The 452,340-nt window shown below is 60.1% G+C and carries 418 protein-coding genes, 11 tRNA genes, 2 other RNA genes, 4 pseudogenes and 1 riboswitch (2 of these 436 only partly in view); of the genes and pseudogenes, 239 read left to right on the top strand and 196 right to left on the bottom strand.

Annotated features, from left to right (window positions below; translation table 11 throughout):
- A riboswitch (TPP riboswitch) is annotated at positions 1-94 on the top strand (it extends 3 nt beyond the left edge of the window).
- Positions 95-129: 35 nt separating this feature from the next.
- From thiM to ACMGF7_RS13745, 3 genes are all read left to right on the top strand, one after another.
- Positions 130-921: a hydroxyethylthiazole kinase gene (gene thiM / locus ACMGF7_RS13735; protein ID WP_049239897.1), complete on the top strand. Its 792-nt coding sequence runs from the start codon at positions 130-132 to the stop codon at positions 919-921.
- Positions 921-1,721: a bifunctional hydroxymethylpyrimidine kinase/phosphomethylpyrimidine kinase gene (gene thiD / locus ACMGF7_RS13740; RefSeq protein ID WP_420286477.1), complete on the top strand. Its 801-nt coding sequence runs from the start codon at positions 921-923 to the stop codon at positions 1,719-1,721. The genes thiM and thiD overlap by 1 nt, the downstream gene beginning before the upstream one ends.
- An 84-nt stretch (positions 1,722-1,805) precedes the next feature.
- The gene (locus ACMGF7_RS13745; protein ID WP_049239895.1) at positions 1,806-2,264 is read left to right on the top strand and encodes an inhibitor of vertebrate lysozyme family protein; all 459 of its coding nucleotides are present in this window, start codon (positions 1,806-1,808) and stop codon (positions 2,262-2,264) included.
- 39 nt (positions 2,265-2,303) lie between these two features.
- On the opposite strand, the gene gutQ is transcribed toward ACMGF7_RS13745, so the two are convergent.
- From gutQ to ACMGF7_RS13830, 17 genes are all read right to left on the bottom strand, one after another.
- Positions 2,304-3,275, bottom strand: a complete 972-nt coding sequence (gene gutQ / locus ACMGF7_RS13750) for an arabinose-5-phosphate isomerase GutQ (RefSeq protein ID WP_004941509.1) — start codon at positions 3,273-3,275, stop codon at positions 2,304-2,306.
- On the bottom strand, positions 3,268-4,041 hold the full coding sequence (srlR, locus tag ACMGF7_RS13755) for a glucitol operon DNA-binding transcriptional repressor SrlR (protein WP_015378752.1): 774 nt from the start codon (positions 4,039-4,041) through the stop codon (positions 3,268-3,270). The genes gutQ and srlR overlap by 8 nt, the downstream gene beginning before the upstream one ends.
- An 83-nt stretch (positions 4,042-4,124) precedes the next feature.
- Positions 4,125-4,481 (bottom strand): transcriptional regulator GutM, encoded by a 357-nt coding sequence (gene gutM, locus ACMGF7_RS13760; RefSeq protein ID WP_004941515.1) that lies wholly within the window; start codon positions 4,479-4,481, stop codon positions 4,125-4,127.
- A gap of 45 nt (positions 4,482-4,526) precedes the next feature.
- On the bottom strand, positions 4,527-5,306 hold the full coding sequence (srlD, locus tag ACMGF7_RS13765) for a sorbitol-6-phosphate dehydrogenase (protein WP_164095082.1): 780 nt from the start codon (positions 5,304-5,306) through the stop codon (positions 4,527-4,529).
- Positions 5,307-5,316: 10 nt separating this feature from the next.
- Positions 5,317-5,679: a PTS glucitol/sorbitol transporter subunit IIA gene (gene srlB / locus ACMGF7_RS13770; RefSeq protein ID WP_004941520.1), complete on the bottom strand. Its 363-nt coding sequence runs from the start codon at positions 5,677-5,679 to the stop codon at positions 5,317-5,319.
- A gap of 22 nt (positions 5,680-5,701) precedes the next feature.
- A complete protein-coding gene (gene srlE, locus ACMGF7_RS13775) occupies positions 5,702-6,682 on the bottom strand; it encodes a PTS glucitol/sorbitol transporter subunit IIB (RefSeq protein WP_015378750.1) in 981 nt (326 codons plus the stop codon).
- A gap of 15 nt (positions 6,683-6,697) precedes the next feature.
- Entirely contained in the window at positions 6,698-7,246 is a 549-nt protein-coding gene (srlA, locus tag ACMGF7_RS13780; protein WP_420286478.1) for a PTS glucitol/sorbitol transporter subunit IIC, read from the bottom strand.
- 236 nt (positions 7,247-7,482) lie between these two features.
- The gene (gene fbaB, locus ACMGF7_RS13785; protein WP_015378749.1) at positions 7,483-8,532 is read right to left on the bottom strand and encodes a class I fructose-bisphosphate aldolase; all 1,050 of its coding nucleotides are present in this window, start codon (positions 8,530-8,532) and stop codon (positions 7,483-7,485) included.
- Positions 8,533-8,737: 205 nt separating this feature from the next.
- Positions 8,738-9,424, bottom strand: coding sequence for a GntR family transcriptional regulator (locus tag ACMGF7_RS13790; protein ID WP_004941533.1), 687 nt, complete (start codon positions 9,422-9,424; stop codon positions 8,738-8,740).
- A gap of 98 nt (positions 9,425-9,522) precedes the next feature.
- Complete coding sequence (locus ACMGF7_RS13795) at positions 9,523-10,854, bottom strand: MFS transporter (RefSeq protein WP_048325252.1); 1,332 nt, start codon at positions 10,852-10,854, stop codon at positions 9,523-9,525.
- Positions 10,835-12,340 carry a mannitol dehydrogenase family protein gene (locus ACMGF7_RS13800; RefSeq protein WP_075684610.1) on the bottom strand — a complete coding sequence of 502 codons (1,506 nt, stop codon included), beginning with the start codon at positions 12,338-12,340 and terminating at the stop codon, positions 10,835-10,837. Before ACMGF7_RS13800 ends, ACMGF7_RS13795 begins: the two co-directional genes overlap by 20 nt.
- A gap of 52 nt (positions 12,341-12,392) precedes the next feature.
- Entirely contained in the window at positions 12,393-13,682 is a 1,290-nt protein-coding gene (locus ACMGF7_RS13805) for an MFS transporter (RefSeq protein WP_015378745.1), read from the bottom strand.
- A gap of 91 nt (positions 13,683-13,773) precedes the next feature.
- Positions 13,774-14,790, bottom strand: a complete 1,017-nt coding sequence (locus tag ACMGF7_RS13810) for a Zn-dependent oxidoreductase (RefSeq protein ID WP_164095207.1) — start codon at positions 14,788-14,790, stop codon at positions 13,774-13,776.
- Positions 14,791-14,795: 5 nt separating this feature from the next.
- Positions 14,796-16,010 (bottom strand): D-mannonate dehydratase ManD, encoded by a 1,215-nt coding sequence (gene manD / locus ACMGF7_RS13815; protein ID WP_049239892.1) that lies wholly within the window; start codon positions 16,008-16,010, stop codon positions 14,796-14,798.
- A gap of 168 nt (positions 16,011-16,178) precedes the next feature.
- Positions 16,179-17,084 (bottom strand): lipid kinase YegS, encoded by a 906-nt coding sequence (gene yegS, locus ACMGF7_RS13820; protein ID WP_015378742.1) that lies wholly within the window; start codon positions 17,082-17,084, stop codon positions 16,179-16,181.
- 467 nt (positions 17,085-17,551) lie between these two features.
- A complete protein-coding gene (yegQ, locus tag ACMGF7_RS13825) occupies positions 17,552-18,904 on the bottom strand; it encodes a tRNA 5-hydroxyuridine modification protein YegQ (protein ID WP_004941558.1) in 1,353 nt (450 codons plus the stop codon).
- A gap of 178 nt (positions 18,905-19,082) precedes the next feature.
- Entirely contained in the window at positions 19,083-19,421 is a 339-nt protein-coding gene (locus tag ACMGF7_RS13830) for a YegP family protein (RefSeq protein ID WP_004941561.1), read from the bottom strand.
- Between the two features lie 337 nt (positions 19,422-19,758).
- Here ACMGF7_RS13830 and ACMGF7_RS13835 point away from each other — a divergent pair, with 337 nt between their 5' ends.
- Both ACMGF7_RS13835 and ACMGF7_RS13840 read left to right on the top strand, forming a co-directional pair.
- Positions 19,759-20,022, top strand: a complete 264-nt coding sequence (locus tag ACMGF7_RS13835; protein WP_004941563.1) for an antitoxin — start codon at positions 19,759-19,761, stop codon at positions 20,020-20,022.
- 3 nt (positions 20,023-20,025) lie between these two features.
- Positions 20,026-20,415 carry a type II toxin-antitoxin system VapC family toxin gene (locus ACMGF7_RS13840; RefSeq protein ID WP_171404148.1) on the top strand — a complete coding sequence of 130 codons (390 nt, stop codon included), beginning with the start codon at positions 20,026-20,028 and terminating at the stop codon, positions 20,413-20,415.
- 7 nt (positions 20,416-20,422) lie between these two features.
- Here ACMGF7_RS13840 and baeR read toward each other — a convergent pair whose 3' ends face one another.
- From baeR to ACMGF7_RS13870, 6 genes are read right to left on the bottom strand one after another with little or no spacing between them, the layout of a single operon-like run.
- On the bottom strand, positions 20,423-21,139 hold the full coding sequence (baeR, locus tag ACMGF7_RS13845; protein ID WP_004941568.1) for a two-component system response regulator BaeR: 717 nt from the start codon (positions 21,137-21,139) through the stop codon (positions 20,423-20,425).
- Positions 21,139-22,521, bottom strand: a complete 1,383-nt coding sequence (baeS, locus tag ACMGF7_RS13850) for a two-component system sensor histidine kinase BaeS (protein WP_420286479.1) — start codon at positions 22,519-22,521, stop codon at positions 21,139-21,141. Before baeS ends, baeR begins: the two co-directional genes overlap by 1 nt.
- Positions 22,518-23,948, bottom strand: a complete 1,431-nt coding sequence (gene mdtD / locus ACMGF7_RS13855) for a multidrug transporter subunit MdtD (protein ID WP_049239888.1) — start codon at positions 23,946-23,948, stop codon at positions 22,518-22,520. The genes baeS and mdtD overlap by 4 nt, the downstream gene beginning before the upstream one ends.
- A 10-nt stretch (positions 23,949-23,958) precedes the next feature.
- On the bottom strand, positions 23,959-27,039 hold the full coding sequence (gene mdtC, locus ACMGF7_RS13860; protein WP_049239887.1) for a multidrug efflux RND transporter permease subunit MdtC: 3,081 nt from the start codon (positions 27,037-27,039) through the stop codon (positions 23,959-23,961).
- Positions 27,036-30,155 carry an MdtB/MuxB family multidrug efflux RND transporter permease subunit gene (locus ACMGF7_RS13865; protein ID WP_049239886.1) on the bottom strand — a complete coding sequence of 1,040 codons (3,120 nt, stop codon included), beginning with the start codon at positions 30,153-30,155 and terminating at the stop codon, positions 27,036-27,038. The genes mdtC and ACMGF7_RS13865 overlap by 4 nt, the downstream gene beginning before the upstream one ends.
- On the bottom strand, positions 30,155-31,408 hold the full coding sequence (locus tag ACMGF7_RS13870) for an MdtA/MuxA family multidrug efflux RND transporter periplasmic adaptor subunit (RefSeq protein WP_420286480.1): 1,254 nt from the start codon (positions 31,406-31,408) through the stop codon (positions 30,155-30,157). Before ACMGF7_RS13870 ends, ACMGF7_RS13865 begins: the two co-directional genes overlap by 1 nt.
- A gap of 272 nt (positions 31,409-31,680) precedes the next feature.
- On the opposite strand from ACMGF7_RS13870, the gene ACMGF7_RS13875 reads away from it, so the two are divergent.
- Both ACMGF7_RS13875 and ACMGF7_RS13880 read left to right on the top strand, forming a co-directional pair.
- Positions 31,681-32,634 carry an aldo/keto reductase gene (locus ACMGF7_RS13875; RefSeq protein WP_015378734.1) on the top strand — a complete coding sequence of 318 codons (954 nt, stop codon included), beginning with the start codon at positions 31,681-31,683 and terminating at the stop codon, positions 32,632-32,634.
- 61 nt (positions 32,635-32,695) lie between these two features.
- Complete coding sequence (locus ACMGF7_RS13880) at positions 32,696-33,313, top strand: pyridoxamine 5'-phosphate oxidase family protein (RefSeq protein WP_004941582.1); 618 nt, start codon at positions 32,696-32,698, stop codon at positions 33,311-33,313.
- Here ACMGF7_RS13880 and ACMGF7_RS13885 read toward each other — a convergent pair.
- Positions 33,310-33,876, bottom strand: coding sequence for a GNAT family N-acetyltransferase (locus ACMGF7_RS13885; protein WP_164095079.1), 567 nt, complete (start codon positions 33,874-33,876; stop codon positions 33,310-33,312). The genes ACMGF7_RS13880 and ACMGF7_RS13885 overlap by 4 nt on opposite strands.
- A 49-nt stretch (positions 33,877-33,925) precedes the next feature.
- Positions 33,926-35,278: a molecular chaperone gene (gene yegD / locus ACMGF7_RS13890; RefSeq protein WP_085337330.1), complete on the bottom strand. Its 1,353-nt coding sequence runs from the start codon at positions 35,276-35,278 to the stop codon at positions 33,926-33,928.
- Between the two features lie 271 nt (positions 35,279-35,549).
- On the opposite strand from yegD, the gene ACMGF7_RS13895 reads away from it, so the two are divergent.
- From ACMGF7_RS13895 to alkA, 3 genes are all read left to right on the top strand, one after another.
- Positions 35,550-36,560 (top strand): AraC family transcriptional regulator, encoded by a 1,011-nt coding sequence (locus ACMGF7_RS13895; RefSeq protein ID WP_049239882.1) that lies wholly within the window; start codon positions 35,550-35,552, stop codon positions 36,558-36,560.
- Between the two features lie 147 nt (positions 36,561-36,707).
- A complete protein-coding gene (locus ACMGF7_RS13900) occupies positions 36,708-37,547 on the top strand; it encodes an oxidoreductase (protein ID WP_197763908.1) in 840 nt (279 codons plus the stop codon).
- Between the two features lie 161 nt (positions 37,548-37,708).
- The gene (gene alkA, locus ACMGF7_RS13905) at positions 37,709-39,199 is read left to right on the top strand and encodes a DNA-3-methyladenine glycosylase 2 (protein WP_021504426.1); all 1,491 of its coding nucleotides are present in this window, start codon (positions 37,709-37,711) and stop codon (positions 39,197-39,199) included.
- An 8-nt stretch (positions 39,200-39,207) separates the two neighbouring features.
- Here the strand turns inward: alkA and ACMGF7_RS13910 are convergent, their stop codons facing one another.
- The 5 genes from ACMGF7_RS13910 to ppk1 form a co-directional block, all read right to left on the bottom strand.
- On the bottom strand, positions 39,208-39,561 hold the full coding sequence (locus tag ACMGF7_RS13910) for a DNA-binding protein (RefSeq protein WP_004941591.1): 354 nt from the start codon (positions 39,559-39,561) through the stop codon (positions 39,208-39,210).
- A gap of 278 nt (positions 39,562-39,839) precedes the next feature.
- A complete protein-coding gene (gene mgtE / locus ACMGF7_RS13915) occupies positions 39,840-41,273 on the bottom strand; it encodes a magnesium transporter (protein ID WP_015378729.1) in 1,434 nt (477 codons plus the stop codon).
- Between the two features lie 103 nt (positions 41,274-41,376).
- A complete protein-coding gene (locus ACMGF7_RS13920; protein WP_004941600.1) occupies positions 41,377-41,559 on the bottom strand; it encodes a YfgG family protein in 183 nt (60 codons plus the stop codon).
- Between the two features lie 181 nt (positions 41,560-41,740).
- Complete coding sequence (gene ppx / locus ACMGF7_RS13925; RefSeq protein WP_033632396.1) at positions 41,741-43,291, bottom strand: exopolyphosphatase; 1,551 nt, start codon at positions 43,289-43,291, stop codon at positions 41,741-41,743.
- 10 nt (positions 43,292-43,301) lie between these two features.
- Entirely contained in the window at positions 43,302-45,365 is a 2,064-nt protein-coding gene (ppk1, locus tag ACMGF7_RS13930) for a polyphosphate kinase 1 (protein WP_420286482.1), read from the bottom strand.
- Positions 45,366-45,761: 396 nt separating this feature from the next.
- Between ppk1 and ACMGF7_RS13935 the strand changes: the two genes are divergently transcribed.
- From ACMGF7_RS13935 to pstB, 3 genes are read left to right on the top strand one after another with little or no spacing between them, the layout of a single operon-like run.
- Positions 45,762-47,930: an ABC transporter permease subunit gene (locus ACMGF7_RS13935; protein ID WP_420286483.1), complete on the top strand. Its 2,169-nt coding sequence runs from the start codon at positions 45,762-45,764 to the stop codon at positions 47,928-47,930.
- Positions 47,927-49,576 carry a phosphate ABC transporter permease PstA gene (gene pstA, locus ACMGF7_RS13940; protein ID WP_273875489.1) on the top strand — a complete coding sequence of 550 codons (1,650 nt, stop codon included), beginning with the start codon at positions 47,927-47,929 and terminating at the stop codon, positions 49,574-49,576. Before ACMGF7_RS13935 ends, pstA begins: the two co-directional genes overlap by 4 nt.
- Before the next feature lie 28 nt (positions 49,577-49,604).
- Entirely contained in the window at positions 49,605-50,417 is an 813-nt protein-coding gene (gene pstB / locus ACMGF7_RS13945) for a phosphate ABC transporter ATP-binding protein PstB (protein ID WP_004941613.1), read from the top strand.
- 65 nt (positions 50,418-50,482) lie between these two features.
- Here pstB and ACMGF7_RS13950 read toward each other — a convergent pair whose 3' ends face one another.
- On the bottom strand, positions 50,483-50,974 hold the full coding sequence (locus tag ACMGF7_RS13950) for a TIR domain-containing protein (RefSeq protein WP_049239877.1): 492 nt from the start codon (positions 50,972-50,974) through the stop codon (positions 50,483-50,485).
- Complete coding sequence (locus tag ACMGF7_RS13955; protein ID WP_164095073.1) at positions 50,971-52,425, bottom strand: SIR2 family protein; 1,455 nt, start codon at positions 52,423-52,425, stop codon at positions 50,971-50,973. The genes ACMGF7_RS13950 and ACMGF7_RS13955 overlap by 4 nt, the downstream gene beginning before the upstream one ends.
- Positions 52,426-52,794: 369 nt before the next feature.
- On the opposite strand from ACMGF7_RS13955, the gene ACMGF7_RS13960 reads away from it, so the two are divergent.
- The 3 genes from ACMGF7_RS13960 (at position 52,795) to ACMGF7_RS13970 (ending at position 60,081) form a co-directional block, all read left to right on the top strand.
- Positions 52,795-54,462, top strand: a complete 1,668-nt coding sequence (locus tag ACMGF7_RS13960) for a ShlB/FhaC/HecB family hemolysin secretion/activation protein (protein WP_273875488.1) — start codon at positions 52,795-52,797, stop codon at positions 54,460-54,462.
- Between the two features lie 64 nt (positions 54,463-54,526).
- The gene (locus ACMGF7_RS13965) at positions 54,527-59,773 is read left to right on the top strand and encodes a DUF637 domain-containing protein (RefSeq protein WP_420286484.1); all 5,247 of its coding nucleotides are present in this window, start codon (positions 54,527-54,529) and stop codon (positions 59,771-59,773) included.
- A gap of 8 nt (positions 59,774-59,781) precedes the next feature.
- A complete protein-coding gene (locus tag ACMGF7_RS13970; RefSeq protein ID WP_244664511.1) occupies positions 59,782-60,081 on the top strand; it encodes a hypothetical protein in 300 nt (99 codons plus the stop codon).
- An 85-nt stretch (positions 60,082-60,166) separates the two neighbouring features.
- Here ACMGF7_RS13970 and ACMGF7_RS13975 read toward each other — a convergent pair whose 3' ends face one another.
- The 4 genes from ACMGF7_RS13975 to purM all read right to left on the bottom strand — a co-directional run bounded on the left by ACMGF7_RS13975 (position 60,167) and on the right by purM (position 62,923).
- The gene (locus ACMGF7_RS13975) at positions 60,167-60,382 is read right to left on the bottom strand and encodes a hypothetical protein (protein WP_154747544.1); all 216 of its coding nucleotides are present in this window, start codon (positions 60,380-60,382) and stop codon (positions 60,167-60,169) included.
- 200 nt (positions 60,383-60,582) lie between these two features.
- On the bottom strand, positions 60,583-61,134 hold the full coding sequence (gene speG, locus ACMGF7_RS13980) for a spermidine N1-acetyltransferase (protein ID WP_004941631.1): 552 nt from the start codon (positions 61,132-61,134) through the stop codon (positions 60,583-60,585).
- Between the two features lie 113 nt (positions 61,135-61,247).
- Entirely contained in the window at positions 61,248-61,886 is a 639-nt protein-coding gene (gene purN / locus ACMGF7_RS13985; RefSeq protein ID WP_063990481.1) for a phosphoribosylglycinamide formyltransferase, read from the bottom strand.
- The gene (gene purM, locus ACMGF7_RS13990) at positions 61,886-62,923 is read right to left on the bottom strand and encodes a phosphoribosylformylglycinamidine cyclo-ligase (RefSeq protein ID WP_033632401.1); all 1,038 of its coding nucleotides are present in this window, start codon (positions 62,921-62,923) and stop codon (positions 61,886-61,888) included. The genes purN and purM overlap by 1 nt, the downstream gene beginning before the upstream one ends.
- 255 nt (positions 62,924-63,178) lie before the next feature.
- Between purM and upp the strand changes: the two genes are divergently transcribed.
- Together upp and uraA are read left to right on the top strand one after the other, a co-directional pair.
- A complete protein-coding gene (gene upp, locus ACMGF7_RS13995; RefSeq protein ID WP_004941642.1) occupies positions 63,179-63,805 on the top strand; it encodes a uracil phosphoribosyltransferase in 627 nt (208 codons plus the stop codon).
- Between the two features lie 76 nt (positions 63,806-63,881).
- Positions 63,882-65,171 (top strand): uracil permease, encoded by a 1,290-nt coding sequence (uraA, locus tag ACMGF7_RS14000; RefSeq protein ID WP_004941645.1) that lies wholly within the window; start codon positions 63,882-63,884, stop codon positions 65,169-65,171.
- 47 nt (positions 65,172-65,218) lie between these two features.
- Here uraA and ACMGF7_RS14005 read toward each other — a convergent pair whose 3' ends face one another.
- Entirely contained in the window at positions 65,219-65,467 is a 249-nt protein-coding gene (locus tag ACMGF7_RS14005; protein WP_004941647.1) for a GlsB/YeaQ/YmgE family stress response membrane protein, read from the bottom strand.
- A 32-nt stretch (positions 65,468-65,499) separates the two neighbouring features.
- Positions 65,500-66,015, bottom strand: a complete 516-nt coding sequence (locus ACMGF7_RS14010) for a hypothetical protein (protein WP_019452428.1) — start codon at positions 66,013-66,015, stop codon at positions 65,500-65,502.
- 272 nt (positions 66,016-66,287) lie between these two features.
- Here ACMGF7_RS14010 and hda point away from each other — a divergent pair, with 272 nt between their 5' ends.
- Positions 66,288-66,989, top strand: coding sequence for a DnaA inactivator Hda (hda, locus tag ACMGF7_RS14015; RefSeq protein WP_025159568.1), 702 nt, complete (start codon positions 66,288-66,290; stop codon positions 66,987-66,989).
- A gap of 48 nt (positions 66,990-67,037) precedes the next feature.
- Here the strand turns inward: hda and arsC are convergent, their stop codons facing one another.
- Positions 67,038-67,391, bottom strand: coding sequence for an arsenate reductase (glutaredoxin) (gene arsC, locus ACMGF7_RS14020; RefSeq protein WP_044030703.1), 354 nt, complete (start codon positions 67,389-67,391; stop codon positions 67,038-67,040).
- 20 nt (positions 67,392-67,411) lie between these two features.
- Positions 67,412-68,881, bottom strand: coding sequence for a tetratricopeptide repeat protein (locus tag ACMGF7_RS14025; RefSeq protein ID WP_197800790.1), 1,470 nt, complete (start codon positions 68,879-68,881; stop codon positions 67,412-67,414).
- 339 nt (positions 68,882-69,220) lie between these two features.
- Between ACMGF7_RS14025 and ACMGF7_RS14030 the strand changes: the two genes are divergently transcribed.
- Together ACMGF7_RS14030 and ACMGF7_RS14035 are read left to right on the top strand one after the other, a co-directional pair.
- Positions 69,221-69,760, top strand: coding sequence for an RrF2 family transcriptional regulator (locus ACMGF7_RS14030; protein WP_197763904.1), 540 nt, complete (start codon positions 69,221-69,223; stop codon positions 69,758-69,760).
- A 164-nt stretch (positions 69,761-69,924) separates the two neighbouring features.
- On the top strand, positions 69,925-71,133 hold the full coding sequence (locus ACMGF7_RS14035) for an NAD(P)/FAD-dependent oxidoreductase (protein WP_015378715.1): 1,209 nt from the start codon (positions 69,925-69,927) through the stop codon (positions 71,131-71,133).
- 34 nt (positions 71,134-71,167) lie between these two features.
- Here ACMGF7_RS14035 and ACMGF7_RS14040 read toward each other — a convergent pair whose 3' ends face one another.
- Positions 71,168-71,629, bottom strand: a complete 462-nt coding sequence (locus ACMGF7_RS14040) for an Lrp/AsnC family transcriptional regulator (RefSeq protein WP_021504394.1) — start codon at positions 71,627-71,629, stop codon at positions 71,168-71,170.
- A gap of 194 nt (positions 71,630-71,823) precedes the next feature.
- Here ACMGF7_RS14040 and ACMGF7_RS14045 point away from each other — a divergent pair, with 194 nt between their 5' ends.
- A complete protein-coding gene (locus tag ACMGF7_RS14045) occupies positions 71,824-72,441 on the top strand; it encodes a LysE family translocator (protein ID WP_004941674.1) in 618 nt (205 codons plus the stop codon).
- A gap of 2 nt (positions 72,442-72,443) precedes the next feature.
- Here ACMGF7_RS14045 and ACMGF7_RS14050 read toward each other — a convergent pair whose 3' ends face one another.
- Both ACMGF7_RS14050 and ACMGF7_RS14055 read right to left on the bottom strand, forming a co-directional pair.
- Positions 72,444-72,896, bottom strand: coding sequence for a GNAT family N-acetyltransferase (locus ACMGF7_RS14050; protein WP_049242895.1), 453 nt, complete (start codon positions 72,894-72,896; stop codon positions 72,444-72,446).
- A 43-nt stretch (positions 72,897-72,939) separates the two neighbouring features.
- Positions 72,940-73,368 (bottom strand): annotated as a pseudogene (locus ACMGF7_RS14055) (cupin domain-containing protein); the annotation flags it as partial.
- On the opposite strand from ACMGF7_RS14055, the pseudogene ACMGF7_RS14060 reads away from it, so the two are divergent.
- Positions 73,353-73,547 (top strand): annotated as a pseudogene (locus tag ACMGF7_RS14060) (hypothetical protein); the annotation flags it as partial. The pseudogenes ACMGF7_RS14055 and ACMGF7_RS14060 overlap by 16 nt on opposite strands.
- A gap of 6 nt (positions 73,548-73,553) precedes the next feature.
- On the opposite strand, the gene ACMGF7_RS14065 reads toward ACMGF7_RS14060, so the two are convergent.
- Entirely contained in the window at positions 73,554-73,769 is a 216-nt protein-coding gene (locus ACMGF7_RS14065) for a hypothetical protein (RefSeq protein ID WP_021504389.1), read from the bottom strand.
- Between the two features lie 852 nt (positions 73,770-74,621).
- On the opposite strand from ACMGF7_RS14065, the gene ACMGF7_RS14070 reads away from it, so the two are divergent.
- The gene (locus ACMGF7_RS14070) at positions 74,622-75,698 is read left to right on the top strand and encodes an AI-2E family transporter (RefSeq protein WP_015378710.1); all 1,077 of its coding nucleotides are present in this window, start codon (positions 74,622-74,624) and stop codon (positions 75,696-75,698) included.
- Positions 75,699-75,747: 49 nt separating this feature from the next.
- Here the strand turns inward: ACMGF7_RS14070 and bcp are convergent, their stop codons facing one another.
- Both bcp and ACMGF7_RS14080 read right to left on the bottom strand, forming a co-directional pair.
- Positions 75,748-76,212 (bottom strand): thioredoxin-dependent thiol peroxidase, encoded by a 465-nt coding sequence (bcp, locus tag ACMGF7_RS14075; RefSeq protein ID WP_015378709.1) that lies wholly within the window; start codon positions 76,210-76,212, stop codon positions 75,748-75,750.
- Positions 76,213-76,214: 2 nt separating this feature from the next.
- Positions 76,215-76,820, bottom strand: coding sequence for a glycine cleavage system transcriptional repressor (locus ACMGF7_RS14080; RefSeq protein ID WP_369783268.1), 606 nt, complete (start codon positions 76,818-76,820; stop codon positions 76,215-76,217).
- A gap of 110 nt (positions 76,821-76,930) precedes the next feature.
- Between ACMGF7_RS14080 and dapA the strand changes: the two genes are divergently transcribed.
- The 6 genes from dapA to ypfH all read left to right on the top strand — a co-directional run bounded on the left by dapA (position 76,931) and on the right by ypfH (position 83,723).
- Positions 76,931-77,812 carry a 4-hydroxy-tetrahydrodipicolinate synthase gene (dapA, locus tag ACMGF7_RS14085; protein WP_029988781.1) on the top strand — a complete coding sequence of 294 codons (882 nt, stop codon included), beginning with the start codon at positions 76,931-76,933 and terminating at the stop codon, positions 77,810-77,812.
- 16 nt (positions 77,813-77,828) lie between these two features.
- A complete protein-coding gene (gene bamC / locus ACMGF7_RS14090) occupies positions 77,829-78,881 on the top strand; it encodes an outer membrane protein assembly factor BamC (protein WP_015378707.1) in 1,053 nt (350 codons plus the stop codon).
- A gap of 170 nt (positions 78,882-79,051) precedes the next feature.
- Positions 79,052-79,765: a phosphoribosylaminoimidazolesuccinocarboxamide synthase gene (gene purC, locus ACMGF7_RS14095; protein ID WP_004941708.1), complete on the top strand. Its 714-nt coding sequence runs from the start codon at positions 79,052-79,054 to the stop codon at positions 79,763-79,765.
- A gap of 209 nt (positions 79,766-79,974) precedes the next feature.
- Positions 79,975-80,844, top strand: a complete 870-nt coding sequence (locus ACMGF7_RS14100) for a neutral zinc metallopeptidase (RefSeq protein WP_420286485.1) — start codon at positions 79,975-79,977, stop codon at positions 80,842-80,844.
- A gap of 56 nt (positions 80,845-80,900) precedes the next feature.
- Positions 80,901-82,913, top strand: a complete 2,013-nt coding sequence (locus tag ACMGF7_RS14105; protein WP_049242899.1) for a tRNA(Met) cytidine acetyltransferase TmcA — start codon at positions 80,901-80,903, stop codon at positions 82,911-82,913.
- Between the two features lie 120 nt (positions 82,914-83,033).
- A complete protein-coding gene (gene ypfH / locus ACMGF7_RS14110; RefSeq protein WP_164095069.1) occupies positions 83,034-83,723 on the top strand; it encodes an esterase in 690 nt (229 codons plus the stop codon).
- Positions 83,724-83,753: 30 nt separating this feature from the next.
- Here the strand turns inward: ypfH and ACMGF7_RS14115 are convergent, their stop codons facing one another.
- The 5 genes from ACMGF7_RS14115 to ACMGF7_RS14135 form a co-directional block, all read right to left on the bottom strand.
- A complete protein-coding gene (locus ACMGF7_RS14115) occupies positions 83,754-83,939 on the bottom strand; it encodes a YpfN family protein (RefSeq protein WP_004941720.1) in 186 nt (61 codons plus the stop codon).
- A gap of 2 nt (positions 83,940-83,941) precedes the next feature.
- Entirely contained in the window at positions 83,942-84,616 is a 675-nt protein-coding gene (locus ACMGF7_RS14120) for a M15 family metallopeptidase (protein WP_004941723.1), read from the bottom strand.
- Complete coding sequence (gene dapE, locus ACMGF7_RS14125) at positions 84,613-85,740, bottom strand: succinyl-diaminopimelate desuccinylase (RefSeq protein WP_004941726.1); 1,128 nt, start codon at positions 85,738-85,740, stop codon at positions 84,613-84,615. Before dapE ends, ACMGF7_RS14120 begins: the two co-directional genes overlap by 4 nt.
- Positions 85,737-86,123, bottom strand: coding sequence for an ArsC family reductase (locus ACMGF7_RS14130; protein WP_004941730.1), 387 nt, complete (start codon positions 86,121-86,123; stop codon positions 85,737-85,739). Before ACMGF7_RS14130 ends, dapE begins: the two co-directional genes overlap by 4 nt.
- Before the next feature lie 253 nt (positions 86,124-86,376).
- Positions 86,377-86,928: a LuxR C-terminal-related transcriptional regulator gene (locus ACMGF7_RS14135; RefSeq protein ID WP_049242903.1), complete on the bottom strand. Its 552-nt coding sequence runs from the start codon at positions 86,926-86,928 to the stop codon at positions 86,377-86,379.
- A gap of 531 nt (positions 86,929-87,459) precedes the next feature.
- Between ACMGF7_RS14135 and ACMGF7_RS14140 the strand changes: the two genes are divergently transcribed.
- The gene (locus ACMGF7_RS14140; protein WP_004941737.1) at positions 87,460-87,885 is read left to right on the top strand and encodes a GNAT family N-acetyltransferase; all 426 of its coding nucleotides are present in this window, start codon (positions 87,460-87,462) and stop codon (positions 87,883-87,885) included.
- Between the two features lie 7 nt (positions 87,886-87,892).
- On the opposite strand, the gene ACMGF7_RS14145 is transcribed toward ACMGF7_RS14140, so the two are convergent.
- Positions 87,893-88,324 carry a GNAT family N-acetyltransferase gene (locus tag ACMGF7_RS14145; protein WP_004941740.1) on the bottom strand — a complete coding sequence of 144 codons (432 nt, stop codon included), beginning with the start codon at positions 88,322-88,324 and terminating at the stop codon, positions 87,893-87,895.
- Positions 88,325-88,333: 9 nt separating this feature from the next.
- Entirely contained in the window at positions 88,334-88,813 is a 480-nt protein-coding gene (locus ACMGF7_RS14150; protein ID WP_049242908.1) for a tetratricopeptide repeat protein, read from the bottom strand.
- A gap of 216 nt (positions 88,814-89,029) precedes the next feature.
- Here ACMGF7_RS14150 and ypfM point away from each other — a divergent pair, with 216 nt between their 5' ends.
- On the top strand, positions 89,030-89,089 hold the full coding sequence (gene ypfM / locus ACMGF7_RS14155) for a protein YpfM (protein ID WP_100396732.1): 60 nt from the start codon (positions 89,030-89,032) through the stop codon (positions 89,087-89,089).
- A 125-nt stretch (positions 89,090-89,214) separates the two neighbouring features.
- On the opposite strand, the gene acrD is transcribed toward ypfM, so the two are convergent.
- Positions 89,215-92,352: a multidrug efflux RND transporter permease AcrD gene (gene acrD / locus ACMGF7_RS14160; protein WP_049242909.1), complete on the bottom strand. Its 3,138-nt coding sequence runs from the start codon at positions 92,350-92,352 to the stop codon at positions 89,215-89,217.
- A gap of 293 nt (positions 92,353-92,645) precedes the next feature.
- Here acrD and ACMGF7_RS14165 point away from each other — a divergent pair, with 293 nt between their 5' ends.
- Positions 92,646-92,924: a winged helix-turn-helix domain-containing protein gene (locus tag ACMGF7_RS14165; protein WP_004941750.1), complete on the top strand. Its 279-nt coding sequence runs from the start codon at positions 92,646-92,648 to the stop codon at positions 92,922-92,924.
- Between the two features lie 37 nt (positions 92,925-92,961).
- On the opposite strand, the gene ACMGF7_RS14170 is transcribed toward ACMGF7_RS14165, so the two are convergent.
- Together ACMGF7_RS14170 and narQ are read right to left on the bottom strand one after the other, a co-directional pair.
- Complete coding sequence (locus ACMGF7_RS14170) at positions 92,962-93,594, bottom strand: response regulator (RefSeq protein WP_049242912.1); 633 nt, start codon at positions 93,592-93,594, stop codon at positions 92,962-92,964.
- Between the two features lie 161 nt (positions 93,595-93,755).
- A complete protein-coding gene (gene narQ, locus ACMGF7_RS14175; protein ID WP_049242915.1) occupies positions 93,756-95,432 on the bottom strand; it encodes a nitrate/nitrite two-component system sensor histidine kinase NarQ in 1,677 nt (558 codons plus the stop codon).
- 358 nt (positions 95,433-95,790) lie between these two features.
- Between narQ and nudK the strand changes: the two genes are divergently transcribed.
- The 3 genes from nudK to ACMGF7_RS14190 all read left to right on the top strand — a co-directional run bounded on the left by nudK (position 95,791) and on the right by ACMGF7_RS14190 (position 98,958).
- Positions 95,791-96,369, top strand: a complete 579-nt coding sequence (nudK, locus tag ACMGF7_RS14180) for a GDP-mannose pyrophosphatase NudK (RefSeq protein ID WP_049242917.1) — start codon at positions 95,791-95,793, stop codon at positions 96,367-96,369.
- Between the two features lie 726 nt (positions 96,370-97,095).
- On the top strand, positions 97,096-97,389 hold the full coding sequence (locus ACMGF7_RS14185) for a hypothetical protein (RefSeq protein WP_049242921.1): 294 nt from the start codon (positions 97,096-97,098) through the stop codon (positions 97,387-97,389).
- 75 nt (positions 97,390-97,464) lie between these two features.
- Positions 97,465-98,958 (top strand): calcium-binding protein, encoded by a 1,494-nt coding sequence (locus ACMGF7_RS14190; RefSeq protein ID WP_049242923.1) that lies wholly within the window; start codon positions 97,465-97,467, stop codon positions 98,956-98,958.
- A 428-nt stretch (positions 98,959-99,386) separates the two neighbouring features.
- Here ACMGF7_RS14190 and tkt read toward each other — a convergent pair whose 3' ends face one another.
- The 3 genes from tkt to rpiB all read right to left on the bottom strand — a co-directional run bounded on the left by tkt (position 99,387) and on the right by rpiB (position 103,002).
- Positions 99,387-101,381 carry a transketolase gene (gene tkt / locus ACMGF7_RS14195; protein WP_420286486.1) on the bottom strand — a complete coding sequence of 665 codons (1,995 nt, stop codon included), beginning with the start codon at positions 101,379-101,381 and terminating at the stop codon, positions 99,387-99,389.
- 18 nt (positions 101,382-101,399) lie between these two features.
- Positions 101,400-102,350 carry a transaldolase gene (gene tal / locus ACMGF7_RS14200; RefSeq protein WP_004936597.1) on the bottom strand — a complete coding sequence of 317 codons (951 nt, stop codon included), beginning with the start codon at positions 102,348-102,350 and terminating at the stop codon, positions 101,400-101,402.
- A 193-nt stretch (positions 102,351-102,543) separates the two neighbouring features.
- The gene (gene rpiB, locus ACMGF7_RS14205) at positions 102,544-103,002 is read right to left on the bottom strand and encodes a ribose 5-phosphate isomerase B (protein WP_004936593.1); all 459 of its coding nucleotides are present in this window, start codon (positions 103,000-103,002) and stop codon (positions 102,544-102,546) included.
- Positions 103,003-103,320: 318 nt separating this feature from the next.
- Between rpiB and ACMGF7_RS14210 the strand changes: the two genes are divergently transcribed.
- The 6 genes from ACMGF7_RS14210 (at position 103,321) to ACMGF7_RS14235 (ending at position 109,323) form a co-directional block, all read left to right on the top strand.
- Positions 103,321-104,433, top strand: coding sequence for an erythritol/L-threitol dehydrogenase (locus ACMGF7_RS14210; protein WP_004936590.1), 1,113 nt, complete (start codon positions 103,321-103,323; stop codon positions 104,431-104,433).
- Between the two features lie 66 nt (positions 104,434-104,499).
- Complete coding sequence (locus ACMGF7_RS14215) at positions 104,500-105,768, top strand: MFS transporter (RefSeq protein ID WP_049243124.1); 1,269 nt, start codon at positions 104,500-104,502, stop codon at positions 105,766-105,768.
- Positions 105,769-105,803: 35 nt separating this feature from the next.
- Complete coding sequence (locus ACMGF7_RS14220; protein ID WP_049243126.1) at positions 105,804-106,574, top strand: SDR family oxidoreductase; 771 nt, start codon at positions 105,804-105,806, stop codon at positions 106,572-106,574.
- Between the two features lie 29 nt (positions 106,575-106,603).
- Positions 106,604-107,605 carry a dihydroxyacetone kinase subunit DhaK gene (locus ACMGF7_RS14225; RefSeq protein ID WP_004936581.1) on the top strand — a complete coding sequence of 334 codons (1,002 nt, stop codon included), beginning with the start codon at positions 106,604-106,606 and terminating at the stop codon, positions 107,603-107,605.
- Between the two features lie 3 nt (positions 107,606-107,608).
- Positions 107,609-108,265 carry a dihydroxyacetone kinase subunit DhaL gene (gene dhaL, locus ACMGF7_RS14230; RefSeq protein ID WP_004936578.1) on the top strand — a complete coding sequence of 219 codons (657 nt, stop codon included), beginning with the start codon at positions 107,609-107,611 and terminating at the stop codon, positions 108,263-108,265.
- A gap of 95 nt (positions 108,266-108,360) precedes the next feature.
- A complete protein-coding gene (locus ACMGF7_RS14235) occupies positions 108,361-109,323 on the top strand; it encodes a sugar-binding transcriptional regulator (protein ID WP_004936575.1) in 963 nt (320 codons plus the stop codon).
- Between the two features lie 63 nt (positions 109,324-109,386).
- On the opposite strand, the gene ACMGF7_RS14240 is transcribed toward ACMGF7_RS14235, so the two are convergent.
- Complete coding sequence (locus tag ACMGF7_RS14240; protein ID WP_004936574.1) at positions 109,387-109,980, bottom strand: lytic polysaccharide monooxygenase; 594 nt, start codon at positions 109,978-109,980, stop codon at positions 109,387-109,389.
- 404 nt (positions 109,981-110,384) lie between these two features.
- On the opposite strand from ACMGF7_RS14240, the gene ACMGF7_RS14245 reads away from it, so the two are divergent.
- Positions 110,385-111,326 carry a LysR family transcriptional regulator gene (locus ACMGF7_RS14245; RefSeq protein ID WP_274864788.1) on the top strand — a complete coding sequence of 314 codons (942 nt, stop codon included), beginning with the start codon at positions 110,385-110,387 and terminating at the stop codon, positions 111,324-111,326.
- Between the two features lie 86 nt (positions 111,327-111,412).
- Here the strand turns inward: ACMGF7_RS14245 and ACMGF7_RS14250 are convergent, their stop codons facing one another.
- Complete coding sequence (locus tag ACMGF7_RS14250; protein ID WP_049243134.1) at positions 111,413-112,912, bottom strand: glycosyl hydrolase family 18 protein; 1,500 nt, start codon at positions 112,910-112,912, stop codon at positions 111,413-111,415.
- A gap of 294 nt (positions 112,913-113,206) precedes the next feature.
- On the opposite strand from ACMGF7_RS14250, the gene ACMGF7_RS14255 reads away from it, so the two are divergent.
- The 7 genes from ACMGF7_RS14255 to ACMGF7_RS14285 all read left to right on the top strand — a co-directional run bounded on the left by ACMGF7_RS14255 (position 113,207) and on the right by ACMGF7_RS14285 (position 117,621).
- Positions 113,207-113,533, top strand: coding sequence for a phage holin, lambda family (locus tag ACMGF7_RS14255; protein WP_004936551.1), 327 nt, complete (start codon positions 113,207-113,209; stop codon positions 113,531-113,533).
- Positions 113,523-113,924 carry a M15 family metallopeptidase gene (locus tag ACMGF7_RS14260; RefSeq protein ID WP_015378690.1) on the top strand — a complete coding sequence of 134 codons (402 nt, stop codon included), beginning with the start codon at positions 113,523-113,525 and terminating at the stop codon, positions 113,922-113,924. Before ACMGF7_RS14255 ends, ACMGF7_RS14260 begins: the two co-directional genes overlap by 11 nt.
- Complete coding sequence (locus ACMGF7_RS14265) at positions 113,921-114,301, top strand: DUF2570 family protein (RefSeq protein WP_044030723.1); 381 nt, start codon at positions 113,921-113,923, stop codon at positions 114,299-114,301. The genes ACMGF7_RS14260 and ACMGF7_RS14265 overlap by 4 nt, the downstream gene beginning before the upstream one ends.
- On the top strand, positions 114,282-114,455 hold the full coding sequence (gene lysC, locus ACMGF7_RS14270; protein ID WP_004936544.1) for a hypothetical protein: 174 nt from the start codon (positions 114,282-114,284) through the stop codon (positions 114,453-114,455). The genes ACMGF7_RS14265 and lysC overlap by 20 nt, the downstream gene beginning before the upstream one ends.
- A gap of 214 nt (positions 114,456-114,669) precedes the next feature.
- Entirely contained in the window at positions 114,670-116,949 is a 2,280-nt protein-coding gene (gene maeB, locus ACMGF7_RS14275) for an NADP-dependent oxaloacetate-decarboxylating malate dehydrogenase (RefSeq protein WP_004936542.1), read from the top strand.
- A gap of 109 nt (positions 116,950-117,058) precedes the next feature.
- On the top strand, positions 117,059-117,268 hold the full coding sequence (locus ACMGF7_RS14280; RefSeq protein ID WP_004936539.1) for a type II toxin-antitoxin system Phd/YefM family antitoxin: 210 nt from the start codon (positions 117,059-117,061) through the stop codon (positions 117,266-117,268).
- Positions 117,265-117,621 carry a type II toxin-antitoxin system death-on-curing family toxin gene (locus ACMGF7_RS14285; RefSeq protein WP_164095977.1) on the top strand — a complete coding sequence of 119 codons (357 nt, stop codon included), beginning with the start codon at positions 117,265-117,267 and terminating at the stop codon, positions 117,619-117,621. Before ACMGF7_RS14280 ends, ACMGF7_RS14285 begins: the two co-directional genes overlap by 4 nt.
- Before the next feature lie 9 nt (positions 117,622-117,630).
- On the opposite strand, the gene mmuM is transcribed toward ACMGF7_RS14285, so the two are convergent.
- Together mmuM and mmuP are read right to left on the bottom strand one after the other, a co-directional pair.
- Positions 117,631-118,569 carry a homocysteine S-methyltransferase gene (gene mmuM, locus ACMGF7_RS14290; RefSeq protein ID WP_049243138.1) on the bottom strand — a complete coding sequence of 313 codons (939 nt, stop codon included), beginning with the start codon at positions 118,567-118,569 and terminating at the stop codon, positions 117,631-117,633.
- Positions 118,559-119,968, bottom strand: coding sequence for an S-methylmethionine permease (gene mmuP, locus ACMGF7_RS14295; RefSeq protein ID WP_273875534.1), 1,410 nt, complete (start codon positions 119,966-119,968; stop codon positions 118,559-118,561). The genes mmuM and mmuP overlap by 11 nt, the downstream gene beginning before the upstream one ends.
- 177 nt (positions 119,969-120,145) lie before the next feature.
- On the opposite strand from mmuP, the gene ACMGF7_RS14300 reads away from it, so the two are divergent.
- The 4 genes from ACMGF7_RS14300 (at position 120,146) to ACMGF7_RS14315 (ending at position 126,442) form a co-directional block, all read left to right on the top strand.
- Positions 120,146-120,985: a ChaN family lipoprotein gene (locus tag ACMGF7_RS14300; RefSeq protein WP_420286761.1), complete on the top strand. Its 840-nt coding sequence runs from the start codon at positions 120,146-120,148 to the stop codon at positions 120,983-120,985.
- A gap of 102 nt (positions 120,986-121,087) precedes the next feature.
- Entirely contained in the window at positions 121,088-121,885 is a 798-nt protein-coding gene (locus tag ACMGF7_RS14305; protein WP_420286487.1) for a TonB family protein, read from the top strand.
- Positions 121,886-121,931: 46 nt separating this feature from the next.
- On the top strand, positions 121,932-124,058 hold the full coding sequence (locus ACMGF7_RS14310) for a S9 family peptidase (RefSeq protein ID WP_197800074.1): 2,127 nt from the start codon (positions 121,932-121,934) through the stop codon (positions 124,056-124,058).
- Between the two features lie 122 nt (positions 124,059-124,180).
- Positions 124,181-126,442 carry a TonB-dependent receptor domain-containing protein gene (locus ACMGF7_RS14315; protein WP_049243142.1) on the top strand — a complete coding sequence of 754 codons (2,262 nt, stop codon included), beginning with the start codon at positions 124,181-124,183 and terminating at the stop codon, positions 126,440-126,442.
- Positions 126,443-126,464: 22 nt separating this feature from the next.
- On the opposite strand, the gene ACMGF7_RS14320 is transcribed toward ACMGF7_RS14315, so the two are convergent.
- From ACMGF7_RS14320 to amiA, 3 genes are all read right to left on the bottom strand, one after another.
- The gene (locus ACMGF7_RS14320) at positions 126,465-126,920 is read right to left on the bottom strand and encodes a YaiI/YqxD family protein (protein WP_004936514.1); all 456 of its coding nucleotides are present in this window, start codon (positions 126,918-126,920) and stop codon (positions 126,465-126,467) included.
- Complete coding sequence (gene hemF, locus ACMGF7_RS14325; protein ID WP_015378680.1) at positions 126,920-127,840, bottom strand: oxygen-dependent coproporphyrinogen oxidase; 921 nt, start codon at positions 127,838-127,840, stop codon at positions 126,920-126,922. The genes ACMGF7_RS14320 and hemF overlap by 1 nt, the downstream gene beginning before the upstream one ends.
- Positions 127,841-127,905: 65 nt before the next feature.
- On the bottom strand, positions 127,906-128,787 hold the full coding sequence (gene amiA / locus ACMGF7_RS14330; protein WP_021505629.1) for an N-acetylmuramoyl-L-alanine amidase AmiA: 882 nt from the start codon (positions 128,785-128,787) through the stop codon (positions 127,906-127,908).
- 204 nt (positions 128,788-128,991) lie between these two features.
- Here amiA and ACMGF7_RS14335 point away from each other — a divergent pair, with 204 nt between their 5' ends.
- Entirely contained in the window at positions 128,992-129,417 is a 426-nt protein-coding gene (locus ACMGF7_RS14335) for a GNAT family acetyltransferase (RefSeq protein WP_004936504.1), read from the top strand.
- A gap of 41 nt (positions 129,418-129,458) precedes the next feature.
- Here ACMGF7_RS14335 and ACMGF7_RS14340 read toward each other — a convergent pair whose 3' ends face one another.
- Complete coding sequence (locus ACMGF7_RS14340) at positions 129,459-129,857, bottom strand: YgiW/YdeI family stress tolerance OB fold protein (protein WP_004936500.1); 399 nt, start codon at positions 129,855-129,857, stop codon at positions 129,459-129,461.
- 181 nt (positions 129,858-130,038) lie between these two features.
- Here ACMGF7_RS14340 and ACMGF7_RS14345 point away from each other — a divergent pair, with 181 nt between their 5' ends.
- The 10 genes from ACMGF7_RS14345 (at position 130,039) to ACMGF7_RS14390 (ending at position 139,552) form a co-directional block, all read left to right on the top strand.
- Positions 130,039-130,494 carry a DUF2919 domain-containing protein gene (locus ACMGF7_RS14345; RefSeq protein WP_420286763.1) on the top strand — a complete coding sequence of 152 codons (456 nt, stop codon included), beginning with the start codon at positions 130,039-130,041 and terminating at the stop codon, positions 130,492-130,494.
- 156 nt (positions 130,495-130,650) lie between these two features.
- A complete protein-coding gene (locus tag ACMGF7_RS14350) occupies positions 130,651-131,238 on the top strand; it encodes an RpoE-regulated lipoprotein (RefSeq protein WP_004936494.1) in 588 nt (195 codons plus the stop codon).
- Between the two features lie 168 nt (positions 131,239-131,406).
- Positions 131,407-132,306: a Dyp-type peroxidase gene (locus ACMGF7_RS14355; protein ID WP_164095975.1), complete on the top strand. Its 900-nt coding sequence runs from the start codon at positions 131,407-131,409 to the stop codon at positions 132,304-132,306.
- A gap of 200 nt (positions 132,307-132,506) precedes the next feature.
- On the top strand, positions 132,507-133,529 hold the full coding sequence (locus ACMGF7_RS14360; protein ID WP_273875529.1) for a sulfate ABC transporter substrate-binding protein: 1,023 nt from the start codon (positions 132,507-132,509) through the stop codon (positions 133,527-133,529).
- Positions 133,530-134,369: a sulfate/thiosulfate ABC transporter permease CysT gene (gene cysT, locus ACMGF7_RS14365; RefSeq protein ID WP_004936486.1), complete on the top strand. Its 840-nt coding sequence runs from the start codon at positions 133,530-133,532 to the stop codon at positions 134,367-134,369.
- Positions 134,369-135,244, top strand: coding sequence for a sulfate/thiosulfate ABC transporter permease CysW (gene cysW / locus ACMGF7_RS14370; protein WP_049243148.1), 876 nt, complete (start codon positions 134,369-134,371; stop codon positions 135,242-135,244). Before cysT ends, cysW begins: the two co-directional genes overlap by 1 nt.
- The gene (cysA, locus tag ACMGF7_RS14375; RefSeq protein WP_049243150.1) at positions 135,234-136,322 is read left to right on the top strand and encodes a sulfate/thiosulfate ABC transporter ATP-binding protein CysA; all 1,089 of its coding nucleotides are present in this window, start codon (positions 135,234-135,236) and stop codon (positions 136,320-136,322) included. Before cysW ends, cysA begins: the two co-directional genes overlap by 11 nt.
- 82 nt (positions 136,323-136,404) lie before the next feature.
- Positions 136,405-137,286, top strand: a complete 882-nt coding sequence (cysM, locus tag ACMGF7_RS14380) for a cysteine synthase CysM (RefSeq protein WP_004936477.1) — start codon at positions 136,405-136,407, stop codon at positions 137,284-137,286.
- Between the two features lie 256 nt (positions 137,287-137,542).
- Complete coding sequence (locus ACMGF7_RS14385; protein ID WP_021505622.1) at positions 137,543-138,223, top strand: response regulator transcription factor; 681 nt, start codon at positions 137,543-137,545, stop codon at positions 138,221-138,223.
- Between the two features lie 6 nt (positions 138,224-138,229).
- Complete coding sequence (locus ACMGF7_RS14390; protein WP_342135132.1) at positions 138,230-139,552, top strand: ATP-binding protein; 1,323 nt, start codon at positions 138,230-138,232, stop codon at positions 139,550-139,552.
- Positions 139,553-139,635: 83 nt separating this feature from the next.
- On the opposite strand, the gene crr is transcribed toward ACMGF7_RS14390, so the two are convergent.
- The 5 genes from crr to cysZ form a co-directional block, all read right to left on the bottom strand.
- Positions 139,636-140,145, bottom strand: coding sequence for a PTS glucose transporter subunit IIA (crr, locus tag ACMGF7_RS14395; RefSeq protein WP_004936467.1), 510 nt, complete (start codon positions 140,143-140,145; stop codon positions 139,636-139,638).
- Between the two features lie 49 nt (positions 140,146-140,194).
- On the bottom strand, positions 140,195-141,922 hold the full coding sequence (gene ptsI, locus ACMGF7_RS14400) for a phosphoenolpyruvate-protein phosphotransferase PtsI (RefSeq protein WP_004936461.1): 1,728 nt from the start codon (positions 141,920-141,922) through the stop codon (positions 140,195-140,197).
- Positions 141,923-141,968: 46 nt separating this feature from the next.
- Entirely contained in the window at positions 141,969-142,226 is a 258-nt protein-coding gene (gene ptsH / locus ACMGF7_RS14405) for a phosphocarrier protein Hpr (RefSeq protein ID WP_004936458.1), read from the bottom strand.
- 399 nt (positions 142,227-142,625) lie between these two features.
- Entirely contained in the window at positions 142,626-143,594 is a 969-nt protein-coding gene (gene cysK / locus ACMGF7_RS14410) for a cysteine synthase A (protein ID WP_004936453.1), read from the bottom strand.
- A 185-nt stretch (positions 143,595-143,779) separates the two neighbouring features.
- Positions 143,780-144,538 (bottom strand): sulfate transporter CysZ, encoded by a 759-nt coding sequence (gene cysZ, locus ACMGF7_RS14415; protein WP_015378670.1) that lies wholly within the window; start codon positions 144,536-144,538, stop codon positions 143,780-143,782.
- 221 nt (positions 144,539-144,759) lie between these two features.
- Between cysZ and zipA the strand changes: the two genes are divergently transcribed.
- From zipA to ACMGF7_RS14430, 3 genes are all read left to right on the top strand, one after another.
- The gene (gene zipA, locus ACMGF7_RS14420; RefSeq protein ID WP_085337352.1) at positions 144,760-145,785 is read left to right on the top strand and encodes a cell division protein ZipA; all 1,026 of its coding nucleotides are present in this window, start codon (positions 144,760-144,762) and stop codon (positions 145,783-145,785) included.
- Positions 145,786-145,864: 79 nt separating this feature from the next.
- Positions 145,865-147,886, top strand: a complete 2,022-nt coding sequence (gene ligA, locus ACMGF7_RS14425; protein WP_049243161.1) for an NAD-dependent DNA ligase LigA — start codon at positions 145,865-145,867, stop codon at positions 147,884-147,886.
- Positions 147,886-148,101 (top strand): DUF3820 family protein, encoded by a 216-nt coding sequence (locus tag ACMGF7_RS14430; RefSeq protein ID WP_004936441.1) that lies wholly within the window; start codon positions 147,886-147,888, stop codon positions 148,099-148,101. The genes ligA and ACMGF7_RS14430 overlap by 1 nt, the downstream gene beginning before the upstream one ends.
- 26 nt (positions 148,102-148,127) lie before the next feature.
- Here ACMGF7_RS14430 and ACMGF7_RS14435 read toward each other — a convergent pair whose 3' ends face one another.
- Positions 148,128-149,120 carry a bile acid:sodium symporter family protein gene (locus ACMGF7_RS14435; protein ID WP_049243164.1) on the bottom strand — a complete coding sequence of 331 codons (993 nt, stop codon included), beginning with the start codon at positions 149,118-149,120 and terminating at the stop codon, positions 148,128-148,130.
- A 97-nt stretch (positions 149,121-149,217) separates the two neighbouring features.
- Here ACMGF7_RS14435 and ACMGF7_RS14440 point away from each other — a divergent pair, with 97 nt between their 5' ends.
- On the top strand, positions 149,218-150,138 hold the full coding sequence (locus tag ACMGF7_RS14440) for a LysR family transcriptional regulator (RefSeq protein ID WP_049243165.1): 921 nt from the start codon (positions 149,218-149,220) through the stop codon (positions 150,136-150,138).
- Position 150,139: 1 nt separating this feature from the next.
- Here ACMGF7_RS14440 and ACMGF7_RS14445 read toward each other — a convergent pair whose 3' ends face one another.
- Together ACMGF7_RS14445 and ACMGF7_RS14450 are read right to left on the bottom strand one after the other, a co-directional pair.
- Positions 150,140-150,607 carry a FlxA-like family protein gene (locus tag ACMGF7_RS14445; RefSeq protein WP_420286490.1) on the bottom strand — a complete coding sequence of 156 codons (468 nt, stop codon included), beginning with the start codon at positions 150,605-150,607 and terminating at the stop codon, positions 150,140-150,142.
- Between the two features lie 52 nt (positions 150,608-150,659).
- On the bottom strand, positions 150,660-151,208 hold the full coding sequence (locus tag ACMGF7_RS14450; protein WP_015378665.1) for a nucleotidyltransferase family protein: 549 nt from the start codon (positions 151,206-151,208) through the stop codon (positions 150,660-150,662).
- A 159-nt stretch (positions 151,209-151,367) separates the two neighbouring features.
- On the opposite strand from ACMGF7_RS14450, the gene ACMGF7_RS14455 reads away from it, so the two are divergent.
- Complete coding sequence (locus tag ACMGF7_RS14455) at positions 151,368-152,753, top strand: ethanolamine ammonia-lyase subunit EutB (protein ID WP_420286491.1); 1,386 nt, start codon at positions 151,368-151,370, stop codon at positions 152,751-152,753.
- Positions 152,750-153,541: an ethanolamine ammonia-lyase subunit EutC gene (gene eutC, locus ACMGF7_RS14460; protein WP_197800070.1), complete on the top strand. Its 792-nt coding sequence runs from the start codon at positions 152,750-152,752 to the stop codon at positions 153,539-153,541. The genes ACMGF7_RS14455 and eutC overlap by 4 nt, the downstream gene beginning before the upstream one ends.
- On the opposite strand, the gene ACMGF7_RS14465 is transcribed toward eutC, so the two are convergent.
- Positions 153,520-154,422 (bottom strand): LysR family transcriptional regulator, encoded by a 903-nt coding sequence (locus ACMGF7_RS14465; protein ID WP_049188764.1) that lies wholly within the window; start codon positions 154,420-154,422, stop codon positions 153,520-153,522. The two genes, eutC and ACMGF7_RS14465, sit on opposite strands and share 22 nt — an antisense overlap.
- A gap of 450 nt (positions 154,423-154,872) precedes the next feature.
- Between ACMGF7_RS14465 and budA the strand changes: the two genes are divergently transcribed.
- The 3 genes from budA to ACMGF7_RS14480 all read left to right on the top strand — a co-directional run bounded on the left by budA (position 154,873) and on the right by ACMGF7_RS14480 (position 159,097).
- On the top strand, positions 154,873-155,652 hold the full coding sequence (budA, locus tag ACMGF7_RS14470) for an acetolactate decarboxylase (protein WP_004936416.1): 780 nt from the start codon (positions 154,873-154,875) through the stop codon (positions 155,650-155,652).
- Between the two features lie 32 nt (positions 155,653-155,684).
- Positions 155,685-157,370, top strand: a complete 1,686-nt coding sequence (gene alsS, locus ACMGF7_RS14475; protein ID WP_004936413.1) for an acetolactate synthase AlsS — start codon at positions 155,685-155,687, stop codon at positions 157,368-157,370.
- Positions 157,371-157,510: 140 nt separating this feature from the next.
- Positions 157,511-159,097, top strand: a complete 1,587-nt coding sequence (locus tag ACMGF7_RS14480; RefSeq protein WP_004936411.1) for an ABC transporter substrate-binding protein — start codon at positions 157,511-157,513, stop codon at positions 159,095-159,097.
- A 28-nt stretch (positions 159,098-159,125) separates the two neighbouring features.
- Here the strand turns inward: ACMGF7_RS14480 and ACMGF7_RS14485 are convergent, their stop codons facing one another.
- The 9 genes from ACMGF7_RS14485 to ACMGF7_RS14525 all read right to left on the bottom strand — a co-directional run bounded on the left by ACMGF7_RS14485 (position 159,126) and on the right by ACMGF7_RS14525 (position 164,041).
- Positions 159,126-159,932, bottom strand: a complete 807-nt coding sequence (locus tag ACMGF7_RS14485) for an ABC transporter ATP-binding protein (RefSeq protein ID WP_164095978.1) — start codon at positions 159,930-159,932, stop codon at positions 159,126-159,128.
- A 17-nt stretch (positions 159,933-159,949) separates the two neighbouring features.
- On the bottom strand, positions 159,950-160,987 hold the full coding sequence (gene fepG / locus ACMGF7_RS14490; RefSeq protein WP_021505613.1) for an iron-enterobactin ABC transporter permease: 1,038 nt from the start codon (positions 160,985-160,987) through the stop codon (positions 159,950-159,952).
- A complete protein-coding gene (fepD, locus tag ACMGF7_RS14495) occupies positions 160,987-162,042 on the bottom strand; it encodes a Fe(3+)-siderophore ABC transporter permease (RefSeq protein ID WP_015378660.1) in 1,056 nt (351 codons plus the stop codon). The genes fepG and fepD overlap by 1 nt, the downstream gene beginning before the upstream one ends.
- A 214-nt stretch (positions 162,043-162,256) precedes the next feature.
- The gene (gene fepB, locus ACMGF7_RS14500; protein WP_004936399.1) at positions 162,257-163,264 is read right to left on the bottom strand and encodes a Fe2+-enterobactin ABC transporter substrate-binding protein; all 1,008 of its coding nucleotides are present in this window, start codon (positions 163,262-163,264) and stop codon (positions 162,257-162,259) included.
- A 199-nt stretch (positions 163,265-163,463) separates the two neighbouring features.
- Positions 163,464-163,587: non-coding RNA, RtT sRNA (locus ACMGF7_RS14505), on the bottom strand.
- Between the two features lie 75 nt (positions 163,588-163,662).
- A tRNA-Lys gene (locus ACMGF7_RS14510) sits at positions 163,663-163,738 on the bottom strand.
- Positions 163,739-163,745: 7 nt separating this feature from the next.
- Positions 163,746-163,821, bottom strand: a tRNA-Val gene (locus ACMGF7_RS14515).
- A 39-nt stretch (positions 163,822-163,860) separates the two neighbouring features.
- A tRNA-Val gene (locus ACMGF7_RS14520) sits at positions 163,861-163,936 on the bottom strand.
- A gap of 29 nt (positions 163,937-163,965) precedes the next feature.
- Positions 163,966-164,041, bottom strand: a tRNA-Val gene (locus ACMGF7_RS14525).
- Positions 164,042-164,335: 294 nt separating this feature from the next.
- Here ACMGF7_RS14525 and gltX point away from each other — a divergent pair.
- Complete coding sequence (gene gltX / locus ACMGF7_RS14530; protein ID WP_273890480.1) at positions 164,336-165,751, top strand: glutamate--tRNA ligase; 1,416 nt, start codon at positions 164,336-164,338, stop codon at positions 165,749-165,751.
- 70 nt (positions 165,752-165,821) lie between these two features.
- Here gltX and ACMGF7_RS14535 read toward each other — a convergent pair whose 3' ends face one another.
- Complete coding sequence (locus tag ACMGF7_RS14535; RefSeq protein ID WP_015378658.1) at positions 165,822-166,607, bottom strand: formate/nitrite transporter family protein; 786 nt, start codon at positions 166,605-166,607, stop codon at positions 165,822-165,824.
- Positions 166,608-166,915: 308 nt separating this feature from the next.
- On the opposite strand from ACMGF7_RS14535, the gene ACMGF7_RS14540 reads away from it, so the two are divergent.
- Both ACMGF7_RS14540 and ACMGF7_RS14545 read left to right on the top strand, forming a co-directional pair.
- A tRNA-Ala gene (locus ACMGF7_RS14540) sits at positions 166,916-166,991 on the top strand.
- A gap of 59 nt (positions 166,992-167,050) precedes the next feature.
- Positions 167,051-167,126, top strand: a tRNA-Ala gene (locus ACMGF7_RS14545).
- Positions 167,127-167,244: 118 nt separating this feature from the next.
- Here the strand turns inward: ACMGF7_RS14545 and ACMGF7_RS14550 are convergent.
- The gene (locus ACMGF7_RS14550; RefSeq protein ID WP_004936373.1) at positions 167,245-168,432 is read right to left on the bottom strand and encodes a NupC/NupG family nucleoside CNT transporter; all 1,188 of its coding nucleotides are present in this window, start codon (positions 168,430-168,432) and stop codon (positions 167,245-167,247) included.
- A gap of 377 nt (positions 168,433-168,809) precedes the next feature.
- Here ACMGF7_RS14550 and ACMGF7_RS14555 point away from each other — a divergent pair, with 377 nt between their 5' ends.
- On the top strand, positions 168,810-170,045 hold the full coding sequence (locus tag ACMGF7_RS14555) for an Nramp family divalent metal transporter (RefSeq protein WP_004936371.1): 1,236 nt from the start codon (positions 168,810-168,812) through the stop codon (positions 170,043-170,045).
- A 41-nt stretch (positions 170,046-170,086) separates the two neighbouring features.
- Here ACMGF7_RS14555 and ACMGF7_RS14560 read toward each other — a convergent pair whose 3' ends face one another.
- Positions 170,087-170,497: a DUF2502 domain-containing protein gene (locus ACMGF7_RS14560; RefSeq protein WP_004936369.1), complete on the bottom strand. Its 411-nt coding sequence runs from the start codon at positions 170,495-170,497 to the stop codon at positions 170,087-170,089.
- A gap of 222 nt (positions 170,498-170,719) precedes the next feature.
- Complete coding sequence (gene mgrA, locus ACMGF7_RS14565; RefSeq protein WP_049240046.1) at positions 170,720-171,709, bottom strand: L-glyceraldehyde 3-phosphate reductase; 990 nt, start codon at positions 171,707-171,709, stop codon at positions 170,720-170,722.
- 188 nt (positions 171,710-171,897) lie between these two features.
- On the opposite strand from mgrA, the gene ACMGF7_RS14570 reads away from it, so the two are divergent.
- Positions 171,898-173,559 (top strand): alpha-keto acid decarboxylase family protein, encoded by a 1,662-nt coding sequence (locus ACMGF7_RS14570; RefSeq protein WP_197763319.1) that lies wholly within the window; start codon positions 171,898-171,900, stop codon positions 173,557-173,559.
- On the opposite strand, the gene ACMGF7_RS14575 is transcribed toward ACMGF7_RS14570, so the two are convergent.
- The gene (locus ACMGF7_RS14575; protein ID WP_197763321.1) at positions 173,556-174,425 is read right to left on the bottom strand and encodes a LysR family transcriptional regulator; all 870 of its coding nucleotides are present in this window, start codon (positions 174,423-174,425) and stop codon (positions 173,556-173,558) included. The genes ACMGF7_RS14570 and ACMGF7_RS14575 overlap by 4 nt on opposite strands.
- Positions 174,426-174,523: 98 nt before the next feature.
- On the opposite strand from ACMGF7_RS14575, the gene ACMGF7_RS14580 reads away from it, so the two are divergent.
- Positions 174,524-174,976 (top strand): multidrug/biocide efflux PACE transporter, encoded by a 453-nt coding sequence (locus ACMGF7_RS14580; RefSeq protein WP_004936357.1) that lies wholly within the window; start codon positions 174,524-174,526, stop codon positions 174,974-174,976.
- A gap of 66 nt (positions 174,977-175,042) precedes the next feature.
- Positions 175,043-175,735, top strand: coding sequence for an aspartate/glutamate racemase family protein (locus ACMGF7_RS14585; RefSeq protein ID WP_164095521.1), 693 nt, complete (start codon positions 175,043-175,045; stop codon positions 175,733-175,735).
- On the opposite strand, the gene ACMGF7_RS14590 is transcribed toward ACMGF7_RS14585, so the two are convergent.
- Positions 175,732-176,979 (bottom strand): ion channel protein, encoded by a 1,248-nt coding sequence (locus ACMGF7_RS14590; protein WP_420286492.1) that lies wholly within the window; start codon positions 176,977-176,979, stop codon positions 175,732-175,734. The two genes, ACMGF7_RS14585 and ACMGF7_RS14590, sit on opposite strands and share 4 nt — an antisense overlap.
- A 310-nt stretch (positions 176,980-177,289) precedes the next feature.
- On the opposite strand from ACMGF7_RS14590, the gene glk reads away from it, so the two are divergent.
- Entirely contained in the window at positions 177,290-178,252 is a 963-nt protein-coding gene (gene glk, locus ACMGF7_RS14595; RefSeq protein ID WP_015378652.1) for a glucokinase, read from the top strand.
- 69 nt (positions 178,253-178,321) lie between these two features.
- Here glk and ACMGF7_RS14600 read toward each other — a convergent pair whose 3' ends face one another.
- The gene (locus tag ACMGF7_RS14600; RefSeq protein ID WP_004936347.1) at positions 178,322-179,551 is read right to left on the bottom strand and encodes an OFA family MFS transporter; all 1,230 of its coding nucleotides are present in this window, start codon (positions 179,549-179,551) and stop codon (positions 178,322-178,324) included.
- Between the two features lie 397 nt (positions 179,552-179,948).
- Here ACMGF7_RS14600 and ACMGF7_RS14605 point away from each other — a divergent pair, with 397 nt between their 5' ends.
- Positions 179,949-180,281: a DUF2502 domain-containing protein gene (locus ACMGF7_RS14605; RefSeq protein WP_033632450.1), complete on the top strand. Its 333-nt coding sequence runs from the start codon at positions 179,949-179,951 to the stop codon at positions 180,279-180,281.
- Between the two features lie 4 nt (positions 180,282-180,285).
- Here the strand turns inward: ACMGF7_RS14605 and ACMGF7_RS14610 are convergent, their stop codons facing one another.
- The 3 genes from ACMGF7_RS14610 to ACMGF7_RS14620 form a co-directional block, all read right to left on the bottom strand.
- Complete coding sequence (locus ACMGF7_RS14610; protein WP_004936341.1) at positions 180,286-181,020, bottom strand: LytR/AlgR family response regulator transcription factor; 735 nt, start codon at positions 181,018-181,020, stop codon at positions 180,286-180,288.
- On the bottom strand, positions 181,017-182,708 hold the full coding sequence (locus ACMGF7_RS14615; protein ID WP_033632451.1) for a sensor histidine kinase: 1,692 nt from the start codon (positions 182,706-182,708) through the stop codon (positions 181,017-181,019). Before ACMGF7_RS14615 ends, ACMGF7_RS14610 begins: the two co-directional genes overlap by 4 nt.
- Before the next feature lie 92 nt (positions 182,709-182,800).
- Positions 182,801-184,045: a DUF1479 domain-containing protein gene (locus tag ACMGF7_RS14620; RefSeq protein ID WP_143778423.1), complete on the bottom strand. Its 1,245-nt coding sequence runs from the start codon at positions 184,043-184,045 to the stop codon at positions 182,801-182,803.
- Positions 184,046-184,213: 168 nt separating this feature from the next.
- Here ACMGF7_RS14620 and ACMGF7_RS14625 point away from each other — a divergent pair, with 168 nt between their 5' ends.
- The 3 genes from ACMGF7_RS14625 to ACMGF7_RS14635 all read left to right on the top strand — a co-directional run bounded on the left by ACMGF7_RS14625 (position 184,214) and on the right by ACMGF7_RS14635 (position 186,737).
- Positions 184,214-184,753, top strand: coding sequence for a GNAT family N-acetyltransferase (locus tag ACMGF7_RS14625; RefSeq protein ID WP_164095519.1), 540 nt, complete (start codon positions 184,214-184,216; stop codon positions 184,751-184,753).
- Between the two features lie 119 nt (positions 184,754-184,872).
- Positions 184,873-186,102: an alanine transaminase gene (gene alaC / locus ACMGF7_RS14630; RefSeq protein ID WP_049239829.1), complete on the top strand. Its 1,230-nt coding sequence runs from the start codon at positions 184,873-184,875 to the stop codon at positions 186,100-186,102.
- A 110-nt stretch (positions 186,103-186,212) separates the two neighbouring features.
- Complete coding sequence (locus ACMGF7_RS14635) at positions 186,213-186,737, top strand: cytochrome b (RefSeq protein WP_015378645.1); 525 nt, start codon at positions 186,213-186,215, stop codon at positions 186,735-186,737.
- Between the two features lie 66 nt (positions 186,738-186,803).
- Here ACMGF7_RS14635 and ypdK read toward each other — a convergent pair whose 3' ends face one another.
- The 3 genes from ypdK to ACMGF7_RS14650 form a co-directional block, all read right to left on the bottom strand.
- On the bottom strand, positions 186,804-186,878 hold the full coding sequence (gene ypdK, locus ACMGF7_RS14640) for a membrane protein YpdK (protein WP_099782600.1): 75 nt from the start codon (positions 186,876-186,878) through the stop codon (positions 186,804-186,806).
- A 558-nt stretch (positions 186,879-187,436) separates the two neighbouring features.
- Positions 187,437-187,874: a hypothetical protein gene (locus ACMGF7_RS14645; RefSeq protein ID WP_004936322.1), complete on the bottom strand. Its 438-nt coding sequence runs from the start codon at positions 187,872-187,874 to the stop codon at positions 187,437-187,439.
- A gap of 83 nt (positions 187,875-187,957) precedes the next feature.
- On the bottom strand, positions 187,958-188,410 hold the full coding sequence (locus ACMGF7_RS14650) for a DUF805 domain-containing protein (RefSeq protein ID WP_049239828.1): 453 nt from the start codon (positions 188,408-188,410) through the stop codon (positions 187,958-187,960).
- Positions 188,411-188,695: 285 nt separating this feature from the next.
- Here ACMGF7_RS14650 and mltB point away from each other — a divergent pair, with 285 nt between their 5' ends.
- Positions 188,696-189,784, top strand: a complete 1,089-nt coding sequence (mltB, locus tag ACMGF7_RS14655; RefSeq protein ID WP_015378637.1) for a lytic murein transglycosylase B — start codon at positions 188,696-188,698, stop codon at positions 189,782-189,784.
- Between the two features lie 57 nt (positions 189,785-189,841).
- Here mltB and ACMGF7_RS14660 read toward each other — a convergent pair whose 3' ends face one another.
- Entirely contained in the window at positions 189,842-190,993 is a 1,152-nt protein-coding gene (locus ACMGF7_RS14660; RefSeq protein WP_028127761.1) for a porin, read from the bottom strand.
- A gap of 397 nt (positions 190,994-191,390) precedes the next feature.
- Between ACMGF7_RS14660 and ACMGF7_RS14665 the strand changes: the two genes are divergently transcribed.
- Genes ACMGF7_RS14665 through ACMGF7_RS14675 form a run of 3 tightly spaced genes read left to right on the top strand, consistent with a single transcriptional unit; the run spans position 191,391 to position 192,957 of the window.
- A complete protein-coding gene (locus ACMGF7_RS14665; RefSeq protein ID WP_015378635.1) occupies positions 191,391-191,681 on the top strand; it encodes a hypothetical protein in 291 nt (96 codons plus the stop codon).
- A gap of 46 nt (positions 191,682-191,727) precedes the next feature.
- A complete protein-coding gene (locus ACMGF7_RS14670) occupies positions 191,728-192,651 on the top strand; it encodes a DMT family transporter (RefSeq protein ID WP_049239826.1) in 924 nt (307 codons plus the stop codon).
- A gap of 3 nt (positions 192,652-192,654) precedes the next feature.
- A complete protein-coding gene (locus ACMGF7_RS14675) occupies positions 192,655-192,957 on the top strand; it encodes a hypothetical protein (protein ID WP_049239825.1) in 303 nt (100 codons plus the stop codon).
- 11 nt (positions 192,958-192,968) lie between these two features.
- On the opposite strand, the gene dsdC is transcribed toward ACMGF7_RS14675, so the two are convergent.
- The 3 genes from dsdC to ACMGF7_RS14690 all read right to left on the bottom strand — a co-directional run bounded on the left by dsdC (position 192,969) and on the right by ACMGF7_RS14690 (position 196,249).
- Positions 192,969-193,898, bottom strand: a complete 930-nt coding sequence (dsdC, locus tag ACMGF7_RS14680; protein ID WP_004936301.1) for a DNA-binding transcriptional regulator DsdC — start codon at positions 193,896-193,898, stop codon at positions 192,969-192,971.
- Positions 193,899-194,366: 468 nt separating this feature from the next.
- Entirely contained in the window at positions 194,367-194,618 is a 252-nt protein-coding gene (locus ACMGF7_RS14685) for a CsbD family protein (RefSeq protein ID WP_420286493.1), read from the bottom strand.
- A gap of 134 nt (positions 194,619-194,752) precedes the next feature.
- Positions 194,753-196,249: a helix-turn-helix transcriptional regulator gene (locus ACMGF7_RS14690; protein ID WP_085337366.1), complete on the bottom strand. Its 1,497-nt coding sequence runs from the start codon at positions 196,247-196,249 to the stop codon at positions 194,753-194,755.
- 227 nt (positions 196,250-196,476) lie between these two features.
- On the opposite strand from ACMGF7_RS14690, the gene ACMGF7_RS14695 reads away from it, so the two are divergent.
- From ACMGF7_RS14695 to ACMGF7_RS14710, 4 genes are all read left to right on the top strand, one after another.
- Positions 196,477-197,448 (top strand): hypothetical protein, encoded by a 972-nt coding sequence (locus ACMGF7_RS14695; protein ID WP_049239822.1) that lies wholly within the window; start codon positions 196,477-196,479, stop codon positions 197,446-197,448.
- A gap of 1 nt (position 197,449) precedes the next feature.
- Complete coding sequence (locus ACMGF7_RS14700; RefSeq protein ID WP_004936288.1) at positions 197,450-197,671, top strand: hypothetical protein; 222 nt, start codon at positions 197,450-197,452, stop codon at positions 197,669-197,671.
- A 702-nt stretch (positions 197,672-198,373) separates the two neighbouring features.
- Positions 198,374-199,174 carry a helix-turn-helix domain-containing protein gene (locus tag ACMGF7_RS14705; protein ID WP_049239820.1) on the top strand — a complete coding sequence of 267 codons (801 nt, stop codon included), beginning with the start codon at positions 198,374-198,376 and terminating at the stop codon, positions 199,172-199,174.
- 20 nt (positions 199,175-199,194) lie between these two features.
- On the top strand, positions 199,195-200,469 hold the full coding sequence (locus tag ACMGF7_RS14710) for a lactonase family protein (RefSeq protein ID WP_241487036.1): 1,275 nt from the start codon (positions 199,195-199,197) through the stop codon (positions 200,467-200,469).
- Positions 200,470-200,562: 93 nt separating this feature from the next.
- Here the strand turns inward: ACMGF7_RS14710 and ACMGF7_RS14715 are convergent.
- Positions 200,563-200,637, bottom strand: a tRNA-Arg gene (locus ACMGF7_RS14715).
- Positions 200,638-200,766: 129 nt separating this feature from the next.
- Positions 200,767-201,693, bottom strand: a complete 927-nt coding sequence (locus ACMGF7_RS14720; RefSeq protein ID WP_273875491.1) for a formate/nitrite transporter family protein — start codon at positions 201,691-201,693, stop codon at positions 200,767-200,769.
- Between the two features lie 228 nt (positions 201,694-201,921).
- Here ACMGF7_RS14720 and ccmA point away from each other — a divergent pair, with 228 nt between their 5' ends.
- The 10 genes from ccmA (at position 201,922) to mlaA (ending at position 209,775) form a co-directional block, all read left to right on the top strand.
- Complete coding sequence (ccmA, locus tag ACMGF7_RS14725; RefSeq protein WP_004936275.1) at positions 201,922-202,554, top strand: cytochrome c biogenesis heme-transporting ATPase CcmA; 633 nt, start codon at positions 201,922-201,924, stop codon at positions 202,552-202,554.
- Positions 202,554-203,213 carry a heme exporter protein CcmB gene (ccmB, locus tag ACMGF7_RS14730; RefSeq protein ID WP_016926839.1) on the top strand — a complete coding sequence of 220 codons (660 nt, stop codon included), beginning with the start codon at positions 202,554-202,556 and terminating at the stop codon, positions 203,211-203,213. The genes ccmA and ccmB overlap by 1 nt, the downstream gene beginning before the upstream one ends.
- Positions 203,214-203,333: 120 nt before the next feature.
- The gene (locus tag ACMGF7_RS14735; protein ID WP_004936270.1) at positions 203,334-204,071 is read left to right on the top strand and encodes a heme ABC transporter permease; all 738 of its coding nucleotides are present in this window, start codon (positions 203,334-203,336) and stop codon (positions 204,069-204,071) included.
- The gene (ccmD, locus tag ACMGF7_RS14740; protein ID WP_004936267.1) at positions 204,068-204,304 is read left to right on the top strand and encodes a heme exporter protein CcmD; all 237 of its coding nucleotides are present in this window, start codon (positions 204,068-204,070) and stop codon (positions 204,302-204,304) included. Before ACMGF7_RS14735 ends, ccmD begins: the two co-directional genes overlap by 4 nt.
- A complete protein-coding gene (gene ccmE, locus ACMGF7_RS14745) occupies positions 204,301-204,795 on the top strand; it encodes a cytochrome c maturation protein CcmE (protein ID WP_004936264.1) in 495 nt (164 codons plus the stop codon). The genes ccmD and ccmE overlap by 4 nt, the downstream gene beginning before the upstream one ends.
- Positions 204,792-206,762, top strand: coding sequence for a heme lyase CcmF/NrfE family subunit (locus ACMGF7_RS14750; RefSeq protein ID WP_015378624.1), 1,971 nt, complete (start codon positions 204,792-204,794; stop codon positions 206,760-206,762). The genes ccmE and ACMGF7_RS14750 overlap by 4 nt, the downstream gene beginning before the upstream one ends.
- The gene (locus ACMGF7_RS14755) at positions 206,759-207,310 is read left to right on the top strand and encodes a DsbE family thiol:disulfide interchange protein (protein ID WP_049239817.1); all 552 of its coding nucleotides are present in this window, start codon (positions 206,759-206,761) and stop codon (positions 207,308-207,310) included. The genes ACMGF7_RS14750 and ACMGF7_RS14755 overlap by 4 nt, the downstream gene beginning before the upstream one ends.
- Positions 207,307-207,774: a cytochrome c-type biogenesis protein gene (locus ACMGF7_RS14760; protein ID WP_015378622.1), complete on the top strand. Its 468-nt coding sequence runs from the start codon at positions 207,307-207,309 to the stop codon at positions 207,772-207,774. Before ACMGF7_RS14755 ends, ACMGF7_RS14760 begins: the two co-directional genes overlap by 4 nt.
- A complete protein-coding gene (gene ccmI, locus ACMGF7_RS14765; protein ID WP_197763333.1) occupies positions 207,774-208,988 on the top strand; it encodes a c-type cytochrome biogenesis protein CcmI in 1,215 nt (404 codons plus the stop codon). Before ACMGF7_RS14760 ends, ccmI begins: the two co-directional genes overlap by 1 nt.
- A gap of 28 nt (positions 208,989-209,016) precedes the next feature.
- Complete coding sequence (gene mlaA, locus ACMGF7_RS14770; RefSeq protein WP_044030769.1) at positions 209,017-209,775, top strand: phospholipid-binding lipoprotein MlaA; 759 nt, start codon at positions 209,017-209,019, stop codon at positions 209,773-209,775.
- Between the two features lie 117 nt (positions 209,776-209,892).
- On the opposite strand, the gene fadL is transcribed toward mlaA, so the two are convergent.
- Complete coding sequence (fadL, locus tag ACMGF7_RS14775; protein ID WP_004936243.1) at positions 209,893-211,215, bottom strand: long-chain fatty acid transporter FadL; 1,323 nt, start codon at positions 211,213-211,215, stop codon at positions 209,893-209,895.
- Between the two features lie 405 nt (positions 211,216-211,620).
- Between fadL and ACMGF7_RS14780 the strand changes: the two genes are divergently transcribed.
- The 4 genes from ACMGF7_RS14780 to sixA all read left to right on the top strand — a co-directional run bounded on the left by ACMGF7_RS14780 (position 211,621) and on the right by sixA (position 216,460).
- Complete coding sequence (locus ACMGF7_RS14780) at positions 211,621-211,917, top strand: YfcZ/YiiS family protein (protein ID WP_004936240.1); 297 nt, start codon at positions 211,621-211,623, stop codon at positions 211,915-211,917.
- 196 nt (positions 211,918-212,113) lie between these two features.
- On the top strand, positions 212,114-213,424 hold the full coding sequence (fadI, locus tag ACMGF7_RS14785) for an acetyl-CoA C-acyltransferase FadI (RefSeq protein ID WP_420286495.1): 1,311 nt from the start codon (positions 212,114-212,116) through the stop codon (positions 213,422-213,424).
- A complete protein-coding gene (fadJ, locus tag ACMGF7_RS14790; protein ID WP_197800049.1) occupies positions 213,424-215,589 on the top strand; it encodes a fatty acid oxidation complex subunit alpha FadJ in 2,166 nt (721 codons plus the stop codon). The genes fadI and fadJ overlap by 1 nt, the downstream gene beginning before the upstream one ends.
- 388 nt (positions 215,590-215,977) lie before the next feature.
- Complete coding sequence (gene sixA, locus ACMGF7_RS14795) at positions 215,978-216,460, top strand: phosphohistidine phosphatase SixA (RefSeq protein ID WP_004936230.1); 483 nt, start codon at positions 215,978-215,980, stop codon at positions 216,458-216,460.
- 69 nt (positions 216,461-216,529) lie between these two features.
- Here the strand turns inward: sixA and smrB are convergent, their stop codons facing one another.
- Complete coding sequence (smrB, locus tag ACMGF7_RS14800) at positions 216,530-217,060, bottom strand: endonuclease SmrB (protein WP_004936226.1); 531 nt, start codon at positions 217,058-217,060, stop codon at positions 216,530-216,532.
- A gap of 170 nt (positions 217,061-217,230) precedes the next feature.
- On the opposite strand from smrB, the gene prmB reads away from it, so the two are divergent.
- From prmB to ACMGF7_RS14830, 6 genes are all read left to right on the top strand, one after another.
- On the top strand, positions 217,231-218,163 hold the full coding sequence (gene prmB / locus ACMGF7_RS14805) for a 50S ribosomal protein L3 N(5)-glutamine methyltransferase (RefSeq protein ID WP_004936224.1): 933 nt from the start codon (positions 217,231-217,233) through the stop codon (positions 218,161-218,163).
- A gap of 65 nt (positions 218,164-218,228) precedes the next feature.
- On the top strand, positions 218,229-219,314 hold the full coding sequence (gene aroC, locus ACMGF7_RS14810; RefSeq protein ID WP_004936219.1) for a chorismate synthase: 1,086 nt from the start codon (positions 218,229-218,231) through the stop codon (positions 219,312-219,314).
- Positions 219,315-219,319: 5 nt separating this feature from the next.
- Positions 219,320-220,147 carry a penicillin-insensitive murein endopeptidase gene (mepA, locus tag ACMGF7_RS14815; protein WP_197800047.1) on the top strand — a complete coding sequence of 276 codons (828 nt, stop codon included), beginning with the start codon at positions 219,320-219,322 and terminating at the stop codon, positions 220,145-220,147.
- Positions 220,148-220,150: 3 nt separating this feature from the next.
- Complete coding sequence (locus ACMGF7_RS14820) at positions 220,151-220,957, top strand: sulfite exporter TauE/SafE family protein (RefSeq protein WP_015378616.1); 807 nt, start codon at positions 220,151-220,153, stop codon at positions 220,955-220,957.
- Between the two features lie 80 nt (positions 220,958-221,037).
- On the top strand, positions 221,038-221,595 hold the full coding sequence (locus tag ACMGF7_RS14825; protein WP_015378615.1) for an elongation factor P hydroxylase: 558 nt from the start codon (positions 221,038-221,040) through the stop codon (positions 221,593-221,595).
- 32 nt (positions 221,596-221,627) lie between these two features.
- Positions 221,628-221,909 (top strand): YfcL family protein, encoded by a 282-nt coding sequence (locus ACMGF7_RS14830; RefSeq protein WP_004936209.1) that lies wholly within the window; start codon positions 221,628-221,630, stop codon positions 221,907-221,909.
- Positions 221,910-221,949: 40 nt separating this feature from the next.
- Here the strand turns inward: ACMGF7_RS14830 and mnmC are convergent, their stop codons facing one another.
- Entirely contained in the window at positions 221,950-223,971 is a 2,022-nt protein-coding gene (gene mnmC, locus ACMGF7_RS14835) for a bifunctional tRNA (5-methylaminomethyl-2-thiouridine)(34)-methyltransferase MnmD/FAD-dependent 5-carboxymethylaminomethyl-2-thiouridine(34) oxidoreductase MnmC (protein ID WP_420286496.1), read from the bottom strand.
- Between the two features lie 170 nt (positions 223,972-224,141).
- Here mnmC and fabB point away from each other — a divergent pair, with 170 nt between their 5' ends.
- Together fabB and ACMGF7_RS14845 are read left to right on the top strand one after the other, a co-directional pair.
- Positions 224,142-225,362, top strand: coding sequence for a beta-ketoacyl-ACP synthase I (fabB, locus tag ACMGF7_RS14840; RefSeq protein ID WP_049239814.1), 1,221 nt, complete (start codon positions 224,142-224,144; stop codon positions 225,360-225,362).
- Between the two features lie 212 nt (positions 225,363-225,574).
- Complete coding sequence (locus ACMGF7_RS14845) at positions 225,575-225,796, top strand: hypothetical protein (protein ID WP_004936201.1); 222 nt, start codon at positions 225,575-225,577, stop codon at positions 225,794-225,796.
- Positions 225,797-225,848: 52 nt separating this feature from the next.
- Here ACMGF7_RS14845 and apbE read toward each other — a convergent pair whose 3' ends face one another.
- Entirely contained in the window at positions 225,849-226,880 is a 1,032-nt protein-coding gene (gene apbE, locus ACMGF7_RS14850) for an FAD:protein FMN transferase ApbE (RefSeq protein ID WP_049239813.1), read from the bottom strand.
- 152 nt (positions 226,881-227,032) lie between these two features.
- On the opposite strand from apbE, the gene ACMGF7_RS14855 reads away from it, so the two are divergent.
- Positions 227,033-228,145, top strand: a complete 1,113-nt coding sequence (locus ACMGF7_RS14855) for an SLC13 family permease (protein WP_021505582.1) — start codon at positions 227,033-227,035, stop codon at positions 228,143-228,145.
- Here ACMGF7_RS14855 and pepT read toward each other — a convergent pair.
- Entirely contained in the window at positions 228,142-229,389 is a 1,248-nt protein-coding gene (pepT, locus tag ACMGF7_RS14860; protein WP_049239812.1) for a peptidase T, read from the bottom strand. The two genes, ACMGF7_RS14855 and pepT, sit on opposite strands and share 4 nt — an antisense overlap.
- A 217-nt stretch (positions 229,390-229,606) precedes the next feature.
- Here pepT and ACMGF7_RS14865 point away from each other — a divergent pair, with 217 nt between their 5' ends.
- Positions 229,607-230,503: an endonuclease/exonuclease/phosphatase family protein gene (locus ACMGF7_RS14865; RefSeq protein ID WP_015378611.1), complete on the top strand. Its 897-nt coding sequence runs from the start codon at positions 229,607-229,609 to the stop codon at positions 230,501-230,503.
- A gap of 27 nt (positions 230,504-230,530) precedes the next feature.
- Here ACMGF7_RS14865 and ACMGF7_RS14870 read toward each other — a convergent pair whose 3' ends face one another.
- A complete protein-coding gene (locus ACMGF7_RS14870) occupies positions 230,531-231,964 on the bottom strand; it encodes a PLP-dependent aminotransferase family protein (RefSeq protein WP_420286497.1) in 1,434 nt (477 codons plus the stop codon).
- 93 nt (positions 231,965-232,057) lie between these two features.
- On the opposite strand from ACMGF7_RS14870, the gene ACMGF7_RS14875 reads away from it, so the two are divergent.
- The gene (locus ACMGF7_RS14875; RefSeq protein ID WP_049239810.1) at positions 232,058-232,513 is read left to right on the top strand and encodes a rhodanese-like domain-containing protein; all 456 of its coding nucleotides are present in this window, start codon (positions 232,058-232,060) and stop codon (positions 232,511-232,513) included.
- Positions 232,514-232,517: 4 nt separating this feature from the next.
- On the opposite strand, the gene flk is transcribed toward ACMGF7_RS14875, so the two are convergent.
- Positions 232,518-233,546 carry a flagella biosynthesis regulator Flk gene (flk, locus tag ACMGF7_RS14880; RefSeq protein WP_044030780.1) on the bottom strand — a complete coding sequence of 343 codons (1,029 nt, stop codon included), beginning with the start codon at positions 233,544-233,546 and terminating at the stop codon, positions 232,518-232,520.
- Positions 233,547-233,751: 205 nt separating this feature from the next.
- Between flk and ACMGF7_RS14885 the strand changes: the two genes are divergently transcribed.
- From ACMGF7_RS14885 to ACMGF7_RS14900, 4 genes are read left to right on the top strand one after another with little or no spacing between them, the layout of a single operon-like run.
- Positions 233,752-234,114, top strand: a complete 363-nt coding sequence (locus ACMGF7_RS14885; RefSeq protein ID WP_015378607.1) for a hypothetical protein — start codon at positions 233,752-233,754, stop codon at positions 234,112-234,114.
- 49 nt (positions 234,115-234,163) lie between these two features.
- Positions 234,164-236,200: a protein-disulfide reductase DsbD family protein gene (locus tag ACMGF7_RS14890; RefSeq protein ID WP_420286498.1), complete on the top strand. Its 2,037-nt coding sequence runs from the start codon at positions 234,164-234,166 to the stop codon at positions 236,198-236,200.
- Entirely contained in the window at positions 236,197-236,913 is a 717-nt protein-coding gene (locus ACMGF7_RS14895) for a DsbA family protein (RefSeq protein WP_049241872.1), read from the top strand. Before ACMGF7_RS14890 ends, ACMGF7_RS14895 begins: the two co-directional genes overlap by 4 nt.
- Positions 236,906-237,406, top strand: coding sequence for a protein disulfide oxidoreductase (locus ACMGF7_RS14900; RefSeq protein ID WP_044030783.1), 501 nt, complete (start codon positions 236,906-236,908; stop codon positions 237,404-237,406). Before ACMGF7_RS14895 ends, ACMGF7_RS14900 begins: the two co-directional genes overlap by 8 nt.
- Here the strand turns inward: ACMGF7_RS14900 and ACMGF7_RS14905 are convergent.
- Complete coding sequence (locus tag ACMGF7_RS14905; protein WP_049241870.1) at positions 237,403-238,869, bottom strand: PLP-dependent aminotransferase family protein; 1,467 nt, start codon at positions 238,867-238,869, stop codon at positions 237,403-237,405. The two genes, ACMGF7_RS14900 and ACMGF7_RS14905, sit on opposite strands and share 4 nt — an antisense overlap.
- A gap of 172 nt (positions 238,870-239,041) precedes the next feature.
- Between ACMGF7_RS14905 and ACMGF7_RS14910 the strand changes: the two genes are divergently transcribed.
- Together ACMGF7_RS14910 and ACMGF7_RS14915 are read left to right on the top strand one after the other, a co-directional pair.
- Positions 239,042-240,037 (top strand): DMT family transporter, encoded by a 996-nt coding sequence (locus ACMGF7_RS14910; RefSeq protein ID WP_044030785.1) that lies wholly within the window; start codon positions 239,042-239,044, stop codon positions 240,035-240,037.
- A gap of 156 nt (positions 240,038-240,193) precedes the next feature.
- A complete protein-coding gene (locus ACMGF7_RS14915; protein WP_015378601.1) occupies positions 240,194-240,823 on the top strand; it encodes a CatB-related O-acetyltransferase in 630 nt (209 codons plus the stop codon).
- Between the two features lie 34 nt (positions 240,824-240,857).
- Here the strand turns inward: ACMGF7_RS14915 and ACMGF7_RS14920 are convergent, their stop codons facing one another.
- From ACMGF7_RS14920 to ACMGF7_RS14930, 3 genes are read right to left on the bottom strand one after another with little or no spacing between them, the layout of a single operon-like run.
- Complete coding sequence (locus ACMGF7_RS14920) at positions 240,858-242,375, bottom strand: tripartite tricarboxylate transporter permease (protein ID WP_016926872.1); 1,518 nt, start codon at positions 242,373-242,375, stop codon at positions 240,858-240,860.
- An 11-nt stretch (positions 242,376-242,386) separates the two neighbouring features.
- Positions 242,387-242,818: a tripartite tricarboxylate transporter TctB family protein gene (locus ACMGF7_RS14925; RefSeq protein ID WP_048324522.1), complete on the bottom strand. Its 432-nt coding sequence runs from the start codon at positions 242,816-242,818 to the stop codon at positions 242,387-242,389.
- Between the two features lie 15 nt (positions 242,819-242,833).
- Positions 242,834-243,814 carry a Bug family tripartite tricarboxylate transporter substrate binding protein gene (locus ACMGF7_RS14930; RefSeq protein ID WP_015378599.1) on the bottom strand — a complete coding sequence of 327 codons (981 nt, stop codon included), beginning with the start codon at positions 243,812-243,814 and terminating at the stop codon, positions 242,834-242,836.
- A 265-nt stretch (positions 243,815-244,079) separates the two neighbouring features.
- Between ACMGF7_RS14930 and ACMGF7_RS14935 the strand changes: the two genes are divergently transcribed.
- The 3 genes from ACMGF7_RS14935 to ACMGF7_RS14945 all read left to right on the top strand — a co-directional run bounded on the left by ACMGF7_RS14935 (position 244,080) and on the right by ACMGF7_RS14945 (position 246,655).
- A complete protein-coding gene (locus tag ACMGF7_RS14935) occupies positions 244,080-244,409 on the top strand; it encodes a hypothetical protein (protein WP_049241863.1) in 330 nt (109 codons plus the stop codon).
- A gap of 166 nt (positions 244,410-244,575) precedes the next feature.
- Positions 244,576-245,250: a transcriptional regulator TctD gene (gene tctD, locus ACMGF7_RS14940; RefSeq protein WP_004936146.1), complete on the top strand. Its 675-nt coding sequence runs from the start codon at positions 244,576-244,578 to the stop codon at positions 245,248-245,250.
- Entirely contained in the window at positions 245,237-246,655 is a 1,419-nt protein-coding gene (locus ACMGF7_RS14945) for a sensor histidine kinase (RefSeq protein WP_004936144.1), read from the top strand. The genes tctD and ACMGF7_RS14945 overlap by 14 nt, the downstream gene beginning before the upstream one ends.
- On the opposite strand, the gene ACMGF7_RS14950 is transcribed toward ACMGF7_RS14945, so the two are convergent.
- Positions 246,652-247,572: a DMT family transporter gene (locus tag ACMGF7_RS14950; RefSeq protein ID WP_004936141.1), complete on the bottom strand. Its 921-nt coding sequence runs from the start codon at positions 247,570-247,572 to the stop codon at positions 246,652-246,654. The two genes, ACMGF7_RS14945 and ACMGF7_RS14950, sit on opposite strands and share 4 nt — an antisense overlap.
- Positions 247,573-247,689: 117 nt before the next feature.
- Between ACMGF7_RS14950 and ACMGF7_RS14955 the strand changes: the two genes are divergently transcribed.
- From ACMGF7_RS14955 to hisP, 15 genes are all read left to right on the top strand, one after another.
- On the top strand, positions 247,690-248,463 hold the full coding sequence (locus ACMGF7_RS14955; protein ID WP_033632493.1) for an AraC family transcriptional regulator: 774 nt from the start codon (positions 247,690-247,692) through the stop codon (positions 248,461-248,463).
- Between the two features lie 53 nt (positions 248,464-248,516).
- Positions 248,517-249,638: a 4-phosphoerythronate dehydrogenase PdxB gene (gene pdxB / locus ACMGF7_RS14960; protein WP_021505571.1), complete on the top strand. Its 1,122-nt coding sequence runs from the start codon at positions 248,517-248,519 to the stop codon at positions 249,636-249,638.
- A 110-nt stretch (positions 249,639-249,748) separates the two neighbouring features.
- A complete protein-coding gene (locus ACMGF7_RS14965) occupies positions 249,749-250,759 on the top strand; it encodes an aspartate-semialdehyde dehydrogenase (RefSeq protein WP_049241858.1) in 1,011 nt (336 codons plus the stop codon).
- Complete coding sequence (gene truA, locus ACMGF7_RS14970; RefSeq protein ID WP_049241855.1) at positions 250,759-251,580, top strand: tRNA pseudouridine(38-40) synthase TruA; 822 nt, start codon at positions 250,759-250,761, stop codon at positions 251,578-251,580. Before ACMGF7_RS14965 ends, truA begins: the two co-directional genes overlap by 1 nt.
- A gap of 78 nt (positions 251,581-251,658) precedes the next feature.
- Positions 251,659-252,321 carry a DedA family protein gene (locus ACMGF7_RS14975; protein ID WP_004936130.1) on the top strand — a complete coding sequence of 221 codons (663 nt, stop codon included), beginning with the start codon at positions 251,659-251,661 and terminating at the stop codon, positions 252,319-252,321.
- 232 nt (positions 252,322-252,553) lie between these two features.
- On the top strand, positions 252,554-253,462 hold the full coding sequence (gene accD / locus ACMGF7_RS14980; protein ID WP_004936126.1) for an acetyl-CoA carboxylase, carboxyltransferase subunit beta: 909 nt from the start codon (positions 252,554-252,556) through the stop codon (positions 253,460-253,462).
- Between the two features lie 190 nt (positions 253,463-253,652).
- Positions 253,653-254,918 carry a bifunctional tetrahydrofolate synthase/dihydrofolate synthase gene (gene folC / locus ACMGF7_RS14985; protein ID WP_004936124.1) on the top strand — a complete coding sequence of 422 codons (1,266 nt, stop codon included), beginning with the start codon at positions 253,653-253,655 and terminating at the stop codon, positions 254,916-254,918.
- Positions 254,919-255,656, top strand: coding sequence for a cell division protein DedD (dedD, locus tag ACMGF7_RS14990; protein WP_049241850.1), 738 nt, complete (start codon positions 254,919-254,921; stop codon positions 255,654-255,656).
- 234 nt (positions 255,657-255,890) lie between these two features.
- Positions 255,891-256,391, top strand: coding sequence for a colicin V production protein (gene cvpA / locus ACMGF7_RS14995; protein WP_004936119.1), 501 nt, complete (start codon positions 255,891-255,893; stop codon positions 256,389-256,391).
- Between the two features lie 21 nt (positions 256,392-256,412).
- A complete protein-coding gene (gene purF / locus ACMGF7_RS15000) occupies positions 256,413-257,930 on the top strand; it encodes an amidophosphoribosyltransferase (RefSeq protein ID WP_004936117.1) in 1,518 nt (505 codons plus the stop codon).
- Between the two features lie 132 nt (positions 257,931-258,062).
- The gene (locus ACMGF7_RS15005) at positions 258,063-258,635 is read left to right on the top strand and encodes a UbiX family flavin prenyltransferase (protein WP_004936112.1); all 573 of its coding nucleotides are present in this window, start codon (positions 258,063-258,065) and stop codon (positions 258,633-258,635) included.
- A gap of 304 nt (positions 258,636-258,939) precedes the next feature.
- On the top strand, positions 258,940-259,722 hold the full coding sequence (hisJ, locus tag ACMGF7_RS15010) for a histidine ABC transporter substrate-binding protein HisJ (RefSeq protein WP_004936109.1): 783 nt from the start codon (positions 258,940-258,942) through the stop codon (positions 259,720-259,722).
- 82 nt (positions 259,723-259,804) lie between these two features.
- The gene (locus ACMGF7_RS15015; protein WP_015378590.1) at positions 259,805-260,491 is read left to right on the top strand and encodes a histidine ABC transporter permease HisQ; all 687 of its coding nucleotides are present in this window, start codon (positions 259,805-259,807) and stop codon (positions 260,489-260,491) included.
- Complete coding sequence (locus ACMGF7_RS15020) at positions 260,488-261,192, top strand: ABC transporter permease (RefSeq protein ID WP_015378589.1); 705 nt, start codon at positions 260,488-260,490, stop codon at positions 261,190-261,192. Before ACMGF7_RS15015 ends, ACMGF7_RS15020 begins: the two co-directional genes overlap by 4 nt.
- A 20-nt stretch (positions 261,193-261,212) precedes the next feature.
- Positions 261,213-261,986, top strand: coding sequence for a histidine ABC transporter ATP-binding protein HisP (gene hisP, locus ACMGF7_RS15025; protein WP_004936098.1), 774 nt, complete (start codon positions 261,213-261,215; stop codon positions 261,984-261,986).
- A gap of 7 nt (positions 261,987-261,993) precedes the next feature.
- Here hisP and ACMGF7_RS15030 read toward each other — a convergent pair whose 3' ends face one another.
- The 3 genes from ACMGF7_RS15030 to yfcG form a co-directional block, all read right to left on the bottom strand.
- Positions 261,994-262,908: a TIGR01777 family oxidoreductase gene (locus ACMGF7_RS15030; protein ID WP_049241847.1), complete on the bottom strand. Its 915-nt coding sequence runs from the start codon at positions 262,906-262,908 to the stop codon at positions 261,994-261,996.
- 16 nt (positions 262,909-262,924) lie between these two features.
- Complete coding sequence (gene folX / locus ACMGF7_RS15035; RefSeq protein ID WP_004936094.1) at positions 262,925-263,296, bottom strand: dihydroneopterin triphosphate 2'-epimerase; 372 nt, start codon at positions 263,294-263,296, stop codon at positions 262,925-262,927.
- Positions 263,297-263,407: 111 nt separating this feature from the next.
- Positions 263,408-264,037, bottom strand: a complete 630-nt coding sequence (yfcG, locus tag ACMGF7_RS15040; RefSeq protein WP_004936091.1) for a GSH-dependent disulfide bond oxidoreductase — start codon at positions 264,035-264,037, stop codon at positions 263,408-263,410.
- 233 nt (positions 264,038-264,270) lie between these two features.
- Between yfcG and yfcE the strand changes: the two genes are divergently transcribed.
- On the top strand, positions 264,271-264,822 hold the full coding sequence (yfcE, locus tag ACMGF7_RS15045) for a phosphodiesterase (RefSeq protein ID WP_197800037.1): 552 nt from the start codon (positions 264,271-264,273) through the stop codon (positions 264,820-264,822).
- Positions 264,823-264,921: 99 nt separating this feature from the next.
- On the top strand, positions 264,922-265,467 hold the full coding sequence (yfcD, locus tag ACMGF7_RS15050) for an NUDIX hydrolase YfcD (protein WP_004936086.1): 546 nt from the start codon (positions 264,922-264,924) through the stop codon (positions 265,465-265,467).
- 55 nt (positions 265,468-265,522) lie between these two features.
- Here the strand turns inward: yfcD and ACMGF7_RS15055 are convergent, their stop codons facing one another.
- Positions 265,523-266,542 (bottom strand): LacI family DNA-binding transcriptional regulator, encoded by a 1,020-nt coding sequence (locus ACMGF7_RS15055; protein WP_004936083.1) that lies wholly within the window; start codon positions 266,540-266,542, stop codon positions 265,523-265,525.
- 310 nt (positions 266,543-266,852) lie between these two features.
- Here ACMGF7_RS15055 and ACMGF7_RS15060 point away from each other — a divergent pair, with 310 nt between their 5' ends.
- The 5 genes from ACMGF7_RS15060 to ACMGF7_RS15080 all read left to right on the top strand — a co-directional run bounded on the left by ACMGF7_RS15060 (position 266,853) and on the right by ACMGF7_RS15080 (position 270,890).
- Positions 266,853-267,296 carry a PTS sugar transporter subunit IIA gene (locus tag ACMGF7_RS15060; RefSeq protein WP_021505562.1) on the top strand — a complete coding sequence of 148 codons (444 nt, stop codon included), beginning with the start codon at positions 266,853-266,855 and terminating at the stop codon, positions 267,294-267,296.
- A gap of 92 nt (positions 267,297-267,388) precedes the next feature.
- The gene (locus tag ACMGF7_RS15065; RefSeq protein ID WP_015378585.1) at positions 267,389-267,670 is read left to right on the top strand and encodes a PTS sugar transporter subunit IIB; all 282 of its coding nucleotides are present in this window, start codon (positions 267,389-267,391) and stop codon (positions 267,668-267,670) included.
- Between the two features lie 23 nt (positions 267,671-267,693).
- On the top strand, positions 267,694-269,073 hold the full coding sequence (locus tag ACMGF7_RS15070; RefSeq protein WP_004936074.1) for a PTS ascorbate transporter subunit IIC: 1,380 nt from the start codon (positions 267,694-267,696) through the stop codon (positions 269,071-269,073).
- A gap of 13 nt (positions 269,074-269,086) precedes the next feature.
- Complete coding sequence (locus tag ACMGF7_RS15075) at positions 269,087-269,938, top strand: transketolase (RefSeq protein WP_004936071.1); 852 nt, start codon at positions 269,087-269,089, stop codon at positions 269,936-269,938.
- The gene (locus tag ACMGF7_RS15080; RefSeq protein WP_021505560.1) at positions 269,931-270,890 is read left to right on the top strand and encodes a transketolase family protein; all 960 of its coding nucleotides are present in this window, start codon (positions 269,931-269,933) and stop codon (positions 270,888-270,890) included. The genes ACMGF7_RS15075 and ACMGF7_RS15080 overlap by 8 nt, the downstream gene beginning before the upstream one ends.
- Positions 270,891-270,953: 63 nt before the next feature.
- Here the strand turns inward: ACMGF7_RS15080 and pta are convergent, their stop codons facing one another.
- Both pta and ackA read right to left on the bottom strand, forming a co-directional pair.
- Positions 270,954-273,113, bottom strand: a complete 2,160-nt coding sequence (pta, locus tag ACMGF7_RS15085; RefSeq protein ID WP_004936066.1) for a phosphate acetyltransferase — start codon at positions 273,111-273,113, stop codon at positions 270,954-270,956.
- A gap of 74 nt (positions 273,114-273,187) precedes the next feature.
- Positions 273,188-274,390 (bottom strand): acetate kinase, encoded by a 1,203-nt coding sequence (gene ackA / locus ACMGF7_RS15090; protein ID WP_004936063.1) that lies wholly within the window; start codon positions 274,388-274,390, stop codon positions 273,188-273,190.
- A 358-nt stretch (positions 274,391-274,748) separates the two neighbouring features.
- Here ackA and yfbV point away from each other — a divergent pair, with 358 nt between their 5' ends.
- From yfbV to ACMGF7_RS15110, 4 genes are all read left to right on the top strand, one after another.
- Positions 274,749-275,204: a terminus macrodomain insulation protein YfbV gene (gene yfbV / locus ACMGF7_RS15095; protein ID WP_004936061.1), complete on the top strand. Its 456-nt coding sequence runs from the start codon at positions 274,749-274,751 to the stop codon at positions 275,202-275,204.
- A gap of 143 nt (positions 275,205-275,347) precedes the next feature.
- A complete protein-coding gene (locus tag ACMGF7_RS15100) occupies positions 275,348-275,842 on the top strand; it encodes a YfbU family protein (protein WP_004936059.1) in 495 nt (164 codons plus the stop codon).
- A gap of 17 nt (positions 275,843-275,859) precedes the next feature.
- Positions 275,860-276,516, top strand: coding sequence for a sugar phosphatase (locus tag ACMGF7_RS15105; protein WP_004936056.1), 657 nt, complete (start codon positions 275,860-275,862; stop codon positions 276,514-276,516).
- Between the two features lie 79 nt (positions 276,517-276,595).
- Positions 276,596-278,446, top strand: coding sequence for an SLC13 family permease (locus ACMGF7_RS15110; RefSeq protein WP_273874315.1), 1,851 nt, complete (start codon positions 276,596-276,598; stop codon positions 278,444-278,446).
- A gap of 27 nt (positions 278,447-278,473) precedes the next feature.
- On the opposite strand, the gene yfbR is transcribed toward ACMGF7_RS15110, so the two are convergent.
- Together yfbR and ACMGF7_RS15120 are read right to left on the bottom strand one after the other, a co-directional pair.
- Positions 278,474-279,073: a 5'-deoxynucleotidase gene (gene yfbR, locus ACMGF7_RS15115; protein WP_015378582.1), complete on the bottom strand. Its 600-nt coding sequence runs from the start codon at positions 279,071-279,073 to the stop codon at positions 278,474-278,476.
- Between the two features lie 107 nt (positions 279,074-279,180).
- Positions 279,181-280,395 (bottom strand): pyridoxal phosphate-dependent aminotransferase, encoded by a 1,215-nt coding sequence (locus ACMGF7_RS15120; protein WP_004936047.1) that lies wholly within the window; start codon positions 280,393-280,395, stop codon positions 279,181-279,183.
- A gap of 855 nt (positions 280,396-281,250) precedes the next feature.
- On the opposite strand from ACMGF7_RS15120, the gene lrhA reads away from it, so the two are divergent.
- The 14 genes from lrhA (at position 281,251) to nuoN (ending at position 297,970) form a co-directional block, all read left to right on the top strand.
- Positions 281,251-282,195: a transcriptional regulator LrhA gene (gene lrhA, locus ACMGF7_RS15125; RefSeq protein WP_004936045.1), complete on the top strand. Its 945-nt coding sequence runs from the start codon at positions 281,251-281,253 to the stop codon at positions 282,193-282,195.
- Between the two features lie 708 nt (positions 282,196-282,903).
- Positions 282,904-283,341 (top strand): NADH-quinone oxidoreductase subunit NuoA, encoded by a 438-nt coding sequence (nuoA, locus tag ACMGF7_RS15130; RefSeq protein WP_004936040.1) that lies wholly within the window; start codon positions 282,904-282,906, stop codon positions 283,339-283,341.
- Positions 283,342-283,356: 15 nt separating this feature from the next.
- The gene (locus ACMGF7_RS15135) at positions 283,357-284,031 is read left to right on the top strand and encodes a NuoB/complex I 20 kDa subunit family protein (RefSeq protein ID WP_004936039.1); all 675 of its coding nucleotides are present in this window, start codon (positions 283,357-283,359) and stop codon (positions 284,029-284,031) included.
- Positions 284,032-284,127: 96 nt separating this feature from the next.
- Positions 284,128-285,924, top strand: a complete 1,797-nt coding sequence (nuoC, locus tag ACMGF7_RS15140) for an NADH-quinone oxidoreductase subunit C/D (RefSeq protein WP_004936036.1) — start codon at positions 284,128-284,130, stop codon at positions 285,922-285,924.
- Between the two features lie 2 nt (positions 285,925-285,926).
- Complete coding sequence (gene nuoE / locus ACMGF7_RS15145; protein ID WP_004936034.1) at positions 285,927-286,478, top strand: NADH-quinone oxidoreductase subunit NuoE; 552 nt, start codon at positions 285,927-285,929, stop codon at positions 286,476-286,478.
- The gene (gene nuoF, locus ACMGF7_RS15150; protein WP_004936030.1) at positions 286,475-287,821 is read left to right on the top strand and encodes an NADH-quinone oxidoreductase subunit NuoF; all 1,347 of its coding nucleotides are present in this window, start codon (positions 286,475-286,477) and stop codon (positions 287,819-287,821) included. Before nuoE ends, nuoF begins: the two co-directional genes overlap by 4 nt.
- Positions 287,822-287,897: 76 nt before the next feature.
- Positions 287,898-290,636 carry an NADH-quinone oxidoreductase subunit NuoG gene (gene nuoG / locus ACMGF7_RS15155; protein WP_031300541.1) on the top strand — a complete coding sequence of 913 codons (2,739 nt, stop codon included), beginning with the start codon at positions 287,898-287,900 and terminating at the stop codon, positions 290,634-290,636.
- On the top strand, positions 290,633-291,610 hold the full coding sequence (gene nuoH, locus ACMGF7_RS15160) for an NADH-quinone oxidoreductase subunit NuoH (protein WP_004936022.1): 978 nt from the start codon (positions 290,633-290,635) through the stop codon (positions 291,608-291,610). The genes nuoG and nuoH overlap by 4 nt, the downstream gene beginning before the upstream one ends.
- 14 nt (positions 291,611-291,624) lie before the next feature.
- Positions 291,625-292,167 carry an NADH-quinone oxidoreductase subunit NuoI gene (gene nuoI, locus ACMGF7_RS15165; RefSeq protein ID WP_004936019.1) on the top strand — a complete coding sequence of 181 codons (543 nt, stop codon included), beginning with the start codon at positions 291,625-291,627 and terminating at the stop codon, positions 292,165-292,167.
- Positions 292,168-292,180: 13 nt separating this feature from the next.
- Positions 292,181-292,738, top strand: coding sequence for an NADH-quinone oxidoreductase subunit J (gene nuoJ / locus ACMGF7_RS15170; protein ID WP_004936018.1), 558 nt, complete (start codon positions 292,181-292,183; stop codon positions 292,736-292,738).
- Positions 292,735-293,037 carry an NADH-quinone oxidoreductase subunit NuoK gene (gene nuoK / locus ACMGF7_RS15175; protein WP_004936014.1) on the top strand — a complete coding sequence of 101 codons (303 nt, stop codon included), beginning with the start codon at positions 292,735-292,737 and terminating at the stop codon, positions 293,035-293,037. The genes nuoJ and nuoK overlap by 4 nt, the downstream gene beginning before the upstream one ends.
- Positions 293,034-294,881 (top strand): NADH-quinone oxidoreductase subunit L, encoded by a 1,848-nt coding sequence (gene nuoL, locus ACMGF7_RS15180; RefSeq protein ID WP_015378577.1) that lies wholly within the window; start codon positions 293,034-293,036, stop codon positions 294,879-294,881. The genes nuoK and nuoL overlap by 4 nt, the downstream gene beginning before the upstream one ends.
- Positions 294,882-294,976: 95 nt before the next feature.
- Positions 294,977-296,506 (top strand): NADH-quinone oxidoreductase subunit M, encoded by a 1,530-nt coding sequence (gene nuoM / locus ACMGF7_RS15185; RefSeq protein WP_004936002.1) that lies wholly within the window; start codon positions 294,977-294,979, stop codon positions 296,504-296,506.
- A 6-nt stretch (positions 296,507-296,512) separates the two neighbouring features.
- Entirely contained in the window at positions 296,513-297,970 is a 1,458-nt protein-coding gene (gene nuoN, locus ACMGF7_RS15190; protein WP_004936000.1) for an NADH-quinone oxidoreductase subunit NuoN, read from the top strand.
- Between the two features lie 68 nt (positions 297,971-298,038).
- On the opposite strand, the gene ACMGF7_RS15195 is transcribed toward nuoN, so the two are convergent.
- From ACMGF7_RS15195 to ACMGF7_RS15205, 3 genes are all read right to left on the bottom strand, one after another.
- The gene (locus ACMGF7_RS15195; RefSeq protein WP_049241835.1) at positions 298,039-298,404 is read right to left on the bottom strand and encodes a helix-turn-helix domain-containing protein; all 366 of its coding nucleotides are present in this window, start codon (positions 298,402-298,404) and stop codon (positions 298,039-298,041) included.
- An 18-nt stretch (positions 298,405-298,422) separates the two neighbouring features.
- A complete protein-coding gene (locus ACMGF7_RS15200) occupies positions 298,423-298,683 on the bottom strand; it encodes a type II toxin-antitoxin system RelE family toxin (RefSeq protein WP_154871010.1) in 261 nt (86 codons plus the stop codon).
- A 123-nt stretch (positions 298,684-298,806) separates the two neighbouring features.
- The gene (locus ACMGF7_RS15205; protein WP_004935995.1) at positions 298,807-299,679 is read right to left on the bottom strand and encodes a LysR family transcriptional regulator; all 873 of its coding nucleotides are present in this window, start codon (positions 299,677-299,679) and stop codon (positions 298,807-298,809) included.
- Between the two features lie 347 nt (positions 299,680-300,026).
- Between ACMGF7_RS15205 and ACMGF7_RS15210 the strand changes: the two genes are divergently transcribed.
- From ACMGF7_RS15210 to menE, 14 genes are all read left to right on the top strand, one after another.
- Positions 300,027-301,856, top strand: a complete 1,830-nt coding sequence (locus ACMGF7_RS15210; protein ID WP_015378575.1) for a thiamine pyrophosphate-binding protein — start codon at positions 300,027-300,029, stop codon at positions 301,854-301,856.
- An 82-nt stretch (positions 301,857-301,938) separates the two neighbouring features.
- A complete protein-coding gene (locus ACMGF7_RS15215; protein ID WP_004935988.1) occupies positions 301,939-302,364 on the top strand; it encodes a cupin domain-containing protein in 426 nt (141 codons plus the stop codon).
- A 43-nt stretch (positions 302,365-302,407) separates the two neighbouring features.
- Positions 302,408-303,271 carry a DMT family transporter gene (locus tag ACMGF7_RS15220; RefSeq protein ID WP_049241827.1) on the top strand — a complete coding sequence of 288 codons (864 nt, stop codon included), beginning with the start codon at positions 302,408-302,410 and terminating at the stop codon, positions 303,269-303,271.
- Positions 303,272-303,290: 19 nt separating this feature from the next.
- The gene (locus tag ACMGF7_RS15225; protein WP_306377584.1) at positions 303,291-303,827 is read left to right on the top strand and encodes a DUF2938 family protein; all 537 of its coding nucleotides are present in this window, start codon (positions 303,291-303,293) and stop codon (positions 303,825-303,827) included.
- A gap of 137 nt (positions 303,828-303,964) precedes the next feature.
- On the top strand, positions 303,965-305,209 hold the full coding sequence (locus ACMGF7_RS15230; protein ID WP_004935980.1) for an MFS transporter: 1,245 nt from the start codon (positions 303,965-303,967) through the stop codon (positions 305,207-305,209).
- Positions 305,210-305,443: 234 nt separating this feature from the next.
- Positions 305,444-305,953 carry a DUF1097 domain-containing protein gene (locus ACMGF7_RS15235; protein ID WP_004935976.1) on the top strand — a complete coding sequence of 170 codons (510 nt, stop codon included), beginning with the start codon at positions 305,444-305,446 and terminating at the stop codon, positions 305,951-305,953.
- Positions 305,954-306,316: 363 nt separating this feature from the next.
- On the top strand, positions 306,317-307,081 hold the full coding sequence (gene idnO / locus ACMGF7_RS15240; RefSeq protein WP_033632515.1) for a gluconate 5-dehydrogenase: 765 nt from the start codon (positions 306,317-306,319) through the stop codon (positions 307,079-307,081).
- Between the two features lie 22 nt (positions 307,082-307,103).
- A complete protein-coding gene (gene idnD / locus ACMGF7_RS15245; RefSeq protein ID WP_049189225.1) occupies positions 307,104-308,135 on the top strand; it encodes an L-idonate 5-dehydrogenase in 1,032 nt (343 codons plus the stop codon).
- A gap of 81 nt (positions 308,136-308,216) precedes the next feature.
- The gene (gene elaB, locus ACMGF7_RS15250; protein WP_004935964.1) at positions 308,217-308,528 is read left to right on the top strand and encodes a stress response protein ElaB; all 312 of its coding nucleotides are present in this window, start codon (positions 308,217-308,219) and stop codon (positions 308,526-308,528) included.
- A gap of 380 nt (positions 308,529-308,908) precedes the next feature.
- Complete coding sequence (gene menD / locus ACMGF7_RS15255) at positions 308,909-310,585, top strand: 2-succinyl-5-enolpyruvyl-6-hydroxy-3-cyclohexene-1-carboxylic-acid synthase (RefSeq protein WP_049241819.1); 1,677 nt, start codon at positions 308,909-308,911, stop codon at positions 310,583-310,585.
- On the top strand, positions 310,582-311,352 hold the full coding sequence (gene menH / locus ACMGF7_RS15260) for a 2-succinyl-6-hydroxy-2,4-cyclohexadiene-1-carboxylate synthase (protein WP_076740587.1): 771 nt from the start codon (positions 310,582-310,584) through the stop codon (positions 311,350-311,352). The genes menD and menH overlap by 4 nt, the downstream gene beginning before the upstream one ends.
- Positions 311,353-311,363: 11 nt before the next feature.
- On the top strand, positions 311,364-312,221 hold the full coding sequence (menB, locus tag ACMGF7_RS15265; RefSeq protein WP_033635308.1) for a 1,4-dihydroxy-2-naphthoyl-CoA synthase: 858 nt from the start codon (positions 311,364-311,366) through the stop codon (positions 312,219-312,221).
- A complete protein-coding gene (menC, locus tag ACMGF7_RS15270; protein ID WP_274865146.1) occupies positions 312,221-313,204 on the top strand; it encodes an o-succinylbenzoate synthase in 984 nt (327 codons plus the stop codon). The genes menB and menC overlap by 1 nt, the downstream gene beginning before the upstream one ends.
- The gene (gene menE / locus ACMGF7_RS15275; protein WP_049241816.1) at positions 313,192-314,577 is read left to right on the top strand and encodes an o-succinylbenzoate--CoA ligase; all 1,386 of its coding nucleotides are present in this window, start codon (positions 313,192-313,194) and stop codon (positions 314,575-314,577) included. The genes menC and menE overlap by 13 nt, the downstream gene beginning before the upstream one ends.
- 44 nt (positions 314,578-314,621) lie before the next feature.
- Here the strand turns inward: menE and katA are convergent, their stop codons facing one another.
- Positions 314,622-316,058, bottom strand: a complete 1,437-nt coding sequence (gene katA, locus ACMGF7_RS15280) for a catalase KatA (protein ID WP_015378563.1) — start codon at positions 316,056-316,058, stop codon at positions 314,622-314,624.
- A gap of 338 nt (positions 316,059-316,396) precedes the next feature.
- On the opposite strand from katA, the gene ACMGF7_RS15285 reads away from it, so the two are divergent.
- Positions 316,397-316,936, top strand: coding sequence for a YfaZ family outer membrane protein (locus ACMGF7_RS15285; RefSeq protein ID WP_004935943.1), 540 nt, complete (start codon positions 316,397-316,399; stop codon positions 316,934-316,936).
- Positions 316,937-316,997: 61 nt separating this feature from the next.
- Here the strand turns inward: ACMGF7_RS15285 and tyrP are convergent, their stop codons facing one another.
- Entirely contained in the window at positions 316,998-318,206 is a 1,209-nt protein-coding gene (gene tyrP, locus ACMGF7_RS15290; protein WP_015378562.1) for a tyrosine transporter TyrP, read from the bottom strand.
- Between the two features lie 245 nt (positions 318,207-318,451).
- Here tyrP and ACMGF7_RS15295 point away from each other — a divergent pair, with 245 nt between their 5' ends.
- Complete coding sequence (locus ACMGF7_RS15295) at positions 318,452-319,648, top strand: nicotinamide mononucleotide deamidase-related protein YfaY (protein ID WP_049241815.1); 1,197 nt, start codon at positions 318,452-318,454, stop codon at positions 319,646-319,648.
- Here ACMGF7_RS15295 and ACMGF7_RS15300 read toward each other — a convergent pair.
- Complete coding sequence (locus tag ACMGF7_RS15300) at positions 319,638-320,873, bottom strand: FAD-dependent oxidoreductase (protein WP_420286500.1); 1,236 nt, start codon at positions 320,871-320,873, stop codon at positions 319,638-319,640. The genes ACMGF7_RS15295 and ACMGF7_RS15300 overlap by 11 nt on opposite strands.
- A 116-nt stretch (positions 320,874-320,989) precedes the next feature.
- Between ACMGF7_RS15300 and ACMGF7_RS15305 the strand changes: the two genes are divergently transcribed.
- Positions 320,990-321,811 carry an AraC family transcriptional regulator gene (locus tag ACMGF7_RS15305; protein ID WP_420286501.1) on the top strand — a complete coding sequence of 274 codons (822 nt, stop codon included), beginning with the start codon at positions 320,990-320,992 and terminating at the stop codon, positions 321,809-321,811.
- 231 nt (positions 321,812-322,042) lie between these two features.
- Positions 322,043-322,195: a Hok/Gef family protein gene (locus ACMGF7_RS15310; RefSeq protein ID WP_004935921.1), complete on the top strand. Its 153-nt coding sequence runs from the start codon at positions 322,043-322,045 to the stop codon at positions 322,193-322,195.
- Positions 322,196-322,254: 59 nt separating this feature from the next.
- Here ACMGF7_RS15310 and yfaE read toward each other — a convergent pair whose 3' ends face one another.
- The 4 genes from yfaE to ubiG all read right to left on the bottom strand — a co-directional run bounded on the left by yfaE (position 322,255) and on the right by ubiG (position 327,169).
- On the bottom strand, positions 322,255-322,515 hold the full coding sequence (gene yfaE, locus ACMGF7_RS15315) for a class I ribonucleotide reductase maintenance protein YfaE (protein WP_015378558.1): 261 nt from the start codon (positions 322,513-322,515) through the stop codon (positions 322,255-322,257).
- A gap of 3 nt (positions 322,516-322,518) precedes the next feature.
- Complete coding sequence (nrdB, locus tag ACMGF7_RS15320) at positions 322,519-323,649, bottom strand: class Ia ribonucleoside-diphosphate reductase subunit beta (RefSeq protein WP_004935915.1); 1,131 nt, start codon at positions 323,647-323,649, stop codon at positions 322,519-322,521.
- Between the two features lie 67 nt (positions 323,650-323,716).
- Positions 323,717-326,005, bottom strand: a complete 2,289-nt coding sequence (gene nrdA / locus ACMGF7_RS15325) for a class 1a ribonucleoside-diphosphate reductase subunit alpha (protein ID WP_273890061.1) — start codon at positions 326,003-326,005, stop codon at positions 323,717-323,719.
- A gap of 438 nt (positions 326,006-326,443) precedes the next feature.
- Complete coding sequence (gene ubiG, locus ACMGF7_RS15330) at positions 326,444-327,169, bottom strand: bifunctional 2-polyprenyl-6-hydroxyphenol methylase/3-demethylubiquinol 3-O-methyltransferase UbiG (RefSeq protein ID WP_004935909.1); 726 nt, start codon at positions 327,167-327,169, stop codon at positions 326,444-326,446.
- A gap of 212 nt (positions 327,170-327,381) precedes the next feature.
- Here ubiG and gyrA point away from each other — a divergent pair, with 212 nt between their 5' ends.
- Both gyrA and rcsC read left to right on the top strand, forming a co-directional pair.
- Complete coding sequence (gene gyrA / locus ACMGF7_RS15335) at positions 327,382-330,024, top strand: DNA topoisomerase (ATP-hydrolyzing) subunit A (protein WP_004935906.1); 2,643 nt, start codon at positions 327,382-327,384, stop codon at positions 330,022-330,024.
- 166 nt (positions 330,025-330,190) lie between these two features.
- Positions 330,191-333,052 (top strand): two-component system sensor histidine kinase RcsC, encoded by a 2,862-nt coding sequence (rcsC, locus tag ACMGF7_RS15340; protein WP_197763355.1) that lies wholly within the window; start codon positions 330,191-330,193, stop codon positions 333,050-333,052.
- Between the two features lie 61 nt (positions 333,053-333,113).
- Here the strand turns inward: rcsC and rcsB are convergent, their stop codons facing one another.
- Genes rcsB through ACMGF7_RS15360 form a run of 4 tightly spaced genes read right to left on the bottom strand, consistent with a single transcriptional unit; the run spans position 333,114 to position 338,096 of the window.
- On the bottom strand, positions 333,114-333,764 hold the full coding sequence (rcsB, locus tag ACMGF7_RS15345; protein WP_004935900.1) for a response regulator transcription factor RcsB: 651 nt from the start codon (positions 333,762-333,764) through the stop codon (positions 333,114-333,116).
- Positions 333,757-336,459, bottom strand: coding sequence for a phosphotransferase RcsD (gene rcsD, locus ACMGF7_RS15350; RefSeq protein ID WP_049241807.1), 2,703 nt, complete (start codon positions 336,457-336,459; stop codon positions 333,757-333,759). The genes rcsB and rcsD overlap by 8 nt, the downstream gene beginning before the upstream one ends.
- 20 nt (positions 336,460-336,479) lie before the next feature.
- The gene (locus tag ACMGF7_RS15355) at positions 336,480-337,634 is read right to left on the bottom strand and encodes an MFS transporter (RefSeq protein WP_015378554.1); all 1,155 of its coding nucleotides are present in this window, start codon (positions 337,632-337,634) and stop codon (positions 336,480-336,482) included.
- A 54-nt stretch (positions 337,635-337,688) separates the two neighbouring features.
- Positions 337,689-338,096 (bottom strand): DUF4186 domain-containing protein, encoded by a 408-nt coding sequence (locus tag ACMGF7_RS15360; RefSeq protein WP_015378553.1) that lies wholly within the window; start codon positions 338,094-338,096, stop codon positions 337,689-337,691.
- A 695-nt stretch (positions 338,097-338,791) separates the two neighbouring features.
- Between ACMGF7_RS15360 and ompC the strand changes: the two genes are divergently transcribed.
- Positions 338,792-339,922: a porin OmpC gene (gene ompC / locus ACMGF7_RS15365; RefSeq protein WP_031300730.1), complete on the top strand. Its 1,131-nt coding sequence runs from the start codon at positions 338,792-338,794 to the stop codon at positions 339,920-339,922.
- A 152-nt stretch (positions 339,923-340,074) separates the two neighbouring features.
- Positions 340,075-340,491 carry a VOC family protein gene (locus tag ACMGF7_RS15370; protein ID WP_049241806.1) on the top strand — a complete coding sequence of 139 codons (417 nt, stop codon included), beginning with the start codon at positions 340,075-340,077 and terminating at the stop codon, positions 340,489-340,491.
- On the opposite strand, the gene ACMGF7_RS15375 is transcribed toward ACMGF7_RS15370, so the two are convergent.
- Positions 340,485-341,063 carry a TetR/AcrR family transcriptional regulator gene (locus tag ACMGF7_RS15375; protein ID WP_015378550.1) on the bottom strand — a complete coding sequence of 193 codons (579 nt, stop codon included), beginning with the start codon at positions 341,061-341,063 and terminating at the stop codon, positions 340,485-340,487. The two genes, ACMGF7_RS15370 and ACMGF7_RS15375, sit on opposite strands and share 7 nt — an antisense overlap.
- Positions 341,064-341,168: 105 nt before the next feature.
- On the opposite strand from ACMGF7_RS15375, the gene ACMGF7_RS15380 reads away from it, so the two are divergent.
- The 4 genes from ACMGF7_RS15380 (at position 341,169) to ACMGF7_RS15395 (ending at position 342,419) form a co-directional block, all read left to right on the top strand.
- On the top strand, positions 341,169-341,636 hold the full coding sequence (locus tag ACMGF7_RS15380) for a DUF1348 family protein (RefSeq protein WP_033633619.1): 468 nt from the start codon (positions 341,169-341,171) through the stop codon (positions 341,634-341,636).
- 126 nt (positions 341,637-341,762) lie between these two features.
- Positions 341,763-342,092, top strand: a complete 330-nt coding sequence (osmE, locus tag ACMGF7_RS15385; protein WP_049241804.1) for an osmotically-inducible lipoprotein OsmE — start codon at positions 341,763-341,765, stop codon at positions 342,090-342,092.
- Between the two features lie 157 nt (positions 342,093-342,249).
- Positions 342,250-342,337 (top strand) — tRNA-Ser (locus ACMGF7_RS15390).
- A gap of 6 nt (positions 342,338-342,343) precedes the next feature.
- A tRNA-Thr gene (locus ACMGF7_RS15395) sits at positions 342,344-342,419 on the top strand.
- Between the two features lie 218 nt (positions 342,420-342,637).
- On the opposite strand, the gene ACMGF7_RS15400 is transcribed toward ACMGF7_RS15395, so the two are convergent.
- From ACMGF7_RS15400 to ttrS, 3 genes are all read right to left on the bottom strand, one after another.
- Positions 342,638-342,880, bottom strand: a complete 243-nt coding sequence (locus tag ACMGF7_RS15400; protein WP_004935803.1) for a DinI family protein — start codon at positions 342,878-342,880, stop codon at positions 342,638-342,640.
- 91 nt (positions 342,881-342,971) lie between these two features.
- A complete protein-coding gene (gene ttrR / locus ACMGF7_RS15405; protein ID WP_049241800.1) occupies positions 342,972-343,571 on the bottom strand; it encodes a tetrathionate respiration response regulator TtrR in 600 nt (199 codons plus the stop codon).
- The gene (ttrS, locus tag ACMGF7_RS15410; protein WP_197763577.1) at positions 343,546-345,297 is read right to left on the bottom strand and encodes a tetrathionate respiration histidine kinase TtrS; all 1,752 of its coding nucleotides are present in this window, start codon (positions 345,295-345,297) and stop codon (positions 343,546-343,548) included. Before ttrS ends, ttrR begins: the two co-directional genes overlap by 26 nt.
- 196 nt (positions 345,298-345,493) lie before the next feature.
- Between ttrS and ttrB the strand changes: the two genes are divergently transcribed.
- The 4 genes and pseudogenes from ttrB to ACMGF7_RS15430 all read left to right on the top strand — a co-directional run.
- Positions 345,494-346,231: a tetrathionate reductase subunit TtrB gene (ttrB, locus tag ACMGF7_RS15415; RefSeq protein WP_004935793.1), complete on the top strand. Its 738-nt coding sequence runs from the start codon at positions 345,494-345,496 to the stop codon at positions 346,229-346,231.
- Entirely contained in the window at positions 346,228-347,253 is a 1,026-nt protein-coding gene (ttrC, locus tag ACMGF7_RS15420) for a tetrathionate reductase subunit TtrC (RefSeq protein WP_164095502.1), read from the top strand. Before ttrB ends, ttrC begins: the two co-directional genes overlap by 4 nt.
- Positions 347,246-350,317: a tetrathionate reductase subunit TtrA gene (ttrA, locus tag ACMGF7_RS15425; RefSeq protein ID WP_049241797.1), complete on the top strand. Its 3,072-nt coding sequence runs from the start codon at positions 347,246-347,248 to the stop codon at positions 350,315-350,317. Before ttrC ends, ttrA begins: the two co-directional genes overlap by 8 nt.
- Before the next feature lie 738 nt (positions 350,318-351,055).
- Positions 351,056-351,523, top strand: a pseudogene (locus ACMGF7_RS15430) (ATP-binding cassette domain-containing protein); the annotation flags it as partial.
- A 393-nt stretch (positions 351,524-351,916) separates the two neighbouring features.
- Here ACMGF7_RS15430 and ACMGF7_RS15435 read toward each other — a convergent pair.
- From ACMGF7_RS15435 to ACMGF7_RS15455, 5 genes are all read right to left on the bottom strand, one after another.
- Complete coding sequence (locus tag ACMGF7_RS15435) at positions 351,917-352,273, bottom strand: hypothetical protein (RefSeq protein ID WP_152903428.1); 357 nt, start codon at positions 352,271-352,273, stop codon at positions 351,917-351,919.
- Positions 352,274-352,779: 506 nt separating this feature from the next.
- Positions 352,780-352,908: non-coding RNA, RtT sRNA (locus ACMGF7_RS15440), on the bottom strand.
- 35 nt (positions 352,909-352,943) lie between these two features.
- Positions 352,944-353,020: transfer RNA gene (locus tag ACMGF7_RS15445), tRNA-Pro, on the bottom strand.
- 78 nt (positions 353,021-353,098) lie between these two features.
- A complete protein-coding gene (gene yejM / locus ACMGF7_RS15450; protein ID WP_197763360.1) occupies positions 353,099-354,880 on the bottom strand; it encodes an LPS biosynthesis-modulating metalloenzyme YejM in 1,782 nt (593 codons plus the stop codon).
- A 9-nt stretch (positions 354,881-354,889) separates the two neighbouring features.
- A complete protein-coding gene (locus ACMGF7_RS15455) occupies positions 354,890-355,117 on the bottom strand; it encodes a YejL family protein (RefSeq protein WP_004935782.1) in 228 nt (75 codons plus the stop codon).
- Positions 355,118-355,328: 211 nt separating this feature from the next.
- On the opposite strand from ACMGF7_RS15455, the gene yejK reads away from it, so the two are divergent.
- Complete coding sequence (gene yejK / locus ACMGF7_RS15460; RefSeq protein WP_004935779.1) at positions 355,329-356,336, top strand: nucleoid-associated protein YejK; 1,008 nt, start codon at positions 355,329-355,331, stop codon at positions 356,334-356,336.
- 84 nt (positions 356,337-356,420) lie between these two features.
- Here yejK and rplY read toward each other — a convergent pair whose 3' ends face one another.
- Together rplY and ACMGF7_RS15470 are read right to left on the bottom strand one after the other, a co-directional pair.
- Entirely contained in the window at positions 356,421-356,705 is a 285-nt protein-coding gene (rplY, locus tag ACMGF7_RS15465; protein WP_004935776.1) for a 50S ribosomal protein L25, read from the bottom strand.
- A 162-nt stretch (positions 356,706-356,867) separates the two neighbouring features.
- Positions 356,868-358,625 (bottom strand): DEAD/DEAH box helicase, encoded by a 1,758-nt coding sequence (locus tag ACMGF7_RS15470; RefSeq protein ID WP_004935773.1) that lies wholly within the window; start codon positions 358,623-358,625, stop codon positions 356,868-356,870.
- A 319-nt stretch (positions 358,626-358,944) separates the two neighbouring features.
- On the opposite strand from ACMGF7_RS15470, the gene rsuA reads away from it, so the two are divergent.
- The 3 genes from rsuA to ACMGF7_RS15485 all read left to right on the top strand — a co-directional run bounded on the left by rsuA (position 358,945) and on the right by ACMGF7_RS15485 (position 361,835).
- Positions 358,945-359,658, top strand: coding sequence for a 16S rRNA pseudouridine(516) synthase RsuA (gene rsuA / locus ACMGF7_RS15475; RefSeq protein WP_004935770.1), 714 nt, complete (start codon positions 358,945-358,947; stop codon positions 359,656-359,658).
- A gap of 41 nt (positions 359,659-359,699) precedes the next feature.
- Positions 359,700-360,896, top strand: coding sequence for a Bcr/CflA family multidrug efflux MFS transporter (locus ACMGF7_RS15480; protein WP_015378537.1), 1,197 nt, complete (start codon positions 359,700-359,702; stop codon positions 360,894-360,896).
- Positions 360,897-361,490: 594 nt separating this feature from the next.
- A complete protein-coding gene (locus tag ACMGF7_RS15485) occupies positions 361,491-361,835 on the top strand; it encodes a YejG family protein (RefSeq protein ID WP_004935763.1) in 345 nt (114 codons plus the stop codon).
- An 8-nt stretch (positions 361,836-361,843) separates the two neighbouring features.
- On the opposite strand, the gene yejF is transcribed toward ACMGF7_RS15485, so the two are convergent.
- The 8 genes from yejF to ACMGF7_RS15525 all read right to left on the bottom strand — a co-directional run bounded on the left by yejF (position 361,844) and on the right by ACMGF7_RS15525 (position 372,209).
- Positions 361,844-363,439 carry a microcin C ABC transporter ATP-binding protein YejF gene (gene yejF, locus ACMGF7_RS15490; RefSeq protein ID WP_049242553.1) on the bottom strand — a complete coding sequence of 532 codons (1,596 nt, stop codon included), beginning with the start codon at positions 363,437-363,439 and terminating at the stop codon, positions 361,844-361,846.
- Between the two features lies 1 nt (position 363,440).
- Complete coding sequence (locus ACMGF7_RS15495; RefSeq protein ID WP_015378535.1) at positions 363,441-364,466, bottom strand: ABC transporter permease; 1,026 nt, start codon at positions 364,464-364,466, stop codon at positions 363,441-363,443.
- Entirely contained in the window at positions 364,463-365,554 is a 1,092-nt protein-coding gene (locus tag ACMGF7_RS15500) for a microcin C ABC transporter permease YejB (protein ID WP_004935753.1), read from the bottom strand. The genes ACMGF7_RS15495 and ACMGF7_RS15500 overlap by 4 nt, the downstream gene beginning before the upstream one ends.
- A 9-nt stretch (positions 365,555-365,563) precedes the next feature.
- On the bottom strand, positions 365,564-367,372 hold the full coding sequence (locus tag ACMGF7_RS15505; protein ID WP_033632554.1) for an extracellular solute-binding protein: 1,809 nt from the start codon (positions 367,370-367,372) through the stop codon (positions 365,564-365,566).
- A gap of 89 nt (positions 367,373-367,461) precedes the next feature.
- Positions 367,462-369,048 carry a cyclic di-GMP phosphodiesterase gene (locus ACMGF7_RS15510; RefSeq protein WP_049242552.1) on the bottom strand — a complete coding sequence of 529 codons (1,587 nt, stop codon included), beginning with the start codon at positions 369,046-369,048 and terminating at the stop codon, positions 367,462-367,464.
- A 412-nt stretch (positions 369,049-369,460) separates the two neighbouring features.
- A complete protein-coding gene (gene mepS, locus ACMGF7_RS15515) occupies positions 369,461-370,036 on the bottom strand; it encodes a bifunctional murein DD-endopeptidase/murein LD-carboxypeptidase (RefSeq protein WP_049242549.1) in 576 nt (191 codons plus the stop codon).
- Positions 370,037-370,446: 410 nt separating this feature from the next.
- Positions 370,447-371,157 (bottom strand): phosphatase PAP2 family protein, encoded by a 711-nt coding sequence (locus ACMGF7_RS15520; protein WP_004935741.1) that lies wholly within the window; start codon positions 371,155-371,157, stop codon positions 370,447-370,449.
- 77 nt (positions 371,158-371,234) lie between these two features.
- Entirely contained in the window at positions 371,235-372,209 is a 975-nt protein-coding gene (locus ACMGF7_RS15525) for a CobW family GTP-binding protein (protein ID WP_021505923.1), read from the bottom strand.
- A 318-nt stretch (positions 372,210-372,527) separates the two neighbouring features.
- Here ACMGF7_RS15525 and ACMGF7_RS15530 point away from each other — a divergent pair, with 318 nt between their 5' ends.
- Entirely contained in the window at positions 372,528-372,836 is a 309-nt protein-coding gene (locus ACMGF7_RS15530; RefSeq protein WP_004935734.1) for a type 1 fimbrial protein, read from the top strand.
- 62 nt (positions 372,837-372,898) lie between these two features.
- On the opposite strand, the gene ACMGF7_RS15535 is transcribed toward ACMGF7_RS15530, so the two are convergent.
- Positions 372,899-374,371 (bottom strand): mannitol dehydrogenase family protein, encoded by a 1,473-nt coding sequence (locus ACMGF7_RS15535; protein ID WP_420286502.1) that lies wholly within the window; start codon positions 374,369-374,371, stop codon positions 372,899-372,901.
- A 292-nt stretch (positions 374,372-374,663) separates the two neighbouring features.
- Here ACMGF7_RS15535 and uxuA point away from each other — a divergent pair, with 292 nt between their 5' ends.
- Entirely contained in the window at positions 374,664-375,854 is a 1,191-nt protein-coding gene (gene uxuA, locus ACMGF7_RS15540; RefSeq protein WP_021505921.1) for a mannonate dehydratase, read from the top strand.
- Positions 375,855-375,896: 42 nt separating this feature from the next.
- Here the strand turns inward: uxuA and yeiP are convergent, their stop codons facing one another.
- Both yeiP and mtr read right to left on the bottom strand, forming a co-directional pair.
- On the bottom strand, positions 375,897-376,469 hold the full coding sequence (yeiP, locus tag ACMGF7_RS15545; RefSeq protein ID WP_004935725.1) for an elongation factor P-like protein YeiP: 573 nt from the start codon (positions 376,467-376,469) through the stop codon (positions 375,897-375,899).
- A gap of 127 nt (positions 376,470-376,596) precedes the next feature.
- Positions 376,597-377,841: a tryptophan permease gene (gene mtr, locus ACMGF7_RS15550; RefSeq protein WP_004935722.1), complete on the bottom strand. Its 1,245-nt coding sequence runs from the start codon at positions 377,839-377,841 to the stop codon at positions 376,597-376,599.
- Between the two features lie 265 nt (positions 377,842-378,106).
- Between mtr and ACMGF7_RS15555 the strand changes: the two genes are divergently transcribed.
- On the top strand, positions 378,107-378,361 hold the full coding sequence (locus ACMGF7_RS15555) for a YkgJ family cysteine cluster protein (RefSeq protein ID WP_306377578.1): 255 nt from the start codon (positions 378,107-378,109) through the stop codon (positions 378,359-378,361).
- A gap of 236 nt (positions 378,362-378,597) precedes the next feature.
- Here ACMGF7_RS15555 and torA read toward each other — a convergent pair whose 3' ends face one another.
- From torA to ACMGF7_RS15570, 3 genes are all read right to left on the bottom strand, one after another.
- Positions 378,598-381,072, bottom strand: coding sequence for a trimethylamine-N-oxide reductase TorA (gene torA / locus ACMGF7_RS15560; RefSeq protein WP_049242541.1), 2,475 nt, complete (start codon positions 381,070-381,072; stop codon positions 378,598-378,600).
- A 12-nt stretch (positions 381,073-381,084) separates the two neighbouring features.
- The gene (locus tag ACMGF7_RS15565) at positions 381,085-382,245 is read right to left on the bottom strand and encodes a NapC/NirT family cytochrome c (protein WP_033632562.1); all 1,161 of its coding nucleotides are present in this window, start codon (positions 382,243-382,245) and stop codon (positions 381,085-381,087) included.
- Positions 382,246-382,478: 233 nt separating this feature from the next.
- Positions 382,479-382,901 (bottom strand): nucleotide triphosphate diphosphatase NUDT15, encoded by a 423-nt coding sequence (locus ACMGF7_RS15570; protein WP_049242538.1) that lies wholly within the window; start codon positions 382,899-382,901, stop codon positions 382,479-382,481.
- Positions 382,902-383,148: 247 nt separating this feature from the next.
- On the opposite strand from ACMGF7_RS15570, the gene fruB reads away from it, so the two are divergent.
- Genes fruB through fruA form a run of 3 tightly spaced genes read left to right on the top strand, consistent with a single transcriptional unit; the run spans position 383,149 to position 386,917 of the window.
- Positions 383,149-384,282, top strand: a complete 1,134-nt coding sequence (fruB, locus tag ACMGF7_RS15575) for a fused PTS fructose transporter subunit IIA/HPr protein (RefSeq protein ID WP_049242535.1) — start codon at positions 383,149-383,151, stop codon at positions 384,280-384,282.
- Complete coding sequence (gene fruK / locus ACMGF7_RS15580) at positions 384,279-385,220, top strand: 1-phosphofructokinase (RefSeq protein ID WP_015378523.1); 942 nt, start codon at positions 384,279-384,281, stop codon at positions 385,218-385,220. Before fruB ends, fruK begins: the two co-directional genes overlap by 4 nt.
- Positions 385,221-385,231: 11 nt before the next feature.
- Positions 385,232-386,917, top strand: a complete 1,686-nt coding sequence (gene fruA / locus ACMGF7_RS15585) for a PTS fructose transporter subunit IIBC (RefSeq protein ID WP_306377576.1) — start codon at positions 385,232-385,234, stop codon at positions 386,915-386,917.
- 61 nt (positions 386,918-386,978) lie between these two features.
- Here the strand turns inward: fruA and nfo are convergent, their stop codons facing one another.
- Both nfo and ACMGF7_RS15595 read right to left on the bottom strand, forming a co-directional pair.
- Positions 386,979-387,818 (bottom strand): deoxyribonuclease IV, encoded by an 840-nt coding sequence (gene nfo / locus ACMGF7_RS15590; protein ID WP_049242531.1) that lies wholly within the window; start codon positions 387,816-387,818, stop codon positions 386,979-386,981.
- Between the two features lie 98 nt (positions 387,819-387,916).
- Complete coding sequence (locus ACMGF7_RS15595) at positions 387,917-388,990, bottom strand: YeiH family putative sulfate export transporter (RefSeq protein ID WP_049242528.1); 1,074 nt, start codon at positions 388,988-388,990, stop codon at positions 387,917-387,919.
- Between the two features lie 192 nt (positions 388,991-389,182).
- On the opposite strand from ACMGF7_RS15595, the gene ACMGF7_RS15600 reads away from it, so the two are divergent.
- The 3 genes from ACMGF7_RS15600 (at position 389,183) to ACMGF7_RS15610 (ending at position 392,045) form a co-directional block, all read left to right on the top strand.
- The gene (locus ACMGF7_RS15600) at positions 389,183-389,380 is read left to right on the top strand and encodes a hypothetical protein (RefSeq protein WP_021505918.1); all 198 of its coding nucleotides are present in this window, start codon (positions 389,183-389,185) and stop codon (positions 389,378-389,380) included.
- A 98-nt stretch (positions 389,381-389,478) separates the two neighbouring features.
- A complete protein-coding gene (gene yieE / locus ACMGF7_RS15605) occupies positions 389,479-390,345 on the top strand; it encodes a DNA-binding transcriptional regulator YeiE (RefSeq protein WP_015378518.1) in 867 nt (288 codons plus the stop codon).
- A 221-nt stretch (positions 390,346-390,566) separates the two neighbouring features.
- On the top strand, positions 390,567-392,045 hold the full coding sequence (locus ACMGF7_RS15610; protein ID WP_033632569.1) for an amino acid permease: 1,479 nt from the start codon (positions 390,567-390,569) through the stop codon (positions 392,043-392,045).
- Between the two features lie 45 nt (positions 392,046-392,090).
- Here the strand turns inward: ACMGF7_RS15610 and ACMGF7_RS15615 are convergent.
- Both ACMGF7_RS15615 and ACMGF7_RS15620 read right to left on the bottom strand, forming a co-directional pair.
- A pseudogene (locus tag ACMGF7_RS15615) lies at positions 392,091-392,333 on the bottom strand (GGDEF domain-containing protein); the annotation flags it as partial.
- A complete protein-coding gene (locus tag ACMGF7_RS15620; RefSeq protein ID WP_164095496.1) occupies positions 392,306-392,479 on the bottom strand; it encodes a hypothetical protein in 174 nt (57 codons plus the stop codon). The pseudogene ACMGF7_RS15615 and the gene ACMGF7_RS15620, both read right to left, overlap by 28 nt.
- A 364-nt stretch (positions 392,480-392,843) precedes the next feature.
- Between ACMGF7_RS15620 and ACMGF7_RS15625 the strand changes: the two genes are divergently transcribed.
- Together ACMGF7_RS15625 and ACMGF7_RS15630 are read left to right on the top strand one after the other, a co-directional pair.
- Positions 392,844-393,926 carry a FecCD family ABC transporter permease gene (locus tag ACMGF7_RS15625; protein WP_031300718.1) on the top strand — a complete coding sequence of 361 codons (1,083 nt, stop codon included), beginning with the start codon at positions 392,844-392,846 and terminating at the stop codon, positions 393,924-393,926.
- Positions 393,923-394,711: an ABC transporter ATP-binding protein gene (locus ACMGF7_RS15630; RefSeq protein ID WP_049242523.1), complete on the top strand. Its 789-nt coding sequence runs from the start codon at positions 393,923-393,925 to the stop codon at positions 394,709-394,711. The genes ACMGF7_RS15625 and ACMGF7_RS15630 overlap by 4 nt, the downstream gene beginning before the upstream one ends.
- Positions 394,712-394,744: 33 nt before the next feature.
- On the opposite strand, the gene ACMGF7_RS15635 is transcribed toward ACMGF7_RS15630, so the two are convergent.
- The 5 genes from ACMGF7_RS15635 to puuR form a co-directional block, all read right to left on the bottom strand.
- Positions 394,745-395,668, bottom strand: a complete 924-nt coding sequence (locus ACMGF7_RS15635) for a siderophore ABC transporter substrate-binding protein (protein WP_420286504.1) — start codon at positions 395,666-395,668, stop codon at positions 394,745-394,747.
- A 78-nt stretch (positions 395,669-395,746) separates the two neighbouring features.
- Positions 395,747-397,735, bottom strand: coding sequence for a ligand-gated channel protein (locus ACMGF7_RS15640; protein ID WP_164095494.1), 1,989 nt, complete (start codon positions 397,733-397,735; stop codon positions 395,747-395,749).
- Between the two features lie 244 nt (positions 397,736-397,979).
- A complete protein-coding gene (locus ACMGF7_RS15645; RefSeq protein WP_197798959.1) occupies positions 397,980-398,975 on the bottom strand; it encodes an ABC transporter permease in 996 nt (331 codons plus the stop codon).
- Positions 398,972-400,483, bottom strand: a complete 1,512-nt coding sequence (locus ACMGF7_RS15650; protein WP_049242518.1) for a sugar ABC transporter ATP-binding protein — start codon at positions 400,481-400,483, stop codon at positions 398,972-398,974. The genes ACMGF7_RS15645 and ACMGF7_RS15650 overlap by 4 nt, the downstream gene beginning before the upstream one ends.
- Positions 400,484-400,640: 157 nt before the next feature.
- Entirely contained in the window at positions 400,641-401,198 is a 558-nt protein-coding gene (gene puuR, locus ACMGF7_RS15655; RefSeq protein ID WP_004935648.1) for an HTH-type transcriptional regulator PuuR, read from the bottom strand.
- A 395-nt stretch (positions 401,199-401,593) separates the two neighbouring features.
- Between puuR and ACMGF7_RS15660 the strand changes: the two genes are divergently transcribed.
- Together ACMGF7_RS15660 and ACMGF7_RS15665 are read left to right on the top strand one after the other, a co-directional pair.
- Complete coding sequence (locus tag ACMGF7_RS15660; RefSeq protein WP_420286505.1) at positions 401,594-403,012, top strand: glutamine synthetase family protein; 1,419 nt, start codon at positions 401,594-401,596, stop codon at positions 403,010-403,012.
- A 535-nt stretch (positions 403,013-403,547) separates the two neighbouring features.
- Positions 403,548-404,915: an APC family permease gene (locus ACMGF7_RS15665; RefSeq protein WP_004935642.1), complete on the top strand. Its 1,368-nt coding sequence runs from the start codon at positions 403,548-403,550 to the stop codon at positions 404,913-404,915.
- A 70-nt stretch (positions 404,916-404,985) separates the two neighbouring features.
- Here the strand turns inward: ACMGF7_RS15665 and sbcB are convergent, their stop codons facing one another.
- The 3 genes from sbcB to ACMGF7_RS15680 form a co-directional block, all read right to left on the bottom strand.
- Positions 404,986-406,413, bottom strand: coding sequence for an exodeoxyribonuclease I (sbcB, locus tag ACMGF7_RS15670; RefSeq protein ID WP_420286506.1), 1,428 nt, complete (start codon positions 406,411-406,413; stop codon positions 404,986-404,988).
- A gap of 90 nt (positions 406,414-406,503) precedes the next feature.
- A complete protein-coding gene (locus ACMGF7_RS15675) occupies positions 406,504-406,692 on the bottom strand; it encodes a DNA polymerase III subunit theta (RefSeq protein WP_004935635.1) in 189 nt (62 codons plus the stop codon).
- 54 nt (positions 406,693-406,746) lie between these two features.
- Positions 406,747-406,953: a hypothetical protein gene (locus ACMGF7_RS15680; protein ID WP_044030834.1), complete on the bottom strand. Its 207-nt coding sequence runs from the start codon at positions 406,951-406,953 to the stop codon at positions 406,747-406,749.
- A 258-nt stretch (positions 406,954-407,211) separates the two neighbouring features.
- Here ACMGF7_RS15680 and ACMGF7_RS15685 point away from each other — a divergent pair, with 258 nt between their 5' ends.
- Positions 407,212-408,321, top strand: coding sequence for an SDR family oxidoreductase (locus ACMGF7_RS15685; RefSeq protein WP_004935629.1), 1,110 nt, complete (start codon positions 407,212-407,214; stop codon positions 408,319-408,321).
- A 36-nt stretch (positions 408,322-408,357) separates the two neighbouring features.
- On the opposite strand, the gene ACMGF7_RS15690 is transcribed toward ACMGF7_RS15685, so the two are convergent.
- On the bottom strand, positions 408,358-409,104 hold the full coding sequence (locus tag ACMGF7_RS15690) for a S24 family peptidase (RefSeq protein WP_004935623.1): 747 nt from the start codon (positions 409,102-409,104) through the stop codon (positions 408,358-408,360).
- A gap of 176 nt (positions 409,105-409,280) precedes the next feature.
- Between ACMGF7_RS15690 and ACMGF7_RS15695 the strand changes: the two genes are divergently transcribed.
- The 3 genes from ACMGF7_RS15695 to tmaR all read left to right on the top strand — a co-directional run bounded on the left by ACMGF7_RS15695 (position 409,281) and on the right by tmaR (position 411,688).
- Positions 409,281-410,048 carry an N-acetylmuramoyl-L-alanine amidase gene (locus tag ACMGF7_RS15695; protein WP_015378506.1) on the top strand — a complete coding sequence of 256 codons (768 nt, stop codon included), beginning with the start codon at positions 409,281-409,283 and terminating at the stop codon, positions 410,046-410,048.
- A gap of 94 nt (positions 410,049-410,142) precedes the next feature.
- Complete coding sequence (locus tag ACMGF7_RS15700) at positions 410,143-411,210, top strand: FUSC family protein (RefSeq protein ID WP_033632575.1); 1,068 nt, start codon at positions 410,143-410,145, stop codon at positions 411,208-411,210.
- Positions 411,211-411,370: 160 nt separating this feature from the next.
- Positions 411,371-411,688, top strand: coding sequence for a PTS system regulator TmaR (tmaR, locus tag ACMGF7_RS15705; protein WP_004935612.1), 318 nt, complete (start codon positions 411,371-411,373; stop codon positions 411,686-411,688).
- Positions 411,689-411,846: 158 nt separating this feature from the next.
- Here the strand turns inward: tmaR and ACMGF7_RS15710 are convergent, their stop codons facing one another.
- Positions 411,847-412,635, bottom strand: a complete 789-nt coding sequence (locus ACMGF7_RS15710; protein WP_021505905.1) for an ABC transporter substrate-binding protein — start codon at positions 412,633-412,635, stop codon at positions 411,847-411,849.
- A gap of 22 nt (positions 412,636-412,657) precedes the next feature.
- Positions 412,658-413,839, bottom strand: coding sequence for a M20 aminoacylase family protein (locus tag ACMGF7_RS15715; RefSeq protein ID WP_197798961.1), 1,182 nt, complete (start codon positions 413,837-413,839; stop codon positions 412,658-412,660).
- Between the two features lie 140 nt (positions 413,840-413,979).
- On the opposite strand from ACMGF7_RS15715, the gene ACMGF7_RS15720 reads away from it, so the two are divergent.
- The 8 genes from ACMGF7_RS15720 (at position 413,980) to araD (ending at position 422,908) form a co-directional block, all read left to right on the top strand.
- Positions 413,980-414,933 (top strand): LysR substrate-binding domain-containing protein, encoded by a 954-nt coding sequence (locus tag ACMGF7_RS15720; protein WP_197763374.1) that lies wholly within the window; start codon positions 413,980-413,982, stop codon positions 414,931-414,933.
- 284 nt (positions 414,934-415,217) lie between these two features.
- A complete protein-coding gene (locus ACMGF7_RS15725; protein WP_197763376.1) occupies positions 415,218-416,285 on the top strand; it encodes a zinc-binding dehydrogenase in 1,068 nt (355 codons plus the stop codon).
- A 137-nt stretch (positions 416,286-416,422) separates the two neighbouring features.
- Positions 416,423-417,340 carry an ABC transporter substrate-binding protein gene (locus ACMGF7_RS15730; protein WP_164095490.1) on the top strand — a complete coding sequence of 306 codons (918 nt, stop codon included), beginning with the start codon at positions 416,423-416,425 and terminating at the stop codon, positions 417,338-417,340.
- 53 nt (positions 417,341-417,393) lie between these two features.
- Positions 417,394-418,884, top strand: coding sequence for a sugar ABC transporter ATP-binding protein (locus tag ACMGF7_RS15735; RefSeq protein ID WP_015378501.1), 1,491 nt, complete (start codon positions 417,394-417,396; stop codon positions 418,882-418,884).
- On the top strand, positions 418,881-419,870 hold the full coding sequence (locus ACMGF7_RS15740; protein ID WP_004935592.1) for an ABC transporter permease: 990 nt from the start codon (positions 418,881-418,883) through the stop codon (positions 419,868-419,870). The genes ACMGF7_RS15735 and ACMGF7_RS15740 overlap by 4 nt, the downstream gene beginning before the upstream one ends.
- 8 nt (positions 419,871-419,878) lie before the next feature.
- Positions 419,879-421,366 (top strand): FGGY-family carbohydrate kinase, encoded by a 1,488-nt coding sequence (locus ACMGF7_RS15745; RefSeq protein WP_273890015.1) that lies wholly within the window; start codon positions 419,879-419,881, stop codon positions 421,364-421,366.
- On the top strand, positions 421,353-422,222 hold the full coding sequence (locus ACMGF7_RS15750) for an L-ribulose-5-phosphate 3-epimerase (protein WP_273890014.1): 870 nt from the start codon (positions 421,353-421,355) through the stop codon (positions 422,220-422,222). Before ACMGF7_RS15745 ends, ACMGF7_RS15750 begins: the two co-directional genes overlap by 14 nt.
- On the top strand, positions 422,216-422,908 hold the full coding sequence (gene araD / locus ACMGF7_RS15755) for an L-ribulose-5-phosphate 4-epimerase (protein WP_420286508.1): 693 nt from the start codon (positions 422,216-422,218) through the stop codon (positions 422,906-422,908). The genes ACMGF7_RS15750 and araD overlap by 7 nt, the downstream gene beginning before the upstream one ends.
- Before the next feature lie 6 nt (positions 422,909-422,914).
- On the opposite strand, the gene ACMGF7_RS15760 is transcribed toward araD, so the two are convergent.
- Positions 422,915-423,919, bottom strand: a complete 1,005-nt coding sequence (locus ACMGF7_RS15760; protein WP_004935582.1) for a LacI family DNA-binding transcriptional regulator — start codon at positions 423,917-423,919, stop codon at positions 422,915-422,917.
- A gap of 612 nt (positions 423,920-424,531) precedes the next feature.
- Here ACMGF7_RS15760 and ACMGF7_RS15765 point away from each other — a divergent pair.
- Positions 424,532-425,119, top strand: a complete 588-nt coding sequence (locus ACMGF7_RS15765) for a hypothetical protein (protein WP_239504330.1) — start codon at positions 424,532-424,534, stop codon at positions 425,117-425,119.
- 16 nt (positions 425,120-425,135) lie between these two features.
- Entirely contained in the window at positions 425,136-425,321 is a 186-nt protein-coding gene (locus ACMGF7_RS15770) for a hypothetical protein (protein WP_126191958.1), read from the top strand.
- Positions 425,322-425,348: 27 nt separating this feature from the next.
- Here the strand turns inward: ACMGF7_RS15770 and ACMGF7_RS15775 are convergent, their stop codons facing one another.
- On the bottom strand, positions 425,349-426,242 hold the full coding sequence (locus ACMGF7_RS15775; protein ID WP_126191959.1) for a LysR family transcriptional regulator: 894 nt from the start codon (positions 426,240-426,242) through the stop codon (positions 425,349-425,351).
- A 107-nt stretch (positions 426,243-426,349) separates the two neighbouring features.
- On the opposite strand from ACMGF7_RS15775, the gene ACMGF7_RS15780 reads away from it, so the two are divergent.
- Positions 426,350-427,657 (top strand): serine hydrolase domain-containing protein, encoded by a 1,308-nt coding sequence (locus ACMGF7_RS15780; RefSeq protein WP_197763378.1) that lies wholly within the window; start codon positions 426,350-426,352, stop codon positions 427,655-427,657.
- 93 nt (positions 427,658-427,750) lie between these two features.
- On the opposite strand, the gene ACMGF7_RS15785 is transcribed toward ACMGF7_RS15780, so the two are convergent.
- From ACMGF7_RS15785 to ACMGF7_RS15825, 9 genes are all read right to left on the bottom strand, one after another.
- A complete protein-coding gene (locus ACMGF7_RS15785; protein WP_197763380.1) occupies positions 427,751-428,524 on the bottom strand; it encodes an ankyrin repeat domain-containing protein in 774 nt (257 codons plus the stop codon).
- 408 nt (positions 428,525-428,932) lie between these two features.
- The gene (locus tag ACMGF7_RS15790) at positions 428,933-429,682 is read right to left on the bottom strand and encodes a glycosyltransferase family 2 protein (protein ID WP_049242484.1); all 750 of its coding nucleotides are present in this window, start codon (positions 429,680-429,682) and stop codon (positions 428,933-428,935) included.
- A gap of 102 nt (positions 429,683-429,784) precedes the next feature.
- On the bottom strand, positions 429,785-430,864 hold the full coding sequence (gene lptG / locus ACMGF7_RS15795; protein ID WP_197763382.1) for an LPS export ABC transporter permease LptG: 1,080 nt from the start codon (positions 430,862-430,864) through the stop codon (positions 429,785-429,787).
- Positions 430,861-431,931: an LPS export ABC transporter permease LptF gene (lptF, locus tag ACMGF7_RS15800; RefSeq protein WP_049242479.1), complete on the bottom strand. Its 1,071-nt coding sequence runs from the start codon at positions 431,929-431,931 to the stop codon at positions 430,861-430,863. The genes lptG and lptF overlap by 4 nt, the downstream gene beginning before the upstream one ends.
- Before the next feature lie 28 nt (positions 431,932-431,959).
- Positions 431,960-432,526, bottom strand: coding sequence for a YtfJ family protein (locus ACMGF7_RS15805; RefSeq protein ID WP_049242478.1), 567 nt, complete (start codon positions 432,524-432,526; stop codon positions 431,960-431,962).
- Between the two features lie 20 nt (positions 432,527-432,546).
- A complete protein-coding gene (locus ACMGF7_RS15810) occupies positions 432,547-433,416 on the bottom strand; it encodes a hypothetical protein (protein WP_016927024.1) in 870 nt (289 codons plus the stop codon).
- Positions 433,413-434,750, bottom strand: a complete 1,338-nt coding sequence (locus tag ACMGF7_RS15815; protein WP_197763387.1) for a lipopolysaccharide biosynthesis protein — start codon at positions 434,748-434,750, stop codon at positions 433,413-433,415. Before ACMGF7_RS15815 ends, ACMGF7_RS15810 begins: the two co-directional genes overlap by 4 nt.
- Before the next feature lie 72 nt (positions 434,751-434,822).
- Positions 434,823-435,617 (bottom strand): hypothetical protein, encoded by a 795-nt coding sequence (locus ACMGF7_RS15820; protein ID WP_049242475.1) that lies wholly within the window; start codon positions 435,615-435,617, stop codon positions 434,823-434,825.
- A 30-nt stretch (positions 435,618-435,647) separates the two neighbouring features.
- A complete protein-coding gene (locus ACMGF7_RS15825; RefSeq protein ID WP_033632594.1) occupies positions 435,648-436,373 on the bottom strand; it encodes a lipoprotein in 726 nt (241 codons plus the stop codon).
- A gap of 372 nt (positions 436,374-436,745) precedes the next feature.
- Between ACMGF7_RS15825 and ACMGF7_RS15830 the strand changes: the two genes are divergently transcribed.
- On the top strand, positions 436,746-437,477 hold the full coding sequence (locus tag ACMGF7_RS15830; protein ID WP_015378484.1) for an ATP-binding protein: 732 nt from the start codon (positions 436,746-436,748) through the stop codon (positions 437,475-437,477).
- A 70-nt stretch (positions 437,478-437,547) separates the two neighbouring features.
- On the opposite strand, the gene spt is transcribed toward ACMGF7_RS15830, so the two are convergent.
- The 4 genes from spt to ACMGF7_RS15850 are packed head-to-tail and all read right to left on the bottom strand — an operon-like array spanning position 437,548 to position 441,649.
- A complete protein-coding gene (spt, locus tag ACMGF7_RS15835) occupies positions 437,548-438,720 on the bottom strand; it encodes a serine palmitoyltransferase (protein ID WP_004935542.1) in 1,173 nt (390 codons plus the stop codon).
- Positions 438,707-438,967, bottom strand: a complete 261-nt coding sequence (locus ACMGF7_RS15840) for an acyl carrier protein (protein ID WP_015378483.1) — start codon at positions 438,965-438,967, stop codon at positions 438,707-438,709. The genes spt and ACMGF7_RS15840 overlap by 14 nt, the downstream gene beginning before the upstream one ends.
- A gap of 31 nt (positions 438,968-438,998) precedes the next feature.
- Complete coding sequence (locus tag ACMGF7_RS15845; RefSeq protein ID WP_004935535.1) at positions 438,999-439,913, bottom strand: NAD-dependent epimerase/dehydratase family protein; 915 nt, start codon at positions 439,911-439,913, stop codon at positions 438,999-439,001.
- Positions 439,910-441,649, bottom strand: coding sequence for a fatty acyl-AMP ligase (locus ACMGF7_RS15850; protein ID WP_420286509.1), 1,740 nt, complete (start codon positions 441,647-441,649; stop codon positions 439,910-439,912). The genes ACMGF7_RS15845 and ACMGF7_RS15850 overlap by 4 nt, the downstream gene beginning before the upstream one ends.
- 738 nt (positions 441,650-442,387) lie before the next feature.
- On the opposite strand from ACMGF7_RS15850, the gene ACMGF7_RS15855 reads away from it, so the two are divergent.
- The 3 genes from ACMGF7_RS15855 to ACMGF7_RS15865 all read left to right on the top strand — a co-directional run bounded on the left by ACMGF7_RS15855 (position 442,388) and on the right by ACMGF7_RS15865 (position 445,101).
- Complete coding sequence (locus ACMGF7_RS15855) at positions 442,388-443,512, top strand: hypothetical protein (protein WP_049242472.1); 1,125 nt, start codon at positions 442,388-442,390, stop codon at positions 443,510-443,512.
- Between the two features lie 219 nt (positions 443,513-443,731).
- Positions 443,732-444,097, top strand: a complete 366-nt coding sequence (locus ACMGF7_RS15860; RefSeq protein ID WP_004935528.1) for a diacylglycerol kinase — start codon at positions 443,732-443,734, stop codon at positions 444,095-444,097.
- A gap of 104 nt (positions 444,098-444,201) precedes the next feature.
- Positions 444,202-445,101 carry a LysR family transcriptional regulator gene (locus ACMGF7_RS15865; RefSeq protein WP_044030852.1) on the top strand — a complete coding sequence of 300 codons (900 nt, stop codon included), beginning with the start codon at positions 444,202-444,204 and terminating at the stop codon, positions 445,099-445,101.
- Here ACMGF7_RS15865 and ACMGF7_RS15870 read toward each other — a convergent pair.
- Both ACMGF7_RS15870 and ACMGF7_RS15875 read right to left on the bottom strand, forming a co-directional pair.
- Entirely contained in the window at positions 445,076-445,882 is an 807-nt protein-coding gene (locus ACMGF7_RS15870) for a substrate-binding domain-containing protein (protein WP_021505885.1), read from the bottom strand. The genes ACMGF7_RS15865 and ACMGF7_RS15870 overlap by 26 nt on opposite strands.
- A gap of 26 nt (positions 445,883-445,908) precedes the next feature.
- A complete protein-coding gene (locus tag ACMGF7_RS15875; protein ID WP_049242466.1) occupies positions 445,909-447,204 on the bottom strand; it encodes an MFS transporter in 1,296 nt (431 codons plus the stop codon).
- 438 nt (positions 447,205-447,642) lie between these two features.
- Between ACMGF7_RS15875 and ACMGF7_RS15880 the strand changes: the two genes are divergently transcribed.
- From ACMGF7_RS15880 to ACMGF7_RS15890, 3 genes are all read left to right on the top strand, one after another.
- Complete coding sequence (locus tag ACMGF7_RS15880; protein WP_015378478.1) at positions 447,643-447,996, top strand: type II toxin-antitoxin system RelE/ParE family toxin; 354 nt, start codon at positions 447,643-447,645, stop codon at positions 447,994-447,996.
- A 4-nt stretch (positions 447,997-448,000) separates the two neighbouring features.
- Positions 448,001-448,303, top strand: coding sequence for an XRE family transcriptional regulator (locus ACMGF7_RS15885; protein ID WP_004935502.1), 303 nt, complete (start codon positions 448,001-448,003; stop codon positions 448,301-448,303).
- 425 nt (positions 448,304-448,728) lie between these two features.
- Entirely contained in the window at positions 448,729-449,943 is a 1,215-nt protein-coding gene (locus ACMGF7_RS15890) for an aldose 1-epimerase family protein (RefSeq protein WP_420286510.1), read from the top strand.
- A 73-nt stretch (positions 449,944-450,016) separates the two neighbouring features.
- Here ACMGF7_RS15890 and ACMGF7_RS15895 read toward each other — a convergent pair.
- A tRNA-Asn gene (locus tag ACMGF7_RS15895) sits at positions 450,017-450,092 on the bottom strand.
- 433 nt (positions 450,093-450,525) lie between these two features.
- On the opposite strand from ACMGF7_RS15895, the gene ACMGF7_RS15900 reads away from it, so the two are divergent.
- Complete coding sequence (locus tag ACMGF7_RS15900) at positions 450,526-451,644, top strand: branched-chain amino acid ABC transporter substrate-binding protein (protein ID WP_033632602.1); 1,119 nt, start codon at positions 450,526-450,528, stop codon at positions 451,642-451,644.
- A gap of 124 nt (positions 451,645-451,768) precedes the next feature.
- A protein-coding gene (locus ACMGF7_RS15905; RefSeq protein ID WP_004928592.1) for an ABC transporter permease subunit crosses the window boundary here: on the top strand, positions 451,769-452,340 show its 5' portion. The gene runs 343 nt beyond the window's last position; only the first 572 of its 915 coding nucleotides appear in the window; it begins with the start codon at positions 451,769-451,771; its stop codon lies off the right edge, out of view.

Below are 452,340 nucleotides of genomic sequence, written 5' to 3' on the forward strand. Positions count from 1 at the left end.
CATGACTCGGGGTGCCCTTCCGCGTGAAGGCTGAGAAATACCCGTATTACCTGATCTGGATAATGCCAGCGTAGGGAAGTCACGGCCGCTCAACCGGCGCCGCCTTCTTGAACGCCGGTTGGGAGGAATATGATCGCTCGACCTGATGCACTACCCGGCGCCCGCGCCGCGGCCTGCCTGACCCAATTCCAACAGCGGCCTCCGCTGATCCACTGCCTGACCAACGAAGTGGTGCAGTCGCTGACCGCCAACGTGCTGCTGGCGCTCGGCGCCTCCCCGGCGATGGTGGTGGAGCCGCAAGAGGCGGCGCAGTTCAGCGCGCTGGCCGACGGCCTGCTGATCAACGTCGGTACCCTCAATGCGCTGCGCGCCGAATCGATGCGGGCGGCGGTGGCCGCCGCCAATCAGGCCGGCAAGCCCTGGACGCTGGATCCGGTGGCGGTCGGCGCGCTCTCCTACCGTACCGCCTTCGCCAAACAGCTGCTGGACGAAAAACCGGCGGCGATACGCGGCAACGCCTCGGAAATCATGGCGCTCAGCGGGTTGCTGGCCAGCGGCCGCGGCGTGGACAGCGGCGACGATTCCCTGGCGGCATTGCCCGCCGCGCGTGAGCTGGCGCGGCGCAGCGGCGCGGTGGTGGCGGTCACCGGCGCGGTGGATTACGTCACCGACGGCCAACGCGACTGGGCGATCGAAGGCGGCTCCCCGCTGATGACGCGGGTGGTGGGCACCGGCTGTGCGCTGTCGGCGGTGGCGGCGGCGTTTTGCGCCCTGCCGGGCGATCGCCTGGACAACGTGGCGACCGCCTGTCGGGTGATGTCACACTGCGGCGGCCTCGCGGCCAGGCAGGCCGCCGGGCCGGGCAGCTTTACGCCGGCGTTCCTCGACGCCCTGTATCAGCTGCGCGGGGAGGATCTGTGATGAAACGTATTAACGCGCTGACCATCGCCGGCACCGATCCCAGCGGCGGCGCCGGCATTCAGGCCGATTTGAAGGCCTTCTCGGCGCTTGGCGCCTACGGCACTTCGGTGATCACCGCGCTGGTGGCGCAGAATACCCGCGGCGTGCAGTCGGTGTATTACATCGATCCGGCGTTCGTCGCCGCGCAGCTGGACTCGGTGTTCAGCGACGTGCGCATCGACAGCGTCAAGATCGGCATGCTGGCCAACGCCGACATCGTGCAGGCGGTGGCCGAACGGCTGCGCCATTACCGGCCGGAATTCGTGGTGCTGGATACCGTGATGCTGGCGAAAAGCGGTGATCCGCTGTTGGCGCCGGAGGCGGTAGAGTCTATCCGGCGCGAGCTGTTGCCGCTGGTGTCGATCATTACGCCGAACTTGCCGGAAGCGGCGGGGCTGCTGGCGTGCCCGCCGGCGGAAGATGAAGCGCAGATGCGCGAGCAGGGGCGGGCGCTGCTGGCGATGGGCTGCCGGGCGGTGCTGATGAAGGGCGGCCACCTGAGCGAAAGCGAGAGCCCGGACTGGCTGTTCACCGCCGAAGGCGAGCAGCGCTTTACCGCGCCGCGCGTCGCCACCCGCCACACCCACGGCACCGGCTGCACGCTCTCGGCCGCGCTGGCGGCGCTACGCCCGCGCCATGCCGACTGGGCGGCCACGGTGGCCGCCGCCAAGGACTACCTGCAACAAGCGCTGCAACAGGCGGATACGCTGGAAGTGGGGCACGGCATTGGGCCGGTGCATCATTTTCACGCCTGGTGGTGAGCCAACTTTTTGCCGCAACCGTGGTCTGACTAGTTCAGGCCCGGTTTTATGGGCGAAACCTGATTTAACCTAGGGAGAAGGACTATGACGGGACACCAGGCGCTGCGTTGCGCCCTCTTCGGCGCACTGCTCAGCTTCAGCGCGGGCAGCTTTGCCCAGCAGATCGTCACCACGTCGGATTTGATTCAGCAGCCGGGGTATCAGGCCAGCTGGCAAAACATGGTCAAAGGCCAGGCGCGGATGCCGGGCTGGGCGCGCAAGGGCGTTGGCACCTCTACACCGGCGCAAAATCTGAGCTGGAAGGGCAAAGAGTATCTGGTTGGCAATCTGTGCAAACCGCACGACTGCGGCAACAACTTTTTGATCGTGGCGTTCAGCGCGGATAAATCCCAGGCCTGGGGCGTGCGGGTCGAGGTGGAAGATCGGCCGGAAGCCATCGATCACCCGAAGAAGTATGCCAGGTACCAGTGGCTCGGCAAGCCGGATGAAGACATGAAGGCGCTGCTGAAGCAGCAGTTCGAGAACAATCCCGACTGGAAATAATCTGACCGGGGGCGCCGCTGCCGGCGCCCCCGGCACCGATCAGCCGATGCCGGCCTGATGCAGATCGTGCAGGTTGAGCGCCCCCACCAGCACGCCGTCCATGTTGACCACCGGGGCCGCGCTGATGTGCTGTTCGTGCAGCGCTTCCAGCGCCTCTCCGGCGCGCCACTGCTCCGGCAGCCGATAGCCGGGGCGGGTGATCGCCGGGCTGAGCGGATCCTGCAGGCTATTGCCCTTCACCAGCCAGCGGCGCAGGTCGCCGTCGGTAAATACGCCCACCACCCGCTGCTGCGCGTCGCAGACCGCCACCAACCCCAGTCCGGTGCGGCTCAGTTCCAGCATGGCCTCCATCACGTTGGCGCTTTCGCTCACGCGCGGCAGGCGATCGCCGGTGCGCATCAGGTGATGCACGCGGTTCAGCAGGCGCGCCCCCAGGCTGCCGCCCGGGTGCGAGCGGGCGAAGTCTTCCGCGTTGAAACCGCGCTGGCGCATCAGCGCCATCGCCAGGGCGTCGCCCATCATCAGGGTGTTGACCGCGCTGGAGGTCGGCGCCAGCCCCATCGGGCAGGCTTCGCGCTCAACGCCGATATCCAGCACGCAGGCGGCGGCCAGCGCCAGCGGCGACTCTTTGCCGCCGGTGATGGCGATCACCGGAATGCCGTTCTCCGCCAGCAGCGGCAGGATCAGATCCAGCTCTTTGGCGCGGCCGGAATAGGAGATGAACACCACCACGTCATCGGCGCCGATCATGCCGAGATCGCCGTGCAGCGCCTCCGCCGGATGCACGAAGAACGACGGCGTGCCGGTGCTGGCCAGCGACGCGGCGATCTTCTTGCCGATATGGCCGGACTTGCCGATGCCGGAAATCACCGCTTTGCCGCGGCAGTTCAGCAGCAGCTCGCAGGCGCAGACGAAGTTGTCATCCAGGCGCGCCAGCAGGCGCTGCGCTTCGGTCAGCTCGATCTCCAGCGTTTCGCGGGCGAAGGCGAGCAGGGCGTTGGCGTTACTCATCGGGATCTCCTACCAGAAGGATATTGATGCCTTTCGCCTGCAGGGCGGCGAGGTAATCGGGGTTGATGTCTCGGTCGGTGATCAGCGTGTCGACGGCGCTGAGCTCGCACACCACGTTCGGGCTCTTGCGGCCGAATTTCGAGGAGTCTACCAACAGAATAATGCGGCCGGCGGCTTCGCACATCGCCTTGCTGACGTTGTGCACTTCGTTGAAGGTGGTGACGCCGGCGTTGAGATCGACGCCGTCCGCGCCGATAAACAGCTTGTCGAAGCTGAATTGCTGAAACGCCGATTCCGCCAGGCTGCCGTGGAACGAGGCCGACTTCTTGCGGTAGGTGCCGCCGGGCATCAGGATGGTCTGATCGTTGTCCAGCTCCACCAGCGCGTTGACGATGGTCAGGCTGTTGGTCATCACCGTGATGTTGTTGAACTGTGCCAGGTGCGGCACCATCTGCAGCACCGTACTGCCGGCGTCGAAGATCAGCGAGTCGCCGTCGGCGATCAGCGCCACGGCGGCGCTGGCGATCTGGCGTTTTTTCTCGGTGTTGATATGGGTTTTGCGGTCGATCGGCTGATCGCCGTCGTCGCGGCTGAGCACCACGCCGCCGTAGGTGCGGATCACCTCGCCTTCTTCTTCCAGCAGGGTGAGATCCTTGCGGATGGTGGTGCCGGTGGTGGAGAAATGCTCGGCCAGGGCGTCCACTGCCGTTTTGCCATGCCGCTGCAGATATTCAAGGATAGCGGCCTGCCGCTGCTTTGGTTTCATCGCGATTCCCGTTCACAAGAGTGGGGCATTTTCCCTCGCTGAATAATTCACTATGAAAGGTAATGCCTTTTAATGTGAAAATATCACGATTTGGGTTCAATCGCTAACGATAGTGCAGACTGGCATGCGCGATCCTCGGGGAAGATCACATCCGGGCGCAAATCCCGCTGATGCAATCCGTGTAAATGAGGCAGCGGGCGGGGCCGGGCGAAAACGGTCAGGCCGCGCAGCAACAGGCTGCCGCACACCCGCCGATCGGCGTCGAAGGCCAGCGCCAGCACCACTCGCGGGCGAAAACGGCCACCGGAACGGCCGACGCCCACGGCGCCCAGCCGGCATAAACCATCGAAGGCGCGGTTGAAACGTTGCAGTTGCCACCAGCCGAAGGCGATTTGCAGCAGCCAGGCCAGCAGCGCGAAGGCGATCAAAGCTTGTGTCATGGCGTTCTCCTTAGCCCCCTCTGCTGAAGGGGGCATCGATTGGCGTCAGAACATCACCTGGCCGCCGGTGATGTTGATCGATTGGCCGGTGCAGTAAGAGGCCTTGTCGCTGGCGTAGAACAGCAGGGTGTTCAGCACATCCTGGTAGTCGCAGCCGCGCTTCAGCGGCACCTTGTCGATGTAGTACTGCTCCACCTGATCCGGCGCGATGCCCAGTTTTTGCGCGTACTGCGGCAGCAGCGACTGGAACATCGGCGACTTCAGCAGGTTGCCGAGCATCAGCGAATGCACGGTGATGCCGTACTCCGCCAGATCGAGCGCCAGCGACTGCGTCAGCCCCACGCCGCCGAACTTGGCGGCGCTGTAGCCGGAGTTGTGCTTGCTGCCGACCTTGCCGGACTTGGAGTTGATCTGGATGATGCGCCCGGCGATGCCGTCGCGGATCATCAGGCGCGAGAACTCGCGGGCGCAGAGGAAATAGCCCACCAGGTTCACCTGCAGCGAGCGGTCGAAGTCGCCCAGCGGGAAATCGGTGATCGGCGCCGCCTTGGCGATGCCGGCGCTGTACACCAGCAGGTTGGCCTGGCCGAACGCCCGGTCAACCGCCGCCGCCAGCGCGATCACGCTCTGCTCGTCGGTGGCGTCGGCCTGAAAACCGCAGGCGCTGCCTGTGCCGTACTCTTCGTTGATCTGCTGTGCCACCAGACTGGCTTTGTCGGCGTTCAGATCGGCCACCGCCACCCGATAACCGGCCTGCGCCAGCCCGTGGCTCAAAAAGGCGCCTAACGTTTGGCCGCCGCCAATCACTACAGCTACTTCAGACATGGTCTACTCCTTATGCGATAAATGACAGCGTGCTGCCCAACGGGATATCGGTCGGCGTCGGGCCGGATACGTGGATCGAGCCGGGAAATTCGGCTTCGGCTTCGCCGTCGAAGCGCACGGTGATATGGCCCAGCTCGCGCAGATTCTGCGTGGCGACGCTGCCGACGGCGGTGATGGCGTAGCGCTGCTGCGCCAGTTCCATCACGCCGCCCACCTGCAGCTCGCCGGCGGTTGCGCCGTGGCGGTGGATGAAGCAGAACTCTTCGATATCCGCCGGGGCGCCTTCACGGAAGGTGATCAGCATGTTGTCCAGCAACGCGTCGCGGGCGCAGCCGCCGATCTGCGTGATGGTGGTGTGAAAAATGGTGTGCATAAACGTCTCCCTGGGGATCACATTATTGATAAATGAAGGCCGAGGCGGCCCAGGCGATCAGGACCGTCGGCGCGCCGGTCAGGAAGCGGCCAACCAGCACTGAAGGTACGCCGACCCGCACGGTGTCCTGTTTGGCTTCCGCCAGCGACAGGCCGACCGGAATAAAGTCGCAGGCGGCCTGCGCGTTGATGGCGAACAGCGCGGGCAGCGCCAGCTGCGGCGGAATATGGCCAAGGCCGATCTGCACCCCGACCAGCACGCCGATCACCTGGGCGATGACCGCGCCGGGGCCGAGGAACGGCGACAGCAGCGGGAATGAACAGATCAGCGCCAGCGTCACCAGGCCGATCGGGCTGTTGGCCAGCGGCGTCAGGCCGTGAGCGATAAAGTCCCCGAGGCCGGAGGCCATGATGATGCCGATCAAGGCCGAGACGAATGCCATAAACGGCAGAATGGTCTTCAGCACGGTGTCGATAGTGTCGCGCCCGGCCTGGAAGAACACCGCCACCACCGATCCCATGCCCATGCCGACCTTCGCCAGCAGCCCGTCGCTTTGCTCGGTGATCTTCTTGCTGGTGTCGTAGTCGCGCGCCTTGGGCGGCGCGGCAACGGCGGCGGCGGGTTGGCTATCTGCCGCTTCGATTCGGTTGATGTTGTGGTCGCGCACGCCGGAGACATAGATGTCTTCGAGGATAAACTGCGCCAGCGGGCCGGACTGACCGGTGGCATGGATATTGACCGTCGGAATGCGGCGTTTCGGGTACAGGCCGCAGCGCAGGGTGCCGCCGCAGTCGATCACCGCCACGCCGATCTCTTCCGCCGGCGGCTCGCCCTCTTTGAAACCGTCGACGGCCGGCCAGCCGGTCAATTCGCTGAGGCGATCGACGATGGAAGGCCGGGTGCCGGCGGTGATGTACACCACTTTTTTGCCGGGTTCGATCGGCAGTTCCAGGGGGCCGCCCCAGCCGCTGGCGCCTTTTTCAATACGGATATAAGCACTCATGCTGCACTCCACGAATTAAAGTTGCACCTGGCGATCCAGACGGATGCCCATCTTGCGTTCGAACAGGCTGGTGGTGAGATCGGTAACCCAGCCGCGGAAGAAGTTGGTGAACAGCCCCACCAGGAAATAGTTCACCGCCAGCGGGCCGAGCGGCAGGCCGAGGGTGGTCAGGCCGCTGGCGATGCCGAGGTAAACGAACAGCTCGCCGGGGTTGATATGTGGAAACAGGCCGTTCATCGAGTGGCAGCTGTAGGAGGCCGCCGCGTAGTAGCTCGGCTTGTATTTCTCCGGCATGAAGCGCCCCAGGCTGAGGGTCATCGGGTTGCAGAAGACAAAGGTGCCAATCAGCGGCAGCAGCAGATAACGCGAGACGGGGTTGCCCGCGCAGCGCTGCGCCAATCGTTCGATACGTTCCTGGCCAACAAATTTGATCAGCGCGTTCATGATAACCAACAGGCTGATCAACAAAGGCAAAATGCCGGTCACCATGCCGACAAACACTTCACCGCCTTTCTGAAACAGGCCGATAAACCACTCGGCGCCGTGGGTGATTAGCTCAATCATTATGTTCTCCTGTAATGGACTGTTATGGCCTGGAGCGAACGGCGGCTCTGTCGCCATGGGCCTTACAGTAGTCACTTTGTTGGGCTATTTGTTTTAAATAGATCACAATTTGAAAGATAAATATTTTATTTTGAAAGTTTAAAGTGAAAGAAAGAGAAGGTTGGCAGCGTCGGGTTAAGGGGAACGGGCACAAAAAAGCCCGGCGAACCGGGCTTTGGGACAGGCGGTCCGTCACATCAGGCGATGGTGACCTTCTTGTCCAGATAGGCATCTTGCACGGCGTTGATCAGCGCCACGCCGTCTTTCATCGATTTCTTGAAGGCTTTACGCCCCAGGATCAGGCCCATGCCGCCGGCGCGTTTGTTGATCACCGCGGTGCGCACCGATTCCTGCAGATCGTTCTCACCGGCGGCGCCGCCGGAGTTGATCAGCCCGGCGCGGCCCATGTAGCAGTTGGCCAGCTGGTAGCGCACCAGATCGATCGGGTGATCGGTGGTCAGCTTGGTGTAGACGCGGTCGTCGGTATAGCCGAATTTCACCGCGCGGTAGCCGCCGTTGTTTTCCGCCATTTTCTGTTTGACGATGTCGGCGCCGATGGTGGCGGCGATGTGGTTGGCCTGGCCGGTCAGATCGGCGCTGGAGTGGTAGTCCACGCCGTCTTTGTTGAACGCCGGGTTGCGCAGATAGGCCCACAGCACGGTGACCATGCCCAGCTCATGCGCGCGCTCAAAGGCGATCGAGATCTCTTCGATCTGGCGGCGCGACTGCTCTGAACCAAAGTAAATGGTGGCGCCGACCGCCACTGCCCCCATGTTGAACGCCTGCTCGACGCTGGCGTACAGGGTCTGGTCGTACTGGGTCGGATAGCTCAGCGTTTCGTTGTGGTTGAGTTTGACCAGGAACGGAATTTTATGCGCATAGCGGCGCGATACCGACGCCAGCACGCCGTAGGTGGAGGCGACGCAGTTACAGCCGGCTTCAATCGCCAGCTCGACGATGTTCTTCGGATCGAAATACAGCGGGTTGGCGGCGAACGAGGCGGCGGCGGAGTGCTCGATGCCTTGGTCGACCGGCAGGATAGACAGATAACCGGTGCCGCCCAGGCGGCCGTGGTTGAACAGGGTTTGCATCGAACGCAGCACGCTGTTGGGGCGGTTGTTATCGATCATTACGCGGTCGACGAAGTCGGCGCCCGGCAGGTAGAGATTCTCGGCGGGGATAGTGGTACAGCGGTGTTGCAGCAGATCTTCCGCTTCCTTTCCTAGCAACTGCACAATATCAGTCATGATTCACTCCCGATTAAGCTTCTTCATACACCGGCAATGCAAGGGTTTTTGACCACCGGCGCAGTAAAAAGCGGTGATTGAAGCTGTAAAGCGATGCTACCGAACTTGCTCCGGCAAGGACAAACAATAGATGCGATTGAGAGGAAATGCCATTTGCGTGGCCAAATACGCGGGGGCGATCGCCCCCGGCGCGCTAAGCGGTTGATTATTCGATCTCGAACCACGCGGTATTCTGTTGAGCGATCGGGGTGATGGAGTAGATCATCTCCTGCAGATGATCGTGGATGGCGCGCTCCGCCGCCTCGGCATCGCGCGCTTTCAGCGCTTCGTAGATGCGGTAGTGCTGCTTGATCAGGCTCTCCGGCGGCGAGACTTCGCTCAGGCTGAGGAAACGCACCCGATCCATGGTGGCCTTGATGGTTTCGATGGTCTCCCACGCCAGCGGGCAGTCGGCAAACTGGGTCAGCAGCTGGTGGAACTCGTCGTCCAACGCCAAAAATTCGCGCGTTTGCCCGTTCTGCGCCGCCAGCTCTTGACGGTGCAGGTTATGCTCCAGCGTCATCAGCTGCGCCGGAGTGGCGCGCTCGGCCGCGCGGCGCACGATGGCGCATTCCACCGCCTGACGGATAAAGCGCCCGTCGGCCACGCGCTTGGCGGAAATCTTCATCACGAAGGTGCCGCGCTGCGGCAGGATCTGCACCAGGCCGGCCTCCGCCAGCTTGATGAAGGCTTCGCGCACCGGCTGGCGCGAAACGCAAAAGCGGGTGGAGATCTCTTTCTCGGACAGCAGGGTGCCGGGGGGGATGGTGCAATCGACGATATCTTTGCGCAGGAAGCGATAGATCTGCTGGTTGACCGGGACGTTGTTGGTGAGACTGTACGTTTCAGACATGGCGACAATCAGGCATCTGGCTGGAGTTCGAATGCCACCATACTAGCAGATTATTGGTTGAGGGCGGGGGGATAAATCCACCCGCCAGGCAGGGGAACTCAGTGATGCCAATCCTGATATTCCTGCTTGCGCCGCTCTGGCGCGGTTTCCGGCATCAGGCTCAGGCCGAGGGCCGACACCACGCCCAGCACCATCATGTAACCGGCCAGCCCGTAGTAATGGCCGCCGGTCACCTGCAGGATCTTCACCGCCAGCAGCCCGAGAATGCCGCTGCCGATCAGCGAGCCGATCTGCCAGATCAGCGCGATGCCGCTGCAGCGCACGCGGGTGGGGAACAGCTCCGGGAAGTAGGAGGCCTGCGGCGCGTAGCACATGCTGTGGCCGAAGGTCAGCACCACGATCATGGCGATCTGCGTCACCCAGAAATTATCGAGGTTGATCGCCATAAAGAACGGCACGATGCACACCACCTGCAGCAGCGCGCCGGCGATGTAAACCGGTTTGCGCCCCAGCCGATCGGAGAGGCGGCCCATCAGCGGAATAGCGAAAATCTCCAGCAGCACCGCCACGATCATCGCCTCCAGCAAAATGCTTTCGTTGAGGTGGTTGGCCTTGCCGTAGGCCAGCACGATCACGGTGAACATGGCGAAGGCGCAGGCTTCGATCAGCTTGGCGCACACCCCTTTGGCGATAAGGCCGGGATAGCGGCGGGCCACTTCCACCACCGGCCGGCTCTCCACCGCTTTGGTGGCGCGGATTTGGGTAAACACCGGCGACTCGTCGATCTTCAGGCGAATAAACAGCCCGACCAGCACCAGCAGCAGGCTGAGCAGGAACGGAATGCGCCAGCCCCAGTCCAGCATCTGCGCCGGCGACAGCACGGCGGTCAGCAGCGCGAACAGCCCGGACGGCAGCAGGAAACCGGCCGGCGCGCCGATCTGCACCCAGCTGGCGTAGAAACCGCGCCGCGGCGGCGGCGCGTATTCGGCGGTCATCAGCACCGCGCCGGCCTGTTCGCCGCCGACGCCGAAGCCCTGCAGCACGCGGATAAAGATCAGCGCGATCGGCGCCCAGATGCCGATCTGCTCATAGGTAGGCAGCAGGCCGATGCAAAAGGTGCCGAGGCCGACGATCAGGATGGTGATCACCAGCGCCTTCTTGCGGCCGACTTTGTCGCCGATATGGCCGAACACGATGCCGCCCAGCGGGCGCGCCAGGAAACCGACCGCGTAGGTGGCAAAGGCCGCCAGCGTGCTGATCAGCGGATCGGCGCTGGGGAAAAACAGCTGGCCGAAGAACAGCACCGCGGCGGTGCCGTAGGCGAAGAAATCATAGTATTCGGCGGCGGTGCCGATGGCCGACGCGCTGGCGACGCGCCGCAGCAGCGGTTGATTGCCGGTATTGACGGCGTTATGCGTGGTGACGGTCATCGGAAACCTCCCGGTCGGTAAGCGGCAGAGCGGCGACGGTGGCTTTGGCCCCCAGGCTCAGCAGTTGGTGATAAGCGTGGCTGACGGCGTGGACGAAGTCAGGCGAATCGGGCAGATCGCGGCCGAAGACGCTGTCGAGTTGCAGCAGCGCCAGGACGCGGGGCCGGCCTTCCTCGCTGCCGGCGACCAACGCGGCGAGGCGCTCGCGCAGCGGATCGCTGATGGCGATCGGCTCGCCTTGTTCATCGCGGCCGCCGACGTAGCGCATCCAGCCGGCGACGCCCAGCGCCAGGCAGTCGAAGCGGCTGCCGCGCGCCAGATGCCAGCGGATCGCGTCCAGCAGCCGTTGCGGCAGCTTCTGCGTGCCGTCCATGGCGATCTGCGCGGTGCGGTGTTTCAACGCGCGATTGCGGTAACGCTGCAGCAGCGAGTCGGCATACTGCGCCAAATCGACGTTCGGCACCTGCAGGGTCGGCGCCTGTTCCGCCAGCATCAGGTGACGGGCGGCGCGGACAAAATCCGCATCCTGCATGCAGTCGCCGATGTGCTGATAACCGGCCAGGTAGCCGAGGTAGGCGAGAAACGAATGGCTGCCGTTCAGCATGCGCAGCTTCATCTCCTCGTACGGCAGCACGTCGCTCACCAGTTCGGCGCCGACCTTGTCCCAGGCCGGGCGCCCCTGGGGAAATCGATCTTCAATGACCCACTGGCTGAACGGCTCGCAGGCTACGCCGACCTCATCTTCGACGCCGCCCAGCCAGGTGCGCAACTGCCGGCGGGCCTCCGGCGTTACCGCCGGCACGATGCGATCCACCATGGTGGAAGGGAAGGCGACCTCTTGACGCACCCAGTCGGCCAGCGCCGGATCCTGCCGCTGCGCCAGTTCGACCAGCACCTGGCGCGTGACCCGGCCGTTGGCCGGCATGTTATCGCAGGACATCACGGCGAACGGCGGCAGCCCGCGTTCACGGCGCAGGCGCAGCGCCGCCAGCAGCAGCCCCGGCGCCGACTGCGGCTGTGCCGGGTGGGCGATATCATGCGCGATCGCCGGGTGTTCCGCCATCAGTCGGCCGCTGGCGGGGTGGTGGCAATAGCCCTTTTCGCTGATGCTCAGCGAGACGATGGCGATCTCGGGCTGCGTCAGGGCCGCCAGCACCGCCGCCAACCCGTCGGTTTGCAGGTGCAGCGCCTGGCGCACCACGCCGATGACCCGGCCCCGCCAACCGTCGTCGTCCATCTCCGCCACCGAGAACAGCAGGTCCTGTTGCCGTAGATCGGCGATCTTTTGCCGGCCGTGCTGCATGCTGATTTCGCAGTAGCCCCAGTCACTGCCGTGCTCGCTGGCCAGCCTGTCGGCGTACATCGCCTGGTGCGCGCGGTGAAACGCGCCGAAGCCGATATGCGCCATGCGCGGTTTCACGCGCTCACGTGCGTAGCCGGGCCGGATAACGGCGGCCGGCAGCGCGCTGTGGTCGGAAAGTCTCATGTTCAATGTCCCTGGAGAGGTAAGCAAAGGGGCGAAGCCGCCCCGTCTGGCGTTAGGGTTTTAAGATTTGCACGCCCGCCGTTGCGCGCGGCGCCTTGATCACCAGCAGCACCAGCAGCGCGCCCAGCGCGGCGACGCCGCCCGCCAGCATAAAGGCGCTGTCGAATTTGCCGGTGTTCTGCACGATGTAGCCGGTGGCGATCGGCCCGATGATGCCGGAGACGCTGCCGATCAAATGAATGAACCCGCTGGCGCCGCCGACCCGGGATTTATGCACCACGTCCTGGATGATCGCCCAGTAGAGAGCGCCGGTAATGTAGAGGAAGAAGATCGACACCGACATCAGCATCACCGCCGGCACCACGCTGCTGACGGTGCCCGCCAACGCCACGCACACCGCCGCCGCCAGCAGGCTGGTGACCAGCACGATCTTGCGCGACAGCAGCAATTTGCCGGTGATGTTGAAGATCTTGTCGGAAATATAGCCGCCGAGCGCCAGCCCGACGAAGCCGACGATCCACGGGATCATCGTGGTCAGGCTCATCTCTTTGATGTTCAGGTTGTGTGCCTGCACCAGATACGAGGGGAACCAGCTCAGGAAGAAGAACAGGATGTAGTTGTAGCAGAAGAAGGCGAAGGCGGTGACCAGAATGATCGGCTGCTTCAGGTAGTAGCCCAGCCCGTGCGGGGCGTCGCTCAAGGCGCTTTCCTCGCCGAGATTTTCCTGTTTCAACCGTGCGATCAGCGCCCGTTCTTCGTTGCTGACGCGTTGGCTTTTCGCCGGGTTATCCGCCACCACGAAGAACCACACCAGCATCCAGACGATGCCGATGGCGCAGATAATCATAAACGCCGGCCGCCAGCCGAACGCCAGCGCCAGATAGCCGACGATCGGCCCGGCCACCGCGCCGCCCAACGGCGAACCGGCGCTGAGCAGGCCCACGGCGGTCGCCGCCTGTTTCTTCGGGAACCAGCCGTTGATCATCTTGTTGGCCGAGGCGCAGATCGGCCCTTCGGCCATGCCGAACAGGACGCGCAGGATCAGCATTGAGTAAAAACCGGTGGCGATCGCCGTCATGCCGCAGAAGATGGACCACAGGCCGACCGCCACGCCCAGCACCAGCGTCGGGCCGAAGCGGTCGACCGCCAGCCCGCCGACGAAGTTGAAAATGGCGTAGCCGAAGAAGAAGCTGCCGAAGATCAGACCGAACTGTTCGGCGTTCAGCATCAGATCCTGTTCGATCATCGGCACGGTGATCGACAGCGCCACGCGGTCGAGGTAGTTGATCATGTAGACCATGAACAGCAGGAACACGATGGTCCAACGCAGGTTTTTAAACATAAAGCGCTCCACTGGGTGTCGTTTTAATCGTGATGCTTCATTGTTTGCACGGGCGGCGGGCGCCGCCCAATGCCCCGATGCCGCCTTGGCGTTACTCGAACTGCAGCAGCACCTTGCAGCAGGTGCGCTGATCCCGCTCGAACATCTGCATCGCCCGTTCGACGTCGTCGGCGGGCACGCAGTGGGTGAGTAGCCGCTGCGGGTCTAGCTTGCCGTCCGCCATCCAGGCGATCACCTGCGGAAAGCGCGCGCTGTTCAGGCGCGAGGAGAAGATCGACAGCTCCTTGCTGGTGATGCTCTGCTGGGTCAGGGTGCAGGCGTCGCCGGAAAAGCCCATGATGCCGATGCGCGCCGCCGGCGAAGCCAGCGCGATCGCCTCCGGTAAAATGGTGGGGTGGCAGGCGGCATCGACGATCAGCGTCGGCTGAACGCCGCGCTGCTGCAGCGCCTGCGGCAATGCGGCCTCGGCGTTGTTGAATGTTTGGTCGGCGCCGTTGGCGCGCGCCATCTCCAGCCGCTCGGCGATGCGATCGACGACCCACACCTGCCTGACGCCGTACACCCCTTTCAGCGTCTGGATCACCGTGAGCCCCATCGGCCCGGCGCCGTAGATCAGCGCGATGTCGTCGGGGCGCGGTTGCAGATGGGCGGTAATGTTGGCGGCGATGCTGAAGGGTTCGATCATCGCGGCGTGGCGATCGCTGATGGCCGGCGGAACCGGATAGGCGTTGCGCGCCGGCACGCAGGCATAGTCGCTGAAGCCGCCGTCGCGGTGCACGCCGATCACCTGCAGCGAGGTGCAGACGTTGGGGCGGCCGACCGAACAGGGATAGCAGTGGCCGCAGCTCACCACCGGGTCTACCGAGACGCGTTCGCCGAGGCGCGCCGGATCGACGCCTTCGCCCAGCGCATCGATCAGGCCGAAGAACTCGTGGCCGATCACACGCGGATAGCGGGCGAACGGGTTATGGCCGTGATAGATATGGACGTCGGAGCCGCAGATGCCGGCGAATTTCACCTTGACCCGCACCTCGCCGGCCGCCGGCTGCGGCAGTGCGCGCGTCTGCAGCGCCAGGCGCCCGGGCTGTTCGATCACGACGCTGCGCATGGTGTTTACCAGTTCCATAAGGTGCCATCCTCCAGACGCGCGACCGGCAGGTAGGCCGGTTCATAGGGGTAACGGGCCGCCAGCTTCTCATCGAACTCGATGCCGATGCCCGGCTTGTCGCCCGGATGCATATAGCCGTCGTCGAACGTCCAGCTGTGCGGGAACACCTCGAGCATTTGCTCGGAATAGCCCATGTATTCCTGCACGCCGAAGTTCGGCACCCACAGATCGAAGTGCAGCGCCGCCGCCATGCAGATCGGCGACAGATCGGAAGGGCCGTGTGAACCGGTGCGCACCTGATACAGCGAGGCGAAGTCGGCGATGCGCCGCATGCCGGTAATGCCGCCCGCGTGCGTCAGGGTGGTGCGGATGTAGTCGATCAGCTGTTCTTCGATCAGCTGTTTGCAGTCCCAGATGCTGTTGAACACCTCGCCGACAGCGATCGGCGTGACGGTATGCTGGCGGATCAGGCGGAAACAGGCCTGATTTTCCGCCGGCGTCGGATCTTCCATCCAGAACAGGCGATACGGTTCGGCGCTTTTACCGAAGCGCGCCGCTTCAATTGGCGTCAGGCGGTGGTGCATGTCGTGCAGCAGGTGTTCGTTGAAGCCGAACTTGTTGCGCACCGCATCGAACAGTTTGGGGGTGAAGTCGAGGTATTTTTCCGTCGACCACAGCTGCTCCTCCGGCCACTCGCCCTTGGTGGCCGGCTCATAGGCCTGGCCTTTGCCCTTGGCCATGCCGTAGGTGGTTTTCATGCCCGGCACGCCGCATTGAACGCGGATCGCCTTGAAGCCTTGCTCTTTATGTTTGGCGTAGTCGTCGAGCACCTCATCGATCGAGTGGCCGGTGGTATGGCAATACACCATCACTCCCGAGCGCGAGGCACCGCCCAACAGCTGATACAGCGGCATGTTGGCGGCCTTGGCCTTGATGTCCCACAGCGCCATGTCGACGGCGGAAATGGCGGACATGGTCACCGGGCCGCGCCGCCAGTAAGCGCCTTTGTAGAAGAATTGCCAGAGGTCCTCGATCCGCTGCGCGTCGCGGCCGATCAACTGCGGGCAGAGGTGATCTTTCAGGTAAGAGGCCACCGGCAATTCGCGCCCGTTCAGCGTGGCGTCACCGAGGCCGATGATGCCGTCATCGGTGGTGATTTTCAGCGTGACAAAGTTGCGCCCCGGGCAGGTGACGAACACCTCGGCGTTGACGATTTTCATAACCTTCACATCCTGTAGCTGCGGAGAGATAGCGCGAAAATACGCCATGAACTAACTACCATACAAGTATGAATTAATGAATTTGCCGGAGAGGATCACATTTGATCGTGCGCGGAAGCGGGTGAACAGAGGGGAAGAAGCGGGGCGCAGCGGCTGCGCCCGACAAGGTCAGCCCAGCAGGGCGCAGTTAGGTGGCAGGCGGCATTCGATGGCCTGCGGCAACACTTCGATGCGGAAATGGCGGCCTTTGAGCGGTTCGCCGTCGAGGTTGAAAGTCATCTCATGCGGCGCGTCGATCTCGAGCCACGGCAGCGCCGCGCTGAGGATGCTGTTGCTCTCTTCGTCGTTGAACAGGGCGGCGACCAGCGCCGGCAGCAGTTCATCGGCGATCAGCAGGCGCAGCTGCAGCAGGCCGTCGTTGATCAGCGCGCTGGGGCACAGTTCCTGGCCGCCGCCGGCCTGTTTGCCGTTGCCGATGCCGATCACCAGCGCCTCGCCGGCCCAGCGAAAGTCCGGCCCGCGGATTTCACAGCGGTCGGCCTGCAGCGTATCCATGCGCAGCAGGCCGTGCACAAAGTAGGACACGCCGCCCAGCGCCGCTTTCAGCTTCTCCGGCGTTTCGGTGGTGATGCGGGTGCCGAAGCCGCCGGTGGCCATGTTGATGAAATAGCGCTCGCCGTTGACCTTCGCCAGATCGATAGGCACCGAGCGGCCCTTGATCGCCAGCTGCAGCGCCAGTTCGGGGGACGGAGGGATATTGCACGCCATGGCGAAGTCGTTGGCGGTGCCGAGCGGCAGGATGCCCAGCGCCGGCCGGTTGTGCGCCGGCAGCTGCACCAGCGCGGCGGCCACTTCGTTGATGGTGCCGTCACCGCCGCCGGCGACGACGGTGCCGACGCCGAGCTGCGCGGCTTCCGCGACATAGCGCGCGGCATCGCCGTGCTCCCAGGTGACGCGCACGTGCAACGTTATTTGTTCTTTGCGCAGCCGGTTGACCGCCTGACGCAGCTCTTCGTTACCGGCACCTTTGCCGTTGATGATAAGCAGGGCGGACGCATGTGAGTGTTGAGGCATTGCCGATATCCTCCGGCGGAAAACCAAGAATGCCTCAAGATAAACCAGCTGCCGCCACCAGGCCATCAGAATATTCAGCTAATTCCGCTTATTTCCCGGCGCTCAGTGAATATGAAGCAAGGCGAATTTATCTGAATTTTACGCAGAAATAAGCGAAGTGTTAAAGAAGCGAGGATTAATCGCTATAGCGTTATTTATATATCGAAGCGGCGTGATTATTATTATTAAAACGGATAACGGGAATAAGTTATGGAAATAGGCATGGTGGAAAAAAATAGGCGCACCCATAAAGAAAAAGCCAGCCCAAGGGAGATTGGGCCGGCTAAGGAGGTGGTTCCTAGTATTGCTATGCAAATATTTTCGTTGTTCGTTTTAAGCAGCGTGATAGTAACCAAGCTGCGCGCGCATTGATGTGATCCAATTCTAATATTTGCTAAAAATCGCCGCCGAATGACGGCGATTCATTTTTATGCCCCGGCGCTATTTTCTTCCGCCAAATTGCGGATCAGCAACGCATAATTGAGATCGATATCCTGCGGGATCGGCAAATAAACGATATGGCCGTTGCCCGGCGCCACCTCAATCGATTCGCCTTTCTTATTTTGCATGCTCTCGAGGGTGAACACCACGTTGCCGCCCGGCGTCATCATTTCGACGCTGTCGCCGAGCGCGAACTTATTCTTCACGTCGACTTCCGCCCAGCCATCACGGCGCACGCCGGTGAATTCGCCGACGAACTGCTGGCGCTCGGAGAGCGAGGAGCCGTAGTCGTAATTCTGCTGCGCCTCGTGCACGTGGCGGCGCAGGAAGCCCTCGGTATAGCCGCGGTGCGCCAGGCCTTCCAGCGTGGTGAGCAGGGTCGGATCGAACGGTTTGCCGGCGGCCGCGTCGTCGATGGCGCGGCGATAGACCTGAGCGGTGCGGGCGCAGTAGTAGAACGACTTGGTGCGCCCTTCGATCTTCAGCGAATGCACGCCGAGCTGCGTCAGACGCTCCACGTGCTGGATGGCGCGCAGATCCTTGGAGTTCATGATATAGGTGCCGTGTTCGTCCTCGAAGGCGCTCATATATTCGCCTGGTTTTTGCGCTTCAGACAGCATGAACACCTTGTCGGTCGGCGCGCCGATGCCCAGCGTCGGCTCGACGGTTTGCACCGGGATCGGCTCGTGCAGGTGCACGATATTGCCGGTGTCGTCCTCTTTGCCTTCCTCCGCTTTGTACTGCCAGCGGCAGGCATTGGTGCAGGTGCCCTGATTGGGATCGCGCTTGTTGATGTAGCCGGACAGCAGGCAGCGGCCGGAGTAGGCCATGCACAGCGCGCCGTGGACGAAGATCTCCAGCTCCATGTCCGGCACTTCGGCGCGGATCTCGGCGATCTCTTCCAGCGACAGTTCACGCGACAGGATCACGCGGGTCAGGCCCATTTGCTTCCAGAACTTCACCGTCGCCCAGTTAACGGCGTTGGCCTGCACCGACAGGTGGATGTCCATCTGCGGGAAGGCTTCGCGCACCATCATGATAAGGCCGGGATCGGACATGATCAGCGCATCCGGGCCCATATCGATAACCGGCTTCAGATCGCGCAGGAAGGTTTTCAACTTGGCGTTGTGCGGGGCGATGTTCACCACCACGTAGAACTTTTTGCCCAGCGCATGCGCTTCGTTGATGCCCTGCGCCAGATTCTCGTGGTTGAACTCGTTGTTGCGCACCCGCAGGCTGTAGCGCGGCTGGCCGGCGTAAACCGCATCGGCGCCGTAGGCGAAGGCGTAACGCATATTTTTCAGCGTGCCGGCCGGGGAGAGAAGTTCTGGTGTAAACATAGTGTGTCTCGGTCTGATTTCAGGTCAGCACCACGCCACCTGATGGCGCAGTAAAAGCGGGGGATTGTAGCCGCAGCGCGGCAAGAAATCAGCAGTTAACCGGATTTATTCAAGGGAGATTGATCCCGGTCAAACGGAAAACGCGCGGTGGCCGCCACCGCGCGGGTGAAACGGGGGATCAGGCGCTCAAATCGCGGATATCGGTGGTCGGGCCGTTTTTTATCACCGACTGGATACCGTTTTTGGCCGCGCTTTCGGAGCTGTACATTTCGCTGACGCCGATCACCTGATGGTTCTTGGCCTTCAGCACAAAGTAGGGCTGATTGCTGGCGCTGTGCTTCAGTTCGTACTGCGCTTCGTGCGGTGAATTGGTCTGCACCGAGGCGATGCCGTTCTCCGCCGAGGCTTTGCTGGCATACATCTCGCTGGCCAGAATGATCTCGCCGTTACTGGCTTTCAGGTTGAAGTGGTACTGTCCGTTCTTTGCTTTTTTCAGCTCGTAATGACCGATTGCCATGGTTCTTCTCCTGTAGGTTCCGATTCGTGATGTAAGTGTAGCCAATCGCTTGAAAATCGGCGGCTAAACCTCACAGCAGCTTAGTTGAAAAAATGCGCAGTTTTTTTGCGCCGGCGCGGAGTTTTCGCCCGAGAGGCACAGCGCCGCACGGGAAGCTAAGGGAGAAGGCGTGATTGCGCAGTGCGCCGCATAACGAGGGGAACAGGGTGTCACCCCGTGAGATTGTGCGTTACTGTTTGGCCGTTTCGTCAATGTGGATGAAAAATGAGCGATACATCTTGGCATCGACACGCTACAGGCATATGCTTTGGCCTATGCCTGCTGTGGAGGTGTCGAGATGGAAAGGATCGCAAAGCTGTTTAAAAACGGCAGAAATCAGGCGGTGAGGTTACCGGTGGAATTTGAATTTGATACGGATCGTGTCTATATCCGTCGCGATCGGGAGGGCAACGTGATTTTATCCAAATATCCGGCAAAGCCGGACAGCTGGGCACCGCTGCTGAGCATTATCGCCCAAACGCCGGTGCCGCAAGAGTTTCTTGGCGCGGAAGATCGTCAGCAAGGGGTTGCCGACCGCGATCCCTTCTCAGAGGAAGAGTAGGCGATGTACATGTTTGATACCAACACCGTCAGCCACTTGTTTCGGCAGCATCCGCAGGTGCTTAACGTCATGGAAAAGCTCCCGCCTTCTGCCGTATGTATTTCCAGCGTCACGGAGGCGGAACTGCGTTACGGTGTGGCTAAACGGCGGAACAAGGCGTTGCAAAACATGGTCGAGGCCTTTCTTGCTGCGGTGACGGTCTATGCATGGGATAGCGAGGCCGCCCGCTGCTACGGTGAAATGCGGGCAAACATGGAGAGAAAGGGCAAAGTCATGGGCGCGATGGATCAACTGATCGCCGCTCACGCGCAGAGCCGTGGCGCGACGCTGGTGACCAACGATCGCGCATTCGCCATGGTGCCCGGGTTGGCGGTTGAAGACTGGACGCGCTGATTTCTCCCTAAACCCCATTCATCAGCCGGCAGGGCTCGGCTTCCCAGCGGTAGCCCACGCCGTATACCGAGCGGATAAAGGATTTTTCCCCATCGATCAATTCCAGCTTGCGGCGCAGGTTTTTGATGTGGCTGTCGATGGTGCGGTCGGTGACCACCCGGTAGTCGTCGTACAGGTTGTTCAGCAACTGCTCGCGTGAAAACACGTTGCCCGGCTGGCTGGCCAGCGTTTTCAGCAGGCGGAACTCCGCCGGCGTCAGATCCAGCAACTGCCCCTGATAGCTGGCCTGGAAGCGCGGTTCATCGATGTGCAGCAGATCATCTTCCCGCGCGTTCTCCTGTGGCCGATAGCTGCGGCGCAGGATGGTTTTCACCCGCGCCACCACTTCGCGCGGGCTGTAGGGTTTGCAGATGTAATCGTCGGCGCCGATCTCCAGCCCCAACAGGCGGTCAATCTCTTCAATTTTCGCCGTCACCATCACGATGGGCACGTCGCTGAAGCGGCGCAGCTCGCGGCACACCGTCAGCCCATCGGCCCCCGGCAACATCAGATCGAGCAAGATTAGCGCCGGCGGATGCTGGTGCACGGTCGGCACCACCTCATTGCCGTTGGTCAGCCAGCGGGTGGCGTAGCCCGCCGCCTGGAGATAATCCACCAGCAGCTGGCCCAGCTTGGGCTCATCTTCAACAATCATGATCTGCACGGGTTGATTCTGAATGTCCATCAGGGCGCCTTATTTTTGATCGGGGTAGCAAATTCTACTGTAATGCGCACGCCGCCTAAAGGCGAATGCTCGGCGCGGATTTTCCCGTCGTGCGCTTCCACGATGTTGTGGCAGATCGCCAACCCCAGCCCGGAACCGCCGCTGGCGCGGTTGCGTGAACCTTCCGCCCGGTAGAAACGTTCGAAAATGCGCGTCAGTTGCTGATCGCTGATGCCCGGCGCGCTGTCCTGCCAGTAAAGAAGCAGCCGCCCCGGCTGCAGTTCGACGCCGATCTCCAACCGGCCGCCGGCGTCGGTGTAACGCAGGCTGTTTTCCAGCAGGTTATTGAACAGTTGGTTCAGGCGATCGGGATCGCCGAACAGCAGCGCCTGGGCCGGCAGATGGGTGACGATCTCCAGCCCTTTGGCGCGGAAGCGTTCGCGAAAGGCGGCGACGGCGATCTGCACCAGGTGCACGCAGTCCACCGACGCCTTGCGGTAGGCCAGCGCGCCGAGATCGGAGAGCGACAGCTGGTGCAGGTCGTCGACCAGCTTGGTCAGGGTGGATACCTCGGCCTGCAGCGAACTGAGCGACGCCGGCGTCGGCTGGCGCACGCCGTCCTGCAGCGCCTCCAGTTCGCCGCGCAGCACTGCCAGCGGCGTGCGCAGCTCATGTGATACGTCGGCCATAAAGGCGCGGCGCATCTGCTCGTTTTTTTCCAGCGAGGTGGCCAACTGGTTGAAGTCGTGCGCCAGCCTGCCCAGTTCATCCTGGCTGCTGACCGCCACGCGGGTGGTGAAATCGCCCGCCGCCAGGCGGTGGGTGCCCGCCACCAGGCGCTTGACCGGGGCCAGCATGCCGCGCGACAGCAGCCAGGTCACCGCCGCCGCCAACAGGGTGGAGAGCGCGACGATAATCCAGCTGGTGCGCCGCTGCTGGCGATCGAAGTTGATGTCGGTATTGCGCGTCAGGCGCTCGACCGGGGTGGTGAGCACCCAGCCGACGATCTCGTTGTTGTAGCGGATCGGGTGGCGCGGCCCCTCCTTCGGCAAGGGGCCCGAATGCCCGACCAAGCGATTGAACTGGCTGTCCACCACCCAAAACTGGGTGCGCCACCCCTTGGGCGGCAGATTGTGGCTGCTGTCGCTATTCTGCTCGAACGAACGCATGATCTGGTAGACCACCTGATCGTTGTTGCGCAGGAATATCCAGTTGCCATGATGGCTGTACTGTTCCTCCAGCGCTTCGCTCAGCATGTTGATGCGTTGCTCGTTGCTGCTCTTGATGTAATCGATAAAGCCGCGCTCAAAGCTGACGCGCACCCCCCAATGCATGGTGATCAACACCAGCATGCAGGTAGCGAAAATGGCCAGGAACAGTTTTCCGGTAATGCCTATCCTCATTGCAACCTCGTTGAGCCGGTACCCGGCTCTTTGGTCAGCGTGCGGTTGGGCGCGCTATCGGCCGGCACGCGCGCGAAGGCCAGCGCGGGCAGAGCGATAATCAACGCCATACAGCCGTAGCTGTAAATAAATGCGCTGTGGATGGCCGGGCTATCGGCCACCACCTGGTGATGGGCGAAGCTGCCGATCAAGATGCCGGCGACGCTGACGCCGAGGCTCATCGACAGCTGCATGACCATCGACAGCAGACTGTTGCCGCTGCTGGCCAGCCGGTCCGGCAGATCTTTCAGCGTCAGGGTGTTCATCGCCGAGAAGCGCAGTGAGTTGATCATCCCCTGGAAGAACAGCACCACCGGCAGTAGCCACAGCCAGCCGAGCATCGCCGCCAGCAGGAAGCTCAGGCTGACCAGCGCCAGCAGCAGCGTGGCGGCCACCAGCACGTTGCGGTAGCCGAAGCGGTTGACTACCTGCACCACGATGCGCTTCATGCCCATGCTGCCGATGATCATCGGGATCATCATCAGCCCGGCGTGGAACGGCGTGAAACCCATGCCCACCTGCAGGAACAGCGGCGTCATGAACGGCAACATGCCGCTGCCGATGCGCCCCAGCAGGCTGGCCAGCAGCCCGATTTTGTAGGTCGGGGTGCGCAGCAGCCGCAGCGAGAACAGGGCGCGGCTATTGCCGTAGGCATGCCAAACATACCCCAACAGCGCCGCTGCGCCCAGCGCCACCAGACCGACGATGGCGCCGCCGGACAGCCCCATGCCTTTATGGCCGTCGAGCGCCAGCGTCAGCGACGCCATGCCGATCGCCAGCAGGATAAAGCCGCTGAGATCGAAGCGGCGGGTCTGCATTTGGTAGTTGGGCATCAGCAGCAGCGTGGCGATGGCGCCCACGATGCCCACCGGAATATTGATCAGGAAAATCCAATGCCAACTGGCGTATTGCACCAGGAAACCGCCCAGCGCCGGCCCCATCAGCGGGCCGATCTGGCCTGGCAGCGTCACGAAAGTCATCGCCGCCATGTACTGCTCGCGCGGCACGATCTTCATCACCGTCAGGCGCCCGACCGGCACCATCATCGCGCCGCCGACGCCCTGAATCACGCGCGAGGCGATCAGCTCGTTCAGGGTTTCCGAACGGGCGCAGAGGAGGGAGCCGAGGGTAAACAGCACGATGGCGCTGAAAAACACCCGCTGTACGCCGACCTTGTCCGCCAGCCAGCCGCTGGCCGGCAGCGTCACCGCCACCGTCAGCACATAGGAGACGATCACCGACTGCATGCGCAGCGGGTTCTCCCCCAGGCTGGCGGCCATCGAGGGCAGGGCGGTGTTGACGATAGTGGTATCCAGCGTCTGCATAAAGAAGCCGAATGCCACTATCCAGAGTTGCCAGCGTACGGTGGCGGCGTGTTTCATCAGCATCGGTCGGCCATTAATGGGGCAGCGGGGCCAGTTGCTTGTTGCGGCGGAACTTCGCCTGCAGCCGGTCGAAGTAAAGGTAGACCACCGGGGTGGTGTACAGCGTCAGCAGTTGGCTCATCACCAGGCCGCCGGCGATGGTGATGCCGAGCGGCTGGCGCAGCTCCGCGCCGTCGCCGCGGGTCAGCACCAGCGGCAGCGCGCCGAACAACGCCGCCAGCGTGGTCATCATGATCGGCCGGAAACGCAGCAGGCTGGCCTGGAAAATCGCCTCGCGGGCGCTGATGCCGCCGTTGCGCTGCGCCTCGAGCGCGAAGTCGACCATCATGATGGCGTTTTTCTTCACGATGCCGATCAACAGCATGATGCCGATCAGCGCGATCAGGCTGAACGGCGCGCCGAACAGCTCGAGCGCCAGCAGCGCCCCCACGCCGGCGGAAGGCAGCGTGGAAAGGATGGTCAGCGGATGGATATAGCTCTCGTACAGCACGCCGAGCACGATGTACACCGTGGCGATCGCCGCCAGGATCAGGATCAGCTGCGACTTCAGGGTGTCCTGGAACACCTGGGCGGTGCCGGCGAACGCGCCGCGCACCGTAGACGGCACGCCGAGCTGAGTCATGGTGCGCTCGACCGCGGCGGTGGCGTCCGACAGGCTGCCGCCGTCCGGCAGATTAAAGGAGACGGTCGAGGCGGCGGACAGCCCCTGATGGTTGACCGACAGCGGCGCGTTGGCCGGCCGCCAACTGGCGAAGTAGGAGAGCGGTATCGCTTTGCCTTCGTTGTTGATGATGAACATTTTGTCCAGCGAACTCACGTCCTGGGTGTAGGGCGGCGCCACTTCCATCACGACTTTGTATTGGTTGAGCGGTTGGTAGATGGTCGAAATCTGTCGCTGGCCGAAGGCGTTGTTCAACAGGTTGTTGGCGTCGGACACCGAAATGCCGAGGCGCGCCATGGTTTCGCGATCGTAGACCAGATCCATCTCCGAGCCTTTATCCTGCTGATCCGAGTTGACGTCCGCCAGCTCGGGCAATGCGGCCAGTGCGGCGCGGATCTTCGGCTCCCACTCGCGCAGCGCGGCGAGATCGTCCGCCAGCAGCGTATATTGATAGCTGGCGTTGGCCTGCCGGCCGCCGACGCGGATATCCTGCACCGCCATCAGAAACAGGCTGGCGCCCGGTTCTTTGGCCAGGCGGGCGCGCAGGCGGGCGATCACTTTCTGCGCGTCGTCGCTGCGTACCGACAGGGGTTTCAGTGAGATGAACATCGAACCGCTGTTGGTGCGCGAACCGCCGGTAAAACCGGTGACGTTTTCCACGTCCGGATCTTCGCGCACGATTTTCATGAAGTCTTCCAGTTTGCCGCGCATCGCCTGGAACGAAATGCTTTGGTCGGCCTGGATAAAGCCCATCAGACGCCCGGTATCCTGTTCCGGGAAGAAGGTTTTCGGGATGCTGATATACAGCCAAACGTTGAGCGCAACGGTGGCGAGGAACACCGCCAGCACCCAGCGCGAGTGGCCGAGCACCCAGTTCAGCGAGCGCCCGTAGCCCTGCTGCAGCCCCAGCAGCATTTTACCGAAGCCGCGCGCCCGCCGCTGCGAACGCGGCGGCTGGTGGCGCAGCAGGTAGGCGCACATCATCGGCGTGAGCGTCAGCGAGACGATCAGCGACAGCCCGATCGACACCGACAGAGTGACGGCGAACTCGCGGAATAGCCGGCCGGGCAGGCCTTCCATCAGCAGCAGCGGGATAAACACCGCCACCAGCGAAACGCTCATCGACAGCACGGTGAAACCGACCTCCCGCGCGCCCAGCAGCGCGGCGTTGATCGGTTTCATGCCGGCCTCGACGTGGCGGGAAATGTTTTCCAGCACCACGATGGCGTCGTCCACCACAAAGCCGGTGGCGATGGTCAACGCCATCAGCGACAGGTTGTTGAGGCTGAACCCGCACAGATACATGGCGGCGAACGAGCCGATCAGCGACACCGGTACGGCGACAGCCGGGATCAGCGTGGCGCGCCCGGAGCGCAGGAAGATGAACACCACCAGGATCACCAGCCCGATGGCGATCGCCAGCGACTGCTCCACCTCGGCCAGCGACGCGCGGATGGTCGGCGAACGATCCTGCGCGACGTTGAGTTGAATCGAAGCCGGGATATTCTCCTGCAGGGCGGGCAGTTCGGCGCGAATGCGATCGACGGTTTCGATGATGTTGGCGTCCGGCGCGCGGCTGATGGCCAGAATGATCGCCGGTTTGGCGTCGGTCATCCCGGCGTTGCGCACGTCTTGCACCGAGTCTTTGACCTCGGCCACGTCGGCTAAACGCACCGCCGAGCCGTTGTTGTAATGAATGATCAGCGGACGATAAGCATCGGCGGTTTTCAGCGCGTCGTTGGCCTGGATCTGCCAGCGCTGCTGCGGGTTTTCCACGGCGCCCTGCGGGCGGCGCACGTTGGCGTTGGCGATGGCCTGCCGTACGGTGTCCAGCGACACGCCCTGATTGAACAGCGCCGAAGGGTTCAGCTCCACCCGCACCGCCGGCAGCGAGCTGCCGCCGACGGAAACGTCGCCGACGCCCTCGGTCTGGCTGATCTTCTGCGCCAGCTGGGTGGAGGCGAAATCGTAAAGCTGCCCCTGACTGTAGGTGTCCGAGGTCAGCGTCAGGATCATGATCGGCGCGTCGGATGGGTTGACCTTGCGGTAGCTGGGGCGGCTCGGCATGCCGGTCGGCAGCAGGCTTTGCGCGGCGTTAATCGCCGCCTGCACGTCGCGCGCGGCGCCGTTGATATCGCGATCGAGATCGAACTGCAAAATGACCCGGGTACTGCCGAGCGAGCTCATCGAGGTCATTTCGTTAACCCCGGCGATGCGGCCCAGTGCGCGCTCCAGCGGCGTTGCCACCGAGGACGCCATGGTTTCCGGCGAGGCGCCCGGCAGCGACGCGCTGATCGAAATCACCGGAAAATCCACCTGCGGCAGCGGCGACACCGGCAGCAGGCGAAAGCCGATCGCGCCGCTGATGGCGATGGCCAGCGTCAGCAGGGTGGTGGCCACCGGCCGGTGAATGAACAGGGCGAAGAATTTCACGGCAGCTCCTGCGTATCCGGCTGGCGATGCGTGTTGCGCGCCAGTTTGTCAAACAGCAGGTAGATCACCGGCGTGGTGAATAACGTCAGGATCTGGCTCATGATCAAACCGCCGACCATACAGACGCCGAGCGGATGCCGCAGCTCCGCGCCGACGCCGGTGCTCAGCATTAGCGGCAGCGCGCCGAGCAGGGCCGCCAGCGTGGTCATCAGGATCGGCCTAAAACGCAGCAGGCAGGCCTGATAGATGGCGTCGCGCGGCGATAAGCCCTGCTCGCGTTCCGCCGCCAGCGCGAAGTCGATCATCATGATGGCGTTCTTCTTCACGATGCCGATCAGCAGGATGATGCCGATGATGGCGATCACGTCCAGCTCGCTGCCGGCCATCATCAGCGCCAGCAGCGCGCCAACCCCGGCGGTCGGCAGGGTGGAGAGGATGGTCACCGGGTGAATGAAACTTTCATACAGCACGCCCAGCACGATGTACATCGCCACTACCGCCGCCAAAATCAGCCACAGCGTGCTGCCGAGCGCCGCCTGGAAGGCCAGGGTCGCCCCCTGGAATTGGGTGGTGATGTCCCTTGGCATGTTGAGATTTTTTTCCGCCTGGGTGACCGCGTCCACCGCTTCGCCGAGCGAGTAGCCGTCGGCGACGTTGAACGAAACGGTGGCCGATGGGAACTGATCGAGATGGTTGACCGACAGCGGGCCGAAGCGCTCTTCGATTTTGGCGATGGCGCTCAGCGGCACCACGGCGCCGTCCTTGCCGCTCAGACGGATCTCATTGAGCGCCGCCAGCCCCGGTGTCGCGCTGACGTCGTGCTCCAGCACCACGCGGTATTGGTTGGCCTGGGTGTAGATGGTGGAGATCAGGCGCTGGCCGAAGGCGTTGTACAGCGCATTGTCCACGTCGCTCATGGTGACGCCGAGGCGCGAGGCCGAATCGCGATCGACGTTGACGTAGGCCACCAGCCCCTGATCCTGCCAATCGCTGGTGACGTCCGCCAGCTGCGGGGTGCGCTTCAGCTCATCCATCAGCTGCGGCACCCACAGGCTGAGATCGTCCAGCGACATCGCCTGCAGGGTGAACTGGTACTGGGTGCGGCTGACCTGGGTATCGATGGTCAGATCCTGCACCGGCTGCAGGTACAGCTTCACGCCGGGGAACTGCGCCGTTTGCTGCTGCAAACGGCTGATGACCGCCGGAATGCGGTCGCTGCGTTCGCTCAGCGGTTTCAGGTTGATCTGCAGCCGGCCGCTGTTGAGCGTGGCGTTGCTGCCGTCGACGCCGACGAACGAGGTCAGGCTTTCCACCGCCGGATCTTTGAGGATCTGCGCCGCGACCTGCTGCTGGCGCTCGGCCATGTTGCTGAACGAGACGCTCTGCGGCGCTTCCAGCGTGCCCTGAATGATGCCGTTGTCCTGCACCGGGAAGAAACCTTTCGGGATCAGCAGGTACAGCAGCACCGTCAGCGCCAGGGTGCCCACGGCCACGCCAAGCGTCAGCCAGGGATGGTTAAGCACCGTTTTCAGCCACTGGCCGTAGCGCGCGATCACCCGCTCGAAAAAGCGTTCGGAGGCGGCGGAAAAACGGTTCTGCTTGCGCAGAGATTCGTGGCTGAGCATGCGCGCGCACATCATCGGCGTCAGCGTCAGCGACACCACGGCGGAGATCAAAATCGCTACCGCCAGCGTGACGGCGAACTCGCGGAACAGGCGGCCGACGATGTCGCCCATGAACAGCAGCGGGATCAGCACCGCCACCAGCGAGAAGGTCAGCGAGATGATGGTGAAGCCGATCTCGCCGGCCCCTTTCAGCGCGGCGTCGAGCGGCTTTTCCCCTTTCTCGATGTAGCGCGAGATGTTCTCGATCACCACGATGGCGTCGTCCACCACGAAGCCGGTGGCGATGGTCAGCGCCATCAGCGTCAGGTTGTTGATGGAGAAGCCGAGGAAGTACATGGCGGCGAAGGTGCCCACCAGCGACAGCGGCACCGCCACGCTGGGGATAATGGTCGCCGGCACGTTGCGCAGGAACACGTAGATCACCATCACCACCAGCGCGACAGCCAGCAGCAGCTCGAACTGCACGTCGCTGACCGAGGCGCGGATGGTGGTGGTGCGATCGGTCAACACCTTAACGTCGACCGACTTGGGCAGGCTTTTAATCAGCGTCGGCAGCATTTCGCGGATGCTGTCGGCGGTGGTGATGACGTTGACGCCGGGCTGGCGTTGGATGTTCAGCACGATCGCCTGCTGCTGGTTGGCCCAGGCCGCCAGCCGGGTGTTTTCCGCCCCTTGTTCGATGGTGGCGATATCCTGCAGGCGGATCGCCGCGCCGTTTTGATAGGCGACGATCAGCTGGCGATAGTCGTCGGCGGATTTCATTTGGTCGTTGGCGGACAGGGTGACCGATCGGGTCGGGCCGTCAAGGCTGCCTTTCGCCGAGTTGACGTTGGCGTTGCTGATGGCGGCGCGGATGGTTTCGCTGTTCAGGCCATAGGCGGCGACCGCCGCGGCGTTTAATTTTACGCGCACCGCCGGGCGTTGGCCGCCGGCCAGGGTCACCAGGCCGACGCCGGTCACCTGAGAAATTTTTTGCGCCACGCGGGTTTCCACCATGTCTTCCACCTGCGTCATCGGCATGGCGGTGGAGGTGACGGCCAGCGTCAGGATCGGCGGATCGGCGGGGTTAACCTTGCTGTAAATCGGCGGGTAGGGCAGATCGTTCGGCAGCAGGTTGGTGGCGGCGTTGATCGCCGCCTGCACTTCCTGCTCCGCGACGTCGAGCGGCAGCGTCAGCTGGAATTGCAGCGTCACCACCGAGGCGCCGCCGGCGCTTTGCGACGCCATTTGCTTCAGGCCGGACATCTGGCCGAACTGGCGTTCCAGCGGTGCGGTAATGGCGGAGGTGACCACGTCCGGGCTGGCGCCGGGGTATAGCGTCACCACCTGGATGGTGGGGTAGTCCACTTCCGGCAACGCGGATACCGGCAGCGCGCGATAGCCGATAATCCCCGCCAGCAATATCGCCACCATCAGCAGCGTGGTGGCGACCGGACGCAGAATAAACAGGCGGGACGGACCGCCGCCGGCGTTGGGAGGCATCACCTGCATCAGGACTTCCTCTGAACGTCAGGTTCGCGCTTGGCTTTTGACGTCGCAGGCGCGTCGTTCGGCGCGAGCACTTCCACCTGCATGCCTTCGGTCAGGCGATCGATGCCGTCGGTCACCACCCGATCGCCGGCGTTGAGGCCGGCGCTGATCACCACCTGCCGGCTGTCCTGCACGCCGGCGGTGACCCGATGTTTGCTGACCTTGTTGTCTTCGCTGAGCGTCCAGACGAAGTTGCCTTCGTTGCCCATCTGCAGCGCGGCGGTCGGGATCACCACCGCATCGTGCAGGGTATCCACCTGCAGCCGCGCGTTGACGAACTGGTTGGGGAACAGCGCGTCATCTTCGTTGGCGAAACGCGCTTTCAGCTTGATGGTGCCGGTGGCGGTATCAATTTGGTTGTCCAGGCTCAGCAGCGAACCGGTCGTCAGCTTGTTCTGGTTGGTGCGATCCCAGGCTTCGACGCTCACCGGCCCGGCTTTTTGCGCCTTGAGCAGATCGGCGATGTTGCCTTCGGGCAGCGTGAACACTACGTCGATCGGGTGCGTCTGCGTGATCACCACCAGACCGGTGGTGCTGCCGCTGGTGACGTAGTTGCCGACGTCGACCAGTTTCAGGCCGACGCGGCCGTCGATTGGCGCAGTGATGCGGCTGTAGGTGATCTGCAGTTTGGCGCTGTCGACCGCGCCCTGATCGGCTTTGATGGCGCCTTCGGTTTGCTGCACCAGCGAGGCCTGCGTATCCAGCTCCTGACGGGAAACCAGATTGGTTTTCACCAACTGCTGATAGCGCGCCAGATCGCGCCGGGCGTTGGCCAGCGTGGCCTGATCTTTCGCCAACTGCCCCTGAGCCTGGGTCAGCTGCACCTGGAACGGCCGGGGATCGATCTCCGCCAGCAGATCGCCGGCTTTGACCTGCTGGCCTTCGGTAAAGTGGATCGCCATCAGCTGGCCATCGACCCGGCTGGTGACGGTCACGGTATTGGCGGCGGTGGCGGTGCCCAAGCCGGAAAGATAGCGCGGCACGGTTTGTTGCGTGGCTGTCGCCGCCTGCACCGGAGACATTGGCGCGCCGCGTCTGCCGCCCGCCGCGCGGCCCGCTCCCGTTTTACCGGCGGCCTGGTGCGCGCCCGGCGTCGTCCCGGCGGTCGGTTGGGCTGCGCTGAAATGGCGCGAGGCCAGAACGGCGACGATGATCGCAATCGCCACAGCCAGCAGGCGCAGAAGCAGGGAACGACGTTGGGGTTTTGCATTCATGGTGGTGAAAATTCTCTCCAAAAGGCAGGGGCGCGGGCACTCATTGCCACAAAAATGACACTCCTTACAGGATACTAGTTTAGCCAGCGAAGACGGCATAAAAATGAAGGAAATATGGAGGAACCGTCAGCATTGTCTTAATAAGTGGGTGATTTGCGCGTGCTATGTTTATAAGTGATTTATTCCGGCTTATAGCCAATCCGTTTTAACGATTTCCTGCATTTGGCGCTAATAATTAACAGGCAAATCATTTAACCCATGGAGCCTTTGTGATGAGCAAGAAACAACTGGGCCGTTCGGGCATTCAGGTGCCGGCGTTGACCTTTGGCGGCAACGTGTTCGGCTGGACGGCGGATCAAGCGACCTCGTTCAATCTGCTGGATGCGCTGGTGGACAATCAGCTCAACTTTATCGATACCGCCGACGTTTATTCCAGCTGGGCGCCGGGCAACCGGGGCGGCGAATCGGAAACCGTCATCGGCGAATGGCTGAAGAAGAGCGGCAAGCGCGACCAGGTGATCATCGCCACCAAGGTGGGCAAACCGATGGGCGAAGGCAAACAGGGGCTGTCGCCGCGCTATATTCAGCAGGCGGTGGAAGATTCGCTGCGCCGTCTGCAAACCGATTATATCGATCTCTACCAGTCGCACGACGATGACCGCGATACGCCGCTGGAAGAGACGCTGGCGGCGTTCGATGCGCTGATCAAGGCCGGCAAGGTGCGGGCGATCGGCGCCTCCAACTATCAGGCGGATCGCCTGGAAGAAGCGCTGCGGGTGAGCGAAAGCAACGGATTGGCGCGCTACGAAACCCTGCAGCCGGAATACAATCTGTATGCGCGCGAAGGGTATGAAGCCGAGCTGGAAGGCGTGGCGCAGCGCCATGGTCTCGGGGTGATCAACTTCTTTGCGCTGGCCAGCGGCTTCCTGACCGGCAAATACCGCAGCAAAGCGGACGAGGGCAAAAGCCAGCGCGGCGATCGCATCGTCGAGCGCTACCTGAACCCGCGCGGTTTCCGCATTCTGGCGGCGCTGGATCAGGTGGCAGGTAAACACGGCAGCTCTCCGGCGCAGGTCTCGCTGGCCTGGCTGATTGCGCGTCCGAGCATCACCGCGCCGATCGTCAGCGCCACCTCGTTGCCGCAGCTGGATGAGTTGGTCAGCGCCACCCGCCTGACGCTGGATGCGGACGACATTCAGACGCTGAACCACGCCAGCGCTGAGTAAGAGCCGCCGGCGATTTTGCTCTATGCTGAAGGGGTCAATATGACTTATTCAGGAAACTGCAATGTCTGGCGATATCATCAACGACCTCGCGGCGCTGGAACAGCTTTACGGCAAACCTGCCGCGCCCTCGGTTTTTAAAGAAGTCAGCTATATCCACCCGGCGTACCGTCCGTTTATCGAGGCGGCGCCGTTTGCCGCCCTCTCGACCGTCGGGCCGGACGGCATGGATGTCTCCCCGCGCGGCGATCCGGCCGGTTTTATCCAGATCGAAGACGAGAAAACCCTGCTGTTGCCGGACCGGCGCGGCAATAATCGCATCGATAGCCTGCGCAATATCCTGCACGATAACCGGGTGGCGCTGCTGTTGCTGATCCCCGGCATCGGCGAAACGCTGCGGATTAACGGGCGGGCGGAGATCGTGGTGGCGCCGGCGGTGTTGCAGCGCTTCGCCCACCGCAACCAGCTGCCGCGTTCGGTGCTGCGCATTCGGGTGGAGGCGGTGTTCTTCCAGTGCAGCCGGGCGATCTTGCGTTCGGGGTTGTGGGAAGAGGGCCGCCGCCTCGAACGTTCGGCGCTGCCCAGCCCCGGCCAAATCTTGGCTGCGGTGAGCCAAACGCGCTTCGACGGTGAGGAGTACGACAGCGCGCTGCCGCAGCGGCTGAAGGATACGCTGTATTAATCGCCGTGGCGTTCGCGCCACGTTTGCCGGTTAAGCCGGTACAAGACGTGCTGTTGCAGCGGATGGCCCGCCGGCAGGCGCGGGTGCAGGAAGGTTTCACCGTCGAAGCGCATACCGATGCGCGTCATCACCCGGCGCGACGGCTGGTTATCTTCGGCGGTGAAGGACACCACTTCCGGCAGGTGCAGCGTGTCGAAGGCGCACGCCAGCGCGGCGCGCGCCGCCTCAGCGGCGTAGCCGTTGCCCCAGTGAGCCGCCGCCAGCCGCCAGCCAATCTCCACGCAGGGGGCGCAAGGCAGGTCGTCACCCGGCCGCGCCAGCCCGACAAAGCCGATAAAAGGCGCGCCGTCTTTCACTTCCACCGCCCACAGCCCCCAGCCGTGTTGTTGCATGAAGGCGCGGATGCGTTCGGCCTGCGCGCGGCTTTCCTCGGCCGTCATCGGCGCCGGGAAATAGCGCATCACCTGCGGATCGGCGTTAAGCGCGGCGAAGGCCGGCAGATCCTCGTCACGCCAGGGGCGCAGCCGCAGCCTGGCGCTGTCGAGGGTAAGCAAGGTGGACATGATAGGGCCTCCAATAAACAAAGGCGCGGCGAGCCGCGCCTTTGGGCTGTCAACGGAACAGCGTTTGCGCCCAGCGCGCCAGCCCGGCGGTGACCGAGCCGAAGTCGTTGCCGCCGACGATCGGAATGCCCGGCAGTTGCTGTTGCAGCGCGGCGCGCAGCAGCGGCGAACGCGCGCTGCCGCCGGTCAGGTAGATCACCTGCGGCGCGGTCTGGCTGCTGGCCAGCGCGGCGCTGACCTGCTCCTGAATGCGCATCAACGGCTGCGAGATGGCGTCGGCGAGCTGATCCTGGCTGATGCTCTCCGCCAGATCGGCCTGCACGAAATTGAGCGGCGCGCTGATGGCCGTTTGGCCGGACAGGGCTATCTTACTCTCTTCGGCCGCCCGCACCAGTCGGTAGCTCAGGCGCTGCTGGTACACTTTCAGCAGGCGTTTCACCTTTTCCGGCTCTGCCGCGTCGAGGATCAGATCGCGCAGCACGCGGCCGTTGGCGGCGCTGTAGAAATCGTTTTGCGCCGGCACGTCGTTGGTCGCCACCGCGTTCCAGTAAGGCAGCGCCGGCAGGGCGATGCCCTTCGCGGTTTCGCCGCCGAGGCCGAACAGCGGCATCAGCTGTTTGAAGGCCAGCATGATGTCCAGATCGTTACCGCCGACCCGGCAGCCGCTGTGGCCCAGCAGGCTCTGCTGGCGATCGGCGCGGTCGCGCCACTGCGGCCCCATCAGCAGCACCGAGCAGTCGGTGGTGCCGCCGCCGATGTCCACCACCAGCACGGTTTGCTCTTCGCTCAGCGTCGCCTCGAAGTCCAGCCCCGCCGCCACCGGCTCGAACTGGAATTCAATGTCCTTGAAACCGGCGCGTTCGGCGGCGCGCTGCAAAATGCCCTGCGCCTGCCGGTTGGCTTCGTCGCCGCCGATGCCCTGGAAGTTGATCGGCCGGCCGATCACCGCCTGATCGATGCCGGTCTGCAGCACCTTTTCCGCCTGGCGTTTGATGTGGAACATCATGGCGCACACCAGGTCTTCGAACAGCGCGATCTGCTGCGGCTTCAGGCCGTTGGCGCCGAGGAAGGATTTCGGCGAGCGCACGAAGTACACCTCTTCCGGATCTTCCATGTAGTGCGCCAGCGCCTGCAGACCGAACAGCACGCTGTCGCCGTTGACCGGAATGTCTTCTTCGCGGTTGTAACTGATGGCGCGGCGCAGCAACTGCTGGTTTTCTTCGCTGCCGGTTGGGATCTGCCAATGGCGGTGCAGGCATTCGCTCACCGCTTCACGGGTCGGCGCACACAGCATCGAAGGCAGATACGGCGCGTTGTTTTCCAGCGTCAACAGCTCGGGGCCGTGGTCGCGCATCACTGCAACGGAACAGTTGGCTGTCCCGTAATCGAATCCAATAAACATCTCTTTTTTGTCCCCATGCCAATGAAGGGGGGCGACTTTACCCGAGACGGGGCCGGCGGGCAATGCGCCAATGCGCGAGTGTCGAAAAATTTAGCGGGCGCGGCGGCGTGCGCGAACTTTCTCAGTGCGGATAACGCTCAAGCCGCAGCAATGGCACAGTCGGCTATGAAAATGGCGTGCTTCGCCCATCAAGACGCACGCCATTTCTTTATACTCAACAGGTATTCCGAGCGGGGAATGCCTTTCCCTATGACTCTGTGATGAGGATTTCATGACGCGCAACTCTACCTTTCTCATGAATATCGGCTGGAGAACCCTGCTGAAAGATCTGGGGCTCCAGCCGACAGATGTTTTACGCCGGGCTGCATTGCCTGAAGATCTGTTGTCACGCACCGCTGAAGGGATCACTACGGAAGAATATTTCCGCTTCTGGCGCGCGATGGAGGAAGGAACGGGCGACCCGTTGTTTCCGTTGAAAATCGTTGCGCTGATGTCAACGGAATCGTTTGACCCTCCGATATTCGCCGCCCTGTGCAGCGCCAATCTGGCGCAAGCTGTCCAGCGGTTAGCGAAATACAAGCAACTTACGGCGCCGATGAGCCTGGAGCTCGTCATCGGCCCTGAAGGCGAAATGACGATTTCACCCCGCTGGCTGTTGGCGGAGGAGGCGGTACCGGCGTCTTTGCTGGTGGCTGAGCTGGCATTTTATGTTCGGCTGGCGCAGCTTGCCACGCGCGAACCGGTAAAAGCGCGCCGTATCACCTTGCCTGAACTGCCGCCTGCAGCCCTTTCACGCCCCTTGGCAGGCTTCTTCGGCTGCGCGGTAACGCCTGGGGCAGGGCCGGGCATTACTTTCTCCTCCGCAGATGCCTTGCGTCCCTTTTTGACAGTGAATGAGGGCATGTGGCGCGTTTTCGAACCCGAGCTGCGTCGTCGCCTCAGTGAACTGGACGCCACGGCAACCACCGGAGAGCGCGTTTGTGCGGTGCTGCTGGAGTTGATTCCCAGCAATACCGCCGGCATCGACGTGGTGGCGGCAAGATTGGGCATGAGCCGCCGGACGCTGCAGCGGCGTCTGGAAGATGAGGGTGAGAGTTTTCGTTCGCTGAGCAACGGCACCCGGGAAAAATTGGCGCGCCACTATCTTAAGCATTCGACCCTTACCAACGGAGAGATTGCCTTTTTGCTCGGTTTTGAAGAACCGAACTCTTTCTTCCGCGCCTTTCACGAATGGACAGGGCAAACGCCGGAAGCGGCTCGCCAGGCGATGCGGCTGAATTAGCCGAGAGGCGCTGTTCACGTTGGCGCATTCTGCGAGTTGATTGGCGCGGTTCGACATGGTTGCGGCAGCGCCCGTCGCTTAAAGTGGACAACATACAGACTGCGCAGGCAGTCGCCAACGCAATCATCCTAATAAGGAGCAGTCAGTATGAAGTCCAAAGTGATCCTGGTGACCGGCGCCTCATCCGGTATTGGCGAAGCCACCGCCGTCACGTTAAAGCAGCGCGGGCACACCGTTTATGCGGCCGCCCGCCGGGTTGAACGCATGCAGGCTCTGGCTGCCGCCGGCATTCGCGTTTTGCCTTTGGACGTCACCGACGATGCTTCCATAGCGCAGGCGGTAAAGACCGTCATCGCCGAAACGGGGCGTATCGATGTGTTGGTCAATAACGCCGGTTACGGCTCCTATGGCGCTATTGAAGACGTTTCTGCGGATGAGGCTCGCGCTCAATTTGATGTGAATGTGTTCGGTGCGGTTCGGCTGACGCAGCTGATTTTGCCGCACATGCGAGCGCAGCGCTCCGGCACCGTCATCAATATTACGTCGATGGGCGGGAAAATACATACGCCGCTGGGCGGATGGTATCACGGCACCAAATTCGCCTTGGAGGCCATCAGCGACTGTTTGCGCATGGAGGTGCAACCTTTTGGCATCGACGTCGTGGTGATCGAACCCGGCGGCATCCAGAGTGAATGGGCGGATATCGCCGCGGAAAAACTGATCGGCGTTTCCGGCCAGAGCGAGTACGCCGCTCAGGCTCACGCTGTCGCCCACGCCATGGTCAGCGACGCCAGCAAGAAACGGCAATCGCCGCCGAGCGTGATTGCCGATACGATCGCCAAAGCCGTCGTCGCCCATCGTCCGAAAACGCGCTATGCCGTGGGGTTTGGCGCGAAACCGCTGATTTTTCTGCGGCGCTTGTTGTCCGATCGCGCCTTCGATGGGCTGATGCGCCGGGCATTGGGGGTACCGCGCCGGGGGCAATAAATTGTCGGGCAGCGGGGCTTTATGTCGGTGGCGGTGAAAATGGTGCGTCTGAACGCTGTTCAGACGCATAATCATTAAAGACAATCGCTAATCTGGACGGTGGGAAGGTGCGTAACTTAATGTCCGAATTCCGCACGTCAGCACGCCAGCCGAGCCCCATAATGCAGAAAAAACCGACCCCGAGCGTTGCCATGAATACTCAACAGCAAGCGTTGTACGACGCGCTGCGCGCGCGTGACCGCAAATTCGACGGCCGTTTTTTCGTCGGCGTCTCTTCAACCGGTATCTATTGTCGCCCGGTGTGCAGCGCCCGTACGCCGAAGCTGGAAAACTGCACCTTCTATCCGAGCGCGGCGGCGGCAGAGTTGGCGGGATTTCGCCCCTGCCTCAAATGCCGGCCGGAGCTGGCGCCCGGTCTGGCGCTGATCGACTTGGGCAACCGCTATGCGCAGGTGGCAGTGCAGCTCATCGAGCAGGGGTATCTGTCTGAACACAGCTGCGAAGCGCTGGCGGCGCGGCTGGGCATTTCCGATCGTCACCTGCGGCGCATCTTCGCCGAACAGTTTGGCGCCTCACCGATCGATTACGCGCAGTCGCACCGGCTGCTGCAGGCCAAACGCCTGCTGGCGGATACCGATCTGCCGCTCAGCGAGGTGGCGTTCGCCGCCGGATTCGGCAGCCTGCGGCGTTTCAACGAGCTGTTCAAGGCGCGCTACCGCCTGATACCGTCAGCGCTGCGCAGCGGCGGCGCGCGCGGTGAACGGGCCGCCGCCAGCGGGCTGGTGTTTCACCTGGGCTATCGGCCGCCCTATGACTGGGAGCGCATGCTGAATTTCTTGCAGGCGCGCGCCGTGCAGGGCGTGGAGCGGGTCGACGGACGCCGCTACCTGCGCTCGATCGCCGTCAGCCAGGGCGGCACGGAACACCGCGGCTGGGTCAGCGTGCAGCCGGAAGAAGCGCGCAATCGGGTTCGGGTAGAGATCGCGCCTGCGCTCAGTCTGGTGACGACGGAGGTGTTGCGCCGGGTGCGCCTGCTGTTTGATCTGGATGCCGCGCCGGACCGCATCAATGAGGCGCTGGGCTCGCTGGCGGCCGATGCGCCGGGATTGCGCCTGCCGGGCTGCGTGAACAGTTTCGAGCAGGCGGCGCGGGCGGTGCTGGGCCAGTTGGTCAGCGTAAAAATGGCGGCGACCTTCGCCGGGCGGATGGCTGAACGCTGGGGGGAAACCCTGGCGACGCCGCATGAGGGCATCACCCATGTCTTCCCCTCCGCAGAACGGGTGGCGCAGCTGCAGCCCGAAGAACTGCGCCCGCTCGGGGTGCAGCTGAAGCGCGCGGCGGCGCTGATCGAGATCGCCCGCGCGCTGGGCGAAGGGCGGCTGCAGCTCGATAACGTGCTGGATATCGAACAGGGCATCGAGGCGCTGACCGCGCTGCCGGGCATCGGCAACTGGACCGCCAGCTATATCGCGATGCGCGCCTGGTCGTGGCCGGACGTGTTCCTGGCCGGTGATTACCTGATCAAACAGCGTTTTCCCGGCATGACGCCGCGCCAGATTGAACGCTACGCTGAACGTTGGCGCCCGTGGCGTTCTTACGCCACGCTGCATCTGTGGCACAACGACGGCTGGGCGCCGGAAGGGGAGAGTTGAACGCAGAGCTAGCGAGGGGTGTCGATCAGCTGCAGCAGGCGGCTCATGCCCTCGCGCATCAGGAACGCCAGCAGCTTTTCCCGCTCGGCCGGCGTCAGGTGGTAGTAATACTCGATCCAGACCCGTATCGGATCCTGGCGTTTGACGTCGTAATCCGGATGGTCGGTTTCGCGCAACGCCGACAGGCTGCGCGCGCCGAACGGCAGACTGTCGATATGGTATTCCAGCGCTTTGCCCTGTACGCCGCTGCGGCGGCGGCTGACCCAGCCTTCACGCCGGGCCATCAAATTGACCCCTTGCGGAGTTGAAGGCAACCCCGCCTTACCCATCAGTTCCCTGGCGGAAAACCATTTCTTTTCCATAGTCCCTTATCCCTGAGCCATCACATGTCGAGGAAAATCAACGGATACGCTGATACTCGCATGGGCGCTTCATCTTACTTAATCGTTTAAGCTTCAGGTGTTATTTATATCACTAATCTTGTCTTGGTTAACATAATGTGACGGATGAGGGAATACGGGGGGGGGTTTGAGCGCGGCAAATGGCGGCGGCGGCTCTGTTATTCTGGCGAATCATCAGGGCACGTTTTCAACGATGTTATCCGGTGGAAAGGGCCGGCACAGAGCCGGCTTTTGGCGTCTTACAGCAGGAACAGGGTGGCGAGGCCGAGGAAGATGAAAAAGCCGCCGGTATCGGTCAGCGCGGTGATGAGCACGCTCGAGCCGACCGCCGGATCGCGGCCCAGTTTGAGCATGGTCATCGGGATCACCACGCCCATCAGCGCCGCCAGCAGCAGGTTGAGCAGCATCGCCAGCGTCATCACGCCGCCCATCGCCGCATCGCCGTACAGCAGCCAGGTGATCACGCCCATGATGCCGCCCCACACCACGCCGTTGATGATGGCGACGCCCAGCTCTCTGAGCATCAGGCGCGAGATGTTGCCGACTTCGATCTGGTGCAGCGCCAGCGCGCGCACGATCATGGTGATGGTCTGGTTGCCGGTGTTGCCGCCGATGCCGGCGACGATCGGCATCAGCGCCGCCAGCGCCACCAGTTGGGAAATGGTGTGTTCGAACAGGCCGATCACTCGCGAGGCGACGAACGCGGTGCAAAGGTTGATCGCCAACCACGCCCAGCGGGTCTTGACCGCTTTGCTGACCGGGGCGAACACGTCTTCTTCCGGGCTCAAACCGCCCATGCGGCGCAGATTGGTATCGCTCTCTTCGTTGACGGCGTCGACGATCTCTTCGATGGTCAAACGGCCCATCAGTTTGCCCTTGGCGTCAACCACCGGGGCGCTGATCAGGTCGTAGCGTTCGAACGCGCCGGCCGCTTCATCGGCCTTGTCTTCGGGCTGAAAGGTGGCGGGATCGCTGTCCATCACTTCGCGTACCGGGATCTCCGGGTCGTTCAACAGCACCGCAGTGAGCGGCAGCTCGCCCAGCAGGGTGTTTTTGCGGTCGGTGACGAACAGTTTATCGGTGGCGTCGGGAATGGTTTTGCGCATGCGCAAAAAGCGGTGCACCGCGCCGAGCGTAACGTCCGGCCGCACCGTCACCAGTTCGAAATCCATCATCCAGCCGACGCTGTCTTTGGCGTATTGGCTCATCTCGCGCACCTGGGCGCGCTGTTCCGGCTCCAGTGAGGTCAACAGCCGGCCCATCAGGTTACGCGGCAGGTATTGCGCCAGATAGGCCTGTTCGTCGACGTCCAGCGTTTTGATCGCTTTGAGCAGGTCTTTGTCGCTCATCTCCTCGATCAGGCTGTCCCAGACCGGTTCGGCGACTTCCACCAGCGTCTGGCCGCGCTTGCTGTTGCCCACCAGCCGCCACAGCGCCATGCGCTCGTCCTGCGGCAAGGCTTCCAGCAGGTCCGCCAGGTCGGCAGCGTGCATGTCGTCCAGCAGGCCGGTAATTTCCGCCGTCTGGTTCAGCAGTTCGCTTTGGCTGAGGGCGTGTTCATCCCCTGGCCGGCCGAGAATACCGTCGACCAATTCCTTATTGTTCAACAACAGAGTGAGAATGCGCTGGCGATGTTCAGCGACTTTTTTGACGTTATGGGTTGCGGCTGACATGGTGTTCCTTAACGGGCGCTCGGCGTTCCTGACGCAGGCTCATTAAAAGATAGAGCATAGCGAGTGCCGGAGTCATTTTTATGAAACGGACGGGGCGCGGCGGTTATTCAGAGGAGGCGTCCTGTTGCGGCGCGCTGACTTCGGCGGCGTTTTGCGCAGCGGCCTGCTTTTTTTCCTGATGATGAGGCACCGCCACCACGGCGGCGTACAGCAGTCGGCCGACTAAAATGATAAAGCTGATAAACAACACTATCTTCGTCATCTGTCCGGTGGTTTTCTTGCGCATATATCACCCGGTATGCCGGTGTCCTGTGTTATTCGCTCGAGAATTTGTAACCGGATTTTAGGCGCTGATGACAAAAGTTGTCCATTTTTTTCCGGCGAGCGGCGCGGCGTATTAGGGTTTCGTTTAGGTTGGCGGAGCGAGGGCGGAAAGAAAAACCCCCTGGCTGGCAGGGGGCGGGGGATCAGGCGGAGCGCTGTTCGTCTTGCGAACCTTCTTCGTCGATCAGCAGCTTCCAGCCGACGACGTCGTTCCAGTAGGCCTGCTCGCGCTCGAAGTCCAGTTGCACCAGGTTGTTTTGCGCCAGGTAGCCGGCCGGGAAGCGCAGCGTCCAGTGGTTGTCGTCGGTGGTCAGGCGCAGCGTTTCCGGCGTGGTGGTCGACTGGCGCTGGTTGTTGAGCAGGGTGCTCAGACGCAGCAGCTGGATCAGCGGCAGGTAGTGTTTCTTTTTGAACAGGTTGAGGCGCGGCAGCTCTTCCAGCTTGATCGCCTTGCGGTGGAAACGCACCAGCGCCGCCAACAGCAGCTGCTGTTCCTGGTTGAAGCCAGGCAGGTTGGAGTTTTGCAGAATGTAGGCCGAATGGCGATGCATGCCGCTGTGGTTGATGCTCAGCCCCACTTCGTGCAGCATGGCGGCCCATTTCAGCAGGGCTTCCAATTGCGGATGCACCAGCTTGGTGTTTTGCGCCATCCACTGCGAATAGAGCAGTTCGGTGGTTTCCAGCACCCGCTTGGCCTGTTCGCGGTCGATGTTGTAGTGATCGGCCAGGCTTTTGGCGGTGCGGCTGCGGATGTCCTGGTGGCGGAAGCGGCCTTCCATTTCATACAGCACGCCTTCGCGCAGCGCGCCGTCGGACAAGCGCAGATCGCGGATCGCCAGCGCATCGAACACGCCGCACAGGATAGCCAGCCCCGGCACGAACACCGATTGGCGATCTTCCGATAGCCCCGGCAGGCTCAGCGAGCTGAAGCTTTTGAACTGCAGCACCTGTTCGGCGAGCATTTCCAGGCGTTCCAGGGTGATCAGACCGTCTTTTTCGCCCATCGCCACCAGCACTTCATGGGCGGCCTTGATGGTGCCCGAGGCGCCCAGCGCATACTGCCAGCCCTGAATGCGGTACTGCCAGGCCAGCGTTTCCAGCTTCTGCGCCGCCGCCAGCCGCGCGCGGCGGAAGTTGTTTTTGCTGATCTCGCCGCCGGGGAAGAACAGCTGGGCGAAGCTGACGCAGCCCATGCGGCGGCTTTCCGCCAGCAGCGGCTCGAAGTCTTCGCCGATCACCAGCTCGGTGGAGCCGCCGCCGATGTCGATCACCAGCTTGCGGCCTTTCTCCGGCTGGGTGTGTTCCACGCCCATGAAGATCAGACGCGCTTCTTCCTGGCCGGCGATGATTTCGATCGGGTAGGGGATCACTTTGGCGGCGCGCTTGAGGAACACTTCGGCGTTCACCGCCTGGCGCAGGGTGTGGGTCCCGACGATGGTGACGTTATCCGCCGGGAAGCCCTGCAGCCGTTCGGCAAACAGCGCCAGGCAGGCCAGGCCGCGTTCTATCGCCTCTTCACTGAGTACGTTGTTGCTGTCCAATCCGTCGGCGAGGTGCACCCGCTGTTTTAAACGGCCCAATACCTGTAAGGCGCCGTTGACGACGCGGGCGATCACCATGTGGAAACTGTTCGACCCGAGGTCGATGGCGGCGATTTCCTGCGGTTTGTTCGTTGCAGTGTTTTTTAGCGGCATAGTTGCTGGCCTACTGTCCTGGTTGTTCCAGAGCTTTTAAATACTCGTAAATAGCCACCTGGGCGCGCACTTTGCGGCGGTTGCCGCGCGGCACGTACTGGTTGCTCAGTTCTTTATCCACATAACGGGCCTTGACCGTATCGCTGAACAGGATCTCCAGAATGTCCAGAACGCGCTGTTTCAGCACCGGATCCAGCAGCGATACCGCCACTTCGATACGGTAATCTATGTTGCGGGTCATCCAGTCGGCGGAGGACAGATACACCCGTTTGTCACCTTTGTTGTCGAAAACGTAAACCCGATCGTGTTCCAAAAAGCGATCGACGATGCTGATCACCTGAATATTGTCGCTGATCCCCGGCAGGTTGGGAATCAGGGAACACATGCCCCGCACCAGCAGACGGATCTTCACGCCGGCGCCGGACGCGGTATATAACCGATCTACCAGCCCTTTATCCACCAGATTATTTATTTTCAACATAATGCCGGCCTGTTCCCCGGCCTGGGCGTTGGCGATTTCGTTGTCGATCAGCTCATACAACTTCAGGCGCGAGTTCTGCGGCGACACCATCAGGTTATCGAAGGTGACCGGGCGGTAGGGGTTCTCGATAAAGTTGAATACCCGGCGCACTTCGTTGGTGATGCGCGAGTCGGCGGTCAACAGCGAATAGTCGGTGTAGATGCGCGCGGTTTTTTCGTTAAAGTTGCCGGTGCCGATATGAGCATAGCGCACAATTTCATCGCCTTCACGGCGCGAAATCAGGAACAGTTTGGCGTGGATTTTCAGCCCCGGCGCCGAGAAGATCACGTGCACGCCGGCTTCGGTCAGGCGCTTCGCCCAATGAATGTTGGCCTCTTCGTCGAAGCGCGCCTGCAGCTCGACCACCACCGTGACCTTTTTGCCGTTGTGCGCGGCGTGGATCATCGATTCGATGATGCGCGAGTCTTTCGCCACCCGGTAGATGTTGATTTTGATCGCCAACACGCTCGGATCGAACGACGCCTGGCGCAGCAGCTCCAGCACGTGTTCGAAGGTGTGATACGGGTAGTAGAGCAGCACGTCCTTTTCGCGAATGGCGTCGAAGCCGTTGCGGAAACCGTCGAACCAGATGTGGCGCAGGCGCGGCAGCGGCTTGTTGACCAGATTGGCCTTGCCGACGTTCGGGAAACTGATGAAATCTTTGAAATTGTGGTAGCGGCCGCCGGCGATCACCGAATCGTAGTTGGAGATGCCCAGCTTGCCGCGCAGCAGTTCCACCATTTCATTCGGCATGTCGCGCTGATAAACGAAGCGCACCGGCTCGGCGGTCAGGCGTTGTTTCAGGCTGGAAGACATCAGTTCCAGCAGGCTGGATTCCATTTCGGTCACCAGATCGTACTCTGCGTCGCGGGTCATCTTCATCGAATAGGCGTTGAGCGCGTCGTAATCGAAGAAGCCCTTGAAAATATCGTCCAGGCAGTAACGCAGAATGTTGTCGAGCAGGATCATCGGCTTGCGGCGGCGCGGCGCTTCCGGCGGCAGATTGACGAAGCGTGGCACCTTGTCGGACGGGATTTCCAGCAGCGCATAGTCGATGCGCGCGCCGCGGATGATCTCCACCGCCAGATAGGTGTAATCGTCTTTCAGGAACTGCACCAGGTTGGTGTCGTGGTTGATCAGGATCGGCGTGATGTGCTGGCGCAGGTGCTGTTTGAAATATTGTCGCAGCCAGATTTGCTGGTTCTCGGACACCTGGCGTTCGTTGATCAGGAAGATCTGGTTGCGCGCCATTTCCAGCAGCAGATCGTTGTACAGACCGTCGAACTCCTGATCGGTTTTCAGCACCTTGGCCTGGATCTTTTTCAGCAGATGGCGTGAGGAACCGGCGGAACCTTGCTCTTCGCTGATCAGGATGCGCCGTTTGAGATCGGCGAAGCGGACTTTATAGAACTCGTCGAGGTTGTTGGAGTAAATGCCCAGAAAACGCATACGTTCAATCAGGGGATTGCTCTTATCTGCGGCTTCCTGCAACACGCGCTCATTAAAGGATAACCAGCTTAGTTCTTTTTCGATGTAGAGCTTTTCCTGACCCATTGCCACTCCAGTTCAAATTTAGAATAGGATCCGGGACGCAGCGCCCGGATGCCGCTCTAGTGTCCTTCATCATTATTGCGAGAGATTGACAGGAAAGTCCAACATATCCATTGCGTTGGCGCGCGGCGTTTTTCGGCGGCAATAAATTTTCCCCGCGGCGGGATGCCCGGCAGTGAAATGATCAGCATGAAATGACGGTTAGCAGGCTTATTCTTGGCGTTATAAAGCGTGTTTATGGTCATTTTTCAGCAATATATCAAATTCATATTGTCTGATGGCAGTGTAAAAAACCTGAGTTATGGCGGGTAACTTTGTCATGCAAACGTCATAAAACTGACATAAGATGCCCGGTTATCTTACGGCGCAAGCCCGATTACATCAGCGACAGCGAGACACATGACACAGACGACGGCCAATCAACATCCCCGAGATCGCATGCGCGGGCGCATCGACCGCGGCGTGCAGGCGGCAGTGACCGCCAGCGGGCTGATGGTGCTGATGACGTTGATGCTGATCTTCGTTTATCTGCTGTTCGCGGTGCTGCCGTTGTTCAAACCCGCCTCGCTCGGCCAGGCGCAGCCGCTGCCGTTCACGGTATCGGCCCCGGCGCTGGCGCTGGGCATGGACGTGCAGCAGCGCGTCGGTTATCGCATCGACGCGCAGGGCGCGGGGCAATTTTATCGTCTGACGCCGGCGCCGAGCGGCCAGGCCCAGACGCCGCTGGCGCAGCAGACGCTGTTGGCCAAACCGACGCTGCTCGCGCAGGCCGCCGGCGAGCGCGATCTGTTCGCGTTGGCGCAGGCCGACGGCCGGTTGGTGGTGGCGCGCGCGGATTTCGCCACGGCGGAAAACGGCCGGCCGCAGTGGCAGTTCCCGCTCGGGCAGCAGCCATTGGCGCTGGATCCACAGCGCAAGCCGCTGAAGCTGCTGTCGCTGGCGGATGCGCATCGCGGGCAGTATCTGCTGGCCGGAGTGACCGACGATCGGCGGCTGGTGTTCGGCCGCTTCAGCCCCGACCGGCCGCCACAGTTCAGCGAGCGGCCGCTGGAGCACGACGGGGAGCAACTGGTGCTGACGCCGGATGGCCGCCAGCTTTATCTGCTGACCGGCAACCGACTGGCGCGTTACCAGATCGACGGCGCACAGCTGCAGCTGCGCGAAACGCGCATCTTGGGCGAACACGCCCCGTATCAGATGACGGCGCTGCCCGGCGGCAGCGCGCTGCTGATCAAGGGCGCCGACGGCAATCTGCGCGAGTGGTTCGAGGTGGAAAAAGATCGGCGCTGGCGCCTGACGCCGGTGCAGCATTTCGACCACGGCGCCGACGGGCAGGAGCTGACGGTGGCTGAGCCTTACCGCCGGGTGTTCGCCACCCTGCGGCCCGATGGCGGCTTCTCGCTGTTCTCCGCCATTCAACCGCAGCCGCTACTGAATACCCGTTTGGGCGCCGAGGTGCGGCAGATGGCGTTCGCGCCGCGCGGCGATGGCCTGCTGCTGGAGAGCGCGCAGGGCTGGCAACGCTATGCGCTCGACAACCCGTATCCGGACGTCACCTGGCGTTCGTTGTGGGGCAAGGTGTGGTATGAGAACTACCCGCAGCCGGCCTATGTCTGGCAGTCCACCTCCGGCGAAGACAGTTACCAACCCAAATTCAGCCTGATGCCGGTGATCTTCGGCACCTTTAAGGCGGCGGCTTACGCGATGCTGTTCGCCATCCCGCTGGCCTTGGCCGGCGCCATCTATACCGCTTACTTTATGACGCCGGGGCTGCGGCGGGTGATCAAACCGGCTATCGAAGTGATGGGCGCGCTGCCGACGGTGGTGATCGGGCTGGTGGCCGGCATTTGGCTGGCGCCGATCATCGAGCAGTATCTGTTGGCGGTGCTGGCGTTGCCGCTGCTGCTGGCGGCGGCGGTGCTGCTGTGCGGCGCGTTGACCCATCGCCTGATGCCGCGCTGCCGGCCGGGCGTCGATCTGCTGCTGCTGCCGCTGCTGGCGTTGACGGTGTGGCTGGCGCTCAACCTGGGGCCGCGGCTGGAGGTGGCGTTGTTCGGTGAGCCGCTGCATTTCTGGCTGGGGGATAATTATGACCAGCGCAATGCGCTGGTGGTGGGTGTGGCGATGGGTTTCGCGCTGGTGCCGATCATCTTCTCGCTGGCGGAGGACGCACTGTTCAGCGTGCCGGCCACCTTGAGCCAGGGTTCTTTGGCGCTGGGCGCTACCCAGTGGCAGACGGTGATCAAGGTGGTGCTGCCATCCGCCAGCGCCGGCATTTTCTCCGCGCTGATGATCGGCTTTGGCCGCGCGGTGGGGGAAACCATGATCGTGCTGATGGCCACCGGCAACACGCCGATTATCGACGGCAGCCTGTTCCAGGGGCTGCGCGCGCTGGCGGCCAACATCGCCATTGAAATGCCGGAGGCGGTCTCCGGCAGCAGCCATTACCGCGTGCTGTTCCTGACCGCGCTGGTGCTGTTTGTCTTCACCTTCGTGTTCAACACGCTGGCGGAGGCGGTGCGCCTGCGGCTGCGCAAGCGCTACACGCCGAATCAGGAGGCGCCATGAAGAACTGGGTGAAGAGCGGGTCGCCGTGGATATGGCTGACCGCCGGTTCGGTGGCCGTCAGCCTGCTGGCGCTGATCGGCATTCTGTTGCTGCTGGCCGGACAGGGGATGCGCTATTTCTGGCCGAGTCCGGTTTATCAGTTCGAACTGAATCAGAACGGCGCCGGACCGGTGACGGTGATTGGCGAGTTGTATCAGCAGCAAAGCATTTCCCGGCGCCAGCTGGCCGAGGCGGGCGTTACGCCGCCGGGCGAGGCGCAGAACGTCGAGCGTTACCTGATCAAAGTCGGCAACCGCGAGCGCGAGGGGCAGGATTTCCGCACCTTGCTGGCCAGCGATATCCGCAGCCAAAGCACGCCGCGCAGCCTGTTGGTGTTGGAACGCGACAGCCACGGCACCGCCTACGGCTATCTGGCGGGGCTGCTGGAAGACGGGCAACCGCTGACCGGCCGCCATCTGGGGCAGGCGTTGCAGCAAAGGCTGCCGCAAATCGCCGCGCTCTCGCGCCAGGCGCACGACATTCAATTCCGCGACATGGCGCGCATCAATCAGCAGTTTGACGCGCTGCGGCTGCGGGAAAAACGCCTGCAGCGCGACGATAAGCTGGACGCCCGCGCACAGGACGCCATCAAGGCCGAGCGGCTGGAGCTGCAGCGGCAGTATCAGCTGTTGTCCGAACGTCTGGCGGGGCTGAACCGCGATCGCCAGCGCGATGCGTTACTGCTGCGCGACATGCACGGGCAGACGTTGACCATTCCGCTCAGCCAGGTGCGCGATGCCTGGTACCCGAACGCCATGAGCACCTCCGAGAAGCTGGCACACTGGGGCGAGCAGGTGAAGAAGTTCCTCACCGACAGCCCGCGCGAAGCGAATACCGAAGGCGGGGTGTTCCCGGCCATTTTCGGCACGGTGTTGATGGTGATCCTGATGTCGATCGTGGTGATGCCGTTTGGCGTGATCGCGGCGGTATATCTGCACGAGTATGCCGGCAACAATCTGCTGACGCGGGTGATCCGCATCGCGGTGGTCAACCTGGCCGGGGTGCCTTCGATCGTCTACGGTGTTTTTGGCCTCGGCTTCTTTGTTTACATGATTGGCGGCGCGCTCGATCAGCTGTTCTATCCTGAATCCTTGCCCAACCCGACCTTCGGCACGCCCGGCGTGCTGTGGGCGGCGCTGACGCTGGCGCTGCTGACGTTGCCGGTGGTGATCGTCGCTACCGAGGAAGGGCTGTCGCGCATTCCCACCTCGCTGCGGCAGGGCTCGATGGCGCTGGGCGCCAGCCGGGCCGAGACGCTGTGGCGCATCGTGCTGCCAATGGCGGCGCCGGCGATGATGACCGGCCTGATCCTGGCGGTGGCGCGCGCCGCCGGGGAGACCGCGCCGCTGATGTTGGTGGGGGTCGTGAAATCGGTGCCGGTGCTGCCGGTGGACGAGATTTTCCCGTATCTGCACCTGGAGCGGAAGTTCATGCATTTGAGCTTCCAGATCTACGATATGGCATTCCAGAGCCCGAGCGTAGAGGCGGCGCGGCCGCTGGTGTTCGCCACCGCCTTCCTGCTGGTGACGATCGTGGTGAGTTTGAATCTGGCGGCGATGGGTATCCGCCATTCGTTGAGGGAGCGGTACCGAGCATGGTCGCAGTAACAATGACGCTATTTTTGGGGAGTGCGTAATGGGTTTGATGACGCCAGGCAGTTTGCCCCGGCTGGATGTCCAGCATCTCGACGATGAACAGACCGCGCTGGCGGTCAACGGCCTGAACCTGTTTTATGGCGACAAACAGGTGCTGCACGATATTTCGCTGCGTATCCCGAAGCACCGGGTGACGGCTTTGATCGGCCCCTCGGGCTGCGGTAAATCGACGCTGCTGCGCTGTTTCAACCGCATGAACGATCTGGTGGACAACTGCCGCATCGAGGGCGAACTGCAGCTGAACGGCGCGGCGATCTCCGGCGCGCAGATCGACGTGGCGGCGCTGCGGCGGCGGGTGGGCATGGTGTTCCAGCGGCCGAACCCGTTCCCGAAATCGATCTATGAAAACGTGGTGTACGGCCTGCGGCTGCAGGGCGTGCGCGACCGGCGTTTGCTGGATGAGGCGGTGGAGCGTTCGCTGCGCGCCGCCGCGCTGTGGCATGAGGTAAAAGATCGGCTGCGCGAAAACGCGTTCCGCTTGTCCAGCGGCCAGCAGCAGCGCCTGGTGATCGCGCGCGCCATCGCCATCGAGCCGGAGGTGTTGCTGCTCGACGAGCCGACCTCGGCGCTGGATCCGATCTCCACGCTGACCATCGAAGAGCTGATTTCCGCACTCAAGCAGCGCTATAGCGTGGTGCTGGTGACGCACAATATGCAGCAGGCGGCGCGCGTCTCCGACTACACCGCCTTTATTCATCAGGGGCGGCTGGTGGAATACAACGACACCGACGCGATTTTTACCTCGCCGCGCCAGCGCCGCACCGAAGACTATATTACCGGGCGGTATGGGTGAGGCCGTTTGGGCTATGAACAAACGAAAGGCTGCACAACCGTGCAGCCTTTTGTCTATCAGGGGCGTCAGTAATTTTTGCGAATGCGGATCGCTTCTTCTACCCACTCAGCCAAATTGTCTTTTATATGGTTATAGACATTGGTGCTGGTCGAATAAGGCGGATCGTAGGCTTTGGCGATTGTGGAAAGCTTTGCGTCACCCAGCTTAATGTAATCCAACGGGTTTTTACCTTTCGTGGTTTGGTCGCCGGCGCTGTCTTTCAAATTGTGTATATACACCACCAGCACGCCCATGCCTTTTTTCCAGGCCTCGCAGATTTCGAAATTAATCCATTTGCGATTAGCGGTATCTTTACCGGCGAGAATCACGGCGCAACTGCGATTGTCCAACTGGCTTTTGATCCAATCGGCAATGGCTTTATCGCCGCCTTTTTTCACTTCCTCCCAATCGTTATCCGTGGCTGGCCGGTTACCTTCCAGCGTGCCCATTTCGCGTACCTGAGAGGCGCGCCAGTTGTCCGGCTCATAATGGAAACTGTAAAAGCATTTTCTGGTCATCGGGGGTTATCCTTAGCAATGATATCGATTAGTGCCAACAGGCATTTTTTCTTCTCCGCCAGGCTGCCCGGTTCGTTAAGCTGATCCAGCAGATTCATGGCGGCGGGGTGGCGGTGGTAGAGGGTTTCTTTCATTTCCTCCTTGATTTTCCGGTAGATCTCGGCGGATGCGCTGCCGGTACAACCGATAGGAATGCAGACGCAGCCTTGTTCCGTGGCGATCTGGAACTCTTTCAATAAACCGTCGGCCAGCACGTATTCGTCCTCGGCGTTACGTTTGTTGCCGAACAAAAAGATCGCGATGCCGCTGAGCGAAATCATGTTCTGACGGTATTCGTGCCAAAGCTCTGGCAGCGCTATGCCGCCGCTGGCGAATTGGGGGAAAGGGCGCAGCACCAGCTGGCTTTCGCTGATTTTTCCCTGGCTGTCGTAAATGGCTTCCAAGGCGCCGTTGATCACCGCCGTGCCTACGCCCCAGCCGAAGCCGTTGACGATGCGGTACTGTTTGCGGATAAGCAGGCGCGCCAGACGATGTATGAACTGGATGGACTCTTCACGGGCATAAGGATGGTAGTTGTCGGCGCTGCCGGAGATAAACACCGTGCTTTTCTTAAACTGCGTTTCGATGGCATACAGCAGGTCGGTGATTTGCCGATAGTCATCCACCAGCAGCGTTTGAATGCCGTAACGGCGCAGATCGTTGATCATCAAGCTTTGTTTACGGCTGTTGTAGTCACAGGACGCCTGATCCTCGCTACCGTTATCGCCGAGCTGGACGCGCCGCATAATGCAGTAGTGATTTCTTTTCCCTTCGGCATACTGTGCATAGAGGCGGCTCAACACATACTGCAGATTGGGATCTTCGAAGCTGAAACCGATAAACAGAAACGTTTTAGCGGTCAGTTCCGCCATCAGCATGTTGATAAAGGGAAGGTGTGTGCGGGAGTAAGTCTCGTATTGTTCGCGGGTGATAATCGCCTGGTTGGGATTTCTATAGTCACCATGCATTTTATATAAGACAACATCACGTTTGTGAATGTTGTTGGTCAGGCTTTCCGGTGTGGTTTTAACGTCGCAGACGCGATTATAACGGGCATAGGTTTTTTCAATCAGGTCGTCGTAGTTGGTGGTCCAAAGTGACGCTATCGGTAATCTGGCGATAATCCGGTGGTTTTCTGTTTCTTCCGCCTGTTCAGCGAACTCTGTAATGATTTTTTGATTTATCTTATGTCTGTTGCCTTTTTCATTGAGGTGATACTGCGCCAGGGAAATAAGATCGCTCTCTTTTTCGATATCCAGCTCCAGTTCATAAGCGATATCGCCGATAAGCTCTTTCCAGCTGACGAAACCGGCGGGGATGGACAGCCCGGCGCCGGCAAACAGCGCAGCGCTGCCAGCCTTAATATCATTAACGTAATCACGAATAAACAGTTCTATATCACGGTTAAACATGAGGTTATTCCCGATATTGTTTTTCTTTATTGGTTAACTAATAACTATGTTTTTTATGCATTAATTATTAAAATAGAACTACAAAGATAAAAGGGTGAATTAACTTTGTAAACTCTTCTTGTTTGTTTTTGTCGATATTGAGTGTGTTATTTTTATATTGAATTTATTTGTTTTTATTATTCGTTTTTTTAATTTTAATATTAATTAAATGCACTCTGGGTAATAAGCTGCAGTAGCTGTGGCATATGCGCATTTTTTCCGCGTTGTGATTTAGATCAAACAAAAATAATTCTCATTATTATTGATTGGTGGCATAAAATGTATATACTCCGCTAAGGTATGTAAATTAACGTAAATAGATGTATTTAAATGTGTGCATGGAAGCCGAGGATTTGGCCTGTGCTTTTGGCGTTTTGCAGCTCGGCGTGGTGCGCGGAAATCACCAGCCCTGCCGATCGCGACAGCATTACCCAACAGCAGAAAACGTTGCTGGAACAGGCCCAGCAACAGCGCGAGGCGCTGCAAAATAACGTTGAATTGCCGGCGTTACCGCTGCCTGTGCCAGCCGCCGCAGGAGCGGTTTGCCAGCCGGTGCGGCAGATTGTTTTTGAGAGCGCCGAGCATCTTTCTTGGTCGGTGAAAGAAAGCCTGGCGCGCCCGTATCAGGGAAGCTGTCTGACGCTGGAGCACATCAACCGTCTGGTGCGCGAAACCACCAATGCTTATCTGCAACGCGGCTATGTCACTTCGCAGGCCTGGCTGCAGGAGCAGGATATCTCCCGTGGCGTGTTGGTCATCAGCGTCAGCGAAGGGCGAATCGAGTCCATCACGCAGAGCGGCGAGCAGACGCCGGCGTTGAAGATGGCGTTCCCCGGCCTGGTCGGCGACGTATTGAATCTGCGCGATATCGAGCAGGGCATGGAGCAGCTCAACCGGCTGGCTTCGCAGCAGGTGACCATCGATATTCAACCTGGCGAGCAACCCGGCTTTTCCAAAGTGGTTTTGCTGCGTGGCGCCACGCGCGCGCCGGTCTCTTTCTCTTTCGGCGCCGATAACAGCGGCCAGAAAAGCACCGGCACCGGGCAGATGAATGCCGGCGTGGTGCTGGACAACCCGCTGCGCCTGGCCGACCAGTGGTCGCTCTCCGCAGCGCGCAATAACGATTTCAGCCCGCATCATCGCAGCCGCAGCCTGAACGGCAGCGTCAACTTACCCTATGGCTATTGGCTGTTCAGCTACCAGTACGCCTGGAACGATTTTTTCCAGCAGGTGCCATTCAACGGCGCGGCTTACCGCTATCAGGGCAATAACCAGACCCAGCGTTTAGGCGCCAACCGCACGTTGCTGCGGGATGGCAAACGCAAGCTGGCCGTCGATATCGGGCTGGCGCGGCGCACCACGGAAAATAAGCTGGCGGGTGAACGGTTGGGCGTCAGCAGCCCGACGCTCAGCATTGCCAGCCTGGGCCTCAATTACAGCGCGGTCGCGGGCGGCGGCTATATGACGCTGAACCCGACGGTAAGCCGCGGGCTGCGCATGCTGGGCGCCACCGCCGACGATCCGGAGCGCGACGGAGCGCCGCGCAGCGAGTTCCGCAAGCTCAGCCTGAGCGCCAGCTACTTTTACCCACTGACGCCGTCGCTCTATTACCTGACCTCCGCCTACGGCCAGGCCAGCGCCGATAATCTGTATAGCGGGGAGCGGCTCTCCGTCGGTGGGCAATACTCGGTGCGCGGCTTCAAGGAGCAATATCTGACCGGCAACCGCGGCGCCTACTGGCGCAACGAACTGAACAAGCAGCTCGGCACTGTGCCGGTCATCGGTGACGTTTCGCTGACCGCTGCGCTGGACGGCGGCTGGTTGCGCAGCGAGGCACATCGGGTGGATGGCGGCAGCATAGCCGGTGCCGCCCTGGGTCTGGCAATGAATAACAGGATGTTCAACCAGTCGTTCACCGTTGGCAAACCGCTGGTGCACCCGAACAGCCTGAAACCCGATATTTGGGTGGCCTACTGGCAGGCCACCGCCACGTTATAACGCCAGCACACAGCATCGGCGCTTGCATGCGCTCAAAAACCAACATCCTTTCAAAGGAATGAGCATGGATAAGTTCAAACATCCGCTGGCGCGGGGCGCTAGTTACCTGCTGATTTACACCACGGCGGTGACGCCACTGCACCCGGCGTTTGCTGCCGGCATCAACGCCGCCAACGGCAATACGCAGGTACAGCAGGGCAATGTGCCGGTAGTCAATATCGCCACGCCCAACGCGGCGGGCATTTCGCATAACAGCTATAAAGATTTTAACGTGGCAGCCCCCGGGGCCGTATTGAACAACGCCACCGCCGCCGGTCAGTCGCAGTTGGCCGGGCAGTTGAATGCCAACGGCAATCTCAAAGGCAAGGCCGCGGAGCTGATCATCAACGAAGTCACCGGCGGCAGACGTTCCGAGCTGCAGGGCAAACTCGAGGTGTTCGGCAATAAAGCCAACGTGATGATAGCCAACCCCAACGGCATCACCTGCGACGGCTGCGGTTTTATCAATGCGCCGGGCGTGACGCTGACCACCGGCAAACCGCAGTTCGACAAGCAGGGCGCGCTGGAGGCGCTCGAGGTGAAAAAAGGCAGTGTCATCATTGGCAGTAAAGGGCTGGATGGCTACAGTGCCGACTACGTCGATATCCTCAGTCGCGCCACCGAAGTGAATGGGCAAATCAACGCCAACAATCTGTCGCTGACACAGGGCGCCAACCGCGTCAGTTTTAAAGACGGCACCATCAAGCCGATCGCCGGCGAAGGCGCCAAACCAGTGTTGGCGGTGGACACCAAGGCACTGGGCGGCATGTACGCCAACAAAATCCGCCTGGTGGCCAATGAGGATGGGGTAGGGGTTAACCTGAAAGACCTTATCACCAATCAGCGAGATATCACGCTGAACGTGAACGGTAAAATCACCCTTAACGGCACTACGCACAGTAAGACCGACCTTAACGTCAGCGCGAAAGAGCTGCTTGTAGCGCCATGGAGCGTGGTACAGGCGGATCAGGACGCTACGCTGGCCAGCCAAACGCTCACAAACGCCTGGCAAATTACCGCCAGCCGCGATATTCGCGTGTTCAGCGATACGGTGCGTAACATAGGTGCCGATACCAAAATCCATGCCAATAACAATCTGTGGATCCAGAAGGACGCGCAGGGCAACAAGGCTAACCTGATTGAAAACCGCTCAGCGACCATCAAGACTAATAGCGGTGATTTGGTTATACGAACTGAACGCTTGAATAACGTTGTTGATAATTTTGTCATGGGGGAACGTCCTGATAAAGTTGATGAAGAGGGCATGCGGCTTTTTGGTGAGATATATAACGCACGAAAAACGGGGAATATTCGCGACCGGAATGATTTTTATAATAATGACCTGAAGGTTACAAATGATTATTTCAAGATTGAATGCAGTGATGGGTGGGAGTGTGTTGCGGGTATATACACTCCTCGGGATATTTGGATAAATAATGAAACAAAGAAAAAATTTGTTCAAGGAGTATCAGCCGCAGGTCGTATTGACGCTGGCGCTAATCTGTATGTGAACGCATCCTCGCTTTATAATCATTTAAGTGAAATTCGTGCTAATAAAAATATTATTTTGACAGGAAGTGATTTGACTCTGAATAGCCAAGCTATTGGCTCGCTCAGAACTTATACTCGCTTCTCTCCAGATACGGATGTATATGGCGAATATAAAAAAATTGGTTGGATCCTTCCTCCTTTGAGTTTTATTCGTGCCGACGGAGCATCCCAAGCTTGGAGGAATGAAGGGAACATCAATTCAGTCATTTCTGCTGGGGGGAATCTGGTTGCTGATTTTAAAAACACCATTAACTTTGATACTGCACTCCCTTATGATCCCACGCGAACTCAAGAGGTCGGTATTGCTCCACGTGCGAAGGCCGTCAACGCAAATAACATTGTGATGCATGCCAATAATATTTTTATTACAGATGGCGTTGGCGCACGTACCGACTTGACCATCCAGGCGGACGATCAGGTCAACCTTGGTCAGGCCGCACTGTCTGCCGGCAGAGAGCTATCGATAACGGCTATCAACAATATTGACGCTTGGCAAAGCCGACTTCAGGGTGCACAGGTTAATTTGATCAGCCGCTCAGGGGATATCAAAAGCCATTCAGCAATAACAACCCGCTATTTTCATCCCGATGGCAACGTGGCATTTGCCAACATCACGGCCAATGACCTGACGGTGAATGCAGGAAAAAACATCTTACTGAATGACACCGAACTGCATGTTGGTTGGAACATCACCGGCATGGCAGGAAAAAGTTTCACGATCTTCAATAACGATCGTTTATTGCCCCCGTCGGCTCTACTCACAAGTACTGAACGTGTCTCTGGCCAGCAGCATTTTAATCGGGCGTTTGCCGCACCTGGCAAGGCAGAGGTGAGAGAAAACATCACGATTATTGCCGGTGAAAATATCGATCTGCCGGGAACCTATCTGAAAGCAACATTGGATATGGTGTTGAACGCAGGAAAAAGTGTTCTTCTCGGACTAAGAACGGTTAATCCAAGCTATAGCCATTATTTTAGTTCATCCCGAACGCCCGAATTGCGTGCCAGTATCAACGGCATGCGCAGCCTGCAGATTTCAGCCGGCATGGATATCGCCGCACCGGGGGCTTATCTTTATTCGGACGGTAATGTTACAGCCTATGCTGGCCGTAATCTCTGGTTGGGTTCGCAGGGCTATTCGTATCTTGATGCTACCAACGACAACAACAGGGACGATCGCCACCTAACCACTTTTGTGCGTGCAGGGAAAAACTTGACGTTGGCGTCGAACGAGGAGCTGTCGGCCAGTGGTTCGGCATTGTTGTCTGGTGGTGATATGACATTGAGCGCCGGCGGCAACATGCGTTTTGACGCGGTGCAAAATTATACCTATCGGGAGGGAGGTAACGAGTATACGGAAAGCCTGGCCCAACAAGGCAGTGAACTCAACGCGGGCGGTCTGATGACCGTTATTTCCAACGGCAGTATCTTGTTCCAGGCCACTAAATTGACGGCTAAAGGGGCGTTGGATGTGGCCGCTAAAGGCGGGTATCTCTATGCCCAGGCAATGGAAGAATCTAGCCACTACGAAAAGAAAGAGGTTAAGCGTAAGTGGTGGGGTAAAAAAAACGAGGTTAAGCAAACCCGTCACGACGTCGTCAATAAGGTCACTGAGTTTTCTGCCGGCGATGACATCAACCTGCTGAGCCGCGACGACAGCACCTACGAGGCCAGTAAAATTGCGGCTGGGCAAAATGCACGATTGACCAGTGCACAGGGCAAAATCAACTTCCGTGCAGTAAAAAATACCGGATTTGAACAAACGGTTACGTCTTCTAAAGGATTTTATATTACTCAGTCCAACCGGGGCTATGAAGACAATAAATGGGTGTTGCCAAGTATTTATACAGGCGGAAAGTTAACGGTTGATGCGGCTCAGGGTATTACTGCTGACGTAAAGTTGAAGAACGGCCAGACATTGCAAAACGCGGTAGCCGCGTTGGGCAATACACCGGGTACGGACTGGCTCAAAGATCTCAATACCCGTAACGACGTGCAGTGGTCTGTGGTTAAGGACGCTTATGATAGCTGGGACTACAAGAGCCAGCACCTGAATCCGGCGGTCGCGGCGGTGATTGCCATCGCAGCGGCGGCGGTTACCGCAGGAGCCGGTCTTGCTGCAGCGGCCGGCCAAAGTGCCGTGACCGCCACCGGTGTGGCCGGTGCGACCGCTTCGTCGGCAGTGTATGGCTCGGCTTACGCCGGCATGACGTCGCTGGCTTCCCAGGTGGCGGTGGCACTGGTCGATAATCAGGGCAATTTGTCAAAAACCCTGAAAGTATTGGGCAGTAGTGAGACGGTCAAGGCGACGGCGACGGCAATGGCAATTGGTGGTGCACTGGCGGGCTTTGATCAGGTGCTGGACACCAATGTGCCGGCAGACAAGGCGCGATTGCCAGCGCTGATAAAGGACGAGGGGTGGAGCAAGATTGCTCAGCGTGTAGCGGGGCAATCGGTCATCAGTTCCAGCCTGAATACCGCCATCAACGGCGGCAGCTTCAAAGACAACTTGACCAATGCGCTGTTGGCGAACATCGGCAGCCAGGTTCAGGCCGAGGGCGCCAATCTGATCGGGGATAACGGTCAGGTTCTCGATATACCGGGCCGGGCCGTAAGTCATGCCGTTCTGGCGGGCGTGGCCGCAGAAATCGGCAAGGGTAATGCCAAAGGCGCGGCGGCCGGGGCGCTGGCGGCGGAGCTGGCCGGGGTGATATTGGGCGACAATATTATCAAGCCGGAGGAGTGGCAGAAGAAATCGGAACAGCAGGCGCAGATGGCACGAGTACTGGGCGCTGCCGCAGGCGCAGTCTTCACCGGCAAGCCTGATGGTGCTTACAGCGGTGCCATCGGTGGTGAGAATGCGTTCCGATACAACTATCTCAGCCACAAACAGCAAGAATTGATGGAGAAAGATTTGGCGGCCGCGAAATCGCTGCTGGATAAAGCGTTGGTGTTGGCTAGTTGGGGAATAACGAGTCATACGCAGGATGGCGCCTTTGCGGCGGGTGTAGTCTCCGGCATCCCGGTTGAAATCAGCGATACGGTGGATGGTTTAGTCGCCGTGGCCAGCAATCCACGTGAGGCCGCGGATGCATTAATAGCTCTGATAAAGAGCGATGACCGCTTCTCGATTATCGGCGAAAGTGTAAGACAGGAATACCTGGGGCGGGTCGAAACATTCAAGACAAAATATGAAAATGCGGGCGTGGATGGCGCTTATGGTGCAGGTCTGGAGTTCGGTAAACTGACGATGGCTGGGCTAGGGCTGTTTGCAGGGGCGGCCGGCGCAGGTAAGCTGGGTGTTAAGGTGACTACCAACACCATTAAGGCAGCTGAGAAGGCTGCATTTAAATCGCCCAATCTCGTTGGTCTAAGCCAACAGATGCAGAAGTTAATCAAAGATGCTGAGGGGATATCTACGGCGAAAGGGATACAAGTTACTTCACCACGCGATTTAAATGAGCAAGTTCTTTGGAATATAGTGAGAAACAACCCAGAGCACGGAACCCCACTGAAAGGATTGAATAATGACTCTCGTTTCCCGGTTGAAGCAGGATTCCAGAAAATGGATGCAACACATTATTTGCCTGATGGAAGTACAATAAGCATTCATTATCAGTTCAACTCGAACACAGGCAAGGCGTATGATATGAAGATAACCTCACCCAAACGTAGTACTATTCAACCCGGCCCCTCATTGAATGAAGGTAAAAAGCCATGATAGTTCAAATGAAAGATGGTAAAGAGATCAATGTGTTTGCTATTTACTGGGTCGAGTTCAACTCACAAACAGTAGTTTTGGGTTTGCCGAGAAATAGTGGTGGGTTGACGGCAATTAATATGGATTCAGTAACTGTTGTTGATCCTCGATTAGAGGGGCAGTTTGTTTATTATGATCATGGGGTTTTTCATCATTCTCTTATTGACGAGAGTCTATTGGATGATGTGCTTGAATATGATGAGAAAGCATATGTTCGGTTCTTATCTATTTTGAAATCAGAAGGGCTTATAGACCAAGATTTTTACTGAGAAAAACCACCTTTGTCAGGCTACAGATTTTTCGGTGAAAATGTGAAATTTAATGAGAACGGCTCTTCGGAGCCGTTTTCTGTTTTTATCGTCCCCGCCCAGAAACCCGCAGCACCACCCCCACCAGCAGCAACGCGGCCCCCGAGGCATAGAGCGGGAACCAGCGTGTCCACCAGAGCGGGGAAAATAGCTGAGTGCTATTGGGATCTGCAGGCGCGTAGCCGCTATAGGTATTCAGCCCGGCGGCGATGGCGAGCATCGTCAGGCCGATAAAAAGCAGCAGGTTTGAAACGGTCGTCATGGCATTTTTCCTTTGTAGAGGCAGAGGGTTACTCTTACTATCACTATTAATTATTTTTCGATTAATTATCTTGGGGAATATTATTCATTTTCTTATTAATCAGGCTATTTCCTGACGATAAAGAGCATCCCTTAATACTAGCTTCTTATTTCCCAATAAAAAACCCGCCTGGGCGGGTTTTCTCTTTTTCTCGCTAAGCGTCACTTCACCAGCGGCTTATCATTGGGCGTTTTGAACTTCGCCAGATATTGCGGCTGGAAGATGCACATGCGCAGCACGGTGCGGTATTCGCCGTTGACGAAGAACTCGTCGATCAGCTCGCCTTCCACGTTGAAGCCCAGCTTGCTGTAGATGTGGATCGCCTTCGGGTTCTCCTTGTCGACGATCAGGTACAGCTTATACAGGTTCAGCACCGAGAAGCCGTAGTCCATCGCCAGACGGGCGGCGGTGCTGGCGTAGCCTTTGCCCTGGTGGGCGGGATCGATGATGATCTGGAACTCAGCGCGGCGGTGGATGTGATCGATCTCCACCAGCTCCACCAGGCCGACCTTGGCGCCTTCGTGCTCGATGATAAAGCGACGCTCGCTCTGATCGTGGATGTGTTTGTCGTAGAGATCGGAAAGCTCGACAAAGGCTTCGTAGGGTTCTTCAAACCAATAGCGCATAACGCTGGCGTTGTTGTCCATCTGGTGGACGAACGACAGATCGTCCCGTTCCAATGGGCGTAACCTGACGCTGGCAGTGCTGGACATGTGGGCTCCTCTGTGCCGTGAAATTGTGCAAAGTATAACGTCCCGGGAAGGGGGAAGGCGAAAAAAAACGGCGCCGCACGGGCGCCGTTTAGGCAAGGTTCAGGCTGCGCGCATCAGTCGGCGGCGTGACCCTGCTCAGGCAGGCGTTCGCCGTCCAGCCAGGCGGCGCCATCGCGCATCGCCAGGCGGCCGTCGACGAACCAGCTCACTACCAGTGGATAGATCGTGTGTTCCTGGGTTTGCACCCGTTCAACCACGTCATCCTCTTCATCGTCAGCGAAAATCGGCACCTTGGCCTGCAAGATCACCGGGCCGCCGTCGAGCTGTTCGGTCACGAAGTGCACCGAGGTGCCGTGTTCGCTGTCGCCGTTGTCGATGGCCTGACGGTGGGTATGCAGCCCCGGGTATTTCGGCAGCAGGGAAGGATGGATGTTCAGCATGCGGCCGGCATAGCGCTGCACGAACTGCGGGCTGAGGATGCGCATGTAGCCGGCCAGCACCACCAGATCGGGCTGATGTTGGTCGATGGCGTCCGCCAGCGCAGCGTCGAACGCCGCGCGATCGGCGTAAGCCTTGGCATCCAGCGCCTGGGCGGCGATGCCCGCCGCTTCGGCGCGTTGCAGGCCGTAAGCCTGCGCCTTGTTGCTGAACACCGCTACGATCTCGGCGGCGATGCGGCCCTGCTGGCAGGCGTCAATCAGCGCCTGGAGATTGCTCCCCTGGCCGGAGACCAACACCACGATCTTTTTCATCAGTTGATGACCACTTGTTGTTCGTCGGAAGAGGCGGTCAGTTTACCGATTTTCCACGCTTTTTCACCTGCCGCGGTCAGCAGCGCGATGGCCGTTTCCACTTCGGCTTCCGGCAGGGCGATGACCATGCCTACGCCGCAGTTGAAGGTGCGGTACATTTCATGACGGCTGACGTTGCCGGCCTGCTGCAGCCAGGTGAACACCGCCGGCCACTGCCAGCTGGCTTCGTCGATCACCGCCTGCATGCCTTCCGGCAGCACGCGCGGAATGTTTTCCCAGAAGCCGCCGCCGGTGAGGTGAGCGATGGCGTGGACGTCCGCCTTCTCGATCAGTTCCAGCACGGACTTCACGTAAATCTTGGTCGGCGCCAGCAGGTGGTCGGCCAGCGGTTTGCCTTCCAGCTGGGTGGCGGTCGGATCGGTGTTGCTCACTTCCAGGATCTTGCGCACCAGCGAGTAGCCGTTGGAGTGCGGGCCGGAAGCGCCCAGGGCGATCAGCGCATCGCCGGACTGCACTTTGCTGCCGTCGATGATCTCGGATTTTTCGACTACGCCGACGCAGAAACCGGCCACGTCGTAATCTTCGCCGTGGTACATGCCCGGCATTTCAGCGGTTTCGCCGCCCACCAGCGCACAGCCGGACTGCTTGCAGCCTTCGGCGATGCCGGTGATCACGCTGGCCGCGGTGTCCACATCCAGCTTGCCGGTGGCGTAGTAGTCGAGGAAGAACAGCGGCTCGGCGCCCTGAACCACCAGATCGTTGACGCACATCGCCACCAGATCGATGCCGATGGTGTCGTGGCGTTTCAGATCCATCGCCAGACGCAGCTTGGTGCCCACGCCGTCGGTACCGGAAACCAGCACCGGCTCGCGGTATTTCTGCGGCAACGCACACAGGGCGCCAAACCCGCCCAGACCGCCCATCACTTCCGGGCGACGGGTCTGTTTAACTACACCTTTGATGCGATCTACCAATGCGTTGCCTGCATCGATATCGACACCTGCGTCTTTATAGCTGAGAGAGGTTTTGTCGGTCACTGCGCGATTCCCCACGACGGTTTGCGGTTTGAAAACTGTGCTTCCGATGTTGATTCCGGAATAAGGCGCGGCAATTCTAACAGCGCAGGCAAACGTTTGCGAGCGGCTTGTGAACCGGCTCCGCTTTTTCGTCATCTATACTGATATTCAAACTTTTGTTGATCCCGATCGGGCTATTGTGGGTGGCGCAGCGAAAAAAAGGAGGTATAATCCCGCGATTTTTTTGGCCGCAACCACCTTAATAGGAGAAAAATGATGAAGATCGTTGAGGTGAAACACCCGCTGGTAAAACACAAGCTTGGCCTGATGCGCGAAAATGACATCAGCACCAAACGCTTCCGTGAGCTGGCCTCAGAAGTGGGTAGTTTACTGACCTATGAAGCGACCGCCGATCTGGAGACGGAAAAAGTCACCATCGAAGGCTGGTGCGGGCCAGTTGAAGTGGACCAGATCAAAGGGAAAAAGATTACCGTAGTGCCAATCCTGCGCGCCGGTCTGGGCATGATGGAAGGGGTGCTGGAGCACGTGCCGAGCGCGCGCATCAGCGTGGTGGGCGTTTACCGCGATGAAGAAACCCTGGAGCCGGTGCCGTACTTCCAGAAGCTGGTTTCCAACATCGAAGAGCGCATGGCGCTGGTCGTCGACCCGATGCTGGCCACCGGCGGTTCGATGATCGCCACTATCGATCTGCTGAAGAAAGCCGGCTGCCACAGCATCAAGGTGCTGGTCCTGGTGGCGGCGCCGGAAGGCATCGCCGCGCTGGAGAAAGCGCACCCGGACGTTGAACTGTACACCGCCTCCATCGATCAGTGTCTGAACGATAAGGGCTACATCGTGCCTGGCCTGGGCGATGCGGGCGACAAGATATTTGGTACCAAGTAAACATTTGAGCCGACTTAACGAGTCGGCTTTTTTTTGACTAAAACCTATAAAACCAATAAACCGAGGAAAAACACACATGACCCGTCGCGCCATCGGCGTCAGCGAGCGCCCGCCGCTGCTCCAGACCATTCCGCTCAGCTTCCAGCACCTGTTCGCCATGTTCGGCGCCACCGTGCTGGTGCCTATCCTGTTCAAGATCAACCCAGCGACCGTGCTGCTGTTCAACGGCATCGGCACGCTGCTGTATCTGTTCATCTGTAAAGGCAAGATCCCGGCCTACCTCGGTTCCAGCTTCGCGTTTATCTCGCCGGTGCTGCTGCTGTTGCCGCTCGGTTACGAAGTGGCGTTGGGCGGTTTCATCATGTGCGGCGTGCTGTTCTGCCTGGTGGCGCTGATCGTGAAAAAGGCCGGCACCGGCTGGCTGGACGTGATGTTCCCGCCGGCGGCGATGGGGGCGATCGTCGCCGTCATCGGCCTGGAGCTGGCGGGCGTGGCGGCCAACATGGCGGGGCTGCTGCCGGCGGAAGGCGCCAGCGCCGACTCGACCACCATCACCATTTCGCTGGTGACGCTGGCGGTCACGGTGCTCGGCTCGGTGCTGTTCCGCGGCTTCCTGGCGATTATCCCGATCCTGATCGGCGTGCTGGTGGGTTATGCGTTGTCATTCTTCATGGGCGTGGTGGATTTGACCCCGATCCGCGAGGCGCACTGGTTCGCGCTGCCGACCTTCTACACCCCGCGCTTTGAGTGGTTTGCCATCTTCACCATTCTGCCGGCGGCGCTGGTGGTGATCGCCGAGCACGTCGGCCACCTGGTGGTGACCGCCAACATCGTGAAAAAAGACCTGATCCGCGATCCGGGCCTGCACCGCTCGATGTTCGCCAACGGCATCTCGACGGTATTCTCCGGCTTCTTCGGCTCCACGCCGAACACCACCTACGGCGAGAACATCGGCGTGATGGCCATCACCAAGGTCTACAGCACCTGGGTGATCGGCGGCGCGGCGGTGCTGGCGATCCTGTTGTCCTGCATCGGCAAGCTGGCGGCGGCGATCCAGGCGGTGCCGGTGCCGGTGATGGGCGGCGTTTCCCTGCTGCTGTACGGCGTGATCGGCGCCTCGGGCATTCGCGTGTTGATCGAGTCCAAAGTGGATTACAATAAAGCGCAAAACCTGATTTTAACCTCGGTGATCCTGATTATCGGCGTGAGCGGCGCCAAGGTGCACATCGGCGCGGCGGAGCTGAAAGGCATGGCGCTGGCGACCATCGTCGGCATTGGCTTGAGCCTGCTGTTCAAGGTCATCAGCCTGTTCCGCAAGGAAGAAGAGGTGCTCGACGCGCCGGACGAACCGGCAGAGCAGAAGTAACGAAAAGGGCAGCCCAGGGGCTGCCCTTTTGACTGATGGCATTCGCCTCAGCTGCGAATTTTGCGGTACACGAACAGCACCACGATGGCGCCGATAACCGCCACCACGAAGCTGCCGAAGTTGAAGCCGTCAACCTTGCCGTAGCCGAAGAAGGTGCTGATATAGCCGCCGACCACGGCGCCGACGATCCCCAGCACGACGGTCAGGATAAAGCCGCCGCCGTCTTTGCCGGGCATGATCCACTTAGCTAAAATACCGGCGATCAGGCCGAAGATAATCCAGGAAATAATCCCCATTTACTGCTCCTTACTTTATTGCTGAGTATGGCTTATTGCTGGGTGGCAGGTTGCGTATTGCCGTTCACCGCCGCATCGGTTTCTTGTTTCAACTCTTGCGCTTTGTTTTCGGCGCTGTTCTTGATGGCTTCGGTCTTGGCCTTGGCCTGCTCGGTCAGATCGTTGGCGCCGTTGATGGCGTCGTTCTTGATGGCCTTGGCCTGATCCACCAACTGCTGGCTCTGCTTGCCGGCGTCATCTTTGATCGCGGCGGCCTTGGCCTTGGCGTCGTTGGTGATGGCGTCCGCCTGCTTGGCGGCTTCATCTTTAATCGCCGAAGCTTTGTCCTTCAGCTGGTCAGCCTGCGTGGCGGCCTCTTTTTTGATTTCATCCGCCGTCGCTTTCGCCTTGTCCGTCAGATCGTCCGCTTTTTTCTGGGCGGCGTCTTTCATCTGCTCGGCGCTGTCTTTGGCTTTATCCAGGTTGGCGTCAACCTTGGACGAGTCATCACAGCCGGCAACCAACAACCCGATAAAGGAGGCCAACAGCACTTTATTCCATACTTTCATCGTCTATATCCTTGCAGAAACCTTGTTGATGGTGATTGCGTTTAGCCTACCTATACTAGGCCAGATTTGGCTTAAATGACAAATTTAACCTGCGCAGGCATGGGCTTAGGGAATGATATCGGATAATTCTTGCCTTGGCGGGAGCCGCAGCCAATCAAGCGGCGCTTAGGCATTGTTCACTATTGCGGCATAAGATCCTGCCGGTTCAACAGCGCCCGTTTTCTGTGTTAAACTGCCCACGTTTTTCTGCCAGTTTTGGTTGAGGTGCTTCTCTGAATACGCCGGCACAGCTTTCACTGCCACTTTATCTTCCCGATGATGAAACTTTCGCCAGTTTTTATCCGGGCGAGAACCCATCCCTATTAGCCGCGATCCAATCCGCCGTCCGTCAGGAACATGGCAGCTATATCTATTTCTGGTCGCGTGAAGGCGGCGGGCGCAGCCATTTGCTGCATGCGGCCTGTGCCGAGCTTTCGCAGAAGGGGGAAGCGGTGGGCTATGTGCCGCTCGACAAGCGCGCTTACTTCGTGCCTGAAGTATTGGACGGCATGGAACAGCTGGCGCTGGTCTGCATCGACAATATCGAATGCATCGCCGGCGACGAAGAGTGGGAGATGGCGATCTTCAACCTTTACAACCGCATCCTGGAAACCGGCCGCACCCGTTTGTTCATCACCGGGGATCGCCCGCCGCGTCAGCTGAACCTGCGTTTACCGGATCTGGCTTCGCGTCTGGACTGGGGGCAGATCTACAAGCTGCAGCCGCTGTCGGACGAAGAGAAGCTGCTGGCGCTGCAGCTGCGCGGCAAACTGCGCGGCTTCGAGCTGCCGGAAGACGTGGGCCGCTTCCTGCTGAAGCGGCTGGATCGCGAGATGCGCACGCTGTTTATGACCCTCGATCAGCTCGATCGCGCCTCGATCACCGCCCAACGCAAGCTGACCATCCCGTTCGTTAAAGAGATCCTGGGGCTGTAGCCGCTACCGTAAAAGAAAGGGCGCAATAGTCCGCGCCCGAATTCGAATTTACAAAATCTCCAGCACCTGCTCCGGTGGCCGGCCGATGCGCGCCTTGCTGCCTTTCACCACGATCGGTCGTTCGATCAGTTTCGGGTTCGCCGTCATCGCCGCCAGCAGTTGCTCTTCGCTCAGGCTGTTGTCCGCCAGCTTCAATTCCTTGTACAGATCTTCTTTTTTGCGCATCAGATCGCGCGCCGATGTGAAGCCCAGTTCTTTCAATAGTTTTTTCAGCTCATCGACCGTAGGGGGCGTATCGAGGTACAGCACTACCTTGGGATCGACACCGTGCTGCTCCAGCAGCGCCAGGGTTTCACGGCTCTTGGAGCAGCGCGGGTTATGGTAAATCGTGACGTTTTTCATGGCGTTCATTCCTTGTTGAATCAGCTGCGCTGGTATTGGCGGAAGCGCTGTTGCAGTTGGCGCAGCTGGTCGATGCGCGCATCGTAGCGCGCCTGTTTCAGGCTGCCGAGTTTCTGCAGCGAGCTGGCATTGCTGAGCAGGCCGATGGCCTGATCGAGCCGGCCGGTCAGCGCCAGGCTTTCGGCGCGGGCCGACAGCTCTTCATCGCGCAGCCCCTGAGCGGCGCTGGCCTGCGCCAGCAGATCCCAGCCGTTCGGATCGTCCGGATGGGCAAAGGTGTAGCGGTTCAGGATCTTCGACGCCTGCGCCGGCTGGTTGCCTTCGACATAGGCGTTGGCCAGATTGAGCTGCAGCACCGGGTTGTTGTTCTGGGCGGCGTTGGCCGCCTGCAGGCGGGCGATGGCCTGCGGCGCGCGTTTCTGACCGAGATCGATGTCGGTCATCAGGTCGAGCAGCCAGACGTTTTTCGCATCCTGCGCCAGCATCGGCTGAATGATGTTGCGCGCGTCGTCGTATTTTTTCGCTTCATAGAACAGAATGGCGCGGCCGTATTTGGCGGCCGCCTGTTCGCGCACGTTGCCCTTGCTGAGTGAGCCGAGCAGCTCTTCGTTCAGGCCGTAGCCTTCCGAGCTGTACATGCCCAGGGCGCGCACCTTGGCCATCAGGTAGTCCTGCGAAGACTGCACGATGTGTTTCGGCATCTGGTTGGCGCGGTTGCGCGCGTCGGAGAGGCGGCTGTCCGGCAACGGGTGCGTCAGCAGCATTTCCGGCGGCTTGGAGGCGTAGCGCGACTGATCCGAGAGTTTCTGCAGGAAGTCGGGCATGGCTTCCGGATCGAAACCGGCGCGCTGCAGCACCTGAATGCCGATGCGGTCGGCTTCCTGTTCGTTCGATTGGGTAAAGCTGATCATGCCTTGCTGGGTGCCGGCCATGGTGCCGCTCAGCGCCGCCATGCCCATGGTCGGGTTGGCCATCGCCAGCAGAATGGAACCGAGTGCGCCCACCCAGGTCAGCGGGGCGTTGCGCTGCTGATCTTCCATGGCGCGCGCCAGGTGGCGCTGGGTAACGTGCGAGATTTCGTGCGCCAGCACCGAAGCCAGCTGGCTTTCGTTGTCGCTGACGCGGAACAGGGCGGAATGCAGCACCACGTTGCCGCCGAAGAAGGCGAAGGCGTTGATCTCATCGTTGCGCACCAGATAGAAATGGAACGGCGTGCGCACCGAATAGGCGCTGGCCACCAGCCGGTTGCCCAGCTGATTGATGTACTGGCTCAGCAGCGGATCGTTGATCAGCGGGGCGCTGGCGCGCAGTTGGCGCACATAGAAATCGCCCATCGCCAGCTCTTGTCCAATGCTCAGGGTGCCGCCGGCGGAGGTGCCCATATCCGGCAACTGGTCCTGGCTTTCCGCCTGTGCTGGCGCCAGGGCGGTGGCGTTCAGCGTGCTGAGCAGCAGCACCGCTAACGCGGTTTTGGTCAACCGGTTGGTCATAGTCAGGCGTTTCCCTTAAATAATCATTTCTAAGACGTCAGCAGCAGACAAGAGTTCTTTATTCCCGCGGCGCAATCCGCGCGAAAGTGCGGCGGCTCACAAACCGCGGCGGCGGCACCCATCACATCATAGTCAGCCGCAGGCGACAAGGAAACGTTAGCCGAGCGCGAATCGAGCAAAAAAGTTTTATTTTTCATTTTGAAGGGCGCTTATTCGTCGCTGGCGACATGCATTTTGAATAAAACGAGGACAAACTTGATCCGTGTTTTATTGACAAGATAAACGCAGACTCATATAGTCTGCGTTATTGAAGATTCACTGACGGTCGAAAACGGACATATGGCGTACATCACAACCAGCGTTGAATATGGCATCCACTGCCTGCTGTGGCTGGTCGGCGATAACCAGCGCGCGCTCAGCAGCCGCGAACTCGCCGAGCTGCAAGGCATCTCCCCCAGCTTTCTGGCCAAGATTTTTCCCAAGCTGGAAAAGGCGGGGATCGTCGCCGCCAGCGAAGGGGTGCGCGGCGGTTACCGGCTGGCCCGTCCGGCGGACGAGATCAGTTTTCTGGAAATTATCGACGCCATCGAGGGGCACAAGCCGCTGTTCGATTGCCAGGAGGTGCGCGGGCGCTGTGCGGTGTTCGATAATTCCCCGCCGGATTGGGCGATCTCCGGCAAATGCGCTATCCATGCGGTGATGCTGCAGGCGGAGAAGGCGATGCGCGATGCGCTGGCGGCGCAGACCCTCGGCGACGTCGCGGCCCGCTTTGGCCGCAAAGCGCCGCAAGGCTTCTTCGGTGAGGTCAACCTCTGGCTCGACGAACGCATGACGGAACGCACCGCGCGCAGCGGCAAAACGGCGCGGGCCAAAACCTAAGCTCCGCCTTTCCTTAAAAAAGCGAAACACACTTTTTCCCGCCTCTTCGGAAGGGGCGGGCGGGCCTTCTGCACCCTGTTACGGGAGCGGAACGGCATCGTTCATCCGAAAACACTGCGGGCAAGCCTTATCGCCCGGTTAACCCTGTATGAAGGAGTCATCTCATGACGCAAAAAATAGTGATTGCCGGTTCCGGTTTTGCCGGTTTTTGGGCCGCCGTGTCCGCCATGCGCGCCATTACCCTCGCCGGTAAGCATGACGATATCGAGGTGCTCATGGTCTCGCCGACCCCAACGGTCACCATCCGCCCGCGCCTGTATGAAGCGGTGTTGGAAAACATGAACCCGGACATTTCCGCGCAGCTCGCCGCCGTTGGCGTGCGGCACCTGGCCGGGGTTGTTGAGCGTATCGATGCCGCTGCTAAAACGCTCACGGTGGCGCCGACGGCGGGGGAACCCCTTGAGTTGGCCTACGATCGTTTGGTGTGGGCCACCGGCAGCCGGCTGTCCGTGCCTGCGGTGCCGGGCTTTGCCGAATACGGTTTCAACGTCGATACGCTGGAAAGCGCTCAGCGTTTGGGCGCCCATATCAATGCGCTGGCGGCCAAACCTTCGACGCCTGCGCGCAACACTGCCGTGGTAGTGGGCGCGGGGCTGACCGGGCTGGAGAGCGCGGCGGAGATGCCGCAGCGGCTGCGGGATGCGCTGGGCAAAGACGAGAACGTGCGCGTGGTGATCGTCGATACCGCGCCGGAAGTAGGCGCGGGGATGGGGGCAGAGCCGGGGGCGGTGATACGCCAGGCGTTGGCGGAGTGCGGCGTGGAAGCGCGGGCCGGCCTGCGCGTCTCGGCCATCGACGCCGAGGGGGTGATGCTGTCGAACGGTGAGCGTATCGCTGCCAACACGGTGATCCTGGCGGCGGGCGTGCGGGCGCATCCGCTGACCGAGCAGATCCCTGGCGAGCGCGACGGCAGCGGCCGGGTGATCGGCGATGCCTTCCTGCGCGCGCCGGCGGCGGCGGGCATTTTCGTGACCGGCGATACGGTGAAGGCGGCGACCGACGATCTCGGTAATCACAACCTGATGACCTGCCAGCATGCGATGAGCCTTGGCCGCGTGGCCGGCCACAATGCGGCGGCGGAGCTGGCGGGGTTGCCGACGCATCCGTACAGCCAGCCGAAGTATGTGACCTGCCTGGATTTGGGGCCCTGGGGCGCGCTCTATACCGAAGGCTGGCAGCGCCAGGTGCGCTTTACCCGCCAGGAAGGCAAAAAGATTAAGCAGGAGATCAACACGCAGTGGATTTATCCGCCGGCGGCGGATCGCGAGGCGCTGTTCGCCATCGCCAATCCGGATTTCGTGATTGTGCCTTAAGGTCGTCAAAACGGGAGCGGCAACGTTCCCGTCCTCATTTTCCCAACGGCAGGAACGAGCGTTCCGGCACCACGGTTTTCATCACCAGCGTGGAGCTCAGGCGTTGCACGCCCGGCAGGGCGGAGAGCTTCTCGTCGTAAAGTTGCTGGAAGGCGGGCAGATCGCGGGCTATAACGTGCAGCAGATAGTCGGGATCGCCAAACAACCGCTGTGCTTGCACCACCTGGGGAATGTCCACCATGGCGTTTTCGAAGGTTTCAACGGCGCGGCGATCGCCTTCGCGCATGGTGACGAACACCAGAGCGGAAAAGTTATAGCCCAGGCTGCCGGGATCGAGTTGGGCGCGGTAACCCCTGATCACCCCAGACTCCTCTAATGCCCGCACCCGGCGGTGACAGGGAGACACGCTCAAACCGATCCGCTCGGCCAGCTCGGTCACCGACAACCGGCCGTCGGTCTGCAATTCAGCAAGAATCTTGCGATCAATCTTATCCATTTGGAAAAATTTCCCCGTTTATGCCGATTTAAGGCAAGTAATTGAAAGCACATTTTAACGTCATGAGGATATTCTTGCCATCTGTTGAACGGTTTTGACGGCCCCCGCGGCAGGCGGAGGCCGTTCTTCTTCCACGAGGAAAGCGCAATGGTTCTCTGTTCGGTGTGGCGCGGTGCGTTTGAGAGGGCGCCGGCATGACGCTCGCTCTGTTCGCCGCGTTTTGGGCGGTGTCGATTTTGTTGGTGATCACGCCGGGTATGGATTGGGCCTATGTGATCTCGGCGGGTATTCGCGGTCGGGTGGTAGTGCCCGCCGTCGCCGGTTTGCTGTTTGGCCATTTGTTGATGATTGCGATCGTGGTGGCGGGCGTCGGCGCGCTGCTGGTCGGCAACCCACTGGCGCTGACGGCGCTCACCCTGTTGGGGGCGGCTTACCTCTTGTGGATCGGTTTCAACATGCTGTTGCACCCGCCGGTGCCCGGCGCCGGTGAAGATCAGCGTTCTGATTCCTGGCTGCGCTGGGCCGGCAAAGGCGTGTGTGTCAGCGGGCTGAACCCCAAGGTGTTTCTGCTGTTTCTGGCGCTGCTGCCACAATTTACCGACGCCCGAGCCGAATGGTCGGTGCCGATGCAGATGCTGGCGTTGGGCGTCGTGCATTTGATCAGCTGCGGCCTGGTGTATCTGCTGGTGGGGTTTGGTTCGCAGTCGGTGCTGCGCACGCGTCCGCAGGCCGCAAAGGTGGTGGGGCGCATCTCCGGCGCGGCGATGATCGTCATCGCCCTCGGGCTGCTGGCCGAGCAGGCGCTGAAATAGCATTACCGTCGGTAGATGTCCGGCCGGGCGATCTGCCAGACAAAGTCGGGGCGGTTGATGGCCGAATAGCCCACTTTCTCATAGAGCCAGGGGGCGGTGCTGGTGACCAGCATGACTCGCCTCAGCGTCGCCATCAGCGGATGGGCCTGGCAACATTCCGCCAGCCACAGGCCCAGCCCGCTTTTTTGGAATGTTTCCAGCACGTACACGTCGCACAGATAGCCGAAAGTGGCGTAATCGGTGATCAGCCGGGCGAAACCGATTTGCCTGGCGCCGTGATACAAACCGAAACACAAGCTGTGGGCGAGGGACTGGCGAACGGTTTCTTTATCGATTCCTTCCGCCCATGACGAACGGGTCAGAAAAGCGTGGATGGCATCGAGATCCAGCAGAGCGGGATCGGTGCTGACGAGATAGTCCGCACGCTGCCACTCCAGTGGGGCAGGGGTTGTCATGATGGCTCTTCTCCTGTGCAAGCGTTCAGGTCAGGGTCGCCGTTCAGGCGTGCAGTTCGGCGACCGTCATGGTGAAAATTAGCGTGTCTTCGCCTTCGTTGGCGTACCGATGTGGGCCGTCCGTTTTGGCGACCGCCGAACAGCCCGGCGCAATCATGAGCTCGGTCTGTTCGACGGCAAGGCTCAAGACGCCTCGCTCAACGTGCAGCAGCTCGAAGGTGCCCGTCGGGTGGCCGCCCGATGCATAGGCTTCCCCCGGCGCCATTTCCCACCGCCACAGTTCTATCATGTTCGGGCCTTGGGTGCCCGCGAGCAAACGTGCCGAGCCGCCGCGATCGCCATGCCACAGCGTGGGAATATCTTGGCTTTCAATCAGGTAGGCGGCGGGCGCGCGGGTGACGTTGACGATGTCCGCCACCGACAGGCCCAGCGCCGCCGCGAGCTTGCACAGGATGGCGATGCTGGGATTGGCGCCAGGGGGTCAGAACCCGGTTGAGCGCCGAGGCCGAGCGGATGTGGTTCATCCTGGATAGCCTGCCGGCGATGCCGTTGGCGGCGCTGCACGAGGCGGGCGACGAATTGATTGCCGGTTTACGGCAAATGATGCCCGGCGTCACGGTAGAGCAACGGCTCATCGGCCGCGCCTCGTAACAGGCGTCAGCACTGGCGGCGAACCAAACCGGTGATCAAATCCAGCGCGTCGTCCGCCGCCGCGATTTCGCTTTCGCTGAGCGCCTGCCGTTCGATGAAGCTCTCGATGGCTTCCAGCAGGGAGAAGATGCTGATTTCATCTCCTATCTTGACGACTTCGCAAATGCCACGCCCGATCGCCAGACAGATGGCTTCATCAAATTCACACGGTTTGCTGTTCATTTTTCCCCCTACGGCATTTGGGATTATATCGGCCATGCTACCGGTTTTTTCCCGGTGGCTGTCTGACGAAAATCCCATTTTTTCGTTGATGCTGACGGGCGCACGATCGCGGGCATTGGCGAAATTCTGATTTCCTCACCGTGGCCAAATTTCCCTTGTGACCACCGTGCCGGCGCGGTATTGTCGCCAAATGACGACAATACCGCCTCATTGTCCGCATAAAAAATTCATGACGTTATCATCCCTTCATCCCGCTGCCGTGCGGGATTTTTTTATGAGGTTTATCCCAAAGTGCGGATAACCTCGACGCGATCGCTTGCCATGTTCTGGGAATAATCCTAGCTTGAAATAGTCATTTAGGGTTAGCAATCCCTCATGACCTCCTTGTAACACTTGATGCACCAGAACGTTTTCTCCCCCGCTTAGGCGGGGGTTTTTAATGACGTGCATCGGAAAAGGCCGTGAACGTAGAACCGACAGAGTTCGTGACGATAACCAGTTTAAGCATCAGGGGACGGGACAATGAAAAATGATCTGGCGGCGGCGATCGCGATTGGCTGTGTGTTGTTGTTCGCATTGGCGGTCGGTTCGCCCCTTTCTGTCGCTACTTCGCTGTAATCTTCCGCGGCCCCGTTCGGGGCCGCTCATCGAGCCAGTCGCCGCGTCTGCGGATTTTTGCGTCGATCGTCTGCCCGTGCGATAAAATCAGCCAGATCGCTGTTGATGTATGGCGAACTTTGAGTACTCTGAGTGCTTTGCACATCCCGCGTGCGCCCGTTCTATCTATGCTTTAATCAGGCCCATCACAGGAATCGCCATGCCCGCCCGCCAAATCTCAAGGAGCCCGCTCTGATGCTGGAGATGTTATTACAGTGGTACCGCCGCCGCTTCACCGATCCTCAGGCCATCGCGCTGCTGGTGATCCTGGTTGCCGGGTTCCTTATTCTCTATTTTTTGCACGGCATTCTGACCCCGTTGCTGGTTGCCATCGTGCTGGCGTATCTGCTCGAGTGGCCGACCGCGCGCCTGCAGCGCATCGGCTGTTCGCGCACCTGGGCGGCGAGCATCATGCTGCTGGTGTTCTCGGGCGTCGCCATGCTGCTGGTGTTCGTCGTCGCGCCGACCGCCTGGCAGCAAGGCATCAATCTGATGAGCGATCTGCCGGGCATGCTCAATCAGTTCTATAACTTCGCCGCGACGCTGCCGAAGCGTTATCCGGCGCTGGTGGATGCCGGCATCATCGACATGATGGCGGAAAACCTGCGCAGCCGGTTGTCCGGCATGGGCGAATCGGTGGTGAAATTCTCGCTGGCGTCGCTGGTCGGCCTGCTGACGTTGGCTATCTATCTGATCCTGGTGCCGATGATGATGTTCTTCCTGCTGAAGGACAAAGAACAGCTGCTGAACGCGGTGCGCCGCGTGCTGCCGCGCAATCGCGGCCTGGCGGGGCAAGTCTGGAACGAGATGAATCAGCAGATCACCAACTACATTCGCGGCAAAGTGCTGGAGATGGTGATTGTCGGCGTGGCGACTTACCTGGTGTTCGCCGTGCTGGACATGCGCTACTCGCTGCTGCTGGCGGTGCTGGTGGGGTTCTCGGTGCTGATCCCCTACATCGGCGCGGTGCTGGTCACCATACCGGTGGTGGTGGTGGCGCTGTTCCAGTGGGGCGTCGGCGCCGATTTCTGGACGCTGATCGTCGCCTACCTGGTGGTGCAGGGGCTGGACGGCAACCTGTTGGTGCCCATTTTGTTCTCCGAAGCGGTCAACCTGCATCCGCTGGTGATTATCCTGTCGGTGATCGTGTTCGGCGGGATGTGGGGCTTTTGGGGCGTGTTTTTCGCCATACCGCTGGCGACGCTGGTGAAGGCGGTGATCCATGCCTGGCCGGATGAACTGCGGGTCGAGGTGGAAGACAAGGCCGACTGACAGGGAAGAAAAGAAACGAAGCGCAGCAGGCCGCTGCGCTTCGTGAGAATTACTGCTGCAGGTAGTTCAGAACGATGTCGTGGTGATTGGTGGTTTTGAAATCATCAAACACTTTTTCAATCTTGCCGTTGGCATCGATCAGGAAGCTGATGCGGTGAATGCCGTCGTAGGTCTTGCCCATGAAGGTTTTCTCGCCCCACACGCCAAACTGTTGTGACACCTGATGATCTTCATCAGACAACAGCGTGAAGTTGAGCAGCTCCTTTTCGGCGAAGCGCGACAGTTTTTCCGGTTTGTCGGTGCTGATGCCCAGCACTTCGACGCCGACCTTTTTTAATTCGTCCATGTTGTCCCGCAGGCCGCAGGCTTGCACGGTGCAACCCGGCGTCATCGCCTTCGGATAGAAATAGACCAATACTCGCTGTCCCTGGAAGTCGGCCAAATTAATTTCCTCACCGTCCTGGTCAGGCAAACTAAATTTCGGCGCTGTATCACCGGCTTTCAATGGGCTCATCACTACTCTCCATCTTTCTCGTCATGCTGTGGATAGTTCACCACGCTAATACTGCCTTGCGCGTTCAATTCTGTACATAGGCGATGGAAGGCTTGCTCAATATTTGAGGCGTCCCGATCGCCGGAGCTGTGGGCGGTAATTTGGATATACAGCTGCGGCGGCAGGTCGCCGTCCGCCGGCTGCGTGCGCGAGACCAGTTCGGCGATATTCATCTGGCTGGAGTCGAACAAATCGGTAAAGCGTTCGATGATGTGCGGCGAGTCCTTCACTTCCACCTGCACCCACACCGTGGCCGGCATCGGCGGCCTTTCGTGCGAGTTTGTGCGCTTCATCACGATCAGCAGATCCAGCTCCGCGCCTTTTTGCGGCAGGGTGGATTCGATCAGGGTGATGGCGTTCCAACTGCCGGACAGCAGCATGATGAACGTGAACTCCTCTCCCAGCATGGCCAGACGGCTATCTTCGATATTGCATCCGCAACTGCTGACGTGGCGGGTGATGGTATTGACGATACCGGGGCGGTCGGCGCCGAGCGCGGTAATCACGAGATAGTGTTCGTCTGACTGAGGCAAAATAGCGCTTCCTGTCGTGCTTAATGGGGTTACCATGGTAAACATAAAAAAAACCGCCTGCCAAGCGCTTACAACGCGGTTGTGCGCTTGCTTTTGGATAGGCAGCAAAAGTACCATGAGTGACTTGTTTGTGGAGGGGACGGCCAATGTTTACGGGAAGTATTGTTGCACTGGTTACGCCGATGGACGACAAAGGTGCTGTCGATCGCGCGAGCCTGAAAAAATTGATCGATTATCATGTAGCCAGTGGCACCGCGGCGATCGTTTCCGTAGGGACCACCGGCGAGTCCGCAACGCTTGCCCATGACGAGCACGTTGACGTGGTGCTGCAGACGCTGGAGTTGGCCGACGGCCGCATTCCGGTGATCGCCGGCACCGGCGCCAACGCCACCGCCGAAGCCATCGCGCTCACCACTCGCTTCGCCAACACCGGCGTGGTGGGCTGCCTGACGGTAACGCCGTACTACAATAAGCCGACGCAGGAAGGGCTGTATCAGCACTTCAAGGCGATCGCCGAGAGCACCGAACTGCCGCAGATCCTGTATAACGTGCCTTCGCGCACCGGCTGCGACATGCTGCCGCCGACCATCGCTCGGCTGGCGAAAATCAAGAATATTGTTGCTGTAAAAGAAGCGACGGGGAACTTAAGTCGCGTTAGTCAGATCCAAGTGCTGGTTGACGATGAAGATTTCATTTTGCTGAGCGGCGACGACGCCAGCGGGCTGGACTTCATGCAACTGGGCGGCAAAGGGGTGATTTCCGTGACGGCCAACGTGGCCGCGCGCGAGATGGCGCAACTTTGCGCGCTGGCGGCGCAGGGCAAATTTGCCGAAGCGCGCCGCTTAAATCAGCGCTTGATGCCGTTGCATCAGGATCTATTTGTAGAAGCAAACCCAATTCCGGTGAAGTGGGCCTGTAAGGCGTTGGGATTGATGGCAACCGATACGCTGCGTCTGCCGATGACGCCATTGAGCGAAGCCGCCCGCCCGGTGGTGGAGCGCGCGCTGAAAAGCGTCGGTTTGCTGTAACTCTAAGGGAAATTTGATGGCTTATTCATTGCAAAAGTCGACGGTAGCAAAAGTAGTGGGCATCTCATTGGTGATGATGCTGGCAGCCTGCAGCAGCGATCAGCGCTACAAGCGCCAGGTCAGCGGCGACGAGGCCTACCTCGACGCGGCTCCGCTCAAGGCGCTGAACGCGCCGTCCGGCATGATCCTGCCGGTGCAGAGCGGCAACTATGACGTGCCGGCCACAACGGTGCAAGGCAACGTCGGCAAGCAGCTGGACATTCGTCCGCCGGTACAGCCGTTGGCGCTGCTGAGCGGTTCACGCGCGCAATACGCCGGCGACAGCGGCACGCTGCTGCTGGAAAACAGCCCGCAGAACCAGAACCTGTGGTCGCGCGTGGTCAGCCTGCTGCAGGCGAAGAACATCGCGATCGCTTCCCGTCAGGACGCCGGTCAGACCCTGACCACCGACTGGGTGAAGTGGAACCGTCTGGACGAAGACAACCAGTACGAAGGCCGTTATCAGATCAGCGTGCAGCAGCAGGGCTATCAGCAGGCGCTGGTGGTGAAAAGCGTTGGCCTGCAGCAGCAGGGCAAGACCGAACAGGTGACCGATCAGTCTGAGATCCAGCGCTACAACGGCATGATGATCAACACCCTGATCGAAGGCCTGGACAAGCAGGATAACCTGGCAAGCTCCCAGACGGCCAGCCGTTTCGGCGCGCTGGACGTGCAGAGCGGTGCCGATGATACCGGCCTGCCGATGCTGGTGGTGCGCGGCCCGTACACCGTCGTGTGGGATCGCCTGCCGCCGGCGCTCGAAAAACTGGGGATGAAAGTGGGTGACCGAAGCCGTCCGCAGGGCACCGTCGCCGTGACCTACAAGTCCCTGAGCAGCAGCGATTGGGATGCGTTGGGCGTCAAGGATCCTGAACTGACGGAAGGCGATTACAAACTGCAGGTCGGCGATCTCAACAACCGCACCAGCCTGCAATTCATCGATCCGAAAGGCAAACCGCTCACCCAGTCGAAAAACGACGCACTGGTGGCGGCATTCCAGTCAGCCTTCAGCAAAACCAGCGTTAACTAATCAAAAAGGGGCTTCGGCCCCTTTTTGTTTTGTCTATACGGTATCGTTTGCGTCGCAGGTTTGGCACAATAGTGTCCGGCACGCCAAAGAATTCATTAGGTCAATTCTATACCCCCTAATTTCGGGCCGCGCTCGGGAGACAACGGGGATACATCACTGGAGTAAGTAAGATGCAAAAGCTAGCTGAGCTGTATCGCGGAAAGGCAAAAACCGTTTACACCACCGAGAATCCCGATCTGTTGGTGTTGGAGTTCCGCAACGATACGTCAGCACTGGATGGTCAGCGCATTGAGCAGTTCGATCGCAAAGGCATGGTGAACAACAAGTTTAACCATTTCATCATGAGCAAACTGGAAGAAGCCGGCATCCCGACCCAGATGGAGCGTCTGCTGTCCGACAACGAAGTGCTGGTGAAGAAATTGGACATGGTGCCGGTGGAGTGCGTGATCCGCAACCGCGCCGCCGGTTCGCTGGTGAAGCGTCTGGGCATTGAAGAAGGTCTGGTGCTGAACCCGCCGCTGTTCGATCTGTTCCTGAAAAACGACGCCATGCACGATCCGATGGTGAACGAATCCTACTGCGAAACCTTTGGCTGGGTGAGCAAAGAGCATCTGGCGCGCATGCGCGAGCTGAGCTACCGCGCCAACGACGTGTTGACCCAGCTGTTCGACGACGCCGGCCTGATCCTGGTCGACTTCAAACTGGAGTTCGGTCTGTTCAACGGTGAAGTCGTGCTGGGCGATGAGTTCTCGCCGGACGGCAGCCGCCTGTGGGACAAAAACACCCTGGACAAGATGGACAAAGACCGTTTCCGTCAAAGCCTGGGCGGCCTGATCGAAGCCTACGAAGAAGTGGCGCGCCGCATCGGCGTGAAACTCGACTAAGCGTCGGCACCGCCATTCGGGGCGATCCGGCCGGATCGTCCCGCTATTCTGCGTTTTTCCAGAAAATTTCTACATTTCCTCCGCGGCAGACCATTTATAATGATGGATGTGAGATGACTAAAACCTATCCCACTCAGGCTTGAAGCTGCCTTTGCGCTTACGATCGCGGCGCAACTTCAACGAGCAGGGGAAATATCTGGAGTGTATTTATGCGTTGGCAAGGGCGTCGGGAAAGTGACAATGTTGAGGATCGTCGCGGGCAGTCTTCAGGTTTGGGCGGCGGTGGCGGCGGTTTCCGCGTGCCGGTGGGTGGCAAGGGCGGCATCGTCATTCTGGTGGTGGTGCTGGTGGCCGGTTATTACGGCATCGATCTGTCGCCGCTGTTGAATGGCGGTAACGTCGCACCGCAGGGTCAACAACAGAGCGCCAACATCAGTCCGAAAGACGATGAGCTGGCCAAATTCACTTCGGTGGTGCTGGCCTCGACCGAAGATAACTGGAAAGAGATTTTCCTGCGCATGGGCAAAACCTACCAACCGCCGAAGCTGGTGATGTATCGCGGCGTAACGCGCACCAGCTGCGGCACCGGTCAGTCGGCGATGGGGCCGTTCTACTGCCCGGGCGACAGAACGGTGTATATCGATCTGTCTTTCTATCAGGACATGAAGACCAAGCTGGGCGCCGGCGGTGATTTCGCTCAGGCCTATGTGGTGGCGCACGAAGTCGGCCACCACGTGCAGAACCTGCTGGGCATCGAGCCGAAGGTGCGCCAGATGCAGCAAGGCGCCAGCCAGGCGGAAGTGAACCGCCTGTCGGTGAAAATGGAGCTGCAGGCGGACTGCTTCGCCGGCGTGTGGGGTAAATACGCCGAGAAGCAGCAGATGTTGGAAGAGGGCGACCTGCAGGCGGCGCTGAATGCCGCGCAGGCGATTGGCGACGATCGGTTGCAGCAGCAGAGCCAGGGCCGCGTTGTGCCGGACAGCTTCACCCACGGTACTTCGCAGCAGCGCTACACCTGGTTTAAACAGGGCTTCGACAGCGGCGATCCCAATACCTGCAACACCTTTGCATCCCGTTAACGCCTCAAGTGCCGGAGCCTGACTCCGGCATTTTTTTCGGATTGAGATACAGCCTTATGCTACAGGCAGCGCAACAACTCATGCGGCGGCAGGGCATCCGGCGTTTGCTGGTGCTCAGCGGTGAACCCGAGTGGTGCCGCGAACAGGCGCAGCGGCTGGCGGCGGCGCTGCCGGGCGACTGGCCGTGGGTGGGGGAAAACCCGCCGCCCGGCCTGACGGCTTTGCCGAGCCGCGCGGTGCGCCAATTGCTGGGGCAGGAGCGGCTGCACGCGGTGTTCGACGCCGGTCACTCGCTGGACGTGGAGGCGTTGGCGGCGCTGTGCGGCGCATTGCGCGCCGGCAGCTGGCTGCTGCTGTTGACGCCGCCCTGGCGGCAATGGCCTCAGTTGCCGGACGGCGACAGCCTGCGCTGGAGCGATTGTCCGCAGCCGATCACCACGCCGCATTTCATTCATCATCTGCAGCATCATTTGGCCGACGACAGCGAAGTGACTGTCTGGCGGCAGGATGAGCCCCTGACGCTGGCCGCGCTGCCGGCGCGTGAGGGTTGGCAGCCGCCGGATGGCGGGCCGACCGAGGAACAACAGGCGATCTTGACGGCGTTGTTGCAGGCCGAGTCCGGCGTGTGGGTGCTGACCGCCGCCCGCGGCCGCGGCAAATCGACGCTGGCCGGCATGCTGATGGCGCAGTCGCCGCTGACCTGCTGGATCACCGGGCCGAGCCGCGCCGCCACAGAGGTGGCCGGGGAATGGGCGCAGGGGCGCGCACAGTTTTGGGCGCCCGATGCCTTGCTGGCGCAGTGCCGGGAGGGGGACGTCAGTGACGTGGGCTGGCTGCTAGTGGATGAAGCGGCGGCGATCCCCGCGCCGCTGTTGCAACAGCTGATCGGCTATTTCCCGCGCGTGTTGCTGACCACCACGGTGCAGGGCTATGAAGGCACCGGCCGCGGTTTTCTGCTGAAGTTTTGCGCCGGGCTGCCGTCCTATCAGGCGTTGAGTCTGCAACAGCCGATGCGCTGGGCGCAGGGCGATGCGTTGGAACGGGTCACGGACAATGCGCTGTTGTTCAACGAGCTGCCCGCCTGGCCGGTGGATGGTCAGGCGATCGATTACAGCCAGGCGGAGCAGCGTGAACTGTGCGCCGATCCGCAGCGGCTGGCGCGTTTCTATGCTCTGCTGAGCAGCGCGCATTACCGCACCTCGCCGCTGGACTTACGCCGGCTGATGGACGCGCCCGGCATGCATTTCGGGCTGGCGCAGGCCGGACAGGAGGTGGTCGGTGCCGTGTGGCTGGCGGACGAAGGCGGGTTGAGCGCCGAGTTGGCGCACGACGTGTGGGCCGGCCGCCGCCGGCCGCGCGGCAACCTGGTGGCGCAGTCGCTGGCGGCGCATGGCGGCCAGTGGTGGGCGCCGACGCTGCGGTCACGGCGCATTACCCGCATCGCGACGCTGCCGACGTTGCGGCGGCAGGGTATCGCGCGTCAGCTGGTCGAGCGGCAACGCCGCCAGGCGCAGGGGCTGGATTTCCTGTCGGTCAGCTTCGGCTATACCGAGCCGCTGTGGCGCTTTTGGCAATCCTGCGGTTTCGAGCTGGTGCGCATCGGCAGCAAGCCGGAGGCCAGCAGCGGCTGTTATACCGCGATGGCTATCTTACCCTTGAGCGAGCAAGGGGAGGCGCTGCGGCACGCGGCGCACAAGCACCTGGCGCGCGACTGGCCCTGGCTGCGGCAGCGCATCGAACTCGTGCTGGCGATCCCGGGCGATGACGGCGACACGTCGCTCGGCGAAGAGGACTGGCGCGAACTGGCCGGGTTCGCTTTCGCCCATCGGCCGCTGGAGGCCAGCCTGGGGGCATTGCAGCGTTTGCTGTTGGCCAGCAGTCTGCCGCTGCCCGCGCTGCGCGGCCATCTGCAGCGGCGGCAATCCCCGGCGGCCTGCGTGGAGCAGGCGGGCGTAAGCGGCCAGAAAGCCTTGCTGCGCCACTGGCGGCACGAAACGGCGCAGGCGCTGGAACAGTTGAATGCGCAACACTGCCGCTACTGGCGCGACTGGGCGCAGTCGTTGCAATAAATTGAATAACTCGCTCAATAAAACCCGATTTTCCCGATTTCTCAACGGCGTATAGTCACTGTCAGCGGTGCGGCGGCGACTGTCGCCGCACCAGGTTTGGTTACTATTAAGGAGTCATCGATGAAACATGAGCATTTCGTTGTCCAAAGCCCGGCGACCCCGGCGGCGCAGCTGATCTTGCTGTTTCACGGTGTCGGCGACAACCCGGTGGCGATGGGGGAGATCGGCAGTTACTTCGCCAAAGACTTTCCTCAGGCACAGGTAGTGAGCATCGGTGGCCCCGAAGCGTTTGGCAACGGCGCCGGGCGCCAGTGGTTTTCGGTACAGGACGTGAACGAAGAGAACCGCGCGGCCCGCATCGCAGACGTGATGCCGCAGTTTGTGGCCGTGGTGCGTCATTGGCAGCAGCTGAGCGGCGTGGGCTATGCCGGCACTGCTCTGGTGGGGTTCTCGCAGGGGGCGATCATGGCGCTTGAGGCGTTAAAAGCGGAAACCCGGCTGGCCGGGCGCGTGGTCGCGTTCAGCGGGCGTTTCGCCCAGTTGCCTGAGCAGGCTTTCGGCGACAGCGTGGTGCATTTGATCCACGGTGAAGAGGACGCGGTGATCGCGGTGCAACACGCTCACGCGGCGGCAGAAGCGTTACGGGTCAGCGGCGCCGATTTCACGCTCGACGTGGAAGAGAACGTCGGGCATGCGATCAATCAGGGCATGATGAACGCCGCGCTGGAAAGGCTGCATTATTACGTGCCACAGCGCTACTGGGACGAGGCATTGTCCGGCAAGCGCGGCGAGCTGATCGCCTTTCGCTAAAAACTCAGGGCGCCGATGAGCGCCCTGATGTCATTTCTTTTTCGGCCAGTCGTCTTCGTCATCCCACTGGGCGTTGTTGTCGCGGTGCGGCGGTATCTCCGGCTTGTTGGCCAGATAGCTTTTCACGTCGACGCGGCGCAGTTCCTTGATGCCGCTGACGACCATCCCCACCAGAACCAGCAGAATAATCCACCAGTAATCAGCTAACCATTGCATAGCTACTCCTTTCCTTCACTGCGTATGAAACGCGAAAAAATCGAGGGCAGATGGCGTTCGAGCCATTCGACACCGGCGACCTCCTTGTCTTGCCAGGCCGCCAGCAACAGCGCCGGGGTCAGCAAATGTTCAGCCTCTTGCGCCAGCGGCCGGTAGCTCAGATGCCACGGCTCCACCGCCACGCCGCCGCTGTCTTCGGTAAAGGGGCGATAGAAACCGAACTCGGCCATATGCGCCGTCAGCCACTGGTTGAGCGGCGCAAAGTAACCGCCTTCTTCATATTCCCACGGCTCCAGCTGCAGCTTTTGCCCTTCCGGCAACAGCGACGGATCGTACACGTCCAAATCGCTGCCCCAGTGATGGCGGCTGGCGCCAGGCAGGGCTGACCAGCGCAGGATCGCCTCACAGCGCTCGGCGGCGGACAGCGGCGCGACGTCGATCGGTTGACTGTCCTTATCTAATACTGGCCGCTGGCCGCAGAATTTGCCATTCCAAATCGCCAACTGGCGGTCGAAGTCGCGGAAGGTGCTGGCGGGCTGGAGATCGAATCCGGCTTCACGCGCGGCCTGCTGCATCGCCAGGAAGGCATTGACCGCCTGCGGCTGCAGCCGATGGTTGCCGCTCAGCGGCGCCAGGTGTTCGGTCGAACGGCCGGTGAGCATTTCTGCGGTGATCATGCGACCAATTGCTCCATGATGCGTTGATACATGCGGCTCAGCAGCTGCAGATCCGCGGCGTTGACACATTCGTTGACCTTGTGGATGGTGGCGTTGACCGGCCCCAGTTCCACCACCTGCGCGCCCATCTGCGCGATGAAGCGGCCGTCGGAGGTGCCGCCGGTGGTCAGCAGCTGAGGCGTCAATTCAGAATAGTGCTCGACGGCGTTGACCACCGCATCCACCAGCGCGCCGCGCGAGGTGAGGAACGGTTGACCGGACAGCCGCCATTCGATGCTGTAATTCAACTGGTGGCGTTCCAGCAGCTCTTCCACGCGCTGCTTGATCATCGCGTCGGTGAGTTCGGTGCTGAACCGGAAGTTGAACTGCACGTAGAGATCGCCCGGGATCACGTTGTTGCTGCCGGTGCCGGCCTGCACGTTGGCGATCTGCATGCTGGTCGGCGGGAAGAACTCGTTGCCGCGATCCCATTCGATCGCCACCAGTTCATTCAGCGCCGGCATGGCGCGGTGCACCGGGTTGTCCGCCAGATGCGGATAGGCGACGTGCCCCTGTACGCCGTGGATATGCAGGTTGGCGGTGATGGAGCCGCGACGGCCGTTTTTCACCACGTCGCCGACGCGTTCGGTGCTGGACGGCTCGCCGACCAGGCAGTAATCCAGCCGCTCGTTGCGCGCCATCAGCGCTTCGACCACTTTAACCGTGCCGTGGGTGGCGCTGGCTTCTTCATCCGAAGTGATCAGAAATGCCAGGCGGCCCCGGTGATTCGGGTTGGCGGCGACAAAGCGTTCCGCGGCCACCACCATCGCGGCCAACGAGCCTTTCATGTCCGCCGCGCCGCGGCCATACAGCATGCCGTCGCGGATTGCCGGTTCAAACGGCGGGTTGTCCCAGCGTTTTTCATCGCCGGTCGGCACTACGTCGGTGTGCCCGGCAAACGCCAGAGTTTGCCCTTCGCCGCGCCAGGCCCAGAAGTTTTGGGTGTCTTCGAAGTCCATGGCTTCGACGGTGAAGCCGATCGCCTGCAGGCGTTCGATCATCAGTTGCTGGCAGCCTTCGTCATTCGGGCTGAGGGAAGGGCGTTTGATCAACTGCTGGGCCAGTTCGATAACCGGGCAAGTCATACGGCAACCTCGGCGATAAATTGTTGGTAAGCGTCGGCGTTGAAACCGAGCAGAGCGTGGCCGTTGCCGTCGTCCAGCAGTGGACGTTTAATGATTGCCGGCTGCGCCAGCATCAGCGCGATGGCGGCGTCGGCGTTATCACAGGCGTTGCGCTGCGCTTCATCCAGCTTGCGCCAGGTGGTGCCGCGGGTATTGAGCAGCGGCTCCCAACCCAGTTGCGCGACGAAACCGCGCAGTTGCTGTTCGGTCAGGCCGTCGGCGCGGTAGTCGTGAAAATGATAGGCTATGCCTTGATCTTCCAGCCAGCGGCGGGCTTTTTTGATGGTGTCGCAGTTTTTGATGCCGTACATCGTCAGCGTTGTCTGTTGCGGTTTATTTGCCATGGCGTAAAGCTACCTGTCTCGTCGAGTCGATACTGAGCGGCGGGCGCGGTCTTAGGCCTTCTCGCCGCCCGGCGATAGCAGAGATAATGCCAGTAAAGCGGCGGCGAGATCCAGACAACGATGCGCGAGAGAGACGATTGGGCGCCAGGGAGAGAGGTTGGCAAATTGATGAAACGGCGATCTTCGCCGGCGGCGCTGTTAAAAGATGCCGGCGAACGCGTTCTGCCGCCAATGCGGCGCGGGGGAGAGAGAACTACTCTTTATTGATTCTTATGTTTAAACGCTCGGTCAAACACCGTACGCGGGTAATATGCAACAGCGGTTTTATCCTGCTGGCGCCGAGTTTTTTCATGATTCGTGATTTGTAATGATTGGCGGTTTTATTTCTGATATTCATGGCATTGCTGATGTCGGTCAGCGATTTTCCCGTCGACCACTCCGAGAGAAAATGCGATTCGCGCTGAGAGAGTTGCGGCGGCTCGGTATAGTGACTGTAACGCTTATATAAGTCGCCGATCAGGTGGCTGAAGCGGCTCAATGATATAAGGTTTGATAATATAATGGTCTTATTGTCGACAATCACCATCTCATGCAGACAGTCGGTGATAATGATTATTTTGTAGGTATTGGGGTTGGCATATTCATCGCGGTAACGCGCTTCAAAGTTGGCGATGGTGACATCGATAAAGCAGACCCTTCTGCGGCTAAAGCCGGCCGGCGCGCGTTTTTCCGCCCAGGTTTGGTTAATGAGTTGCCGGATGCCGATGGTGGTATAAGCACACTCGCTGAAAATATCAATTTCCATTTTATTATAATCCTTTACTTTTTATTTCCCGGTGAGGATGGCTATCTTAAAACATAAAAAAAGAAATAATCCAAATAATTTCATGTTGAACTTTTCTTGCGCCGCAAATGAATGAGCGTTATCTGGGCGCGAGCTTTGAAGGGAAGGTTATATACTAGCATGATTTATAAAGCGTAAATCTTTTTTTTAGCCGAATTTTTAAGCAAGGTAAGGCTAATAGAATAGACATCTTCTATTAATACCTCGGTAATTAAAAGGAATTAACATAGGAAAAGACTATCAAAATATTCAAAATGATCGGTTTTGGCGATCATTTAAGGGTGGTTGTTTGGGCTTAACGAATTAATAACTAAGATTTTTCTTGGTTTTATCACGATGAGTGGCTTTATTTTGAACGTCACCTGAGTCGGCGCTGAGGTCATGAAAAAATTAACGTTGAAATTGAGACAAAGATAATTCTAAACAAAGAAACTGCGATGTTTTAAGCTGTAATCAGAGTGTGAACGTGGATGATTGATACGGAGAGCCGGCGTGAAAAAATGTCATATCGAAATTTCCGAGCGGGTAACGCAGGAAATAACGTCCTGTATCGCGGAGGGATTGGATCGTTTTAATGATCAACATATCGGCTACGGCGATCGTCTGCCGCTGGCGGTGGTGGTAAGAGATCCCGACAGTGGGGAAGTTCTGGGAGGGATTACCGGACGCTCATCGTTAGGGCTGCTGTTTCTCGAGCTCTTTTATCTGCCGGAAGCGCTGCGCGGCGCGGGGTTGGGCAGCGAACTGTTGCGCCGTTTCGAGCAGGAAGGCCGCCGGCGCGGTTGCCTTTCCGCCGTGTTGTACACTATCAGCTTTCAGGCGCCGGATTTTTATCAACGGCATGGCTGGCAGCGTATGGGTGAAGTGCCTTGCTTGCCGCCGGGAACCCGCCGTATCTTTATGAGCAAAACCTTGTGATGCACGTTTAACGCACGTAGCCTCCTTGTTGCAATCGCTGCAGCGCAGCGCCGTCCGCATACACCATGCCGGTGGTCAAATCGTGAAAGCCGTACTTTTTATAGAAGGCGAGCTTTTCCGGCACCGAATAGATGAAAATCTTGCCGAGCGGCGCCAGATCTTGCATCACCCGATCCATCAACCTGCGCCCCAGCCCTTGTCCCTGAAAGCGCGGATCGATCGCCACGTCCGCCAGGTAGGCGACCGATGTCAGATCGCTGATGGCATGTGCAGTGGCGATCAACTCGTCGCCAATAAACCCCCAATAGCAAAACTGGCTGTGTTGGTAAACGCGCCGCAAGGTGTGCGGATCGCGCTTGCCCAGCCCGGCGGCCTCCAGCAATTCACACAGCCGCTGCCAGTCGATGGCGCGGCGGCTCGGGTCGGTGATAATTTCCATCGTTTTCCTCTAACCGATAAGACTGAGATCGGCGGCATAGTGCCGAATGGCGCGTTGATAACCGCGGATGTCGGGGTCTGACGAGGTTTCCGCCAGCAGCAGCAACAGATCGGTCACGGCCCGTTTATTTTCACCCAGGTTGTACAGCGCCATGGCGCGAAACAGCATCAGCTCGTTGGCCTGCGGGAACTCGGCCAGGCCGTCGTCGAAAGCCCGTAGCGACGCCGAATATTTTCCCAGGGCGCGGTAGGTGCTGCCGAGACCCAGCCAGGCCTCGCGGCGTTGGGCGGGCGGCAAATCGCGAGCCAACGCCGCGAGGTAACAGGGAATGGCCTGTTGCTCCAGGCCCTGTACGTCATACAGGCAGGCCAGCTGAAAGTGCAACATCGCCGCTTCCGGCTCTGCCGCCAGTTGCCTTAGCGCCAGCGCGGTCGCCTCCTGATAGCGGCCCTGCGTTTTCAACTGCGAGAGAGACAAAGAGCTGGACATGATCGACACTCCATTGGCGTATTTTTATACCTTTTACACGCTACCGCGGAGAAATTGATATCACAAGGGAATAGCTGCACTGAACATTGATCAGATAAATACGAAAATGTGCGCTAAGCCCGGTTTCCGAGCCCGGCATCGTTCCCGTTTCCCTTCACATGGTCAAAAAACAGGCGTAGAATCCGCTTCGTCAAATAATTGAGGTTGTAAAGTATTATGGTTGATCGTGAATTAGGAAACTGGAAAGACTTCATTGATGAGATGTTGGGCAACTGACACAGCGTTGAAGCAGATGGCAAGGTCGAGTCATTGGAAAGTCACTGAAACACCTTGGGAACGAGATTTTCGTTCGAAATAAAGCAGCATCGGTAACCCGACGCTGCTTTTTTATATCTCGCGGATCAGTCCCCGGTGGCCGGCGTATTGTCTGCCGGATGCGCTTTACCCGGGAAACGGCGGCGAACCAGCACAAAGAACAATGGCACGAAGAAAATAGCCAGCAGGGTGGCGGAAATCATGCCGCCCATTACCCCGGTGCCGACCGCATGCTGGCTGCCGGAACCGGCTCCGCTGCTGGTAGCCATCGGCAGCACGCCGAAGATGAACGCCAGCGAGGTCATCAGGATCGGCCGCAGACGCATGCGTGACGCGTCGAGCGTCGCCGACATCAGATCCTGCCCTTTATGGTTCAGCTCATTGGCGAACTCGACGATCAGAATGGCGTTTTTCGCCGACAGCCCAATGATGGTCAACAGGCCAACCTGGAAATAGACGTCGTTCTCCAGACCGCGCAGCCAGGTGGCGGCGACCGCGCCGATCACCCCCAGCGGCACCACCAGCATCACCGAGAACGGTATCGACCAGCTCTCGTACAGCGCCGCCAGGCACAGGAACACCACCAGCAGCGAGATGGCGTACAGCGCCGGCGCCTGCGAGCCGGACAGCCGTTCCTGATAGGACATCGCCGTCCATTCCAGCCCGAAACCGGTCGGCAGTTGGCTGACCAGTTTTTCCATTTCCGCCATGGCGGTGCCGGTGCTGACGCCGTTGGCCGCCTCGCCGACGATCTCCAGCGCCGAACTGCCGTTATAGCGCTCCAGCCGCGGCGAACCGTACTCCCAGTGCGAGCTGGCGAAGGCCGAGAACGGCACCATGCCGCCCGCGCTGTTGCGCACATACCATTTGTTGATGTCATCCGGCAGCATGCGGAACGGCGCCGCGGCCTGCACGTAGACTTTTTTCACCCGGCCGCGGTCGACGAAGTCGTTGACGTAGGTCGAGCCCCAGGCGGTGGAGAGGGTATTGTTGATGTCGTCGATCGATACGCCCAGCGCCTGAGCCTTGCGTTGATCGATATCGATTTGCAGCTGCGGGCTGTCGTCCAGGCCGTTGTGGCGCACGCGCGACAGCAGCGGGTTTTGCGCCGCCAGCTGCAGCAGCTGATCGCGCGCCGCCATCAGTTTGGCGTGGCCGAGCCCGGCGTGGTCTTCCAACTCCATGTCGAAGCCGGAGGAGTTGCCGAGGCCGGTGATCGCCGGCGGGCTGCTGGCGATCACCCGGGCTTCGTTAATCTTGTTGAATGCCAGCGTGGCGCGATCGATGATGTCGAACGAGCTGTTGGCGCCCGAGGTGCGCAGATCCCAGTCTTTCAGCCGCACGAACAGGCGCGCCACGTTTTGGCCGTTGCCGCCGGGCCCGGAGCCGATGATGGCGAACACCGACAAAACGTCCTGTTTCTCTTCGGTGAGGAAGTACCGCTCGACCTTTTCCACCACTTTGGAGGTTTGCTGCAGGGTCGAGCCCGCCGGCAACTGCACCTGTACGGTGAAGATGCCGCGGTCTTCCTGCGGCAGGAACGAGGTCGGCAGCTTGATGAACAGCAGCGCCATGCCGCCGAGCAACAGCAGATAAATCACCATGTAGCGGCCGCTGGCGTGCAGAATGCGCCCCACGCCGCGCTCATAGCGATCGGCATTGCGGTTGAACATGCGGTTGAACCAGCCGAAGAAGCCGCGCTTGCCGTGATGGTGCCCTTTGGCGATCGGTTTAAGCAGCGTCGCGCACAGGGCCGGGGTCAGGATCATCGCCACCAGCACCGACAGCACCATGGCGGAGACGATGGTGATGGAGAACTGGCGATAGATGGCGCCGGTGGTGCCGCCGAAGAACGCCATCGGCACGAACACCGCCGACAGCACCAGGGCGATGCCGACCAGCGCGCTCTGGATCTGCCCCATGGATTTGCGCGTGGCCTCTCGCGGCGGCAAGCCTTCCTCGCTCATCACGCGCTCGACGTTCTCCACCACCACGATGGCGTCGTCCACCAGCAGGCCGATCGCCAGCACCATGGCGAACATGGTGAGGGTGTTGATGCTGAAGCCGCAGGCGGAAAGGATGGCGAAGGTGCCCATCAGCACCACCGGCACGGCGATGGTGGGGATCAGCGTGGCGCGGAAGTTCTGCAGGAACAGATACATCACCAGGAACACCAGCAGGATGGCCTCCAGCAGCGTTTTCACCACGTCCTTGATCGAGGCTTTGACGAACGGGGTGGTTTCATAGGCCACTTTGGCCTCCAGCCCGTGCGGGAAGTATTGCGACAGCTCGGCGATCTTGTCCTTCACCAACTGGTCGGTCTGCAGTTCGTTGGCGCCGGAGGCCAGCTTGATGTTCATGCCGGCGGCCTGCATGCCGTTGTAGCGGCTGAGGTAGTTGTAGTTCTCGCCGCCCAGTTCGACGGTGGCGACGTTGCCCAGCGTCACCAGCGAACCGTCCTGATTGACCCGCAGGGTGATCTGGCGGAACTGTTCCGGCGTCTGGAGCTGCGACTGGGCGTTGATGGTGGCGTTCAGCGCCTGTTTATCGACCGACGGCGTGCCGCCCAACTGGCCGACCGCCACCTGGGCGTTCTGCGACTGAATGGCTTTGACCACGTCCTGGGTCGTGAGCTGGTAGCTGTTGAGCTTGTTGGGATCGAGCCAGATGCGCATGGCGTATTGTGAGCCATACACGTCCATGCTGCCGACGCCGTTGATGCGGCTGAGCGGATCCTGCAGGTTGGAGACGATGTAATCGGCGATGTCCTGCTTGTCCATGCTGTTGTCGGTGGAGACGAACGCCACCATCATCAGCGTGGTGTCGCCGGATTTCGAGACCGTGACCCCCTGATTCTGCACCGCCTGCGGCAGGCGTTTGATCGCCGCCTGCAGCTGGTTTTGCACCTGCTGCATCGCCTCGTTGGGATCGGTGCCGGCTTCGAACGTCAGCGTGACGGTCGCCTGGCCGGTATTGGTGCTCTGCGACGACATATACATCATGTTGTCGAGGCCGGTCATATTCTGTTCAATGATCTGCGTGACGGTGTTTTCCAGCGTTTGCGCCGAGGCGCCTGGGTAAGTTGCGCTGATGCGCACGTTCGGCGGCGCCAAATTCGGGTATTGTTCTACCGGTAAAGAAAAAATCGCCAATGCCCCGGTCAGGCAAAGAATAATTGCCAGCACCCAGGCGAAAATCGGGCGATCAATAAAAAAATTGGCCATGCAGCGCGAACCTCGTTATGACTTGTTCTATCTTTAAAACGCATCGGAAATATGCATTTCAGCGGCAGGGAAGGATTCCGGCGCTATTGCACTTTACTCGGGATAGTCGAGGAAAGCGTGGAGAAAAAAAGGAGATAGTGTAAATAACGGTAGCGGGAAACGGCGTGGGTGCCCCGGTGTCGATAATTGTACGCTATTAAGACATTTTTATTACTATCAAAGGCCTTGCGCATGTCTTCGCCGCAGGGAGCCGAAAAATAAAAACTGGATCCACCTTACAGCAGGAGCTTGGCATGGGAATTAACCCGGTATTTGCCCGTCGGCTTTATTTATGCTGGCTGATCAGCCACAGTGAGCGGCCCAATGTGCCGCGGTTGATGGCGCTGACCGGCTGGCCGCGCCGCACGTTGCAGGATGTGCTGAAGGCGCTGCCCGGCATGGGCGTCGAGCTGCAGTTCGTGCAGCAGGGCGTGCGCAACAACGACGGTTTTTATCAGTTGGAAAGCTGGGGGCCGTTCAACAAGAGCTGGGTGCATCAGCACCATCAGGCGCTGCTCAGCGCCATCGAGTAAGCGGCCCCGGCGTATTGGCCGGGGCGGGGCGGGGCGATCAGTGGCTTTTGTACTCCAGGTACATCACCGTCGCCGCCACGCGAGAACGCACGTCCAGCTTGCGCAGTATGTTGCGGATGTGCACCTTCACGGTTTCTTCAGAGATATGCAATTGCGCCGCCACCTGTTTGTTGGACAGGCCGCGCGCCACCTCTTGCAAGACGTCCAGTTCGCGTTCGGTCAAGGCGGTGAAGGGATCGCGCTGCTCGCTGCGCGCCAGCAAATAGTCGGCCATGGCGTCGCTGATCACGTTTTGCCCCTCGGCGGCGGCGCTGATGTGTTCCAGCAGCTGCTCCGGTTCACTGTCTTTCAGCAGATAGCCGTCGGCGCCGGCGTCGATCAGCGCATACAGATCGCTGCGCGCGTCGGAGACCGTCAGCACGATGATGCGTGCGTCCACGCCTTCGTCGCGCAGAGCCAGCAGCGTATCCAGCCCGGACATGCCCTTCATGTTCAGATCCAACAAGATCACGTCCGGTGCGTGCTGCAGCGCCAGCGCAACCGCCTCGCTGCCGTTGCCGGCCTCTGCCACCACGCCAAATCGCGCATCCAGTCCCAGCAGTTGTTTGATGCCGCGCCGCATCAACGGATGATCGTCAACGATCATGACTCGGTATTGCTTCATCACCATGAAATATGCTCCCTGTAGCAAGTAAAGCCACTCAAACGCGCCCGGAGGCGTGCTTCACAGTGGGACTGTCTCTTCAAAAATAGCGGCATTCTGCACCGCAAACCTCTCCGGGCGGCCTTCTGCCCGGCGGCAACCGTAACGCAGAGTGAACAGCCGCAAGGTCAGGGCGAGAATGTCAGGCAGACCGCCGTGCCGCCGCGGCTTCTGCGCCGGATGCGCAGCGTTCCTCCCAGTCGCGCCGCGCGTTCGCTCATGATGGTCAAGCCGTAATGCCCTTCCGGTTCTTCCAGACTGGCGATGCCGCAACCGTCGTCGGTAATGCTGAATACGTTGTCGCCTGCGGCGTTGACCTCGCAACACACCGCGATCTCGCTCGCTCCTGCGTGCTTGACGGCATTGAGCACCGCCTCGCGCACGATCTGCAGCGCGTGCACCTGCTGCTGGGCGTTGAGCGCCTGCGAGGGCAGCCGACAGTGTAACTGAATCCGCGCGGTGGTTAGCGCCTTTAATGGCTGCAGCAGTTGCTCCAGCGCGGCATTCAGATCCGCCTCCTGAATATTGAGGCGGAAGGTGGCCAGTAATTCTCTCAGTTGGCGATAGGCATCGGCCAGCGTGCGATCGAAATCGTCGATAATCGTCTGCGCCGCCGGATCGTCGGCGGCGCGCCGGAGCAGCGTCAGCTGGATGCGCAGGAACGACAGCGTCTGCGCCAGCGAATCGTGCAGCTCGCGGGCGATGGTCCCACGTTCTTCCATCAACAGCAGATATTGGTGCTGCTTTTGCGCCCGGTTGAAGTAGACGCCGCGCCCCAGCATGTTGGCCAGGCTCTGCATCAGGTGAGGATGCGGTGGCTGCGCTTCGGGCTGCCATCGCAATTCACCCAGCAGTTTATCGCCTTGGGTGATCGGCAGCGCGCTCCAGGTTTGCGCCGGCGCCGGCTCTCCTTCGTTCAGTTGCCACTGGCCATGATCGTCCGCCACGTTCAACCGGATGCAGCGCAGTCGTTCGCTTTGGCGCACGATGCGCAGCACATTCTCGAATGCCTGCTGATCGATTTGGCGCACGCTCAGCGCCTGTGAACAGCGATACAGCACCTCCAGCGTTTCGTTAGCCTGCTGCAGGCGCCGGGTTTTTTCCTGCACTTTCAGTTCCAGCGACTGGTAGAGCCGGGCCAGCTCGTCAGACATGGCGCTGAAGGTTTGCGACAGCACGCCGAGCTCGTTCGGCAGCGCCACGTCCAGCTGCGGGTGGCGAAAGTCGCGCTGTTGCACGCGCTGGCTGGCGTCGACCAGATGCTGCAGCGGCATGACCACCTGGCGGCGCATAAAGCGAATGCAAAACAGCACCAGACCGATAATGGCGGCGTAGCCCAGCACGCTGACGGCGGCCACCAGGGTGAGTTTCAACTCGGAATAACGCTGCAGAGCGGAAACAAAATGATCGACGCGGTTGACGTAGCCGGCGACCTCCGCCCGGTAGGCGGCCGCTTGCCCGTCACGGATCTGCCGCTCCATCGCTTGCCATGTTCGTTGCAGCGCCAGATAGTGGTTGCGCACCTCGGCCGGGACGTAAAAGCGCGCCAGCTTTTGCAGCGCCGGCGCCTGCAAAGATTGCCGGTACTGCTGCAGGTGCAGCTCCAGTTCCGGGCTCTGTCGATCGAGATCAAAGGCCAGGCGGTAGCTTTGCATGCGCAGCGAACCGGCAATGTTGATCGCCTCGGCATCGCTCTGGCTGCCGGCGACGGTCGTCAACGCCAGCCCGGTGGCGAGCACCGACAGTATCACGATGCCCAACAGCGCCCTGGCCAGGCTGCCGGTCACGGAACGTTTAACAAGCAATCACGGAATCCTTTTCTCTCAGGTGAGGGCTGCGCCAGTTTCATTCGAAAGCAAAACTATAACTTTTGCAACTAAATTGCACCGCGATTTGTATCAAGTTGTCAACAAAACGGGAACAATTGTCGTCGTGTAATCAAATGAATAGCGAAATGCCCGCCGATGTTCAGCTGTAGCTCGGTTTCCACTGAGGATTTGTCTTTGCGGATGCGATTCGTCTGTCAGATTATGCGTCCGCCCACGATGTATTTTTAATCCTGGTTTGCCCGGAGAGGCGTTGTGATTTTTGTTGCAAATCGTCTGCTGCGGCGCAGCGTAATCGCGGTATGATTTTCACGTTGCAACTCAAGGAAAAAGGGTCATGTCGTCGAAAATTGAGAATGTGAAGAAAGAGCTGTTGTCGGACAACTGGTATGTGCTGCATAAGTACACGTTCGATCTGAAACGCAAAAACGGCGGTTCGGTGCAACAGATGCGCGAGGTTTACGATCGCGGCAACGGCGCCACCATTTTGCTGTACAACCGCGCCAAGGGCACGGTGGTGCTGACCAACCAGTTCCGCATGCCGACCTATGTCAACGGCAACGAAAGCGGCATGCTGCTCGAGGCCTGCGCCGGCCTGCTGGACGCCGATTCGCCGGAGCAGTGCGCACGCCGCGAAGCGGTGGAAGAGACCGGTTTTCAGGTGGGCGAGGTCAAGAAAATCTTCGAAGCCTACATGTCGCCGGGCGGCGTGACCGAGATCGTGCACTTCTTTATCGCCGAATACCATGACGATGAGCGGCGTGCGGCCGGCGGCGGCATTGAAGATGAAGATATCGAAGTGATCGAACTGCCGTTTAGCGAAGCGGTGGCGATGATCGCCGATGGCCGGATTAAAGACGGCAAGACCATCATGCTGCTGCAGTATTTGCAGATTCATCGGGTGATGGAATACTGAGCCCCGATAGCGGCTTCATCGTACAGGGTTGAAAAGCAGGCGATGAAAAGACGGCTCCGGCAGCGGAGTCGTCCGCTGAGGGGAATCGGCGCCGTTCATGCTGTCGCACGTCTCATCAAGTCCTCACCGCATACTATCATTGCGTCATGCCGGTATTTTCCGGAGGCATTGTCTTTTTCTATCGTCTCGCGCCAGTTTGGCTCCTATTTATATTCATAACAAATTGTAATTAAATGTAAGCGAAATCGCGTTTTTTGCATCATAAGAATTGCCTATATGTTTGTTTTTATAATTTCTTCCTGCCTATTTTAAACATTGCGTTCTACGGTATTTCTTAAATTTTTTATAATTCAACGATTGTGTTATCAGTGATTTTTGCATTTCATTTAATATTTCTTGGTTAATTCTTGTTTCCCCCCTCTGCGAACGTGAAAAAAATTAAGCAATGATTCGATTTATCCGAACATTGCGCGCCTCTTCGCTTTCGCAGCCGGGAGGCTAGTTGTCGAATTTACAATACTCTACACTTGTGTTGTCTGTGACCGGGCGTTAGCCGGGTAGCGGAATTTATTTGGAGGACAGGGACTGAGGTGTTCAGCATGGAAATTAGCGCAAATGAAGAACGTGTGATTTTCAAGAACCCAGTGAATGGGATTGTTTTGTTTACGTCTATTCCTTTCCGTCAGACACCCTAATTGTTATCGATGTTTAATTGGAGTCATAAACATGATTGAACTTTCTCAGAAGGAAATTGAGCAGGTAACGGGCGCTGGTCTGCTGAGCAGCATTGTAGGCAATAATATTTTACAGGCGGTTGATCTGACCAATGCGTTTTTTAACGCCGTAGCGCCGATCGGGCAGGCGTTGAACGTCATTCCTTTCGTTGCGCCAGTGCATGAATTGGGCGACACGCTGATTGGTGTAGGCCTGAAAGTCAGCGCTGGCGTAGGTAAAGCGCTGGGTGCGACTTATGAATTGAGCCAACCTTATCATGTGACTGCCGAATGGGGCCGCGGCTAATTTTATTTCGCCTATACCGGCCATGATTGTCTGAATGGCCGGTTATTCTTGCAAGTTATATTTAAGGAAAAATATATGACTCAAAACAGTGATGTTTTGGTGACGTTTACCGAAGAACAATCCAAAAAATTGGCTGAATTGCGTGACACGGGGCAATATGCCGATGGCTATCGTTATATTCGCGATATCGTCCATGAAGCGCGTGTCGCTTATACCGGTAATTTGCCACCGACCGCCGTGTACTTGTTCGGCGATGAGCACGCCAAAGAGCTGATTAAATTGGAAACCTGGATCAGCGACGTGGTGGGCATCAACGCTTCCGACAATTCGGCCTATAGCGAATTCGTCCGCGGTTCCACCAAGATTGCCTCGTTGCTGCAGGGTAAACCGATTTCTGAAGCCACTTTCCAACAGGCGTCTGACGCACTGGCAATCACGGTGATCAACGATGCATTGTCTCACGGCGGTATGCAATCCGCCGGTGATGTGGTGAACACGGATGTCAGCCAGGCGCTGGAAAACCTGGGGCTGCCGCCGGCCGGCTGGGCGGGGGTATTGGGGGACGTGTTTCCGCCGCCGCTCGGCTTCGGCGACAACTATGTGCAGGTTTCCGATCCGGCTGACGGCCTGCTGCCGTTCTTGGGCGGATTAGCGACGGCGTTGACGGCCAATCTGGTCGGCGGGGTCGGCCGTCTGGCGGTGGATATCGTGTTGAACAAAAACGGGCTGGTGACGAACACGCTGGATCTGCTGCTGACCGGCATTCTCGATCCGGTTCATGAAGCCCGAACGGTCAAAGGCAGCATCTTCTCCGATCATCTGTATGGCGGCTACGGCAACGACCATATTTCCGGCGGAAGAGGCAACGATTGGCTGTACGGAAAAGACGGCGACGATATCCTCGACGGCGGAGCCGGAGCAGACAAAATGTACGGCGGCGGGAATAACGACACCTACATTGTCGACGATATTCGCGATGAAGTGCATGAAAACTACGGTGAGGGCCTGGATACCGTGAAATCCTCCGTCAGTTATACTCTGGCCAAGAACGTCGAATATTTGGTGCTTACCGGCAAAGATAATATTATCGGCACCGGCAATGAACTGAACAACTTTATCGCCGGCAATGACGGCAGCAACGTTCTGAAAGGCGAAGCCGGCAACGATATCCTGTCCGGCGGCGCCGGAAACGACATGCTGTTTGGCGGGACAGGCAACGATATCCTCATTGGCGGGCTCGGCATCGATCGGTTGTCCGGCGGAGAAGGCGCCGATACCTTTGTATTCAATAGCTATGATGAATCGCGGGCGGCGACGCCGGATTGGATCACTGACTTTGTCAGCGGCGTAGACAAGATCGATTTGTCGGTGTTCAACACCGGCGAAGGGGCGCAAAAGGTCGCCTTTGTCGATGCTTTCAGCGGTCGTGCGGGTGAGGCCATGCTGACCTATGATCAAGCGAGCAACGTCAGCGATCTGGCCATCAATATGGGCGGTGATTTCACCGGTACGGATTTCCTGGTGAAAATCGTCGGCCATCCGCTGCAACAAGTCGACTTTATTGTTTAACCCTGCAATATGTTGATGAGAACGGCCGCCTTGGCGGTCGTTTTTTTATGCATGCCGGGTTCGTTTTTCGCCCATAAAAAAGCCGGTCATGACGAATACTTTGCTCATTCTCACTATTTCCCTTGTCTTGCACCACTCGACGTCAGACCGAGGGGGTAAGCGGTCCGATGGCTACAGGTTTTGATGCTGACCCTGGGCGCGCATCGCCGAGCCGAACAAGACGGCGTTGTCAGGGGCAACCGGGCATGGAAGGCCGGTTGAGGGGGCGAGCCTTCGTCTCCCGAATGGCCGTTCGCTACGGCATCAGAGAAATGCGGCATCTTTACGGCAATTCCCCTGTACAGCACACCCAGAAACTGGATAAAAAAATGCCGGTCAGGCTTAGCTAACCGGCATGAGATCGTGATGACCCGCTTGCGCCAGACCGCTTACTTCAGCAGCGCCTGCGCCTTCGCCACCACGTTGTCCACGGTGAAGCCGAACTCGGCGAACAGCTGCTCCGCCGGCGCCGACTCACCGAAGGTGGTCATGCCCACGATGGCGCCGTTCAGCCCCACGTACTTGTACCAGTAGTCCGCGATACCCGCTTCCACCGCCACGCGCGCCGTCACCGCCGCCGGCAACACCGACTCGCGGTACGCCGCATCCTGCTTGTCGAACGCGTCGGTCGACGGCATCGACACCACGCGCACCTTGCGGCCCGCCGCGGTCAGTTTGTCCGCCGCCTCCACCGTGATGCCCACTTCGGAGCCGGTGGCGATCAGGATGACGTCCGGCGTGCCCGCGCAGTCTTTCAGCACGTAGCCGCCGCGGTACACGTTCGCCAGCTGCTCTGCGGTGCGCGGCTGCTGGGTCAGGTTCTGGCGCGAGAACACCAGCGTGGTCGGGCCGTTGTTGCGCTCGATGCCGTACTGCCACGCCACCGCCGATTCCACCTGGTCGCACGGGCGCCAGGTGCTCATGTTCGGGGTCACGCGCAGGCTCGCCAGCTGCTCCACCGGCTGGTGGGTCGGGCCGTCTTCGCCCAGACCGATGGAGTCGTGGGTGTAGACGAACACGTTGCGCAGCTTCATCAGCGCCGCCATGCGCACCGCGTTGCGGGCGTATTCCACGAACATCAGGAAGGTCGCCGAGTACGGCAGGAAGCCGCCGTGCAGCGCGATGCCGTTGGTGATGGCGGTCATGCCGAACTCGCGCACGCCGTAATGAATGTAGTTGCCCGCCGGGTCAACGTTCAGCGCTTTCGAGCCGGACCATAGGGTCAGGTTGCTCGGCGCCAGGTCGGCGGAGCCGCCCAGGAACTCCGGCAGCACCTTGCCGAACGCTTCCAGCGCGTTCTGCGACGCCTTGCGGCTGGCGATGTTGGCCGGGTTGGCCTGCAGTTTTTCCACGAACGCCTTGGCGTCGGCTTTCCAGTCGGCCGGCAGCTCGCCGTTCATGCGGCGCTTGAACTCGGCGGCCAGTTCCGGGAAGGCCCTGGCGTAGGCGGCGAACTTGTCGTTCCAGGCCGCTTCCTTGGCCTGACCGGCTTCTTTGGCGTCCCACTGGGCGTAGATGTCCTGCGGGATTTCAAAGGCGGCGTATTTCCAGCCCAGTGCTTCGCGGGTGGCGGCCACTTCGGCGGCGCCCAGCGCGGCGCCGTGCACGTCATGGGTGCCGGCCTTGTTCGGCGAACCAAAGCCGATAACGGTCTTGCACATCAGCAGCGACGGCTTGTCGGTCACCTTGCGCGCTTCTTCAATCGCCGCCTTGATGGCGTCCGGGTTGTGGCCGTCGACGTTGCGCACCACGTGCCAGCCGTAGGCTTCGAAGCGCAGGGCGGTGTCGTCGGTGAACCAGCCGTCGACGTGGCCGTCGATGGAGATGCCGTTGTCATCGTAGAAGGCGGTCAGTTTGCCGAGCTTGAGGGTGCCGGCCAGGGAGCAGACTTCGTGCGAGATGCCTTCCATCATGCAGCCGTCGCCCATGAAGGCGTAGGTGTGGTGGTCGACAATGTCATGGCCGGGGCGGTTGAACTGCGCCGCCAGGGTGCGTTCGGCGATGGCGAAGCCGACGGCGTTGGCGATGCCCTGGCCCAGCGGGCCAGTGGTGGTTTCAACGCCCGGGGTGTAGCCGTACTCCGGGTGGCCCGGGGTTTTGGAATGCAGCTGACGGAAGTTTTCCAGCTCGCGCATCGGCAGGTCGTAGCCGGTGAGGTGCAGGAGGCTGTAAATCAACATGGAGCCGTGGCCGTTGGAGAGCACGAAACGGTCGCGGTCAGCCCAGTGCGGGTTAGTCGGGTTGTGGTTGAGGTAGTCACGCCACAGGACTTCGGCGATGTCCGCCATGCCCATAGGGGCCCCCGGGTGGCCGGAATTTGCTTTTTGTACGGCGTCCATGCTGAGTGCGCGGATAGCGTTGGCAAGCTCTTTACGAGAAGACATAACGAAACTCCAGTGCGATTACAGTTGAGCGGCCAACATGTCTTCCAGCTTCTGCTGGTCGACGGCGAACAGGCGAATGCCTTCGGCGAGTTTTTCCACCGCCATGGCGTCCTGATTGTGCAGCCAGCGGAACTCCGCTTCGGCCAGCGGGGCAGGTTGGTGGAAGCCCTCGGTAGACGGGGTCAGCTTGCGTTCGACCGGCTGCTCGCTGTTTTTCAGCTGTTCCAGCAGGTTTGGCGCGATGGTCAGGCGATCGCAGCCGGCCAGCGCCAGGATCTGCTCAACCTTGCGGAAGCTGGCGCCCATGATCACCGTCTGGTAACGATGACGCTTGTAGTATTCATAGATGGTGCGCACCGATTTCACGCCCGGATCCTGATCGGCGTCGTAGTCGGCGGCAGGCTGTTTGGCCTGGTACCAGTCATAGATGCGGCCGACGAACGGCGAGATCAGATACACGCCGGCTTCGGCGCAGGCGCGGGCCTGGGCGAAGGAGAACAGCAGCGTCAGGTTGGTGTTGATGCCTTCTTTTTCCAGCTCTTCGGCGGCTTTGATGCCTTCCCAGGTGGAAGCCAGTTTGATCAGGATGCGCGATTTGTCGATGCCTTGTTCTTGGTACATGGCGATCAGCTTGCGCGCTTTGGCGACGCACATGCCGCGGTCGAACGACAGGCGGGCGTCCACTTCGGTGGAGATGCGGCCCGGCACGCTTTTGAGGATCTCGACGCCGATATTGACCGCCAGCTTATCGCTGGCGTTGATCAGCTGGGTTTCCTTGCTGCCGCCCTGGCGGCGGGCATACTCCAACGCTTCGGTGATCAGCGCCTTGTACTGCGGCAGCGCGGCGGCTTTCAGGATCAGCGAAGGGTTGGTGGTGGCGTCCTGGGGTTCGAACTGGCGGATGGATTCGATATCGCCGCTGTCGGCGACCACCGTGGTCAGCTGCTTGAGTGCGTCTAATTGATTCATTGATAAGCTCCTTGACCAAGCTCAATGTAGGGAAATGAGAACCTTTTTCATCATAGGGGGAACACACTGCATCATCGGATCGAGAATGAAAATGCGCTTTTTCTGATTGTTGCGATGGATAATAACAATGAATGCCGAATAAACCCAGGCGGAACGCGGCTTGCGCGCGACCGCCATCGAGACGGCAGGCGGTTTAACGCCGTCCGGCCGCGTTTTCGTAATAGCCGATCCGCTCGACTTTCGGCGCCGATCCTCCCCCTTCAAACTCCGATTCCAGCCAGGCATCGACGATGGTTTTCGCCAGTTCGGCGCCGATGACCCGCGCGCCCAGCGTGATGATCTGAGCATCATTGCTTTTGCGCGCCCGCTGGGCGGAGTAGGTATCGTGACATTGCGCCGCACGAATGCCGGGCACTTTATTGGCCACGATGCTCATACCGATGCCGGTGCCGCACAGCAGGATGCCCCGCCGATGTTTTTCCTCCCGTATCGCCTGCGCGACGCGATAGGCGATATCGGGATAGATCCCCGTTTCTGCGGCGCGATCCGTCGTGTAGTCAATGACGGGGATGTCCCGTTGTTGCAGGTGGGCAACGATCAGATCTTTCAGTTCAATGGCGGCATCATCGGCGCCGATGGCGATAGGCAGCATAGCGATCTCCTGATTGGTAACGAAAAGGGTGGCGATCCTCGGTGGCGCCACGTTCATTACCGTATCCCTGTTTAATCAAATGTTCAATCTGTGTTCTTTTGTTTTTTGCCTGGCTTTTCAGTTTGCCACTGTAAAAGGTGATCTTAGTCACTAAAAAAGGGCTTTTAATCGTTGTTCACTCTAGTGGAGACGGGTTTTTGAGCGATATCACACTTTGATAAGTTCACTGTGGGCAAATTGAATGCATAGCGTTAGTGTTCATTTGTTCTTTGTTTGTGTTAATGATCAAAAGAAGTTTCCCTACCAGAGGAGAGTGCTATGTGTCAGACCTGCATAACAGAGGCGAAAATGGCGGCCGGTATCCCCGAGATCATGAAGGCGGTTGTGGCGTACGCCCCGAAAGATTACCGCCTGGAACAGGTGCCGGTACCGAAGATCGGCCCGAAAGAGATCCTGGTGAAGATCGAAGCCTGCGGCATCTGCGCCGGTGATGTTAAAGCGTTCGAAGGGGCGCCCAGCTTCTGGGGCGATGAAAAACAACCGGCTTACATCAAGGCGCCGATGATCCCCGGCCATGAATTTATCGGCCATGTCGTGGGGTACGGTGAAGGCGTCGAGGGCTTCAATCTCGGCGATCGCGTGATATCAGAACAAATCGTTCCCTGCTGGCAATGCCGCTTCTGCAACCGCGGTCAGTATTGGATGTGCGAAAAGCATGACCTGTACGGTTTCCAGAAAAACGTTAACGGCGGCATGGCCGAGTACATGAAGTTCACCAAAGAGGCGATTAACTATCATGTACCGGCCGACCTGCCGATCGAAAAAGCCATTCTGATCGAACCCTATGCTTGCTCCTTCCATGCGGTGCAACGCGCCAATATCAAACTGGGCGATGTGGTGGTGTTGGCGGGCGCCGGCACCCTGGGGCTGGGCATGATCGGGGCCATCAAGAAATCCGGGCCCTCGAAGCTGGTGGTGCTGGATCTGTCCGACGAACGTCTGGCCTTGGCGAAGCGCTTCGGCGCGGATGTGACGCTCAATCCCACCCGTGACGACGTGCCCGCCGCGGTTAAAGCGATGACCGAGGGCTACGGCTGCGACATCTACATCGAGGCGACCGGCGCACAGAAGTCCGTGGAACAGGGCCTGACGCTGATCCGCAAGCTCGGCACCTTCGTCGAATTTTCCGTGTTTAAGGATCCGGTGACCGTCGACTGGAGCATCATCAGCGACCGCAAGGAACTGGACGTGCTCGGTTCGCACCTCGGCCCTTACTGCTATCCGCTGGTGATCGAAGGCATCGCCAATGGCGATCTGCCGACCGAAGGCGTGGTGACGCATACGTTGCCGCTGGAACAGTTCGCCGAAGGTTTCGAGCTGATGAAGCGCGGTATCGGTTCAATCAAAGTGGTGCTTAATCCAAACCTCTGAAACCTGCGTCGTTCCTCGGGTGCGGGCGAGCCTGCGCCTCCATAATCACATGTGCTGGGGTGTTCTATGTTGCATGGACTGATTCATCGCATTGGTCTGTCACCGAAACTGCTGCTGGGCTATGCCGGCGTGTTGGTGTTCATGATGGGCGAAGGGCTGGAACAGGGCTGGCTGTCGCCTTATTTGATTGGCAAAGGGCTGAGCATTCAGGAATCGGCGCTGCTGTTCAGCGTTTATGGTTTTGCGGCCGCCATCGCCGCCTGGTTTTCCGGCGTGTTGGCGGAAATCTTTACCGCCCGGCGGGTGATGTTGGCCGGCCTGCTGCTGTTTCTGTTCGGTTCGGTGTGTTTTTTGACGTTCGGCCTGCCGAGCAACAACCTGGCGATCATGGTGCCGACCTATGCGCTGCGCGGCTTGGGTTATCCGTTGTTCGCCTACGGTTTTCTGGTGTGGGTGGCGTATGAGGCGCCGCCGGAAAGGCTGGGGTCGGCGGTGGGGATTTTCTGGTTCGTCTACAGCGGCGGGCTCAGCGTGCTGGGCGTGCTGTATTCCAGCATCATGCTGCCTTATCTCGGCGAGATCCACACGCTGTGGAGCGCGCTGATTTTCGTCGTGCTGGGCGCGGTGATTGCGCTGATGCTCAATCGCGACGACGGCGCGGCACAGAGCGGCAACCGGGAAAAAGCATCGCTGGGTTATGTCTTGAAGGGCATCACCATCGCGTTTGAAAACCCGAAGATTGGCCTGGGCGGCATCGTGCGCACCATTAATACCTCTGCGGCTTACGGCTTCGTCGTATTCATGCCCATGTACATGATGGATATGGGGTTCACCCGCACGCATTGGCTGCAGATGTACGCCGCGCTGTGGACGGTCAACATCATTTTCAACCTGATTTTCGGCGTGATCAGCGACGGGCTCGGCTGGCGCAACGTGGTGATGTGGTTCGGCTGCGTCGGCTGCGCCTTGACCACGCTGATGTTCTACTACGTGCCGCAATTCTTCGGCGCCAACTACCTGCTGACCGTGTGCGCCGCCGGGTTGTTCGGCGCCTGCCTGGCGGCGTTCGTGCCGCTGTCGGCCATCATGCCGTCGCTGGCGCCGGACAATAAGGGCGCGGCGATGTCGATTCTCAATCTGGGCGCCGGCCTGAGCACCTTTGTCGGCCCGGCGGTGGTGGGGCTGTTTATCGGCAGCCTCGGCACCGTTGGCGTGATCTGGATCTTTACCGGTTTGTACCTGTTCAGCGGCGTGCTGATGAAATTTGTCACGCTGCCGAAAGAAAGCGCGACGGCGCAGGAAGAACACGGCGCGAGTTTGGCGAAAATATCCTGACCGAGGGTGAAGTTCACAGTTTTAAGGGGAAATTTATGATTAATCATCAAACTACGGCGCCGCGCGAGCTCTCGCTGCAGGGCAAGGTGGCGCTGATTACCGGCGGCGCTGCGGGGATCGGTCTCGCTATTGCCGAACGCTATCTGCAAAACGGCGCGCGCGTGGCGCTGCTCGATCGTGCGCCGCAGGTTGCGGAAGTGGCGCGACAGCTGGACGCCGAGGCGGCGCTGGGCGTCGTGGCAGACGTCACCGATGCCGCGTCGGTGGAGCGGGCGATAGCGCAGATTGAGGCGCATTTCGGACGGCTGGACGTGCTGGTCAACAGCGCCGGCATCGTCGCGCTGCATCCGGCCGAGGAGCTGCCGGAAACGGCGTGGGATGCAACCCTGGCGGTCAATCTGAAAGGCGTGTTTCTTACCTGCCAGGCGGTGGGGCGCCGTTTCATTCGCCAGCGCGGCGGCAGCATCATCAATCTCGCCTCGCAGGCCGGGGTGGTGGCTTTGCCTAATCACTTGGCCTATTGCGCCAGCAAGGCGGGCGTAATCGGTCTGACCCAGGTGTTGGCGCTGGAGTGGGGGCCGCACAACGTGCGGGTTAACGCCATTTCGCCCACCGTGGTTTTGACGGAGCTGGGCCGTAAGGCCTGGTCAGGCGAGGTGGCGGAACAAATGAAGCAGAAAATCCCGCTGCGGCGTTTCGCCGAGCCGCAAGATATCGCCGCCAGCGCCCTGTTTTTGGCCGGCGACGCGGCGGCGATGATCACCGGCGCCAACCTGGTGGTCGACGGCGGTTACACCATTCAATAATTTCTTATTCAGGCGACAGAGAGGCCGCGATGAACAGAATCATTAACGATCCCGATCACGTAGTGGAAGACGCCATTCAGGGCTACAGGCTGGCCCACCCGAACTATTATGCCGCCACCGACAATGCGCGGGTGTTGAAATATCCGCCTGCGCCGATCGCCGGCAAAGTGGGCATCGTCACCGGCGGCGGTTCCGGCCACGAGCCGGCGTTCCTGGGGTATGTCGGCAAAAACATGTTGGATGCCGTCGCGATTGGCGAGATTTTTTCATCGCCTACGGCGGGGGCTTTTCTCGACGCTTTCAAGGCGGCGGACAGCGGTGCGGGCGTCGCTTGCCTGTACGGCAACTACGCCGGCGACAACATGAACGTCAAGATGGCGATCAAGAAGGCCACGGCGGCCGGCATACGGGTGAAAACCGTGGTGGCCAACGATGACGTCGCCTCGGCGCCGGCCAGTGAGATCGATAAACGGCGCGGCGTGGCCGGAGAAATTCTGATGTGGAAGGTCGGCGCGGCGGCGGCGGCCAAGGGATACGATCTGGACGGCGTGATCGGCGCGGCGCAAAAAGCCATCGACCGGTGTCGTTCGATCGGCGTCGGCCTCAGTTCCTGCACCATTCCCGCGGTCGGCAAACCCAATTTTCATATCGAAGACGGCAAGATGGAGATCGGCATCGGCCATCACGGCGAACCGGGCATTGAGGTGTCGCCGATCCAGTCGGCGTCGGCGATGGCCGGCACCATGCTCGATTTCGTGCTCAACGACATGCCGCTGGAACAGGGGCAGGAGGTGGCGTTGCTGATCTCCGGGCTTGGCGCCACGCCGGTGATGGAGCTGTATATCTATTATGCCGAAATAGAGCGTCGGTTGACGGCGAAAGGCGTGCGGGTGCATCGGCGCTACGTCGGCAATTACTTCACGTCGCTGGAAATGATGGGCGTGACGCTGACGCTGATGACGCTGGATGACGAACTGAAAACGCTGCTGGACATGCCGGCGCAATCTTTAGGCTTAACCCAGGTGGAGTGAATCATGACGGAACAAATTTCAACCCGGTACGGCAGTGAGATCGTTACGGGGCTGATAGAAACCATTGTCAGCAACCGCGAATATCTGAGCGAAATCGACGGCGCCATCGGCGACGGTGACCACGGCATTAATATGTCGAAGGGATTCGCGATGTGCGGCGATGCCATTCGCGGCCGCGAGCTCACGCTGGCGCAGGCGTTCGATGCGGTATCGGATGCGCTGATGGAGGGCATCGGCGGTTCGATGGGGCCGCTGTACGGCAGCCTGTTCATGGGCATGGCGGAGAGCGTCCGTGAGCGCAGCGTGCTGGACAAGCAGGCATTTTTGGCGATGTTGCACGGCGGGTTGCGCGAACTGCAGGACATCAGCAGCGCGGGCGTGGGCGACAAGTGTCTGATGGATACGCTGATACCGGCGGTGGCGGCATTTGAGCAGGCGGTGGGACGCGGTGACGACTTCGCCGCTGCGCTGGAACAAATGAAAATCGCCGCAGAGCGCGGGCGGGACTCCACCCGCGAGCTGGTGGCGAAAATCGGCCGCGCCAGCCGTCTGGGCGAGCGTTCGCGCGGCGTACTGGACGCCGGCGCGGTATCTTGCTGCCTGCTCTTGACCCGATTGGCGGACGAGGTGGAGCAACGACTGAATACCGTTGCCGCCTGAACGCGTTATACTAGCGGGCATTCAGCCTTGTCGGAGGGGCGTGTATCGTCCCTCCGCCATCATCAACCGGCCTGCCGTGGGGAAACGTCTAACGGATGGAAAAACAAACTGTGTCCCAGGATAACGAACTGCTGACCGAAATCGCCGTTGCTTATTATCAGGATGAGATCACGCAGGAAGAGATCGCCAAAAAGTTCGGCATCTCACGGATCAAAGTCGGTCGTTTGCTCAAGCGCGCCAAGGAAGAAGGCATCGTCGAGATCAACGTGCGTTATCACCCGGTATTCAGCACCCGGCTGGAACAGCAGATGATGGAACGTTTTCCCATCAGCCGCGCGTTGATCGCGCTCGACCATCAGGACGAAGAGGAACAGCGTCGGCAGGTGGCGGCGCTGGTGTCCAATTATCTGGCGATGTCGCTGAAAGACGATATGGTGTTGGCGGTCGGCCAGGGACGCAACGTGGCGGCGATCGCCGATCATGTCGGCAGCGTGACGGAACGCAACTGCAAGTTCATCTGCGGCATCGGCGGCACCCACCGTCCGGGCGACGCGATCAACGCCGACCATATCAGCCGGCGTCTGGCGAAGAAGTTCGGCGGCAGCAGCGAGACGCTCTATGCGCCGGCCTACGTCGAAAATCGCGCGCTGAAAGACGCCTTCATGCAGAACGGCACGATTAAGGAAACGCTGGATCGTGCGCGTAAGGCCGATGTGGCGTTAGTCGGCATTGGCGACATGAATGAAAACAGTTATATGGTGAAATTGGGGTGGTTTACGCCGCACGAGATTATCGACGCCAGCCTTAATCAGGGCGTGATCGGCGACATCGCCGGCTATGACTTTTTCAATGCTCAGGGGCAGCATGTCGACACGGTGATGAATGACAGAGTGATCGGGCTGAGCATTGATGAGCTGCGCAAAATCCCTTGCGTGATCGCCATTGCTTCCGAGAATACCAAGGCGCTGGCGATTTTGGGCGCTTTGCGCACCGGCGCCATCGACATTATCGCCACCAGCGCGCTCAATGTGCGCACTATCCTCAACATGTCGCAATAGCGGCACCTGCAAAAAAGGGTTCAGCGCCAGGCTGAACCCTCAACGATCTTCTCATTTGACCGATTATTTGCTCAGGTTGACGTCGATCGCCTGATAGAAGGCGTTAGCGGTGTCGGCTATGTCCCACACGGCAAGGATCACGTGCGAACCGCTGCGATCTGCCGGTATGTTGCACTGGTGGGTGACCTGTGCGGCAGGGATGGCACCGCCGTCGTTGAACTGGCAGAACGGCGTCAGGTCAAAGGAAGCGCGGGTCAGCGGCTGCGAAGCGTCCCAGTTCGGCTTGGTGATGAAATAGCGCCAGCTGGTGGTGCTGTGACGGGCGGTCAGCTTCCAGGTAAAGGAGTTCGGGCCGGTTTTCAGATTGAGCTTGTTCCAGCGCGTCGGCGTTTGCTGATCCAGTTCGAAGAAGGTGGACTTGTCGGCGCTGGCGATATGGCCGTCAGCCGGGCCGGCCTGCGGGAAGCCTTTCAGGCCTTCGACGCTCTGCGGTTCGTACTGCACGCTGCCGCACTGCGTGTTGAGCTGCAGTTTGCACTGGTAGGCGCGGCTGGCCGGCGATTCGACATAACCGTGAGCATTCGCCTGTTGTGAAACGCCGAACATGGCCGCGCTCAGCAGGCCCAGAGAGAGCAGGGTACGGGAAGTTTTGTTCATAAGTCACTCCTGACTGAAATTATGTTGTAAGTTGAGCGTATTTCACCGACAAAATGAGAGACTAATAACGCAATTGGAAATAACCATTTCTGTCGGCTTGTTTTATTTTTACCATTCTGGTTTGGCCGTAGATCGGAATGTTTTACCGGCTATTAACGAAAAATATTATGATGACAATCTTTGATCGTTAGGCCTAATTTATTTAACTGTCACAGTGTAAAAGCACGGCGCTATGATGAAATTTATATCAAGTAGTGATGAATAGTATTTAAGATAGCGCTCTCATTTATGAAGTATATTGCTTGTTGCGTTGAGTACCCTTGTTTGATTTGATCGATTTTTGTGCGCCACCACCTTGGGAATTTAGTGTCATTTTTCTTATTTTATTTTAAAGAGGAATTTGTATGACTAGATTATCCCTGGACGCGATTAAAATAATCAGCACCATCAAGAACACCGGATCTTTCTCTATGGCGGCGGAGGCGCTGCATAAAACGCCTTCGGCGATCTCTTATCGGGTTTCCAATATTGAAAGCAAACTCTGCGTGAAACTTTTTCATCGCAATGGCCCCATGATTACCCTGACGGATGAAGGGGAATTTCTCCTGCAGGAAGGCAGTTGGATTTTAAATGCGGTGCAGGATCTGGAAAGCCGGGTGCGCAACATCCCCAAGCTGGACAATAATATCCGCCTGGCGGTAGACACCTTCTTCCCGCTGGAAACGCTGACGCAGGATATCCGCGACTATATTCAACATTGCCCGAACGCCAATATCTCGGTGCAGCGGGAAGCGTTGAACGGCACCTGGGATGCGCTGAAGAACAATCGGGCGGATCTGATCATCGCCATCGGCCAAATCCCCGACAGCGTGCAGGCCAAAACCCTGATGCTCGGCAAGCTCAATTTCGTGATGTGTGTATCGCCTTCCCACCCGTTCGCGGCGCAGAGAAAGCCGGTATGCAAGAAGCAGCGGCTGAACGACATCGTGGTCGCGATCGCCGACAGCAGCCATGAGCTGCCCAAGCGCAATCACGGCACGCTGCCCTTGCAGCGTCAACTGGTGGTGTGTGATGTGGAAAGCAACCTGGCGCTGCTCAAGCGCGGCATCGGCCACGCTTTTCTGCCGCCTGCGCTGATCGAAAAGGAACTGGCCAGCGGCGAACTGGTGACGGTGCCGGTTGAGATGCAAAAGGGCGACGAAATGATTTGGCTGGCGTGGCATCCGGCCAGCAAGGGCGCCGGGTTTAACTGGTGGCATGAGCGGCTGACGCGCAAAAGCGATGTCTACAGCCTGATGGGCCGCGAAGTGGTGCGGGATGGCGGTTATCCATGGTGCCACAACTGAAGGAATAGAGACGAAGGGACGCGAAAATCAAACGGTTAACTCAATGAAAACCCCGCAGCATTCGGCTACGGGGTTTTTTTTATGGTTTACGCTACGCGGCCCACCTTCAGCCAGGCGCTGTCTGAACCCGGCGCAGAGGTGATGTAACCCCACTTGGTCTGCCAGACGTAGCCCTGGTAGGACACCAGCGCGCCCTGCGCGTAAGTGGTGCCCGGCACATAGGCCGGCGCGGTCATGATAGGCAGGTTGCCGGGGCCGACGCCGGTGTAGCGCAGCCCGGTGCCCATATCCAGCTGGCTGTCGTCGTAGTCCGCGGCGTTGAAATAGCGATCCAGCGCGGCCAGCAGATCGCCGTTGCGGTTGTCTTGCCCCAGATGCCAGAACATCACGCCGCCCAGCTGCTGCTGCTTGATGTACTTCGCTTTGTATTTGAAGCTCTCGGCATCGTCATAGGTGACGAACAGCCCGTTCTGCGCATGATACAGATAAGGGGTTTTGGTCTTGTCGTTCCACAACCGCTGATAGCCGTAGTTGCCCTGCAGCATCTGCTCCAACTGGCGATAGGAGGCGATGCGCGGATCCTTGTCGCGCACGCACTCTTCGCAGCCCACCAGCCAGTAGTCGGTGCTCGGATACGGATCTTCGCCCGGCGTGCTGTGGCTGCTGTATTGCCCGCCGTTGCCGCCGCTGACGCCCTTGAAGGCGCGGCCATAGAAGGGCACGCCCATGACGATTTTGGCGCTCGGCACGCCTTCCATCATCAGGTGCTGCTGCACCGCGGCGTCGACCGTCAGGCTGAACGGGCTGGGGAAGGCGCGGGTCAGCTCTTCCCAGCTCCAGCCCAGATTGGCTTCGCGCAGCGCGTTGTAGAAGGTCGGCCCGGCCGCGTCGCCGAACAGCGCCGCCTGGTGGTTGGTTACCTTCTCCCAGGGGCCGGCCAGATCGTAGGTCATCAGGTTGATGTAATCGAGCTGCGCGACGATCTGCGCCAGCTTGCTGTAATAGCGCGACAGGAAGAAGGCGCCGCCGGCGCCGGCGATGGTCAACTGATACGGCAACGCCTGGCGGCCGTCGGCGATGGTTTGCTGGTTCAGTAAGGTGCGGATCTCCTGCAGCGCGGCGATGAAACCGTCCACTTCCGCCGCCTGCGGATACTCCCAGTCGATGTCCACGCCGTCGAAACCGTAATCCTTCATGATGCGCACGCAGGATTGGGCGAGCTTGGCGCGCGACGCCGGGGTTTTCACCGCGTTGACGTAGTTGGCGTGCGACACGCCCAGATCGTTGGAGTAGTACCAGCCGCCGATGGAGAACATGATGCGCAGGCTGGGGTTATGCGCTTTGAGCGCGGTCAAACGGTTGACCACATCGCGCGCCTTGGCGTCGTTGGTGGCCGGATCCCAGGCGCATTCCAGGTTGCTGTTGATATCCAGGAAAGAGAAGTTGATGTGCGTCAGCTGTTTGGCTTTGGCCGGCGTGATGTTGGAAACCGGGAACGGCACGATAGAGGTATCGGACTCGGTGTAATTATTGATTTGGTTGGTTGGAATAAAATAATACCCAATAACGGCTTTGCGTGTGGACATGGTATTTCTCCAGAGTGGATGTTTTTATGATGGGGAAGTATTTCCCACCGCCATTAATGTTTATTTTTCGTAAAAACAAAAGTCGAAATAAATCACCATAAGAATGAATTTTTTATTTACTGCCGCCTGTCTTGGCGTTTATGTGTTGTGCCAACGTTCAGCGTGAATGAATTCGACCATAGGGCCTGTATTTATTCATTTGCTTTGTAATAGCATCCTTAACTAGATTCTGATTATCCGATGTTCCACCGGCCGTGATTGGCATTTAATTAAAAATAAAAAAGGAGATGAGCTATGTCCAGCATAGAGCCTGACGCTGTTGGCTTAATAGTCCAGCGAGTATGTGAATATCTTCAGCCGGTATTGAACGCCATTTTGGCCGGCGTGATGGCGCTATTACATGGCGCCTACCGCAACGTGGGCATTCGGCGACGCTTATTGAATGCGGCGATGTGCGCGTTATTGGCCTGGACGGTGCGCGATGCGCTGGCGTTGATGGGCCTGGAATTAAAGTGGGCGAATTTGGCCAGCGTACTGATTGGTTTTATGGGGGCGGATTACATCAACGCCTTAATTAAAAAATTCATCGGCAAAAAGACGGGGTTTAAAAATGTTAAATGACATTGAAGAGATTCGTTTTACCGCCCGCAGCGAAGAGAACCTGCGCGGCGTGCACCCGGATCTGGTGCGCGTTATTCGCCTGGCGCTGCGTTATTCGCTGGTGCCGTTTTCCGTCAGCGAGGGGCTGCGCAGCATGGCGCGCCAGCGGGAAATGGTGCGCGCCGGCAGCAGCCAAACGCTGCGCAGCCGCCACCTGACCGGGCACGCGGTGGACGTGGTGGCGATGCCGGCGGGCGTGGTCTCCTGGGAGTGGGATTACTACGCGCAGATTGCAGTGGCGGTGCGGCGCGCGGCGCGTGAATGCGGCATCAACGTCGAATGGGGCGGTGAATGGAAAACCCTCAAGGATGGCCCGCACTTCCAGCTGCCGTTTCGGGACTATCCGGCATGAGCGGCTGGCTGCAAAAACTGATGCAGGGCGGGTTGCTGCTGCTGTTGCTGGCGGCTATCTGCCTCGGCGGCTACAGCGCGCTGTTGTCGCACCAGTTGGCGTCCGCGCGGCAACAGGCGGCGGAATTGCAAAAAAGCCTGGCGCAGCAGGCGGGGCTGATCGCCACCTTGCAGACACAGGACGCGCAAAATCGTGCGCTGATGGCGGCGCAGCAGCGGCAGGAACAGCAGCTGCGCCAGCAACACGAGGCTTATCAGAGGAAATACCGTGAAGCGATTAAAAACGATCCCTGCGCCGCTCAGCCTCTGCCTGGCGCTGTGTTTGAGCTCCTGCGCCCGGCCGCCGGCGCCGCCGGCCGTGCCGCTGTTGCCCCCTGAGTCGGTGTTCGCGCCCTGTGAGCAGCCGCAGCTGCAGGGGGAGACCTGGGGCGATGCGGTGAGCTATGCCCTGGCGTTACAAACCTCGTTACACATTTGCGCCGGCCAGGTGGAGACGCTCAACGCCTGGCGCGCCACGCTGCCGCCGCGCTGACGGCGGCGTTTCTCCGCTCGTCCCGCAGGCCTTCTTTTTTTACTTTTAAAACGCTCTTTCGACCAAGGTTATGGCGCGCTTCAAAGTTTGTGATGTTTCTCTCACTATACTTCAAGGCTGTGCCCTGTCATTGTAATTGGGCGCCATGGCCCACGGCAGGGCGCAGCCTCAAAGCCTTACCTCAACATAAAAGCAAAAAACAAAGGAATCCATAATGGACGAACAGCTCAAACAGAGTGCCCTTGATTTCCATCAGTTTCCTGTCCCAGGGAAGATCCAGGTTTCCCCTACCAAACCGTTGGCGACCCAGCGCGATCTGGCGCTGGCCTATTCGCCGGGCGTCGCCGCGCCTTGCCTCGAGATCGCCGAAGATCCGCTGGCGGCCTACAAATACACCGCGCGCGGCAACCTGGTGGCGGTGATTTCCAACGGCACGGCGGTACTGGGTCTGGGCAATATCGGCGCGTTGGCCGGTAAGCCGGTGATGGAAGGCAAGGGCGTTTTGTTCAAGAAGTTTTCCGGTATCGATGTATTTGATATCGAAGTGGATGAGCATAACCCTGACAAATTAATCGACATTATCGCCGCGCTGGAACCGACCTTCGGCGGCATCAACCTGGAAGACATCAAGGCGCCGGAGTGTTTCTACATCGAACAGAAACTGCGTGAGCGCATGAAGATCCCGGTGTTCCACGACGACCAGCACGGCACGGCGATCATTACCACCGCCGCGGTGCTTAACGGCCTGCGCGTGGTGAAGAAGAACATCTCCGATGTGCGGCTGGTGGTGTCCGGCGCCGGCGCGGCGTCCATCGCCTGCCTGAACCTGCTGGTGGCGCTGGGGCTGCGTCAGCAGAACATCACCGTCTGCGACTCCAAAGGCGTCATCTATAAAGGCCGCGACGCCAATATGGAACAGACCAAGGCCGCCTACGCCATCGAGGATAACGGCCAGCGCACGTTGGGCGACGCCATCCCGAACGCCGACATCTTCCTCGGCTGCTCCGGCCCGGGCGTCCTGACGCAGGATATGGTGAAAACCATGGCGCGCGATCCGCTGATCATGGCGCTGGCCAACCCGGAACCGGAAATTCTGCCGCCGCTGGCCAAAGCGGTGCGCCCGGACGCCATCATCTGTACCGGCCGTTCCGACTACCCGAACCAGGTGAACAACGTCCTGTGCTTCCCGTTCATTTTCCGCGGCGCGCTCGACGTGGGCGCCACCACCATCAACGAAGAGATGAAGCTGGCCTGCGTGCACGCCATCGCCGATCTGGCGCTGGCGGAGCAGAGCGACGTGGTGGCTTCCGCGTATGACGATCAGGATCTCTCCTTCGGGCCGGAATACATCATTCCGAAACCGTTCGATCCGCGTCTGATCGTCAAGATCGCGCCGGCGGTGGCCAAGGCGGCGATGGATTCCGGCGTGGCGACGCGCCCGATCGAAGACTTCGACGCCTACGTGGAGAAGCTGGCGGAGTTCGTCTACAAAACCAACCTGTTCATGAAACCGATCTTCTCGCAGGCGCGCAAAGAGATGAAGCGGGTGGTGCTGGCGGAAGGCGAGGAAGAGCGCGTGCTGCACGCCACGCAGGAGCTGGTGTCGCAAGGGCTGGCTTTCCCGATCCTGGTCGGCCGGCCGAGCGTGATCGAGATGCGCTTGAAAAAGCTGGGCTTGCAGCTGACGCCGGGCAAAGATTTCGAAGTGGTGAACAACGAGTCGGATCCGCGCTTCAACGAATACTGGGGCGAGTACTACCAGATCATGAAACGCCGTGGCGTTTCGCAAGAGCAGGCGCGCCGCGCGGTGATCGGCAACCCGACGCTGATCGCCGCCATCATGCTGCACCGCGGCGAAGCGGATGCGATGATCTGCGGCACCATCGGCAGCTACCACGAGCATTACGACGTGGTGAAGAACGTGTTCGGTTTCCGTGAAGGCGCGCACGTCGCCGGCGCGATGAACGCGTTGCTGCTGCCGAGCGGCAACACCTTTATCGCCGACACCTACGTCAACGACGATCCGACGCCGGAACAGCTGGCGGAGATCACCCTGATGGCGGCGGAAACCGTGCGCCGCTTCGGCATCGAACCGAAAGTGGCGCTGCTGTCTCACTCCAGCTTCGGCTCGTCTGATTGCCCGGCGGCGCGCAAGATGCGTAAAACGCTGGAGCTGGTGAACGAGCTGGCGCCGGAGCTGGAGATCGACGGTGAAATGCACGGCGACGCCGCGCTGGTGGAAAGCATCCGTCACGATCTGATGCCGGACAGCCCGCTGAAAGGCTCGGCCAACCTGCTGATCATGCCGAACATGGAAGCGGCGCGCATCAGCTACAACCTGCTGCGCGTCTCCTGCTCGGAAGGGGTGACCGTCGGGCCGGTGCTGATGGGGGTCGCCAAGCCGGTGCACATCCTGACGCCGATCGCCTCGGTGCGCCGCATCGTCAACATGGTGGCGCTGGCGGTGGTGGAAGCCCAGACCGAACCGCTGTAAGGCCGGGATGAGTGACTGGCCCCCTGCGCCGTTGGCGCCGGGGGCTTTTTTATTTCCAGCGGACGTGGTACAAATAATCGTCAAATATGTACATGTACAGGTAAAGAAAATGACTACGATCAGCTACACGGCGGCGAGAAACAATTTGGCTGAGGTGCTTTTGGAAGCGCAAAAACAGCCGGTGGAAGTGACGCGCCGCGGACACGATGAGGTTTACATCATCAGTAAGGCCGACTATGAGGTTTTGGTCAAAGCCAAGGTGAAAGCGCGCATTCAGGCTAAACACGCGGATACGATTAAGGCGCTGGCCAATAGATGATCTTTTTGACCGCAGAGGATATTGCGGAATTCAATGCTGAAATTGTGCCTCACGGCCGCCAGGAAGGCAGCAAGGTTGAGGCTGTAGCCAACCGCGTGCTCAATGCTTACCACTCTGAGAACGTCACCGACGTTTACCGTTTGGCCGCGCTCTATCTCATCGCCATCAGCCACGGTCACATTTTTCTTGATGGCAATAAGCGCACGGCCTTCCAAAGCATGGCGCTATTTCTCGGTATTAATGGCATTGCACTGCGGGAAGACGCAGAACTGGTCGAAATTACGGTTGAAGCAGCCCAAGGCCGCCTCAACGTTGAACAAGCCGCTGAACATTTACGCCGGCTAACCGAATAACCCCCTTTCTCATTTCTTGCAGCGCGCGGCGATGGCGCGAATATCCTGCGGGGTGGTGCGGCAACAGCCGCCGATCAATTGCGCGCCGAGCGCGCGCCACTCCGTCGCCTGATCGGCCAGGCTGCCGTGTTCGCCGCCGCAGGCGTGCCAGGTTTTGCTCACCGCATCGTAATGCTCGCCGGAGTTCGGGTAGACCAGCAGCGGTTTGTCGGCCAGCGCGCTCAGCTGACGCAGCGCCGGGGCGACCTTGTCCAACGCGGTGCAGTTGATGCCGATCGCCAGCACCTGCGGGTTGCCGCGCAGTGCGGACATGACCTCCGTCAGCGGCGTGCCGTCGCTGAGGTGTTGGCTGTCGCGCAGGGTGAAGGCGAACCAGGCGCCGAGCGTCGGGAACTCCTGCAGCAGCGTCAGCAGCGCCTGCAGTTCAGCGAACGACGGCAGCGTTTCGCAGGCCAGCAGATCGACGCCGGCGGCGGCCAGCGCGGCGAGGCGCGGGCGGTGGAAGGCAATGAAGTCATCCTGCGCCAGCCGATAGTCGCCGCGGTATTCCGAGCCGTCGGCCAGATAGGCGCCGTACGGGCCTACAGAACCGGCGATCAGCAGCGGCGCGGCCTGCGGGTGTTCGGCCAGATAATCGTGGCGCGCGCGTTGCGCCAGCTGCACGCTTTTGGCGATCAGCGCCAGCGACCGATCCTGATCCAGGCCGCGACGCAAGAAGCCCTGCGGCGTGGCCTGATAGCTGGCGGTGATGGCGCATTGAGCGCCGGCGTTGAAATAATCGAGATGCACCTGATAGATAAGCTCGGGATTTTCAATCAGCACCTTGGCCGACCACAGCGGATCGGTCAGATCGCAGCCGCGCGCTTCCAGTTCGGTGGCCAGCGCGCCGTCCAGGATCAGCGTCGGCTGTTCGGCCAGCAGGCAGGCGACGGGGTTGTTAACCGACATGTTGTTCTCCCAAAGCATTTTTTTGCCCGGCGCGCCGGGTCAGGAAATAGGTGAGGTAGCACAGGGCGACGAACGGCAGCCCGCAGTAGAGCGCGATGCGCTGCTCCGGATCGAACGCCAACCCGATGCAGGCCAGCAGGCACAGCGCAAAGCCGAGGATCGGCGTCAATGGATAGCCGGGGGCGCGGTATTTCAGGCCGCTTATCGGCTGGCCGCTGCGCAGATAGGCGCGGCGGAAAGCATAGTGGGCGGCGCAGATGCTCAGCCACACCGCCACCACCGCAAAGCCGGAGATCGCCGACAGGGCGACGAACACCGTGTCCGGCGCGATCACGCTGGTCAGCAGCGCCAGCACGCCGCCGAGCATGCTGAAGGTCAGGGCGTTGATCGGAATGCCGCGCGCATTGACGCGCGCAAAGTAGGCCGGCAGGGTGCGCTGGTGGGCCAGCGACCACAGCATGCGCCCCGAAGCGTACAGGCCGGAGTTGGCCGCCGACAGGATGGCGGTCAGGATCACGAAGTTGAAGATATCGGCGGCGTAAGGCACGCCGATGTGTTCAAACACCAGCACGAACGGGCTTTTGACGATCCCCGCCTGATCCATCGGGATCAACGCCGCCAGCACAAACACCGTGCCGATAAAGAACAGCATCAGGCGGATCACCGTGGTGCGGATCGCCAGCGGCACGACTTTCTCCGGGTTCTCGGTTTCACCGGCGGCGATGCCGATCAGTTCCGTGCCGGAGAAGGCGAAGTTCACCGCCACCATGGTCATCAGGATCGGCAGCGTGCCGTGCGGCAGCCAGCCGGAAGCGGTCAGGTTATGCAGGAACGGCGCCGGCGTGCCGTCTTTCATCGGCAGCAGGCCGAACATGGCGGCGCCGCCCAGAATGATGAACGCCAGAATGGTCACCACTTTGATCAGCGAAAACCAGAATTCGCTTTCGGCAAAAAAACGGGTGGTCACGACGTTGAGCAGGAAAATCGCCGCGCAGAAGATCAGGCACCACAGCCACACCGGCGACTGCGGGAACCAGTACTGCATGCAGAATCCGGCGGCGGTCAGGCTGGAGCCCAGCGCCACCGTCCAGGTGAGCCAATACAGCCAGGCGACGGCATAGCCGGTGGCCGGCCCCAGATAGCGCGAAGCGTAGACGTGAAAGGCGCCGGTTTCCGGCATCGCCACCGACAGCTCACCCAGGCACAGCATCACCAGATACACCACCAGCGCGCCGATCAGGTAAGCCAGCAGGGTGCCGAGCGCGCCGGTGGTGGAGATGATGTAGCCGGTGTTGAAAAACAGCCCGGTGCCGATCACGCCGCCCAGCGACAACATCACCAGGTGCCGGGCCTTCATGCTGCGTTTGAACTGCCCTGCGGCGGGCGCCGATGCGTGCATAATAATCTATCCGTATAGACGTCTAAATATCTGAATGGCTATTGGTTATACCCGTAATGCCTTTTTAACGCAATGCGCCACCGGCGATCGCCGCGTAAAAAAATCGTTAAGTCGGATTTATATGCAAATGATAATTATTATCTATAATGTCGCCATTTTCGCTAATGGGGCAACATGATGAGATATCTGATTTTATTGGCGGCCTTGGCGCTCGGCGCCTGCAGCCAAACGCCGGTGAAGGCGCCGGCCAATGACGTCGCGAGTTTGGGGAGCATCACCGATCTGCACAGCGGTGCGAGCTTGACGCCGGAGCAGCTGTTGACGCGATTGGCGCAGCAGCCGCGGGTGATCGTCGGGGAAAAACATGACAATCCTTACCACCATCAGGTTGAGCAATGGCTGGTGCAGCAACTGCCGCAGCGGCGGCCGCAGGGCAGCGTGCTGATGGAGATGATCAACCCGAACCAGCAGGCGCAGGTGGACAAAGTCAAGCAGTGGCTGCAGAGCGACCCCACAGTGCGTGACGGCCGCGTGGCGGAGCTGATCGCCTGGCAGCCGGGCTGGAAGTGGGAACTGTATGGCGGGGTGACGATGGCGGCGATGCGCGCGCTATACCCGCTGTGGTCAGCCAACCTGGATCGCAGCGAGATTACGGCGTTCTATCAGCAGCCGCAGTTCCCGGTGGGGCAGCTATCGGCGCAGCCGGCGGTGCGCAAGGCGTTGGAAGAGACCATCCGCACTTCGCACGGCGGCAAGATTGAGGCCGACCAACTGCACGCGATGTTGGCGATCCAGCAGCAGCGCGATCGGCGCATGGCGGAACGTTTGCTGGCGGCGCCCACGCCCGCGCTGTTAATCGCCGGCGGCTATCACGCCGCCAAATCGGTGGGCGTGCCGCTGCACGTGCGGGATCTGCAACCGGCGGCGGCGCCGACGGTGCTGATGCTGGCGGAGCCGGGCGTACAGGTCGATGCGAACACGGCGGACTACCTGTGGATCACACCATCAGTGAAATGAATACGTTAAGGCAGTGAAAAGGGGTGTTAATTATAATTGCAAATGATTATCATTAGTAAATGTGATCTGCAATCATTCGCAATTAAGCAAGCTAATGCCCCTATGTTAAGTCAGTCTTATTCCCTTCCGGCCTTTGAGCTGCCGCAGCCGCGCTGGGCGCGCGGCCTGCTGCTCGCCCTGGCGGCGCACGCGGCGTTGGTGCTGCTGTTTTATTGGCCGCAGACGGCGCTGGAGCCGGTGGCGTTGCCGCCGCCGGCGGTGATGATGAGCTGGGCGGCGCAGATTGAAGCGCCGGAAAGCAAACCGCTGCCGCTGGGCGTGCAGCAGGCGGAGTCCGCCGCGGCGCAGCCCGCTGAGCAGCAGCAGCAGCCGGATCTGCCCAAGCTGGCGCGCGCCGATAAGGCGAAGATCGTGACGGCGCAGAAGAAGCGCGCCGAACACCGCCCCCCGCAAAAAGCGCAGCCGAAACCGCAGGAACAGGCCAAAGAGACGCGCAATGCCGCCGCGTCCAGCGCCGCCGCGCCGCAGGCGCAGACGCTCTCTCACCACACCGCCGCGCCGATCAACAGCGACGCCAACAGCAGCGCGCAGGCCAAGCTGTCGTGGGAGAGCCTGGTGAAAGGCAAGCTGAACCGCATCAAGGAATATCCCCCGGATGCCCGCAACCGCCGGCGCAGCGGCATGCTGCAGGTCAGTTTCAGCGTCGACGCGCAGGGGCGGGTATCGAACGTGATCCTGCTGGCGCGTTCCGGCACCGCGTCGCTGGATCGGGAAGCGGTAGCGGTGGTGTCGCGCGCGCAGCCGTTGCCGCCGCCGCCGCCGGAGATGCTGCAGCAGGGGGCCGTCAGGGTAACGATGCCGATCGATTTCAATCTGGCGGAGCTGAACGCCCGCCGTTAATGCTGGCAGACGCCGCCGTCCGCCTTTTCAAACTTCGTGAGGGATTATGAACCCGCTGTTATTCACCCCGCGTCGCCGCATCGCGGCCGCGCTCTGGCTTTCTTTAGGCGCCGCCGGCGCCGCGCTGGCGCAACCGCAGCCGCCGTTGGCGGAACGCGCGCCGAAAGCGCTGACTGCCCACGGCGAGACGCGCACCGACGATTACTACTGGCTGCGCGACGACAGCCGAAAAGAGCGGAAGGTGCTGGACTACCTGAAGGCGGAGAACCGCTACACCGAGCAGATGATGGCGCCGTACCAGAAGCTGCGCGCCACGCTGTATCAGGAGATGCTGGGCCGCATGAGCCCTGACGATCGTTCGGTGCCGTATCAGCTCAACGGCTATCGCTATCAGGAAAGCTACGCCGCCGGTAAAGATTTCGCGCGGTATCAGCGCCAGGCGCTCACCGCCGACGCGCCGTGGCAAACCCTGTTGGACGCCAATCAGCGCGCGGCCGGCCATGCCTATTATCGCCTGGGGGCGATGGACATTAGCCTGGACAACCGCCGCCTGGCGGTGGCCGAAGATCTGCAGGGCCGCCGCCAATACCGCATCTCCCTGCGCGAGATAGGCAGCGAACGCTGGTCGCCGGAAACGCTGGAAAACACCTCCGGCAACATGGTGTGGGCCAACGACAACCAAACCCTGTTCTACGTGCGCAACCACCCGCAAACGCTGTTGCCATACCAGGTCTATCGCCATCAGTACGGTACGCCGACGGCGCAAGATAAGCTGGTGTACCAGGAGAACGATCCGGCGTTCTACCTCAGCCTCGGCCGTTCTTCTTCGCGTGACTACCTGATACTCACCATCAGCGGCAACACCACCTCCGAAGTGCGCCTGATCGACGCCAACCAGCCGCAGCGCGAGCCGCAGCTATTCGCCGCCCGGCAAAATGGCCGCGAGTATTATCTCGATCACTACCGCGGCGAGTTCTATCTGCGTTCCAACCATCAGGATCCGAACTTCGGCCTGTATCGCACGGCGGTGGCGGGCAAACCCTGGCAGACGCTGATTGCGCCGCAGGCGCAGCACGAGGTGGAGAGCTTCAGCCTGTTCCGCGACTGGCTGGTGGTGCAGGAACGCGCCAACGGGCTGGTGCAGCTGCGGCAAATCAGCTGGGACGGCAAAACCGAGCGCGCCATCCCGTTCGACGACGCCAGCTACATGGCCTGGCTGGGCTATAACCCCGAGCCGGACAGCGATCGGTTGCGCTACGGCTATTCGGCGATGACCACGCCGACCCGCACCTATGAGTGGGATCTGAATAAGGGCGAGCGCACCCTGCTCAAGCAGCAGGACGTGAAAGGCGTCGATCCCAGCCTGTATCACAGCGAGCGCATTTGGATCGCAGCGCGGGACGGCGTGAAGGTGCCGGTCTCGCTGGTGTATCGCAAATCGCTGTTCAAAAACGGCCATAACCCGCTGCTGGTTTACGGCTATGGCGCTTACGGCATGAGCATGGATCCGGCGTTCAGCGCCAATCGCATCAGCCTGCTGGATCGCGGCTTCGTCTATGCGCTGATCCACGTGCGCGGCGGCGGCGAGCTGGGACAGAGCTGGTACAAACAGGGCAAGCTGACGCACAAACCGAACAGCTTCAACGACTTCATCGACGCCACCCAGGCGTTGATCAACGGCGGCTACGGCCAGCCGGGGCGCATCTACGCCATGGGCGGCAGCGCCGGCGGTTTGCTGATGGGGGCGGTGATCAATCAGGCGCCGCAGCTGTACAACGCGGTGGTGGCGCAGGTGCCGTTCGTCGACGTGGTGACCACCATGCTGGATGACAGCATTCCGCTGACCACCGGGGAATACGAGGAGTGGGGCAACCCGCACCAGCCGGCCGCCTATGCGCTGATGAAGTCCTACAGCCCGTACGACAACGTGCGCAAGCAGCATTATCCGAACCTGCTGGTCACCAGCGGTTTGTACGACTCGCAGGTGCAGTATTGGGAGCCGGCCAAATGGGTGGCGAAGCTGCGGCGTTTCAAACAGGGCGATTCGCTGCTGCTGCTCTCCACCGACATGACCGCCGGCCACGGCGGCAAATCGGGCCGCCTGGCGCGGCTGGAAAACGGCGCGCTGGAGTACGCCTTTATTTTGGCGGCGGATCGGCAGACGCAGAAATAACCTTCAGCGCCGCGGCACGCTGCGGCGCAATAAAACAATAACAATCTTTTACCGCGCGTTTCGGCGGGCTTTTTGCTGGGCATTGTCGGCCATCAAACCTTATTGGCTATTTCTGGGGATATATGAAAATCAAAATGATAGCGAGCCTGATCGGCGCGGGACTGGCGCTGTACGGGCCGGCTGCGGCCGCGCAGGAACAGGCGGAAAATAATAAAGGCAGCGTGGCGTTCAGCCCGCTTAACGTCTCGGCCGCCGACGGCGGCAAGAGCAGTGAAAAAGAGGCGTTGGCGAGGCCTGGCGCGTTCAGCTCGCGCGACGAAAACAAAAATCTGGAGTCGGTGGACAGCATTCTGCGCAGCATGCCGGGCACCTATACCCAGATTGACCCCAGTCAGGGGGCGGTCAGCGTCAATATTCGCGGCCTGAGCGGCTTTGGTCGGGTCAACACCATGGTCGATGGCATTACCCAAAACTATTACGGTACTTCCACGTCTGGCGTGATATCGCACGGTTCGACCAATAACCAGGCGGGCGTTTTGATTGACCCCAATTTCATCGTCGGCGTGGACGTGGCGCGCGGTGAGAACAGCGGCGGCAGCGGCGTAAACGCGTTGGCGGGCAGCGCCAACTTCCGCACTATCGGTGTTGATGATGTGATCTTTTCCGGCAATCCTTTCGGCGTGAGAACCAAATTCTCGGTCGGCAGCAACGGCATTGGCCGCAGCGGCATGATCGCCGTCGCCGGCAAGGGACAGGCGTTTACCGATACCGGCAGCATTGGCGCGATGGCCGCGGTCAGTGGGAGCTCTATTTATTCGAACTTCAACAATGGCGACGGTATCAGCAGCGAAGATTTTGGGTACGATGAATTTATGAAGCAAAATCCCAAGTCACAGCTGTTCAAACTGGATATCAAGCCTAACGAGTTCAATAGCATTGAGTTTTCCGCCAGGAACTACCAAAACCGCTTTTCTCGGCGCGATATCGATAGTCATGACCTCTACCTCAAATATCACTATGCGCCGTTTTCGGAGCTGGTGGATTTAAACTTCACCGTCAGCACCAGTAAAGGCAATCAGAAATACGACGGCGGTTCGCTATTCACCTTCTTTAACACCAATGCAAAAAACCGCTCCGATGCGCTGGATATCAACAACACCAGCCGATTCAGCCTGCTGGATACTGATGTAGCCTTCAGTTATGGCGGCAAGCTGATGCGCAACCAATACCGCAAACATGTTGAATCGGCGATAGAGAATGCGCAGACGGCGCAGGAGGCGATAGAAAATAACACCTTCGCGCCATCCGGCGAGCAGCGAATCGGCAGTTTATATACCGGCCTGCAGCTTAACCGGGATATTTATCAACTCGATCTCAATCTGAACTACACCAGCAACAAGCTGACCGGCTACAAGCCTGAATGCGATTATCGCGTGGAATGCTTCCCGCAAGGGGCCGCGAACATCAATTTGAAAGAGCAAGGGTTCAATCCTTCGGTAATGCTATCGGCGCAGGTGACGCCGTGGTTGCAGCCGTTCGTCAGCTACAGCAAATCGATGCGTGCGCCGAACATTCAAGAAGTGTTCTATTCCAACTCGGGTGGCGCATCGATGAACCCGTTCCTCAAGGGGGAACGGGCGGAAACCTGGCAGGCCGGCTTCAATGCCAACGGACACGATCTGTTGGTGAAGGAAGATTCATTGCGCCTTAAGGTCGTGGGCTATACCAGTAAGGTACGTAATTACATCTTCAGCGAGTCCTACATGGTATGCCGCAATGGGCGGAAATGCAGTTATCGCGAAAATCTGGAAAACGATTGGGCCGATGCGAGCGAAGATTACTCGGACAACATGTATATCTACGTTAACTCTCTGACGCCGGTACGCATGCATGGTGTTGAGGTTGAAGCCAACTATGACGCCGGTCGAGCATTCGCCCGCGTCTCTTTCAGCAAGCAACACACCGAGCAGCCGACCTCCATCGCCAGCACCTATTTCGGCGCCGGGGATATCAATGAACTACCGGACATGTATTTTACGTTGGATACCGGGGTGCGTTTCCTTGATGAATCGCTAACCGTCGGCAGCATCGTGAAATACACGGGCAAAACGCGTCGCTTGTCGCCGGATTATGAACAGAGCGAAGTGACCGGTGAAATCCTGAAGCAAGAGATGCCGAACATTCCTACCATTATTGACCTGTACAGCACTTATCAGATCAACCGCAACGTCATGCTGAAATTTAGCGTGCAAAACGTGATGAACAAGAGCTATTCCGAGGCGTTGAACAAACTGAATATGTTGCCGATCCAAGGGGATGACGCGACGGCCGCCAACACCGCCCGTGGGCGGACTTATATCTTCGGCGGGGAGGTGCGCTTCTAAACCGCAGCAGAGCAGGGCGCAGTCACTGCGCCCGTTTCGCCTGCAGCAGCCATTTGTCCAGCTCGTTGGCGAACTGCTGGCGGTCGCGCTGGTTCAGGGCGTTCGGGCCGCCGGTCTGAATGCCGCTGGCGCGCAGAGTATCCATAAAATCGCGCATGTTGAGGCGCTCGCGGATGGTGTCCGGCGTATAGCGCTCGCCGCGCGGGTTCAGCGCCACCGCGCCTTTCTCTATCACCTCCGCCGCCAGCGGGATGTCGGCGGTGATCACCAGATCGCCCGCTTCGCAGCGGCGCACGATCTCGTTATCGGCCACGTCGAAACCGGCCGCCACCTGCAGCGAACGGATGTACTTCGACGGCGGCGTGCGCAATGGCTGGTTCGCCACCAGCGTGACGGTGATGGCGGTGCGATCGGCGGCGCGGAACAGCACCTCTTTGATCACGTTCGGACAGGCGTCCGCATCGACCCAAATCTGCATCATTTCGGCTCCTGCAGCCAGTCGCGCACCGGCAGGAAATCGCGCGTCAGCGCCGCTTCCGGGCTGTCGGCCTCCGGCTGGTAGTTATATTCCCAACGCACCAACGGCGGCATCGACATCAGGATGGACTCGGTGCGGCCGCCGGTTTGCAGCCCGAACAGCGTGCCGCGATCCCACACCAGGTTGAATTCCACATAGCGGCCGCGGCGATACAGCTGGAACTGGCGCTCGCGCTCGCCCCAGGTCAAGGCCTTGCGTTTTTCGACGATCGGCAGGTAGGCGTCGAGGAAGCCCTGGCCCACCGCGCGGGTGAAGGCGAAACAATGGTCGAAATCCGGGGTGTTCAGATCGTCGTAGAACAGGCCGCCGATGCCGCGCGCTTCGTTGCGGTGCTTGATGAAGAAGTAATCGTCGCACCATTGCTTGTATTTCGGGTAGACCTCGTCGCCGAACGGCGCGCACAGCTCGGCCGCGGTGCGGTGCCAGTGCACGGCATCCTCTGCGAAACCGTAGAACGGCGTCAGGTCAAAACCGCCGCCGAACCACCACACCGGCGCCTCGCCCGGTTTTTCGGCGATGAAGAAGCGCACGTTGGCGTGGCTGGTGGGCACGTAGGGGCTGAGCGGGTGGATAACCAACGAGACGCCCATCGCCTGGAAGCTGCGCCCGGCCAGTTCCGGACGGTGCGCGGTCGCCGAGGCCGGCAGAGTGGCGCCGGAGACGTGCGAGAAGTTGACCCCCGCCTGTTCGAACACCGCGCCGTTGGTCAGCACGCGGCTGCGGCCGCCGCCGCCTTCTTCACGCGTCCATTGGTCTTCGGTGAACACGGCGCCGCCGTCGGCCTGGGCGAGCTGCGCGCAGATGTGATCCTGCAGCGCCAGCAGGAAGGATTTTACTTCAGCGATGTTAGGTAAACTCATGCGGGGTCTTTATAGCGTCTGGCTGAACAAGGCGCTGAGTATACTCTTATTCGCCGCCCGCGGCATCAGCGGGGTTTGCGTTGGTGTGCGTCGAAATAGTCGAAGAAGTTGATGATGCCGTCCGCGATGGCGCGGGCGATTTTCTCGCGAAACGCGGTGGTGCCCAGCAGCCGCTCTTCGTTCGGGTTGGTGATGAACGAGGTTTCCACCAGCACCGAGGGGATGGACGGGGATTTCAGCACCGCGAACGCCGCCTGTTCGGTGCTGTCGCTGTGCAGATGGTGCACCGGGCGAATTTGGCCGAGCACGTGGCGGCCGAGCGTCAGGCTGTTGTTGATGGTGTCGGTTTGCACCAGATCGAACAGCACCTGCTGCAGGTAGTTGTCCTGATCCTTGTACTTGCCGCCCGCCACGTCGTCCGCGGCGTTTTCACGGTTGGACAGGTAGCGCGCCATGGCGCTGCTGGCGCCGCGGTTGGAGAGGGCGAACACCGAAGCGCCGGAGGCCGACGGGCTGGTGAAACCGTCGGCGTGAATCGAAATGAACAGATCGGCCTGGTGCTGGTGGGCGATCTCCACCCGCTGGAACAGCGGAATGAATTCGTCTTCTTCGCGCGTCAGGCGCGCCTCGACGTGATCGTGCTCATGCAGGAAACGGCGCACGTGGTTGGCGATTTCCAGCACGATGTGTTTTTCCTGCGAGCCTTCATGGCCGACCGCGCCGGAGTCGATGCCGCCGTGGCCGGGATCGATCATCACCCGCTTTTTGCCGCCGGCCGGTTTCGCCGCCGGTTTGCTGTGCTGATTGCGCAGCAGGCCTTCCGCCTTGGCGTTTTGGCTTTTCACGCCGAACAGCGCCACCGCCAGGCCGGAAAGCAAAAGTTGGCGTCGCGTCGGGGAAACGGCAAGCGGCTTAAAATTGAGGAAGGGTTTACCCTGCTTTTTCATGACGCAACGCTCCGTCGACGTTTGTATTTTGCGACGTTATATCGTATTGATAATCATTAATCGACCCGATAACTATTTCCATTTATTACGCTTGTTACCGGCGATTCCTGGGCAAATAGCGCGCTAAATCGCAGTTTGATATTGCGTAAGTGAATAATCACGCGATAATCAGATAAACACCTTAATTAACAGCGGCCAACATCGATGGAAATTCGCGTATTTCGACAAGACGACTTTGAAGAAGTCATTACCCTGTGGGAGCGCTGCGATCTGCTGCGGCCCTGGAACGATCCGGAAATGGACATCGAGCGCAAGCTGAACCACGATCCGGAGCTGTTCCTGGTGGCGGAGGTTGGCGGCGAAGTGGTCGGTTCGGTGATGGGCGGCTATGACGGCCACCGCGGCTCGGCGTATTACCTCGGGGTGCATCCCGACTATCGCGGGCGCGGCATCGCCAATGCGTTGATCAACCGTCTGGAGAAGAAGCTGATCGCCCGCGGCTGCCCGAAGATCCAGATCATGGTGCGCGAAGACAACGACACGGTGGTTGAGATGTACGAGAAGCTCGGCTACGAAATCCAGGGCATCACCAGCCTGGGCAAGCGGCTGATCGAAGATCAGGAATATTGATCGAGCGGCGGACGGCGGTATAGCCCGCCCGCCGCAGCGCATTACGGCAGCTTTTTGACGGTTTTTACGTCCACTTCCACGCTGCTCCAGTCTTTATCCACTTTCCCTTCCAACTGCACCTTGTCTTTCGGTGTGACGGTTTGGCCGTTCCAGCGCTTGCGATCGATCTCGACCGTCAGGGTGCCGGTGGCGTCGCGGAAGGTGTAGGTATCGTCGCCGATGCGCTGCTCGATGTTGCCCTGCAGCATCACCCAGGTGTCGTCGCTCAGCGATTTCACCTTGTCCACGGTGGTCAGCGCCGCGCTGGGGCCGGAGAAACCGCCCTGCGGAGCGGGTTGCGTTTGCGCCTGCGGCGCGGCCGGATCGAGGAACCCGCCTTGTTGCGCCAGTACCGGTGCGCTGCACAGCGCGATCAGAGCGGCCAGAGTCAGTTTTTTCATGTTGCGCTTCCTTATCGTTATCGAAAATCACATCCCGCTGATATCGGGTGCTTGCTTGGTGATAAGGATTAAAACACGCCGATCTTAAGAGCTTCTTAAGCCGACGCATTGAAATTCTCGCTGGCGGCGCCCATCTGTAGCCATAGTCTTTATTCTGTGGCAAGGAACGAGCGTTGAAGCCATTCTCCCCCGGTTTTCCCCGGACGATTACGACCAGCATGGCGCGCTGCGGCTGCCGCTGGGATTTTGGGCCGTGCTGATTTTGCAGGCGCGCACCTGGCTGTTGTTCGTGATGGCCGGCGCTTCACGTGAGCAGGGCGAAAGCCTGTTGGCGCTGTTTTATCCGGATACCCAACGTTTTTGGTACGGCATGCTGCTCGGCCTGCCGGCGGCGCTGGCGTTTTTGCTGAGCGGCCGTCGCCACCAATGGCCGCGACTGTGGCGCGGCTGGCGCTGGGGGCTGGCTGTCTCGCTGCTGGCGTCGCTCGGCGGCTCGCTGTTCAGCCTGTGGCGCCAGGACGGCGATGCGCCGGGGCTGGAGCTGGCGTTGGTGTTGCTCGACGCGCTGGCGCTGAGCTATCTGCTGCTGAATGCGCGCCTGAAAGCCTGTTTCGCGCCGGCGGAGCACGCCGACTAATTGCCGAGAAGTGCGGCACTTTTCGCATTTTCCGCACTCCAAGCTGGCAACCGTTGGCGTAGTGCGGGCCGTTGTGAGAGGCTGGCATGCAGCAAAACGCCGAGTGCGGCAGGCGCGGGCTACCGCGCCGTGCCATTGATGTCTAAGGAGCTAGAGATGAATATTCGCCCCCTGTTGTTAGGGCTTCCGCTGTTACTGACCGGCTGTTCGAGCATGTCCAATTTCTCCTGGTCCAGCCTGTCGCCGTTCAACTGGTTCGGCAGCAGCCTGGAGGTCGGCGCCAAGGGCGTCGGCAAGCTCAACGCCGGCACGCCGATGTCGGAAAGCGCCATCAATGACGGGCTGGACGGCAACTACCGCCTGCGCGGCGGCATGGCGACCAACAACGGCCAGATCGTCTCTTATTACCAGGCGCTGTCCGGCGACGAAGTGAAACTGGTGATCACCGGCGAACCGAAAGGGCGCCTGCAGCGCGTGGACGTGCTGGATCCGAAAGTGGCGACGGAGTGGGGCAACAAGCTCGGCACGCCGTTCGGCGATATGTACAGCAAGGCGTTCGGCTCCTGTAAGCCGGGCAGCGGCGAAGACGCCGGTAAAGTGGAGTGCGTGGCGGAGCAGAGCAAGTACGTCACCTACATCTTCAGCGGCAAGTGGGCCGGGGCGCAGGATATCATTCCGCCGGACGACACCCTGAAAAGCTGGACGGTCAGCAAAATCATCTGGCACGCCAAGCCGCAGCAGTAACGTGTTCAACGGGCGCCGGTTCGCGGCGCCTGCCCATTACCCCTATTTTCTTTGCGCTGCTGCAAGGCAATCGTCCGCGCTTGCGGTATGATAGCGCGCGTTTGTAACAGGGAACCCGCGCGTCAACCGCCATACCTGTTGCCTGGTTTTGGTATTGAGGATAACAACATGACACAGGTTCAGAGCGGCATTCTGCTGGAGCACTGCCGTTTCGCCATTTTTATGGAAGCCAGCGTACAGGGCGAATTCGCCGACTTGCGCCAGGGCTGCAAGCAGTTTTGTCAGACCCTGAGCGAGCTGCAGCAGCAGTTCCCCGATGTGCGCCTCGGCGCGGTGATCGCTTTCGGTTACGACGTTTGGCACGATCTCTCCAGCGGCCAGGGCGCGAAAGAGTTGAAGCCGTTCACGCCGCTCGGCAAAGGGCTGGCGCCGGCCACCCAGCGCGATATGCTGATCCACATCCAGTCGCTGCGTCATGACGTCAACTTCACGCTGGCGCAGGCGGCGCTGGCGGCGTTCGGCAATGTCATCAAGATTGAAGAAGAAACCCACGGCTTCCGCTGGGTGGAAGAGCGCGATCTGAGCGGCTTCATCGACGGCACCGAAAACCCGCAGGGCGACCAGCGCCCGGCAGTGGCGACGATCGCCGAAGGCGAAGAGGACGCCGGCGGCAGCTATGTGCTGGTGCAACGCTACGAGCACAACCTGCGCCAGTGGCAGCGCTTTACCACCGAACAGCAGGAGCAGATCATCGGCCGCACCAAGCACGACAGCGAAGAGCTGCCGGCCGATCAGCGCCCGGATACCTCGCACGTCAGCCGCGTCGATCTGAAAGAGAACGGCAAGGGCCTGAAAATTTTGCGCCAGAGCCTGCCTTACGGCACCGCCAGCGGCAAGCACGGCCTGTTCTTCATCGCCTATTGTGCGCGCTTGCACAATATCGAGCAGCAGCTGCTGAGCATGTTCGGCGATCTGGACGGCAAACGTGACGCGATGTTGCGCTTCAGCCGTGCGGTGACCGGCAGCTACTATTTTGCGCCATCGCTGACGCGCCTGCTGTCACTTTGACGCCGTCGCCGAAGCCGGTGCGTCCGGCTTCGGTCTGTTTTCCCGCCTCAAAACGCCTCGTATTTCCTGCCTTATAGCGTTTGATGCTTGTAAATCACTAAACGGTATATAAAAGCGTTACAGCTCCGCACCGAGTTATAAATACACTGGTCGTCAATAAGGCGAAAGCCTGAAGGAATGACTCAGTGATAAGGTGCAGAATGAAACAAAACCGGGTTAAAAATCTCGTGCTGAAAGGTTGGCTGGCGGCTGCGCTGTTGGCGAGCGGCGCCGCGTCGGCGGCGGAATTGCTGAACAGCTCTTATGACGTTTCCCGTGAATTGTTCGTCGCGCTGAATCCCGGCTTTGAACAGCAGTGGAATCAACAGCATCCGAATGACAAGCTGACCATCAAACAATCGCACGCCGGCTCGTCGAAGCAGGCGCTGGCGATCCTGCAGGGCCTGCGGGCCGACGTGGTGACCTACAACCAGGTCACAGACGTGCAGATCCTGCACGATCGCGGGCAGCTGATCCCGGCGGACTGGCAGGCGCGCCTGCCGAACAACAGCTCGCCGTTCTATTCCACCATGGCGTTTTTGGTGCGCAAGGACAACCCGAAGGGCATCCACACCTGGAACGATTTGGTGCGTGACGACGTGAAGCTGGTGTTCCCGAACCCGAAAACCTCCGGCAACGGCCGTTACACCTATCTGGCCGCCTGGGGCGCCGCCAGCCAGGCTGACGGCAACGATGCGACCAAGACCCGCGCCTTCATGACCCGCTTCCTGAAAAACGTGCTGGTGTTCGATACCGGCGGTCGCGGCGCGACCACCACCTTCGTCGAGCGCGGTTTGGGCGACGTGCTGATCAGCTTCGAGTCCGAAGTGAACAACATCCGCAAGCAATACGGTGAAGACAAGTACGAAGTGATCGTGCCGCCGGTCGATATTCTGGCGGAGTTCCCGGTGGCCTGGGTCGACAAAAACGTAGAGCGCAACGGCACCGAGCAGGCGGCCAAAGCCTATCTGAACTACCTCTACAGCCCGGCGGCGCAGCAGGTGATCACCAGCTTCTACTACCGCGTCTATGACCAGAAAGCGATGGCGGCGGCGAAGGGGCAATTCCCGGACACCCAACTGTTCCGGGTGGAAGACCAGTTCGGCGGCTGGCCGCAGGTGATGAAAACTCACTTCGCCACCGGCAGCGAGTTGGATCAGCTGTTAGCGGCAGGGCGCAAGTAAATGTTGGCGTTGTCGTCCAGTAAACGGGTGCTGCCCGGATTTGGCCTCAGCCTCGGCAGCAGCCTGTTTTATACCTGTTTGATCCTGCTGCTGCCGCTCAGTGCGCTGGTGATGCAGCTGGCGCAGATGAGCCTGGCGCAGTACTGGGAAGTGATTTCCAACCCGCAGGTGGTGGCGGCGTACAAAGTGACGCTGCTGGCCGCCGGCGTCGCCAGCCTGTTCAACGCGGTGTTCGGCATGCTGATGGCCTGGATCCTGACGCGCTACCGTTTTCCCGGCCGTTCGCTGCTGGACGGCCTGATCGATCTGCCGTTCGCGCTGCCGACGGCGGTGGCCGGCCTGACGCTGGCCGGTCTGTTTTCCACCACTGGCTGGTACGGGCAGTGGCTGGCGCACTTTGACATTAAGGTCACCTTCACCTGGCTTGGGATCGCGGTGGCGATGGCGTTCACCAGCCTGCCGTTTGTGGTGCGCACCGTGCAGCCGGTTTTGGAAGAGCTGGGGCCGGAATACGAAGAGGCGGCCGAGACGCTGGGCGCCACGCGTTGGCAGAGCTTTCGCCGCGTGGTGTTGCCTGAGGTGGCGCCGGCGCTGCTGGCCGGCACCGCCATTTCCTTTACCCGCAGCCTGGGCGAGTTTGGCGCGGTGATTTTCATCGCCGGCAATATCGCCTGGAAGACGGAAGTGACCTCGCTGATGATTTTTGTGCGTTTGCAGGAGTTCGATTACCCGGCGGCCAGCGCCATCGCCTCGGTGATCCTGGCGGCGTCGCTGCTGCTGCTGTTCAGCATTAACGTCTTGCAAAGCCGCTTCGGCAGACGTTTGGGAGGAGGGCACTGATGGCTGATATTTCCGCCTTCAACGGCGCCGAGCGCCCGCGCGTCAACTGGGGCAAGTGGACGTTGATCGCCATCGGCACGCTGTTTTCGGTGCTGCTGCTGGTGGTGCCGATGATGTCGATTTTCGCCGAGGCCTTCTCCAAAGGGTTCGGCGCGATGTGGAGCAACTTGCTCGATCCGGACATGCTGCACGCCATCTGGCTGACGGTCTTGATCGCGCTGATCACCGTGCCGTTCAACCTGGTGTTCGGCACGTTGCTGGCGTGGCTGGTGACGCGTTTCACCTTCCCCGGCCGCCAGCTGCTGCTGACGTTGATCGATATCCCGTTCGCCGTTTCACCGGTGGTGGCGGGGCTGATTTATCTGCTGTTTTATGGCAGCAACGGCCTGCTGGGCGGCTGGCTGGATGCGCATAACATCCAGATCATGTTCTCCTGGCCGGGCATGGTGCTGGTGACCATTTTCGTCACCTGTCCCTTCGTGGTGCGCGAGCTGGTGCCGATGATGCTCAGCCAGGGCAGCCAGGAAGACGAGGCCGCCATTCTGCTGGGGGCGTCCGGTTGGCAGATGTTCCGCCGCGTGACGCTGCCCAACATTCGCTGGGCGCTGCTGTACGGCGTGGTGCTGACCAACGCGCGCGCCATCGGCGAGTTCGGCGCGGTGTCGGTGGTATCCGGTTCGATTCGCGGCGAAACCTACAGCCTGCCGCTGCAGGTCGAGCTGTTGCAGCAGGATTACAACACCGTCGGGGCCTTTACCGCCGCCGCCCTGTTGACCCTGATGGCGATCGTTACCCTATTTTTGAAGAGCGCGCTGCAGTGGCGTCTGGAACGTCAAAACGCGCGTCTCGAGCGGGAGGAAAATCATGAGCATTGAGATTAACGGCATCAACAAGTACTTCGGTCGCACCAAGGTATTGAACGATATCTCGCTCGATATTGCTTCCGGCGAGATGGTGGCGCTGCTCGGGCCGTCCGGCTCCGGCAAGACCACGCTGCTGCGCATCATCGCCGGGCTGGAAAGCCAGAGCGGCGGCAAGCTGGGCTTCCACGGCACCGACGTCAGCCACATGCACGCGCGCGACAGGCGCGTGGGCTTCGTATTTCAGCACTATGCGCTGTTCCGCCACATGACGGTGTTCGACAATATCGCCTTCGGCCTGACCGTGCTGCCGCGCCGCGAGCGGCCGAATGCCGCGGCGATCAAACAGAAAGTCACTCAGTTGCTGGACATGGTGCAGCTTGGCCATTTAGCCAATCGCTACCCGTCGCAGCTGTCCGGCGGCCAGAAACAGCGCGTGGCGCTGGCGCGCGCCCTGGCGGTGGAACCGCAGATTCTGCTGCTGGATGAACCGTTCGGCGCGCTGGATGCGCAGGTGCGCAAAGAGCTGCGCCGCTGGCTACGTCAGCTGCATGAAGAGCTGAAATTCACCAGCGTGTTCGTCACCCACGATCAGGAAGAGGCGATGGAAGTGGCCGATCGCATCGTGGTGATGAGCCAGGGCAATATCGAACAGGTTGGCTCGCCGGAGGAGATTATGCGCGAGCCGGCCAGCCGCTTCGTGCTGGAGTTTATGGGGGAAGTGAACCGTCTGAACGGCGAAATTCGCGGCTCCCAGCTGTTCGTCGGCGCGCACCAGTGGCCGCTGTCGTTCCAGCCGATGCACCAGGGCAGCGTCGATCTGTTCCTGCGCCCGTGGGAAATGGAAGTGGCGACCGAGAGCAGCGAGCGCTGCCCACTGCCGGTTCAGGTGTTGGAAGTCAGCCCGCGCGGCCATTTCTGGCAGCTGACGGTGCAGCCGATCGGCTGGCACCAGGAACCGATCGGCGTGGTGCTGCCGGAAGGCAACGCTACGCCGGTGCGCGGCGGCCGTTATTACGTCGGCAGCCTCAATGCGCGGCTGTATGCCGGCGATCAACTGCTGCAACCTGTTGCGTTAGCCAAAAGCGCCTGATAGGTTTTAGCCAGTCCTTTTCTTTAAGGCAACCCCGGGGTTGCCTTTTTACTTTACGCACACCAACAGACAGGCAAAGATCGTGACAACGCTCGAACAATGCATCGGGAATACCCCGCTGGTACAACTGCAACGGCTGGCCGCCCAGGCGGGCAGCGAGGTATGGGTCAAACTGGAAGGCAACAATCCGGCGGGATCGGTGAAGGATCGCGCCGCGTTGGCGATGATCCAGCAGGCGGAGCTGCGCGGTGAGATCAAGCCCGGCGACGTGCTGATCGAGGCTACCAGCGGCAACACCGGCATTGCACTGGCGATGATCGCTGCATTGAAAGGCTATGCGCTGAAGCTGCTGATGCCGGAGAACATGAGCCTGGAGCGGCAGGCGGCGATGCGCGCCTACGGTGCGGAACTGATCCTGGTCAGCCGTGAGCAGGGGATGGAAGGGGCGCGCGATCTGGCGCTGGAGATGCAGCGCCAGGGGCAGGGCAAGGTGCTGGATCAGTTTAACAATTTCGACAATCCCTATGCCCACTTCACTACCACCGGCCCGGAGATCTGGCGCCAGACCGAAGGGCGCATCACGCACTTCGTTTCCAGCATGGGCACCACCGGCACCATTACCGGCGTGGGCGGTTACCTGAAGAGCCAGAATCCGCAGGTGCAGATCATTGGCCTGCAGCCGGCGGAAGGCAGCAGCATCCCCGGCATTCGCCGTTGGGCGCCCGCTTACCTGCCGGGTATTTTCCGCCCGGAGCTGGTGGATCAGGTGTTGGATATCGAGCAGCGCGATGCCGAGCAGACCATGCGCCAGCTGGCGCAGCGTGAAGGCATTTTCTGCGGCGTCAGCTCCGGCGGTGCGGTGGCCGGCGCCCTGCGCGTCGCGGCGGCTAATCCCGGCAGCGTGGTGGTGGCGATCGTCTGCGATCGCGGCGACCGTTACCTCTCCACCGGCGTGTTCGACTGAGCGTTCCTTCCCGGCGGCGCGTCCCGCCGGGAAACGCCTTCTCACCTCCCTGTTACAGACTGCCTGTCCGGCCCGCCGACGCGGCGGCTATCGCCTGCTCGCGCGCCAATCCCCTGACTGAAGTAGAGAAATCGCGCGACAGCGGCCACACTAACGGTGGCGAGACGCCAAGAGCGATGTGTAAGGATTGAGTAAAACCGGCTGCAGGCCGGCGGAATTGGCGGGAAAATAACGAAAATCGGTGAAGGAGCAAGGCATGAAAATTTTACTGGTCGACGATGACCTGGAGCTTGGCACCATGCTGAGCGAATACCTGACGGGCGAAGGCTTCGACGCCACGCTGGTGCTGACCGGCAAGGCGGGGGTAGAGGGCGCGCTGTCGGGCGACTATACCGCGATGATCCTCGACATCATGCTGCCGGACATGAGCGGCATCGACGTGCTGCGCGACGTGCGTAAAAAGAGCCGGCTGCCGATCATCATGCTGACTGCCAAAGGCGACAACATCGATCGGGTGATTGGCCTGGAGATGGGGGCCGACGATTACATGCCCAAGCCATGCTATCCGCGCGAATTGGTGGCGCGTCTGCGCGCGGTGCTGCGCCGTTTCGAAGAGCGGCCGCAAGAGGCGGAGGACGAGGCCGCCATCAGCTTCGGCGAGCTGACGCTGAACCCTTCAACCCGCAGCAGCGAATGGCGCGGTAAGGCGTTTGATCTGACGGCTTCGGAATTCAATCTGCTGGAGCTGTTGCTGCGCGCGCCGGACCGCGTGGTGTCGAAGGACGAACTGTCCGAGAAGGGGCTGGGTCGCCCGCGCGAGGCCTATGATCGCAGCGTGGACGTGCATATCAGCAATATCCGCCAGAAGTTGAGCGCGCTGGCCGGCAGTAAGCTGAGCATCGAGACGGTGCGCAGCATCGGCTATCGCATACGGTAACCAGACATGCGCGGAAGACTGTTCTGGAAAATTTTGCTCGGCTTTTGGCTGACCTTCCTCATCATGACGCAGGCCTTGTGGGTGGCGTTTTCTCTTTATGGCGACCGCTATGTGCCGCCGGAGAATTCCATGGCGCGGCGGGCGATAGGCCTGCAGCTGACCTCCGCCGCCACCCTGTTGCGCAGTGGCGGCATGCCGGCGCTGGAAGCCCTGACGCGTGACTGGCCGGAGGACGATCGGCGTCTACTGTCGGTGACCCCGATGACCCAACCGCCGCCTGAGCCGGAAGAACCGGTGTTTGAAGGGCGACGGATGCCGAAAGAGATTTCCGCCTGGGTGCAGACCGGAGAAGGGCAGGGTTACTGGCTGAGTTATAACGTGCGCGGGCTGCGGGAAGAGTATCGGCCGGAGCGGCGTTCCCACTTCTTCAACATTCCAGCACCGATGCTGTGGGTCGGCGGGCTGGGCGGTTTGCTGTTCAGCGCCGTGCTGGCCTGGAACCTGACCCGGCCGATGCGCCAGCTGCGCGGCGGCCTGGATCGGGTGGCGCAGGGCGATCTGTCGGTGCGGCTGTACCCAAATATGCGGCGGCGTCATGACGAGCTGTCCGACGTGGCGCGCGATTTCGATACCATGGCCGAGCGGCTGGAGCTGCTGGTCAGCGCCCGCGAGCAGTTGCTGCACGATGTTTCGCACGAACTGCGTTCACCGTTGGCGCGCCTGCAGCTGGCGATCGGCCTGGCGCGACAGAATGCCGGCAATGTCGAAACCTCGCTCAAGCGCATCGAACATGAGTCGGGGCGGTTGGACAAAATGATCGGCGAGCTGCTGGCTCTGTCGCGTACCGAACACAGCAGCTTGCCGGACGAAGAGTATTTCGATCTGTACGGTCTGGTGGACGCGGTGGTGAGCGATGCGCGCTACGAGGCGCAGGTGCCCGGCGTGGATATCGTGCTGCAGGCCGAATCGGACGTGGAGTATACCGTCAAGGGCAATGCGGAGCTGATGCGGCGTGCGGTGGATAACGTCGTGCGCAATGCGTTGCGCTTCTCCAGCCACGGCCAGCGGGTGACGGTGGCGCTGTCGCGCGTCGATAACCAGTTCCAGATCGCCGTCAGCGATCAGGGGCCGGGTGTCGAGGAGTCGAAGCTGTCGAGCATCTTCGATCCTTTCGTACGCGTGAAATCGGCGCTGTCGGGCAAGGGCTACGGCCTGGGGCTGGCGATTACCCGCAAGGTGGTGCTGGCGCACGGCGGCCAGGTTGAGGCTCGCAACGGCGACAAAGAGGGGCTGATCATCACTCTGCGCGTGCCGCGCTGGTCGTCATGACGCAGCGAGATGGGGATACCCCGAAGGGATAAAAAACGGCGCCGAGGGCGCCGTTTTTTACTGCTCATTCGCGATAACTTCGATTACTTCTTGATGCGGATGATCGGGGTTTCGCCAACGGTCACGCTGCCGGACAGTTTGATCAGCTCTTTGATCTCGTCCATGTTGGAGATAACGACCGGCGTCAGGGTAGACTTGGCTTTTTCTTCCAGCAGTGGCAGGTTGAACTCGATAACGACGTCGCCTTTCTTGACGCGCTGGCCTTCTTCGGCGATGCGTTTGAAGCCTTCGCCTTTCAGTTCTACGGTATCGATGCCGAAGTGGACGAACAGCTCAATGCCGCTGTCGGATTCGATAGAGAATGCATGGTTGGTTTCGAAAATCTTGCCGATGGTGCCGTCAACCGGAGCAACCATTTTGTTGCCGGCCGGTTTGATGGCGATACCGTCGCCAACGATTTTTTCAGCGAACACTACGTCCGGCACATCTTCGATATTGACGATTTCGCCAGAAAGGGGAGCGACGATCTCGATAGTGCCCGTGTCTTTCTTGTCATCAGAAACCAGAGATTTCAGTTTATCGAACAAACCCATGATCTTCTCCTAAGCATTAAATTGGGCGGCGTTCCAGTGTCGTGGAAGTTTAGCAGAGCGTTTTTTCTTCGATGAATTTATTGACGCAATTCATCAGGTCTTGTGCCGTTGGCTGTGCCAAGGCCTGCGCTGCCAACGCCTTCACATCTTCGAAATTCGTGTTACGAATAATTTTCTTGATGCGCGGGATTGAAATCGCACTCATGCTGAACTCATCCAGCCCCATGCCCAATAACAACAGTGTAGCACGCTCATCACCAGCCAGTTCGCCGCACATGCCGGTCCACTTGCCTTCCGCGTGAGATGCATCAATAACCTGTTTGATCAGGCCAAGCACTGATGGGGACATCGGGTTATAGAGATGAGAAATCAGCTCGTTGCCGCGATCTACCGCCAGAGTATACTGGGTTAGATCGTTTGTCCCAATACTAAAGAAGTCGACTTCTTTCGCCAGGTGGTGAGCGATGACCGCCGCAGCCGGTGTTTCCACCATCACGCCCACTTCGATGCTCTCGTCAAACGCCTTGCCTTCTTCGCGCAGTTGCGCCTTCAGCGTCTCGATTTCGCCTTTCAGATCGCGCACTTCTTCCACGGAGATGATCATCGGGAACATGATGCGCAGTTTGCCGAACGCCGAGGCGCGCAGGATGGCGCGCAGCTGGGCGTGCAGGATTTCACGGCGGTCCATCGCAATGCGGATGGCGCGCCAGCCGAGGAACGGGTTCTCTTCCTTCGGCAGGTTCATGTACGGCAGGTCTTTGTCGCCGCCGATGTCCATGGTGCGGACGATCACCGCCTGCGAGCCCATGGCTTCCGCCACGGCCTTGTAAGCCTGGAACTGCTCGTCTTCGGTCGGCAGCGAGTCGCGGTCCATGAACAGGAATTCAGTACGATACAGGCCGACGCCTTCCGCGCCGTTGCGCTCTGCACCCGCGACGTCGCGCACGGTGCCGATGTTGGCGCAGACTTCAACCTGATGGCCGTCCAGCGTAATCGCCGGCAGGTCCTTCAGCTTGGCCAGATCGTTTTTCTCGGTGATGTATTGGTTCTGGGCGGCTTTCAGCTGATCGATAACGTCAGCGGTCGGGTTAACGTAAATCTGGTTGTTAACCGCGTCCAGAATCAGGTAGTCGTCGTTTTTCACCTGCTTGGTCACGTCGCTGGTGCCGACGATCGCCGGCAGCTCCAGGGAGCGCGCCATGATGGAGGTATGGGAGGTACGGCCGCCGAGGTCGGTGATGAAGCCCAGCACTTTGTCCAGGTTCAGCTGTGCGGTCTCGGACGGGGTCAGATCGGTGGCCACCAGGATCACTTCGTCCTGAATGGAGCCCAGATCGACGATCGGCATGCCCAGGATGTTTTGCAGCAGGCGCTTGCCGATGTCGCGCACGTCGGCGGCGCGTTCTTTCAGGTATTCGTCGTCCAGCTCTTCCAACGCTTTCGCCTGGCCTTCGATCACGGTGTAGGCGGCGGCGTCTGCGGAGGCCAGATCGTCTTTGATTAGGGCTATGATTTCCTGCTCAAGCTCTTCGTCTTCCAGCAACATGATGTGGCCTTCGAAGATAGCTTCCTTCTCTTCGCCGAAGGTTTCGCCAGCTTTGGTCTTGATCGCTTCCAGCTGTTCGGACGCTTTCGCGCGGCCGGCCAGAAAACGTGAGACTTCCTGCTCTACTTGATCAGCAGAGATTTTCTTCCGGTTGATGACGATGTCGTCTTCTTTCAGCAAGAGAGCCTTACCAAAAGCGATGCCCGGTGATACTAAAATGCCTGAAATCATAACCCTACCTTACTCTTGACTGGTGTTAACTAAAAAGACGGGCCGATTACTCAAGCTCTGCCATCAGTTTTACCAAGTGCTCAACGGCTTTCTGCTCGTCTTCACCTTCAGCTGAGATGGTCACTACGGTCCCTTGAGTCAGCCCCAGAGTTTGCAGTTTGAACAGGCTTTTAGCGCTGGCGCTTTTGCCGTTGGAGGTCACGGTGATGTCAGACGTGAAGCCTTTGGCTTCTTTAACGAACTGAGCGGCAGGGCGAGTATGCAGACCATTCGGAGCGGTAATAGTAACTTCTTGCTGGAACATTGATGTTTCCCCAACTTATTGGATTAATGTTGTGGAGTTAAAGTTTAGCCCAGGGGGCTGACTTTAACTTGTCTGGTTATAGCGCCTGACTATGGACAGGGGCGAACGTTGATGCAACAGAAAACGACGCGTTAGGCACTTCAGATCAAAAAACTCGGCTTTAGACGTCGTTCCAATCCGCTCCCCATTATGCCCGATTCGCCGCGTCGGCGACAGATGAGTAAATCGATTCAGCCTCGACCGGGCTCGGAGAGTGATTAATTTTGCGCATCGAAATAATGCACCGTTAAATACTAAAGGCGACGGGCAAAAGCAATCTTGGACTGCTATAAAGTTTGATCCAGTCCACAAAAAAGCACCCTGCAGGGTGCTTTTTTAGCGATTTGTGCAGTGGCGGAATTACTGCTGCAATTCCTGCTCGGTGAACAGATCGGCGAACAGCGCGGTGCTGAGATAACGTTCGCCGGAAGAGGGCAGGATGACCACGATAGTCTTGTCGGCGAACGCCGGTTCTTCGGCCAGTTTCACCGCCGCCGCGACCGCTGCGCCGGAGGAGATGCCCGCCAGGATGCCTTCTTCGTCCATCAGGCGGCGCGCCATGCTGATGGCTTCGTCGTTGGAGACTTTCTCGACGCGATCCACCAGATCCAGATCGAGGTTGCCCGGAATGAAGCCGGCGCCGATGCCCTGGATCTTGTGCGGGCCCGGCTTCAGCTCTTCACCGGCCAGCGCCTGGCTGATGACCGGCGAGTCGGTCGGCTCGACCGCCACGGTGGTGATGGCTTTGCCTTTGGTGTTTTTGATGTAGCGGCTGACGCCGGTCAGCGTGCCGCCGGTGCCGACGCCGGAGATGAACACGTCGACTTCCCCGTCGGTGTCTTCCCAGATTTCCGGGCCGGTGGTTTTTTCATGGATCGCCGGGTTGGCCGGGTTGCTGAACTGTTGCAGGATCAGGTAACGGTTCGGATCGGTGGCGACGATCTCTTCCGCCTTGGCGATGGCGCCCTTCATGCCTTTCGCCCCTTCGGTCAGCACCAGGTTGGCGCCCAGCGCTTTGAGCAGCTTGCGGCGCTCGATGCTCATGGTTTCCGGCATGGTCAGCGTCAGCTTGTAACCGCGCGCGGCGGCGACGAAGGCCAGCGCGATGCCGGTGTTGCCGCTGGTCGGCTCCACCAGTTCTTTACCGGCGGTCAGCACGCCGCGTTGTTCCGCATCCCAAATCATATTGGCACCGATGCGGCATTTGACGCTGAAGCTCGGGTTGCGTGATTCAACCTTGGCCAGAATGCGTCCGTTGCCGATACGGTTCAGACGAACCAGCGGCGTATGGCCGATTGTTAATGAGTTGTCTTCATATATCTTGCTCATAGCCCGTCCTTTAACTCTATGAAAATGTGGGGAACATCGAAAGCATACGCTAACAGTACCGGCAGGGAAGTAAAGAATTGGTATATCTATATGTTATTAGGAAATAAGTTTTAAGCACAATGATAAGGGCGCGAAATGCGCGCCCTGTCGAAAATTTCCGCGCTGTCGGCGGCAAAAAACGGCGGTTATCGGACGAATTGCGAGCGGTAGCGATCGACCCACATCGCGGTGGCGCCGCAGACGGCGACCGGCAGGATCACCAGGTTGAGGATCGGGATCATGGTGAACAGGCTGACCAGCGCGCCGAACTGCAGGTTGTCGGTTTTGTGCTGGCGCAGTGCGCGGCGCATATCGGCAAAGCTCACCTTGTGGTTGTCGAACGGATAGTCGCAATACTGGATCGCCAGCATCCAGGCGCTGAACAGGAACCACAGCACCGGCGCCACCGTTTGACCGATGCCGGGCACGAAGTACAGCGCCAGCAACAGCAGCGCGCGCGGCAGGTAATACATCAGCTTGCGCCATTCGCGCGCCATGATGCGCGGCAGATCTTTGGCGATGCCGAGCAGGCCGGTGTCCGGCAGCGGTTTGCCGGTCAGGCTGCCTTCGAGCTGTTCCGCCAGCAGGCCGCAGAACGGCGCGGCAATAAGATTGGTGAGGGTGCTGAACAGATAGCTGAACACCAGCAGCACCGAAATGACCGCCAGCGGCCACAGCAGGTAGCTCAACCATTGCAGCCAGTCGGGAACGTGGCTCATCATCGCCGGGATCCAGTCGCCGAGGCGGCTGAACAGCCACCAGAAAGCGGAACCCATCAGCAGCACGTTGACCAGCAACGGCAGAACCACATAGCGTTTAATCCCCGGGCGTGAAATCAGACGCCAGCCTTCGGCGAAATAGTGAATGCCGCTGGTCGATCGGGGAGAGGGCTGCGTATAGGACATATCTTAAGTTATCTCGTTGTCTGAACAGGCATCATTATCATATAGGGATGATTTTCCACTGGCTAGGGTAGGGTTGGCTGAAAAACCAGCAGAAAAAGGCAGTATAATCATCTTTATTGGCATAAAGTTCAGCACGGACTTGCACTTGTGTGCGCGGGCAAATAGAGTTAAAGAGTGAATGTTTGCCGCGGTGGCAATGTATTGGAACAACAGAGATAGCAATGATGCAGGATTTGCGTCTGATATTAATCGTTGTTGGCGCGATCGCCATAATAGCGCTGTTATTGCACGGTCTGTGGACCAGTCGCAAAGAACGGTCAGCGCTCTTCCGCGATCGCCCAGCCAAACGTTCCCAAAAGGAACGTGAACAAACTCCGATCGACGATCTCGAAGAAGGCGTCGGTGAGGTGCGCGTACGCGCCGCTCACCCGCAAGACGAGCCGTCATTCGGCCATTTCGATGCCGCACGCGAAGAACCCGTGGCCGCGCCGAAGCCCGCTCCGGCGGCTGCGCCAGCGCCCCGCGCCGTTCAGCCGGCCGCTCATCAAACGCCGCCTCCGCTGTCTCAGCGGCCGGAGTACGATGACATCCTGCTGAACAACTACGCGCCGGACGAAGAACCGGCCGAACCGCAGCAACCGCAACCGGCCGCGCGCCGTGAGCCGCGTGTCGACGATCTGCCGCATGAACATGAGGCGCCGCAGAGGGCTGAACCGGCATTCCACGCCGAGCCGGCCCCTGTGCAGCCCGCGCCGGAAGTGAAGCCGGCGCAGGAGCCTGCGCCACAGCCACAACAGCCGGCGGCTGCGCCAATTCAGGCCAAGCTGAAAGAGACCGTGCTGGTGCTGCACGTCGCGGCCCATCAGGGCGGCGTAATCGGCGGCGAAGTGCTGCTGCAGAGCGTGTTGCAGGCGGGCTTCCAGTTTGGCGAGATGGGCATCTTCCACCGCCATATCAGCCCGGCCGGCAGCGGCCCGGTGCTGTTCAGCCTGGCGAACATGGTCAAGCCGGGGTCGTTCGATCCTGACATGATGTCCGACTTCTCCACGCCGGGCGTGTCGATGTTCATGATGGTGCCGTCTTACGGCGACGCCAATCAGAACTTCAAGCTGATGCTGCAGTCGGCACAGCGCATCGCCGACGACGTGGGCGGCGTGGTGCTGGACGACGAGCGCCGCATGATGACGCCGCAGAAGCTGGAAACCTACAAAGCGCGTATCCGTGAAGTGTTGGAAAACAACGCCTGACCGGATTGCCGCGCGCACTGAACATCCGTAACAACAAAGCCCCCGCTAGCCGGGGGTTTTTTATCTTTGATGGTGAGCCATGGAATCGATAATCCAACAAATCAATCAACTACGAGCCACACTGCGCCATCATGAATACCAGTATCATGTGCTGGATGCGCCCGAAGTGCCGGATGCGGAATATGACCGCCTGATGCGCGAGCTGCGCGAGCTGGAGAGCGAGCATCCGGAGCTGATCACCGCCGATTCGCCGACCCAGCGCGTGGGCGCGGCGCCGCTGGCGGCGTTCGACCAGGTGCGCCACGAAGTGCCGATGCTGTCGCTGGACAACGTGTTTGACGAAGAGAGCTTCCTGGCGTTTTACAAGCGCGTGCAGGACAGGCTCAAGAGCAGCGATCCGCTGACCTTCTGCTGCGAGCTGAAGCTGGATGGCCTGGCGGTCAGCCTGCTGTACGAAGACGGCGAACTGGTGCGCGCGGCGACGCGCGGCGACGGCACCACCGGCGAGAACATCACTACCAACGTGCGCACCATTCGCGCCATCCCGCTGCGCCTGACCGGCGACAACATCCCGCGCCGGCTGGAAGTGCGTGGCGAAGTGTTCATGCCGCAGGCCGGTTTCGAACAGATGAACGAAGAAGCCCGGCGCAAAGACGGCAAGGTATTCGCCAACCCGCGCAACGCCGCCGCCGGCTCGCTGCGCCAGCTCGATCCGCGCATTACCGCCAAACGTCCGCTGACCTTCTTTTGCTATGGTGTCGGCCTGCTGGAGGGCGGCGAGCTGCCGCGCAGCCACTTTGAACGCCTGATGCAGTTCAAGGCCTGGGGCCTGCCGGTCAGCGATCGCGCCCAGCGCCGCACCGGCAGCGAGGAAGTGCTGGCATTTTATCGCCAGGTCGAGCAGGACCGCGCGCAGCTCGGGTTCGACATCGACGGCGTGGTGATCAAGATTGACGATATCGATCTGCAGGAAACGCTGGGCTTTGTGGCGCGTGCGCCGCGTTGGGCGACGGCGTTCAAATTCCCGGCGCAGGAGCAGATCACCGTGGTGCGCGAAGTGGAGTTTCAGGTTGGCCGCACCGGTGCGATTACGCCGGTGGCGCGCCTTGAGCCGGTGCTGGTGGCCGGGGTGACCGTCAGCAACGCGACCTTGCACAACGCCGATGAAATTGAGCGTCTGGGGCTGCGCATCGGCGATACGGTGATCGTGCGCCGCGCCGGCGACGTGATCCCGCAGGTGGTGGGGGTGCTGGAAGACCGCCGGCCACAGGATGCGCGCGAAGTGGTGTTCCCGCTGCACTGCCCGGTGTGCGGTTCCGACGTTGAGCGCGTGGAAGGCGAGGCCGTGGCGCGCTGCACCGGCGGTCTTATCTGCGGCGCGCAGCGCAAAGAGGCGTTGAAGCACTTCGTTTCCCGCCGCGCGCTGGACGTTGAAGGCATGGGCGACAAGATCATCGAGCAGCTGGTGGACAAGGAGTACGTGAAGAACCCGGCCGATCTGTTCCGGCTGTCCGCCGGCATTCTGACCGGCCTGGATCGCATGGGGCCGAAATCGGCGCAGAATCTGGTCAACGCGCTGGAGAAATCCAAGCAGACCACCTTCGCCCGTTTCCTGTATGCGCTCGGCATTCGCGAGGTCGGTGAGGCGACCGCCGCCAACCTGGCCGCGCATTTCGGATCGCTCGAGAAGCTGTTCGCCGCCGATATCGAGGCGTTGAAAGAAGTGCCGGATGTCGGCGAAGTGGTGGCCAAACACACCCGCAATTTCCTCGATGAAGCGCTCAATCAGCAGGTGATCAACGAGCTGGTGGGCGCCGAGATCGGCATCCGCTGGCCGGCGCCGGTGGTGGTGGTGGTGGAAGAGATAGACAGCCCGTTCGCCGGCAAAACCGTGGTGCTGACCGGCTCGCTGAGCCAGCTGTCGCGCGACGAGGCCAAAGATCGCCTGACGGCGCTGGGCGCCAAGGTCAGCGGCAGCGTGTCGAAGAAAACCGATCTGGTGATCGCCGGCGAGGCGGCCGGCTCCAAGCTGGCGAAGGCGCAGGAGCTGGGTATCGCCGTGATCGACGAAGCGGAAATGATCCGCCTGCTGGGTGACTGATGGAAAAGGAAAACCTGCTGGAGATCGCCAATACCGTGATGCCGTTCGGCAAGTACCAGGGGCGGGTGCTGATCGACCTGCCCGAAGAGTACCTGCTGTGGTTCGCCCGCAAGGGCGAATTCCCCAAAGGCAAGCTCGGCATGCTGATGGAGATGACGCTGGCGATTAAAATCGAAGGGCTTGATCACCTGGTCAAGCCGCTGAAGAAAAGCTGATCTGACGGGCCTCGGCCCGTCTTTTGTTACCTGCGCGACGCCTGTGCGTTGGGCACCGCCTGTTGCGCCCGCTGCTTGCGCTGGTACCTTTTCGCCAGCACTGCGCAGGTCATCAACTGCACCTGATGAAACACCATCAGCGGCAGCACCATGATCCCCACCGTCGCCGCCGGGAACAGGATATTGGCCATCGGAATGCCGTTCGCCAGGCTCTTCTTCGAGCCGCAAAACACGATGGTGATCTCGTCCGCCTTGCTGAACCCCAGCCAACGTGCCATGTAAGTGTTCACCACCAGCACGATCGCCAGCAGCACGATGCTGCCGCCGACGATAAACGCCAGCGAACCAAGCCCTACCTGATGCCAGATACCGTGCGTCACCGCTTCGCTGAAGGCGGCGTACACCACCAGCAAAATCGAGGTCTGGTCGGTTTTGCCGATCAGCGGGCGATGGCGCTCGATCCAGCCGCCGATCAGCGGCCGCAGCAGGTGGCCAGCGACGAACGGCACCAGCAGCTGCAGCACGATCGAGCCCACCTGCCGCAGGCTGCCGGTATCGCCGTGCACATTCATCAGCAGGCCGACCAACAGCGGCGACACGAAGATCCCCAGCAGGCTGGAGGCGGAGGCGCTGCACACCGCCGCCGCCACGTTGCCGCCCGCCAGCGAGGTGAAGGCGATGGCCGATTGCACGGTGGCGGGCAGGATGCACAGGTAGATGAAACCGGCGTACAGCTCGGGGCTGACGTCGATCGGCGCCCACCAGGCGAACAGCATGCCCAGCGCCGGAAAAATGATGAAGGTGCTGAACATCACCCACAGATGCAGCCGCCAGTTGTTGCTGCCGGCCAGGATGGCCTCGCGCGACAGCTTGGCGCCGTGCATGAAGAACAGCAAGGCGATGGCGGCGATGGTCAGGGCGTTGAGCCAGCCGACGAACTCACCGCGTGCCGGCAGGAACGACGCCAGCAGTACGGTGGCGATCAGCGTCAGGGTAAAACGATCGGGCAGAAATCTCATGGCGGTGCGCTCAGGGTAGAAAATCGATGGGGCTATTCTCACGCGCGGGGATATAATAATTAAATTGATTTATTTAATTCATATATGAATAAAACACATGAATTACTCACTCAAACAGCTGCGGGTGTTTGTCGCCATCGCTCGCCACGGCAGTTTCAGCCGCGCCGGCGAGGCGATCGGTCTGACGCAATCGGCGGTCAGCCACAGCGTGAAAGAGCTGGAAGCGGAGGTCGGCGTTCGCCTGCTGGATCGCACCACGCGTGAAGTGGTGTTGACCGATGCCGGCCTGCGGCTGGCCAACCGGGTCGAACGGTTGCTGGACGAGCTGCAGACCACTCTGCTGGATGTGCGCAGCTTTGGCGTACAGCGCAGCGGTACGGTGCGGGTGGCGACGAGCCAGACCATTTCCGCCCATCTGATGCCGCAGTGCATCGCCGCCGGCGAGCGCCAATACCCGGAGATCCGCATCATGCTGCGCGATCAGGCGCAGCAGCAGGTGCTGCACAGCGTGCGCAACGCGGAGGTGGATTTCGGCATCGTGGTCGATCCGGTGCAGGCGGTGGATCTGGAGTGCGAAGCGGTGCTGCACGAGCCGTTCCTGTTGCTGTGCCGCGACGATCATCCGTTCGCGGCGCAGCAGGCGGTGCATTGGTCGGCGCTGAACGGTTGCCGCCTGGTGTTGCAGGACTATGCGTCGGGCAGCCGACCGCTGATCGACAGCGCGCTGAGGCAGCAGGGCGTGGAGGCGCAGGTAGTGCAGGAAATCGGCCATCCGGCCACGCTGTTCCCGATGGTGGCGGAGGGGATCGGCATCAGCATTTTCCCGGCGTTGGCGCTGCCGCTGCCGGAAGGGGGGCGGCTCCGGGTGCGTCGGCTGGTGCCGGAGATCAACCGCGCGTTGATGCTGGTGCGGCGCAAGAACCGCTCGCTGACGCCGGCGGCGGAGGCCATCTGGCAGGTGGCGCGTCAGCAGGCGGCGCTGCTGCACCAGCGCCGGCAGGAAAACGCGGCATATTGACTCAGATATAGACGTCCACCGCGTTGAGCGGCGTCGGGCGGTTTACGCTGTCGCCGGATTGCGCTGCGGCTTTTGCCATCTGCTCCTGCTGCTGCTTTTCCATTTCTTCTTTCTGGATGCGTGCGATCTCGGCTTGCAACATCTTGATCTGCGCTTCGATCAGCTGTTTCTGCTTTTCGATTTCCTTAGGATCGGCGTCGGAGTCCTTTAGCTCCACCAACTTTTGCTGCAGCGACTGAATCTGCCGGTTCAGCGCCTTGATGCGGGCCGAGGCGCGGCTTTCGTTGAGGTTGACCGGTTCGTCATTGCCGTTGGCGCGTTCTTTTTTCTCCATCTTGCCGCCTTGCGGCTGGTTGTTGACCGGTTTGGCCATCAGCAATTCGCCCTGATGGCCCGGCGCGCTGAACACGTTGCTGACGCCGGGAACGGTATTTTTGATCGGTACGATCATGGTGATGGTGGTCGACATGAATGCTCTCCCTGAGTCGGTATATCGCTGTTCAGGGTATCGGCAGCGGCGGCTAAATCTTTACCTGCCGCAGGCGCGGCCAACGCTGCAGCCAGCCTTTGTCGAGCACGCGCTGGGCATAGGCCGCGCGATCGCCGTTTTTCGCGTTAAAGGTAATGGTGTCGTCGAACAGCGCCGCGAGCCCGAAGGGGGCCACCAGCGTGATGCTGTCGTCGGCGTTCAGGCGCGCGCCGATCGCCGTTTCCACTTCGGTCCAGAAGCTGATGGCCTCTTCGCTGTCGCGATAAGGCGCCCGGCCGCCGCGCAGGTGCATGCGCGCCTGGTTCTTGACCGACCAAGGTCGCGGCAGCCACTGTTGCAAACGCACCTCCAGCATGCGATCGCGCTCAGCGTCCGCACGCTCCGCATCGAAGTGGATCACGTCGATATCGTTGAGCGGCGTGGGCTCCGTATAGCCATGGCGCCGATCCCACACCAGATTGCGCACAAAGCCGGCGCCGAGGCACCAGTCATTCAAGCCGAGCCGGCGCACGGTGCGCAGGGCGGCCATGCGTGCGTTATCTTGTTGCAGCCAGTCGATAATTTGCCGTTGCGGATCCATCACCCCTCCTGTTTTCGCGGCTACTGTAACCCGAAGCGGCAACGGGTGAAATGGGGGAAAGCGTGATGGCGGCGATCGCGTGCAAAATAATTTTCTTTTCCCACTGACTACACTTGGTGCAGGGCTTTTATCTCGTCACGCAGGGCAAGGGAGGGGGCTATGTTTCAGGCAACGGTGGGCCAACGCGGCTATCGCTTTGGCGATCTGCGCCAGCTGATGGCGAAAGCATCGCCGGCGCGTTCCGGCGATTATCTGGCGGAGGTGGCGGCGAAGAGCGCCGAAGAGCGCATGGCGGCGCGCATCGCGCTGGCGGATGTGCCGCTCAAGGCGTTCCTGCAGCAGGTGCTGGTGCCGTACGAACAGGACGAGGTGACGCGCCTGATTATCGACAGCCACGACGCCGCCGCCTTTGCGCCCATCTCGCACCTCACGGTCGGCGATTTTCGCGACTGGCTGCTGAGCGAGCAGGCGGACAGCGCCATGCTGGCGCAGGTGGCCGCCGGCATTACGCCGGAGATGGCGGCGGCGGTAAGCAAGATCATGCGCAATCAGGATCTGATCCTGGTGGCGAAGAAATGCCGGGTGGTGACGCGCTTTCGCAATACCATCGGCCTGCCGGGCCACCTCAGCGTGCGGCTGCAGCCCAATCACCCGACCGACAGCCTGCAGGGCATCGCCGCCAGCATGCTGGACGGTCTGCTGTACGGCAGCGGCGACGCGGTGGTCGGCATCAACCCGGCCAGCGACAGCCTGCCGCTGCTGGAAAAGCTCAACTACATGCTGGACGACGTGATCCAGCGCTTCGCCATACCCACCCAATCCTGCGTGCTGACCCACGTGACCAACACGCTGCGGCTGATGGAGCGCGGCGCGCCGGTGGATCTGGTGTTTCAGTCGATCGCCGGCACCGAGGCGGCCAATCGCGGTTTCGGCATCAGCCTGGCGCTGCTGGCGGAGGCGCAGCAGGCGGCGCTGAGCCTCAGGCGCGGCTCGCTGGGCGATAACGTGATGTATTTCGAAACCGGGCAGGGCAGTTGCCTGTCGGCCAACGCGCATCACGGCGTCGATCAGCAGACCTGCGAGGCGCGCGCCTATGCGGTGGCGCGCCATTTCTCGCCGCTGCTGATCAACACCGTGGTGGGGTTTATCGGCCCCGAATACCTGTATGACGGCAAACAAATTATCCGCGCCGGGCTGGAGGATCATTTCTGCGGCAAGCTGCTCGGCCTGCCGCTGGGCTGCGACGTCTGCTACACCAACCATGCCGAAGCCGATCAGGACGACATGGACACGCTGCTGACGCTGTTGGCCGCCGCCGGGCTGACGTTCCTGATCGGCGTGCCGGGCGCGGACGACATCATGCTCAATTACCAAAGCACTTCGTTCCACGATGCGCTCTATATCCGTGAACTGCTGGGGCTGAAGCACGCGCCGGAGTTCGCCGCCTGGCTGGCGGCGATGAACATCACCGACGAGCGCGGGCGGCTGCGCGACGCCGCCGCCAACCACCCGCTGTTGCTGGCGCTGCAGGGAGAACGGACATGAGCAAACCGGTTCACGTCAACAGTTGGGACTCGCTGCGCGCCTTTACCGACGCGCGCATCGCGTTGGGGCGCACCGGCGCCAGCCTGCCGACCGACGAGCTGCTGCGCTTCGGCCTGGCCCATGCCCAGGCGCGCGACGCGGTGCATCAGCCTTTCGACAGCGAGCGGCTGGCGGCGGATTTGCACCAGGCCGGTTGGCCCTCGCTGGCGGTGCACAGCCAGGCCGCCGACCGCGCCGCCTATCTGCGCCGTCCGGATCTGGGGCGGCGATTGGCGTCGGACAGCCGCAGCCTGCTGCTTGGCTCACCATCGCGCCGTGTCGATCTGCTGCTGGCGGTGGCGGATGGCCTTTCTTCCAAGGCGGTGCACCGCCAGGCATTGCCGCTGCTGCAGGCGCTGCGGCCCTATCTCGATACGCTGGGGCTGAACGTCTCACCGGTGGTGTTGGCGCATCAGGCGCGGGTGGCGCTGGGGGATGAGATTGGCGAATGCCTGCAGGCCCGGGCGGTGGCGGTGCTGATCGGCGAACGGCCGGGGCTGTCGTCGCCGGACAGCCTGGGCATTTATTTGACCTGGGAGCCGAATGCGCGCAGAACGGACGCCGAGCGTAACTGCATTTCCAACGTGCGGCCGGAGGGGCTGGATTACCCGCAGGCGGCGTTCCGTCTGGCCTGGCTGCTGGAGCAGGCGTTCCAGCGGCGGCTGAGCGGCATCGAGCTGAAGGACGAGAGCGACAATCCGGCGCTGCACAACCGGGTGACACCGCTTTACCCCCAGCTGGGCGGCTGACCGAGGGTTTGCTGCAGCAGGGCGGTGAAGGCCGCCAGCCGGGCGGACACCTTCGCCATCGGGCGCAGCAGATAGATGCCTTGCTGCTCATGGCGCGGATCTTCGAGCATCTGAACCAGTTGCCCATTCTGCACGTCCGGCCCCACCACCCAGTTGGGCAGGAAGGCAATGCCGAGGCCGAGCAGCGCCGCCTGGCGCTGCGCGGTGAAGTCGTCGCAGCGCAGCGCCATGGTGCAGCGGCTCATCAGCGCCGCGTCGAGGATCTGCGCCCAGCAGGCCGGCTGCTGTTTGTGGTAGCGGGCGATCAGCCGATGCTGCGGCAACGCTTCCAGATCGCTCGGCAGGCCATAGCGGGCGACGTAGGCGGGGCTGGCGCACATCACCCAGCGTTGCGTGGCGATACGGCTGGCGTACAGCGCGCTGTCCTTCTGTTCGCCGATGCGGAGGGCGGCGTCCAGCCGTTCCTGCGTCGGATCGGTCTGGCGTTCGGTCAGATCGAGATCGATAGACAGCTGAGGATAGCGTTCCGCCAGCGTCGGCAGCAGCGGCAGCACATAGGTTTTGCCGAAGGTCGGCAGGCAGCTGATGCGCAGCGTGCCCTGCGGCGTTTCGTTCAGCGCGTTCAGCTCGGCGTGAATGCCGGTAATGTCCGTCATCAGCGCGGCGGCGCGCGTCAGCAGCAGCTCGCCGGCGTCGGTCAGCAGCAGCCCACGGGTGGAGCGGACGAACAGCGTGGCGCCGAGCGCGCTTTCCAGGGCGTCGATATGGCGCACCAGCGAGGAGGGCACCATGCCCAGCCGGCGAGCGGCGGCGGAAAAGCTGCCCAGGCGGGCCACGTCGAGAAAGATCGGCAGATGTTCAACATAACGGGCGTCATTCATTTTTGCATTATATGCAAAAGCGTTTCTTATGAATACCCGCTTCTCTGTCGGCGGCGCTGCGGCTACTCTGGCTGCGGGTTGACGGCGGCTTCAACGCCGCTGCATCCCGGCCGTATAGAGAGAAAACGCATAAACCTCGCGGCGCTTAGCACTAAATAACAGATGTTTTTCCCAGGCTGCATGAGCCGCCTGCGGAGTTGATTGTCGCTCCAACACCAGATTAACCGTTCAATTTGATATCCGACTCGGCATTAATGATTAGTGAGCCTTTACTTTCACACGTCATGCCGTGGGTTCTGGATATCGGCCGGCCAGCCGTGCCGGTTTTTTTGTCGCCTCAGGCTGAATCGTTCCAACTGATGAGCGCGCCTTGGGGGGCATCTTGGCCCACCGTCGGTGGGTCTTTTGAACGCGCAGGATCGCGATCCCGCGCTGGTGGAGGAGTGAGTCATGAACGAAAAACACGGGTGTTCCTGTGCGCGCCATTTGGCGCAGGGTTTTGCCAGGCAGTCGATCAACGCCGGGGAGGGCGAAATCTATCAAATCTCGCTGATGAGCGCGCTCATCGACGGGGTCTACGAGGGTGAAACCACCATTGCCGAGTTGCTCAAACACGGTGATTTCGGCCTCGGCACCTTCAATCACCTGGATGGCGAACTGATCGCTTTCGACCAGGAAATACACCAGCTGCGCGCCGACGGCAGCGCCCGCCCAGCCGGTTTGCAACAGAAAACCCCTTTCGCCGTCGTCACCTTTTTCCAGCCCAGTATCAGCCAGCAGTTCGACCGGCCGATCACCAAGGCGCAGCTGCACCAATGCATCGATGAACAGGTCGCCTCGCCGAACCTGTTTTGCGCGGTGCGGGTCGACGGTGAGTTCAGCCACGTGGAAACCCGCACCGTGCCGCGTCAGGAACGGCCCTATCGCCCGATGCTGGAAGCGATAGAAGAGCAGCCGACCTTCTCGTTTCATCAACGGCGCGGCACGCTGGTCGGCTTCCGCTCGCCGGATTACATGCAGGGCATCGGCGTGGCCGGCTATCACGAACATTTCGTTACCGACGACCGCAGCGGCGGCGGCCACGTGCTGGATTACCAGCTCGATCACGGCCGCCTGCAGTTCGGCGTCATCACCCGTCTCAATCTTCAGTTGCCGCATGATGCGGATTTCTTGCGCGCCAACCTCTGCCCAGAGGATTTGGATCGCGCGATTCGTTCCGCCGAGGGCTAACCCCGGCGATCGTTTTCTTAGGAGGTGGAACCATGGCACAGGAAAAAACAGGCAATGACTGGCAATGCGGCGCCGATTTGGTGGTGAAAAATCTGGAAGCACAGGGCGTCAAACACGTTTTCGGCATTCCGGGCGCCAAGATCGACCGGGTGTTCGACTCGCTGGAGGACGCACCGTCGATTGAAACGGTGGTGGTGCGGCATGAGGCCAACGCGGCCTTTATGGCGGCGGCGGTCGGCCGCCTGACCGGCAAGGCCGGGGTGGCGCTGGTCACCTCCGGGCCGGGCAGCTCCAACCTGATCACCGGGCTGGCCACCGCCACCTCGGAGGGGGACGCGGTAGTGGCCTTTGGCGGGGCGGTGAAGCGCGCCGACAGCCTGAAGCAGACACACCAGAGCATGGATACCGTCAGCATGTTCCGGCCGGTGACCAAGTATTGCGCCGAAGTGCACGCCGGTTCGGCGATTTCCGAGGTGATCGCCAACGCCTTCCGCCGCGCCGAGTTTGGCCGGCCGGGAGCCTCGTTCGTCAGCCTGCCGATGGATATCGTCAATGAACCGGTCAGCGCGCCGGTGTTGGCCGGCTGCCGCTTGCCGCGCATGGGGGCCGCGGCGGCGGACGACATCCAGGCGGCGGTGAAGCTGATCCGCCAGGCCAAATGCCCGGTATTGCTGCTCGGTTTGCAGGCTAGCCGGCCGGAGAACAGCGAGGCGGTGCGCCATCTGCTGTACCGCACCCACATGCCGGTGGTCGGCACCTATCAGGCGGCGGGAGTGATCGACGTCAATCACTTCGCCCGTTTCGCCGGCCGCGTTGGCCTGTTCAACAATCAGCCGGCCGATCAGCTGTTGCAGAAGGCCGATCTGGTGGTGAGCGTCGGCTATGATCCGATCGAATACGATCCCTGCATGTGGAACAGTCATGGGCGGCTGAAACTGGTGCACATCGACGTGCTGCCGGCGGATATCGATACCTGCTATCGGCCTGACGTCGAGCTGGTGGGCAACATCAGCGCCACGTTGAACATGATGACCGAAACGTTCAATGAGGCGGTCTGCGTGCCGCCGGAGGTGGAGCTGATCCTCACCGATCTCGGCCGCCAGCGCACAGAACTGGCGGAGCGCGCCGCGCGCCGCGGCGGCATGCCGATCCACCCGCTGCGCATCGTCAAGGAGCTGCAGGATATCGTCAGCGACGACGTGACGCTGTGCGTGGACATGGGCAGCTTCCACATCTGGATCGCCCGCTATCTTTACAGCTTCCGCGCCCGCCAGCTGTTGATCTCCAACGGCCAGCAAACCATGGGGGTGGCGCTGCCGTGGGCCATCGGCGCGGCGTTGGTGCGCCCCGGCGACAAGGTGGTGTCGATCTCCGGCGACGGCGGATTCATGCAGTCGAGCATGGAGCTGGAGACCGCGGTGCGGCTGAAAAACAACATCGTGCACGTGATCTGGGTCGATAACGCCTACAATATGGTGGAGATGCAGGAAGTGAACAAATACCAGCGCAAATCCGGCGTGGAGTTCGGGCCGATTGACTTCAAGGCCTATGCGGAATCCTGCGGCGCGGTCGGTTTCGCCGTGCAGTCGGTGGACGATCTGCGGCCGATGCTGCGCAAGGCGATGGCGATCCAGGGGCCGGTGGTGGTGGCCATTCCGGTCGACTACGCCGACAACTATAAGCTGATGGCGCAGATGAACTTCAGCCAGATGATTTAATTTCATCATCGCGTGGTTTCACCGGGGCAGGCCGCTTGCGCGCCTGCCCGTTTTTATGCGCGGAATTTGTCCTTTACATCGCTAACCGCATGATTTATTGCTATCCGTTGGGCTGTTTTTTCACCACTGGGGATAGCGCAATGAAAAGAAAAGCAATAACGATCGGGCTGCTGGCGTTGGCGATTGCCGGCGGCGCGCGGGCCAATACGCTGGTCTACTGTTCTGAAGGCTCGCCGGAAGGTTTCAACCCGCAGCTGTTCACCTCCGGCACCACGGTGGATGCCAGCTCGGCGGCGATCTACAACCGGCTGGTGGATTTCAAACCCGGCACCGTCGAGCTGCAACCCAGCCTGGCGGAAAGCTGGGAGGTCAGCGAAGACGGCAAGCGCTATACCTTCCACCTGCGCAAGGGCGTGGCATTCCAGAGCAATAAATATTTTACCCCCACCCGCGATTTCAACGCCGATGACGTCATCTTCTCGTTTATGCGCCAGAAGGACGCCAACAACCCGTATCACAAGGTCTCCAACGGCGCCTACACCAACTTCGAGTCGATGGAGTTCGGCACGCTGATTGACCGGATCGTCAAGGTGGATGACCACACCGTGCGCTTTGAGCTCTCCCGCGCTGAGGCGCCGTTCGTCGCCGATCTGGGCATGTACTTTGCCACCATTTTATCGGCGGAATATGCCGACGCGATGCTGAAGGCCGGCACGCCGCAGCGGGTGGACAACGATCCGATCGGCACCGGGCCGTTCCAGCTGGTGCAGTACCAGAAGGACGCAAAAATCCTCTACAAGGCGTTCGACCGCTACTGGGAAGGCAAACCGAAGATCGATCGGCTGGTGTTCTCGATCACGCCGGATGCGACGGTGCGTTACGCCAAACTGCAAAAGAACGAGTGCCAGGTGATGCCGTTCCCCAACCCGGCGGATCTGGCGCGCATGCGGCAGGACGGCAACCTGCAGGTGATGGAAAAATCCGGCCTGAATATCGGCTTCCTGGCGTTCAACACCCAGAAGAAGCCGTTGGATAACGTCAAGGTGCGCCAGGCGTTGGCGCTGGCTGTCAACAAGCCGGCGATCATCGACGCGGTGTTCCACGGCGCCGGCCAGCCGGCCAAGAATCTGCTGCCGCCGACCCAATGGGGCAGCAACGCGCAGCTTGAAGATTATCCGTATTCGCCGGAACGGGCGAAGCAGCTGCTGCAGGAGGCCGGGCTGGGGCAGGGGTTCGATATCGATCTGTGGGCGATGCCGGTGCAGCGGCCCTATAACCCCAACGCCAAGCGCATGGCGGAGATGATCCAGGCCGACTGGGCCAAGATCGGCGTGCGCGCCAAAATCGTCACCTTCGAGTGGGGCGAGTATTTGCAGCGGATTAAAAACGGCGAGCACCAGACCGCGCTGATGGGCTGGACCACCGCCAACGGCGATCCGGACAACTTCTTCGGCCCGCTGTTCACCTGCGCTTCGCTCGGCGGCTCCAACTCGGCGAAATGGTGCTACAAACCGTTCGACCAGTTGATCCTGCAGGCGCGCGAGGAGAACGATCACGCCAAACGGGTGGCGATGTATCAGCAGGCACAGGTGGTGATGCACGATCAGATGCCGGCGCTGATGATCGCGCACTCGACCATCTTCGAACCGGTGCGTAAGGAAGTAAAAGGCTACGAGATAGACCCGTTCGGCAAACACATCTTCAAACAGGTGTCGCTGGAGAAATAACCACGAGGCCGGGTTAACCCGGCCTTTTTCATGCCTGCGGCGCGTCGCAGTGATAGCGGCCGCGCGGGATCACCAGCGGCGTGTGGGACAGCGGATCGTCGATGATCATGCACGGCATGCCGAACACCCGCTCCACCAGTTCGGCGGTGATGATCTCCGTCGGTTTCCCTTCCGCCACGATCTTGCCGTCGCGCATGGCGATGATGTGATCGGCATAGCGGCAGGCGTGGTTGAGATCGTGCAGCACCGCGATCAGGGTTTGACCGCGCTCGCGGTTGAGCTGGCGGAACAGATCCAGCAGCTCGATCTGGTGCGCGATGTCCAGATAGGTGGTCGGCTCATCCAGCAGCAGCAGCGGCGTTTGCTGCGCCAGCGCCATCGCCACCCAGACGCGCTGACGCTGCCCGCCGGACAGCTCGTCGACGCTGCGATCCGCCAGCTGGCTGACGTTGGTGGCCGCCATGGCGGCTTCCACCGCCTGTTTGTCGGCCTGCGTCCATTGTTTCAGCAGGCTTTGGTGCGGATAGCGGCCGCGCGACACCAGGTCCGCCACGGTGATGCTGTCCGGCGCGATCGAAGTTTGCGGCAGCAGCCCAAGCTCGCGCGCCAGCGCCTTGGTGGCGAAGCTGCTGATGTTCTTGCCGTCCAGCATCACCTCGCCGGCGCTGGGTTTCAGCAGGCGGCACAGGGCGCGCAACAGCGTCGATTTGCCGCAGGCGTTCGGCCCGACGATCACCGTGAAGGCGCCGTCGGGGATCGCCACGCTCAGATCGTCAGCGATGATTTTATTGTCGTAGCCCAGCTTCAGGTGCGAGGCGTGCAGGCGGTGGCTCATGGCATTATCACTCTTCATTATCTGCGGGCCTCTCGGATGAGCAGCCAAATCAGGTACAGGCCGCCGATGCAGACGGTCACAACCCCGACCGGCAGTTGGATCGGCGCGAAAAGATGTTGGGACACCACGTCGGCGCCGAGCAGCAACGCCGCGCCCATCAGCGCCGAGGAGGTCAGGGTGACCGAGGATTGGCCGGCGAGGCGACGGGCGATCTGCGGCGCCGCCAGCGCGATAAAGGAAATCGGCCCGGCGGTGGCGGTGACGGCGGCGGTGAGGGTAACGCCGAACAGCATCAGCCACAGCCGGCTGCCTTCGGCGTTAACGCCCAGCGCGCGCGCCGTGTCATCGCCCATTTCCAGCAGCTGCAGCCGTTTGCCCATCAGCAGCGCGGCCGCGGCCGCCAGCACGATGAACGCCGTGGCGGGCTGGGCTTTTTGCCAGGTCATGCCGTTGAGCGAACCGGCCTGCCACATGGCGGCGTCCATGGCGCGCTCGAGCGAGGCGGTGATGATCAGCCAGGTGTTGGTGGAGACCAGCACTGCGCTGATGGCGATGCCGACGATGATCAACCGGAAGCCGGCGATGCCTTGCCGCCAGGCCAGCAGATAGATGGCCAGCGCGGCGAGAATGCCGCCGGCCAGCGCGCCGCCGGCGATGTAATAGTAGCCGCCGTTGAACAGGGTGATGGCGATCAGCGCGCCGGTGTAAGCCCCCATGTTAAAGCCGATCACGTCCGGGCTGCCGAGCGGGTTGCGGATAATTGACTGGAAAATGGCGCCGCTCATGCCGAGCGCGGCGCCTAACAACAGCGCCATGGCGATGCGCGGCAAGCGCCATTGGGTGACCACGGTGACCAGGTTTTTCGGCGCCTCGCCGCTGAGCGCGGCAAAGACTTGCTCCAGCGAGAGCTGCAGCGTGCCGTAGCACAGGGCGGCGACGGCCATCGCCAGACACAGCGCCAACAGTGAAAGGTTGACCAGCAGCAGGCGCAGCGGCAGGCGCCCGTTGATGACGCCGTCCGGGCGGCCGATATGCAGCGTATGCGGCAGACTCATCACAGACCCCCCAGCGTTTTCTTGCGGCGCACCAGCCAGATCAGCACCGGCGCGCCGATGAAGGCCGCCACGATGGAAACCCGCAGCTCACCGGCCGCCAGCAAGCGGCCGACCACGTCGGCGCACAGCAGTAAAATCGGCGCCAGCAGCATGGAGTAGGGCAGGATCCAGCGCTGGTCGGGGCCGACCCACCAACGGGCGATATGCGGCACCATCAGGCCGATGAAACTGATTGGGCCGACGGTGGCGGTTGCCGCGCCGCACAGCAGCGTGATGGCGATCACCGCGATTACCTGAGTCAGCACCACGCGCGCGCCGAGTGCGATAGCCAGATCTTCCCCCATACCGATGGTATTCAGCGGCCGGGCGATGAGCAGCGTCAGCAGGCAGCCGAGCAAAATGGCGGGGGCGGTGACTGGCAGCGTGGACAGCGTGCGGATATCCAGCGTGCCGGCCTGCCAGAAGCGCAGTTGGTCGAAGGTTTGCGGATCGATCAGCGACAGCCCGGTGGTGATGCCGAGCAGCACCGCGCCGATAGCCACGCCGGCCAGCGTCAGCCGCACCGGGTTGATGCGCCCGCCCGCCAGCGTGCCGATCAGGTAGACCAGCAGGGTGGTGAGGGCTGCGCCGGCAAAGGCGTAGGCCATGTAGCTTTCGGTGGTGGCGGCGCCGAAAAACATGATGCCGATGACCACGGCGAAGCTGGCGCCGGCGTTGATGCCGAGCACGCCGGGATCGGCCAGCGGGTTGCGCGTCAGCGCCTGAATCAGCGCGCCGGCGGCGCCGAGCGCCATGCCGGCCAGGATGCCCGCCAGCGTACGGGGCACCCGGGCATTGAGAATGATGGTGCTGTCGGAACCGCTCGCGGCGCCCTGCAGGCTGAGCCAGACGGTATGGAAGGGGATGGCTTTGGAACCCAGCATCAGGCTGGCCATGATGCACAGCAGCAACAGCGCCAAACCGATACCGAACCCGGCGATGCGTTTGAAGCCACTGGCGTAAGCTGCGTGCGGTGCGGACGAAAGCGTCCGCTCAGTCGGAGTGGGTACGTTCACACCGGTAACTCCTGTATGATTTTTATTCTCATTGTTATTTGCGTTCATGCGGGGGGCAATAGTAGCACGAGTTTACGCCCGCATGCACCCGCCGGTTGGTGGCAAAGGTGCGTGGACGATGTTAATAACTATTGATATTTCAATTGATTGAATGTGAACGTTCGCCCCGCTTGCGGAAAGTGTCGGCAGGGGGCTGACCTGCCGACGGCGTGATTCAGGGCTTTTTGAACAACCGTTCGATTTGATTCAGCATGTTGGTGGCGCTGTAGTAATCGAGGCGGAAGGTGTCGTTGCCGACGGCGTAGACGTGCCGCTGTTCCACCGGCTCCAGATGTTTGAGGAACGGGTTGGTCAGCACCTCTTGCACTTTGCGCTCATTGGTGGCGAACAGGATCAGGGTTTTGCCATTCAGACCTTCGGCCATTTTTTCGCCGGAGATCTGGATGATGTCATGGCGTTTACCCATGCTGGTGTTGCCTTTGGCGCTTTCCGGCGGGGTGGCCAGCTGGAAGCCGAGCTGGGTCAGCAGTTTGCCCTGGGCAGAACCCGGCGTCCACAGCATGGCCTCGCGGCCGTTGTCGGCATACACCAGCGGAGTGGTGGGCTGCGGCGGCAGCGCGATCGCCTGTTTCACTTGCTCCACGCGCTGCTCGAAACGATCTTCCGCCTGTTTGGCGCCGGCTTCATGACCGGTGATCTCGCCGAGCTCGCTGGCCAGCTGTTGCCAGCTTTTGTCGCCATAGTCGAGCACCAGAGTCGGCGCAATGGCGGACAGCTGGTCATAAAGTTTCAACGCCGAATCACCGCCGGTCGCGGCGACGACGATCAAATCCGGCGCGGCGGCGGCGACGGCCTCGGCATTGGGCTCCACCTGGTACAGCCGCTCGACGTGGCGCTGTTTGGCCACCTCGCTCCACTGGGTAAAGAAACCTTGTTTATCGGCCACCAGGGGATTTGGGCTGGTGGCGGCGCTGGCGACCACCGGGGCATCGATCGCCAACAGCGTGCCGGTGATGGTGACGCTGGTGGACACGATGCGCTGCGGCGGTTTTTCCAGCGTGAATTTCCCTTTGACGCTGTCGATGGTGCGCGGCCAACTGCCGTCGGCTGCGGGGGCGGACGGTTTCTGTCCGTCGCTCTTGTCGTCCGGGCCGCAGCCGCTGAGCAACAGGCTGGAAGTGGCGATAAATGCAATGAACAGCTGGCGTAAGGATAGGGTCATGAGCGGGCTCTTTCTTTCCTTGAACTAAGGCGTATCAATCCGGCGGCGGATTGACTGCGTGGTGGATGCCGGCTAATTTACCATTCAAGCCGCCAAAATGATAACCATTCGTATCTCAGCGCGTGGTGAAGGAAAGAATAGAAAGAAGAAGCGGAGTGACAGAAACGAAAAAAGCGCCAAAAGGCGCTTTTTTCTGAATTGGTGGGTCGTGCAGGATTGATTCGGCCTGTGGCCTCACCCTGCGGGCAACGCTGCGCGTTGTCGTATCGCTGCGCGATGCTCGAACCTCTACGGTTCTTCATCCTGCACGACTCGGTAAACTATGCCTGCGAGAAGATGAAGTCGGGAGCAGGTGGCGCAGAAACGAAAAAAACGCCAAAAGGCGCTTTTTTCTGAATTGGTGGGTCGTGCAGGATTCGAACCTGCGACCAATTGATTAAAAGTCAACTGCTCTACCAACTGAGCTAACGACCCGCAGAAGTGGTGGGTGATGACGGGCTCGAACCGCCGACCCCCTCCGTGTAAAGGAGATGCTCTACCAACTGAGCTAATCACCCACTTCAGGACTTCCAGGTTACTGCTAAACGAGAGAATGATGGTGGGTGATGACGGGCTCGAACCGCCGACCCCCTCCGTGTAAAGGAGATGCTCTACCAACTGAGCTAATCACCCTCATTCGTTCTCATTTTTTCTCAACAAGATGGTGGGCGATGACGGGCTCGAACCGCCGACCCCCTCCGTGTAAAGGAGATGCTCTACCAACTGAGCTAATCGCCCCGTCTTGTTGGAGTCGCATTATAGGGATAGTTCAAAGTGAGTCAACGGTTTTTAAAATGATTTCAATCGTTCGCCGCAAATTTAGGCAGGGCGCGATAATAATCGCCAGCAGCGCCGATTCTTTGCGCGATGCTATGCGAAACTCGCCGCAAAACGCGCGAAATCGACCGGTGCAATATCGTGTCGGCGTTGAGGAATTAGCGCGTGGTGATACAATGTCGTCCACTCTTTTTTCAATTCCGAGCAATCGTCGGCAACCGCCGACACGCGTTGCGTAATAAGGCAGTGAACCCAATGAAAATCAAAACCCGTTTTGCACCGAGCCCGACCGGCTATCTTCACGTCGGCGGCGCGCGTACCGCACTTTATTCCTGGTTGTTCAGCCGCCATGCGGGCGGTGAGTTCGTTCTGCGTATCGAAGATACCGATCTGGAACGTTCTACCCAGGACGCGATCGACGCAATTATGGATGGCATGAACTGGTTGAACCTGGATTGGGATGAAGGCCCGTACTTCCAGACCAAGCGTTTCGATCGCTACAACGCGGTCATCGACGAAATGCTGGATCAGGGCACGGCCTATAAATGCTATTGCTCCAGGGAGCGTCTGGAAGCGCTGCGCGAGAAGCAGATGGAAAATGGCGAAAAGCCGCGTTACGACGGCCACTGCCGCGACAGCCAGTGCAGCCACACCGACGACGAGCCGCACGTGGTGCGCTTCCGCAACCCGCAGGAAGGGTCGGTGATCTTCGACGATAAAATTCGCGGCCCGATCGAATTCAGCAACCAGGAGCTGGACGATCTGATCATCCGCCGTACCGACGGTTCGCCAACCTATAACTTCTGCGTCGTTGTCGATGACTGGGACATGGAAATCACCCATGTGATCCGCGGTGAAGACCACATCAACAACACCCCGCGCCAGATCAACATTCTGAAAGCGCTGGGCGCGCCGGTGCCGGAATACGCGCACGTGTCGATGATCCTCGGCGACGACGGTAAAAAGCTGTCCAAACGTCACGGCGCCGTGGGCGTGATGCAGTACCGCGACGATGGCTATCTGCCGCAGGCGCTGCTGAACTACCTGGTGCGTCTGGGCTGGTCCCATGGCGATCAGGAGATCTTCTCCATCGACGAGATGAAAGAGTTCTTCACGCTGGAAGCGATCAACAAATCCGCCAGCGCGTTCAACACCGAGAAGCTGCAGTGGCTGAACCATCACTACATCAACCATATGCCGGCGGAAGAAGTGGCGGTGCATCTGGCGTGGCACGTTGAGCAACTGGGTCTTGAAACCCGCAACGGTCCGGAACTGAAGGACATCGTCAAGCTGCTGGGCGAGCGTTGCAAGACGCTGAAGGAAATGGCGGAGTCTTGCCGTTACTTCTACGAAGACTTCAGCGAGTTCGACGCCGACGCCGCCAAGAAACACCTGCGCCCGGTTGCACGTCAGCCGCTGGAAGCGGTGCGCGCCAAGCTGGCCGCCATCACCGTCTGGACGCCGAAAAATGTGCATGATGCCATTCAGGGTACGGCGGACGAGCTGGGCGTCGGCATGGGCAAGGTTGGCATGCCGCTGCGCGTGGCGGTGACCGGCGCCGGTCAGTCGCCGGGCATGGACGTGACCGTGCATGCGATCGGCCAGAAGCGTTCGCTGCAGCGCATCGATATGGCGCTGGCTTATATCGCCGAGCGTGAAGCGCAGGCCTGATTAGGCTGATACGCTGTCCATAAAGAAAAAGCCCCGAGGAGCAATCTCGGGGCTTTTTTCATGGCGGTTGTCAGGCGTGTTCGCTGGCCGGCAAACCGGGGCGATAGGCGAGGAAATACATCAGCCCGACAAAGCCGGCGCCGCCCAGCGCATTGCCGAGAAATACCGCGACGAAATTAGGCAGGTACTGTTCCCAGCCCATGCCGCCGGCGAAGATGGCCGCCGGAATGATGAACATGTTCGCCACCACGTGTTGGAAGCCGATGGCGACAAAAGCCATGACCGGGAACCACATGCCGATCACTTTGCCCGGCACATCTTTGCTGGCGAAGGCTAACCACACCGCCAGGCATACCAGCCAGTTGCAGCCGACGCCGGAGATGAAGGCGTGCAGGAAGTCCGCATCCACTTTGGCCTGCGCGATCGCCAGCGTCTTATGTAAAAACGCGCCTTCGGTCAGGCCCAGCAGGTGGCCGAAGAAGTAGGCGACGGCCACGCTGCCGGCGAAGTTGGCCAGGGTGACCCAAAACCAGTTGCGTAGCACGGCGATGGCGGGAATTTCACGGGCGAACCAGGCCATTGGCAAGGTCATCATGTTGCCGGTCAGTAGTTCGCCGCCGGCCAGAATGGTCAGGATCAAACCGATAGGGAACACCGCGGCGCCCAACAGCGCGCCGAAAGAGCCCCATTCGGCCGGCAGGGTGCCGATGACGTGAATATCCAGCAGGAAGCCGGTGGCGATAAAGGCGCCGGCGAGAAAGCCCAGAATCAGCAGATTAGCGAGCGGGGCGCGGCTTTTGTTTACCCCGGCCTGAACGGCGAGGGCGGCGATTTCTTTTGGTGAATGCAAAGACATGACGGACTCGGTTTATAGTAATGAAGTTTATGGCGCGGGCAGTCTATGCCGCTCGGGAGTCCGACTCAAGCGCATTTCGCTAACATTCCGTTAATTAAAAATCAACGTGATATGCAGGGTCTTTCGCCATTTTGAGATGTAGCGCGCAAAATGGATGAACTCTGCGCAAAGTGATGATTTTTTGGCGCCAAAGATGCTGATTTGGCGGCTTTTTCAACGCTTGATTCAGTAATTCAATTTAGCCGTTGACAGCTTTGAGCGGGTTTCATATTATGCGCCCCGTTCACAGCACAAAGTGATTGTGGAACGGGGCTATAGCTCAGCTGGGAGAGCGCTTGCATGGCATGCAAGAGGTCGACGGTTCGATCCCGTCTAGCTCCACCAATCTTCTTCTCAGAAAGGTTGGGGATACCGTAACGCCGGTCAAAGCGTACCACTTTTGTGGGGCTATAGCTCAGCTGGGAGAGCGCTTGCATGGCATGCAAGAGGTCGACGGTTCGATCCCGTCTAGCTCCACCACCATTTAAAAAGCCGACCTTAGGGTCGGCTTTTTGCTTTTCGTCATTCAACTATTGCCGAATAACAACCAATAAAAAAGGCGCCCGCAGGCGCCTTGTTATCGCAGTTGGTTCGAGGCTTAGCCCAGCACCAGACCCGCGATGGAAGCGGACAGGATGCTGACCAGCGTAGAGCCGTACACCAGCTTCAGGCCAAAGCGTGACACCACGTTGCCCTGGTGTTCGTTCAGGCCCTTGATCGCACCGGCCACGATGCCGATGGAAGAGAAGTTGGCGAAGGACACCAGGAACACCGACAGGATCCCCAGGCTGCGCGGCGACAGCTCGGCAGAGACTTTCTGCAGTTCCATCATGGCCACGAATTCGTTGGAAACCAGCTTGGTGGCCATGATGCTGCCAACCTGCAGGGCTTCGTGCTTAGGAATGCCCATGATCCAGGCGAACGGATAGAAGAAGTAACCGAGGATTTCCTGGAAGCTCAGGCCGAAAATGGCGCTGAACACACCGTTGAGCGCGGCGATCAGGGCGATGAAGCCAATCAGCATCGCGGCGACGATAATCGCTACTTTGAAGCCCGCCAGGATGTATTCACCCAGCATTTCAAAGAAGCTCTGGCCTTCGTGCAGGTTGCCGAGGTGCAGCTCTTCTTCTTTATTGGTGTCGTACGGGTTGACCAGCGACAGCACGATAAAGGTGCTGAACATGTTCAATACCAGCGCCGCCACCACGAATTTGGCATCCAGCATGGTCATATAGGCGCCGACGATGGACATGGAAACCGTAGACATCGCGGTCGCCGCCATGGTGTACATGCGCTTTTCCGACATCTTGCCCAGGATATCCTTGTAGGCGATGAAGTTTTCGGATTGCCCCAGGATCAGCGAGCTGACGGCGTTAAACGACTCCAGCTTGCCCATGCCGTTCACTTTCGACAGCACGGTGCCGATAATGCGGATGATGAACGGCAGCACCTTGATGTACTGCAGAATACCGATCAGCGCCGAAATGAAGACGATCGGGCACAGCACCTTCAGGAAGAAGAACGCCAGGCCTTTGTCGCCCATGCCGCCGAACACGAAATCAGTCCCTTGTCCCGCAAACCCGAGCAGTTTGTCAAACAGCGCGGCGAATCCTTTTACGAAGCCCAAACCCGCTTCCGAATGCAGGAAAAAGTAGGCCAGCAGTACTTCGATAACCAGTAGTTGAATAACATAGCGAATGCGGATGCTTTTACGATCGCGGCACACCAACAGGGCCAGGATCGCTACCACCACTATCGCCAACGCAAAGTGCGCAATATGGGACATGTTTGCTCCAAATTTGAGGCAGGCTGAATTTCGGCTGTCATTTTATGTAACGCTACGTTTAAAAACGAGACTTCTATTGCAAATATGGAAAATCATAGTGGGAGTTCTCCTAAAGTGTTGCGCAAAAGCATAAAAAATCAAGATGTTAAAGCAGCAATAGGAAATTCGTATTCTTGTGCTAACCTGTCTTTCAGGGGGATTGCAGCCAAAATCCCATCAGAAAAGCACGGAAATCGGCAAGCTCCGCGCTGAACCCTTCGATAAAACCGTTAATGTTGGCTATTACAGAGATAAGTTTTACCGCTCTAAATGCGCTTGATAATTATTATCATTTATATAGAGTGGAGATAAACGTAATTTCAGTAAGGGTTCAACATATGCTGAACAGTCGCGTGGTTGAAACCACCTCCGGTCGCTCCGCCAGAAAAATCAAACTCTCGCTCATGGGGCCCGCCTTCATCGCCGCTATCGGCTATATCGATCCCGGCAACTTCGCCACCAACATCCAGGCCGGCGCCTCATTCGGCTACAGCCTGCTGTGGGTGGTGGTTTGGGCCAACGTGATGGCGATGCTGATCCAGCTGTTGTCCGCCAAGCTGGGCATCGCCACCGGGAAAAATCTGGCCGAGCATATTCGCGATCGCTTTCCGCGGCCGGCGGTGTGGGCCTATTGGGTACAGGCGGAGATCATCGCCATGGCGACCGATCTGGCTGAGTTTATCGGCGCGGCGATCGGCTTCAAGCTGCTGCTCGGTGTCTCTCTGTTACAGGGCGCAGTGCTGACCGGCATCGCCACCTTTTTAATTCTGATGCTGCAAAAACGCGGGCAAAAGCCGCTGGAGCTGGTGATCGGCGGGCTGTTGTTGTTCGTCGCCGCCGCTTACATCGTCGAGCTGGCGTTCTCCCAGCCGCAGTTGGCGCCGCTGCTGAAGGGGATGGCGCTGCCCGATTTGCCTAACGGCGATGCGGTATTCCTGGCTGCCGGGGTATTGGGCGCCACCATCATGCCGCACGTGATCTATCTGCATTCGTCGCTCACCCAAATCGGCGGCGAGCACGACAAGGCGGAACGCTATGCCGCCACCAAAGTCGACGTCGCCGTGGCTATGACCATCGCCGGTTTCGTTAATCTGGCGATGATGGCCACCGCCGCCGCCGCGTTTCATTTCAGCGGCCACAGCGGCATCGCCGATCTCGACGTGGCTTACCTGACGCTGCAACCGCTGCTCGGGCACGCCGCCGCCACCGTGTTCGGCCTGAGCCTGGTGGCCGCCGGCCTCTCTTCTACCGTGGTGGGCACGCTGGCGGGGCAGGTGGTGATGCAGGGGTTCGTGCGTTTCCATATTCCGCTGTGGCTGCGGCGCGCGGTGACCATGCTGCCGTCGTTTATCGTCATCATGTTGGGGATGGATGCGACGCGCATTCTGGTGCTGAGCCAGGTGCTGCTCAGCTTCGGCATTGCGCTGGCGCTGGTGCCGCTGCTGGCTTTCACCGGCAATCGGGCGCTGATGGGGGAAATGGTCAACGGCCCGCTGGTGCAAAATCTGGGCAAGCTGATCGTACTGGTGGTGGTTGGGTTGAACGGCTACCTGCTGATCGGCAGCGTGCTGTAAGCGAAAACAGTGCGGGCCGGCGTTGCGCCGGCCCGTCGTCGTTAATCGCGGTCGTCATCGCCGTGGCGGCGCCAGCGATCGCGGTCATGATCGTGATGGTGCTTTTTCTCTTTCTTCCAGTGGTGCTTATCGTAGTGTTTGTCGTATTTACGATAGCGTCCTTCATGATAGTAATAGTGTTTACGCCAGTAGTCGCCATCGCGCCAGCGATAGCCGTCCCAGTAGTAACCGCGACGGCTGCGGTCGCCGAGATAACGGCCCTGATGGCCTTGCCACCAGTCGCGATCCCGCCAATCGTAACCGTCCCAGTAACGGCCGCGGTTATCCTGATCGCCGATGCGCAATGAAACGCCCGGCATCAGATCGATGCTGATCCCTTCGGCATGCGCCTGCTGTGCGGCGGGCAGTACCGTCGCCGCCAAAATGGCGGCCAAGAGCAGAGGTTTAAACATGGCTTCTCCTTCCCGCTTGCGCGGCCTGGCCGTTTGTCACTTTATGAAGCGCGTTCATCAGTTTAAAAGCGGCCTTATCGTTATTTTTGCTGCAATATCGGCATCATAGCGCCGGCATATAGGGTTGAATCTGAGAGCCACTCTGAAAATGATGCAGGAGGTTAAGATTTGAGATTTTTCTGGAGTATCGCCGCTCGATTGAACGGCGGAATTTGTAAACGATTACAATAAGATGTTCTCGATCTGCGCGAGCTCTTCTTCACTGAAGTGACGATTGGCCAGCATGCCCACCGCGTCTTCTATCTGCGCATTCTTGCTGGCGCCGATCAGCACTGAGGTCACGCGATCGCCGCGCAGCACCCAGGCCAGTGCCATCTGCGACAGCTTCTGCCCGCGTTGCCGCGCCAGCGCATCGAGGCGGCGCACCTTGTCCAGTCGCTCGGCGGTCAGCTGCTCCGGCTGCAGGAAGCGGCTGCCGCTGGCGGCGCGAGAATCTTGCGGGATGCCGTGCAGGTAGCGATCGGTCAGCAGGCCGCCCGCCAGCGGCGAGAAGGCGATAGATCCGACGCCATGTTCCTCCAGCGTATCCAGCAACGCCGTCTCCGGCCCGCGTTCCAACATCGAATACTTCGGTTGATGGATCACGCACGGCGTGCCGAGCTGCTGCAGAATGGCGAAGGCCTGTCGCGCGCGCTCGGCCGGGTAGTTGGACAGGCCGACATACAGCGCTTTGCCCTGGCGCACCAGCAGATCCAGCGCCGCCATGGTTTCTTCCAGCGGCGTGTCCGGATCCGGCCGATGATGATAAAAGATATCCACATACTCCAACCCCATGCGCCTCAGGCTCTGATCGAGGCTGGCGACCAGGTACTTTTTCGAGCCCCAATCACCGTAGGGGCCGGGCCACATGGTGTAACCGGCTTTAGAGGAGACGATCAGCTCATCGCGCCAGGCCCGCAGATCGGCGTTGAGAATGCGGCCAAAGTTCTCCTCGGCGGCGCCGGGCGGCGGGCCGTAGTTATTGGCCAGATCGAAATGGGTAATGCCGCGATCGAAGGCGCAGCGGATCAGGCCGCGGGCGTTATCGTACAAAGTGGCGTCGCCGAAGTTGTGCCACAGGCCGAGTGAGACGGCGGGCAGCTTCAGCCCGCTGCGGCCGCAGCGCCGGTATTCCATATCTTGATAACGCGAGGGGGAGGCTGGGTAAGACATAGTTATCCTTGTCGGCGAGAGGTGAAGTGCTTTGAGTGTATACGTTTCCACACCGCGTTGCCGCGGGAGCGATCACGGCGCCGGCATGTAACGCCAGGTTGCCGTTCGATGCCGGGATGATTGTTCGAAATTTGAACGGAATCTTCGATAATTAAGATAATCGCTTCAGCTGCAGACAGGTGATGATCATGACTCAGACCTATACGGTGGCCGATTATCTGCTCGATCGTCTGGCCCAAATCGGCATCCGTCATTTCTTCGGCGTGCCGGGGGATTACAACCTGCAATTTCTCGATCGCGTCCTCGCGCATCCGCAAATCACCTGGGTAGGCTGCGCCAACGAGTTGAACGCCGCCTATGCGGCTGACGGCTATGCGCGCTGCAAACCGGCGGCCGCGCTGCTTACCACCTTCGGCGTGGGGGAGCTGAGCGCGTTGAACGGGGTGGCCGGCAGCTACGCCGAATACCTGCCGGTGATCCACGTGGTCGGCACGCCGGCGCAGCGCGCCCAGCGCGCCGGTGATTTGCTGCATCATTCGCTGGGGGATGGCGACTTCACTCATTTCGCCCGGATAGCCAAAGAGGTGACCGTCGCGCAGGCCGACCTGACCGCCGACAACGCCGCGCTGGAGATAGACCGCCTGATCGGCGCCGCCTTGCTGGAGCATCGCCCGGTTTACCTGATGTTGCCCAGCGACGTCGCGCAGGCGCCGCTGCCGAGTAAACCGGCGCCGCTGATGCTGCGCCAGGCCAAACTGTCGCAGAGCGCATTGCAGGCGTTTATCGCCGCGGCGCGCGAAAAGCTGCTGTCGGCACGGCGGGTGTCGCTGCTGGCGGACTTTCTGGCGGACCGCTTTGGTGTTGAAACGGCGCTGGATAGCTGGATGCAGGAAGTGGCGATCCCGCACGCCACGCTGCTGCTCGGCAAGGGCGTGCTGGATGAGAACCGCGCAGGTTTTGTCGGCACCTACTGCGGCGGCGCTTGCGATCCGTCGGTGCAACAGTCGATCGAAAACGCCGACGTGGTGATCAACGTCGGCGTGCGCTTCACCGACACCATTACCGGAGGATTCACGCATCATCTGCCGGTGGAAAAATGCATCGATATTCAACCGTTCGAAGCCTGGGTCGGGCGGCAGCGCTTTAGCCGCATTCCGATGCGCGAGGCGGTGCAGGCATTGCACCGCCTGAGCCTGTCGCTGGCGTCGCGTTGGCCGTTGCCGCCGATCGTCCGCCCGGCGCTGCCGGAAGGCGATGGGGAAGGGCTGGATCAGCACGCCTTCTGGCGGCAAGTACAGGATTTCCTGCGGCCGGGGGATATCGTGCTGGCCGATCAGGGTACCGCCTGTTTCGGCGCGGCGGCGCTGACGTTGCCGCGTGGCTGCCGCCTGATCGTGCAGTCGCTCTGGGGATCGATCGGCTATACCCTGCCGGCGACGTTCGGCGTGCAGACCGCCGAACCGCAGCGCCGGGCAGTATTGCTGATCGGCGACGGCGCCGCGCAGTTAACCGTGCAGGAACTGGGATCGATGCTGCGCGACGGGCTTAAACCGGTGATCTTTGTGTTGAACAATCAGGGGTATACCGTTGAGCGCGCGATCCACGGGCCGGAGCAACGTTATAACGACATCGCGCGCTGGAACTGGACGCAGTTGCCGATGGCGTTGGCCGGTGATCGGCCGGTGAAGGCGTTGCGGGTCAGCGATCCGGACGGATTGCGTCAGGCACTGCGCGAGGTAGCGGACGACGAGCGGCTGGCCTTCATCGAAGTGATGCTGCCGAAGATGGACATTCCGGAACTCCTCGATACCGTCTCTCGCGCCATTCAGGCGCGCAACGCCGCCGCTTAAGGCAGGGTGTCGCCCAGCAGGCGCTCCAGCATCCAGAACCCCGCCGGGCCCGGCGGGGTCAGTTTGGACCAGACCGCATCCACCGAAATCAGTTTGGGCCAGCCGCGCGGCCGCAGCTGGGTTAGTCTGTCGTGGCCGTATTGCTGCACCAGCCAGTGCGGCAACACCGCCCAACCGAATCCTTGTTCCGCCATCTCCAGCAGCAGCAGATAGCTGGGCGCCGACCACACCAATCCTCCTTGCCTGGCCGCCTCGGCGCCGGTGTAGGTATTCAGGATCAACTGGCGGGTGCTGGACAATTGCTCCGGCGTTGGCGCAGCGACCGGCGCCAGCGGATGCTGATGGGCGACGAACAGCCCCATTTCGGTCTGCTCAGGCAGCCGGGAGAAGGCGATATCCGGCGGATAACTTTTTTGCACTTCCACCATGCCCAAGTGCGCGCGGCCGCTTTGCAGCAGATCGATTACGTCGCCTTCCTCAGCGATCATCCATTCCAGCTCAATCTCCGGGTAGCGCTGTTCGAACAGTTGCATCAACCGATCGTGATGCTTGGGCTGGTAGGTATCGGAAAACACCATGCTCAGGCGCGGTTCAACCTCGCCCGCCAACTGAATGCTCAGGGCGTCGAGGCGTTCGCTGGCGGCCAGGATCGCCTGCACATGTCCCAGCACTTTGCGGCCGGCAGCGGTGAGCACCGGCTGGCGCGCGCCGCGATCGAACAGGGTCAGCGCCAGGTCCGCCTCCAGATTGGCGATGGCGGTGCTGACGGTGGATTGGCTTTTGCGCAATTTGCGCGCGGCGGCGGAAAACGAGCCGAGGGCGGCGGCTTCGACAAACGCGTGCAACGCTTCCGGGGAATAGTGCATAATATATCTACTTTATCGATGGAACCTATTTTTAATCTACCCAAAAAAGCGATGATAATCACCTGGCTTTCGCAACAACTGTTGAAAAAAGGTGATGTATGCAACTGCAAAACAAGTCTCTCATTGAACGTATCGTCCACGCCGTCGGTTTCGAGGCCATCGCCGTGATGGTTTGCGCCCCGCTGGGCGCGTGGCTGCTGAACCGTTCAATGGTGCAGGTCGGTGCGTTGGCGGTAATGCTCTCCACCGTCGCGATGCTGTGGAACATGGTTTACAACACGGTGTTCGACCGCCTATGGCCGGTCAGCCGGGTGGTGCGTAACCTGAAGGTGCGTGCGCTGCACGCCGTCGGCTTTGAAGCCGGTTTTATCCTGATCGGCGTGCCGATCGCCGCCTGGATGCTGAGCATCTCCTGGACGCAGGCGTTTATGCTGGAAATCGGTTTCTTCCTGTTCTTCCTGCCGTACACCATGGCCTATAACTGGCTGTACGACATGCTGCGTCAGCGCTGGTTCGAGGCGCGCCAGCCGATCAATTCCGGCGCCAAATAAGGCGTCGTCAGACCGACGATTCTCAGGTAAGGTCAGAGGATCGTCGGAAATGCTGAGGAACGAAGGATGAAAGTGTTGGGTCTGCTGGGCGGCATGAGCTGGGAATCCACCATTCCGTATTACCGCACCATCAACGAGCAGGTAAAGGCGCGCCTTGGCGGGCTGCATTCGGCCAAAATCGTGCTCTACAGCGTCGATTTCCAGGAGATTGAGCGCTTGCAGCACCAGGGCGATTGGGACGGCGCCGGCCGGCTGTTGGCCGCCGCCGCGGTGGCTTTGCGCGCCGCCGGCGCCGAAGCTATCGTGATCTGCACCAACACCATGCACAAGGTGGCGGAGGCGGTCGAGCAGGCCAGCGGCCTGCCGCTGATTCACATCGCCGATGCCACGGCGCTGCAGGTGCGGGAAAAAAACATTCGCCGCGTTGGGCTGCTGGGCACGCGCTTTACCATGGAGCAAAACTTTTACCGCGGCCGCCTGCAGGAATTGCACGGCATCGACGTGGTGACGCCGGTCAGCGCCGATCGCGACATCGTACACCGCATCATCTATGACGAGCTGTGCCTCGGTAAAATTCGCGACGCCTCGCGCGACGAGTATCGCCGGATTATCAGCGATCTGGAACAACAAGGGGCGCAGGGGATTATTTTCGGCTGCACCGAAATAGGCTTGCTGGTGAGCGAGCGGGATGCGTCGGTGCCGGTGTTCGACACCACTGCAATCCACGCCCGCGCCGCCGCGGCGTTCGCGCTGGCCTAATCGTCGCGCGGCGGTTGCCGGCGGTTTACCAGCATCAGCGGTTTGCCCGCCAGCGCCAGCCAGGCGGGCAGCATCACGATGCACAAGACCGGCAGCAGGTGCAGATCCGGCACCACTGCCACCGCCATAAACAGGCTCAGCCAGCCGTCGCGCGTCACTACCAGCACCAGCCCCATGATGGCGCAGGAGACGGTGATCGCCGCCGGCACCGCCGGAACATGCTGGTGCAGCATCAGGCCCAGCGCCGCGCCGACGAACACCGCCGGGAAGATGCGCCCGCCGCGAAAACCGCAGGCGGCGGCGATCACCAGCGCCGCCAGCTTGGTCAGGGTAATGGTCAACAGCGCCGGCACCGAATAGCTGTCGTCCACCGCCAGGCGTTTCATCTCATCCAGCCCCTTGAACAGGGTAATCTCTCCGCCCAACAGCGCCAGCAGCCCCAGCACAAAGCCCCCCAGCCCTAACATCAACACCGGATTCTTCATTGAATGGAACAGGCGGTGAACGTGCGGGAAACACCACAGCGCCACCATGCCGAGCGCGATGGCGATCAGCGCCACGATGGCGCCGCTGAAAATGTCCGGCAGCCGCGTCACGTCGTAGGCATCGAGCTGCAGGGCGAAATTGGGCACGAAGAACATCTGCGTGGTGACCGCGCCGGCGGCGGCAGCCACCAGCGGGGCGAACAGCCGATCCCACAGCGGCGTTTCGTTATTGCCGGCCAGGGTTTGCGAGAAGATCAGCGCGGCGGCGACCGGTGTGCCGAACATTGCGCCGATAGTGCCTGCCGCCGCCAGGATGATCCAGTCCATGCGCGGCACCTTCGGCAGCAGGCGCGCGCCGGCCGCCGCCACCAGTGCGATGTTGATGGCGGTGATCGGGTTCTCCGGCCCCAGACTGACGCCGCCGGCCAGGCCGACAATCAGCGCCAACCCCAACCCCGGCAAGGCGGAGAGTGGCAGCGGCATGCCGATCAGCGATTCCGTCACCGGATCCGGCCCGGCGTGACCCGGCATATAACGCACGATCAGGCCGACCGCCACGCCGGTCAGCGTCAGCATCGCAACCGGCCACCAGGGCGACTGGGCGTCCAGGCTCAGCGCATCGGGCAGCGCCACCCACAGTAATTGCTGCAATGCGGCGGCAATTTTCATCACCAACAGCAGCACCAGACTGGAAACGGAACCGATAATCAGCGCAGGCAAAGCAAAGGCCAACATGGCATTGGCGCGCGGATGCAGCATGAATAATCCCTTGTCGATGCCTCCCTGCGGGGCAGGGAGTGCGGGTGGTTGGGCAGTGGCCACAGCTTGCCAGACTATCGGCGCGCAGGCACGCATTGATATTGCCCGGCGGCGATGACGGTTAACAGTCGCCGGGGGGCGTTTTTTGCCGCAATTTGTTTCAAATCGCGGCATAGCGGACAAGCTGAAACGTTTTTTGTGATCCGGATCGCTATTGAGGTGCAGATCCGAGGCGGGTGATTGTTGTTTTCGCAGCAGGATTTTACAGTGTGGGCAGCGTTTTATTTTTCATTTTGCGGAGACGAAATCAATGACCTATGCCCTCGTGGGTGATGTTGGCGGCACCAATGCCCGCCTGGCGTTGTGCACTGTTGCGACGGGTGAGATTACCCAGGCGAAAACCTATTCCGGCCTGGAGTTCGACAGCCTGGAGGCGGTGATCCGCCAATACCTGAAAGAGTGCGAGATCGAGGTGCAGGACGCCTGCATCGCGATCGCCTGCCCGGTGACGGAAGACTGGGTCGCGATGACCAACCACAGCTGGGCGTTCTCGATCAAAGAAATGAAGGCCAGCCTGGGGTTGAGTCATCTGGAAGTGATCAACGATTTCACCGCCGTCTCGATGGCGATCCCGATGCTCTCGCCGGACGACGTGCTGCAGTTTGGCGGCGGCGATGCGCAGCCGGGCAAACCGATCGCGGTGTACGGCGCCGGCACCGGGCTGGGCGTTGCCCACCTGGTGCAGGTCGATCGCCGCTGGGTCAGCCTGCCGGGCGAGGGCGGCCATGTTGATTTCGCGCCGAACAGCGAAGAAGAAGACATTATTCTGGAGGTGCTGCGCGGTGAAGTGGGGCACGTTTCCGCCGAGCGCGTGCTGTCCGGGCCGGGCCTGGTCAATCTGTATCGCGCCATCGTTAAGGCGGACAACCGCCTGCCGGAGAAACTGGAGCCGAAGGACATCACCGAGCGGGCGCTGGCCGACAGCTGTATCGACTGCCGCCGCGCGCTGTCGCTGTTTTGCGTGATCATGGGGCGCTTCGGTGGCAACCTGGCGCTGAATCTGGGCACCTTCGGCGGTGTGTACATCGCCGGCGGCATCGTGCCGCGCTTTATGGAATTCTTCAAGGCCTCGGGCTTCCGCGCCGCCTTCGAAGACAAAGGGCGTTTCCGTGACTATGTGCGAGACATTCCGGTGTTCATGATAACCCATGGCCAGCCGGGCCTGTTGGGGGCCGGCGCGCATCTGCGCCAGACGCTGGGCATGCGGCTGTAAGCCGCGCGGCGGGGCAATAAAAAAGGGGCGCAACCCGCAGGTTGCGCCCCTTGTCGTTTTCGCAGGGGATCAGGCTTTGGCCAGCTCCGCCGCCTGTGCGGTTTCTTCGCTTTCCATTTCCACCGCTTTCGGCGCTTTGATGAACAGTGTAATCAGCAAAGAAGCGGCAGACAGGACGCCAATCACCATGAAGGTGGCGTGGAAGCCGCCGAAGTATTTGGCGACGAACGAACCGGCCAGCGCGCCCAGGCCGAAGCCCTGATAGATGATGCCGTAGTTCTTGCTGTGGTTCTTCAGGCCGAAGAAGTCGCCGACAATCGCCGGGAACACGGTGATATTGCCGCCGAAGCAGAAGGCCACCGCGCCAACGCAGATGAAGAACAGCGTGTGGTTCAGGGTCATGAAACTCAGCGCGACAATCGCCAGCACGGTAACCAGCATGGTGAAGCTGATGACGCGCATACGGCCTACTTTATCAGACAGCGTACCCAGAATGATGCGGCCGGCGGTGTTGAAGATGGCGACGGCGGACACGGTGTTGGCGGCGGTGGCCAAATCCATCCCGGCCAGCTGAACGCCCATGTCTTTCACGATGCCAATCAGGTACAGACCGCTCATGCAGGCGGCGAAGAAGATGGTGAACAGCAGGTAAGCTTCTTTGGTGGCCAGCATCTGGCGCACGCTGAAGTCGTTGCCCAGACCGTTGGCGCCTGGCTGTGCGGCGCTGGTTGCCAGCACCGGCTCTTTCAGCAACAGGGAGCCGACGACGATCAGGCCCATCACGATGGCACCCCAGTAGAAGAAGGCGCCTGAAACGCCGACGTCGGCGATCAGGGCGGCGTTGACGTATTTGAACAGCAGGCTGCCGCTGCCGAAGGCGCCGACGGAGATGCCGGAAATCAGGCCTTTGTTGGCCGGGAACCATTTAATCAGGTTGGACAGGGTGGAGATGTAGGCGATACCGACCGCAAAGCCCACCACCACGCCGGCCAGCAGGTAGATCATGTCGAGCGAGCTGACATGGGCGCTGGCGATCAGGCCCAGGCCGACCAGGATGCCGGAACACAGCGTCAGGTTGCGGATGCCGAAGCGTTCTTGCAGCTTGCCGGCGAACAGCGTGGCGAAAGCCAGGAAGAAGCTGGTGATGGAGAAGGTGGTGGCGACGTCCGCCAGTCCCCAGTGGAACTTGTCGACCAGCGGCTGGTTGAACAGGCTCCAGGTGTAGATGGTGCCCAGACCCATCTGACAGATGATGGTGCCGAGAACGATTAAGCTGCGATTTGCCGGTTTGGTGTTCATGGCCGGTCTCCTTCCTGTGTGTGCGTTGCCGGGCGTGAGCCGCTGGCTGAAATTTGCGGGGTGAATCTGTGTTCCCGCGGTCTGGGCTTATTATATGGCCGGCCCCCCCGGCGGACGGCGGATCGGGAATGAATTGCACGGCAGAAGGAATGAAATGCATTTTATACGGCGTGAGTTGCCGTTTTTACGCCTAAAAGCGCGTGAAATGCCGGGAGTAACACGTGATCTACATCAAAGATATCAACGATTTATTGTTAATCGCCGGTGAACGATTGTGGTGAAATTGTGAAGGATGCGTCTGCAAGGCGTAAATCGGCATTGCGCCTATAGAGCGGCGGCGAGCGCGGGACTATGTTATCTGCGATCGGACGAGGTCCGCTCTGCAGGAGTCCATGAAATGAAAAAAACGCTGTTGTTACTGGCTGCGCTGCTGGCGCTGCCGCTGGCGAGCCAGGCCGACGTGTCCATCGGCGTGAACGTGCCGGGCCTGTCGTTGCATATCGGCGATCGCGATCATCGCGGCCACTACTGGGACGGCTATCGCTGGCGCGATCCGCGCTGGTGGGCCGATCATCACCGGTATGAACGTTCGCGCGGGTACTATTACGGCCCGCCGCCACGGGTGATTTACTACGGGCCGCCGCGGCGCGACTGGCGAGATCGGCCGCATTACCGCATGCCGCCACCGCCGCCGCCCGGCTATTACTACCGTCCGGGCCCGCGCTGGTAAGCGCTTACAGGCGCATCAGCTTGCGAAATTCTTTCACCTTGCTGCGGCTGACCGGCACTTCAAACTCAAGATCGCTCAGCCGCAGAATGTAGGTATTGTTGAACCAGGGCACGATCTCGCGGATCTTGGCCAGGTTAACGCAGTAAGAGCGGTGGCAGCGGAAGAAATGCTCTTCCGGCAGCCGGCCGTAAAACTCGGTGAGATTCATCGGCATCACGAATTCTTCCCGGCGAGTATAGACCCGCGTCACCTTTTCATCGGCGGCGGCGTAATAGATGTCGTTGATGTCGGTAACGATGATCCGCTCGTCTTTGATCAGGTTGATGCTGTGGCTGCCGCGGCTCGGCGCGCTGGTCGGTTCCGCCGCGCCGGCGGGGCGATGATGCAGCGCCTCCAGTTTTTGCAACATGGTGACGATGCGCGCTTCGTGATAGGGCTTGAGGATATAGTCGAACGCCTCGATCTCGAAGGCTTCCACCGCGTGTTCTTTATAGGCGGTGATGAACACGATAGACGGCCGATGGGCGAACTTGCTGATGTTTTGCGCCAGCAGCACGCCGTCCAGCGACGGGATGTTGATGTCGAGAAAAATGGCGTCGACCTGGTGGGTTTGCAGGTATTTCAGAACGTCGAGGCCGTCCTCGAAGGTAGCGACGATATCGATATTGCTGTGTTTCTTGATCAGGTAGCTGAGTTCTTCCTGCGCGAGGAATTCGTCTTCCACGATGATAGCTTTCATGAGGCCTCCCCGACCGGCGGCGCGCTCGGTTCCTGATGCAGCTTGCCGCCGTTTTTGCTGATATAGAACGCGATTTCGGTGCCCGGCTCCAGGCGGCGGATATGCAACCCTTCACCGTACAGCAGCGACACGCGGTGATGCACGTTGAGCAGGCCGATATTGTGGCCCGGCATCTCGTTGCGCGCCACCCGGTCGATGGTTTCCTGGTTGATGCCGTGGCCGGTATCCTTCACCGAAATCTTCACCCGATCGCCCTGATCTTTCACCGCGATCACCACCACCCCTTTACCCTTGCAGGGCTGGATGCCGTGCACGATGGCGTTCTCCACCAGCGGCTGGATCAGCAGGCTCGGAATGCGCACCGAGACGTCGTCGTCGATGTCGTAAATCACCGTCAGCTTGGCGCCGAAGCGCGCCTGTTCGATGGCGATATAGTCCTGAATCTGATGCAGTTCCTTACGGATATCGATCAGTTCGTCGTTCAGCTCCAGGTTGTAGCGCAGGTAGCGCGACAGGTTGATGATCAGCTGGCGCGCGGTGTCCGGATTCAGGCGGATGGAGGAAGAGATGGCGTTCAGCGCGTTGAACAGGAAGTGCGGGTTAATCTTGCTCTGCAGCGCGCGCATTTCGGCTTTATCCGCCATCTGGCGCAGATGCTCGATGCGCGAAACCTCCATCTGGGTGGAGATAATCTGCGACAGCCCGACCGCCATCACCTTCAGCGTGTTGGTGATCTGGTGAGCGTGGCAGTAGTAAATTTTCAGCGCGCCGGTCACTTCGCCCTTTTCCCACAGCGGCACCACCAGCTGCGAATGGATCTGCGGCGCGGCCGGGTTTTCCAGGTTGTTTTTGATGATGATTTTGCCGTGGCGAATGCTTTCGCGGGTAACGCGGCTCAGCCCTTCGCGGCCGATCGGGTAGGCTTCGCGCCCCACGCCGACGTAAGCCAGCACCTGATGGGTATCGGTGATCGCCACCGCGTCGGCGCGGATGTCCTGGCGGATGATATCGCAGATGGTGGCCAGCGATTCGCTGTTGATGTTGCGGAAATAGGGCAGCGTCTTGTGGGCGATATCCAGCGCCAGCTTGGCCTGGCGTGCGGCGATCACTTCTTTTTCATCTTCGACGCTCTGCACCAGCAGCACGATCAGGCCGATGCACACCGTGCCGAGGATCATCGGCAGCGCGATCTGCGACACGATGTCGAGCCCAAGCTCGGTCGGCTTGGCCCACAGCACGATCAGTAGCATGGTGAGGGATTCGCACAGCATGCCGCCGACGATGCCGGCGCGCCAGCGCTGCTCTTTTCTCACCTTGAGGTTGATGTAGCCGGCGCTGATGCCGGCGATGATGCTGGTGATGAGGCAGGGCACCGAGGTGATGCCGCCGATGTCGATCAGATAGCGGTGCACCCCGGCGATGATGCCGGTGACGATCCCCACCCAGGGGCCGAACAGAATGCCGCCGGCCATGATGGCGATGACGCGCACGTTGACCAGCGATCCCTCAACGTTGATGCCGGAGTAGGTGCTGAACAGCGCGAACAGCGAGAAGATCGCCGTGACGATGCCGAGCTCGAGCGGCGTATGGTCTTCTTTTTGCAGCAGTTGGCGGAACAGCCGGGTGCGGGTCAGAAAAAACAGACAGATCAACATCAGCGCGGCGCGATCAAACACCGCCAACAGCATTTCAAAAAAAGGGTGCACGACGGGTTCTCGCTGCGGCCTACGGATGGCGGCAGTATACCACAGCGAGAAAGGCCCGTGGCTCAGGCCGGCGGTCAGCGCATGCCGAGCTGCGCTTTGCCCAGCGGCGTCAGCAGATCGGCGGTGGCGCGGCCGTCAAAATCCACTTCGAAGTCGTCGGGAGCGAAGTCCGGCGGTGTTCTGCCGTCGATAAAGCTCGGCAGCTGACGCTGCAGGTAGGCGTCGTTTTTCGCGCAGCCCGGCGCGGCGGCGATGTACATCACGTTGCTGTCGAACTCGCCGTTATGCTCGTTCTCCACCGCGTGGATCACGTCGCAATGCCAAAATACCGTGTCGCCCGGCTCCAGATCGGGAATAGGGGAAATCCCACTTAATAAAAGGGGATGCCATTTTTCCGAGATCGACAGCGCGCGGCCCGGCGCCGCATCGCACAGATCGTCGTCGGCGACGTCGTCCTGCAGCGCGCGCAGCAACACATAGGCCATGGCGTTGGCGATCGGCACCAGGTTCAGCGTGCCGGCATTAGTGCGTTGCGGTGTCAGCGCCGTCCAGCCCTGGAAGGTGCGGAACATCGAGCAGACTGCCGGGGAGGCAATTTCGCGCACTTCGGTGCGGCCGTCGGCGGCAAAGGGATCGTACTGCTGCCAGTCGCCGGAGAACACGTGGCGATACACATAGCGGAAATTCTCGTCCAGCCAGCGCTCGATGGTGCCGCTGTCGACGTGCGGCGACAGGCCCAGCGACGAGGAGTTCGGCGGGCGGCGGCGGGTGCGATCGGCGTAGGTGGCGACGCGGGTCGGATCGAAATGCTGCTTGCCGTTGCTTTCGGTGGCCCACAGGCTGTTGAGGAACACCTGCACCGCATGCATGCGCGCATCCTGCCGCGCTTCGACCTGCGGCTTTGACCAATAGATGCCATAAATCTGTGGTTTGCTGGCGGCCAGCTTGCCGAAATAGTTGTCTTCGGCAGCGTTTTTCAACCGCTCGACGAAGTTGTTGCGCTCGAGATAGTCGCCGATTTCCCGGTTCCAGCCTTCGGCCTTGGCGCGGGGAAACACGCCGCGAATGGCGCAGGCGCCGCGCTGTTTGATCAGCGCTATCTGTTGATCGCTGACGCGCTGCTGCAGGATATCTTCCGCGTCGATCTGCGGCACCGGATTATGGCCGGCGGCCAGCTCGCGGCGGATCTGGTCGACCTGGCCGCGGATGTTCTCCTCCAGCGCCAGAAAAACTTCGCGGTAGTTCGGCAAGGCCTGGCGCAGCTGGCGCTTGACGTTAACGATCGTCTGCGGAATATCATCGATGACTAAAGAGGCCATGGTGTTCTCCTGGTGCCGCGTGAGTCACTGCGGCGGACGGTTGTAGGGAATCGGGCAAGACGTTATGGTTTTGTGGTTTTAACGTGAATGATTATCGGCAACCAATCGGGGAAAATAAAGAGATATCTTTCATTCGTAAGTTCCTCTTTTTCGTTTTTCGGAGATTTTATGAAGCTGGTCACTGAACGCTTGTACTTACAGTCGATAACCGCCGAGGACTGGCCGCTGTTTCTGCGCCTTTACCAGGATCCTGAGGTGATCCGCTATATCGCCGATCCGCTCAGCGAAGCGGCGATCCGCGAGCGTTTCGACGCGCGGCTGCCGGCCTGGGACAAACACGGCGATCAGTGGCTGTGCCTGGTGATGCGTGAGAAGCACAGCGGGGAGGCGGTGGGCATTACCGGCTTTCGCCCGCAGTGGCTGCCGTATCGGCAGGCGGAGGTGGGATATGGCAGTTTGCCCTCCGGCCAGGGCAAGGGCTATGGCAAGGAGTCGCTGCGGGCGGTGCTGGATTTTGCGGTGAACGCCTGCGGTTTTCACAAGCTGACCGCTACCGTGACCTCCGGCAACCTCGCCTCGCGCGGCCTGCTGGAGTCGTGCGGTTTTCGGCTGGAAGGCACGCTGCGCGATAATTTCCGCCTGGCGGGAGAGTGGCGCGACGACTGGCTGTTCGGGCTGTTGGCGGCGGAGTTTCAGGGCGGCAAATAAAAATATCGCGCCGGGTATCGACAAGCTCGCCGGCGCTGCGCTATGTTCGATATTCGGTCAGTTCGCTGGCCAGCGTCGCTCGGACGGTCCGGGCGCTAACGTTTATCGAGGAATCCCCTATGGCTGATAACAGTCCACAGCGCCGTTTTACGCGCATTGAACGTCTTCCCCCTTACGTATTCAACATCACCGCCGAACTGAAAATGGCCGCACGCCGTCGCGGTGAGGATATTATCGATTTCAGCATGGGGAACCCCGACGGCCCGACGCCGCCGCACATCGTGGAAAAACTGTGCGCCGTCGCCCAGCGCGACGACACCCACGGTTACTCCACCTCGCGCGGCATTCCGCGCCTGCGCCGCGCCATTTCGCGCTGGTATGCCGATCGTTATCAGGTGGATATCGATCCGGAAAGCGAAGCCATCGTCACCATCGGTTCGAAAGAGGGGCTGGCGCATCTGATGCTGGCGACCCTCGATCACGGCGATACCGTGCTGGTGCCGAACCCCAGTTACCCGATCCACATTTACGGCGCGGTGATCGCCGGCGCCCAGGTGCGTTCGGTGCCGCTGGTGGACGGCGTGGATTTCTTCAGTGAACTGGAGCGCGCCATTCGGGAAACCATTCCGCGCCCGAAAATGATGATCCTCGGCTTCCCGTCCAACCCGACCGCGCAGTGCGTGGAGCTGGATTTCTTCGAGCGGGTGGTGGCGCTGGCCAAACAGTACAACGTGCTGGTGATCCACGATCTGGCCTATGCCGATATCGTTTATGACGGCTGGAAAGCGCCGTCGATCATGCAGGTGCCGGGGGCGAAAGACATTGCGGTGGAGTTCTTCACCTTGTCGAAAAGCTACAACATGGCCGGCTGGCGCATCGGTTTCATGGTCGGCAACCCTGAGCTGGTCAGCGCGCTGGCGCGCATCAAAAGTTATCACGACTACGGCACCTTCACGCCGTTGCAGGTGGCGGCCATCGCCGCGCTGGAAGGCGATCAGCAGTGCGTGCGCGATATCGCCGAGCAGTATCGGCAGCGCCGCAACGTGCTGGTGAAGGGGTTGCACGAGGCCGGTTGGATGGTGGAAAACCCGAAGGCGTCGATGTACGTGTGGGCGAAAATTCCCGAGCCTTATGCCCACCTCGGTTCGCTGGAGTTCGCCAAGCGCCTGCTGGCGGAAGCCAAGGTCTGCGTCTCGCCGGGCATCGGCTTCGGCGACTACGGCGATACCCACGTGCGTTTCGCGCTGATCGAGAATCAGGATCGTATCCGCCAGGCGGTGCGCGGCATCAAGGCGATGTTCCGCGCGGACGGGCTGCTGAAGCCGAGTAAAGCCGGCAGCGCCAAATAACCCTGTCAGGCCGGGCGTTCGCCCGGCCTTATTTTTTCCGTCCCAAGGTTTTCTTCATTATTTCCCCATTATGCTCAACTACGCTGAATTTTATTTTTTGGACAGAGTGTATGAGCAACCGCTACGCGCGATCGCAAATCGTTTTACATTGGCTGACGTTGCTGATGGTGATCCTCACCTATGCGGCGATGTTGCTGAAAGATTCGGTGCCGGAGGCGTGGGCGCCGATGGTCAAAAATCTGCATTTCAACTTTGGGGTATCGGTCTTTGCCCTGATGCTGATTCGGTTGGCGGTGCGCTCTTTCCATGCTGCGCCGCCAACCACGCCTCCGCTGGAGGAGTGGCAGGAGGTTGGCGCGAAGATTTTCCATTGGCTGCTGTACGTGGTCTTCCTGATGTTGCCGCTGCTGGGCATGTTAACCCTGGCCTACGGCGGGAAATCGTGGTCTTTGCTGGGCTGGCCGATGCCGCAGTGGGTGACGCCGGATCCGGTGATGCGCAAGCTGGTCAAAACGGTGCATGAGACGCTGGCAAACGTTGGCTACTTTATCATTGGCGCGCATGCGCTGGCGGCGCTGTATCACCACTACCTGCGCAAGGACGACACCCTGCGCCGCATGATGCCGGGCAAATGAGCGCTAGCCGAAACGACAAAGGGACGCTTGCGCGTCCCTTTGTCTGTGTTCCTGGTGTGGCTGCTGTCAGGCAACCATCAACATGAAGGTGCCAACCCAGGCAACCAGCATGAATGACACGCCCATCAAAAAATATTTCACTGAACAACTCCTGTCTGGAGTCCTCGCCAGCAATGATCCCGATTGTTGTGCTGAGTATTTTATGGGCAACCTGCTTGTCGGGCGGATTCTTCCAAGCGAAAGAACAACGTCCTCGAGCGCGGGTTGTCCGGTTGTCGCGCCTCATGCTCCGTGAGGTAAAATCCGAACCGCGACAGGATCGGCGCTAATGTACTCTCAATACTGGTCTGATTTCAATACTGTGTTTTTGATCACAATTTTAGGCTGTTTTTTGAACAGGGCGCGCTGTTTTATAACGCTTTTTATAAGCAAGCGACAGGAAGTAGCCCGCGGTGTGGCGGGCTTTAAAATCGGGTATTGCAATACGGTGGCAGGCGCTCAGGCGACGGCGTTGATGCCGGTCGCCAAAATGACCCAAAAAACGAGACAAGACAGCAGAATAACGGCCCAAATATGACGGCGACTCCACTCCATTTTTAGCCTTCGTTGTTGCGACAAGTGATTAGGTAGCCATCATATCGGCGCAAAACGGGGGAAATTTAGCCCCCTTGGATAATATTTCGCTTACCTGCCGCTAACTTATTGGCAAACTTCACTTATCGTCACGCGCACTTCGTAGCCCAGCAGATACAACGCCTGCTCCAGCGCTTCCACCTTCGAGGCGTAGCCGATATCCAGCAACCGCTCCATTTGCCCGCCGTTGAAACCCAGCTTGCGCGCCAGCGCCGCTTTGCCGGTGTTTTTGCGCAGCATGGCGTTGTGCAGTTCGATCTTCAGCGCCACCAGCGCCGGCAGGTGTACCCTCAAGTCATCGGTTTGCGAAGGAGAAGGGGCGGGCAGGGGCAGCCCTTCATCCATCGCGGCGGCGATGGCGGCCAGCAGGCTTTCCTGCGCTTCCAGCTCGATGTCTTCGCGTTTATAGCAGGCAGATTGCCACTCGGGGAAGTCGTGGAAACCGATCTGCCAGGCGTCGCTGTCGCTATCGAAGGTGTAATGGGCGGGGTAGTGGCTGTACATGGCAATCCCTGATTGAAACCAGAATGAGGCGCTATTGTGACGGCGCGGCCGGCGGATAGCCATAGCCTTGAGCAGAATGGCGCTCAATCGGCATGTTCACGCGGCTTGCGACGCCGCACATCGGGCGGCAACAGCAGGGCGCAGATCATGACGGCCAGACTGAACAGCGGCAGCCAGCGCGCCACCGGGCCGGGAGAGTAATTGTTCAGCACCGAACACACATAGCACGCCACGGCCAGCGCCCAACCGGGCAGGCCGATATCGTTGAGCCGAAACGCGGTTTTGGCCATAAACCACGCCACCAGGCCAAAACAGAACAGCGCCCACACCATGATGCACAGCAGATACAGCAGCACCGAGACGAATTCCTCGGTATCGCCGTGCGCATGGGCGCGAAAATGGTTTTTATCCAGATAGGTCGACAGAAACGACAGTAGCACGATGCCAACGGCGAAGATCGCCAGCGAAAAAACAAAGGGTTTGCGCGAGATGCGCCCACGATAAAGGTCTTTGGCGAGTTGTCCGAGAGAGTCCATCACAATCCGTTGTCGTAATCATTGACCGCCCGGCGGTGGCCGGATGGCAAGCAGCCCGGCATTTTATCGGGGTAAATGCGGGCGTCAAGGTGATAATTTTTCTCATTTAGTTGCGGTTGAGATTCCACGCGGCCGCATCGGGCGTCCCTTCACCGTGCAAAACGTCACAATTTGGCACGTTTGGCTACCTGACGCGGTAATTGGCGGCATAATCCTGTTTGTTCGCGTTGAACAATGCATTAACATAACTCCCACTTATCTCTTGCATGGCTATATGGATATCCGATGCGTCACCTGGTTGCGCTTTTACCGCTGATTACCTTGCTTGCTGCCTGTAGCAGCACGCCGAAACCCAGTACCACCGCTACGCCGCAGAGCACCCCGGTAAAGGGCGGCTTTTTGCTGAGCCCGGCACACAGCGGCGCGCCGTTGGGGGGGGATTTCGCCAATAACCCGAATACCGCGCGCTTTATCGATAAGATGGTGCAGGAACACGGCTTTGATCGGCAGCAGCTGCACGACGTGCTGGCGCAGGCACGGCGTTTGGATTCGGTGCTGCGGCTGATGGACAGGCAGGCGCCGACGCCGTCTACCCAGGGCCCAACCGGGCCGAACGGTTCCTGGCTGCGCTACCGCAACAAGTTCATCACCCCGGATAACGTGCAAAACGGCGTGGTGTTCTGGAATCAATATCAGGATGCGCTGCAGCGCGCCTGGCAGGTGTACGGCGTGCCGCCGGAGATCATCGTGGGGATTATCGGCGTGGAGACCCGCTGGGGCCGCGTAATGGGTAAAACCCGCATTATCGACGCGCTGGCGACGCTGGCCTTCAACTACCCGCGCCGCGCCGATTACTTCGCCGGTGAGCTGGAAACCTTCCTGCTGATGTCGCGCACCGAAGGCGACGATCCGCTCGAACTGCGCGGCTCCTTTGCCGGCGCGATGGGTTATGGGCAGTTCATGCCTTCTTCCTTCAAAAGCTATGCGGTCGACTTCAACGGCGATGGGCATATCAACCTGTGGGATCCGGTCGATGCCATCGGCAGCGTGGCCAATTACTTCAAGGCGCACGGCTGGTCCAAAGGCGAACCGGTCGCCATTCAGGCCAACGGCCAGGCGCCGGGGCTGGAAAACGGCTTCAAGACGCGCTACTCGGTTGCCGCGCTGGCGGAAGCCGGCCTAAGCCCGCAGGGCTCGCTCGGCGATAATCAGGAAGCCAGCCTGCTGCGGCTGGACATCGGCACCGGCTACCAGTATTGGTATGGCCTGCCGAACTTCTACGTCATCACCCGCTATAACCACAGCACCCATTACGCCATGGCGGTATGGCAGTTGGGCGAGGCGGTCGGGCGCTCGGCGCGCGGCGGCTTCTGACGCTGCGTCAATAAACGAAAAAGGCCGCTTGCGCGGCCTTTTTTGCGTTCTGAGCAATCAGAAATCGTAGCGCAGGCGCACCACGGTCATATCGCCGAGGTTGTCGGTGCTCGATGTCAGCACGTGCTCCACGTCAACGCGGAAACCGTAGTCAAACTGCACGGTAACCCCGAGGCCGTTGTCGATGCGCTGGTAGTTGCGGCCGGTGATGTATTCCAGGCGGTCGCCCATGAAGTACGGCATCACCGATTTCACCGCGTACTGGCCAACCGGCACGGTATAACCGGCCAGGTATTCGATACCCCATGCGTCGCCGGCGAAGTAATTATTGATGTCGGCTTTCTTGGTGGTCAGGAAGTCGTTGTAGTAACCGCCGCCGAAGGTGAGGGTCCAGTTGTCCGGTTTCCAGCTGATGGCGGTACCGAAAATGTTCTGGTCATAGCTCTTGCTGCCGCTGGTGGACGGATTGCGCATTTCGGCGCGGGTGTAGTTCCAGGCGGTGCCCCAGGTCAGGTCCTGCGTAATGTGGTAATCCACGCCCAGTGAGCCGCCGCCTTTGCGCTTGTAGCGCAGGCCGTTGCCCGGCAGATAGTCGCTGTCGCTGAACAGGTACGAAGCGTAAACGTCCGCATCGCCGAAGCGGTTCTTGTACTTCAGCATTTTGCGTGAGCGGTAAGAGCCGTCGTAGTCACCGTTGATGCCGTTGCCCGGTGCCTGGGCCAGCATGTCGTAGTCCCAGATATCGGTTTTGGCACCCACCACGTCATAATAAACGCTGTTCTGTTGACCGAAGGTCATCTGGCCCCAGGTGTTGCTTTTCAGGCCGGTGTACAGCATGCGGCGGCTGGTGTTTCTCGCGCCGTCGGCATAGTGGTGATCCCAGTCGAACAGCGCCGGAATGTTCACGCCCAGCTCGTAGTAGCTGATCCAGCTGATATCGTCGAACAGGTAGTAGTCCGCCGCGAAACGGAAGCGGGTGCCGCCGTCGAAGCCGTTACGCTTGTAGGAGCCCTTGTCACCGTCGCCCGTCATGTTGTTGAACTGCGGACGGATACTGCCGCCAACGGTGAAGTTCAGGCGGCTGAGCGGATCGCCAGCCTGCGGATCCTGCTTCAGCAGGGTGATTTCCGCCTGAGCGGCGAACGACGCGCTGCCGATCGCCAGACCCAGCGCCACCGCTTGAGTCAATACGCGCAATTTCATTGCCATGTGTTATCCCTGTTTTATGTATGACCGCCCCCATCAGCGCCGCCATGCTGATGTTTTGCGCAGAACGCTGCGTTTTCACGCATTTTGACGGTTTTTTTGGTGTTTTAGCGGCGGGCGGCATTTGTAACATAAACGATAAAATAAATAATTACTTTTCTTGCTAATTACTGGCCGGTTTTTGACCATTTCGTGCGGTGAAAAGGGCCGCTTTTCATGCCTTTCGATTCGGATGAATTCATCTAACGCCAAGGTTTATATTTTTCATTTGTCAGTCATCGGCGTCAGCCTGTAATTTTATCCGTGCAAGAGATAATTAATTAAAGCCTGTCACCGCCGTATTAACGTTAGCCGCTTTCTGCGTAATCGGTCGGCAGGAATAAGCGATTGGGAGGTCGCCATGAGGAATCTGTTAATGTTGTTGGTGGGGCTGTTTTCATTACCGGCGATGGCGGCGGAATCGCACGTTTGTCATTCTCAAGCTTATGATTATGCAGAGGTTAGTAAACTCAGATTGTCTGACGATACCCTGTTTTCCTGCCGCGGCGTGGGGCGCCTGACGATCCCGGAACTGGCGCGCAAAGGATGGAAAGTGATTCATTTGGCGCAGCAAACTGAATATACCGACTCTGTCGACAGCGACGGCGAGGTTATTAAACTTTATCAGGAAATCGTGGTGTATAAAGAATAACGCGACGGCAGCCTGTTATTATTTCAACGGCGACGAGAACCCTATTATGAATGCAAGAATCGGTATTGACGGCAGAGCTGCCGCCGCCATGGTGATGCTTTGCGCCATCTGGGGAATGCAGCAGGTGGCGATCAAGGCTGCCGAGGCGGATGTGTCGGCGGTGCTGCAAATTGCCATTCGTTCGGGTCTCGCCGCGCTGGGGGTATACCTGTTGGCGCGTTGCCGCGGCGAGTGTTTCACCTGGGATCGCGCCACGCTGAGCGCCGGTCTGAGCGTAGGGGCATTGTTCGCGCTGGAGTTCTTTTTTGTCTCCGAAGGGCTGCGCTATACCAGCGCCTCGCATATGGCGGTGTTTTTGTACACCGCGCCGCTGTTTTCTGCCCTTGGCCTGCATTTCCTGAATCGTCAGGAGCGTCTGTCGCCGGTGCAGTGGCTGGGCATGCTCATCGCCTTTGGCGGTGTGGTGCTGGCCATATCGGGCATGGCCGAGGGCAGCGGCGGGGCCGAGCGGCTGAAAGGCGATTTCTATGGCCTGCTGGCGGGGATCGCCTGGGGCGGTTCTACCCTGGTGATCCGTACCACGCGCCTGGCGGAGTGCCCGGCCAAACAGACGCTGCTGTTCCAGTTGACGGGCGCCTGTGTGCTGCTGTCGCTGCTGGCGCTGGCTACGGACAATTTGCACGTTGTCCTGAGCCCCGTGGCGTGGAGCAGCCTGTTGTTCCAAACGGTGATCGTGTCGTTTTTCAGCTACCTGATCTGGTTTTCATTGTTGCGCCGTTATCAGGCTTCCTCGCTGGGCATTCTCACCTTTATGACGCCGGTATTCGGCATCCTGGCGGGGGCCGTCATTCTCGGCGAACCGTTGCAAATTGAATTTGTATTGGGTGCTGTGTTGATCGTACTGGGGTTAGTCGTAGTGAGTTGTTCATATCTTATTTATGTTGACCGAAGGGTGGCACCAAAAATATAAATTATGGATGTTGATGTACAGAACTACCAAATAAGCTGCGAAAGCCAATTCATTATTCAGCTGCAAATATCCCGCTATGCCTGGGGCGTGCCGCTGATTACGCTCAGCGATAACGGTGATTTTACCGTGATAAGAAGCCGAGGTTGGTCGAGGTTGGCTAATGGGATGCAATTGGAGGTTTATTATTTTGCCAATAATTCCCTGCTGACCTGGGATAAAAACCGCAAAAATATCTCTTATTCAAAGGCCGGCCGGCTCTACGCCTGCGCGCTGTATTTTTCTTATTCCCCCAAAGTATGGCGATAATCCTCTGGCCATCAGACCAGAGGGGAGATTTTCATGATCCACTGCTTAAACGCGAGGATCTTCGGCCACTGCCGCTCGGAGATGGTCGAGGTAAAATAGCAGTGCTCGCAGGGCACGGTCATGTCGGTGAACGGAATGATCAGTTCGCCGCTTTTGATCCAGTCCTGCACCAGATTGAGCCGCCCCATGGCGACGCCAAGGTGTCGCGTCGCGGCCAGCACTGCAAGATCGGAACGGTCGAACTCCATGCTTTTACTGTCGGTATCCAGCCCCAGCGCAAAGTGTTGCGACCAGGTTTGCCACTCATCTTCGCCGGAGTTGTAGCGATCGTGCAGCAGCGTGCAGTGGGCCAGGTTTTCCGGCGCATCGTACAGGTTATGCGTGGCGGCGTACTGCGGCGTGCAGATCGGCACCATTGATTCCTGCATAAAGGCTTCGTCCAGATGCCGCCCCGAGGGCAGTTTGCCGAAGTACATCGCCAGATCCACGCCGCGGTTGGCCAGGTTGATGATTTCCTGCCCGGTCAGAATATTGAGGTGAATGGTGGGGTGCTGGGCGATAAAGTCGCCGATGCGCGGCAGCAGCAGACATTGCACCAGGGATGGGTGCGAGTAGAGGGTCAAGGTCCCCGTCAACTCGCGATTTTTGATGTCCAGAATTTCTTGATTCAAGGTGTTGAAGGAACTGTCCAGCGCCCATTGCATGCGCTCGCCCTCCGGCGTCAGCGTAATCCGGCGATGAAAGCGTTGGAATAGCAGAAAACCCAATTCCTTTTCGAGCAAATTAATACGGTGGCTCACGGCGCTGGGGGTGATCGACAATTCTTGCGCCGCCAGCGCAAAAGATAAATGACGGGCGACGCATTCGAAAGTATGCAGCCGGGAAAATTGATAGCTGGTCAGCGGGGTCGCCCGCTGCGAATGTTTTTTACTGGGGAACATGCTATTTCTCCGTGCGCATAATCCGGCAATATTAACATTTAATGGCGCGGAGGATAAACCCAGGCTGATTGATATATTCAGTTTTTACGCTGAGAAATATCGTTATGTTGCAGGGGAATTAACTGGCTTGCATAACAACCGGAAATAACAGGTGGTGGACGCGTTGAGTGAGAGGGTGATGATAATCTGCAATAGGACGAATATAATAAAAAGACGTGCCGTATAAGCAGCGAGTAAAGACGGTGTGCGGCAGCCTGAACGATAAAGGCTCATGTTCCCTGCGGGATATAGCGGTTTCACCGCAATAATTCGTCGCATGGCGACACAGAATACGCGTTAATCCCAGCGGCAAACGAGCGGAGGCATCAATCGATAATACTGCGCCCCCCTTAGGCCGATAGAACCGCGCCCGGTGGCTACCCACCGGGCGCGGCATTCAGGGAAAAGCGGTTTGTTCGCCGGCGCGCATCAACGGCGACGCAGCAGCAGGCCGGTCAACAGGCCTGCGCTGGCAATGAGGGCCAATGCGGCGAGGGGGTTTTTCTTCATCATGTTGCCGGCGCAGCTCAGGGCATCGCCGTATTTTTCTTGCAGCACGCCCGCTGCCTGGCGCGCGGCGCCTTCGGCCTGCAAACGTTCGTTGCCGGTGACGTCGCCCGCGATTTCCTGCGCCTTGCCCGCCACTTTTTCCATCATGCCATTGGCTTTTTCGCTGTTCATTGTGATGCGCTCCTAAGGTTCGATCCGTTTGGCTTCCGCACAGGACGGAAGCCTGCATTTGCACCGCCATGTTATGCACTTCACTTTTGGCCTATAAGGGGCGTTTGCATCGGTTTGGGTAGTGCATTTGCAGGCTACTTGCCATTCCTGAAGGCCAGCCCACCGGTAAACAGCCCGCGTTCTCTGGCCCAGACGATGGCTTCGCTGCGGCTATGCACGCCGAGTTTGGAATAGACCGTCGCGACATGGTTGCGGATGGTGTTGAGCGCCAGATTGAGACGCGCCGCGATTTTCTTGTCCGGCAGCCCCTCGCAAATCAATTCCAGCACATCGCGCTCGCGCGGCGTGAGATCGCTGGCGGTAAATCCAGCCTGGTCGGGCCGATTGATGCTTTTCACGTTGGCCAGTTTTTCGATCAGGGTTTGGCTGAACCAGGAGGCGTCCTGCATCACTTCTTCGATGGCGCTTACCAGCTCCAGCTCCGAGCGTTTGCGTTCGGTAATGTCCATGAGCACCAGCAGATAACAGGGCGCATTGTGGATGCTGACGGCATCCGCCGAGGCCACACAGTCAATCGACTCGCTCCCTTTCTTGCGCACCCGGATGTCCAGCCCTTCGACGTTGCCGCTTTTTTCCAGGGCGGCAAACAAACGCCGGTTCGCCTCCGGATCGTCAATAAACGGGATCTCTCCGACCGTCTTGCCGATCAAGTCTTCGGCGTCGTACTCGGTGGCGCGGGTGAAGGCTTCGTTGACATCCAGCACGCGCCGCTCGTGCGCGGTACATAACAACGTCGGCACCGGGCTCAGGCGAAATGCCTTGGCGAACCGTTCTTCACTTTCTCGCAGCGCCGATTCCGCCTGGCGCCGGGGTTCGAGATCGGTAAACGTGAACAGCATGCAGTCGTCTTCATTGATATCCAAGGGTTGGCCGGCAACCACCACCAGCTTGCTTTCGCCGCCGGGCAGCTTCAGCTCGGCCTCCATCTGCGGAATGGTAGCGCCTTCCCCCAGGCGCTGAACGGCCAGTTCTTTGTGCTCCGCCTGTTCCAAAACGTCGAGTTCATAAACCGAACGCCCCATGACCTGTTCACGTTGGTAACCGGTCATATCAAGGAACCCCTGGTTGACCTTGACGTAACGCAGGTCGCTTAGCCGACAAATGACTGCCGGTGCCGGATTGGCGTTGAAGGTTTTTTCAAAGCGCTGTTCGGCGCTGGCCCACTCCGTCGCGTCGCTCAGGATCAGCGCCAGCAGCTCCGGTTGCCCCTGCGCATCGGTGATAATCAGGCTCCGCAGGCGGTGCACCCAGAAGCTGTCCGGATCGTCGACCTGTCGAACCTCCACCACCACATCGGTGAAGGTTTCGCCTTCCGCAACCCGGTTCAGCGGGTACTGTTCCAAAACCAGCGGATGATTGTTGCGATAGCGCAGGGCAAAACGCGCCGCGTACTCGCCGGCATTGGCCCCCAGAGCTTTCTGATGACTCACGCCATGCATGGTCAACGCGGCCTCGTTGGCCCATAGCAAGGTTTGATCGGTATCCGTCAGGATCACGCCGTCGGACAAGCCGGAGATGATTTGCTGCAGGTGGCCGCGGTGGGTTTCGCTGGCCAAAACGGATTGGCTCATGTGTTCTCCGCTAGACAGAAGGGGGGCGGCCTCTTAAGGGGCCGCGGGTTACGCTACTCGCTGAGCAGCTTAGTGCATAACGTGCGTATTCGCAGGGTGTAAATGCACCAGGCATTCTGATGCAAATGAACCGGGACGGCCGACGATGCCGCGCGGCAGACTGAATTTGTCTGCGCGGTTACCCGCCGTGCGTGCAATCACTTGTCCAGAAAATATAAGGAACAACGATGACCACTGTCTATGAATCAAATCGCTTAGCGTTTCAGGTGTCATGGGGCTCGATATTGGCCGGGAGTGCCGTGGCGCTGGTGACTTATCTGACCTTCAGCGTGCTGGGCACGGCTATTGGTGCCCAGGCCGTGGATATGATGCAAAAGGGCAACCCGCTGAGCGGCTTTGGCACCGGCACCGGGATCTGGCTGCTGGTTTCAACGTTGGCATCGCTGGCCGCAGGCGCGTTCGTCGCCGGCCGCTCCGCACCGAATCGCGGCGGCTTGCATGGCTTGCTGAGCTGGGCGATCACCACCTTGTTGACCACCTGGCTGATGGTTTCATTGGCGAGCGGCGTAGTGGGGCTGGCGGGAAGCGCGGTGGGTAAAGGGCTTTCGCTGGCAGGCAGCGGCCTGGCGGCGGCAGCGCCAAACGTAGGCGAAGGCCTCAAGCAACAGCTGGATAAAAAGGGCATCAGCCTTGACTGGGGAAGCCTGGAAAATCAGTTGAACGCCATGCTTAAGCAGAGCGGCAAGCCGGAGCTGGATCCTGCTCGGTTGGAGCAGAAAGCCAATCGGGCGGCCGCCGACGGCAAACAGTCGGCCGTGGATGCCGCAGCCGATCCGGCGCAGGCCGCCACCGAGCTTAAGCAGTGGTTCGAGCGCGTCAAGCAGTCCGGTGAGCCGGCGTTGAGCGCCGCCGATAAGGACGCGCTGGTGAATATCGTTGCGGCACGCACCGGCAAGAGCCGCGATGAAGCGAGCCAAATCGTCGACAACTACGCCCAGGCTTACCAGCAGGCGGTGCAGAAGGTGGAAAAAATCAAGGCCGAGGCCGAGCAGAAAGCGCGTGAAGCGGCCGATGAAGCGGCCAAACAGCTGTCTCGCGCCGCGTGGGGTTCGCTGTTGGTGCTGCTGTTGGGCGCTGCGTTGAGCGCCGGCGTGGGGCGGATTGCCGAATCAACCCGCCGCACTGTCGCGGTAAGTTGAGATGAAAAAAAACCTGTCGTGCATCTCGCTGAATTATCGAAAAGTAGCGGGGGCCTCTGCTCCCGTGCTCGTCATCGATTTCTGCAACGAGAACAACGAGCGTTATACCCTGCGCTACAACCTGCCGCCGGATACCCCGGAACGCACCGAGCGGCGGGTATCTTTGCTGCTGTACCTGTTGCGCAAGCACAGGTCCGCAGAGATCGACAACCTGGCTGATTAATCAGGCCGTTAATGAAAAGCCCAGCCTCGCGTGCTGGGCTTTTTGTTTGCGGCCGCAGGCCGTTCTGACAATAAGGCGCGGGCGAGTCGGCTCGGCATTTTACCGGGGGAGAGATGGGCGATTCATGGGAGTAGGCAGGGTTCCCAATGGGCGCGGTTTGTAAAACAGGGCATCGAGCAAGGTTTGTTAAAATATCCGTTTTCTCTGCGCAGGAACGATAAAAAAGAAACGCGCTATTGCGACGCGAGATTATTGAGACCGATGTTCAGCCTTGAGCTTATCACTCCCGTCTTCTTTTACTGCCGGTCATACTTTATATCTCTTTTGCAGTACGTTTTATTGGCGGCCCAGGCATATAAAATGCGTTTTCATTTGTGATGATGAAATTCCTATTCGGCCATGCAATCTGGCTGTAAAAAACACTTTAAGGTAAAACAATTAGCAAAAAGTGTGATTCTGCCTGGTGTGGCAAGTGCATCTTTGATGAGTGCACTTTACGCGAGTTGATTTTGTTTTATGGGTTTCTTGCGGAGAGATTTATATAACATGATCATTTTCAGTTATTTATGCGATAGTTTTTCCTATGCCGAAAAAAATGAATTGACAGGCTGGTTTTTTTTAGGATTAATCTTAATGACTTGGTTTGATTGGTTAACGATTTTAATAAAAAGGACGCGAATCTTATAAAAGCAAGGAGCACATATGGATTACAGAAAAGATATTCTTTTACAGGTGTTGGAGTATATGGAAAAGAATATTGTCGAGGGGCTGACAGTTGAAAAGGTTTCCATTATCTCAGGTTACTCTAAATGGCATTTGCAACGGCTGTTTAAGCATTATTTTGGCATAACGCTAGGGACTTATATAAGGAATAGAAAACTGAGTCGCTCTGCTATTCTGCTCAAACAGCACCAAGGGAACATATTGGATGTCGCCCTGGCATCCGGGTTTGCCTCTCAGCAATGTTACACGCGGGCATTCAAACGTTTCTTTGGCGAAACGCCCAACAGCTTTAGAAACAGCCGGGGATGGGATTTTTCCACGCAGATCCCGCCGTATGGCAACGATAAGAAACCCTACTTCTACCACACGGTCATGCCGGATGACATTGAGATGTTAAAGCATTACAAATCACTGATTTTTCATTCTATAAGAAAATTCAGAGATGCCGGCGACATTGCACAGACCAATGATAAATGGTTAAGCAAGCAGCGGGGGGCATGTAATGTGGAAAAGAACAGGAGTAATAAATGGCATTCCAACAGCAAGGGGCAAGAGGTTTTTCATTCCATCTTTAACTTCTATATCCCTATGGGTAAATATATTGTCATTCCCTTTATGGGGGAGTTTTCAGAATATATTGACTTTTTCGATGTAATGTATGACGCTTATCTGCCTGCTATCAATGTCAAAATGCGGGAGAGCTTTTTTATAGAGTTATATAGGCAAGAGGATCTAAATGGCAAGGTTGTCAATGTCGATATACTTATTCCTGTGACATAGTGATGAGGCAAGAAGACATCATGAATAGAGAAAAACCTCTCGACTCGATTAATAAACGCCATCCAGCTCGCTTTATGCTACCTTCTATATTGTCTGAACTTGGTCCAACAATCGTTGCCGGCTCAGGCCGGCAAGCCATTCAATTAACTGCGGTGTTAATTTTTCTCATGTTTTCAGGAAATACGATGGCCAATAATCGGGAACATCAGCAAATAGCGTTAGTCGGTACCTGGACCCATATTCCGAATGCGCCTGCGGTGCAGAAACCGGCAAGACCCAGTGAAGGGCTCTATCGCCTGGCGGTTAATGGCGACGGCACGTTAACGCTGCTCGACGTGGTTAAAATGAACAGCCCATCGTGGATCGTAAAATCTCGCGATGGCCGTTTCGCCTATGCTACCAATGAGGAGAACGCGGGAACGGTGGCCGCCTTGGCAATAGACGAAGCCGGCAGCGTGCGGGTGCTGAATACGGTGAGCAGTGCGGGCCAGCAGCCGACGCATGCCACCCTCAGTCCGGATGGCAAGTTTCTGTTTGTCGCCAACTACTCCGTCGCCAAAGGCGGCGCGGGGATGACGGTATTGCCAATTGGCAGTGACGGCAAACTGGGTGAACAGGTGCAGCATTATCCGTTTATATCAGGTTCTGGCGCCGTGCAGGGGCGTCAGGAAGGGGGCCATGCGCACTCAACCACCTTCAGCCGCGATGGTAAATATCTGTATGCGGCGGACCTCGGCGGGGACAAGCTGCACGCCTATCGCTATCGCCCGGATAGCGCACAGCCGCTGCAGGCGGACGCATCGCGCGATGTCAGCTTTGCGCCAGGCGCCGGCCCAAGGCACATGGTGTTCTCGCCGAAAGGCGAGTATGCCTATGTCATCACCGAAATGGCGGGTGAAATCGAGGTGTTTACCGTCAGCGACCATCGATTGACGCAACAAGGGAAAGTGAAACTGAACGGCGGGCAGGATTCAGCGGAGGCGAAAAGCGGCGGAGCCATTATCCTCAGCCCGAGCGGCAGATATCTTATTGCCACCAATCGCGGTGCCGATAACCATTTGCTGGTATTAAAAATTGGTGGGGATGGGCTGCCAGGGGAGACGACGCGCTATGAGGCTGGCGGCATTGAACCGCGTGCGCTCGCTTTCGATGCCACCGGCAAGCATCTTTATGTCACGAATGTGTTCACCAATACCGTTACGCTGTTCGATTTCGATGATGAGACGGGTGAGTTGAAGGCCAGAGGCGAGGCGGCGACGATCTCAACACCGACGGATATTAAGTTTTTCAATTAACGCCCATCATAACGCGCGGGGGAAATCGGGTCTGAGGCGTGGAGAAGGAGGATTGCGGGTGCCGATGATGGGGAATGGCTTGATAATAAATAATGGCGTCCCCGACTGGAATCGAACCAGTAACTAGCCCTTAGGAGGGGCTTGTTATATCCGTTTAACTACGGGGACGCTGCGGGCTGGCAACCGAAGCTGCCGGGGCATTATACCTTTTTTTACCCGCAGAATAAGCGCTTAGCGGTGCGTTTGCTCAATACCTCGCCAGTTAGCGCCGAAATTTCCTCGCCTGACCGACGGCGATCACGGTTTTTCCCCGCCGTGGCGCCGTTTTTCCTCTTGCTGCCGCTCCGTCCGTTTTTGGGCGCTCAAATCGTTGCGGATCTGCGCATGGCTTATCAACGCAAAGATAAAGGTGCCGCCGATGATGTTGCCCGCCAGCGTCGGCAGGGCGAACGGATAGACGAATTCCTGCCACCCAATCGCGCCGTTGAACACCAGATAGAGGATCTCTACCGAACCGACCACGATATGGGTCAAATCGCAAATCGCTACCAGGTAGGTCATCAGCGCGATCACCCAGATTTTCGCCGCGCCGGCGGCCGGGATCATCCACACCATGGTGGCGATGATCCAGCCGGCCAGGATGCCGTTGGCGAACATTTCTCCCGGCGTATGGCGCATCACCTCTTCGCCCAGGCTGATGAAGGCGCCGCGCGTCTCGGCGTCGAACAGCGGCATATGGGTAAACGCCAGCGCCGCCAGCCCGGTGCCGATCAGGTTGCCGAGCAGCACCACGCCCCACAGACGCAGCAGGATCAGCAGGTTGCGCGGTGTGGGTTTATGCATGATTGGCAATACCGCCGTGACGGTATTTTCGGTAAACAGCTGTTGGCGCGCCATGATGACAATGATAAAACCGAAGGTGTAGCCGAGGTTCTCAAGGAAGAAACGGCTGGGATCGTCCGGCAGGCGGGCGTGGAAAATGCCCTTCGCCGCCAGCGAGGCGCCCATCGACAGCCCGGCGGCGATCGCCGACCACAGCAATGCCAGCCCGTCGCGCTCCAGCTCTTTTTCGCCTTCCATCCGGATCTGTTCATGCACCGCCGCCGCGCGCGACGGCAGATTCTCTTCCCTGACTTCGATTTCGCGCTTGCCCTGTTCCTGCTCTTCACTCTCTACCCGCATCGTTTCATCCTGCTCGTGCTCCTGGCGTTGCTGTTCGTTCATGCTGTCGCTCCTGCTCAATAAGGGTGAGGTCACGTCATTAAGCGTAGTTGCCCGGCCTAAATGCGGCGAAATACAGAAAAAGGTAACAAGAGTTAAAATCCGCCGCTTTTTTCCGCGCATTCTTGATCCTGCTCGCCATATTGGCCCCCGGCGCGCCCGCCGCAGGCTGCTTGTGGGGAAAGGCTTATGCTATGATTCGCTATCCCAAAGAAAAATATGAGTTCCCCGATGCTGGAAGCCAAAAGTCTGAGTTGCGTGCGCGATGAACGCATCCTGTTTAGCGAGCTAAGCTTTTCAGTTCAGCCGGGCGATATCATTCAGGTAGAAGGGCCGAACGGCGCGGGCAAGACCAGTTTGCTGCGCATCCTCGCCGGTCTGGCGCGGCCGGACGGCGGTGAGGTGTGCTGGCGCGGGCGTAACACGCTGCGCGATCGCGCGGCGTATCAGCAAGATTTGCTGTTTATCGGCCATCAACCGGGCATCAAAGCCGTATTGACACCTTTCGAAAATCTGCAGTTTTATCAGGCGGTGCGCGGCGCGGCCGAGCAGCAGGCCATCTGGCGCGCGCTGGAGCAGGTGGGATTGGTGGGCTACGAAGATCTGCCGGTGGCGCAGCTTTCCGCCGGGCAGCAGCGGCGCGTGGCGTTGGCGCGCCTGTGGCTCAGCGCGGCGCCGCTGTGGATCCTCGATGAGCCGCTAACGGCGATCGATAAACAGGGCGTGGCCGAGTTGATTAGCCTTTTTGAGCAACATGCACAGCGGGGCGGCATGGTATTGTTGACCACCCATCAGGATTTGGCCGGCGTCAGCCAAACGGTGGGCAAAATTCGTTTGGCGGAACACGACGCGGGGAGTTTGTGATGTTTTTGACCCTGGTGCGTCGCGAACTGAAGATCGCCTGCCGTAAAGGTTCGGAGATCGTCAACCCGCTGTGGTTTTTCCTGATTGTGATCACGCTGTTCCCGTTGGGGATTGGCCCGGAGCCGCAGTTGCTGGCGCGCATTGCGCCGGGCATCGTATGGGTGGCGGCGCTGTTGGCCTCGCTGCTGTCGCTGGAGCGGCTGTTTCGCGACGATTTCCTCGATGGCTCGCTGGAGCAGCTGTTGCTGCTGCCAACGCCGCTGCCGATGACGGTGCTGGGCAAAGTGTGTGCTCACTGGGTCGTGACGGGACTGCCGCTGCTGATCCTGTCGCCGCTGGTGGCGCTGCTGTTGTCGCTTGATATGCAAACCTGGCTGGCGGTGGCGGGGACGCTGCTGCTCGGCACGCCGACGCTGAGCCTGATCGGCGCTATCGGCGTGGGGCTGACCGTCGGCCTGCGCAAAGGGGGCGTGCTGCTCAGCCTGCTGGTGCTGCCGCTGTATATCCCGGTGCTGATCTTCGCCACCGGCGCGATCGACGCCGCCGCGATGGGCATGCCGATTGATGGTTACCTGGCGATACTCGGCGCGATGCTGGCGGGCAGCGTGACATTGGCGCCGTTTGCCGCCGCAGCGGCGCTGCGAGTGAGCGTGCACTAGCTAACAAATTGAATGAACAGACGGGGCAAGGCCGGCAAGAGCGTACCCCGCAGAAGATTTTCGCCGTTTCGAACGCTCGAGGCGGCCGACGCATAAAAATTACCGTGAGCACTGACGACAATGTGGAAATGGTTACATCAACTGGCGCGGCCTGAACGGCTGTATCACGTCTGCGGCCGCTTTATCCCCTGGCTGGGGCTGGCGGCGGCGGCCTGCCTGCTGCTTGGCTGGGCATGGGGCTTTGGCTTCGCGCCGAAGGATTATCAGCAGGGCGACAGCTTCCGCATCATTTATATTCACGTGCCGGCGGCCATGTGGTCGATGGGCATCTACGCCTCGATGGCGGTGGCGGCGTTTATCGGCCTGGTGTGGCAGATGAAAATGTCCGATACCGTGGTGGCGGCGATGGCGCCGATCGGCGCGGTGTTCACCTTTATCGCGCTGGTGACCGGCTCCGCCTGGGGTAAGCCGATGTGGGGCACCTGGTGGGTGTGGGACGCGCGTCTGACTTCCGAACTGGTGCTGCTGTTCCTCTATATGGGCGTCATCGCGTTGTATAACGCCTTCGAAGACCGCCGCCTGGCGGGCCGCGCCGCCGGCATTCTGGTGCTGGTGGGCGTGGTGAATATCCCGATCATCCATTTCTCCGTCGAATGGTGGAATACGTTGCATCAGGGTTCGACCAATATGCAGCAATCCATCGCGCCAAGCATGCGCACCCCGCTGCGCTGGGCGATCCTCGGCTATCTGCTGTTGTTCGTCACGCTGACGCTGATGCGCCTGCGCAATCTGATCCTGTTCCAGGAGCGCCAGCGCCCGTGGGTCGCCGGGCTGGTGAATAAGGAGCGTCAGTCATGAATGCCGCATTCGATTCCTGGTCGGCGTTTTTCGCCATGGGCGGTTATGCCTTTTATGTCTGGCTGGCGGTCGCCGCCACGCTGATTTCGCTGTTGGGGCTGGTGGCGCACACCGTCTGGCAGCGGCGGCAGTTGCTCGCCGAGATCGGTCGCCGTCAGGCGCGCGAACGGCGCATTCGCCATGCGCAACAGTCAAAACAAAAATCCGCCGCACCGCGGGAGAAATCATTGTGAATCCACGTCGTAAAAGCCGCCTTTATCTGGCGATCGTTGTGCTGATCGGCATCGCGCTGACCGCAACCCTGATGCTGTACGCGCTGCGCTCCAACATCGATCTGTTCTACACCCCGGGTGAAATCCTGCAGGGTAAGGGCGAAAACCATGAGAAGCCCGAGGTTGGCCAGCGGCTGCGCATCGGCGGCATGGTGATGCCCGGCTCGGTGAAACGCGATCCCAATACGCTGCAGGTCAGCTTCAAGATTTACGACGCGCGTGGCGCGATCGGCGTAACCTACACCGGCATTCTGCCGGATCTGTTCCGTGAAGGGCAGGGCGTGGTGGCGCAAGGGGTGCTGGGCGAGGGCAACGTGGTCAATGCGCGCGAAGTGCTGGCCAAACACGACGAGAAATACACGCCGCCGGAAGTGGCCGACGCGATGAAAGAGAATCACAAAGGGCCGGCGGAAGCGTATAACGCGCCGCAGGCGGAGGGCGCCAAGTCATGATGCCGGAACTGGGCAGTTTTCTGCTGTGCCTGGCGCTGGCGATCGCGCTGCTGCTGAGCATTTACCCGCAGTGGGGCGCGGCGCGCCAGGACAGCCGCATGATGGCGGTGGCTCGGCCGCTGACCTACGGCATGTTCGCCGCGATTGCGCTGGCGTTCCTGTGCCTGGTGCATGCTTTCGTGGTCAACGATTTTACCGTCGCCTACGTGGCCACCAACTCCAATACCCAACTGCCGGTGTATTACCGCATCGCCGCCACCTGGGGGGCGCATGAAGGTTCGCTGCTGCTGTGGGTGCTGCTGCTGAGCTGCTGGTCGCTGGCGGTGGCGTTGTGCAGCCGGGCGATGCCGCAGGATGCGGTGGCGCGGGTGCTGTCGGTGATGGGGATGATCACCGCCGGTTTCCTGCTGTTCATCATCATGACCTCCAATCCGTTCACCCGCACGCTGCCGAACTTCCCGATCGACGGCAGCGATCTCAACCCGCTGCTGCAGGATATCGGCCTGATCTTCCACCCGCCGCTGCTGTACATGGGCTATGTCGGCTTCTCGGTCGCCTTCGCGTTCGCCATCGCCTCGCTGATGGCCGGCCGGCTCGACACCGCCTGGGCGCGCTGGTCACGCCCGTGGACCACCGCCGCCTGGGTGTTCCTCACGCTGGGCATCGTGCTCGGATCGGCCTGGGCCTACTATGAGCTGGGCTGGGGCGGCTGGTGGTTCTGGGATCCGGTGGAGAACGCCTCCTTTATGCCGTGGCTGGCCGGCACCGCGCTGATGCATTCGCTGGCGGTGACCGAGAAACGCGGCACGTTCAAAGCCTGGACGGTGTTGCTGGCGATCACCGCTTTCTCGCTGTGCCTGCTGGGCACCTTCCTGGTGCGCTCCGGCGTGCTGGTCTCGGTGCACTCCTTCGCCTCCGACCCGGCGCGCGGCATGTTTATTCTCGCCTATCTGGTGATCGTGATCGGCGGCTCGCTGCTGCTGTACGCGGTCAAGGGCGGCCAGGTGCGCAGCCGGGTGCAGCACGAGACTTTCTCGCGCGAGACCTTCCTGCTGGGCAATAACGTGTTGCTGATCGCCGCCATGCTGGTGGTGCTGTTGGGCACGCTGCTGCCGCTGGTGCACAAACAGCTGGGGCTGGGCAGCATCTCGATCGGCGAGCCGTTCTTCAACACCATGTTCACCTGGCTGATGGCGCCGCTGGCGCTGCTGTTGGGTATCGGGCCGCTGGTGCGCTGGCGCCGCGATGAGCCGGGCAAACTGTGGCGCCGCCTCGGCGTGGCGCTACTGGCGACGCTGGTGCTGTCGATTCTGCTGCCGTGGTTGCTGCAGGACAGCATCGCCGGCATGACGGTGGTGGGCCTGATTATGGCGCTGTGGGTGATCATCCTGACGCTGATGGAGCTGCATGAGCGCGCCACCCACCGCCACGGTTTCTGGCGCGGTCTGCGGCAGCTGTCTCGCAGCCACTGGGGCATGGTGCTCGGCCACCTCGGCGTGGCGGTGACGGTAATCGGCATCGCCTTCAGCCAGAATTACAGCGTGGAGCGCGACGTGCGGATGAAGGCCGGCGACAGCGTGGATATCCACAACTATCACTTCGTGTTCCGCGACGTGCACGACATTCGCGGCCCGAACTACAGCGGCGGCGTCGGCATCATCGACGTCACGCGCAACGGCAAGCCGGAGGCGACGCTGCACGCGGAGAAACGTTACTACAGCGTGGCGCGCAGCATGATGACCGAGGCGGCGATCGACGGCGGGTTCAGCCGCGATCTGTACGCGGCGCTGGGCGAGGAGCTGGAAGACGGTTCCTGGGCGGTGCGCCTGTATTACAAACCCTTCGTGCGCTGGATCTGGTTCGGCGGCGTCTTTATGGCGATCGGCGGCCTGCTGTGCATTCTCGACCCGCGTTATCGCATGAGCAAAAAGCTCAAGCGTGAAGGCAAACTGGAGGCGCAATCATGAAGCGTAAGCTGCTGTTTATCCCGTTGGTGCTCTTCCTGCTGCTGGTGGCGGCCCTGATGGTGCAGCTCACGCGCAACGCGGGCGGCGAAGATCCGACCATGCTGGAGTCGGCGCTGATCGGCAAACCGGTGCCGACCTTCAGGCTGGAATCACTGGATCAGCCTGGCAAAACCTACGATCAGGCGGTGCTGCGCGACGGCAAGCCGATCTTGCTCAACGTCTGGGCCACCTGGTGCCCAACCTGCCGCGCGGAACACCAGTATCTCAATACGCTGGCGGCGCGCGGCGTACGGGTGGTCGGCCTGAATTACAAAGACGATCGCGCCAAGGCGGTGACCTGGCTCAACTCTCTCGGCAATCCCTACGCCCTCAGTCTGTACGACGGCGACGGCATGCTGGGGTTGGATCTCGGGGTGTACGGCGCGCCTGAGACCTTCCTTATCGACGGCCAGGGGATTATTCGCTATCGCCACGCCGGCGACATGAATGAGCGCGTCTGGCGGCAGGAAGTGCTGCCGCTGTATAAAAAGTACGGGGGTGAGGCATGAGGCTGATTGTTCTGCTGTGCGCCGCGCTGCTGAGCTGGAGCGCCGCTGCGGCGATCGATACCTATCGCTTCAACTCCGTCGAGCAGGAGCAGCAGTATCGCGAGTTGACCGAACAGCTGCGCTGCCCGAAATGCCAAAACAACAGCATTGCCGATTCCAACGCCATTATCGCCGCCGACATGCGCACCAAGGTGTACGAGCTGATGATGCAGGGACAAAGCAAGCAGCAGATCATCGATTACATGGTGGCGCGTTATGGCAACTTCGTCACCTACGAGCCGCCGGTAACGCCGGCGACGCTGATCTTGTGGATCGGCCCGCTGCTGTTCGTATTGATCGGCGGGGCAGTGGTGATCCTGCGCACCCGTCGCAAGCCCGACGCGGCGGTGGACGATGCATTCTCCGAACGGGAACGGCAGCGCCTGGCGGCGCTGTTGCAAGAGACTGACAGGAAGAAACCCTAATGGCTTTTTGGCTGATTATTTGCGTGTTGCTGGCCGGCGCTGCCGCGTTGCTGGTGGTGCCGGCGATGCGCCTCGGCAAGCTGAGCGCCGCCACGCGCGATGCGCTGAACAAGGCGTTTTATCAGGATCGCCTCAGCGAGTTGGAGCAGGATGAGCAGCAGGGCGTGGTGGCCGAGCGCCCGGAACTGGTCAAAGAGCTGCAACAGAACCTGTTGAACGACATCCCGGCCGAGCAGATGGCGCAGGCGAAGCCGATCAACCGCTGGGCGCTGGTGCCGGGCGTGCTGTTACTGCTGGCGGTGACCGTTGGCTTTTATCTGAAAACCGGCGGGCTGGCGCAGGTGCTGGACTGGCGTCTGGTGCAGGCGCAAATGCCGGAATTGCGCGAGCGCGTTGCCAATGAGCGCGCCAAACCGCTGAGCATGGAAGAGATTGCTCGCCTCGGGCTGGGGCTGCGCACCGCGCTGCAACAGGACGATCGCAACATCAGTGACTGGATGATGCTGGGGCGCGTCGGCATGGCGCTGAATAATGCCACCACCGCTACGCAGGCGTTTGCTCATGCTTATCAATTGGATCCGAATAGTCTGGAAGTGCGGCTCGGCTATGCCGAGGTCTTGACGCGCTCCAACGATCCGGAGGATAACAAGCAGGCGGCGCAGCTGTTGCGGCGCATGATCGCGGAAAACCACGGCGATCCGCGGGTGCTGAGCCTGCTGGCGTTCAATGCCTTCGAACAGGGCGATTTCAAGCAGGCGATCGGCGCCTGGCAGGTGATGCTGCAGCTGCTGCCGGCCAACGATCCGCGCGCGGAAGTGATAAAGCGCAGTATTGCACAAGCAAAAGCCCAGGCAGGCGGAGAAAATGTTAAACTGAATGTGACCGTTGCGCTGTCACCGCAGGCGGCGAAAGCCATGCCGCCGCAGGGGACGCTGGTCATTTCGGTCACCGACGGCGTCAGTCCGGTGCCGGTCGCGGTAAAACAATTGCCGCTGAGCCGTTTTCCGCTGTCTTTCTCACTGGATGACAGCAACGCCATGATGCCCGAGCGTCTGCTCTCGGCGCAGCATCAGGTGCAGGTGCGTGTGCGCCTCTCACAGGACGGATTGGCCACGCCGCAGCCGGGGGACTGGTTCGGCGAAAGCTCGCTGCAGACATTCAGCGGTAAAGAGCAGGTTAGCGTTCAGATAAACAAGCAGGTCCCTGAAAAATAAGACCGAACGTGTTTTTATGGAGAAAAATATGAACTTTCGCCTGACTGGGGTGGCATTCGCAACGGTATTACTGGTGGGCTGTGCCAGCGCGCCAGACAACGATCCGCAAGGGCGTTCCGATCCGCTGGAAGGATTTAACCGGACGATGTTCGACTTCAACTACAACGTCCTGGATCCTTATATCCTGCGTCCGGTCGCGGTGGCCTGGCGCGACTACGTGCCGATGCCGGCGCGTAACGGCATCAGCAACTTCACCTCCAACCTGGAAGAGCCGGCCAGCATGGTCAACGCCTTCCTCAAGGGCGATCCCTACCGCGGGATGATCCACTTCAACCGTTTCTTCCTGAACACCCTGCTCGGGATGGGCGGCCTGATCGACGTGGCCGGCATGGCCAACCCGAAACTGGCGCGCGAAGAGCCGAACCGCTTCGGCAGCACGCTGGGCCATTACGATGTGGGTTACGGCCCGTACGTGATGCTGCCGGGCTACGGCAGCTTCACGCTGCGTGACGAAGGCGGCGACTTTGCGGATACGCTGTATCCGATGCTGAGTTACCTGACCTTCTGGATGTCGGCGGGCAAATGGGTGGTCGAGGGGATCGAAACCCGCGCTCAACTGCTGGATTCCGACGGCCTGCTGCGCAACTCCTCCGATCCTTATGTCATGGTGCGCGAAGCTTACTTCCAGCGCCACGACTTCATCGCCAACGGCGGTTCGCTCAAGCCGGAAGAGAACCCGAACGCCAAGGCGATTCAGGGCGATCTGGACGAGATCGACTCGCAGTAACCGCCGGCCTTATGCCCATGAAAACCCGCCGTCTGGCGGGTTTTTTTACGCCCGCGGCGAGCGACAGGCAAAGAAAAAGCGCCCCGCGGGGCGCTTTGGCATCCATCTCAGGCGAGATTAGAAGCGGTAGTTGAAGTTGGCGCCGTACAGCCAGGCCTTGCCTTCGGAGGTGAAGGTGTAAGGACCTTCGTTGATGGTGACTTTCTGGCCGTGCATGTAGGACACGCCGACGTCGACCGAGGCGTCTTTGTTGAACGCATAGGTGGTACCGGCACTCAGCCAGAAACGGTCCTGATCCGGAATGGAGATCGAACGGTTTTGGGCGGGCACCGGGCTGTCATCGAAGGCGATACCGGTACGGAAGGTCCAGTTATCGTCGTAGAAGTAGGTGGTGCCCAGCGCGATGCGGTAAGCGTCTTTGAAGCCTTCATGCTTCTGGAACAGCGTCTGGCCGTTGTTGCCGGTGGCTTTCAGCTCCTGGAACTGGCTCCAGCTGGTGTAGGCCAGGCTGTAGTGGATAGCCCACTGCGGCGCCACTTTGTTGTAGCCGGACAGTTCCCACATTTCCGGCAGGTGCAGGCTCAGAGAACCCGGAATGGTGGTGCCGTTGGTGCCCCACGGCAGACCTTGAGAGGCCAGCAACGGGTTGAAGGCTGAAGGCAGGCTGCTTTTGTAATCGCCGTCAAAGTCGATTTTCACTTCTGAGCGATAGGTGAAGCCGTAACGGTTGTTTTCATCCACTTCGTACAGAATACCGGCGTTCCAACCGAAGCCCCATTCGTCGCCTTTCAGGTGCGAAATCTGGGTATCTGCCGGGATCTGCGAAACAGGGCCGGCCAATTGTGGCGGTAACTTGCCCGATCCGGCGATCAGTTTTGGCAGATCGCCGGCATAGCGCTCGAGTTTGGCCTTGGCATAAACGGCGTCAAAGCCCAGACCGAAGCTGAAGTTCTTGTTCAGGCGATAAGCGCCGCTCAGGTTAAGGTTCAAGGTTTCCAGGTCGGTTTTGCCGCCCATGGAACCCGCCGCGTAACCGTCGTTGTATTCGGTCGCCAAACCGAAGTTGCTGGTGACCGAGCCGCCTACGGCGAATTGATCGTTAATCGGGTGAACATAATGCAGGTTTGGCACCCAGGCTGTCGGCGCGATGTTTTTCGCATCCAGGCTGGCGCCGGAAGGGGACCGGCCACTGATATCGACATCCGGATCGATGAAGACTGCGCCGAAAGAAAGTTCCGGGCGGGTATACATCATCAACAACGCCGGGTTGCGGCTTGCTGAAGCCGCCGTATCCGCCATGGCGCCTTCGCCAGAATACGAACGTCCTAAACCAGCTGATGAGAACTCATTCAGCTGGAATCCTGCGGCAGACACGTTTGAAGAAATAATTGCCACTGCAGCTGCGAGAGCTGATTTAGTCAATAGGTTTTTCTGGCTCATGACCAAAACCTCATTATGTGTTTATTATTTAAACTATTGTTACACGAAGTAACAAGGAGCGCGGGATTGTAGGGTCCGTTATCGTTCAGACAAATCAGACCAGTGGCTGAAGTATAGGTCTGACCTGTGAAAATGTTGCAAGTTTGTTTTTGAAATATTTCCAATCTGATATCAAAAAAGAGATCTGCTTAACAAAAAGCCAGCGGTAAATAACAAAATTCTTACCATTCCTTAGCAGTCGCTCATTTTTATTTGTGATTTCCATCACTTAAAACACCCAGTAAAAGTAAGTGCTAGTGATTGCCGGCGCGGAAGCGTAAAATACCTGCAGAATTTTGTGGCTTTGTGCCGGTGAGTGAAACGGCAATTTGGGCTGATAACCGAGGCCCTTGAGGAGAACCAATCATGTCAGATGCAATTAATAAATGCAGCGCCCAGGAAACCGCCGCGTGTTGCTGCGTGGATGTCGGCACCGTGATGGATAACACCGATTGCACCGCATCCTACAGCCAGGTGTTCAGTAATCAACACGATGCGGAGGCGATGTTGGCGGCCCTGAGCGAAAAGGCGCGCGCGGTCGAATCCGACCCTTGTGATATCAGCAGTAGCATTAAACCGGTTGACGGCGGCGTGCAATTGGAGGCCGATTTCACCTTCGCCTGCCAGGCGGAAACTCTGATCTTCCAGCTCGGCCTGCGTTAATCCCGGCTTTACCCCCGGCGCCGCCTGTTATGCGCCGGGGATTTCCTTTCCCGTACCCCTCCCGATAGAAAGTGCGCCTGCTCGCAGTTTTGATCTCTGCCGGTTTGCCAAATGTAACCGTTTGGTTAACAATGACCTCATCAGGTCAGACCTCTTTCTGCCCATTGCGCTGACGTTATTTTCTTCAGGAGCATTTATGAGTAAGGCACTGCCGTTGGTGACCCGTCATGGTGACCGCATTGCGATTGTGAATGGACTGCGTACCCCCTTTGCCAAACAGGCGACCGCCTATCACGGCATTCCGGCGGTGGATTTAGGGAAAACGGCGGTGAGCGAGCTGTTGGCGCGCAGCGGTATCGATCCGCAGCTTATCGAGCAGCTGGTGTTCGGCCAGGTGGTGCAAATGCCCGAGGCGCCGAACATCGCGCGTGAAATCGTGCTGGGCACCGGCATGAGCGTCCATACCGACGCTTACAGCGTGTCGCGCGCCTGCGCCACCAGCTTCCAGGCGATCGCCAACGTGGCGGAGAGCATCATGGCCGGCAGCATCAGCGTCGGCATCGCCGGCGGGGCGGACTCTTCTTCCGTCTTGCCGATCGGCGTCAGCAAGGCGCTGGCGCGCACGCTGGTGGATGTCAACAAGGCGCGCACGTTGTCGCAGCGTCTCAAACTGTTCAGCCGGCTGAAATTCCGCGATCTGATGCCGGTGCCGCCGGCGGTGGCGGAGTATTCCACCGGCTTGCGCATGGGCGATACCGCCGAACAGATGGCGAAAAGCCACGGCATCACCCGTGAAGCGCAAGATGCGCTGGCGCACCGTTCCCACGAGCTGGCGGCCAAGGCCTGGCGTGAGGGGGGGCTGCGCGATGAGGTGATGACCGCCTACGTGCCGCCATACCGCGCGCAGCTTTCCGAAGACAACAACATCCGTAAAGACTCCAGCCTGGCGTCCTACGCCAAGCTGAAACCGGCGTTCGATCGCAAACACGGCAGCGTCACTGCGGCCAACAGCACGCCGTTGACCGACGGCGCGGCGGCGGTACTGATGATGAGCGAATCGCGCGCCAAAGAGCTGGGCCTGCAGCCGCTCGGCTATCTGCGCAGTTTCGCTTTCGCCGCCATCGACGTGTGGGAAGACATGCTGCTGGGGCCTTCCTACGCCACGCCGCTGGCGCTGGATCGCGCCGGCATCGGTCTGGCCGATCTGACGCTCATCGATATGCATGAAGCTTTCGCCGCGCAAACGCTGGCTAACCTGAAGATGTTCGCCAGCGAAGCGTTCGCCCGCGAGAAGCTTGGCCGCAGCCAGGCGATCGGCGAGGTGGACATGGACAAATTCAACGTCCTGGGCGGTTCCATCGCCTATGGCCACCCGTTCGCCGCCACCGGCGCGCGCATGATCACCCAGACGCTGCGTGAGCTGAAACGCCGCGGCGGCGGGCTGGGCCTGACCACTGCCTGCGCCGCCGGCGGGTTAGGGGCCGCGATGATCGTGGAGGTGGAATAATGAGTTTCGAAAACGCATTGCATGAACAGCGCGCCAAACCGTCGGCCTTTCAACTGACGATCCGCCCCGACAACATCGGGGTGATCACCATCGACGTGCCGGGCGACAAGGTCAATACGCTCAAGGCCGAGTTCGTCGAACAGGTCAACGACGTGCTGATCCGGGCGCAGCAGCACACTGCGCTTGAGGGGCTGGTGATCGTTTCCGGCAAGCCGGACTCGTTTATCGCCGGCGCCGACATCACCATGATTGCCGCCTGCACCAGCGCCAAAGAGGCGGAAACGCTGGCCAAGAAAGGGCAGAGCACGCTGGCGCAGATCGCCGCTTTTCCGGTGCCGGTGGTAGCGGCCATCCACGGCGCCTGCCTGGGCGGCGGCCTGGAATTGGCGCTGGCCTGCCACGGCCGCGTCTGTTCGCTGGATGACAAAACCGCGCTCGGTCTGCCGGAAGTGCAGCTGGGCCTGCTGCCGGGCTCTGGCGGCACTCAGCGCCTGCCGCGCCTGATAGGCGCCGCCAAGGCGCTGGACATGATCCTGACCGGCAAGCACATTCGCGCCCGCCAGGCGCTGCGCATGGGGCTGGTGGACGACGCCGTGCCGCAATCGATCCTGTTGCAGACCGCCATTGAGCGGGTGAAGCAGGGCTGGAAGCATCAGCGCGAGCTGCCGTGGCAGGATCGCCTGCTCAATGGCCCGCTGGGCAGAAATCTGCTGTTCAGCATCGTGCGCAAGAAAACGTTGGCGAAAACCCACGGCAACTACCCGGCGGCGGAGCGCATTATTCAGGTGGTGCGAACCGGGCTGGATCACGGCAGCGCCAGCGGCTATGAGGCCGAAGCGCGCGCCTTTGGCGAGCTGGCGATGACGCCGCAGTCGGCGGCGTTGCGCAGCCTGTTCTTCTCCTCCACCGCGCTGAAAAAAGAGCGGGGCGGCAATGCGCAGCCGCATGCCCTGCATCGCGTCGGCATTCTCGGCGGCGGCCTGATGGGCGGCGGCATCGCCTGTGTCACCGCCACGCGCGGCGGTTTGCCGGTGCGCATCAAAGACATCAATGAAACCGGCATCAATCACGCGCTGAAATACAGTTGGGACGTGCTCGGCAAACGGGTACGCAGCAAGCGCATGCGCCCGGCGGAGCGGCAAAAGCAGATGATGCTGATCTCCGGCTCTACCGATTACACCGGCTTCGAGCAGGTGGATATCGTGGTCGAGGCGGTGTTTGAGGATCTGGCGCTGAAACAGCAGATGGTGGCCGAGGTCGAAGCGAACTGCGCGCCGCATACCGTGTTTGCCTCCAATACTTCCTCGTTGCCTATCGGTCACATCGCTGAAAAAGCCCAGCGGCCGCAGCAGGTGATTGGCCTGCACTACTTCAGCCCGGTGGACAAAATGCCGCTGGTGGAAGTGATCCCGCACGCCGGCACCAGCGAAGAGACCATCGCCACCACCGTGGCGCTGGCGCACAAGCAGGGCAAGACCGCCATCGTGGTGGGCGACAGCGCCGGTTTTTATGTCAACCGCATCCTGGCGCCGTACATCAACGAAGCGGCGCGCTGTCTGCTGGAAGGCGAGCCGATTGAGTCGCTGGACAAGGCGCTGGTGGACTTCGGTTTCCCGGTCGGCCCGATTACCCTGCTGGATGAAGTGGGCATCGACGTCGGCACCAAAATCATTCCCGTGCTGGTCGAGGCGCTGGGGCCGCGTTTCGCCGCGCCGGCCGCGTTCGATGCGGTGCTGAAAGACGGGCGCAAAGGGCGCAAGAACGGCCGCGGCTTCTATCTCTACCCGAGCGAAGGGCAGCAGCGGCAGCGGCGTAAACGCGCGGATACCTCATTGTATACGTTGCTCGGCGTCACGCCGAAGGCGCACATGCTGCCGGCGACCGTCGCCCAGCGCTGCGTGATGATGATGCTGAACGAAGCGGCGCGCTGCCTGGATGAAGGCGTGATCCGCAGCGCGCGCGACGGCGATATCGGTGCGGTGTTCGGCATCGGTTTCCCGCCGTTCCTCGGCGGCCCGTTCCGCTATATGGACGAGCTCGGCGCCGAGAAAGTGGTGAAGACGCTGGACTACCTGCGCCAGCAGCACGGCGAGCACTTCGCGCCGTGCGAGCGCTTGCAGCGCATGGCGCAGCAGGGCGAACGCTTTTACCCGCTGGGGAGCTGAACGCAGGGCGGCCCGATTTGCACTATAGTTGCAACAGGGTCGCGTTGTGATCGCCATCACTCCTTGCGACAGCGTCAGCCGGTGAGGCTGTACAGCAAGGCTGAGGCAGCGGTAAGTTAGCTTGACCGCCATCAATAAATTTCATGGCGGCAAGGTTAAAATTTAACCCGTTGAATTGATTGTTCTGTGAGCAATCGAGGTTTGCCCGGGGAGGGTTGCTGTAAAAAACAGCGTTTTCTTTAGGCAAACTTTCAGGCAAAATGCCCGGCCGCCATAAAGAGACGGCGCGTTATCGTTTTAAAGCTTTGGCTTTGGGTTGGAAAACTCGGCGGTACAGCACGCACGGCGTTTCTGTATAGCGTTACTTTGTCAACAACAGCGGTGCAATATGCAAGTTTTGATTATGCGTCACGGAGAGGCGGCGCTCGAGGCAGCCAGCGATGCGGTAAGGCCCCTTACCCTGTGCGGCCGCGACGAGTCCCGTCAGATGGCGGCCTGGTTGAACACCAAGTCTGTGGATATTGAACGCGTGCTGGTCAGCCCCTATCTGCGGGCCGAACAGACGCTGGCGACGGTGCGTGAAGCCTTGACGCTGCCGGAGGGCGAAGAAGTGCTGCCCGAGCTGACGCCGGGCGGCAACGCCGAACAGGTCGGCAGCTATCTGCAGGCGCTGGCGATGCAAGGGGTGAGCTCGGTGCTGATCGTGTCGCACCTGCCGCTGGTGGGGTATCTGGTGGCCGAACTGTGCCCGGGCGAGTGCCCGCCGATGTTCGCGACCTCGGCGATCGCCAACGTCGATCTGCCGGCGGACGGCAGCTACGGCAAGTTTGAATGGCAGGTCAGCCCATCACAGGTGATGGCCAAAGTGTGAACCGCGGATGCGGTGCGGAATAAACTCAGGGCGATGTCTGACATCGCCCTGAGTCGTTTCTGTGGGGGGTTACTCGGCCAGCTCCACCAGCAGCAGGATGGCGGCGTTGCCACCCCATTCCTTCGGCGCCTGGTGGAACGCCAGCACGTCGGGGTGCTGCGCCAGCCACAGCGGCGTTTGCTGCTTGAGGATATGCTTGCCGTGCCCGTGCATCACGCAGGCGCAGTGCACGTGCTCGCGTTTGCAGGCGGCGATCAGCGCCCCCAGCTCCTGCTTGGCCTGCAGCTGGGTCAGGCCGTGCAAATCGAGAAACAGCTCCGGCGAATAATCGCCGCGCCGCAGCTTCTTCAGCTCATACGGGCTGCTGCCGGGGCGCACGTAGCGCGTCGGGCCTTCCTCTTCCAGCTGCGGCTGGTATTCATCTGAAAAATAATAGCTGGCATCGACCTGCTCCTGCAGCAATCGCTGCGGCGCAATCTGTTTGACCTTGGGCTTCGGCGGGCGGTGGACGATGGTGTCCTGGCGCAGCTTTTTCGCGCCCGCCACCGACTCTCTGAAGAGCTGTTGTTCGTCTTTGCTCAGAGGGGGCTTGTTCTTCATGCTTCATTCACCGGAAATCGTTTATTTCGCTAGTTTACCTTGTGAATGAGCGCTGTCGACGCAAAACTCGGGCCAGAGTGAAAAGCGCGAGGGGCAAGCGTGATTTGTCGCGGGCTTCATGGCAAACTATGCGGCTAAATCATGAAACACAGCGCCTGCTGGAGGGCAAATTGGACAAAATTTTCGTCGACGAAGCAGTGAACGAACTGCACACCATTCAAGATATGCTGCGCTGGACGGTAAGCCGCTTCAACGCCGCCAATATCTATTATGGTCACGGAACCGATAATCCGTGGGACGAAGCGGTGCAATTGGTGCTGCCAAGCCTGTTCCTGCCGTTGGACATTCCGGAGGACATGCACACCGCCCGTCTGACTTCCAGCGAGCGCCATCGCATCGTTGAGCGCGTGATCCGCCGCGTCAACGAACGCATCCCGGTCGCCTATCTGACCAACAAGGCCTGGTTCTGCGGCATGGAATTTTACGTCGACGAGCGCGTGCTGGTGCCGCGTTCACCGATCGGCGAGCTGATCAACGATCGTTTCAGCGCGCTGATCCCGCACCCGCCGCGCCATATCCTAGACATGTGCACCGGCAGCGGCTGCATCGCCATCGCCTGCGGCTACGCTTTCCCGGAAGCGGAAGTGGACGCGGTGGACATTTCCAGCGACGTGCTGGCGGTAACCGAGCGCAATATTCAGGCGCACGGCGTCGAACATCAGGTGATCCCGATCCGTTCCGATCTGTTCCGCGACGTTCCCGCGATCCAGTACGATCTGATCGTCACCAACCCGCCGTACGTCGATGCGGAAGACATGTCGGATCTGCCGCAGGAGTTCCGCTTTGAGCCGGAACTGGGGCTGGCGGCGGGCAGCGACGGCCTGAAGCTGGTGCGCCGCATCCTGGCGTGCGCGCCGGACTACCTGACCGACGACGGCGTGCTGATTTGTGAAGTGGGCAACAGCATGGTACATCTGATGGAACAATATCCGGACATCCCGTTCACCTGGCTGGAATTCGAAAACGGCGGCGACGGCGTGTTCATGCTGACCAAGCAGCAGCTGGTGGATTGCAAGGATCACTTCAGCCTCTATCGCAGCTAAGCCGCATTTCCAAGGCCCGCATGGCGGGCCTCATAACGATAAAAGACTAACGGTAAGGAGCCGTGATGGCAGGAAACAGTATTGGGCAGATTTTCCGCGTCACCACCTTCGGTGAATCTCACGGGGTGGCGCTGGGTTGTATCGTCGACGGCGTGCCGCCCGGCATCCCGCTCACCGAAGCCGATTTGCAACACGATCTGGACCGCCGTCGTCCGGGCACCTCGCGTTACACCACCCAGCGCCGTGAACCGGATCAGGTGCGCATTCTCTCCGGCGTATTCGAAGGCGTGACCACCGGCACCAGCATCGGTCTGATCATTGAAAACACCGATCAGCGCTCGCAAGACTACAGCGCCATCAAAGACGTGTTCCGTCCAGGGCATGCCGACTACACCTACGAACAGAAATACGGTCTGCGCGACTATCGCGGCGGCGGCCGCTCTTCGGCGCGTGAAACCGCCATGCGCGTCGCGGCGGGTGCTATCGCCAAGAAATACCTGCAGCAGAAGTTCGGCGTGCAGGTGCGCGGCTATCTGGCGCAGATCGGCGACGTGACCTGCGAGCTGAAAGACTGGGATCAGGTCGAACAGAACCCGTTCTTCTGCCCGGATCCGGACAAGCTGGAAGCGCTGGACGAACTGATGCGCGCGCTGAAAAAAGAGGGTGACTCCATCGGCGCCAAGGTCAGCGTGATTGCTGAAAACGTGCCGGTTGGCCTGGGTGAGCCGGTGTTTGACCGCCTCGATGCCGATCTGGCGCACGCGCTGATGAGCATCAACGCGGTGAAAGGCGTGGAGATCGGCGACGGGTTCGCCGTGGTGACCAAACGCGGCAGCGAAAACCGCGATGAAATCACCCCGGAAGGCTTCCAAAGCAACCATGCCGGCGGCATTCTCGGCGGAATCAGCAGCGGCCAACCGGTGATTGCGCATCTGGCGCTGAAGCCGACCTCCAGCATCATGGTGCCGGGCCGTACCATCAATCGCCAGGGCGAAGCGGTGGAAATGGTCACCCGCGGTCGCCACGATCCGTGCGTGGGCATCCGCGCCGTGCCGATCGCCGAAGCGATGATGGCGATCGTGTTGATGGATCACCTGCTGCGCCAGCGCGCGCAAAACGGTGATGTGGTTTCCGACGTACCACGCTGGTAATCGCCATGAAAAACTGGATGTTGGGCCTGTTGGCCCTGACGGCCTCCGCTTCCGCCATGGCGCTGACGCCGTGGCAGAAAATCGATCATCCGGTGGCCGGCGCGCCGCAGGCGGTGGGCGGTTTCGCCAACGGCTGCGTCATCGGCGCGCAGCCGTTGCCGCTGAACTCACCGAACTACCAGGTGATGCGTACCGACCAGCGCCGCTATTTCGGCCATCCGGATCTGCTGGCGTTCATACAGCGCCTCAGCAGCAAAGCGAACCAGAAAGCGCTGGGCACGGTGCTGATCGGCGATATGGCGATGCCGGCCGGCGGGCGCTTCAGCAGCGGCCACGCCAGCCACCAGTCTGGGCTCGACGTCGACATCTGGCTGCAGCTGCCGCGCCAACGCTGGAGCGCGCAGCAATTGCTCAAGCCGCAGCCGATCGACCTGGTGTCGGGCGACGGCAAGCAGGTGGTGGCGAGCCAATGGCAACCGCAGATTGAGTCGCTGATCAAACTGGCGGCGCAGGATGCGGACGTGACGCGCATCTTCGTCAACCCGGCGATCAAGCAGCGTCTGTGCCTGGACGCCGGCGCCGATCGCGCCTGGTTGCACAAGGTGCGGCCGTGGTTCGGCCACCGTGCGCACATGCACGTGCGTCTGCGTTGTCCGGCTGGCAGCCTGGAGTGCCAGGAGCAGGATACGCCGCCGCCGGGCGATGGCTGCGGCGCCGAACTGGCGAGTTGGTTCGTACCTCATCAGCCGAACGCGAAGCCGGGCAAACCCGTGCCGCCGCCGTTGCCGCCTACCTGTCAGGCATTGCTGGATCACCATTTCTCAGCGGAATAACACATGGACTGGTTCGTCATTGGCCCCGAGATGCTCGGGGTGTTGTTTGCGGTAGCGCTGCTGGCGGGGTTTATCGACTCCATCGCCGGCGGCGGCGGATTACTGACGGTGCCGGCCTTGCTGGCAGTGGGGGTTCCTCCGGCGCAGGCGCTGGCGACCAATAAGCTGCAGTCGGTCGGCGGCTCCTTCTCCGCCAGTCTGTACTTCATTCGTCGGCGAGCGGTGAACCTCAACGACCAGAAGCTGACGATTTTTCTGACGCTGATCGGCTCGATCGCCGGCGCCATTCTGGTGCAGCATATGCGCGCCGATGTGCTGCGGCAGATGTTGCCGCTGCTGGTGATCGGCATCGGTCTCTACTTCCTGCTGATGCCGCGCCTGGGTGAGGAAGATCGTCAACGCCGCCTCGGCGCCTTGCCGTTCGGGCTGGTGGCCGGCGGCTGCGTCGGGTTTTACGACGGCTTCTTCGGCCCCGGCGCCGGCTCATTCTACGCGCTGGCCTATGTGACGCTGTGCGGTTTCAACCTCGCCAAGTCCACGGCGCACGCCAAGGTGCTGAACTTTACCTCCAACGTCGGCGGGCTGGCGCTGTTCATCATCGGCGGCAAGGTGGTGTGGAGCATCGGTCTGGTGATGCTGGTAGGGCAGGTGCTGGGGGCGCGTTTGGGCGCGCACATGGTGCTGACTCGCGGGCAGAAACTGATTCGGCCGATGATCGTGATCGTCTCGCTGGTGATGAGCCTCAAGCTGCTGTACGACAATCACGGCGCAGAGATTCAGCAGTGGCTGTCCGCCTTCTTGCACGGTTAAAGATGAAGAGGGTGCGCTGCTTACGCGCCCTGTCTTATCGGATATAATGGCCTCTTTATTTTTGTGGTTATAGAATTTTTATGTCAGACACGCAGACCCGTCATCACTATGAGCAGTTGATCGCGATCTTCAATCGCTGCTTCAGCGATGACTACAACACCCGCCTGGTGAAGGGCGATGACGAACCCATTTACCTGCCGGCCGACGACGAACTGCCGTATCACCGCATCGTGTTCGCCCACGGCTTCTACGCCAGCGGCCTGCACGAAATCTCGCACTGGTGCATCGCCGGTGAAGCCCGCCGTCAATTGGTGGACTTCGGTTATTGGTATTGCCCGGACGGGCGCGACGCGCAGACCCAGAGCGAATTCGAAGCCGTGGAGATCAAACCGCAGGCACTGGAATGGATGTTCTGCGTGGCGGCCGGTTTCCCGTTCAACGTCAGCTGCGACAACCTGAACGGCGACTGCGAGCCGGATCGCATTGCGTTCCAACGCAAGGTGCGCGCCCGGGTATTGGCGCTGCTGGAGCAGGGAATACCCACAAGGCCTGCGCGCTTTATTCAGGCGCTGCAATCGTTCTACAATACGCCACCGTTGGCGGCCGAGCACTTTCCGTATCCGGAAGATCTCAACTGACGCCACAGCCCGTTATTTAATGAGGAAATTTGATGATCGCAGAATTTGAAGCGCGCATTTTGGCGCTGATTGATGACATGGTAGAGCACGCCAGCGATGATGAACTGTTTGCCGGTGGCTACCTGCGCGGTCATCTGACGCTGGCGGTGGCCGAGGCGGAAGAGCAGGGCGAACACACCGCCGCAGCGCTGAAAGCGCGGGTGGAGGAGAGCCTGCACAAAGCGATCGCCGCCGGGGAACTCTCGCCGCCGGATCAGATCCTGGTGCGCGGCATGTGGGAAAACCTCTATCAGGCTGCAACCCCTGCGGCCTGATCGTCATGCCGGGGCGCGTCGCCGCGCCCCTCAAGGTTGATTAAACCGCACGTCCTTTCAGCAATTTCCGCACCCACATCCGATTCGGATTCAACGCCGCCAGCAGGCGCGCATCGCCCGGCAACGGCTCGCCGAACAGCTGCGCCGCCAAAATTTCCGCCGCCAGGGGCGCCGAGCACAAGCCGCGCGAGCCTAACCCGCCGATAGCGAACAGGCCGGGATAGACCGGCGCATCGGCGACGGTTTCGCCGCGCTGGTTCTGCCGCTGCAAATCCTGATACTGCGTCAACGTGGCCTGATAGTCCGGCAGCGCGCCGACCATCGGCAAATGATCGCGGGTGGCGCTGCGCACGCCGCAGCGCGCCTGCTGAGCGCTGACGTCCACCTGCTGCGGCCAGGCCTGTTCCGGCAGGCAGCGCAGCAGGCGTTCACGGTTTTCCTGTTGCTCCTGCTCGCGGTAGTCGGTGGCGATGTCGCCGCGCTGGTAACTGGCGCCGATGCAGTGCTGGCCGTTGTTGGCATTAACCGGCGTCAGGTAGCCGTCGTAACACAAGACCTGTTTCAATTGACCGAGGGCCGGCGAGCTTGGGATATGCGACACCTGCCCGCGTACCGAATACAGCGGCAGGGCTTCCGTCGGCGCCAGTTCGGCCAGCCGGTGGCCGTTGGCCAGGATCACCGTCGCATGGCGCCGGCTGTCGCCGTGGGCGAAATCGATGCGCCAGCCGTTTTCTTCCTGCGTCAGCCTCTGTGCATCGTGCCGGTAGTGGCAGACCAAGCCCTGACGTTGCGCCAGCGCGATAGCGCCGCGCGTCAGCTCGGCCGGGCACAGCCAGCCGCCTAGCGGGTAGGTGATGCCGCCAAAGCCGGTATCGATGCCGCACCGATCGCTGAGCGTCTCGCGGCCGGCCGCCGTCGCCAAGGCCTGCGGCCAGTCGGTTTTCAGCATATTGGCGATCTTGGCGCCGCTCTTTTCGTCATAGGCCAACTGGCTGACGCCGCACCACTGGTGATCAAAGGCGACGCCTTGTTGCAACAGCGCGTCGTACTGGCGACGGGCGAAGGGAAACGCGGCGCTGAAGAAACTCTCCAACACGTCGCCGCTGCCGTTCAGCAAAGGATAAATCGCGCCCTGGCGGTTGCCGGATGCGCCTTCGGCCGCCTGCTCATCGGCGCAGTACAGCGTGACGGTGGCGCCGCGCCGCAGCAAGGCCAGCGCAGTGAGCGCGCTGGCGACGCCACCGCCGATCAGGGCGATGTCGGCGGTGTTGTCCGCCGCCGGGCGTCGATACCAGGGCGCCGGATGTGCGGCGGGCTGCGCATCGGCCGGGAGTTCGCCGGCGAGCATCTCACGCTTTTGGCCGAAGCCTTTGCAGCGGTTGACCTGAAAACCGGCCTGTTGCAAGCCGCGACGCACGAAGCCGGCGGCGGTAAAGGTGGCGAAGCTGCCTCCCGGCCGGGCGAAACGCGCCATGGCGGCGAACAGTTGATCGGTCCACATGTCGGGATTTTTTGCCGGCGCGAAGCCGTCGAGGAACCAGGCATCCACCTGGTTATTCATACTGGCGTCAAACTGCGGCAGCAGATCGTTGACGTCGCCGAACCACAGATCGAGCGTAATGCGGCCTTCGGCCAACAGCAGGCGATGGCACCCCGGCAACGGCAGCGGCCATTGGGCGCGCAGTTCGTCGGCGTAAGGCGCCAGCTCCGGCCAGCGCGCATGCGCCGCCGCCAGGTCAGCCTGCTGCAGGGGAAATTTTTCGAAGCTGATAAAGTGCAGGCGCTGCAGCGTCGCGTCCGGCTCGGCCTGGCGGAAGCCGGCGAAGGCCTGCCACAGCGTGAGGAAATTGAGCCCGGTGCCGAACCCGGTTTCCGCCACGACAAACAGCGAGCGCGGGTGGGCGGCGAAACGCTGCGGCAGCCGATTGCCGTGCAGGAAGACGTAGCGGGTTTCTTCCAGCCCATCCTGATTGGAAAAATAGACGTCATCAAACTGTTTCGAAACAGGTGTACCCTGTTCGTTCCAGGTTAGCGTTGCGGTTTGGATGGGGGCGTGGTTCACGGTCAATGGCTCGAAATTCAAGGGATGCCGCGAATTCTAACGGCGCTGGCGCCCCGGCGCAAACTGGACGACAATAAAGCTGAAAAACGCTGATCGGACTTGTTCGGCTTACATCTGTACGCTAAAGTGCGATGCAAAATCCCGTAGGTAAATAGTGGAAGAGGTATTGAATGAAACGTGCAGTGATTACTGGCCTGGGAGTTGTCTCCAGCATTGGTAATAACCAGCAGGAGGTCCTGGCAAGCCTGCAGGAAGGACGTTCTGGGATCACTTTCTCCCAGGAGCTGAAAGATTCCGGCATGCGTAGTCACGTATGGGGGCAAGTTAAGCTCGACACTACCGGCCTGATCGACCGCAAGGCGGTGCGTTTCATGAGCGATGCTTCCATTTATGCCTTCCTGGCGATGCAAGAAGCGATCGCGTCTTCCGGTTTGAAGGAAGAAGAGTATCAAAACAACCCGCGCGTAGGCCTGATCGCCGGTTCCGGCGGCGGTTCTCCGCGCTTCCAGGTGTTCGGCGCCGATGCGATGCGCAGCCCGCGCGGCTTGAAAGCGGTTGGCCCATACGTGGTCACCAAAGCCATGGCTTCCGGCGTTTCCGCCTGCCTGGCGACGCCATTCAAAATCCACGGCGTGAACTACTCCATCAGCTCCGCTTGCGCGACCTCCGCACACTGCATCGGCAACGCGGTTGAGCAAATCCAGCTGGGCAAACAGGACATCGTGTTCGCCGGCGGCGGCGAAGAGCTGTGCTGGGAAATGGCCTGCGAGTTCGATGCGATGGGCGCGCTGTCCACCAAGTACAACGACACGCCGGAAAAAGCCTCCCGCACCTACGACGCCGATCGTGACGGTTTCGTCATCGCCGGCGGTGGCGGCATGGTGGTGGTTGAAGAACTGGAGCATGCGCTGGCGCGCGGCGCACATATCTACGCAGAAATCGTTGGCTACGGCGCAACGTCTGACGGCGCCGACATGGTTGCACCTTCGGGCGAAGGCGCAGTGCGCTGCATGAAGATGGCGATGCAGGATCTGGATACGCCGATCGACTACATCAACGTGCACGGCACCTCCACACCGGTGGGCGACGTGAAAGAGCTGGGCGCCATTCGCGAAGTGTTCGGCGACAATACCCCGGCCATCTCCTCCACCAAGGCGATGACCGGTCACTCACTGGGCGCCGCGGGCGTGCAGGAAGCGATCTACAGCCTGTTGATGCTGGAGCACGGCTTTATCGCACCGAGCATCAACATCGAAACCCTGGATGAACAGGCGGTCGGCATGAACATCGTGACTCAGCCGACTCAGCGCGAGCTGACCACCGTGATGTCCAACAGCTTCGGCTTCGGCGGCACCAACGCCACCCTGGTGATGCGCAAACTGGCGAAATAATTCCGCCTGAGCTTCACCTCGCCATCAAGCCCGCGTTTTCGCGGGCTTTTTACTGCCCTAAGCCCATTTGACGGGCGCTCAGAGTTTTCCCAAATCACATCCCCTGACACATCATTACCTCGCCATTACACGCGTTGGGCATACAATAGCCTGGTAGCATGATTATCGCTCGGCGTAGCTTTCTAAAGTGATCGAACATTGAGGCAAGAAGTATGAAAAAGTTAATTGCGGTTGGGTTACTGTCGGCCGTGTTGGCCGGATGCGCCACCGATTCTCCCTGCGTGCCGGTCTATGATGACCAGGGGCGTCTGGTGCACACCAACACCTGCATGAAGGGCACCACTCAGGATAACTGGGAAACCGCGGGCGCGATCGCCGGCGGCGCGGCGGCGGTTGCCGGTCTGACCCTCGGCATCATCGCGCTGACCAAGTGATCGGCGCGGAACAGGACCAAGCCCGGCCATTGCGTGCCGGGCTTTTTTTATCTCACTGCACCAAAAACGCTTTGAACTGCGGCGTCATCACGGCGCTGAAACCGTCGTCGGTTTTACTGATCAGGTAGACCGCCAGCCCTTTCTCTTCTGCGAGCTGCAACGCTTTCTCCGGGCCCAGCACCATCAAACCGGTATCCCAGCCGTCGGCCTCGAGCGCGGTCGGGGCGATCACCGTGGCGGAAACCAGCCGGTGGTTGATTGGCCTGCCGGTGGTCGGATCGATGACATGGGAGTAACGCTGGCCGTTTTGTTCAAAGTAGTTGCGGTAGCTGCCGGCGGTGCTGATGCCGTAACCGTGCAGATCCACCAGCGCCTGTACCGCATTTTCACGGTCGGTCGGCTTTTGGATCGCCACCCGCCAGGGCTTGCCCTGGCCGTTGACGCCGCGTGAAGAGACCGCACCACCGACCGATACCAGGTAGTTGGTAATGCCGTGACGGTTCATCAGGCGCACCAACTCATCGGCGCCATAGCCTTCGCCCAGCGTCGAGAGATCGACATACATGCCCGGCAGATCTTTTTGCAGCCACTCCCCGCGGTTGTCGCTGATCAGCTTCAGGTGCTGCAGGCCGGTGCGCTGCTTTGCCGCGTCGATCTGCGCCTGTTCCGGCACCTTGACCGGATGCTTGTCTGGGCCGAACCCCCACAGGTTCACCAGCGGGCCGACGGTGATGTCCATGGCGCCGCCGGTATCGCGGCCGATGCGTTGGGCCATCAACACGATGTCCGCCATGCCGCGCGGGATAGGCTGCGGTTCGAGGCTAACATTGCGGTTAAACCTCGACAGCACCGAATCGGCGCGGTAGGTCGAGATGTCGTCGTTGGCCCGTTCGAGCACCGTGTCGATCTGCCGCTGCAATTCTTGTTTGCCGATCGCGACGTCACCGCTGACTTTTACGCTGTAGAAAGTGCCCATGGTTTTGCCGTCAATATCGATTTGCGGGCGGGAGGAGGCGTCGTCGCAGGCGGCGAGCAGGGCGCATAAGGCGCTCAACAGCGCTCCGTTGGCGAACAGGGAAGCCATAACATGTCCTTTGAAACCGTGAAAGCCGCTACAAATAAAGTAAAGCGCGGCAAATGGAAAGCGGATAAAGGTAAAATAGCATTTTGCTGGCGCTGAAGCCGCGTCTGAGCTAACGTCTGCCCATTCTTTTCGGTGAGGTTCACACTGCCGCTATGAGTTCAACCGCCATTTCCCGGCTCATCCATCCCTTTGCCAAAGACCGTTTCTTGCATGCATTGCTGCTGGCTGGCGTGGCGATGTTCGCCTTTCATCCGCAGCCGCTGGCAGCGCTGGGTGGTTTTATCGACGGCCGTACCCTCATCACCCTGCTGGGGCTGATGCTGCTGACCAAAGGCGTTGAGGTCAGCGGCTACTTCGATTTTGTCGGCCGCAAGATTATCAACCGCTTGCACAGCGAACGGCGGCTGGCGCTGTTCCTGGTGTTCTCCGCCGCGCTGCTGTCGTCGTTTCTGACTAACGACGTAGCGCTGTTTATCGTCATACCGCTCACCATCACGCTGAAAAAGCTGTCGGCGCTGCCGGTCGGCCGCCTGATCATCTTCCAGGCGCTGGCGGTGAACGCCGGTTCGCTGCTGACGCCGATCGGCAACCCGCAAAATATCCTGCTGTGGAGCCGTTCCGGCCTCTCTTTCCTCGGTTTCATCGGCCAGATGGCGCCGTTTGGCGCCGCAATGATGTTGAGCCTGCTGGCGCTGACCTGGTTCAGCTTCCCGGCGCGCGACATCGTGAAAACGCCGAATACCGAGGGCTATCCCTACCAGCGGCCGCTGTTGCTGAGCTGTGTAGGGCTGTATGCGGTTTTCCTGCTGTGTCTCGATTTCGATCTGCCGTTGTATGGGCTGCTGGCGGTGTTCGCCGGTTTCTTGCTGCTGGCGCGCCGAGTGCTGTTGCAGATCGACTGGAGCCTGATTTTCGTGTTCGCCGCCATGTTCATCGATGTCGGCCTGTTTACCCGTTTGCCGCCGCTTCAGCCGGCGTTCGCCGCCATCGCCGGGCTGAGCGAGGGGAGCGTGTATGCGTTGGGCGTCGGGCTGTCGCAGATCGTCAGCAACGTGCCGGCCACCATACTGTTGCTCAACTATATGCCCTCCAGCGCTCAGTTGGCCTATGCGGTCAACGCCGGCGGCTTCGGGTTGGCGATCGGATCGCTCGCCAACCTGATTGCGTTGCGCATGGCGGGGGAGCGCAAGATCTGGTTGCGCTTCCACTATTATTCGCTGCCGCTGTTGGCATGGGCCGCGTTGCTCGGCTGGGTGATGAGCTAAGCCGGTTGGCCGCTTTGCCGCGCGGCCAGCAGGCAAATGCTGCGGGTCACCTGATAGGATTTCACGAAGGCGCTGACGGGTAAAAACTCGAAGCGCGAGTGGAAGTTATGCGCGCCGGTGAAGTAATTGGGCGTCAGGATGCCGCGGCTGGAGAGCGCCGCGCCGTCGGTGCCGCCGCGCATCGGGATCACCTTCGGCGGGATGCCGTGGGCGGCGAGGGCGCCGAAGATCAGATCGATAGCGCGCCGGTCCTCGCCGATGGCGTTGCTGATGTTGCTGTAGATGTCGCTGACGCTGCAGCTGACGTTGGCGCGCGGATAGTTGGCCGCCACCTGGCGCACCGTCTCCTCAAGGCGGGCCTTGCGCGCCTCGAACGCCGCGCGATCGAAGTCGCGAATCGACACCTTCAGCGTCGCCTGATTGGCGTTGGCGGCCAGATCGGTGAACCAGAAATAACCCTCGCGCCCCTCGGTGTGCTCTGGGGTATCCTGCACGTCGAATCGATTGATGATGTCGTTGGCGATGCGTATCGGGTTGATTAATACGTTTTTCGCCGACATCGGGTGGGCGGTCACCCCCTCGATGCGGATCTCCGCCGCCGCCGCGTTGAAATTCTCGTACACCACTTCACCCAGTTCGCAGCAGTCGATGGTGTAGGCGAAATCGACGGAGAAACGCTGCAGATCCAGCGCTTTGGCGCCGCGCAGGCCGATCTCTTCGTCCGGCACGAACGCCACCACGATATCGCCGTGGCGATCGGCCGCGGTCAGGTTGGCCAGCAGCGTCATCACCACGGTGACCGCCGCCTTATTGTCGGCGCCCAGCACGCTGGTGCCGTCGCTGAACAGGATCTCTTCGTTCCGGTAGGGCAGGATCTCCGGATGCTCGGCGGTACGCAGCCAGATGCCTTGCTCGGCATTCAGGCATAAATCCTCGCCGGTGAAGCGCAGGCGCTGCGGGCGAATCTCGGGCGACAGGCCGACGTCCACGGTGTCGATATGCGTGATGAAGCCGATGCGCGGCGCGCCGGGTTGGGTGCCGGGCTTGCGGGCGGTCACGGTGGCGTGCTTGTCGATCTGCACGTCGGCCAGGCCGAGCCGGCGCAGCTCGTCGGCCAACAGTTGCGCCATCTCATGCTGCCCCGGCGTGCTGGGCAGGGTGGCTGCGGCGGCGTTGCTCTGGCTGGTCACCGCCAGATAGCGGAAGAAACGTTCGGTAAGCTGTTCGGCAATCGGGCTGGTCATCGGAACTCCTCGCGGTTGGCAATCTACCGGTTTTAAAACGAAATCAGCCGTTTGTCCAACGGTGCAATGCGTAAACCGCCAGAATGCGAAGCATCGCGCAGAAACGAAAAATAGCGGTGCAACTAGGAAATAGTCGCAGGTTTCTGCGGCAAAATCGGTGTTAGCTGTGGGCCAGGAAGCGCCCACATAACACTTATCTGTCCCTCAAGGAGAATTCATGCACACCGGTCACGCTCTGCTTATCACCTTACTGTCCCTGGGCATCTCTCACAGCGCCTGGTCGTCTGCCGATACCGGGCACGCCAACAGCAACGCCAACAGCCGCGAAGTGGCCAGCGCGTTGGGCGGCCTGAAGAACAAAACCTACGAACTGGAGCAGGCGCCAAAGATCCGCGTCGCCAGCTTCAATATCGCCGCCGGCAAGGTCAGCGACATGACCGCCATCGCCAAGGCGATTCGCGCGATGAATGTCGACGTGGTGGCGCTGCAGGAGGTGGATAAACTCACCGCCCGCAGCGGGCGGGTCGATCAGGCGGCGGAACTGGCGAAACTGACCGGCATGCAGGCGGTGTTCGGCCGGGCGATCGATTTCGACGGCGGCGAATATGGTTTGGCGTTTCTGTCGAAGTATCCGCTGCACGATGCCGTGATCTATCCGCTGCCGTCCGGCCAGCGCGAACAGCGCATCGCCTTCAGCGCCAAGGTCGATGTGCCGGAGTTCCCGACGCCGATCACCCTGTTCAACACCCACCTCGATACCAAGGAAGATCCGACGATGCGTCTGGATCAGGTACGGGAGCTGAACGATCGCACCATCGAAGTGCGCGGCATCAAGCTGCTGTTCGGCGATATGAACGATGTGCCGGGCAGCGTCACCTGGCTGGAGCTGAGCCGCTATTGGAACGATATCATGCCCAACGGGCAGGACGGCCGCAGCTGGCCGGCGGAAAACGCCGAGATCAAGGTGGATTACATCTTCACCGGCAACGCGCAGCGCTGGCATCTTGACAGCCTGACGGTGCCGAACGCCAGCGGCGACTGGAACGGCGTGCATTGGCCGGCGGTGAGCGACCACCTGCCGCTGGTGGCGGAGATGCGTCTGACCGAACAATAAGCCGATCGGCGTCCCATTGGGGCCAGGCTAAGCCACGGTGATCCGCGCCAGCCGCTCGACGGCGCAGCGGATCTCGCCCGGCGTCAGGGCCGAAAAGCCCAGCAGCCACCCGTCGCGCTGCGCCTGAACCGTTTGGTATTGCGCTGTTAACCCGGGCGTAAGGATGCCGAGCCGCCGCGCCTGCCGGCTGAGCGCCGCCTCCTGGCCGGGCGGCAGCCAGACGCTGAGCTGCAGGCCGCCGGCGGCGGGAGCGGGGGTGGCGAAGTGGTCGAGTTTTTCGCGTACTGCCGCCAGCAACACATCGCGCCGGCTATGGTAGAGTTGGCGCATGTAGCGGATATGCGCGGCGAAGTGCCCCTGGCGGATGAATTCGGCGGTGACCGCCTGCATCAGCTGCGCGCTGTGGCCGTCATACACCGTGCGTGCAGTGACGAACGCTTCAACCAGCGTGGGCGGTACGATCAGGTACGCCAACCGCAGCGAAGGGAACAGCGATTTGGAGAAGGTGCCGAGGTACAGCACCCGGCCACGGCGATCCAGACCCTGCATCGCCGGTATCGGCAGGCCGTCGTAATGAAACTCGCTGTCGTAATCGTCCTCAATGATCCAGGCCTGCTGCTTTTCCGCCAGCGTCAGCAGTGCCAAGCGGCGCGCCAGGCTGAGCGCTGCGCCGGTTGGGTATTGGTGCGAGGGCGTCAAATAAATCAAACGCGGCTCGGGCAAGGAGGGCTCAGCGCGCAGGCCGTCGCCGTCTACCGCCACCGGCGTCAGGGCGGCACCGGCGCTGATAAAGGCGTTTCTCGCCCCGGCGTAACCCGGTTCTTCCATCCAGACGCTGTCGCCGCTGTCCAGCAGCAACGTGGCGATCAGCTGCAGCGCCTGCTGTGAACTGGTCAGCACGATAACCTGGTTTGCATCGCAGATTACGCCGCGCGTTTGGTTGACGTGGGCAGCAATCGCTTCACGCAGCGGCAAATAGCCCTGCGGGTCGCCGTAGCGCAGCAGGCTTTCTCCCTGTAGCCGCAGGCGCTGTGCGGTCAGTTGCTTCCACAAGGCTAGCGGAAACGCGCGCAGATCCGGCGAGCCGGCGGCAAACGCCTGTGGCTGCTGCGGATCGCGGCAGCCGCCGGTTTGCACGATCTGTTGGCCGCGTTGCGAAAGGCGCGGCATGGCGGTGCGGGGCGGCGGCGGCGGCGATTTGGCGATGCGGATAGCCACAAATGTGCCCTGGCCGACGCGGCGCTGCAAATACCCCTCCGCCTCCAACTGGCCGTACGCTGCTTCGACGGTCACCCTTGAGAGTTTCAGATCCCCAGCCAGCACTCGGCTGGAGGGCAGGCGTTGCCCAATGTTCAATGTGCCGTGGTGGATGGCCTGCCGCAATGCTGCACAAAGACGTTCGCGCAGCGTGCCGACGGCCTGGGGCGATTGCTGAAACAGCGTGATCAGCGTGTGCCGCATAATGGGTCTTATCATCTGTGGATAATGGGTATCAATCATAAGACCAAAATGGGGCACTATTGTCATCTGTCTTGATGCACGGGAGTAAGTGATATGTCGAAAGAATCATTGGTGCTGGCTTTTCCGCCGGCGGCGCCGGAAGAAAGCCTGGCCTATCTGGCGGCTAAACTGAGCCGCTATGCGGATGCCTGGGATGTGGCGGAAGATCTGCGCAATGGCGTGGACGGGATGGTGGTGATCGACACCCGCGCGGAGGCGCTGTACGCCGCCGGGCATATCCCCGGTGCGCTCAGTTTGCCGCATCGCCTGATGGATGAAGCCGGCACGGCGCAGCTGGATCGCCGGAAAGTGTATGTGACCTACTGCGACGGCATTGGCTGCAACGGATCCACCAAAGGTGCTTACAAGCTGGCGAAACTGGGATTCAGGGTGAAGGAGCTGATCGGCGGGCTTGACTTCTGGCTGCGCGATGGCCATCCATTGGCCATCGGAGAACAGCCGGGATCGTTGCGCGATCGGGCGGCTGCTGAGGACTGCGGCTGCGCCTGAGGCGTTAAAACACCAGCGCCAGCACGATCGCCAACGCCAACAGCAGCAGGATCAGCGCTACGGCCGGCTTGCTCAGCGCTTTTTGCAGCGGCAGAGGCAAGGCGGCGATCAGCGGGTTGAGCAGCGGCTGCGGTTCGACAGGGTGGCTGGCGATCGGCTGCGCCTGGCCGGCTTTATCCAGACGGCGGGCAAACAGCTGATGAATGGCGTCGCTCATTTGCGGATGCGTCAGCGGCGCATTGGCGCCGCAGTTGAAGCGCGCCTGGCAATAGTCGTTCATCTGCTGCAGTTCTCGCTCGTCCGCCGGCTGCTTGAGCGCCGCCAGCAGGTTGTTCAGCGTCGGCGCGTTCTGCGGGCTGAGCGCCACCTTCACCTGTAAAAACTGGTTCAGCAGCTGGAAGTGGCGCGCCGGCAGCGGATCGTTGGTTTTCACGCCCGCCAGATCGAACAGCGTTTGCCAGATTTTAGCCGGCGCTTCGCCGGTGGCGGCGCTGAGTTTGGTGATCTGCTGCTGCAGGCTTTGATGCTCTGCGGGCAGCAGCGGGCGATCGCTGGTGGCGGTTTGCTGCGGCTGGGGAATGGTCAGGCCGCCGGTTTGCAACAGATTAAGTACCTGTTGCAATTGCGGTGGGCTCAGTTGGCTCAACACCGTATGGCCGAACTGCTGGCGAATAAAGTCGCTGACCGCCTGGCGGTTATTGCCCTGCGGCAGCAATTCGGCCAGCTGTTGCAGCAGTTGGCGCCCGGCATGGTTTTGCTGCGCCTGCGTCAGGCGCGTTTGCAGCAGCTGTTCCGCCGGTTGAAAATGGCGCGCCAGCAGTTCGCCGCCTTTGTCGGCGCCGAGATCGTGACGCAGAGACGCCCAGATCTCCGCCGATTTGACCGGGCTGAGCGTCATGATTTTCACGATCAGTTTTTCCAGCGTCGTGCGCTGCGCCGGAGAGAGGGGTTGATCGTCAGTGGCCGCCGTTTTGCCCGGGGAGGGGGGGCGTTCGCCGGCGATTGGGGTGCCCGGCCCACTCAAAGGTTGCATATCACCAGTCCTTCGCTGTGTATCCCCGCAGAATGCCTGGAGGAGAGAATCGTCATCGTACCCGGCGAAAAGCGCAGGCTTACCCACTATGATACCTGTAAATCGCCGCCATCAATACCGCCGCTCAGACATTTCTTTACCGACAAAACGTTGCTAATCGCGTCTGCACCGCTAAGATAACCCCAGATCTGAACATGAGGATGGCATGGTTAAACGGCAGCGGATTGCAAAATGGTTTTTATGCCTGGCTTGCCTGGTGGTGCTGACGTGCATGACCCAGCGCATGGCGGGCCTGCATGCGCTGCAGCAAACGCTGGGGATCCCGGCCGCCACCGCCGTTCAATCCGGCGATGAGGCCGCCGAAGCGCAGCCGACGCCCTGTGAGCTGAGCGCCAAGTCATTGCTGGCCGCGCCGCCGGTGATGTTCGAAACCGTGCTGTTCGGGCTGGGTCTGCTGCTGGCGCTGTTGGCGCCGACCATTGCCGCGCGTCTGCGCATTCCTCCTCCTCGCGCCATTTCACCACCCACCCTCAGGGTGCACCTTCGATTATGCGTCTTCCGTGAATGAGTTAATCGCCCGTTTTTCGTGGTGAATTAATCATTTATGGAGAATTAACATGTTGAAAATCATCAGGCTGGCCTGCGCTTGCCTGTTTATGCTGTGGCTGCCTGCCTTGCAGGCGGCGGACAGCGGCTGGCTGCAAAATCCGGCCAACGATCATGCCAAGGTGCGACTGCGCGCCGACACGTCACGGCCGGGGGAGACCCGCCTGCTGCTGTCGGTCGAGCTGCAAAAAGGCTGGAAAACCTATTGGCGCTCTCCGGGCGAAGGCGGCATCGCGCCGGCTATCGTCTGGCAAGGCAACCCACCGCCGGCGACCTGGCACTGGCCGACGCCGCAGCGTTTCGAGGTGGCCGGCATTTCCACCCAGGGTTATCACGATCGGGTCACGTTGCCGATCGTGATGTCAGGCCAGGTATCCGGCCCGCTGGCGGGTACGCTGACGCTGTCCACCTGCAGCAACGTCTGCATTCTGACTGACTACCCGTTCAGTCTGGATCTGGCGACGCCGAACGATCCGCAGTTTAATCACGATTTCGCGCAGGCGATGGGGCAGGTGCCGATCGCCGCCGGGTTGGCGGAAAGCGTCAAGGCCGGGTATCGCAGCGGCGAGCTGCAGATTGCCGCCGAACGCGCCGCCGGCTGGCAACAGCCTGCGCTGTTCTTCGATACGCTGGCGGATGCCGATCTCGGCAAGCCGCAGGTTGAAACCGACGGCGATCGGTTGTTGGCGCGAGTGCCGGTCAGCGATGGCTGGGGCGATGCGGCGCCGGACCTGCGCGGCAAAACGCTGACGCTGGTGATCGACGACGGCGGCATGGCGCAGCAGATTACGCTGCCGATTGGCGATCCGTTGGCCGCACCCGCCGGTGCGGCGTTCCCGTTGTGGCAGGCGGTATTGATGGCGCTGGCGGGCGGGTTGATCCTCAACCTGATGCCGTGCGTGCTGCCGGTGCTGGGCATCAAGCTCGGTTCGATCCTGCAGGTGGAGCGGCGCGATCGGCACAGCGTGCGTTTGCAGTTCCTGGCGTCATCGCTGGGCATCGTCGCCTCGTTTATGGCGCTGGCCCTGCTGATGACGCTGCTGCGGCTCGGGAACCACGCGCTCGGCTGGGGCATTCAGTTCCAGAATCCGTGGTTTATCGGCTTTATGGTGCTGGTGACGCTGCTGTTCAGCGCCAACCTGTTCGGCCTGTTCCATTTGCGTCTCTCGTCCGATCTGAATACCTCGCTGGCGACCCATAACGGGCGCGGTCTGAGCGGCCATTTCTGGCAGGGCGCGTTCGCCACGCTGCTGGCGACGCCGTGCTCGGCGCCGTTTCTCGGCACGGCGGTGGCCTTCGCGCTGGCGGCGTCGCTGCCGGTGCTGTGGGGCATGTTCATCGCGCTCGGCATCGGCATGAGCCTGCCGTGGCTGCTGATCGCCGCCTGGCCGTCGCTGGCGCTGCGTTTGCCGCGCCCCGGCCGTTGGATGAATACCGTCAAGCTGGCGATGGGGCTGCTGATGCTGGCGTCGTCGCTGTGGCTGCTGAGCCTGCTGAGCAACCATATCGGCGTGCAGGCCACGCTGTGGCTGGGGGCGTTGGCGCTGCTGGCGTTGCTGCTGGCGGTGTGGCGCCAACAGGGGGCACGCTTGGCGGCCAAGCTGGCGGCGGGCACTGTGGTGCTGGCGGGTGTGGTCCTGCTGGCCGGATCGCTGAGCGCCGGCCTGTGGCGCCAACCGTTGCAGGATCGGGTGCAGTGGCAACCGCTGAACGAGCAAGCGATCGCCGAGGCGCTGGCGCAGCATAAGCGGGTGTTCGTCGACGTGACAGCCGACTGGTGCGTGACCTGTAAAGCCAACAAATTCAATGTGCTGCTGCGTGATGACGTACAGCGCGCGCTGAGCGCCGACGATGTGGTCGCGCTGCGCGGCGACTGGAGCCGTCCATCGGCCGACATCGGCGCCTTCCTGCAAAAGCGCGGCAGCGTCGCCGTGCCTTTCAACCAAGTCTATGGCCCCGGCAGCCCGGACGGCGTGGTGCTATCCCCGCTGTTGACCCGTGACGCCGTGCTGCAAACGCTTTCCCATGCCAAAGGAACCGAACAATGAAAAAACTACTGATTTTACTGATGATCATCGCCGCCCCAGCGTGGGCCGCCGAGCCTTTTACCCCGGCGCAAGAGGCGCGTATCAAAGAGATGATCCGCGAAACGCTGGTGTCCAATCCGGACATTCTGGCGCAGGCGGTGGACGCCTGGCAGCAGCAAACCGCCGGCGAGCAAATCAGCCAGGCTATCAAGCAGAACGCCAAAACGCTGTACCAGGATCCGGCCAGCCCGCGCCTGGGCGCCGCCAACGCCAAACTGACGCTGGTGACCTTTACCGACTATAACTGCCCGTACTGCAAGCGTTTTGATCCGATGCTGGAGAAGATCGTCAAGCAATACCCGGACGTGGCGCTGGTGGTGAAGCTGCTGCCGTTCAAGGGCGAAAGCTCGGTCAGTTCGGCGCGCGTGGCGCTCACCACCTGGCAACAGCACCCGGATCAATTCTGGGTCCTGCACCAGCGGCTGATGGCGAAAAAGGGCTTCCACGACAATGCCAGCATCGCCGCCGCGCAAGAGAAAACCGGCGTCAAGGCGGTGGCGCCGAGCGAACAGAGCATGACCACGCTGCGCACCAATATGGCGTTGGCGGAGCAACTGGGCGTACAAGGGACGCCGGCGACGCTGATCGGCGATCGAATGCTGCCGGGGGCGGTGTCGTATGAAGAGCTGGAAGCGATGGTGAAACAGCAGCTGGCGAAGGCTAGCAATGGCTAAGTTCAAGCGCTGGGGGCGCGAGTTGTTGCTGCTGGCGCTGATCGCATTGGCGGTGGTCACGGTGATGGATTGGCTGAACGCGCCGCAGGCGCCGCCGGCCTTCGATGCCCAGACGCTGACCTCGCTGGACGGCGAGCGCGTGTCGTTGGCGCAGCTCAGCGATGAGCGGCCGCTGCTGGTTTACTTTTGGGCCAGCTGGTGCGGCGTTTGCCGTTTCACCACGCCGGACGTCGCCCGCTTGCAGGCGGCGGGCGGCAACGTGCTGACCGTCGCGCTGCGCTCGGGCGATGATGCCCAGGTGAAGCAGTGGCTGGCGCGCAAACGGCTGGCGCTGCCGGTGGTCAACGATCCGGCCGGCGCGCTGTCGGCGCAGTGGCGGATTGGCGTCACGCCGACCTTCGTGGTGATCTCGCAGGGCAAGGTGGTGCAAAGCACCACCGGCTGGACCAGCTACTGGGGGATGAAGCTGCGGCTGTGGTGGGCAGCCGTCTAACCGGCGTTTTTCTCCGTTATTACCTGCTCAATCGCCCGGCACAGCCGGGCGATACCTTCTTCAATCTGCGGCGGCGAGTTGGCGGCAAAATTCAGCCGCAGGCCGTGTGCGCCCAGCTGTTCCTGCGCATAGAAGCATTCGCCGCGCGCGAAGGTCACCCCGTGTCGCCAGGCCACCGGCATCAGCTCGGCGGTGGTCACCGCCTCCGGCAGCGTCAGCCAGATAAACAAGCCGCCTTGCGGCGTTTCGAAACGGCACCCCGGCGGCAGCCGATGTTGCAACGCGTCGATCATTACTTCCAGATGCAGGCGGTAGACGCGTCCGGCGCGCCGCAGCTGCTTGTCGTAACGGCCGACGGTGACGAACGCGTCCAGCGCCCGCTGGATCAGACTGGAGCTGGTGAAGCTGTCGACGTGTTTCAGCCTGGCGAAACGCTGATAGTGTTCGCTGTCCGCCACCAGATAGCCGATGCGCATGCTGGGCAGCAGCATTTTGGAGAAGGTGCTGACGTAGATCACCGCGCCCGGCTGCGCCAGCGCGCGCAGCGACGGCAGCTGTTTGCCCTGATAACGCAGATCGCCGACGAAGTCGTCCTCCAGGATCACCACGCCGGCCTGTTGGGCGATCGCCAGCAGGCGCCGCCGGCGGGCCTCGCTCAGGCAGCGGCCGGTCGGGTTGTGGAAGTTGGGGATGGTGTAGATCAGTTTAGGGCGGTGGCGTTCCAGCAGCTCGGGCAGTCGATCGACCAGCATGCCGTGGCGATCGCCGGGCACGGAGACGATATTGATGCGGTGCTGGCGCAGCAGGCCCAGCGCTTCGGCGTAGGTCGGCTCTTCGACGATCACCGTATCACCCGGCGCCAGCAGGCTTTGCACCACCAGACTGATGGCATGCTGCGAACCGTTGGTGATCAGCACCTGTTCGGCCTGCGTGGGGATGCCCTGGGCGCTGAGAATGCGGCTCAGCGTATCGCGCAGCGGGTAGTAGCCGCAGTATTCGCCGTAACTGAAGGCTTCTTCCGCGTGGCGGCTGAGCACCGACAGCAGCACTTTGCGAAACGCCTCCAGCGGAAATATCTTGGGGCTGCCGACGCCGGCGGCGAAGTTGATCAGCCCCTCCGGCAGCGGGGCGTCGGCGTAGCCGTCCAGCCGCGAGGTGAGGGTGGTGAAGCTCTCCAGCGGGAAAGGGGCGTTGCTGGTTGGCCGGGCCGGGCGCGTTTGCGCCTGCGGGTGCGCGACATAGGCGCCGCTGCCGCGCCGCTGGTGCAAAAAGCCCTTGGCCGCCAGTTCGGCATAGGCGTTATCCACCGTCAAACGGCTGACCGCCAATTCGGCAGCCAGCGTGCGTGTCGAGGGCAGCTTGTCGCCATCCACGAACACGCCGGTGAGGATGGCGCGCCGCAGCGCTTCTTCGATCTGCAAATACAGCGGAACGTCCTGTTCGCGATCTAACGGGATGTGCATGCGAAATTGGCCCGGTTAGGGAGATGGTTTTTTACTATACCCCATGTCAACAGGGCTTCAAGCGCAGAAAAGTGGCCTGCATGACAACGCCGAAAAGTGGCTATAGTGGGAAAAAATGGCCGCGTTACACTGTGCGCCTGAGCATTTATGTCGCCATTTTCCCGAGGATCTCATGTCATTACCGTCAGGCGTTTCCGCCCGGCCGGCGTTGCCCGGCGCGCGCCTCTTGCAGGGCAGCAGCCAGGGTTACGTCATCGCCATTATCAGCGCCATGCTGCTGGCCTTTACCGCCATCATCATCCGCGCGCTGACCGAGTACTATCAGCTGCCGACCTTCGTGCTGGCGTTCTGGCGCGCGGCGCTGGTGGCGCTGGTGCTGTTGCCGCTGCTGTTGCTGGTGAAACCGCAGTGGGCGCGTCTGCGCCGTGAGCAGGTGGTGTTCTACGCGCTTTACGGGCTGCTGCTGGCGCTGTTCAACAGCCTGTGGACGCTGTCGGTAGCGCTGAACGGCGCGTCGGTGGCGACCATACTGACCTACTGTTCGGTGGGCTTTACCGTGTTCCTCGGCTGGGTGATGTACAGCGAGCGCCTGACGCTGCGCCAACTGCTGGTGATCGCCATCAGCCTGGGCGGTTGCTTCCTGGTCAGCAACGGCGACAGCATGGGGAACAGCCACTTCGATCTGCTGGGGCTGCTGGTAGGGATGCTGTCGGGCATCGGCTATACCCTGTATACCCTCGGCGGGCGGGTGGCCAGCGAACGCGGCTATCCGGTGTGGAACACCATCCTGTACGTGTTCGGTTTTTCGGCGCTGTATCAGCTGGCGTTCAACGCGGCGCTGACGGCGTTCCCGTTGGCGGCGTTCCACGGCATGGCCGGCGATTTGTGGTTCCTGTCGCACGGCGCACAGGGCATCCAGTGGAGCGGCTGGCTGTTGCTGCTGGCATTGGCCGCCGGGCCGACGCTGTTGGGCTTCGGGTTGTATAACATCAGCCTGAAAACGCTGCCGCTGGCGGTGGCCAACCTGATCCTGTCGCTGGAACTGGTGTTCACCGCGGTGATCGCCTACTTCCTGCTGGGGGAAAGCATGAATCAGCTGCAGCTGCTGGGCAGCGCATTGGTGATGGGCGGGGTGCTGCTGTTGAAAAGCAAGACCGCCGAGGCGTGATCGGTTACCCTTGTGCCTCGCAAGAGAGGCACTAATGATGAATAACCCGAGATTGAAACGAGCGCTTATCGCTTGAATGGCCGTGTTGAGTGAACGACAACACGGCCACAGACATTCCGTTCCGTGGCTTTTATTCCGGTAACAAGAGAATACGCCATGTCCGAAAAACACTGGTCCCAAACCGAACTGTTGCATCAGACGGTGACCAACCCGAATATCATCGTCAAAGGCACCCACAGCTACTACAGCGACTGCTGGGATAACGGCTTCGAACGCTCGGTGGTGCGCTATCTGCACGGCGACGCGGTCAGCCGCCAATGGCAGCCGCTGGGCGAAATAGATCGCCTGCTGATCGGCGATTATGTGTGCATCGCGGCCGAAGCGGTGATCCTGATGGGCGGTAATCACACCCATCGCATCGACTGGCTGAGCTTGTACCCGTTTATGGCAACCATCAAGCAGGCATACCGTCCCAAAGGCGATACCCGGCTGGGTGACGGCTGCTGGATCGGCATGCGGGCGATGCTGATGCCGGGGATCTCGATAGGCGAGGGGGCGATCGTCGCCGCCGGTAGCGTGGTGGCCGGCGATGTTGCGCCTTATGCCATCGTCGGTGGTAACCCGGCGAGGTTTATCCGTTGGCGGTTCGCGCCGGAAGTCATCGCACGGTTGCTTGCCTTGCGCCTCTATGACTTGTCCGAGGTGGACTTTGCGGTGATTCAGCCGTTGCTTGCCGATAACGATATCGGGGCGCTGGAAAGGGGAATGGCGGCCTTGCGCCGTTAAACACCACGGGCGGGGGATCCCCGCCCGTTTCGCGTTATTCGGCCTTGGCTTCGGCCGCCGGTTGGCGGCGTTTGCGCATCAGGCGCAGCAGCGGCGGCAACGCTAGCACCGCGACCGCCAATACCAGCAGCGTTTGCGCGATGCTGCTGCTCCACAGAATGCCGAACTCGCCGTTGCTGATCGACAGCGCGCGGCGCAGGTTTTGTTCCAGCATCTCACCCAGCACAAAGCCCAGAATCAGCGGCGACATCGGGAAATGCATTTTGCGCAGGATGTAGCCGAACACCCCCAATCCGACCATCAGCAGCAGGTCGAAGGTGGTGCTGTGCACCGCATAAACCCCCACCGCCGAAACCGCGGCGATCGCCGGTACCAGGAACCACAACGGGATGGTCAGCATGCGGGTGAACAGGCCGACCAGCGGCAGGTTCATGATCAACAAAATGACGTTGGCGATCAGCAGCGCGGCGATCAGCCCCCAGACGATATCCGGCTGTTCGGTGAACATCGCCGGGCCGGGGGTGATGTTGTACAGCGTCAGCGCGCCCATCATCACCGCCGTGGTGCCGGAACCCGGCACCCCCAGCGTCAGCATCGGAATGAACGAACCGCAGGCCGAGGCGTTGTTGGCCGCTTCCGGCGCAGCTACGCCGCGGATATCGCCCTTGCCGAAGGTATCGCTGTTGCCGCTGATTTTCTTCTCGGTCATGTAGGTCAGCGCGCTGGCGATAGTGGCGCCGGCGCCCGGCAGAATGCCGACGAAGAAACCGATCACCGACGAACGCAGGGTCGGGCCCGCGCACTGCGCCGCCTCTTTGCGGTTGAACAGCAACCGGCCGGTTTTACGCACCAGCTTTTGCCCGGCGCTGGTGCTTTCCAGCATCAACAGGATTTCACTGACCGAGAACAGGCCGATCACCACCACGATAAACTGCACGCCGTCGGAGAGGTGCACGCTGTCGAAGGTAAAGCGGTAAACGCCGGTGTTGGCGTCGACGCCCACCGTCGCCAGCCCCAGGCCGATCAGCGCCGCCAGCAGCGATTTCAGCGGGTTCTGGCTCATCATGCTGCCGAGGCAGGCGATGGCGAACACCATCAGGGCGAAATATTCCGCCGGGCCGAAGGCCAGCGACCAGCGTGCCAGCAACGGCGCGAACAGAATGATGCCGCCGATGGCGATCATCGAGCCGACGAACGAGCTGACCGCCGAGATGGACAGCGCCACGCCGGCGCGCCCCTGCTGCGCCATTGGGTAGCCGTCCAGCGCGGTCATGATCGCCGCCGCGTCGCCCGGCACGTTGAGCAGAATCGACGAGATGCGCCCGCCGTATTCGCAGCCGATATACACCGTCGCCAGCAGGATCAGCGCCGATTCGGCCGGCAGTTTGAGGGCGAACGCCAGCGGCAGCAGGATCGCCACGCCGTTGATCGGCCCCAGCCCCGGCAACAGGCCGACGATGGTGCCGACGAAGCAGCCGATCAGGGCGATAATCAGGTTCTGCGGCACCAGCGCCACTTCAAACCCTTGGGTCAAATACATCCAGGTATCCATCATCGCTCCCGTTAGCTCAGCCAGGCGCCGAGCGGCAGTGTGACATCGAGAAGTTGGTCAAAGGCGTAGTACAACGCTGCGCCCATGATGACGCCGGAGATGGCCGCCGCCGGCAGGCTGGCCTGAAACAACAGGCCGATGCTGAACGTCAGCAGCGCGGTCGCCAGCGGGAAGCCGAGCCATTCAAAGCCCCAGGCATACAGCACCAGGGTGATCACCAGCACCAGCAGCCGCTGCAGCACCTTGCTGTGCGGCCACTCCACCGCCTGCGGGCGGCGCAGCAACAGCAGGGCCGCGCACAGCGCCATCAGGCTGAGGATCGCCAGCGGGAACGGGCGCGGCCCCAGCGGTTCATAGCTGTATTCGCTCTGGATGCCCCAGCCGATGAACAGCCCGCCGATACACAGCAGCAGCCAAAAGCCGGCAAAAATACGATCGCTCATGGTTTTCCCCTGCGGTTATTTGGCCAGGCCGAACACTTTCGCCTGCTCACGGTATTGGGCAACCTGGTTCTTCACGTAGGCGTCCAGCTCTTTGCCGGTCAGGTTGAATTCGAACAGGCCGCGCAGATCGCGCTGCTGTTTGAATTCGTCGGTCGCCATCATTTTCTGGAAGGTGTCGATCCACCACTGATACTCTTCATCGCTGACTTTCGGCCCGACGTAGAAGCCGCGAATGATTGGCCACACCAGGCTGTATCCCTGTTCTTTGGCGGTCGGAATGTCGGCCAGCTGGCCCGGCAGACGTTGCTCGGCATACACCGCCAGCACGCGGATCTTGTCGCCTTGCAGGTAAGGCACCATCTCGCTCAGGTCACCGGAAACCGCCTGAATATGGTTGCCCAGCAGCGCGGTGACCGGCTCGCCGCCGCCTTCGAACGCCACGTAGCGCATCTTGCGCGGATCTACGCCGACTTCACGCGCCAGCAGCGCGGTTTTCATCCAGTCCTGGCTGCCGATGGAGGCGCCGGCGCCGAACACCACGCTGTTGGGATCTTTTTGGAAAGCGTCCATCAGGTCTTTCAGGGTCTTGTAAGGCGAGTCGGCGCGCACTGCGATCATGCCGTAGTCGGTTCCGACCGCCGCCAGCCATCTCACGTCGTCCACGTTGTAGCGGCCGAACTTGCCCTGGGCCAGATTGAGCAGCGAGCCGCCGGAGAAGGCCACCACGGTGCCGAACTCCGCCGGGCGTTGCGCGACGATGGCGTTGTAGGCCACCGCGCCGACGCCGCCGGGCATATAGGTGACGCGCATCGGTTTATCGATGGCCTTGGTATCCTGCAGCGACACCTGAATCAGTTTGCAGGTCAGATCGAAGCCGCCGCCGGGTTTGGCCGGCGCAATGCATTCGGTGCGTTTGGGCGCCTCTGCGGCAAAGGACTGAGAGGCCGCCAGCAACAGGGCGGCGGCGGTAAAGGTTCGGGTCATTATTTTTTTCATTGTGACTTGCCCTCGGTATTGTTCTGGTTGTGAAATCCCGCCGGGTGCGGTTGCAGGATTGTTAAAACAACAACCTTTCATTTACCTTTCAGTGGCCGGAAAAGTTTTCAGTCTGTGATTGGCGTCTCCTGAAGAGAGCGCGCTATCATAAGTAAGCGAGTAACAACAGGGTGCAAAGCCTGCTAAAATCCTGCGTAATATCAGGTTTGCCGCGCTTTTTTCGCGGTAAAATTATGATGAATGAAATCAATATGGTGCTAGCGATATGTTTTTGTTAGGGAAATTATTCGGCGGCAGGGATAACGCCAAGGTACGGGCGATTAAGATGTTGCCAGAGGTTTATGTTGATATGGTTGGCGAGGCCGGCCGCTGTCGTTTGAAACACCTGCGGGCGGAAATCGGTTTTTTTGAATTGCATTTTTCTGGCGCCGATGGCGAAAAATACGCCTGCCAGATGACCGCCTGTGTGACGGGGATCGATCTGGTGTTCTCCACTCACAACCGCTCCGTGCTGGTTTCATCGCCGTTTACCGCGGAAAAGTTGCGTCCGGTGCTGGAGCTTGCCGTTGCCCACAGCCCAATCCCGCTCGTTTAGCGCCGCCATACGATCGCGCCCATACGCATAATTGTGTGCCAGCTCCCAAAACTGGCGGCGCGGCGCTCTTTTATCCCCTTATTTTCCATGCCATTCTTTGTTATCAGCCTGTTAACGGACGCCGTGTCGGCGCCAGGTTGTTCAGGAAAATCAATGGAATGGGAACATGCGACTGTTATTGGTTGAAGATCACCCCGAGCTGTCTCACTGGTTGCAAAAGGCGCTGACCGGCGCCGGGTTTGCCGTCGACGTCGCCCCGGACGGCGTGGCGGCCGATCATCTGTTGCTCAACGAGCGTTATGCGCTGGCGGTGTTGGATGTGGCGCTGCCGCGTTTGAACGGCCTGGATTTGCTGGCGCGCCTGCGCAAGCGCGGGCAGGATCTGCCGGTGCTGTTGCTGACGGCGCGCACCGACGTGGCCGATCGGGTAAGGGGCCTGAATCTGGGGGCGGACGATTACCTCACCAAGCCGTTCGAATTGGACGAGCTGGAAGCGCGTATTCGGGCGCTGCTGCGCCGCAGCGTCGGCGCCCCGCAGCCGGCGTTGCAGTACGGCGCGTTGACCTACCATGACGAAGGCTATTTTCTGCTGGAGAGCAAGCCGCTGGCGCTGACGCCGCGCGAACTGGCGGTGTTGACCGCGCTGATGCATCGGCGCGGCCGCCCGGTGGCCAAACAACAGCTGTTCGAGCAGGTGTTTACGCTGTCCGACGAGGCCAATCCGGAGAGCATCGAGCTTTACGTACACCGCCTGCGGAAAAAGCTGCAGGGCAGCGACGTGGCGATCGTCACGCTGCGCGGTCTGGGCTACAGTCTGGAGCTGTGCAATGCGGTGGTTTAACGCCCCGCGTTCGCTGTTCTATCAACTGCTGCTGTTTTTTGGCCTGCCGCTGCTGGCGCTGGGCGGTATCTCCATCTACACCCACTATTTCAGCGCCATGAGCGCCGCCACTCTGGCTTACGATCGCACGCTGCTGGCGTCGGCGCGCACCGTGGCGGAGCGACTGGTGGTGCGCGAAGGCAAGCTGGCGGTCGATGTGCCCTATGTGGTGCTCGACAGCTTCGAGCGCAACATGAACGATCAGCTGTATTACGAGGTGATTTCGCCGCAGGGAAAAAGCATCTCGGGTTATGACGATTTGCCGTCGCTGCCGCCCCATATCCCGCGCTCCACGCTCTACCCGGCGCTGGTGCATTTTTACGATGCGGAATACCTCGGCCGGCCGATCCGCGTGGCGGCGCTGTTTCAGCCGGTCAACGAGTCGGGGGTGAGCGGCATGGCGACCATTTTGGTGGCGGAAACCCTGGAGTCGCGCCGTTACCTGGCGCGGCAGATGATGATCGCGGCGCTGCTGAGTCAGGGCACGGTGGTGGTGTTGACCCTGATCCTGGCGTTCGCGCTGCTCAAGCGGGTGTTGAAGCCGATGCGTAAACTCTCCGGCATCATGCTGCGGCGCGATCCGGGCGAGCTGACGCCCTTGCCGCGGGTATTGCCGTGGTCGGAGATGCAGCCGCTGCTGGTGGCGTTCAATCGCTATATCGAACGGCTGAGGCTGATGGTGGCGCGTCAGGAACGTTTCAGCGCCGACGCTTCCCACCAGCTGCGCACGCCGCTGGCGGTGTTGAAGACTCAGGTCGGGGTGGCGCTGGCCAGCGATCGGCCGCAGCAGTGGCGCGAAAGCCTGCAGGCGATGAGCGCGACGCTGGACAATACCGTGGCACTGACCGACCGCCTGCTGTATCTCTCACGCCTGAAGGCCAGCGAGCACCAGGCCGAGCGCAAGCTGCAGCCGGTCAACCTGGCGCAGGTGCTGCGCGACGCCTGTTTTTCCCGCTTGCCGCAGGCGCGCAGCAAACAGATCGATCTCGGCTTCGAAGGTGAAGCGGCGTGTCAGGTGGCGGGGGAACCGCTGCTGTTGGCCGAGCTGTGCGCCAACCTGTTGGACAACGCGTTGAAATACACACCGCGTCAGGGCGTGGTCACCGCTCGCCTCACGCAGGAGAAGGCGACGGGGGAAGGCGTGCTGGAGATTGAAGACAGCGGCCCCGGCATCGCCTTGCAGGACAAGGCGCTGGCGCTGCAGCCGTTTCACCGGCTGGACAACGTGGGCGATCAGCCGGGCGCCGGCCTGGGGCTGGCGCTGGTGAAGGACATCACCGCCTATCACGGCACCCGCCCGGAGCTGTTGAGCTCCGCCGCGCTGGGCGGTCTGTTGGTGCGGGTGCGTTTCAGGCTGTTGCCTTAAGCCTGTTCTTTGCAGGACTCGACGTCGGCCGCCGGGGCTTTGGCTTTACGCGTCAGCGGCGTGCGCAGCCGCTGCGACAGGATAACGCCCAGCAGGGTAATGCCGCCGCCGATCAGGTGATAACCGTGCAACTGTTCATGCAGGAACAGCACGGCGATAGCGGCGGTAAACACCGGCGCCAGGTTCATGAAGATCGAGGCGGTGTTGGCGCCCAGGCGCATCACGCCCTGGATCCACAGGAACGGGGCGATGATCGAAGCCGGAATGCCGGCGAACAGCACCAGCGGCAGGTTATGGCCGTTCAAGCCGACATCCTGCGCCATCAGGAAATTAGGCAGCAGCAGCAGCACGCCGAACAGGATCTGCACGTACAGCGATTGCCAGTTCGGCAGCGCGATGGCCCAGCGTTTGGTCAACACGCCATACAGCGCGTAAGAGGCGGTGGCGAGCAGCATCATCAATTCCCCCTTGCCGATACCGTGCTGCAGCAGCACGCCGGGCTGGCCGCCGCTGACCAGCCAGATCAAACCGCCGAAGGAGAGAATACTGCCGAGCAGCACGCCGACGGTCGGCGCAATGCGCAGCAGGACGATGCTGATCAGGATGGTCAGCAGCGGGATCAGCGACACGATGATGCCCATAAACAGCGCGCTGACGCTGTGCGCCGCGTAATAGGCCAGGCTTTGATACAGCACCATGCCCAGCAAGCCGAGGATCATTAGTTTCCACCAGTTGGCGCGCACCTGCGCCCAATTGCGCAGCACGCCCGGCAGCACGAACGGCGTCAAGGCGATCAGCGCCAGCAGCCAGCGGTAAAGTGAAATGGCCGCCGGATCGATGGCGGTGGCGGAGAGTTTGCTGACGACGGCGTTAATCGACCATATCAGCACGGCCAACAGTGGGAAGAGCATATTCATGATAATTATTCTCAATAACGTCCAACATGCTGGCTAGTCTACGCGTGTCCGGTTTATCATATATAGCGATATCCAGACAAAAATCGGCGTAAACAAGACAAATCACGGGACGAAACCATGCCAGAAATCCGCCATTTCCCTGAGTCGCTGATCCCGGCGCCCAACCCGGTGCAGTTCCGCTGTGAAGAGTTTAACGCGCGCACCGAATTCCAGCCGCACAGCCACACCTGGGGCCAGTTGATGTGGGTCAAAGCCGGGGTGATGGTGCTGCGCATCGGCGGGCAGCGCTTTCTGGCGCCGCCGGAGTTCGTGTTGTGGGCGCCGGCGGGCATCGAACACTCCTGCTACAACCAGCGACTGGCGCAGTGCCGCATGGTGGACATCACGCCGGCGCTGTGCGCCGGCATGCCGGCCGACCCCTGTCTGGTGAGCGTAACGCCCATCTTCCGCGCCATCGCCGAGGATTTTTATGCTCGCAAGCAGTACATTCCACAGACGGAGGAGGATCTGCGCCTCTGTCAGGTGCTGATCGACCAGCTGCGCCTGTCGCCGCGTCAGCAAACCTATCTGCCGTCGTCGGACGACAAATTTTTGGCGCCGGTGCTGGAAGCGCTGGAGCATTGCCCGGCGGACAACACCTCGCTGGCAACGTGGGCGGCGCGGGTCTACACCACCGAGCGCACGCTGTCGCGCCGCTGCCAGCAGGATCTGGGCATGTCGTTCAGCGAGTGGCGCCAGCGCCTGCGTTTTCTGCATGCCGTGTCGTTGCTCGAGCAGGGCAAAACCGTGCAGGACGTGGCGTTGGACGTCGGCTACAGCTCCGCATCGGCCTTTATCGTCATGTTCCAGCAGATCGCCGGCACCACCCCTGAGCGCTTTCGCCGTGCCTGATTCAATGGCACACTATTTCGCAGACCAATAGCCGTAAACCGTCGGAGAACGCAGTGAAAATTCTGGTTGATGAAAATATGCCGTACGCGGCCGAGCTGTTCAGCCGCCTGGGCGACGTGCAGGCGGTGCCGGGGCGTCCGATCCCGCTTGAGGCGCTGGCGGATGCCGATGCGCTGATGGTGCGTTCGGTCACCAAAGTCAATGAAGCCCTGTTGGCCGGCAGCCGCATCGGCTTTGTCGGCACCGCCACCGCCGGCACCGATCACGTCGATGACGCCTGGCTGCAACGGCAGGGCATCGGGTTTTCCGCCGCGCCGGGCTGCAACGCCATCGCGGTGGTCGAGTATGTGTTCTCCGCCTTGATGCTGCTGGCCGAACGCGACGGCTTCCACCTGCGGGATAAAACCGTCGGCATCGTCGGCGTGGGCAACGTCGGTTCCCGCCTGGACGCGCGCCTCAAAGCGTTGGGCGTGCGCACGCTGCTGTGCGATCCGCCGCGCGCCGATCGCGGCGACGCCGGGGAGTTCTGGCCGTTGGAGAAGCTGGTGGCCGAGGCCGATGTGCTGACCTTCCATACGCCGCTGAATAAATCCGGCCCATACCATTCGCTGCATCTGGCGGATGCCGACCTGCTGGCGGCGCTGCCGGACAACCGCATTCTGATCAACGCCTGCCGCGGGCCGGTGGTGGATAACGCCGCGTTACTGCAGGCGCTGGAAAAGGGCAAAAAGCTGAGCACGGTGCTGGACGTGTGGGAACCGGAGCCGGACCTCGCCTTGCCGCTGCTGGCGCGGGTGGATATCGGCACCGCGCATATCGCCGGGTATACGCTGGAAGGCAAGGCGCGCGGCACCACCCAGGTGTTCGAAGCGTTCAGCCGCCATCTGGGGCAGCCGCAGCAGGTGGCGCTGGCCTCGCTACTGCCGGTGCCGGAGTTCAGCCAGATCCGCCTCAACGGGCCGCTGGATGAAGCGCGGTTAAAACGATTGATGCACTTGGTGTATGATGTGCGCCGCGATGATGCGCCATTGCGCAAAGTCGCCGGGCAACCGGGCGAATTCGATCGCCTGCGCAAGCACTACCAGGAGCGCCGCGAGTGGTCTTCGCTGGCCGTGCAATGCGATGACAGCGCCAGCGCCGAGCTGCTCGGCAAGCTGGGCTTCAGCGTGGCGTAGGGCGTAAGGTTGTCTTAAGCCAACGCCGCTACAGTGAGCGGTAAAGATTATCGGGCGGTGATTGCACTGCCCGTGTGCTTTTATGAATGAAATACTCTGGAGAAAACCCGATGTCTGACGGCTGGAATATCGCGCTGCTCGGCGCCACTGGCGCGGTAGGTGAAGCGTTGCTGGAATTGTTGCAGGAACGCCAGTTCCCGGTGGGTGAGCTCTATCCTCTGGCAAGCGAACGCAGCGCGGGCGCCAATGTGCGCTTCAACGGCAAGTCTCTTCTGGTGCAAAACGCCGAAGAGTTCGACTGGTCGCAGGCGCAGCTGGCCTTCTTCGTCGCCGGCAGCGACGCTTCCGCGCGCTATGCCGAAGAAGCCGGCAACATGGGCTGCCTGGTGATCGACACCAGCGGCCTGTTCGCCATGGAGCCGGATGTGCCGCTGGTGGTGCCGGGCGTGAACCCGCAGGTGCTGGCGGATTACCGTAACCGCAATATCGTGGCGGTGGCCGACAGCATGGTCAGCCAACTGCTGACGGCGATCAAACCGCTGACCGAACAGGCGGGGCTGTCGCGTCTGCACGTCACCACGCTGATGTCGGTATCGTCGCGCGGCAAGGTGGCGGTGGACGACCTGGCCGGCCAGAGCGCGCGCCTGCTGAACGGCATTCCGGCCGAGGAAGGCGTCTTCGGTAAACAGCTGGCGTTCAACCTGCTGCCGCTTGTCGCCGACGAGCAGGGCAGCGTGCGCGAAGAGCGCCTGATCGTCGAGCAGGTGCGCAAGGTGCTGCAGGATGAAGGGCTGCCGATTTCGGTGAGCTGCGTTCAGTCGCCGGTGTTTTATGGCCACGCGCAGGTGGTGCACCTGGAAGCGCTGCGCCCGCTGTCCGCCGAAGAGGCGCGCAGCGAGCTCGAAGAGGTCGAAGACATTCAGCTGAGCGAAGAGGACGATTACCCGACCCAGGTCACCGACGCTTCCGGCAGCGATGCGCTCAGCATCGGTTGCCTGCGTAACGATTACGGCATCCCCGAGCTGCTGCAGTTCTGGACGGTAGCGGACAACGTGCGCTTCGGCGGCGCGTTGATGGCTATCGAAACCGCCGAGCGTCTGGTGCAGGAGCAGATGTACTGATGTCTGAGGTGGTCTCGCCCGCTCAGCCGACGCTGAAGGTAGCGCTGGGCATCGAATATGACGGCAGCCGGTACTACGGCTGGCAGCGGCAGCAAGAAGTGGCCAGCGTGCAGGAACGCCTGGAGCAGGCGTTGAGCAAGGTGGCGGATGCGCCGATTACCGTGTTGTGCGCCGGGCGTACCGACGCCGGGGTGCACGCCACCGGGCAGGTGGTGCACTTCGAAACCACTGCGCGCCGCAAGGACGCCGCCTGGACGATGGGGGTGAATACCCATTTGCCGCCGGATATTGCGGTGCGTTGGGTGAGCCCCGTCGCCGACGATTTTCACGCGCGTTTCAGCGCCACCGCGCGCCGCTACCGCTATATCATTTTCAACCATCGCTACCGGCCGGCGGTGCTGCAGCAGGGGGTAACGCATTTTTATCACCCGCTGGACGCCGATCGCATGCATCGGGCGGCGCAGGCGCTGCTGGGCGAGAACGATTTCACGTCGTTCCGCGCGGTGCAATGCCAGTCGCGCACTCCGTGGCGCTGCGTAAAACACGTTAAGGTTACGCGCTACGGCGAATATATTGTGGTAGATATCAAGGCGAATGCCTTTGTGCATCATATGGTTCGCAACATCGTCGGCAGCCTGATGGAGATCGGCTGTGGCAATCAGAGTGAGAACTGGATGGCCGAGTTGCTGGCGCTGAAGGATCGCAATCTGGCGGCGGCGACGGCGCGAGCCGAGGGGCTGTATCTGGTTGCCGTGGATTACCCTGACCACTTTGGTCTGCCGCGGCCGCCGATGGGGCCGCTGTTTTTGCCCGACGATTAAACGCCGGCACGCCTGAAAGCGTCGCTCCCTTGTGCTTCTGCCGGGTGATTGAAACGCCCGGCATCAATGAGAGAATTTATGGACATCATCAAGTTTATTATTGATTTCATTCTGCATATTGATGTGCACCTGGCCGAACTGGTCGCACAATACGGCATGTGGGTCTACGCTATTCTGTTCCTGATCCTGTTTTGTGAAACCGGTCTGGTGGTGACGCCGTTCCTGCCGGGGGATTCTTTGCTGTTCGTCGCCGGCGCGCTGGCGGCGTTGCCGACCAACGATCTGAACGTGCACACCATGGTGGCGTTGATGGCCGTGGCGGCGATCATCGGCGATGCGGTGAACTACACTATCGGGCGATTGTTCGGCGAGAAGCTGTTCAGCAACCCGAATTCGAAAATTTTCCGCCGCAGCTACCTGGACAAGACGCATCAGTTCTATGAAAAGCACGGCGGGAAAACGATTATTCTGGCGCGATTCGTGCCGATCGTGCGTACTTTTGCGCCGTTCGTCGCCGGTATGGGGCATATGTCCTATCGCCACTTCGCCGCCTACAACGTGATTGGCGCACTGGTTTGGGTGCTGCTCTTCACTTATGCTGGCTACCTGTTCGGCGATCTGCCGGTGGTGCAGGAGAACCTGAAACTGTTGATCGTCGGGATCATCATCGTTTCGATTCTGCCGGGGGTGATTGAAATTTGGCGCCACAAGCGCGCGGCCGCCCGCCAGCAAAAACAGTAAAAACATCGCTTAACCTGTCGGTTCGACCAGTTTTTTGTCCACAGCGTCGGGCCGATATGGTTTAATGAGCGACATTATGGTCTGTTCCTGCGAACAACCCTGAAGCCGATGCCTCAGCCGCCGCGCTTGCCGCGCCGCGAACGGGCATTTTTTCATTGGGGTGTTTTCGGGGGGATTGTTAAAGCATGAACAGCGGACTGGCGTGTGCCAGGTTCAAACAGAAAGGTCATCGATGAGCTGGATTGAACGAATTCTTAACAAGAGCAATATCACACAAACCCGTAAGGCGAGCATTCCTGAAGGGGTCTGGACTAAATGCGACAGCTGCGGCCAGGTTCTCTACCGCGCCGAGCTGGAGCGGAATCTGGAAGTGTGCCCGAAGTGCGACCACCACATGCGTATGGGCGCGCGCGCGCGTCTGCATACCCTGCTGGACGAAGGCAGCGAAGTGGAGCTGGGCAGCGATCTGGAGCCGAAGGACGTTCTGAAATTCAAGGATTCCAAGCGCTATAAAGATCGTCTGGTCGCCGCACAGAAAGCGACCGGCGAGAAAGACGCGCTGGTGGTGATGAAGGGCACGCTGTACGGTATGCCGATCGTCGCCGCGTCCTTCGAATTCGCCTTCATCGGCGGCTCTATGTCTTCCGTGGTCGGCGCGCGTTTCGTGCGTGCGGTTGAGCAGGCGCTGGAGGACAACTGTCCGCTGGTGTGCTTCTCCGCCAGCGGCGGCGCGCGTATGCAGGAAGCGCTGATGTCGCTGATGCAGATGGCGAAAACCAGCGCGGCGTTGGCCAAAATGCAGGAGCGCGGCTTGCCGTATATCTCCGTGCTGACCGACCCGACCATGGGCGGTGTCTCCGCCAGCCTGGCGATGCTGGGCGATATCAATATCGCCGAGCCGAAAGCGCTGATCGGTTTTGCCGGCCCGCGCGTTATCGAGCAAACCGTGCGCGAGAAACTGCCACCAGGCTTCCAGCGCAGCGAGTTCCTGATCGAAAAAGGCGCGATCGACATGATCGTTCGCCGTCCGGAAATGCGCCAAACGTTGGCGAGCATTCTGTCCAAGCTGACCAACCAGCCGCAGCCGCATTTCGATGAGGCCGCGCCGGTTATTGAGCCGGAGCAGCAGGCCGACGCCTGAGGCAAAGACAGATCCCGCCCGGGTTCAGCCGCCACTTTGTGGCTAAGTGACGGCTGATGCCCGCTCTCTGCCGGCCGTAGCCTATCCGCTGCGGTTGGCAGGCTGGCGGCAGTCACGAAGCGCATCGCCTTTACCGCGGTGAGGGTGGTGCCCTGATGGATTAATGAACCCAAGTTCAGTGATGGGACTCATGCAAAACCACCAAATTCCCCAAGCCACGTCGCCATTGAGCTCGTGGCTTTATTATCTGGAACGTCTGCACAGCCAGGCGATCGAACTCGGCCTTGAGCGCGTACAGCGCGTCGCGGCGCATCTGGATTTACTGACCCCCGCACCCACGGTGTTCACCGTTGCCGGCACCAACGGCAAAGGCACCACCTGTCGCACCCTTGAAGCTATTCTGTTGGCCGCCGGCCTGCGCGTCGGCGTCTACAGCTCGCCGCATCTGGTGCGCTATACCGAACGCGTGCGCATTCAGGGGGAAGAGCTGAGCGAAGCGGAGCACAGCCGCTCGTTCGCCGCCATTGAAGCCGGCCGCGGCGAAACGTCGCTGACTTATTTCGAATTTGGCACCCTGTCGGCGCTGCAGCTGTTCAAACAGGCGCGGCTCGACGTGGTGATCCTGGAAGTGGGCCTGGGCGGGCGCCTCGACGCCACTAACATCGTCGATCCGAGCGTGGCGGTGATCACCAGCATTGCGCTCGATCACACCGACTGGCTGGGCAACGATCGCGAAAGCATCGGCCGTGAAAAGGCCGGTATTTTTCGCAGCGGCAAACCGGCGGTGGTCGGTGAACCCGACATGCCGGACAGCATTCGCCAGGTTGCCGAAACGCTGGGCGCGCCGCTGTTTCGCCGTGGTGAAGCCTGGTGCTTCAGCGAGCAGGGCGATCGCTGGCAGTGGCAGGGCGGTGACACGCTGCTGACCGATCTGCCGACGCCGAACGTACCGCTGGCCAACGCCGCTACCGCGTTGGCGGCGCTCAACTGTTCTCCGCTGGAAATCGACGAACGCGCGATTTTCACCGGCCTGCAGCAGGCGACGCTGCCGGGGCGTTTCCAGATCGTGCGGCGGGAGCCGACGCTGATCCTCGATGTGGCGCACAATCCGCACGCCGCCGGCTATCTGGCCGGGCGTCTGGCCAAACTGCCGCGCAACGGCGGCAAGGTGCGCGCGGTGGTGGGCATGCTGTCGGACAAGGACATCGCCGGCACGCTGGCCTGCCTGAGCGAGCAGGTGGATGAATGGTACTGCGCGCCGCTCGACGGGCCGCGCGGCGCCAGCGTCGAACAGCTGGCGCAACATCTGACGGAACCGCGCCGCTTTAATGATGTCGAAACTGCCTGGCGGCAGGCTATGCAGGATGCTGATAAACAGGATATTGTGATCGTCTGTGGATCGTTCCACACCGTGGCGCAGGTGATGGCGGCGTCAGACGAGATGCGGGGAGTGTGAGTGGCGAGTAAATTTCAGAACCGACTGGTCGGAACCGTGATTCTGGTGGCGCTGGGGGTGATCATCCTGCCAGGGTTGCTGGACGGCAAAAAGAAGCATTACGAGGATGAATTCGCGGCCATTCCGTTGGTGCCGAAGGCGGGCGACGTCGAAGAGAACGACGTGCTGCCACCGGTGACGCAACCGTTGCCGGCGCAACCGCCGGAAGGGGCGGGCGCGCTGGTCGAACAGCAGGCGGCCAATGAAGCCGCGGCGCAGCAGGCTGCGCGGCAGAATGCTCAGCAGCCGGCGCAGGTGGCGCCGCCGCCGGTCGAAACGCGTCCTCAGCCGGTGCCGCAGCCCAAGCCGAAACCGGTAGAAACCAAACCGGTGGAAGTGAAACCGAAACCGGCGCCGCAACCGAAACCGGTGGAAGTGAAGCCGGCACCGAAGCCGGAGCCGACGCCGAAACCTGAACCGACGCCGCAGCCGAAACCGGCGGAAGAAAAAGCGCCGGCCGGGCAAGCCTACGTCGTGCAGCTCGGGGCGTTGAAAAATGCCGCCAAGGCGAACGAGATTGTCGCCTCGCTGCGCCTCTCGGGCTATCGCGCCTTTACCGTGCCGTCAACGCCGGTGCAGGGGCAGATCACCCGCATCTACGTCGGCCCGGATGCGTCCAAGCAGAAGCTGCAGGCGGCGCTGCCGTCGCTGAACTCGATCAGCGGGCTGAGCGGGCAGGTGAAGCCGTACGGCCGTTAAACCCCGCAGGGGCGCAGCACGATGCGCCCCTGAATTAAGGAGTGGTGGAGAGAAAGCGAGAAAAACCGCGCCTTTTACAGGCGAAATCACCTATGTAGGCGCGGCGATTGGGAATTTTTTGATCGCCGCTTTTTATTTGTAACGTGGTAGGAAATCCCCTACGCAAACGTTTTCTTTTTCTGTTAGAATTCGCCGCGAATTGGATGCAGGGGCGATTCATTATTGGAATAGTTCATGGTCTGGATTGATTACGTCATTATAGCGGTGATTGGATTTTCGGCTCTGGTGAGCCTGATCCGAGGGTTTGTTCGCGAAGCATTGTCACTTGTGACATGGGGATGTGCGTTTTTTGTTGCCAGCCATTTCTACTCTTACCTTGCGGTCTATTTCACTCGTTTTGAAGATGAACTGGTGCGAAACGGCATCGCGATCGCGATTTTGTTCATCGCGACCTTGATCGTAGGGGCTATTGTTAACTATGTGATTAGCTCACTGGTAGAGAAAACCGGGTTGTCGGGCACCGACCGCGTGTTGGGCATCTGCTTCGGCGCGCTGCGCGGAGTGTTGATCGTCGCGGCGATCCTGTTCTTCCTGGATACCTTTACCGGCTTCTCACAAAGCGCCGACTGGAAACAGTCGCAGCTCATTCCCCAGTTCAGTTACGTCATCAGGTGGTTCTTTGACTACCTGCAGAGCACGTCGAGTTTCTTGCCGACCCAATTGCCGGGGCGGTAGCGCTGATGAGGAAAAGACAACATGTGCGGTATTGTCGGTATCGCCGGTTTCATGCCGGTAAACCAGTCGATTTATGATGCGCTGACGGTGCTTCAGCACCGTGGCCAAGATGCCGCAGGCATCGTCACCATTGACGCCCACAACGGGTTCCGTTTGCGTAAAGCCAACGGCCTGGTGAAGGATGTGTTTGAGGCGCGCCATATGCAACGTTTGCAGGGCAACATGGGCATTGGCCATGTGCGTTACCCGACGGCCGGCAGCTCGAGCGCCTCTGAGGCCCAGCCTTTCTACGTCAACTCGCCGTTCGGCATTACGCTGGCCCACAACGGCAACCTGACCAACGCCCATGAGCTGCGCCAAAAGCTGTTCGAAAGCGGCCGCCGCCATGTCAACACCACCTCCGACTCGGAAATCCTGCTGAACGTGCTGGCCAGCGAGCTGGATCGCTTCCCGCACTACCCGCTGGAGGCCGACAACATCTTTACCGCGGTCGCCGCGATGCATCAGCAACTGCGCGGCGCTTACGCCTGTGTGGCGATGATCATCGGCCACGGCCTGCTGGCGTTCCGCGATCCGAACGGCATTCGCCCGCTGGTGATCGGCAAGCGCACGCTGGAGGATGGCCGCAGCGAGTACATGGTGGCTTCCGAGAGCGTGGCGCTGGATACCCTGGGCTTTGAGTTCCTGCGCGACGTGGCGCCGGGCGAAGCGGTGTACATCACCACCAAGGGCCAGCTGTTCACCCGCCAGTGCGCAGAGAACCCGAAAACCAACCCGTGCCTGTTCGAATACGTCTATTTCGCTCGCCCGGACTCCTTTATGGACAAGATCTCGGTCTACAGCGCCCGCGTGCGCATGGGCCAGAAGCTGGGTGAGAAGATTGCCCGCGAATGGGAAGATCTGGACATCGACGTGGTGATCCCGATCCCGGAAACCTCCTGCGACATCGCGCTGGAGATCGCGCGTATTCTCGAGAAGCCATACCGCCAGGGCTTTGTGAAGAACCGCTACGTCGGCCGCACCTTTATCATGCCGGGCCAGCAGGCGCGTCGTCAGTCGGTGCGCCGCAAGCTGAACGCCAACCGCGCCGAATTCCGCGACAAGAACGTGCTGCTGGTGGATGACTCCATCGTGCGCGGCACCACCTCGGAGCAGATCGTCGAAATGGCGCGCGAAGCGGGCGCCAAGCGCGTCTATCTGGCTTCCGCCGCGCCGGAAGTGCGTTTCCCTAACGTCTACGGCATCGACATGCCGAGCGCCAACGAACTGATCGCCCACGGGCGTGAAGTGGATGAAATCCGCCAGATCATCGGCGCCGACGGGCTGATCTTCCAGGACCTGGACGATCTGATTGAAGCGGTGCGCGAAGAGAACCCGGACATCACCCAGTTCGAATGCTCGGTATTCAACGGCATCTACGTGACCAAAGACGTCGATCAAAGCTATCTGGAATACCTGGAGTCGCTGCGCAGCGACGACGCCAAGGCGCTGCGAGGGCAAACCGAAGCGGAAAATCTGGAACTGCACAACGAAGGCTAACCGGCCGCGTTGATTACTCGGGGGGCATCGCCGCGTCTGCGGCGGTGCGCCTTGCTCCTGTGAACTTGCTTATCCCTCGCCATTACGGCAAAGTCTGCCTGATCTTACTTTTTACGGCAGAGGCCATTTTCCATGAAACGACTCATCATCGGCATTTCCGGCGCCAGCGGCGCGATCTACGGCGTGCGCCTGTTACAGGTTTTGCGCGACGTCGCAGAGGTGGAAACCCATCTGGTGATGAGCAACGCTGCACGGCAGACGCTGGCTCTGGAAACGCCGTACAGCCTGCGTGAAGTGCAGGCGCTGGCCGACGTGGTGCACGATGCGCGCGATATCGCCGCCGCCATCTCCTCCGGCTCTTTCAAAACCCTGGGTATGGCGATCCTGCCATGCTCGATCAAAACCCTGTCCGGCATCGTCAACAGCTACAGCGACGGGCTGCTGACCCGCGCCGCCGACGTGGTGCTCAAAGAGCGCCGCCGTTTGGTGCTGTGCGTGCGGGAAACGCCGCTGCACCTTGGGCACCTGCGGCTGATGACGCAGGCAGCGGAGATGGGCGCGGTGATCATGCCGCCGGTGCCGGCGTTTTACCACCAGCCGAAAAGCGTGGAAGACATCATCGATCAGACCGTCAATCGGGTGATCGATCAGTTTGATATCGAACTGCCGGCCGATCTGTTCACCCGCTGGCAGGGCGCTGATTAACATTTTCATCCCCAAATTGGTACATTTGTGCAACACCGCACTGAATTAGGGCGGCGTATGCACCATAATGATCCCACTTCATCACGTTCACTGTTTCATGGCGCCGCCTTATCGCGGCTGCCAGTGGCGCGGCCCCGAGCGGCCGATTTAATTTTGCGGTTATCGTCCCAGGAAACAGTATTGTGAAGGCCGGAGCCGTTCCCTCCGCCCGTAGCACCTAATGTGGCACGATTACTGCAAATTGATTTGGTGGGGAAAAGTAATGCCCGTAGTGGCATCAAAAAAATCAATTTGAGGGTAATTTATGAAAAAGCGGGTTTTGATTTTGCCGTTAGTTCTGGCTTTGAGCGCCGCCAGCAGCGCCTTTGCCGCCATTCCTTCCACGCTGAAGATTGGCACCGATCCGACTTACGCACCGTTTGAATCCAAAAACGCCAAAGGCGAATTGGTTGGCTTTGACATCGATTTGGCCAAAGAGCTGTGCAAACGCATCAATACCCAATGCACCTTCGTGGAGAGCGACTTCGACGCGCTGATCCCATCCCTCAAGGCGAAGAAAATCGACGCCATCATCTCTTCGCTGTCCATCACCGAAAAACGCCAGCAGGAAATCGCCTTTACCGACAAGCTGTATGCCGCCAACGCGCGTCTGATCGCGCCGAAAGGATCCAAGCTGTTGCCTACCGTGGACGCCCTGAAAGGCAAGAGCGTGGGCGTGTTGCAGGGCACTACCCAGGAAGCCTACGCCAACGCCATGTGGCAGCCGAAGGGCATCACCGTCGTGCCTTACCAGAACCAGGATCTGGTTTACGCCGATTTGGCTTCCGGGCGTATCGACGCCGCCTTCCAGGATGAAGTGGCGGGCAGCGACGGCTTCCTGAAACAGCCGCCGGGCAAAGACTATGCGTTCGCCGGCGAATCGGTGAAGGATGACAAGTTCTTCGGCGTCGGCACCGGCATGGGGCTGCGCAAGACCGATACCGAGCTGAAAGCGGCGCTGGACAAAGCCTTCGCCGAGATGCGCAAAGACGGCACCTACGACAAATACGCGAAAAAGTACTTCGACTTTGACGTCTACGGCGGGTAATCCGCTTACCGTTCCATGCTGTGACTGCGGGGCCGGCGTGCCGGCCCCGATGGTTCGGATCCTAGACCACAGGGTGAAGTAGATGCTGCAAGGCTATTCCCAACTGATTTTCGAGGGGGCTCTGGTGACGCTGGAGCTGGCCCTCAGTTCCGTGCTGCTGGCGGTGGTGATCGGCCTGATCGGCGCCGGTGGCAAACTGTCTCATAACCCCTTTATCTCCGGCCTGTTCGGCGCCTATACCACGCTGATCCGCGGCGTGCCCGATCTGGTGCTGATGCTGCTGATCTTTTACGGTCTGCAAATCGCGCTGAACAATATCACTACGCTGCTGGGCTTCGCGCAGATCGATATCGATCCGCTCGGCGCCGGCATCATAACCCTCGGCTTTATCTACGGCGCTTATTTTACCGAGACCTTCCGCGGCGCTTATCTGGCGGTGCCGAAAGGGCAGATCGAAGCGGCGACGGCCTATGGCTTCAGCGGCGCGCAGATCTTCCGGCGCATTCTGTTCCCGGCGATGATGCGTTTTGCCCTGCCGGGCATCGGCAACAACTGGCAGGTGATCCTGAAGGCGACGGCGCTGGTGTCGATCCTTGGCCTGAACGACGTGGTCAAAGCCACGCAGCTGGCGGGGAAAGGCACCTATCAGCCGTTCTTCTTCGCCATCGTGGCCGGCGTGGTGTATCTGGTCTTCACTACCGTTTCCAACGGCGTGCTGCTGTGGCTTGAACGGCGTTACTCACTGGGCGTCAAGAGGGCCGAGCTATGATCGATATCCTGCAACAGTACTGGCAGTCGCTGCTGTGGAGCGACGGCTATCGCTTTACCGGCGTGGCGATCACGCTGTGGCTGCTGATCGCTTCAGTGGTGATGGGCGGGCTGCTGGCGATCCCGATGGCGGTGGCGCGTGTGTCTTCCCTTCGCTGGGTGCGTTTCCCGGTGTGGCTCTACACCTATGTGTTTCGCGGCACGCCGCTGTACGTGCAGCTGCTGGTGTTCTACTCCGGCATGTACAGCCTCGAGATCGTGCGCGGCAGCGAGTTTCTCAATGCGTTTTTCCGCAGCGGGCTCAACTGCACCATCCTGGCGCTGACGCTCAACACCTGCGCTTATACCACCGAGATCTTCGCCGGGGCGATCCGCTCGGTGCCGCACGGTGAAATCGAGGCCGCCAACGCCTACGGTTTCTCGCGCTTCAAGATGTATCGCTGCATCATTTTGCCTTCGGCGCTGCGCACCGCGCTGCCGGCTTACAGCAACGAGGTGATCCTGATGCTGCATTCCACCGCGCTGGCGTTTACCGCCACCGTGCCGGATCTGCTGAAGATCGCGCGCGATATCAACGCCGCGACCTATCAGCCGTTCTACGCCTTCGGCATCGCGGCGGTGCTGTATCTGATCATCTCCTACGTGTTAATCAGCCTGTTCCGCAAAGCTGAGAAACGCTGGATGGCACACGTTAGTCACTGATAAATGACGGGAAGAAAACCATGTCTGAGAATAAATTAGCCGTCACGGAACTGCACAAACGCTATGGCGACCACGAAGTGCTGAAGGGCGTCTCGCTGGCGGCCAACGCCGGGGATGTGATCAGCATCATCGGCTCCTCCGGCTCCGGCAAAAGCACCTTTCTGCGCTGCATCAACTTCCTTGAGAAGCCGAGCGAGGGTTCGATCAGTCTGAACAACGAAGATATTCGCATGGTGCGCGACAAGGACGGCCAGCTGAAGGTATTCGACAAGAAGCAGCTGCAGCTGCTGCGCACCCGTCTGACCATGGTATTCCAGCACTTTAACCTGTGGAGCCACATGACGGTGCTGGAGAACGTGATGGAAGCGCCGGTGCAGGTGCTGGGGCTGAGCAAGGCCGACGCGCACGAGCGCGCGGTGCGCTACCTGGACAAAGTGGGCATCGACGAGCGGGCGCGCGGCAAATACCCGGTGCACCTGTCGGGCGGCCAGCAGCAGCGCGTCTCCATTGCCCGTGCATTGGCGATGGAGCCGGAGGTGCTGCTGTTTGACGAACCGACGTCGGCGCTGGATCCCGAACTGGTGGGCGAGGTGCTGCGCATCATGCAGAAGCTGGCGGAGGAGGGGAAAACCATGGTGGTGGTGACGCACGAAATGGAATTTGCGCGCCACGTTTCGAACCACGTGATCTTCCTGCACAAAGGGTTGATCGAAGAGCAGGGCCCGCCGGCCGAGCTGTTCGGCAACCCCAAAAGCCCGCGCCTGCAGCAGTTCCTGTCCGGCGCGTTGAAGTAACCTCAGATCAGCGGGCTTCGGCCCGCTGATTGACAACGTCATCCAACGCCTGTTCCAACTCCAGATAGCGGAAGTGGAAGCCGGCTTCTTCCAGGCGCTTCGGCACCGCCCGCTGGCCGCCGAGCACCAGCACCGCCGCTTCCCCCATCAACAAACGCATGACGAACGCCGGCACCCGCAGAAACGCCGGGCGATCGAGCACGTTGGCCAATTGGGCGGCGAATTGCTCGTTGTGCACCGGGTAAGGAGCCACCATGTTGAACGGGCCGCTCAGGGTGGCGTGATCCAGCAGATAAATAATGCCGTTGATCATGTCTTCGAGGTGGATCCACGGCAGGTATTGGCGACCGTCGCCGATCGGGCCGCCGAGCCCGAAGCGGAACGGCGGCAGCATTTTGGCCAGCGCGCCGCCCTGTGGCGCCAGCACCACGCCGGTGCGCAGCAGGCAGACGCGGGTGGCGTCGCCCTGCGCCTGTAGCGCCAGCGTTTCCCAGCGCTGGCACAGCTGGTGGGTGAATTCGTCGTGCGGCGGCTCCTCTTCGGTGACCACCGCCTGCCCCTGATCGCCGTAGTAGCCGACGGCGGAACCGGAAATCAGCACGCCGGGCGGCGTGCTGCCGGCTTTGATCAGCTGCGCCAGGCGTTCGGTCAGATCCCAGCGGCTGCGGCACAGGCGCTCTTTCTGCTGCGCGCTCCAGCGCTTGTCGGCGATAGGTTCGCCGGCCAGGTTGATCACCGCGTCGAAGTCATCCAGCGACTGCCGGCCGTCCAGCGTTTGCCAATAGCTCGGCCGATCGCCCAGTTTGGTTCGGGCGCGCCGCTCGTCGCGGGTCAGTACCGTAATGTGGTGAGAAAGCGCCAGCAGTCTTGCCGTCAGGCTGCTGCCTATCAATCCCGTTGCGCCGGTGATCAGGATCCGCATGGTCTACCTCCCTGAGTTAGCCCCGGCGGTAGCTCATGGTCATGGAGACCGAATCGGCGTAGCGCAGAGCCAGAAGTTTATCTATCTCCACTTCAGCATAGGTTACCCAGGCGTGTTCTTTTACGATGTCGAGCACATCCTGCGTTAATTTTTCCAGCAACGCGAAACGGTTATCTTCCACATGGCGGATGATCGCTTTGGTGATGGTGCGGTAGTTGAGCGCGTCGGCGATGTCTTCGCTGTTGCGCGCCTTGTCCGCCGGGTAGTGGATCACCACGTTGATCAGCACGTCCTGCCGGTTGTTGATTTCCTCTTCCTTGATACCGATGAACGTGCGCAGCCGCAGATTTTTAATGCGAATAACGGCGTCGGGTTGACTGAAAGACATCAGAGATTCTCCATAGGTCTGATTATTAGCGTTCAGAATACACGGAAAGTAAGGAAATGATAACGTGAGGACGATGTGACTCCCCGGCCGACGGGGAGTCGGAGGAGGCGCTTAGGCTTGTTCGGCCAGTTTGTAGGCACGCTCGGTCGCCGGGCGGTTGCTGATGCGCTCGAACCAGTTGCGCACCGCCGGGTAATCTGCCAGATCGATGCGCTGGCGCGGATGCGACACCACCCACGGGTAGGTGGCGATATCGGCGATGCTGTAGTTATCGCCGCCCAGGTACGGGTGTTTTTGCAGTTCAGCGTCCAGCACGCCGTACAGCCGTTTGGTTTCCAGATGGTAACGCTCGATGGCGTAAGGCACCGGCTGCGGCGCGTAGTGGTTAAAGTGGTGATTCTGCCCGAGCATCGGCCCGAACCCGGCCACCTGCCAGAACAGCCACTGCAGAGTGGCGGCGCGTTCGCGCAGGCCCTTGCTCAGCAGCTTGCCGGTCTTCTCCGCCAGATACAGCAGGATTTCCCCGGACTCGAACAGGCTGATTGGCGCGCCGCCGTCCACCGGTTGCTGATCGACAATCGCCGGGATTTTGTTGTTGGGAGAAATGCTCAGAAAGTCCGGTTTGAACTGCTCGCCGGCGCTGATGTTTACGCGATGGATACGGTAGGGCAAGCCGACCTCTTCCAGAAACAAGGTGATCTTGTGACCATTGGGAGTAGGCGCGTAATACAGGTCAATCATGTTGCCTCCTGCGGTAAGGTGATCTGTAATTCATTACACGTTGCTGCGGTCTTCGCCGCGCACAAAGGTATATCAGAGATCCAACAATAGCAGCTAAGGATAGCAGGCTATGTGGGATTCGTCCGATGCTATCTGCGCAGTTGGATCACAATTCTCCACCGGAGCGGGCGGCGGTTTGCCGCACGGCGCCGGCGCGGTAAAATGGCGCTTATTTCCCTCTATAGGACAAGGTTATGAAGCTGATGTTCGCCTCGGATATCCACGGATCGCTGCCGGCTACCGAACGCGTGCTGGAATTGTTTGAACAAAACGACGCCGACTGGTTGATTCTTCTGGGTGATTTGCTGAATCACGGCCCGCGCAATGCATTGCCGGCCGGTTACCAGCCCGCTCAGGTTGCCGAACGATTGAATCGCTATAGCGACAAGATCATCGCCGTTCGCGGCAATTGCGACAGCGAGGTCGATCAGATGCTGCTGGCGTTTCCCATCGATGCCCCCTGGCAACAGGTTTTACTGCAAAAAAGACGATTGTTTTTGACCCACGGTCACCTTTATCATCCCTCGGCACTGCCGCCGTTATCCCGCGGGGATGTCCTGGCCTACGGCCATACGCATCTGCCGCAGGCGGAGCGGCAGGATGAGATCTATTGCTTCAATCCGGGCTCGGTCAGCATCCCCAAAGGGGGCTTTCCCGCCAGCTACGGCATGTTGGATAGCGGCACTTTGAGCGTGCTGACGCTCGACGACGGCAAGGTCGTCGCGGAGGTGGCGTTAACACGCTAAACGCACTAATTTATACACACACAATAAAAATCTTTGAAAAACACTCATTGATTAACCAGCGCGCGGGATGCATCGCGCCAAAATAGAAGGTTTTAGAGGATGGCGGAACAGGGTCAGGCTGCAGATACCGAATGGGTTGATATCGTCGACGAGCAAAACGAGGTGATTGCGCAATCCAGTCGTCAACAGATGCGGGCGGAGCGGCTGCGTCATCGTGCTACCTATATTGTGGTGCATGATGGGATGGGAAAAATTCTGGTGCAGCGTCGCACCGAGATCAAGGACTTCTACCCTGGCTGGCTGGATGCGACGGCGGGTGGCGTAGTGCAAAGCGGTGAAAACGTGCTGGATTCGGCGCGCCGCGAGGCGGAAGAGGAGCTGGGCATCGCCGGCGTGCCTTTCGCCGAACACGGTCTGTTCTACTTCGAAGAAGAGCAGTGCCGGGTGTGGGGCGCGCTGTTCAGCTGCGTATCGCACGGCCCGTTCGCGCTGCAGGAAGAAGAAGTGGCTGAAGTGTGCTGGCTGACGCCGGAAGAGATCACCGCGCGCTGCGACGAGTTTACCCCGGATTCTCTGAAGGCGTTGTCGCTGTGGCTGACGCGCAACAACGAGCAGGATTACGGTAAGCCGCTCGATAACCACTGAGACGCCAACGCGTGAGGAAAGCCGGTCATCGACCGGCTTTTTTTATGCTGTGGATTCAGCAGCTGTCGCGGCGGCACAGCGTGGCGGGCAGGGAACCTGCCGGCTGCCAGGGTTGCTCGTTCAGCCTCGCCAGCAGCGCCTGACCGGCCTGAATGCCGATATCGCGATGCGGAATGGTCATGGTGGTCAGCGGCGGCTGGCACACCCGGCTGAACTCGCTGTTGCCGAATCCCACCACCGCCAGATTGTCCGGCACCTTGATGCGCCGCCGCTGGCATTCATACAGCGCGCCGCCCGCCAGTTCGTCCGAGGCGCACACCAGCGCGTCCAGCTCCGGCCAGGCCAGCAAGAATTCCGGCAGCTGCTGCGCGCCGGTGCTGAAGCTGGCGGGCTGCGCGGCGTTGATCACCCGATGCGGCGACATATGGTTGCGCAGCAGCGCCTTGTGCCAGCCCTGCAGGTGCTGCTGGAAAATCCACTGTTCCTGATTGGCGCACAGCAGCCCGATGTTCTGATAGCCGCTGGCGATCACCGTTTGCGTCAGCTGATACATGGCCGCCACGTAATCGATGCCGATGCTCATGTCGATCGGATCGGCGCGCACGGCGCCGATCTCCACCACCGGAATGTTGGCGGCGATCAACGCGTTGCGGGCATTTTGCGAATGCTCGACGCTGAGCAGCACCGCCGCCGCCAGGTTGTAAGAGAGCAGGGTCTCCAGCAGTTTCTCCTCGCGTTCCAGGTGGTGCTGCGACTCCGCCAGCATGATGTGATAGCCAGCGGGCTGCAGCACTTTCTGCAGGCCGGCGAACATCTCGGCGCAGCCGGATTCGGAGAGGCTGGGCACCACCATGGCGATGGTGTAGGAGGAGGCCGACGCCAGCGAACTGGCGGCCAGGTTGGGCAGATACCCCAACTCGCTCACCGCGGCTTCAATCTTCTCGCGCAGTTTGTCTGAAACCTGCTCCGGCGTGCGCAGCGCGCGCGACACCGTCATGGTGCCGACGCCCGCCAGCTGCGCTACATCAGCCAACGTCACCCTGCCCGTGCTGCGTCGTTTTTTACCGATCGACATGCCAAATCCCGACTGAAATGCGCGCGCGGCGCATAAAAATGGTGAGGGTGGGAAGCCGACGGCGCGGCTTCGACGATCCCCGTATGCGGCACATTCTACCCCGTTACCGGAAAGAGCGAGAAAAAATTGTGGTTAACGTCATGCCGCGGCACGGCGTTTTGATAGCGCTATCACAGATCTGCATGATAGCGCTTTGGTAGCGCTATCTTTGTGATGTCCATCACTGTGTGCCCGGGAGGGGTTGATTAAAGTTTTACCGTCGCCGGTGAATTAATCACCGGCCGCAATCATCGACTTTCGGGAGGATAACGTGCTGAAAGAGTGGCTGACCGCCGATCATATACAGCTGTGCGAACGGGTGGAGGACTGGCGCCAGGCGGTAACGCTGAGCGCGCAGCCGCTGCTGCAAGACGGTGTGATTACGCCGAATTACCTGACGGCCATCTTTCATCAGCAGGAGAAGCTCGGCCCTTACTTTGTCCTGGCGCCGGGCATCGCCATGCCACACGCCCGGCCGGAGGAAGGCGCCAGCGCGCTGGGGTTATCGCTGTTGAAGATCCATCAGGGGGTGAACTTTCATTCCGCGGATAACGATCCGGTTCAGGTGGTGGTGATGCTTTCCGCACCCGACGGCAACAGCCACATCGAATTGATTTCGCAACTGGCGGAATTATTTTCCGATAACCAGGCCATGGAGGCGTTATTTCACGCCAAAGATAAACGGCAAATCGAGGATATTATCGCCCGCTATTAACGTTTAATCACCAGGAACATTATTAATGCTAACAACGCCGGGAATATGACCGGCGGCGCTACCCTACACGCTAAATTCAACAGGTGGATATCATGAAAATCATGGCGATTTGCGGTTCAGGTCTCGGCAGCAGCTTTATGGTGGAAATGAACATTAAAAAGGTGCTGAAAAAGATGGGGGTGGAGGCCGAGGTTGAACACTCCGATCTGTCGTCCGCCACTCCCGGCGCGGCCGACGTGTTCGTGATGGCGAAAGACATTGCCGACAGCGCCAGCGTGCCGGCCGAGCAGCTGGTGGTGATCAGCAACATCATCGACATCAATGAGCTGGAAGCCAAGCTGCGCGCTTACTTCGAAGCCCACTCAATCCTCTGAATAAAACGATTGGCGAGGTGGATATGTTTATCCAGGAAACGCTCAAGTTTGTGGTGGATATATTAAAGGTGCCTTCGGTGCTGGTCGGGCTTATTGCGCTGATCGGTTTGCTGGCGCAAAAGAAATCCTTTTCCGACGTGGTGAAAGGCACGGTAAAAACCATTCTCGGCTTTATCGTTTTGGGCGGCGGCGCCACGGTATTGGTCGGGTCGCTCAATCCGTTGGGCGGCATGTTCGAACACGCGTTTAATATTCAGGGCATCATTCCGAACAACGAAGCGATCGTCTCTATCGCGCTGGAGAAATACGGCGCTTCCACCGCCTTGATCATGGCGTTTGGCATGGTGGCGAACATCGTGGTGGCGCGCTTCACCCGGCTGAAATACATCTTCCTCACCGGCCACCACACCTTCTACATGGCCTGCATGATCGGCATCATCCTGACGGTGGCAGGCTTCGAGGGCGTGCAGCTGGTGTTTACCGGCGCGTTGACCCTGGGGCTGGTGATGGCGTTCTTCCCGGCGATTGCCCAGCGCTATATGCGCCGCATCACCGGCAATGACGATATCGCTTTCGGCCACTTCGGCACCCTGGGCTATGTGTTGTCCGGCTGGATCGGCTCGAAGGTGGGCAAAAATTCGCGCTCAACCGAGGAGATGAACCTACCGAAAAATCTCAGCTTCCTGCGCGACAGCTCCATTTCGATCTCGATGACCATGATCGTCATCTACCTGATCCTGGCGATCTGCGCCGGGCGGGCCTATGTGGAAAGCGAGCTCAGCGGCGGCCAGAACTACCTGGTGTATTCGATTATCCAGGCCATCACCTTCGCCGCTGGGGTGTTCATCATTCTGCAGGGCGTGCGCTTGATTCTGGCGGAGATCGTGCCGGCGTTCACCGGCTTCTCGGAAAAACTGGTGCCTAACGCGCGGCCGGCGTTGGATTGTCCGGTGGTTTATCCCTATGCCCCCAACGCGGTGCTGATCGGCTTCCTGTTCAGCTTTCTTGGCGGGTTAGCCGGGCTGTTCCTGCTGGGGCAACTGAAGATGGTGCTGATCCTGCCCGGCGTGGTGCCGCATTTCTTCACCGGCGCTACCGCCGGGGTGTTCGGCAACGCGACCGGCGGGCGGCGCGGCGCGATGCTGGGCGCCTTTGCCAACGGGCTGCTGATCACCTTCCTGCCGGTGCTGCTGCTGCCGGTGTTGGGGGCGCTTGGTTTTGCCAACACCACTTTCTCCGACGCCGACTTCGGCGCGATCGGCATCCTGCTGGGCAATATGGCGCGCTTTATGTCGAAGGAGATGATCATGTTGGCGATCGTCGCCGTGTTCGCGCTGCTGGTGGCGCATAACTTCCTGGGAAAACGCAAAGGCGCGCCGGCCGCTGACCGCGTCGAGAAATAACGAGGGCAGACTGATGAACGACACAACGAGCGAAACGGAAATTGAAGAGCTGCGTGCCCTGGCGCGCGCGATCCGCCTGGAAACGCTGAAAGCGCTGACCGGGCTGGGCTTCGGCCACTATGGCGGCTGCATGTCGGTGGTGGAGACGCTGGCGGTGCTGTACGGCGGCGTGATGCGCATCGATCCGGCGGATCCGGACTGGCCGGAGCGCGATGACTTTGTGCTGTCGAAAGGGCACGCCGGCCCGGCGCTGTACAGCACGCTGGCGATCAAGGGCTACTTCCCGCTGGCGGAACTGAAGACCCTCAACCAGAACGGCACGCGCCTGCCGAGCCACCCGGACCGGCTGCGCACGCGCGGCGTGGACGCCACCACCGGCTCACTGGGGCAGGGCGTGTCGATCGCCGCCGGCATGGCGTTATCCCATCGGCTGGCGGGGCGGCGCAATCGGGTGTTCAGCATTCTCGGCGACGGGGAGCTGAATGAAGGACAGTGCTGGGAGGCGTTCCAGTTTATCGCCCACCACAACCTGAACAACCTGACGCTGTTCATCGATTACAACAAGCAACAGCTGGACGGCGCGCTGGACGAGGTGATCCAACCGTTCGATCTGGCCGCCAAGTTCCGCGCCTTCGGCTTTGAGGTGCAGACTGTCAAGGGCGACGACATCGCGGCGCTGCTGGCGGCGGTAGCGCCGGCGCGCGGCGGTGAACAGCGGCCGCTGGCGATCGTGCTCGACAGCATCAAGGGACAGGGCGTGACCTATCTGGAAAACCTGTCGAACTCACACCACCTGCGCCTGACGCCGGACGTGCAGCTGGAGATCGAAAAAGCCATCGCCGAACTGGAGGCCGCCCATGTTTAACGTAGTGACGCAGTTGGAAAACGACACCGTCGAAATGCGCAAAGTCTACGCCGGCGCGGTGCGGCGGCAGATTGAGGCGGGCGCGCCGATCATCGCGCTGGAGGCGGATTTGATGAGCTCGATGGCGATGGACGGTGTGCACAAGGATCACCCGCAGCACGTGATCAACTGCGGCATCATGGAGGCCAACGTGATCGGCGTCGCCGCCGGGCTGTCGCTCACCGGCCGGGTGCCGTTCGTGCACACCTTCACCGCCTTCGCCAGCCGCCGCTGTTTCGATCAGCTGTTCATGTCGCTGGATTACCAGCGCAACAACGTCAAAGTGATCGCCTCCGACGCGGGGGTAAGCGCCTGCCACAACGGCGGCACCCACATGTCGTTCGAAGACATGGGCATCGTGCGCGGGCTGGCGCATTCGGTGGTGCTGGAAGTGACCGACGCCACCATGTTCGCCGACGTTCTGCGCCAGCTGATGGATCTGCGCGGCTTCTACTGGGTGCGCACCATCCGCAAGCAGGCGACGCGCATCTACCAGGAGGGCTCGCGCTTTACCATCGGCAAGGGCAACCTGCTGCGCGACGGCGACGATATCACGCTGATCGCCAACGGCATCATGGTGGCGGAGGCGCTGAAGGCGGCGGAGATGCTGGCGCGGCAGGGCGTCAGCGCGGCGGTGATCGATATGTTCACCCTCAAGCCTATTGACCGTGAACTGATCAAAACCTACGCGGCCAAGACCGGACGCATCGTCACCTGTGAAAACCACAGCATTCATAACGGGCTGGGATCGGCGGTGGCGGAAGTGCTGGCGGAGGAGTGCCCGACGCCGATGCGGCGCGTGGGGGTGAAGGAGCGTTACGGCCAGGTGGGCACCCAGGCGTTTTTACAGCAGGAGTATGGTCTGACCGCCGAACATATTCTGGAGGCCGCCGGGCAGTTGCTGGCGCGTTAGGGAACGCAAAAGAAAAGCGCCGGTCAATGACCGGCGCTTTTTTATCGCTCAACCTGAAGAATATCAGGCCTTGGCGGCGGCAGCGTCAGCCTGGGAAGACTGGATCGCCGTCAGCGCAACGGTGTAGACGATATCGTCAACCAGTGCGCCGCGCGACAGGTCGTTCACCGGTTTGCGCATGCCTTGCAGCATCGGCCCGATGGAGACCAGGTCAGCGGAACGCTGTACCGCTTTGTAGGTGGTGTTGCCGGTGTTCAGATCCGGGAAGATGAACACGGTCGCCTGGCCGGCCACCGGTGAGTTCGGCGCCTTGGATTTGGCAACGTCGGCCATGATGGCGGCGTCGTACTGCAGCGGGCCGTCGATGATCAGGTCCGGGCGTTTTTCCTGCGCCAGACGGGTCGCTTCGCGCACTTTCTCGACGTCGCTGCCCGCACCGGAGTTGCCGGTGGAGTAGGAGATCATCGCTACGCGCGGCTCGATGCCGAAGGCGGCGGCGGAATCCGCAGACTGGATGGCGATTTCAGACAGCTGCTCGGCGGTCGGATCCGGGTTGATCGCGCAGTCACCGTAGACCAGTACCTGGTCAGGCAGCAGCATGAAGAACACGGAGGACACCAGCGAGCTGCCCGGCGCGGTTTTGATCAACTGCAACGGCGGACGGATGGTGTTGGCGGTGGTGTGAACCGCGCCGGAGACCAGACCGTCGACTTCGCCTTGTTCCAGCATCAGGGTGCCGAGCACCACGTTGTCTTCCAGCTGCTCGCGCGCGACCACTTCGGTCATGCCCTTGCTCTTGCGCAGCTCAACCAGACGCGGCACGTAGTTTTCACGCACGGCGACCGGATCGACGATTTCGATGCCTTTGCCCAGCTCAACGCCTTGCGCCGCCGCGACGCGCTGGATCTCGTCCGGGTTGCCGAGCAGCACGCATTCCGCGATGCCGCGTTCGGCACAGATGGCCGCCGCTTTCACGGTGCGCGGCTCGTCGCCTTCCGGCAGCACGATGCGCTTGCCGGCTTTACGCGCCAGTTCGGTCAGCTCGTAACGGAACGCCGGTGGAGACAGACGGCGTGAACGCTCGGAGGTGGCGGTCAGCGAATCGATCCACTCGGTGCTGATGTGGCTGGCCACGTAGTTCTGCACTTTCTCGATGCGCTGGTGGTCGTCCGCCGGCACTTCGAGGTTGAAGCTCTGCAGGCTCAGCGAGGTCTGCCAGGTGTTGGTGTCGACCATGAACACCGGCAGGCCGGTCTGGAAGGCGCGTTCGCACAGCTTCTTGATCGGCTCGTCGATGGCGTAGCCGCCGGTCAGCAGGATAGCGCCGATTTCCACGCCGTTCATCGCCGCCAGGCAGGCGGAGACCAGTACGTCAGGACGGTCTGCGGAGGTCACCAGCAGGGAGCCTGGGCGGAAGTGTTCCAGCATGTGCGGAATGCTGCGCGCACAGAAGGTCACGGACTTCACGCGGCGGGTCATGATGTCGCCTTCGTTGACCACGCGGGCCTTCAGGTGGCGAGCCATGTCGATGGCGCGGGTGGCGATCAGATCGAAGCTCCACGGCACGCAGCCTAGAACCGGCAGCGGGCTGTTGGCGAACAGCTGCGCAGGATCGACATGGGCGATGCTGGCCTTGGTGGAGTCGTCGAAGATTTCGGACAGGTCAGGACGGGTGCGGCCCTGATCGTCGACCGGTGCGTTCAGCTTGTTGATGATCACGCCGGTGATGTTTTTGTTCTTGCTGCCGCCGAAGCTGGTGCGCGCCAGTTCGATGCGCTCTTTCAGCTGCGCCGGGGAGTCGTTGCCCAGCGCCAGCACGAAGACGATCTCGGCGTTCAGGGTTTTGGCGATCTCGTAGTTCAGCGCGTTGGCGAACTGATGTTTGCGGGTCGGCACCAGGCCTTCGATCAGCACCACTTCCGCGTCTTTGGTGTTCTCGTGGTAGCGCGCCACGATCTCTTCCATCAGCACGTCTTGCTGGTTGGAGCTCAGCAGGCCCTCAACGTAATCCATGCGCAGCGGTTCGGCCGCCGGGATGGTGGAGTTGCTGCGGATGATAGTGGTGGTCTGGTCGAGTGCGTTGTCGCCGGTGCGCGGTTGAGCGATAGGTTTGAACACGCTCAGACGAACGCCTTTTTGCTCCATGGAGCGGATGACACCCAGGCTGACGCTGGTCAGGCCGACGCTGGTGCCGGTGGGGATCAACATAATAGTACGTGACACAGAATAGTCCTCTTCACGATTAACATGAGGCTAAAACAACACCGTCAGCCTGGGCTGACGGTGTTTTGAGAGCATTACGCGGTCAGGCGGGATGCGTCCTGCGCGATGACCAACTCTTCGTTGGTCGGGATCACCAGCGCCAGGCGGCTGCCGTCTTTGGTGATGGCGCCGGATTTGCCGAAGCGAGCGGCCATGTTGCGGTCGTGGTCGATTTCGAAGCCCAGCAGGCCCAGTTTGTTCAGGGTCAGCTCACGCACCATGCCGGCGTTCTCGCCGATGCCGCCGGTGAAGATCACCGCGTCCAGACGGCCTTCCATCAGCGCGCTGTAGGCGCCGACGTATTTGGCCAGACGGTGGCAGAACACGTCCATGGCGCGTTTGGCGTCGGCTTTGCTGTCGTAGTTGTCTTCAACGTAACGGCAGTCGCTGGTGACTTCGGTCAGGCCCAGCAGGCCGGATTCTTTGGTCAGCATCTTGTTGATCTGATCAACGCTCATGCCCAGAGAATCGTGCAGGTGGAAGATGATAGCCGGATCGATGTCACCGCTGCGGGTGCCCATTACCAGGCCTTCCAGCGGGGTCAGACCCATGGAGGTGTCAACGCACTGGCCGTTGCGCACTGCGGTGACGGAACCGCCGTTGCCCAGGTGGCAAGTGATCACGTTCACTTCTTCCACCGGCTTGTTCAGCATCTTCGCGGCTTCCTGAGTCACGTAGAAGTGGCTGGTGCCGTGTGCGCCGTAGCGGCGAACGCCGTGGTCGCGGTACAGGCTGTACGGCAGGGCGTACAGGTAAGACTCTTCCGGCATGGTCTGGTGGAACGCGGTGTCGAACACGGCAACGTTCTTGTCAGCCAGGTGAGGGAAGGATTTCAGCGCTTCCGCGATGCCGATCAGGTGAGCTGGGTTGTGCAGTGGTGCAAACGGCACGGAATCTTTGATACCCTGCAGAACTTCGTCGTTGATCACGGCGGAGGCGGTGAACTTCTCGCCGCCGTGCACGATGCGGTGGCCGATGGCGGTCAGCTGCGCGGAAAGCTCTGGTTTTTGTGCCAGAATAGTATTAACAATGAAGTTCAGCGCTTCGCTGTGTGCAGCGCCGGCCCCCAGGGCAGCTTCGTGTTTGGCGCCGTCCATTTTCCACTTGATGCGAGCTTCAGGCAGGTGGAAACACTCGGCCAAACCGGAGAGGAATTCGTCGCCGTTAACGGCATCGATGATGGCGAATTTCAGAGAAGAACTGCCGCAGTTAAGAACCAGTACTAGCTTACTCGACATGGAAGTACCTACTTAAATAGTCGTGTTGTTAAAAGAAAATCGAACACACGTGGTGAATTAATCGTCAATCAGACAACAAGCGTAGCGCATAGTGCCGATGACATTTATGATTAACATCATGTGAAGTGCACAAATCACAGGATGATGGAAAAACCGATGATTTCTCTGCGGTTTAAATAATCTTGATTTTTATAGGGCTAAAAGTTGACAAAATTTACGTCATCTTCTACCGGCCACAAGGCCGGCTTAGGATACCGATAGCCCGGTGCAAACACAAAATAAATTTAAAGCTTCAAATTTTTTAGTATGGTCTCTGGCAGCACGCTTTTAGTTTCTTTACGTGACGTTGAGGTACGCAATGACGAGCAAACCGTCCGGTTCCGTAAGCTGGTTTCAGGTCTTCCAGCGCGGGCAGCATTATATGAAAACCTGGCCGTCAGACAAACGTCTGGCACCGGTCTTTCCGGAGAACCGCGTTGCGCGTGCCACCCGTTTCGCTATTCGTTTCATGCCGCCGTTGGCGATTTTCACGCTGACCTGGCAGATCGCGCTCGGCGGCCAGCTCGGCCCGGCGATCGCCACCGCGCTGTTCGCTTGCAGCCTGCCGATGCAGGGCTTGTGGTGGCTGGGGCGCCGCTCTGTTACGCCGCTGCCGCCGACGCTGTTGCAATGGTTTCATGAGGTGCGCAACAAGCTGACGGAAGCCGGGCAGGCGGTAGCGCCGCTCGAAGGCACGCCGACCTATCAGACGTTGGCTGATTTGCTCAAGCGCGCCTTCAAGCAGCTGGACAAAACCTTCCTCGACGATCTGTAAATGAAAAAAGGCCGCGCTGATGCGGCCTTTCTCGTCAAAGCGCCAATAACCCCGGTTTAAATCAAAGAACGGTCGAGTTGTGATTTCCTGCGTTCTTGCGCTGTGCGATGCTCCCGCCATCACACAGAAATGAGGAAATCCTGATGGAAATGACCAACGCCCAGCGGCTGATCCTGTCGAATCAGTATAAGATGATGACCCTGCTCGATCCGGACAACGGCGATCGTTATCGCCGGTTGCAAACCATCGTCGAACGCGGCTTCGGTTTGCAAATGCGCGAGCTGGATCGCGACTTCGGCGAACTGAGCGAAGAGGTGTGCCGCACCATCATCAACGTGATGGAGATGCATCATGCGCTGCAGGTTTCCTGGGGCAACCTGAAAGAGAAGCAGGATCTGGACGAGCGCCGCCTGGCGTTTCTCGGTTTCGATGCCGCGACCGAGGCGCGCTACCTGAGTTATGTGCGTTTCCTGGTCAGCACCGAGGGGCGCTATACTCACTTTGATTCCGGCAGCCACGGTTTTAACGCCCAGACCAAAATGTGGGAAAAATATCAGCGTATGCTGGCGATTTGGCAGGCCTGCCCGCGCCAGTATCACTTGAGCGCCGTTGAGATAGCGCAAATCATCAATGCTTGATTAAGAAGAGGTTTTCTGTGGAGTGTAAGGGTTTTCTGTTCGATCTTGATGGCACCCTGGTGGATTCGCTGCCGGCGGTAGAGCGCGCCTGGACGCACTGGGCCGAGCGCCGCGGCGTCGACCCGCAAGCGGTGCTGGACTTCATTCACGGTAAACAGGCCATTACTTCTCTGCGCCACTTTATGCCGGGCGAAAGCGAAGCGGAAATTCAGCGTGAATTCCAATTGCTGGAGCAGGTGGAAGCGCAGGATACCGACGGCGTTCGCGCGCTGCCGGGCGCGATTGCGTTGCTGGAGCGCCTGAACGCGCTCGGCATCCCTTGGGCGATCGTCACCTCCGGTTCGGTGCCGGTGGCGGGCGCTCGCCGCCAGGCCGGCGGTTTGCCGCAGCCGGCGGTGTTCATCACCGCTGAGCAGGTTAAACATGGCAAGCCGCAGCCTGACGCCTATCTGCTGGGCGCCGAGCGCCTGGGGCTGGCGCCGCACGAGTGCGTGGTGGTCGAAGACGCACCGGCCGGCATTCTCTCCGGCCTGGCGGCGGGTTGCCAGGTGATTGCGGTCAACGCCCCGGCCGATGCGCCGAAGCTGGAGCAGGTCGACCTGCGGCTGGATTCGCTGGCGCAGATCGCCGTCGATAAAACGGCGCAGGGCGCGATCGTTCGCCGGCTGGCCTGAGTGGCATTATCTTCACCCTAATTGATTAGACCCCGCCTCGGCGGGTTTTTTTTATGCTATTTTTTAGGCCCTTGGACATTTGCCGGATGAGACCGTTTTGAACAGCGAATTACTGTGGGTGCTGAGTTTACTGCTGATTGCCATCGTGCTGTTTACCACCAACAAGCTGCGTATGGACGTGGTGGCGCTGTTGGTGATCATCGCTTTCGTGCTGAGCGGCACGCTCAGCCTGCAGGAGGCGACGGTCGGTTTCAGCGATCCCAACGTGATTTTGATCGCCGCGCTGTTCGTGATCGGCGAAGGGCTGGTGCGCACTGGCGTGGCTTATCAGGTGGGCGACTGGCTGGTCAAAGTCGCCGGCAGCAGCGAAACTAAAATGTTGATGCTGCTGATGGTGACGGTCGCCGGGCTGGGGGCATTTATGAGCTCGACCGGCGTGGTGGCGATCTTTATCCCGGTGGTGCTCAGCGTGACGGCGAGAATGAAGATCGCGCCGGGGCGGCTGATGATGCCGCTCAGTTTCGCCGGACTTATCAGCGGCATGATGACGCTGGTGGCCACGCCGCCCAACATGGTGGTCAACAGCGAACTGGTGCGCGAAGGCATCCATGGTTTCGGTTTCTTCAGCGTGACGCCCATCGGCCTGGCGGTGCTGGCGCTGGGCGTCGGCTACATGCTGATCGCCCGCCGTTGGCTGGGCAGCAGTGACACGGGCAAAGCCGGCGACGACTGGCAGCGCCGCTCCTTCCGTGACCTTATCCGCGATTATAAGCTGACCGGCCGTGCGCGGCGGCTGGCTGTCCGCAGCGCTTCGCCGCTGATCGGGCGTTCGCTGGACGAGCTGCACCTGCGTGCGCGCTATGGCGCCAACGTGGTGGGCATCGAGCGCTGGAAACGCTTCCGGCGGGTGATGGTCAGCGCCTCCGGCAGCACCGAACTGCGCGAGGGCGACGTCCTCTTGATCGACATGTCGGACAGCCAGGTCGATCTGCGCGAATTCTGCGGCGAACAGCGGCTGGAGCCGATGGTGCTGCGCGGTGATTACTTCTCTGAACAGTCGCGCAACGTCGGCATGGCGGAGGTCTCGCTGATCCCGGACTCGGCGCTGCAGGGTAAAAGCCTGCGCGAAGCGGCGTTCCGCAGCCGCTACGATCTGAACGTGGTGGGTATCCGCCGCCACGGCGAGACGCTGGGCGGCAAATTGGTGGACGAGCCGCTGGAACTGGGCGACATCTTGCTGGTGATCGGCGACTGGAAGGCGATTCGTCAGCTGCAGGCCAAAACCCACGACTTTATCGTGCTCAATCTGCCGGCCGAGGTGGACGAAGTGGCACCGGCCATCACGCAGGCGCCGCACGCGCTGTTTTGTCTGGCGCTGATGGTGGCGATGATGCTGACCGACGAAATCCCCAACCCAATCGCGGCGCTGATCGCCTGTTTGTTGATGGGCAAGTTCCGCTGTATTGATATGGAGAGCGCCTATAAATCGATCCATTGGCCGAGCATTATTTTGATCGTCGGCATGATGCCGTTCGCGCAGGCGCTGCAAAAGACCGGCGGGGTGGATCTGATCGTCAGCGGGCTGATGGACGTCGCCGGCGGCGCGGGGCCGCGCGTGATGCTGCTGTGCCTGTTCGTCTTGTGCGCCACCATCGGCCTGTTTATTTCCAACACCGCGACGGCGGTGCTGATGGCGCCGATCGCCATCGCCGCCGCGCGCGAAATGGGGGTATCGCCATACCCGTTCGCGATGATTATCGCCGTCGCCGCGTCCGCCGCCTTTATGACGCCGGTCTCTTCACCGGTCAATACGCTGGTGCTGGGGCCGGGCAATTACAAGTTCGGCGATTTCGTGCGGCTCGGCGTGCCGTTCACCCTGTTGGTGATGGCGGTCAGCGTGATTGTGGTGCCGTGGCTCTACGGTTTTTAACGGCGCAGCGAGGCTGCGCCGGCGGGGTTACAGCGAGCTGTCGAGGCTGATTTCGTCCAATGACAGGCTGAAACTGGGAATGAATACCTCCATGAAGTAGTCCATTTCCGGGCTGCGGCGCTGCTCCAGGGTTTTATCCAGCCGTGCCTTGGCCAGGGTGAATTCGTTGTTGCCGGCAGACAGCTCCTCCAGGCATTTCAGGTAGGCGCACAATGCGTCCGCCTGCTTTACCACCTGCTTTTCATCTTCGCTGTAGTAGTGCTCATCGAGAATGGTGCGGAAATCGTTGCGCAGCTCAGCGGGGATCATGTCCAGCAGCTTTTGTTGGGCGATCTTTTCGATCTTCTTGTACTCATGGGCGATCTGCGGATTGTAGTACTTGATCGGCGTCGGCATGTCGCCGGTGATCACTTCGCTGGCGTCGTGGTACATCGCCAGCAGCGCAACGCGGTCGGCGTTGAGGTTGCCGTTGAATTTGCGGTTCTTGATCACCGCCAACGCGTGGGCGACAAAGGCCACCTGCAGACTGTGTTCGGAGACGTTCTCGGTACGCACGTTGCGCATCAGTGGCCAGCGGTTGATCAGTTTCAGGCGGGACAGATGGGCGAAGAAATGGCTCTGGCTCATGGTGCTCTCTTTAACGGCAAGTGAGGGCCCCATTGTGAAGCAGTGACGGCGAATTTTGCAACCGGGCAATGAGAGAAGGGCGCAGCAAGGCGCTGCGCCCCAGGCGATTACTGATGGTAGCCTTCAAGGAAACGGCCCAGCTTGCCGACCGCCATTTCCAGCTCGTCTACGCGCGGCAGGGTGACGATACGCACGTGATCCGGGTAGGGCCAGTTGAATGCGGTCCCCTGCACCAGCAGCACTTTTTCCTGCAGCAGCAGATCCAGCACCAGTTTCTGGTCGTCATGGATATTGAAGCGTTTGGCATCGATGCGCGGGAACATATACAGCGCGCCCTGCGGCTTCACGCATGAGACGCCCGGAATGTCGTTGAGCAGTTCCCAGGTGCGGTTGCGCTGTTCGTACAGACGGCCGCCGGGCTGAATGAATTCGCTGATGCTTTGATAACCGCCCAGCGCGGTCTGAATGGCGTGCTGCATCGGCACGTTGGCGCACAGGCGCATCGAAGCCAGCATCTCCAGCCCTTCGATATAGCCTTTGGCGTGCTTCTTCGGCCCGTTCAGCACCATCCAGCCTTGACGGAAGCCCGCCACGCGGTAGGTTTTCGACAGGCCGTTGAAGGTCACGGTCAACAGATCCGGCGCCAGCGCAGCGATCGAATGATGCTCCGCTTCGTCATACAGGATCTTGTCGTAGATTTCGTCGGCGAAGATGATCAGGTTGTGTTGGCGGGCGATCTCGACGATCTGCTCCAGCAGCGCTTTGCTGTACACCGCGCCGGTCGGGTTGTTAGGGTTGATGATCACGATGCCGCGGGTGCGCGGGGTGATCTTGCTGATGATGTCGTCCAGATCCGGGAACCAGCCGGCCTGCTCATCGCACAGGTAATGTACGGCCTTGCCGCCGGACAGCGAGACCGCGGCGGTCCACAGCGGATAGTCCGGCGCCGGCACCAGCATTTCGTCGCCGCTGTTGAGCAGCGCCTGCATGGATTGAACGATCAGCTCGGAGACGCCGTTGCCAATGTAGATATCCTCAACGGTCACGTCACGCATGTTGCGCGCCTGATAGTGCTGCATGATCGCTTTACGCGCCGAGAAGAGGCCCTTGGAGTCGGAGTAACCTTGCGCCGTGGGCAGATTGCGGATCACGTCGACCAGGATTTCGTCCGGGGCGTCGAAACCGAACGGGGCAGGGTTGCCGATGTTCAGTTTCAGGACTTTGTTGCCTTCTTCTTCAAGACGTTTAGCTTCTTTAAGCACCGGGCCGCGAATGTCATAGCAGACGTTGTCCAGTTTGCTGGATTTCTCAATGGGGGACATAAAAAGTTGAGCCTTTTGCTGGGATAGGGGCGCTCCTACCGTGGGACGCCGCAACCCGCCCAATGTACTCCTGGCGTAGTTGCTTTTGAAGGGTTTTGCACGCCTTTGGTGCAAATGCATGTCGTAACGGGGGATTTTAGTTATGATAAGCAAAGGTAAAGTTATTTTGTGGTTCATAATTTCATGAACTATAATTTTACTAGGGTTTTGTTCTGTGAAATTGCGTGTCGATAAACGAGACGTGCCGACGATCGCGGCCGGTAGCAGTGAAATGATAAGCCGAAAGTGAGAATGGGCTTCAATAAACTGTAAAGGAATGATAATACCGGAGTTGTCTGATAGCGGGTTGCCGGTTAGCGCACCACACTAAGAAAATGGCATATTTACATTAGCTTTACTTTATATTTCAGCTTAAGCATTGTTTATGTGGTTATAGGATTGTTATTTAAAGTAAAAATCTTACTGATTGAATTTATTAAATTCATTGAGTGATAACACGAAGTTGGCGCCGTTAATTATTTATTTTTCTTACTCTGAAATGCAGTCTGAACGCCGGTTGATAAGGATTCTCAGTAGCACGAATGGAGTGGAAATTAGGCGGTATCAATGAGTAAAATCTCAGGTTCGGTGGGGGTTTTCCCTTTTCACCGGTATTCAGTCCCCCGCGTTCTATAAGCACCATCGATAGATCGCATTTTAAAAGGCGATAGAGGTAACGAATCATAAGTAATTTTTTTGCCCTCCACTTATGAGTGGGGTACTGTCATAACAGGCACCGTCCTTTTCAACGGCGTCTGAGAAACACACCAGGGTAGTAGTTCGTAAATTAGAATTTAAAAAAGTGAAGAATACACTATGACAACTGCAAATCGTCCGATACTTAATCTCGACCTCGATCTGCTAAGAACCTTTGTTGCGGTTGCTGATTTGAATACCTTTGCGGCGGCGGCTGTTGCCGTTTGCCGTACGCAATCAGCCGTCAGTCAACAAATGCAGCGATTAGAGCAACTGGTCGGCAAAGAACTGTTTGCCCGCCATGGGCGCAACAAACTCCTGACTGAGCATGGTATTCAGCTTCTCGGTTATGCCAGGAAGATCCTGCGCTTTAACGACGAAGCCTGTACCTCGCTGATGTACAACAATATTAAAGGTGTTCTGACCATCGGCGCTTCCGACGACACCGCCGATACCATTCTGCCTTTCCTGTTGAACCGCGTGACCGCCATCTATCCGAAGCTGGCCATTGACGTGCGCGTAAAGCGCAGCACGACGATGGTCGATCTGCTGGAAGAGGGTGAGATCGATCTGGCGGTGACCACGGCCGATCCGGCCGGGCACCCACACATCGTGCTGCGCACGTCGCCGACGCTGTGGTACTGCGCTGCCGATTACCACTATCAGGCCGGCGAACCTATCCCGCTGGTGGTGATGGATGAACCAAGCCCGTTCCGCGCGCTGGCGATCAAACAGTTGGACGAAGCCGGTATCCCGTGGCGCATCGCCTACGTCGCCTCCACGCTGTCTGCGGTGCGGGCGGCCTGTAAGGCCGGCCTGGGCGTGACCGCGCGGCCGATCGAAATGATGAGCCCCGACCTGCGGGTGCTGGGCGCGGTGGAAGGTTTGCCGCCGCTGCCGGATACCCAGTATGCGCTATGCAAAAACGCGCAGTGCAGCAACGAACTGGCAATGGCCATCTTCAGCGCGATGCAGGGCGGCAATGACGGCTATGGCTTCAACGGCGCGGAAGCCGGTCTCCAGGGCGATCAGGATGACGCCAGCCTGGTGGACGAAGAAGAATAACGCCGCGGCGTGATATCTGATGAAAAACCTCTGCTTCGGCGGAGGTTTTTTTTGCCCTTTTTTTGGCGATTTTTACTGTTATAGGGATTTAATGACGATTTTGTTATGAGTTGGCTGTTTTATTAACTTTTAAGCGTTGCTGAAAAGAGAATTTGACCGGGTTTAAGATGCTGGGTTTATTTTTTGAACAATAAGATTGAATGAGTTAAAGGCATGGTAATAGCAGGGTTATTTTGTTAGCTTATGACGGCCGTTTTTGCGGCTTAATTTGAGGAAAATTGTTAAAGGGCCACACTTTTTTTGAGGATTTATGCTGAAAACGTGTCCTGGATCAAAAAAATACCCCTAGGTAGTGAGTGGAAGAACAGGGAATTCCTGAGACAATGGTATAGTAAAACTGAAATGTGCATGTTGGTTTATATCTATCTGTTTCTACACAAAAATTAACTGACACGATTTAGCCTGTCCCTGGCGCATCAAATGTTAATCAAATGATACGTATGTAAACTAGTGTGTAGATACTTTTGTCAAAGTTGACAAAAGGTTATAGAAAGGAGTAAAAAGCCCACAGAAAAACGCTGCCTAACTCGCTGTAAAAGCAGTTTGTTTGTGTGGTTATTTATCCTTCCCTTAAATCGATGTGGCGCACTAACTGCCGGTGACAAGAGCAGTGCGATCGACGCCACTTTTGATGAGTAAGCATAGAGTATGTCAACAACCACTGAAGTTATCGCTCATCACTGGGCGCTCGCCGTATTTCTCGTCGTGGCTATCGGGCTTTGCGGCTTAATGCTGCTGGGTGCGTTCTTCTTGGGCGGGAGAGCCCGGGCGCGCGCCAAACACACCCCGTTTGAATCAGGTATCGACTCCGTCGGCACGGCGCGCATGCGCTTGTCCGCCAAGTTCTACCTGGTGGCCATGTTCTTCGTTATTTTCGACGTTGAAGCCTTATACCTGTATGCCTGGTCGGTCTCGATTCGCGAGAGCGGCTGGGTGGGCTTTATCGAAGCCGCCATTTTCATTTTGGTGCTATTGGCCGGTCTGGTTTATCTGGTGCGCATCGGCGCGTTGGATTGGACTCCGGCGCGTTCCCAACGCCGCAGTAAACCGAGCACGATCACTAACACCAACAGTCATCCGCAGTAACAGCGAGGCATTAAGATGGACTATACGCTCACCCGCATAGACCCGAACGGTGAGAACGACCGTTATCCCCTGCAAAAACAGGAGATCGTCGCCGATCCCCTGGAACAACAGGTCCACCGCACGGTTTACATGGGTAAACTCGAACATGCGCTGCATGACATGGTGAACTGGGGGCGTAAAAACTCTATTTGGCCGTATAACTTCGGCCTTTCGTGCTGTTACGTGGAGATGGTGACGTCGTTTACCGCCGTTCACGACGTGGCGCGTTTCGGTGCGGAAGTGTTGCGCGCCTCCCCGCGTCAGGCTGACCTGATGGTGGTGGCCGGCACCTGTTTCACCAAGATGGCCCCGGTCATCCAACGCCTGTACGAGCAGATGCTGGAGCCCAAGTGGGTGATCTCGATGGGCGCCTGCGCCAACTCCGGCGGCATGTACGACATCTATTCCGTGGTGCAGGGCGTGGACAAGTTCCTGCCGGTCGACGTGTACATTCCCGGCTGCCCACCGCGTCCGGAAGCTTACATGCAAGCGCTGATGCTGCTGCAGGAATCCATCGGCAAAGAACGTCGCCCGCTGTCGTGGGTTGTCGGCGATCAGGGCGTTTACCGCGCCAATATGCAGTCTGAAAGAGAGCGTAAACACGGCGAGCGCATCGCGGTGACCAACCTCCGGACGCCTGACGAGATTTAAGACGTTCATTTAACGTCCATCTTAGTGCGCTATTGGTTAACACAGCGAAAAGTGAAACTTGCGGCGAATAACCCTTTAGTGTGGTGAAAAAAAATTATGACAGATTTGACGACGCACGACGCCTTGCCTGCCTGGCAGACCCGAGATCACCTTGACGACCCGGTGATCGGCGAACTGCGCAACCGTTTTGGGCCGGAAGCCTTTACTGTTCAGGCCACCCGCACCGGCATGCCCGTGGTATGGGTTAAACCTGACCAGTTACTGGAAGTAATGACGTTCCTGAGAAAACAGCCGAAGCCGTATGTCATGCTGTTCGATCTGCATGGCGTGGACGAACGTCTTCGCACCCACCGCGACGGCCTGCCCGCTGCGGATTTCTCCGTTTTCTACCATCTGATCTCCATCGAGCGCAACCGCGACATCATGCTGAAGGTGGCGCTGTCTGAAAAAGACCTGCACGTGCCGACGGCGACCAAGGTGTTCCCGAACGCCAACTGGTACGAGCGCGAAACCTGGGAAATGTTCGGCATCACCTTCGACGGCCACCCGCACCTGTCGCGCATCATGATGCCGCAGACCTGGGAAGGGCACCCGCTGCGTAAGGACTACCCGGCGCGCGCCACCGAATTCGATCCTTTCGTGCTGACCAAGCAGAAAGAAGATCTGGAGATGGAAGCGCTGACCTTCAAGCCGGAAGACTGGGGCATGAAGCGCGGCACCGAGAACGAAGACTTCATGTTCCTCAACCTCGGCCCGAACCACCCGTCCGCGCACGGTGCGTTCCGCATCATTCTGCAGCTGGACGGCGAAGAGATCGTCGACTGCGTGCCGGATATCGGCTATCACCACCGCGGCGCCGAGAAGATGGGCGAGCGTCAATCCTGGCACAGCTACATCCCGTACACCGACCGCATCGAGTACCTCGGCGGCTGCGTGAACGAAATGCCTTACGTGTTGGCGGTTGAAAAGCTGGCCGGCATCAAGGTGCCTGAGCGCGTCGACACCATCCGCGTGATGCTGTCCGAACTGTTCCGCATCAACAGCCACCTGCTGTACATCTCCACCTTCATTCAGGACGTCGGCGCGATGACCCCGGTGTTCTTCGCCTTTACCGACCGTCAGAAGATCTACGATCTGGTGGAAGCGATCACCGGTTTCCGTATGCACCCGGCCTGGTTCCGCATCGGCGGCGTCGCGCACGATCTGCCGCGCGGCTGGGATCGCCTGCTGCGTGAATTCCTCGACTGGATGCCGAAGCGTCTGGACTCCTACGTGAAAGCGGCGCTGAAGAACAGCATCCTGAAAGGCCGCTCCATCGGCGTCGCGTCTTATAACGCCAAAGAAGCGCTGGAGTGGGGCGTGACCGGCGCCGGCCTGCGCGCGACCGGCGTTGAGTTCGACGTGCGTAAATGGCGCCCGTACTCCGGCTACGAGAACTTCGACTTCGAAGTGCCGGTCGGCGACGGCACCAGCGACTGCTACACCCGCGTGATGCTAAAGGTGGAAGAGCTGCGCCAGAGCCTGCGCATCCTCGAACAGTGCCTGAACAACATGCCGGAAGGCCCGTTCAAGGCCGATCACCCGCTGACTACGCCGCCGCCGAAAGAGCGCACGCTGCAGCACATTGAAACGCTGATCACCCACTTCCTGCAGGTTTCCTGGGGCCCGGTGATGCCAGCCAACGAATCATTCCAGATGATTGAAGCCACCAAAGGGATCAACAGCTACTACCTGACCAGCGACGGCAGCACCATGAGCTACCGCACCCGGGTACGTACGCCGAGCTTTGCGCACCTGCAGCAGATCCCATCGGTCATCCGTGGCAGCCTGGTTTCCGACCTGATCGTCTATCTGGGTAGTATCGATTTTGTAATGTCAGATGTGGACCGCTAACTATGCATGATCAAAAAGACAATCACGCAGTCAATGATGCGCTCGAGCCCATCAACGCAGCCGCTCCTCAGAGCGGCGTTGATGCATTTGTACTGAGCGCGGAAGAACGTGATGCGATCGAGCACGAAAAGCACCATTACGAGGATCCGCGCGCCGCTTCCATCGAGGCACTGAAAATTGTGCAGAAGCAGCGCGGCTGGGTTCCGGACGGTGCGATTTACGCCATCGCGGAAGTGCTGGGCATCCCCGCCAGCGACGTAGAAGGCGTGGCCACGTTCTACAGCCAGATTTTCCGTCAGCCAGTAGGACGTCACGTGATCCGTTATTGTGACAGCGTTGTTTGTCACATCACCGGTTACCAGGGCATTCAGGCCGCTATCGAGAAGAAGCTGAACATCAAGCCGGGTCAAACCACCTTTGATGGCCGCTTCACGCTGTTGCCGACCTGCTGTCTGGGCAACTGCGATAAAGGGCCGACCATGATGATTGATGAGGACACTCACAGTCAGCTGAAGCCTGAAGATATCGAGACGCTACTGGAGCAGTATCAATGACCAAGCACATTGTACGCACTCCCGAAACGCATCCGCTGACCTGGCGTCTGCGCGATGACAAGCAGCCGCTGTGGCTGGACGAATACCGCAGCAAAAACGGCTATGCCGGTGCGGAAAAGGCCCTGAAGGGCCTGGCGCCCGACGAGATCGTCAGCCTGGTGAAAGATTCCGGGCTGAAGGGCCGCGGCGGCGCGGGCTTCTCCACCGGTTTGAAGTGGAGCCTGATGCCGAAGGACGAATCCATGAACATCCGTTACCTGCTGTGTAACGCCGATGAGATGGAGCCGGGCACCTATAAAGACCGCCTGCTGATGGAGCAGCTGCCGCACCTGCTGGTGGAAGGCATGCTGATCTCCGCGTTCGCGCTGAAAGCCTACCGTGGCTACATCTTCCTGCGCGGTGAGTACATCGAAGCGGCGGCGCACCTGCGTCGCGCCATCGCGGAAGCCACCGAAGCCGGCTATCTGGGCAAGAACATTCTCGGCACCGGATTTGATTTCGAGCTGATCGTGCACACCGGCGCCGGCCGTTACATCTGCGGCGAAGAAACCGCGCTGATCAACTCGCTGGAAGGCCGCCGCGCCAACCCGCGCTCCAAGCCGCCATTCCCGGCCAGCGCCGGCGTGTGGGGCAAGCCGACCTGCGTCAACAACGTCGAAACGTTGTGCAACGTGCCGGCCATTTTGGCGAACGGCGTGGAGTGGTACACCGGCATCTCCGGCAGTGAAGACAAAGGCACCAAGCTGATGGGCTTCTCCGGCCGGGTGAAAAATCCGGGCGTCTGGGAGCTGCCGTTCGGCACCACCGCGCGTGAAATCCTGGAAGACTACGCCGGCGGCATGCGCGACGGTCTGCGCTTCAAAGCCTGGCAGCCGGGCGGCGCGGGCACCGACTTCCTGACCGCCGATCACCTCGACCTGCCGATGGAATACGGCGCGATCGGTAAAGCCGGCAGCCGTCTCGGCACCGCGTTGGCGATGGCGGTAGACCACGAAATCGGCATGGTGCCGCTGGTGCGCAACCTGGAAGAGTTCTTCGCCCGCGAGTCCTGCGGCTGGTGTACGCCATGTCGCGACGGCCTGCCGTGGAGCGTGAAGATCCTGCGTGCGTTGGAGAACGGCGAAGGGCAGCCGGGGGATATTGAAACCCTCGAACAGCTGTGCCGTTCCCTCGGCCCGGGCAAAACCTTCTGCGCCCACGCGCCAGGTGCCGTAGAGCCACTGCAAAGCGCGATTAAATATTTCCGTGAAGAGTTCGAGGCGGGTATCGCCGTGCAGCACTTCGGCAACGCTCATGCGATTGGCGGCATTCAGCCGAACAACCTGCTGAAGCAGCGCTGGTAAGCCGACTCGCCCGAACACGGCCAGAATTTTTGATTAACGCCTGCCGCAAGGCAGGCCACTTGGAAGCATGCTGACTATGGCTACGATTCATGTAGACGGCAAAGAGTATGAGGTAGACGGGGCGGACAACCTGCTGCAGGCTTGTCTCTCCCTCGGCCTTGATATTCCTTACTTTTGCTGGCATCCGGCGCTGGGAAGCGTCGGCGCTTGCCGCCAATGTGCGGTAAAGCAATACCAAAACGCGGAAGATACGCGCGGCCGTTTGGTGATGTCCTGTATGACCCCGGCATCCGATGGCACCTTCATCTCTATCGATGACGGCGAAGCGAAGCAGTTCCGTGAAAGCGTGGTTGAGTGGTTGATGACCAACCACCCGCACGATTGCCCGGTGTGTGAGGAAGGCGGTAACTGTCACCTGCAGGATATGACGGTAATGACCGGCCACAGCTTCCGTCGCTACCGCTTCACCAAGCGCACCCATAACAACCAGGAACTGGGGCCGTTTATCTCGCACGAGATGAACCGCTGCATCGCCTGCTACCGCTGCGTGCGTTACTACAAAGACTATGCGGACGGCACAGACTTCGGCGTGTACGGCGCGCACGACAACGTCTACTTCGGTCGCCCGGAAAGCGGCACGCTGGAAAGCGAGTTCTCCGGCAACCTGGTGGAAGTGTGCCCGACCGGCGTATTCACCGACAAAACGCACTCCGAGCGCTACAACCGTAAATGGGACATGCAGTTCGCGCCGAGCATTTGCCAGCAGTGCAGCATCGGCTGTAACACCAGCCCGGGCGAGCGCTATGGCGAGCTGCGTCGTATCGAAAACCGTTACAACGGCAGCGTGAACCACTACTTCCTGTGCGACCGCGGCCGTTTCGGTTACGGCTACGTCAACCAGAAAGATCGTCCGCGTCAACCGCAGCAGCTGCGCGGCGACGACTGGATCACCCTGAACGCCGAGCAGGCGATGCAGGGCGCGGCGGACATCCTGCGTCAGGCGAAGAAAACCATCGGCATCGGCTCCCCGCGCGCCAGCCTGGAAAGCAACTTCGCACTGCGCGAGCTGGTCGGCGCCGAGAACTACTACACCGGTATCGCTCAGGCGGAGCAATCACGCCTGGCGCTGATGCTGAACGTGCTGAAGAACGGCGGCGTTCATACGCCGGCGCTGCGTGAGATCGAAGATTACGACGCGGTGCTGGTGTTGGGCGAAGACCTGACGCAAACCGGCGCGCGCATCGCGCTGTCCGTGCGTCAGGCCGTCAAGGGTAAAGCCCGCGCGATGGCGGCGGCGCAACGCGTGGCCGACTGGCAGATCGCGGCGGTGCAGAATATCGGCCAACACGCCAAGTATCCGTTGTTCACCACCAACGTCGACAACACCCGTCTGGATGACATCGCCGCCTGGAACTACCGCGCGCCGGTAGACGAGCAGGCGCGCTTCGGCTTCGCCATCGCTCACGCGCTGGATAGCGCAGCGCCGGCGGTGAACGATCTGGCTGAAGGCCTGAACAAGAAAGTCGATATCATCGTGCAGGCGCTGACCGGCGCACGCAAACCGCTGATCGTGACCGGCAGCAACGCCGGCAGCGAAGCCATCATCGAAGCGGCGGCCAACATCGCCAAAGCGTTGAAGGGCCGCGGTTCCGATGTCGGCATCACCTTCGTGGCGGGCGCAGCCAACAGCATGGGCCTGGCGATGATCGGCGGCGGTTCGCTCGATCAGGCGCTGGAACAGCTGGCGAGCGGCGCAGCCGACACCGCCATCGTGATGGAAAACGATCTCTATCGCCATGCGCCGGCGGCGCAAGTGGACGCGGCGTTGGCCAAGGTCAATAACCTGATCGTCGCCGACCACCAGCGCACCGCGATCATGGACAAAGCCAATCTGATCCTCTCCTCGGCCAGCTTCGCCGAGAGCGACGGTACGCTGATCAACCAGGAAGGCCGCGCGCAGCGCTTCTTCCAGGTATACGATCCGGCTTATTACGACGACGCCAAGAAGAATCAGTTCACCGTGATGCTGGAAAGCTGGCGCTGGATGCACTCGCTGCACTCCACCTACACCAGCCGCCACGTGGACTGGACCCAGCTCGATGACGTGATCGCCGCTTGCGTCGCCGCGTTGCCGCAGCTGCAGGGCATCGTCGATGCCGCGCCGGACGCGACGTTCCGCATTCGCGGTCAGAAGCTGGCGCGTTCGCCGCACCGTTCCAGCGGCCGTACCGCCATGCGCGCCAACATCAGCGTGCACGAGCCGCGTCAGCCGCAGGATAAAGACACCATGTTCGCCTTCTCGATGGAAGGGAACAACAGCCCGCTGGCCGATCGTCAGCAGATCCCGTTCGCCTGGGCGCCAGGCTGGAACTCACCGCAGGCATGGAACAAGTTCCAGGCCGAAGTGGGCGGCAAACTGCGCCACGGCGATCCGGGCGTGCGCCTGATCGAAGCGGGGGAGGGCAGCCTCGGTTACTTCGACCGCGTGCCTGCCGCGTTCAATCCGGTCGACGGCTGGCGTGTCGCGCCTTATTACCACCTGTTCGGCAGCGATGAAATGTCGCAGCGCTCTCACGTGATCCAGCAGCGTATGCCGGAAGCCTACGTGATGGTCAACCCGGCCGATGCGGCGACGCTTGGCGTTAATGCGGGCAGCCTGGTGGAGTTCAGCTGTGCGGGCCAGACTCTGCGTCTGCCGGTGCGTCTGAGTGAAACCCTGACCCAGGGCCAGGTTGGTTTGCCGCTCGGCTTGCCAGGGATCCCGCCGATCTTGGTGGGTGCTAAGGTAGACAATCTGCGGGAGGCGGCACGATGAGCTGGTTTACCCCTGAGGTGATCGACATCTTGATCGCCATTCTTAAAGCGGTCGTGATCCTGTTGGTGGTCGTGGCGTGCGGGGCATTCATGAGCTTCGGCGAACGCCGCCTGCTCGGCCTGTTCCAGAACCGTTACGGACCGAACCGCGTAGGCTGGGGCGGCTCGCTGCAGCTGGTCGCCGACATGATCAAAATGTTCTTCAAGGAAGACTGGGTGCCGAGATTCTCCGACCGGGTGATCTTCACCCTGGCGCCGATGATCGCCTTTACTTCCCTGTTGCTGGCATTTGCCATCGTGCCGGTCAGCCCGACCTGGGCGGTGTCAGATCTCAACATCGGTATTCTGTTCTTCCTGATGATGGCCGGCCTGGCGGTGTACGCCGTGCTGTTCGCCGGCTGGTCGAGCAACAACAAATACTCGCTGTTGGGCGCGATGCGCGCCTCCGCGCAAACCCTGAGCTACGAAGTGTTCATCGGCCTGTCGCTGATGGGCGTGGTGATGCAGGCGGATTCGTTCAACATGCAGGCCATCGTTGAATCTCAGGCGCACGTCTGGAACGTCATTCCGCAGTTCTTCGGCTTCGTGACCTTCGCGATCGCCGGCGTGGCGGTGTGTCACCGTCACCCGTTTGACCAGCCGGAAGCCGAGCAGGAACTGGCCGACGGTTACCACATCGAATATTCCGGCATGAAGTTCGGTCTGTTCTTCGTAGGGGAATACATTGGTATCGTCACCGTGTCCGCCCTGATTGTGACGTTGTTCTTCGGCGGCTGGCAGGGTCCGTTCCTGCCGCCATTCATCTGGTTCGCGTTGAAAACGGCCTTCTTCATGATGATGTTCATCCTGATCCGCGCCGCGCTGCCGCGTCCGCGTTATGACCAGGTGATGTCCTTCGGCTGGAAAGTGTGCCTGCCGCTGACGCTGCTGAACCTGCTGGCAACCGCCGCGGTCATTTTGTACAACGCTCAATAAGGGGTGAATAAACCATGACATTGAAAGAGTTAGTGGTTGGTTTCGGCACCCAGATGCGCAGCATTTGGATGATTGGCATGCATGCCTTCGCCAAGCGCGAAACCCAGATGTATCCGGAAGAACCGGTGTACCTGCCGCCACGCTACCGCGGCCGCATCGTGCTGACGCGCGATCCGGACGGCGAAGAGCGCTGCGTCGCCTGTAACCTGTGTGCGGTTGCCTGCCCGGTCGGCTGTATCTCGCTGCAAAAGGCAGAACAGAAAGACGGCCGTTGGTATCCGGAGTTCTTCCGCATCAACTTCTCGCGCTGCATCTTCTGCGGCCTGTGCGAAGAGGCTTGCCCGACTACCGCTATCCAGCTGACGCCGGATTTCGAACTGGGTGAGTACAAGCGTCAGGATCTGGTGTACGAAAAAGAAGATCTGTTGATCTCGGGGCCGGGTAAATATCCGGAATATAACTTCTACCGGATGGCCGGTATGGCGATTGACGGCAAAGCCAAAGGCGAAGCCGAAAACGAAGCCAAACCGATCGACGTCAAAGGTCTGTTGCCCTAAGGAGCCAGCAAGCATGGAAATTGCATTTTATCTGGCAGGTTTGATTGCGGTGGCCGCGACGATTCGCGTGATCACCCATACCAACCCTGTGCATGCGCTGCTGTATCTGATCGTCTCGTTATTGGCGATCTCGGCAGTCTTCTTCTCTCTCGGCGCCTACTTTGCCGCCGCATTGGAAATCATCGTTTATGCGGGCGCCATCATGGTGCTGTTCGTGTTCGTGGTGATGATGCTGAACCTCGGCAACGTGCAGCAGCAAGAGCGCGACTGGATGAAACCGACGGTGTGGATCGGGCCTGGCCTGCTGTCACTGGCGCTGCTGGTGGTATTGATCGTTGCGATCCGCAGCGTATCCGATCAGGGCATCAGCGGTGAGATGGTCGACGCGAAGGCGGTGGGCATCAGCCTGTTCGGGCCTTACGTACTGGCGGTTGAGCTGGCTTCAATGCTGCTGTTGGCGGGTCTGGTTGTCGCCTTCCATATCGGCCGCGAGCACAAGCCTGGCGAGGTGCTGAGCAACGCGCCGGTGGGTGGCGAAATGGCGAGAAGAAAATCGGAGGAGCAAGCATGATCCCTCTTCAACACGGCCTGATCCTGGCGGCTATCCTGTTTGTGCTCGGGTTGACCGGGCTGCTGGTGCGCCGCAACCTGCTGTTTATGCTGATCAGCCTGGAAGTGATGATCAACGCTGCGGCGTTGGCGTTTATCGTGGCGGGAAGCTACTGGGGCCAGGCGGACGGGCAGGTGATGTACATCCTGGCGATCAGCCTGGCGGCAGCCGAGGCCAGTATCGGCCTGGCGCTGCTGCTGCAGCTCTACCGTCGTCGTCATACCCTGAATATTGATACTGTCAGTGAGATGCGCGGATGAACCTATTATATTTAACAATTCTGCTACCGCTGATCGGGTTCCTGCTGTTGGCATTTTCCCGCGGTCGCTGGTCTGAGAACACGGCGGCCACCGTCGGCGTGGGCTCTATCGGCCTGGCTGCGCTGGTCACGGTGTATGTGGCGATGGATTTCTTCGCCCAGAAAGCCGCCGGCGTGCAGCTGTTCGAGCAAAGCCTGTGGACCTGGATGGCCGTCGGCAACTTCAATATCGGCGTGACTCTGGTGCTGGACGGCCTGTCGCTGACCATGCTGTCGGTGGTCACCGGCGTCGGCTTCTTCATCCACATGTTCGCTTCCTGGTACATGCGCGGTGAAGAGGGCTATTCGCGCTTCTTCGCCTACACCAACCTGTTTATCGCCAGCATGGTGGTCCTGGTGCTGGCGGACAACCTGCTGCTGATGTATCTGGGTTGGGAAGGCGTGGGCCTGTGCAGCTACCTGTTGATCGGCTTCTACTACAAAGATCCGGCCAACGGCGCGGCGGCGATGAAAGCCTTTATCGTCACCCGCGTGGGCGACGTGTTCCTGGCGTTCGCGCTGTTCATCCTCTACAACGAGCTGGGCACGCTGAACATCCGCGAGCTGATGATCCTGGCGCCGCAGAAACTGGCGGTGGGCGATACGGCCATCACCTGGGCGACGCTGATGCTGCTGGGCGGCGCGGTCGGTAAATCGGCGCAGCTGCCGTTGCAAACCTGGCTGGCGGACGCGATGGCGGGCCCAACCCCGGTTTCCGCACTGATCCACGCGGCGACCATGGTGACCGCAGGCGTCTACCTGATCGCCCGCACGCACGGCCTGTTCCTGATGGCGCCGGAAGTGCTGCATCTGGTGGGCATCGTCGGTGCGGTCACTCTGCTGCTGGCCGGCTTCGCCGCGCTGGTGCAGACCGACATCAAGCGCGTGCTCGCTTACTCCACCATGAGCCAGATCGGTTACATGTTCCTGGCGCTGGGCGTGCAGGCATGGGACGCGGCGATCTTCCACCTGATGACTCACGCGTTCTTCAAGGCGCTGCTGTTCCTGTCGTCCGGTTCGGTGATCCTGGCTTGCCACCACGAGCAAAACATCTTCAAGATGGGCGGCCTGCGCAAGAGCATCCCGCTGGTGTACGTCTGCTTCCTGGTAGGTGGCGCGGCGCTGTCTGCGTTGCCGCTGGTCACGGCCGGCTTCTTCAGTAAGGACGAGATCCTGGCGGGCGCGATGGCCAACGGCCACATCAACCTGATGGTTGCCGGCCTGGTCGGTGCGTTCATGACCTCGCTGTACACCTTCCGTATGATTTTCATCGTGTTCCATGGCGAAGAGAAAATCAAAGCGCATGCCGGTAAAGGCATCACTCACCACCTGCCGCTGCTGGTTCTGCTGGTGCTGTCCACCTTCGTCGGCGCGATGATCGTGCCGCCGTTGCAGGGTGTGCTGCCGGAGACGACCGAACTGGCGCACGGCAGCGTGCTGACGCTTGAAATCACCTCCGGCGTGGTGGCTATCGTCGGCATTCTGCTGGCGGCCGCGCTGTGGCTGGGCAAACGCAGCCTGGTCAACAGCATCGCCAACAGCGCGCCGGGGCGTTTCTTCTCGACCTGGTGGTTCCATGCCTGGGGCTTCGACTGGCTGTATGACAAAGTGTTCGTCAAGCCGTACCTGGGCATTGCGAAGCTGCTGCAACGCGATCCGCTGAACTCGCTGATGAACCTGCCGGCCGTCTTCTCCCGCTGGGGGAACCGCGGTCTGACGGTGAGCGAGAACGGCCAAGTGCGTTGGTATATAGCGTCTATGGGTGTGGGTGCAGTGGTCGTATTGGCTCTGTTGATTCTGGTTTAATTGAATAATTTAAACAGACGCATTTTTCGGGCGTAGCGCCGGACAGGCGCTACGTACAAAGTTTGAAATTATTCGTATAAGGGACACAAAACGCCATGCTATTACCTTGGCTAATTCTTATCCCCTTTATCGGCGGTCTGCTGTGCTGGCAGCTTGAGCGCTTCGGTACTAAGGTGCCGCGCTGGATAGCGCTGATCGCAATGGGGCTGACGTTGGCGCTCTCTCTGCAGCTGTGGATGCAGGGCGGCTATACATTGACCACGCCGAAAGGCATTCCGCAGTGGCAGAGCGAATTCCTGCTGCCGTGGATCCCGCGCTTCGGCATCTCCATCCACCTGGCGCTGGACGGTCTGTCACTGCTGATGGTGGTGTTGACCGGTCTGCTGGGCGTGCTGGCGATCCTCTGTTCCTGGCGTGAAATCCAGAAGTATCAGGGCTTCTTCCACCTTAACCTGCTGTGGATCCTGGGCGGCGTTATCGGCGTGTTCCTCGCCATCGACATGTTCCTGTTCTTCTTCTTCTGGGAAATGATGTTGGTGCCGATGTACTTCCTGATCGCGCTGTGGGGCCACAAGGCGTCGGACGGTAAAACCCGCATCACCGCGGCGACCAAGTTCTTCATCTACACCCAGGCCAGCGGTCTGGTGATGCTGATTGCGATCCTGGGCCTGGTGTTCGTGCACTACAACGCCACCGGCGTGTGGACCTTCGATTACGAAGACCTGCTGCAAACGCCGATGTCCCACAACGTGCAATATCTGCTGATGCTGGGCTTCTTCATCGCCTTCGCGGTGAAAATGCCGGTGGTGCCGCTGCACGGCTGGTTGCCGGATGCGCACAGCCAGGCGCCGACCGCAGGTTCCGTCGACCTGGCGGGCATCTTGCTGAAAACCGCGGCCTACGGCCTGCTGCGTTTCAGCCTGCCGCTGTTCCCTGAGGCTTCACACGAGTTCGCGCCAATCGCCATGTGGCTGGGCGTGGTCGGTATCTTCTACGGCGCCTGGATGGCGTTCGCGCAGACCGACATCAAGCGTCTTATCGCTTACACCTCGGTCTCGCACATGGGCTTTGTGCTGATCGCCATCTACACCGGCAGCCAGCTGGCTTACCAGGGCGCCGTGATCCAGATGATCGCGCACGGTCTGTCCGCCGCCGGCATGTTTATCATCTGCGGCCAGCTGTATGAACGTCTGCACACCCGCGACATGCGTCAGATGGGCGGCCTGTGGGGGCGCATCAAGTTCATCCCTGCGCTGTCGCTGTTCTTCGCCGTGGCTACGCTGGGGATGCCGGGCACCGGTAACTTCGTCGGCGAATTCATGATTCTGTTCGGCAGCTACCAGGTGGTGCCGGTGATCACCGTGATCTCCACCTTCGGTCTGGTGTTCGCTTCGGTTTACTCGCTGATCATGATGCAGCGCGCTTACTACGGTGCGCCTAAATCCGACCAGCCGCTGCAGGGCATGACCGCGCGCGAACTGTTCATCATTCTTCTGCTGGTGGTGTTGCTGGTTCTGCTGGGGGTTTACCCGCAGCCGATTCTGGATACTTCCAACGCGGCGATGAGCAACGTGCAACACTGGTTTGGTTCGTCAGTTTCAGCAATTTCAACAACAAGGCCGTAATTCGCCATGACAATAACTCCTCAACAACTGATCGCACTGCTGCCGCTGTTGATCGTCGGATTGACGGTGGTGGTTGTGATGCTAGGCATTGCGTGGCGACGCGACCACTTTATCAACGCCACCCTGACCGTGATCGGTCTCAACCTGGCGCTGCTTTCGCTGTACTTTGTCGGCCAGGCAGGCCCAATGGACGTCACCCCGCTGCTGCGGGTTGACGGCTACTCGATGTTCTACACCGGGCTGGTGCTGCTGGCGAGTCTGGCGACCTGCACCTTCGCCTATCCGTGGCTGGTCGGCTATCCGGATAACCGCGAAGAGTTCTACCTGCTGGTGCTGATCGCCGCCCTGGGCGGCATCCTGCTGGCGAGCGCCAACCATCTGGCTTCGCTGTTCATCGGTATCGAGCTGATCTCGCTGCCGCTGTTCGGCCTGGTGGGCTACGCCTATCGCCAGAAGCGCCCGCTGGAAGCCGCCATCAAGTACATGCTGCTGTCCGCCGCCGCGTCGTCATTCCTGCTGTTCGGCATGGCGCTGCTGTATGCTGAATCCGGCGATCTGTCGCTGGCCGGCCTCGGCAAGAGCCTGCAGGAAAACATGATGCACCAGCCGCTGATCCTGGCCGGCATGGGCATGATGATCGTCGGTCTGGGCTTCAAGCTGTCGCTGGTGCCGTTCCAACTGTGGACGCCGGACGTGTATCAGGGCGCGCCTGCGCCGGTCTCGACCTTCCTGGCGACCGCCAGCAAGATCGCGATCTTCGCGGTCGTGATGCGTCTGTTCCTGTATGCCCCGGCCGCCGACAACGAAGCGCTGCGCATGGTGTTGTCGATCATCGCGTTCTGCTCCATCTTGTTCGGTAACCTGATGGCCATCAGCCAGACCAACATCAAGCGTCTGCTGGGCTACTCATCCATCGCTCACCTGGGCTACCTGCTGGTGGCGCTGATTGCGGTGCAAACCCACCAGCTGTCGCTGGAAACCGCCGGCGTTTACCTGGCCGGTTACCTGTTCAGCAGCCTGGGCGCCTTCGGCGTAGTCAGCCTGATGTCCAGCCCGTACCGCGGCCCGGATGCGGATTCGCTGTTCTCTTACCGTGGTCTGTTCTGGCACAAGCCAATCTTGTCCGCGGTGATGACGGTGATGATGCTGTCGCTGGCAGGTATCCCGATGACGCTGGGCTTTATCGGTAAGTTCTTCGTGATCGCGATGGGCGTCAGCGCACACCTGTGGTGGCTGACCGGCGCAGTCGTGGTAGGCAGCGCCATCGGTCTGTACTACTACCTGCGCGTGACCGTCAGCCTGTTCCTCAGCGCGCCGGAATCGCTGCAGCGTGATACCCCGAACAACTGGGCGTTGACCGCCGGTGGCGTCGTGGTGCTGATCTCCGCCGCGCTGGTGCTGCTGTTGGGGGTTTATCCGCAGCCGTTGATTTCGCTGGTGCAGATGGCGCAGCCGACGTTCTGATAACGCTTCAGACGGTAAAAAGGTCGCTTTGGCGACCTTTTTTTATGGGCGGGGAAAAGAGATTGGGATTACAAGGTCATTTGTGCGGGTTGGCAGCGATAGAGTGCAGCCAGCTTTTCCCGGGTTTTCTTTTGTGGTTTTGAGTGCGGCGCTTCCCATTGGGAAACGGCAGATTGTGTTGTGCCCAATTTCTCCGCCACATCGTATTGTGAGAGGCCACGGAAAATCCGCCAGGCGGCAATCAAGCTGACGTCTTGATTCAGCATGATGGAAACGACTTCATGAGGTACGGTTTCATCATCATGCTCATCGGCGCGATAGGGAATAGACTCGTCGTCATTTCGCTGGCTCACCAGCTTTTTGTATTCATCAAGCGGTAAAACCACATAAAGCGGTTTGCCTGAGTCATCATGGATATACTGCAGCTTCGCCATTCGGCATACCTCTGACTTTCAATAAGTTGTCGATGTTCTGCGTTTTACTTGCTGAATCAGACACACAATAGGTTCTTCATCGACGATCTCAAAAATGATGCGGTAGTTTCCTACGCGCAGGCGGTACTGGTTATCAGCATCGTGCAGTTTTTTAATGTCCAGTCGGACCGCCGGGAAAGCGCCTAATTGTTCAACCTTTGCCGCAATGGCCAACCGATTCTGAGCAGGCAGCGTCATCAATTGTTTAAGTGCTTTGCGTGACCAGCTAATCTTTGCCATGGTTCCCTCGGGCCGAACGCACGTCCTGTGCGATGATTAGATAATAAGCTTTATATCTTATTATCTCAACCTTGCCGAAGAAAGAGGCGTGATGCTTAGCGCTACCTTTTCATGCGCCGGCACTCAGCCGTAATGGGCGCTAAACGACGTTTCCAGCGCCTGCACTACCGCGCGCACGCGGGCGGCGCGTTGCAAATCGGGATGCAGCACCAGCCAGATATCCACCCAGTCTTTGTTCTCCGGGAACAGACGCACCAGTTCCGGGTCTTTGTCCGCCAAAAAAGCGGAGAGCAGGCCGATGCCCAGCCCGCTGCGGGTGGCGGAACGCAGCAGCAGCTGCGAATTGCATTGCAGCACGACGTTGGGCTCGTGCAGGGCCTCGCCGCAGAAATTGTTCCAGTGGCGCGGCACCAGCTCGCGCGGGAACATCAGCAGATCGTGGCCGCGCAACTGTTCGCCCTTGACCGGCATGCCGCGCCGCGCCAAATAGTGCTGAGTGGCATACAGGCCCATTTCGATGGTGGCTAACCGTTTGATGATCAGCTCATCGTCATCGGGACGGGCGCCGCGGATCGCCAGATCTGCGCCGTGGTAAGAAATATCGGCGATGTTGACCGCCGTCAGCAGCGTGACGGTGATGGCCGGATAGCGTTCCCGCAGATCTTGCAGCGCAGGCATCACGAAGGCTTCGGCCAGGGTATCGGTGGTGGCGATGCGCACGTTGCCGCACAGGCTTTCGTCACCGCTGGCGGCTTTACGGTTGATCGCCTGCACCGCATTTTCCATCTTCATCACGTCCGCCAGCATTTCCTCCCCCAGCGGGCTGAGGGCGAAGGATTTCGGCGTGCGGATAAACAGCTTGGAGCCGAGCGCATCTTCGAAAGCGGAGAGCCGTCGGCCGACGGTCGCCTGATCGACATGCAGCTGGCTGGCGGCTTTGCGTAGCGTGCCGCAGCGCGCAACGGCGAGAAAAAATCGAGCGTCGTCCCAGTTCATTGCACACCTCCTCTGTACAGACTGGCGGGAGGGGGAAGGAAGCGGTGTGATGCGGTGTTTATTCTGGTGTGGAGACCGAAAAAAATGCTTCGTATCATCATTATTTATAATGTTTCAGGATATGTATAAATGCATCACCGTGAAGCGGTTTTGCACCTTTATTTTTGTCTGGTAATGCTTATTCTTATCGGCGCTTATGCTGCGACCCGACGCACATTTTACACCAAGGCCACCCTAATGCATAAGCAATACGAATAAGAGCCGGTTCCCGTTATTTCTGGGCGACCGCCAAGTGGGATCGACTCTGAATCAAGTTAGCTCACGATGATATGACTGGATATAAAAAAATGGAGTCTCACGCAGAGATGCTGTGCCCCCCCGTTGCGTTGGCGACGGAGGACGGAGTCAGAGTTACCGTGGCGCCAGGCGCCGAGAAGATGGAACGCAACAACGCCGATGTCATTATTCAAGGCCTTGCAGCGCGCGGCATTCAACATATCTTTTTGGTCCCCGGCAAACTGGTTTATCCGTTAATCACTTCTATTGACCGTTCCGAGATTGTCGGCATCGTCGGTGCCCATGAAACCGCATGCGGATTTATGGCCGATGGCTATGCCCGCGCCAGCCGAAAGTTTGGCGTCTGTTTGGGCATTTCAGGTCCCGGCACCATGAATTTCCTGCCGGCGATGGCCGCCGCGCAAGCCGATAAGATCCCCGTGCTGTACCTGGCCGGCAGCATCGCCACCTATCATGAGGCGCAGGGCGCTTTTCAGGACGGCAGCAACAGCGGCATCGATGAGCTGACCATCGTCAAACCGTTGCTTTGCGCCGCGATAGAAACGAAAAACAACCTGACCTTGCAGCATGAGCTGCGCCGCAGCCTCTCCAGCCTGAACCCACAGCGGAAAGGGCGCGCCTATCTGAGCGTGCCGGTCGACATGCAGAAGAAAACCGCGTTCGGCGATCGTCGCGACCAGCCTGAGCGAGTGCCGCAGCACCGTGAAGCGGCCGTGGATGTGCAAGCGGTGGAACAGCTGCTGCATGATTATCTGCTGCGCGGTCTCAACGTCGCCTGCCTGGTGGGCAACCGGATGAACAATCCGCAGGATGCCGCGCTGTTGTTGCGGGTAGCGGAAAAATACCGCTTGCCTGTCGCCACGACGTTGTCCGGCAAGGGCGCGTTTCCCGAAGGGCACGCCCTGGCATTAGGGGTCTACGGTTTTGCCGGCCATGCCCGCGCGGTAGAAACCCTCAACGGTGAAGGCGTCGACGTGCTGCTGGTGCTGGGCTGCGATCTCAGCCAGCGCGACAGTCTGAACTGGAACCCGAGACTGCACGGCAATAAAACGCTGGTGGCGATCGACGAAGACTTCGACAAAGTGAGCTCGCATTACCAGCCGGATCTGCAGATATTTTCCAGCCTGAGCGGTACGTTGCACTGTTTGTTGGCCGCGGTTGGCGATGAGGACGCGCGGCTTGGCGACGCGGCTCACCTGCGTGACGCCTGGTTGGAAGGGGTTCGCGCACTGCCGCTGGAACAGCCGCAGCCGACGTTGCAGGCGCGCATCGCCCAGGGCGAAAGCCGGCTGTATCCCGGCGATGCGATTAAACACATTCGCAGCCGCATGAATCCGGATACCAACGTCGTGGTCGATTCGGGCGCACACCGCATTTTCATGGCGCATCACTGGCTGGCGGCCGGGCGGGGGGATTATCACACCTCCAGCTCCCTGGCGCCGATGGGGTGGGCCATTTGCGCGGGCATCGGCATCAAGCTGGCGGCACCGCAGCGGGATTGCCTCGTGGTGACCGGCGACGGTTGTATGCTGATGCACGGCATCGAAATTCAGACCGCCGCGCGTTATGGCGTGAAGGTGGTGTTCGTGGTGATGAACAACAGCGCGCACGGCGCCATGCACATCGACACGCTGCAAAATCGCGGCATTTCCGCCGACTATACCGCCTTGCCCAACCATGACTGGAAAGCGTTTGCCAACAGCCTGGGGGTCGCCTCCGCGAAGGCGGAGACGCTGGAGGATCTGGACGAGGCCCTCGGCGCCGCAGCGAAACATCCGGGGCCGTACCTCATCGAAGTGATGGTGGGCAACTTTGCGGCGCCTAACCGCTACTACGCCGAGAGCATCGCAGAATACGAGCAGCGCATCAAAGGACTGTAGCACAACGCTGTTTTTTCAACTCGCCAGGTTCACCGCGCGCGGCGCCTGGCATTTTTACTCGCGGCAGTCAGGGAGCGATAAGATGGTTAAGTGGGGCATTTTGGCATTGTTGGCAGTATTTCAGGGGCCGGTTCAGGCTGCCGAGGGGCATGGCGAAGGCATCGTCAAAACGACGTTGCTCAAGACCGACAGCGCATGGGAGGGCTCGGCATATCGTCAGTATCCCGCAGGCGCGCCGCAGATCACCATGCTGAAGGTGACGGTAGAGCCGAACAAGGTACTGGCCTGGCATACGCATCCTTGTATCAGCGCAGTGTACATGAGCGGCGGCAGCGTTTCGCTCACCGTCAGGAAAACCGGTGAACGCCGCACGTTCCGGCAGGGGGATTCGTTTACCGATACCGTGGATATCGTGCATCAGGGCGTTTCCGGCGAGCAAGGCGCCGAAATGCTGGTGTTCTTCGCTTGCGCGGACGATAAACCGTTGACGGTGAAAGCCGCCGGGTAGTGTTGATACGGCCCTGTCCAAAGGCCGTTAATAAGAGAAGATCATGGTAGCTTTGTGGATGGTCGTCGCCAGCGGATTCTTTGCGCTGATGGGTGCTTGCATCAAGTTGGCGTCGACGACGGTCGGATTTTTCGACATCATTTTTTATCGTTCTCTCATCAATGTGCTGATCGTCGCGGCGCTGATCAAGATCCAGCGTCTCGGTTTTCGCACCCGTCATCTCGGATTGCATATGAAGCGGGCGGCGATAGGCAATGCGGCGATGTACTGCGGTTTTTATTCGCTGATACATCTGCCGATCGCCACCGCCACCACGTTGGGTTATACCAACCCCCTCTTTCAGTCGGCGATCGCGTTCATCACGACCCGAGGGCAGCTGACCGGTCGGCTGTTGTTTTCCGTGCTGTTGGGCTTTGCCGGCATTTTGGTCTTGCTGCGCCCCGACGCCCCCAACGGGGAGTACGTTGCCACGCTGGTCGGGCTGGCGGCCGGTCTGTTGACCGCGCTGGCTTACTTTAACGTCGGCAAGCTGGTGCGGCGCGGTGAGCCGGAACTGCGCGTGGTGTTCTATTTCTCGCTGGTGGGAACGCTGGTTGGCGGCCTGATGACTGCGTTGCTGGGCTTTTCCTTGCTGGACGGCGCAATGCTGCTGTGCGTCTGCGCCATTGGCGTCTTCGGCAGTCTGGGGCAGATCGCCATGACTCGCGCCTACGGGGGCGGCAATGCGGTGATTGTCAGCATTCTCTCTTACAGCACCATTATTTTCTCTACGCTGCTTGGCTATCTGATATTTGGCGAGCGGCTGTCTTATATCGCCGCCGCCGGTATGGCGCTGATCGTGTTGTCCGGCGCGTTGGCGGTGCGCAAGCGTGCTTCGGCCAAGTCCGAGCAGGCGGCGGTGGCATAACGTGATAAGGAACGAAACAATGAACATGCGTCCGATTGGCGTCATGGCGATGGCGGTCTTGTTTGGCATAGTGGCGACGCTGACGATGGATGGGGTGAACAGTGTCGCCTCCAGCGTCGGTCTCATCGGCAAGCTCAACCTGGCCTTCATCGGCAAACTGATGAATCAATGGCTGCAGGGGCAATTTTGGTTTTTGCGGCCTGGCGACATTCCCGATGTGCCAGAGGCTCTGATGATGGGCTACGGCGCGCACTATTTTGCCGGCATTAGCCTGGCGATCCCGTTCTATTGCCTGATCTGCCCGCGCGTCAAGTCGGGGGGCGGCCTGCTCGTCGGGGCGCTGACGTATGGCCTGGCCTGTTCGCTGATCTCGCTGTGCTTCATTTATCCTTCGGTGGGGTTGGGGCTTTGGGGAATGGCCGGCAAAAATCCGGCTTTGCTGATCGCCAGCCTGGCCAACCATGCAGTGTATGGCGTGGCATTGGGCGGTTGCGCCATCGCTTGGCGGCGTCGCATGCTGCAGAAATGCATGCCTGACGCTGCGATGCTGCATTAATGAATCACGATGATGCATTCTTGGCTATTTTGGGCGTGATAGCCCAACGCTATGATAAGCGCGCTTCCTGAAGCCGCGTGGCATGCGGGAAGACGCATTTATTTAGGGCGAATGCCTGATCGATTCGGGAGTTGAACATGTCAGAAAGTATCGCCGTTGAAGAAACGGCTAAAGCGAAGGCGGGTACATCGCATTTCGCTATCTTGCTGTTTCTGGCGTTGGCATTGATGTCAGCGCTGTTGAACAGCAGCGCGCCGACGCCGCTTTATCCGCTTTATCAACATGAGCTGGCGTTGAGCTCGGTCAGCCTGACGATCATCTACGGCGCTTATGCCGCCGGCGTGCTGATTTCGCTGTTCGGCGTAGGCAATATGGCGGGGAAAGTAAAAGACCTGCGCAGCATGATCGTGCCGGCGCTGTTGGTGGTGTTGCTTGGCGCGCTGCTGTTTTCGGTGGCGTCGTCGTTCTTCATGATGTTTATGGCACGGCTGCTGGCCGGCGTCGGCACCGGCGCCCTGACCGGTGCGGCGAATATCGCGTTGGTGCGTTTCGGGCCGCAGGACGGCGGAAAAAATGCGGCGTTGATCGCGACGCTGTCCTTTACCACCGGATTGGCCCTGGGCCCGATCTTTAGCGGCGTCGCACTGCAAACCGGTTTTCATACCACGTCATTGCCGTTCATCATCATCATGGCCATTGCCGCCGTCGCCGCACTGGGCGTGATGCTGCGCTGGCCGCGAGAGGCGGTGGCGGCGCAGGCCGATAGCGCAGCGGCGGATAACGCGCCGGTGGCGAAAAGCTCTCTGGCGGATGGCCTGCGCGCGACCGGCGGTAAATTCTTCCTGTGCGCCGGGGCGTTGTTCATTTGTTGGGCGGTTGCCGCCAGCATTCTGGCGATAGGGCCGAGCGTCGCCGAAAAACTGTTGGATATGCAAAGCCGTGGCGTCTTTGGCTATGTGGTCGCCGTCTATCTGGTGATTGCCGGCATCAGCCAGATTTTGAGTCGTCGCATCAACGCCCGCCATTCGCTGATGTTCGGCTGCCTGGCTCAGGCTTTGTCGGTCGGGGTGTTCGCCGTGGCGATTCAGATCCATTCGCTGGCGCTGGCCGCCGCAGGCATGGTGATCGCCGGTTACGCCTATGGCGCGATCTTCGTCGGCAGCGCCACGCTGGTGAATCTGATTTCACCGAAAGCCAGCCATGCGCGTTTGATCTCCCTGTTCTACGTGATCGCGTATATCGCTAACTGGGTGCCGATCCTGTTGGGCGTTGTGATCGACCACGCCGATTTGCATTTGGCGACCCACTTGTTATTCCTGAGCAGCGCCGTGATTTGTTTGATGTTGAGCGTCATGGTAACGCGTGCGGGCTTCCCACGCTGAAACCGGCGTTCGGGAGGGGGGCGACAGGCGTCGCATGTAGGCATTTCATTTGAGATCGTGATTTCCCTGGTGTTGTGTTATTCCAGCGTGCTCGTCACGCTGGCTTTTTTTGTGATAAACATTGCTTTTTTTATATTTCCATTTCCTTGTTTGCATTTTTATTGTGATTTTAATCACGAAAAAATCGCTCGCTTCGGGTAAACTGCGCGCTTTATTTTTGCCGCGGGTCACTTTATGAACGTTCTTTTCGCCATTGCCGTTACTACCGGGATCCTCTCCGGCGTTTGGGGCTGGGTTGCCGTCAGCCTGGGGCTGATCGGTTGGGCCGGTTTTCTCGGCTGCACGGCGTATTTCGCCTGCCCGCAGGGCGGGCTGAAAGGGCTGTTGATCGGCGCGTTGACCTGCTGCAGCGGCGTCTTCTGGGCAATGGCGATCATCCACGGCAGCGAACTGGCGCCGCAGTGGAATCTGCTGGGGTATCTGCTGACCGGCGTCGTGGCGTTCCTGATGTGCATTCAGGCCAAACAGCAGTGGCTGGGGTTCGTGCCCGGCACCTTTATCGGCGCCTGTGCGACCTTCGCCGGCGGCGGCGATTGGCCGCTGGTGACGCTTTCCCTGCTGGTGGGCCTGCTATTCGGCTATGCGATGAAAAACAGCGGTCTGTGGTGGGCGGCGCGCAGCGAAAAAGCCCGCGCTACGCCGCCGATTGGCCCGAATGCCGGCTCAAACGGTGCCGCCGAGTGAGAGACGGCAGTTCACCACCAGCGTTTGGTTACCCGGCATTTGGGTTACGCCGGCCCATTGTGCGATGTCCTGTCGCGTAACGCGGAGGTGTTTCATTCGGTGGCCTTCACGGGCGGCGCGGCAAGGGGGATAGCGGCATGTTAACCCATCGATTTGGTGATAACAATGAATGTGCTTCTATTGAAAACAGCCTTTTTTCAATCGGATAGATAAGTTTTACCCGCTGGCTGCCTGCGTGAGATCACGTTAAGGGTAACAGGGTTTCGTAACATGATTTTCAGTGATTTCCATCACGTTTTTACCGGTAACAATCGGCTGAGATAGAAGCCTGTCCGATTGGAGGCCTGATGGCCGGGAATCACTATGAACAATCTGTTTTCACTGGATAACAAGACCGTCTTGATCACCGGCGCCTCGCGCGGCATCGGTTTTCTGCTGGCACGCGGCCTGGCGCAGCAAGGCGCGCATATTCTGGTCAACGCCACCACCGAAGAACATGCCCGGCACGCCGCCGAACGTTTGCGCGAAGAGGGGCTGCGCGCCGAGGCGGCGGCGTTCGATGTCACCGATTCCCAGGCGGTGCATGCCGCCATCGACCGTATCGAAGCGGACATCGGCGCGATAGACGTTTTGATCAATAACGCCGGCATCCAGCGCCGCCACCCGTTCACCGAGTTTCCGGAGCAAGACTGGGACGACATCATTGCCGTCAACCAGAAGGCGGTCTTCATCGTGTCGCAGACCGTGGCGCGTTACATGGTGCCGCGCCGGCGCGGCAAGATAGTCAACATCGGCTCGATGCAAAGTGAGCTGGGCCGCGACACCATCACCCCTTATGCGGCGTCCAAAGGGGCGGTGAAAATGCTCACGCGCGGCATGTGCGTGGAGCTGGCGCGCTACAACATTCAGGTCAACGGCATTGCCCCCGGCTACTTCAAAACCGAGATGACGCAGGCGCTGGCCGACGATCCGGCCTTCACCGCCTGGCTGACCCAACGCACGCCCGCCGCGCGCTGGGGCGATCCGCAGGAGCTGATCGGCGCGGCGGTGTTCCTGGCCGCCGACGCCTCCGCCTTCGTCAACGGGCAACTGCTGTTTGTCGATGGCGGCATGTCGGCGGCGGTGTAATCTTTTTCCGTGGAGTCTTGCGATGAAAATTCAAACTCAGTCCTGCGTGGTCAAAGGCAAGCGAGACGTGGCGGTGATCGCGCAAGAAGTGGATTATCGAGGGCAGGGAACGCTGGTGAAAATCAGCCGCGGCGGCATCTGCGGCTCGGATCTGCATTACTTCCAGGAAGGCAAGGTCGGCAATTTTCAGGTGCGTCAGCCGATGGTGCTGGGCCATGAGGTGATCGGTGAGGTGGTCGCCAGCGATTCGCCGCAGTTGCCGGCCGGGCAGAAGGTGGCGCTCAATCCCAGCAAACCCTGCGGGCAGTGCAAATACTGTCTGGAGCAGCAAAGCAATCAATGCGTCGAGATGCGCTTTTTCGGCAGCGCGATGTATTTTCCGCACGTCGACGGCGCTTTTACCCAATACAAAGTGGTGGATAGCGCGCAGTGCATTCCTTACGCCGCCGATCGCGACGACAGGGTGATGGTGTTCGCCGAACCGCTGGCGGTGGCTGTCCACGCGGCGAAGCAGCCCGGCGATGTGGCGGGGAAAAAGATCTTCGTGTCCGGCGTCGGCCCGATCGGCTGTCTGCTGGTGGCGGCGCTGAAAGCGCTGGGCGCCGCCGAGATTGTCTGCGCCGATCTCAGTCCGCGCTGCCTGGCGATCGCCAGCCAAATGGGGGCCAATCGGTGCCTGCATGCCGCGGACGACGATTTTAGCGACTATCAGCAGGACAAGGGCTATTTCGATGTCGCCTTCGAAGTGGCGGGGCACCCGCTGTCGCTGCAGCGCTGTCTGGAGATCACCCGCGCCAAAGGCACCGTGGTGCAGGTAGGCATGGGCGGCGGTTTCCCTGATTTCCCGCTGATGTTGTTGATCGCCAAAGAGTTGAACCTGCTCGGATCGTTTCGCTTCGTGGCGGAATTTGCGCTGGCGGTGGCCTGGCTGGCCGGCGATGTGGTCGATCCGCTGCCGCTGTTGTCGGCGGAATTCGCCGGGGACCAACTGGCGCAGGCGCTGGAGTTTGCCGGCGACAAGCGCCAGGCCGCCAAGGTGCAATTGGTGTTTTAGGGTAAAAGTCCGATGGCCGCAGGCGACGATCCTTGTCTATAGTGTAGGAACGCTTAATTTTTCAACCACGGAGATCTCACTATGGCAAGACATTCGGATGCTGAGCAAACTACGCTGGATGACGATCTGAGAATGCTGACCGAGACGCTGGAAGAAGTGTTGCAATACACCGGCGATCGCGCGGATCAGGCCTACATTGACATCAAGTCGCACGCCGAGCAGGCGCTGAGTGAGGTCAAGGCGCGCTGGGCGAACACCGGCGAATCCTACTATGCGCGCGCCAAAGAAGCGGTGCACCGCACCGACGACTACGTGCGGGATAAACCCTGGCACAGCGTAGGCATCGGTGCCACCGTCGGGCTGGTGCTGGGGCTGCTGCTGGCCCGCAAATAAATCATGTCATCGGGGCGGCGCAGGCCGCCTCGTGCTTTTCTGCAGACTGTGTCGTTCATCCCGCCGTTTCCCCGATCGCTTTCCCTTATCCCGCCTATACTTCCCGCTGGCCGCCGTTGGAGCGCCTTTATCTCCCTTGTTTTTGTATGGACGGATTGAGCCGGTGTCGTCGCAAGTGTAAAGTGTTTGTGTTTTAATTGTTTGTTTTTTGTTCTAAATCAAACAATTATCTGGTGTAAACACCCAGGGATATACGGCGTTCTTGCGCTGGCGCAAAAGCCGTGAAAATAACACCTCATATAATACAGAACGTAACTACAGGCGCGGCGTCCGTCGGCTGCGCCGGGGACGATCTCTGCTAACTGACTTGTGAGCGAACTATGTCGACAAGTGTTTTTAATCGCCGGTGGGCGGCTGTGCTGCTCGAGGCGCTGGCCCGCCATGGGGTGCGGCATGTTTGTATCGCTCCGGGATCGCGCTCCACGCCGCTGACGCTGGCCGCCGCGGCCAACCGATCGTTTATCTGCCATACCCATTTTGATGAGCGCGGGCTCGGCCATTTGGCGCTCGGGCTGGCGAAGGCGGCGCGTGAGCCGGTGGCGGTGATCGTTACGTCCGGCACCGCGGCGGCGAACCTTTATCCCGCGTTGATCGAAGCCGGCCTGACCGGTGAACGGCTGGTGTTTCTCACCGCCGATCGGCCGCCGGAACTGATCGACTGCGGCGCCAATCAGGCGATCCGTCAAAACGGTCTCTACAGCAGCCACCCGACGTTGGCGATCGATCTGCCGCGTCCGACGCCGGATATTCCGGCCGCGTGGCTGGCCTCCAGCGTCGACAGCGCAATGGCGCGCCTGCAGCATGGCGCTTTGCATATCAACTGCCCGTTCGCCGAACCGCTGTACGGCGGCGATGAGCGTCACTATGCCGATTGGTCCGCCGCGCTGGGCGACTGGTGGCAGAGCGATCGTCCGTGGCTGCAGGAAAGCGAGACGCGTGCGGCGCCGTCGCCGCAGCCGGACTGGTTCTCCTGGCGGCAAAAGCGCGGCGTGGTGCTGGCCGGGCGCATGAGTGCGGAAGAGGGCGCGCAGGTGGCCGACTGGGCCGAAACGCTGGGCTGGCCGCTGATCGGCGATGTGCTGTCGCAGACCGGGCAACCGCTGCCCTGCGCCGATTTGTGGCTCGCGCATCCGCAGGCGCAGCGCGTACTGCAAGATGCGCAGCTGGTGGTGCAGTTCGGCGGCAGCCTGACCGGCAAACGCCTGCTGCAATGGCAGGCGCAGTGTCAGCCGGAAGAATATTGGATTATCGACGAGCTGCCGGGGCGGCTCGATCCGGCCCAACACCGGGGGCGGCGCCTGCGCGCCGGCGTGGCGCAGTGGTTGGCGCAGCATCCCGCGCAACCGCGCGCGCCGTGGGCCGCCGGGCTGGCAGCGCTGGCGGATAAAGCGTTGACGGCGGCGTCCACGCATCTGCACGATAACTTTGGCGAAGCGCAGCTGGCGCACCGCCTGCCGGAACTGCTGCCGGAGAACGGCCAGCTGTTTCTCGGCAACAGCCTGGTGGTGCGACTGATCGACGCGTTAACGATGCTGCCTGCCGCTTACCCGGTATTCAGCAACCGCGGCGCCAGCGGCATCGACGGTCTGATTTCCACCGCCGCCGGCGTACAGCGCGCCACCGCCAGGCCGACGTTGGCGGTGGTGGGCGACCTTTCCGCCCTGTATGACCTCAATGCGCTGGCGCTGCTGCGCCACTGTTCGGCGCCGACGGTGCTGATCATCGTCAATAACAACGGCGGCCAAATTTTCTCGCTGCTGCCGACGCCGGAAGAGGAGCGTCAGCGCTTTTACTGCATGCCGCAGAACGTTGAGTTCAGCCACGCGGCGGCGATGTTCCAGCTTGACTATGCGCGGCCGGAAAACTGGAGCCAGTTGCAACAGGCGGTTGAGCAAGGCTGGCGGCGCGGCGGCGCCACGTTGATAGAGCTGCAGGTGCCGCCGAGCGCAGGGGCCGAAAGCCTGCAATACCTGGTGCAACAGATGGCGGTGCAATGATGCTGGCGACGCGAATTTTGCAACAGGGCGAAGCGGGCCGCCCCTGGCTGATATGGTTGCATGGCCTGCTCGGCAACAACAATGAATGGCGGGTGATCGCCGCGCGCTGCCCGGAATGGCCGTCGTTGGCCATAGATCTGCCCGGCCACGGCGATTCCGTGGCGGTGAGCTGCCGCGGCTTCGACGACATCAGCGCGCAAATCGCCGCGACCCTGCAACTGCGCAATATCGAGCGTTATTGGCTGGTGGGCTACTCGCTTGGTGGGCGCATCGCCATGTATCACGCTTGCCACGGACGCCACGACGGTCTGCAAGGCGTGCTGGTCGAGGGCGGCAATCCGGGGCTTGAGGACGAACAACTGCGCCGTGACCGTTGCGAGCAGGATGCGCGATGGGCGGCGCGTTTTCGCAGTGAGCCGATTGCCGAAGTCCTGGCGGACTGGTATCAGCAACCGGTGTTCAAAGAGCTTAGCCACGTGCACCGCCAGGCGCTGATCGCCGCGCGCTCGGTCAACAGCGGCCCGGCGATCGCCGACATGCTCGAAGCCACGTCGCTCGGGCGACAGCCCTATCTGGCGCCGCAGCTGCGCCAACTGACCGTGCCGCTGCGGGTGCTGTGCGGTGAGAACGACCCCAAATTTCAACGGCTGGCGCGCGACGCCGGGTTGCCGTTGCGCATCGTGCCGCAGGCCGGCCACAACGCGCATCTGGCCAATCCGCAGGAGTTCGTCGCCGAGCTGCAGACCTTTCTCGTTAACCCTGGTTAAAGGAACCGAACATGCTTTATCCGAATGAAGAACAGCTGTATGCCGCCATCGCCTGGCAGGATTGCACCGGCGATTTCGAAGACATTCTGTATCACAAGTCCGCCGACGGCATCGCCAAAATCACCATCAACCGGCCGCAGGTGCGCAACGCGTTTCGTCCGCAAACGGTCAAAGAGATGATCGACGCGCTGGCCAACGCCCGTTACGACGACGGCATCGGCGTCATTATTCTGACCGGCGCCGGCGATAAGGCCTTCTGCTCCGGCGGCGATCAGAAAGTGCGCGGCGACTACGGCGGCTATCGCGACGACAGCGGCGTACACCACCTCAACGTGCTGGACTTCCAGCGCCAGATCCGCACCTGCCCGAAACCGGTGGTGGCGATGGTGGCCGGCTATTCGATCGGCGGCGGCCACGTGTTGCACATGATGTGCGATCTGACCATCGCGGCGGATAACGCCATCTTCGGCCAGACCGGCCCGAAAGTGGGCTCGTTCGACGGCGGCTGGGGGGCGTCTTACATGGCGCGCATCGTCGGTCAGAAGAAGGCGCGCGAAATCTGGTTCCTGTGCCGCCAGTATGACGCCGCCGCCGCGCTGGACATGGGGCTGGTCAATACCGTGGTGCCGCTGGCCGATCTGGAAAAAGAGACGGTGCGCTGGTGCCGCGAAATGCTGCAGAACAGCCCGATGGCGCTGCGCTGCCTGAAGGCGGCGCTGAATGCCGACTGCGACGGCCAGGCCGGTTTGCAGGAGCTGGCGGGCAACGCCACCATGCTGTTCTACATGACCGACGAAGGGCAGGAAGGGCGCAACGCGTTCAACGAGAAGCGCCAGCCGGATTTCAGCAAATTCAAGCGTAACCCGTAATGAGCGGGGCAAACCGCAGCGCGGCGCTATACCGTTACAGCCTGCCGATGGAGGCGGGCGTGGTGCTGCGCAATCAGCGGTTGAAAACGCGTGACGGATGGGTGGTGCAGCTGTGTCAGGGCGATCGTGAAGGCTGGGGCGAGATCGCGCCGCTGCCGGAGTTCAGCCGGGAAACGCCGGCGCAGGCCGAACGAGCCGCATTGGACTGGCTGCAGGCGTGGCTGGCGGGCAACGAACCGGATGACAGCGAGCTGCCCTCGGTGGCCTTTGGGCTCAGCTGTGCGCAGGCCGAGCTGGAGCAGCGTTTGCCGACGCAGGCGGATTTCCGCAAGGCGCCGCTGTGTACTGGCGATCCGGACGAGCTGTTCGAGACATTGAGCGCTTTGCCGGGCGAGAAAGTCGCCAAGGTGAAAGTAGGACTGTATGAGGCGGTGCGCGACGGCATGATCGTCAACGTGCTGCTGGAGGCGCTGCCGGATCTGCGGCTGCGGCTGGACGCCAACCGCAGCTGGACCCGCGCCAAGGCCGACGGCTTCGCCAGGTACGTTAACCCAGCGTGGCGCGATCGCATCTCCTTCCTGGAAGAGCCCTGCAAGACCCGTAATGAATCGCGCGACTTCGCCCGGGCGACCGGTATCGCCATCGCCTGGGATGAGAGCGTGCGGGAGGCGGATTTTGTGGTGCAGGCCGAGCCGGGCGTGGCGGCCATCGTGATCAAACCGACGCTGGTCGGCAGCCTGGCGCGTTGCCAGACGCTGGTGGCGCAGGCGCACGCGGCGGGCCTGACGGCGGTGATCAGTTCCAGCCTCGAATCCAGCCTGGGGTTGACCCAACTGGCGCGCATCGCCCATTGGTTGACGCCGGACACCGTGCCGGGGCTGGACACGCTGGGGTTGATGCAGGCGCAGGTGCTGCGCCCGTGGCCGGGCAGTGCGTTGCCGCTGCTGGATGTTTCGGCGCTGGAGTGCCTATGGCGCCGTTGAACGATTGGCCGTGGCGACACTGGGCGCGCACTCAGCCGCAGGCGACGGCGCTGTTGCTCGGCGAACGGCCGCTGAGCTGGCTGGCGTTGCAAAGCCAGGTAGATGAACTGGCGGCGGATTTTCAGCACCAGGGCGTAGAACCGGGCTGCGGTGTGGCGCTGTGCGGTAAAAACAGCTATCCGTTGCTGTTGGCCTATCTGGCGCTGCTGCAGTGCGGCGCACGCCTGTTGCCGCTCAATCCCGCCTTGCCGACGCCGCTGCTGGCGCAGCTGTTGCCGGAATTGGATATGACCTTTGTCTTCGGCCCGGACTCGTTGCCGGCGCTGCCGGAAGAGGTGATTCGATTGACCCCGCCCTCGACCGAGCCGCGTTGGCCAGACCTGCCGACGTGGGAGGCGCAGCGTCTGGCGACGCTGACGTTGACCTCCGGTTCCAGCGGCATGCCGAAGGCGGCGGCGCACAGCTACGCCAATCATCTGGCCAGCGCCGCCGGGGTGTTGCAGCTGATGGATTTTCAACGCGAGGATTGCTGGCTGCTGTCACTGCCGCTGTTTCACGTCTCCGGCCAGGGCATCGTCTGGCGCTGGTTGGCGGCGGGCGCGCGGCTGGCGGTGCGCGAGACGCACCCGCTGGCGGAGGCATTGGCAGGATGCACGCATGCTTCGCTGGTGCCGACGCAGCTCTGGCGGCTGTTGGCGCAACCGCTGACGGGCATGACGTTGAAAGCGGTGCTGCTCGGCGGCGCGATGATCCCGGTGGAGCTGACCGAACGGGCGGAGGCGGCGGGGATCCGCTGCTGGTGCGGCTACGGGCTGACCGAACTGGCCTCCACGGTGTGCGCCAAGCGCGCCGATGCGCGGCCAGGCGTCGGCCTGCCGCTCGGCGGCCGCGAAGTAAAACTGGTGGACGAAGAGGTCTGGATCCGCGCCGACAGCCTGGCGCTCGGCTACTGGCGTCATGGGCATCTGCAGCCGTTGGCCGATGAGCAGGGCTGGTTCGCGACCCGCGATCGCGGCGTGATGGCGGAGGGGGAACTGCGCATTCTCGGCCGGCTGGACAACCTGTTTTTCAGCGGCGGCGAAGGGGTGCAGCCCGAGGATATCGAACGTGTGCTGGCGGCGCACCCGCAGATCACGCAGGCGTTTGTGGTGCCGATGGCGGACGCTGAGTTCGGCCAGCGGCCGGTGGCGGTGATCGACGGCGATCCGGCGCTGTCGTTGGGGGCGCTGCTCGCCTGGTCGCAGGATAAGCTGGCCAATTTCCAACGCCCGACGGCATTGCTTCCGCTGCCTGACGAGCTGAAAAACGGCGGCATCAAGATTTCGCGCCGCCAATTGCAGCAGTGGGTGGCACAGCGTTTCTCCCAGGCATAAAAAAGCCGCCTGAAAGGGCGGCTGAGTGGATGGCTGCAGGGGGGTTATTTCAGCCCCAACGCCTTGGCGACGCCGGCGCCGTAGTCCGGGTGCACCTTGGTGAACAGCTCGACCTGACGGCGCTGGATCTGTTCCGGCACCTGCGACAGTTCGCCGGCGATGCGGGTGAACATGCGCTGGTGCTCTTCGGCGCTCAGCAGGTTGAACAGCGCGCGCGGCTGGCTGTAGTAATCGTCGTCTTCACGATGGTTCCAGTGGTCGGCCGCGCCCTCAATGCTCAGCGGTGGTTCGCTGAAGTCCGGCTGCTCCTGGAACAGGCCGAAGCTGTTTGGTTCGTAGGTGGCGCCATTGCCGCTGTTGCCGTCCACGCGCATCGCGCCGTCGCGATGGTAGTTGTGGAATGGGCATTTGGCGCCGTTCACCGGGATCTGGTGGTGGTTGACGCCCAGACGGTAGCGGTGCGCATCGCCATAGGAGAACAGACGGCCCTGCAGCATTTTATCCGGCGAGAAACTGATGCCCGGCACCACGTTGGCGGGGTTCATCGCCACCTGCTCGACCTCGGAGAAGTAGTTGTCGGGATTGCGGTTCAGCTCGAAATAACCGACGTCGATCAGCGGGTAGTCGCCGTGCGGCCACACCTTGGTCAGATCGAATGGGTTATAGGGCGTCTGCGAGGCCTCGTGTTCCGGCATGATCTGAATTTGCAGCTTCCAGCGCGGGAAGTCGCCGCGTTTGATCGCCTCGAATAGATCGCGCTGTGAGCTTTCGCGATCCTTGGCGATGATCGCTTCTGCCTCTTCATCCATCAGGTTTTCAATGCCTTGTTCGCAGCGGAAGTGGAATTTCACCCAGAAACGTTCGTTGGCGGCATTGATAAAGCTGAAGGTGTGGCTGCCGAAGCCGTGCATGTGGCGGTAGGACTTCGGAATACCGCGATCGCTGAAGTCGATGGTCAACTGGTGCAGTGATTCCGGCAGGTGGGAGAAGAAGTCCCACTTGTAGACCGGGTTGCGCAGGTTGGTATGCGGATCGCGTTTCACCACGTGGTTGAGATCGGGGAATTTCAGCGGATCGCGCAGATAGAACACCGGCGTATCGTTACCCACCAGATCCCAGTTGCCTTCTTCGGTATAGAACTTCATGGCGAAGCCGCGAATGTCGCGTTCGGCGTCGGCGGCGCCGCGTTCACCGGCGACGGTGGAGAAGCGGATAAACATGTCGGTCTGCTTACCGATTTCGGAGAAGATCTTGGCGCGGGTGTAGCGGGTGATGTCGTGGGTGACGGTAAAGGTACCGTAGGCGCCGGATCCCTTGGCATGCATGCGGCGCTCGGGGATGACTTCACGGTCGAAGTGGGCCAGTTTTTCCAGGAACCACACGTCCTGCAACAGCATCGGGCCGCGTTTGCCTGCGGTGATCACGTTATTGTTATCGACAACCGGGGCGCCGGCTGCGGTGGTCAGTCCTTTCTTGCTCATCACTTGCTCCTTATCGTAGTGCATTTAAGTAAAGACTCGGGCGGTTTAAGCGTTCATCAGCATAGTCCTTTGGCGGGGCTTCTTCCCCTGACCTTGGTCAAAGCCACTACTAGTTGTAGCCCTATTGCCGAGCGACGGCAAATAGGTCTCGGTTATCGTTGGCATCGCCTTGACGAATATAGATTATTGTTTGCAAATATTTACATTTATTTGATTATTGAAGAATTTTTTCGCTTTTATCCCTTAAATACGCATTGCGCTTTGGTATAGACTCGTGACGTTATTATTATGCGTTGATTCGAACATTCGATACGGATGACAAACCAGAGGGAAAGATGATGAAAAAGACTTGGGTCGCGTGCGCGGCAGGATTGCTGTTGGTGACCGGCGCGGCGAACGCCATCAGCGTGTCGGGCGAAGCCGGGCAGCACTACACCAACCTGGGCGTTGGCATGAGCACCGGCTCTTCAGGTCTGGGCCTGACCGGCAACTGGGCGCGCAGCGACCACGACGGCAACGTCGGCAGCGTGGGGTTGAACTTCGGCGTGCCGCTGGGGCCGTTGACGGCGACCGTGGGCGCCAAAGCGCTGTACCTCAGCCCGAAAGACGGGAAGAGCGGCGGGGCGGTGGCGCTGGGCGGCGGCCTGGAGTGGGAGATTAACCGTTACTTCAGCCTGCACGGCGAAGGTTACTTTGCCCCTGAGTCTTTCACCAGCGGCGTGAAGGCCTATAACGAAGCCAGCGGCGGCCTGCGCTGGAAGTTCCGTCCGCTGAGCGTGGACGTGGGCTACCGTTACATGCAGATGGAAGGCAAAGACGGGCGTCGCGACAACACCCTGGCCGATGGCCCTTATGTCGGCGTAGGGCTGAGCTTCTGACGCTCAGCAAAAAGGGGCCATTGCGGCCCCTTTCTCTTTATCATTTCTTGTCTTTCGTCGCTTACCCGACCGCCGGCAGCATGCCGCTGGCGATGCCCAGTTGGATGGCGATCACCGTTACCCCACAGACAAACACCAGCGCCAGCGCAGGGGTGCCGCCCCAGACGCGATACTGCGCCTGATGCTTTTGGCGGGTTTTCCACACCAGCAGCGAAGGCAGCAGCAGCGCCAGTACCGACAGGGCGATGGCGGCGAATCCCAGCGCCAGCACGAAACCGCGCGGGTAGAACAGCGCGAAGGCCAGCGGCGGCAGGAAGGTGATGGCGCCGGTTTGCAGGCGGCCGCGCACGTTATCTTGCCGCTTGAACAGGTCGGCCAGGAAATCGAACAGCCCGAGCGCCACGCCGAGGAACGAGGTCGCCAGCGCCAGATCGGCGAACAGGTGCACCGCCAGTTCAACGTGCGGCGAAGCCACCGCGTCGCGCACCGCCTGCAACAGGCCGTTCAGCCCGGCCTGCTGCGCCAGAATGCCGACGAAGGTGTCGGAGCTGATGCTGCCCAGCGTCGCCAGCTGCCAGAAGATATAGGCCATCAGCGGGATGGCGCTGCCGATGATAAACACCCAGCGCAGTTTGCGAATGTTGCCGCCCATGTAGTTGACGATGCTCGGCACGCTGCCGTGGAAGCCGAAGGAGGTGAAGATCACCGGAATGGCCGACAGCGCCAGGCCTTGCTCCAGCGGCAACGTCATCAGGTTGGTTTGGTGGATATTCGGCAACATCAGGCCGAGCATCACCACCAGAAATACCACTTTGGCGCTGAACAGGATACGGTTGAACAAGTCGACCGAGTGGGTGCCGATGCACACCACGCCGCCGGCTACCAGGGTGAACAACAGAACGCCGAGCGACACCGGGAAGTCCTGCGATGTCCATTGGCTGATGCTGGTGGCGAGCAGTTCGCCGGCGCCGCTAATGTAGGCGGCGGTGAGGGCGTACATCAGGAACATCATGCTGAAGCTGGTCAGCCACTGGCCGCCGCCGCCGAGATAACGTTTGGCGAGGGTACCCAGACCGGTATCCGCCTGCTCATGCTGGTAAACCTCTACCAGCAGCAGCGCGGTGTAACACATCAACAGCCACAGCCCGACCAGTAAGGCCAGCGTGACGCCGAAGCCGACGCCGGCCGCCGCCAGCGGCATCGCCAGCATCCCGGCGCCAATGGTGGTGCCCGCCACGATAAAAACACTGCCAAGAGTGCGATTCTTCACGTTTTTTCTCTACCAGTCGAAAGATTTTGAAAATTATAGGTAACGATTTATGAGGATGGCAGGATAGTGGAAGCCCTAATTTGTGTCAAACCGACGTTACGCATGATGTACATAAATATTTACATAGTGGCGACCGGCATGGCACATGAGAAACGAACCCATGGCTGAAATTATCCGCAGGCGGCTAGTGAAAAGTTATTTACGGGCTTCTATAGTGGAATGACCAAAAAATGTGGGAGAGATCAATGTTAAGGGTGGAGATGCTCAGCACCGGCGATGAGGTGCTGCACGGGCAAATTATCGATACCAACGCCGCCTGGCTGGCGGACTACCTGTTCCTGCAGGGGGTGCCGATGAGCGGGCGTGAAACGGTCGGGGACAGCCTCTCTGCGTTGATCGAGATCCTGCAGGAACGCAGCCACATCGCCGATGTGTTGATCGTCAACGGCGGCCTGGGGCCGACCAGCGACGATCTCAGCGCGCTGGCCGCCGCGAAAGCCAGCGGCGTAGAGCTGGTCGAACGGGCTGACTGGTTGGCGCGCATGGAAGCCTATTTCGCCGAGCGCGGGCGGCCGATGGCCCCTTCCAACCGCAAGCAGGCGCAGATCCCGGCCAACGCGGAAATGCTGGATAACCCGGTAGGCACCGCCTGCGGGTTCGCGCTGCAGCTGAACCAATGCCTGATGTTCTTCACCCCCGGCGTGCCGTCGGAATTCAAAGTGATGGTCGAACAGCAGATCGTGCCGCGTCTGCGCCAGCGCTTCACCTTGCCGGCGCCGCCGCTGTGCCTGCGCCTGACGACCTTCGGCACCTCCGAGAGCGATCTGGCCGCCGAGCTGGACAGCCTGCCGCTGCCGCCGGACGTGGTGCTGGGTTACCGCTCGTCCAGCCCGATCATTGAGCTGAAGCTGACCGGGCCGGAAAGCCGGCGCGCGGAGATGGAGCTGGCCTGGCGACGCGTGCGCGAGGTAGCGGGGGACAACTGCATCTTTGAAGGCACCGACGGGTTGCCGGCGACGCTGACGCAGCGTCTGAATCAGCAAGGGCTGAAGCTGGCGTTGAGCGAGCAGTTCAGCGGCGGTTTGATCAATCTGCAGCTGCAGAGCGAAGGGGCGCCGCTGGCGGGTGGCGAGCTGCTGCCGGCGCACTGCATCGAAACGCTGGAAACGACGCTGGCGCGCGCCCGCTCGCTGGCAGAATTGACCGGTGCGCCGTTGGCGTTGGCGGTCAGCGCCATGCGCGATGAGCAGGTGAGCATTGCGCTGCACACGCCGCGCGGCGGCATTGGCCAGACCGTGCGTTATCGCGCGTCGCGCCACGGCCTGCGGCTGCGGCAGGAGTCGGTCGCGATGCTGGCGTTGGATATGCTGCGCCGCTGGCTGAATGGGGGCCAGGCGTGCGGTAAAAACGCCTGGCTGGAGGTGGTGGAAATTATCGAGTGACGGGTATTGGCGTTGCTGAGTCTCCCGTCTTGTCGGCTTCATCGCGCTGCATCAGCCGTTCGGACGCCAGGCGTGAAAGACGTATTGCCGCGGCGCCTCGCGTTTGCAGCTCTCTACCGTAGTTCCTGAGCGCCTGCGCGGCGCTGTCTGAGTGCGTCAGATGCGCCGCCAGGCTGGCGGCGTCTACCAGCGCGGTGTTGGCGCCGAGCCCACCCGCCGGGCTCATGGCGTGCACGGCGTCGCCGAGAAAGGCGATGCGTTCGCTGTGCCATTCTGGCATCGCCGCCGTAACCTGCACCGTCCGCACGCTGAGCGACGGGGGATCCGCCAGCGCTAACGCCGTTTGCAAGGCGGGCGCCCATCCCTGCGAGATATGCCGTACGCGCGCCTGCAGCGCAGCGGTTCCTTCAGTTCGCACCGGCCCGCCGAGACGCCCAGCCGATCCGATACAGGCCCAATAGAGATAGTCGTCGACCGGTGAGAGGCGGCAATCGGGTGCGTAGTCGGCCGCCAGCTGCGCCATGGGGGCCTGAAAGCGCATCGGTTCAAGCACCAGCGACGCGCCGTCGGCGAAGATCACCGATACGCCGTTCAGCAGCTCGGGGGGCAATTGGGCCCGGGTCGCCGCATCGAGCGGCGTTTTACCGTAAAGGGTGACCGCGCCGCTGTCTTCGGGCCCCGCCTCGGGCAGGCAGCGCCGCCGCACCAGCGAGTTGACGCCGTCGGCGGCGATCAGCACATCGACCCGCACTTGCTCGCCGTTGGCGAACTGCAGTTCCACACCCTGCGGCGTTTGTGCAAATTCACGCAAGGTATGGCCGAAGCGCACCTGGTCTTGCAGGCCGGCAAGCAGGATCTCGCGCAGCGTTTGGCGATGAATGCCGAGATCGCCGCTCGGTTCTTGCGTTTGTCGCTGGCTGGAGGGCAACCAGTGTTCGGGGCGCCGGTCGGTGAGCGGGGCAAGCTGCGGATCCCATAGATTGCTCTCGCCGCTGTTTTGCGCGCTGCCGGCGCAGAGCAACCGGTAGTGCGCCGGCGGCAGGCAGGCGGTCAGCGCCTGCTGGCCCGACGGATCGATGCGCAGCCGGTAGCCCTGATCGCGCGCCTGCGGTGTGGCGTCGCGTTCAAATACCGTGGCGTGGATGCCGAAGCGGCGCAGTCCCTGAGCCAGACACAGGCCGCCGGGCCCTGCGCCGATAATGCCAATGCTGAGTGTTGTCATCATGTTCCCTCGTGAAACAGTGGCCACAGACGGTCGCGGCCGGAAGCATTTCATTATGTCGGCGCAGGAAAAGGTTGGTATAACGGTATCTGGACTAAAAATAGTGATTAGTGGCCAATATGGATGCAAACCTTCATGCCCTCGACGCTGACTGCAGCGAATGGTCGGCGGGCCCTTGGCTTATCGCGCTTGGCGGCCGCGATGCGGCAGGCCGGGAGTATCGGTTGGGCACGCGAGAATACGACTGGCATCAGCATGTGCGCGGGCAGTTGCTGTGCGTTGAAAGCGGTTTGCTGCATGTAAGCACGGCGCAGGGCGATTGGGTGCTGCCGCCGCAGCGGGCGGGTTGGATCCCGCCGGCGACGCAGCACCAGGTACAGGTTTGCGGCGCGCTGAGCGGCTGGAGTTTACTGCTGGCGCCGGAGGCCTGCCACGATCTGTCGAATACACCTTGCGTTATCGGCATCAGCGCCGTGCTGCAGGCGCTGGCTCAGCGTGCGCAAGGTTGGGACAAACGCAGCGCGCTTACCCTGGAGCAGGAGCGTATGGCGCAGGTGATGCGTGACGAGATACGGCTGGCGCCGACGGAGCCGCTGTATTTACCGATGTCGTCCCATCCGCGCCTGGCCGGCGTTCTGCAGGCCTTGCTGGCGCAACCGGGGAGCGAACGTTCACTGGAGGCGTGGGCTGAATGGGGGGCGATGTCGCCGCGTACTCTGCGGCGGCTGATGATCGGCGAGACGGGGTTGAGTTTTGCCCAGTGGCGTCAGCAGGCCCGGTTGTCATATGCATTGGCGAAGTTGGCCGAAGGCGAAACGGTGCTGCAGATCGCGGAAGCGCTAGGGTATGCCTCGCCGAGTAACTTTATCGCCATGTTTCGCAAAGCCTTCGGCGATTCCCCGGCGCGTTATTTTGCCGCATCAGCGGGAAAGGAGCGCTAAGCGAAATACTTTGAGGATAGTTATATATCCCTGATTAATCATAATCTTATAGGGTATATTCGCGGTGAGGGAATGCTGTTACTCTCTTGACGGGTGCTTGAGACTGTTCGTCTTGGGCATTGTGTGACAAGGCGGATAGATGAAAGCCCCAGACTGACTCTCAATCAGAATGGGGCTGCACATACCGCCTAGACACCGGTATGGTAGCCCCTTCACAGCAAGGAGGCAAGCATGCGCTTAAGGCATGTGTTTCACTCGCTAACCGTTGTATGTATTACAGTTTTGTTATTTATCTGGATGATAAGAGACTCGCTGTGCGAGCTGAAAATCTACCAGGAAAATATCACTATCCTGATCAGGTTGGCGTGTGAGGTGAAGCGGTAATCCTAGGGCGGGGGCAACCCCGCCTTCTGGTCTCCAGGCGCGGTTTCCGGCACCCGACTTTACATTTCCAGCTCGATATCCGTCAGCGGCATGCAGCAGCAGGGCAGGATCTCGCCGGCGTTGATAAACGCCAGCGGCTGTTGGCGGTAGGCCACTTCGCCTTTCACCAGCTTCAGGCGGCAGGCGCCGCAATAGCCGGAGCGGCATTGGTACTCCACCTGCACGTCGTGCAGTTCCAGCACGTCGAGCAGGCAGTTTTCACTGTTGGGGCAAGAGAGCTGCGTGCCGGCGGCGCGCAGCGTTACGGTTGGCGTCGCCATCGCTTACAGTTCGAAGTCGCTCAGGTCGTCGGCGTTGATCTCCGAGTCGATCTGGCCAACCAGGTAAGAGCTCACTTCCACTTCCTGCGGCGCTACCTGCACGTTGTCGGACACCAACCAGGCGTTGATCCACGGGATCGGGTTGGAGCGGGTTTCGAACGGCAGACCGAGGCCGACCGCCTGCATGCGGATATTGGTGATGTATTCCACATACTGGCACAGGATGTCTTTGTTCAGGCCAATCATCGAGCCGTCGCGGAACAGGTATTCCGCCCACTCTTTCTCCTGCTGAGCGGCCAGCACGAACAGATCGTAGCACTCTTGCTGGCACTCCTCGGCGATCTCCGCCATTTCAGGATCGTCCGCACCGGAACGCATCAGGTTCAGCATGTGCTGGGTGCCGGTCAGGTGCAGCGCTTCGTCGCGGGCGATCAGCTTGATGATCTTGGCGTTGCCTTCCATCAATTCGCGCTCGGCGAACGCGAAGGAGCAGGCAAAGCTGACGTAGAAGCGGATCGCTTCCAGCGCGTTCACGCTCATCAGGCACAGGTACAGCTGCTTCTTCAGCGCACGCAGATTGACGGTGACGGTTTTACCGTTCACCTGGTGGGTGCCTTCACCCAGCAGGTGATAGTAGCTGGTCATCTCGATCAGATCGTCGTAGTAGCCGGAAATGTCTTTCGCGCGCTTCTTGATCTCTTCGTTGGTGACGATGTCGTCGAACACCAGCGCCGGATCGTTGACGATGTTGCGGATGATGTGGGTGTAGGAACGGGAGTGGATGGTCTCGGAGAACGACCAGGTTTCCACCCAGGTTTCCAGTTCAGGGATCGAGATCAGCGGCAGCAGGGCGACGTTCGGGCTGCGGCCCTGAATGGAGTCCAGCAGGGTCTGATACTTCAGGTTGCTGATGAAGATGTGCTTCTCGTGCTCCGGCAGCGCCTGATAATCGATGCGATCGCGAGAGACGTCAACCTCTTCCGGGCGCCAGAAGAAGGAGAGCTGTTTTTCGATCAGTTTTTCGAAGATTTCATGCTTTTGCTGGTCGAAACGCGCAACGTTTACCGATTGGCCGAAGAACATCGGCTCTTGCAGCTGGTCGTTTTTGGTCTGAGAAAAAGTGGTGTAAGCCATAAGCCTGAATCCATCGTAACGTGGCTAAATGAAGGGGCCGGAAAATTCCGGCCCGCTAGGTCAAACTTTAGATCTTGCAGGCGCCGCTTTCGCAGTCGTCATCGCCGGCCTTGGCAGGCTGCAAATCTTCCTGGGCGTCTTCCGCGCCGTCGCGGGTGTTTTGGTAGTACAGCGTTTTCACGCCGAACTTGTAGGTGGTGAGCAGGTCTTTCAACAGCTGCTTCATCGGCACCTTGCCGCCCGGGAAGCGGGTCGGATCGTAGTTGGTGTTGGCCGAAATCGACTGGTCGATGAATTTCTGCATCAGCCCCACCAGCTGCAGATAGCCGTCGTTGCTCGGCATTTCCCACAGCAGCTCGTAGTTGTCTTTCAGACGCTCATACTCCGGCACCACCTGGCGCAGGATGCCGTCTTTCGACGCCTTGATGCTGATGTGGCCGCGCGGCGGCTCGATGCCGTTGGTGGCGTTGGAAATCTGCGAAGAGGTTTCCGACGGCATCAGGGCGGACAGCGTCGAGTTGCGCAGACCGGTTTCCTGGATCTCTTTACGCAGGGTTTCCCAGTCGTAGTGCAGCGGTTCGTTGCAGATCGCATCCAGGTCTTTCTTGTAGGTGTCGATCGGCAGGATACCCTGCGAATAGGTGGTTTCTTTGAACCACGGGCAAGCGCCTTGTTCCTGAGCCAGGCGGTTGGAGGCTTTCAGCAGGTAGTACTGAATGGCTTCGAACGTTTTGTGGGTCAGGTTGTTGGCGCTGCCATCGGAGTAGCGCACGCCGTTCTTCGCCAGGTAATAGGCGAAGTTGATCACGCCAATGCCCAGGGTGCGACGCCCCATCGCGCCACGGTGCGCGGCCTTGATCGGATAATCCTGATAATCCAGCAGGGCGTCGAGTGAACGCACCGCCAGGGTCGCCAGCTCTTCCAGATCGTCCAGGCTGTCGATCGCGCCCAGGTTGAAGGCGGACAGGGTGCACAGCGCAATTTCGCCGTTCTCGTCGTTGACGTCTTCCAGCGGCTTGGTCGGCAGGGCGATTTCCAGGCACAGGTTGGACTGACGCACCGGCGCGATCTGCGGATCGAACGGGCTGTGGGTGTTGCAGTGGTCGACGTTCTGGATGTAGATGCGGCCGGTAGAGGCGCGCTCTTGCATCATCAGCGAGAACAGCTCAACCGCTTTCACGCGCTTCTGGCGAATGCTGTCGTCTTTTTCGTACTGGGTGTACAGGCGCTCGAATTCGTCCTGATCGGCGAAGAATGCGTCATACAGCCCCGGCACGTCGGACGGGCTGAACAGGGTGATGTCTTCGCCCTTGATCAGACGCTGGTACATCAGGCGGTTCAGCTGCACGCCGTAGTCCATGTGACGCACGCGGTTACCTTCAACGCCGCGGTTGTTTTTCAGCACCAGCAGGCTTTCCACTTCCAGGTGCCACATCGGGTAGAACAGCGTTGCCGCGCCACCGCGCACGCCGCCCTGCGAGCATGATTTGACGGCGGTCTGGAAATGTTTGTAGAACGGAATGCAACCGGTATGGAAAGCTTCCCCGCCACGGATCGGGCTGCCCAGCGCGCGGATGCGGCCGGCGTTGATGCCGATACCGGCGCGTTGCGAAACGTATTTCACAATGGCGCTGGAGGTGGCGTTGATGGAGTCCAGGCTGTCGCCGCACTCGATCAGCACGCAGGAGCTGAACTGACGGGTTGGGGTGCGCACGCCGGACATGATCGGCGTTGGCAGCGAAATCTTGAAGGTGGAAATCGCGTCGTAGAAACGTTTGACGTAGTCCAGACGAGTTTCACGCGGGTAGTTGGAGAACAGGCAAGCGGACACCAACATGTACAGGAACTGGGCGCTTTCGTAAATCTCGCCGCTGACGCGGTTCTGCACCAGATACTTGCCTTCCAGCTGCTTGACGGCGGCATAAGAGAAGTTCATGTCGCGCCAGTGATCGATAAAGGAGTCCATCTGCTCGAACTCTTCAGCGCTGTAGTCTTCCAGCAGATGTTTATCGTATTTGCCCATCTCGACCATGCGCATCACGTGAGCGTGCAGCTTCGGCGGCTCGAATTGGCCGTAAGCCTTTTTGCGCAGGTGGAAGATCGCCAGGCGAGCGGCCAGGTACTGATAGTCCGGCGCATCGCGGGAGATCAGATCGGCAGCGGCTTTGATGATGGTTTCGTGAATATCGGCGGTTTTGATGCCGTCATAAAACTGAATGTGGGAACGCAACTCTACTTGAGAAACCGAGACGTTGTGCAATCCTTCTGCGGCCCAATCGATGACCCGGTGGATTTTGTCGAGGTTGATGCGCTCTTTACGGCCATCGCGTTTAGTTACAAGCAGACTTTGGTTCATGTGGTGTTTTACCTGTCCGTATGGTGCCCCTAAGCAGAAGTGTAGTCGCTCTGCTCAGTATGTAAACACTATATATAGGGGTTGTATGTCGGTGAGGTAACAAGATAGTGAGAAAAAACGGCGTTTGCAAGTGAACAAAACCGGCCTAATTTGTGGATAACTTGGGGGTGAAATGTAACTTGCCGTTCGCAGTGCGCGCCGTGACTGGCGCGACAAGCTTGTCAATAAGCGAGATCAGATTTTACTGAAAAACTGAAAAAACCGATCGTTTGGCGCTTTATTAAACGTTAGAAAAAAACGGCATATTGATCTGATTTAATATTCTAAAAAACTGTCTACAACCACGATTTTGATCGAAGTCGCGGAAATTAGGTATTTTTCCTAACAGCGCGTTGGCGCCGAACCCCGATAACGCAGGGCCGGCGCGGTTTACAGCGGTCAGCCTTCGTGCTGGGTGTGCACCATGTAGTTCACGTCAACGTTGCGCCCAAGCTTGAAATGATCGGTGATCGGGTTGTAATGCAGGCCGATCATGTGCTTTTCGCGCAGCGGCGTGCCGTCGACCCAGCCGATCAGTTCGGAAGGGCGAATAAACTTCTTATGATCGTGGGTGCCCTGCGGCACCATCTTCAGCACGTACTCCGCGCCGATCACCGCCATTAGCCAGGCTTTGGTGTTGCGGTTGATGGTGGAAAAGAACACGTGGCCGCCCGGTTTCACCAGTTGGGCGCAGGCGCGCACCACCGAGGCCGGATCGGGCACGTGCTCCAGCATCTCCATGCAGGTGACCACGTCGTAGCGCTGCGGGTTGGCCTGAGCGTGGCTTTCCACCGTCTCCTGCACATAGGTGACGTCCATGCCGCTTTCCAGCGCGTGCAGCCGGGCGACCTGCAGCGGCTCCGCGCCCATGTCCAGCCCGGTTACCTTGGCGCCTTCGCGCGCCATGCTCTCCGCCAGAATGCCGCCGCCGCAGCCCACGTCGAGCACCTGCTTGTCAAAAATGCCGCCGGCGCGCTGCATGATGTAGTTCAGGCGCAGCGGGTTGATGCGGTGCAGCGGTTTGAACTCGCCTTCCAGATCCCACCAGCGGGAGGCGACGGCCTCGAACTTGGCGATTTCCTGGTGGTCAACGTTTTGCACTCGGCTGGATGATTCTGCGTTCATGGGCTTGTCTGGCTCCTTGTTCTCGTTGCGCGGATTATACATGTTCCGGCGCGGCATCGTCTGTGCCGATGCGTTTTTAGCGCACTTATCTGCACAATTTCCGTGAAACAGCGGCGGTTATTTTCCCGTAAAGCGTGCTTTGTGATATAGTTTTACACCTTTGCCACTATGGCAGCGGGCAGATGAATCATTAGTAGAGGGATAGCAGCTCCATGAGCGACCTTGCCAGAGAAATCACACCGGTAAACATCGAAGACGAGTTGAAAAACTCGTATCTGGACTATGCGATGTCCGTTATTGTCGGACGTGCGCTGCCAGATGTTCGTGATGGACTGAAGCCGGTTCACCGCCGCGTTCTGTACGCGATGAGCGTATTGGGTAACGACTGGAATAAACCATACAAGAAATCGGCCCGTGTCGTCGGGGACGTGATCGGTAAATATCACCCGCACGGTGACAGCGCGGTTTACGACACTATTGTGCGTATGGCTCAGCCGTTTTCACTGCGCTACATGCTGGTGGACGGCCAGGGTAACTTCGGTTCCGTCGACGGCGACTCCGCGGCGGCGATGCGTTATACCGAAGTGCGCATGTCCAAGATTGCTCACGAACTGTTGGCGGATCTGGAAAAAGAAACCGTCGACTTCGTGCCTAACTATGATGGCACCGAGCAGATCCCGGCCGTCATGCCGACCAAGATCCCGAACCTGCTGGTCAACGGCTCGTCGGGCATCGCTGTGGGCATGGCCACCAATATTCCGCCGCACAACCTGGCGGAAGTCGTCAACGGCTGCCTGGCCTATATCGACGATGAAAACATCAGCATCGAAGGGCTGATGGAACACATCCCGGGGCCGGACTTCCCGACGGCGGCGATCATCAACGGCCGCCGCGGCATTGAAGAGGCCTACCGCACCGGGCGCGGGAAAGTCTACCTGCGCGCGCGCGCGGAAGTGGAAGCCGACGCCAAGACCGGGCGCGAAACCATCATCGTTCACGAGATCCCGTATCAGGTGAACAAGGCGCGTCTGATCGAAAAGATCGCCGAGCTGGTGAAAGAAAAACGCGTGGAAGGCATCAGCGCGCTGCGCGACGAGTCCGATAAAGACGGCATGCGCATCGTGATCGAAGTCAAACGCGACGCGGTCGGCGAAGTGGTGCTGAACAACCTGTATGCGCTGACACAACTGCAGGTCACCTTCGGCATCAACATGGTCGCGCTGCATCAGGGGCAGCCTAAGCTGCTGAACCTGAAAGACATCCTCGAAGCCTTCGTGCGCCACCGCCGCGAAGTGGTCACCCGCCGCACCATCTTCGAACTGCGCAAGGCCCGCGACCGCGCCCATATTCTGGAAGCGCTGGCTATCGCGCTGGCCAACATCGACCCGATTATCGAGCTGATTCGCCGTGCGCCGACCCCGGCGGAAGCGAAAGTCGCGCTGGTGGCGCAGCCGTGGGATCTGGGCAACGTCAGCGCCATGCTGGAGCGCGCCGGTGACGATGCCGCCCGCCCTGAGTGGCTGGAGCCGGAGTTCGGTATCCGCGACGGCAAGTACTACCTGACCGAGCAGCAGGCTCAGGCGATTCTGGATCTGCGCCTGCAGAAACTGACCGGCCTGGAGCACGAGAAGCTGCTGGACGAATATAAAGAACTGCTCAACTTTATCGCCGAGCTGATCTTTATTCTGGAAAGCCCAGAGCGCCTGATGGAAGTGATCCGCGAAGAGCTGGTGGCGGTCAAAGAGCTGTACAACGACGGCCGTCGCACCGAGATCACCGCCAATACTTCCGACATCAACATCGAAGACCTGATCAACCAGGAAGACGTGGTGGTGACCCTGTCTCACCAGGGGTACGTGAAGTATCAGCCGCTGTCCGACTATGAAGCGCAGCGCCGCGGCGGCAAAGGCAAGTCCGCCGCGCGTATTAAAGAAGAAGACTTTATCGATCGCCTGCTGGTGGCCAACACCCACGATACGATCCTGTGCTTCTCCAGCCGTGGCCGCCTGTATTGGATGAAGGTGTACCAACTGCCTGAAGCCAGCCGCGGCGCGCGCGGTCGCCCGATCGTCAACCTGCTGCCGCTGGAAGCCGATGAGCGTATCACCGCCATTCTGCCGGTGCGCGAGTATGAAGAAGGGCGCCACGTGTTCATGGCCACCGCCAGCGGTACCGTGAAGAAAACCGCGCTGACCGAGTTCAGCCGTCCGCGCAGCGCCGGCATCATCGCCGTCAACCTCAACGAGGGCGACGAGCTGATCGGTGTCGATCTGACCGACGGCAGCAACGAAGTGATGCTGTTCTCCGCCAACGGTAAAGTGGTGCGCTTCCCGGAAACGCAGGTGCGTTCGATGGGCCGTACCGCGACCGGCGTGCGCGGCATCAACCTCGGCGAAGGCGACAGCGTGATCTCACTGATCGTGCCGCGCGGCGAGGGTGACATCCTGACCGTGACGCAAAACGGCTTCGGTAAACGCACCGCGGTGACCGAGTATCCGACCAAGTCACGCGCCACCCAGGGGGTTATCTCCATCAAGGTGAGCGAGCGTAACGGCCAGGTGGTCGGCGCGGTGCAGGTGGAAACCAGCGATCAGATCATGATGATCACCGATGCCGGCACGCTGGTGCGTACCCGCGTTTCGGAAGTCAGCGTGGTCGGTCGTAACACCCAGGGCGTGACGCTGATCCGCACGGCGGAAGACGAAAACGTCGTCGGTCTGCAGCGCGTGGCCGAACCGGTGGAAGACGAAGAGCTGGACAGCCTGGAACCGGGCGCGGAAGCGGTGGAAGAAGACACCACGCCGCTGGACGATGGCGACGACGCGGCTGAGCCGATGGACGACGACAACGTTTAAGCAAGGTGAGGGCGTCGGCATGCCGACACCGTAATGCACTGAGACAAAAGGGCCTGGCAGCGATGCTAGGCCCTTTTTCAGTTATATGGTTTAATTGGCGCACCGAGCCGCCGGCCGCCGCGCCGGCGACAACGCGCGCCGTCACTGACTTTCGTATGGTATCCGATTGAAATACTTAGCCTCTTTTCGAACTACGCTGAAAATATCCCGCTATTTGTTCCGGGTGCTGGCGATTTTGCTGTGGTCGTTGGGGGCGCTGCTCACCACCTTTTATATTCTGAATATCCTGCATCAGAAAGAATCTGACATCCGCCAGGAGTATAACCTCAGCTTCGATCAGGCGCAGGGCTACATCCGCCATTCCGCCGACATCATCCGCGACATCAAGTATATGGCGGAGAATCGCCTCAACGGTTCGGTCAGCAGTCTGGACATGTTCAGCGGCGTGTTTCCCGGCAAAGGCAGCCCGCCGCAATTCTTTCCGCTGTACCCGGAGTCCAACTGCGCGCTGAGCACCACCTACCGCAGTTCGCTCGATTCGCTGAGCGGCCTGATCCAGTACTGGAAAGAGAACTTCGTGGCGGCCTACGATCTTAACCGGGTGTTCTTCATCGGCGGCGACAGCCTGTGCATGGCGGAATTCGGCGGCGGCAACGCGAGCGCCAATCGGGAAAACGTGCTGAAGTCCCTGCATGAGCGCATTCTGAAATACCGCAACGCCAAGAATCTGGACAAAGACAACAACCTGTATTGGATCAGCCCCAGCGCGCAGCGGCCCGACATCGGTTATCTGTATGTGCTGACGCCTCTCTATATCGGTAATAAGCTGGAGGCGCTGCTGGGCATCGAGCAAACCGTCCGGCTGGAAGATTTCGTCACCGCCGGCAGCCTGCCGATCGGCGTCACGCTGCTGGATGAGAATAACGAGCCGGTGCTGCGCCTGGCGGACGGCGATCGCTATGCCGCTGCGCTCAACAGCTACCCCGAAGAGCATGCTTACTTCGGTTATGTCGACAACTACCGCGATCTGATCCTGAAAAAAGCGCTGCCGCCTTCATCGCTGAGCATCGTTTATGCGCTGCCGGTGAAAAGCGTGGTGGAACGCTTCAAGATGCTGATCCTCAACGCGCTGTTGCTGAACCTGTTATCGGCTATCGTGCTGTTCACGCTGGCGTGGCTGTTTGAGCGCAAGATGTTCTTGCCGGCGGAGGAGAACGCCTTCCGTCTGGAAGAACACGAGCAGTTCAACCGCAAGATTGTCGCCTCGGCGCCGGTGGGCATCTGCATCCTGCGTATCAGCGACGGCACCAATATTCTGAGTAACGAACTGGCGCACAACTACATCAACCTGTTGACCCACGAAGATCGCGATCGCATTACGCGCATCATTTGCGAACAGCAGGCGAATTTCGTCGATGTGATGACCAGCAACAATAACAACCTGCAGATCAGCTTTGTCCACTCGCGCTACCGTAACGAAGAGGTGGCGATCTGCGTACTGGTGGACGTCAGCGCGCGCGTGAAGATGGAAGAGTCGCTGCAGGAGATGGCGGCGGCGGCGGAGCAGGCCAGTCAGTCCAAATCGATGTTCCTGGCCACCGTCAGCCATGAGTTGCGCACGCCGCTGTACGGCATTATCGGCAACCTCGATCTGCTGCAAACCAAGGCGCTGCCGCAAGGGGTCGATCGGCTGGTCAACGCGATGAACAACTCTTCCGGCCTGCTGCTGAAAATCATCAGCGATATTCTCGATTTCTCCAAAATCGAGTCCGAGCAACTGAAGATCGAACCGCGCGAGTTCTCTTGCCTGGAGGTGATTACCCATATCGCCGGCAACTATTTGCCGCTGGTGGTGAAGAAACGTCTGGGGCTGTACTGCTTTATCGAACAGAACGTGCCGGAGCGCATTTTCGGCGATCCGGTGCGGCTGCAGCAGGTGCTCTCCAACCTGGTGAACAACGCCATCAAGTTCACCGATACCGGCTGTATCGTGCTGCAGGTCCGCACCCGCGGCAGCTACCTGGAATTCAGCGTGCGCGATACCGGCGTCGGTATCCCGGAGAAGGAGATCTCGCGCCTGTTCGATCCGTTCTTCCAGGTGGGGACCGGCGTGCAGCGCCATTTCCAGGGAACCGGTTTGGGGCTGGCGATCTGCGAAAAATTGGTCAACCTGATGGACGGCGATGTTTACGTCGAATCCGAACCGGGGTTGGGCAGCTTGTTCAGCATTCGCATTCCATTGTTTAACGCCCAGTTTCCGATCCCGCAGGCCAGCGATACCTGGCAGGGCCGGCGGCTGTGGTTGGATATCCGCAATCAGCGCCTGGAAAGCTACCTGATGGCGATCCTGGGCGGCTACGGCGCCGATATCAAGCGCTATGACGGGCAGGAGACCGCTGCCGGCGAGGTCTTGCTCAGCGATTACCCGCTGATGCTGGACATGCCGCTGCTGGCTCAGATCCAATTCTCCACCGAACATATCGGCCCATCGCAGGAAACCCGGCCGGGCTATTGGATGCACAGCACCTCTACGCCGCGTGAAACGCTGACCTTAATCAACCGGTTATTTGGCGTCGGCAACGGCGCGGCAGAGGCGCTGGTACAGCTGCCGGTGCCCGCCAAGGCCAGTGCGGCGGACAACGGCGATATTCATCTGCTGGTGGTTGACGATCATCCGATCAACCGTCGCCTGCTGTCCGATCAGTTGGGGTCGCTGGGGTATCAGGTGGTGACCGCCAACGACGGCGTCGATGCGCTCGGCGTGCTGAAACAGCATCACGTCGATATTGTGCTGACCGACGTCAATATGCCGAATATGGACGGTTATCGCCTGACGCAGGCCTTGCGGCAGATGCAATTCAGTGCGCCGGTGATTGGCGTGACGGCGAACGCGTTGGCGGAAGAGAAACAGCGCTGCCTCGAGGCGGGCATGGATAATTGCCTGTCGAAGCCGGTTACGCTGGAGACGCTGGAGCAGACGCTGGCATATTACAGCCAACGGGTACGCTACAACCGCAGCGAGGTCTGAAAAGCAAACAGGCACGGCGGATGCCGTGCCTGTTTGGCGTTAACCTGCCGTGAGGCGGGCTTTAGTCTTTGTCCAACGGCGTCATGCTGACGGACGAGAGGTAGTTGAGCAGGGCAATGTCGTTCTCGACGCCCAGCTTCATCATCGCCGATTTCTTCTGGCTGCTGATGGTTTTGATGCTGCGGTTGAGTTTCTTGGCGATTTCGGTCACCAGGAAACCTTCGGCGAACAGACGCAGCACTTCACTCTCTTTCGGCGACAGGCGTTTGTCGCCATAGCCGCTGGCGCTGATCTTCTCCAGCAGTTTGGAGACGCTTTCCGGCGTGAACTTCTTGCCTTTTTGCAGGGCGGCCAGCGCCTTCGGCAGATCGGTCGGCGCGCCTTGTTTCAGCACGATGCCTTCGATATCCAGATCCAATACCGCGCTCAGGATCGCCGGGTTGTTGTTCATGGTCAGCACGATGATCGACAACTGCGGATAATGACGCTTGATGTATTTAATCAGCGTGATACCGTCGCCATATTTGTCACCCGGCATCGACAGATCGGTGATCAGCACGTTGGCGTCCAGCTTGGACAGATTGTTGATCAGTGCGGTTGAGTCTTCGAACTCCCCAACGACATTCACCCATTCAATTTGCTCAAGTGACTTCCGGATGCCAAACAGTACGATAGGATGGTCATCAGCAATAATTACGTTCAGGTTATTCATGTTGTTGGCTACCTTGCTTCAGCAGTCTGCTGACGAAAAAATCAATCTGACTGATGTTATTCTCGATCTCGGGCGCATCACCTTCTGCGATGCGCTGTTCTAACGATTCGCACAGCTGCTTGCCGGGAAGCAGATTTAACATGGCAAACACGCCTTTCAGGCGGTGTGCGGTTTGTGACAGCGCATTGAAATCACTGCTGCCCGCCTCAGTATACAGTTTTTTGACATCGTCGGGTACTGTATCGACAAACAGCCCATAGTAATCACTTGATTTCAATTGTTTTTCATAGAGTTGGATATCTTCTGAGCTCAATGAAAGCGTGCTTTCTTCCTGTTCCAGCGCGGCCATTTGCTGTTCGATCAGCATCAGCACGGCGTCGATTAATGCGCCGTTCAGATTATAGTTCACCCGAATGTAGCGTTTATCCAGCGCTTGCCAGCCCGGCTCATCGGTCGCTAGCAACAGGGTGTAATCATCGGCGCGCTGCGGGTTGTCGGTCAGCAGCACGTCATAATCGCGGTTGACCGCGCGATCTTCGGCGACGAGGCAGTCGGCGCCGTAGGCCTGCAGCAGACGGGTCACGATGCCGCGCACTTCATCCGACGTGACGTCCAGCAAGGCGGTGACGCCGTCGAGCAGCTTTTCCTGCTCCTGCGGCTCTTTTTTCTCCATCTCCATGGCGACGCGAATGGTGTAGCGAGTGCCGATATCCACCTTGCTGCGAATGTCCAACTGGCCGTTAAGCTTCTTGCACAGCTGATTGCACAGGAAGAAAGTGAGGCCGGAACCGTGGTTGAAGCGGTCCACCAGCGTCTGGCTGAGGAACGGATAGTTAAGGTTGCTGATCTCTTCGTTGGAGATGCCGGAGCCGGTGTCGTTGATTTGGAAAATCAGGCGGTCAGGGTGCCCGGGCTCATGGTCGATAACCAGAGAAACCTTGCCGCAGGCGGTGGTGATAATGGCGTAATGCACCAGCAGCGAGATCACCTTGCGCAGCGCGTTGGCGTCGCCGATATAGTTCTGCTCGACGTCCAGCTGGAAATGCTTGAACAGCGCCAGCCCCTTTTGATTGAGGGCGGGCAGGGCTTCCAGCAGCAACTCGTCGATCATCGCCGCCGGGTTGAACGGCTCGCGCGTCGGTTGCCAGTCCTGGGTTTCCAGCCGCGTCAGCAGAGTGATGTTATCGATCAATCCCAGCACCGACGACGACGCCGCCGTCAGTTGGCCCAGCAGCGCCTGCTGTTGTTCCTCATCCGGCTGGTTGCGCAGGCTGTCGACCAGATCGTGCATCTGGCGTACCGGCTGATTCAGTTCGATGCCCAGGTTGTGCAACATCAGTTTGCGCGCCTGCACGTTCTTGTCGTATTCGCGCCGCGCCTGCTGCAGCCGCTTATTCACCATCACCTCTTTATCCTGATCGTGCATCAGGAACAGGTAGGTGTCCGGCGACAGCTGGCTGCGGAAAATGCGGATTTCATACACCTCGTTGTTGACCGTCGCCTGGATCACCCCGTGATGCTGTTCGGCCATATGGGCGATCTTTTGCAGGCTGAGGTGCGGCAGCAGATGCTCGGCGATTTTGTTGCTGGCGATCACCGTATTGTTGGCGAAGCTGTAGACCAGCAGACCGGAGGGCAGGCTGGAGACGATCTCCTGATTCAGCGCGCGCTCGGCCTCCAGCTCTACCGCCATGTTTTCGCTCGGGCGAATGTACTGGCGGCGGATAAAGTAGATGCTCAGCATCGACAGCGCCAGCAGCAGCAAGTTGACTGCAATCAGCCAAATATTGTTGCGCAGCAGATCGATGGCCAGATTGATGGCCGAAACGCGATACATCACCTTCAGCGGCGCATTGGGCAGAGCGGCGCTGAACTCCACCCAGCCGCCGCTCATCGTCGCATGGGTACCCAGGACGGTTTCCGCCGGGATGGCGCTATCGTCGAGATCGACATCGTCCGGCAGCAGCAGGAAATTGGCGCGGGCCAGATTGGCCGGAATGATGTCGTTGATTGGCAAATCGAAGGCGATCACCGTCGCCAGATGCCCCGGCTGATTGAAAGTGGTGCGAATCGAGAACGAATAGGCGTTCTGGAAGCGCTGCTTGCGCAGGTCGGAAAAGCTCTCGCGTTCGTCGAGCATATTGGCCTGTTGCAGCATCTCGGCGCGGCGTTCGTCCGCCGAGGTGGTCAGGTAGCTTTCCCGAAAGCGCGAAGCCAGCTCTTTGAGCGGCTGGGTGGTGATCAGGCTGAGGCTATTGTCCTGACCATTGAGGTAATACATGGCGTAGTTCTCGGTCTTGGCGCCCCAGCGGGTGTCCAGGTAGTCCGAGATGTTGGCGATCATCGCCAGCGTGTTTTCGTCATGGCTGCCGAAGATCACCGCGTCGGTTTTCTTGTGCGGTTTCTCGACATAATAGACATCGGGCCGCAGGCGGGTTTCCTGCAAACCGGGATCGACATTCTGTGCCGGCGCATTGCCGAATTTGTCATAGACCTGATAGGTCATATAGCGGTAGGCATCGATACGCTTTTGCAGCGAACCGGCGATGCTGTTCAGCGTGTACTTCTTTTCCGCCAGCCAGGCGTTGGTGTAGTTGTAGCCATACAGGCCGATGCCGATCGTCAGCAGTACGATAAACAGCAGGAAGCAGCGGGTAATGTTGCTGGAGCTTATGGTCAATTGTTTATTTTGCATAGTGGCTGCGCATTCCTGAATCAGCGAGTGACGGCCCTGGCGCTGGCGGCCACCGCCAACAGCAGAGCGGCTACGCAAGCGAAGGCCACCGTCAGGCTGGAAAACTGAGCGACAAAGCCGATCAGCGCCGGGCCGGCCAGAATACCGGCATAGCCGACGGTGGTGACGGAGGCGATCGCCAAGTTGGCCGGCATGTCGCGCTGGTTGCCTGCGGCGCTGAACAGGATCGGCACGACGTTCGAGGCGCCCAGGCCGACCAGCATGAAACCGACCAGCGAAACGGTAGCGTGATTGAAGGCGATGGCCAGGCTCAGGCCGAGAGCGGCACACAGGCTGCCCAGCAGCAGCACCCGGTAGCGGCCCAGCGAGTTCACCACCCGATCGCCATTGAGCCGGCCGAGCGTCATGGTGATGGAAAACAGCGCATAGCCCAGACCGGCCTGGCTGTGTTCGACGCCGCGCAATGTGGTGAGAAACAGCGCGCTCCAGTCGAGCATCGATCCTTCCGCCAAAAACATGATAAAGCACAAAATGCCGATGAACATCACCCAGCCGCGCGGCAAGACGAACATCGGCCCGCCGTCATCGGCGCCGCTCTCACGCAGCAGATGGCGGCTGGCCAGCGTCAGCAGCGCGATCACCGCCAGCACGGTGAGCAGGGTGGATTGCAGCGGCGTCAGCCCCAGCCACAGCAGCGCGCTGACGCCGCCGGCGCCGGCAATGCCGCCGATGCTGAAGAAACCGTGAAAACCGGACATCATCGCCTTGCCGCTGGCGCGTTCGACGATCACCGCCTGCACGTTCATCGCTACGTCGATCATGCCGATCGCCGCGCCGAACAGCAGCAGCGCCGCGGCCATGCCGCCGAGGGAGTCCATCAGCGCCAACAGCGGCAGATCGATGCACAACCCGAGCCCGGCCATCAGGATCACCGCACGGCAACCCAGTTTGCCGGTCAGGAAACCGGTCAGCGGCATCGCCAACATGGAGCCGGCGCCGATACAGAGCAGCAACAGGCCGAGCGAGCCGTCATCGATACCGATGCGCGCTTTGGCGAAGGGGACCAGCGGCGCCCAGGCGGCCATGCCGAGACCGGCGACGAAAAAGGCCAGACGGGTGGCGATCTGTTGAGGAACGCCGGGCGTTTGCTGTTCATTGCACAAGGTGGCTGTCATGTAAGCGTCAGGATCTTGGGTCAAAAGAATGGTGAAAGTTACTGACAGTTTTTATCACAATCCGCGATCCGGGTCGAAAATATTCGTGCCGGACACATCCCTGGCACCGCCTCTGCGCACCAGCCACAGCGCGATAGCCTGGACAATATAGTCCTTTTGCTGTTCGTCCAGTGCGACGCCCTGCGGTATGCCGTGCCACTTTTCCAGACAGCCGCGGCAGCAGGTGGCAGTGGCGTGCTGGGCGACGAACACCGGGTGGCCACGCATCGGGGTTTGCTTGCCGTCGTTTTTAGGATGGGCGGCGGCCAGGCGGCGGTCGATAAAATCGCGGGCATGGCTGAGGATCAGCGGCAATCCCTTACCCTCGAGATAAGTCTGGTCCTTGGCATTTAAACGGAAGCGAGCGCGGAAGGGGGAACTTTGCAGCCGCCGCCACAGCACGTCGGGTTGAAAGGGCATCATGAATTTTACTCGCTGAAGGTGCGCTTTTTTCAGATTACCAGAACTGAATCTCTGCGGCTAATTGTGCCTGCGGCGGGAAATAATCGATGAGATAAAGCACGAAATGAAAAGCAAGTTCAATTTGTAGACCAAAATAAGGAAAAAGATTAGCAATTAGTGCGAAAGTAAATTAATGAAACTATATCATTAGGTTATTTATTTGCGTGCTATTTGTACGGGCTGAAATTGTGAGGAAAGTAGGGCGGAAAATAAAAAACCGGCCAGAAGCCGGTTAAAGGAATGCAGAAATTATCTTCGGATAATGAAGGTAATAATGAAAATAATGATGATAGCGAGGTGATTATAGCGGCTGCGCGTGGTTCGCGTTTTGGCACAATGTGCTTATTGTCTCGCTCAATTGTATGGTTGGCTTTTTTTTCTTAAAGATATGTATAACTACATGATTTTTTATCAATTAGTCTATTTTTTATCTTTAAGTGCTTTATTTTGTTTGTCGGTAATGTTTTGTGAAAGTTCGCGCGTATTTACATTTTGAAACCTTTATTAATTACAATGAAACACTATCGGATACTTGGTATCATTTTCTTTCTGGATTAATATAACCCTTGTTACCAGAATGGTAATGCACAGTCGTGCTAATAATGCTCGAAAAGGGCAGTGGCCGTAGCTCGACATAATTAACGAGGATAATAACGATGAAACTTCGAGTACTCTCTCTGATGGTACCCGCACTGCTGGTTGCAGGCACAGCAGGCGCGGCGGAAATCTACAACAAAGACGGTAATAAACTGGATTTGTACGGTAAAGTAAACGGGCTTCACTATTTCTCCAGCAACAACGGCGTGGACGGCGATCAGTCTTATATGCGTTTTGGCCTGCGCGGCGAAACGCAAATCAGCGATCAGCTGACCGGTTACGGCCAGTGGGAATATCAGGCGAACCTGAACCACGCTGAAAGCCAGGACAACAAGAACTTCACCCGTTACGGCTTCGCCGGTCTGAAATTCGGCGACTACGGCTCCTTCGACTACGGCCGTAACACCGGCGTGCTGTACGACGTCGCGGCGTATACCGACTTGCAGCCTGAGTTCGACGGTATGACCTACGGCGCCGACCAGTTCATGTTCCAGCGTTCCAGCGGCCTGGCGACCTACCGTAACAACGACTTCTTCGGTCTGGTTGACGGCTTGAACTTCGCCCTGCAGTACCAGGGTAAAAACGGCAACGGCGAAGAGACCAACAACGGTCGTGACGTTCTGGGCCAAAACGGCGAAGGCTACGGCATGTCCATGAGCTATGACATGGGCTACGGCATCAGCGCGGCGGGCGCCTTCTTTAACTCTCGCCGCACCAGCGAGCAGAACGGCGGTAACGGTCACCAGAACATCATGGGCCGCGGCGATAAGGCGGAAGGCTACTCCGGCGGTCTGAAATATGACGCCAACGATGTCTACCTGGCGGTGATGTTCACCCAGTCCTATAACGCGGCGCGTTTCGGCAGCTCCGACAGCAGCGTTTACGGCTACGCCAATAAGGCGCAGAGCTTCGAAGCCTATGCGCACTACCAGTTCGACTTCGGTCTACGTCCGTTCGTGGGCTATAACCAGACCAAAGGTAAAGACCTGGGCCGCGCCGGCAACGGCAAGGACTACGGCGATCAAGACCTGGTCAAATTCGTCGACCTGGGTGCGACCTACTTCTTCAACAAAAACATGTCTACCTATGTTGATTACAAAATCAACCTGGTGGACAACAACGATTTCACCGACGCTGCCGGCATCAACACCGACAACGTGGTTGCCGTGGGCCTGGTTTACCAGTTCTAAGCACCAGCGTGTGAATCACACAGCGCGGCCTTCGGGCCGCGTTTTTTTTGCTGGTAAAAAGCACGGATTGATCCGTTGTCGGCTCGGGAAGCGCTTCGGCTCGCCTCCGTTCGACCTACGCTGTCAGAACGGAAAACAGAGCGGAGGCTATTATGGAACTCAAAATCGACAGGGTGATAGAAACGGTGCTGTACGTCAGCGATATTGAACGCGCGGACGCGTTTTACCGGGAGGTGCTGAAGCTGCCGACGATGGCCGCCAACGAACGGTTTCGCGCCTACAACGTCGGCGATCGAAGCGTACTGTTGTTGTTTATCGAAGGTGATTCGCTGCGCGGGGCGCACTATCCGACCGGGTTTATTCCTGCGCACGATGGCGTGGGGCCGGCGCATATCGGGCTGGCGGTGGCGAAAGAGCAACTGCCGCACTGGGAACGGCATCTGGTGGCCAACGGCGTGGAGATTGAGGGGCGGATGCGCTGGGAACACGGCGGGGAGAGCATTTATTTTCGCGATCCCGACGCCCATCTGTTGGAACTGGTGACGCCGGGCATTTGGGCCAACTACTGATCGAACCCGCCTTGCGCCAACATGTCCAATGCGGCATTCAGCACCTGCAGCGCGGCCTGCGGTTGCCGCTCTATCTGCACTCTGACGATGGCGCCGTCGATCAGCATCGCCAGCATTGCCGCCCGCTGTTCCCGCTGTGGGCCGGCGGGCAGGTGACGCGCCAGTTCATCCGCCATTTGCCGTTTATGTCGGCCGGCGATTTGCAGGCTTTCCGGCAGCAGATCGGCGATTTCCACCGCAGTATTGATAAACGCGCAGCCGCGAAAGCGCGGATCGTCGAACCATTCCGCCAGGCAGGGCGCCAGCGCCGGCAGCAACCCGCCGGTTTGTGCCACATGGCGATCCAGCGCAGTGCTGAACCAGGTGAGCCACTGCTGGTGGCGATAGGCCAAAAACGCCGTAATCAAATCGTTCTTGCTGGGAAAGTGGCGGTAAAACGTCACTTTAGTGACACCTGATTCTTTGATGATGCGATCGATGCCGGTGGCGCGGATCCCTTCCTGATAAAACAGATCGTGAGCCGTCAACAGGATGCGCTGGCGGGCGGGTAAGGTATTGCGATCGGCGGTCATCATTTTCTCCCAGGCTATTTTCGAGTGATTGTAGACAACTCTGTCTACATGCGCTAGCGTAATAATGTAGACAGAGTTGTCTACATTATTGCGCAGGAGATGATCATGAGCATTAAACCCCCATTGCCGCCTTTCACCCGTGAATCGGCCAGCGAAAAAGTGCGGTTGGCGGAGGATGCCTGGAACAGCCGCGATCCTGAGCGGGTGTCACAGGTCTATTCTCTCGATACCCATTGGCGTAATCGCGCAGAGTTTGTCGACGGCCGCGCGGCGGTGGTCGCATTTTTGCAACGCAAGTGGGCGAAAGAGCTGGAGTATCGGCTGATTAAGGAACTGTGGGCGTTTGACGGCGCGCGCATCGCGGTGCGTTTCGCCTATGAGTGGCGCGACGATTCTGGCAACTGGTATCGCAGCTTCGGCAACGAAAACTGGGAGTTCAATCAGGAAGGGTTGATGATCAACCGCCATGCCTGCATCAACGACATGCCGATTCGTGAACAGGATCGGCGTTTTCATTGGCCGCTCGGTCGGCGCCCGGACGATGTCCCGGCGCTGAGCGATTTCGGTTTTTGAATCCGATGTCGCCCCGTGCTGGCCGATAGCGAGAAAAACCGCACCGATCGACAAACGGGAATTTGTAGAAAAGCCTTTCCACTTCTAGACTTAGGGGACAACAAACGTACTCCAAGAGGACAAGCTATGACGAAGAAGTTGGTTTTGGCCGTCGGCACTGCCGCGGTATTTTCCATTCTTGCCGGCTGCACCGCCTATGACCGCGCAACCAGCTATGTCAATGAGCCGGTGGTCAGCGATGTCAAAGTAGGGATGACCAAGCAGCAGGTGCGGGCGATTGCCGGTCCGCCGTCGACCACCGCCACGCTGATTCATGCGCAAGGCACCTGCGATACCTATGCGGTCGCGCCGCGCGATGGCAAGGTGCAAACGTACTTTGTCAGCTACAACGACACGGGCCATGTCATGAACAAGGGCTATCAAACCTGTTCAGACTACGATTCGCAGCCGAAGTAATCGCGTTTCAGCCGAACATAAAAGCCTCGCTTTTGCGGGGCTTTTCATTTTTTAAGCGTTTAAGGCCTGAAGTTTAGGCAACTGCACCGCCAATGCCATTTTTTTGCATCAAAATGATAGACATTTCATAACGGTATCGCTAATATCAGCGCCCATTGGAAGGATGGCCGAGTGGTTTAAGGCAACGGTCTTGAAAACCGTCGAGTGTAACAGCTCCCAGAGTTCGAATCTCTGTCCTTCCGCCAAATTCAGCCGGCTTAGCTCAGTAGGTAGAGCAACTGACTTGTAATCAGTAGGTCACCAGTTCGATTCCGGTAGCCGGCACCATGACAGAGGCCCCAGCAGCGATGCTGGGGCTTTTTGTTATGGTACTTGTGCGCTGGAAAAGTGCACACTGCACGCTTCGAATAGCGTCGATATTAACACTAACCAACCGATAACCGGATGGGGGAGGCACCGCGTCAAGCCCATTAATCAAGGGCTGAGCGTTTGCTGTATTCTGGCGGGAAAATAGCCGGTTGAGGAGCCCAGCGATCAGGTTGGGTTTATATATCAGTGACCAGCCACTGATCCGCTTCTTCGAACATCTCTTCCAACATTCGGTTCAGCTTCTCACGATCGCTTTTACTGGCGTCGGAGTTCAGGCCGTTGGCCTGCATCGGTTTCACGCGCACGTCAGCTTCCGGGAACAGCGCATGCACACGTTTTTCCAGCTCGTTGCGAATAATCTCGGCGGCGTTGGGCAGCCCAGCGACGTTGCGTTTGTCGTACACCAATTCTACAAACATGACTCACCTGTAAACACTGAATTAATGTACAGTATTCTGGCCTGAGGAAGGCCGGTTGGCAAGAGGGTGCGCGGAATTTTGCATGATGCGTTCATTCGTGCGCGGCGTGCGGTAACCCCTGCAACTGAATCACTAATTCCGCCAGGCTGGCGGCTTGCATTTTCTCCATCACTTTCGCCCGGTGAACCTCTACGGTGCGCAGGGCGATATTCAACCGCTCCGCCATTTCCCTGTTCATCATGCCTCGCACCACCAGCTGCGCGATGTCGCGTTCTTTCGGCGTGAGCGTGCGGTAGCGGCCGCAAGTTTCATGGCGTCGCCAGGCTTTGGCCGAGACCTGCCGCGCCCGTTCGAGGGCGGCGATCAACGGTTCAGCGGCGATCGGTTTTTGCAGGAAGTCCACCGCGCCGTACTTCATCTGCTCCACCGCCATCGGCACGTCGCCATGGCCGGACAGGAACACCACCGCCAGCGTGCCGCCGCGGCGGCGCAGCTCCCCGTAAACCTGGTGGCCATCGAACTTCGGCATCCGCATGTCCAGCAAGACGATCCCGGTCTGAAACAGATCGGCCTGCGCCAAAAAGTCGGTGCTGTCATTCCAGCACTGTACGTCGTGGCCGAGGCTGGTCAGCAAAAAACGGCAGGCGTCGGTGACGGCGACGTCATCATCCACCAGATGAATTAGCGACATGGTTTTCCTCATCGTTAAATATGAAATGCAGGGTGACGCATAGCCCATTGCGGCTGTCGGGGGCGGGGCGGTTAGCCAGTTGGATCTCGCCGTCGCCATAGCGGGCCAGGCGGCGGCAAATAGCCAACCCCAGCCCCATGCCACCGGCCTTGGTGGTGTTGAAGGGGCGGAAAGCCTGCTCCAGCCCGGCCGCGCTCATCCCGCCCGCGTTGTCCTGCAAATGCACATCGAGCGCCCGTTCGCGCTCGTCGGCGAAAAGCCAGACGGCGTTGGCGCCGGCCTGCGCCGCGTTCAGCAGCAGGTTCGCCAGCAGCTGTTCCAGCAGCGCCGGCGGCAGGGTTAGCGTCAGCGAAGGTGCCACGTTGTTGAACAGTTTCAGGTCGGGGTAGCGTTGCGTCAGGTGCAGCAGTGCCCACACCCGCTCGGCGGTTTCGTTTATCGAGATGGGGCGCCAGCTCGCCTTGTCTACCTTCTCGGTGGGGGGCTGCACCCACTGGCGCAGGTTATGAATCGTCTCGCCGCCGCGCTGCGCCTGTCGATCAATATTTTCCAGCGGCGTCAGCAGCGGGTGCCCGGCGTCCGTTTTGCGCAGTTGGATCAGGCACCCTTGCGCATAGTGGCGAATGGCTGCCAGCGGCTGGTTGAGCTCATGCGCAAAGCCGGAGGCCATCTCTCCCAGCACGTTCAACTGCCTGGCGTTCTCCAGCGCCTGCTCCTGACGGCGCAGTTGTTCTCCGACATAGAGCAGCTGTCGCCCGCGCCGGCGCACCAGCAGCGCGATCCAGATATGGTTGACGATCAACAGCGCCAGCACCGCCAGCGACAGGCTGACGGCCGTCTGATGCTGGATCAGCCAGCTCTTGATATCCAGCCACAGGCGCCGCTGTTCCGGGTGCTGATTGACGGCGCGCAGCAGCGCTTCCACTGCGCTGGTCGAGGCCGGTGCGCCCCACTGAAAGGGAGACTGCGGCGGTGCGGTCAGCAAGGCTCTTGCCACCGCATCCACCAGTGAGTTATCCAGACCGGGCAGGGCGGCGAACGACCAGTTGGGATAAAGCGGCGTGCTGGTGACGCAGGGAATCGATGTGGGCCGTTGCAACAGCGGGCGAAAATCCGCCGGGTTGATCAAGCCTTCCCGACCCATTTTCTCCAGCAGACAGACGGGAACGATGGCGGCCTGAATGGCGCGCTCGCGCAACAGATAGAGCAGGGCATCGGCAGGGAAACCGGTAAAGCGCAGGTGAAAATCGCGCTCGGGCCGCATACCGGCATCGCTGAGCGCCTTATAGCCGGTCAGATAGCCGCCGAAGGCCTGCGGATCGATGGCGCCCACCGTTTTGCCCATCAGCGCCTGCGGCGTCGTTATGCCGCTGTCGCGCCGCACCAAAATCACGCTGCCGATGATGTTGCCCGTTGCCCGATCGCCGTTGGCGGCGCGCAACGACGCCAGCCAGCGCAGATGATAGTGGCTGTTCAACTGCACGAACTGCGCCGGATTAGTGACCACGAACTGCACGCTGCCCCGATTGATCGCTTCGCGCATCTGCGCCAGATCGAGCGGCTGCAGGCGGAAGCGTTCACCGCCGACGCTGCCGTTGAGCCTGTCGATCAGCGGCTGCCAGTCACGCGCGGTCGCCGCATCGCCGCGCATCGCCAGCACGCCGACCGACCACTCGCCCGCCTGCGCCGCTATACCCCAGCCGAGACTGAGCAGCAGTAATAACACGACCCTCACGGCCCCTCCTGATGGGTAATCTGCCTGCCGTCACTTGTTTTAGATCAACGTTAGGTCCGGTATGTGGTTAACCACAATAGAGCTGAGCCCAATGTCATTTTTACACTGTAAATCATCGACATTGTTTATTCATCTAACGGGCATCAATAGCGTGATCGGGGTGATGCCCAGGACGTGGGAGAGGCGCATGGATTTCGGTAAACGGCAGTTTTTACAGCGGCTGGGTGTATTGACGGCGGGGGCTTCGCTGATCTCCGTGGCGGAGGCCGGGCTGACGTTAGCACCGACGCGGCGCGAGGGCGATGCGAGCCGCCGTTACGCGATGCTGATCGACCTGCGGCGCTGCGTAGGGTGCCAGGCTTGTACCGTGAGCTGCGCCATTGAAAACCAGACGCCGCACGGGGAGTTTCGCACCACGGTAAACCAGTATCAGGTCAGCCTCGAAGGCGAAGCCGCTGCGACCAACGTGCTGTTGCCCAGGCTGTGCAATCACTGCGACAACCCGCCCTGCGTGCCGGTATGTCCGGTGCAGGCCACCTTTCAGCGCGAGGACGGGATCGTGGTAGTCGACAACAAACGCTGCGTGGGTTGCGCCTATTGCGTACAGGCCTGTCCGTACGATGCCCGTTTTATCAATCACACAACCCAAACGGCGGACAAATGCACCTTTTGCGTGCACCGGCTGGAGGCGGGATTGTTGCCGGCATGCGTGGAGTCGTGCGTGGGAGGGGCGCGGATCATCGGCGATATGCGCGATCCGCACAGCACGCTGAGCAAGCTGCTGCGGCGCCACGAGGCCGAGATAAAAGTCCTCAAGCCGGAGCACCAAACCGCGCCCCACGTGTTCTATCTGGGGCTGGATGACGCCTTCGTCACGCCGCTGCCGGGGCGGGCGCAGGTCGCCTTATGGGGAGAAAGACGATGAGCCGCCAACTGATGATCGCAGAAGTGCTGAGCCAGCCGCAGGCGGTGAGCTGGCTGCCGTGGGCCGTACAATATTTCTTCTTTATCGGCATTGCCGCCTGCGCCGCGCTGCTGGCCTGCGTGTGGCGCTGGCGCGGTGGAGATAACGCCGCGCATCTGGAGCGCGCGGCGCTGTTTATCGGGCTGACGTGCGCCATTACCGCGCCGCTGGCGCTGACCGCCGACCTGCATCAAACCGCCCGCTTCTGGCATTTCTACGCCTACCCGACGCCCTGGTCGTGGATGCCGTGGGGCGCGCTGTTCTTGCCGCTGTTTACCCTGCTGATCGGCCTGTGGTTTATCGCGATTGAATTTACGCGGCTGACGGGCAGACCGGTTGCGCTGCTGCGTGGGATAGCGCCCGCCTGCGCGCTGGTAGCGATCGGCCTGCTGTTGTACACCGGGCGAGAGGTTTCCGTCGTGCGCGCCCGCCCAATTTGGTTCAGCTACGGGTTTCCTATCGTGATGTTCCTTAGTGCGCTGCAGGCGCTCTTGGCTTTGCTGCTGCTGGCGATGCGCGAACGGCCCGATCTGCAGGCGCCGCTGGCGCGCGGGATGTTGCTGACACTGCTGCTGCTCGGCGGGGCGATCCTGTTGTGGGTGTGCGGCGATACGTTATCCGGCGCGGCGGTACGCCACTGGCTGCAGACGCAGGCGATGGCGCGCCGGTATGCCGCAGGATGGATTGCGCTGTGGGGGCTGACGCTGGCGTGCGCCGCCTGGGCCGGCTATCGGCGCTTGCCGCGCGGCGGTGCGCCGCTGCTGGTGGCCGGCGCACTAGGGCTGAGCTGGCTGATGCGCTGGACGCTGTTGATCGAAGTACAAACCATCCCGAAATACAGCGCGTCTAACTCCTCTTATAGCCTGCCGCTCGGTACCGACGGTTTGCTGGCGATCGTCGGCACCTTCGGCTTGTGGCTGGCGTTAATGATCATGGTGCGTGAAGCACAGGCGTTTTTACTGCGGAGAAAACAACATGGCTAAACTCACCCGGCGTCAGTGGTTGAAAGTGGGCCTGGCCTTCGGCGGATTGTCCGCTTTCGGCCTGAGCTATCGCGAAGTCGCCAAACGGGCGATCGACGGCTTGATTCACGGCACCTCAGGGCGGGTGACTTTGGATCGCATCAACGGCAACTCCCTGCCGCCCGAAGGGCGGGCAATGCCGGAATGGCAAGGCAATCCGCAACAGGCCATCTCGATGACCCAATGTTTCGGCTGCTGGACGCAATGCGGCGTGCGGGTACGGGTGGACAGGCAGACCGACCGGGTATTGCGCATTGCCGGCAACCCTTATCATCCGTTGTCTCAGGAACGGCACGTCGACTCTGCGTTGCCGCTGCAGGACGCGTTGGCGCAGTTGGGCGGCGAAAGCGGCCTCGACGCCCGTTCCACCGCCTGCGCGCGCGGCGCCACGTTGCTGGAGGGGCTTTACAGCCCGCTGCGCGTCCTGGAGCCGATGAAGCGCGTCGGCAAACGCGGCGAGGGCAAGTGGCAGCGCATCAGCTTTGAGCAGTTGATCGCCGAAGTGGTGGAGGGCGGCAATCTGTTCGGCGAGGGGCATGTGGACGGCCTGCGGGCGATCCGCGATCTGGAGACGCCGATCGATGCCCGACGGCCGGGGCTGGGGCCAAAAGCCAACCAGCTATTGGTGACCAATGCCGGTGACGACGGGCGCGATAGCTTCCTGCGGCGCTTCGCCCAGAACAGTTTCGGCAGCAAAAACTTCGGCGCGCACGGCGCTTACTGCGGGCTGGCCTACCGTGCCGGTTCCGGCGCGTTGATGAACGATCTGGACAAGAACCCGCACGTGAAACCGGACTGGGAACAGGTCGAATTCGCGCTGTTTATGGGGACCTCACCGGCGCAGTCCGGCAACCCGTTCAAGCGCCAGGCCCGGCAATTGGCCAGCGCCAGATTGCGCAGCGAATTCCGTTATGCGGTAGTGGCGCCGGCGCTGCCGCTGACCACCACGTTGGCGGACGATCATGGCCATTGGATCCCGATATTGCCGGGTACCGACTCGGCGCTGGCGATGGCGATGATCCGTTGGATCCTCGACCACCGGCGTTATCAGGCCGATTATCTCGCCATCCCGTCGGAGGCCGCCATGCAACGCGCCGGCGAGAAGAGCTGGACCAACGCCACGCATCTGGTGATCGCCGAGAGCGAGCATCCGCGGGCGGGGCAGCATCTGACGCAGGCCGATCTGAACGGCACCGGGTCTGCGTCGCCGCTGGTGGTCAACGGCGCGGGTGAGCTGGTGGCGGCCGAGACGTGCGACAGCGCCGAGCTGTGGGTAACCCGTACGGTGACGCTGCACGATGGCGCGCAGGTGGAGGTGAAAAGCGGCTTCCAGTGTTTGAAAGAGGCCGCCGACAAGCTGTCGCCGGAGGCGTACAGCCGGCAATGCGGCGTGCCGGTGGCACGCATCGCGGCATTGGCCGAGGCCTTTACCGCCCACGGGCGCAAGGCGGCAGTGATCGCCCATGGCGGGATGATGGCGGCGAACGGGTTCTACAATACCTGGGCGGTGATGATGCTTAACGTGCTGATCGGCAACCTGAGCCTGGCGGGGGGCGTGTTCGTCGGCGGCGGTAAATTCAACGGCTTCGCCGAGGGGCCGCGCTATAACCTGGTCGAGTTTCCTGGCCTGGTAAAACCGAAAGGGCTGAATATCGCGCGCAGCAAGGCCGCCTATGAAACCTCCGACGAATACCGCGAAAAAGTGGCGGCGGGCGTTTCGCCCTGGCCGGCCAAAGCGCCCTGGTATCCGTTCGTCGCCGGGCAGTTGACCGAGCTGCTGACCTCGGCGCTGGCAGGGTACCCGTATGGGCTGAAAGCCTGGATCTCGAACATGACCAACCCCTTGTACGGTATCGCCGGGTTGCGCGGCGTGGCGGAGGAGCGGCTGAAAGATCCGGCGCGTTTGCCGCTGTTTATCGCTATCGATGCGTTTATCAACGAAACGACGGCGCTGGCCGACTATATCGTCCCGGACACCCATAATTTTGAGAGTTGGGGATTCAGCGCCCCCTGGGGCGGCGTCGCCAGTAAGGCCACCACCGCGCGCTGGCCGATAGTGACGCCGGCGACTGCGCAAACGGCGCAAGGGCAGCCGATTTCCATGGAGGCGTTTTGCATTGCCGTCGCCAAACGCCTGGCATTGCCGGGGTTCGGCGATCGCGCTATCGGCGACGGCCAGGGCGGGCTGCTGCCGCTCAACCGTGCCGAGGATTATTATCTGCGCGCCGCCGCCAACGTGGCGTTTGCCGGCAAGGCGCCGGTGCCGGCCGCGAGGGCGGACGAACTGGCGCTGAGCGGTGTCGATCGCTTGCTGCCGCAGCTGGGGCAGACGCTGCGCGCCGATGAGATCGACCGCGTGGCGTTTATCTACAGCCGCGGCGGCCGCTTCGCCGATCACGACAGCGGCCGCTGCGACGGCAGCGTGGGCAACCGCTGGGAGAAACCGCTGCAGATCTGGAATGCGGAAGTGGCGAAGCACCGGCATGCGATCACCGGCGAGCGTTTCAGCGGCTGCCCCACCTGCTACCCGGCGCGTTTGTCGGACGGCCGCGCGGTGGAAGCGCTCTACCCAGAACGGCAGTGGCCGCTGCGCCTGATGTCCTTCAAATCGAATGTGATGAGCAGCTCCACCGCGGTGATCCGGCGCCTGCACGACGTGAAGCCGGTGAACCTGGTGGCCTTGAACCCGGCGGACGGGGCGCGTTTCGGTATTCAACACGGTGATTGGGTGCGCATCAGCACGCCGGGCGGCAGCCGCGAGGCGCAGATCAGTTTGCTGGCGGGGGTGATGCCCGGCGTGATCGCGGTGGAACACGGCTACGGCCACCGGGAGATGGGGGCCAGCCAGCACTACCTGGATGGCGAACCGCTGGCGATGGATGAGCGCATCGCCGCCGGCATCAACCTCAACGATCTGGGGTTTGCCGATCTGACGCGCGAAGTGCCGAATACCTGGCTGGATTGGGTGACCGGTGCGGCGGTGCGTCAGGGTATTCCGGCGGCGATCGTCAAACTTTCCGCGTAAACGGCAGACGAAAAACTGAATTATTGAGGGTTAATTTATAGTTAATTCTATTCTTTAACCCAAAACTAAACGGCATGCCTGTTTTATGGCTTTCTTATGGGGTTTATTTTTTAAGTTTTCTATAAATACTTAATGCGCCGTAAACAAAAGAGCAGTAGGTGACAACGATAATCACAAATTTTGACAAATTCACGGGTGCAGAAAACCACGGTTGGTAATCAATTACCCCGGCGCCACTCAGAAAAAAAAGAACCGGCCAGGATGGATAAAAACACAATTAATGAACTGATAATCCTTGTCACCGTCTTAGCCCTGTCTGATATTGTAATGTTGTGTTGTTGAAGAGGAGTAAAAAATCACAAGAGGCGAGCATTGAGCTTTTGCAATTTTTTACTGCCGGAATGACTACTCTACCTCTCGTTGTCAACACGGCCGCCGCCATTATTGCCACGGTCACCAGCAATGCAACCCAGCATTGAAGAATCAATGGTTTTCATAAATAATTCCTTTTACTTGCTGACGTTATCTTGTACAACCATGTTTAAAGCTTGTTACGATTAACGCTTTTTAGTGGGTTGGTCAAGTTTAAATTAATGATGAATAACTATCACGAAGTATTATTCTGCTAAGTATAAAGATATTCAATGAATTAACGTTTTCGATGAAACCTTAGTTCTCCGTTGCAATGGTTTGCTTTTTGGATTTGCCCTCAAAAAATAGGAGTAAGTCTTTGCTGGGGTTGAGGTGAACGGCGTCGATATTCGGCAGCTCGGCATCAACAACTACCACAAAATGATCGCCTGCGTGATGCAGGACGACAAGCTGTTCTCCGGCTCGATCCGGGAAAATATCTGCGGGTTTGCGGATGAGATGGATGATGCCTGGATGGAAGCCTGTGCCCGCGCCAGCTATCTGCATGAGGTGAACATGCGCATGCCGATGGGGTATGAAACCCTGATCGGCGAACTGGGGGAAGGGTTGTCCGGTGGGCAGAAGCAACGCCTGTTTATTGCCCGAGCCATTTACAAGAAACCGGCGATTTTGTTCCTGGATGAGGCGACCAGTGCGCTGGACAAGGACAGTGAAGCAAAGGTGAATCAGGCGATTAAGGCACTCAGCATTACACGGGTGATTATTGCCCACCGCGAAACCACCATTGCCTCGGCCGATCGCGTCATCGTTCTGACCCACAAGGCGGTTCAATAAACAAGTCACGCCTTGTATTCACGCTGACCTGTTTTTCATTGGTTCTGCGCATGCCGGTACTGCTACATATGCTGATGAATGGCTTTATCATGGTAACTGGCTATTACTTTTCATAGCACCAGCATTGAAAAAAAGGCATCCATCCATCAGTCTTTCCTGAGTCTCAGCACATTTTTTTTCCACCACTCACTGGTCACAAAGACATAACCTAACGCGATAATGACTGAATAACACAGGGTTTTTATGACAAAGAAAGGTTTAAATTCAGCTCCTTGAAAAATGTTTACTACGGTAAAATAAAATAGGAAAAGTAAAAAAACTCGGATAAATTTCTTCATAGCGAAATGAGCTCCTGCTTAGAGTGGCCGGGAGATATCCGCGGTCATCATCGAATTACCAGTGGCATTGTCCATTAACACTGTTTTTGTTGCTATCACCGCCAAAGGCACCACGATCGTTACCACCATTGTTGCTGTGAGTGGCATTCCATGCGGCATCAAAACCGGCCCCACCAAGAACACCACCGATTACGGTACCCACAATAGCGCCTAAGGGTGCCCCCGGCCCAGTGACCAACGCACCGATAACGCCTCCGGCCGCCGCAGCTGCTGCTTGGGCTGCATCACGTCCAGAATCGTGGCCACGATTGCTGCCACCATTGTTGTTGACTCGGCCACCACCGTCACGGTTATCCCCAAAATTTCCTGCACCAGAAACATGGTCGAGCATAGATGGATCAATAACTTTCATAAACAACTCCTTTTGATTATTTGATTGACACTATGTAAGCCTTCGTAAGACTCTTTATAATTAGCTCTTTTCCACAATCGAATCAATGTTTATATTGATGACTTTTTACTCTGTTATGTGACATATTAAAATGTTTTGGAATAGGGATATCCCATGAAGAAAACCTCTTGGATAAAAGCTTGGTTCTCTGGGGCTACGGTTTACACATGCCTCGATCTCAGTAAGCATATAGGAGACGACTTTCTTTGTGGCGAAATTTGGCCGCAGTTGGTAGGCATTGTATTCATATTTATCATTTGCTTCGGCGCGCGTGCCAAAATGAATGAATTAAGTTAGGCACCGCCTTAAAGGGAGGCTTAAAAGTAACAAAAGGGAATTCGCACTCATTATGCTACGGAGGGGCTTTGCGCCCTGTCTACGTTCGGCTCAAACCTCCTGCGGAGATTCTCATCCTCTCGACGTGCAGACGAAAAAAAACCTGCTGTAATAGCAGGTTTTCTTAAATTTGGTCGGCATGAGAGGATTATGCGCATCTTCGATGCTTGCCCTGCGGGCCGTTGCTAAAGCAACGTGGTCTCACTTCGTTCGGCTCAAACCTCCTGCGGAGATTCTCATCCTCTCGACGTGCAGACGAAAAAAAACCTGCTGTAACAGCAGGTTTTCTTAAATTTGGTCGGCATGAGAGGATTCGAACCTCCGACCCCCGACACCCCATGACGGTGCGCTACCAGGCTGCGCTACATGCCGACGCTATGAAAAATCATACTACCGATTCCCGATGTTAATGCAAGAGCCTCGCCACTTGATTGCTTTAGTTTTAAGCAGTTAGTTGGCGATAAAGCGTTTTACATCGGTCAACACCTGCAACAGCAGAGCAAGCTGCGGTTTCTCGTCCTTTATCTCTTCGCCGTTCTGATCGTAGACGCGATAGTTGCCATTGTTGTCCAGCATCAGCGTTTGTGTCGGCGTGGTGATCACCAGCTGGTTGCCATCACCGGTGGCGATCCAGTTGTTGCGGCGCTGGGCGGTGAACAGATCCTCGCCTTGCGAATAGTCTTTCGGCGCGGTTTTCACGTGCAGCAGGCGTTGCATCAAGGTGCGCATGACGTCGTTATGGCCGGTCAGCTTGCTGATGGTCTGCGCCGGGGTGCCCGGCCAGTGGATCACCAACGGCACCTGCAGCTGCGCCTGGTTGAAGGCGGTGCCGGCGCCCCATTGGCCTTTGCCGCTGTCGTTGAACTCGACGCCGTGCTCGGCGGTGATCACCACCACGGTTTTATCCAGCAGGCCGCGCTGTTTCAGCGTGTCCAGCACCTGGCCTATCTGGGCATCCACATCTTGCGCGCCGGTGCGGTAGCGCCGAATAAAGTCGGACGGAACCGGTTTTTTGTCGCCTTCGGTCGGCTCGGCGCCGCTGAAGTTGATATAGGAGAACCACGGCTCTTTGCTACCCTGGTCCGCCAACCAACGTTGCCATTGCTGGGTAGTTTGGGCGTCGCTTTGCGGCGCCGGCGTCGGCAGCGAGAAGTCGGTCAACAGAGCCTGGCGGTACAGGCTGGCATTGAAGCCATCGGAGGAGAACAGCCCCAGCTGGTAGCCCCGATCGCCGAGCGCATTGATCAGTGCCGACGGCTTGCGGCCGGCGAGCACGCTGTCCAGATAGGTCGGGGAAATGCCGTAGAACAGGCCGAACAACCCGGTATCGGCATGGTTGCCCGAACTGTAGTGATCGCTGAAACGCACGTTTTCCTGGGCGAAGCGGGTCAGGGTTGGCATATCCTGCGCCACGTCTTTGGCGCGAATGCCGTCCACTACGATCATCAGCAGGTTATAGCCGCTGCCTTTATCGCCGTAGCTGAGATCGCTGAGCGGATACTCTACCGACACCGCTTCCGGGTTGCCCTGTTGCACCAGACGGCGCTCATACTCTTGCTGGTCGAGCAGGCCGTGTTTCTCGAGGAACTTGCGCGCGGTCATCGGGTACGAGAGCGGCAGGTTGGCCCGCTGCATGGTGATCGGGCGATAGAAGTTGGCGTCGGCCCAGATATAAATCAGGTGCGACGCGAAAAAGGCGCTGATAAACAGCGCCGCCAGCGGCTTGCCGAAGCGGCGGCGGTTCAGGCTGCGCAGCTTCTGCCAGCTCCAGGTGCCGAACAGCATCTCCACCAGGAAGATCACCGGCACGCAGATAAACATCAGCTGCCAGTCACGCGACAGTTCGCTTTGATCCGGGTTGACCACCAGATCCCACACCACCGGATTGAGGTGCAGGTGGAAATGGGAGAACACTTCGCTGTCGACCAGCAACAGCGTGAGCCCGATGGTGGCCAACGCGGCGGAAATAAATCGCAGCAGCCGCTGCGACATCACCACGAAGGTGAGCGGGAAGATCACCAGCAAATAGCCGGCGAACACGATAAAGCTGAAATGCCCCAGCAGGCTGACAAAGGCATAGACCCGGCCCAGCAGGGATGCGGGCCAGTCGGTGACAAACAGGTAGCGGCTACCCAGCCCAAGGGCGAGCAGGATGTTGAATAAGGCGAACCAGTGCCCCCAGCTGATCATCTGGGAGACTTTTTCACGATAACGCTGACGGTTTGTCACCATAAGTCAATATTAATGTGCTTTATCTTCACGGACAGAAGCCTGCAAGGCTTCCGCGAACGATCTCGCCAGGGTTTTCCGCTGCGCGGGGGCAACGCTGGTGTTGATCAAATTAGTGACCATGTTGCCCAGCACCATCAGGGAAAGATCGGTGGGGGTATGGTGTTTTTCCAGAACATTGACCAGCTCTGAGAGCAGTTGTTCAACGTGTTCGTCACTGTAACGGGATGATTGTGGCATAAAATTGCGCTTAGTAATCTGCAAAGTGCCCTATCTTACCGTATAGGGCAGTGATTTTCCGCTCTTTTATCACTTCCTGTCATTCGGGAAATTGTTCGCCCGCGCCGGGGCGGGGCCCCGCTGCGCCTTTCCGGTTGGCCGCAGCTTTTTAGTATTGCAGGGCGGGGTCTTCAGTGTTTGAATACGCGCCTAAAGAACAGGAGGATTTATCATGAGTCTGGATATCGACCAGATCGCTCTGCACCAATTGGTGAAACGCGACGAGCAAACGCTGGACGTGGTGTTGCGCGATACCTTGCTTCCCACCAACGCGGCGGTGGAAGAAATGATGACGGAACTGCATCGCGTCTACAGCGCCAAGAGCAAGGCCTTGGGCCTGTTCAACGAAGGCAGCGAACTGGCGGAAGCGCTGCGCACTTGCCGCAAGGACGATAAGGACTTTCTGGCCTTCAGCCGCGCGGCGACCGGCCGCCTGCGCGACGAACTGGCGAAGTATCCGTTTGCCGAAGGCGGCGTGGTGCTGTTCGGCCAATACCGTTATCTGGCGGTGGAGTACTTGCTGATCGCGGTGCTGAACAGCCGTAACAGCATGCGCGTCAACGAAGAGCTGGATATCAACACCACGCACTATCTGGACATCAACAACGCCGATATCGTCGCGCGCATCGATCTGACCGAATGGGAAACCAACCCTGAATCGACCCGCTATCTGACCTTCCTGCGCGGGCGCGTAGGCCGCAAGGTCGCCGACTTCTTCATGGATTTCCTGGCGGCGTCCGAAGGGTTGGACACCAAGGCGCAAAACCGCGGGCTGCTGCAGGCGGTGGACGACTACTGCGCCGATGCGCAGTTGGACAAGAACGAGCGCCAGTCGGTGCGCCAACAGGTGTACAGCTACTGCAACGAACAGCTGCAGGCGGGCGAAGAGATTGAACTGCAGGCCCTGTCGCAGGAGCTGTCGCCGGTCGGCGAGAAAGACTTCATGCAGTTCTCCAGCGAGCAAGGGTATGAGTTGGAGGAAAGCTTTCCGGCGGATCGCGGCACGCTGCGCCAGCTGACCAAATTTGCCGGCAGCGGCGGCGGCATCAGCCTGAATTTCGACGCCATGCTGTTGGGCGAGCGCATTTTCTGGGATGCGGCCACCGACACGCTGACCATCAGAGGCACGCCGCCGAACCTGCGCGATCAGCTGCAGCGCCGGACCGGCAGCGGCAAGTAAGCGCGCCGGATCGCAGACAATAAAAAACGCCGCAATTGCGGCGTTCTTTATTTCGGCGTCCCGAAAGGTTCGAAAACGTAGCGATTAAACGCGAACGAAGTCGATGTGAGCCAGTTTTGGCTTGAACGGGTGACGCTGTACAGCCTGAACCTTAACTTTGGTTTCTTTACCGTCGATAACCAGAGTTACTGCTTCGCTGTAGAATTCTGGTTTAGCTTCCATGTTCTTAACAGAATCATGGTCCAATTCGATGGAAACTGCAGCTTCTTTGCCACCGTAAACGATAGCTGGGAATTTGTTTGCTGCACGCAGGCGGCGGCTCGCACCTTTACCCTGGTCTTTACGTACTTCTGCATTGATAGTGAACATTGTTTTTTCTCTTAAAAGAAAATTTACCCTGCTACAGGCGACCCAAGTAGCAAGTTCGGAAATCCGCTTTAACGCTGGGCAGGCCCAGGTAAAGCGCGCGGCATTTTAACGGAAAGCCGCCTGCAGGGCAACGAAAACCTGTCCAGATTGGGGACCGTTCGCTCAGGTCAATTGATTGGCGCGGCGGAAACGGCCTTGATAATCGAACACTTTCTCGCGCACCTGCCAAAACTGGCCGCGTTTGCGCGCCACCACGAAATCCGGATGGCGCAGCGCCTGCTGTTGCGCCAGCACGTCGGCGGCGGTGTGCCAGGCGAACGGCACGCCCGGCGCGCGCTGGTGCGGGCGCAGGAACAGCATCTCGAACGCTTTGCGCTGCGCCGGCGTCTGCAGGCGGAAGCGCTCGCTGGTGCTGGTGCCGTCCTCGTCGTAATAGGTGGCCTTCAGCCATTCGCCCTTGTCATCGCGGCCGCTCTGCAGTTCCATGCCGCCGCAGCGCAGCACCAGCGCGTCTTTCAGCTTCAGCGCCGCCTTCAGCATGTCATCGGGATCGACCAGCACCTCCTGACACTGATGGCAGCGGCGTGCGGCGATGTCGTTCTCCGCGCCGCAGTGCGGGCAGCTCTTGAACCGGAAGCGGTAATCGCACTGTTCGCGGTGGCCGTCGTCGTCTTCCAGCCAGCCCTGACAGCGGCGGCCGTAGTGCTCGATGATATCGCCGTTCTCGGTGCACTTGCCCCAGAACAGATTGGCGAAGCCGCAGGCCGGGCAGAACACCTGCACCGGCTGGCTGTCGCCGTGCGGCTTGCTGACGCCGACCTCCGGCGTGAACAGATCGTGCGGGTTGCCGGCGTAGTCGAGGATCAGACAATCCTCCTTGCCGGGCGCCAGCCGCAGCCCGCGGCCGACGATCTGCTGATACAGGCTGACGGACTCGGTCGGGCGCAGGATCGCGATCAGATCGACGTGCGGCGCGTCGAAACCGGTGGTCAATACCGCTACGTTGACCAGATAGCGCAACTGCTGTTGTTTGAACGCCTCGATCAGCGCATCGCGCTCGGCGGGCGGCGTTTCTGCGCTGACCAGCGCGGCCTCGCCGTTCGGCAGCAGGCCGTGGATCTCGCGGGCGTGCTCGACGGTGGCGGCGAAGATCATCACCCCTTTGCGATCGTCGGCGTACTCCACAATCTGGCTGATAATGTGCGGCGTGACGCGGTTTTGCCGCTTCAGCTCGCGGTTCAGATCCGCTTCGCTGAACAGGCCGTTGCTTCTGGCCTCCAGCCGGCTGAAATCGTACTGCACAATCGGCATGTCCAGCCGCTCAGGCGGCACCAGGAAGCCGTTCTTAATCATATAGCGCAGCGGCAGCTCATAGATGCAGTCGCGAAACAGGCTGGCGCCGTCGCCGCGGGTAAAACCGTGGTAGTGATACTGGTAAATCCAGCCCTTGCCCAGACGATAGGGCGTGGCGGTCAACCCCAGCAGCCGCAGCTGCGGGTTGGTTTTCTGCAAATGCTGGATGATTTGTTGGTACTGGCTGTCGTCGTCGTCACTGATGCGGTGGCATTCATCGACGATCAGCAGCGAAAAGGCGCCGTCGAACAGCGGCAGGTTGCGCGCCACCGACTGCACGCTGCCGAACACCACTTTGCCGGCGCTCTCTTTTTGTTGCAGACCGGCGGCGAAGATGTCCGCCTCCAGGCCGTAGGCGCAGTATTTGGCGTGGTTTTGCGCCACCAGTTCCTTGACGTGCGCCAACACCAGCACTCGCCCACGGGCGCGCTTCGCCAGTTCGGCGATCACCAGGCTTTTGCCGGCGCCGGTCGGCAGCACGATCAGCGCCGGTTCGGGACGCCGCCGGAAATGGTTGATGGTGGCTTCGACCGCTTCCAGTTGGTAGGGGCGTAGGGTAAAGGCCATAAAATGAACGCCGTAGAGTGGAATGGGCCGCCGGGTACAGGTCTTGTCGCCCCCGTTCCCATAGAAACAGCGACATTTTACGCCCCGGGCGGCCGAAAAATTTCTACTATTATGCCTTCTGCGCACGCGCGGTGCGAGAAGCGTGAAAATTACCTCTGTCGGGCAACGCGTTGTGTCGCTATACTTGTGTGACAGCAATCGCTGTTCCCCCACGCGATTCCCCCCCTGAACCTGCTATTTGCACCCGGTGCAACGGCGGGCGTCATATTTTGGCAATACGATCAATGCGATCATAACAACGACAGGCAAAGCAGATCCCATGCGATTGGACAAGTTTTTATCTCAGCAGTTAGGCATCAGCCGTGCGCTGGTCGCGCGCGAACTTCGGGCTAAACGCGTCACCGTGGACGGTGAGGTAGTGAAGAGCGGGGCTGTCAAACTGACCCCGGAGCAAGAAGTGGCGTTCGACGGCAATCCGCTGCAGCAGCAGAACGGCCCGCGCTATTTCATGCTCAACAAACCGCAGGGCTACGTCTGCTCTACCGACGATCCCGATCATCCGACGGTGCTGTATTTCCTCGATGAGCCGGTCGCGTACAAGCTGCACGCCGCCGGGCGGCTGGATATCGACACCACCGGGCTGGTGCTGATGACCGACGACGGTCAATGGTCGCACCGTGTCACGTCGCCGCGCCACCACTGCGAGAAAACCTATTTGGTCACGTTGGAGCACCCGTTGGCGGAAGACACCGCGCAGCGTTTCGCTGAAGGGGTGCAACTGCACAACGAGAAAGATCTGACGCGGCCGGCGACGCTGGAGCAGGTCGACGAGCACGTGGTGCGCTTGACCATCAGCGAAGGGCGCTACCACCAGGTGAAGCGGATGTTCGCCGCCGTCGGCAACCGGGTGATCGCGTTGCACCGCGAGCGCATCGGCGCCATCGTGCTGGATGACGATCTGGCGCCGGGCGAATACCGCCCATTGACAGAAGAAGAGATCGCCAGCGTGGGCGCGCCGCACCTGCAGGACTGATAACCGATCATTGATTGCGGCCGATTAAGGAGTCGTGGAACGTGCAACAGAACCGAACCTCTCATCTCGGTTTGATTTTCATTCTGGGCCTGTTGTCCATGTTGATGCCGTTGGCCATCGACATGTACCTGCCCAGTATGCCGGTGATCGCCGCCCAGTTTGGCGTCGAGTCCGGCAGCGTGCAGATGACGCTCAGCGCCTATATGCTCGGCTTTGCCTTCGGGCAGCTGTTCTATGGGCCGATGTCGGACAGCATCGGCCGCAAGCCGGTGATCCTGTGGGGAACGCTGATCTTCGCCATCGCCGGCTGCGCCTGTGCCATGGCGCAGTCGATCGATCAACTGATCGGGCTGCGTTTCCTGCACGGTTTGGCGGCGGCGGCCGCCAGCGTGGTGATCAACGCCCTGATGCGCGATATGTTCACCAAGGATGAGTTCTCGCGCATGATGTCGTTCGTCATTCTGGTGATGACCATTGCGCCGCTGCTGGCGCCGATGATCGGCGGTGCGCTGCTGCTGTGGTTCAGCTGGCACGCCATCTTCTGGACCATGGGCGCCGCGGCGCTGATCGGTTCGCTGCTGGTGGCCTTGTTCATCAAGGAGACGCTGCCGAAAGAGCGGCGCCAGCGGTTCCACCTGCGCACCACGCTGGGCAACTTCGGTTCGCTGTTCCGTCATAAGCGGGTGCTGAGTTACATGTTGGCCAGCGCCTTCTCGTTTGCGGGCATGTTCTCGTTCCTCAGCGCCGGGCCGTTCGTCTACATCGAACTGAACCACGTTTCGCCGCAGCATTTCGGTTACTATTTTGCGCTGAACATCGTCTTCCTGTTCCTGACGACGCTGATCAACAGCCGCAACGTGCGGCGCTTCGGCGCGGTCAAGATGTTCAAGCTGGGGCTGCTGGTACAGCTGGCGATGGGGCTGTGGCTAATGGCGGTGAGCACCGTGGGCCTGGGCTTCTGGGCGCTGGTGATCGGCGTTGCGGTCTATCTGGGGTGCATCGCGATGATCTCCTCCAACGCCATGGCGGTGATCCTGGATGATTTTCCGCATATGGCGGGCACCGCTTCTTCCCTGGCCGGCACGTTGCGCTTCAGCATAGGTGCGCTGGTGGGGGCGGTGCTGTCGATGGCGCCGGGCAAAAGCGCTTGGCCAATGGTCACCTCGATGGCGCTGTGCAGCATCGTGGCGGTGCTGTTCTATGTTTACGCCAGCCGGCCGCGCGATCGCGCAGCCTGACGTTCTCCCGATTCGGGGCGTGTCGCTCCGCATCGTCACGGGGTTGCGCCCTGCCATTTCAGGGTGCAACCGGCAATGAAAAATTTGTTGCTAAATATACGCAAGCTAATCAATTAGCCGCTTTCTCACCTGTGTGCTTTTTGTTAAAAAATTCCGTCGCCGTGCCGCCCAATATTCCCCGGGAGGCGCGGCGTGCTGTCGGCTGAGCCGCACGGGGGGTTTGTATTAGTATTGATGTAAATCAAGGTATTAGCAGCGGTGACGGCGCTAACGTGACGGGTAAGATGTTTCTTCATTGTAAAAATATGGCGACGAAAAAGTAGTCGCATTGCAAGAAAAAAGAGTTGAGATCGCTGCGGGAAAGGGTTACATATAACGCAAAAATGCGAGCTGAGTCGCAAAATGCCGTGAAATAACACCGCACGGCGCGCCAAAAAGTGGCACGGCATCGGCAAGCACGGGGTCAGGTTAATGGCTTGCGGCAAAATTTACATTTAAATAACATTTGTGCGCGGCAGAGTCGGGAGTCAACGGCTATAACTTAGTAACCCTGTCAGGTAAAAGTGTTTCACCTTTTCAAACTAGGGATTTCATGTGGAGAGTATCCAACTTTCGGTAGTGCATCGCTTGCCGCAAAGTTATCGTTGGCTATCCGGTTTCACCGGCGTGAAGGTCGAACCGATTCCGTTTAACGGAATAGACGAAGATAACAACCTGATTGGACTGAAGCTGCTCAGCCATGAAGGGGCCGAGGCCTGGCAGGTAATGCAACAGCTCAATCTGTCGCTGCAGGAGATTCAGGTCGACTGTGCGATCGTTGAATGGGAAGGGGAACCTTGCCTGTTCGTGCAGCGCAGCGATGAGAGCGCCACCATGTGCCGCCTGAAAAACGTCGGCGCCGCGATCGCCGAACCGCTCAGCGCGCAATACCCCTTCTGAATTCGCCGCTAATCCGCCAACTGCAGCAGTTGACGGGTATAGTCGGCTGCGGGCGCCGCGAAAATCGCCCGGCAGTCTCCCTGTTCAACCACTTCCCCCTGTCGCAGTACGATGACCTGGTGACATAGCGAACGCACCACCTGAAGATCATGGCTGATGAACAGATAAGCCAACCGGTGGCGTTGCTGTAGCGATTTCAGCAGCGTCAGGATCTGCGCCTGCACCGATTTATCCAGTGAAGAGGTCGGCTCGTCGAGGATCAGCAGCTGCGGTTGCAGGATCAGCGCGCGCGCGATGGCGATACGCTGGCGCTGGCCGCCGGAAAACTCGGTGGGATAGCGGTGGCGAAGCTGCGGATCCAGGCCGACTTCCCGCAACACCTCGATCACGCGTTGTTCCCGCTGCTCGGCGCTAAGCCGCTGGTGCACTTCCAGCCCCTCGGCGATGATCTGCTGCACGTTCAGGCGCGGATTCAGGGCGGAATATGGATCCTGGAAGACGATTTGCATTCGGCTGCGGTAGGGCAGCATCTGCTTCATCGTGAGCGGGTGCAGCGGTTCGCCGTCGAACCAGATGGCGCCCTGCGAGGCCAGCAGACGCAATAACGCAAGCCCGGTGGTGCTTTTACCCGAGCCGGATTCTCCCACCAGCCCCACGCTTTCCCCGGCGCGCAGCTCGAAACTCAACGATTTCAGCGCATAGTGATAATCCACCGTGCGGCGCAGCAGGCCGCGCCGAATGGGGAAGCGCACCTGCAGATCTTCCACCTTGAGCAGCGGCCGCTCGTCGCCGGGGCGCGCGGTGGGCAGCGGCTCACCGACGTCTTCGGCGGCCAGCAGCTGCTGTGTGTAGGGATGCTGCGGCCGGCTGAACAGCTGCGCGCGGCCGTTTTGCTCTACGCAGCGCCCCTGGCGCATCACCGCCACGTTGTCCGCCAGGCGGCGCACGATATTCAGATTATGGGTGATGAACAGCAACCCCATGCCCATTTCCTGCTTCAATTCTTGCAGCAGCGTCAGGATCTGCGCCTGGATAGTCACGTCGAGCGCGGTGGTGGGTTCGTCGGCGATCAGCAGTTTCGGGCGGGTCAACACCGCCATGGCGATCATCACGCGTTGGCGTTCGCCGCCGGACAGCTGGTGCGGATAGTCCTGCAGCCGGTTTTTGGCCTGACGGATGCCGACGCGCTCCAGGCATTCGACGATCTCTGCGCGCGCGGCTTCGCGCCGCAGGCCGCGGTGCAGCATCAGCACTTCCGCCAGCTGTTTCTCGATGGTGTGCAGTGGGTTAAGCGACACCATCGGTTCCTGAAAGATCATCGCGATCTGATTGCCGCGCACCTTGCGCAGGTCAGTCTCCGGCGCATGCAGCAACGACTCGCCGTTGAACAGAATATCGCCGGCAGGGTAAACCACCGGCGGCGCGGGCAGCAGACGCAGTATCGACAGGGCGGTGACGCTTTTGCCGGAGCCGGATTCCCCTACAAGCGCCAGCGTTTCCGCCGGCGCTATTTGCAGCGAGAGTTCGTTGACCACCGGCGTGACGGTGTCGCCCTGACGGAAGGCGATGCTGAGATCCTGAATAGCGAGCAAAGGAGTGGCCATATCAATGCGCCTTGCTGGGGTCAAAGGCGTCGCGCACCGCTTCGCCGATAAAGATTAATAACGACAGCAGCACTGCCAATACCAGGAAGGCGGTGATGCCGAGCCACGGCGCCTGCAGATTGTTTTTGCCTTGCAGCAGCAATTCGCCGAGCGACGGCGAGCCTATCGGCAGACCGAAACCGAGGAAATCGAGCGACGTCAGGGTAGTGATCGAGCCGCAGAGGATAAACGGCAGGAAGGTCAGCGTCGCCACCATGGCGTTGGGCAGCATATGGCGGGACATGATTACCCGATCCGGCACGCCCATGGCGCGCGCGGCGCGGATATAGTCAAAATTGCGGGTGCGCAGGAATTCGGCGCGCACTACGCCCACCAGGCTCATCCAGCCGAACAGGATGGTGATGCCGAGCAGCCACCAGAAATTGGGCTGGACGATGCTCGACAGCAGAATGATCAGAAACAGCGTCGGCATGCCCGACCACACTTCGATAAAGCGCTGTCCCCACAGATCGAAACGCCCGCCGTAATACCCCTGCGTCGCGCCGACGCACACGCCGATCAGGCTGGAAAACAGCGTCAGCGCCAGACCGAACAACATCGAAATGCGAAAACCGTACAGCACCCGGGCCAGCACGTCGCCGCCGTTGCTGTCGGTGCCCAGCAGGTTGTGCCGCGAAGGCGGCGAAGGGAAGGGCACCTCGGTGGCGAAGTTGATGGTGTCGTAACTGAAGCGGATCGGTGCCCAGACCGCCCAGCCGTGCCGTTCGATCTGCCGCTGCACGAACGGATCCTGATAGTCGGCTTCGGTATTCAGTTCGCCGCCGAAGGCGGTTTCGCTGTAGCTAATCATAAACGGCAGGTACAACCGGCCTTCATAACGCACCAACAGCGGTTTGTCGTTGGCGATCAGATCGGCGGCCAGGCTCAGGGTGAACAGCACCAAAAAGATCCACAGCGACCAGTAGCCGCGGCGGTTGCGGCGAAAACGCGCCCAGCGCGCCTGGTTGATCGGGCTAAGGCGGCTCATTGGCGGGCCTCGAAGTCAATGCGCGGATCGACCAGGGTGTAGGTGATATCGCTGAGGATATTCAACAGCAGGCCGATCAGGGTGAAGATATACAGCGTGCCGAACATCACCGGGTAGTCGCGCTGCAGCGTGGCGTCGTAGCCCAGCAGCCCCAGGCCGTTGAGCGAGAACATCACTTCAATCAGCAGCGAGCCGGTGAAGAACATGCTGATAAAGGTGGCCGGAAAACCGGCGATCACCAGCAGCATGGCGTTGCGGAACACGTGGCGGTAGAGGATTTTTTTCTCGTCCAGCCCCTTGGCGCGGGCGGTGGTGACGTACTGTTTGCGGATCTCGTCGAGGAATGAGTTCTTGGTCAGCATGGTCAGGGTGGCGAAACCGCCGATCACCGTCGCCAGCACCGGCAGGGTGATGTGCCACAGGTAGTCGGCGATCTTCGCCGGCCATGAGAGGGTGTCGAAGTTGCTCGATACCAGGCCGCGCAGCGGGAACCAGTCCAGGTAGCTGCCGCCGGCGAACAGCACGATCATCAGAATGGCGAACAGAAAAGCCGGAATGGCGTAGCCGATGATAATCAGCGTGCTGCTCCAGGTATCGAACGCGCTGCCGTTGTGGACGGCCTTGCGGATGCCGAGCGGGATCGACACCAGATAGATGATCAGCGTGCTCCAGAGGCCCAGCGTGATGGAGACCGGCAGGCTCTGGCCGATCAGCTGCATCACCGAAGCGCCGCGAAACAGGCTGTCGCCGAAGTCGAAGCGCATATAGTTCCACAGCATGGTGAAGTAGCGCTCGTGCAGCGGTTTGTCGAAGCCGTAACGCTTAGTGATCTCGGCGATCACCTCCGGATCCAGGCCGCGCGAACCGCGATATTGGCCGTCGCCAGCCGCGATGCCCGTCCGGGCGTGGCCCAGGCCTTCGCCGACACCGCCGCTGCCAAACCCGCTGCCGTGCCCCAGCTCAATGGCGGCGATGGCCTGATCGACCGGACCGCCGGGGGCGATTTGCACGATAAAAAAGTTGATGGTGATGATCGCCCACAGCGTGGGGATCACCAATAACAGTCTGCGTATCAGATAGGCCGCCATTCCGACTCCTTATTGCCGCTGAGCCGGTAAGCGCGCCGCCTTGTTGACGTCGTACCACCAGTTGTCAAAGCCGATCGCATAGGCCGGGCGGATCGACGGCGTGGAGAACTTGTCCCAATAGGCGTAGCGGTCGTGGTTGGAGTACCACATCGGCAGCATGTAGTTGTTCCAGGTCAGCACCCGGTCCAGTGCGCGGCCGAGCGGCAACAGGGCGTTTTCGTCGCCCTGATGGGCGGCGATTTGCCTGACCAGGCTGTCGACCGCCGGATCTTTGACGCCGGGGGTGTTATAGCTGGAATCGATGTACTGCGAATCCCACAGAATTTGCAGATCGGCGCTGGGGAACGGCATCGCCATATACACCGTCGACATCATGTCGAAATCGCGCTCGCGCATGCGGCGGGTGTACTGCGAGGCGTCAATCTCGCGGATTTGCATCTCGATGCCCAACCGCTGCAGGTTGTGGCGGAACGGCAGCACGTACTGGAAGTTGCTGCCGCTCAGCAGCATCAGTTCAAAGGTGAACGGCTGGCCGGTTTTGGCGTTGACCAGCTTTTGATTTTTGACCACCCAACCGGCTTCTTTCAGCAGTTGGGTCGCCTTCAGCAGGTTTTGTCGATCGTTGCCGCTACCGTCGGAGGAGGGCGGTTGGTAGATACTGGTAAATACCTCCGGCGGTATCTGGCCCTTGAGCGGTGCCAGCAAGGCCAGTTCAGCGGCGTCCGGGTAGCCGCGGGCTGCGTAGGCGGTGTTTTGGAAATAGCTGTCGGCGCGCTGATAGGCGTTGTAATACAGCGCCTTGTTCATCCAGTTAAAATCGAAAGCCAGGCCGATCGCTTCCCGTACCCGACGATCGGCGAACAGCGGTTTTTGCAGATTGAACGCCAGCCAGCGGGTATTCTGCGCCGCCTGGTTGGTCTCGTCCTGCTTGATGATGTAGTTGCGCGCGAAGTTGCCGCCCTGATATTGGGTGGCCCAGCTCTTGGGCGACGGCTCGATGCGGAAATCGTAGGCGCCGGCCTTGAAGGCTTCCAGCGATACCTTATCGTCCAGATAATAATCGTAGCGAATGCTGTCGAAGTTGTAGCGGCCGCGGTTCACCGGCAGATTGGCGGCCCAGTAGTCGCGCACCCGCTGATAGGTGATGTACTGGCCGAGGCGATAATCGCCGATTTTATACGGGCCGCTGGCGAGCGGCGGGGTGCTGAGCGGTTCGTTGAGCTTATGGTTTTTCCAGAAGCTTTCCGGCAATACGCGCAGGCTGAGCAGGCTGAGGATTTGCTCACGGTTCGCCTTAGGCAGCTCGATGCGTACCGTTAGCCGGGAAATGGCTTTGACCGTGACGCCTTTGTAATAGGAGCGAAACTGCGGCACGCCTTCGGTCATGAATTTATTGAAGGTAAAGGCCACGTCGGCGGCGGTGATCGGGCTGCCGTCCTGGAAGCGCGCGCGGGCGTTGATATCCAATTCCATCCAGCGCATGTCGGCCGGGAAACGGGCCGATTCGGCAATCAGCGGGTAATAGCTGCCGGGTTCGTCGTCGGAGTTGGTGAACAGCGTATCGTACAGCTCCATCGTGCGCTCGCCGGGCACGCCGCGGGTAGCGAAGCGGTTGAAGTTGTCGTAGGTGCCGATGGCCGCCAGCCGCACGTCGCCGCCCTTGGGCGCCGCCGGGTTGACGTAGTCAAAATGGCTGAAGTCGGTGGCGTATTTCGGTTCACCGAGAAGGGCGAAAGCGTAGCTTTCGTTGAGGGCTTCGGCCCGCAGACCGAAGCTCAGTGCCGAGAGCACCAGAGCAGCGAAAATGCGCACGGACATCAGACGGTAAGCTCCTGCTGTGGAATAAAGTACAACCTGCGCCCAGCATAACATTCTTCGGACGGGCGCAGGGTAAAGATGCTTAAAGATTAACTATTTTTTTCCTGATAATCAAAGACCTGATGAGCATTGCAATAAGCGACGAAATCATCGATGCTCAGCGGCTTGCTGAAGTAGTACCCCTGCATGAAGTTGACGCCGTGTTCTTGCAGAAACTGCATCTGCTCGGCGGTTTCCACGCCTTCGGCCACCGTCAGCATTTTCAGCTTTTTCGCCAGCGAGATCACCGCATCCAGCACCGGCGCGGTGACCGTATCCTGGCCGATGGTGTTGACGAAGCCACGGTCAATCTTCAGATAATCCATGGTGAAGCGCTCAAGATAAATAAGCGCGCTGTGCCCGGTGCCAAAATCATCCACCGCGATCTCGATGCCCTGTTTGTGCAGCCAGTCAAACTCCGTCAGCGCGCTCTCTTCTTCCACCATGCCGCGTTCGGTGATTTCAAACACCAGCGTAAAGTAATCGCCCGGCAGCTGCGTCAACAGTTCATACACGTCCTGGTGAAACGACGGTGCGCTAAGGTGGGCGGGGGAAATGTTGAGGCCGACTTTACCTCCCCGTGGCAGCGCTTTGGCGAGCTGTGGCGCATCTTCGGCGATCAGCCTGAACAGGTGGCGGGTAAGCGGCACGATCAGCCCGTTGCTTTCGGCGTAGGGGATAAAGACATCGGGTGGGATGCGGCCCTCGATCGGATGCTGCCAGCGGATCAGCGCTTCCAGCCCGCCGATGCTGTTGCTATCGGTATGGAACACCGGCTGGTATTCGATAAAGAACTCGTTGCGCTTGATGCCGCGCAGCAGCGCGCGTTCCGGGCTTTGCCGCAGCAGCAGCATGTAGTAGCAGAGTACGCCGGTCATCAATGACAGCACCAGGCTGCCCAGCAGCGTCAGGCGAATGTCGTTGGGGGTCAGTTTCTCGTTGTAGAACAGGATGGTCAGCGGCAGATTGGGCAGCGTCAGGGTATCCGCCTTGCCCTTCGGTAGCTGATTGACCGGCATCAGGTTCGGGCTGAAAGTGGTCAGCGCGCGGTTGCCCATCACGATGGCGATGCCCGGCGCCTGTTCGTCGTGCGAGGTGAACAGCAGGTAGGGCATCAGATCGATGTCCAGCGTAGCGAGGATGCCGGTGGCCTTTTCGGCGGGATGTCGCAGCCAAACCGCAACCGCCGGTTTATTTGGCACCATCGGCGTACCCTGCTGCAGCTTGAGATCCAGAGGCAGATCCCAGTCGATATCCTTATAGATATTTTTCATCGGCAACATCATGTCGCCCGTGGCGGAGGAGCAATAGGCGTAGCCGTCCTTCACCAACAGGAAGGTGCGCACGCCGCTGGTAAAGGCCGCCTGGTAGGTAATATCCGACTGGCTGGAGAGGCAAGGCTTGTCCAGCAGCGGCATCATTTGCCGCATCACCGCCGTCAGATGCGAGATATAACCCAGCGTGAACTTTTGCGTGCGCGCTTCGACCTTATGTTGATATTGCGTGCGCTGGTGGTTGATCAAAGAAAGCGTGACCGCGGTGAATAGCGTAAAAAATACCAGGGCGGCGACACCGCTTTTAGCCAGGCTGCGTTGTCGGTGAGACACGCTACGGGCGAAAGCTCTTTTCAAGCCCATAACCGAGTCCTCTGCAACCGGGCGTCAGGCGTGTCGCGCAGCCAGTTAATGGATTGTGCCAACGGCTTTTTTTTCATTTTTGCCTTTTTATCCCGTACCAACCGGCGGCGCCATTTAAATATGCGGCGTCGCCGACAGAAATATCATGCGCATAATATCAGCGGAAACGTTTTAAATAACGCCGGGGTGCCGTTGCCATCATCTGACGATAATAGGCGAGTTTTTCCTCGACGGGGCGATTTCCTGCCAACAGTTTATCAAAATAATGGCGTGCGGCGGCGTTAAGCAGGGAAAGGTGACGATAAGGCAGGGATCAATTTTGATGATGCCTGTTCGACAACCAAAAAAAACGCCGCCCGTGGGCGGCGCTTATCGCTCGTTTGGTATTCAGGATCTTCAGGGCGTTGCGCCGTTAACCGTTGGTCAGCACCCGGCGCGCTTCTCGATAACGTTTATTCCAATAGTTATCGGTCAGCTTGGAAATCATGACCCCACTGCTGGTGGAGGCGTGAACGAACTGATCGTTGCCTAAATAGATGCCGACATGGCGCCCGGTAGAACCGGCACGGAACAGCACCAAATCGCCGGCGCGCAGCTTGGTGCGCTGAATTTTCTTGCCGAGATCTTCCTGTTCATAGGTCGAACGCGGTAAATCCATGCCGAACTGTTCGCGGAAGGTGCGCTGTACAAACGCCGAGCAATCGATGCCGCGCTTGGTGTCACCGCCTAAGCGGTAGCGAACGCCTTTCCAATCCGCGTACTGATCCATAATCTTTGACTTGACGTCAACGTTGCGGACCATCGCTTCGAATTCATCCTGAGAGGCTTGCAGTAAAAGACCGTCTTTGTCATTAACTGCACGCATCTCAGTTTGTGCGTTATTCAAGTTCGAAGTGTGAGTCGAGCTGCACGCTGACAGCATAACCGCAGCGGCAATTGCAGGGACTGCCCGCAAAAAATATCTCAGAAACGGTTGAGATTTGACCATTGTTGTTGTTTTCCCTTGAAGTCCTTAACGACGAAAGTCGCTACCTGAAAAATGCCAAACGAAACGAGCCTAGTCCGCACCTGTTGCATCGACAACCAGTTACCGTTGAAAACGTGCGAGAACGCACATTTTTATCGGATTTCATACTGATTCGACTTAAACCAGGCACAAACGCATCTGAGATTACCGGAACCAATAGGGGATTGCGAGCCTTTTTCCCGTCTTTTTTATATGAATTTGTGATGTAACATAATGTAAATCTTCATATAAAAAACGCCAATTGCCCGATGTATGAATCTGGCGTGAAATCAGGTTGCAAAAGCGTTAACGAACGGTGGGGAAATTTTTGCGCGCGGCGAGGGGAAGAGGGCGGGAGGCGTAAGCCTCCCGGCATGAGTCATAGACACAAATTATGGTTGGCCGGGGCGGTGCTTACCGGGCAACAGGCGATTCAACCGATCGACGATCCAGTCGCTGCAAGGCGTCATCAGCACCCAGCTGGCGCCAACCAGCACCACGGACAATGAGCCGACGGCGATATCGGTAAACCAGTGGGCGCCAATCATCACGCGCGGCAATGAGAAGACCAACGTAATCAGCAGGGCGACGGCGAAGGCGCCGCGGCCGAAATAGCGCAGCATAAAGCAGGAAAAAATAATCAGCATCATGCCGTGGTCGCCGGGGAAGCTGTCGCCGGAAGCGTCCTTGGTGGGGATGCCGGTCAGCTCGCTGACGCGATGGATATTGTCAAAGGTCAGGGTGGGGCTTGGATGTTTCACCGGCAGCAGGTGGCCAAGCTGGTTCAGCACCACGGCGGTCAGCAGCATCACCACGCCGGTGATCACCAGACGGCGGCGGCCGGCGGCGTCCTGCTTCAGATAAAAGTACAGATACAGCAGCCCCATGGCGAGCAGCGAAATCACATCGAACGCGCGGTTGTTGGTGATGGCGACCAGGTGTAAAAACGCCGGGTCGGTGGCCAGATGGCGGTTAAAGAAGAAGAAAATCGCCGAATCCAGGGTAAACCAGCCGCCGTGATTGGCCGGCAGGAACCAGGACAGAAACAGCGCAACGCCCAGTAAGTTGAAGAAGAGAATGAGGGGTAAATTGCGGCGTGTCATGACATAACCTGTTGGAAAAATGAAAACGAAATAAAACCCGGCAGCCCTGCGGCAACCGGGGGGCAACGGTACGGGGTCTAACTTAAACGAATCTTAAACAAGGCGGATTGCAGGGCATTCCAATCGGCATTTTCGCTGTGGATAAGCTCAATTCGGCTGTCGAGCGGCGCGACCGGGCGGGTTTCGATGTTGAGATCCTGCCCCTGACGATTGATCAGCAATGTGCCTTCGGGGATGCGTACCACGCCTTTGGCGCGTTCGACCGGCGCGAGTCGCACCCATTCCATGAAGCCGACGGTGTCGAACCGGGTATCGCCGTCAAAAATCCAGCCGCAGCTGGCGAAGCCTTGCCCTTCATTCAACGCTCGCCGCCAGCGGGCGTGCTCCGGCAGCCGCAGCGCCGCCAGCCCCTGCTTTTTCGCCTGACCATGATGATGCTGCGCGTCCGGCAATTCTGTACGATTCGTGCGCGGAAGTGACAACAGCGCGCCATCCGCTTCGCCTTGCGCGATGGCGTAGCAGGGCCGCTGCAGCGGGTCTTGCGCCTTCCAGGCCTCCAGCGCCAGCCTGTCTTCCGGCCGGTAGGTATCGCTTTTGCTGGCCAAAATAATGTCGGCCGCGGCCAGCTGATCGCGGAAGTTTTCGTTGTCGCGGTAGCGCGGCTGGCTGAGCTGGCGGGCATCCAGCAGGCACAGGGTGGCCTGCAGATCGATCCAGCCGGCATAGCTCTCCTGGGTCAGCAGCGACAGGATTTGTTTCGGATGCCCGAGCCCGGTCGGCTCGATCAGCAGCCGATCCGGTTTGGCCTGCTGCAACAGCATATTCAAGCCCACCTGCATCGGCAGGCCGTTGACGCAGCACATGCAGCCACCGGGGATCTCTTTGAGCACCGCGCCGCTGTCTGCCAGCAGCGCGCCGTCAATGCCGATCTCGCCGAATTCATTGACCAATACCGCCCAGCGTTCATGTTCGGGCTTATGAGCCAGCAAATGGCGGATAGTGGTGGTTTTGCCGCTGCCGAGGAAACCGGTAATCAAATTGGTTTTGGTCATTAATAATTCCTGGCGCAAAAATTAACCTGCTTAATAAATGAGTTACGCAGCCGTGTCGGTGAAACGGCCGCAATTTAATTTGTGCTCTATCTCGCAAATTTTGCACGTCACCATGCGCTTTTCAACCGACAAAATCCACCGTTTATAACAAGAAAATTCTTAGATAAAACCCTGTATTAGATGCGGTTAACTTTTGTTAGTAGCTTGTTTTTACATTGTTAATGACGAGATTAACGATCAAATCTCGTCCCTTTCCTTGCGATTATTCCTAACAAGTTCCTCTATGGTTAAATTGGCTTAACTAAAAATGAGGTTGCCATGAATACCTTTCGGTTATTTTTGATCGTAGGAATGTTGTTTTCATGGACGGCAGTGAGTCAGGCAGGAGTGGCCGGCGGGGTAATTCGCTTCGTCGGCTCTATCGTTGAAAGTCCTTGCACGGTCAAGATTGCAGATTCTAAGGCGAATACGCAATGTTACCGCAACGGCCAGCATTATCAGGCCCAGCAAGCGTTGTCAGGTTTTGATACTACACGCAAAGAACTTCCGCTAAATCTAGGCACAACCGAAATGAAGTGGGTAGACCAACAGAAGAAACTCGCTGTTATGACGGTCGTTTATCGTTAAGTCGTTCCGCCATGCCGGCGTAACGTTACGCCGGCATGGTTATTCTCGGCCCTGCAGGCTCCTCACCGCATCACCCACTCCTTCACCGTTTCACGCGCGCCGCGATCGCGCAGTGATAAATAGGCTTGCGTCACCGCTTCGCTAAACGCCGCATGCGCCGCCAGCGTTTCGCCGAATACCGATTTCAACGCCAACAGCGCCGCTACGCGCCGTCGATCGTCCGTTGTGGCGGCGATCGTCTGCTGCAGCACGTCTGCCAGCGGATCGCGAATGTCGATCGGCTCACCGGCGTCATCGACGCCGCCGACGTAACGCATCCAGCCCGCCACGCCCAGCGCCAGCCCGCTATAGTCGCCGCCGTGCCGCAGATGCCAGCGCACGGCATCCAGCAGCCGCTGCGGCAGCTTCTGCGTGCCGTCCATGGCGATCTGCCAGGTGAGGTGTTGCAGCGCCGGATTGCTGAAGCGCGCGATAAGCTGTGCGGCATAATCGGGCAGGCTGATGCCGGTGACGCTCAGCGTTGGCGCCTGTTCGTTCAGCATCAACCGCAGGGCGGCGCGGCGGTAGTGCTCACCCGCCATGCACTCGTTGATATAGCGGTAGCCGCCCAGGTAGCCTAAGTAAGCCAGGAACGAGTGGCTGCCGTTCAGCATGCGCAGCTTCATGTGTTCAAACGGCAGCACATCGCTGACCAACTGGGCGCCGGCCAACTCCCACGCCGGGCGTCCGGCGGTGAAGTTGTCTTCCACTACCCATTGAATGAAGGGCTCGCAGGCGATGGCGCATTCGTCGCGCACGCCGCCCAACGCGGTGGCGATCTCATCCAGCGTGGCCGGCGTGGCGGCCGGCACGATGCGATCCACCATGGTGCAGGGGAAGGTAGCGGCGCTGGCGATCCAATCGGCGAGCGACGGATCTCGCGCCTGCGCCAGATCGAGCACCGCCCGGCGCAGCACATGGCCGTTCTCCGGAATATTGTCGCAGGAGAGCAGGGAGAAGGCGGGCAGGCCGCGTTCGCGCCGCAGCCGCAGCGCTTCCACCAAAATGCCGGGCACGGTCTGCGGCTGATGCGGCCACGCCAGATCGGCGACGATCCCCGAATGCTGTCTGTCCAGCCGTCCGCTGCCGGGCTCGATGCAGTAGCCTTTTTCGGTGATGGTCATCGAGACGATCGCCACCTGCGGTTCGGCCAGCTTCTCCAGCACCGCGGCGATGCCCTCCAGCTTGCGGTGCAGGCTCTCACGCACAGCGCCGATCACGATAGCCTGATGGCTGTCCGCGCCTTTCTCCAGCACGCTGTACAGATGATCCTGTTGCCGCAGCGCCTCAAACAGCGGCACGCCGCCGGACAGACTGATCTCGCAAATGCCCCAGTCGCCGCCTTGGGCGTTCAGCACCCGATCGGTCAGCAGCGCCTGATGCGCGCGGTGGAACGCGCCGAAACCCAGGTGCACGATGCGGCTGCGCAGGGCCCGGCGATCATAATTCGGTTGCCGGACGGCGCCCGGCAGCGGGGTGTTGGCGATCGTATTCATCTCATCTCCAAAGCGAGTAGACAGCTGGCGGGCCACTTGCGTCAAGTTAGCGGACCAGTTTGTCGCCCCATCAACAAGGGCGCGCTGACGATAAAAAACTGCCACCAGTCTAAAGTTGTCGGCAGGTTAAGGGAATTGGTCAGGCCAAAATAAGCCAGAATCGTGAAGCGGATCAACCAATGAACGGTTCAATTTTGACAGCGCGCGGCGAAAGAGTAAGTTAAATCTAGCTGACATCTAAATTAAACTGGTATAACAACATCGCGATGCGAGACAGGCATAAGGACACAACATGGAACAAACATGGCGTTGGTATGGCCCGAACGATCCGGTCTCTTTGGATGACGTGCGTCAGGCCGGGGCGACCGGGGTGGTCACGGCGCTGCACCATATTGCGAACGGCGAAGTCTGGCCGATCGACGAGATCCGCGCGCGGCAGGCGCTGCTGGCGGAAAAGGGGCTGGTGTGGTCGGTGGTGGAGAGCGTGCCGGTACATGAGGAGATCAAAACCCACAGCGGTGACTGGCGGCGGTACATCGCCAATTACCAGCAGTCACTGCGCAATCTGGCGGCCTGCGGCATCGACACCGTTTGCTACAACTTCATGCCGATCCTCGACTGGACGCGCACCGATCTGGCCTATCCGCTGCCGGACGGTTCCAAAGCGCTGCGTTTCGATCAGGTAGCCTTCGCCGCGTTCGAGCTGCATATCCTGCAGCGCGCCGGCGCCGAGGCGGACTATACGGCGCAAGAGCGCAGTCAGGCGGCGGCCTATTTCGCCGCCATGAGCGAGGAGGAGAAAGCCACGCTGACCGGCAACATCATCGCCGGGCTGCCGGGTGCGGAAGAAGGCTATACGTTGGAGCAGTTCCGCCGCCGCCTGGCGGAATACGACGGCATCGACAAGGCGCGGCTGCGCGAAAACATGGCGGTCTTTCTGCGCGCCATCGTGCCGGTGGCGGAAGAGGTCGGCATCCGGCTGGCGGTGCATCCCGACGATCCGCCGCGGCCGATCCTCGGCCTGCCGCGCATCGTCTCCACGATCGAAGACATGCAGTGGCTGAAACAGACCGTCGACAGCATTCATAACGGCTTCACCATGTGCACCGGTTCCTACGGCGTGCGCGCCGACAACGATCTGGTGCGGATGATTGAAACCTTCGGCGACCGCATTCACTTTACCCACCTGCGCGCCACCTGCCGCGAGGAAAACCCGAAAAGCTTCCACGAGGGAGCGCATCTGCAGGGCGATGTGGACATGGTGGCGGTGATCGAAGCGATCCTGACCGAAGAACTGCGTCGGCAGCGGGCGGGCGATCGGCGGCCGATCCCGATGCGCCCCGATCATGGGCATCAGATGCTGGACGATTTGAAAAAGAAAACCAATCCGGGCTATTCGGCCATCGGGCGGTTGAAAGGGCTGGCGGAGCTGCGCGGCGTCGAGCTGGCGCTCAAGCGGCGCTTTTTCCCGGAATTGCCGTAGCGGAAAATGAAACGGGGCCGAGTATCGGCCCCGTAGGCGCGACTAGTCTGCGCGGCTCATGTAGCGGCGTTCGGCGATATGAATGCGAATTTTGTCGCCGGCGCTGAGGTATTCCGGCACATGGATCACCAGGCCGGTCGCCATGGTGGCCGGTTTGTTGCGGGCGCTGGCGGAAGCGCCTTTAATGCCCGGCGCGGTCTCGACGATTTCCATATCCACGGTCTGCGGCAGCTCCAGCGCCAGCACCTGGCCATCCAGCGTCAGCACCTGCATACCCGGCAGGCCGCCTTCCGGAATGAACAGCAGCTCGTCTTCGATCTGGTCTTTCTTGAAAATGTACGGGGTGTAGTCTTCGTCATCCATGAACACGTATTCTTCGCCGTCGATATAGGAGAAGTTCACCTTGCGGCGCGACAGGGAAATGGTGTCCAGGATATCGTCGCCCTTGAAGCGTTCTTCCACTTTCAGGCCGGTGCGCACGTCGGAGAAGCGCATTTTGTACAGGGTGCTGGCGCCGCGGGCGCTCGGGCTCTGCACGTCGATATCTTTTACCAGCAGCAGCTTGCCGTTGTAGCTGATCGCCATGCCGCGCTTAATTTCGTTAGCTCTTGCCATTTCAATTTCATCCGCAATGAAGAGTATTAGAGAAGTTGCGACAAGGTACTCGCGCCGCCGATTTCAGGCAATAGCCCGGCGTAAAAACAGTGCAGGAAAGGGAGAGCAGGCGCTCTCCCTTCGAGGATTACCGGAAGACCGGCAGCAGGCCGAACAGCGACAGAATATGTGCGGCGGCGTTGATCAACCCGAACAGGATGACGAACAGGATCACGCCGTTGCCGCCCGGTGCACGGTAACCGGCCTGCGGATAACGGCGGCGGCTGGCGCGCGCCATCAGCGCCGGCACGATCACCGCCCAGACGGTGGCCGCCAGCCCGGCGAAGCCGATGGCGTACAGGAAACCGTTCGGGAACAGCAGCGCGGCCAGGGTCGGCGGCACGAAGGTCACCAGGGCGGTCTTGCTGCGCCCGACGGCGTCGTCCTTGAACTTGCAGAAGTCCGCCAGATAATCGAACAGGCCCAGCGATACGCCGAGGAACGAGCTGGCCAGCGCCATATAGGAGAAGGCGTTCAGCAGTTGGCTGACGGTCTGGCTGCTGGAGACGTTGCCCATTTGCTTGAGCAGGCTGCCGATATTGCCGCCTTCGGCGATCACTTGCTTAAAGGCGTCGCGCGCGATATTGCCCTGAATCACATACTGCCACAGGATGTAGATAGCCAATGCCAGCAGGGTGCCGTACACCAGGCTGCGCACCACGGAACCGCTGTCCTTGTGGTAGTACTTCACCAGCCCGGGAATGTTGCCGTGGTAGCCGAACGAAGTCAGCAGGTAAGGCAGCGCCGCCAGGGCGTAAGGCAGATAGCTGGCCCGATCATCGCCGGTGTTGAACAGCACCGCGGGCTGCACGTGGGTGAACATGTCGCCCACCGACATCACGAAGGTGATCACCATACCGCCGATCAGAATGGTGCTCAGGCGATCGACCGCGCGGGTGGAGAGCCAGACGATAAACGCCACCACCAGCGCGAACACCAGGCCGGCGGTAGTCTGGCCGACGCCGACGATGCCCTCCAGCGTGTGCGCGATGATCGAGCCGCCGGCGGAGATATAGGCGTAGGTCAGGATGTACAGCACGAACGCCACCGACAGGCCGTTCACCGCGTTCCAGCCTTTGCCCAGCAGATCCTTGACCATGGTGTTGAAGCTGGCGCCGCTCGGGTAGTGCAGCGTGGCTTCGAGGATCATCAGGCCGGACAGCAGCATGCAGGCCCAGGTATAAACCAGCAGCGCGACGGAGCCGCTGAACCAGACACCGGAAGTGACGATCGGAATGGAAAACATGCCGGCGCCAACGGCGGTTCCGGCAATGATCATCGCGCCGCCAAGGACGGAAGGGCGGGCCAGCTTCTGAATGGTGTCCGTAGACATGCGTGCTCCTGAGGGAAGAAGTTCTTTTGTACTAGCTCAATAGTACATGGGCGCATGGCGCATGTAAAGCGAAGGAATTGCACGTTTCACGCGTTTTTTTCTTTAAATCAAGGTTTGCTGGGCGTTTATTCGCCATCGGGTGCAGCCGGCCGGCGCAGAGCGATGAGTGTAAAGATCGCGGGGACGCAGGGATTCTGCTGGCGGTGGCCGCGTGCGGCTGCTATTGTCGCGCTTCTTTCCCCCCAGCCCACCAGGAGTAGCGCTGATGGACTGTCGCAGCGACTGCGGCGCCTGCTGTATCGCGCCGTCAATATCCAGCCCGATCCCCGGCATGCCGAACGGCAAGCCCGCCAATACTCGCTGCATTCATCTGGATGAACGGCAGCGCTGCGGCCTGTTTCATTCGCCGCTGCGGCCGAAGGTGTGCGGCAGCCTGCAGCCGAGCCGCGACATGTGCCACGATCACCGCGATCAGGCGCTGATTTACCTCGCCAGACTGGAGGCGGACACTGCGCCTTAAGCGTCTTTCAACCGCCACAGACACAGCGTCGCGCCTGCCGCCATCGCAGCCGACCCGAACGGTGTGGGGGAACGGCGTAGTGGCTGTCTCTCCAGGTGCCGTTCATGGCGGTCGCAGAGAAATACCGGATATTTAAGGCTATTCCTTTTGCACGGCGCGTACAGAGACTGGATAAAAAATGCCGGTCAGGCTTAACTGACCGGCATTACGCGTTGCGCCCTCTGTTTACCGTGGGATCAGGCGCCTTGCGGCACTGCGTGCGCGGTATTTTTCAATACCGGCCCCTGATACTTCTCGATCTGCAGCTGCGCCATCTGCCCGCAGTTGCCCTGCGCCAGGCTGGAAGAGCCGATGTCGAAGGTCAGACAGTTGACGTTGCCGTTCTTGCACAGCGAGCCGGGCTGCGCCGGATCGGCCGGATCGAACCAGGCGCCTTCGCTGATGCGCACCACGCCGGGCCGCACGTCTTCGCTGACCACCGCGCCCACCAGGATCTGACCGCGATCGTTAAACGCCCGCACCAGATCGCCGCCGCTGATGCCGCGCGGCTGCGCGTCCTGCGGGTGGATCAGGATCGCTTCACGATCCGCTACCGCGTATTTCTCGCGCAGCGGCGTGTTATCGAGCTGGGAGTGCAGCCGGTTGGTCGGGTGCGCGGTATTGAGCGACAGCGGATATTTGGCCGCTTCCGGCCCGCGATACCACTCGTGCGGCGGCATCCAGGTCGGAATGCCGGGGCAATCCTCGTAATGCATTTTGGCGATGGCGTCGGAGTAGATCTCGATCTTGCCCGACGGCGTGCCCAGCGGGTTCAGCAACGGGTTGTCGCGATAGTCGGCGAAGCGCACCCACTGCTTATTGGCCTCCGGCACCGGGAAGCGCACGTAATTGTTGGATTGCCAGAACATGTCGAACGGCGGCAGCGCCACCCGCGCGGCGCGCGCCTGGTTCTTCATGTCGTCGTACATGCCTTTCAGCCACTGGGTTTCATCCTTGCCCTCGGTGAAGGCTTCCTGTACGCCCAGCCTGGCCGCCATTGCCGAGAAGATGTCGAAGTCGCTACGCGACTCGTGTTGTGGCGGCACGCATTGATGCATCGGGAACACGTAGAGCTGCGAATAGTCGCCGCCCATTTCCAGATCGTTGCGCTCGTAGCTGGTGGTGGCCGGCAGCACGATATCGGCATGCTTGGCGGTAGCGGTCCAGTAAGGCTCGTTAACCACGATGGTGTCCGGCCGCTGCCAGGCTTTGACCAGGTTATTGGTGTCCTGATGCTGGTGGAAGGTGTTGCCGCCCGCCACATACACCATTTTCACCTCGGGGTAAGTGACCTTGGCACCGTTGAAGTCGATGGTTTTGCCCGGGTTGCTCAGGCATTCGGCGATGCGCGCCACCGGGATCGGCGCCGGCGAGTTCTTCGGCGCGTTGCCGGCGGAGATGCCGGCGATGATGCCGCCCTTGGCGGTCGGGCTGCCGCCGGAGGAATAGTGATAGCTGAAGCCGAAGCCGCCGCCCGGCAGGCCGATCTGGCCGAGCATCGCCGCCACCGTCACCAGCAGCCAGTGCTGCTGCTCGCCGTGGTGCTGGCGCTGAATGCCCCAGCCGCCCATGATCATGGTGCGATGCTTCGCCATCTCACGCGCCAGACCGCGCAGCGTGTCGGCAGCGACACCGCTGATGTCGGCCGCCCATTCGGCGGTTTTCGCCACGCCGTCGCTCTCGCCCAGCAGGTAGGCCTGGAACTTGTCGAAGCCGACGGTGTAGGTTTTCAGGAAGTCCGGGTTATGCAGCTTCTCGGTCAGCAACGTGTGGGCGATGCCGATCAGCATGGCGCCGTCGGTATAAGGGCGCGGGGCGATCCACTGCGCATTGACGAACTTGGCGCTGTCGCTGTGCACCGGATCGATGCTGATCACCCGGGTGCCTTTCTTCTTCAGCGCCTCGAAGCCGGTCTGGCCGACGTGATCCGGCACGTTCCAGCTGTTTTTCAGCGTGACCATCGGGTTACAGCCCCACAGGATCACCAGCTCGCTGTTCTCGATCACGTTCGGCCAGGCGGTCTGCTGTTCGTAGACCTCCATCGAGCCGACCACGTGCGACATGATCACCTGCGCTGCGCCGGTGGAGTAGTCGCCGGCGTAGCCGAGGAAGCCGCCGGTCAGGTTCATCAGACGCTGCAGCAGCGTGCGGCTGTTGTGCAGCATACCGACGCTTTTCCAGCCATAGGAACCGGCGTAGATCGACTGCGGCCCGTGATCTTTCTGCAGGCGAACGATCTCATTGCACACCAGCTCGGTCGCTTTGTCCCAGCTGACGCGCACCCACTCGTCGCGGCCGCGCAGTTCGGTGCGGCTGCCGGGGCCGCCTTCCAGCCAGCTTTTGCGCACCATCGGATATTTGATGCGGTTCTCGGCGTGCACCTGATAAGGCGCCATGGTGATCAGCTCATTGGGATACGGATCGTCCTGCACCGGCTGCACGCCGACCATCTTGCCGTCCTGCACGATGGCCTCAAACGCGCCCCAGTGGGCGCCGGTCAGAATGCCTTTCTGCGCCTGACGCAAGACGATGAACTGCGGCAGCGCTTCGCTGATGGCCTGCGCCAGCGCCGCTTTGGGCCATAAGCCCGCCAGCAGCGGGGCGGCGGCCAGCGCGGCGGCGCCGGTCAGGAAGCGGCGGCGGCTCATGGTTAACGGTTGTTGGTTGCTCATTGCGCTTCTCCCTTAAAGCTTGGCCGGTGCGGCAGGTGGCATGTCGCTGGCGTGTTTTTGTACGTATTGCGTCAGCACGCGCAGCTGTTCCTGCGTCAGCGAGGTGCGTGGCGCCATGCCTTTGATGACGCCGATCCATTGGTTGGCGTTGAAGCGATCGAGCGCGGTCAGCCCGTGGCAGCCGGTACAGTTGGCCGACATCATGTCCGCGGCGTAGCGCCAGATTTTTTGCTGATCGTCAATCAACTGCTTGCGCGGCAGCCACACCTGCAGAGAAACCTGATGCCAGACCAGGCCGGTTTCCGCATCGGTCTGGGTGGCGGCGGTCTTCAGCTGTTGGCGTGCTTCCTCACCCAGCAGCACGCTGAGGATGCGTTTGCCCTGCGCGGCGTAGAACACTTCGCTGACCCCGTCCTGCTGCCAGCCACTGACGGTGGCCAGCACTTTGTCGCCATCCTGCTTGACCACCTGCACTTCGGTGGACGGCATCAGGTTGCCGGCGTTATGGCTGTCGTTGGCGCCGAGGAAGAACGGCTCGGTGGCGATGGTGTAGAGGGTGGTGGCGTCCGGTGCGGTCAACGCCGCGGCCTTCGCCAGCTCGGCGGCGCCGGCCTGGGTTTCGCCGCTCATGTCCGGCAGGATATGCGCCACGCCCTTGTGGCAATCGATGCAGGTTTCGCCCTGTTTGATCGCCACCGGGTGCTGCAGGCGCGCCTCAGGGCGCTGGGCGGTGATGTCCATGGCGTCGTAGCTGTGGCAGGAGCGGCAGGTGGCCGAGTCGTTCTCTTTCAGCGTTTTCCAGACTGACTGCGCCATCGCCAGCTTGTGCGCTTCGTATTTCTCCGGCGTATCGATGGTGCCGACCATTTCGCCGTAGATGTCTTTTACCGCGCGGATCTTGGTCCACAGGTAGTCGATCGGCTGATGCGGCACGTGGCAGTCGGCGCACTCGGCGCGGATGCCCTTGGTGTTCTGGAAGTGGACGCTGCCTTGATATTCGGCCAGCGGCTGTTGCATGGTGTGGCAGGAAACGCAGAAGGCGGTATCGCTGGTTTTATGGAAGACGGTGGCGGTCCCGGCCAACAGCGCTGCGCCGAGGATAATCCCCAGCAGCAAAAGCCATAGCCATCCCCACCGACGCTTTTTTTCAAAGCCAGTCAGTTTTTTGCTCATGGTAAACCCGCTTATAATTATGAATTTAAAATAAAATCTTGCCAAAAGGCCACCGACCGGAGGTCAGAATGCCACGTCGATTGCAGGGGTAATGATAGAAGAGGGTTAACCCCATAGGGTTATCCGTAGTCAAAAAAATGGCGTATATCGCAAAAAATAGCGTTATATTCTAATTTATATAACGATAGGGCGCTGCGGCAGGGGAAGCGAGCACAGCACGCGCTCGCATTGGATCAGACCGCTGGCAGGTAGGCCAGGCCGCTCAGCCACAGGCGGATGGCGGTGCGGCTGGCTTCGAAATGGGGTTCCGGCAGGGCTTCAGGCGCGCACCAGCGCCATTCGGAGCATTTCTCGGGCTCTCTCAGCTCGGCGTTGCCGCCGGGGTGATCCACTTGCAGGCAGATTGACACCGTGTGTTTGCCTTCGGCGCGCCAGGTTTGCAGATTGTTGCTGACGCCAACGAAGCGCGGCGGGTCGATGAGCAACCCGGTCTCTTCGGCGATTTCGCGCTGGGCGCACTGCTCGAAGGTTTCACCGGCATCCAGATGCCCGCCGGGGATCGACCAAAAGGGCGCGTGGGAACCGCAGCGTTTGCCCAACAAAATCTCGCCTTGCGGGTTGACGATGATCACCCCGACGCCCGTCACTACGTTCATGCTTTTCTCCGTCAGCAAGGTTTCAGCACAGTATGTCATTTTGCCCCGGCGCTGGCCAATACGCCGGCAAAAGTGTGCGTAAGCTCAAAAATCTGCAATGGCGAAAGGGAGAAAGCTTGCTTTCGCCTTGTGCTGCTCACACACTCCTTGAAACGTTTCAGCGTTGTCCGGCCGCTTGTGGCGAACGGATAACGCTCCTTTTTCTCAATGAAGCTGAAACGATTCAATTCAGCAGGAGAGGAGAATCATGTTCCAGTTGTCACCGCAAGACATTCATCTGGGCGCCGTTGCCGACGGTAAGCAAGAGGCCATCCGCCTGGTGGCCGCCGCCCTGACCGAAGCCGGCTGCGTCAGCGCCGGTTACGTGGACGGCATGCTGCAGCGCGAACTGCAGACGTCCACCTATCTGGGCAACGGCATCGCCATTCCGCACGGCACCACCGATACCCGCGATCTGGTGTTGAAAACCGGCGTGCAGGTGTTCCAGTTCCCGCAGGGCATCGCCTGGGGAGAAGGCCAGACCGCCTATGTGGCGATCGGCATCGCCGCCCGCTCCGACGAGCATTTGGCGCTGCTGCGCCAGCTCACCCACGTCCTGAGCGATGACAGCGTGGCGGAGCGGCTGGCGCAAACCACCTCTGCGGAAGAGCTGCGCAGCCTGCTGATGGGCGAGCAGCAGAGCGCCGAATTCCAGTTCGACGTTTCGCTGATTGCGCTCGACGTCGCCGCCGACAGCCTGATGACGCTGCAGGCGCTGAACGCCGGCCGGCTGCAAAAGGCCGGCGCGGTCAACGCGCAGTTCGTTAGCGATGTCATCACCCGCAAGCCGCTGAACCTGGGGCAGGGCATCTGGCTGAGCGACAGCGTCGAAGGCAACCTGGCCAGCGCGGCCACCGTCAGCCGCCCGGCGCAGGCTTTGGTGGAAGACGGCGAGCCGGTGGCGCTGCTGCTGACGGTGTCGGTCGCCGACGCGCAGCCGCTGGCGGTGCTCAACTACCTCAGCGATCTGCTGCTGGCCAATAAAGCTGAACGCTTGCTGAAGGCGGATGCCGCCGGCGTGCTGGCGCTGCTGACCAGCGAAGTGGCCGAGGAGAGCAGCGTGCTGAGCGCCGAGTTCGTGATCCGCAACGAGCACGGTCTGCACGCGCGGCCGGGCACGGCGCTGGTCAACGTGATCAAAAGTTTCAACAGTGACATCACCGTCACCAACCTGGACGGCAGCGGCAAGCCGGCCAACGGGCGCAGCCTGATGAAGGTGGTGGCGCTGGGCGTGAAGAAAGGGCATCACCTGCGCTTTACCGCCAATGGAGAAGATGCTGAAGCCGCGCTGAAGGCGATCGGCGAAGCGATTAATGAAGGACTGGGCGAGGGCGCAGCATGAGCAGAAGAGTAGCAACGATCACCCTGAACCCGGCGTACGATCTGGTGGGTTTCTGCCCGCAGATCGAGCGCGGGGAAGTCAACCGGGTAAAAACCGCCGGCCTGCACGCCGCCGGTAAGGGCATCAACGTCGCCAAGGTGTTGAAGGATTTAGGCATCGACGTCACCGTCGGCGGCTTCCTGGGCAAAGACAATCAGGACGGTTTCCAGCTGCTGTTCAGCGATCTGGGGATCGCCAACCGCTTTCAGGTGGTGCCGGGCCGTACCCGCATCAACGTCAAGCTGACGGAAAAAGACGGCGAAGTCACCGACTTCAACTTCTCCGGTTTCGAAGTGACGCCGCAGGACTGGGATCGCTTCGTCAGCGACTCGCTGAGCTGGCTGGGCCAGTTCGACATGGTGGCGGTGAGCGGCAGCCTGCCGGCCGGCGTCGATCCTGACGCATTTACCGACTGGATGACCCAGCTGCGCGCCAAGTGCCCGTGCATCATTTTCGACAGCAGCCGCGAAGCGCTGGTCGCCGGGTTGAAGGCCTCGCCGTGGCTGGTGAAGCCGAACCGCCGCGAGCTGGAAATCTGGGCCGGTCGCCCGCTGCCGACGCTGGCGGACGTGGTTGAGGCCGCGCATGCGCTGCGTGAACAGGGCATCGCCCACGTGGTGATCTCCCTCGGTGCGGAAGGCGCGCTGTGGGTTAACGCCTCCGGCGCCTGGATCGCCAAACCGCCGTCCTGTGAGGTGGTCAGCACCGTGGGCGCCGGCGATTCGATGGTCGGAGGCCTGATTTACGGCCTGCTGATGCGCGAATCCAGCGAACACACTCTGCGTCTGGCCACGGCGGTAGCGGCGCTGGCGGTCAGCCAAAGCAACGTCGGCGTGACCGATCGTCCCCAGTTGGCCGCGATGATGGCGCGCGTCGATCTGAAACCTTTCAATCAATAGCAGGAGGCAGAATGAAAACGCTGCTGATGGTAGACAGTTCGCTGGGGCAGGCCCGTGGCCACCTGGCGAAACGCATGCTGGAGGCCGCCGCGGCCAAAACTGGCCTGACGCTGGTCGAGTCGCTGCAGGACGCCGAACTGGTGGCGGTGGCGGGGCAGGCTGCTCCTGCTGACGCCGGGCTGAACGGCAAATTGGTGTATGTGGGCGAGGTAGAACAGGCGGTGCGTGAACCGGACGCGTTTCTGGCGCGCGCCCAGGCCGAAGCTGAAACCTATCAGGCGCCGCAGGCGGCGGCTGCGGTGAAAGCCGGTGGGCAAAAACGCATCGTGGCGATCACTGCCTGCCCAACCGGCGTGGCGCACACCTTTATGGCGGCCGAAGCCATTGAAAGCGAAGCGAAGAAGCGCGGCTGGTGGGTGAAGGTGGAAACGCGCGGCTCCGTCGGCGCCGGCAACGCCATCACCCCGGAAGAAGTGGCGGCGGCGGATCTGGTGATCGTCGCGGCGGACATTGAAGTGGATCTGGACAAGTTTGTCGGCAAACCGATGTACCGCACTTCGACCGGCCTGGCGCTGAAGAAAACCGCCCAGGAGCTGGACAAGGCGCAGGCCGAGGCAGAAGTGTTTCAGCCGCAGCAGCGCGGCAACGCGGCGCCGGCGGCGAAAAAGAAAGAGGGCAACGGCCCGTATCGTCACCTGCTGACCGGCGTGTCCTACATGCTGCCGATGGTGGTGGCGGGCGGTTTGTGCATCGCGCTGTCGTTCGTGTTCGGCATCAAGGCGTTTGAAGTCAAAGGCACCCTGGCGGCGGCGCTGATGCAGATCGGCGGCGGCTCCGCCTTCGCGCTGATGGTGCCGGTGTTGGCCGGTTTCATCGCCTTCTCCATCGCGGATCGTCCGGGCCTGACGCCGGGCCTGATCGGCGGCATGCTGGCGGTGAGCACCGGCGCCGGGTTCCTCGGCGGCATCATCGCCGGTTTCCTGGCGGGTTATGTCGCCAGGGCGATCAGCAGCAAACTGCGCCTGCCGCAAAGTATGGAAGCGCTGAAGCCCATCTTGATCATTCCGCTGGTGGCCAGCCTGATCACCGGCCTTATCATGATTTACGTGGTCGGCACGCCGGTAGCGAAAATCATGGAAGGCCTGACCCATTGGCTGCAATCGCTGGGCACCGCCAACGCCGTGCTGCTGGGGGCGATCCTCGGTGGCATGATGTGCACCGACATGGGGGGGCCGGTGAACAAAGCGGCCTACGCGTTCGGCGTGGCGCTGCTCAGCTCCTCGGTGTATGCGCCGATGGCAGCCATCATGGCCGCCGGTATGGTGCCGCCGCTGGCGATGGGTCTGGCGACGCTGCTGGCGCGCCGCAAGTTCCCGAAATCCGAACAGGAAGGCGGCAAGGCGGCGTTGGTGCTGGGGCTGTGCTTTATTACCGAAGGGGCGATTCCATTCGCCGCCCGCGATCCGATGCGCGTGTTGCCGTGCTGCATCGCCGGCGGGGCGCTGACCGGCGCGCTGTCGATGGCCTTCGGCGCCAAGCTGATGGCGCCGCACGGCGGCTTGTTCGTGCTGCTGATCCCAGGCGCGATTTCGCCGGTGTTGCTGTACCTGGTGGCGATCGCCGCCGGCACGCTGTTGGCCGGGGTGGCTTATGCCCTGCTGAAACGTGCTGAAGTACCGGCGGCCAGCGTGGCGTAACGGCGATCCAGCCATAAAAAAACCGGAGCCCAGGCTCCGGTTTTGTCGTTTGGGCGCCGCGTTACTGCTGCGCCTTCAGCCAGGCGATCTCTTCGGCCCAGATATCCGGGTTTACCGTTTCCAGAATCAGCGGGATGTTGTCGAAACGCGGATCGCGCATGATGTAGCTGAACACCGTTTTGCCGATGTTGCCTTCCCCCAGGCTGTGATGGCGGTCGACGCGGCTGTTGAACTCGCTCTTGGCATCGTTCAGGTGCATGCCGCACAGGTAGTTGAAACCGACGATGTCGCCCAACTGCTTGAAGGTGCGCTCGCACTCTTCTTCGGTGCGCAGATCGTACCCGGCGGCGAAGGCGTGGCAGGTGTCGATGCAAACGCCGACGCGGCTTTTGTCTTCCACGCCGTCGATGATCGCCGCCAGGTGCTCGAATTTGAAGCCCAGGTTGCTGCCCTGGCCGGCGGTGTTTTCGATCACGGCCGTCACGCCGGCGGTTTTGTCCAGCGCGATATTGATCGATTCGGCGATGCGCGCCAGGCACTTGTCTTCATCGATTTGCAGCAGGTGGCTGCCGGGGTGGAAGTTCAACAGCGTCAGCCCCAGCTGCTCGCAGCGCTGCAGCTCGTCGATGAACGCCTCGCGCGATTTTTCCAACGCGTCGGCCACCGGGTGCCCCAGGTTGATCAGGTAGCTGTCGTGCGGCAGGATCTGCCCCGGCCCATAACCGTACTGGGCGCAGACGCTCTTGAACTTATCGATCACGTCTGCGGCCAGCGGCGCGGCCTTCCATTGACGCTGATTTTTGGTGAACAGGGCGAACGCGGTCGCCTCCAATTCGTGCGCGCGGATAACCGCCTGATCCACGCCGCCTGACGCGCTGACATGTGCACCGACAAACTTCATCTTCATTCTCCTGTGTTATCGGTGACATTATGGCATTGATAGCGGGCGGATTGAATGGTGAAAAGCGGCGGCCCGCCGAAGCGGGCCGCCGAGGGCGATTACAGCAGGTGTTGCACCAGTTGGTTTATCGCGGCGCCGCCGACCAGCAGCCAGACGAACAGCAGCGTGGCCAGCAGAATCGGTTTCATCCCGGCCTGGCGCACGGCGCTGATGTGGGTGGTCAACCCCAGCGCCGCCATCGCCATTGCCAGCATCCAGGTGTCGGCGGTGATCAGATGGCGCACCAGCGTGGCCGGCAGCAGGTTGAAGGAGTTCAGCCCGGCGACGACGATAAACAGCACGGCGAACCACGGAATGGTGATGGCGGATTTTTCCGCCTTGCCTGCGCTGCCGCGGCTGATATAGCCCGACAGCAGCAGCAGGAACGGCGCCAGCATCATCACGCGGATCATCTTGGCGATCACCGCTGCATTTTCGGCGTCAGGCCCGATGGCGTGCCCGGCGGCGACCACCTGAGCCACTTCGTGAATGGTGGAGCCGGCGTAAATGCCGAAGGTTTCCTGGCTGAACGGCAACCACTGGAAGTGTTCATTCAACTGATACAGCCACGGGTAGGCGAAGATCGCCAGAGTGCCGAACACCACCACGGTCGAGACCGCTACCGCCACTTTGCTGGAGTCGGCCTTCAGCACCGGCTCGGTGGCCATCACCGCCGCCGCGCCGCAAATGCTGCTGCCGGCGCCGATCAGCATCGCGGTTTGGCTGTCGATGCCGAACACTTTCTTGCCGAGCCAGCAGGCCAGCAGGAAGGTGGTGATCAGGGTCAGCGCGTCGATGATGATGCCGCTGGCGCCGACGTCGGCAATCTGCTGAAAGGTCAGCCGGAAGCCGTAAAGGATAATGCCCAGACGCAGCAGCCGCTGTTTGGCCAGCTGCACGCCGCCGTGACAAACGGTTTGCCAGCGGGGGTACAGCGTGTTGCCCACCAGAATACCGAGCAGGATCGCTAGCGTCAGCGCCCCCAGCCCCAGCTCCGCCACCCAGGGAATATCGCCGGCCCAGACGGCCAGCGCGGTGAGCGCGCCGGTCAGCGCCAGCCCCGGCACCAGCCGCGGCAGGCCAAACAGCGGAAAGCGTCGCTCGGGGTAAGTGTGAGTGGTATCAGTCGCCATAAAAGTCAGTCCTTCAGTCTGTTTCTTGCTGCTAAGAGTACGTTTGGGCTGAATAAAAGAGAAATTGATTATATATTTATAACCTATCTGAATAAGTGGTATGGGATCAGGCATTGGCATACAGCCGCATTGCGGCTAGGGTGAGGAAGTGCGGCGAGCCGCCGTCAACTTTCCAACTAACAGGAGCAGGCGATGGATACCGACGATCAACGCAGAGAGCAGGTAGATCAGGAAGTGGGGCGCGCGGTGCGGCGGTTGATTGAAGAAAACAAGACGATCGACCGCGATCATCTCGCGGCGATGCTGCAATTGATACTGCGGGACGAAGCCGGCACGCCGCGAGAGCCGGTACTGGCCGCGGCGGCGCAGCTGGTCGCGTTGGGTAAATAGCGCGCCGAACTGGCCGCAAACAGGGTAGCCTGGCCGGGCTGCCCACATCACCATGTTGGGGTTCTCTGGCAGAACCTTCTTTCAATACCGGGACGGCTATGCATATCACGTTGCGTCAACTGGAAGTTTTCACCGAAGTGCTGAAAAGCGGTTCGACCACTCAGGCCTCGGTGGTGCTGGCGCTGTCGCAGTCGGCGGTCAGCGCGGCGCTGGCGGATCTGGAGGGGCAGCTGGGCGTGCAGCTGTTCGATCGCGTCGGCAAACGGCTGGTGATCAACGAACACGGCCGCTTGCTGTACCCCAAGGCGCTGGCGCTGCTGGAGCAGGCGGGGGAGATCGAGCAGCTGTTTCGCCATGATGGCGGGGCGCTGCGCATCGCCGCCAGCAGCACCATCGGCAACTATATGCTGCCGGAGATGATCGCCCGTTACCGCCGGGACTTTCCGGCCACGCCGCTGGAGCTGAACGTCGGCAACAGCCAGGACGTGATCGTGGCGGTGGCGGATTTTCGCGTCGATCTGGGGCTGATCGAAGGGCCTTGCCATATGCCGGAGCTGGTGACGCAGCCGTGGCTGGAGGACGAGCTGGTGGTGTTCGCTGCGCCGGATAACCCGCTGACCCGTCAACCGCCGACGCTGGAGGCGCTGGCGAATGCGCCTTGGATCCTGCGTGAGCGCGGTTCGGGCACTCGCGAGGTGCTGGATCATCTGCTGTTGGCGCACCTGCCGCACTTTCAGCTGGTGATGGAGCTCGGCAACTCGGAGGCGATCAAGCATGCGGTGCGGCACGGTATCGGCATCAGTTGCCTGTCGCGGCGGGTGGTGGCGGAGCAGCTGGCCAGCGGCGCGTTGGTGGAACTGCCGGTGCCGCTGCCGCCGCTGCGGCGCACCCTGTACCTGATCCGCCATCGGCAAAAGCACATTTCCAACGCGTTGCAGCGTTTTCTCAGCTATTGCGTGCTGTAATCGACAGCGCGTCACGTCTTCTATCGCCGCGCAGGCCAAAGAAAGCATAAAAACCTGCGCGCGCTCACATTAATGAGAGTAAGTAAGGCCATAAGGGGCGCGGCTAATAATTGCCTCTGAATTATGAAGCTATCTTATATCGGTGCAATGTTGCTAGTTCACCGGCGGGTATTTGTTACAATCCGCCCTCATTTTTCGAAGAGCAGATAGATAGGGAACGAATGGCTCAGCAGGATATAAAAACATCGGGGCAGCAAGCTCCCGGATTGCGCCGCGAGCTGAAAGCCCGGCATTTGACCATGATCGCCATCGGCGGCTCCATCGGCACCGGCCTGTTCGTCGCCTCGGGCGCCACGGTTTCTCAGGCAGGTCCCGGCGGGGCGCTGCTGTCTTACGCTCTGATCGGTTTGATGGTGTACTTCCTGATGACCAGTCTGGGCGAACTGGCGGCCTTTATGCCGGTCTCCGGTTCATTCTCCACCTACGGCGCCAAATACGTGGAAGAAGGCTTCGGCTTCGCACTGGGCTGGAACTACTGGTACAACTGGGCGGTGACCATCGCCGTTGACCTGGTGGCTTCGCAATTGGTGATGAGCTACTGGTTCCCGGACACGCCCGGCTGGATCTGGAGCGCGCTGTTCCTCGGCCTGATGTTCCTGCTGAACTACATTTCGGTGAAAGGGTTCGGCGAGGCGGAATACTGGTTCGCGCTGATCAAGGTCAGCACCGTGATTATTTTCATCGCCGTCGGCGTGCTGATGATTGTCGGCATTCTGAAAGGCGGCGAGCATGCCGGCTGGCAGAACTGGACCATTGGAGATGCGCCGTTCGCCGGCGGCTTCTCGGCGATGATCGGCGTGGCCATGATCGTCGGCTTCTCGTTCCAGGGCACTGAACTTATCGGCATCGCGGCCGGCGAATCGGAAAACCCGGGTAAAAATATTCCGCGCGCGGTGCGTCAGGTGTTCTGGCGTATCCTGCTGTTCTATATCTTCGCCATCCTGATCATCAGCCTGATCATTCCGTATACCGATCCGAGCCTGCTGCGCAATGACGTGAAAGACATCAGCGTCAGCCCGTTCACCCTGGTGTTCCAGCATGCCGGCCTGCTGTCGGCGGCGGCGGTGATGAACGCGGTGATCCTGACGGCGGTGTTGTCGGCCGGTAACTCGGGCATGTACGCATCGACCCGCATGTTGTACACCCTGGCGTCGGAAGGCAAGGCGCCGCGCATCTTCGCCAAGCTGTCGAAAGGCGGCGTGCCGCGCAACGCGCTGTACGCGACCTGCGTGGTAGCCGGGCTGTGCTTCCTGACCTCGATGTTCGGCAACCAGTCGGTTTACCTGTGGCTGCTGAATACCTCGGGCATGACCGGCTTCATCGCCTGGTTGGGCATCGCCATCAGCCACTACCGTTTCCGTCGCGGTTACATGCTGCAGGGGCGCGATCTCAACGACTTACCGTACCGTTCCGGGTTCTTCCCGCTGGGGCCGATCTTCGCCTTCGTGCTGTGCCTGATCATTACCCTGGGCCAGAATTACCAGGCCTTCCTGCAAGACAAGATTGACTGGTACGGCGTGACCGCGACCTACATCGGCATTCCGCTGTTCCTGCTGATTTGGTTCGGTTACAAGCTGTCGCAAGGCACCCGTGTCGTGAAGTATAGCGAAATGGAATTCCCGAAGATGGACGTGAAGTAATCTTCGGTGAGTGACTCGCGGCGGGGGCTCCCGCCGCGTTTTGGTTTACTTTTTCCCGCCTTTGGCTTCCGCCAGCGCCTGCTGCGCCGAGCTCATCGAACTCTCTACCGTAGCGTAATGCTGCGTCAGCGCCAAAATGCCGGCGTTAAGCCGCATGTTCACCTCGCCGAACGCGCCAAAATCGTAGGGCGCCTCCAGCGGCGGCACAATGCGCGCCAGAAACTCGCTTTCCGCTCCGTAGGGCAGATCGTGCATCAGAATCAAAAACGGGCCGCCACCCCCACGGCATTCAGCCTGGGGGGGAGAGGAGAGGGCGTCAGCGTGAGACGCAGCTGGCGTTGAAACGGTTCGTCATCGGCGTACAGCGGGCTGTGCAACAGCCAGTTCAGCAGCGCCGGGCGTTTGGGCGTTACCGCCGGAGATGGGCTTCTCATTACAGCCTCGTCAATAAGGCCGTTCTTGCGGCGGCCTGAAAGTTTTTTGCATGCGCGGTGCTGTGGTTTTGGATTCTATGTGGTTTTGCCGCTATTTGTCAGAGTCTGGTCGGATCAGGAATAATTTTCAGAATAATTAACCTACTGGCCGTTGGCGGGGGAAATCGTGGTGGTTTGAAAAATGGCGATAAAAAACAAATTATTACATATCGACAACGCCGTTTTCACCTATTGATATGATTGATAAGTATTATCGTTTGCTTTATTGTGGGCGGCTGCGCGCAGGCGGTCGCCGTGCGCTTTCCGGTTTACGGCGGACGCCTTCGCGCCGCTGTCATGATGGTTGTAACAGGTATCTTAACGAATGAGCGTATCCACCGATCCCATGACTGACGCCAAGGGGCAACCCAACGCCGGCGTGATGGGGCGTTATCAGCATATTCTTCGCCATCGCCTGTTGATGATGGGCGTGTTGGCACTGGCGATCCTGGGTTCGCTGCTGCTGGATTTCACCATGGGGCCATCCGGCCTGTCGCTGTCGTCTTTGTGGCAAACGCTGCTTGATCCCGCCGCGGCCGATGCCGGCACGCGGGTGATCGTCTGGGACATCCGCTTGCCCTATGCGCTGATGGCGGTGGTGGTGGGCTTTGCGCTCGGCCTGGCCGGGGCGGAAATGCAGACCATCCTGAATAACCCGCTGGCCAGTCCCTTCACCCTCGGCGTGTCTTCCGCCGCGGCCTTTGGCGCCGCGCTGGCGATCGTGCTCGGCATCGGCATTCCGGGCATTCCCGATCAGTGGTTCATCTCCGCCAACGCCTTTATCTTTGCGCTGTTCGCTGCGCTGATGCTCGACGGCATCACGCGCTGGACGCGGGTCGCCACCTCCGGCGTGGTGCTGTTCGGCATCGCGCTGGTGTTTACCTTCAACGCGCTAGTCTCGATGATGCAGTTCATCGCCAGCGAGGACACGCTGCAGGGGCTGGTGTTCTGGACCATGGGCAGCCTGGCGCGCGCCTCGTGGGACAAGCTGGGCATTCTGTTCGGGGTGTTCGCCGTGCTGCTGCCGTTGTCGATGATGAGCTCGTGGAAACTGACCGCGCTGCGTCTGGGTGAAGACAGGGCGGTGAGTTTCGGCATCGACGTGCGCCGTCTGCGGCTGACCACGCTGCTGCGCATCAGCATTCTCTCGGCGCTGGCGGTGGCCTTCGTCGGGCCGATCGGCTTTATCGGCCTGGTGGCGCCGCACATCGCCCGCATGATCTTCGGCGAAGATCACCGTTTCTACCTGCCGGCCAGTGCGCTGATTGGCGCGCTGGTGTTGTCGATGGCCTCGGTGGCGTCGAAAAATCTGGTGCCCGGCGTGATCATTCCGGTGGGCATCGTCACCTCGCTGGTCGGGGTGCCGTTCTTCCTGAGCATTATTCTGCGCCATCGGGGGAACGTATGAATCAGGGCTTGCGCATAGAAAACTTCTCGGCGGGCTATCCGAAGCGTCAGGTGATCGACAATCTCTCGGTGCCGATGCTGCCGCGCGGGCAAATCACCGTGCTGCTGGGGCCGAACGGCAGCGGCAAATCGACGCTGCTGCGTTCGCTGGCCGGGCTGAACCCGGCGCAGGGCAAGCTGTGGCTGGACGATGACGATCTGATGCAGATGCCGTTCGCCCGTCGGGCGGAGAAAGTGGTGTATCTGCCGCAGTCGCTGCCCGCCGGAGTGCATCTGCACGTGTTGGAGTCGATTATCGTGGCGCAGCGCGCCTCGGGCGGCCGCAGCAACGCCGGCAGCGAAGCGGAAGTGATGGCTTTGCTGGAACAGCTGGGCATCGCCCACCTGGCGCTGAGCTACCTCGATCAGCTGTCCGGCGGCCAGAAACAGCTGGTGGGGTTGGCGCAGTCGCTGATCCGTCAGCCGTCGCTGCTGCTGCTGGATGAGCCGCTGAGCGCGCTCGATCTCAACTATCAGTTCCACGTGATGGATTTGGTGCGCCGTGAAACCCGCAAGCGCAATATCGTGACGGTGGTGGTGGTGCATGACATCAATATCGCGCTGCGTCACGGCGACCACGTGCTGATGCTGCAGGATGGCGATCTGATCGCCGACGGCGCGCCGGAGCAGGTGATTACGCCGCAGAGCCTGGCGCGGGTCTACGGCGTGCGCGGGCGTATCGAACGCTGCTCGCAGGGCACGCCGCAGGTGCTGATAGACGGCCTGGTAAACCAGCCGACGATTTAATCCAGGAAAAAGCCCGGCATCGCCGGGCTTTCTTTATCGCGCAGCGTGGGTTAGCGCCTCGCTCACGCGTTCAACAACGTGCTGAGCGGTGACGATGCCGCCGGACAGATAAACCTCGGCCGCCGGCAGGTAAACCACCTGGCCTTTCTTCACCGCTATGGTTTTCTTCAGCGCGGTGGTGGTAAGGATTTTCTGCGGCGCCACCGCGTTCGGCCGCCCGGTCGCGGCGTCCCTGTCGATGATGAACAGCCAGTCCGGATTCAGTTTGGCCACCTGCTCAGGCGTCAGCTTGTTGCCGCGCACGTCTTTTTCATCGGACTGCAACGCGGACGCGAAGCCGAGGGCGTCATAGACGAAGCTGAAACGGCTCTTGGGGGCGTAAGCGCTGATCTTGCCGCCGGAGAACAGCACCACTAGCCCGCGTCCGGCCTGGGCGGCCTGCGGTTTGACCGCCGCGATCTGCGCATCCAGCTTATCGACCGCCGCCTGCGCCTGTTGCTGCTTATCGAACAGCTCGCCCAGCTGCAGCGTGCGCTGTTTCAGGCTGCCCAACTGATCCTGCTGATCGACGGACATATTCAGCGTCGGCGCCAGCGCGTTCAGCTCGTCATAGGCTTTGGACGCCCGGCCGGCGATCAGGATCAGATCCGGTTTGGCGGCGCGCAGCACGGCCATATCCGGCTCGAACAGGGTGCCGGCATTGAGGTATTTGTCGTCCTGATAGCGCTTCAGGCTATCCGGCAAATTCTTACGGTTGCCGGGCAGCGCCAGCGGTTCGACGCCCAGCAGCTGCAGCGTTTCCAGCGAGGCGTAATCCAGCACCACGATGCGCTGCGGGTGTTTCTTCACCTCGGTGCTGCCGTTCAGGTGCTGGACGTTGACGGTGGCCGGGGCCGCCGGCGCGTCGGTTTTGCTGTGGCAACCCGCCAGCGCCATCGCGGCCAGCAGGGCGATCATCAGGGGGAGCGGCGTAATTTCATGGGGCTTCCTCACTGTGATGGAATGAAAAGGGCGCGCAGCGCGCGCCCGGGGGCATCAGAAGTTGTAGGTCATGCCGACGGTGTAACGGCGGCCGTCCAGCGTGGTGCGGTAGTGATCGTAATCCACGGTCTTGTCGAGAATGTTGTAGACCCCGCCGGTCAACTGCAGGTTTTTCGCCGCCTGGTAGCTCAGGCCCGCATCGACGAAGGTGTAGGACGGGGTGCTGGTCTCCATCGACGTGCGGCTCAGGTAGTCTGAGGTGCGGCTGCGGAAGTTAACGCGCGACCACAGGCTGAGGTCTTGCGTGGCCTGCCAGTCCAGCACGGTGTTGAGCATATGCTTCGGCATCTGGTTCAGCGCCTTGCCCTGGAACTCGCCGCTCTTCTGCTCGGAAGCGGTGTAGGTGTAGTTGGCGTTCCACTTCCAGTCTTTGTTAATCTGCCAGCCGAAGGTGGCTTCTACGCCGCGCATATTGGCTTTGTCGACGTTGACGCGATCGCTGATAAAGTCGTAGACGTCATTGCCGATCTTACAGTCCGGCGTGTCTTCGCAGCGGCGCACTTCGGTGATCTTGTTCTTGAAGTCGGTGTTGAAGACGGTGACCCCGGCGTTGACGCCTTTCAGGCTATCCCACATCAGGCCGATCTCTTCGCTCAGGCTCTTCTCCGGCTGCAGATCCGGGTTGCCGACGATGATGCCTTTACGCACGCCGCCGCCGGTGACCTGGCCCCAGTTGGCGGAGGATTGGCGCAGGTCCGGCGATTTGTAGCCGGCGGAGACGCCGCCTTTCAGCGTCCACTGTTCGGTCAGGTGCCAGACCCCGTACATGCGCGGCGTCCAGTGGCTGCCGAAGTTTTCGTCCTGATCCATGCGGATGCCGGTCGTCAGACTGAAGTCGTTGGTCAATGCCCACTCATCTTCGGCGAACAGCGCCCAGCTCCAGCGCGTCAGCTTGCTGAGACCTTGCGCCGATTCAAGCTGGTTGCCGCTGTCGCTCAGTTTTTCATAGCGATACTGACCGCCGAGGTTCAGCATGTGTGAACCCAGCTCGAACTGGTTCTGGGTGTTGAAGATGGTGTTGTACATCTTCATTTTGCGGCCCGGGTTGTTGGTCTCTTCCCGCTGAACGTAGCTGGTGGAGTTGCCGAAGTCGTAATAGCCGTTGTGGGTCAGCGCGTAGTTGGTGCGCGTATACAGGCTTTCGCTGCGCGATGTCGGCGTGCATTTGCCTTTGCTGCAGCGTTCCGCTACCACCGATTTGCCCGGCGTGCTGTTGCGATCCTGCAGCGAACGACCGATTTCGAAGTCGAATTCGTTTTTCTCGTCCGGGGTCAGGGTGAACACCGCGGTGCCGCTGCGCATGCGCTGCTCGTTGTAACCGTTGGTGATTTTATCTTCGGCGCGGCGCGACAGCAGGCCGTTGACCCGCAGGCCGAGCAGGCCTTCAACCAGCGGGCCGGAGGCGTAGGCGTTGGTCTGGAACAGATCGCCGGAATCGCGGTTTTCCTGAAGGGTGGCGTCGCCGTGCAGCGAGCCTTTCCACTCGGTGCGCGAGGTTTTGCGGGTGATGACGTTGATCACGCCGCCCATGGCGTCGGAACCGTACAGCGAAGACATCGGCCCGCGCACCACTTCGATACGTTCGATGGCTTCCATCGGCGGCAGCCAGCCCTGTTCGATGCCGGCGTTATCGCTGTTCGGCCGGGTGCCGCGGGTGTCGACGCGCTTGCCGTCCACCAGGATCAGCGTGTACTTGGAAGACATGCCGCGAATGCTGATGTCGCTGCTGCTGGCGCCGCCGGTGACCACTACGCCCGGCACGTCTTTCAGCGCGTCGGTCACGTCGCGATAGGCCTTATCTTCGATCTGCTGGCGCGGGATCACCGAGATGGAGGCGGCGGAGTCCTGAATTTTTTGCTGGAAGCCGGAGGCGGTGACGACCATGGTGTCTTGGGTGTCGTCCTGCGGCGCGGCCAGTGCGGCGGTGGCGCTGAGTGAGGCGATCACCAGAGCGGCGAGCTTGCTGTAACGTGGCGTTTCCATGAGGTAAACCTTTCCTGGATTGAAGTGAAAGTAATTAACCAATTGAATTTCTAATGAAATAATTCATCGTTCGCTGAGAAATCCGTCGCTTCGTCAGCGTTGCGTGAGGCCATTGTAAGGATTTTTTACTGAATGTAAACGCTAATGATAATTCATATCATTTATATGCTTGTTATTCTGGCGGGAAAGAGTAACCGGATGAATTAAAGGGAAAAGCGGCGCAGCAGACGTGCGCCGGAGAGGCTCAGCGTTTCTGGATATAGGTGATGGTCAGCGCCAGCGCCAACACCAGGCCTTTGATAATGTCCATGGCGTAGTAGGGCACCGAGAGCATCACCAGGCCGTTTTGCAGCACGCCGAGGATCACCGCGCCGATCAGGGTGCCGAGCGCATTGGGTTTGCCGGCGCCGGCCAGCGAGAAGCCGATATAGGCCGCCGCCACCGCGTCCATCAGATAGCCGCCGCCGGCATTGACCTGCGAAGAGCCAATACGTGACGCCAGCAAGATGCCGCCAAGCGCCGCCAGCCAAGAGGAAATGACGTAAGCGGCAACCCTGTAACGTACGGTTCGGATGCCCGACAGACGCGCAGCCTCGGGGTTGCCGCCGATGGCGTACATGCGGCGGCCGTGCTTGGTCAACGACAGGAACAGCTGCACCGCCACGGTGACCGCCAGCATGATCAGCACGATCACCGGCACCTGACCGAGAGCGGCAAACACTTCCGGGATCGGGCCTTCCGCCATGTCGCCGTTCGGCAGCACCATGTTTTGGGTGATGGAGCCGCCGTAGCTGTAAGTCATCGCCACGCCCTGGATCACGAACAGGCTGGCCAGTGTCGCCAGCATATCGGGAATTCTGAACACCACGATCAGCAGGGCGTTGAACAGGCCGACAAGCGTGCACAGCAACAGCGTCACTACGATGGCGCCGGTGGTGCCGAACCCGTGCCAGACGAACAGCGAAATCACCAGCGCGTTGGCCAACGAGGCGGTCGAACCGACCGACAGATCGAAACCGCCGACCGACAGCGAGATAGAGACGCCGATGGCGATCACCGTCACGATGGCGATCGAACGCAGGATATTGATGATGTTGTTGGCATCGAGAAAGTTGTCCGACGCCAGACCAAACAGGGCGATCAGCGCCGCCACGGTCAGCAGCATGCCCCACTTGTAGAGGAAATCAAACAGCTGTTGGCGCCAGCGCAGCGCAGGCCGCAAGGCAAATTCTTTACTCACGCAGGGGTTCCTCCGGTGGAATAGAGCAATAAGGTTTCTTCGTCGATGTCGGCGGCGTTCAATTCCGCCACGATGCGGCCGTCCCACAGCACGCAGATGCGATCGCACAGGCCAATCAGCTCGGCGAACTCGCCGGAGGCGTAAATCACGCCTTTGCCGGCGCGGGCCAGGCCGTCGATCAGGCTGAACAGCTCCTGTTTGGCCTTGATGTCCACGCCCTTGGTCGGCTCATCGAAGATCAGCACCTCGGCGTCGCCGCGCAGCCATTTGCCGATCGCCACTTTTTGTTGATTGCCGCCTGACAGGCGCGCCAGCCGCTGTTGCGGGCCGGAGGCGCGAATATTCAGACGCTGCATGATCTCGCGCGCCCAGCGCAGCTCTTGCCGCCGGCTGAACAGGCTCCAGCGCGAGAAGCTGTCGTCGGCGCTGACGCTCAGGTTCATCGGGATCGCCTCGTCGATGAAAATACCTTCTTTGCGGCGTTCTTCCGGCACCAGCGCCAATCCTTGTTCGACCGACAAATGCGGCGCGCGTGGCACCCAGGGCTGCCCGCGCAGTTCGCCGCGCTCGAGCTGCGCGGCGCTGGCGCCGAACAATGCCTTGCACAGTTCGGTTTTGCCCGCCCCGGCCAGCCCGGCGATGCCGAGGATCTCGCCTTCATGCAACCGCAGCGAAACGTCGCGCAGCTTATGGCGATCGTGCAAGCCCTGCACCTGCAGCAGCGTTCGCTCAGGGTGTGGCGGGCGCGGCGGCGGGAAGATGTCGTCCAGCCGATGGCCGAGCATCTTCTCGACGATCTGTTCACCGCTCAGCCCGCGCATGGCGTCTTCGCTGACGCGCCGGCCGTCGCGCAGCACCGTCAGCCGATCGCAAATGTCGCTCAGTTCATGGATGCGGTGGGAAATAAACACGATGCCGATGCCTTCGGATTGCAGGCGGCGCACCACGTTAAACAGGCGCTCGCTCTCGGCGCGATCGAGCGGCGCGGTCGGTTCATCGAGCACCAGAAAACGGCAGCGGTGCGACAGCGCGCGCGCCAGCAGCACCTGCTGTTTTTCCGCCAGCGTGCAGTCCGCCAGGCGTCTGCGCGGGTTGAGCGGCAGCGCCCATTGCTGCAGCAGCTGCGCGGCGCGGCGGTGCAGCTCCGCCCAGTTCAGCCAGTGGCCCGGCTCGTTCAGCCAGTCCAGCATGATGTTTTCCGCTACCGACAGCGTGGGGATCAGCGCGACGTCGACCTCTTGCTGCACCACGTGAATACCGTGACGGCGCGCCTGCAACGGGGAGTGGATCGCCACCGGCTGGCCGTCGATCAGGATCTCGCCGCGATAATGATCGTGGGCGCCGGAGAGGATCGCCATCAGCGTCGACTTGCCCGCGCCGTTGGCGCCGACCAGCGCATGGATTGATCCGCCCTGCAGCGTGAAGTCCACGTCCTGTAGCGCGTTGAAGCCGGCGAAGGCGATCGAGATATTGCGCATCTCGAGGCGTGAAGGCGTTGCGGTTGACATAGGGTGTTAAGGCCGTTTAGATGTTTAGATGGCTGTTTTACTCTGTTGTAACACAGATTGCGCCGTTGGCAACCCACAAAATGGCATAACGGCGATGAAAAAAGCGTGGGTGGGCAGGGGCGCAACCCGCGTCAGGCTGCGCCGGTGCGAGAAGCGGTCAGAAGGTGGTAGGGGTGTGTGCGCTGACGATGCGGCAAACGCGAGCCGACGTATTGCTGAAGCTGTGCGGAATGCCGGTGTTGATGGCGTAACTCTGACCGGCGCTCAGGCAATAGCTCTGGCCGTTGATGGTCAGCACGATCTCGCCCTCCAGCAGGGTGCCGATCTCTTCGCCCTGATGCTTGATCTTTTCGCCGGTGGTGGTGCCGGGCTGGTAGGTTTCCAGCATCATCGCCAGGTTGCGCGTCGGGCTGCCGTTGTGCACCAGCTTCATCGACACCCCCTGGCTGCCGATCTCAATCAGATCCTCGGCGTCGATCACCACGCGCGGCTCGTCGACGGCCTCCGGTTCGGCAAAGAATTCCGACAGCGACAGGCCATACACCTTCAGCAGCTTTTGCAGCGTGCTGATGGCCGGGCTGACCTTGTCCTGTTCGATGGTGCTGATCGCACTGTGGGTTAACCCGGACAGTTCGGCGACCCGGCGCTGCGACAAACCCAATTGCTGACGGATCTGTGACAGGCGTTTGCCCGGTGCCAAGCTGGCTTCGCTCATAGCGGTACTTCCTTCTGGTAGGGGCGACAGGCAGACATGAATATCGTTACCGGGCGCCTGTCTGGGCGATAACGATGCTGCATGATATCGATAGTTAGGGCAGGTTTGGAAAATATATTGCCCATGTTCACTCTCGGTGCGTTGGACGAAATAGTTGACGTAAAAATGGCAGCAAGGCCTTTTCGGTCAATATTTTATCAATTTAGCAGCCGGTGGTGAATAATCAAACAGGATTGTAACATTTGCAAACCCATTCTGTTAAGACTATGTTTCATATTGTGGATGTTATTTTGAGCGCCCGGCAGCGGCGCGACCTGGTGAGAAATCCAATCATGTGTTGAATCGAACGGCGGACGGGCGCCAACGCGCCTTAAGAGCATAATGGCGGGTGACGTATGCAAACCAATAGCGCAGCAGTTGAACATTTTGCACAGCATCATGAAGAGAGGCGAAGTAGCGCGTTCCAAAATGAGGTCGCTCATTATTTGGAACGCCATCCCGCCACGCAGTATATCGATATCCTTCTCACCGATCTCAATGGTTCCTTCCGCGGCAAACGCATACCCGTCTCAGGGTTGAAAAAACTGGAAAAAGGCAGCTACTTCCCCGCGTCGGTGTTCGCTATGGACATCCTCGGCAACGTGGTGGAGGAGGCCGGCTTTGGGCAGGAACTCGGCGAGCCGGATCGCATTTGCCTGCCGGTGCCCGGTTCGCTGACGCCGTCGGCCGCCGATCCGGAGCATATCGGCCAGGTGTTGCTGACCATGCTGGATGAAGATGGCACTCCCTTTGACGTTGAACCCCGTAATGTGCTGAACCGCGTGTGGCAGGCGCTGCGACAGCGCGGCTTGTTCCCGGTGGCAGCGGTAGAGCTGGAGTTTTATCTCATCGACAGGCAGCGCGACGCAGAAGGCGATTTGCAACCGCCGTGTGCGCCTGGCACGCAGGAGCGCAACACCCAAAGCCAGGTGTACTCCGTCGATAACCTGAACCATTTCGCCGAGGTGCTGAACGATATCGACGCGCTGGCGAAGCTGCAGGGGCTGCCGGCGGACGGCGCGGTGGCGGAGGCCTCGCCGGGGCAATTCGAGGTCAACCTGCGTCATACCGACGATATCTTGCTGGCCTGCGACCACGCGCTGGCGTTGAAACGGCTGGTGCGGCTGGTGGCCGAGAACCACGGCATGCACGCCACCTTTATGGCCAAGCCCTATGAGGATTACGCCGGCAGCGGCATGCACGTGCACGTCAGCATGCAGGACGGCGCGGGCAACAACCTGTTCGCCGACGCCGAAGGCGAGGATTCGCCGCTCTTGAAACAGGCGCTGGCCGGGATGATCACCCTGATGCCGGCGTCGATGGCGCTGTTGGCGCCGAACGTCAATGCCTATCGGCGTTTCCAGCCGGGGATGTATGTGCCGATCCAGGCCGCCTGGGGCCACAACAATCGCACCGTGGCGCTGCGCATTCCCTGCGGCGAACCGGAGAATCATCGGGTGGAGTACCGCGTGGCCGGCGCCGACGCCAACCCCTATCTGGTGATGGCGGCGATCCTGGCCGGCATGTTGTACGGGTTGGACAACGCGCTGCCGTTGCCTGAGCCGGTGACCGGCAACGGGCTAGAGCAGGAGGGGCTGCCGCTGCCGATCCGCCAGAGCGATGCGCTGTACGAGTTTGAACATCAGCACGCGTTGACCCACTATCTCGGCGAGCGTTTCACCCAGGTTTATCACGCCTGCAAGACGGACGAATTGCTGCAGTTTGAACGGCGGGTGACGGAAACCGAGATCGACTGGATGTTGAAAAATGCCTGAATGGGCGTATAAAGTAAGAAGTATGTGCGGGCGACCGGCCTGCCGGTAGCGGATTAATTCGCCTGCCGGGCTGGTTTTCCGTTCGATCGACAAAAAGAATTTGTATTTGAGGGCTTCCGGATCTTGTCATCCGGAGGCATTCTGGTGCAAAATATCTCAAATGCAGATAGCCGACGTTTTGAAAGCGTCGGTTATTTTTTTTGCATTAAGTTTTACCAACGTAGCGTTTCATACACCAAGCGAGGCCGGACACCGATCCGGATAGATAAATAGTTTCGTGCACGATCAAACAAAACTTTATGGTCGTGACTCATGAGGATTAGAAAGATGGGGCAATTTTTCACTTTAGCGCCGGTGCCCGCCGGTTTCCGCTGTGGCCGCAGCGACTATGGAGCAGCCGAGGTTACCTCGACCCGTTATCCAGCTTACAATCCCCTTCTTTTAGAATTAAGTCGCTCGTTGCGAAGTTTCCCCGCAACCTTAAGTCTTGGCGTGTCCGCCATCCGCAAGGCTCAAGGTAAGGGGGGGCTGAACAATGTCCGATAACACCCTTAACGCCGCTCCGGCTCAGCGCACTCAGCTGCGTAAAACCCTGACATTAGTTCCGGTAGTGATGATGGGTCTGGCTTATCTGCAGCCAATGACCATCTTCGATACCTTCGGCATCGTATCCGGCCTGACCGATGGTCACGTCGCGACCGCGTACGCCTTCGCTCTGCTGGCGATCCTGTTTACCGCCCTGAGCTACGGCAAGCTGGTGAAGAAGTTCCCTTCCGCCGGTTCCGCCTACACTTACGCCCAGAAAGCCATCAGCCCGCACGTCGGCTTTATGGTGGGTTGGTCATCGCTGCTGGACTACCTGTTCATGCCGATGATCAACATTTTGCTGGCCAAGATTTACCTGGAAGCGATCTTCCCGGGCGTCCCGTCCTGGATCTTCGTGGCGGTGCTGGTCGGGTTGATGACGATTTTCAACCTGCGCGGCATCAAGCTGGTGGCCAACCTGAACTCCATCATCGTGGTGGTGCAGGTGGCGATCATGATCGTGTTCCTGGGGCTGGTGATCAACGGCGTTTACCACGGCGAAGGCGCCGGTACGCTGGTCAGCAGCCGCCCGTTCTGGTCCGATAACGCTCACGTGGTGCCGATGATTACCGGCGCGACCATCCTGTGCTTCTCGTTCCTGGGCTTCGACGGCATCAGCTCGCTGTCCGAAGAAACCAAAGACGCAGAGAAAGTGATCCCGAAAGCCATCTTCCTGACGGCGCTGATCGGCGGCATCATCTTTATCGTGGTGTCTTACTTCGTGCAGCTGTATTTCCCGGACATCTCGCGCTTCAAGGATCCTGACGCGTCGCAGCCTGAAATCATGCTGTACGTGGCGGGCAAGTTCTTCCAGTCGGTGATCCTGGTGTTCTCCTGCGTGACGGTATTGGCGTCAGGCATGGCGGCGCACGCGGGCGTTTCGCGTCTGATGTACGTGATGGGCCGCGACGGCGTGTTCCCGACTCGCTTCTTCGGCTATGTGCATCCGAAGTGGCGTACCCCGGCGCTGAACGTGCTGCTGGTTGGCGCCATCGCGCTGTCCGCGGTGTCGTTTGACCTGGTGACCGCGACCGCGCTGATCAACTTCGGTGCGCTGGTGGCCTTCACCTTCGTCAACCTGTCGGTGATCTCGCAGTTCTATATTCGCGACAAGATGAACCGCACCGTGAAGGACACGTTCAACTACCTGATCCTGCCGGTGATGGGCGCACTGACCGTCGGCGCGCTGTGGATCAACCTGGAAGCCAGCTCGATGACGCTGGGCCTGGTTTGGGCGGCCATCGGTCTGATCTACCTGGCCTTCGTCACCCGCAGCTTCCGTCTGCCGGTGCCGCAAGCGAGCGAAGACGCCGCCTAAGCGCGAGCCGCTCCTCAGCCACAAAAAAGGCCGCTTTCGCGGCCTTTTCCTTTTCTGCTTGCTGCGGGTTTTATCCCACCAACTCTTTGCCGTAATCGAACAGCGCTTTCAGCAGGGCGGTTTTCTCTTTGTCGCCTTCGTGCAGGTTATACAGTGATTCGAGCTGCAGCAGGTAACTCTGCACGCGCTCCGCGCTTAAGGCTTCCTGACGATGTTGCAGCCAGCGGCGCTGCTCGGCGTCGTCCAGCGTATTCGGGTAGTTGCGCGCGCGGAAGCGGAACAGCAGCTCTTTCATGCGGCTGTCGCTGAAGGCCAGATCCAGCGCCGGCAGGTTCTGCGGCTTGGTCTGCTGGATAATCCTCATCGCCGCCTTGTCGGCGTCGCTGAAGAAACCGTCGTACAAGCGGGCGTCGACGTCCTCGGAACCTTTGAACGGCTCGGCTTCGGCGAACAGCGCCACCACTTTCTCGCGCACTTCCGGGTGCTGTTTCAGCAGCTGCAGATTTTGCAGGCACGCCTGACGATCGATGCCCAGCCGCTCGGCGTTCTCCGGCAGCAGGGTTTTGGCCGGCGCCAGCACCGGGCATTTGTTGATGTGCACCAGCTTGATCGGCACCGGCGCCTGATCCGGCGCCAGATCGTCGCGGCGGGTGTACAGCCGTTCACGCAGCTGCTCAGCGCTCAGCGTCAGCAGCGGCGTCATGTCGCCGGCGAGATCGCACATGATCACCGCGTTTTTGTTGTCCGGGTGCCAGGCCAGCGGCGACACCCAGCTGGTGTTGCCGCGCGCCGCGCCGAACATGCCGGAGACGTGCACCAGCGGCGTCATTTCGGCGACGTCGATCAGGGCGTTCAGTTTGTGCTTGTTGCGGTGCTGCAGCAGGAAATCGAACAGCCGCGGCTGCGCCTGCTTAACCAGCTTGGCCATGGCGATGGTGGCGTATACGTCTGACATCGCGTCGTGAGCCTGCGTGTGTTCGACGCCGTTGGCGCGCGTGAGGTGTTCGAGGCGGAAGCTGGGGAAACCGTCTTCGTTTTCCGGCCAGACGATGCCGTCCGGGCGCAGGGCGTAGCAGGCGCGCATCACATCCAGCAGATCCCAACGCGAGTTGCCGTTTTGCCAGCTGTAGGCGTAGGGATCGTAGAAGTTGCGATAGAAGATATTGCGGCTCACTTCGTCATCGAAGCGGATGTTGTTGTAACCGAGAATGCAGGTGCCGGCCACGCTGAAGGCCTGATGGATTTGGCGGGTGAACTCGGCTTCATTAACGCCTTTGGCGCGCGCCACCTGCGGCGTGATACCGGTAATCATCACCGCCTCCGGTTCCGGCAAGTAGTCGTCGGCCGGGGCGCAGTAGATGACCAGCGGCTCTTCGATAATGTTGAAATCCATATCGGTGCGCACGCCGGCGAACTGCGCCGGGCGGTCCAGCGACGGGCTCTTGCCGAAGGTCTCGTAATCGTGAATGTAAAATGTGGCCGTTGCCTTGCTGCTCAAAATCGCGTCTCTTCAGTGGCGGATACAATATGTCTCTATTGTAACGGCGTGGGGAGCGATGCCAAGCGGCGGTTAGCGAAATGCGCGCAATTACGCACGGCGATAGTAATCCAGCCGCTGATGAAAGTAGGGGAGCAGGTGGTCGGGGATCTGTTGTTCCGTTTCCGTCTGGGTCGAGGCGATGCCGTAGCGCTCGTTGTAGATCACGCTGATGGCCAGCAAATCGGTTTCTATTTTCTCGCGTTGCGCCTGCGGTAAGCTATCCAGCTTTCGAGCCATCGTTATCTCCCTGTTAATCTTAGGGTATAATAGGATCGTTAGCCGGTCTTGTCCCTACCCATTCCGGGGGGCGGCGGAGGCCTGAACGCTTTGCTGCGGGCAGGGGGGCAGACTGTGGCGGGCGGCGAACTCGCTCTGCGCCTGGTGCGCATTGAGGCGATCTGCCCGATTATACAGCGAACAGGCGCCGCTTATCACTGCCGCCCAAAACAGGGTGCACAGCAGCAAAACCCCCAACCAGATTTTTTGGTTATAGGTCATAAGTCCTCCACGGACGCTAAGAGAAATAACATTGACCATTAAATTAAATCAGGGGTTACATCAATGGTATTTAAACAGTAGGGATTAATCGTAATCTTGTCCCGACTCTTTTGTTACTAAACCCATGATGGATGTTTCAAAAGATTCCTTAAGATAATATTAAGAAAAGTGTTTAAGGGCGCCGTAATTCTATTTAATATTTGTTTAAATATCCGCGGATACAATCAACCACATTCAATGCCAATGTGGGTGACAATGATGAAAACGCTACTGTTGACCGGCGCTACCGGCTTTCTTGGTGGTGCGGTTCTCGAAAAATTATTGATTGAAAATCAGTCTGTTAATTATCTTTTGCTGGTGCGTGCAGACGATGCGCAGCAAGGGCTGGCCCGTATTCGCGCGAATATGGAAAAGTTTAATATCGATGCGAATCTGCTGTCTAAAATTACGATTGAAAATATATTATTGGGCGACCTTTCCGAGCCGGCCGACTTTTTAACTGACGCGCGTATTAACAATGTTACGCACGTTATTAACTGCGCGGCCGTCGCTTCATTTGGTAATAACCCGCTCATTTGGAAGGTAAACGTAGAAGGCACTCTGGCCTTTGCCGAAAGAATGGCGCAGGTGCCGGGATTAAAACGTTTCCTGCACGTCGGCACCGCCATGTCCTGTTCGCCGGAGCCGGGTTCGCTGGTGGCGGAGAGCGGCGAGTTTGAGGAAGACGCCGAACACCTGGTGGAATATACCCGTTCCAAATCCACCATCGAACAGCTGATGCGCCAGCGCTGCCCGCAAATGCCGTTGACCATCGCTCGTCCGTCGATCGTGGTGGGGCACACCCGCCTGGGCTGCCAGCCTTCCAGCAGCATTTTCTGGGTGTTTGGCATGGCGCTGATGCTGCGCAAGTTCATGTGCTCGCTGCAGGACAATATCGACGTGATCCCGGCGGACTACTGCGCGGATGCGCTGGTGATGCTGATGAACAGCGAAACGCTGGAGAACGACGTTTATCACATCTCCGCCGGTGAGGAGAGCAGCGTCAGCTTTGCCGAAATTGACAACGCCATGGCGGCCGCGCTGGAAAAAGCGCCGGTGGGCGATGAGTATGCGCAGGTGACCTATGACGCGCTGGTGAAAATGCGCCGCCAGCTGAAAGACATTTTCGGCCCGTGCAACGAGCGGCTGATGCTGAAGGCGATGCGCCTGTACGGCTCGTTCGCCATGCTCAACGTGCGTTTCAGCAACGAGAAGATCCTCAAGCTGGGCATGCCGAAACCGCCGCGTTTCACCGACTACATCGCCGGCTGCGTGCAGTCGACGCGCGGGCTGTCTATCCAGCAGCAGATGGTGGTGGACTTCAAATAACCGCCGGGCGCAACGGGCGCCCGAGGTTATCGTCCGTTACCAGGACGAAGACGACCAGAAGACGCGGCCGAGCACCACCAGTTGCTCCTTGCGCTGCTGATAGCTGAGATGCTCGTCCTGGTACTCTTCCCGGTTGAGGGAGCGGATGACGACGCCGCCGTCCGGCTGTTCGATCAGCACCTTCACCCGCAGCAAATTGCCGTGGCGTATGGCGTAGGTCTTGCCCTCGCGGATGCGCGTGTCGTCGGTATTGATGCCGACCACGTCGCCGTCCTGCAGACGCGGTTCCATGCTGGAGCCGGAGATGCGGATAATGCGCGCGGCGTTGACCGCCACCCCCATCTTGTGCAGATAGTAACGGCGGAAGATCAGCGAAAACTCCTCGCGATCGACGATTTCGTAGCAGCCGTCGCCGGCGGAAAAATCGATATCCAGCAGCGGGATCTCCACAAACTCTTCCTTGTCTTGTTCGGTATCTTCCCATACCACCGGTTTCAAACGGGCGGGCTGGAAGTCCGACTCCGCCGCCACGTTGTCAAACGGGCGCACCAGCTGCTTTTCATGAAACACGTCGAACCAGCCCTTGGGCAAATTCAGCCTGGCCTCGATCCGCCTGGCCAGATTGTCGCCAAGATTGCGGGAGGATTTCTCCCCGATGATTTGGCTCAGCGTCGGCGCGGAAGACTCAACCAGCGTGGCGAACTCATTCTGGTTGACGCCTTGCCGGGCGTAGCGGGCCATTAATTCGCGCAGATTGTTGCGCCTGATTTCTTTAGTTTCCATCGTGCAATGATCGCACTCTTTAGCAAAAAGGTAAATAACGATTTTGCTAAAAAACGCTTGCGCATGATTTAGCAATTAGCTAAAACAAAAAGGGTGAGCCAAGGGTTCACCTGTGCGGAGCGGCCTGTCATGATGAGAGACCGCTCAGTGAAATCAAACGAGAGAGGGACTTTACGATGTACAAGATTGATTACAATAGCTACCGATCGGTCGCCAGCTTCGGCCACCGCGTGCGCTTTCTGGTGCTGCACTACACGGCGCAAAACTTCGCCGACTCGGTGACGTCATTGACCGGAAAATCGGTCAGCGCGCACTATCTGGTGCCGGATCCGACCGATGCCACCTATCAGGCCGCCGGCTTCAGCGGCGTGCGCATTTTCAACCTGGTGGACGAGAACGAGCGCGCCTGGCATGCCGGCACCAGCCAGTGGGGCACCCGCAGCAATATCAACGACACCTCGATCGGCATCGAGATCGTCAACCTGGCGAGCGGCGACGGTGGAAACATCACCTTCCCGCCGTTCAATCCGCAGCAGATCGAGGCGGTCACCCAGCTGGCGCAGAACATCCTGCAGCGTTATCCGGACATCTCGCCGGTGAACGTGGTGGCGCACTCCGACATCGCGCCGGGCCGCAAGAGCGATCCGGGCCCGCAGTTCCCGTGGCAGCAGCTGTATCAGGCCGGCGTCGGCGCCTGGTATGACGAAGCGACCAAGCAGCAGCGCCAGCAGGAATACTGCAGCCAGGGTCTGCCGGCGCAGGCTGAGCTGCTGAAACTGTTCGCCCAATACGGCTACGACACCTCGGCGGCGAACACCGCAGAAGGCTATCGCCAGCTGGTGCGCGCGTTCCAGCTGCACTTCCGTCCGCAGAAGTATGACGGCGTGATGGATGTTGAAACCGCCGCCGTTCTGCGCGCGCTGGTCGACAAATACGTCGCCTGAGCCTGAGTGCGAATGAGGGACGCCTCATTCGCCTTTTCCTTGCCGGGCTTCCTCCGCTAAAATAGCGGCCTGGCTGGTGTTTATCGGAGGCACTGTGCGCCTCGATCGAAAAATCTCTTCACTTGAACTGCTGACCTATCGCCACTATCGCATCGTTCACGGCGTGCGCATCGGGCTGGCGTTTATCCTGACCTTTCTGCTGATCCGCCTGCTGGCGGTGCCCGAAGGCACCTGGCCGCTGATCACCTTGGTGGTGGTGATGGGGCCGATCTCGTTTTGGGGCAACGTGCTGCAGCGGGCGCTGCAACGCATTGCCGGCACGGTGTTCGGCGCGGCTTCCGGCCTGATCGCCCTGTATCTGGAACTCTATTCGCTGCCGCTGATGCTGGCATGGTGCGGCGTGGTGATGTTCGTCTGCGGTTACCTGACGCTCGGCAAACGGCCGTATATGGCGCTGCTGGTGGGGATCACGCTGGCGGTGGTGTGCGGCGCGGGCGCCGGTGACATGCACACCGCGCTGTGGCGCAGCGGCGACGTGATCTTCGGCTCGCTGCTGGCGCTGCTGTTCACCAGCATCTACCCGCAGCGCGCCTATATTCTGTGGCGCATGCAGATGGCGGACTGCCTGCAAACCGCCGCCCGCCTCTACGGCGCGTATTTTTCGCCGAACGTCATTGAGCGGCCGCGGCTGGAGCCGCAGCTCAAAGATCTGTTGAATCAGGTGGTGAAGCTGCGCAGCCTGATCGTGCCCGCCAGCAAGGAAACCCGCATCCCCAAAGCGGTGTTCGAGGCGGTGCAAACCCTCAGCCGCAATCTGGTGTGCACGCTGGAGCTGATGGCCGACGCCTACTGGGCCTCGCGCGAAACGCACTTCATTATGTTGAACGCCCGCACGCTGCGCAGCACCCAGCTGCTGACGCTGAGCTCGCTGGAGTCGTTGGCGGTGCTGATGCGCGAAGGGCCGCAGGCGCAGCGGCAGGCGGCGGCGGGGCAGTTGGCGGAGATCGCCGGCGAGCTGAAAACGCTGATGCAAGAGGTCAGCCTTGGCCAGCACGGCGAAGCGCCGATTTACGGCTATGTCTGGCTCAGCATGGAGCTGGCGCAGCAGTTGGAGGAGTTGGGGGATTTGCTCCAGGTTTGCACCGCCGCCGGGCGCGAATAAGGGGTCAGATCATGAAGGCGGCGCTTTGGGTTTTGGCCGCCGGGGCAAAGTGGGTAAGATAAGCCAATCACTGTTGTGCCGGACCGCCACAAACCTGTATCTTGGTGCCATGTGGCCGTAAGCAAATGAATCTGTGTATTACTAAAGCAAGGGTATAAAGATGGATAATGCAAATAAGCCGAGTTTCCAGGACGTGCTGGAGTTTGTGCGTATGTTCCGCCGCAAAAACAAACTGCAACGCGAGATCGTCGACAACGAAAAGAAAATTCGTGATAACCAGAAGCGCGTGCTGCTGCTCGACAACCTGAGTGAGTACATCAAGCCCGGCATGAGCATTGAAGACATTCAGGGCATCATCGCCAACATGCGCAGCGACTACGAAGATCGCGTTGATGACTACATCATCAAAAATGCCGATCTGTCCAAAGAACGCCGCGAGCTGTCCAAAAAGCTGAAAGCGATGGGCGAAGTGAAGTAACCCGCTTTAGCGGGCCGGGCGTCCTGCCTGGCCCGCATCCTTGTCCCGCCTGATTTTCCGTTCTTGCCGACACTGCCGTTTCCGTTGGGGCGTTCCCCGGCGGCCGAAGGCGCCTCCCCATCCTGCAGGACCTGCAGGTGACCGCCGGGGAACGCGTGTTACTGCTCCGCGCCGTACATGTCGAAGTCGAAATACTTGTCGTTGATTTTCTTGTAAGTGCCGTTGGCGCGGATCGCCTGCAGCGCGGCGTTGAAGGCGTTAAGCAGCGCGGTATCCTCTTTGCGCACCCCGATGCCGTCGCCGACGCCGAAGTACTTGCTGTCGCTCAATTCGGCGCCGATAAAGGCAAAGTCTTTGCCGCCGGGCGTTTTGAAGAATTCGCTGGCGCTGACGCTGGCCAGCAGCGACGCATCCAGGCGGCCGTTGGCCAGATCTTCGTTCACCTCCTGCTGGCTTTGGTAGGCGACCACGTTGACGCCGGCCGGCCGCCACAGCGCGTTGGCGTAGGTCTCCTGGCTGGAACCTTGCTGCACGCCGACCGATTTGCCCTTCAGCGAGGCGGCTGTAGGCTGCAGATTGCTGCCTTTATGCGCCACCAGCCGCGCCGGGGCGTTGGAGACTTTGCTGGAGAAAGCGATCTGCTGCCGGCGCTGCGGCGTAATGGTCATCGACGAGGCGATGGCGTCGAACTTCTTCGCCTGCAGGCCGGGGATCATGCCGTCCCAGCTGCTTTCCACCCACACGCATTTGGCCTGCATCTGGTCGCACAGCGCCTGGGCGATATCGACGCCGAAGCCGGTCAGCTTGCCCTGCGGATTTTTATACTCCAGCGGCGGAAAGGTGGGATCGATGCCCAGCTTGATCACTTTGCCGCTGAATTCACCGCTCAGCGCGGGAAAGCTCGCGGCCAGCGGCAGCAACAACAACAGCCCTTTGATGATTTTCATGTCATTTCCTCTGTGTTGGCGATTAAACCGCGGGGCGAGCCAAAAAGCGCTCGACCAATTTGACCCAGTAAGTGGCGCCCAGCGACAGACTGTCGTCGTTGAAGTCATAACCGGGGTTGTGCAGAGAATTGTCCGGCGTGGCGGGGCCGTTGCCGATAGAGATGTAGCTGCCCGGGCACTTCTCCAGCATAAAGGCAAAATCTTCGCTGGCGGTGAACGGCCGCAGCGTGGGGATCACCCGGCTCTCTCCGGCCCATTCCAGCGCCACCGCGCGCGCCAGTTCGGTTTCTGCCGGGTGGTTCACCAGCACCGGGTAGCCGTGCTGATAGTCGATCTCCGCGCGGGCGCCGAAGCTGGCGGCCTGCGCCGTGACCAGTTCGGTGATGCGCTGTTCCAGCCGCGCACGCACCGCCGCCGTCAGCGCGCGCACGCTGAGCGTCAGGGTGGCGGTCGCCGGGATCACGTTGGCGGCCTGGCCGGCCTGCATCGCCCCCACGGTGACGATCGCCGTTTCCTGCGGATCGATATTGCGCGCCACGATGGTTTGCAGGCTCATAACGATGGCTGCGCAGGCCACCACCGGATCGACGGTGCTCTGCGGCACCGCGCCGTGGCCGCCGTGGCCGTGCAGGGTGATGTGCACCGTATCGGCCGAGCACATGAAGGGGCCGCCGGCGAAGCCCAGGTGGCCGGTGGGTAAGCCGGGCACGTTGTGCATGGCGAACACCGCGTCGCAGGGGAAGCGCTCAAACAGGCCGTCTTCGATCATCACTTTGGCGCCGCCGCCGCCTTCTTCCGCCGGCTGAAAGATCAGGTGCAGCGTGCCGCAAAAGTTCGGCTGCCGCGCCAGATAGCGCGCCGCCGCCAGCAGCATGGCGGTGTGCCCGTCGTGGCCGCAGGCATGCATCACCCCGGAATGGGTGCTGGCGTAAGGCAGTTCGGTGGTTTCGGCAATCGGCAGGGCGTCCATGTCGGCGCGGATGCCGAGCGATTTTCCCGGCCCGCGCTGCAGTGTGGCGACAACGCCGGTTTGTCCTACGCCGCGCGTGACGCGGTAACCCCATTCCTCCAGCCGCCGCGCCACCAGATCCGAAGTGGCGAACTCCTGGAATCCCAATTCCGGGTGGGCGTGAATATGGCGGCGAAGGGCGACCATCTCATCATGAACGGCGGCGATCTCAGGCAGTAGCAGTGAATGCATCATCACGGTCTCCGGCAAAAGGGTCCCGGCCAGTGGGCGGGGAACGGGGCAGAGGGGATAGGCATCGAGACTAGCAAACTCCGTTTTTGCCGGGTAGCCGCCGTTCGGTTATGCTGACAACCTATGATTGTCAGGAGGTGGACATGAAACTGCACCAACTGCAGGCGCTGGTGGCCAGCGCCGACAGCGGCAGCATTCGCGCGGCGGCGCGGCATCTGGGGCTGTCGCAGGCGGCGGTGACCCGCGCACTGCGCGAACTGGAGCAAGAACAGGCGCTGCCGCTGCTGATCCGCACGCCGACCGGGCTGGGTTTTACCCCCTACGGCAAAACCCTGCTGGCGCACGCCCGGCTGGTGCTGAACCAGTTGGAGCAGGCGCAGGGCGAAATGGCGGCGCTGCGCGGGAGTGCGGCGGATCTGGTCAAGGCGGCGATCACTCCCTGGCTGATGCTGACGGTGCTGCCGCCGGCGGTGATGGCGTTTCGCAGCAAGGTGCCGACGGTGCGGCTGGAACTGTCGGAAAGCCTGATGGCCAACGCCCAGTCGCAGCTCCGCGAGGGCACGATGGATTTCGCCATCACGCCGCTGCCGGCGTCGTCGGCGCCGCAGGAGTTTCACTGCGAGCCGCTGCTTGAGTATGAAACGGCGTACATGGTGCGGCGCGGCCACCCGCTGGCGCACAGCACCTCGCTGCATCAGCTGCTGGAGCAGGATTGGGTGATGAGCTATACCCAGGAAAGTTTCGATGCGCTGCTCGACGAGGTGTTCCACCGCCACGGCGCGCGCCTGCCGCGCCAGCGCATTATCCAGGCGCATTCGTTCGGCATGCTGCAGGCGCTGGTGGAGTCCGCCGAGATGTGCACCTGGTGCCCGCGGCCGATCGCCGCGCTGCCGCAATTCGCCTCTCGCCTGCAGCCGCTGGCGCTGCGCGAGAGCTGCCAACCGGCGCAGCTGAATATCGTCACCCGGCGCAACAGCATTCTGAGCGCCGCCGCCCATGCGTTTATCGACACGCTGGTGCGCACCCTGCGCCAGCAGGCGCGATCGTCGCGGCCGGAAGATCGTCAGATCTACGATCGCGTGCGCCTGCTGATTTAGCGGATCTGCCCGGATCGGCGATCCCGTAAATGGGATCGCGATCCGCATTTGTAGCATTTTTAGCCGCAATGTTAACGAACTGTGATTTTGCTCAAATAATTATTTTTGCAGCTTTGGTTATATGTCGCTCTATGTTCACGTTGTCATTTTTAGTTATCGGGATATGTAATGGTTAATTTGTTGAAATCTATAATTTTATAACTCAGTTTGTTTTTTGTTTGATAAAAATGACAACGTCAACATTTATAATTTTCAAGCGTTTAACGAGAATATTGGAGGGATAGATGAGCCAGTTGCCGGAAAAAATGCGCGCGGTCGTTTGCCACGGCCCGCAGGACTACCGTTTCGAACAGGTGCCCACGCCGCTGCCGAAGGCGCGCGAGCTGGTGATCAAGGTGGAAGGCTGCGGCATCTGCGCAGGCGACTGCAAGTGCAAGAACGGCGCGCAGATGTTTTGGGGGGAGACCCCGTGGGTCAAACCGCCGGTGGTGCCGGGGCACGAGTTCTACGGCCGCATCGCCGCGCTGGGCGAGGGCACGGAAGGCAAATACCGGATCGGTGAGCGGGTGATCGCCGAGCAGATCGTGCCGTGCTGGGAGTGCCGTTACTGCAAATCCGGCAGTTACTGGATGTGTGAGACGCATAACATTTACGGCTTCCAGAAAGACGTGGCGGAGGGCGGCATGGCGGAATACATGCGCTTTTCCGAGAACGCCATCGTGCACAAGATCCCGGAAAGCCTGAGCCATGAAGACGCGGTATTGATCGAGCCGATGGCCTGCGCCATTCACACCGTGGCGCGTGGCGACATTCAGCTGGACGACGTGGTGGTGCTGGCCGGCGCCGGGCCGCTCGGGCTGTGCATGGTGCAGGTGGCGCGGCTGAAAACGCCGAAGAAACTGATCGTGATCGACGCCATCGACGAGCGGCTGGCGCTGGCGAAGGAATTTGGCGCCGACGTGGTGATCAACCCGCTGAAGGAAGACGCCGACCAGATCGTCAAATCGCTGACCGGCGGCTACGGCTGCGACGTCTATATCGAGGCCACCGGCGCGCCGATCGGCGTCACTCAGGGGCTGCAGATGATCCGCAAGCTGGGCCGCTTCGTGGAGTTCAGCGTGTTCGGCAAGGAAACCACCGTCGACTGGTCGATCATCGGCGATCGCAAGGAACTGGACATTCGCGGCGCGCACCTGGCGCCCTACAGCTATGAGATCGCCATCGATCTGTTCGAGCGCGGGCTGGTGACCTCAAGCGGCGTGGTGACCCACAGCTATTCATTGAATGACTGGGACGAAGCCTTCGCCCTGGCGGACTCGACCGACTCCATCAAGGTGATCCTGGTTCCCTGACCCTCCCGCCGTACCGCTGTTGCAGTCACGATCGCCGGCCCGCTCCGCAATGGAGGGGCCGGCCGGTCGGCCAAACGTAAAGACATGCTGTTGCTCTGATAACCACAACAAGAAGCTTCCCTACAGGAGAATTGGCTATGTTTTCATTATTCAAAAAGACCCTGCCTTTTATCGTCGCCGGTGGAATGTTGGCGGCCAGCCATGGGGCGCTGGCCAAGCAAATCACTATCGGTATGTCGTTCCAGGAAATGAACAACGACTACTTCGTCACCATGAAGCAGGCGCTGGATCAGGCGGCGGCGGATATCGGCGCCAAGGTGTACGTGGCCGATGCGCGCCATGACGTCGCCAAGCAGATCGGCGACGTGGAGGACATGCTGCAGAAGAAGGTGGATATCCTGCTGATCAACCCAACCGATTCGGTGGGGGTGCAGTCGGCGGTGATCTCCGCCCATAAGGCCGGCGCGGTGGTGGTGGCGATCGACGCGCAGGCCGAAGGGCCGCTGGACTCGTTCGTCGGCTCGGAAAACTACGACGCCGGCTTCCAGGCGGGCGAATACCTGGCGAAAGCGCTGGGCGGCAAAGGCAAGGTGGCGATCCTCGACGGCATCCCGGTGGTGCCGATCCTGGAGCGCGTGCGCGGCTTTGAAGCGGCGATGAAGAAATACCCCGACATCAAGATCGTCACCAAACAAAACGGCAAGCAGGAGCGCGACACCGCGCTGACCGTCACCGAAAACATGCTGCAGTCGGCGCCGGATCTGGCGGGCATCTTCAGCGTCAACGACGTCGGCGCGCTCGGCGCCCTGGCGGCGATTGAAAGCAACGGCGCCAGGGTCAAGCTGGTGAGCGTCGACGGCCAGCCGGAAGCCATCAAAGAGATCCTCAAGCCGAATTCGCCGTTTATCGCCACCTCGGCGCAGTTCCCGCGCGACCAGCTGCGCATCGCGCTCGGCATTGCGCTGGCCCGCTACTGGGGCGCCACGGTGCCGAAAACCGTGCCGGTCAAAGTGAAGCTGATCGACCGCAGCAATGCGGCCGGCTTTAGCTGGTAACAGCGGCAGGTTCGCCCCGCTGCGGCGGGGCGTTCGGCGCGGAGGGCAATGCGGTGACACCTTTACTGGAACTGAAGCGAATAAAAAAGAGCTTTCCCGGCGTGAAGGCGCTGGACGGCATCGATCTGGCCATTCAACGCGGCGAGGTGCACGCCCTGCTGGGCGAAAACGGCGCCGGCAAATCGACGCTGGTGAAAATCATGTGCGGCATCCATCAGCCGGACGAGGGCGACATTTTTATCGACGGCGAGCAGCGCCGCTTTAACAACTATCGCCAGGCGATCGAGGCTGGGGTCGGCATTATTTTTCAGGAATTCTCGTTGATTCCCTACATGAGCGCCATCGACAACATCTTCCTCAACCGGGAGATCAGGAACCGCTGGGGCCTGCTGGATCGGCGGGCGATGCGGCGCAAGGCCGAGGCGATCTTCAAGCGGCTGACGGTGGCTATCGATCTCGATTGCCCGGTGGAGCAGCTGAGCGTGGCGCAGCAGCAGTTCGTTGAGATCGCCAAGGCGCTGTCGCTGGAGGCGCGGGTGCTGGTGCTGGACGAACCGACCGCCACGCTGACGCCGGGCGAGGCCGAACACCTGTTCAGCGTGATGAACGATCTGCGGCTGCTGGGCGTTGGCATGGTGTTTATCTCGCACCATTTGGACGAGATCTTCACCATCTGCGATCGCATCACCGTGCTGCGCGACGGCGCCTACATCGAAACGCTGGCCACCGGCGACACCAACGTGGAAGAGCTGGTGCGGCTGATGGTCGGGCGCAAAATCGAGAACGCCTTCCCGGTGAAACAGCATCCGGTTGATACCGAGACGGTGCTGCTGGAGGCGGAGATCCAGCGCGAGAAGCACGGCGCGACGGATCGTTTTCGGCTGCACAAGGGCGAGATCCTCGGCTTCGCCGGGCTGGTGGGCTCCGGGCGCACCGAGACCGTCTCGGCGCTGATCGGCGCCAGCCGCTGCCACCGCAAACGCGTCAGCCTCGGCGGCCAACCGGCGGCGCTGCGCTCCCCGGCGCAGGCGCTGGCGCAGGGCATCGGCCTGCTGCCGGAGAGCCGCAAAACCGAGGGCCTGGTGCTGCCGTTTTCGGTGGCGCAGAACATCACCCTCAACCGGCACCACCGGCGCGGCAAGATCTTCGTCAGCGCCCGCAAGGATCGCGACGTGGTGCAGCGGCTGATCCGCGCCGTGGGGGTGAAAACCCCGGACGCCGAGACCGCCGTCAGCACCCTGAGCGGCGGCAACCAGCAGAAAGTGGTGATCGCCCGCTGGCTCAACAACGACTGCAACATCCTGATCTTCGACGAGCCGACGCGCGGCATCGACGTGGGCGCCAAGGCCGAGATCTACCAGCTGATGCAGCAACTGACCCAGCAGGGCATCTCCATCATCATGATTTCCTCCGAACTGCCGGAGATCATCGGCGTGTGCGACCGCGTGCTGGTGTTTCGCGGCGGCCACATCGTCGCCGAGCTGACCGGCGACGACATCGAATCCAACCACATCATGCTTCACGCGACCGGGAGTGCCTTATGATCGGAATTGAACAACCCGCCGTGGCGCGCCGCGCCGCCGGCCCCAGCCTCGGCAAGCGCTGGGAAAAACTGCTGCATCACCCGGCGGTTTTGCCGTTTATCGGCTTCGCTGTCCTGTTCGTGCTGATGAGCCTGCTGAACGACAGCTTCCTCAGCGTCAACAACCTGACCAACGTGGCGCGCCAGGTGTCGATCAACGCCATCATCGCGGTGGGCATGACCTGCGCCATCCTGACCGGCGGCATCGATCTCTCGGTGGGGCCGGTGATGGCGCTGGCCGGCTCGGTCGCCGCCGGGCTGATGCTGGCGGCGGTGCCGATCCCGCTGGCGATGGTGGCGGCGCTGGCGCTCGGCGCGCTGTTCGGCCTGGCCAACGGCGCCTGCATCGCCTACCTGCGCATGCCGCCGATCATCGTCACCCTGGCGTCGATGGGCATCGCCCGCGGCCTGGCGCTGCTCTATACCGGCGGCTACCCGATCTCCGGCCTGCCCGACGTCTTCTCCTTCTTCGGCCGCGGCACGGTGCTGGGCATCCAGGTGCCGATCCTGATCATGCTCGGCGTGTATGTGCTGGCCTGGCTGATGCTCAACCAGCTGCCGTTCGGCCGCTACGTTTATGCGATGGGCGGCAACGAAGAGGCGGCGCGCCTGAGCGGCATCCGCGTGCCGCGCTACAAGATGCTGGTCTACGTGATCAGCGGCCTGACCGCCGCGCTGGCCGGGCTGGTGCTGACCTCGCGCCTGATGAGCGGGCAGCCCAACGCCGGCGAAGGCTTCGAGCTGGACGCCATCGCCGCCGTAGTGCTGGGCGGGGCGGCGATCTCCGGCGGGCGCGGCGCCATCGTCGGCACGCTGGTGGGGGCGATGATGCTCGGGGTGCTCAACAACGGCCTCAATCTGATGAACGTGTCGCCGTATATCCAGAACGTGGTGAAGGGCGGCATCATCCTGGCCGCCATCTACCTCAGCTCCGTGCGGCGTAAATAGGAGGCGCGATGTCAGTCTTTCTTGGCATAGACGTCGGCGGCACGGTGATCAAGGCCGGGCTGTACCGGGCAAGCGGCGAAGAGCTGGCGATCGCCGAGCGCGACGGCGCGGCGATTGCCGCCCAGCCGGGCTTCAGCGAACGCAATATGGACGCGCTGTGGGATGACGTTTGCACGGCGATCCGCCAGACGCTGCACGCGGCGGGGCTGGAGGCCGGGCAGGTACGCGGCGTCAGCTTTTCGGCGCACGGCAAAGGGCTGTACGCCATCGATCGCCACGGCAAACCGGTCGGCAACGGCATCCTCTCTTCGGACAACCGCGCGGCGGCCATGGCGGCTGAGCTGCGCCGCGCCGGGGTGGACGCGCAGACCTACCCGCGCAGCCTGCAGCCGCTGTGGCCCAGCCACCCGGCGCTGCTGCTGCGCTGGCTGAAGCAGCGGCAACCGGCGCAGTACGCCGCCGTCGATCGCATCCTGATGGCGCACGACTACCTGCGCTTTCGCCTCACCGGCGAGGCGGCGGCCGAGGTGACCAACATCTCCGGCAGCAACCTGTTTAACCAGCGCAGCGGCGCTTACGATCCGGCGCTGATGGCGGCCTTCGGCATCGAAGAGGCGCAGGAGAAGACCGCGCCGGTGATCGGCTCGGCGCAGCTGGCCGGGCGGGTGACGGCCGCTGCGGCGGCGCAGTGCGGCCTGCGAGCGGGCACCGCGGTGTACGGCGGACTGTTCGACGTGGTGGGCGCGGCGCTCAGCTCCGGCGTGGCCGACGATCGCACGCTCAGCGCGGTGGCGGGCACCTGGTCGATCGCCACCTGCGTGACCGATCGCATCATTCCCGCCGATTACCCCTACGCCTGGGGGCGCTACTGCATCGACGGCCGCTATTTCGTGCACGAAGGCAGCCCGACCTCGGCCGGCAACCTGGCCTGGTTCCTGCGCCAGTTCTGCGCCGACGACCGGCAGCGCTACGCCCAGTTCAACGCCTGGGTGGCCGAGCGCCGCGAGCAGCCCAGCGGGCTGCTGTTCCTGCCGTATCTGTACGGCTCCAACCTCGGCGGCAACACGCCGGGCGGCCTGATCGGCCTGAGCGCCCACCACGAGATGGCGGACGTGGTGCAGGCGATCTACCAGGGCATCGTGTTCTCGCACCTGATCCATCAGGAGCGCATGGTGCAGCTGAACCCGCGCATCGAGCGGGTGCGCATGACCGGCGGGCCGACGCAGTCCGAGGTGTGGATGCAGATGTACGCCGACGCCGGCAACCTGCCGCTTGAGGTGGTGGAAACGCGCCAGAGCGGCTGCCGCGCCGCCGCCCTGTGCGCCGCCGTCGGCGCCGGGGAGTACGCCGGGTTCGCCGAAGCGATCGCCGCCGCGCCGCCCAAGCTGCGCTGTTATTATCCCGCGACCGCCGCCCATCGGCGCCTGCGCGCCCAGCAGGCGCGCTATCTGGCGGTCGCTCAGGCTTTGAGTGAGGTGACTGATGCAAACGACTAACGCCGCCTGTCTGGGGCTGTATGAAAAGGCGCTGCCCGCCGATCTGAGCTGGCCGCAGCGGCTGGCCACCGCCGCCGAGCTGGGCTTTGAATTTGTGGAGATGTCGATAGACGAACAGCCGGCGCGCCAGCAGCGGCTGGATTGGGATCGCCGCCAGCGGCTGGCGTTTATCCAGGCGCGGCTCGACAGCGGGGTGACGGTGCCGAGCCTGTGCCTGTCGGCGCACCGGCGCGATCCGTTCGGCAGCCACGATGCCGCCACCCGCGAACGGGCGCGGGGGCTGATGAGCAAGGCGCTGGAACTGGCGACGGATCTCGGCATCCGCAACATCCAGCTGGCGGGCTACGACGTCTATTACGAACCCGCCGATCGCCACAGCCGCGAGCGCTTTATCGAGGGCATGCAGTGGGCGGCGGCGCAGGCCGCCAGGGCGCAGGTGATGCTGTCGGTGGAGGTGATGGATACGCCGTTCATCAACAGCATCAGCAAATGGCGCGACATCGCCCGCCACGTCAACAGCCCGTGGTTCACGGTGTATCCCGATCTCGGCAACCTCAGCGCCTGGGGCAACGACGTCGCCGCCGAGCTGGCGCTGGGCATCGGCAGCATTACCGCCATACACCTCAAAGACACCGTGGCGGTGGGGCCGGGCAGCGCCGGGCAGTTCCGCGACGTGCCGTTCGGCGAAGGCTGCGTGGATTTCGCCCACGCTTTTTCCGTGCTCAACGCGCTCGGCTATCGCGGCCCCTACCTGCTGGAGATGTGGGCGCGCGAAGACGGGCAGGATAAGCAACGCATCGCCCAGGCCAAGGCCTGGCTCGAACAACAAATGAATGATGGAGGCATCGCATGCTGAACGAACTCAAGCGGCAGGTGCTGGCCGCCAACCTCAGCCTGCCGGCATACGGGCTGGTGACCTTTACCTGGGGCAACGTCTCGGCGATCGATCGCCAAAGCGGGCTGGTGGTGATCAAGCCTTCGGGCATCGCCTACGAGGCGATGACGCTGGAGGATTTGGTGGTGGTGGATCTGGAGGGCAAGGTGCGCGAAGGGCATCGCAAACCCTCATCCGACACCGCCACCCACCTGGCGCTGTACCGCGCCTTCGCCGACATCGGCGGCGTGGTGCACACCCACAGCCGCAACGCCACCATCTGGGCGCAGGCCGGGCAGCCGATCCCGGCACTGGGCACCACCCACGCCGACTACTTTTACGGCGACATTCCCTGCACCCGGCCGATGAGCGAGGCGGAGATCGCCAGGGATTACGAGGGGGAGACCGGCAAGGTGATCATCGAGACCTTCAGTCAGGCGGGGCGCGATCCGCAGCAGGTGCCGGGGGTGCTGGTATACTCCCACGGCCCGTTCGCCTGGGGCAAGGACGCGGCGGATGCGGTGCACAACGCGGTGGTGCTGGAGGAGGTGGCGATCATGGCGATGGCGACGCGCCAGCTGGCGCCGGCCATCGCCCCGATGCAGCCGGAGCTATTGGACAAACATTTCCTGCGCAAGCACGGCAAACACGCCTACTACGGGCAATAGCGCCCGTCAGCGATTCAACAGCGAGCCGGTGAAGAACTCTCTGCGCACCGGCAGCTCGCCGCGCGGGCTGTTAATGGCGCTGAACAGCAGCTCCGCGGCGATCTCCCCCAGTTTCTGCGTATCGTGATACACCCCCGGAATGTGCAGGCCGTAAGCGCCGGCGCGCGGCGGTTCGTCTATTGAGAAGAATTTCACCTGCTGATAAAGCCCCATCTCGTGGCAGATGGCGATGGCGCCCAGCGTGATGATGCCGTTCAGGCCGATGATGTAATCCGGGCGGTTCTCCGGCTGCGCCAGATAGGCGCGCACCTCGCTTTCCTGCGAGGTGAAATCGTAGTCGCCGTTGATGATATGAATCTCACGGCCGCTGCCCTGCAAGGCCGCGACGATGCCGGCGGTACGCGTTAGCGTAATTTCCGAATCCGCCGGGCCGCCGATAATCAGCAGCTTCTGCTCCGGCTGCTCCGCCAGATAGCGCCCGGCCAGCACGCCGATCTCGCGGTTATCGAGGAACACGCCGCTCAGCTGCTGATCGTAGAGATCGCGGTCGATCAGGATCAGCGGCACGCCGTACACCTCGGCCAGCTCGAGATAGGCGGGGCGGTAGCGCTTGTCGTCGCGCACCGCCGAGAGCAGGATGCCGCGCGCCTTGTAGCCGAACAGCGCCTGAATGGCGCGCATTTCCGCCTCTTCGCTGCCGTCGGTGTCGAACAGCATGATCTGGTAGCCCTGCTGGCGCGCAATGCGCGACACGGTCTTGATCAGGCCGGAATAGAACGGGTTGTACATGCTGCTGGTAACGATGCCGATAATCTGGCTGCTGCTGCTTTTCAGCCCCTGCGCGAACGCGTTGGGCACATAGTTCAGCTCTTTGGCGATGGCGTGAATGCGCTCGCGGGTTTCCGGCTTGACCAGCTCGGGCTTATTGAAGGCGCGGGAAACGGTGATATTGGTCACCCTGGCGCGGCGGGCGATATCCACGATAGTGGCATTGGGATTGGCTTTCGACACCGTCTTTCCTTGCGTTATGCCTCAACAGATCCCTTATTGTAGGGAAAGGGCGAGGGCGGTGCTAGGGGGAATGGGGGGGATGGTTGGGTGTTTTGAAGTGGGAAAGGGAAAACAACGAAATGAAATTAATAATTTCATTTATTTATTAATTATGAATTGAATCATTTTATGTGGCTATATTTTGTTGGCGGGGAGCTTGGTAAGGTGTGTTTTATGGTCGGAGCTAGGTGTCAATGGCTGCTTTGTGCCAACAGCGGAAGTTGGAGTGCCAGAGCCTCTCTAAAAGTCGATGGTTCTTTTTGCAGGGATACTTACAATATTTTCTCAAAAATTACAATGTATTATTTAAAAAATCCTTTTGCATATCAAGTCCTGATGCAACTTATATTTTTTGTAATAGTTTGATATGGTTATTGCATGTGCCTAATCTAAGCATCCTTGGTAGCCAAAGTGATTTTAAATGACATCCTTAAAATATCTGAATCAATTACATCTCCGTTCCACTACATATTCAAGAGGAAACTCTCTCATTATTTATATCAAAAAAATATTATTGGGATTCTAACCAGTATTAATGATATAAAACTACGAGAACGTTATAGACCGCTCGATTTGATTGATGCCAGAGAGTTTAGAGGGGTAATAAATTCACTTTTCCAACCTGGTGACTATCACTTTTCTACAATGGATATCGCTGTTGCAATTAATATTGCAATAGCGCATTATTGCGACAATGAATTTAACAAACATAGCCATGAAATTATTGATTTCTCATATCACTTATCAAGTGAAATAAAAGAGTCAATAATTAAGAGCAAAGTAATGCGAGATGGTCTAATTGATTATGGGAAAAACATTAACCTAATTGATGTAAATTCAGAGCGGACAGCAATTGAAGATCTATTCAAAAACAAGAAGGATTTATTTAAGCATTACTTCTCAACATTTAACAACACTAACTTTAATCATAGCATTAGAATCTGGCATCAAAGTAATGATAATGCTTGGGTCGATTGGGCCGAAAAAAACTCTATAAGCATAAACATCAATCCATACAAAATTCGTGAGGGTTTCTTTTTAGTCGGTTTCGATTATTTTGATATTACAAATAATGAAAGTTTGCATGTTGCCAGCAACAAAGATGGATATGAATATTTTAATAAACACTTGGAAAATAGTTCATATGTATGGATGCGGTAGGAAAGATAAAAAGTAAATGCAAAAAAACGGGCAAATGATCATTAGCAAGAATGAAATGCCGCCTATCAAAGCAACAAACCAGCTCCAACAGCGCTGGAGCGATGGTGGTGAGGGGCGCTCATTGGACAAAAACAGCAATCCCCGCTTAAGAGCGAACGGACCAACAACGCAGGCGATGCTCCCCACGATCGGCTACCTATAACAACACCGCAAATCTAACAGCGACGCTTCATTCCCCAACCCCCCGCCACAACCCCGGCAACAACCCCAGCGTCTCATCAATCAGCGCTCGTCGGTCATTGCCCGGTTTCCAGATGGTCACCATGGTTTGGCTGATCCCCTGGCTGCCGACTTCGGTGCGCAGCGTGTTGACGTTTTTCCACTGCTCGGCATGCATATGCGTCGGCAAGAATCCCCAGCCGCAGCCCTGTTCGAGCAGGGCGCGCAGCATCTCCAGCTCGTTAGTAAATATTGTATGCCCGGAAATTTGCAGGCGGCGCGCCACGGGTTCGTCAGAATCCGGGTGCATAATTACCTGCGGAGTCAGGGAGAGTTCCAGCAGCGAAAGCGGCTGTTCCGCGCCGGGGAAAAGCGCTTTGGCGGCGTAAAAATCCATCTCTATCGCCCCTAAGGCGCGCCACTCCATGGCGTCGCCTACGCTGCGGTTGCGCGCCTGGCAGATGCCCAGATCGGCCTGGCCGCTTGCCAGCAGGCTTTCAGCTTCGTCGCGCGAGGCGTTAATCAGGCTCAGGCGCGTGTTGCGTTGGGCCATGGCGGCAATCAGCGCTTGCAGCAATGCACGGGGCGTGAAGGGATCGTAGACCAGCGAGATTTCCTGCGCCGTGCTCTTCGGCACGTCTTTGGCAAACGCCTCAAACGCTTTCACTTGGCGCATAAGCAGGTGCGCCTGGCGCTGCAGCTGTTCGCCCTCCGGCGTTAGGTGCAGGCTGCGCCCCTCGCGCAGGAACAGCGCATAGCCCAAGCCATCCTCGAGAAAATCAATCAAATCGCGCAGCGTCGTGCGGTCTTTGCCCAGCTTGAGCGCGGCTTTCGCCAGGCTGCCGTGCTCGGCCACGGCGGTGAAGGCTTCCAGTTGGGCAAAGGAATAAATCAGGCTTGGCACGCGGCTCTCCCGTCGATTTTGCGGGGGATTTTCCCCCATCAGGCGTTTTTTATTATAGGCCGCGTTTTTTTAAGCTGAACGCCTTCATGAGCTAAGCGAGAAAAAATATGAAAAGCAAAGTGTTTAACCGCAGCCTGCTGGCGGGCGTTGTCATCAGTCTCTGCAGCGGCCTGTTGGCGCCCGCTGCGCTGGCCGCCTGTGCGGGCACCGAACTCAGCGCCTGTCCCGCACCTTTTGATGCGCAACTGCCGGACACGCACAAGATGCTCACCTGGAGCCAGAGCGACCGGGTGATCGGTTTTCGTAACGACTACCGCAACTATGCCGGGGATGTGTTTCATCACGGCAGTGCCACACCGCTGGTGGCTGCCGCTAAACAGCTAACGAATGCCAGCTATCAGGTGAATGGCAAAACCTACAGCCTGCAGGATTATCTTCAGCGCCAGAACGTCAGCGGCATGCTGGTATTGAAAGACGGCAAAATCGCCTGGAAATATCTGGGGCAGGGCAATACCGACGCCACGCTGTGGACGTCGCGCTCGGTGGGCAAATCCGTGGTCGCCACGCTGGTGGGCGTGGCGATTAAACAGGGCAAGATCCGCTCGCTCGACGATCTCATCACGCAATACGAACCCGATCTGAAAGGCACCGCGTGGGACGGTGTGACCCTCAGGCAGCTGATCACTCATACCTCCGGCGTGGCGTGGAATGAGGATTACACCAACCCGAAATCGGACTTCGCGCAGCTGACCGAGTGTGAAGCCAAACCCGGCACCTATGCCTGCGTGCGCAAGCTGGTGGCCGGCCTGCAGCGTGCGCATCCGGCTGGGCAGAACTGGTCTTACTCCTCCGGCGGCGCGTGGCTGCTGGGCGATGTGCTGGAGCGCGCCACCGGCATGCCGCTGGCGACCTATCTGGAACAAAGCATCTGGCAGCCGTACGGCATGGCGAGCGACGGCGTGTGGCATGCCTACGCCAAAGGCCAGCACGACGTGGGCGCGCACGGCTTTAACGCCACGCTGGAAGACTGGGGGCGCTTCGGTGAGTTCATTCTGCATAACGGAACGTTGCCGAACGGCAAACAGATCTTGCCGGAAGATTGGGTAGCCCAGTCGGCCAACTGGACGCGGGCTGCGGGCTCGGTATCGGCGGCGCATCCTAACGGCATCTACGGCTTCCAATGGTGGAACAACGAAGTGCCGGCCAATGCGACTAACGTTGAGCCTGCTCCGCAGACCTCCCTCAAGCATTCTCTGTGGGCGCTGGGGATCTTCGGCCAGATGATCATGGTCAATCAGGCGGAGAATCTGGTGATCGTCCAGTGGTCCACCTGGCCGCAGGCGGAGCCTTCTTTCAGCGCGCAACCGCTGGAGGCATCGCTGATGTTTAGCGCGATAGCGAAGGAATTGCGTTAACCCCGGCAACTATCGACAGAGCGAGCAGGGGCGGTTGCCATTTCGCCCCTGAGCGGCATATTCCATGCCTTCGACGCTGACCTTAAGGGAGTCTCAATTCTCTACAGGTAGAGGAGGCCAGTCTCCACCGTTTTTAATTAGTAACTCTTTTATCTTGTTAATTTTCTCCTTATCCTCGGCATCGCCTACCCCTCTATCTATAAAGCGCTGAAGCTGATTACCCATAGTCCAACCAAACTTACCCTTGATTTTACTATCTGCACCTCTCTCTAACAAAAGAATCGTATGGTCAAATGAATGAGAATCCAGTGAGCTTATTAACAAGGTGTTTCCCAATGAATCTCTTGTGTTTATATCCGCACCATAATCCAACATCACCTTTAAAGTTTCAGTGTTTTTCGCGTCTAATGCTTCGAATATAATTGGCTCGTTATGAACTTTATCTCTAGGATTCGGTGGTAACCCACCATCCAACATTGCTTTTATCCAGACGTCTTTATCGCCCTGCAGGACAAACTCAGCTGGACTGCTTCCCCCTTCCGGTCTGGGCTGCAACGGGTCTGCACCCGCTTTAACCAAATCAGTAATAATCCTCAGTCTTTTTGGCGTGTTTTTATCATAGATTGAGTTTAGCACCGACCAAAACAGCAGGGTCATGTCCGCCTTAACCGGTCGATTCAGTTCTTGCTTACTTATTGAAGGAAGCTTTTCTTTCAGTTTCACTTCATCGCCATCATAAATTAGCTGTGCGACTTCCAGCTGCCGGCCTTCAAAAAAATCCTGTGGCTCATATTCCATGCTTTTGTTGCATCCTTGCACCATGAGGACAGTAAACAGTAGCGCTATTGCCATTATCAATTTGCTCATATTCTCCCCCTGATAGTGGCGACATCCTCGTCTTTCTGATCTTCAATCATCAGGTGAAATAATATCATCGGCGATATACAGCAGTTTCAAACTGGAAAACATAGTGTGTCTCTTCCTTTGCTTGCTGCGTCTTGGCCTGTTCAGGCGGGCGCTCGCACTCCTTGCACTCGATCGAGCCCTGAGGGGGCATGTTATCGAACGGCAGTTAGCGATAGCTAACGGCGCATAGGACACCAAATAAGGGATAATAACGGCTCAGGCCAATTTGTAAAGCCGGCCAACTATTAACCGGAAAGTTCTTGTTTTCTAAAGGCTGCTGTAGGGTGTTAACTTCGCCGCTCAAATCGATAAACCAACGCCAGGATCAGTAGCGGCGGGGAAACGCCCCTGTTTCTGTCCTTAACATTATCAATCTTTGCCATACCAGGATTTAAAATACTTCAGGAAACTGTAGGCTACGGCATAAAACCCAGTGACGGCGCCGACTTTGCCTTCCTTCCATGCGCCGCTCAGGACATACCATTTGAAAAATGCGCCGATCGCGCTAACGACGCCACGAAATATCGAGGGCCTAATGTTTCTGTATTTTACTACCCTTGTCGTATAGCTATTGAGCTTGTTGAATATTTCATGGAGAGAGTAAAAGGTATCGTGCTTAACATTGCCGGGAATGACCGACGTGTGAATATAGCCTTCAGCGGCATCATCTACCGGAGCATCATTGAACCTGACCTGCGTTCTATTGAACAGCCGAACGGGGTAGTCCGGTGAGGAGATGGGATAAATCGTTCTGACTGGCTGTCCGAGAACAAACCAATTCCTTTTGATTCTAAAGGCTTGCTGTGGCGGTGGGTTTTCCTGCGCTTTGAATTTTAAAATGGATGCTATGGTTTCGGCATCAAGGATTTCGTCGCTGTCCAGGCACAACACCCAGTCATGATGAGCTTGAGAAATCGCAAAGTTCATTTGCCGTCCGTGAGTCTCGAAACGATGATAAATAGGGCTTATTCCAAAGCTTTGGCAAATAGACAGCGTTTTATCCGTACTGCCGGAGTCCACCACAATCCACTCATCCGCAATGCCCATGAGTGGAGAAAGCACCTCGTGTAATAAACGAGAGGAGTTAAAAGTCAGTATACAAACAGCTATCTTTGCCATTAACTAACATCCTTAAAAATCGCGAGCAGGTGAGTGCGTGATGTTTTCTCTGGAATGGAAATTGCGATTCTCTTCTTATCCCTTATCAACCTCAGAAAATGCTTAACCCCGCCGGTCAAACCGATAAACCAGCGCCAGCGCCAACGCCAGGAGCAAAAGCGGCGGGGCGAGGGCGGTGAAGGGCGCGTTGAGGGCGAACAGCAACCCCAGGTTGAGAACGATCTGGTAAGCGATGTAGGTCAGCAGCCCGATGATGACGCCAAGCGCTAGCCGGCTGCCCATGCCGGGGGCGCGCGGGGCGGTGAAGGTAAACGGGATGGCCAGCAAAATCATCGCCAGCACCAGCAGGGGCTGGCCGAGTTTTTTCCACAGCGCCAGGCGGTATTCGGTGCTGGGTTGCCCCGAGCCTTGCAGGTAATCGATATAGCGATCCAGCTGTTGGAGCGAGAAACTGCCTGCCGGCAGGGTCAGCTCTTTCAGGCTTGGCACGGCGAACAGTGAGCGCCAGAGCAGGCTGTCTTGTCGCGCAATCGTCTCCTTTCTGCCTTGCCAGCTTTTCTGCATCACGTTGTGCAGCAGCCAGCTGCCGTCGGCGGCGGTGCTGGCGCTGTCGGCGTAAATGTAAGACTCCAGCGCGCGGTTGGCTTGATAACGGAAGATCTCAATGCCGTGGGGCTGGTCGTTCTCATCGACGGTCTTCACTGTCACAAACTCGTTGCCGCGCCGCGCCCACAGCGGGTTAACGGTAACGTCGTTATTATTCGACTGCGCCAGGGCGTTATTCTTCATTTGCAGCGCGCGTTGCTGCAGCGGCGAGGCGGCCCATTCATCGAGGGCGCCGAGCGAGAGGTTCATCAGCAGCCCGGCGGCGAGCATCACCAGCGCGATGCGGAATATCGACATCCCGGCGGAACGGATCGCCGTCAGCTCCAGGTTCTTGGAGAGCTGCCCCAGCCCAACGATGCCGCCGAGCAGCGCGATAAACGGCCCCAGATCGACCAGGCTGCGCGGCAGGGTCATCACGGTCACCAGCAGCGCCTGCTGCCAGCGGTAGCCGCCCGGGGTCACGTCCTCCAGCTCGTTGATCAGCGTAAAGGTGGTGAACAGCGGGATGAGCAGCCCGGCCGCGGCGGCGAAGCCGATGAACACGTTGCGGATCAGATAGCGGCTAAAAATAGTCATCGGGCAGTTTTCCGCAGCAGAGATAGGTCGCGCGCCAGCAGCAGGGCGATGCCGACAGCCATCGCTATCGGCACCAGCCAAACGCCGGGGATCGTCGGCAGAGAGCCGTTGGCCACCAGCGTGCGGCAAATGTTGCCGCCATAGAAAATCACGGTAAACAGAACCGTGAGGGGCAGCAGCGCGGCGTAGCGCCCCTGCCGCGGCTTGATGCGGCTAAAGGGGATCGCCAGCAGCACCATCAGCACGGTGGTCAGCCCGCGGCTCTCGCGCCATTGCAGTTCGGCTGCGTCGCCCGGATCGGCGGAGCGCGCCAGTTCCGCCGGCGAGGCCGACTTGTGCCGGCTCTCGGCGCTGGGCACGAACGGTTTGAGCGCGATGTCGAAGTTGTCGTAGTTCTGCCCGTTGTCGTCGGCGCCCTCACGATCCAGCACATAGGCGGTGCCGGTTTTCAGCCGCACGGCGGGGCTGGCGGGGGAGGCGTCGAGCACCTCCACCGACTGCGCGCGGTACAGGTTGGTGTGATGGCCGCCGCGCACATAAATCAGGGCGTCCGTCAGGTGGTTGGCCGTTTTGTCGACGTGACTGGCGAGGATCATGCGGCCGTTGCCGCTGACGTTGAATTTGTCGGCCTGCAGGTGGCTCACGTCCAGCACCGATTGCGACTGTTGCTGCAGCTGATAAATATTGGCGTACGCCCAGGGCCTGCCATACAGCGACAGCAGCGTGACCGCTATCGCCAGCGGCACGGCGAGTATCAGCACCGCCTTGTACAGCCGCAGCGGGCTGGCGCCGGCGGCCAGCATGGCGGTGATCTCCGCATCGCTGTACATCTGGCTCAGCGCGACCGCCACCGAGACATACAGCGCGACGGGCAATATCATCTCCAGCGCGATCAGCGATTTATAGAAAACCACGTCGGCCACCACCCGCAGCGCCAGCGTGCCGTTGGCGGCGTCGGTCAGGTAGCGCTGAGCGGAGTAGCTGGCGAACATGAAGATCAGAAACCCGGCGATCATCATCACCAGGCGGCGGATCTCAACCGTGATATAGCGTTCAATCAAAGACATGCGTTATCGGTTCCCGGCGGCGTGCGCTTCATGGCGTCTCCTGCGCGATCAGCGCGCGCAGCAGGGTGATCACCTGGTCAACTTCTTGCGGGGTGAGTGCGCCGTCCTTCGCCCACTGCACGCGCCCGGCCTTGTCCAGCACTACGATGGTGGAGCTCTCCTCCGGCAGCCGCCAGGCCATGCGCCCCAGCCCGTCGCTGTCGACGATGAATTGCGCCCAGGGGTAATGCCGTTTGTTTTTCTCGATCTTGCCGCGCACGAAGAAGCCGGAACCCGGTATCGCGTCGTCGGTGTTGACGATGGTGGTCGGTTGGAAGCGATCGCCCGGCAGGTTCGCGTCCTTAACGGCGTTGATCAGCAGCGAGTTCTTCTTTTTGGCGGAGGTGCGCCCGGCGATGTACTGGATCACCCGCACCTTGCCCGCCAGTTTTGCGCTGTTCCACGGCCGGTAGCTGAAATCGCCGTTGCGCAGCAGCAGCTCGCCGCGATCGGCGATGGCGATCGGCGCCACCGGCCGGCCATGCACGAAGTTATGCGCAGATGCCGTCAGCGGCGACAGCAGCAGCGCAAGGGTCAGCAAGCGACGTAACGTCATCATGGCTCCGTGCAACCCGCTTATCTGCCCGCCGCGATGGCCGGCTGGGAAAACGACAGCGGAAAACGCGCCAGCAGCAGCTCCAGGCGCTGGCGGATGTCGATATCCAGGATCGCCGGCCGATCATAGATATCGCCGCCGGCCAGCTTGTCCGCCACCATCACGTCATGCCGGTCGCCCATCAGGCCGTTAATCGCCGCCAGGAAGCGCGAGATCTGCCGGGCCTCGCGGTTGTCGGGATCGATCGATCTCAGCGTGTCATAGAATGAGACCTGGCGGCTGACGATTTTGCGCACGTCATGGAACTGATGCCCGGTCAGCGCTGGGCCGGCGATCAGCGTTTGCAGCTGGCGCATTTGCTCCTGGCGGTAGGTGATAAAGCCCTGTGCGCTTTCCAGCCGGGTGTGGCGCAGCGCATAGCGCACGTAAGACCACACCGGCTTGCTGAGCAGCAGCCGCAGCAGGTTGCCGTACAGCGTCAGGTTCTTCTGGTTGCCGTTGCGAAACGCGTCCTGAAAATGGCCGAGCACCACGGTGGTGGTGTGGAACAGGCGGTTGGCGCGGTGGGGGGCGCCGTACAGCTGCTGGGCGAAGCGCAGGTGCTTATAGCGGGCGCGGATATATTTGTAGCGCATGCGGGTAGCCGCCGCCAACTGCGGGTCTTGCAGGAAACCGTTCACCAATTGCAGCAGCTCGCGGCGGGAAAAGCCGTCTTCCCAAAACTGCAGGCACAGCGCGTAGTTGTCCCGAATGCTCTCGGGGGAGCATTCCAGATCAATCTGCTGCGGCAGGCTGATATTCGCCTCAACCAGGTCGTCCTCTTCCACCGCGACAAACAGCGCCTGGGTGGTTTCGGCTGAGAACTTTTTCCAATTATTGCTAGCGGTCATTGATTACTCTCTTTGGGCACATTCAGCCCCAACATAAAGCGATTGCGGTAGGCGCCGATCGTCGGTATCAGGGATAACAGAACGTCTAAACATTGCCCAAGTAAATAAGCGAAGGCGGCGCCCTGTACGCCGAAGGCATACGCCATCGACACCAGCAGCGCAATGTAGGCCGCCGAGGCCGTCGCCTGCGCGATCAGGAAGGCGCGCTGTTTGCCTGCCATAAACAGTAAGGATTCCTGCGGGAAGCCCATCATGGAGACTATGATCGCGCCCAGCATGATTTGAATCAGGTCATAGGCTTCCAGGTATTGCTGCCCGAATACCGCGGAAATAAGCGGCTTGCCCACCAGCAACATCAACACCGCAACGGCCAGGCCGATGCCGCCGGCCAGCAGCGAAGAGCGCAGGCCGAGCAGCCACGGGGTCTTGGTGCGCGGATCCAGGCGCATGATCTCGGGATAGAAGCTTTTCTCCAGCAGCTTGGCCGGGGTGCCCGTCGCATCGAAGAAGGTCATGGCGATCTTGAACAGCCCGGCGGCGGCCGGGCCGAGCACCACGCCCACCAGCACGGTGGTGCAGGAGTTGCGGGCGGCCCAGATGGTATGGGCGATGTTGGTGGTCCAGACGAAGTTCCAGGCGCCCTCGATGCGGCGCGCGACGTTGAACAGGCGCGGCCTCAGCGCGCCATGGATATCGCGGCGGCGCAGCTCGCGCGCGGTGAACCACCAAAACAGCGTGCCGCCGATCAGGTTAGAGGCGTACCAGGTGACGATAAAGCCGGGGAACCCCAGATCGAAATAATAGGAGATGACGCTGCCCACCGCCTGCAGGAACGGTTTGATCGCCTGCTGGATGGCGATTAAATCGAAGCGGTTGAAGGCGCGCAGCACGCCGGTCGGCGTGGACGAGGTCATCGATGGGATCAGGGTGCAGTACAGCATGGCGAGCCAGAAGCTTTTGCTGTCCAGCCCCAGAGCGTGAGACAAGAACGGCAGCATGATCATGCCGCCCAGCACGGCGATGACGCCGCTGGCGATATCCAGGCCGAAGGAGAAGGCGACGACGTCGCGGAAGCGCCCGGTATTTTGATGCTCCAGCGCCGGAGTGCCAAATTGCACCACAAACTGCCAGGTCTGGAATTTGATGAAATCGCTGACCGCTTTGGTATAGGCCTGAATCACCACCAGCACGCCGAACATTTCAGGCGACATGCCTTTACCGGCGCAGGAGAGCGCCAGCAGGCCGAGCAGCGCGCTGGCGACGCTGCCGGAGCCCAGGTAGGCGGCATTACGTAAAATGGAACGAAACGCGCCGTCGGAAAACCACCGTTTCATAGCCCAAACCAGCCGTTATCGTTGTTTTGCTGCATTTTGTATTCCGCAGTCATGCGTTTGCCCTGTATTCGTTTAATAAACCTGAGTTTCTTTACCGGCGTTCTCGCCGGGTTGCCCGAGATCGCTCTGCGGGCGCTTCGCGGGGTTCACCACGGCGGAAATGGCGTTGAGCGCATTGCTCAGCACCTCGTCGTAAGGGGCTCTGGCGTCCAGCTCGATGATGCGCGAGCCGTTGTATTGCAGGCGCACCATGGCGGCGATCTTGTCTTTCAGCTCTTCGTAACTGTGATCGGGCTTGCGGGAAAAGGCCGTATCGACGTCGATATCAAGGCGAATGATCAGCTCCGGCCGATAGACGGCCATGCGTTGATATAAACGGCGTTCGCGCGCCGCCAGTCGGCTTAATAGCCACCCTTTTGCACGCTCCACGCCGATGCCGGGCCCATCGTAGTAAAAACCTGAGATTTCCGCCTGCGGGTAGCGATCGCTGATCACCAGAACGCCGCTCTGCGCCAACCGCCGCACCTTGCGCAGGTTGGATGCACGCCACAGCGAAAAGCCGTACATGATCAGCGCCGCCCACAGCGCCGGCGGCCTGTTGCTCATGCGCTGGGTTTTGTCGGATTTGGCCGCCAGGCGCCGTTCCAGCCACACGCCGATGAACGGCAAACGCTTGATTTTGTCGCCGTCTTCGCCGGAGATCAGCCCCAAATAGCGCCGCTCCGTGGGGCGATGTTGCTGCAGGTTTTTCACCAGGTCGGCGGTCAGCGTGGACTTGCCCGTGCCGTCGCTGCCCACCACGGCAATCAGCCCGGTGATGCAGGTGGGAGAGGTATCCTGTTCGGCGGTGAGTTTATTTTTTTTCATCTGTTTCGGTACGGAAAGGTTATTTGTCGGCTAGGCATTGGCGGCCCTCAGCGATATTTTAACGGCGCGCAGCGATGCGTCGAAAATACGGTCGGCCGGTTCGCGGCCGTCTAAATCCAATATGTTAGCGCCGTTAAACGTCAGGTGCGGGATGACGGCGATCTTTTCACGCAACGCCGCCAGCGAGTGATCGGGTTTGCGTGAATAGGCCGTTTGTTCGTCAATATCCAGCCGAATTAATAATAAGGGCTGATAAGACGCCATCCATTGGTACAGGTTTTGTTCGCGCTTTCTCAGCCAGCGGATCCAGCGATTGCCGCCGGCGGTTTTCGCCAGCTGCGGGCCATCGAAACGAAACCCCGCCACTTCGGCTTGCGGATAACGATCGGTGATCAGTAATGCGCCGCTGCGGCTTTTCTTCAGCATGCGACGGAATTTATAAACGCGCCAATAGGAGAGTAAAAATATCACCAGCGCCGTGGCATTATCCGGCGGTGTGGAAGGGCGCTCATGCACGCGTTCCGATTTCTTCAGCAAATAACGCCCGAAGGGCGCGCCAATAATCGGCAGCGAACTGATCCATTCGCCAATACGCCCGGAAGACTGGCCGAGATACAGCAGTTCGGCAGGTTCTTGTGCCGATAAAGCGTTGACAAGGCTGGCGGCTAACGTGGATTTTCCCGAGCCGTCACAGCCGGTTATCGCTATTACGCGCACGGGCGAGCGATCAGATGAAGGTCTTATCTGCTGACTCACAATAATTGATCCAATGCGAAAAAAACTATTGTATTCCAATACGCCTTGGGTTCAAGATATTTATTGTGCTTTGCTGCGATAAAATAATGAGATCGGTATTCTTTTTCGTTATTTGAATTGATATTCATGGCGTTTGTTCTTGTTATTTTGTGCTAATTGTTCGTGCGTGGGTTGGTTTCGCTTTTTATGTTAATTCTCGGCATGGCTCACGGCGAAAAAAGAGCAGAGGTTTTCAATTTTCGCTTAATCTTTTGTGCTTTTTGGCGCTGCGTATGGCAAATTTTTTTTCACGCAGCCACCGCGGCAATGATAAGCGATCGTTCGCTTCAAATATGGCACGCCGTTTCTGGTGTATTGAAAGAGAGTCTTATTATGAGTGCAAAATTTCCGCCGCTGATTGCGGTTATCGGCAGCGACGGATCGGGTAAGTCCACCGTTTGTGAACATCTGATCGAGTATGTGAAACATTATGGCCCGGCGGTGCAGGTGCATCTGGGCAAACAGGCGGGCAACGTCGGGCGCGCGGCGGCGAAATTGCCGCTGCTCGGGCGCTCGGTGGGCAAGGCTATCGAGAGCAATACCAAAAAAGTCAAAACGAAAAAATCCCGGATTGGCCTGTTGCCGTCGGCGGTGATCATCGCTTTCGTGGGGCGGCGGCTGCTGCGTTTTCGCCGCATGCTGGCGTATCGCCGGCAAGGGTTCATCGTGTTGACCGACCGTTTTCCGCAGGCGCAGATCCCTGGCGCTTACGACGGCACGGTTTTTCCCGTCGACGTTGAAGGCAGCCGTTTCGTCCGTTGGCTGGCGGCGCGTGAACGGGCGGCGTTCCAATGGATGGCGGGGCAAAAACCGGATCTGGTGCTCAAGCTGAATGTCAGTCTGGACGTGGCCTGCGCGCGCAAACCCGATCACCGCAAAGCGGCGCTGGAGAAGAAGATCGCCGTCACGCCGCTATTGACGTTCGAAGGCGCCGACATCGTGGATCTCGATGCCGATCGGCCGATCGAGGAGGTGCTTTCGGCGGCGGAAAAAGCCATCGCGGAATTTATGGCGGCGCAGGGGTATCGCTATTCGGCTGATGGGGTATCAACGGCTGCGCACTGAGGTGCGCATCGATTCGGCAGGGCGGCGTGGCCATTTTCGGCACCGCCGCCGCGGCCGAGAAGGAAAGGCTTTATTTTTTCAGCGCCGCAAAGGCGCGCACGATGGTGTCGATTTCTTCATCGCTGTGCGCGGCATTGACGCTGCAGCGCAGCAGGGTCACGCCCGCCGGCGCGGCCGGTGGCAGCACCAGGTTCACATAGACGCCGTGGGCGATCAGCTCGCGCCAGAAACGCAACCCTTCTTCCTTTGAACCGATCATGACCGGCACCACCGGGCTGATGCGCGGCCCCAGGGTATAGCCCAGCTCGGCGAGGCCGTGGTACAGGCGGTGCGCATTGCTCCACAGTTTTTCCCGCAGCTCGGGATGGCGGGCGATTTTTTGCAGCGCCGTGCGCACCGAAGCGATGCTGGACGGCGACGGCGAAGCGGTAAAGATATACGGCCGGCTGCTGTAGCGCAGCACGTCCATCCCCTTGCCGCCGACGGCGAAGCCGCCGATCGAAGCCAGGCTTTTGCTGAAGGTGCCCAGGATGATATCCACGTCTTGCTCGACGCCCAGCGCTTCGGCCAGGCCGCGGCCGTGCTCGCCCATTACGCCGAAGGAGTGCGCTTCGTCGACCAGCAGATACCCGCCCAATCGCCGCTTGATGTCGACGATTTCCACCAGCGGGGCGACGTCGCCCAGCATGCTGTAGATGCCTTCCACGATAATGATCGCTTCGCGGGCGCGTTCGCCCAGGCGCACCATGCGGCGCTCCAGATCGGCGGCGTCATTGTGGCGGAAGCGAATAATTTCCGCGCCGCCGAGGGCGCAGGCGTCGTAAATGCTCGCGTGGCTGTCCGCGTCGATCAGCACCACGGCACCCGGTCCCGCCAGCGTGCTGATGACGCCCAGGTTGGCGGTATAGCCGGTGGAGAACACGATGGCGCTCGGGCGATCGAAGAATTCCGCCAGCTCCCGTTCCAGCGTCAGGTGCGATCCGTAACTGCCGTTCGCCATGCGCGAGCCGGTGGTGCCGGTGCCGAGCGCGGCCAGAGCCGCCTGGCCGGCGGCGATCGCCTGCGCATCGAACGTCAGGCCAAGGTAATTATTGGTGCCGGCGAGGACAATCTTTTGATCGCCGATGCGCCCCTGGGTGGCGGAATACACTTCGTCGATACAGGTGCCGAACGGATTCAGACCGGACGTTTGAAATTGTTCACGGTCATTGGCGAGCCGCGCAAACTTATCATACAGTCCCATGGTTTTTCTCCAGATAAGGGCGCAGCGCGTCAAGCAGTTGCTCAGGCGTTCTGACATCAAGCAATATATTGATAGGAATGGAGATATCTAATTCATCTTCCAGCATCATCAGCAGATCCAAGACTCTGATGGATTCCAGGCCAAGATCATTGACGAGATCGCTATCAGGTTTTATTTCCACTCCGCCTTCGACGATACCTTGCAAACACGTCAGGATATAATCCATTACAGCATCGCGATTTAGCATAAGAACGTTGACACACCTCTACTTGGAATAATTAAAACAGCCCTTCACGCAGCGCGCGTTCCAAACTCACCTGTGGAAACCAATTAATCTGTTGCGACAGCGCCTGATTACTGGCGGACCAGTCGCGATGCGTTAATTCGCGTATTTTGCTGCGCGTCAGCATCGGCTCTTTTTTTACCAGGCGGTTCCACACCACGCTGATATCCGCCAGGGCTTTCAGCAGCGGCAGCGGAATGCCCACCAGACGCACCGGCCCGTGACGCACGGCGGCGCCGATGTCCCGCAGGCGCAGCCAGTTATAGCCTTCGGCCACGCCGTCGCACAGTTCGTAAATATTCGGCTGCGCGGGTTCGGTTTGCACCCATTGGCTGACCGCCTTTGCCAAATCGCTCACGTGCAGAAAAGAGAGCCTGGCGTCAGGCGCGCCCAGCCGGGGCAGCACGCCGCGCAGCAGGCCGTTGAACAGCGGTTTCAGCTCTTTATCGCCGGGCCCGTAAACCGCCGTTGGGCGGAAAATCCCCAGCGCGATATCGCCCGTGGCGGCGATGAGTTGCTGCTCGGCGGCCTGTTTTGAATGGGCGTACCAGGACAGCGCCGGATGGCGGGCCGCCAGCGACGACATGAACAAGAAGCGATTGCAGCGGCCGTTCTGTTTGGCCGCCTGCATCAAATTCAGGCTGCCTGTGACGTTGCAGCGGGTGAACACCGCTTCCGCATGCCCGCGCACCTGGCCCGCACAATGCACGACGCACTCCGCGCCGCGCACCAATTCGGTGAGCGAGGGCCGATCTTCCAGCGCGCCGGGGATCCACTGCAGGTTGTCTGCGGCGGCTTTTCCGGCTTGCCGCGTCAGGGCGCGCACGCTAAACCCTTGCGCCAGCAGTTCCTGGACGATATGCCGGCCGATAAAGCCGGTCGCGCCCGTCACTGCCACGGTGCCGCTCATTGCGCGAAACCGGCCAGCTGCGGCATTTGCGGGTAGAGCGAAGCGCTCAGCCAGCGTTTCTTGGCCTCCGCGCGCGCGGGTTTGCCCGACGACGTGCGGGGAATGCTGTGCGGCGGCAGCAGCTCGATGTCCACCGCGATGCCGAACTCGCTTTGAATGCGCGCGCTCAGCGAATGCACGATTTGTTCACGGCGTTCTTCCGAACTGACTCGACACTGGATCTGCAAAATGATCCTGGCCGCTTCGTCGTGTTCTTCGGTCACGAAGGCAATCGCATCGCCGGAACGGATTTCCGGTTCGGATTCCGCGACGTACTCAATATCCTGCGGCCAGATATTGCGGCCGCGAATAATGATCAAATCCTTCTTGCGGCCGGTGACGTACAGATAGCCGTCCAGCAGATAGCCGAGATCGCCGGTGTCCATCCAGCCGGTCACTTGGATCTGCTGCTGGGACTCATCGTCGCAGAAATAGCCGTTCATCAGGCTGGGGCCGGAAATCGTGATATGGCCGACCTGACGTTCCGGCAGCGGTTGCCCGGTTTCGCTGCGGATCTCGATGCGGTGGCCGGGCAGCGCACGGCCGCAGTTGACGAAGGTCGAGACGGCGCGGGTCTTCTTGCCCGGCGCGACCGCTTTACCTTCGTATTCCAAAATATCGCGGTCGACCTCGTTGGTTTGCGGGCCGGAGCAAGGGTCGGAAAAACTCACCGCCAGGGTGTTCTCGGCCAGGCCATAGCACGGCATGAAGGCTTTACTGTCGAAGTTGATGCTGCTGAAGTGTTCGCCAAACTGGGCGAGCAGCTCGGCCGGGATCGGCTCGGCGCCCACGCCCGCAACCCGCCAGCTGGAAAGATCCAGATCGGCCAGCTCTTTGGCGTTGCTGCGGCGCAGACACAGATCGTAGCCGAACGGCGGGGCGACGGACACCGTGCCGCGATTCTTGGCGATCAGTTTCAGCCACTGCATCGGGCGCATGGCGAAATCTTGCGTGCGCAGGTAGTCGACGGACAGCTGGGTCGCCACCGGCGTAAGCAGGAAACCGACCAGGCCCATATCGTGATAGAAGGGCAGCCACGAAACGCAGCGGTCGCTGGCGCGCAACTTGATCCCGTCGCGACTGATCGCGTTCAGGTTCGCCATGGCCGCCCGCTGGGTAATGATCACGCCGCGCGGAAAGCGGGTGCTGCCCGAGGTGTATTGGAGATAGGCGATATCGTCGGGCGAAGGCGCCGGCAACGCGATTTCCGGTTCTGGCAAGGCGTTAAAGTCCGCGTCGCTGAGGATGTGCATCGCCGACGTGTTTTCCGTGGCCGACGCGATGAGCGGTGTCCACTCTTCGCTGCTGATGATCGCCGCGGGGTTGCAGCTGGCGATCAGCCCTTTCAGTTTGGCGGTGTAGGAGTCGCGCTGGCCAACGCCCATCGGGATCGCCAACGGCACCGCCACCAGGCCGGCATATTGGCAAGCGAAAAAGGCTTCGACGAAGCCCGGGCTGGTTTCGGCGATAAGCGCCACGCGATCGCCTTTCTTGAGCTTCAGGGACAATAAACGCCGCGCGCCCGCGATCGCTTTTTGCTGCAGCGTGCGATAGTCGAGAACGGTCACGAGTTGATTGCGACGGTCGTAAAAATTCATTCCCGTATTACCGAGTGCCGCGTAATCCAACGCGTCCACTAACGTGGGGAAGTCCGCATAGCGCATGGGAAGAGAATGAACGGAACTTGTTTCAGACATAGACAAACTTAGCCATAGATTAAAAATCACCAAAAGAGAGAAATCACTCTTGGCGAGGTAATTGATGTTTTACTATGAATAGGTTTTGAATAAGTTTGTTATTCAACCATCTTCATTCCGCGAACAGCGTATATTGCCGTGCTCGAGCGGCATGCCGGTTATTAACCGGGCAGAGCGTAAGTAGCCCGAGTCATCAGCCTTGAGCGGCACCCTGGCGAGATATGAGAGACTATTGTAATATCCGGACTTCGCCGTTCTTTAGTCTGCATCTGTCGGGTAGGAAATAACTGTCGGCTCATAGGTTATGACCTCATGCATGGCTATCTTGGAACTTAAACACTTCCTAAACAGTATGCCGCAAGAAATTCAAAAGTGAACGATTCATTTAAGGCTAATCTTAAAAATAGCATTAAGTGGTAAAAATGGCGGCGCACCTCCTGATTAAAGTCGGTACACTAAAAGCGGCGAGTTTCTTTTACCATAACAGCACGAAATAATAAAAGAGCACTATTAGCGTAGCCTGGCTGCGCCGCTTTCTGTTTCCTTTTTTTATCAATTATGGACATCACAGGGTGAATGTCAGGCAACACGTTGCTGATTCGCCGAGGGGGAATATTCGGTTTTTCTTATCAGTGAGCCGGAGGCAATACACAATTCAATAAAAGGCAACAGCATAAAAAATGCTAAAGGCGTTGTCGCGTGCTTATTTAATTATTTTATTAAAACGTAAGGCTATTTATGATCCGTATTGAGAAAGTTCTGGATAAACGCGAACTTAAAGAATTTATTGCTTTCCCCTCGCAACTGTTTCGCGATGATCCGAACTGGATTGAGCCGCTGCATGTAGAGCGCGAAGAGCACCTGTCAAAGAAGAATCCCGGGACCGACCATATTGAATGGCAGGCATGGGTGGCCAAAAAACAGGGCAAAGTGGTTGGACGCATCACTGCGCAAATCGATTCTCTGCACCGGGAGCTGCATGGTGAGGATACCGGCCATTTCGGCATGATTGACGCCGTTGACGATCCCGCCGTGTTCAGCACCTTATTCACGGTAGCGGAGGAGTGGCTGAGGTCGAAAGGCGCGCGTAAAATCACCGGGCCATTCAGCCTCAATATCAATCAGGAAAGCGGCCTGTTGGTCGAAGGGTTCGATACCCCGCCTTCCGCCCTGATGACGCACGCGAAACCTTACTACGCGGCCCAGATAGCGCAGCAGGGCTACAGTGGAGGGATTGATTTGCTTGCCTATTGGATGAAAAGAACCGACCTGCATTTTTCGCCGTCGTTAACCCGGATGATGGATCAGGTGCGTAAAAAGGTGACCGTCCGCCGTCTCAATCGCAAGCGCTTTCGCGAGGAGATGCAGGTGCTGCGCGAGGTGTTCAACTCCGGGTGGCAACATAACTGGGGGTTTGTCCCGTTCACCGAGCACGAGTTCGCCACCATGGGGGATCAGCTGAAGTTCCTGGTGCCCGACGATATGATCCATATCGCCGAGGTGGATGGCGCCCCCTGCGCCTTTATCGTCGGTCTGCCGAACATTAACGAAGCGATTGCCGATCTGCAGGGGCGTTTATTGCCGTTCGGCTGGGCGAAGCTATTGTGGCGCCTGAAAGTCAGCGGCGTGCGCACCGCGCGCGTGCCGTTGATGGGCGTACGCCAGGAATATCAATTCAGCCGCATCGGGCCCATTATTGCGCTGCTGCTGATTGAGGCGCTGCGCGAGCCTTTCGCGAAGCGCAATATCGACGCGCTGGAAATGTCGTGGATCCTGGAAACCAATACCGGCATGCGGACGATTTTAGAACGCATCGGCGCGGTGCCGTACAAGCGTTACCGCTTGTACGAGAAAACGCTTTAAGCGGCTGATATCGCGTCCCCTTTTTACGCTCCCAGAATAATAACCGCGCCAGGGCATTTTCGGGCGGTGGCGTTTCAGGAGCAGGGGGACGGCGAGTGAGTGAATGCATCGTTTCCTGAAAGAGAACGGTTAAGGTTTTTAATTAATAAACTCGAGATAAATTCACGTTGCGTGATTTATTTGCGAGTGACTGTCGCAGTTTTGACGAGAGCTGATTGTATGCCTGTGGAAAAGAAAAAAGGAATAAGCCGATTAACCTACAGCATTAGGAATTCCTGGGCCGGGTTTATTGATGCTGTGCTTACCGAAGATGCGTTCCGCCAATTATTGGTTATTAACGCCATTTTACTGGTTGTTACATTTGGTTTAGATATTACAAATATAGAAAGGCTGTTATTAATCACCTGCAGTTTTCTGCTATTGGTGGTTGAGCTGCTTAATACGGCGATTGAAACCGTGGTCGATCGCATTTCGCTGGAATTGCATCCGTTATCCAAACGCGCCAAAGATTTGGGCGGCGCAGCGCAGCTGGTAGCCGTGGTGATGACTATCATTATTTGGGGAATGGTGCTGCTGGGGCGATAGGGGCTTTGGTGGTTCAACCACCCAGTCGGTGAACGTGGCGATATAAGCGGTTATCATCGCTGTTTTGCGTCTTCTGCCATTTTCAGCAAGGAGAGTTGGTCGTTATGCCCGTGAATTTTGATCTCAACGATCTCTATGCGTTTCGCGCGCTGGTGGAGTACGGCAATTTTCGGCTGGCCGCAGAGTCCATCTGCCTGTCGCAGTCGGCGCTGAGCCGCAGGATTGAGAAGCTGGAAAACGCGCTGGGCAGCAAACTGTTCGATCGCACCACCCGGCGCGTGACCTTGACGCTGTACGGGCAGGCTTTTGCCGAGCGTTCGGATCAGCTGCTGATGAACGTCGAAGCGGTGTTGGCCGATATCGACAAGGTCAGTCAGGAGCGGGTGGGGCTGGTTACCGTCGCCACGGTGCCCTCGGCGGCCTACTATTTCATGCCCGACGTGATACGCCGTTTCCGGCTGCGCTATCCGCGCGTGCGCGTCAAGCTGATCGACGGCAGCGCAGGTAATGTCATCGAGGCGGTCACCGGCGGCCAGGCCGATTTCGGCATCTGCTTCGCCGGGCGGCTGCAGCCTAATCTTGAATTTGTGCCGTTGGTGGGGGACGTCTACGTGGCCGCCTGCCGGCGCGACCATCCGCTCGCCGCTAAAAAGAGCCTCACCTGGCAAGAGTTCTATCAGCAGGATTACGTCTCGCTGGATAAAACCTCCGGCAATCGCAATCTGCTCGATCAGCGCCTGGAACACCTCGTGCCGGAACGCCCCAGCGTGTGTGAAACTCGCCATGTGACGACCATGCTGGGCATGGTTGAGGCGGGCATCGGCATTGCCGCCGTGCCCGCCATGTCGATGCCCGCTTCAGAGCACTCGGTGTTGACGTCGGTGCCGCTGGTCGATCCGGTGGTGAAACGTACCGTGGGTCTCATCAGACGCGGCGGCCGCATGCAGTCTTTCGTCGCCGCCGAGCTGGAAAAGCTGATTACTGAACAGTATCACTCTGCCTGACCGGCTGCGGCGCCGGCACGGTTCGCATGCCGGTCGCGCGAATGGTCGGCTGCGCCTGAGGGGAAGCGAGGAAGTCCAGCAGCGCTTTGCCTTCGCGGCGGTGCTCCGCCTTGGCGGTTACCGCGCCCGCGAAGCGGGTGATGTACTGCACGTTTTCCGGCAGCTCGCCGATAAAGGTCACGCCCGCCACGGGCAGCAATTCGCTGACCTGCTGGAAGCCCAGCGCGTATTTCCCCTGCGCTACTTCAGAGGCCACCGGAATGCGCTCAACCTTATGTGCTTTCCCTTTCACCTGTTCCTCGATGCCCAGCTTTTTGAACAGTTGGCCGCTGACATAGCGGCCGCTGGCGCTGTCGGAATAGGCGAAAGAGTCAGCCTGCAGCAAGACATTGCGCAGGTCGGCATCCGTTTTTATCACCGGCTTGGGCGCGCCCCGTTTGACCACCATGCCGATCGGCGAATCGGCCAGCTCCACGCGCGAACCCGGCTGGGTCCAGCGCTCTTTTTCCAGTTGGGTGAGCGCGTCGCCCACCATGATCAGCACATCGGCTTGCTCTCCGCGCGCCAGCCGCGCGGGGATCGCCTGCGGCGTTTTGCCCATCGAGGGGCCGGACACCAGAATGATTTTGTCGCCGCTTTGAGCTTCATATTCCGGAGCCAGCTTCTCTAGTGCGGCTTTGAAGCCGCCGGAGATCATGACGGTCACGTCTTTGGCCAGCGCCGCCGTACTGCAGGAGGCGCACACCAGCGCGGCGAGGATCGAACGAGTGAGTTTTTGCATGGCATCATTCCTTTTGAGATGGCGGCTTAGCGCGCGGTTTGCAGCGGCATGGCGATGCGGCGATACATATACAGCGTCGCCAGCAGGGCGCACAGCGCGGCGAAGCTCATCCAGTAGCCCGGTGAAGCCTTGTCGCCGGTGTATTCGATCAACGCGGTGGAGACCACCGGCGTAAAGCCGCCGAACACCGCCGTCGCCAGGCTGTAGGCCAGCGAGAACCCGGCCACCCGCACTTCCGTTGGCATGATCTCCGTCAACGCCGGGATCATGGCGCCGTTGTAGAGGCCGTAAATGAAGGACAGCCACAGCAGCACGGCCAGCATCATGCCGAAGCTGGGGGCGGCGGCGAGCAGGCTCAGCGCCGGGTAGGCGGTGGCCAACGTCAGCAACGTCATGGCGACCAGCACCGGTTTGCGGCCGAAACGATCCGACAGCGCGCCGCCGATGGGCAGCCAGATGAAGTTAGAGATCGCTACCAGCAGGGTGACCAGCAAGCTGTCGGAGGCGCTGAGCAGCAGCACCTTTTTGCCGAAGGTCGGTGCATAGACGGTGATCAGGTAAAACGCGGTGGTGGTCATGGCGACCATCAGCATGCCGGCGATCACCACCGGCCAGTTTTTCAGCAGGGTTTTAAACACGTCGCGCATCGCCAGGTGGTGACGGCGAGCGGTAAATTCCTGCGTCTCTTCCAGCTTGCGGCGCAGGAAGAAGATGAAGGGAACGATCAGGCAGCCGAACAGGAAAGGCAGGCGCCAGCCCCATTCGCGAATGGCGCTTTCTTCCAGCGCCGCATTGAGCGCGAAGCCCATGGCCGCCGCCACCATGATCGCCACCTGCTGGCTGCCGGACTGCCAGCTGGTGTAGAAGCCTTTACGGCCCGGCGTGGCGATTTCGGCCAGATAGACGGACACGCCGCCCAGCTCCGCGCCCGCCGAGAAGCCTTGCAACAGACGCCCGCACAGCACCAGCAGCGGCGCCCAAAGCCCGATGCTCTGGTAAGAGGGGATCAGCACGATCAGGAAGGTGCCTGCGGCCATGATCGACAGGGTGACGATCAGCCCTTTGCGGCGGCCGACTTTATCGATGTAAGCGCCCAGCACGATGGCGCCGATCGGGCGCATCAGAAAACCTGCGCCGAATACCGCGAAGGTCATCATCAGCGAGGCGAACTCGCTGCTGGCCGGGAAAAAGGTGTGTGCGATGTAGGTAGCGTAAAAGCCGAACAGGAAAAAATCGAACTGCTCTAAAAAGTTGCCGGAGGTGACGCGCAGTATCGCGCCGGTTCTGGCCCGGGTGGTCATGGGTGAGGTAGAGGAATGCATCTTTATCTCCAGTTTGTTATTGGCGCTTGACGCCGCGCCTGTTGCTGAAGACTCGCTCAGGAAAATAAAGTAAATAAGCGCAATAAACGCATGGCGCGATGCGTTTGACGCATCAGTCGGCGTTAACAATGTTGCCTAACCCGATGTAACGTGGCGTTAACAAGTTTGCCGCTCACTGCCCGCTGCGCAGAACGCCGAAAACGTTATGCGCTTTTTGTGACAGGGTTCATAAAGGGGCGGCGGGGAAACGCCCCGTGCCTCTGAACGATTATTCGATACCGCGCGTAAAAAGGTGAATGCCCCGTACTGCGTTTGCAAAATGCGTGGATGTACGTTCAGCCTTGCAGTAACAACGCGTGCCTTTGCATGCTATCCCAGCGCCTCTCTGCTATAGCTTTACATCTATATAGTTACTGATCTATATTTTAGGGAGACCCCGTGTGGGAAATTAAAACAACGGATGCATTTGATCATTGGTTCAGATCACTCAGCGATGCCGACCGGGCCTGCGTGCTTGCTGCATTGATGGTCCTGCGGGAAAAAGGGCCCGGCTTGCCCAGACCCTATGCCGATACGGTTAAAGGCTCGCGTTACAGCAACATGAAAGAGCTGCGTATTCAGAGCCGTGGCGAACCGTTGCGGGCATTCTTCGCCTTCGATCCGTACCGCGTCGGCATGGTGCTTTGCGCGGGCAATAAAGCGGGCGATGAAAAACGTTTTTACGATCGAATGCTGCAGATTGCCGATCGGGAATTCACGAATTGGCTGAACACACTAAAAGAGAAGGAGTGACGCGATGGGCAGAACGCTGGAACAGCTTATTGCGGAGGAAAAGCCCGAGGTCGTGGCCGAAGCGCAGGCAATGGCGACGGACATTATGCTGAACATCCATCTTGCCGAGCTGCGCGAGAAGGTGCAGAAAACCCAGGTTGAAATGGCACAGGCGCTGGGTATCAGGCAACCGACCGTCGCCGTGATGGAAAAACCGGGCCGCGATCTGAAACTGTCTTCGCTTAAACGCTATGTTGAGGCGGCCGGCGGCAAACTGCGCCTGGATGTCGAACTGCCGGACGGTTCGCACTACGAATTTGTGCTGTAAGCGCTAACGGCAGAAAAGCACAAAGCCCGCTAAGGTTCCCCGGAGCGGGCTTTGTGTACCAGGGCTCCTTTGACACGAGCAGGCGGCCGTTAAAGCAAAGAGGCTCAAAACGGGCAGGCTGTGTGAGCGCTTTCGTTTGGGCCGGATAGCGTTAAACAAGCCACTTGCACTCCCTTCGCGATGTCTCGCTTGCCCGTAACTGTCTCCTTGCTCCTTAGCTGAAACGATACAAATTATGTTGATGAATAGCTCGTTTTATGTGCAAAAACTCAATATCTTTCATTAGAACTGCGATGAAATTCGTATTTTTATCGCGCTATTACTCCAAATACTCACCCGGTGAAGCTCATCACATTTCTTTAACCTGCTTAACAGTAGATTTTCCTTGCTTAGAAAAAAATCGATTCAGCTAAAGGGGGAGGGAAATGAAAAAGACATGGGTTATGGCGGTGTTTTCGGCCCTGATTTCAGGGCAGGCGGCGGCGCAGAGTTGGGTGCTGACCAGCGCTGAAGATGGCGTGGAGAAAGGAAACTGGAAGATTTCGAGCGAGACGCTGAAGGTGAAGGATAAAACGTTCAGCATTGAGCAGAAAGTGCTGCACGGCGGTAAGCAAGAAGGCAGCAAAGTCCTGATTATCCGCAGCCAGGATGGCCTGAGCATCACGCTGAGTCCCACCCGCGGCATGAACCTCCTGCGGGCAGAAGGCTTTGGCGCGAAAATGGGATGGGATTCACCGGTTAAAGAGGTGGTCAACCCCGCTTTTATCAATCTGGAAAGCCGCAATGGGCTCGGCTGGCTGGAAGGTTTCAATGAGATGATGGTGCGTTGTGGCTATGAGTGGACCGGTCATCCGGTGACCGAAGGTGGGCAAATTTACACGTTGCACGGCAAAGCGGGCAATACGCCGGCCTCGCGGGTTGAGGTTGAGGTAGCGGATACAGCGCCGTATGAAATTCGTATTCGCGGCCTGATCAAAGAGAGCACATTCAAAAAAGCCGATCTGCAAACCCTGACCGAATTGCGCTATGTGCCCGGCAGCAACAGTTTCAGCCTGCATGATGTGTTAACCAACCGGGCGGATTATCCCCATGACTACCAGATTATTTATCACAGCAATTTCGGCGCGCCGATTCTGGAAAATGGCGCCCGCTTCCTGGCGCCGATGGCCAGCATCAGCCCGTTTAACGACTATGCCAAAGCCGGGCTGAAGACCTGGGGAACCTATGCCGGCCCAACCAAAGGGTTCGATGAAATGGTCTTTAACATTAAGCCATTATCGGATCCGAATCATCAGACACTGGCGGCGCTGGTCAATAACGCGGGCGACAAAGGGGTAGGGGTGGCGATTCAGTTCGATACCCGCCAGTTGCCCGTCCTGACGCTGTGGAAGAATACCGATACGTTAAAACAAGGGTATGTGACGGGGATTGAGCCGGGCACCAGCTATGCCTACCCGGTTACCGTCGAGCGCGAACAAAAACGCGTCAAGCAGTTGCAGCCTGGCGCCAGTGCGCAGTTTGATCTGACCTATACCTTGCTGCACAGCAAAGCGCAGGTGGCGGATCTGGAGAAGAAGATTGCTGATATTCAGGGTAAGGTAAAAATTGATGAGAATGCCGCGCCGATAGCCAAGGAGTAACGCTGCCTGTCGATGCATTCAGCGTTAAAGCAAAAAGCCCGCTTAAGTTGCCTTAAGCGGGCTTTTCTAAATATGGCTCCTCTGACTGGACTCGAACCAGTGACATACGGATTAACAGTCCGCCGTTCTACCGACTGAACTACAGAGGAATCGTGTGAACGGGGCGAATAATAGCGGGGTGCCTGGGGTTTGTCAAAGCGCTAAACTGCAAAAAAAGCGCGTTTGCTGGCGGAATGAACATCTTGCGCTGTTTTTCGGCATTTTCCATCGCTGTGCGGTGATTTTGCGGCCCACAACGATTGCACAAGCCTTTGCACGGCGATGGTGCAAGGCCGTTCTCCCTCTCACGCTAGCCGCACTGCCCAGACTCTCGGTTATCCCCGCCACACGCCGCGCTGCAACTGATATGTAGGATGAATAAGCAAACAATATGTATTCGTCGTCACAATGGCTGGATTTTTGCTTACCCATTTTTGGGGAATGCGACTGCGCTCTCAAGAAAATTATTTTCCCCGTCTACACATAAAGTGACTGATCCGCGCCCCAGGGCGTTTCGCTACAACAGTGCTGAGGAAGATAACAATGTCATCGAAATTGATAAAAAGTCCGCTCGCTGCTTTGCTCATCGGTTGTTTAGGTACGGCTTTTTCCGCTCAGGCCGATATCGTCATCGGCGTCGCCGGGCCGTTCTCCGGGCCGAACGCCACCTATGGCGATCAGTATTGGCGCGGGGCTTCGCAGGCGGCGGCGGACATCAACGCCGCCGGCGGGATCAAAGGGGAAAAAATCAAACTGGTGCAGGGGGATGACGCCTGCGAACCGAAACAGGCGGTCGCGGTCGCCAACCGGCTGGTGGATCAGGACAAGGTGTCGGCGGTGGTCGGCCACTTCTGTTCCTCATCCACCATGCCCGCCTCCGAGGTGTATGACGAGGCCGGCATTATCGCCATTACCCCCGGCTCCACCAACCCGCAGATCACCGAGCGTGGCATGAAGAGCATGTTCCGCATGTGCGGGCGCGACGATCAGCAGGGCGTGATCGCCACCAACTACATGTTGGATACGCTGAAGGCCAAGCGCATCGCGGTGATCCACGATAAAGACACCTACGGCCAGGGGCTGGCGGACGCAGCGAAGGCGGCGATGAACAAGCGCGGGGTCAAGGAAGTGCTGTATGAGGGGCTGTCGCGCGGTGAGAAAGACTTCAACGCGCTGGTGACCAAGATCGCCTCGGTCAAGCCTGACGTAGTCTACTTCGGCGGCTGCCATCCGGAAGCCGGGCCGCTGGTGCGCCAGATGCGCGAGCAGGGCGTGACCGCCAAGTTCTTCTCCGGCGACTGCGTGGTGACCGAAGAGCTGGTGACCGCCGCCGGCGGGCCGCAGTATACCAACGGCGTGCTGATGACCTTCGGCAACGATCCGCGCCTGATCCCGGAGGGCAAGGCGGTGATCGCCAAGTTCCGCGCCAGCGGCTTTGAGCCGGAAGGCTACACCCTCTATTCCTACGCCTCGATCCAGGCGATCGCCGCCGCCTTCAACGCCACCGGCGGCAAAGACAGCGCCAAGGCCGCCGAATGGCTGAAGTCACACGACGTGGACACCGTGATGGGCAAGAAAGCCTGGGACCAGAAGGGCGATCTGAAGGTCTCGGACTACGTGGTCTATCAATGGGATGACAAGGGCAAATATCACCAACTGTAAACGGCCTAACCGTGAAGTTATGACCCTATGACCGACGGGCCGCCGCCTTGGCGCGCCCGTTCCGCGATGACCTTTGGGCCGCGTCGGACTGCGTTGGCGGCCTTACCAGGCGAGACTGCTCATTATGGATGTATTCTTTCTGCAACAGCTGATCAACGGCCTGACCCTCGGCGCGGTGTATGGCCTGATCGCCATCGGCTACACCATGGTTTACGGCATCATCGGCATGATTAACTTCGCCCACGGCGAGGTATATATGATCTCCGCCTACCTGTGCGCCATCGGTTTGGCGCTGCTGTCGTTCTTCGGGCTGCACTCGTTTCCGCTGCTGATCCTCGGCACGCTGGTGTTCACCATCGTCATCACCGGGGTGTACGGCTGGGTAATCGAGCGCATCGCCTACAAGCCGCTGCGCAACTCCACCCGTCTGGCGCCGCTGATCTCCGCCATCGGCATGTCGTTAATCCTGCAAAACTACGCGCAGATAAGCCAGGGGCCGCGCCAGCAGGGTATCCCGACGCTGCTGAGCGGCGTGTTCCGCCTGGAGTTCGACGGCGGCGTGGTGCAGATCACCTACACCAAAGTGTTCATTCTGGTGGCGTCGCTGCTCGGCATGGCGATCCTCACCTACATCATTCAGCGCACCCGGCTGGGGCGCATCTGCCGCGCCACCCAGCAGGATCGCAAAATGGCCTC

It is taken from the genome of Serratia sp. BNK-17, assembly GCF_048684935.1.
GTDB lineage: Bacteria > Pseudomonadota > Gammaproteobacteria > Enterobacterales > Enterobacteriaceae > Serratia > Serratia nematodiphila.

Excerpts from the sequence above, each read along its gene's own strand:
- thiM (WP_049239897.1), top strand. The coding sequence starts at position 130 with ATGATCGCTCGACCTGATGCACTACCCGGCGCCCGCGCCGCGGCCTGC.
- thiD (WP_420286477.1), top strand. The coding sequence starts at position 921 with ATGAAACGTATTAACGCGCTGACCATCGCCGGCACCGATCCCAGCGGC.
- ACMGF7_RS13745 (WP_049239895.1), top strand. The coding sequence starts at position 1,806 with ATGACGGGACACCAGGCGCTGCGTTGCGCCCTCTTCGGCGCACTGCTC.
- gutQ (WP_004941509.1), bottom strand. The coding sequence starts at position 3,275 with ATGAGTAACGCCAACGCCCTGCTCGCCTTCGCCCGCGAAACGCTGGAG.
- srlR (WP_015378752.1), bottom strand. The coding sequence starts at position 4,041 with ATGAAACCAAAGCAGCGGCAGGCCGCTATCCTTGAATATCTGCAGCGG.
- gutM (WP_004941515.1), bottom strand. The coding sequence starts at position 4,481 with ATGACACAAGCTTTGATCGCCTTCGCGCTGCTGGCCTGGCTGCTGCAA.
- srlD (WP_164095082.1), bottom strand. The coding sequence starts at position 5,306 with ATGTCTGAAGTAGCTGTAGTGATTGGCGGCGGCCAAACGTTAGGCGCC.
- srlB (WP_004941520.1), bottom strand. The coding sequence starts at position 5,679 with ATGCACACCATTTTTCACACCACCATCACGCAGATCGGCGGCTGCGCC.
- srlE (WP_015378750.1), bottom strand. The coding sequence starts at position 6,682 with ATGAGTGCTTATATCCGTATTGAAAAAGGCGCCAGCGGCTGGGGCGGC.
- srlA (WP_420286478.1), bottom strand. The coding sequence starts at position 7,246 with ATGATTGAGCTAATCACCCACGGCGCCGAGTGGTTTATCGGCCTGTTT.
- fbaB (WP_015378749.1), bottom strand. The coding sequence starts at position 8,532 with ATGACTGATATTGTGCAGTTGCTAGGAAAGGAAGCGGAAGATCTGCTG.
- ACMGF7_RS13790 (WP_004941533.1), bottom strand. The coding sequence starts at position 9,424 with ATGTCTGAAACGTACAGTCTCACCAACAACGTCCCGGTCAACCAGCAG.
- ACMGF7_RS13795 (WP_048325252.1), bottom strand. The coding sequence starts at position 10,854 with ATGACCGTCACCACGCATAACGCCGTCAATACCGGCAATCAACCGCTG.
- ACMGF7_RS13800 (WP_075684610.1), bottom strand. The coding sequence starts at position 12,340 with ATGAGACTTTCCGACCACAGCGCGCTGCCGGCCGCCGTTATCCGGCCC.
- ACMGF7_RS13805 (WP_015378745.1), bottom strand. The coding sequence starts at position 13,682 with ATGTTTAAAAACCTGCGTTGGACCATCGTGTTCCTGCTGTTCATGGTC.
- ACMGF7_RS13810 (WP_164095207.1), bottom strand. The coding sequence starts at position 14,790 with ATGCGCAGCGTCGTGATCGAACAGCCCGGGCGCCTGGCGCTGCAGACG.
- manD (WP_049239892.1), bottom strand. The coding sequence starts at position 16,010 with ATGAAAATCGTCAACGCCGAGGTGTTCGTCACCTGCCCGGGGCGCAAC.
- yegS (WP_015378742.1), bottom strand. The coding sequence starts at position 17,084 with ATGCCTCAACACTCACATGCGTCCGCCCTGCTTATCATCAACGGCAAA.
- yegQ (WP_004941558.1), bottom strand. The coding sequence starts at position 18,904 with ATGTTTACACCAGAACTTCTCTCCCCGGCCGGCACGCTGAAAAATATG.
- ACMGF7_RS13830 (WP_004941561.1), bottom strand. The coding sequence starts at position 19,421 with ATGGCAATCGGTCATTACGAGCTGAAAAAAGCAAAGAACGGACAGTAC.
- ACMGF7_RS13835 (WP_004941563.1), top strand. The coding sequence starts at position 19,759 with ATGGAAAGGATCGCAAAGCTGTTTAAAAACGGCAGAAATCAGGCGGTG.
- ACMGF7_RS13840 (WP_171404148.1), top strand. The coding sequence starts at position 20,026 with ATGTACATGTTTGATACCAACACCGTCAGCCACTTGTTTCGGCAGCAT.
- baeR (WP_004941568.1), bottom strand. The coding sequence starts at position 21,139 with ATGGACATTCAGAATCAACCCGTGCAGATCATGATTGTTGAAGATGAG.
- baeS (WP_420286479.1), bottom strand. The coding sequence starts at position 22,521 with ATGAGGATAGGCATTACCGGAAAACTGTTCCTGGCCATTTTCGCTACC.
- mdtD (WP_049239888.1), bottom strand. The coding sequence starts at position 23,948 with ATGCTGATGAAACACGCCGCCACCGTACGCTGGCAACTCTGGATAGTG.
- ACMGF7_RS13865 (WP_049239886.1), bottom strand. The coding sequence starts at position 30,155 with ATGCAGGTGATGCCTCCCAACGCCGGCGGCGGTCCGTCCCGCCTGTTT.
- ACMGF7_RS13870 (WP_420286480.1), bottom strand. The coding sequence starts at position 31,408 with ATGAATGCAAAACCCCAACGTCGTTCCCTGCTTCTGCGCCTGCTGGCT.
- ACMGF7_RS13875 (WP_015378734.1), top strand. The coding sequence starts at position 31,681 with ATGAGCAAGAAACAACTGGGCCGTTCGGGCATTCAGGTGCCGGCGTTG.
- ACMGF7_RS13880 (WP_004941582.1), top strand. The coding sequence starts at position 32,696 with ATGTCTGGCGATATCATCAACGACCTCGCGGCGCTGGAACAGCTTTAC.
- ACMGF7_RS13885 (WP_164095079.1), bottom strand. The coding sequence starts at position 33,876 with ATGTCCACCTTGCTTACCCTCGACAGCGCCAGGCTGCGGCTGCGCCCC.
- yegD (WP_085337330.1), bottom strand. The coding sequence starts at position 35,278 with ATGTTTATTGGATTCGATTACGGGACAGCCAACTGTTCCGTTGCAGTG.
- ACMGF7_RS13895 (WP_049239882.1), top strand. The coding sequence starts at position 35,550 with ATGACGCGCAACTCTACCTTTCTCATGAATATCGGCTGGAGAACCCTG.
- ACMGF7_RS13900 (WP_197763908.1), top strand. The coding sequence starts at position 36,708 with ATGAAGTCCAAAGTGATCCTGGTGACCGGCGCCTCATCCGGTATTGGC.
- alkA (WP_021504426.1), top strand. The coding sequence starts at position 37,709 with ATGCAGAAAAAACCGACCCCGAGCGTTGCCATGAATACTCAACAGCAA.
- ACMGF7_RS13910 (WP_004941591.1), bottom strand. The coding sequence starts at position 39,561 with ATGGAAAAGAAATGGTTTTCCGCCAGGGAACTGATGGGTAAGGCGGGG.
- mgtE (WP_015378729.1), bottom strand. The coding sequence starts at position 41,273 with ATGTCAGCCGCAACCCATAACGTCAAAAAAGTCGCTGAACATCGCCAG.
- ACMGF7_RS13920 (WP_004941600.1), bottom strand. The coding sequence starts at position 41,559 with ATGCGCAAGAAAACCACCGGACAGATGACGAAGATAGTGTTGTTTATC.
- ppx (WP_033632396.1), bottom strand. The coding sequence starts at position 43,291 with ATGCCGCTAAAAAACACTGCAACGAACAAACCGCAGGAAATCGCCGCC.
- ppk1 (WP_420286482.1), bottom strand. The coding sequence starts at position 45,365 with ATGGGTCAGGAAAAGCTCTACATCGAAAAAGAACTAAGCTGGTTATCC.
- ACMGF7_RS13935 (WP_420286483.1), top strand. The coding sequence starts at position 45,762 with ATGACACAGACGACGGCCAATCAACATCCCCGAGATCGCATGCGCGGG.
- pstA (WP_273875489.1), top strand. The coding sequence starts at position 47,927 with ATGAAGAACTGGGTGAAGAGCGGGTCGCCGTGGATATGGCTGACCGCC.
- pstB (WP_004941613.1), top strand. The coding sequence starts at position 49,605 with ATGGGTTTGATGACGCCAGGCAGTTTGCCCCGGCTGGATGTCCAGCAT.
- ACMGF7_RS13950 (WP_049239877.1), bottom strand. The coding sequence starts at position 50,974 with ATGACCAGAAAATGCTTTTACAGTTTCCATTATGAGCCGGACAACTGG.
- ACMGF7_RS13955 (WP_164095073.1), bottom strand. The coding sequence starts at position 52,425 with ATGTTTAACCGTGATATAGAACTGTTTATTCGTGATTACGTTAATGAT.
- ACMGF7_RS13960 (WP_273875488.1), top strand. The coding sequence starts at position 52,795 with ATGTGTGCATGGAAGCCGAGGATTTGGCCTGTGCTTTTGGCGTTTTGC.
- ACMGF7_RS13965 (WP_420286484.1), top strand. The coding sequence starts at position 54,527 with ATGGATAAGTTCAAACATCCGCTGGCGCGGGGCGCTAGTTACCTGCTG.
- ACMGF7_RS13970 (WP_244664511.1), top strand. The coding sequence starts at position 59,782 with ATGAAAGATGGTAAAGAGATCAATGTGTTTGCTATTTACTGGGTCGAG.
- ACMGF7_RS13975 (WP_154747544.1), bottom strand. The coding sequence starts at position 60,382 with ATGACGACCGTTTCAAACCTGCTGCTTTTTATCGGCCTGACGATGCTC.
- speG (WP_004941631.1), bottom strand. The coding sequence starts at position 61,134 with ATGTCCAGCACTGCCAGCGTCAGGTTACGCCCATTGGAACGGGACGAT.
- purN (WP_063990481.1), bottom strand. The coding sequence starts at position 61,886 with ATGAAAAAGATCGTGGTGTTGGTCTCCGGCCAGGGGAGCAATCTCCAG.
- upp (WP_004941642.1), top strand. The coding sequence starts at position 63,179 with ATGAAGATCGTTGAGGTGAAACACCCGCTGGTAAAACACAAGCTTGGC.
- uraA (WP_004941645.1), top strand. The coding sequence starts at position 63,882 with ATGACCCGTCGCGCCATCGGCGTCAGCGAGCGCCCGCCGCTGCTCCAG.
- ACMGF7_RS14005 (WP_004941647.1), bottom strand. The coding sequence starts at position 65,467 with ATGGGGATTATTTCCTGGATTATCTTCGGCCTGATCGCCGGTATTTTA.
- ACMGF7_RS14010 (WP_019452428.1), bottom strand. The coding sequence starts at position 66,015 with ATGAAAGTATGGAATAAAGTGCTGTTGGCCTCCTTTATCGGGTTGTTG.
- arsC (WP_044030703.1), bottom strand. The coding sequence starts at position 67,391 with ATGAAAAACGTCACGATTTACCATAACCCGCGCTGCTCCAAGAGCCGT.
- ACMGF7_RS14025 (WP_197800790.1), bottom strand. The coding sequence starts at position 68,881 with ATGACCAACCGGTTGACCAAAACCGCGTTAGCGGTGCTGCTGCTCAGC.
- ACMGF7_RS14030 (WP_197763904.1), top strand. The coding sequence starts at position 69,221 with ATGGCGTACATCACAACCAGCGTTGAATATGGCATCCACTGCCTGCTG.
- ACMGF7_RS14035 (WP_015378715.1), top strand. The coding sequence starts at position 69,925 with ATGACGCAAAAAATAGTGATTGCCGGTTCCGGTTTTGCCGGTTTTTGG.
- ACMGF7_RS14040 (WP_021504394.1), bottom strand. The coding sequence starts at position 71,629 with ATGGATAAGATTGATCGCAAGATTCTTGCTGAATTGCAGACCGACGGC.
- ACMGF7_RS14045 (WP_004941674.1), top strand. The coding sequence starts at position 71,824 with ATGACGCTCGCTCTGTTCGCCGCGTTTTGGGCGGTGTCGATTTTGTTG.
- ACMGF7_RS14050 (WP_049242895.1), bottom strand. The coding sequence starts at position 72,896 with ATGACAACCCCTGCCCCACTGGAGTGGCAGCGTGCGGACTATCTCGTC.
- ACMGF7_RS14065 (WP_021504389.1), bottom strand. The coding sequence starts at position 73,769 with ATGAACAGCAAACCGTGTGAATTTGATGAAGCCATCTGTCTGGCGATC.
- ACMGF7_RS14070 (WP_015378710.1), top strand. The coding sequence starts at position 74,622 with ATGCTGGAGATGTTATTACAGTGGTACCGCCGCCGCTTCACCGATCCT.
- bcp (WP_015378709.1), bottom strand. The coding sequence starts at position 76,212 with ATGAGCCCATTGAAAGCCGGTGATACAGCGCCGAAATTTAGTTTGCCT.
- ACMGF7_RS14080 (WP_369783268.1), bottom strand. The coding sequence starts at position 76,820 with ATGGTAACCCCATTAAGCACGACAGGAAGCGCTATTTTGCCTCAGTCA.
- dapA (WP_029988781.1), top strand. The coding sequence starts at position 76,931 with ATGTTTACGGGAAGTATTGTTGCACTGGTTACGCCGATGGACGACAAA.
- bamC (WP_015378707.1), top strand. The coding sequence starts at position 77,829 with ATGGCTTATTCATTGCAAAAGTCGACGGTAGCAAAAGTAGTGGGCATC.
- purC (WP_004941708.1), top strand. The coding sequence starts at position 79,052 with ATGCAAAAGCTAGCTGAGCTGTATCGCGGAAAGGCAAAAACCGTTTAC.
- ACMGF7_RS14100 (WP_420286485.1), top strand. The coding sequence starts at position 79,975 with ATGCGTTGGCAAGGGCGTCGGGAAAGTGACAATGTTGAGGATCGTCGC.
- ACMGF7_RS14105 (WP_049242899.1), top strand. The coding sequence starts at position 80,901 with ATGCTACAGGCAGCGCAACAACTCATGCGGCGGCAGGGCATCCGGCGT.
- ypfH (WP_164095069.1), top strand. The coding sequence starts at position 83,034 with ATGAAACATGAGCATTTCGTTGTCCAAAGCCCGGCGACCCCGGCGGCG.
- ACMGF7_RS14115 (WP_004941720.1), bottom strand. The coding sequence starts at position 83,939 with ATGCAATGGTTAGCTGATTACTGGTGGATTATTCTGCTGGTTCTGGTG.
- ACMGF7_RS14120 (WP_004941723.1), bottom strand. The coding sequence starts at position 84,616 with ATGATCACCGCAGAAATGCTCACCGGCCGTTCGACCGAACACCTGGCG.
- dapE (WP_004941726.1), bottom strand. The coding sequence starts at position 85,740 with ATGACTTGCCCGGTTATCGAACTGGCCCAGCAGTTGATCAAACGCCCT.
- ACMGF7_RS14130 (WP_004941730.1), bottom strand. The coding sequence starts at position 86,123 with ATGGCAAATAAACCGCAACAGACAACGCTGACGATGTACGGCATCAAA.
- ACMGF7_RS14135 (WP_049242903.1), bottom strand. The coding sequence starts at position 86,928 with ATGGAAATTGATATTTTCAGCGAGTGTGCTTATACCACCATCGGCATC.
- ACMGF7_RS14145 (WP_004941740.1), bottom strand. The coding sequence starts at position 88,324 with ATGGAAATTATCACCGACCCGAGCCGCCGCGCCATCGACTGGCAGCGG.
- ACMGF7_RS14150 (WP_049242908.1), bottom strand. The coding sequence starts at position 88,813 with ATGTCCAGCTCTTTGTCTCTCTCGCAGTTGAAAACGCAGGGCCGCTAT.
- acrD (WP_049242909.1), bottom strand. The coding sequence starts at position 92,352 with ATGGCCAATTTTTTTATTGATCGCCCGATTTTCGCCTGGGTGCTGGCA.
- ACMGF7_RS14165 (WP_004941750.1), top strand. The coding sequence starts at position 92,646 with ATGGGAATTAACCCGGTATTTGCCCGTCGGCTTTATTTATGCTGGCTG.
- ACMGF7_RS14170 (WP_049242912.1), bottom strand. The coding sequence starts at position 93,594 with ATGGTGATGAAGCAATACCGAGTCATGATCGTTGACGATCATCCGTTG.
- nudK (WP_049242917.1), top strand. The coding sequence starts at position 95,791 with ATGTCGTCGAAAATTGAGAATGTGAAGAAAGAGCTGTTGTCGGACAAC.
- ACMGF7_RS14185 (WP_049242921.1), top strand. The coding sequence starts at position 97,096 with ATGATTGAACTTTCTCAGAAGGAAATTGAGCAGGTAACGGGCGCTGGT.
- ACMGF7_RS14190 (WP_049242923.1), top strand. The coding sequence starts at position 97,465 with ATGACTCAAAACAGTGATGTTTTGGTGACGTTTACCGAAGAACAATCC.
- tkt (WP_420286486.1), bottom strand. The coding sequence starts at position 101,381 with ATGTCTTCTCGTAAAGAGCTTGCCAACGCTATCCGCGCACTCAGCATG.
- tal (WP_004936597.1), bottom strand. The coding sequence starts at position 102,350 with ATGAATCAATTAGACGCACTCAAGCAGCTGACCACGGTGGTCGCCGAC.
- rpiB (WP_004936593.1), bottom strand. The coding sequence starts at position 103,002 with ATGCTGCCTATCGCCATCGGCGCCGATGATGCCGCCATTGAACTGAAA.
- ACMGF7_RS14210 (WP_004936590.1), top strand. The coding sequence starts at position 103,321 with ATGTGTCAGACCTGCATAACAGAGGCGAAAATGGCGGCCGGTATCCCC.
- ACMGF7_RS14215 (WP_049243124.1), top strand. The coding sequence starts at position 104,500 with ATGTTGCATGGACTGATTCATCGCATTGGTCTGTCACCGAAACTGCTG.
- ACMGF7_RS14220 (WP_049243126.1), top strand. The coding sequence starts at position 105,804 with ATGATTAATCATCAAACTACGGCGCCGCGCGAGCTCTCGCTGCAGGGC.
- ACMGF7_RS14225 (WP_004936581.1), top strand. The coding sequence starts at position 106,604 with ATGAACAGAATCATTAACGATCCCGATCACGTAGTGGAAGACGCCATT.
- dhaL (WP_004936578.1), top strand. The coding sequence starts at position 107,609 with ATGACGGAACAAATTTCAACCCGGTACGGCAGTGAGATCGTTACGGGG.
- ACMGF7_RS14235 (WP_004936575.1), top strand. The coding sequence starts at position 108,361 with ATGGAAAAACAAACTGTGTCCCAGGATAACGAACTGCTGACCGAAATC.
- ACMGF7_RS14240 (WP_004936574.1), bottom strand. The coding sequence starts at position 109,980 with ATGAACAAAACTTCCCGTACCCTGCTCTCTCTGGGCCTGCTGAGCGCG.
- ACMGF7_RS14245 (WP_274864788.1), top strand. The coding sequence starts at position 110,385 with ATGACTAGATTATCCCTGGACGCGATTAAAATAATCAGCACCATCAAG.
- ACMGF7_RS14250 (WP_049243134.1), bottom strand. The coding sequence starts at position 112,912 with ATGTCCACACGCAAAGCCGTTATTGGGTATTATTTTATTCCAACCAAC.
- ACMGF7_RS14255 (WP_004936551.1), top strand. The coding sequence starts at position 113,207 with ATGTCCAGCATAGAGCCTGACGCTGTTGGCTTAATAGTCCAGCGAGTA.
- ACMGF7_RS14260 (WP_015378690.1), top strand. The coding sequence starts at position 113,523 with ATGTTAAATGACATTGAAGAGATTCGTTTTACCGCCCGCAGCGAAGAG.
- ACMGF7_RS14265 (WP_044030723.1), top strand. The coding sequence starts at position 113,921 with ATGAGCGGCTGGCTGCAAAAACTGATGCAGGGCGGGTTGCTGCTGCTG.
- maeB (WP_004936542.1), top strand. The coding sequence starts at position 114,670 with ATGGACGAACAGCTCAAACAGAGTGCCCTTGATTTCCATCAGTTTCCT.
- ACMGF7_RS14280 (WP_004936539.1), top strand. The coding sequence starts at position 117,059 with ATGACTACGATCAGCTACACGGCGGCGAGAAACAATTTGGCTGAGGTG.
- ACMGF7_RS14285 (WP_164095977.1), top strand. The coding sequence starts at position 117,265 with ATGATCTTTTTGACCGCAGAGGATATTGCGGAATTCAATGCTGAAATT.
- mmuM (WP_049243138.1), bottom strand. The coding sequence starts at position 118,569 with ATGTCGGTTAACAACCCCGTCGCCTGCCTGCTGGCCGAACAGCCGACG.
- mmuP (WP_273875534.1), bottom strand. The coding sequence starts at position 119,968 with ATGCACGCATCGGCGCCCGCCGCAGGGCAGTTCAAACGCAGCATGAAG.
- ACMGF7_RS14300 (WP_420286761.1), top strand. The coding sequence starts at position 120,146 with ATGAGATATCTGATTTTATTGGCGGCCTTGGCGCTCGGCGCCTGCAGC.
- ACMGF7_RS14305 (WP_420286487.1), top strand. The coding sequence starts at position 121,088 with ATGTTAAGTCAGTCTTATTCCCTTCCGGCCTTTGAGCTGCCGCAGCCG.
- ACMGF7_RS14310 (WP_197800074.1), top strand. The coding sequence starts at position 121,932 with ATGAACCCGCTGTTATTCACCCCGCGTCGCCGCATCGCGGCCGCGCTC.
- ACMGF7_RS14315 (WP_049243142.1), top strand. The coding sequence starts at position 124,181 with ATGAAAATCAAAATGATAGCGAGCCTGATCGGCGCGGGACTGGCGCTG.
- ACMGF7_RS14320 (WP_004936514.1), bottom strand. The coding sequence starts at position 126,920 with ATGCAGATTTGGGTCGATGCGGACGCCTGTCCGAACGTGATCAAAGAG.
- hemF (WP_015378680.1), bottom strand. The coding sequence starts at position 127,840 with ATGAGTTTACCTAACATCGCTGAAGTAAAATCCTTCCTGCTGGCGCTG.
- amiA (WP_021505629.1), bottom strand. The coding sequence starts at position 128,787 with ATGAAAAAGCAGGGTAAACCCTTCCTCAATTTTAAGCCGCTTGCCGTT.
- ACMGF7_RS14335 (WP_004936504.1), top strand. The coding sequence starts at position 128,992 with ATGGAAATTCGCGTATTTCGACAAGACGACTTTGAAGAAGTCATTACC.
- ACMGF7_RS14340 (WP_004936500.1), bottom strand. The coding sequence starts at position 129,857 with ATGAAAAAACTGACTCTGGCCGCTCTGATCGCGCTGTGCAGCGCACCG.
- ACMGF7_RS14350 (WP_004936494.1), top strand. The coding sequence starts at position 130,651 with ATGAATATTCGCCCCCTGTTGTTAGGGCTTCCGCTGTTACTGACCGGC.
- ACMGF7_RS14355 (WP_164095975.1), top strand. The coding sequence starts at position 131,407 with ATGACACAGGTTCAGAGCGGCATTCTGCTGGAGCACTGCCGTTTCGCC.
- ACMGF7_RS14360 (WP_273875529.1), top strand. The coding sequence starts at position 132,507 with ATGAAACAAAACCGGGTTAAAAATCTCGTGCTGAAAGGTTGGCTGGCG.
- cysT (WP_004936486.1), top strand. The coding sequence starts at position 133,530 with ATGTTGGCGTTGTCGTCCAGTAAACGGGTGCTGCCCGGATTTGGCCTC.
- cysW (WP_049243148.1), top strand. The coding sequence starts at position 134,369 with ATGGCTGATATTTCCGCCTTCAACGGCGCCGAGCGCCCGCGCGTCAAC.
- cysA (WP_049243150.1), top strand. The coding sequence starts at position 135,234 with ATGAGCATTGAGATTAACGGCATCAACAAGTACTTCGGTCGCACCAAG.
- ACMGF7_RS14385 (WP_021505622.1), top strand. The coding sequence starts at position 137,543 with ATGAAAATTTTACTGGTCGACGATGACCTGGAGCTTGGCACCATGCTG.
- ACMGF7_RS14390 (WP_342135132.1), top strand. The coding sequence starts at position 138,230 with ATGCGCGGAAGACTGTTCTGGAAAATTTTGCTCGGCTTTTGGCTGACC.
- crr (WP_004936467.1), bottom strand. The coding sequence starts at position 140,145 with ATGGGTTTGTTCGATAAACTGAAATCTCTGGTTTCTGATGACAAGAAA.
- ptsI (WP_004936461.1), bottom strand. The coding sequence starts at position 141,922 with ATGATTTCAGGCATTTTAGTATCACCGGGCATCGCTTTTGGTAAGGCT.
- ptsH (WP_004936458.1), bottom strand. The coding sequence starts at position 142,226 with ATGTTCCAGCAAGAAGTTACTATTACCGCTCCGAATGGTCTGCATACT.
- cysK (WP_004936453.1), bottom strand. The coding sequence starts at position 143,594 with ATGAGCAAGATATATGAAGACAACTCATTAACAATCGGCCATACGCCG.
- cysZ (WP_015378670.1), bottom strand. The coding sequence starts at position 144,538 with ATGTCCTATACGCAGCCCTCTCCCCGATCGACCAGCGGCATTCACTAT.
- zipA (WP_085337352.1), top strand. The coding sequence starts at position 144,760 with ATGATGCAGGATTTGCGTCTGATATTAATCGTTGTTGGCGCGATCGCC.
- ligA (WP_049243161.1), top strand. The coding sequence starts at position 145,865 with ATGGAATCGATAATCCAACAAATCAATCAACTACGAGCCACACTGCGC.
- ACMGF7_RS14430 (WP_004936441.1), top strand. The coding sequence starts at position 147,886 with ATGGAAAAGGAAAACCTGCTGGAGATCGCCAATACCGTGATGCCGTTC.
- ACMGF7_RS14435 (WP_049243164.1), bottom strand. The coding sequence starts at position 149,120 with ATGAGATTTCTGCCCGATCGTTTTACCCTGACGCTGATCGCCACCGTA.
- ACMGF7_RS14440 (WP_049243165.1), top strand. The coding sequence starts at position 149,218 with ATGAATTACTCACTCAAACAGCTGCGGGTGTTTGTCGCCATCGCTCGC.
- ACMGF7_RS14445 (WP_420286490.1), bottom strand. The coding sequence starts at position 150,607 with ATGTCGACCACCATCACCATGATCGTACCGATCAAAAATACCGTTCCC.
- ACMGF7_RS14450 (WP_015378665.1), bottom strand. The coding sequence starts at position 151,208 with ATGGATCCGCAACGGCAAATTATCGACTGGCTGCAACAAGATAACGCA.
- ACMGF7_RS14455 (WP_420286491.1), top strand. The coding sequence starts at position 151,368 with ATGTTTCAGGCAACGGTGGGCCAACGCGGCTATCGCTTTGGCGATCTG.
- eutC (WP_197800070.1), top strand. The coding sequence starts at position 152,750 with ATGAGCAAACCGGTTCACGTCAACAGTTGGGACTCGCTGCGCGCCTTT.
- ACMGF7_RS14465 (WP_049188764.1), bottom strand. The coding sequence starts at position 154,422 with ATGAATGACGCCCGTTATGTTGAACATCTGCCGATCTTTCTCGACGTG.
- budA (WP_004936416.1), top strand. The coding sequence starts at position 154,873 with ATGAACGAAAAACACGGGTGTTCCTGTGCGCGCCATTTGGCGCAGGGT.
- alsS (WP_004936413.1), top strand. The coding sequence starts at position 155,685 with ATGGCACAGGAAAAAACAGGCAATGACTGGCAATGCGGCGCCGATTTG.
- ACMGF7_RS14480 (WP_004936411.1), top strand. The coding sequence starts at position 157,511 with ATGAAAAGAAAAGCAATAACGATCGGGCTGCTGGCGTTGGCGATTGCC.
- ACMGF7_RS14485 (WP_164095978.1), bottom strand. The coding sequence starts at position 159,932 with ATGAGCCACCGCCTGCACGCCTCGCACCTGAAGCTGGGCTACGACAAT.
- fepG (WP_021505613.1), bottom strand. The coding sequence starts at position 160,987 with ATGAGTCTGCCGCATACGCTGCATATCGGCCGCCCGGACGGCGTCATC.
- fepB (WP_004936399.1), bottom strand. The coding sequence starts at position 163,264 with ATGACCCTATCCTTACGCCAGCTGTTCATTGCATTTATCGCCACTTCC.
- gltX (WP_273890480.1), top strand. The coding sequence starts at position 164,336 with ATGAAAATCAAAACCCGTTTTGCACCGAGCCCGACCGGCTATCTTCAC.
- ACMGF7_RS14535 (WP_015378658.1), bottom strand. The coding sequence starts at position 166,607 with ATGTCTTTGCATTCACCAAAAGAAATCGCCGCCCTCGCCGTTCAGGCC.
- ACMGF7_RS14550 (WP_004936373.1), bottom strand. The coding sequence starts at position 168,432 with ATGTCCCATATTGCGCACTTTGCGTTGGCGATAGTGGTGGTAGCGATC.
- ACMGF7_RS14555 (WP_004936371.1), top strand. The coding sequence starts at position 168,810 with ATGCTGAACAGTCGCGTGGTTGAAACCACCTCCGGTCGCTCCGCCAGA.
- ACMGF7_RS14560 (WP_004936369.1), bottom strand. The coding sequence starts at position 170,497 with ATGTTTAAACCTCTGCTCTTGGCCGCCATTTTGGCGGCGACGGTACTG.
- mgrA (WP_049240046.1), bottom strand. The coding sequence starts at position 171,709 with ATGTCTTACCCAGCCTCCCCCTCGCGTTATCAAGATATGGAATACCGG.
- ACMGF7_RS14570 (WP_197763319.1), top strand. The coding sequence starts at position 171,898 with ATGACTCAGACCTATACGGTGGCCGATTATCTGCTCGATCGTCTGGCC.
- ACMGF7_RS14575 (WP_197763321.1), bottom strand. The coding sequence starts at position 174,425 with ATGCACTATTCCCCGGAAGCGTTGCACGCGTTTGTCGAAGCCGCCGCC.
- ACMGF7_RS14580 (WP_004936357.1), top strand. The coding sequence starts at position 174,524 with ATGCAACTGCAAAACAAGTCTCTCATTGAACGTATCGTCCACGCCGTC.
- ACMGF7_RS14585 (WP_164095521.1), top strand. The coding sequence starts at position 175,043 with ATGAAAGTGTTGGGTCTGCTGGGCGGCATGAGCTGGGAATCCACCATT.
- ACMGF7_RS14590 (WP_420286492.1), bottom strand. The coding sequence starts at position 176,979 with ATGCTGCATCCGCGCGCCAATGCCATGTTGGCCTTTGCTTTGCCTGCG.
- glk (WP_015378652.1), top strand. The coding sequence starts at position 177,290 with ATGACCTATGCCCTCGTGGGTGATGTTGGCGGCACCAATGCCCGCCTG.
- ACMGF7_RS14600 (WP_004936347.1), bottom strand. The coding sequence starts at position 179,551 with ATGAACACCAAACCGGCAAATCGCAGCTTAATCGTTCTCGGCACCATC.
- ACMGF7_RS14605 (WP_033632450.1), top strand. The coding sequence starts at position 179,949 with ATGAAAAAAACGCTGTTGTTACTGGCTGCGCTGCTGGCGCTGCCGCTG.
- ACMGF7_RS14610 (WP_004936341.1), bottom strand. The coding sequence starts at position 181,020 with ATGAAAGCTATCATCGTGGAAGACGAATTCCTCGCGCAGGAAGAACTC.
- ACMGF7_RS14615 (WP_033632451.1), bottom strand. The coding sequence starts at position 182,708 with ATGCTGTTGGCGGTGTTTGATCGCGCCGCGCTGATGTTGATCTGTCTG.
- ACMGF7_RS14620 (WP_143778423.1), bottom strand. The coding sequence starts at position 184,045 with ATGGCCTCTTTAGTCATCGATGATATTCCGCAGACGATCGTTAACGTC.
- ACMGF7_RS14625 (WP_164095519.1), top strand. The coding sequence starts at position 184,214 with ATGAAGCTGGTCACTGAACGCTTGTACTTACAGTCGATAACCGCCGAG.
- alaC (WP_049239829.1), top strand. The coding sequence starts at position 184,873 with ATGGCTGATAACAGTCCACAGCGCCGTTTTACGCGCATTGAACGTCTT.
- ACMGF7_RS14635 (WP_015378645.1), top strand. The coding sequence starts at position 186,213 with ATGAGCAACCGCTACGCGCGATCGCAAATCGTTTTACATTGGCTGACG.
- ACMGF7_RS14645 (WP_004936322.1), bottom strand. The coding sequence starts at position 187,874 with ATGTACAGCCACTACCCCGCCCATTACACCTTCGATAGCGACAGCGAC.
- ACMGF7_RS14650 (WP_049239828.1), bottom strand. The coding sequence starts at position 188,410 with ATGGACTCTCTCGGACAACTCGCCAAAGACCTTTATCGTGGGCGCATC.
- mltB (WP_015378637.1), top strand. The coding sequence starts at position 188,696 with ATGCGTCACCTGGTTGCGCTTTTACCGCTGATTACCTTGCTTGCTGCC.
- ACMGF7_RS14660 (WP_028127761.1), bottom strand. The coding sequence starts at position 190,993 with ATGGCAATGAAATTGCGCGTATTGACTCAAGCGGTGGCGCTGGGTCTG.
- ACMGF7_RS14665 (WP_015378635.1), top strand. The coding sequence starts at position 191,391 with ATGAGGAATCTGTTAATGTTGTTGGTGGGGCTGTTTTCATTACCGGCG.
- ACMGF7_RS14670 (WP_049239826.1), top strand. The coding sequence starts at position 191,728 with ATGAATGCAAGAATCGGTATTGACGGCAGAGCTGCCGCCGCCATGGTG.
- ACMGF7_RS14675 (WP_049239825.1), top strand. The coding sequence starts at position 192,655 with ATGGATGTTGATGTACAGAACTACCAAATAAGCTGCGAAAGCCAATTC.
- dsdC (WP_004936301.1), bottom strand. The coding sequence starts at position 193,898 with ATGTTCCCCAGTAAAAAACATTCGCAGCGGGCGACCCCGCTGACCAGC.
- ACMGF7_RS14685 (WP_420286493.1), bottom strand. The coding sequence starts at position 194,618 with ATGAACAGCGAAAAAGCCAATGGCATGATGGAAAAAGTGGCGGGCAAG.
- ACMGF7_RS14690 (WP_085337366.1), bottom strand. The coding sequence starts at position 196,249 with ATGAGCCAATCCGTTTTGGCCAGCGAAACCCACCGCGGCCACCTGCAG.
- ACMGF7_RS14695 (WP_049239822.1), top strand. The coding sequence starts at position 196,477 with ATGACCACTGTCTATGAATCAAATCGCTTAGCGTTTCAGGTGTCATGG.
- ACMGF7_RS14700 (WP_004936288.1), top strand. The coding sequence starts at position 197,450 with ATGAAAAAAAACCTGTCGTGCATCTCGCTGAATTATCGAAAAGTAGCG.
- ACMGF7_RS14705 (WP_049239820.1), top strand. The coding sequence starts at position 198,374 with ATGGATTACAGAAAAGATATTCTTTTACAGGTGTTGGAGTATATGGAA.
- ACMGF7_RS14710 (WP_241487036.1), top strand. The coding sequence starts at position 199,195 with ATGAATAGAGAAAAACCTCTCGACTCGATTAATAAACGCCATCCAGCT.
- ACMGF7_RS14720 (WP_273875491.1), bottom strand. The coding sequence starts at position 201,693 with ATGAACGAACAGCAACGCCAGGAGCACGAGCAGGATGAAACGATGCGG.
- ccmA (WP_004936275.1), top strand. The coding sequence starts at position 201,922 with ATGCTGGAAGCCAAAAGTCTGAGTTGCGTGCGCGATGAACGCATCCTG.
- ccmB (WP_016926839.1), top strand. The coding sequence starts at position 202,554 with ATGTTTTTGACCCTGGTGCGTCGCGAACTGAAGATCGCCTGCCGTAAA.
- ACMGF7_RS14735 (WP_004936270.1), top strand. The coding sequence starts at position 203,334 with ATGTGGAAATGGTTACATCAACTGGCGCGGCCTGAACGGCTGTATCAC.
- ccmD (WP_004936267.1), top strand. The coding sequence starts at position 204,068 with ATGAATGCCGCATTCGATTCCTGGTCGGCGTTTTTCGCCATGGGCGGT.
- ACMGF7_RS14750 (WP_015378624.1), top strand. The coding sequence starts at position 204,792 with ATGATGCCGGAACTGGGCAGTTTTCTGCTGTGCCTGGCGCTGGCGATC.
- ACMGF7_RS14755 (WP_049239817.1), top strand. The coding sequence starts at position 206,759 with ATGAAGCGTAAGCTGCTGTTTATCCCGTTGGTGCTCTTCCTGCTGCTG.
- ACMGF7_RS14760 (WP_015378622.1), top strand. The coding sequence starts at position 207,307 with ATGAGGCTGATTGTTCTGCTGTGCGCCGCGCTGCTGAGCTGGAGCGCC.
- ccmI (WP_197763333.1), top strand. The coding sequence starts at position 207,774 with ATGGCTTTTTGGCTGATTATTTGCGTGTTGCTGGCCGGCGCTGCCGCG.
- mlaA (WP_044030769.1), top strand. The coding sequence starts at position 209,017 with ATGAACTTTCGCCTGACTGGGGTGGCATTCGCAACGGTATTACTGGTG.
- fadL (WP_004936243.1), bottom strand. The coding sequence starts at position 211,215 with ATGAGCCAGAAAAACCTATTGACTAAATCAGCTCTCGCAGCTGCAGTG.
- ACMGF7_RS14780 (WP_004936240.1), top strand. The coding sequence starts at position 211,621 with ATGTCAGATGCAATTAATAAATGCAGCGCCCAGGAAACCGCCGCGTGT.
- fadI (WP_420286495.1), top strand. The coding sequence starts at position 212,114 with ATGAGTAAGGCACTGCCGTTGGTGACCCGTCATGGTGACCGCATTGCG.
- fadJ (WP_197800049.1), top strand. The coding sequence starts at position 213,424 with ATGAGTTTCGAAAACGCATTGCATGAACAGCGCGCCAAACCGTCGGCC.
- sixA (WP_004936230.1), top strand. The coding sequence starts at position 215,978 with ATGCAAGTTTTGATTATGCGTCACGGAGAGGCGGCGCTCGAGGCAGCC.
- smrB (WP_004936226.1), bottom strand. The coding sequence starts at position 217,060 with ATGAAGAACAAGCCCCCTCTGAGCAAAGACGAACAACAGCTCTTCAGA.
- aroC (WP_004936219.1), top strand. The coding sequence starts at position 218,229 with ATGGCAGGAAACAGTATTGGGCAGATTTTCCGCGTCACCACCTTCGGT.
- mepA (WP_197800047.1), top strand. The coding sequence starts at position 219,320 with ATGAAAAACTGGATGTTGGGCCTGTTGGCCCTGACGGCCTCCGCTTCC.
- ACMGF7_RS14820 (WP_015378616.1), top strand. The coding sequence starts at position 220,151 with ATGGACTGGTTCGTCATTGGCCCCGAGATGCTCGGGGTGTTGTTTGCG.
- ACMGF7_RS14825 (WP_015378615.1), top strand. The coding sequence starts at position 221,038 with ATGTCAGACACGCAGACCCGTCATCACTATGAGCAGTTGATCGCGATC.
- ACMGF7_RS14830 (WP_004936209.1), top strand. The coding sequence starts at position 221,628 with ATGATCGCAGAATTTGAAGCGCGCATTTTGGCGCTGATTGATGACATG.
- fabB (WP_049239814.1), top strand. The coding sequence starts at position 224,142 with ATGAAACGTGCAGTGATTACTGGCCTGGGAGTTGTCTCCAGCATTGGT.
- ACMGF7_RS14845 (WP_004936201.1), top strand. The coding sequence starts at position 225,575 with ATGAAAAAGTTAATTGCGGTTGGGTTACTGTCGGCCGTGTTGGCCGGA.
- apbE (WP_049239813.1), bottom strand. The coding sequence starts at position 226,880 with ATGGCTTCCCTGTTCGCCAACGGAGCGCTGTTGAGCGCCTTATGCGCC.
- ACMGF7_RS14855 (WP_021505582.1), top strand. The coding sequence starts at position 227,033 with ATGAGTTCAACCGCCATTTCCCGGCTCATCCATCCCTTTGCCAAAGAC.
- pepT (WP_049239812.1), bottom strand. The coding sequence starts at position 229,389 with ATGACCAGCCCGATTGCCGAACAGCTTACCGAACGTTTCTTCCGCTAT.
- ACMGF7_RS14865 (WP_015378611.1), top strand. The coding sequence starts at position 229,607 with ATGCACACCGGTCACGCTCTGCTTATCACCTTACTGTCCCTGGGCATC.
- ACMGF7_RS14870 (WP_420286497.1), bottom strand. The coding sequence starts at position 231,964 with ATGCGGCACACGCTGATCACGCTGTTTCAGCAATCGCCCCAGGCCGTC.
- ACMGF7_RS14875 (WP_049239810.1), top strand. The coding sequence starts at position 232,058 with ATGTCGAAAGAATCATTGGTGCTGGCTTTTCCGCCGGCGGCGCCGGAA.
- flk (WP_044030780.1), bottom strand. The coding sequence starts at position 233,546 with ATGCAACCTTTGAGTGGGCCGGGCACCCCAATCGCCGGCGAACGCCCC.
- ACMGF7_RS14885 (WP_015378607.1), top strand. The coding sequence starts at position 233,752 with ATGGTTAAACGGCAGCGGATTGCAAAATGGTTTTTATGCCTGGCTTGC.
- ACMGF7_RS14890 (WP_420286498.1), top strand. The coding sequence starts at position 234,164 with ATGTTGAAAATCATCAGGCTGGCCTGCGCTTGCCTGTTTATGCTGTGG.
- ACMGF7_RS14895 (WP_049241872.1), top strand. The coding sequence starts at position 236,197 with ATGAAAAAACTACTGATTTTACTGATGATCATCGCCGCCCCAGCGTGG.
- ACMGF7_RS14900 (WP_044030783.1), top strand. The coding sequence starts at position 236,906 with ATGGCTAAGTTCAAGCGCTGGGGGCGCGAGTTGTTGCTGCTGGCGCTG.
- ACMGF7_RS14905 (WP_049241870.1), bottom strand. The coding sequence starts at position 238,869 with ATGCACATCCCGTTAGATCGCGAACAGGACGTTCCGCTGTATTTGCAG.
- ACMGF7_RS14910 (WP_044030785.1), top strand. The coding sequence starts at position 239,042 with ATGTCATTACCGTCAGGCGTTTCCGCCCGGCCGGCGTTGCCCGGCGCG.
- ACMGF7_RS14915 (WP_015378601.1), top strand. The coding sequence starts at position 240,194 with ATGTCCGAAAAACACTGGTCCCAAACCGAACTGTTGCATCAGACGGTG.
- ACMGF7_RS14920 (WP_016926872.1), bottom strand. The coding sequence starts at position 242,375 with ATGGATACCTGGATGTATTTGACCCAAGGGTTTGAAGTGGCGCTGGTG.
- ACMGF7_RS14925 (WP_048324522.1), bottom strand. The coding sequence starts at position 242,818 with ATGAGCGATCGTATTTTTGCCGGCTTTTGGCTGCTGCTGTGTATCGGC.
- ACMGF7_RS14930 (WP_015378599.1), bottom strand. The coding sequence starts at position 243,814 with ATGAAAAAAATAATGACCCGAACCTTTACCGCCGCCGCCCTGTTGCTG.
- ACMGF7_RS14935 (WP_049241863.1), top strand. The coding sequence starts at position 244,080 with ATGTTTTTGTTAGGGAAATTATTCGGCGGCAGGGATAACGCCAAGGTA.
- tctD (WP_004936146.1), top strand. The coding sequence starts at position 244,576 with ATGCGACTGTTATTGGTTGAAGATCACCCCGAGCTGTCTCACTGGTTG.
- ACMGF7_RS14945 (WP_004936144.1), top strand. The coding sequence starts at position 245,237 with ATGCGGTGGTTTAACGCCCCGCGTTCGCTGTTCTATCAACTGCTGCTG.
- ACMGF7_RS14950 (WP_004936141.1), bottom strand. The coding sequence starts at position 247,572 with ATGAATATGCTCTTCCCACTGTTGGCCGTGCTGATATGGTCGATTAAC.
- ACMGF7_RS14955 (WP_033632493.1), top strand. The coding sequence starts at position 247,690 with ATGCCAGAAATCCGCCATTTCCCTGAGTCGCTGATCCCGGCGCCCAAC.
- ACMGF7_RS14965 (WP_049241858.1), top strand. The coding sequence starts at position 249,749 with ATGTCTGACGGCTGGAATATCGCGCTGCTCGGCGCCACTGGCGCGGTA.
- truA (WP_049241855.1), top strand. The coding sequence starts at position 250,759 with ATGTCTGAGGTGGTCTCGCCCGCTCAGCCGACGCTGAAGGTAGCGCTG.
- ACMGF7_RS14975 (WP_004936130.1), top strand. The coding sequence starts at position 251,659 with ATGGACATCATCAAGTTTATTATTGATTTCATTCTGCATATTGATGTG.
- accD (WP_004936126.1), top strand. The coding sequence starts at position 252,554 with ATGAGCTGGATTGAACGAATTCTTAACAAGAGCAATATCACACAAACC.
- folC (WP_004936124.1), top strand. The coding sequence starts at position 253,653 with ATGCAAAACCACCAAATTCCCCAAGCCACGTCGCCATTGAGCTCGTGG.
- cvpA (WP_004936119.1), top strand. The coding sequence starts at position 255,891 with ATGGTCTGGATTGATTACGTCATTATAGCGGTGATTGGATTTTCGGCT.
- purF (WP_004936117.1), top strand. The coding sequence starts at position 256,413 with ATGTGCGGTATTGTCGGTATCGCCGGTTTCATGCCGGTAAACCAGTCG.
- ACMGF7_RS15005 (WP_004936112.1), top strand. The coding sequence starts at position 258,063 with ATGAAACGACTCATCATCGGCATTTCCGGCGCCAGCGGCGCGATCTAC.
- hisJ (WP_004936109.1), top strand. The coding sequence starts at position 258,940 with ATGAAAAAGCGGGTTTTGATTTTGCCGTTAGTTCTGGCTTTGAGCGCC.
- ACMGF7_RS15015 (WP_015378590.1), top strand. The coding sequence starts at position 259,805 with ATGCTGCAAGGCTATTCCCAACTGATTTTCGAGGGGGCTCTGGTGACG.
- ACMGF7_RS15020 (WP_015378589.1), top strand. The coding sequence starts at position 260,488 with ATGATCGATATCCTGCAACAGTACTGGCAGTCGCTGCTGTGGAGCGAC.
- hisP (WP_004936098.1), top strand. The coding sequence starts at position 261,213 with ATGTCTGAGAATAAATTAGCCGTCACGGAACTGCACAAACGCTATGGC.
- ACMGF7_RS15030 (WP_049241847.1), bottom strand. The coding sequence starts at position 262,908 with ATGCGGATCCTGATCACCGGCGCAACGGGATTGATAGGCAGCAGCCTG.
- folX (WP_004936094.1), bottom strand. The coding sequence starts at position 263,296 with ATGTCTTTCAGTCAACCCGACGCCGTTATTCGCATTAAAAATCTGCGG.
- yfcG (WP_004936091.1), bottom strand. The coding sequence starts at position 264,037 with ATGATTGACCTGTATTACGCGCCTACTCCCAATGGTCACAAGATCACC.
- yfcE (WP_197800037.1), top strand. The coding sequence starts at position 264,271 with ATGAAGCTGATGTTCGCCTCGGATATCCACGGATCGCTGCCGGCTACC.
- yfcD (WP_004936086.1), top strand. The coding sequence starts at position 264,922 with ATGGCGGAACAGGGTCAGGCTGCAGATACCGAATGGGTTGATATCGTC.
- ACMGF7_RS15055 (WP_004936083.1), bottom strand. The coding sequence starts at position 266,542 with ATGTCGATCGGTAAAAAACGACGCAGCACGGGCAGGGTGACGTTGGCT.
- ACMGF7_RS15065 (WP_015378585.1), top strand. The coding sequence starts at position 267,389 with ATGAAAATCATGGCGATTTGCGGTTCAGGTCTCGGCAGCAGCTTTATG.
- ACMGF7_RS15070 (WP_004936074.1), top strand. The coding sequence starts at position 267,694 with ATGTTTATCCAGGAAACGCTCAAGTTTGTGGTGGATATATTAAAGGTG.
- ACMGF7_RS15075 (WP_004936071.1), top strand. The coding sequence starts at position 269,087 with ATGAACGACACAACGAGCGAAACGGAAATTGAAGAGCTGCGTGCCCTG.
- ACMGF7_RS15080 (WP_021505560.1), top strand. The coding sequence starts at position 269,931 with ATGTTTAACGTAGTGACGCAGTTGGAAAACGACACCGTCGAAATGCGC.
- ackA (WP_004936063.1), bottom strand. The coding sequence starts at position 274,390 with ATGTCGAGTAAGCTAGTACTGGTTCTTAACTGCGGCAGTTCTTCTCTG.
- yfbV (WP_004936061.1), top strand. The coding sequence starts at position 274,749 with ATGACGAGCAAACCGTCCGGTTCCGTAAGCTGGTTTCAGGTCTTCCAG.
- ACMGF7_RS15100 (WP_004936059.1), top strand. The coding sequence starts at position 275,348 with ATGGAAATGACCAACGCCCAGCGGCTGATCCTGTCGAATCAGTATAAG.
- yfbR (WP_015378582.1), bottom strand. The coding sequence starts at position 279,073 with ATGAGCCAGAGCCATTTCTTCGCCCATCTGTCCCGCCTGAAACTGATC.
- ACMGF7_RS15120 (WP_004936047.1), bottom strand. The coding sequence starts at position 280,395 with ATGTCCCCCATTGAGAAATCCAGCAAACTGGACAACGTCTGCTATGAC.
- lrhA (WP_004936045.1), top strand. The coding sequence starts at position 281,251 with ATGACAACTGCAAATCGTCCGATACTTAATCTCGACCTCGATCTGCTA.
- nuoA (WP_004936040.1), top strand. The coding sequence starts at position 282,904 with ATGTCAACAACCACTGAAGTTATCGCTCATCACTGGGCGCTCGCCGTA.
- ACMGF7_RS15135 (WP_004936039.1), top strand. The coding sequence starts at position 283,357 with ATGGACTATACGCTCACCCGCATAGACCCGAACGGTGAGAACGACCGT.
- nuoC (WP_004936036.1), top strand. The coding sequence starts at position 284,128 with ATGACAGATTTGACGACGCACGACGCCTTGCCTGCCTGGCAGACCCGA.
- nuoE (WP_004936034.1), top strand. The coding sequence starts at position 285,927 with ATGCATGATCAAAAAGACAATCACGCAGTCAATGATGCGCTCGAGCCC.
- nuoF (WP_004936030.1), top strand. The coding sequence starts at position 286,475 with ATGACCAAGCACATTGTACGCACTCCCGAAACGCATCCGCTGACCTGG.
- nuoG (WP_031300541.1), top strand. The coding sequence starts at position 287,898 with ATGGCTACGATTCATGTAGACGGCAAAGAGTATGAGGTAGACGGGGCG.
- nuoH (WP_004936022.1), top strand. The coding sequence starts at position 290,633 with ATGAGCTGGTTTACCCCTGAGGTGATCGACATCTTGATCGCCATTCTT.
- nuoI (WP_004936019.1), top strand. The coding sequence starts at position 291,625 with ATGACATTGAAAGAGTTAGTGGTTGGTTTCGGCACCCAGATGCGCAGC.
- nuoJ (WP_004936018.1), top strand. The coding sequence starts at position 292,181 with ATGGAAATTGCATTTTATCTGGCAGGTTTGATTGCGGTGGCCGCGACG.
- nuoK (WP_004936014.1), top strand. The coding sequence starts at position 292,735 with ATGATCCCTCTTCAACACGGCCTGATCCTGGCGGCTATCCTGTTTGTG.
- nuoL (WP_015378577.1), top strand. The coding sequence starts at position 293,034 with ATGAACCTATTATATTTAACAATTCTGCTACCGCTGATCGGGTTCCTG.
- nuoM (WP_004936002.1), top strand. The coding sequence starts at position 294,977 with ATGCTATTACCTTGGCTAATTCTTATCCCCTTTATCGGCGGTCTGCTG.
- nuoN (WP_004936000.1), top strand. The coding sequence starts at position 296,513 with ATGACAATAACTCCTCAACAACTGATCGCACTGCTGCCGCTGTTGATC.
- ACMGF7_RS15195 (WP_049241835.1), bottom strand. The coding sequence starts at position 298,404 with ATGGCGAAGCTGCAGTATATCCATGATGACTCAGGCAAACCGCTTTAT.
- ACMGF7_RS15200 (WP_154871010.1), bottom strand. The coding sequence starts at position 298,683 with ATGGCAAAGATTAGCTGGTCACGCAAAGCACTTAAACAATTGATGACG.
- ACMGF7_RS15205 (WP_004935995.1), bottom strand. The coding sequence starts at position 299,679 with ATGAACTGGGACGACGCTCGATTTTTTCTCGCCGTTGCGCGCTGCGGC.
- ACMGF7_RS15210 (WP_015378575.1), top strand. The coding sequence starts at position 300,027 with ATGGAGTCTCACGCAGAGATGCTGTGCCCCCCCGTTGCGTTGGCGACG.
- ACMGF7_RS15215 (WP_004935988.1), top strand. The coding sequence starts at position 301,939 with ATGGTTAAGTGGGGCATTTTGGCATTGTTGGCAGTATTTCAGGGGCCG.
- ACMGF7_RS15220 (WP_049241827.1), top strand. The coding sequence starts at position 302,408 with ATGGTAGCTTTGTGGATGGTCGTCGCCAGCGGATTCTTTGCGCTGATG.
- ACMGF7_RS15225 (WP_306377584.1), top strand. The coding sequence starts at position 303,291 with ATGAACATGCGTCCGATTGGCGTCATGGCGATGGCGGTCTTGTTTGGC.
- ACMGF7_RS15230 (WP_004935980.1), top strand. The coding sequence starts at position 303,965 with ATGTCAGAAAGTATCGCCGTTGAAGAAACGGCTAAAGCGAAGGCGGGT.
- ACMGF7_RS15235 (WP_004935976.1), top strand. The coding sequence starts at position 305,444 with ATGAACGTTCTTTTCGCCATTGCCGTTACTACCGGGATCCTCTCCGGC.
- idnO (WP_033632515.1), top strand. The coding sequence starts at position 306,317 with ATGAACAATCTGTTTTCACTGGATAACAAGACCGTCTTGATCACCGGC.
- idnD (WP_049189225.1), top strand. The coding sequence starts at position 307,104 with ATGAAAATTCAAACTCAGTCCTGCGTGGTCAAAGGCAAGCGAGACGTG.
- elaB (WP_004935964.1), top strand. The coding sequence starts at position 308,217 with ATGGCAAGACATTCGGATGCTGAGCAAACTACGCTGGATGACGATCTG.
- menD (WP_049241819.1), top strand. The coding sequence starts at position 308,909 with ATGTCGACAAGTGTTTTTAATCGCCGGTGGGCGGCTGTGCTGCTCGAG.
- menH (WP_076740587.1), top strand. The coding sequence starts at position 310,582 with ATGATGCTGGCGACGCGAATTTTGCAACAGGGCGAAGCGGGCCGCCCC.
- menB (WP_033635308.1), top strand. The coding sequence starts at position 311,364 with ATGCTTTATCCGAATGAAGAACAGCTGTATGCCGCCATCGCCTGGCAG.
- menC (WP_274865146.1), top strand. The coding sequence starts at position 312,221 with ATGAGCGGGGCAAACCGCAGCGCGGCGCTATACCGTTACAGCCTGCCG.
- menE (WP_049241816.1), top strand. The coding sequence starts at position 313,192 with ATGGCGCCGTTGAACGATTGGCCGTGGCGACACTGGGCGCGCACTCAG.
- katA (WP_015378563.1), bottom strand. The coding sequence starts at position 316,058 with ATGAGCAAGAAAGGACTGACCACCGCAGCCGGCGCCCCGGTTGTCGAT.
- ACMGF7_RS15285 (WP_004935943.1), top strand. The coding sequence starts at position 316,397 with ATGAAAAAGACTTGGGTCGCGTGCGCGGCAGGATTGCTGTTGGTGACC.
- ACMGF7_RS15295 (WP_049241815.1), top strand. The coding sequence starts at position 318,452 with ATGTTAAGGGTGGAGATGCTCAGCACCGGCGATGAGGTGCTGCACGGG.
- ACMGF7_RS15300 (WP_420286500.1), bottom strand. The coding sequence starts at position 320,873 with ATGATGACAACACTCAGCATTGGCATTATCGGCGCAGGGCCCGGCGGC.
- ACMGF7_RS15305 (WP_420286501.1), top strand. The coding sequence starts at position 320,990 with ATGGATGCAAACCTTCATGCCCTCGACGCTGACTGCAGCGAATGGTCG.
- ACMGF7_RS15310 (WP_004935921.1), top strand. The coding sequence starts at position 322,043 with ATGCGCTTAAGGCATGTGTTTCACTCGCTAACCGTTGTATGTATTACA.
- yfaE (WP_015378558.1), bottom strand. The coding sequence starts at position 322,515 with ATGGCGACGCCAACCGTAACGCTGCGCGCCGCCGGCACGCAGCTCTCT.
- nrdB (WP_004935915.1), bottom strand. The coding sequence starts at position 323,649 with ATGGCTTACACCACTTTTTCTCAGACCAAAAACGACCAGCTGCAAGAG.
- nrdA (WP_273890061.1), bottom strand. The coding sequence starts at position 326,005 with ATGAACCAAAGTCTGCTTGTAACTAAACGCGATGGCCGTAAAGAGCGC.
- ubiG (WP_004935909.1), bottom strand. The coding sequence starts at position 327,169 with ATGAACGCAGAATCATCCAGCCGAGTGCAAAACGTTGACCACCAGGAA.
- gyrA (WP_004935906.1), top strand. The coding sequence starts at position 327,382 with ATGAGCGACCTTGCCAGAGAAATCACACCGGTAAACATCGAAGACGAG.
- rcsB (WP_004935900.1), bottom strand. The coding sequence starts at position 333,764 with ATGAATAACCTGAACGTAATTATTGCTGATGACCATCCTATCGTACTG.
- rcsD (WP_049241807.1), bottom strand. The coding sequence starts at position 336,459 with ATGCAAAATAAACAATTGACCATAAGCTCCAGCAACATTACCCGCTGC.
- ACMGF7_RS15355 (WP_015378554.1), bottom strand. The coding sequence starts at position 337,634 with ATGACAGCCACCTTGTGCAATGAACAGCAAACGCCCGGCGTTCCTCAA.
- ACMGF7_RS15360 (WP_015378553.1), bottom strand. The coding sequence starts at position 338,096 with ATGATGCCCTTTCAACCCGACGTGCTGTGGCGGCGGCTGCAAAGTTCC.
- ompC (WP_031300730.1), top strand. The coding sequence starts at position 338,792 with ATGAAACTTCGAGTACTCTCTCTGATGGTACCCGCACTGCTGGTTGCA.
- ACMGF7_RS15370 (WP_049241806.1), top strand. The coding sequence starts at position 340,075 with ATGGAACTCAAAATCGACAGGGTGATAGAAACGGTGCTGTACGTCAGC.
- ACMGF7_RS15375 (WP_015378550.1), bottom strand. The coding sequence starts at position 341,063 with ATGACCGCCGATCGCAATACCTTACCCGCCCGCCAGCGCATCCTGTTG.
- ACMGF7_RS15380 (WP_033633619.1), top strand. The coding sequence starts at position 341,169 with ATGAGCATTAAACCCCCATTGCCGCCTTTCACCCGTGAATCGGCCAGC.
- osmE (WP_049241804.1), top strand. The coding sequence starts at position 341,763 with ATGACGAAGAAGTTGGTTTTGGCCGTCGGCACTGCCGCGGTATTTTCC.
- ACMGF7_RS15400 (WP_004935803.1), bottom strand. The coding sequence starts at position 342,880 with ATGTTTGTAGAATTGGTGTACGACAAACGCAACGTCGCTGGGCTGCCC.
- ttrR (WP_049241800.1), bottom strand. The coding sequence starts at position 343,571 with ATGTCGCTAATTCATCTGGTGGATGATGACGTCGCCGTCACCGACGCC.
- ttrB (WP_004935793.1), top strand. The coding sequence starts at position 345,494 with ATGGATTTCGGTAAACGGCAGTTTTTACAGCGGCTGGGTGTATTGACG.
- ttrC (WP_164095502.1), top strand. The coding sequence starts at position 346,228 with ATGAGCCGCCAACTGATGATCGCAGAAGTGCTGAGCCAGCCGCAGGCG.
- ttrA (WP_049241797.1), top strand. The coding sequence starts at position 347,246 with ATGGCTAAACTCACCCGGCGTCAGTGGTTGAAAGTGGGCCTGGCCTTC.
- ACMGF7_RS15435 (WP_152903428.1), bottom strand. The coding sequence starts at position 352,273 with ATGAAAGTTATTGATCCATCTATGCTCGACCATGTTTCTGGTGCAGGA.
- yejM (WP_197763360.1), bottom strand. The coding sequence starts at position 354,880 with ATGGTGACAAACCGTCAGCGTTATCGTGAAAAAGTCTCCCAGATGATC.
- ACMGF7_RS15455 (WP_004935782.1), bottom strand. The coding sequence starts at position 355,117 with ATGCCACAATCATCCCGTTACAGTGACGAACACGTTGAACAACTGCTC.
- yejK (WP_004935779.1), top strand. The coding sequence starts at position 355,329 with ATGAGTCTGGATATCGACCAGATCGCTCTGCACCAATTGGTGAAACGC.
- rplY (WP_004935776.1), bottom strand. The coding sequence starts at position 356,705 with ATGTTCACTATCAATGCAGAAGTACGTAAAGACCAGGGTAAAGGTGCG.
- ACMGF7_RS15470 (WP_004935773.1), bottom strand. The coding sequence starts at position 358,625 with ATGGCCTTTACCCTACGCCCCTACCAACTGGAAGCGGTCGAAGCCACC.
- rsuA (WP_004935770.1), top strand. The coding sequence starts at position 358,945 with ATGCGATTGGACAAGTTTTTATCTCAGCAGTTAGGCATCAGCCGTGCG.
- yejF (WP_049242553.1), bottom strand. The coding sequence starts at position 363,439 with ATGGCCACTCCTTTGCTCGCTATTCAGGATCTCAGCATCGCCTTCCGT.
- ACMGF7_RS15495 (WP_015378535.1), bottom strand. The coding sequence starts at position 364,466 with ATGAGCCGCCTTAGCCCGATCAACCAGGCGCGCTGGGCGCGTTTTCGC.
- ACMGF7_RS15500 (WP_004935753.1), bottom strand. The coding sequence starts at position 365,554 with ATGGCGGCCTATCTGATACGCAGACTGTTATTGGTGATCCCCACGCTG.
- ACMGF7_RS15505 (WP_033632554.1), bottom strand. The coding sequence starts at position 367,372 with ATGTCCGTGCGCATTTTCGCTGCTCTGGTGCTCTCGGCACTGAGCTTC.
- ACMGF7_RS15510 (WP_049242552.1), bottom strand. The coding sequence starts at position 369,048 with ATGGGCTTGAAAAGAGCTTTCGCCCGTAGCGTGTCTCACCGACAACGC.
- mepS (WP_049242549.1), bottom strand. The coding sequence starts at position 370,036 with ATGGTCAAATCTCAACCGTTTCTGAGATATTTTTTGCGGGCAGTCCCT.
- ACMGF7_RS15520 (WP_004935741.1), bottom strand. The coding sequence starts at position 371,157 with ATGACACGCCGCAATTTACCCCTCATTCTCTTCTTCAACTTACTGGGC.
- ACMGF7_RS15525 (WP_021505923.1), bottom strand. The coding sequence starts at position 372,209 with ATGACCAAAACCAATTTGATTACCGGTTTCCTCGGCAGCGGCAAAACC.
- ACMGF7_RS15530 (WP_004935734.1), top strand. The coding sequence starts at position 372,528 with ATGAATACCTTTCGGTTATTTTTGATCGTAGGAATGTTGTTTTCATGG.
- ACMGF7_RS15535 (WP_420286502.1), bottom strand. The coding sequence starts at position 374,371 with ATGAATACGATCGCCAACACCCCGCTGCCGGGCGCCGTCCGGCAACCG.
- uxuA (WP_021505921.1), top strand. The coding sequence starts at position 374,664 with ATGGAACAAACATGGCGTTGGTATGGCCCGAACGATCCGGTCTCTTTG.
- yeiP (WP_004935725.1), bottom strand. The coding sequence starts at position 376,469 with ATGGCAAGAGCTAACGAAATTAAGCGCGGCATGGCGATCAGCTACAAC.
- mtr (WP_004935722.1), bottom strand. The coding sequence starts at position 377,841 with ATGTCTACGGACACCATTCAGAAGCTGGCCCGCCCTTCCGTCCTTGGC.
- ACMGF7_RS15555 (WP_306377578.1), top strand. The coding sequence starts at position 378,107 with ATGGACTGTCGCAGCGACTGCGGCGCCTGCTGTATCGCGCCGTCAATA.
- torA (WP_049242541.1), bottom strand. The coding sequence starts at position 381,072 with ATGAGCAACCAACAACCGTTAACCATGAGCCGCCGCCGCTTCCTGACC.
- ACMGF7_RS15565 (WP_033632562.1), bottom strand. The coding sequence starts at position 382,245 with ATGAGCAAAAAACTGACTGGCTTTGAAAAAAAGCGTCGGTGGGGATGG.
- ACMGF7_RS15570 (WP_049242538.1), bottom strand. The coding sequence starts at position 382,901 with ATGAACGTAGTGACGGGCGTCGGGGTGATCATCGTCAACCCGCAAGGC.
- fruB (WP_049242535.1), top strand. The coding sequence starts at position 383,149 with ATGTTCCAGTTGTCACCGCAAGACATTCATCTGGGCGCCGTTGCCGAC.
- fruK (WP_015378523.1), top strand. The coding sequence starts at position 384,279 with ATGAGCAGAAGAGTAGCAACGATCACCCTGAACCCGGCGTACGATCTG.
- fruA (WP_306377576.1), top strand. The coding sequence starts at position 385,232 with ATGAAAACGCTGCTGATGGTAGACAGTTCGCTGGGGCAGGCCCGTGGC.
- nfo (WP_049242531.1), bottom strand. The coding sequence starts at position 387,818 with ATGAAGTTTGTCGGTGCACATGTCAGCGCGTCAGGCGGCGTGGATCAG.
- ACMGF7_RS15595 (WP_049242528.1), bottom strand. The coding sequence starts at position 388,990 with ATGGCGACTGATACCACTCACACTTACCCCGAGCGACGCTTTCCGCTG.
- ACMGF7_RS15600 (WP_021505918.1), top strand. The coding sequence starts at position 389,183 with ATGGATACCGACGATCAACGCAGAGAGCAGGTAGATCAGGAAGTGGGG.
- yieE (WP_015378518.1), top strand. The coding sequence starts at position 389,479 with ATGCATATCACGTTGCGTCAACTGGAAGTTTTCACCGAAGTGCTGAAA.
- ACMGF7_RS15610 (WP_033632569.1), top strand. The coding sequence starts at position 390,567 with ATGGCTCAGCAGGATATAAAAACATCGGGGCAGCAAGCTCCCGGATTG.
- ACMGF7_RS15620 (WP_164095496.1), bottom strand. The coding sequence starts at position 392,479 with ATGAGAAGCCCATCTCCGGCGGTAACGCCCAAACGCCCGGCGCTGCTG.
- ACMGF7_RS15625 (WP_031300718.1), top strand. The coding sequence starts at position 392,844 with ATGAGCGTATCCACCGATCCCATGACTGACGCCAAGGGGCAACCCAAC.
- ACMGF7_RS15630 (WP_049242523.1), top strand. The coding sequence starts at position 393,923 with ATGAATCAGGGCTTGCGCATAGAAAACTTCTCGGCGGGCTATCCGAAG.
- ACMGF7_RS15635 (WP_420286504.1), bottom strand. The coding sequence starts at position 395,668 with ATGATCGCCCTGCTGGCCGCGATGGCGCTGGCGGGTTGCCACAGCAAA.
- ACMGF7_RS15640 (WP_164095494.1), bottom strand. The coding sequence starts at position 397,735 with ATGGAAACGCCACGTTACAGCAAGCTCGCCGCTCTGGTGATCGCCTCA.
- ACMGF7_RS15650 (WP_049242518.1), bottom strand. The coding sequence starts at position 400,483 with ATGTCAACCGCAACGCCTTCACGCCTCGAGATGCGCAATATCTCGATC.
- puuR (WP_004935648.1), bottom strand. The coding sequence starts at position 401,198 with ATGAGCGAAGCCAGCTTGGCACCGGGCAAACGCCTGTCACAGATCCGT.
- ACMGF7_RS15660 (WP_420286505.1), top strand. The coding sequence starts at position 401,594 with ATGCAAACCAATAGCGCAGCAGTTGAACATTTTGCACAGCATCATGAA.
- ACMGF7_RS15665 (WP_004935642.1), top strand. The coding sequence starts at position 403,548 with ATGTCCGATAACACCCTTAACGCCGCTCCGGCTCAGCGCACTCAGCTG.
- ACMGF7_RS15675 (WP_004935635.1), bottom strand. The coding sequence starts at position 406,692 with ATGGCTCGAAAGCTGGATAGCTTACCGCAGGCGCAACGCGAGAAAATA.
- ACMGF7_RS15680 (WP_044030834.1), bottom strand. The coding sequence starts at position 406,953 with ATGACCTATAACCAAAAAATCTGGTTGGGGGTTTTGCTGCTGTGCACC.
- ACMGF7_RS15685 (WP_004935629.1), top strand. The coding sequence starts at position 407,212 with ATGAAAACGCTACTGTTGACCGGCGCTACCGGCTTTCTTGGTGGTGCG.
- ACMGF7_RS15690 (WP_004935623.1), bottom strand. The coding sequence starts at position 409,104 with ATGGAAACTAAAGAAATCAGGCGCAACAATCTGCGCGAATTAATGGCC.
- ACMGF7_RS15695 (WP_015378506.1), top strand. The coding sequence starts at position 409,281 with ATGTACAAGATTGATTACAATAGCTACCGATCGGTCGCCAGCTTCGGC.
- tmaR (WP_004935612.1), top strand. The coding sequence starts at position 411,371 with ATGGATAATGCAAATAAGCCGAGTTTCCAGGACGTGCTGGAGTTTGTG.
- ACMGF7_RS15710 (WP_021505905.1), bottom strand. The coding sequence starts at position 412,635 with ATGAAAATCATCAAAGGGCTGTTGTTGTTGCTGCCGCTGGCCGCGAGC.
- ACMGF7_RS15715 (WP_197798961.1), bottom strand. The coding sequence starts at position 413,839 with ATGATGCATTCACTGCTACTGCCTGAGATCGCCGCCGTTCATGATGAG.
- ACMGF7_RS15720 (WP_197763374.1), top strand. The coding sequence starts at position 413,980 with ATGAAACTGCACCAACTGCAGGCGCTGGTGGCCAGCGCCGACAGCGGC.
- ACMGF7_RS15725 (WP_197763376.1), top strand. The coding sequence starts at position 415,218 with ATGAGCCAGTTGCCGGAAAAAATGCGCGCGGTCGTTTGCCACGGCCCG.
- ACMGF7_RS15730 (WP_164095490.1), top strand. The coding sequence starts at position 416,423 with ATGTTTTCATTATTCAAAAAGACCCTGCCTTTTATCGTCGCCGGTGGA.
- ACMGF7_RS15740 (WP_004935592.1), top strand. The coding sequence starts at position 418,881 with ATGATCGGAATTGAACAACCCGCCGTGGCGCGCCGCGCCGCCGGCCCC.
- ACMGF7_RS15745 (WP_273890015.1), top strand. The coding sequence starts at position 419,879 with ATGTCAGTCTTTCTTGGCATAGACGTCGGCGGCACGGTGATCAAGGCC.
- ACMGF7_RS15750 (WP_273890014.1), top strand. The coding sequence starts at position 421,353 with ATGCAAACGACTAACGCCGCCTGTCTGGGGCTGTATGAAAAGGCGCTG.
- araD (WP_420286508.1), top strand. The coding sequence starts at position 422,216 with ATGCTGAACGAACTCAAGCGGCAGGTGCTGGCCGCCAACCTCAGCCTG.
- ACMGF7_RS15770 (WP_126191958.1), top strand. The coding sequence starts at position 425,136 with ATGCAAAAAAACGGGCAAATGATCATTAGCAAGAATGAAATGCCGCCT.
- ACMGF7_RS15780 (WP_197763378.1), top strand. The coding sequence starts at position 426,350 with ATGAAAAGCAAAGTGTTTAACCGCAGCCTGCTGGCGGGCGTTGTCATC.
- ACMGF7_RS15785 (WP_197763380.1), bottom strand. The coding sequence starts at position 428,524 with ATGAGCAAATTGATAATGGCAATAGCGCTACTGTTTACTGTCCTCATG.
- ACMGF7_RS15790 (WP_049242484.1), bottom strand. The coding sequence starts at position 429,682 with ATGGCAAAGATAGCTGTTTGTATACTGACTTTTAACTCCTCTCGTTTA.
- lptG (WP_197763382.1), bottom strand. The coding sequence starts at position 430,864 with ATGACTATTTTTAGCCGCTATCTGATCCGCAACGTGTTCATCGGCTTC.
- lptF (WP_049242479.1), bottom strand. The coding sequence starts at position 431,931 with ATGTCTTTGATTGAACGCTATATCACGGTTGAGATCCGCCGCCTGGTG.
- ACMGF7_RS15805 (WP_049242478.1), bottom strand. The coding sequence starts at position 432,526 with ATGACGTTACGTCGCTTGCTGACCCTTGCGCTGCTGCTGTCGCCGCTG.
- ACMGF7_RS15810 (WP_016927024.1), bottom strand. The coding sequence starts at position 433,416 with ATGACCGCTAGCAATAATTGGAAAAAGTTCTCAGCCGAAACCACCCAG.
- ACMGF7_RS15815 (WP_197763387.1), bottom strand. The coding sequence starts at position 434,750 with ATGAAACGGTGGTTTTCCGACGGCGCGTTTCGTTCCATTTTACGTAAT.
- ACMGF7_RS15820 (WP_049242475.1), bottom strand. The coding sequence starts at position 435,617 with ATGAAAAAAAATAAACTCACCGCCGAACAGGATACCTCTCCCACCTGC.
- ACMGF7_RS15830 (WP_015378484.1), top strand. The coding sequence starts at position 436,746 with ATGAGTGCAAAATTTCCGCCGCTGATTGCGGTTATCGGCAGCGACGGA.
- spt (WP_004935542.1), bottom strand. The coding sequence starts at position 438,720 with ATGGGACTGTATGATAAGTTTGCGCGGCTCGCCAATGACCGTGAACAA.
- ACMGF7_RS15840 (WP_015378483.1), bottom strand. The coding sequence starts at position 438,967 with ATGCTAAATCGCGATGCTGTAATGGATTATATCCTGACGTGTTTGCAA.
- ACMGF7_RS15845 (WP_004935535.1), bottom strand. The coding sequence starts at position 439,913 with ATGAGCGGCACCGTGGCAGTGACGGGCGCGACCGGCTTTATCGGCCGG.
- ACMGF7_RS15850 (WP_420286509.1), bottom strand. The coding sequence starts at position 441,649 with ATGTCTGAAACAAGTTCCGTTCATTCTCTTCCCATGCGCTATGCGGAC.
- ACMGF7_RS15855 (WP_049242472.1), top strand. The coding sequence starts at position 442,388 with ATGATCCGTATTGAGAAAGTTCTGGATAAACGCGAACTTAAAGAATTT.
- ACMGF7_RS15860 (WP_004935528.1), top strand. The coding sequence starts at position 443,732 with ATGCCTGTGGAAAAGAAAAAAGGAATAAGCCGATTAACCTACAGCATT.
- ACMGF7_RS15865 (WP_044030852.1), top strand. The coding sequence starts at position 444,202 with ATGCCCGTGAATTTTGATCTCAACGATCTCTATGCGTTTCGCGCGCTG.
- ACMGF7_RS15870 (WP_021505885.1), bottom strand. The coding sequence starts at position 445,882 with ATGCAAAAACTCACTCGTTCGATCCTCGCCGCGCTGGTGTGCGCCTCC.
- ACMGF7_RS15875 (WP_049242466.1), bottom strand. The coding sequence starts at position 447,204 with ATGCATTCCTCTACCTCACCCATGACCACCCGGGCCAGAACCGGCGCG.
- ACMGF7_RS15885 (WP_004935502.1), top strand. The coding sequence starts at position 448,001 with ATGGGCAGAACGCTGGAACAGCTTATTGCGGAGGAAAAGCCCGAGGTC.
- ACMGF7_RS15890 (WP_420286510.1), top strand. The coding sequence starts at position 448,729 with ATGAAAAAGACATGGGTTATGGCGGTGTTTTCGGCCCTGATTTCAGGG.
- ACMGF7_RS15900 (WP_033632602.1), top strand. The coding sequence starts at position 450,526 with ATGTCATCGAAATTGATAAAAAGTCCGCTCGCTGCTTTGCTCATCGGT.